This is a genomic window from Mucilaginibacter flavus (assembly GCF_030409315.1).
Taxonomy (GTDB): Bacteria; Bacteroidota; Bacteroidia; order Sphingobacteriales; family Sphingobacteriaceae; genus Mucilaginibacter; species Mucilaginibacter flavus.
Map to the genome: position 1 here is coordinate 1 of NZ_JAUFPS010000028.1, position 461,373 is coordinate 461,373.

Sequence of the window (461,373 nt, forward strand, 5' to 3'; positions counted from 1 at the left end):
GCATTTGCTGCAACTCAAAAGTCAGCTAACCCAGTGGTCAATTTGGCCCGGAACAGGGTGGTCAACATCTCCATAATATACACTGAATTTTCAAACATTGCATACCAAAGAATTTTTAATGAAAAAGTGCTTGCCTTTTTAGATACGAAGGATTTTAAATCGAAACTTGCCGAATATATAGATAAATATAACGAACTAATAGACACATCTACTTACTTTAAAAAAGGAATTTTTAATCATAATAATGCATCGACAATTGCAAAAAATTTGAAAGACAATGGTTTTTTTAAAGCTAACCATTCCGTTTCCCTTAATAGCGTTGGTAATAATACCGTTATTACCACCGAAGCCGAATTAGAAAATGTAATTCAGCACGAAAAGGAAAGTATATTAAATGACCCAGGATTAGTTAAAGCGTTCGAAGATATTGACAAAAAAATCACAAGTAATCAAGACTTAAGGGAGTTCCGCGATTTTATCGAAGGCAATCAAGTAATACTTCCTGAATTAGCAAATCTAAATGCACTCAAGCAAAAACTATGGATCTCGTACTTGAAGTTAAATGTAGAAATTTACAAATCCTTAGCAGCTGAATACGAGCAGGGATCAAAGGAAATTGAATCTATCGTTGAACAAGCAAAACAGGAAGCAACCCAATGGCGCACAGTAATTGAAGAGTTCAATAGGAGATTTTTTGTACCATTCAAATTATCTATAGATAATCAAGAGGATGTAATTCTTAAAAGTGATGGCCCTAACATAAAATTTGTATTTGAAGATTTTGGAGAAACAGCATCCGTTGAAGAAGACGAATTATTTAAAGTCTTAAGTGGTGGAGAACTTAGAGCCTTATATATATTAAACATCATATTTGAGGTTGAAGCAAGAAAGCAAGCGAATATTGAAACACTTTTTGTCGTTGATGATATAGCCGATTCCTTTGACTATAAAAATAAATATGCCATCATTGAATACTTGAAGGACATTTCTAATGAATCTGGGATTTTCAAGCAAATCATATTAACTCATAATTTTGACTTCTATAGAACAGTCAGTGCGCGATTAGATATGAGTCGCGATCATAAATTAAGTACGGTAAAGACCTCGACTGGAATTGAATTAAAAACAGAGAAGTATCAAAATAATCCGTTCACCTTTTGGAAGAATGAGTTTCATAAACAGACTCAAAAGCCAATGTTAATTGCAGCTATACCATTTGTTCGCAGCATAGCAGAGTTTTCCGGGGATGATGCTAACTTCTTAAAATTAACTTCTTTGCTGCACATTAAAGAGGATACCAGTTCAATTACGATTAAGGATTTAGAGACTGTCTATAAAGCAGTTTTGAAAGACAAAGCTAATTTGGTATTAACCGATCCTCAAACCCTTGTCCTCGACCTAATTTATTCAACTGCTCAGACAATTTTAGGTCAAGCTGCACAAGATATTGATCTTGAAAACAAAATCGTTCTTGCAATCGCTATCCGGTTAAAAGCAGAAGAATATATGATTAGAGAGATAAATGATGATGCTTTTTGGAAAGGAATTGCAAAAAATCAAACTTTTGCATTATTTGAAAAATTTGTTCAATTATTTCCAAATCGAAATGAGGAAATAAGATTGTTGAAGCAAGTCAATCTAATGACACCTGAAAATATTCATATTAATTCTTTCATGTATGAACCGATTTTAGATATGTCTAACGAACATCTGAAACAACTATATACCTCAATTAGTCAATTATGATTTAAGACAACTTTTATATAGGATTAGGTTTGAGCAAGCCATGTTTTCGCCATGCGAAAACTGTGCTTGTCGGGACACCCGAACCCGAAAAACACTTCACTTTGTTCAGCATTTTTTAAATAGTACCGATAGATTTTTGGGGGCTTAACGCCATGTTGCGGAAAAGGGCGGCTTATAATGTGTGTCAAAAACATCATAAAGCCGCCCCAATTTATCCGCGCTCTGAAGTGTGGTAAGCCACTATAATTTCGACATTTCACAGTTAAGCGAATTTACGGGCGGTATTACCATATCACTTTTAGATACTAGAGTAAACCGCCCGTTAGCAATCCGCAGGCGTGCAAACCTTCCGTTATTTTCTTTTTGTCAGGTTACGAAACAAGGTGGCTTTGCTTGTGCTTGATATTTCAAAACAACAGGCAAGCCAACCATATTTCCGCTTGGGCGTAGTAGGCCACCATAGTTTAAAACAAATATTCATACGCTTATGGATTTACGAGCGGTATTATCAAACCAGGTTTTATAGTTTAATAAACCGCCCGTTATATTCCACAGGGGTGCGAATTCTCAGGAGCAATTTATTGGCGGCCCAGGGGCGGTAACAACATAATACTACTACCTTTAATGTGTCTATCCGCCTTCCAATTGCCGCTAAGGGTGTTGCAAAACCCATTACCTCTTTTTAACTTCCCTGTTATATATAAGCCATGCCGCTGAATATAATTTCAGCATTTTCTTATTTACTTTTCTGATCTCCCTGCAATCAAGTTCTTCATCCCCGCCCTTTACACATAGTGCTGCGTACAGCCACTCTTCTAAATAGTCCCGGTATTGTTGTAAGCCCATTTTCCTGAATAAGCATTTTACTGCTTTATAAGGGTTACGCAATTCTTTTTGTTTAAGGTTCTTTGGGTACCAGTCTAGTTTTTCCTTTTCACGTTCTATCTCCAGATCGCTTACTACTGTTTTGTTGATTGTCGAATTAGCGTAGCTGTAATACAATAAGGAAATCGCTTCCAGAAGCCTGATGTTTAGCTTATAAATGAATAATAACGTCCCCGGTCCGTGATTTTTATCACAAAAGATCTTATCATGGGTCACATAATAACGCCACTTTTTAAGCTTTTTTTTGTGACCGGTCACCCAGTCAATTGCAAAAAATTCAGTAACCACAATTAGCGGATTCATCATCTCTTTATGATAAAGGCTTTTAGGGTAATTCTCCCAAGGTGTATATTCAGGTGTGTACATACAATTATTCTTGTTGTCAATCCGCTAACTGTTATACAAACTAACAGGTTAAAATTGCCGTACCGAACCACAACCGTTTGTATTTTACAATAAAGCGGTTGTTTTGTACATTTACGTTTTAGAATACATTTGACTTATGGCAGAACCTACATTACATATCGGAAGAAAAATCGGGCGTATTCGTGAACTACGTGGTATCAAGCAAGAAGCCTTAGCGGCAGAATTAGGTATAAGTCAACAAGCTGTTTCTAAGATTGAACAAAGCGAGGATATTGAGGATTCGTCTTTAATTAAAATAGCAGAAGCACTTGGTGTTACCACCGATGCGATAAAAAATTTTACGGAGGATGCCGTATTCAATTACTTTAATAATTTCCATGACAACAGTACTGGAGATTTCCGTCACCACTGCACATTCAATCCTATAGATAAAATTGTAGAACTATACAATGAGAAAGTGGAGTTACTGGAACGTTTATTAGCTAGCGAAAAAGAAAAAAACGACTTATTGAAAGGTAAGTAATTTTATAGAGGGCAAGGCGGACAATCAGGATCAGCAGCCTTACCCATTGTGTTTTTGTTTTTTAATAATTCGTGTAGCCGCTGCTCTACTTTATCTACTGACATTTCCACGGGCAGTCCCAGGTCTTTATCTTCCAATGACCTGTACCAGGCCTGCAATTCCTGTAATTCAGCCTCTGTAAGCAAATTCATTCGCCACTTCTGTGCCAGGCTTAAAATGTGGGTTTTATAATCTTCGTTGATCATTGCGGTAGATTAGTCTGTTGTAAATATAACTATCTTCCCGAACGCCTGCTCTTCCTGCGATACATCGCATCATCTTCATCATGGCTTATCTGGATATTAACACCATCAAAGCTGCCACCGCTATGATCAATGGAACGAGAATCAAATAGAACAGCATTCTGATCTGCTTCCAGTGGTCTTTCTCTACCTGGCTGATCTTCTGATCCAGTTTGATCAGCAGGTGTTTGTTCGCTTCCGAAAGATTCAGTGTCGTTTGAACTGCATGTATAAAGGTCAATACCTCTGTCTCCGTTGTTTCCCGCTGTTGTGTGTTCCCCGTAGACTCGTCTTGTCTTGCTGTTTGTTTCGCTAATTGCTTTGCTGTCTCTAGTTTGTTCATAATTGATCTTTTTTATTATTTCTGCCCATTTAAAACTGTTGCCGAGTGCCTGCCCTTTTATTTTAAAGCCTTTATGGAAATAGGTGATACCGGTGATCCGGCCTGTCGATGCCTGGTTGAAAAGAAGATTGATCCCTGCCTGTTCTGCTTTTTGGATAAATGCTGACAGGGTTAGCCCCCGTTGGTTCAGGATCTTCTTCATGATCTCCTGCATAACCATCTTTTGTGATGGCTTGCCCGTTCGTATCACCATCTCTATTTCGTCTTTCTTAGCCGCTCTTTGTGGTGTTCTGTGGCTTGATTCGACTGCGGTGAGATTAAATTGCTTTTCGATGTCCCGTAATATGCTTTCACTTCTCTTATAATTGTTACTGTCTGATACGACCTGTCCATCAAATGTTATCCGGTTAACCAGTAAATGAATATGCGGATGATCGGCATCGTGATGCCTGAATATGAAATACTGGTTATTGCCAAAACCGTTTGCTTCTAAATAGCGATGTGCAATATCTAATATTGGTTCGTTGGATAAATTATCTTCTTTAGAGAAATTTAGGCTGGTATGGTAGACATAGCGGTTGAGGTTTGGCCGCTGCTCGCGTACTAATGCGATCTCCTGCTTGATACGGTCCTTATCCAGGCTGCTAAAATTCGTATCCAGTAATTCGGCTCTTTGCTTAGGATCGGGGTGGTACATTTTCTTCAGGTTATAGTTTAAAGCGCCCATAAAGCTTTTACCAATTTTCTGACTGGCTATCATCGAGTAAAAGTTTAATGATGGATTCCTGCTGCCGTTGCAGCACTGCGATCAAACTCAATATTCTGGTAGGCATGATATTGGCGTTTGCTTTTCTTGCCAGTTGGTTCAGGTTAACACCGATCTTTTTAAGTTCATAATAAGTGCTACTGTCAATCTTTGGCATTTTTGGTTCGGGGAATTTGCCCTTGAAGAACCGTTCCCGCATCAGTGATCCGGGCGCTTTTCCGCATAGCCTTGCTAACTCTTCCAGCTTTCTTAATTCAGCGGGTGTCAGCCGAACGGTAAAGTTGATCGAGCGCCGGTTGTCTTCGGAAAGTTTCGGCCTGGCCATAGGTACTGATAAGTTAATGCTAACACATCAGTACCGCCGTCACAAAATTAGCACCGCCTTTAAACGGTCAAGGATATATAAACAGCGCAATTTGATCTGTTATTTATAGGTGCGCTGTCCTTGACCGTTCAAAGGCTTACTGCTACCAGCTGTTTAAGCGGTACAATGGGTTGGTCTGTACTGAAAAATTGAGTGGATTGAATTTGGGTTATGGACATGGCTTAGTGATTGCCTTTCGTTTTCTCTTTTGCCTGTTCGAAGATCTTCATGATATCATCGTATCTGTAATAGATGATACCGCCTACTCTTGTAAATGGCAGGGTGCCATTTACTCTCAGGTTTTGCAAAGTTCCCGGCGAAATCTTCAGGAGGTTCTTTACCTGGTAACTCTTCAATAACTTTCTTGGTTCTTCGCCAGTTCCATTCGTTTTCCTGATCTCGCTGATCAGCCTTTCTTCTAATTCGATCAGATCTTGTTTGGTTACGATCTCTATTCCTGCCATGATTAATAAATTTTGCTTGAATACATTTTTGTTTAATTCGTTATGGCAGCAAAAGAACTTATTTGAACAAGGTGAAAACAGTGAAAGGGAGTGAAAGAAATCTTTCACTCCCTTTTGGTTTTTGGAATAAGTATCAGCTTATCAATCTTTCTAAGGTGCCAAATTGGCTCCTTAGATAAACCCAACAATATGGTGGCTTAAGATGCCACGGTGGGAATACCACTCAATTTTTGACGCAGTGCTTTCATATCCATGCTTACCTTTTGTTCTCTGACCCGTGCATAAATTTGAGTTGTTGTAATTTTAGTGTGGCCGAGCATTTTGCTTACTGATTCGATTGGAACGCCGTTACCTAATGTGATTGTAGTGGCAAAAGTGTGTCTGGCCATGTGAGTAGTCAGGTTTTTGGATATGCCGCACAGATCAGCTATTTCTTTTAAGTAGGCATTCATTTTCTGATTGCTTTTCATAGGTAATATCCTGCCAGTGTAAATGCAATCTTCATGAGTTTTGTATCTGTTTATGATTTCAATTGCCTGGGGGAGCAATGGCACGTTGGCAACAATTTCAGTTTTGGTCCGGCTCGTTTTAACCCACATCTCATTGTCTTTACCTACAGCTATATTAGCCATAGATAATTTGCAAGCATCGACAAAAGCGTAGCCAGTATAGCAGCTAAAAAGAAAACAGTCCCTTACTTCTTCAAGACGTTTAACTGCAAAAACTTTTTCAGTAAGTCGCTTAACTTCTTCTTCTGTCAGTTCTTCACGGACAACTTTGCGCGTGGTGCATTTAAAGGCAGCAAAAGGATTATAGCTAATCCAGTGATTATTGACAGATATGCTAATTATCCTTTTCAGCCTTTTTATGTAAGACATCGCGGTGTTATGGTCTATTCCTGCTTCTATCTTTAAGTATTTTTCGAATCCCGTAATAAAGCTATATTCAAGCGTGTCAAGGTACATATCTGTTTTATTGTGCTTGTGGCTAATAAATTCTGCAACCTTGCTTCTTATCGTCTTGTATTTAGTCAGCGTGGCCCTTACGTAGTCTTTTCCTATCAAGCTTTCTATATCATGATTGTGTTCGTCGAATACTTGAAGGAGTGCTCGCCGTTCGTCGGGTACGCCAGTAAACTTATTTTTAATTTCTTCCGCGGATATAAAGTCGCTGTTCTTTTGTAGCTCACTGTATATTTTAAATATTTCCTCCGATACCTGGTGAATGTGATTGTTGATAGTGCGGACTTCATTCCCGCTCCCTTTCATAAAGCCCGTCTTAGCATCCCACTTTTGTGGATTTACTTTCTTTTTAAGCGAGATCTCCGCTCTTTTTCCCATTACTGTAACTCTTGCGTACAAGGGAATTTGCCCATTAACATCTGATTTTGCTTTGTTTGCCCAGATCAGGATTGAAAAGCTGTTAGAATTCTTCATAAATAACCATTTTTTGGATAAAAGATTTAATAAATTTTGAACTGTTTTGATGCTGTTTTGCATCGATTTAATTCATTCAAAATCAATTAGTTAAATCTATATTCGGTTACCTAATTTAGGTGGTTCAAATAGGTAACCGAATAGGTAACCGAGTGAACCATAAATCTTGACCTGAAACGTGCGGATTTGACATAAAAAAACCGCTTAAATCAATGATTTAAGCGGTTTAAGAGGGTTTTGATACCCTTTTAGCGGAATGGACGGGACTCGAACCCGCGACCCCATGCGTGACAGGCATGTATTCTAACCAGCTGAACTACCACTCCGTTTGGGTGTGCAAATATACGCAGCATTCTGTATTACACAAATGTTTTTTGAAAAAAAATGAGTTTTGTGATGCTTGTTAGCAAAATCGGTATGAGTTGTGATGCCTGTTCAAGGATATAACTTACTCTGTATCAAAATAAAATGACTCCTGTTTTATGAGGAGCCATGGCTTAATTTTTTTTTAATATTTTTTTATTTCACCTCGAAACTGAAATATTGGCTTGCTGAATCGCCGTTATCTGCTATTCCTTGTATGGAGCCTACGTATTTTCCCTTTTGATCGGAGGTGTAAAACGACACTACGCTCTTACCAGCAGGGTTGGTATTTACATCCGGCGACCAAAACAGCAGGTTCCTGAAATCGGGCACGCGGCTTTTCTCAACTTTTTCGGTGTCGTAAATGGGCGAATAAAATACTCGTTTCAGCTGTAGGCCTTCGTAATCTAATACGACCGAATGCGGGTCCATTTCAACACCGCCAAGATCGCCTTTGTAGGTTGTGAAGCTAAATACGCCTTCATTTACCGTTGGTCCGTAAAAATAGCGGTATGGCACTACTTCCAGTTTTCGCACCTTTAATGGATCTATGGCCATTACTTTATCGATATTAAATACGGGTACGTCATCTAACAGCACAATTGGGTCGCCATCTAAAAAGCCTTTTTCATTGAGTACCTTGATATGAAATCGGCCCTTTGAACGCACAATATTGTCCTGGCTTACATATTCACGTAATACTTCTTCCATGGTGGTAAAACGGGTATAATTATCTAACAGGTAGGTTTTAAAAGGTACCCCATAAAAGCCGGTGCTATCCACTCCCGGGTCATAAAACCTTTTTATTTTGGTGCCTGCGTACACGTTTTGCACCTGCATGGCCAGGCTGTGTTCTTCCAATGCTTTTTGAACACTGTTTGATAAGCTAAATTTAAGACCGGCATCAGCAGCATATTGCTCAGAGAATGGGCTTAAAACATCTATACGGTAAATAGAGTCTTTTTCTGTGTTAGTTTGGGCTACTACCTCGCCGGGCCCAAACAGTTGCTTGGTATTAAATATCATGTGGCCGGCCGAGTCGCTTTTTGAGGCGTATAGCTGTACCCTTTTTCCCGGTACGCTTAAATAGGCTATAACATCTTTTGCAGGCTTGCCGGTGAGGGTGTTTGTGATTTTGGCATTGATAAGATGGTCTGTAAATTCGGGCAGGTAATTGAACCGGGCGGGCGCATTGCTTAATATATTATCCCATTGAAACTTGCGCCAGCCCTGCGAAAGCATCAGGTTATCCACAGCCTGGTCGGCCTCGGCATTGGTGTTTTTGAAATAATAACCGGCCGATTCAATATTACCCCTCAGATCTGACCGCAACCATAGATAACTGAAAATGTCGTCACTATCCATATGCTGCAATGAGTCTACCCGGTAAACCGCTACAGACATGTTGGCGGGCAGGGCTGCACCCGTAGCATCTTTGGTGTTTAAATTAACGCTAACCTTTTTGCGGATGCCGTATTGAGGCTGATCGGCCGAGGCGTCGATCTGTAACAGCTGTTTAGGGCGTTTAAAATAAAGTCTTTCGCAAACGGGCTGCCTCAAGCTATTAAAAATAGTTATGTGCGATACGCCATCGCCCAGTTTATTTTTATCAATGTTAAAAACAGCCGTGCCCGCGCTAAGAGAACCGCTTTGGGCAACTTTTACCATTTGCCTGGTATGGGCAAAAAGGAATACCTCGCCATTGTTTGAATAGCTTACCGTTACCTGTAGGTTTTGGCCGTTATCCTTTACCTGCATAGCGTAGCCGTCGCTACTAACAGTTGGTAGTTCCTTAACAATTGGTGCGCCGGTGCCTGTTTTAATAATAGCTTTATAAGTGTTATTGGCAGCGGGCGTAAACACAAAACTTCCTATACCAAATTTTAAAGGCTCAAAACGGGCTACGGTATCGTTATGCTGATTGATAACCGCGCCACGGAACGCAGATAGCCCTTCGCCATTTGAAGCAGTAACTTTAAATGCCACTTTACTGCTTACACCCGTCACCAAATTGCCTCCTTCGGGAAAAAAACTGGCGTCATAAGCCGGCGCTCGCTCTTTTGCTGTCACCTCGGGCGACTTCAGCGGGTTTACTATGGTGATGTTTTTGTTAAAATAATAATCGGGGCCAAAGTTTTTCATCCAATTGGTGTAGGCCCTGAATTGGTAGCTGCCATTGCTGGTTGATACCGGAATGTATAATGATCCGCTGCCTGTGCCATCTGTCATGGCTATTTTGGCCTGCAATAGCGCGTTGTGGGCATTGTCTAACACGTCGACATAAACTACCTTGCTCAAATTAAAAAGCCGGTGAAAGCTCGCGTCAACGGCATATATCTTAAACCAGATAATTTCGCCGGGAAGGTATGTGCTTTTGTCTGTATGTACAAAAACTTTTTCCCGCACGGTTTGCTGCTGATACTGGTTAAAGCTTTTTTTAACCTGTTCAATAGCCTGAGCCTGGCAAACAGTTTGCCCAAACAAAATAGCCAACGCTGATAAAGCGAGTGTTTTAACGGGGCCTATATTTTTTTTCATAACCAAACCTGGTTTGTTTTATCTTCTTTTTATGATTACTGCCTACTGCTCTCTCAAATATTATGGAACCCAATAGGATGGTTGTTGCACTTTGCCTCTTATGGTACAGTCTGTACATTCCCTGCCCGAATAAGTGTATCCGATAACAATATATCCTCCTTGTGTTATCGATTCAACCGGCACCCCTCCTCCGTCAAGAATATACGCTTCTACTTCGTTGCGCATAGTTTTAGGATTAAAATACAAGGCCGAATCCAGCGAACATGAATATGGCGACGTTTGAAACCAGGTTTGCGGTAACTGACTGTTATTTATAAAAATTCGTTTCTGCTGTATATTTGTTGCGCTTACATAGCCAATTACAGGTTCGGCAGGGTTGGTAATACAATGTACGTTACCATTGAGCTGCGAGGGTTGCGCGTCAAAAATACTGCCCAGTTGCTCTGTATTTTTTTGAATGTTTTGCCAAAACTCATACTCGTCTTTACTTATGGCATATTGTCTTATCAGGATGGAATAACGTAGCTCCAGTTTTTCTGAGGAGGATGGAATGGTGTTAATTAACGATTGAGAAATAACATCCTGAGACAGTTTGGCCGATGACGCTATCAATACATTACTTGACGTATCGCTTGCAAAGCAATAATAAGTCATCTGGTCATTTGTGCGTAAGCGGATATTTTTGGCATCGTCTACTAAATAGTCCGACTGATAATTGGCATGAAAACGCCAGGTTTCGTCAAAATCCCATCGATAGTAGCGGGTATTGTTTGTGGGGTCGTGTGTATCAACACTAATCTCAAGTTTGTCACCATTGGGTTTAAAATTGATTTTATCAATTGGGGGATTGTTTTTTACAGCCACATAATCAGAAGCGTACTCTTTGCCATCAACAACAATATGTAACCTGTATTTTTTAGTTTGATCAAGATTGAGCGCACTTCCCGAATCATATTTATTGGAAGTATAATTGTAAGTTAGTGCAAAGGCGGCACCGCCCTGCTCTTCAACGCTAACAGTAGCTCCCAAAAGGGGCTGTACCTTGGTATCTGTAGCTATTTTTACTGTTTTACTAAGTCTGATGTTGGTTATATCTCCACTATTTATAGTGCCTTCAACAACAAGATAGCTGTTATCTGTGCTTACAATAGTTGGGTTATAGGGTTTTCTGCAAGCAGTAACCATAATTCCGCTTGCCAGTAAGCCCAATAATATATATTTAATTGCTCTCATGTTTATCATTTCCAAAAAGATGGTTTTTTATTACTGCCTCGCACGGTACAATCAACGCAATAGGGGGTTGACCCGGTATGCCCCACAATTACTTTATGTCCTGCTATTTCACTTATAATGCTCTCAACCGGGATAAGTATATTATGTGGGCCTGGCTTATTGTAGTTATAATAAAAATCTTCATCATTATCGCCATTAAGCGGGTTTACCAGGTAATGAAACTTGGCGCTTATTAGTAAACAGCCCTGGTAAGTGTCCCCCTCTCCCGAATTTGGCAGGAAAAAAAATGGCACGAATATGCGCTGGCTGGTTATTGTGCAAACGCTTAAATATCCAATAACCGGTTCGGCAGGGTTACTTATACAATGTATGTTTGTAGGTAACTGCGACGGCTGCGCATCAAATACACTACCCAATTTCTCGGTGTTTTTTTGCAGGTTTTCCCAAAACTGGTAAGCCTCTTTGGTAAGCGCATACTGCTTAACCAGGATACTATATTCTTCGCTGATTTTTTCTGAAGATGGAGGAACAACAGTAAGTGGTAATTGAGAAATTACATCCTGGCTCAACTTTTCTGACGAGCCTATAATCACATGGTTTGAATAGGTTGACCGCCAACAATGGTTAATATCGTCGGTATTGATGTTACGGGGTAAAACGGTATCGCCGTTTGATTTCCATCGCGAATCAAATGGGGTGCGGTACTGGTAAGTTTCTATATAGTCCCATTTATAATAAATGCTTTTTCCGGTAGCATCGTGTGTGTTCACATTTACCCGCAGGCCAGCGTCATAAGTGTGGCTCAATACATAGGTAACACTATCAATGGGGGGAGTTATTTTTGATTCGGTAAAATCAGATAGATATTCGCTTGAGCCGCTTTTTATCCTGAGACGATATTTTTTACCCGCGTTGAGTTTCAGCGATGGGTTGATATAATTCCCCGGTACTGTAGGGCTCTCAGTTAACTGTGGGAAAGTGCTGCCATCTTCGCCTTCAAGGGTTACAATAGCACCGGTTTCGGGCTTTAGTTTAGTGGTGTCGTTTAGCTTAACTGTTCTGCTTAGTTTAAGAATCGTGCTATCGCCGCCGGCGTTAATAACCCCTTCAACCACCAGGTAGCTGCCGGCAAATGCTATTGCAGGCGGCGTATAGGCCTTTCTGCATGCGGCAAATGCCAAAAGCGACAAACAGATAGTATAGGTGGTTCTTTTGTTCATGGTATTAAAACCTGATGTTGTAATTGATGAACGGAATTGGTTTGGCAAATATGGATAGCTTATAACCATTAATTATTCCACCCTGCTCGGTAAAGTAGGTTGAATAGGCATTTTGCCTGCCGGTTAAGTTATAAACGCCTATAGTGAACGAGTTATGTGTTTTTTGATGCACTTTATGGTTGCCCTCAATATTCATCGAAAAATCCGACCGGAAATAATCTGGTATGCGGTATTGATTCCTGTCTGAATAGTAAACCCTTTCCGAGCCGCCGTACTCATATTTGGCTACCGGTAGGGTAATTGGCCTGCCGGTGCTATAAGTAACATTTAACGATACGCTAAACCGGTGCGAAAACCTGTAATTACCAATAAAATTAAAATCATGCGGCTTATCAAAATTGGCCGGGTAATATTGGCCGCCGTTAATCAGTTCGCCCTCGTTGGGATTGGTTTGTCTTAAAAAGGTGCGCGAGTAAGTATAGCTTATCCAGCCGTTAGCCTTACCGGTTGTTTTTTTAAGTAAAAACTCAATGCCGTATGCTTTACCCTCGGTACCTAATACATCATTTTCAATATGGTGATTGAGCACCAGGTTAGCACCGCTCCTGTAATCAAGGTAATCCCTTAAACGTTTGTAATAAACTTCTACCGAGGTTTCGATGGTGTTTGATTTTAGGTTATGGTATAAGCCAAGTGATACCTGATCGCCATATTGAGGCTTAATATTAGGATCGCTTAGCTGCCATACATCGGTAGGGGCAATGGCCGTAGTGTTTGATAACAGGTGAATGTATTGCCTTAATGTATTGTATCCACCCTTTAATGAAGTATTTTCATCTAACTGATACCTACCCGATAACCTGATTTCGGGTCCTGAATAGGTTTTGATAAACTTGCCGCTTGAATAGTTTGTACTATCCACAAGGTTCGAGCTTGTTTTAGGCAGATTTGGGGCATAGTTATAAACCAATTGCGGCCCTAAGTAGTTGTAAATGGAATACCGTACTCCGGCGCTTAACGAAAAAACATCGCTAAAATCATACTTATCGCCCAGATATAGGGCGCTTTCCAGGGCCTGCTGTGTTGGGATCACATCCGGCGCTACCAATGATTGCGGATTGTTTGGCTGGTAATTGCCAGGGTGCAGTTTGTAAAATATCGAGCTTAAACCAAACGTGACAGTACTTTTACGATTTTGGTAGTAAGTAAAATCGGCCTTGAAATTGGTTTGGTTGATATCAAAATTAAGCTTGTAGGCATTTATAGGGTTTTCATAACTGGCAATTTCATACTGGTACCTGTCAATACCGCCACCAATTACACTAAACAACTTATCATTAAAATTATGTTTCCATTTAATGTTGGCGTTTTTGTTGCTGTAGCTGTAAGCCGTATCGCTGTTTAATTTAAACTTATCTTTGCTGATGTAGGTTGTGATATAGATGTTATTCTTTTCGTCTATCTGGTGGCTTATATCGAGGTTAAAATCGTAAAAAGATGCCTGGCTGTGTTTGTAGGCCTCGGGCAATAATTTTAATAGCCAATCAGAATATGTGGCACGCCCCCCAAATGAAAACGAGGTTTTGTTTTTAATGATTGGGCCTTCCACATTAAGCCGGCTGGTAATTAAACCGATACCCGCCGAGCCGGTGAAGATCTTTTTGTTACCCTCGCGATTGGTTACATCTAATACAGATGACAACCGGCCTCCAAATTTTTCGGGGATGCTGCTTTTATAAAGCTCAATATCCTTTACAATATCGGGGTTAAAGGCCGAGAAAAAGCCAAAGAAGTGCGAAGGGTTGTAAATGGTAGCATCATTCATTAAAATAAGGTTCTGATCGGCCGAGCCGCCCCGTACGTTAAAGCCGGTTGTGGCTTCACCTACCGATTGTACACCAGGCAGCGTTAAAACCACACGCAATACATCGGCTTCGCCAAATACGGTTGGCACTTGTTTAATACTTTTGATATCCAGCCGGTTTACTCCTAATTGCACATTGCGTACGTTGGCCACCTTTTCGGCCGAAATTTTTACTTCTTTTAAGCTGGTAACCTGCTCCTTCATTTCAATGATAAGCTTACCGTCGCCGTATAAAACAATTTGCCTGCGGGTATCACGCATGCCTATGCCCCTGATGCTTAAAATTTGCCGGCCCTTGGGCAGTGTAATGGTAAAATAACCAAACTGATCTGATGCAACGCCGCTTTTTGTATTGGTTACATAAATACTGGCACCCAATATAGCCTCGCCCGATTTACCATCGCGGATATAGCCCGATAACGTAGCGTTGCCCGCTCCTATGGTATTTGTTTTGGTACCTATTTCGTAAAGCTTGTTTTCGGTAGTGGCCTCTGGTATAATTTTATCTTTTGCATCGGTAAAGTCGGCTACGGCGGTAACAGTGTTTTTCTGATTATCGGCTCCAGGCTTGTTACCAAAGAAACCCGCGGCAAGCGCGGGCTGGATTTCGCGCCCCTTTGAAAGGAATACTTGCCCATCTGCGGTAATAGCATAATGAAACGCGGTGTTTTTAAACGCAAGATCGAGTATTGTTGTTACCGGCTTGTTTTCGGCCTGTACTGTAATTTTTAAACTATCAAGCTGGCTTGGCTCGTAGTAAAAATGGTAGCCGGTTTTTGCCTCAATATCGGTTACAAACTGCTCAATGGTAACCTGTTGAAAGTTTACGCTTATTGAACGTGCAGGTGCTTGCTGGGCATTACCTATCTTTAGCAGTATCAAAAAGCAAAAACTTAAAAAGTAAAATTTTTTCATCAGCATATTTTATTTTACACTACGCTATACACATTTTTTAGGGAGGGGGCGGTAAACGGCAAACAAACCTTGTCTGCTTTTAAATTTCAATTATTTTGAAAGCAGGTCATATTGCGCCGCCATCATATACATCGCCCTTTCGGGCGCGTCTTTAAACCTTATTTTATTTGTTTTAAGGTATTGCTGCAATTCCTTTTTCTTATCCTTTAAGGCATCCAAAAAAGCCCCCTGGCTGCCGGTGCTGTAATAATTGTTCCCCTTTTTTAGGTAGTAGTGTTTTTTTGCCTCCGTAAAAAAAGTTTCGATGCTGTTTAGGGTTTGGGTTGTTTGAATGCTTTTTGACCATTTTACTAAAACCTGGAGTTTGCCGCTGTAAATTTCTTCGTAGAAACCGGCGTCTATATCGGTGGCCTTATTGGTGGAGTCGGCAGCTACATAAATAAAGTGATGATTAAGCAAATCAAAGCTTTCTGCTCTTGGGCTTACAAGGCTGTATTTAGAAAATCCGTTATAGAGCAAAACCACCACAAGGTCTTTATTCAGATCATACATCATGGGGACGTTGCTAAAAAACTCGCCATCGTAATTAACAGTTCCCGGTTTAAAGGCGTTTACGTCTAAAAAGAAGGCGTTGCTTTTTATTAATGGATCATAAAACTCATACTCCGGACCGTTATACAAACGAGACATTTGCCCAATGGCGTTGTAATATTGGCCAACAACGTGCCCAACGGCATTTTTTTGTATAGTGCTATCGTCCGCAACTGTTTGACATAATGCCCGACCAGTTAAACATGAAAAGACGATAAAAAAGCACAGGAGTGGTTTACTTATCATTTAGGTTTTATAAAGAGGGAATGTACATCACTTTAAACTAATAATCAAACACTTTGCTTTAAAATGTAAGCTTATAGGGTTTATGTAGTGATTATGTTACAACTGTTTTTTAAACAATAATAACATTACGTAGGTATGGAACTGTTTGTAACAGCGCAGGTTAAATAATAAGGAAATAGCAGTACCTCTTGCCGTAGCTTCGGAAATGGCGTTTGAAATAAGATACACTGCGATGTTGGTAGTTGCTGCGGGCAATGTCATTAACTTAAAGGACCCCGTAAAATGCTCCATCGGAGTAAAAGCTTAACACATGAAAGGTGTTTTTTTTGTGCCGTAGGTACGCTGCAGAGGGGCCCGTACCTACGGCACGGAGCGTCGCTTTTGTTTTTTCTACAAAGCTTTACCCCCTACGGGGGACGTAGTCCCCAAACTTAATGACACTACTTTACGTGGCATTTGCGCGCGGAACTTATTACAAATACGACGGCCCTGCGTCGCGAAAAACTGAATGGGGAATTATTAAGGAAACAAAAAAGGGCCGATCTGCTAACGACCGGCCCTTTGTATTTTATAGCTAAGTTGTTTATGACAACTTACGTTTAACTTCTACGTTTTCGTAGGCTTCAACAATATCGCCTACTTCAATGTTGTTAAAGTTTTGGATGTTTAAACCGCACTCGTAACCGGTTAATACTTCTTTCACATCATCTTTAAAACGTTTCAGTGAAGCAAGTTCGCCGGTGTAAATTACCACACCATCGCGTACTATGCGGATTTTGCTGTTACGGTTAATTTTACCATCTAACACCATACAGCCTGCAATGGTACCAACCTTGCTGATTTTAAAGGTTTCGCGGATTTCAACGTTTGCAACAATCTTCTCTTCAAAAGTTGGCGCAAGCATGCCTTCCATCGCTGCCTTAATTTCATTGATGGCATCGTAAATGATAGAGTATAACCTGATATCAATTTGCTCTGCCTCGGCCAGTTTACGGGCACCTCCTGACGGACGAACCTGGAAGCCGATGATGATTGCATCTGATGCAGAAGCCAACAATACGTCCGACTCGGAGATTTGACCTACCGCTTTAGATATAATGTTAACCTGTATCTGCTCGGTAGATAGTTTCAGTAACGAATCTGATAACGCTTCGATTGATCCATCCACGTCGCCCTTAACAATAATGTTAAGTTCCTTGAAGTTACCAACAGCCAAACGACGGCCAATTTCATCAAGTGTAATGTGTTTTTGTGTACGTAAACCTTGCTCGCGTTGTAATTGTAAACGTTTGTTGGCAATTTCACGTGCTTCTGGTTCGCTTTCAAGCGCGTTGAACTTATCACCTGCCGTAGGTGCCCCCTGCATACCTAACACCTGTACTGGTGTTGATGGTCCTGCCGATTCAACCCTTTGGCCACGCTCATTGGTTAACGCTTTTACACGCCCGCTGTAGCAACCTGCCAAAATAGGATCACCCACTTTTAAACGGCCGGCCTGTACCAATATGGTGGTAACAATACCGCGGCCTTTATCTAAAGCAGCCTCAATAACTGTACCTACGGCACGTTTGTTAGGGTTGGCTTTAAGTTCTAACAGTTCGGCTTCAAGCAATACTTTCTCTAATAAAAGCTCAATGTTTAAGCCTGTTTTAGCAGAGATTTCTTGTGTTTGGTATTTACCACCCCACTCTTCAACCAAAATATTCATGGCCGATAGTTGCTCACGCACTTTATCCGCGTTAGCACCTGGCCTGTCAATTTTATTGAAAGCGAAGATGATTGGCGCACCTGCAGCCTGCGCGTGGTTTATAGCCTCGCGGGTTTGTGGCATCACGCTATCATCAGCGGCAATTACTATAATAACAATATCTGTTACCTGCGCCCCCCTGGCACGCATAGCGGTAAACGCTTCGTGACCCGGTGTATCCAGGAATGTGATTTTTCCTTTATTGCCTGGCAGGGTTACCTCATAGGCACCAATGTGCTGGGTAATACCACCTGCTTCACCACCTATTACGTTGGTTTTGCGGATGAAATCCAGTAATGATGTTTTACCATGATCTACGTGACCCATAATGGTTACAATAGGTGCACGTGGTATTAAATCTGCCGGATCATCGGGTTGGTCAAGGTTGGCTTCTTCGTCCTGTGGTTTCACAAACTCAACCTGGTAGCCAAACTCGTCGGCCACAATGGTTAATGTTTCCGCGTCAAGTCTTTGGTTAATGGACACGAACATACCTAAGCTCATACAGGTAGATATAATCTGGGTTACAGATACATCCATCATGCTTGCCAGTTCGTTCGCGGTCACAAACTCGGTTACCTTCAGTACTTTCGACTGCAGTTCCTGCTCCATTGCCAATTCTTCGGCGGTAGCGGCAACATCATCACGTTTTTGACGACGGAATTTAGCCCGTTGTGCAAATTTACCTGATTTACCCGCGCCGCTTAAGCGTGCAAGCGTTGCTTTGATCTGGTCCTGGATATCTTTTTCTGATGGTTCTTCCTTAGGGCCGTTATTTTGAGGTACGTTGTTACGGTTACCTCTAAAATCCGGACGGTTACCACCACCACCGCCTTGTGCCGGACCGCCATTACCTGGCGCGCCGTTACCGCGGTTCCTGAAATCGGGACGGTTAGGGTTGATGGTACCACCACCAGATGGTGTATGAGGCGGGTGATTGCCGCCGCCACCTTGCTGGTTATGCGGATGGTTACCGCCACCTTGCTGCGGATTGCCCTGGTTATCTTTACGCTTACGTTTGCGCTTGTTATCGGCGCTGTTGGTATTTGATGAAGACGCGATAGGGTTCCGTTTTGGCGGATTTACCGGTAACTGTATTTTACCAATAATATTAGGGCCGGTAAGGCGCTCTGCCTTGGCCCGTATTACTTCGTCGTCATTTTCTGCCGCGGGTGCTGCTGCCTCAACTACAGGCGTTGGTGCTGCCACAACCGGAGCCTGTACAACAGGAGGTTTTGGTGCTTCAACCTCAGGCGCTTTTGGAGCCTCGGTTGCAACAGGAGCTTTTGGCGCTTCAACTACCTCTGGTGCTTTTGGCGCTTCTGTTACCACCGGCGCTTTTGGCGCTTCGGCAACTACAACCGGCTCTGGTTTTGGCTCAGGAGCTGCAACAGGTTCCGGTTTTTTAACTTCCTCTGCTTTAGGCTCAACAGGTTCCGGTTTTTCGGCAACTGGCTGAGGTTTTGCATTAAGGTTGTTAAGGTCAATTTTGCCAATTACTTTAACACCTGGCAACGCATCACTGCGTTCTTCGGTTTTAACGGGAGCCGCTGGCTCAACCGCTTTCGGCTTCTCTGCCTGCGGCGCAGTATATTGACCGGCATTTTTGATCAGAATCTCCTCGTTTTCGAAATCTCTTGAACGACGGTTCTCCACCGGTTTTTCAGGAATTGGCGCAGTTTCTTCCTTCCTTATCTTTCCGATACTGATCTGCTTGGCTTCCTCTTTAATACTTTTGTCGAAAGCAAATTCCTTCAACAATGCATTGTACATGTCGCCATCCAGCTTGGCCATCGGTTGCTTATCAACCTTATAGCCTTTTGTAGCCAAAAAATCGACAATGGTACCCATACCAATGTTGAGTTCTTTTACTGCCTTAATTAATTTTATTGATTTGTCTTCTGACATTTATTATGTTTTCTCTGCTAATTATCGCAAAAATACGATTTTAATTTTGGTTATTATGCTTATTCAAACTCAGCATTCAATATTGATAGCACTTCTTTTATTGTTTCTTCTTCTAAATCGGTCCGTTTTACCAATTCGCCCACTGTTAAAGCCAATACCGATTTAGCTGTATCTAAACCAATACGTTTAAATTCGTCAATAATCCAGCTATCAATTTCATCTGTAAATTCTTCAATATCCACATCCTCATCGTGCTCATCTGCTTCGCGGTAAACATCAATTTCATAGCCGGTTAATTTACCTGCCAGTTTAATATTGTGTCCGCCACGGCCAATCGCCAATGAAACCTGGTCGGGTTTTAAGTACACAGCGGCTGTTTTTTTCTCATCGTCTAATTTAATAGAAGTGATTTTAGCCGGTGATAACGCGCGTTGGATGTATAACTGAAGATTGTTGGTAAAGTTAATTACGTCGATATTTTCATTTTTCAATTCGCGAACGATACCGTGGATACGTGAACCTTTCATACCTACGCAGGCACCAACCGGGTCAATACGGTCGTCATATGATTCAACGGCAACTTTAGCCCTTTCACCTGGTTCACGTACAATTTTCTTGATGGTGATTAAACCGTCAAAAATTTCCGGTACTTCTAATTCAAACAAGCGTTGTAAAAACTCAGGAGCAGTACGTGAAATAATAATTTTAGGGTTGCTGTTCAGCATATCTACTTTATGTACAACCGCTTTTACGCTATCGCCTTTTTTAAAGTAGTCGGCCGGAATTTGCTCTGTTTTTGGTAATAAAAGCTCATTGCCTTCATCATCCAATACCAAAGTTTCTTTTTTCCAAACCTGGTAAACCTCGCCGGTAACAATTTCGCCAACGCGGTCTTTATATTTTTTGAAGATCTCGTCTTTCTCCAGTTCCAGAATTTTTGAAACCAGAGTTTGACGTGCTGCTAATATAGCACGACGGCCAAAGCTCTCTAACGTGATCTGCTCAATTTGCTCATCACCTACTTCCAGGTCGGCATCAAATAATTTTGCCTCTGCAAGTTCAACTTCCAGGTCATCATCTTCACTAAAACCATCTTCCATAACCTTACGGGTGCGCCAAATTTCTAAGTCACCATTATCGGTGTTTACAATTACGTCGCAATTCTCATCTGTACCGTATTTTTTCCTGATCATGCTTCTGAAAACGTCTTCCAGTACGCTCATCATGGTTGGGCGGTCAATGTTCTTGAAATCTTTAAATTCCTGAAAAGAATCAATTAAATTAATATTGCTCATTTCCTTACTTGAATGATATTAAAACTTTTGTTTCTGTTATTTTATCTAACGGGATAACGCTCTCAACAGTTTCGGCCTTTTTCCCTTTTTCTTTTACTTTTTCTTCTATTACAATGGCATCTTCGGTAAGTGAGGCTAAAACGCCTTCTCTTTTTGTACCGTCGGCCATTTTGATTCCTAACGTACGCCCTACGTTTTTAGCGTATTGCCTTGGGGAAGATAGTGGGTAATCAATCCCCGGCGATGATACTTCCAGGTTGTACGCCGTTTCAATTACGTTTTCTTCTTCTAAATGGAAGCCTACATGCCTGCTTACCGCCACACAATCATCAATCCCTACGCCTTGATCACCATCTAATAAAACGATAAGCTTTCCGTTTGAGTGCATTTTAACATTCACTAAAAACAAATTAGGCTTATCGGCTATCTTCTCTTCTACCAGTTCTGTTACCCGTTTTTCAATGTTCATTACCCGCCTGTTTTGGATTGATAATTTTTAATTGATAAAATAAAAGAGGGGGCCATTAGCCCCCTCTCCTTCTTAATTAGTGCAAATATAATAAATATTATTAAAAATTCAAGTACCCGCGACAGTTTATTGCTTAAAAATCAAATCGGTATAGGGCAAACTACCCAATTTATGATGCCCGAGTATATAATCAGACGCCTGGGAATTGGTGCCATACTTATAATAACGTACAAAATAGGTTTGCTGCGCAGTAAATGGTGTATCGGGAGTAAATACAACTATGCTATCCTTCAATATATACTTGCCGGATTGTACCGGCTGGTAGTTTTTAAGATCGGTATCGGCAGGCATTTTATATACCGGCACCAGGCTTTGCCAATTGCCGCCTGATGAATCGCGATTAATATCCTGCACAATGGCATTATCAAGACCGGAAATATTAATAGAGTGCTTATCGGCACTAAGATTAATTTTGACAATTGGCATACTTTTTTTATTGGCGTTGCAGCCAAAACAGAACACTACAATAAACAGAATTAATTTATTCATGGCAAAAGCTTAAGGCCAATTTGGCTATAAGTAAAATTAAGCAGAAATTGGTTGAATAGATTTACAAATTTGAAAACTCAAACCTATACCATATTACTTGCCCTGTTTTTATCGGTTAACAACATCATTGCTGCAACCCCTCATATTGACATTACCCGTACCCGGCAAAAAGCGAAACAGGCACAAATGTTTTGTAGGCAAAAAGGCTATAATACCCGGTATTGCATCCTGATTGATATGAGCCTGCCATCGGGTGTTAAGCGTTTTGTGGTTTGGGATTTTATTAAAAAAGATACACTGGTTTGCGGGTTGGTAAGTCATGGATGCGGGCGTAACCCATGGAGCGGTGTATGGTCAAAAGATAAGCCTTCATTTAGTAACCTGGATAATAGCCATTGCACGGCATTAGGAAAATACCAGGTAGATGGCAGGGCTTATAGTGCCTGGGGTATTCAGGTAAAATATTACCTCACCGGGTTGGAAAGTACCAATAATAATGCCCTTGCGCGGCAAATTGTTTTTCATTCCTGGGAGCAGGTAGCCGAAAAGGAAATCTATCCAAACGGCACACCGGAAGGCTGGGGATGCCCGGCCATATCAAATAACACGATGAAAATTGCCGACGCCCTCATCCGTAAGCAGAAAAAGCACTTGTTATTGTGGATTTATAATTGAGGTATTGATCTCAAGACTTTTGCGGGCCATAAGGAATGTTTACTACACGCAATGCATGTTCGCGGTATGGGATCGGGGCTTTTTCATCCTTCCCTCTTTTAATATTGATGGAATATCCTCTCAAATTATTGGCATATATACATTTTGGTATTTGCTATTTTCGCTACTATCCTTGTTTCTAACTTTCAGAAAGCGTATAATTCATTAGGCTTTAAATAACATCTGCTTATTTTTGAATTGGGTAACTTCAAAACCAACCACTAAACCATGAATGAGACTATAACTGTTGACGAAGCATTGAAAAGAGGGCAACGTATGGTTAATTATCCTGTGATTGCAATACAAGTAATTGGGTATGGATCTGCATATTGCTTAACAAAATTCCCCGCCATTCCTCAGTGGCTAATTCTGATTCTTTTCTTGTTCGTATTTATAGGTGCCTGGCTTTATTGGAGTTTTAAAATCACTACCTGGAGATTATGGGCGTTTGAACATGTTGATAATGTTTATGAATTGAAATTAAGAGCAATACAGGGAAAGCTAATTTGGCCCGATGGAAGCTTTTTTGAGAAAACAGAAATAAGATTTGCCGCCGACAAAAAAAAATGGGCTCAAATTCAAGAACGCTTTGATGATATTGAAGATGATGAATCTGAAAATATCTCTTAATACTCCAACCACTTCCAAAACCGCACAGAAACCATATCGCCCTCTTTATAGGTATCCGGTTCGCCGTTTGATACGCGGAGGGTTACATCATCTTTTTCCAAAATCAGGTCTTCGTAAAAGCCGCGGAAAAGGATTTGTTTTATCGTCCAGCTTTTAGTTGATGAAATTAGCTTGATCCGCACCCAGTCGGGATAGATTACTATGTTATCTTTGGCTGTTTCAATGCCGCAAACCTGCGCGTCTGCAGCGGTAAGCACATTACAGTTACTTAATAGTTGGGCAGTGTATAAATGCTGAGGATGCTGATAAAGTGCTTTAGGGTGTCCGTTTTCTACAACTTCGCCATGTTTAATTACCACCAGTTCATCTGCCATCGAAAGCACTTCGGCAGGGTCATGCGATACCATGATCACTGTGATGCCCGTTTCTTTTACTATCTGCCTGATGTCCTGCTGTAAACCTTCTCTGAAAGAAGTATCAACCTGGTTAAACGGCTCATCTAACAACAATACCTGCGGATGGGTAATAATGGCCCTTGCTATGGCAACCCGCTGCTTTTCGCCGCCACTTAAATCGGCCACACGCTTATCGGCCATGTGGATCATGTTAAGCTGGGTAAGCACCTGCTCGGTTTTTTCCTTCTTTGCTTTTAGATCGGTGGCTGGTAGCATGGCTGCTACATTATCCCAAACTTTAGCAAACAAGTTAAGATCATCGGTATGCTGGGTTACCATTTTCATAGCATCGTGCCCGGGAATCAGTTTTTCTTCGGGGCCCCAGATGCGTATGCCTTTAAACTGTACTTCACCTTCATCTGGCGTGAGTAATCCGTAAAGCAGGCGGAGCAAAGTACTTTTGCCGCTGCCGCTTTCACCAATAATGGCTGTAATTTTGCCCGGCTCAATACTAAGCGTGGTGGTTTTAACACCGGCCATCTGTTTACCAGGATATATTTTACTTACCGCTATTGCCTGTAAAAAAGGAGTATTTGACATTGTGGGCAAAGATAGTAAGATTGGTTGATTAGGAGAATGGTTGATTAAGTTGGAATAAGTTGATTTAGGTTGTATTCAACCATTTCAAACTTATTCCAACTTAATCAACTTAGAACCCTAACGTCAATCCGAAGCTAAAGTTCTTCAATCCTTGCTGATCGGGGCTGTTTTCAAACATATCGTTAAAGTAGTATTTGGCATAGATGCCCATGATGCCGTAACCCATGCGGATAAACACGCCTTTGCGTAGTTTGGCGAAGTGGTAGTCATCATCAAACTTCTGCTTGCCGTGTTCTTCGCTTATTTGTTTTACACGGCCGTTAAGCAATATGCCAAACTCCGGACCAGCCACCAGGCGAAAGTAGTTACCACGGCTATCTTCATGGCTCCTGTAATAAAACGCCAGCGGGATACGCAGATAGCTTGATGAAAAGCGGTTTTTGCTGTAGTGAATACTATCCTGGGTGTAGGTTAACACTGGCGTGTTCCGTTGTATGGTGATATCCTGGCGCAGGCGAATATTTGTCCAGTCGAAACCACCGGCAACATAAATTTTGAAGGCACTGTTAAAGCGGTATCCAAATTGTACCACATCAAAGCCAAAGTTTGCTGTTTTTGCCTGGCGATAGCTCAGGAACTGGTTTTTTGGCGACAGGGTGAAGCTACCATGATCAAGCAAGGTCGCGAAACCCAGATCAATCCTCGAAAAAGTAACACCGAATGAAAAGCCCGGCGCTTTGGAATGGGTGATAGTTGTTGTAGTATCATAAGTAGATACATATGGAGCATCGTTGCCAAGGCCAAATTTTATTTTTACTCCTTTTTTGGTAACAGCGGTATCTGTGGTTGTCTTAGTGGAGTCGGTGGTTTGGGCAAAGCCGTAGCTTGCCGCAATGCACAGCATCGCTGTGAAAATTAAGCGTTTCATATAACTATTGGTATAATTCTGTTCTATATTATTTTTCTTTCTTTATTTTAACAATGCCCAGGTTTACACCAGTAATGGTGGCATCGTCTTCATCGGTGTTGCTAAATTCAATGATCTTGTCTTTACGTTTATCAACAGCGGCAATTACCACATTGAACACATCGCCCAGGCTGCGTATTTTATGCTTCTTTACAGGTGTTACTGCTTTTATTGCAGCTGTTTGTTCTGGCAGTACCGTTGGTTTTATACTTGCAAAAACGGGCTTTTGATCAATAACCGGTTTAGCTATTATTTTAGTAGCCGTATCAGGCACAACCGGTTTTGCCATATCTTCATTCACATTAGCAGAAGCTAAAACGGGCTGCTCGTTTTGCTTTAAAGCTGCACTGTTGTTATTCTGAACACTTTGTACGGGCTCGTGTGCTTTATGAATCCTTGTAGTTGCTAAAACGTTAACCTGTGCTGTAACTACCGCCGGCGTGTTTTTGTTTGGCTGAGCAATTACCGGCGTAGCCAGGATAGGGTTCACAATAGGGTTTGCCTTAATGGGCACAACCGATTTAGCTACGCTATTATCTTTATGTTTAATTACAACGGCTTCCTTCGGCATAAACAAAAGCCCGGCAGTTACTACCAACACGGCAGCCGCTGCAACGCTTAGGTATGGCAACCATACCCTTTTGCGTTTGCGGGCATCTAAGGTTTCGGTGATGCCGTTCCAAACTCCTGCAGATGGCTCTATTTCGTAGTCATCCAATGCCGACTGAAATAGCTTGTCCAGGTCCTTATCCTGCATATCCATAACTTTTGCCCTCCATTTTAGCAATTTGTTCTTTTAATATTGTTCTTGCTCTTGATAGCTGCGATTTTGATGCTCCCTCGCTTATGCCCATTATTTCGGCAATTTCCTTGTGCGCGTATCCTTCTAAAGCGTATAAGTTAAACACCATACGGTACCCTGGCGATAGTTGTTGAATAAGCCCCATCAAAACCTTGGCATCCATATTGGCGGCTGCTATTGGATTTACAGATGGCTCGGCACCGGCTTCGTCCATATCAACAACCTGCATCATTTTATGATGTTTGCGGTAATACTCAATTGAACTATGCACCATAATGCGGCGCACCCAGCCTTCAAATGAGCCATCGCCCCGGTAGTCGGCAATTTTACTGAATAACTTGATGAACCCATTTTGCAACATGTCTTCGGCCTCCATCCTATCGGTAGCGTAGCGCATGCACACCCCCAGCATTTTGCCGGCAAGTTGTTTGTATAGCAACTCTTGTGCCTTGCGTTCGCCCTCCCTGCAGCGATCAACCAGTTGTTCAAGTGTATATTTAGGTTCCAAAAACATCATTTATAAGCAAGATGGCAAATGATTGCTAATGGTTGCATGCGATGTGAAATAATTATTAAAGTAAGGAAATATAGCAGCAAAGTAGCTATTTGCTATCAAGTTTGAAATATTGTATTTTTGATTGGGATCAAAAGCTGAACAAATATGGAATTAGTTCTTAAATCAAACAATGAGCAAAGCATCGCTAAGATCATAGCGTTAGCTAAAAAGCTTGATGTTATTGTTGAGCAAAAAAATGCAGATCCGGATATCGCTACTAAGCAAACCCTTAAGGAACGCATTTTAAACTTCAAAGCGGGGGGGGCTGCTTCATTTGGAGATGCCTCATCCTGGCAAAAAGAGCAGCGCGAGGACCGTGATCTTCCAACGGTTTAATAATGGCATTTTTGATTGATAGTAATATCATTATTTACTCTTATTCAAATGAGTATCAATATCTGCGGGATATAATTACTGATGAATTATCTAATATCTCTGAAATTTCGAGAGTGGAGGTTTTAGGATACTATGCTTTAAAGGCAGATGAGCGAAAATACTTTAATGATATTTTCAATTTCGTGCCTGTTATACTTCCTTCCCAGGAAATCTTCAATAAGGCGGTAGAAGTTAGGGCTTCATATAATTTAAAGCTTGGGGATAGTATTATTGCGGCAACCGCGTTAACCCGCGATCTTATTTTATATACAAGGAACGTAAGCGATTTTAATAAAATTGCCGGGCTAAAAATGGTCAATCCTATAAAGTAAGCTATCTTTATTTACAATGAAGAAATTAACATCCGCAATAACACTCCTGTTGTTTTGCCTGCGTGCTTTTGCACAAATTACAACTACCGAAAGTTATACGCTGCTTAAACCCGACCGTGTTTTTGATGGCGAACAAATGCACGCCGGTTGGTGGGTATTGGTTAAGGGTAACCGCATAGAAGCCGCGGGTGAGCCTTCATCTATAAAACCACTTGATAATGTAAAAGAGATCAACCTTGCAGGCAATACATTAATGCCGGGACTGATAGAAGGCCACTCGCACCTGTTTTTACACCCTTACAACGAAACTACGTGGAACGATCAGGTGCAAACCGAAAGCAGGGCCGAACGCACTGCCCGGGCCGTTAACCATGCCCGCGAAACGCTTATGGCTGGTTTTACTACCGTGCGCGATTTGGGTACCGAGGGAGCGGCTTACGATGATGTTGGTTTGAAACAAGCCATCAACAAAGGCGTAATTCCCGGCCCAAGAATGCTGGTGGCAACACGGGCCATTGTGGCAACCGGCAGTTATGGCCCTAAAAGCAACGTGGCCGAAGCCGACATTATTAAAGGTGGCGAAGAGGCCGATGGCATAGATGGCATTACCAAGGCTGTACGCTCGCAAATTGGGCATGGTGCCGACGTAGTGAAAATATATGTGGATTATCGCTGGGGGGTAAATGACACCCCGGAACCCACTTTTACCGAGGATGAATTGAAAACAGCGGTACTGGTAGCCAAAAGCAGCGGCCGCACGGTGGCTGTACATTCATCTACCACTGAAGGAATGCGCCGGGCAATTGCAGCGGGTGTTACTACTATTGAGCATGGCGATGGTGGCACGCCAGAATTATTTAAGCTGATGAAAGAAAAAGGCATAGCCCTTTGCCCTACCATTAACGCCACCGAATCGATAGCAGGCTATAAAGGCTGGAAAAAAGGCATCGACCCGGAGCCTGCCGGAGTTAAGCAAAAGCACTACATTTTTACCGAAGCTATTAAAGCCGGTGTAACCATTTGCATGGGCGGCGATGTTGGTGTATTTGCCCATGGCGATAACGCCCGGGAAATGATCCTGATGGCCGAATACGGCATGAAGCCGATAGATGTACTTCGTTCCGCTACATCTGTAAACGCGGCCGTGTTTGGATTAAAGACCCTTGGAAATATCAAACCAGGTTATCTTGCAGATTTGGTTGCCGTAACAGGTAACCCTGTGAATGATATAACAGCTTTGAAAAAAGTGCAACTGGTAATAAAAGACGGTGTGGTTGTAAGGCAATAAACTGCAATTTTATTACTTATCTAAAATTCTGCATTAAAAAACATTAACCATTGTTTTATTATTTTATTTACAACTATAAAATTATCAATAATACGCAACTAAATCCGCAATAGCCCGTACAACTATAAGTAACCTGCAATTATGAGATATGGAGCACTCCGCATTGTTATTTTATATGTAATTGTAAGCCTGCTTTGGATAACCTTTAGCGACCGCCTGCTTTATTATTTCGATAGTTATTTTAGCCACCAGCAAGTGCTGCTCATCAGCTCATGTAAGGGGTACTTATTTGTACTTGTAACCGGCATATTTTTATATTATTTCATCAAATCTGACGACCGCCTGCTAAAAAATAGCGAATTACAGTATCGCAATATGTACGAGTCGAACCCCAATCCGATGTGGATTTATGATGCGGAAACTTTAAAAATTGCATCTGTAAATGATGCTGCCATAGCCTCATACGGGTTTAGCAAAGATGAATTTTTGTCGAAAACTATTTTAGATATCCGGCCCGCCGAAGACGCGCAAAAGGTTATCGCATCGTCAAAACATCTTTCAAATGATTTAAACCGCAGCGGTGCCTGGCGCCATTTAAAAAAAGATGGTACACTTATTTATGTGATTATAACATCGCACAAAATCATCTTTAACAACCAGCCTCATGTACTCATCATGGCCCGGGATATGACCGACCAGGTATTGTTTGAGAAAAAACTGGAACAGGTGAACCTTGATCTTGAAAAAGAACGCGGTAAGTTAAAAGAGACGCAATTAATTTCAAAAATTGGAGGCTGGGAGTTTTTGCCGGCTGTCAATAAGCTAACCTGGTCTGAAGAGGTTTATCGGATTACGGGAATAGCCCCGGATGATTCGCGCCCTGCCTTTGATATTTACCTGGAGCACATTTACCCGCAAGACAGAGAACGAATGATTAAGGGGTTGCATGAATTGGTAACCACCGGCAAACAGCTCGACGTTACGCATCGTATTATAGGTATAGACGGTGACACCCGCTACATCAGGCAATTGGCCAGGATAGATAAACATTCTACAAGCGAGGTTACTGTTATAGGGTCTATGCAGGATATAACCGAACTTAAAATGATGGAGGCTGAACGAAACAAATATCAGTTTAGCCTTGAAAGTACGCTTAATAATATAAGCGATGCCTTTTTCTCGTTAGATAACGAAATGAACATTACCAGCTTTAACCCTTTATTTGAACAAATCTCGGGTTGGCAAGGCCGTCAAATTACCGGGAAAAGCATCTTTGATCTTTTCCCTATTCAACAAAATGCCTTATACCCTTTTTACCAAAAGGCCCTACGCGAGCGTATTATTGTTAAAGCCGAAGAGTACTCGCCTATATTAAAAAAATGGATTAGATTGGCTGCCTACCCCACCGATGATGGCGTGGCTGTTTATTTTGCTGACATCAGCGAAAGTAAGGCTAAAGACATTCAGCTGAAAGAAGCTGTTGAGCGATATGAACTGGTTGCCCGGGCTACCAAGGATGTTATTTATGATTGGGATATGGTAAATGACCATATTATTTATAACACCAGCATTAGTCAGCTAATTGATGTACAACGGGTAGGGCATACATTACAATGGTGGCGTTCGCTTATCCACCCCGATGATGTGGCAGAAGTAGTTGCCAGCCAGCAAAAAATACGCAGCGAGGGTAAAACCAACTGGGAATGTGAATACCGGGTAAACACCGGCAATGGCGAATACAAGTATGTTGTTGACCAGGGCTATTTTGTATTTGATGCGCAAAAGCAACCTGTAAGGTTGATAGGCGCTATAAAAGATATTGACGATCTCAAACGCAGCAATCAGGAAAACAAGCGCCTGGCTGATATTATTACCCGTGTGAATAATATGATTGTTGTTACTGATGCTAATAACCAGGTGCGATGGGTAAACCGGGCATTTACCGATTTAACCGGCTATACGCCAGATGAGGTATCCCGTAAATTGCCTGCTGAGTTTTTATGCGGCACAGATGATGGCGGCCGGCAAATTAATGATATGATAAGCAGGCAAGGCCAACGTGAAGCGTTTGCTACCGATTTGGTGATTTGCACCAAACAAAAAGTAAAAGTTTACATTAGCGCCGAGCTAACTCCGGCTTACGACGAACAAAATCAATATATTGGATATGTGGCTGTTTATCAAAACATTACATCGCGCCGCGAAAAGGAGGAAGAAATAAAACGCCAAAATGAGTTTTTACGCGAAGTAGCGTGGCTAAGCTCGCACGAAATTAGGCGACCGGTGGCTACTATGCTGGGCCTCATGAATTTGTTAGATTTAGCTCAAACTGAAGAAGAACGTCAGGAGATTTTTCCAAAACTAAGCGAAAGTGTAAACCAAATGGACGATATTGTACACCTTATACACAAAAAAATTGATAACGCAGTAATGTTGTAAGATTTGGTAGTAAAAGGAGTTGGCAGCCAGATTATTTCCATAGCCCATAATTGCCAGCCAGCATTGTATCGCTGTGCCACAATGTGACAAAAAAAGATCAGAAGATGCGCGCCATAATAAAAAATCCCCTCTGTTTGTTAACAAAAAAGAGGGGATTATAGTATCGATGTTTTTTTTAACATCTTGTAATTTTATATCGGGCTTAGCCGTTTATCCAGCTGAATTTATACTCCAGCATTGGGTTTTTCATACGGTCGGCAACGCGTAGCAGGCGGGTTGGTAAGTTCATGATGTAATCACGGGCTTTTTCGCCGGTTTCGTTTAAATCAGTAACGCTTTCAATGTGCCAGTCTTCAATCAGTTCTTTCAGGATATCTACATAGTCAATAGCCGTGTAGATGCCTAAACGCTGGGCGGCATCGGTAAAGTGGCCAAAGGTTTGGCCTATTTTTAAACCTACTTCGCGCAGAAAGTGGGCCGGCATTACAATTTTTTTGCGCATCATATCCTCAAAGGCTATCATGGCCTCATTCGGGTCAACTTCAAATATCTTTTCAATGAAATATTTGTACGCTTTGGCGTGACGGGCTTCGTCGCCGGCAATTACGCCGCACATTTTTGATAACAGGGTATCGCCGTCTTTTTTAGCCTGCGATGCCACACGCCTGTGCGATACATTGGTTGCTAATTCCTGGAAAGATGTGTAGATAAAGTTGCGATACGGATCGGTACCGGTACCAATATCAAAGCCATCGGCAATCAGGTACTGGGTAGATACCTCCATCATGCGCATATTAACACGACCGGATAGGTAAAGGTATTTGTTTAGCAAATCGCCGTGGCGGTTTTCTTCGGCGGTCCAGTGGCGGGTCCATTTCATCCAGCCACCATCTTCGTTTTTGCTTACACCATCAACCATGGTTAACCATGATTCATAGGTAGGCAACGCTTCTTCGGTAATGGTATCGCCAATTAGTACGGCAATCAGGTCATAGCTTAAACCTCCGGCACTTTCCTGCAGTTCTTTAATCTCCTGGAAAAAAGAATCTCTTGACGAATCGGGCAAAAAGTCTGATGGTTGCCAAATGCTGTCAACCGGCTTCAAAAAATCATACATCTTTTCGAGCATGAATTTTTCAATGTGCCCCATTACTTCTCGTCGTTTTTCTACAAAAAATTCCATATAACCGTATTATTGAGCAAAGGTAACATTTAAAGCACAATAAAGTTACATCATTTTATGGGATTATAACCTATTGCGTCTTGCATACACGTTGGTAAATTAAGTATAGAAGGAGGGCCCGCGAATATGGAGAACGAACTGTTGTAATCCCACATCATTCCAGGAATGTTTAATCGCTTTAACGCCGCCCTCACCGCTTTGATATACCGGCAGCGGCTATCCAAATCGGCGTACTTATTGTACACCCCATACTCGCCGCAAATAATGGGAACCGCGTATTTATTGCCCCAGTTTTTAACTATCTGCAATTTATCGTTCACAGAGCGTTCATTGCCATCTTTTGGGTATAAATTATAGTGCGATTCGCCCGGTGTTCCCTTTGCATTGGGATTGAGGGCTGGAAAATTTTCCGCACTATAAGGAAATGTTACCCCGGTTGTTGCAACCTGGTTGCCAATCCAGGCCGCTCCCTGGTGCGTAAAAAAGAAAGGTTCATAAAAGTGAAAGGTATAAATGATGTTTTCATCTGCAAGCCTTACAAAGCGGCTTAGTTCATAAATGCTGTTATAGTTTGATGCGCCTATAATATAGGTGCGGGTTTTATCAACTTTACGTAAGGCTGTTACTATGTTGTAAGCGGCATCTTTCCACACATCGGGGTTCATGTGGGGAGGCTCGTTGTATAACTCAAATAACAGATCGTCGGCGCTAACACTGGCGTATCTTTTTGTTATGTTAAGCCATATATTGATAATTTTAGCTGTTTGGGCGGTATAATTAGTATCATTTAAATTACCATTGTGTAAATCCAAAACTAATTTAAATCCGTATTTACGGCTTTGCTTAACCACTTTATCAATGTAGATGAATAATTGCGCCGTTGGTATTTGCCCGTTTTCAAAATACGCGAAGGCTATTGGCAGCCTGAGACTTTTATATCCCAGCTTTTTTAGCAGCTTAAAATCGGCGTCTTTTATAGCGCCCTGGCCAAGCGGTGCCTTGTTCCACGTTTGCTCAAGCCATGAAAAACTAACCCCGTTATCCAAACTTTTTGCGCGTTTAAACGCTAATACACGTGGCTGGGCTTGTTTTGGACTGCTTTTTGCAACAGGGAAATTTATTGTTAAGAATAATAATGTTAACAAAAAGTTTAAAAGCTGCGTAAAACGGATAGTTTTGCTTTTTGCAGCACAGCTAATAACCTTGATAATTAACACAGGCCTTAATTTTAATTTATAATTCTAAGATAACGAATAATGTTTGTTCAAATTACCAAAGAAGAATTAATAAAAGAGACCTCAAAAAAAGCGTGGTTCCAGACTAATAATATTGTTTTTACCATTGTTTTCCTGTACCCTCTTTTTGCTATTGTTGATTACATCTATGCACAAGACATCTGGATTCAGCTCATCATTGTACGTATCATCACCTGCTTAATTATTTATGGGTTACACAGTTTTATTCAATACAAAAAATATGACTACCGAATATTGCTGCATGTAGCCATGCTGTTGTTATCCGTTACATCGGCTTTACTTTGTAATATTGTAAACGTACAAAGCCTAAATGTTTACTATTCCATTTTCGCCACCATTATTTTATTTTTTAACCTGCTGGTATTTTGGGAACCTATTAACTCCATTATACAGTTTTTATTAGCCATTTTGCTGCTTGCTATATTTTTTAACGCGCAGCATGAGTACAACCTGGATATTGTGATTAACAATGGCGGTCAGCTGTTTTTTATCATAGCTGCCATATCATGTCTTATACCTAACACACGCTATAAGGTAATGCAGCGCGATGTACGCTCGCAAATCCTCATCGAAAAATCAAACGATCAGCTAAAGCAACAGAATACCGCTATCAACGAGAAGAATAACCTTATTGATATGCAATATGAGCAATTGCGAAAGCTTGATGGGCAAAAGAATAGCTTTATTAACATTGCCGGGCACGATTTGAAGAACCTGATAGGTTCTGTTGTGATGAGCAACAACATGATCAAGGAGGAAGAGTATCGCTTAAGTAATGATCAGAAGGAGTTTGTGGGCTACATTGCCGAATCGGCCGAAAAAATGCAGTACATGCTTAATAAGCTGATGGATGTTAAAGAGATCGAATCGCCGGAAATGAAATTCAACATCGAAATTTTTGATGTAAACATTGAGGTGATGCATGTGTTTAAAGGCTTGTATGAAACAGCGCTGATGAAAAACATTCACCTTGTTGATAACGTTTTAAAACTACCGCTTAACGTAAGGCTCGATAAGGTGTTTACCGGTCAGGTATTTCAAAATCTTTTATCAAACGCTATAAAATTTTCCCAAACCAATAATACATTAAAAGTGGTAACCAGCCTTCAGCGCCAGCACTTTGTTTTTGAAATTATTGACGAGGGTATTGCTATAGGGCAAAGCGAGTTAGATATGATGTTTAACAAGCTTAAAACCTTAAACGATACATCGGGCGTTGGCGAAAGCAGGTTAGGCCTTGGCTTATCCATAGCCAAATTAATGACCCAGGAAATGGGCGGCGAGCTAACCTATCGCAGCGATGAAAACGGTAATTATTTCAGAGTAGAATTTTACGTTATAAATTAATTATTTACAACCAGATGAATAAATTTCTTTCCTTATTAGCTTTTGTATTTCTACTGAGTACAGCATCTAAAGCACAAAACATTGTAACCTTTAAAGCGCTGGGACATGATGATGATATGATATATGGAATGAGCGGTGCTAATTCATTTTATTTTAAAATCACTCCGCTTACCGAAATGAATGGCAGCAAGGTGGTTTTATACTTTGAGCCATCGCAGGCTTTATTGAAAGAGCGCTCTTATATCAATGTGGTTATAAATAATAAACCTGCTTACAGCGGCAGGATGACTAAGGATTCTATACAGCGTATAGCGCTTAATTTAACCAGGGCCGATCTTTCAAACGATAAATTCCTGAAAATACAGATCAAAACCCTGCTTACTATTACCGATGATGTGTGCCGCGATCTGGATAACCCGGCAATGTGGCTGAAGGTTAAAAATTATTCATACCTGTCGCTCATTCGTAGTAATAAAAACTTTTTTGATAACGTAAATATCAGCAACTGCTTTGATTCAAAAAAAGCGATAGTTTATCCGTCAAATCCAACGTTAAAAGATCTTAAGGCGGTAGCCTGGGCTTATTCGCGCCTTAAAAAAACCCAAACGCGCGATATCATGGTTTATGACGAAGCTCATTTACCAGATAGCATACGCAACTACATTAAAGTTGGTACCATAAATGAATTACCTGCCGCCAGCCGCGACCTGGTAAAAATTACTCCGCAAGCAGGTCAGGGTTTATTTTATCTAAACAAATCAATCGTTACCGTAGTTGATACCAATACGCGTATGGTAGAAACCAACGGTGTATTAAGCGCGGTAAAAACAGCTACGCAGGAAACCATTCCGCAAGAGATTTTATTTATAACCGGTGGCGATGATGCCGGTTATGAAAAAGCCATTACCGCTTTAGGTAACATGAACATACTTAACTCAAGCTATGGCGATTACCTGCTGATTGAAAAAGCACAAAATACTTTTTCAAAAACCATTGATGAAAACCGCTCAAAATTATCACTGAAACAAATAGGTGGTGTAAGCGACTTCTTATCGGGCATTGGCTCATTGAAAAGCTCCTATAGTTTCAAAAACAGCGATTTTAGTTTTACCCCAAAAGAAGTTGAAATTCGTTTTGTGGCTAACTACAGCGCTTTAAACCCAGGGGACCGTGGTTTCTTTAACATTTACCTGAATGGCTTGTTGATCAGCAGCGAAAAGCTGGATGGGACCGGTAAATTAAATACAGCCATCACCATTAACCGTTACCAGCACCATAAATACAATACCCTGGAGGCCGAATTTAGGTTTTACCCAACCAGTGGTCACTGTAAAGACAGCTTTACCAACTTTTTTGCCGAAGTTGATGTAGATAAATCATACCTGGAATCAAAAAACCCTTTTGTGACCAGCGATCTGAGCTTTTACCAATACCCTGAAGCATTTAACACCGGTACTACCCGCATAGTGGTAACCAAAGATTACGCTAAATATGCAGCCGGTGCTATGGGCGAGATTATTTATGAGTTAAACAACAACATCAACGCCAACAACTTCCCCGAGTTTGTTTACTCTGACGCTATCCCAACTACCGATCTTAAAAAATTCAATATCATTGCCCTGTTATCAAAAGATGATCAGTTGCTTAAACAGTTCCAGGATGCGCCTATCAACTTTGAAAGAGATTTCAGGCTGTACAGAACGGATAACAACACGCCGGTATACTCATTGTCAGATACGGTGTCGGCCGGCCTGGCGCAAATTTTTTATGGCCGCAGCAATAATGCCACACTGGTAATTACCGCGACCGGTAAACATGTGGGTGAAGCGTTTTTAGCCGCGTCGAAATCAATTACCGAACAGCTTTCCACCCTATCAAGCAACGTTTGTATCTCTGATGTTAACTCAAACAAATACCTGTTTAACATCAATAAATCGAGCGAAAACCTGGAGTACATTGATACCAAAAGTGGTTTAACCCGTTTTTGGGATAGCTACAATCTTTACATACTGTTAGGTATATTGATATTGATACTGTTATCATTCCTGTACGTTCGTTCAAGGGTTCAAAAATCACAGGATCTGTTTAACGATTAAAATTTAGTAGTAAGTATCAAGTAGTAAGATTTTTAAAATCAGGCTACCTGTTTGATACTTACTACCTACTACTTGATACTTACTACCAATAAAGTAACTTACATTATATATAATGAGTATTTCAATTCCTGAACTTTTGGTTAATGACGGATTTATCACACCAGGCGATCAGGTAAAGATTAAAAGTTTTTCAGAAAAATCGGGAATGGCGTATGTTAAGATCGCGCTTAACTTTGGCTATATCTCCCGTAAAAATTATGAACGCTCATTAAGCAACGCAGGTTACCATTTTGCACAAATAAGGGCAGAGGAATTTGACCCCGAGATTTTAAAGCAGGTTGAACTTAAGTTTGCCAACGATCACCTGGCTCTGCCCCTCAGGGTAGAGAACAACAGGGTGGTAACCTTAATGGCCGACCCTACCGACCAGCTTTTTATAGACTTTATCAGGTTTACCTATGATATGGAACCGGATATCATCATTGCTTATGATTTAGATATCACCTGGCTAAGTCACAAGTTGCTTGGTGAAAAGTATGTTAAAGCATCGGTTTATGAGCTTTTACGCCGCGATCCCAAGAGTTCGGCGTCAATAACTTTTACCCCTCCGCAGCTTATCGTTATTTTTAGTTTGCTGGCTATTATAGCTATCGGGATGGTATTAAGCTTTAAAAATACATCCATTATCCTTAACGTAATCATCAGTTTATTTTTCCTGGTGGCTATTATATTTAAACTGTTTTTGGCACTGGTGGGTTCTCGGTTTGAGCTGCACCAGGCGGTAAGTAAGGAGGAAGTACGCGCCGTTGTTAACGACGAATTGCCGCCGTACACCATCCTTTTACCTGTATACAAAGAAGATAAGCTTATTAAAAAACTTATCTGGAACTTGCAGAGTTTAGATTATCCGCGCGAATTGCTGGATATTAAACTACTCATTGAGGAAGATGATGACAAAACGTTACAAGCGGTACAAAACCTTGACTTCCCCGCTGTTTTTGAGGTAATTGTGGTGCCGTTCCATATGCCTAAAACCAAACCGAAGGCTTGTAACTATGGTTTACACTTTTCAAGAGGAACATTTTTAACCATTTACGATGCCGAGGATATTCCGGATACAGATCAGCTTAAAAAAGTAGTAACGCTGTTTAGCAAACTGCCAGAGCACTACATTTGTATTCAAAGTGCGTTAAATTACTTTAACCGTAATGAAAACTTTTTAACACGTATGTTTACCCTGGAGTATTCATACTGGTTTGATTATATGCTGCCGGGGCTGGATACCCTGGATATCCCTATCCCCCTGGGTGGTACCAGTAACCACTTTAAAATGGATGCCCTGGTTGAACTTGGTGCCTGGGACCCGTTTAACGTAACCGAAGATGCCGATCTTGGCGTACGCGCCTATGCCAAGGGGTATAAAGTGGCCATTGTAAATTCAACCACCTATGAAGAGGCCAACAATGAACCTTTTAACTGGATACGGCAACGTTCAAGATGGATTAAAGGATATATGCAAACCTGGCTGGTACATATGCGCAATCCCGTAACCTTGTGGCGTAAAGTAGGCTGGAAAGGCTTTTTAGGCTTTAACTTTTTTATCGGTGCCACATCAGCAACATTTTTGGTGTACCCTTTACTGCTCACCATATTTATTTGTTACGTTGTATTTGATTTTTCAACTATCCGGTCGTTATTTCCGGATTGGGTTTTATTTATGGCGATATTTAACCTTATGGTGGGTAACATCCTGATGATTTACGTAAACATGATGGCTGTGTTTAAACGTCGCTATTTTGAGCTGATATTGTTTGCCATTGCCAACCCGGTTTATTGGTTAATGCACTCGGCGGCCGCTTATATGGGATTGTATCAGCTTATTACCAATCCGTTTTACTGGGAGAAAACCAATCATGGTTTAAGTAAAGTTAATAACCCTACAAACGTTGTTAAATAAAAATGAGGATTTCAAAAAGTCAATACCTGTTTATAATAACCGCGATGCTTGCCGTTTACTATATTGTAATGGGCGTGTATTTAAACCATTTGGGGTATTATAACAGGGAATCTATCTTTTACATTGAAAAAACCAAGATCATTTTTGAAGGTGTTGGTAACCGCATTAAGGTAATGGGCCTTACAGCGCCCCTTTTGCCTTTTTACTGCTCCATTATTTTTAGCTCTATCAGTACCTACCTGGCGCCTGTAATTGCATCTGCCCTGGGTACGGCCGCCTTGTTTTATATCATAGCTACGGCCATGAGCAGCCGTATTAAAAACGACGATTTTTACCTGCACCTGGTTATCCTGATGTTCTTTTTTCACCCGGGCATTGTTTATACAGCAACATCGGGTAAGGCCATTTACCTGGTACTTATATTTTTCTTCCTGTTCTTTTTTAACCTGCTTAAGTTTTACCGCTCCAATACAACGTTTCACGTTTCGCTGGCCAGTATGTCGTTGGTTACGCTTATTTTTTGCGATTATAAATTCATCTGGCTTACCCTGTTCTTTGTACCCCTGGTACTGGCAATTACGCTACAAAGCTTAAACCTGGGCGAAAAGGAATCTATTTTCAGGTTATTTTTAAGTTTTAACAGCCCTTCATTGCGGCGTAAACTAATCAGTAAAACGTTTGCCATTTATGTTATCCTGTTTATATTGCCTATAGCCTCTATCGTTTGCTATAAGTTGCTCAACCTAACCCACGCCAATGATCTTAACTATTTCATAGAAAGCCCGTATGCCACCTGGACAGTGTTGGTTGATAAGCTCAATTACGATATGACCACCGCGGCTACCAATTATCAATTGCCCGAGCTTTCGGTACTGATATCGGCAAGAGTAGTTTATTTTTGTCCGCTTATTTTGGTAGCCATATACCTGTTTCGCGAAAGTACCTACCAGGCTTTAACCATTTTAACACCATTTGCTTTTATTGAGTTTTTGCACATTGAGTATGATAAGCTTTATCTTACTTATGAGTATTACCTGGCGTTCCTCGTCCTGGCATTGCTGTGTTTAATATTTAAAGCGCAAACCGTTAAAAACCAACGGGTGTTTAAAGTTATAGTAACGCTTGTGGTGCTGGCGCAGTTTTATACCGGGTTTGATTTTTTGCGCAATTCGCTTATTCCGGAAGAAAGGAGTTATATGACTACCCTGCTTAACCGGACCCCCAATACAGATCAGCATGAAAGTATGGAAATGGCCGATTATATCAACAGCCTGCCTAAAAACTCCCATGTGCTGATGGATGATGCTGTAGCTTACCCCATTGCTGCTTTTACCAATGATATTAAGGAGTTAACCCTGCCATACCAGGAACTGTTTTTGAGCGGGATAGAAACGCCCTATAAATATGACGACTATGTACTGATCGCCACAGCCAAGAATCCTTTTACAGGGTATACACAGCTTAATAACCGGTATATTCCACTCATCCGTGTGGTAAACAGCGGTGTAAACTACAAACGTGTTTACGAAACAGATAACTGGGTGCTATATAAAATCATCAGCATACAGTAACACCAAATTTGAACTTTAACTATTAACTGTTCTATAACTAAATGTAACCTGCCCCTGTGGCAGGTTTTTTCATTTTAGAGAGGAAGGCTGCTATGGCGAAGATTCATTGGCCAATTTTGGGAGGCTATGCCTTAAGAGGTTTTGTTCCTTTACACATTGTTGCTAAATTTAGCCTTACAATAAATTATACCATGCCCAATCAGCAAGAGCAACCCACATCTACTAATGAAATAAAAGAATCTGCCGGCCCTAATACAGCCATGGAAGCCTTGCTGAGGGCAACTGCCGCCAATGATCACCGGTTAAGTGATATGGCCGATAATAAGGCGCAGATATTGATCACTGTAAATTCCATCATCATTTCGGCCATTATCAGTTTGGTCTTAAGGAATTTAAAGGAAGATCCCTTTTTGGTGCTGCCGTCGTACATCCTGCTTTCTGTAAGCCTGCTTACCATGATCCTGGCCATATTGGCTACCCGCCCCAGTATTCCCAAGGGGCGTTTTACGCCGCAGGATATACAGCGAAAGAGTGTAAACCTGCTCTTTTTTGGTAATTTTTACAGCATGAAACTGGAAGAATACGCTGCCGGCATGAAAGCTATTCTTACAGACGATGAGTTTTTATATGATAGCCTGATTAAGGATGTGTACTCACAGGGGGTAGTACTTGGCCGCAAGTACCGCCTTTTAAGGGCCGCCTACAATATTTTTATGGTTGGACTTATAGTTGCCATCATTACGTTCATCGGCTCGTCTATGCGGCACAATAACTCGCCGTTGATTAGCTACAGATTTTGAGGGAGATTGCGGTTTGCAAAAGCGAAGCTATCCTGAACTCGTTTCAGGAATCCATCGCATTCGCCTGCAAATCCAGACTTGCGAGGTTTTAAAACTTACCAAGGCTTTCACCGCTTAGTTATTTCTCGTGTTTAAACCCCAAATCCCCCTCAACCTTAAACCCAGGCTTGCTATACCCCTCTGGCACATAGCCATCTGGAATTTGAATGTGGTTACCATCGCGCAGTGAAGTGTAGTGCGGCGACATGATCTCCACCCCGGCCTCGTTGAATTTATCCTGTATGTTTTGATGCAACCGCGAATATACCACGGCCATTTGGTTGGATAACGCGGTATAAGCATTTAACTGGTAGCTCACGTTAAAATCATTAAGGGCAGTTTGCAGCACAAAGGGTTGCTTATCGGCCATAACGCCTTCTGTTGCCAGGGCAGCACTGGTGAGCAGGTTATGCACGGTTTGCCAGGGCACATCATAACCAATGGTTACGGTGGTATTTAATATGAGGCCCATGGTTTTGGCAACGGTGGTATAATTAACGGTATGCCCGCTTAGTATGGTGGCATTGGGAATGGTAATATCTTCATTTTTAATGGTGCGCAGGCGGGTAACCAGCAGGTTTTTTTCTACCACATCGCCGCTTACTTCGCCAACCTTTATACGGTCGCCAATTTTATAGGGGCGCATATAGGTAAGTACAATACCCGATACCATGTTGGATATGGCCGACGATGATCCTAAAGAAAACAGCACACCCAAAAACACCGTTACACCCTGGAAAACTTTAGAATCGGACCCTGGCAAGTAAGGGAAAATTACCACAAACATAAACGCGAAAAGCAGCACCCTGATAATGTTATAAGTGGGCATTGCCCACTCGGCATAAAATCCGTTGATGGTAATAGCACCCTGCGCAATTTCATTAGCAATAAACTTTACCAGTTTTACAATATAACGGGTAACCACATAAATAACCGCTATGGTAAGCAGGTTGGGTATGTAATTCACTATAGCAAGCAAAATGCTCTTAAACGGCGTTACAATATATCCCAACAGTAAATTAGCTATGGGTTGCGATGATGGAAAAATAAAGAACAGCACCGGTAGTGCCAGGTATACAAGTAGTATGATGAGCACAAACCGTCCTATACGCAATAGCCCGGTAATTAAAGGCAGCAAACGGTGAGCGTACGCAACGGGCGCCCCTTTGGCTGCCAGTTTATCCACGCGAATTTCCCAGGCTTTAAGTAACCTTAATTTCGCCCACCGGGCCATTTTGTTAAGCGCCCATATTAAAATAATGAGCAGGATAACCACAGCAGCAGCCTCCAATATATTGATGGTTACCTGCTGCGTACTGTTGTTGGCAAAGTAATTACCCAGCTTGGTTTTAAGGATATTTAAATAGCTGGCTGCAAGCTGCTGGCGATTAACTTCAGAGAATTTGGCATCCTGGTTATTAACCGCCATAATAACCTGCGATTTATAGGTGATAACCGATAGGTTGCTATCATTACTAAGCTTCAACGAATCCTTATTGAAATCTATATGATTTATAAGCCCCTCGATGCGTTGGGTTACCACCGCGGCCCGTTCTTTGGCTTCAAAAAGACCCTGGCCGGCGTAAAATTTAAAAAGCGTATCGCTGTTAATAATTACCGGCTGGGGCTGCAAGCTAACCGGGTTTTGCGCGTAGGTGGTAAATGATAAAATTAAAAGCAGGATTAGCAGGTAATAATTTTTACGCATAACAGGTATATTTCTGTTAAAGCTAAAAATTATATTAACCAATACCTAACCCTCCTGCACGAGGTCGGTACCAAAACGGCCGGCAACATCGGCAAACAAATCGTTAAGGATAGATTCGATGGTGAGCGAGTTTACATCATCAACATAGTGCTCATTGCGGGTTATCTTTAGCTTGTGCCCATCAACCTCCAGGTTAAACAACGGACCATCGTACAAATCCGGCTGACTAATTTCTAACACATCATCCTTACCGCTAATGATGAAATTAATATGGCTTTGCCTGCGTTCATGAAAAAGCTCGTTAAGCTTATGCTGCAAAATGTTAAACAATTCGTGAATATGAATGGGCTTATGCAGTGTTATAATTTTCATGGTAATACATTTGTATTGTTTAATATTACAAAGCAATTTTGTTATTGTTTGCCCCACCCAAACCCTCCCCAAAGGAGAGGGCTTTAAGAAGCAGGGGGAAATAAAGCGTTTTTTAATAGAAGTAATACTACATTAAAATTAAAAGTCTCCCCTATCGGGGGAGATTTAGAGGGGGCTATATGAATTACAAATTACTTGGCCGGTCGGGCCTTAAAGTTTCTGAACTGTGCCTGGGCACAATGGGTTTTGGTACCGAAGCAGGCTGGGGTGCCGATAAGCAAACCAGTTTTGATATTATGGATGCCTACGCCAATGCCGGTGGCAATTTTTTAGATACTGCCAACATGTACAAACTTGGCACCAGCGAGCGGATTATCGGCGATTACCTATCGCATCATGACAGGGATTATTTTGTGCTGGCTACCAAATACACATTAAAGGACAATGTAACCAACCCCAACGCATCGGGTAATAACCGCAAAAACATGATGCGCAGTGTGGAGGAAAGTTTAAAGCGCCTCAAAACAGATTTTATTGATGTGCTTTACCTGCACATTTGGGATAATATTACTCCTATTGATGAAGTGCTGCGCGCGATGGACGACCTGATTAAACAAGGTAAAATAACCTACGCTGCCATAAGTGATACGCCGGCCTGGGTGGTAGCCAAAGGAAACACGTTAGCCGAACTGATGGGCTGGAGCCAATTTATTGCGCTACAGGTAGAATACAGCCTGCTTGCCCGTACTGCCGAACGTGAACTGATCCCGATGGCCAAACATTTTGGCATGACAGTTACGCCCTGGGCACCCCTTGCAGGCGGCGCGCTCACGGGCAAATATTTAAAAGGCGATAAGGGCCGCATAAAGCCCGAAAGCAACAGGCTTAATGCCCGTGCCGAAGGCATCACCAAAGTAGTAATGGACATAGCTGCCGAACTGGGTGTAAGCGAAAGCCACGTGGCCCTTAACTGGACCCGCCAACAACATTTTTCCTGTATCCCCATTGTGGGAGCTACCAAAGTTGACCAGTTGATGGATAACCTGAAAACCGTTGACAGCGTTTTAACTGCCGACCACATGAAACGCTTAAGCGATGCCAGCGCTATTGAACTTGGTTTTCCCGGCGACTTTTTTAACGAAGAGGCGGTAAAAAATAACAGCTTTGGTGGTTTTTATGATCGGGTGGAGAAAAGATAAACCGGCTTACCGCACATCGCCATCATTAATACTATGTGTAACGTGATTGGCATGATGCGCATGCCGGGTATCATCATGATGATGATGCTCAAGTATTTTTTCCCGTTTTTGTTTGCGCTGAAAAAAGCGCCTTACGCGACTAAAGATCTGTTGAGCTTTGCGAATTAAGCGCGAATCCCAATGGTCAAACCTGCCACTTAAAGCAAGTACACCAAAAATCACAAATGCCGTTATAGCAACTAATACAAATATGTGTAGTCCGTTATTGAAGAAATCGCTCATTATTGACAATCAATTAATTACTAACCTGTAAAGGCAATAGCTGTGCCTTTTTCAGATTTGTATTTTTAACTAATTGACAATCTGGCATTTGGCTTTTCTTTGGCGATTTAATAAATGGTTCAAATGTGTATCCGTATCTATACAAAAAATAGAAAGCTGGCTAATGGCGCTTTATTCAAACCGTTTCAGGTAAGTAGGGCTAACCAAAGCGCCATACAAAATGTAGGCAGGCTCATTCAGGCTAAACCAGGGAACTTCCTGGTATTGTAATAGCTGTATGCTTTGAGCAGGCATATAGCTCTGGGCTATCAGGAATTTCTTTTGATGTTGGGCGTTCTCCACCACGTTCATCACTATAAAACAATGCCCCGGTGAGCCGCCTTTAATAAACACATCGCCGGTTTTTAAAGTAGCGGGATTTTGAACAGGCTTCAGTTCTTTTTCTAACGATAGCGTACCGGCATAGCTGAATACCAGCATCATGTATCGCATAAAATTAGGGTAACTGTAGTCCTTTTTAGCTTTCAAAACCCAATGCTCGCTACTGTAGCGATATCCATTGGCATAATGAACAAAATCGCACTTAAAACCGCTGGTGAAGTTGAAGGAGATATCCTGGTATTTCTTTTGGGAATACAGGTATTCACCCCGCAGGCGCATTACGGCATCGGCACATTGCTGTAAATCGTAATTGCCTACGCTTACATCTAAAATACCCGCTGTATACCCTTCCGTGCGGGCCACCTTACCCTGGTAAGTTAAACACTGCGAACCATAAGGCTTTAAGGGTACCGCCTGCAGCCAGGCAGCAAAACTGCCTGGAGTTACCGTGCATTGCTTATAGCCCGCGGGTGCTTTAAACCGGCTTACCACATTATCCGTTTTAACCGGACCGGTCAATAACAGCGACGCCAACAGCAGTAAAATTCCTTTCATAACGTTTTTGCTTTTTTTAATTGCAGGTAAGGATTAAACGGCACCGGCAAATCATCTACCAGTTTAAACGCCGAAAAATGCAAATGCGTAGGCGAGCGTTTTTTGTAAGCATTGTAGCCGGTACGGCCAACTTCAGCGATTTTTTGCCCCTGTCGTACATCGTCGCCCGGTTTTACAAAAATGGCCTGGTTGTGGGCGTAGTAAGTAAAATAGTTTTTTGTAGGGTGATAAACCCATATAAATTTGCCTCCCCTAAGGTTGCTTGTTGGCTCCCATTCATCGGTGCAGGCAATTACAAAACCATCATCTACAACCAGCACGTCAACAGGCTTATGCGTATGGTCGTCTATACAATCCTGGTTTTTATCATTTATAAAAATATCATGAGCCGGGTGGGCACCATGTTTATTGCCATCAAGGTAACGATAGCCTTTATCAGAATAGCCATCTCCATTGCCACCAATAGCATGGTAATTATAACCGCGCAACGGAAATATCCATGAGGTTTTGGCTTCTACAAGCTCATTCCTAACAGTAACCCAAAGGTCAATTTGCTTTATAAAATCGCGAAACTGTTTTTGAGCCTCAGCATTTTTTATCCCACCGTTCAAAACCGCGCTGTTAAAAGTGTTGAACTTTTTACAGGCCTCAACCCTATCAATAGTTTGAGCATGGCTTTGGGTGTGTATAAATAAAATTAAGGCAAACAGTACAATTTTTCGCATAAGGTTTATTCTGATCCGGGATTACTATAACTAAATAAGCATCAAAATATTATGCTTCAATTTTAATATCGTATTTAGCCAGTAGGCCGGGTAAACCATGCAGGCTGAACATGGCTTTTTTTATCATGTTATCATCCGGATCGATAGTAAAATTGTAGCTGCTGCGCAGGTCGGCACCTTTTAATATGGTACGACTGAAGAATGCCCGGTTAAGATTACAGTTGATGAATTTGGCCTCGGTTAAATCGGCCTCGGTAAGGTCGGTTTCGGTCATAGAGCAATCATTGAACCGGGCCTTTTTGTTTTTCTTTTTATAGAAGATAGCGTTATCCAGTATGCAATGCTCAAAATGAACTTCAAATAAAAAATCGCGGGCCTTGCTAAAGTTTAGTCCACTTAGTTTGCAGTGTTTAAATACGATGTTTTGAAAACCCGCGTCGCTGGCGTCGGCAAGAGCCAGGTTGCAGCCATCAAAAACGCAATCGGTAAATACCACGCCATTTAGGTTTGCCCTGCTTAAATCGCAGGATACAAATTTGCAGTTTTCATAAGCATGGTTGCGGCCGGTTATTTGCAGAGCAGGAGTTTTGGTAAAAGTTTCGTCTTCGAAAAGCATTTTTTAGTATCAAGTAGTTAGTATCAAGTATCAAGATTTTTTGGTGGGGGAGCAAAATGAGTTATGCCCCATTAATAGCTTTTTTATGCAGAGAGGCATACATCTCTGCATAAAAAGGGACATTCAAAAATCTGTAATTTGAGTCGAAAATTACCACTTCAGCCCCATGTTCCAAAACATAAAAGCCCATTTATCAACCTGCCCGCTAATTACCTGGGCTGTTGATTGACCTGCGCCATGGCCCGCGTTGGTTTCTATACGAATAAGTACCGGAGCAGTACCTTTTTGATACTCCTGCAGGCGAGCGCCAAATTTAAATGAGTGGGCGGGCACCACACGGTCGTCATGATCGGCAGTGGTAACCATGGTTGCCGGGTAAGCCTGCGGCTTTAAAGCGTGGTATGGCGAATATTTATACAGGTATTCAAACATGGCTTTTGAATCTTCGGCTGTGCCATAATCATAACTCCAGCCAGCGCCGGCTGTAAATTTGTTGTAGCGCAGCATATCCATAACGCCAACAGCCGGGAAAGCAACTTTAAACAAATCGGGGCGCTGGGTAAGCATAGCGCCAATGAGCAATCCGCCGTTTGAGCCGCCGGATACCGCCAGTTTTTCTTTTGAGGTGTATTTATTTTTAATGAGATATTCGGCAGCGGCAATAAAATCGTCAAACACGTTTTGCTTTTTTAGCTTGATGCCCTTTTTATGCCAGGTTTCGCCGTATTCGCCGCCACCGCGTAGGTTGGGTACCGCGTAAATGCCGCCATGCTCTAACAGGATAATGTTTGATGTGCTAAAAGCCGGGGTTAAGCTTACCCCAAAGCCGCCGTAGGCGTAAAGCATCAGTGGGTTTTCGCCATTAAGCACCGTCCCCTTTTTGTAGGTGATGATCATTGGGATGCGGGTTTTATCTTTTGAATTATAAAACACCTGTTTTGATTCATAAAGTTCGGGATCAAACTTAACCCCCGATTTTTTATATAGGGTTGATTGCCCGGTGGCTATATTCAGTTTAAAAATAGTTGCGGGGTATACATAGCTGGTAAAAGTGTAATAAGTTTCCTTTTCCTCCTTTTTGGCACCGAAACCTGATGCTGTACCTACCGATGGCAGGTTAATGGTACGCTCCAATTTGCCATCCATATCGTATTGTTGTACAAACGAGGTGGCATCTTTAAGGTATTCGGCAAAAATTTTACCACCACCTGTGCTGGCGGTCAATACGTTTTTGGTTTCGTGAATCAGGTCTTTCCAGTGCGTAATGGTTGGGTTCGCCGCATCAACTGTAACAATTTTAAAATTGGGCGAATAAATATTGGTAATGATGTACAACTTGTTGCCCACATTATCCAATACCGAATGCTGATTATCAAAATTATTAACCACATTGATAATCTGGCTGCCGGGTTTACTCAAATCCTGTATATACAATTCGTTACCGGTGGTTGACGTTGCGGCCGATATTACCAGGAAGCGCTCATCTTCGGTAAGGTATGCGCCAATATAACGACGTGGGGTTTTATCGCCCCCAAAAATCAATTGATCTGTACTTTGGGGTGTGCCCAGTTTGTGATAGTACAACTTATGGTATTGCGTTAACCCGGATAGCTGGCTACCTGCTTTGGGCTTATCATAGCTGCTGTAATAAAAACCATCAGTACCTTTCCAGGCCAGGCCGCTAAATTTTACATCTATCAGGGTATCGCCCACAACACTTTTATCGTCGGTTTTTATGACGATGACCTTCCGCCAGTCTGATCCGCCTTCCGAGATCTGGTAGGCGGCCAGTTCGCCATTTTTGGTAAAATCAATGCCCTGCAAAGAAGTTGTACCATCGGCAGAGAATTTATTGGGGTCTAAAAATATTTCGGGCGTACCGTTGTCGCCAACTTGCCGATACAAAACCGATTGGCTTTGCAGGCCGTCGTTTTTATAAAAATAAGTGTATCTGCCTTCTTTAAATGGAGCGCTGTATTTTTCATAGTTCCACAATACTTCAAGGCGTTTACGCATGTCTTCGCGAAAGGGAATTTGTTTTAAATAATCCTGAGTAACCTTATTTTCTTCCTTTACCCAGGCTTTGGTGTCGGGCGCCTGGTCGTTTTCGAGCCAGCGGTAAGGATCGGGCACCGAGGTGCCAAAATAAGTATCAACGGTATCAACTTTTTTAGTTTGCGGGTATGGCAGTGTTTTAATAGTCATTTGTTGCGCGTAGGTGTAGCTGCAAAATAAAACAGCTAATGCAAATAAACACGGTGTTTTTTTCATCTCACTTTAAATTACAGGAAACTAAAGATATGGATTTGAGCCGGATGCCTGCAAGCTATTTAAGGCAATAAAGGTTAAAAGTTGTTAATATTTGCCGTTTGCTGCCATATAATTGAGCGGGGCAAGCTATATTAGCGCCCTGTAAGTAAAACCGGCAAAACCGGTGCCTGGTCAGTTGTGCTGTTGGGTATGCATATATTATATATTAAACGGCCTATTTCGCAATATCGGGCCGGTCAATGATAATAATGCTTTTTTTTACACGTTTGCTAAACCAAATAAACAAGGTAGCGGGCAAACCTTATTTTATTTAACAGGACTATTACAACATGAAACAAATTTTTACACTATTGGCTTCAGCTTTTTTTATGCTGATTGTTTTTAACGCCAGGGCGCAGGATGTACAGGATGAGGATATTGCTGCAGAAAAATCCAAAAGCTATATAAGTTTAGGTGCAGGCCAGTCAAGGCCGTTTGGTGCTTTTAAAGTAACAGATTATGCTAATCCAAAATCTGGCTTTGCCAAAAAAGGATTGGTTTACTCTATTGATGGAGCGCACTACTTTTTTAAACGTGCTGCCTTAGGTTATACCGTTACTTACCAGGACCAGGGTAACCTTACTTATGATGATGATGTTAAAATATCACAAGGCTACACAGATTCTTATAAAGCAGATGGATCGACAGTTACGGCCAACAAACGCTACCGCAGCCTTAACATTTTATTAGGCCCACAATATTCTGTAGTATGGCACGCGTTTACGTTCGATTTCAGGGCATCGGCAGGTGCTATCAAAAGCTTCGCGACACCTCAAATAGCCGTTTTAATTTCGGGTGTTGATGCGCAAACTGCCGAGTTTATTCAACAAAGCTCAAATAAGTTTGCTTTTGCATACGGTGGCAGTGTGGGCATTCGCCTAAATACAGGCGCGGGCTGGGGCTTGTTCCTGAAAGGCAATTACGTAAACTCTGCCGGACCAAAAATTACTTACACCGATCGTACCCTGGTATTAGGCCGTACGGTAACCAACCAGGCTATTACAGAAGGCCAGGCCATATTTGGCTTATATAAAGAGTTTTAGTATTTGAAATGGCTGTAAAACAGCCCTCTTAATAAAAGTGAATGGGCTATAATGTAATCATTATAGCCCATTCGCTTTTATTGTTACCTTATCTTTTACGATTGATCCAAAAGCAATTGTCAAGCCTGGTAAAACCCACTTTGGGATAATAATCCATAGCAGTTGGTACCGATAATAAAATGAGGGTACACTCGTCGCCAATTAATTCCCGGGTAATATCGATTAGCTTTTTGCCAATACCCGATTTTTTAATTTCCGGGCTTACGGCCAAATCGGCCAGGTAGCAGCACCAGGCTTTATCCGTTATGGAACGGGCCACGCCAACAAGCGTTTCGCCTTGCCAGGCAGTTACCACAATATTTGAGTGTTCATACATAGCCTTAATGCGCACGGCATCATTTGTTGGGCGAGGCAAACCCGCGGTATCATATAATGCTATTATTTGTTCGGGTTGTGGTGTTACGTCGGTTTTATAAATTATGCCTGTCATTATTTAGTAAGATGCTTAACATTGTTATAAAGATACAATAGTCATTGTTGTTTGCAGTTTGGTGCAGGTTCCTTTATCACCCATATTTTCTTAAATTTGTGTAGAAATACATGGACGAAAACCGGTTAAATATTTTAAATCAATCCAACAGAATGCTCAGTAAGCTGCAACTGCTTTCTGTATTTTTTGGCGATGAAATTATTTACAAAATTTACCTGCGCAGCCAGGTGATCCATAAATTGTTTGAAACCAATCCAGAACTGGATATCAACAAGCTCGATCTGTTTCACCTGCAATTTACCCAAAGCCTTATCGACCTGCTTCGTAAAATCAAAAAGAACAACGAAACCAATGTGAGTTTGCTGTTTGATGAAATCCAGATCAATAAGGAAATGATGGAAAGGCTGAACGATCCAACGTATACCGTAGCCAACTTCAATATCGAAAAACAACGGCAGGCGCTCAAAGTGAATCTTTCTTTACGGAAGCTTTTCCAGGTATTGTCGGATGAATCGACAGAAAACCCCTTATCTAAAAATATCAACGCCTTTAGTTCCCGTTTCGCTGCCGACTTTTTTTATACCATCAGTACCGATTTGATGGAAGAGCTTACCGCCTACGGCTTGACAGATATTTATAAAAACAATTATGCAAAAATTCAGCGCAAGCTGATGGGCGTACTGTGCAAGTACGATTTTAAGACCGAGTTTTATTGCGGATTAAAATCGGGCACGCAGGTAATAGAAGTATATAAGTTTTTAGATGATGACCGCCATTTTATTTATGCGCCATCTGATAGTCTTTTTGTGTTTTTGGATGTTGCGAAAATTGCCGGTATAGATATGAGCACCAACCTATCTAAAAAAGAAAAACTGGTTTACGAACTGAAGGATAAAAACGACCGGATGGAAGGTAACGCCGCGGCTATGAAAGCCAATATGCCCGCCGAAATTACCAGCCTGTTGGCCGATAATTACAAAAAGATATCTGACATTAGCTTTCTCGATAACATCACCAATATTGATGTACAGGCTAATATTTTAAAAAGCATGCTCAATACCGATTTAATTTAGTTTATTTAACCCCAATAAAAATACATTACCTGCCAACCTATGGATTTTTTACACACAATTTTAGGCGCCGATATTAAAGCCGGATTACTGATCATTTTAAACCTGATAGTTATAGAGAGTTTACTCTCGGTTGATAACGCGGCTGTATTGGCCACCATGGTGCTCGATTTGCCAAAAGATCAGCGTAAAAAAGCTTTGCGCTACGGTATTATCGGCGCGTATGTATTGCGCGGTATTTGTTTGTTCCTGGCCTCGTGGCTGGTTAAAATATGGTGGTTAAAACCTATCGGCGGTTTATACCTGCTTTACCTTTGCTTTGACTATTTTAAAGGTAAAATACAAGCCGCAAATGCCGAAGGTGGCGAAGAAGAGGTTGATAAAAGCAAAAACTGGTTATATAAATCAACCGTTGGCGTATTCGGCGTATTTTGGGCTACTGTGGCCCTGGTAGAACTGATGGACCTTGCCTTTTCAATAGATAACGTATTTGCCGCTGTGGCCTTTACAGATCACGTGGTGCTAATTTACATAGGTGTATTTATTGGCATCCTGGCCATGCGTTTTGTAGCGCAGGCCTTTGTTAAGCTGATGGAAAAATTCACCTTCCTTGAAACTGTAGCCTTTATTGTTATTGGTGTGCTTGGTGTTAAGCTATCACTATCCTTATACGTACACTTTTACCCTGAGGCATCGCTATCAAAAGCCCTAACAGGCGAAAGCGCTGATATAGCAACGTCGGTATTTACAGTAGCAATTTTCATTATCCCGGTATTAACATCGCTGTTATTCAACTTCCCTAAACGCCACACCATTGAACCCGAAGTTGCCGAAGCTGCAGAGGATGTGCTGGACAAGCAATAGGTTTGGAGGTGAAAGATGGAAGGTCTGTATTATTCATTTTGATGTAACCATATTGGTAACATTCGTTATCTTTGTATTAATGAGAGTTATTGCGGTAAAAACCCTAAAGGAATATATCGTTGAGTTTTACCAGGCTGAACAAGCATTATTAAGTTGGCACGAGGAAGCCTTATTGGCCAATTGGAGTAACCCTAACGAGTTAAAGGCCCAATACAGAAATGCTTCAGTGTTAAATGAAAAAAGGGTTGTATTTAATATTCATGGTAACAGCTATCGGCTTATTGTGGATATTGAATATCGATTGAAAATAATCTTTGTTGTTTGGTTTGGAACACATAATCAATACGACAAAATAGATGCTAAAACTATGAGTTATGTTAAAACCAATTAAAACAGAAAAGGAATACACAGATGCGCTTGGACGTGTGTACGACCTTATGCAAGGCAATATAACAGAAGCATCACCAGAGTCAGATGAGCTCGAAATTCTTAGTATCCTAATAAAAGAATATGAATTGGTCCATTATCCGGTTGGGCATCCCAATCCTCTGGAAGCTATAAAGTTTAGAATGGAACAAATGAATTTGTCGGAAACCGAGTTGAGCAACATTTTAGGGAATCGTTCCCGCAAATCTGAAATACTATCGGGAAAAAGAAAGCTAAGCCTATCTATGATTCGGAAGTTAACCGAAATATTGAAAATACCGGCTGAGGTTTTGATCCAGGCATATTAATCAAACCAATGAACTTCAACAAAATAATAGCTTCCATTTTTGGTATAGGCTTTTTAAAGGGTGGTGGTACTTATGCCGCTATAGTTACCTGCGGCGGCATATGGGCCTTGTGGAAATATACCTCATTACAAAATCCATGGTATTTGTTTGCCATTACCGTTGTTATAACCCTATGGGGAGTTTATGTAAGTAATAAGGTTGAACCAGATTGGGGCGAAGACAGTTCGCGCGTGGTAATTGATGAGGTAGCGGGTATGCTCATCGCGGTTCTTTTCCTGCCGCAAAACCTGTATTTTTTAATAGGCGGCCTGGTGCTGTTCCGTTTTTTTGATATTGTAAAACCATTGGGCATCCGCAAAATGGAAGCCTTGCCTGGCGGTACCGGTGTAATGATGGATGATGTACTGGCGGGTGTGTACTCCAATGTAGTGCTTTGGGTGGGGTATTTGGTTTGGATAAAATTTGGACAATAGAAGCCTGATTGTATTAAACTAAAAAACCGCCCTTTTAACGGTCGGCTTTTGTTTTTATGATAAGTGTTTGTGTAGGGTCTTGTTTATTCGTAACGCAGGGCCTCAACCGGATCGAGTTTGGCAGCCTTTTTTGCCGGGTAGTATCCAGAGATCAGACCGATAAAGGTACACAGTACCACCGCGAAGATGAGCCATCCCCATGGTACCGCGAATGTGCCGCTTATTTGCACCGCTATAACGTTGCCAGCCGCCATGCCTAATACAATACCTGCCGCGCCACCCATGAGGCAAATTACAATAGCTTCAATTAAAAACTGTTTACGAATCACCGCCGGGGTAGCACCAATAGCCTTACGCACTCCAATTTCGCGCGTACGTTCGGTTACCGATACCAGCATAATGTTCATAAGTCCTATTGCCGCGCCAATGAGCGTTATTATGCTGATTGCAAAACCACCCGCGGTGATACCGGCCAATTGCCCGCCCAATTCCTTTTGAATTGAATCGCTTCGCGACATTTCAAAGTTATCCTCATTAGCGATGTTTAATCCGCGTACATTTCTGAACAGCGAAGTAGCTTCACCAAGAGTGGCATCCAGGGCCCCCGGGCCTTTTACCTTTACAGTAATGGTATAGGATATATTTTTGTTGGTATCAATCTGTTTCGCTTTCAGGATCGGGATAATACAAAACTTATCGCCCCCAAATGAGCTTGAACCTTTAGAGGCTATCACCCCAACAATTTTATATTTATTACCACCAATAAAAACGTTTTGATTTACGGGATCGGAATTTTTAAATAGCTTTTGTTTGATCTCATCTCCTATTAGCACCACGTTTGATCCGTGCTCCAGTTCTGACGTTGAAAAGTTACGACCGAACGAAAGCTTTTTGCCGCTTGTAAGCAGGTAGTTTTCATTTGAGCCAGAGATAGAAATGTTCTGATTAGTTTTTTCGCTACCAAATTTGGCTACCGCGGTACCGGTAACATCTAAATTAATGGCGATAATTACGGGCAGCTTAAAAGTTTTTTTAAACCTGTCCGCCTGGTCATAAGTAATAGACGGATATACTTTACGGTGGCCGCCATTACCAAAATTTAATCCCTCGCCCCGGTTTTGGATAGTAAAGGAGTTGGCTCCCAAATCGGCAAAGGCATCGTTGGTAAACTGCCTTATGCCTTCAATAGCTGTTAAAATACTTACCAAAGCCATAATACCTATAGCGATGATTAGCGCAGTTAAAAATGTACGCAACCTGTTACCGGCTATGGACTGCAGCGCTATAGAAATATTTTCTCTGTACGAGGTTTTTACAGGCATGGGCGTAATTGTATGATAAAAGCACGTGTTTGACTAATAGGGCTATAGGTTTGTTACAGCTTGGATAAAAAATAGAGTCAAGAATCAAGAGTCAAGAACCAAGACTGAATTATATCGTCCGGAAACCCCACCTTTTATCCTTTGTTCAATAGTCTTTTTTCTGACAGTCCCTAAATCTCATAGTCCAAAAATCTCTTAAATAAACTATATTTATTGCATCTACTATTATAATACTATGAGGAATATTTATGCGCTTTTATTGCTGCTGGCTATCGCTTTAAGCGCGAAAGCCCAGGATACTACTAAAAGAGTGATGCGGCGAAGCTACACTATTGATGAAACTTCGATGGTAAAAGACTCGACCGGGAAGGTTTTGAGCTTTGCAGAATGGACTGCCTTAACCCGAACCCGTGAATACCTGGTGGTACCAGAAGATTTTGGCCAGCTTAATAATAAGTACGTTTTGTTAAAAAAAGGTGGCGATGCCATAAACCACCGCCTTCACCGCCCCGCGGGTAACATACCGGCCAACAAACCTGTCAATAACGATCCCGGTTCAGCTATTCCTCCCCAGCCGCCAGCTGGCGATCCGTATGATAAGATGAAGAATTGGCCAAAGCCAATTGAGTCTGAGTATTTTAAAACCGGCCAGCAAATAAGATCGTTTTCCACTCATGATATTAACGGTAATAAGCTTTCATTGAAAGAGTTGCGTGGTAAAATTGTTGTGCTTAACTTTTGGTTTATTGGCTGCCCGGCCTGTATGGATGAAATTCCCGCACTTAATGAAGTATCCGCCAAATATAAAAACAATCCCAATGTAGTGTTCATCGCCGTAGCGCTTGACACTAAAAGCTATATCAAAAAGTTTTTAGCCGAAACGCCATTTAACTACCAAATAATTGATGACGGGGGCTTTTATGCTAAAACTTACGGTATTGGATTATATCCAACCAATTTAATATTAGATAAAGAAGGCAAAGTTGCAATGCATTGGGTAGGCGATGCCCCAAGCGCGCCTTACTGGATGACAAAAACAATAGATGAAAATTTGAAATAAAAAGATCCACCTTTTTTATGGGGCGGATCTTTTATTTCCATCAGGTGGCTATTATTTACAAGCTACCCATAAAGGAAATCGATTTAAAAGAAAAGGCCGATATAAATATCAGCCTTTTTATGAAGAAGAACCAAGAATTAAGAGTCAAGAAGAAGCTTCAATTTACATTAACCTTTTCGTCTTGATTCCTGGCTCTTAATTCTTGACTCTATTTATACAGAGAACGAAGTTCCGCAGCCGCAGGTACTGGCAGCGTTGGGGTTATTAAATGTAAATCCGCGGGCGTTGAGGCCATCCTGGAAATCTATTTGCATGCCCATGAGGTACATGCCGTGTGCTTTATGCATAAAAACTTTAATGCCATCGATGATAAACTCCTGGTCGCCATCTTTTTTCTGATCGAAACCTAAAACATAGTTCATGCCCGAACAGCCACCACCTTCAACACCCACACGCAAGCCAAACTCTTCGCCTATTTCTTGCTGATCTTTTAATTTAAAAAGTTCCTTTACAGCTCCCGGAGTAAATGATACCGGTAAAATTTCAACAGCAGTACTCATCTTATTTTTTATTTATCTACACAAATATAAGGTAAAATGTGGATTTTTACATCCACAGGCGTTTTATGACCTGCGTTTAACATTTTCATGACCATGTTTCAACTGCCATTTTTGTTTGATATTTTAAAGTACACGGTGTCGGGTGTTGGCGTAGTGTATGTCGCTTTTTACCTGTTTAAGCCCTACCTGGATAAATCAGAAAGCATCCAGATCCTGGAACTTAAGCGCACCATCAGCAATCAAACCCTTCCTTTACGCTTGCAAGCGTATGAGCGCGTTGTGTTATTCATTGAACGCATCAACCCATCAAGCATGCTGGTTCGCCTAAACGGATCGGCCAATTCCGCTGCCGAACTGCAAGCCATTATCATGGACGAAGTGCGCAGCGAGTTTCAGCACAACATTACCCAGCAAATTTATTTAAGCGCTAAAGTATGGGCTGTAACCAAAAGGGTAAAGGAAGATACCCTGAACGTTATTAATAACGCCGTTAAGGCCCTGCCGGCAGATACCAGCGCACTGGAACTGAGCAAAACCATCCTGGTGCATCTGAGCAAATTAGACGATGATCCTTATGAAATGGCGTTAAGCCTGATCAGACAGGATATGGAAGAGCTATTTTAACCGCCATGGCCAAAAAGCGCAGCACCACATCGGGTATCGAAATAAAGGAGGTTTATACCGGTCCATCGCATATGGATGAGTTGCCGGGTGAGTTTCCTTTTACCCGCGGTATTCAAAAGGATATGTACCGCGGCAAACCCTGGACCATGCGCCAATACGCCGGCTTCTCAACAGCCGAAGAATCAAACAAGCGGTACCACTATTTATTAAGCCAGGGTACAACCGGCCTATCGGTAGCGTTCGACCTGCCCACCCAGATAGGTTACGATAGTGACCATGAACTATCAGAAGGTGAAGTAGGCAAAGTAGGTGTAGCCATTGATTCGTTGCAGGATATGGAAATTCTGTTTGCTGGCATCCAGCTAAAGGATATCACTACCAGCATGACCATTAACGCCACCGCGGCAACCCTGCTGGCCATGTATATCGCGTTAGCAAAAAAACAAGGGGCCGATTTAACACAAATTTCCGGCACCATCCAAAACGATATATTAAAGGAGTACGCCGCCCGGGGTACTTATATATACCCGCCCACGCCATCCATGCGGCTAATCACCGATGTGTTTGAGTACTGTAGCAAGGAAGTCCCTAAATGGAATACCATATCCATATCGGGCTACCACATCCGCGAGGCGGGATCAACGGCCGTACAGGAATTGGCGTTTACCCTGGCCAATGGCAAAGCCTATTTAAAGGCCGCCCTTGAAAAGGGTTTGGATATTAATGTATTTGCCAAACGCCTTTCTTTCTTTTTTAACTGCCACAATAATTTTTTTGAAGAGATAGCCAAGTTTAGGGCCGCCAGGCGCATGTGGGCACATATCACCAAAGAATTAGGCGCTACAGACGAAGGTGCGCAAAAGCTAAGATTCCATACCCAAACCGGGGGATCGACATTAACGGCGCAACAGCCGTTTAATAATATCATCAGGGTGAGCAATCAGGCATTGGCAGCGGTATTGGGCGGTACGCAGTCATTACATACCAATGGTTACGACGAAGCCCTGTCCTTACCAACCGAAGCTGCCGCTAAAATAGCTCTGCGTACCCAGCAAATCATCGCTTTTGAAAGCGGGGTTACCGATACGGTCGATCCGCTGGCCGGCTCCTACTTTGTGGAAGCCCTAACCAACGATATTGAAGCCGCCGCGCAGCTATATATAGATAAGATAGATGCCCTGGGCGGCGCGGTGAAAGCCATTGAGCAGGATTACATTCAGCAGGAGATAGCAGCATCGGCTTATCAGTACCAAAACGACATTGAATGTGGAGAAAAAGTATTGGTAGGTGTTAATAAGTTTACCCAGCCCGAGGAGGCTCCCTCAAACGTTTTCAGGGTTGATGATGCTATCCGCCAGATGCAGGTAGAAAAAATAAAAAATCTCAAAAACAAAAGGGATAATGAGGCTGTTAAAGAAAACTTACAACTATTAAGAATAGCAGCTTTGGGCACAGAAAACTTAATGCCTTTAATAGTATCTTCGGTTGAAAGTTATGCTACCCTGGGGGAAATCGCTGATACACTGCGCGATGTTTTTGGGGAGTATTAGTATCGCAGATATGGCATTTGAAGCAGTGCGGACACCGTGCCATAATTAACAAAGACCAGCTTTTATTTTTATTAGGCACACCACCAGTGCTTTAGTTTTTTAGTGCAACATAAATGGTTAAAATGGCTCAACAATTGACCTCATTTTACCGTATAATTAGCATTAAAAAAACGCACTATTTCCATGATTTTGAGCAATTTAATTCATGGAAAAAATTTTAATTTTTAAATAATACAATTGCGTTTTTTATTGTCAAAAATTGCATTACATACAAAATTTATACTTAAAAACAACTTTTGTTAACAACTTGTGAAATGTTAAAAAAGTTGAAATTTAATTTTTTTATAAGCTTTTTTTGGCAATATTCGATGTTCCGTAGCAGGCTCATCTGGGTGGTAGCTGAGGGGTTGGAAATCAAATAATTACTTATATCTAATATGGAAAAAACTTGTACTAACGTTTGGAATAGCTGCCTTCAGATCATAAAGGACAACATACCGGCCCAGAGTTTTAAAACCTGGTTTGAGCCGATAAAAGCTTTAAGGATGGAAGGAAGCGTATTAACCATACAAGTGCCAAGTTTATTCTTTTACGAGTGGCTTGAAGAGCACTATGTAGGCTTGTTGCGCAAAACAATTAAAAAACAATTGGGCGACGAAGGGCGTTTGGAATACAATATTGTTGTTGAGCAATCATCATCAAGCAAACCATACACTACTAATATGCCATCGAACGGAAACGGAGCCGAGTCGAAAAACCAGTCTATGCCGATCCCGATCTCTATTAATAAGGATATCAAAAATCCGTTTGTGATCCCCGGCCTTAAAAAACTGAATGTAGACCCGCAATTAAACAGGAACTACACCTTCGAAAACTTTGTTGAGGGTGATTGTAACCGCCTGGCCCGCTCTGCAGGTTATGCCGTGGCTGCAAAACCCGGAGGCACCTCTTTTAACCCCTTAATGATATACGGCGGCGTTGGGTTAGGTAAAACTCACCTGGCGCAGGCTATAGGTAACGAAATTAAACGCTCGTTACCAGATAAGCTGGTACTATATGTATCGTGCGAGAAGTTTACCCAACAATTTGTTGACGCGTTAAAACACAATAACATTAACGATTTTGTGAACTTTTACCAGGCCATTGATGTACTGATCATGGATGATGTACACAACTTTGCCGGCAAAGAAAAAACACAGGATTTCTTCTTCCATATATTTAACCACCTGCATCAAAGCGGCAGGCAATTGATCATCACATCAGATAAAGCCCCTAAGGATCTGGCCGGTTTAGAAGAACGTTTGTTATCGAGGTTTAAATGGGGCCTATCGGCAGATTTGACCGTGCCCGATCTGGAAACCCGTATGGCTATCCTTAAAAATAAAATTTACCAGGATGGTATCGAGTTATCAAATGATGTGGTTGAATACGTAGCCCACAATATTGATAACAACGTACGTGAACTGGAAGGTGCCATGGTGTCCCTGTTAGCTCAATCAACCCTTAACCGTAAGGAGATTGATTTGAACCTTGCTAAACAAATGTTGAAAAACTTTGTGAAGAACTCTTCTAAAGAAATTTCGATGGAGTACATTCAAAGCCTGGTTTGCGAGTATTTTGAGGTACCTATTGAGATGGTGAAATCACAAACCCGCAAACGCGAAATAGTGCAGGCCCGTCAAATATCCATGTACCTGGCCAAGGCGCATACCAAAAGCTCATTAAAATCAATTGGTCATTTCTTTGGCGGTCGTGACCATTCTACCGTGATTTACGCCTGCCAAACCGTTGAGGATTTAATTGATACCGATAAGAAATTTAAAGGCTACGTTGCCGACATTCAGAAGAAACTGAAAATGTCATAACTGACCAGATAATCATATTACTAAAGCCCTGTATGTTTAACATGCAGGGCTTTTTTGTGAGTTGTTAGAAGTTGTAAAAATATATACCTACCCATGACGTTTTGTAAAAAAAGTTTGTCATTTTGAGGAACGAAGGATCTTCTTCGCCGTGCTAATTGCAGACTTTTATAGCGAAGAAGATTCTTCGTGCCTCATCAATGACAGGGTGGATAAGGTTGTTCTTACGTCATCCCCACCTTCAAAGTCCGCCGGATTTTACAACTCGCAATGACGGTTTTTTGTGCATAATGTTTTTATGAAATCGCTTTAAGCAGCTCCTTAGTTCGCCAGGTATATTTTTCCCTCCTTCATGATAAAGCTTACGTTTTTCATGGTTTTTATATCAGCCAGCGGGTCGCCGTCAACCGCTATGATATCGGCAAACTTCCCTTTGTTGATGCTGCCAATTTTTGAGCTAAGGCCCAATAATTCGGCGGCGCTGCTGGTTGCCGCTTTAATGGCTTCCATGGGCGGCATGCCGGCCTCAACCATATACTGAAACTCAATATAATTTTTGCCGTGCGCGTAAACGCCGGCATCGGTACCAAAAGCTATTTTAACACCTGCTTTATAAGCTTTGGTAAACGTTTGTTGTATCTGCGGACCAATCTCCAACGCCTTACGGGCAATTACTGGAGGAAAGAAGCCCGGAATGCGGGCCGAGTCGGCTACTGATTTACCGGCGATGATGGTTGGCACATACCAGGTGCCGTACTGCTTGGCCAGTTTCATGTCTTCGTCGTCCATAAAAGTGCCGTGTTCTATAGAGGTTACACCGCCTAATATCGCTCTGCGTATACCTTCGGCACCATGGGCGTGGCAGGCCACTTTAAGGCCGTAATCTTTGGCAGTTTCTACAACGGCCTTTATTTCATCAATGCTGAATTGCGCGCCAGATCCATCCTCGCTTAAATCCAATACCCCGCCGGTTGATGCTATTTTGATTACGTCCGATCCGCGTTTAAACTGGAGCCGCACCGCTTTTATCAGCTCGTCGCGACCATCGGCTACACCATCATCCGGACCCATGCGGTGGTTAAAGGCGTCGTCCCTGAACCCGTCAGATGGGTCCATATGCCCGCCGCTGGCCGATATTGCCCTGCCGGCGGTTATCACCCTTGGCCCATCAACCAAACCACGCCTTATAGCTTTGCGCAGGCTGATGTTTACACCGCTGCCACCCAAATCACGGACGGTGGTAAAGCCCGCCATTAACGTGCGTTTGGCAAATACCGACGCCTGGTAGGCAATATCGGCATCTGTTAAGGTAAATATCTCCGCGGTAGACTCTTTGCTGAATTGCAATTCAAGGTGTACATGGCAATCAATAAGGCCCGGCATTACCGTTTTGTTTTGCATGTTGATAAGCTTATCCGCACCGGTACCGGAGGTATAACCCTTTTGTATATCAATAATATTTTTGTCTTCAATAACAATAGTCATTTGGGTTTGGGCTGTGGCAGATGTGCCATCGATGAGTTTGCCGCATTGGATATAAGTTTTTTGGGCGAAGGCTGCTTGCGTGAAAAGCAGTGAAATGATGAGTAGTTTTTTATGCATAAGGATATTGGGTTGATATACAAGCTAATATAAGGTTTTTATTGAAGATATAGGTATGGCGGATTGGTAACAAAAAGCTTTTGTATGAATTAATTCTGTCCTTATTTAACCGTTAGTGGCACAGTTACTTAGTTGTCGAAATAAAAAAGCGTAGGGCGTGTGCGATTCCCTCCCTGGGGAAGGAGGGAGGTAGGGGTTTAATTAGCTATTCCTTACCATGGCGATGAATCGCTTGTAGAAACCCCTCCCTGCCTTTGCGCTCATTGCCAGCCTCACCCATCCCGTTGGGAGGGAACTGAAAGACTCAGGAAATCAACAACCATAACGTTGATACAAAAGCGTGCATCACCTGTACGTAATCGAACACCTGAATTAATTATTTTAATATAATTAATTGATTGTCTGTGTTTTAAATAAATGGCACATGTTTTATTCTATAAGGTTAGTAGTATATACGTTTTTACATCAAAACCAACCTATTGAACAACTTATGAACGTAGAGGATCACGTTTGGGAACTGGCAACAAAAAAACTGGCGGGAGAAGCTTCGGAAGAGGAACTGCACGAGCTGGATTTTTTATTGATAGAAAATCCCGAACTTAAAACCTCGCTAATGCTTATTTTTAACTGGTGGCAGGAAGAGCAACCCAACGCCGATGCAAACAGCTATTTGCTTTTTGACCGGATACTAAAAAACATAAAACCGGAAGTTGAGGCCGTGGCGCAAAATATACCTAAACTACAGCCTCCCGCCCCCGGGTATATAAACATAAAGAAACCCGTAATTAAAAAATCTGCTTTAATTAACATCGGTATGATTAAAAATTATTTAAAAGTTGCCATAAGGCAGCTACGCAAACAAAAAATGTACACTGCTATTAAAATTGGTGGCTTTGCTTTTAGTATCGCGGCCTGTTTGTTAATAGCGTTATACATTCGTGATGAGCTTAGTTTTGATAAAAACTACCCCGATGCCGACCGCATTTATCGCATTGCAGGGGCCTATAACCTGGACGGGATACATGACAAAGGGGTAGACTGGCCCGCTGTAATGGCCAAAACCGTTAAAAACAATTATCCCGAAGTAGAAAAGGCTGGTCGCCTGATGCCCAACTCGCTGTTTTGGGGTGCCGGTAGTAATGAGCTGAAAAGGGCCGATGGCGTGGAGAATACCCATGAGGATGGTTTTGCTTATGCCGATCAATCCTTATTAGAGATATTGAAAGTGCCGATAGTTTATGGCGACCTGGCGCACGCGCTCAGCGAGCCGCAAAGCATGGTGATTTCTAAAAGTAAGGCCGATAAATATTTCCCGGGGCAAAACCCGGTGGGTAAGGTAATGTACCTTAATAACAACAAAAGCAGGCCATACAAAATTGGCGCGGTAATGCAGGATTTTCCGGCTACTACGCATTTGCATTACAACTTTTTGCTTACCCTAACCGGTGTTCAGTTTTGGAATGGCGAGCAGGAAACCTGGGGAGCCAGTAATTACAGCGTATACCTGTTGCTTAAACCAGGTGCAGATGTTAAAAGCCTTGATAAAAAGATCACCGATGGTATCATCAAGGGCTATTACATCCCCGATATGAAAAAAGGCGGCGATAAAAACGCCGACCGGATAGCTGGTGCTTTAACCATGTTTTTGCAAAACATTAAAGATATTAACCTGCACTCCTATGATATTCATGATGGCATGTCGCACGGGGATATTAGGTTTGTTTGGTTGTTTGGCGCTGTGGCTGGTTTTATATTGCTGATAGCCTGTATCAATTTTATTAATTTATCTACCGCAAAATCGGCCAACAGGGCTAAGGAAGTTGGCTTGCGTAAGGTTGTGGGGTCGCAACGCAGGGGGCTTATTCAACAGTTTTTAACCGAGTCGTTATTATACAGCGTTTGTTCGTTTGTGTTGGGTTTGCTGCTGGCTGCGTTATTACTTCCGTACTTTAACCAATTGGCATCAAAATCATTGACAATGCCCTGGACGCAATGGTGGTTATTGCCAATCATACTGGCTTCGGCTGGGATTATTGGATTTGTAGCAGGTATCTACCCGGCATTTTATCTATCCAGCTTTAAACCTATCGAAGTATTAAAAGGCAAACTGGCTACCGGGAGTAAAAGTTCTTTTCTCCGCAATGGGCTGGTGGTTTTCCAATTTACCACATCAATTATATTGATCATTAGCACCGTGGTTATTTATAACCAGATGCATTATATCCTCAACAAAAAGGTAGGGTTTGAAAAAGACCAGGTACTGATGATCCAGGGAACAAACACCCTGGAAAACGAAGTGCTAAACTTTAAAAACGAACTATTGAAGCTATCTGCAGTAAAAAGCGCTACTGTAAGCGATTTCCTGCCGGTATCGGGCACCAAGCGTAATGGCAACGAATTTCATAACGAGGGCAGGCAAAAATTAGAAGCAGGTACCGGCGGTCAGTTTTGGGATGTGGATGCCGATTATATAAAAACCCTGGGCATGACCATAGTTGCCGGCCGTGACTTTAACCCTAAGCTTAAAACCGACTCGCAGGCGGTGATCATTAACCAAACCATGGCCGATAAATTGGGCCTTAAAGACCCTGTAGGTAAACGCATCAGCAATTATGGCGCTCCTGTACCTATTATTGGCGTAGTAAAGGATTTTAATTTTGAAAGCTTAAAAGGTACACTTGGTCCCCTGGTAATGCACCTGGGCAATAGTCCCTCTATCGTATCGGTGAAAATAAAAACCGGCGATTTAAAGGGCACACTTGCTCAAATTAACGCGGTATGGAAAAACTTTTCGCCAAACCAGCCCATCCGCTACACTTTTATGGATGAGCAATTTGCCAACATGTATGCCGATGTGCAGCGCATGGGTAGCATCTTTACCACCTTCGCGGTGTTGGCCATTATTATAGCCTGCCTTGGCCTGTTCGCCCTGGCCGCCTTTATGGCCGAGCAGCGCAGCAAAGAAATAGGCATCCGTAAGGTGCTGGGCGCAACCGTAAGCAATATTACTACCCTGCTTTCATTTGATTTTATCAAGCTGGTATTTATTGCCATCGTAGTGGCCTCGCCAATAGCCTGGTGGGCTATGAATAAGTGGCTGGAAGATTTTAACCCTACCAACCGCATCACCATCAGCTGGTGGATGTTTGCCCTGGCAGGTATAATGTCAATTGTGATAGCCATACTAACCGTAAGCTACCAAAGCATCAAAGCCGCGTTAATGAACCCGGTGAAGAGCTTGAAAGCTGAATAAGGAAGAGAGTCAAGAATTAAGAGTCAAGAATCAAGATATGAGAAAGTCATTCGGTCATTTGCTTTGCGTCATTAAGTCATTTTAAACTATTCAATGACTCAATGACCAAATGACTCAATGATTAGAGTGGTGAACCAATGAACTAATGAATCAGTGAACAATGTTAAAGAGTTATTTAAAAACCGCGTGGAGGTTTTTGTTAAAAAACAAAACCTTTAGTTTCATCAACATTATTGGCCTGGCTACGGGTACTTTGTGTTGTTTGTATATTTTGTTGTATGTGCAGGATCAGTACAATTATGATAAGCAGCACAAGGATGCCGCCAGTATTTACAGGCTTACTACCGATTTGGAACTTACCGGCGATAAGCACCATAGTGGGGCAAGCTCGCCGCCGATAACACCGGCTATTAAAAATGAGTTTGCCGAAGTGCAGCAATTTACCCGCGTGGTAACTACCGAAAAATTTGGTGCCAAGCAACATCTGCTGCGCTACAAGGAAAAATCGTTTTACGAGAAGGATGCTTTGTTTGTGGATTCTACTTTTTTCGATGTATTCACCTATCACTTTGTAAGTGGTAATGCCACCAAAGCATTAACAGAACCTTATTCAATAGTTTTATTTAAACCCGTTGCCGATAAACTTTTTGGCAGCGAGGATGCCGTTGGCAAAATGATATCTATCGAAAACGGTTTTGGCAAACACGATTATAAGGTGAGCGGTGTGGTTGATGAAAGTCTGGGTAAATCGCACATTCATGGTAATCTGTATGTATCCATGAATAGCGGCGGCTTTGGCGAGTCGGTGCGTAAAAACGATGCCTGGGCAGGTAATAACTTCTTATATGCCTATTTAAAATTAAGACCGGATGCAAGCGCTACTGCCCTTGAAAAAAAACTTCCCGATTTTTTGAATAAACATGCTGCCGACCAATTAAAAGCCATTGGCATGAAAAAGGTGTTGCATTTGCAACCTGTGTCGCAAATTCATACCACGCCGGGTTTTGAAAATGAATTAAGCAAAACCCTCGATCCTAAATTTTTATTCCTGCTGATATTAATAGCCGTGATGATCCAGGTGATTGCCTGTATCAATTTCATGAACCTATCAACAGCCCGTGCTTCAAAACGCGCCAAAGAAGTAGGTGTGCGTAAAGTGATAGGTGCTGGCAAAGGTGATTTGATCAAACAATTTTTAGGCGAATCGTTCCTGTTAGCTTTTATTGGCGTGGCTGTTGCTTTGCCATTGTTGATAGTGTTATTGCCTTACCTTAACCAAGTTACCAAAGCCGATATTCAGCTGGCGTTTTTTAGTAATTATAAAATATGGATAATGCTGCTAAGCTTAATTACGGTTACCGGTTTGGTTGCCGGTAGTTACCCGGCATTTTACCTATCGGCGTTTGAAGCTATAAAGGTTATCAAAGGTAATTTTACCAGTCAGGTATCGGCAACGGGCATCCGCAAATCATTGGTGGTTTTTCAATTTGTTTTATCTATAGTTTTAGTTTCTGGTATCATTATTATCTATAGTCAGCTAAACTACATCAAAAATAAGGACCTCGGTTTCGATAAAAACCAAAAACTGATCTTCAATTTTTACACCGAAGCCTCGCAGAAAAAGATGCCTGCGTTTACCAATGATCTCAAAGAATTATCGGAAGTAAAAGCGGTAAACAACGCCGATAACTATTTAGGGCAGTTTGTACCGCATGATCATGGCGTGTTCCTGGCGGGCGGTAACATGGCTGAGGCTGTTGACGCCCAAAACATCAATACCGATGAGCATTTTGTAAAAGCCAATGGTGTAAGCCTGATAGCTGGTCGCGATTTTAGGCTGAATGATACCAACCGCGTGTTGATTAATGAAACCCTGGCCAAACGCCTTGGATTGGATGTGCAAAAAGCACCCGGAACCAGGCTGTACAGCCAGTTCGATGGCAAACCCGCCACCTTTGTTGAAGTAGCCGGTGTAATGAAAAACTTTAATTACAATTCGTTGCACAGCGAGGTGCGTCCGTTTATGATGGTGTACCAGAATGATCCTAATTATTTCAATAGCATGGTAGTTTCTGTTGGCAGCAGCAACTATAAAGCATTGCTTGATAAAATGTCGGCGGTTTGGCATAAGGATTTCCCCGAAGTACCTTTTGAATACACTTTCCTGGATACCGAAGTACAAAAGCAATATGAAACCGAGATAACACTATCGCAGATCATCAATTCGTTTACGGCGGTTGCCATTGTAATTTCATGCCTTGGCTTGTTTGGCCTCGCCGCGTTTAGTGCCGAACAACGCAGCAAGGAAATAGGCATCCGCAAAGTATTAGGTGCAAGCGTAACCGGCATAGTACAATTGCTGTCTACAGATTTTTTAAAGCTGGTGATCATCGCTTTTGCAATAGCAACACCTTTAGCCTGGTGGGGAATGAGCAAGTGGCTACAGGATTTTGAATACCGCGTAACCATAAGCTGGTGGATGTTTGCCCTGGCAGGTATATTAGCGGGAGCAGTGGCCCTGTTCACCGTAAGTTTCCAAGCCATAAAAGCAGCCCTGATGAACCCGGTGAAAAGTTTAAAAGCAGAGTAGGAGAGAATCAAGAATTAAGAATCAAGAATCAAGACTTTTTTAATTAAGTCATTGGTCATTAATAAAAATGATGAGATACTTAGTATTTGAGTTTTGTTTTTTAGGACTTAGAAATTAGGATTTGAAATTTTATTTTTTAGGATTTAGAAATTAGGGTTTAGTGTTTAAATACAATGATTAAGAATTATTTAAAAATAGCCTGGCGAAACCTTATCCGTAATAAGGCGCATACGTTTATAAATATAGCGGGACTGTCTGTAGGGCTGGCTTGCAGTTTGCTCATTTTGCTTTGGGTGCAAAACGAAGTGGAGATAGACGCTTATCATGCAAACGGAAACCGTTTGTATTCGGTTTATGAGCGACAGTATTATGATAATAAAATTGTTGGTCAGTATAACACCCCCGGCCTATTGCCCGATGAAATAAAAAAGCAGGTTCCCGAAGTTGAGGCTGCTACGGGTATCTCTTACGGCGGCAATAATACCTTCCAGGTAGGGGATAAAATTTTAAAAATGGCAGGTGTTGGCGGAGGTGCCGATGTGTTTAAAATGTTTACCATTCCTTTGCTTGAAGGCAACGTGCAAACGGCTTTAAATACACCGGTAAGTATGGCCATATCCAACAAAATGGCTAAAGCTTTTTTTGGCAGCGCGCATGCGGCTATTGGCAAAACCATACGGTACGAAAACCGTAAGGATTTTAAAGTTACCGGCGTTTACCAGGATTTGCCCCAAATATCATCGCAACAATATGATTACATCATGAACTGGGATGCCTTTTTGGCCGATAACGACTGGGCAAAAAGCTGGGGCAATAATGGCCCATCAACAGTGATCATGTTACGTGCAGATGCCAACCCGGCCCTCGTGCAAAAAAAGCTTACCCATTTTTTAGATAACCTGAATAAATACCAGCGCAAAGGCGTTTTTACCGAAGAGCTGGGCATGCAGTTGTTTAAAGACGGCTACCTGCACAACAACTTTGAAAACGGCGAGTTTAAAGGCGGGCGTATTGAATACGTGCACCTGTTTACCATAGTGGCTGTTTTTATATTGCTGATAGCCTGTATCAACTTTATGAACCTAACCACAGCGCGGTCTGTTAAACGTGCTCGCGAGATTGGGGTGCGCAAAGTAGTAGGGGCCGTGCGGTCGGTACTCATTAAACAATTCATCGGCGAATCGATGCTGATCACACTGTTGGCGGTGGCGGTTTCTTTACTGCTATTGGTGCTTATACTGCCGGTGTTTAATCACATCACCCAAAAAGAAATAGAGCTGCCTTTTAACCAGGTTGGCTTTTGGTTAAAGTTAACAGGTATCACTTTGGCTACCGGCTTTATATCGGGCAGTTACCCTGCATTATTTTTATCATCGTTTAACCCCGTTACGGTTTTAAAAGGAACGCTTAAATTAAACACAGGTACTACCATGTTCCGCAAGGGTTTGGTGGTGTTCCAGTTTTTCCTTTCGGTGGTGATGATTACGGCTACCATCGTTATATCCAAACAAATGGATTATGTGCAATCAAAAAACCTGGGTTTTGATCGCGAAAATCTGATTTATATTCCCATGGGGGGCGACCTGATCAAAAAGTACGAAACCTTTAAAACCGAGGCCTTGCAAATGCCGGGTGTACAATCGGTAAGTCGCATTACCAATACTCCAACCGGGCTGGATAACGGTACCAGCGATGTGGACTGGGTGGGGAAAGACCATAGTGTTCAAATTCAATTCACCCAGGTATCGGTAGGCTACGATTTTGTAAAAACGATGAAGCTTAAGCTGGCCCAGGGACGCGATTTTTCAAGTGCCTACGGTACCGATTCGGTTGGATACCTGGTGAATGAAGCCGCTGCCAAAAGATTAAAATATACCAACCCAATAGGCAAGCCCTTAACCTTTTGGGGTAAAAAAGGGGAGATCATCGGCGTGTTAAAAGATTTTCATTTTGCATCCATGCATGAGCAAATCAAGCCGCTTATCATCAGGTATGGCGAGCAGGAAGGTTACGGTAATATCCTGGTGAAAACGCAGCCCGGCAAAACCCGCGAGGCGTTGGCCAGTATGGAGAAGCTTGCCAAGCAAATTAATCCGGCATTTCCGTTTACTTACACTTTTTCTGACGATGAGTACCAAAAGCTTTATCAAAACGAGCAGATAGTAAACAAGCTATCAAACGCCTTTGCTTTCCTGGCCATATTTATATCGTGCCTTGGTTTGTTGGGTCTGGCCATGTTTACTGCCGAACAGCGTGTTAAAGAGATTGGCATCCGCAAGGTATTAGGGGCAAGCGTTACTTCGCTTTTCGCCCTGTTGTCGTCAGAGTTTCTCGTGCTGGTGGTTATCTCGTTGTTTATAGCCTTACCGGTATCCTGGTACGCCATGACCGCCTGGCTGCGTGATTTTGCTTACCAAACGCCCATGCAATGGTGGGTATTCGCCCTGGCCGGCGCAATCATCATTGTAATAGCGATGATAACAGTAAGCTTCCAGGCCATCAAAGCGGTGCTGATAAACCCAATAAAAAGTTTGAGATCTGAATAAAAATAGAATCAAGAGTTAAGAGTCAAGATAGGAAATTAGTCATTAGGTCATTTGCTTTGCGTCATTAAGTCATTATTGAATTTTCAATGACTAGCTGATAAGACCAATGAACTAATGAACAAGTGAACCAATGAACCAACACTATGATAAGAAATTATTTAAAAATTGCCTGGCGTAACATTGTTAAAAGCAAAGGGCACACATTTATAAATGTGGCGGGGTTATCAATAGGTATGGCCGTGGCTATGTTGATAGGTTTGTGGATATGGGACGAATTATCGTTCAATAAGTATCATCAAAATTATGATCGCGTGGGCGAACTTATGACCACGCAAACGTCCAATGGGGAAGTGGTAACATTCCCTACAACGGTTGTACCTTTAAGCGAAGAGCTGCGCAGTAAGTATGGCAATGATTTTAAACTGACGGCCTTAACCTGGGCGGGCACACATATTATGGCCGTTGGCGATAAAAAGATCTCGCAAAACGGCACCTGGGCCGAGGCAGGTTTGCCGCAAATTTTATCGTTAAAAATGATAAAAGGTAATTATGCCGGTTTTAATGATCCTTCAAACTTCCTACTCTCACAATCGGTAGCTACGGCTTTATTTGGCGATGCCGACCCTATAAACAAGGTAGTGTGCATTGATAATAAAACAGATATGAAAGTGGCGGGTGTTTACGAGGATCTGCCTAAAAACACGTCGTTTTACAACACACAATTTATGTTGCCCTGGGCCAATAAAGCCAACTGGTGGAATATCCAAACCACCGCCTGGGGTAATCACGGCTGTAACCTGTATGTGCTGATGAATGAGCATGCCAATTTTGATAAGGTATCGGCCAAAATAAGAAACATCACCAAGCCTCATTTTAAAATGAACGATGAGGTAATGGCTGTACATCCCATGAGCAAATGGCACTTGTACAGCGAGTTTGTAAACGGCAAATCTGTTGGTGGTGCTATAAAATTTGTTTGGCTTTTTGGCCTGATAGGCATGTTTGTTTTATTACTGGCCTGTATTAATTTCATGAACTTGAGCACCGCCAAAAGCGAAAAACGGGCCAAAGAAGTAGGCATCCGTAAAGCAATCGGTTCGGTACGCGGGCAACTCATTAAGCAGTTTTTAAGCGAATCGTTATTGGTGGTTTTTTTAGCCCTGGGTTTAACTTTTATACTGGTGATATTGGCTTTACCCTACTTTAACCAAATTGCAGATAAGGATGTGCACATACCTTACACCAACGCCTTCTTTTGGGTAGGAACTTTAAGCTTTTCCATTTTTACAGGTTTATTATCAGGCAGTTACCCGGCGTTTTATTTATCGGCCTTTAACCCGGTAAAAGTGCTTAAGGGAACTTTTAAAGTGGGCAAGCTGGCATCGTTGCCACGTAAAATATTGGTGGTGGTGCAGTTTACCGTATCCATTGTTTTAATAATAGGTACCATCATTGTTTTAAGGCAAATCAATTACGCAAAAAACCGGCCTGTAGGTTACTCACGTGCGGGCTTAATCACCATTGAGATGAATACGCCGGATATTTACGGGCATTATGAAACCCTGCGTAACGATCTGCTCCAAACCGGCGCGGTAAGTGATATGGCCGAGGCAAATAGCCCAACTACGCAGATATGGTCAAACAATGGCGGCTTTGATTGGGAAGGCAAAACGCCGGGCCCCGACCCTACTTTTGGCACCATAGGCGTAACCTATGATTTTGGTAACACCGTAGGCTGGAAGGTTGTGGAAGGTCGCGACTTTTCAAGAAAATATGCCACAGATACCAGCGCCATCATCCTTAATCAATCGGCAGTAAAACTAAGCGGAATTAAAAATCCGGTAGGTAAACTGATGCGTTGGGGAGGTAAAAGTTATGTTATAGCCGGCGTGGTGAAAGATATGATCATGGAATCGCCATATAATAAAACCGTGGCTACCATATTTTTGATGAACCCTTATTGGGTAAATAACATCACCATCCGCATTAAGCCCAATATGCCCGTGCACGATGCGTTGGCTAAAATTGAAGGCGTGTTTAAAAGGTATAATCCCGGCAGTCCGTTTGATTTTAAGTTTAATGATGATGAATACGCCCGCAAGTTTGCTACCGAAGAACGGGTTGGTAACCTTGCCTCGGTATTTGCCGGTTTGGCCATCTTTATATCGTGCCTGGGCCTGTTTGGTTTAGCATCATTTGTAGCCGAGCAGCGTGTAAAAGAAATAGGGGTACGCAAAGTGCTTGGGGCATCGATAGTAAACCTGTGGCGCCTGTTATCGGCCGAATTTGTACTGTTGGTCACCATCAGCCTGTTAATAGCGGTGCCTGTGGCCTATTACTTTATGAATGGCTGGCTGCAACAGTATCAATATAAAGAAGGTATTACCTGGTGGATATTTGCCTTTGCCGGTATTGGCGCTATAGCCATTACCCTGGCAACAGTAAGTTTCCAGGCCATCAAAGCGGCCCTGGCCAACCCGGTGAAAAGCTTAAGGAGTGAATAAGAATAGAGTCAAGAATTAAGAGTCAAGAATCAAGATAGGGAATAGTCATTAGGTCATTTGCTTTGCGTCATTAGGTCATTATTGAATTTTCATTGACCATCTGACAAGACCAATGAACTAATGAACAAGTGAACCAATGAACTACTATGTTTAAGAATTATTTAAAAATCGCATGGCGTAACCTTGTTAAAAATAAGGCGCATACGTTTATTAATGTAACGGGGCTTTCGGTTGGTATGGCGGTGGCTGTGCTTATCGGGCTTTGGATCTGGAACGAGTTATCGTATGATAAATATCACCAGAGTTATGATCGCATTGTGAGGGTGATGCAGCATCAAACCTTTAATGGCGAGGTGGGTTCGCAAAACTCCATTCCGCTTCCGCTGGGCTACCAGTTAAGGGACGAGTACAAAGGCGATTTTAAATATGTGGTACTATCTACCTGGAACTTTAACCATATCCTGGCCTTTGGCGATAAAAAGCTATCCTATGCCGGCTCATATATGCAAGCCGAAGCTCCGGATTTGCTTACGTTAAAGATGCTGAAGGGCACGCGGTCGGCCTTGAAAGATCAGTCGTCTATTATGCTTTCGGCATCTCTTGCAAAGGCACTTTTCGGCAATGCCGATCCTATGTTTAAGCCTATAAAAATAGACAATCAATGGAACGTAAAAGTTACCGGCGTGTATGAAGATCTGCCGCATAACACCAGTTTTAAAGAACTGGGCTTTATTGCCCCCTGGGATTTGTTTATGACCACGCAGCCTTACCTTAAACAGGCCCGCACTACCTGGGGTAATAACTCCTGGCAGCTGTTTGCCCAGTTGCAGCCCAATGCCGATATCAATAAAGTAGAGGCCAAAATAAAAAACCTGAAAATGGTGGGCCTGGCGCTTAATAAAGATAAAATAGGCCTAACTTTTAAAGCCGCTATTTTTTTACATCCTATGGAAAAATGGCATTTGTACTCCGAATTTAAAAACGGCATCAACACTGGCGGCGATATTAAATTTGTATGGATGTTTGGTCTCATCGGTGTTTTTGTATTACTGTTGGCCTGTATCAATTTTATGAATTTAAGCACCGCCCGCAGTGAAAAACGGGCTAAGGAAGTAGGTATCCGTAAAACGGTAGGTTCTTTAAGAAGCCAATTGATTGGTCAGTTTTTTATGGAATCGATGATAGTTACGGTATTTGCCTTCCTGTTATCGTTGGTACTGGTACAGCTGATATTGCCCTGGTTTAACCAGGTGGCCGATAAAACAATTTCGGTACTGTGGTTTAACCCCTGGTTTTGGATTATTGGGATTGGCTTCAGCATATTTACCGGCATTATTGCCGGTAGTTATCCGGCCTTTTACCTGTCGTCGTTTCAGCCGGTAAAAGTGTTAAAGGGAACTTTTAAAGCAGGCAAGCTGGCGGCCCTGCCCCGCAAAATATTAGTGGTGCTGCAATTTACGGTTTCGGTTACGTTGATTATTGGTACCATCATCGTTTTTCGTCAGGTTCAATTTACCAAAAACCGACCGGTTGGCTATGAGCGTACAGGGCTGATCCAAATTGATATGCGTACCGATGAAATTCACAAACATTTTGAAGCAGTGCGGAACGACCTTCAACAATCTGGCGCTATTGTGGATATGGCCGAATCGGACAGTCCGCTTACCGACGTTTATTCTGATAACAGTGGTTTTAAATGGCGCGATAAAGACCCCGCTTTGCAGGATGATTTTGGCACCATAGGCGTAAGCCCCGAGTTTGGTAAAACCGCGCAATGGAAGGTGGTGGATGGCCGCGATTTTTCAAAAGATAACATGGCCGATTCATCGGGTATGATTTTGAACGAGGCCGCGGTTAAATTTATGCGCCTGAAACACCCGGTGGGCGAAATGGTAGAATGGTATAAAAAATTCCAGGTTATTGGCGTGGTAAAAGATATGGTAATGTCATCGCCGTATGAACCTATACAGCCGAGCGTGTTTTACCTAAATAAAGGCACGGGTGGCATGGTTGACATTCGCATTAACCCTAAAATGAGCGCGCACGAAACGTTAGCCAAAATTGAAGCTGCCTGGAAGCAGTATGCCCCTGGCAGCCCCTTTGAATACAAATTTACCGACGATCAATATGCTCAAAAATTTGCCAACGAAGAACGCATAGGCAAGCTTGCCGGTTTCTTTACCCTGTTGGCCATCTTCATTAGCTGTATGGGCTTATTTGGCATGGCCTCCTTTATGGCCGAACAACGCACCAAAGAGATTGGCGTACGCAAAGTATTGGGGGCATCGGTATTTGGTTTGTGGCGATTAATGTCGGTTGATTTTGTGGTGCTGGTTTCCATAGCATTGCTCATCGCTATCCCAACCGCATACTACTTTATGCACGGCTGGCTGCAGGATTACAAGTACCGCGCCGAACTTTCCTGGTGGATATTTGGAGCAACCGCGGTGGGGGCTATCAGTATTACCCTGCTTACCGTAAGCTACCAAAGCATTAAAGCCGCGCTCATGAACCCGGTGAAAAGCCTGAGATCGGAATAAGAGGTTAAAGGCGAAAGGATAAAGGCAAAAGGTTTTTGCATATTGGTAATGGTTATATGAAACAAAAAAGGCTGAAAGAATTTATCACTCTTTCAGCCTTTGCTTTTAGCTCAACTTTGTTCTTTTTGATTTTATAATTATCTTTATAAAATGACTACGATAACATTACACGTTCCGGATGCGCTTGAAGAAGCGCATGATGAAACAGTGCGTTTAATTGCAGCAAAGCTTTATGAAGCCGGGAAATTGTCGTTAGGGCAGGCTGCCGAAATGTGTGACATCGATAAAGCAGATTTCCCCGCTGTGCTCAATAGTTTCGGTGTAAATTACATTCAGTATACCTATGAAGATGTGATGGCCGATGTAGCCCGGATCAATGGCTGAATACATAGTTATCACGGATACCAGCTGTCTAATCCTGCTCGATAATATTGGAGCATTTGATATACTTCATAACGTTTATGAGCATATCATAACCACTCCAGAAATTGCAGCTGAGTTTAAGAAGATATTGCCCGATTGGATACAGGTTATACCTGTAAAGGATATAGCTTTGGTAGCGGCTTACAATAAACAGGTAGATTTAGGAGAGGCAAGTGCAATTGCGTTGGCTCAGGAAATTCCTGATGTTTTGCTCATTGTAGATGATTTTAAAGGACGTCGGCTTGCAGGTCAGCTCAATATCCGGTTTACAGGAACTATTGGTGTTTTAATTACTTGTCGCCAACAACATAAAATCAGTTCTTTGAGGCCATATTTTGAATTGATCAAATTGACAGATTTTAGGATTGACCCCGCAATGTTAGATAGGATTCTTGATGATTTTAAAGATTAGAAACCGGTAGAGAAATATACCCCAACAAAAAAAGCTGAAAGGATTCACCATCCTTTCAGCTTTTTGCTTTTAGCCTTCGGCTTTCAGCTCAATTAGCAGTATTGCTCAAAAGCGCCAATCAGGTTATCGGCAATCATTTGCGCGGGGCGGCCTTCAATTTGGTGACGCTCGATGATGTGTACCAGTTTGCCATCTTTAAACAAAGCCATTGATGGTGATGACGGAGGGTAAGGCAGCATGTAGTTACGTGCAACATCAACCGCGTCTTTTTCCATACCTGCAAAAACGGTAACTAATCTGTCAGGGTGTTTTTCGTTAGCGGCAGCAATCCTGGCAGCAGGGCGCGCGTTGGCAGCAGCGCAGCCGCATACAGAATTTACCATAACAAATACAGTTCCTTCGCTTTCAATGGCGTTTTTTACAGCATCAGCATCTTTCAATTCTGTAAAGCCCACTCTTGTTAAATCTTCCCGCATTGGGGCAACCAAATATTCTGGATACATAGTATATTTTCTTTAATTAGATTTTTATCAACTAACAAAAATAACAAATGATATGCAAATCCCGTTTAAAAAACTCAATAATAACATTTTGCTGACGATGCGGCTTGTAGATATAATTGCCACATAATAAGCTTATTGTTCATGTTAGCTATTGATATATTCGATGTTATCGTTATATTGCACGCCCCTAATTAATAAGTTGAATGAAAAAAAAGACATCTGATATCAGTACGGTTGTTATCATTAATAAGAACCAATTGCCTACAAAGTCTTTACAAATAAAAACCAAACATCTTAACAGGCTTAAACATTACGCCGCCGGCATTGCAGCCGTAGTGGTGGTTTTGGTTGGATGTATTTTTTATTTAAGATCACAAAACACCACCCAGGAAATTGAAAAACAAAAGCTGCTGGTTCAAATTGCCAAACTAAAAGGCGCCGCGCCGGTAACGGCCACCACCCCGCAGGTACAAGGTAAAGAAGGCAGCGCGCAATCATACATACAAGCCATTGAAGGCAAGCTAAAAACCATTAATGATTACCTGCGCCGCCGCGGCTTAAAAGGCTTTAGCACCAAAGGTTTGGGTGGCGATAGCAATGCCGAAGGCAAAAAGCTAAGCGATAAAGAAGTATACTCCCTGTATAACGATTACCTTAACCACCTGATGGGTACCATAGCGTTTACACCTATGGGTTACCCGCGCATCAGCTCATTTACCTCCTTTTTTGGTTACCGCAGCGACCCATTTGATAGCAGCAGTGCCGAGTTTCATCCCGGTATTGATTTTAAAGGCAAAAAAGGCGACGAGGTAAAATGTACCGCCAGTGGTAAAGTAGTATTTGCCGGCTGGACAAACGGCTATGGCAATTGCATCCGCATACAGCACATCAACGATATTCAAACCGTGTACGGGCACCTTTCAAAAATCAAAGTAAAGGTAGGGCAACAGGTAAACCTTGGCGATGAGATAGGCTTGGTAGGCTCAACCGGTCACTCAACCGGCGCGCACCTGCACTACGAAGTACGTCGCAACGGCAAACCTGTAAACCCGGTTAATTTTTTAACACTAAATAAATAGGAGTATCAAGTAGTAAGTATCAAGTAGCAAGACCCATTTTAGGTGCTACAATATACTTATCACTTAATACAAATAAATCAAGTATCAAGCAGTAAGTAAATACTTACTACTTGATACTAACTACTTACTACTAAAAAAACCTATGGCTATTTTCGGTAAAAAGGATAAAGTGGCGCTTGACCTTCAGGCTATATCAACCCTGATAAGTGAAGGCAGTGTTTTAGATGGCAGCCTTACGGCCCCGGCAGTTGCCCGCATTGACGGATTGGTTAATGGCGATGTAACCGTAACAGAAGGGCTTATCCTTGGCGAAAAAGGGGAGGTAAAAGGCAATATTATCACCAAAGAGATTGTTGTTTATGGTACTGTTCATGGCGATATCCAAACGGAATCAATTGAAATACGGGCCACCGGCAAAATTACCGGCCAAATAAAAACCCAAACCCTACTGGTTGAAACAGGTGGCGTATACAACGGCCAGCTTACCATGGGTGTTGTAAAGGTGTAGAGGACGTTTTGCTCGACCTTACATATCCTTCCACTTGCCGCGAAACTGCTACCTCTTTGTAAACAAACAAGTAAGAGATTCACACCCTCACACATTTTACGCTATATTCCTTATCTCCTGGGGCGCTTTTAAAAGCACTACTCCCTTCTGTATTATATTATTAATTAACCATTGATACCCAGAGTATAAAATATTATTTTTGAGATATAAGGGAGCGTTGGTTTATTTTACATGTATCAGAGGCGTATTTTTTCATATAGCTATCTCCGATGCTGTGCGTTTTTAGCGTGCCTGGTATTATTATGCATGGTTAATCCTGCATACGCTCAGCGGGTAAACACATTACGCCAGGCCGATTTTGGCAAAAACAACCAGCTTTTTCTTGACGACTCGGTTTGGTATTTTCACCCCGGCGAATTGCCGGGCGGCCGGGCAGCTGTAACCACTACAGCCAGGTGGGATACTTTGCGGCATACCATTTTTGGCCAACTAAATGCCCCGCGTAAATGGAGCGGCATGGGTTGGTTTGGTTTATGGATAAAGGCGGATACAGGGTTATTGAACAGGAAGCTTTTTATCGCTATTAATCATGACGGGGCTTCTGAATTATTTTTAGATGGCAAACCCATTGGTGGCTACGGTAAAGTGGGCCACTCGGCACAACAAATGCGGGCTATCCGCGCCCCACGCGATATGATACCCTTGTGGCTTGAAGATACCCGGCCTCACCTGCTCACCATCCGTTACTCAAATTTTTTTGGTGTTTACCAGGATTTTTGGGGCTTTCAACTCTGGATAGGAGATTATGACACGCGTGCCGAAAAAGTTAGCGCCGGTAAAAAACTGCTTGACTATTTGCCCATGTTTGCCGCCGCGCAACTCATTTTAGGCCTTTTGCACTTTTTGTTCTTTTTGTTTTATCCCCGCCAAAAGCTCAACGCGTATTACGCCTTACTGGTATTGCTTATAGGGATTAACGGTATAGCAGTTTACCAGTTTTATTTTACCCCTTACCCTGCGGTACAGTACTTTGCCGATTTTACCACGTTTGCCTGTAAAGTGCTTATCATGTGGGCCGCCGTACTACTATTGTACGTGTTTAATTACCGCCGCATACCCCGCTGGCGTATAGTTACCTTAAGCGTAATCACGTTGTTTTACCTTACAGAGTATGTATTAAAGTTTTGGTTTTTTAAAACCACTAAGTGGGATGACTATTTTTCGATAGCCTATTTTATTTGTATGATGGATGGGCTGTGGTCGGCAGTGCAGGTTATTAAGCGGGGGCAAAAAGACGCGTGGCTTATTGGCACCGGCGTAACCATGATTATACTGGTGTATTATTTTGCCTGGGACGATGCCTTTGGTATTTGGCCTTACGGCCTTAACTCCATGCGTCTGTTTGTGATGGGGGCCGGCTCATTGGTACTGCCGCTTTGCCTTTCGCTTTACCTGGCGCTTGATTTTGCGCGCACCAATCAAAAACTTACCGCAAAACTAAGGGAAATAGAAAACCTATCGGCCCGCGCCCTTGCCCAGGAAACCGAGAAAACCGAATTGATAGCCGGCGAGGCCCGCCGGTTGGAGCAAATTGTACAGCTGCGCACCGCCGAACTGAAAGAGCAGGCCGATAAGCTGCTGGAATTAGATGCCGTAAAATCGCGCTTTTTTACCAACATCACCCACGAGTTTAAAACGCCGCTTACACTAATTATGAACCCGGCTAAGGAGTTGTTATATACCCCTAACGGCAACACAACAAAAAACCTGAAGCTTATCATTACCAATGCCGACAGGTTGTTGCAACTAATTAACCAGCTATTGGATTTAAGTAAGGTAGAAAGCGGCCTGATGGACGTAAACCTTACCCCGGTTGATCTGGTAGCGCTTGTGAGGCTACACACGTTATCCTGCGAATCGTTGGCTTTACAAAAGGGTGTCTTTTTGCACTTTTATGCCAACAGAAACGTGCTTTGGGTATTGGCAGACCGTGATAAAATGGATAAGGTGGTTCTCAACATCCTTTCAAACGCCATAAAATTTACCGATGGAGGAAAGGTAGTGATTGGGTTGAACGAAAATGGCGGCGAACTTGCCAACTCTTTTACGCTGAGGGTACGGGATAACGGCAGAGGAATCGCTGCCGCCAAGCTGCCCTATATTTTTACCCGTTTTTACCAGGTCGATCCATCAGATACGCGGTCGGTCGGTGGTACCGGTATCGGGCTGGCGCTTACCAAAGAGCTGGTTGAACTGATGGGCGGGCAAATTATGGCTGAAAGCATGGAAGGGCTGTTTACAGAAATACGCGTTGATATGCCATACACCGCCACAACGCCGGTTACAACGGATTTATTGGAAACAGCAGATACCGGCATTTTTACAGCGATGGTGAATCCCGAAGAGGTGTTGGTAGCCGACGAAAACAGTCCGCTTATTTTGCTGATTGAAGACCACCAGGAGCTGCGCGAGTTTATCAGGCAATCATTGGCGGGCCGGTACAGGCTCATTACAGCGGCCGACGGCGAAGAAGGCATCAGCCTGGGTTTGCAGCACATCCCCAACCTGGTTATTACCGATTTGATGATGCCCAGGGTAAGCGGTTATGAGGTAAGCGAAACGCTTAAAAAGGACCAGCGGACCAGCCATATCCCCGTTATAATACTTACCGCGAAGGCCGGGCTTGAAAACCGGATACAGGGAATTGAAACAGGGGCCGACGCTTACCTGGCCAAGCCCTTTGATCAGCGGGAGCTGCTTGCCATTATTGAAAACCTCATTAGCGTGCGCGAGCAGCTGCGGCAGCATTACAGCAGTCGCGATTTGTGGCTTAACGATACCATTACCCTCCCTTCTATTGAGCAGGACTTTATAGCCAGGGTACGCCAGGCGGTTGAAGGCCACCTGAACGAGGAAGGCTACAGTGCAGATCAGCTTGCTATTGATATGGGGCTTAGCCGTACCCAACTGCACCGCAAGCTTAAAGGCCTCATTGGTCAGGCCCCCGGCGAACTCATTCGCATTGTGCGCCTCCAATACGCATATGGTTTGCTGCAGCGCCGGGTGGCAACCGTATCTGAGGTAGCCTATATGGTTGGCTTTGGCAGCCCCGCCAGCTTTTCGGCCAGTTTCTCTCGTCATTTTGGCTTTGCCCCAAGCAAGGTGGTGGAAGTCTGATTTTTAACTCCCAATTATTTTTTTAGATTAAGATTATTGCTTGCGGATAAAAAATGCAACAAAATCGAAAGTATTTGCAACGTGCGCGAAAGTAATTTTCTGGCTGGCTATGTTTATTTGTGAACGATTTGAAACGCGTTGCACCCTGTTTAATATGGGTTGAACCGTGTTACAAATAAACACATCTAACTTATCTGCTTATGAAAATTTTTAAGTCCGCTTTGGTGGCAATTTTTGCCGCGGTAGCCATTACAGGCTGTAGCAAAAGTGGCGATAGTGTTGATAAACCCGTATCCACACCGCTAATTAAAGCCCTTGCCACAACTACCCGCAACTTCAGGGAAATTTTTAATTATGGTTATGACGATCAAAAAAGGCTGATCAGCACAAGCTACAATAACGCAAGTAGCAACATCGCTTTTAGTAATCCCATTACCTATAACCTGGGCGGTTTTCAAATTATAAACACATCCGAGGCCAATAAAAGGAAGGTGATGGATTTTAACCTGGAGGATGGACACATCAAAACGGCTAACTATAATGTGTTCTTTAAAGATGTAAACCAAAATTTACCGGTTAGTGCTGCATTTAGCTATGACAGCAAGGGGCGTTTAATAAAAATATTGCAAACTATTGCTCTTAACGCTTCCCCGCCCTATCCAACGCGCATATTGGTTTACACCTTTACCTGGGACGATAATGATAATCTTACAGGATCAAATGTTTATGATCAGAATACTACTCCGGATAAGGGATACAAAATAGTGTATTCGGGCTTTAGTACCGAAAATGTAAATACGCTGTCGGCCAAAAATTTCGGTTTCGATTATTTCGGTACATCAAGTTACACAGGGCAGTTTTATCCCAGCGGCGATGGATCAAGCGGAGCTATATTACCGTTATGCTACCCCGGCAAAACTTTACCATCCAGGTTTACAATTTATGGCACCGTAAACTATAACGTAGTGTACCACAAAAATGCCCAGGGATACATTGACAGGATAGAGCAAACCAACGTGGGAGACGCTAACGACTACTATTATTTAGATGTAGCCTATCAATAACAAAGCGTTTGTTTTATCCCGCTTTATTAACTCTTAATTCGGTAATTTTTCAATGAAAAACATAAAAACAACTTTAACCATACTGCTTGTTGCAATCACCGTGATATCCTGTTCAAAAACAGGTAACACCCCAAACCAGCAAACAACAGCCACTCCATTGGTAACTCAAATGGTGGTAACCTATTCTAATCTGAGGGTGGTTTTTAATAACACCTATGATGATAAAAAGAGACTTGCCACGGTAGGCACAACCGATGGGGTGATCACGTACAACGCGGGCGGATTTGAAATAGTACGCCCCGATGGCCCCAAGGATAATTTGATTACCGATGTGAATTTAACAGACGGACACGCTATCACCGTTTTGAGTTATTACAGTGCCGAACGATACAATTCAACATTTAATTATGATAGCAAAGGGCGGTTAGCAAAGATTGTGCAAAGCCGCACCGTTAGCGGCCAGCTTATCAATACTTACACCTACGCTTATACCTGGGATGATAATGATAACCTTTTATCGGGTACAATAACAGACAATAAAGGCGCTGTAACTACAGCTACCTATTCGGGTTTTTTGGCCGAAAATGTAAATACACTCAGAGGGAAAAACTTTGGTTTCGATTACTTCGGCACCGCCGATTTCCCGAGTGATTATGTGCCAAACAACAATGGCGGCAGCGGATATATTTTCCCTTCAATATACGCAGGCAAGCTTCTGCCATCGGTAATAAAAACGTTTGGCCGTACCTATAATGTAACCTATCACAAAAACGCGCAGGGTAATATTGATAAGATACAGCAGCTTGATTCTGTTGATCCTTACTATAACATCATCATCGATATCGCTTATCAATAAACAGGCACTATATACAACGTATAAATAACAAAAAATGAAAAAACAATACATCATTACGCTTATACTAACCTGCATTTTATTTGCGGGTTGCAATTTTAGCTCGGGTTTTAAAACAGATTTTGCTACCGGTTTATCATACAAATACAAAGGCTTTAACCTGCAAAACGTTTTGCTGATTGACGCTGCCAACAATCGTATGAGCAGCAATAAGGTACCGCTTAATACAAAAATGGCCATAGTGGCGCTGGGCATATCAAATTATGGCCAAAAGGATGGCAAGGTTTACCCGGGGATGATGCTGGTGGTAACCGATAAAACGGGAAAGGCGGTACTTAACGCTCCCGATTTATTTGAAGGCGCACCAGGCTATCCCCCTGCAAATGCCAGCGAACTACGCGGCGATATCACTGTTGCAAACCCGATAATATCCGGCCAAACCTATCACCTTAAAGTACACATATGGGATAAGGTAACAGCCGGCAATGAGATAAATGCCGAAGCAGACCTGGTTGTACAATAAGCATAAATCGATAACCTTTTAATTATTTATCATGGCCATTTTATTGCCGAGAAAACCGACCCTTATTTGCCTGTCAGTGCTGGGCCCCATTTGTGTGGTGGATGGCATTGTTAAAAAAGATACCAAAGAAATCCTGTTAATGCTGGCTGTATTTATATATGCTGTAGTAACCTTGTTTAACGACAGGAGGAAAAAACTGGCCTATAAAAAGGCCCGGGAACAAAGCAATTCAATAACCTCAACCGGTAACCCTTAATAACTACTACCATGCCCGATGAAAAAAGCTTTTGGACAACCGTGCCCGGAATTATAACCGGCATTGCAGGTATAGTAACCGCAGTTACCGGTTTAATTGTAGCATTAAACGGGGCCGGTTTTTTTAGCAAAACCGCTGCGGCAGGCAAACCCGCTACAGAAATAAAATCCGCTACGGAAGTAAAGCCCGACGGTAAAAAGAATATTGATACGTCAACGATAAAAAATACTGAGCAGGCTAAGCCGGCCCAACAGTTAAAGGCCGAGTTTTCAATGACGAAGGTGAAAATTGAAGATCATGAATACACCATTGTCAGTTCAACGCTTGAGGCCACAACGCCCGAAACAAACTCGCTGGCTATAAAAATTAAATACAAAAACAACAGCAATTACTCGCCGGCTACCTTTTGGAACGAGGGTTTCAGGCTTGCTGTCGATGGATCACTTACGGCACCGTCCGGCGATTTGAGCCAGCTGGTTGAACGCCATGCCGAGCAGGTTGGCACCGTAACTTTTGATGTGCCCAATAATGCAAAGAGCCTTGCTTTACACATCCTTGATGTGGGAAAGGACATTGCTATCCCCATAAAACTGACAGCTGATTAATCACCAGCCTTACCTTAACATTTTACCAAACACAATAATAAAATCTACCAATAATGAAAACAAACCAACAACGCTTTGCATATATCAAGGCGCGGCGCGGCAGTAATGAGCGCGCTAAAACCAGCGCCAGGGTCCCGTTTGGCTACCTGTTTGTATTTAGCTTATTAATCACCCTGTATAGTTGCGGCAAGCCCACTAATAACCCGCCGCCGGTTGTAGTAAACCCCACTGGTTGCGCTATAGCAACCGATATAGACCAGGCCCTGGGAACCCGCCAGTTTACTTATGATGATAAAGGTTTACTCATAAAAATGACGGCCCCCAATTTTTATTACGGGGTGTTTACAGAAACCATTAGCCAAACCCAGTCGGTTGATTCTTACCCTTCAGCATCGGTTACCGGTAATGGCACCCACCTTTACGGTATCATAAACCTTACCAATGTTTACAGCGGCGGCAGTGGAAATATTTATGATGGCAATCCTCAGTTTATGACCCAAAAGTTTGTTGCTACAAATCCGGCAAGTAGCTTGCTAAAAGATTCACTGTTTCAATATGTGTACGATGATGCAAAAAAACACCTCACTACTATTTTAGTTAAGGGTAATGGCGATCCGGATGCAGAGGGCTTTGCAAATTTCAGGGACGAGCTCAATTTTACTTATGATGGTAATGACAACGTAACGCAGGTAAAAATCATACATGATTTTTCAAAAAAGACCATCAATTATCCAACTGGGGATACCCGTATAGATTATAAACAAATCTCTGACGATTTGTTGACCATCTCTTATGACGATAAACTATCGCCCTACACGACCATTTCCAGATACTGGAAATTTATTGGCCAGGATTTTAGCGGTTACTCGGCCTACAACCTGGATAAGTTGAAGTATTGGGCAGGCCGCTGTGCCATACTCAGCAAAAATAACCCGGTTAAAATTACCGGTAAGCTGATACTTGTTAGAGGCCAGCCACCTCCCAATATTGATGCTACCCTTACTTATCAATACAACGATAAAAATTTGCCGATTAGCATGTCCATTAATAGTTCGGCGGTAAATACGTTCACTTACAATTGTAAGTAGGTTTCAGTTATCGGTTAATACACACCAAAGTGCAAGCTTTAGTTAATCATGCAACAAAATCGAAAGTATTTGCAACATGCGCGAAAGAATTTTTGCGCCTGTTTATGTCTCTTTGAGTCCCTGTTACATTTTCCTATAGTTATCGTGTTCAATTAATAATTACAACACCACCTACTCACTTATGAAAAAAATCTATAAATCAGGGATTTACTGCCATGCAGTGAAAACATTAAAATTCATCCAATTAATAGCTGTTGCCGGCTTGTTGCTTTTTGCGGGTTGCAGTAAAAGCTCGCCCCCGCCTGTTAAAACAGACACCGGGACCGGCACTGGAACGGGTACTGGCACCGGAACAGGTACGGGGACTGGAACTGGTACAGGGACTGGAACAGGCACCGGAACTGTCATTGTTGCTGATACGCTTGTAGCCAGTAAAGTAGCTGTTGCCGCTTTAGATGATGAGGTGAACTCTTTTATGGCTGCTTATAACGTACCGGCAGTATCAGTAGCCATTACCAAAGGCGAAAAGTTAGTTTACCTGAAAGCTTATGGTATAACTGATAAATCAAAAAATACCAAGGCCGTTATCAGCGATCGTTACCGATTGGCCAGTCTTTCAAAGCAATTTACATCCGTTGCTATTATGCGCTTGCTTGATCAGGGTAAAATAAAACTGGATGACAAGGTATTTGGCGATGGCGCTTTATTGGGTAAAACCTATGGCACTAAAACTTACGGTCCGTATATTACCGATATTACTATTGATGAATTGCTGCACCATACGTCTGGCGGTTGGGGTAATTCGGTAAACGACCCTATGTTTAGCAACCCGACACTGACAGCGGCGCAGCTTATTACCTGGACATTGGATAACCGCCCGCTTGATCATGTACCCGGTACCAACTACGATTATTCTAACTTTGGTTACTGCATATTAGGACGTGTGATTGAAAAAATCACCGGCCAAACCTATGAAGAAGCCGTAAAAACACTGGTATTAACGCCTATTGGCATTACAGATATGACCATTGGTGGCAATACGCTTGCTCAAAAACAATCAAAAGAGGTTACTTACTACGGTCAAAGCGGCGAAGACCCTTACGCCTACCAAATCACCCGGATGGACTCGCATGGCGGCTGGGTTGCCACCGCTGCAGATTTGGCCCGGTTCCTGGTTTACATCGATAAATTTTCGGTACGTACGGATATCCTTACATCGGCAACATTAAATACCATGTACACCGGTTCAACAGCCAACGCCGCTTATGGTTGCGGCTGGGCAATAGCAGGTAAAAACTATTTTCACCAGGGAAGTTTGCCCGGCACCGCTACAGAACAGGCACGCCTTGATAATGGCTTTAACTTTGTGATCTTAACCAATACCCGCAGTTTTTCGGCCAATTTTGATAATGATTTAGACCAGATCTTCTGGAAGGCATACGCCAAAAACCCAACCTGGGCTACAGATGATTTGTTCCTAAAATAGGCACATAAAAAGACGCGTATAAAAGTTTTTAACCTAAACCTTATCACTATTAAATAACAACAATGATTTAATGCTTGCTTTTACCGTAATCAAGTAAAAGAACAGCCTGCTATATAATAAGACCATTAACCTTATACTGCAAACTTTTACTAAAACCTGCCATGAAACGTAATACCTTCCTCCGCATTTTATCTGTAACGGGTGCTGTTTTAGCAAGCCCCGTTAGCAGTATTGCAAAAAGCTATACAATGCTTAGAGAAAAGGCCGGCTATAAAACAGATGCCGGTGCCGACCGCTTTCAAAAGCCCATTAACCTTTTCGATGGCGATACTTTTTATACCAAGGTATCTACCAAAGATACCGATGGCGATTTATATGTATACGAATCTTCGCGCGTAAAAAAGGGTGGGCCAAACCTTCATTTGCATTATGAGCAAGACGAATGGTGGTACATATTGGAAGGCGAGTTTGTAATTAAAGTGGGCGATACGATGCACCGCGTTAAACCGGGCGACAGCGTGTTTGGTCCGCGTGGGGTGCCACATGCGTTTTCAAAAGTGGGAGAGGGTGTCGGCCGCATGCTCACAACCTTTCAGCCGGCCGGTAAAATGGAAGAATGTTTTATAGCCATAAGCGAAGGCCAAATGAAAGGTAAATCGGAAGCCGAGCAGGACGAGTTTAGAAAACAACACGGCTTTGAACGCGTTGGACCACCAATTGATATTTTAAAAGCTTTTTAAGTTCAAAATACTCCCCCTATTAATCAACAGTTATGAAAGTTAGTAGTTTCAAGTTCATAGTAGTTTGTCTGTGCTGGTTGTGTGGTTTTAAAGCCTACAGCCAGCAAATAGACACCGTAAAAGAAAACACCGCCATACGGCAGCTCATTAAAAATTATGAAGATGCCTGGAACCGTCACGATCCTAAAGGCCTGGCCGATAATTACACCGTTGATGCCACCTGGGTAAATTGGTTTGGGGCTTACTATAAAGGGCGGGACGATATTCAGTTTCACTATAAACAGGTACATGATACTTATTTTAAGGCAACTCATTATTACACCCGTGCCGTTGAAGATATCACCTACACAAAGCCCGATGTGGCTATTTCACATGTGCGTACGGGGTTAGATAATGACGAACGTTTCCCCGGGCAAACGTTTGAGTTCAGGCGGATGATTATACTGGTAAAACGCGATGGTGTTTGGAAAATACTGGCGGGGCAAAATGCCAAACTGGAAAAAGGAATAAAGTAAAATGGATAAGAAACCAGATCAATTTAAACAGAAACTAAGCCTGTTTTACCTATGGCTTGTTCCATTAGCAACCTTTGCTATTGGTTTTGGGATAGGGCAGGTGAGTAGTAGTGTATTTGTACCTGCCTGGGTACTAAATGCCTGTTTAATGCTAACCGCCGCGTATAACCTGGGCGTACGCCGGCTTTGGAGCAACGGCGAACGGGGTAAGCAACAGGCTATTACCGCTTTGTTGCTGTTTACACCATGGTTAATGTTTTCCATGTTCGCGGGCATGGGGCGGCCGCCTTTAACGTTACAGGGCTGGGTTGATACAGCTGCCGAACAACAAACACGCTTCAGCATACTCATAGCAGGCGGCATTTTATTACTGTTAGGTGCCGCGCTCTTAAAAACACGATTGCAGGCCAAAGGCGAGAACCTATATTCGGTGCTGGCATTTACGGCCGTTAGTATAGCAATCCCGCTGTTTATCATCAATATGGCATTCTGGGGCTTTTACCTTACGGACGCGTTCCGGGCGTTTGTAACCAATCCGGGCGCAAAGCGTCCCGATTTGTATGTGCCTGAAAAAAGTTTATTTTATGTGATCAGCGTGGCCGAGGTCGCGTTAATTTACCTGGGGACTATGCTTTTCGCGGCTTCACTCAAGGTAATGGGTTTGTTTAGTGTGTCCGCTTTTCGTTGGTATACAGGCTGTGGTTTGATGGGTATTTTACTGGTACTCATACCGCCCACCTGGCCTGAGCCTTTCGGTACATTAGGTTACCTGGTTGCTATACCTGCTATTTCTTTTATAATGCCTTATTTAATAGGGATACATTTGTTAAGACCAGCAAAAAATTAATTGTTTAATAAATAGTAAGGATTAAAACCTTTGCAAGACTATTGACCTGTATAACAGGTAGCCGCTACGCGGCAAAAAACTCGGGAATATTGGAGAGCTACAAATAGGTAGCCGCTATGCGGCAGATTTGCGTGTAGGAATAGACAAGTGAACAAGTTTTGCCGGCTTAAATAAGCTCTTTAATTGCCGTATCCCAATATCTGTTTTTAGAAAGATACCTGTTCAAATTATATGCCGCATAGCGGCTACCTGTTTGTAGTGAGGTGCCCCACGCAAGTTATGCCGCATAGCGGCTACCTATAGAAAAGCGCGGCTACCGAAGAGCTCCAGCCTTGTGACCCGCATGCAAGGTAGGCTTCTAACAAAGTTACCCGCGCTCAAATACCCCGCAACTCTTTTGTGAAACGAATCATCGCAATAGGGATAGAAACGGATACCGGCCTGTGGCTAATGCCTTGCGCAGTATGAGTGCATAGCCCGGACCGCAGGTATTGCCATTTTAAATTCAAAATTCAAAAGTTAAAATTCAAAAAATGCTTTCGTCGGGGATGTTGTTTTGGAGTATATCAATTTGTCCAATATTCCATAATCTCCGAGGGTACATTCTATATCTTAATTTTTAAACTCCATAAACAAAGGAACAAAGCGACTGGCAGTGGGTTAAACTAAAGCACCATAACACATCCCCGCATTCGCGCGCTTTCCCCGCCGCACTCCTTCTCAAGAAGGGAGCTGGTGCGCGCCGATGCTTCAACAATAAAAAATCTCTCTTCTACACGTCCAATCCGCTGCTAAATACGTATTTCGTTTTGACAAACTTATAAGTTAAATTTGCACAAAAAATAAAAGAAAAATGTCATCAGTAGAGACGGTATATACCAAATACAAGGTAAAAGACTTTTCATTAGCCGAATGGGGTCGTAAAGAGATTGAATTGGCCGAAGCAGAAATGCCGGGCCTTATGGCATTGCGTGCCGAGTTTGGTGCAAGCAAGCCTTTAGCAGGCGCGCGTATTGCAGGTTGCTTACACATGACCATCCAAACCGCGGTATTAATTGAAACATTGATTGAACTGGGTGCCGAAGTTACCTGGTCGTCATGTAACATATTTTCAACCCAGGATCATGCCGCTGCCGCTATTGCTGCTGCCGGTACTTCTGTTTACGCCTGGAAAGGTATGAACGCCGAAGAATTTGACTGGTGTATTGAACAAACTTTATTCTTTGGCGAAGATCGCAAGCCATTGAACATGATCCTTGACGATGGTGGCGATTTAACCAATATGGTATTGGATAAATACCCTGAGCTGATTGCCGGTATTAAAGGTTTATCAGAAGAAACTACTACCGGTGTGCACCGTTTATATGAGCGTATGAAAGCAGGTACATTACCAATGCCGGCTATTAACGTTAATGACTCGGTTACCAAATCAAAATTTGATAACAAATATGGTTGCCGCGAATCGTTGGTTGACGCTATCCGTCGTGCAACTGACGTAATGATGGCCGGTAAAGTAGCTGTTGTTTGTGGCTATGGCGACGTAGGTAAAGGTTCTGCCGATTCGTTACGCAACTCTGGCGTACGTGTTATTGTTACCGAAATTGACCCTATCTGCGCTTTACAGGCAGCTATGGAAGGCTTTGAGGTTAAAAAATTAGGTACTGCTATTAAAGAAGCTGATATTGTGGTTACCGCTACAGGTAACAAAAACATTGTGCGCGAAGAGCATTTCCGTGCTTTGAAAGATAAAGCTATTGTTTGTAACATTGGTCACTTTGATAACGAGATTGACATGGCCTGGTTAAACGGCGCTTATGGCAATACCAAAATTGAAATTAAACCACAGGTTGATAAATATACTATCGATGGCAGCGACGTTATCGTTTTAGCTGAAGGTCGTTTGGTAAACTTAGGCTGTGCTACAGGGCACCCAAGCTTTGTAATGAGTAACTCATTCACCAATCAAACTTTGGCCCAGTTAGAGCTTTGGACAAACGGTTCGGCTTACAAAAACGAAGTTTACACCCTGCCAAAACACCTTGATGAAAAAGTTGCCCGCTTACATCTTGCCAAAATTGGCGTTGAACTGGAAGTTTTAGATCAGGATCAGGCCGATTATATCGGTGTAGCTGTTGCAGGTCCGTTTAAACCGGAGTACTACAGGTACTAAGTCAAAATTCAAAAGTAAAAATTCAAAAAGGCATGGTTTTACGACCGTGCCTTTTTTGTTGGAAATACTTTGTTAAAAAGTTAGTCATGCCGGATTTATTTTAACACCCACCCACTTTAGCTATTATAGCAGATTTAAAAGCATATTGCTAACTTTCCGGCCGATATTCTAAACACTTATGAAAGTTAATCCTAATGCCATAGCGCTGCTAAATGATTTTATACAACAAGATAAGTTTGTGGGCGATCCCGATGGCCTGTTTAATGGCTTGGCCGATCCTGAGTTAAAGCCGCAGTTTAACGCCTTAATAAACCAGGTAGCAGCCGATTTTTTAGACACTGTTAATAATGGACCAACCGAAGCTAAATTTTGCAGCGATATAGCCGCCGGTACCGCCCGGTTTGATGCCGAAATTGGCTATATGGACACTGAAGATCAGGAAATGGTATGCAATTACATTGAATCGATAATGGATTGTGTAAATCTTGAAAGCTCCAATGGTATATTAAATAATTGGGTTTACGGTGTTGATTTTGAGTAACAGCTATGCTGTTTTCTTGTACACACAACGTTACCGTTCCATAGCGATCACTTTTAGAAGACAACATTGAAATTTGGGGCTAAAGTCACCTCTCCTAATGTTCCCGCAAACCGTTGGCTAAAGCCAAAACGGCATTGAATTTTCAAAAATCAGACTTGAAAGCTATTTGGAAATTCATTGCCGTCCCATTTATGGGGCGGAAAAAGGAATAAGCAAGATGGCTTGAGCCTAAGCGAGTTATGAAATTCTAAAAGCGACCCCTGGCTACAGCTCCAGCCTTGTGGCCCTTATGCAAAGCGGGCGTCATGCTTTAAGATGGCTTTCATTTTATTGTGAACTAAAATTGGCCCCCCCCTCATCAAAAAAGTTTTTTTAAACACTATTGTTGTATTAGTTAATAAGTGTTTATATTTATACCAACCTAAATCAAATATCTGTGGGTATGATAAATGCAGCGCCCTGGCTGTTATTGTCTACTATGATTAGGTGCCTAATTAGCAAATAAACCTAATAATATCAAACCATCATGAGTATTGCATCATTACGTATTAACAAACAAAAAATGGGCGTGGCCGGTAGCACCGAAGAGTCGCCTTATTACGAACGACTGGTTAAATTAATACCGGGCGAAATCATTAGTATTTATGTTACGGGGCAGGGCGTTATCCCCAAAAACAACAACACGGCATTATGGGCATGGTCTGCAGCCTGCCTGGTTATGCTGGTAGTTTTGCGTGCCTATGGTACCCGCGGTGATACCGGCGGCGCAAGTAGTACGCCGCCGCAATGGTCAGCTGTATTCATCTCGGCCGTTTCCTTCATTATCTGGCTGTATACCTTGGGTGGCGTATTTGCTTCCTTGGCATTTTACCAGGCCTGGGTTGGCTCTTTGCTGGTAATCACCTGGACCTTCATTATCCCCTTTGTTTATAAAGGCGATTAAAATTCTGTTTTTAACAAATACCTTAAATCAATTGATATGAAAACAACAAAACCTAAGTTGCCGGTCAGCATTTCTGCCTGGCAGCAAGATCCTGGTTCGGGAGCGCAGCCCGATGGCGGCCCAATGATCCAGATTAATGAGCCAAAACTAAGCGCGGGTACTTTGCCCACTAAAATATCAAATCCTTCAAAGGCACCTGCCGCAAAGGTTTACTCGCCGGGTACGGCCGAATTTCGTTACTGGGCTGCCGCGGCTGCGCTTGAACGCGCCTCTACTTATTGGGGAGCCTTGTTGCCGGGCGTTCAATGGCAGGTAGGGAAGGTACTGCCGGTAGATCTTTACCACGGCGAAGACTTTAACGCTTATTATGATCGTGTAGGCCTGCGCTTTTTTCAGGGGCAGGTAGGTTCGCGTACGGTTTACTCTGGCGAAAGCCCCGATATTGTTTGTCACGAACAGGGGCACGCCACTTTGGATGCCATTAAACCACAGCTTTGGGATGCCGCCAGTATTGAAATAGGCGCCTTTCATGAGTCGTTTGGCGATATGAGCGCTATTTTGTGCGCCTTGCAGGTGCCCAGCTTGCGTCATGATGTACTGGCCGAAACCAGTTATTCGCTATACGCTAATTCGAGCCTGTCTCGCCTGGCCGAGCAATTGGGATGGGCCATAAGGCAGGGGCACCCTACCCTGGTTGAACCGGATTGCTTGCGCAATGCCGTAAACGCGTTTTTTTACCGCGACCCTAACACGTTGCCTTCAAACGCCCCCGCAACCAGTTTATCATCAGAGCCGCACTCATTTTCACGCGTGTTCACCTCTGCTTTTTTTGAAGGCCTTGCCCGTATGTTCCACACACTACCCGCACAGGATGAACCTAATTTATTGCAGGTAAGTATTGATATGGGTAAAATACTGATTGCCGGCATCCGCGCGGCATCGGTAGTATCTACCTTTTATAGCCAGGTTGCGGTTAAAATGATTGCCGCTGCAAGCTCACTTTTTCCAGGTCCATATTCAGATGCGCTCAAGGGTTCATTTGTTAAACACGGTATCATTTCGGCAGCAAGCAGTCAAAGCATTACCCAGCAAGTTACCACAAGTATTGCAGCCATGGTTGAACCTATGACTGAAAGCCACGATTTGCCTAAGATGGCGATATCCGTATCGGAATATGGTTTGGGCAGCGAGTCGATCATGGTACACTCGGCAGTGGAGCCTAAGCGGTTTAATATTACAGGTGCCGCCCTTGATGTTGGTCCGTTGCAACCTGTTTCTGAAGAGTTACAGGCAAAGGCGTTTTTGGAAGACCTGATACGGCGAGGCAAACTTAAAAACCCTAAGCAGCCCGACCCTGTTTACACGGTAAAAAGTATAACCGGCAGCGCCCCCCCGGTACACTATCACCACACACATGAATTGGTGGCCGAAGGCGATGTAATGGTACTAAAAAGGATGCGTATTGATTGTGGCTTAAAGCATATGTAAAGGTATGTTTAAAAACAAAAATATCATGGCTTGAACCCGGCGCAGACAACTCACCCCGACGAGGCTACGCCCGTCTTCCCCTCTCTCCGGCTTCGCCGCATAGAGGGGCGGGAAGATTTGGTCTTATTTTTTCTTCCACCCTCTTTGCGGCTTTAGCCGGAGAGAGGGTGGTCCAGCGAAGCGTAGACCGGGTGAGTCATAGCCAGCGTTTAAGCGAGCGCCTGTCTAAAACCAATGGGTTATTGCTGCGTTGCTCTTTATAGAGGTGCGAGCTTTGCTTTTTTACAACTTTTAAGGTTTCATCCAATTTATATATCTTTACTATACCATGAGGGCAGCCGGTAATCCGGCTGCCTTTTTAAAAGCAGCCGCCATGCAAAACGACATTAAAGAGCAGCTCAAGCAAAAAGGCTATGAAATGCTGAATTATACCCAGGAAGCAGACGGCAGCTTAGCCGTAAACGCTAATAAGCTGCACCCGGTGACCCTTGCCGATGATAAGCAGTATTATATTCCTATCCCGCTTAGTTTACAGGTACACGTTGATGCCCACGACAAAATTACCGCGCTAAATAGTCAGGAGGACGAAAAATCCCTTGAAAGCGATGCCGATCATTTTGTACGTAACCTGGCCGATAATCAGGAAATAGGCGGCGACGGACTTTCATCCGTACCGAACGCCACCCATCATGTGGATATCAATGAGGATGGTTTACCCGTTATCAGAAAAAAAAGAAGCAGGATGTTTTAATTTATGGAGTAAGGATGTAAGGACAAAGGAGCAAGGATTTTGAACCTGGTATTCTATTAGCTTCTTAAGTCTTTCCCTTTTTCCTCGGCCTTCGGTCCTTATTCTTTCGTCCTTCCATCCTTACTCCAAGCGCAGCTGTCTTAATTCTTGACTCTTATCTCTTGATTCTCCTCCCCAAAGTTTGTTTTTTTAATTTATTATTCTACATTTGTAGAGTAAATTCTAAATTCATAGAGCAATATGAAACTAACCAAGACCGAAGAACAATTAATGGAACTTATTTGGGCCAAAAAAGAAATTTTCATGAAGGATATTATCGACGATTATCCCGAACCCAAGCCGGCCACCACCACCATTGCCACCTTACTTAAGCGGATGCAAAACAAGGGCTTTGTAGCGTATAACCTCATGGGCAATTCAAGACAATATTACGCGCTGGTAAAAAAGGAAGATTATTTTTCAAAGCATGTAAAATCATTGATCAATGATTTCTTTGGCAGTTCGGCCTTGCAGTTCGCTTCTTTTTTTACCAAAGAAACCAACCTCACCACCACCGAACTGGAAAGCCTTAAAAAAATTATTGACGACCAGATAGAAAGGAGCAAAAAATGATCTCTTACCTTTTAAAATTTGTAGCCTGCTCGGGATTGCTGCTGTTTATATATCATTTGCTGTTAAAAAATAAGGCCATGTACCACTTTAACAGGGGCTATTTGCTGGCGGCTGTAATGTTTGCCTTAGCGGTGCCTTTTATTACTATTGAGCAGCGCCCTTCGTTATTTATGCCGGCCGCTGTAACCATGCAGCAACAGGTTATGGTAATACAGGATGTTGTTATGCCAAAGACCGATATGCGCCCGGATATACCCATAACTAACGCACCAACCATTAATTGGGGTTTTATATTATTTATAACTTATACCCTTATTACAGGATTATTACTGGTTAGGTTTCTTAAAAACCTGTACAATATTTGGCAGGCCATAGTCAAAAATATTAATGTGAATTATGGCAGGCAAAGCCTGGTGCTGGTACCTGACAAAGTAATGCCCCATACTTTTTTTAACTATATTTTTTTGAATGATGCCGATTACCGCGGCGGAGAAATTGCTGTAATTATATTGAAACATGAACTGGCTCATGCGCGGCAATCTCATTCGGCCGATGTTCTTTTCATGGAGCTGATACAGGTATTTTGCTGGTTTAATCCTTTTATAATATTCTACCGCAGGGCCATTCAACTTAATCACGAATTTTTGGCCGACGAAGCGGTACTTAACAATAACGCAGATATCAGGGCTTACCAATATTTACTCCTCAACAGCCTGGGCGATAACGCGGGCCTGGGCATAACCAGTCAGTTTAACTATTCACTAACCAAAAAACGTTTAATCATGATGACTAAAAAAACATCGGCCTTAACTGCTGTATTAAGCAGCCTGGCAATTTTTACTATGATGGGTGCGGCCTTTGTGCTGTTTTGCAACATGGTAAGCAGCGATAAGCAGCCTAAACCCAGAGTTGGTAAACTTAGTAACATAGTTATTTACAAAGGTGGCGACACTTTACAACCTGTAAAATGGCCTCAGCTGATAGTACCCGATTATCCTAAATATCCGCACAGCAAAGAAGGAGTTGCGCAAACAGCTGTTGATGAGTACACGGCCCTGGTAAACAAATACCTTAAGGATTTAAATGCGCATAAACCCAGCCAGATCAAGGTTACACCAACAGATAGAGCCCGGATGATAGATATTTTTAAACATATGAGCATCGCACAGCAACAACAACAGCGTATTGGTTTTATGCTGCCATCACCGCCGCTGCCGATGTCTAAAGTGACGCAAGCGGAATTGAACGCTTTTAAGGACCCTAAAAAATTCGGTGTATGGCTTAACGATAAGCATATCAACAACGCCGACCTGGCAAATTATAAACCTGCCGATTTTATGCAATTGTTTGTAAGCAGGTTAACGCCCCACGCTATCAATTACAAATATTACCATTACCAGGTTGACCTTATGACAACAGATCATTATGCAACCTACCTTAAACAAACTCTCGCCGAACGTAACGAAAGCAGGATGTTTACCAGGAGCGTACCGGCGGTATTTTAGGTTAAAGGCGAAAGCTGAAAAGTTCTGCTTCATATTAATCAAAAGGGCATGGTTTTAAACCGTGCCTTTTTGTTAAACGATATATGGGTAAACGCACAAGCATATTATGCCTATATATCTGTCACAAATCAGTTACAATCCCACCCTCTCTCCCTCGCTTTCCTTAAAAATCCATAATATTAGGTTCGTAATTAATATTATAATATTAAACTTTTAAGTAATACCGACTGACCATGATTAAACCTTTAAAAAGCGCGTTAATGCTGCCCGCGGTGGCGTTGATATCGCTTTCGGCAATGGCCCAAACTACCGGCGGGCAGCCCAAACTTGTTGAAAAAGTAACCCGCAAGGGCACCGAGCTGGTGATTCCCTTTGAAAAATATGTATTGCCAAACGGCTTAACCGTGATACTGGCCGAAGATCATTCGGACCCGCTGGTGCATGTGGATATTACCTACCACGTAGGTTCGGCAAGGGAAGAGATTGGCAAATCGGGCTTCGCGCACTTTTTTGAGCACATGATGTTCCAGGGTAGCGATCACGTGGCCAATGGCGATCACTTTAAAATTATTACCGAAGCCGGTGGTACCCTTAACGGATCAACCAACCGGGATCGTACCAATTACTTTGAAACGGTACCCGCCAACCAACTGGAAAAAATGCTTTGGCTGGAAAGCGACCGCATGGGCTTTTTGCTTGATGCCGTTACGCAGCAAAAATTTGAAGTACAACGCGCTACCGTAAAAAACGAACGCGGTCAAAACTATGATAACCGTCCTTATGGTCTGTCGAGCGAATACACTTCTAAAACTTTGTACCCTTACGGGCACCCATACTCGTGGTTAACCATCGGCTATATTGAGGAGTTGAACAAGGTTGGCGTTAATGATTTAAAGAACTTCTTTTTGCGCTGGTATGGGCCTAACAATGCTACCATCACTATTGGCGGCGATTTAGATCCTAAACAAACACTGGCCTGGGTAACCAAATATTTTGGTGGTATTCCGCGTGGCCCGGTGGTTAAAAACATGAGTTTGCCCGCGCCGGTATTAACTGCCGATAGGTATGTATCGTACACGGATAACTACGCTAAATTGCCTTTGCTGGCTATTACTTATCCTGGCGTAAAGGTTTATGATAAAGATATGTCGGCATTGGATGCCCTGTCAGAAATTATCGGGCAGGGGCGTAATTCCATCCTGTATAAAAACCTGGTGAAAACCCGCAAGGCGGCACAAGCTTCCATGAGTTCGTCAAATACCGAACTGGCCGGCGAAATTGGCATCCGTGTATTGCCTTTCCCGGGCCTTACGCTGGCGGATGCTAAAAAAACAGTGGATGAAGCTTTTGCCGAATTTGAAAAAACCGGCGTAAGCGATGAGGCCCTTACCCGCTTTAAGGCAAGCTCCGAAGCTAACTATATCAACAGCCTATCCAGCGTGAGCGGCAAGGCATCTGAACTGGCCCAGGCCCAATACTTAACCGGCGAACCAAACCAGATTGGCCGCGAGCTGGCCGATATCCGCGCGGTAACCAAAGAGGATGTAATACGCGTGTATAACAAATACATTAAAGGCAAACCTGCCGTAATATTAAGTGTATTGCCCAAAGGTGGCACTATACAACCTGTAGCACCAGATAATTATACCATTAATACCACTGGGTACAAAGCACCCGATTATGGTTACAACGGCTTAACCTATCACAAAGCGACAGATAACTTTGATCGTTCGGTTAAACCTGGTGTAGGTGCAAACCCGGCTATTAAAGTGCCGGCCATATGGAATGCCACTACGCCAAATGGCATCAAAATCATCGGTACGCAAAATAACGAGATCCCATCGGTATCCATGTCAATTACCATTAAAGGTGGCGGCTTATACGCGGTTAATAACCCGGCAAAAGCAGGCCTGGCCGGTATGGTAGCCCGTATGATGAACGAGGAAACCAAAAACTACACTGCCGAGCAGTTCTCGTCAGAACTGGATAAGCTGGGCAGCGATATCAGCGTGTACGCCGGCAATGAAGATATTACGGTAAACGTATCGTCGCTAACCAAAAATCTGCCGAAAACCATGCAGTTGTTGCAGGAAAAACTGCTGAGCCCTAAGTTTACCCAGGATGCTTTAGACAGGCTTAAAAAACAAACCATTGAGGGTTTAAAACAAGCCAAAACACAACCGGCAGGGGTAGCTTCATCGGTATACAATAAAATTCTTTACGGTACCGATAATGTACGCACCTACGCCACCGGCGGTAATGAAGAAACCGTTGCAGCCATTACCCTGCAGGACGTGCAGGACTATTACGATAACTACTTTACCCCAACAGAAACCCGCATTGTTGTTGTTGGCGATGTTAACGAAGGTACAGCACGCGGTCAGTTAGCGTTTTTAAACTCATGGGCTGCCAAAAAAGTAACTATCCCTACCCCGGCAGGTGGCAAAAGCTTTGATAAAACCACGCTTTACCTGGTTGATATCCCCGGCGCTGCACAATCCGAAATAAGGATTGGTTACCTGGATGGCCTTAACTATGATGCCACCGGTGAGTATTACAAATTGGGCATAGCCAACTACATTTTAGGTGGTGCTTTTAACAGCCACATTAACCTTAACCTGCGCGAAAAACGCGGGTGGACCTACGGTGCCCGCTCGGGCTTTTCATCGGGCAAATTTGGTGGTGATTTCACCGCGTCGGCAGGTGTGCTGGCTACCGCTACAGACAGCTCGGTAGTTGAGTTTATGAAAGAGATCCGCAACTATCGCCAAAACGGTATTACGCCCGAGGAGTTGAAATTTACCCAAACCTCGATAGGCCAAAGCGATGCCCGCCGTTATGAAACCAACGCCCAAAAAGCGGCCTTTCTATCGCGCATCCTCGATTACGATTTGAAGCCAACCTATGTTGACGAGCAAAACAAAATCCTATCAACCATTACCCCGGCAGAAATTAACGCGCTGGCCACCAAATACCTCGATACCGATAAAATGGTGATCCTGGTAGTGGGAGATAAAGTCCGCATACTGCCCGGTCTGCAAAAATTAGGCTATCCCATTGTGGAGCTTGATGCAGACGGAAAGCCGAAGCAATAAGCAAGGGTTACAATTACTGCAAAAGCCTCTCTGAACTTTTTCGGGGAGGCTTTTTTGTGGGGATGGGTTGCCAGGGTCAAGGTTCGGGGGTGCGAGGTTAGGGAAGAAACCGGAAAAACAAAAGTCATGCTGAATAATGAGATTCGCGAATTCTGAAAGAGCGAATCACATTGCCAAAAACGGGTCATGCTGAGCCTGTCGAAGCACGCGGGCAAAGGCCTCTACGCGCGACCCTTCGACAGGCTCAGGGTGACAGTCCCCCTTTTTTAACAGAAGTCATGCTGATTTATTTCAGCACCCCGCAGGGCAGATAAACATCATGTGTTTTAAAAAGCTCCCTTCTTGAGAAGGGGTGCGGCAGGGACGTGCGGGAATGCGGGGATGTGTTTACGGCAGTAAGGCAACCCCGATTGATTAACCCTTATCTCTTCTTAACATTAATACCAGCAAAATCCTCCGCCTTGGTAAAATACTCCAACCCCAAAATCAACAAGGTCGAGGTAACAAAATTTACCTTTTGAATAATAGGCAACAAGTCCCAATTACTGGTGCCCCACAGGTAAACCCCATAGTAAAAAAGCAATACACAAATAACGCACAGCAATTTAAACAGCTGAAGCTTTGTTTTGAAAATAATAACCGTAATGCAGATGATACAAGTCCAAAACAGTGACGACGAAATAATCAGCATTAAATCGTGCAGGTGGGTTACCGTTAAAAAAGTAAAAGGAACATTGGCCAAACCGCCATACTTTATAATGAAGGCCGCGTTTTTATCGGGTATTTTGTTGGCCATGTTTACAAAAAACATAGCATAACTAACCGGGAACAAAATCATGCCGAGGTAAGCCCAAACCGTAGCCGGGTTTTCGGCACCACTTAAAGCCCTTTCGGCAAACAGGTTACTGATAAAGTTTTTGCCCCAGCTAAAACCAACGGTAGTTTCATCAAACCTTGTACCGCCGGGATAAAGCCAGATAGCTATCGCCATAAAAACACAGGAAACTATTATCCCTATTAAAACTGCATATTTTTTAAGCATTAGGTTCGGCGCGATGATTTATAATTGGGAATAAGATGCAATAGGAGGGGTTATGTTACAGGGGTGGGATGAAACTTTAATGGGTAGCCATATTGCCCAGCATTTTGACTTTTGAATTTTAGCTTTTGAATTTGAAAATGGCAATACCTGCGGTCCGGGCTATGCGCTCATACGCCCGCAAGGCCTTAGGCTATTGGCCGGTATCCGCTACTATCCCTATTGCGAAACCCCGTTAAACAAAAACACCCTGATGTGGTTAAACATCCGGGTGGGTTAGCGTATACTTAGCATGTTGGGCACGCGCGGCACGCGTGCGCCTGCTGAGGCAGACATATGCAGAACTTGATCAATCCATCTTGGACAAAGTCGTTTCTATCCAAAAACTCCCTGATGGGGATAAAAGTCACATCATGTATTCTATTGACGGCCTTATCCAGCATGCCAAAACAAAATTGGCTTATAAATAACAAGGCCCGGCATCACGGCCAGGCTCTGTTTATTTTACAACATTACTTTTATCTAATTCAACTGTAGTTACAAACTACAAGCATAGCCGTTCGAAGTCGGAGACATTCGAACAGCGGAAGACTACAAACAACTGGAATGCGCGAGGCACCTTTCCGTTTCAGAGGACGCGGCAATGCGCTGGGAGCGGGGCAAGCCCGTTGCCTATCCAGATACAAAAAACTCATCGAAGATGTGTGGCTACAGTTGCCAAACCGTCAACCCCAACACCCTGTATAGGGTGTTTTTTATTAGCCGTTCGTTCAGTGACATTCAAACAACGGGACGCTACGAACGACAGCGAAGGTATTCCCGCCGGGTTGTCGCTATCACAATTGCGCTCGCTCGGCTTACTGCTTTGCACCCTATTTTCATATCGCTGCACATCCCCTTCAGTTCGCTTATTTATAAAGAAAATTCCTTAAAAAGAGAACCCCCCCACCTAACGAAAATAGCGGGACAAGCAAGAATATACAGAATAATACACAAATTTTAAAGTTGCTGTATATATACTTTCTCTCCATTTCAAGTATCACTGAGCTATATTTTTCGTGACGATATCTTCTGCTTAAGAAGACATTAACCGATATAAAAGAAAGCGAAATGGCTAAAAAAACTACAAACTTGCTGTGGTTAACAAGTTGCTTACTTATCATAAGCATATAAAATGAAAAAAACAATGCCAAAAATATATTACAAATCATCCATGAAACTGTATTGATACTCCTTCTCGTAAAATTTTTTGAATCTAGATTTTTGGTTATAACCAAAAATTTGTGCGTAATAAACAACATAAAATCCACTAACATAATTTAATTTTTATCAAAAATATTCTGTTCAATTGATTTCCCGTTGTAGGCCCACGAACCGAGCTCTACTGCTCCATATACTAGAGCACCTCCAAGAACGATAGGATTAGCAGAAAATATTAATGACGCACCCCATACAGCCGTTCCTGTCCAAAATCCCACATGGTCGCCTGTTGTCAGCTTGGCCTTAGAATCGGTTAATTTACTGAAATAAATATATGTATTTAACGCCTGCCCGGCATACCCAGTATACTTACCGATAGTATTAATGTATCCCACCGTTTCTCTCAATGCATCGGCAGTACGCTGAGTTCCAAATCCGAGCACTCTAGCCAATAGTTTCGGCCCCTGACCATTTTCAAATTGCCTAATTGCTTGAATTCCAATTCCGCTGCTACCAAAAAGGACGGTACCCATATTTGATATCTGGCTTAAACCGTCAAGCGGGTTAAAACTGGGTGGCGACGAATTCTGATTGGCGTAAGAATTGCCCCCAAGGCCTGGATACATGTCTCCTCTTTGATGAGCATCGATTGTGACGGTATGGCTCGACGTCCTATATCCGATGCCATTCGATGCATCAGGATCGCCAATCAGGACGGTAGTTTGATAACTAACACTGTACAATCCGCTATAGGCTTTGGAGTTTTGGCCGGAGCCTCCAAAAAAACCATGAGCTGATGCAATTTGGTTGTATATGTCAGTATACAGCGTCGGGCCTCCCGCACCCTGTTGCTGAAGCTGAGCAGCCACCGACATGGCTTCGCTTGTCACCTGCATCCACTCATTAAAATCGTCAACAGGGTTTGACGAGTGCTGCCTTGGTATTGCGTAATCGCTTGCTCCTCCGCCGGTGAGGTCCCCCATCGGGTCATTAAACACAACGGGATTGTTGTTACTGTATTGGTAAGGTGTTAACTCACCGGTAGCCTCCGCCATCGGGTCTGCACCAACCCACCTGGCAATCGCCGGGTCATAGTTCCTGTAGAAGGTTTGGTAGTAATCCGGCAGGGTGGCATAGTCCCTCTGCCACTCACTACCTCCATTGTAAAGCTGTTTGTTGTCCATAGTGGGCATAGCTACCGGGCTGCCCGGCATGATCAGCCCGCTGGCGTAGTAGCTGTTCTCCTGCCGCACAACCGCCACCCCGCTGCCGTTGTCCTCGAAGCTGACGCGGGCGTTGCCCTGCTGGTCGCTGATGACGTATTCGGGTTTCAAAGAACTGCCGATGTTGCGCACCCTGCCCTCCGGCATGGGCAGGTAGCTGATGGTGCCGTTCAAATATACGAAACCATCTATGTAATCGGTAGTGGTTGTAAGCGCGCTGTTGTCGTACTGTCGCTTGCGGATCAGCTGCCCGGCTCCGTCGTACGTATAGTCGATATACCTGCCCGTGGCTGCCCAGGTGAACGTGATTTTATCAATCCGGTTGAGAACATTGTAAGGTCCGAAAGTAAGTCCTTTATAGGGGTCGCCTGTCAGGTTGCCATTGCCGTCATAGGTATAGCTTAAGGTCGATCCCGTATAGTTACGAAACCCTGCCGTATAATTTGCCCCCGTGCCGTCGGTTACCGTTTTCAGCTGGTTGGCATTGCTGGGGTCATAAGTGAAAACGAGGTTGTCCACCTGCGTGTAGGTTCCCGAACCCTGCGTGGTGGCGTTACGCTGCAGGAGGCTGATATTGCCGTTCTCGTCATACCCATTGACAGCTTCGTCCCAGCCATGCGTCGCGGTGAAGGCAGAGGTGGCTCCGGCAGCCCTTTCCTTGTAAGCGGCCGAAACGTAGCGGCCGGCCTGGTCGTAGGCATACACATAGCCCCTCTCGCTGCTGCTGTTGCCCCCCGCATCCTTGCTCATCCATTTCACCGAGTTGGGCCGCCCGTTGTAATAGCCCGTGCTGCTGAGGTTGCCGTCATTGCCGTCATAATACAGCTGCATGCCAAAAAGATCGTTGCCGTCGTCATTCAGCACGCCGTCATTGCTCAGCTTGCTGTTATTGATACTGGTGAGCTGCCCCCGTATGTTGAAGCGGTAGTCAACCGACTGCAGCCAGCTGGTCAGAGCGGCGTTGCCCCCGAGCTTCTTGTCGACCACCTGCCCAAGCTCGTTGTAGCTGTAGCTTGCTATATGCTGTACGGCCCCGCCGTTGTAAACCTGGTCTACGGTGTTCACGCGGTTCCGGTGGTCGTACGTCAGGCTGGTGAGCACGGTTTGCGTATTGGCTGCGCCCGCGCCGGTAACCTTGGCTACACTGGTTTTGTTAATCACGCCCGTAAAGGGGTCAAGGATGACGGTCTGGTTGTCGGTAAGTACATCCTGGCTGTAGTTCAGCTGGTTATTGCTGCGTGTCTGGATCAGGTGGCCCTTATCGTCATAAAACATCACCCTTAGCAGCCATACGCTTAGGCCGGAGCCAACAGAGGCGGTACGCGTCATGGTAGGCACGCCTTTCATGGGCAGGGCGGTTTGCGCGCTTTCGCCGGTAATACTTTGGGTAGCGTAGGCAAACGGCGCGCTGCCGTCCCGTTTCAGGTCGTAGTCCTCGAAATAGCTGAAGGCCAGCGGGACGTTGGCGGAAGTGCCGCTAACCGGGAAGGAGTTGTTGGTATAATAACCGGTTGCTGGGGCATTGGCCCGGCTCTCGTACCAATAGGTACTGTAGAGGGCCAGTCCAGACACATAGGCCTGAATGGTCGTGTTGTCATACCCGGTATTGGTGTAAATCCCCTGGCTTATTGCCCTTCCCTTTGCATCGTACTTGATGTAGTTCCACTGGTGGTTGGCGGCCATGTTGTTGTCCTGCGTCAGGACGGGACGGTTGAGCGGGTCGTAGACAATAGTAAGCGTACCCCGCGATGGAATTACTTTTTTAACCACCCGGCCCAGGTTATCGTAAAAATACTGGTGCAGCAGGCTGGCCACCGCCGGGGTGCTTAAGGTATAGCTGCTGTTGGGAATAAGTAGCGCCGTGGCTTTGGGAGGCACCACGTAACTAACCATCCCGGCGTTGTTGTAAATATAGTAGGTATCGTAGTTAACCGAACTGCTGAATACCTGCCGTTTCAATACGGTGCGCCCCGCGTTGTCGGTATAAGTCAGGTTTGTCAGGCCGTCCTCGTCAACGCCGCTAACTACCGATAGCAGATTTGCGCCGTAGTTGCCCTGGTTGCTGCCATCGGGCCCCCACATGATAATGTTGCCATCGGCCGTGGAGCTGTTACTGCGGTAGCTGAGCGTTTTGTAATGGCTGCCGCCAACGCCGGGCTGAAAGCCGCTGCCAACCAAACCCGAATTCAATAAACGTTGAAGCGGGCTGTTTTCAAATACCTGCTGGCTGAAGGGCGAGGTGTCGTCGGCAACCTTGTCGCCGGTGCCGTTGTTGTAATAGGCAGCCTGGTCGTTAACCGCGTTGACCCGGTAGCTGCCAATGGCGTCGCCGCTCCCGCCGGCATATGGCAGGTAGTTTTTGGTTGCGCGGCCCAGGTTGTCATATGCCGCCGGCTGGATGATATCCACCTGGGAATGGCTTGCCTGGACATCTACCGTCTGGATAGGGCGCCCTAACTGGTCAAGATAGACCCGTTTGGTCTCCTTTTGGGTTAAAGGCAGCGCGCCGATCTGCTCATCGGTAGTTACGTTGGACTTTTTGATCACGTCCTGCTGCACAAAACCGCTGATTTGGGCATAGGCCCCGTAGTTGACAGCCCCTGCTAATGACATAAACAGCGCTATGATAGGTTTTTTAAGGTTTTTCATCGTCTTGCTGTTTTATTGGGTGGCCTGGGCGCAGTTTACCTGATTAATATCTACTTCAAGCACTGTACTTGTATTTAAATTGACGTTTAGGCACTTAGCCGTGCCGTTGCCATCTGTGTTGCTGCATTGAAAAATGCCGGTATTGTTTGTTAACAACATGCTGCTCCAGCCAACCCCGGTGCTGGGGTTATAAATTTGCCAGAGCGGGCCTATGCTTGCCGAAATCACGTACACTCCCTGCGTAATGGTATAGTTGTTGTTCGCGAGGCCGCTACCAGCTACATTAAACACCTCGCCCGTGGTGGTATTCGAAAACGTTAAACTTACCATGGTGCTATTGTAGGTGGTGTAATTGACAAAGCTAAGGGTGACCAGCGGCACGCCGACAGTAACGGACACCGGGGCCAAAACCTTTGTTCCGTAAATGGGCGACGTTATGGTCGCGTTCACCGTCTTGGTTCCGGTAGTGGTATAGGTGTGCGCGGGCGGGCTTGAAAGCGCCGTGGTAACGGGACTGGTGCCATCCCCGAAATCCCAGGTGATTAGCATGCCCGTAGAGGTGCAGTAATCGTACCCGCTGATAGCGAAGGTTGACGCGGTGTTAGCGTGTATGTTGCCGGGTGCCGAGATAACCGGGTTAAAGTTTTGCGCCTGCGACTGCATCACGTAGGTTTGCTTGCTTACGATGCTGTGGTTCTCATCCAGGGTGAACGTCGGGCGGCGAAGCGCGTCGTACATAAAATAGGCGGATATGCCGTTGGTATTGGTAGCCGATGTTTTAAGGTGGGTAACCGGGTCGTACCCGGCCGTAGTCACCTCGGCATTTTCGGGGTAAAAAATAACGTCATCGATGCCCGCGTTTACGCTTGCGGAGATGCTGACAGTGAAAGTACCGGTTATGGTGCCAAGGGCTACCTTCCATTCCTGGTACTTCCAGGTGCCCGCGGTGTTCGGAATAACCTGGGGGCTGACGGTACTGCTGCCGGACGCTGCCGAAAAGCTAAACGCGATGCTCCCTTGGGCAGTGGTATTGATCCAGGCCGATAGGATATAATTGGACGAAACCGCGTTTTTCTTAAGCGTAAGGTTAAATGCCTGCCCCGTGCCCAGGGCGGTAGCCAGGCCGCTGTGGCTTCCTGCAGGTACAGTAAATGATGAAGTGCCCGTTTTTGCAAACGTCCACTGGGTCTGCATGTCGCTATCAAAATCATTAAACGCAATCTCAGACGCGGCGGCATTGGAAACGCTGATTGCCGGTGCTGAGTTGTAGTTATCAAAAGCGGTTGCGCTAACGTGATGTCGCCCGTCATCAGTTGTTTGCAGGGTGCCGTAATAGTCATATTCCGTGAAATTCACGGCGGGCAATGCCGGGTAACTGGCATCTTTGGTAAATGTAGTACCACCTGCGCTTGAGGGCGTGAAGGAAGCAGCCCCGTCGGCATTTACAAAGCCGTATTGGGCCGATGGGCGATACTTGTAATTACCGGCCGAACCTGCCGGAAAATCGGTGTACAATACCAGGCTTGCGCCGGTGGTTTTTGTGGTGGTGCCGCGCGTTACCTGCTGGTAGGTTTCGACGGGCAGGTTTTCGTTCAGGAGCTGAAGGTTGTACAGCGCATTGACGTTTCTGTTGGCGCTTGACGCCAGGCCTGTATAATCCTTCACGTACTTGATATTGGTGGTCAGGCTGCTGTTGTCGCTGTTGGTCACCTGCTTTTGGGTCAGCAGCTTGTGGTTGGGACTGTTGAAGGCGTAATTAACAGTCGTGGTCTTGGACTGTGTGCCTGGCAGGTCAAATACCTGGGTGGTCTCCTGCACCAGCAGCTCGTCGGTCTTGTAGTTCAGGGAATACTTGGACAGCGATTTGAGGCCGGCCGCGCCATTAGGGAAGGGCAGGTCGTCTATCCTGGCGCCGCTGATCGTGGACGGCGAGTAGGAGCGGTTGTAGGTATAGCTGGTTACGCTTGCCTGCGTGTTTCCCTCATTGTACCGGATTACCTGCTGGACAAGCCCTCGCTCAAAATCGTAATTGGGGTTCGGCGCAAACGGGTACCCCCAGGTATTGGCGGCGGCCGGGCCGGTGGCGGTAGTGCAGGTCGTACGCTGTACATTGTTAATCGTTGGAAACCAATCGGCCGTGCAGCCCGCGCAGGCCGGCGTTCCCGAGGTATTCCAGTAGGTAGCCGGCACGTAGTACTGGTAAAGCGTATTGCCTGCTCCCGTGCGGCCTTCCCTTACAAAACTGTACATGATGGTATGATCTTCGTCAGAAAGGTCGTTATCAGACACAACGGTAGTTAGATTATAAAGCGTGTTGCCGGTTGCGCTGCCTGTATAGGGCACACTGAACGCGTAGGCGGGCAGGGACAAGGGCTTGCCGCTGCTCAGCGTCGATACCGGAATCTGGTAGCTGTAATTGGTTACCATCGGGTTGACGGCTCCTGCGCTGTCGATGATCTGCTTGACCCGGATGCCGTTGCCGAGCAGCACCGCTCCCGAGGCGCCGTCGACATAGTCGTTTGATTCGTACGTCATCGTGGTGCTGCCGCCCTCCGGGTAAATAACCTTGGTAAGGCTGCCCGACATCACGTTGGCCGCATCGGCCGACCGGATGTTGCCGTTGGTTGAATAGTAGGAATAGTTGCCGCCCGTACCGCTGCTTTGGTAAATGGCATACTGCGGCTGCGTCGTGGTAGGCGTGGTGATCCACACCTTGGGCATAATGGAAGTGGTGCTGGTATTGGCGGTCGAATAATACCCCCAGTAGTCAACCTTGGTTGTCGACGAGTCGGGCAGGGTGGTGGTGTACACGGTGCTGCCCGAGGTATGCTGCTCTCCCGCGTACTGGAAGCCATAGCTGATCGGCGCACAGCCACGGTTGTCGGCCAGGCTCCGCAAGAAACGCCGCTTGTACCCGGTGCCGTAGACGGGGTCTCCGGGGAAATCATAGTTGAAGGTATAGTTCATGCCCGCACCGGTAATGCCGGTCAGCAGGGTTTGCCCCGAACCATAAGTGACCAGCTTGTTGGTGCCGGGGTCAAGGTAGGTTTCCGAGTCTGTCCAGAACCAGGAAAACGTAAGCACGTCGGCCGAGTTATCCGAACTGTAGTTTGCCTGCACCGTATTCAGTATCTGCGGTGTGAACCTTTGCTGGACCTTGTACTGGACGGTGGGCGTGGTGGCGCCCGGCATATACAATGATACCGGGTCGGTACTGTCCCGCTCGTGGGCGGTGGAATAACTGAACGTGACGCCTGAGCCCCCGTCGTCAAGGACGCTGGTCAGGTGCCAGTTGTTATAGTAGGTCACCCCGTTTTGGTATTGGTTGTATCTGTTCTTGTAATATACCGGCGTGCCACCGGTGGTCGTCTGAATCACTGTTTCCGGCGCGCCGAAAGTGTACTTGATCCCCTTGTCGTTTGTGATCATAAAGTAGCTGATTCCGCCGGGAACGGTTAGGGAAGTGGGGATGTTTGTCACGTAGGTGATTTTCAGGTCCTGCCTACCCAGAACCTGGAACCTGGCGTTGACCTGGTCGTAAACCAGCTGGCAGGACAATCCCGGCGCGTTCACGTAAAAAATGTCCGGTTCGGTGTCGGACAGGTCTGCCAAATTGCTGTTGATGTAGCTAACCTGGCTGTCTCCGTCCGTACAGGTTGCCGGGTTGTTATCGTTTGCCGTGGCGAAAAGGGCGTTGATCTTCGCCGCATTGGCGTTGTTCATCCATCCCTTTCGGTCGAGGCTGCTGTTGTCCTTTAGGCAGTCATCCGGGAGCCCCCGAACCTGCCTGGATATTTCGCCGCCCACGTTCAAGTGCCAGCCCATGCCCGCACTGTTCTCCACGTCCTTGGTTTTGACGCCCGTTGCGCTGTAGCTGATACTGATGGGAATATCAACCTGGCCACGCTTGTACTCATATAGCGGTATGACCACGTTGGCCGTGCCGGTTAGCGGGTTAACGCTGACGTTGTTTTTCTGGGCATAGGCGGTGCCCAGAAACAAGGATGCGGTCGAGAAGATTGATAGGGCTAGTCTTTTGTTCATATGGCGCGTTAAGCATTTGTTACCGGTTGCTGATTGGCAACCCGCATCGTTGGATTTAATTAATAAGATCAGAAAGTAGGCAAAGCCTTAATCGTGAGAGGCTAACGCCTTTAGATGAATACCTTGAGGGGATGTTATTTCCATTGCATGTGATTGTTTAAGTACCGCTAAAATAATATCCTCAAAGCGCATCGCCTAATAAATCGTAAAAAATATCTAAGGTTTAGGGCAAGGACCTATTTACAGGATAAAAAGGCGCTAAAGAACCGTCTGAAAATTGGTTCGGCTGGTGCCGCTCAGCCCATCGACATGGTCTGTACAGGGTGGGTTGCCCATGCCGATGGGGGTACGGTGCGGGGCTGTGATACGCACCCAAGAGCGTTCATGGTCTATCCTGATGCTCCTGCCGGAACGCAAGGCACATCAATGCCCGTACGTCGCTCGCTCCTCGTCATAACAGACGTACGCCGGGCCGCTCCCGCCGCTGCTGACCTTGTACGTGTCGGTCAGGGGCGTGGTCAGCTGGAGCGTGGAGGCCGTGAGTATAAACTGGTAAGTTAAGGGGAAAGCGGTGCTGTCGGCTTTTTTAAGCGAGCCGGTCCACTTGCCGGAAAGATCCTGGTTGGTAAAAAAACAAAATAGTGCGCAGCATGCACCTGAAAAAGCAAAAAGGAGGGTTCTTTTCATCGGGGTGATAAGCGTTTGGGTTTAATTGTGTAACAAAAATAATATTATAATATACAGTTGCAACTTTTTGATAATAAATATCTTGCCGCCTGACTAAACAAAGTTACCACACAAAAAAATAAGAAGCGGTGACACAACTTTGTCAGTAAGGAGGGAGAGGGGGGTGGGATTTTTGGGACTGGCAGACTTTGGGACTTTTGGACAAAAGGAGCATGGACAAAGGACAAAGCAAGGGCTATAACCAGGATAAGCGTTAGTGATTGGCGCGGATACCGGCCTGTGGCTAATGCCCTGTGCGCGTATGAGCAAAAAGCACGGCCGCAGGCAACGCCCATGTTGGACTTTTTGGACTGGCGGACTATGGGATTTTTTGGATGATGGAGCAGGGATTTTTTTTTAAATGTTTTGTTTTTAAAATAAAATATGTATTTATGTATGTACAATTAAATATGCTGATTGTAAAACAATGGAAATACTTAAATTATATTGCCGGTTACCGATACCAATATCGCATAATGAAGAAATTTTTTAAAATGATTTTTGCCGGCTGTTTGCTGGTGGGTGCCGATTGCCTGGCTTACGGGCAGCAAAAGCAGCCGGTTGATTATGTTGATCCCTTTATTGGTACTTCCAACTCGCGGTGGATGCTGTTCCCGGGGGCTACACGACCCAACGGGATGGTGAAGCTTAGTCCGGATAACCAGCGGAGTGTTTGGCAGGGCGGGTACGAATACAGCACAGGCAGCATTCACGGTTTTAGCTTTTTACACGGGTGGACGATGGCCGGCCTGCTCATGATGCCCGCCAACGGCGACCTTACCCTGGCACCCGGCGCGCCCGACGAGCCTTTTAAAGGGGCAGGAGCAGGATTCCATTCCAGGTTTGATCACCGCGAGGAGCATGCTTCGCCGGGGTATTATTCGGTTTATTTGTTAGACCCACGGGTTAAGGTGGAGCTTACGGCTACCGAGCGTACGGGCGTGCAACGCTACAGTTTCCCGGCCGATAGCAGTAACCGTATTATGATACAGCTTAACCTGCCATCGGAGTACGGGGTGGATTTGAAAGACGCCCAAATTACCAAAGTAAGCGATACCGAAATTGAGGGCTATGCCAAATCAACTTCGGCCAATTTTAATGATTACTGCATGTATTTTGTGATGCAGTTTAACAAGCCTTTTCATGATTTTAACGGCTACCTTAACCAGTCCGAAACGCATAGCCATACCGAGGTAAAAGGCGCGCATGAAATTGGCGCGTATGTAACTTATCCTACCAATAAGCCCCAGCAGGTGCTTATCCGTACGGGTATCTCCTTTGTGAGCATTGCCCAGGCCCGGCTTAACCTGCAAACCGAACTGAAGCCCTACGGCTGGAACTTTGATGCCCTGGTAGCCGCCAACCGCAAATTGTGGAACAATACTTTAAAAACTATTACCGTTGATGGTGGCAGCGAAACCGATAAGAAGAAGTTTTACACCAACTTTTACCGCTGCTTTACCGCCAAAATGATCATGAGCGATGCCAATGGCAAATACACCGATGCCTGCGAGCAGGTACAACAATTGCCTGCCGATAGAAAAGTGATGATTGGCGGCGATGCCTACTGGAACAGCTTCTGGAACCTCAACCTGTTGTGGACCCTCACCGCGCCCGATGTGGTGCAGCAACTGGTGGATACCCAGCTGGAGATGTACGAGAAAACCGGCTGGCTATCTAAGGGTCCGGCGGGGATTGAGTACTCGGGCATTATGGAAGGTTCGCATGAAATGGCGCTAATGACCAGCGCTTATTTAAAAGGCATTGTTACCAAAGATACCGATATTGCCTACGCCGCCATGAAAAAGAATGTAGAGGTTGAGCCCGGCACAGCCTGCGGCGGTTACCCCGGTAACCCGCAGATTAGCGAGTACGCCCGCCTGGGCTACGTACCCGTTGAAAAAGGTGCCACCTCCAAAACCCTGGACTATGCTTATGACGACTGGTGTGTAGCCCAGATGGCCCGCCTGCTGCACCAGGATAATGACTATGATTTTTTTGTAAAACGATCATCCAACTGGAAAAACGTTTTCGACCCAATAAGCCGCTACGTGGTGCCGAAAAAGGAGAATGGCGATCTGATTAGTGACTTCGACCTGTTTTCGGTAAGTCATTTTGTTGAGGGAAATTCCTGGCAGTATTCGTTTTACGTTCCGCACGATATTCCCGGCCTGGTAAACTTTGTAAACCGCGAAACGTTTTTGAAACGCCTAACCACCGGCTTCCAAAAATCCGAAACCCAAAAGTTTGCCGCCCACGCGCTGGATAGAACGATGGGACAATCGGCAGAGTACTACATTAACCAGGGCAATGAGGTAAACATGCAGGCCGCCTACCTGTTTAACTATGCCGGCAAACCATCGCTTACCCAATACTACACCCGCCGCATCCTGGATGTGTTTTATGATGCCTCGCCCTACGTAGGCTGGAACGGCGACGAAGACGAGGGGCAGATGGGGGCCTGGTTTGTGATGAGTTCGCTTGGCTTGTTTGAAATGAATGGCGGCACCTCGCCAGATTTAAGGGTTGATTTAACCAGTCCGCTTTTCCGGTCGGCCCGCATCAACCTTAACCCCGGATATTTTAAGGGCAGGCAGTTTTTGATCGAGGCGCACAACAACTCGGCAAAAAATATCTACATCCGGTGGGCCAAATTGAATGGCCGGATTTTGAATGACCGGTTCATCAGTTTTAAGGATATTTTAAAAGGCGGCAAACTGGAGTTATGGATGTCGGCCAAACCAAATTGATGACAAAAACCGGTTGATTTTTTCGCTGTAAAAATGAAAGGATGCCCAAAGATAGCTAAACGGACACTCAAAGGGTGCCCGGGAAGGTGTTAACGTGGGTTAACAGGTACGTTAAAGGTGCACCACAGGAGATGCTCAAAAACTAATCTGCACCCCATCATCAACCGGGTGGCCGGTGCAGGTTAGCACCCAGCCTTCGGCGATATCGGCCTCCGTGAGTACATCGTTTTTTACCATCTCCACTTTTCCGCCGGTACATTTAGCCACGCAGGTTGAGCATACCCCATTGCGGCAGCTATAGGGCAGGGGGATATTGTTTTGTAGCGCTGCTTGCAGTATGCTTTGGTTTTCGCCCACGGTAACATCATGCACCTCGCCGGCGTGGAGTATCCTGATATTGCGGGGCGCAAAGTTAGTGGTGCTGTTGATTGCCGCAACTGTCTCTAATACAAAGTTTTCCCTGCGAATCTGTCCTGGTTCAATCCCCATATACACCAGCGCGAAACGGATCATGCGCATGTATGGGAATGGTCCGCAGAGATAAAATTCGGCTGTGTTTAAGTTGTTGCTGGCTGTCTGCCTCGTAATGGCCTCTACGCGGTCGGGGTTAAGGCGGTTGGCCTCGCTGCTAAGCAGGTAGTGAATGGTAAATCTATCGGGATGCAAAACTGCAAGCTGGTTAAGCTCAGCTTTGAACAGTATAGATGCCGCGTCCTGGTTGCTGTAAATTAGTGTTAGCCTGCTACCGCTTGGTCGGTTCAGGATATACTTGATCTGCGAAAATATGGGAGTGATGCCGCTACCGCCGGCAAAAAGCAATATGTTCTTGTTATGCTGATAGTTAGCTATGGTAAAGCGACCCGTGGGTGCCAGGGCGGTAATTACATCCCCGGGCTGCATTTTGGTAAGCATAAAGCGGGAAATTTCGCCATTGCTGATGCGCTTGATGGTGATGCCCAACAAAGGTTCATCCGGTGATGAACTTAACGAATATGACCTGCGGATCTCCTCGTTCCGGTGGTTAAATATCAGCGTGATAAACTGCCCGGCTTTATAGGTAATCCGTTCGTCTATCGCGGTGTTACTCAGGTAAAAGGTAGCCGTATCCGGCGTTTCCCATTTAATGTTTTCCAGCTTTAGTTTGAGTATCCCGGCGGTCATATGCATTAAAAAAAGCGGCAGAATGTATTGCATCCTGCCGCTTCAAATTTATAAGCTTAATGGAATTAAGCGATAGCTTTTGTATAAAGTTCGGCTACGTGTGCCCAGTTAATCACGCTCCAGATACCGGCAAGGTAATCAGGACGACGGTTTTGATATTTTAAGTAGTAAGCGTGCTCCCAAACATCGATACCTAAAATTGGGGTGCCTTTTACTTCGGCAATGTCCATCAATGGGTTATCCTGGTTAGGAGTTGATGATACCACTAATTTTTTATCAGCAGTAACAACTAACCAAGCCCAGCCAGAGCCAAAGCGGGTTGCACCAGCTTCGTTGATTTTGGTTTTTAAATCGGCAACAGAACCAAAAGTGCTGGTAATAGCTGCTGCTAAAGCGCCGGTAGGCTCGCCACCACCGTTTGGTGATAATAAAGTCCAAAACAAAGAGTGGTTGTAGTGACCACCGCCGTTGTTGCGAACAGCAGGCGCGAATTTTGAAATATTTTTGATGATATCCTCAATGCTGCTATCAGCTTCTGGTTTACCTTCAAGGGCTTTATTTAAATTAGTAACATAAGCCTGGTGATGTTTGCCATGGTGAATTTCCATGGTTAATTTATCAATGTGCGGTTCCAATGCATCGGTAGCGTAGGATAACGCCGGTAGTGTAAATGCCATAATTACAATTTTAAAGTTTAATGATTGTGATGAACAAATATAAGAGTAGAATTTGCTTTTTGTTCTAATTTAATGTCAAGTTTGTGTATAAGTTGATTAGGGAGTTCATAGTTGATGGTTCACAGATCATAGCCGGATGTACTATGTCATTAATCCTTCGCAGTTGCCATGAACCATGATCTATCAACCATGAACCAAAAATCTACTTTCGTTTGCTCCTGAAAAAATTCTTCACCAGTTCCGAGCATTCGTTTTCTTTAATGCCGCCGGTTATAACGGTTTTGGGATGAGTTATTTTTTGGTTGAGCCTGCCAAAGCCCAGTTTGGTATCATAAGCACCAAAAACTATCCTGCTTACCTGGAACCAGTAGGACGCGCCAGCGCACATTACGCAGGGTTCCATGGTTACGTACAACGTGCAGCCTTGCAGGTATTTTCCTCCCATAGAGTTTGCCGCGGCGGTAAGGGCCTGCATTTCGGCATGGGCCGATACATCGTTCAACCGCTCGGTTAAATTATGACCCCTGCCAATAATTTTACCACCATGGGTTACAATGGCCCCTATGGGGATCTCGTCTTCTTCCAGGGCGTAGCGGGCCTCTTTAAGGGCCTCATTCATAAAGAAATCATCGGGCGATATCTCCGGCTCGCTCTCAAAGTTTATATACCTCATTTATATCAGTTTACTGCCGTTTGGCATGGGTTTATCAACAGCTGCTAAAACTATATCGCCATTTTCATCGGCAAAGCCGGTCACTAAAAATTCCGACATGAATTTGCCTATCTGCTTTTTAGGAAAGTTGATCACACCAACAATCTGCCTGCCCGTTAATTGTTCTTTTGTATAATGCCTGGTGATTTGCGCACTCGACCATTTAATACCGAACTCCCCAAAATCAACCCTAACCTTAAAAGCGGGTTTACGGGCCTCTGGAAAGTCTACAGCTTCCAAAATAGTGCCTACCCGTAGTTCTACTTTTTCAAAATCGTGCCAGGTGATGGTTTCCATAGTGGCAAAGGTAAAATAGAATCAAGAGACAAGAATCAAGAATCAAGATTTTTTGTTGCGTTGCGCAACAAGTGAAATAGTAAAAAAGTATATTGTGTTAGTAGTCAAATGATTGCGAATTGCCATAATTTGCAAAACGCAACAAAAGCGCAACACTTTAGCTGTTCAGCTGGCTTATTGCCCTTGAAATTCTTCATCTACACTTTCGCGCAGGTCATATAGCAACCATTGTTTTTTGGCAATGGATTGAGTTTTGGATTGCAGCAGTTTAATAAAATCATTTACGCCGGTAGGTTCATTGCCATTGCCATGGATGAGTACAATGCTGCCTGCTTGTGGCTGTTGTCCCTTAGCCAGCCAGGCATCTGTACCAACGGGGATCAGCCCAAAGTCGGTGATCCTGTAAACCAATTGCTGATCTGATACCAGCCCCGGGAACCTGAAAAATACCGAGGGCAGCAAGCCGTTTTTGAGCATCGCCTTTTCGGTTTCTAACACTTCGTAGCTGATATCGGTGCCTGGTTCCAGTAAAAAGTTCTCTTTCAATGGCGCTTTTGAGCTTACGCGATGGTTAAAGGAGTGGTTTATCCAGGTGATGTAGATCTCGTGTTTGGCCTGCATCTGTTTAAGCCATTCCAAATCCTGTGGGTGCTGCCGCATCCATATGCCGGTTACAGATAGGGCTACAGGCACAGGCTGTTCTACTTTTTTAAACTCGTTAAAAATATCGGTAAAGATACGTTTATCAAGCGGCCGGTGCGATGGACAAAGATCCGCTGTTAAACTGATGCCGGTTTCCTTGGGTACGCCGCTTTCTATCCCGGCATCCTGTATGGCTACCGATTGCTTTTCGGCTTTGGTGAGCGCTTTTTGATAAGGCGTATTTCTGAAATAACTGCGCGCCTCGGTCATGCTCATCGGCTTTACTTCGTAAAAGCTTTGCTCATCAATTTTGGTTACCAGTGTTTGCGGGTTTACCAACATCAAATATGTTTTGCCCTCGTTTTCAAACTGGCGCAGCACCATCCAATCCTGCGGAAAATGGTGGGCCCAGCCGTAAAATATTTTATAGTTCTCCATTTTACGATAGTTGGCCTGGGCAAATATCGGCAGCGATAATATCGATAAGAGGGAACTGATTAATAAAACCCGGTAGCTTTTTTTCATAATTAATAGCAAATATCTTAATCCATAAATTGTTTTTAATGTTAGCTAAGTAAATAATGATATTTGCCAAAGTAAAATAATCATCAGCCATGACCCGTTTATCTGTCAACATCAATAAAATAGCTACCCTGCGTAACTCGCGCGGGGGCGATAACCCAAACCTGGTACAGGTTGCTAAGGATTGCGAACGCTTTGGCGCGCAGGGAATAACTGTGCACCCTCGCCCGGATGAGCGCCATATTCGTTACCAGGATGTTTTTGATCTGAAGCAAATTGTTACTACCGAGTTTAATATTGAAGGTAATTGCCAGGAGCAAAAATTTATTGACCTGGTGCTGGCTAACAAACCAGAGCAGGTTACCCTGGTACCCGATGTTTTGGGGCAGATCACATCAAATCATGGCTGGGATACCATTACCAATTATCATTATTTAAAAGATATGATAGCGGTTTTTAAAGAGGCAGGTATCCGCGTTTCCATCTTTGTTGATCCGGTTGCTGCCATGGTTGAAGGCGCCGCCAAAACAGGTACCGATAGAATTGAGCTTTATACCGAAGGTTATGCTACCCACTATCATCAAGATAAAGAGCTGGCGGTAGCTCCTTATATCGAGGCAGCTTTAGCTGCCCAAAGTTTAGGCCTTGGTATTAACGCCGGGCACGATTTGGATTTACACAACCTGAAATACTTTGCGCAAAATGTTCCAGGAGTAGATGAAGTAAGCATAGGGCACGCTTTAATAAGCGATGCCTTGTACTATGGCCTGGAAAATACCATTCAAATGTATTTAAAGCAGCTTACCTAATCAGGGTTAAACTGCCCGATAGCATATTGCAGCCGGTAGTTAAGCTAATGATATAATAATAAGTGCCCGAGGGAAGTTTTTGTTTATTTAAAGTACCATCAAACGGACGAGCATAACCCCTGGAATCAAATACATTTTGGCCATTGCGGTTAAATATTTTTACCGTGGCCGATGGGTAATTTTCGATGCCTTTAATTTGCCAGTAATCATTTTGGCCATCACCGTTTGGCGTTATGGCATTGGCTATGCTTACCGCTGATAAGCCTACCGTAATGTTAACCTTTGTTCGTTCGCTTTCGCAACCATCGTTATAAGCGCTTACATAATAGCTGGTATTATTGCTTATGGTAACATGAAAAACCCCACTTGTTTGCTCATCTAAAGGAGTGACACCGCTTTCTGTTTCAAATAAACGATAGGTGGTACCTGCCACAGGATTAGCAACCGGGATTACAGCTGCCCCTGGCGTACAAAGTTCAAAACTATTTACTGTAGGCGGGGCTATTATTCTGGCCTCATCAACAATTGTTATTGGTCCGTAAGGTATAACACATTGATTTACGCCCAATGCCAAAGTGTAAGTACCCGGACCGATATCTTTAAGATCTATATTATTTCCCACCACGGTGCCGTCAGCATTTTTCCATACGGGTGTAAATGCGGCGTTGGTTACCGCAGGCAGTTTAATACCCGTGATACTGCCGTTATTAACATGGCAATGCGCGTTTGTTTTGGTTAGCCCCGAAGCATCAATTGATGGCGTGTAATTGGTAAGGGTAAAGTTTATAGATTTGGCGTTGCAGGAACCGCTGTAGCATTTGGCGTAGTAAATACCCGGCCCAACATTATCAAGTTTTACGCCACTCCCCACTGGTTGATCATCGCTGGTAAACCAGTTTACGGTAATCACATTTTTTAGGTTTTTGAGGGTGATTGATCCGTTGTTTTTATCGCAGGAAGGTTGGATAATATCATGGTCGGCATCGTCGGCCGATACCTGGGGTTGGGTATATTCTGATGTGTTGTTGTTGAAAATGGCGTTGGCTACTAATTTTTTGGTATTAAAGTCGCCGGTTATTTTCCATTTGCCGCTGGCATCTGCCGTTGTAGCAGCATAATATTGTACCGGGTTACAAACGGAGCAATCGGTGTTATCATTATAAATATAAATGTCGGCCCCCGGCGTACCTGTACCAGAAAATTCTGTTTTGGAGTTTACCAACACATTAATATCTGGTACTGCTGTTCCCGCCGATATAAGGTAAGGTTTTTGATTGCAGGAAATGCTGTTTTTTTTGATGACGATGTTTGATGATTCAACCGCGTACATGGCACCACCGTCATTATTGAAAAAGTTCATATCCCTTTCGTCGTCATCGCCTATAAAACCAAAATTGCATTTAAAAAAATATAACAGGGAATTGCCCGGAAGATCGCTTTGTTTGTTACGCGAGAAAGTGAGGTTGCTCACCGATATAAACTGAAACTGGGTGGCGCAAAAATCATTATCGGTAACCTGAACCCCCGAACCCTCAAACTTTATTAATACAGATGCCCCGGCTTCCCTGATATCCTGCCGGTGAATATCAAGCGATAGGGAGTTGTTTACAAAGCTATTGCCCTGGCCGTTTATGGTTACGTTTTTAGCAAAGTAGTTTCTATCGAGCGAGGCTGGTCCCCCTATAAACGAGTCGTCGGCAGTAAGATCAATGGCGTAACCCAATTCAACCACATTGGTGCCCGATTCATCGTACCCGATAAAGTTAGATTCGATGATAAAATTGGTGTTGTTTTTCGAATCGGTTAACGATGCTGTACCGCCGTAAATGCCATAAATATTATCGGCAAAAACGTTGCCTTTGCCCGGTGCACCAATGGTAACGTTAACACAATCATAGGCAGATATTGCCGTAAAAAGCAGGTTGCCATTAAAGTTGGTGAGCTTACTATCATACCCTTTAATGCAAAGCCCGTAAATATCAACGTTTGATGTTTCGGTCATGAGCAGCGCGGCCGCTTTTGTACCCGGGAAGGTATAGCTTACATCGGGGATAATGTAAACTTTAGCATCGCTGTTGCCCAGTTTTGGTCCGGGTTGGCTGCTGCCGTCAATAACAAGGTTTGAGGTAACCTCGGGCAATTGGGTAAACAGCTTTATAGTTAAAGCCTGCGCGCCCGAACCAGGGAGATTAAAATTGATAATATCCTGTGTGGCACTCCCATTGGCTGCTGCCTGGGCTAAGGCATCGCGCAAGGTACCCGGGCCGCTATCGGCATTGCTGCTCACCACAAATACAGTTGCCGAGGCTTGTAAACAAGACAACGCAACAAACAACATCAGCATAAATTGCCTGCACCACATGGCTCATCAATTGCTTTGAAGAATAGTAAACTGAATATTTGGCGCAGCTAATTGGTATTACCTGATGATGGTTAAACTGCCCGACAGCAAGTTACAATTTTTGTTAAGATTAATGATATAAAAATATGTGCCTACTGGTAAGGTTTTACCATTATAAGTGCCGTTGAAAGGCGTGCCGTAACCTTTTGATTCAAATAGTTTTTGCCCATTGCGATTAAATACCTGCACCACGGCCTGCGGATAGCTTTCTATCCCGTTAATTTTCCAGTAATCGTTATGCCCATCGCCATTGGGGCTAAAGGTGTTGGCTATGTTTATTGAGCTGATTCCTACTTTAATTTTTATTTCAACCCGGGCGCTTTCGCAATTGCCTTTGAATTGGCTTATATAATAGCTTCTATCGGTCGGTACGTTCACCGCGAACCTGCCGTTTTGCTGCTCACTTAAAGGAGCTGGGCTGTTGGCATCATCGTATAGCCGGTAGCTGTAGTTGCTATTTGCGTTATTTACCACCAGTAGCGCGTTACCAGCTGTGCACAGGTCGAGATTTGTAACCGAGGGCGGATTTACCGCTTCAGTTTTATCATTAACACTATACACCAAACCCTGGGTACATCCGGAGCCATCTGTTATTTTAATATGGTAAGTGCCGGCTATTACATTTTCAAGATTGGGAGCGTTACCTACAATATTGTCATGATCGTCTGTCCATACAAAAGAGAGCGGGGTAGCCCCGGCGGCGTAAATGCCTTTAATGCTCCCGGTGCTGGTTTCACAATGATCGTCATTAACCTGCACGTTATCTGCCGTTACGGTTAAACCCACGTCTCTGTTAACCGTGTAGCTGGCCAACAAGTATTCGCATCCGCTTTGCTCGGTAACGTAAATGTCATAAGAGGCTGCATCAAGGCCTTTTAATTCAGGATCTGTAGTGGTTACACTTGCACCCGTGGTATGATTAACCCATCGGAATGACTTTGCAACCGGTGCAGGCTGTTGTTGAAATATAATGGTAATGCTGCCGTTGTTTTCATCGCAGGTAGCATTTTTTATTACTTTGGTGTTGCCAATAATGCTTCGTGGAGTACGTTCAATAGTGAATGTTGTTGATTTGGCGCTACAGCCGTTGGCGTTACTGGCCACAAGGTAATAGGAGCCAGGGGCAACGCCATCCAGATCGAGATTATCTGATACCGGTTGATTATTAACATTGTACCATTTGTAAATAGTTGCGCCTGGCGCGGTTATCCCTTTTATGCCGCCATTATCATACTGGCAGGTAGCGGGCTGTATAGTTTTGGCGCTCTCGTCTAATACAATTGCGCCTTCGGTTTTAATTTCAAATGTTGATGAAATTACCTCTCCGCATTGTGTATCATCGGTTACATGCAGGGTGTATTTACCACCTGCTTTGCCGGTAAGATCTTTTGTTTGGGCAACTTCCTGGTTTTGGTCGTCGCGCCAGCTGTAATGGAGTACTCCGCTACCGGTTACTGTTAGATTAGTTATGGAGCCTATTGATTGACCGCAATTAGTATTGATGATTTTGGATTTTGAATCATCGATATTGATGCCATCCGTGTTTTTTAGGAGATAGGGACCTGAAGTTTGCTTACAGGAACCATCAGCATTTTCTACTGTGAAGGTATAAGTGCCTGCCGAGACATCATACAAATCAACGCAATTGCATAATATTACACCATTTTTATCAGTCCATTTGTAATGAGCATCGTAAGGAGCAACAGTTATTCCTGTTATTGAACCTTTGGTGCCACATGATGGCCTTGTAATTTGAAGATTATCAGCGTTAATTTTAACAGATTTATCTTCTATAGTAAATGTTTTTGTTTGTTCACAAGCTGTTCCGAATGCAATTTTTAGGGTATAGGTGCCTGCGTCCACATCTTTAAGGTCGAGGTTTGTGCTTATTAATTTATTATTGTTATCGTACCAACGAAAGCCTGTTGAATAAGGCGTTACAATACCCGTTATTGAACCCTTGTTGTTACACGTGGCGCTTGTAATGGTCGCTTTTGAATCATCAATATTTAAACCAGTAAAATATCCTGTCAAATTGTTAAATGTGGCAGAGGCCATAACATAGCTATCTACAACGCCATTATATGACCATTTTCCATTTGCGTCGGCATTGATTGTTGCAAAATAGGTTTTAGGATTGGGTGGCGTAGCACACGCGCAATCAGCTTTAAAAAGTTCTATAACTGCATTTGGAGTGGCCGTTCCGCTAACCAAAGTGGGCGATACACTGGTTATTTTTACTTGGGGCAGTAAGTCGCCATCTATATATCCCACGAAACTATTTTCGCCTACGCAAAATATGCTGTTTCTTGTAATCTTATATTTACCGTGCGGATCATAACCTATGCCATCTTCTACATAGGCTATCAAATTCTTTTGTGAGGGATCATCGCCGCCAATAATTACTTCGGCATCTACACCCAAACCAATAGCATACTCCGCAATACTCTGACTAAATTCATTGAAGTTTAATTTGCCATCATAATCTGTATTAAAAGCGTTACCCTGAATGATGATTTTGCCACCCAACGCACCAATTTCTAATAAATCATAACCATATACGTCGGCAATAATGTTGTCTTTTATAACTGCATTTAACGGAACATTTAGAGGCATCCCATTAGTGCCGTAGGGACCGGTGATAGATACTCTGGTTTGATCTATCAAGTTGAAGCCATATGGCGCTTTTGTACCTGTGTAATTTGTGCCCATTATATTGTAGCTCAGGTCGAGACTGTTGCCATTAGGATTAGAAAAAAACAACTGAGTTATACCTGCTATAACATTTTTGGCGTTTGCGCTTCCACCAATTACAACGTTATCACAATCAAAAATACTCATAGCGCCGCTTCGTGCTATTTCGCCTGTAATATCTGTCCAGCAAATATTGCTTTGAAAACTACATTTCTTACCGATGTTAATATTGATGTTACCGCGTTCAAAAAAATTGCCCTTTCCCGGCATTCCAATAACAAGGGTGTTGAAGTTTTTTATGTCAATAGCCGGGCCTCCCCAAGCAGATATATCACAATCAAACCAGATGCCATATATTTCAATGAAATCGGCCCCTTGGCAGTGAAAAGAGGTTAAATTATCTGGATATTTAAAAGCAGTACTTATTTTAATTTTAGAATCGGTAACGCCAAACTTACTGCCCGGTTGAGTAGACGCATCTATTACTAAATTAGATGTAAGGTCTGGCAATTGCAGAATCACTCTTATCGTCCTCCCCGCCTCACTCAAATCCGGCAAATTAAAATTGATATAATCCTTTTCGGCACTCCCATTAGCCGCAGCCAAAGTCAACGCCTCCCGTAAAGTACCCGGCCCGCTATCGGCATTACTGGTTACTACAAACACAGCTGCCTTAGTGGAAGTTATGATAAATAATATGGATAAGGCAAGCAGTAGTGAACGGTACATAATAAGTTAGCATCTAAAATACATTTTTTTCCTGTAAACGCTTTGTCAATATGGTATTACGCAATTGTTACTCAATTTGTAAAAGTGTACCTTTGCGCTAAATTTAAGGGGACGACTACTTCATGAAGCTTAACGCAGATTACCAGGAACAATTCCAATCGAGGCATATTGCTCCAAATGAGGCCGATACGGCAAAAATGTTAAAAACCATCGGTGTTAATTCACTTGATGAACTGATAGCGCAAACTGTACCAGACAGGATCAGGCTAAAAAATCCACTCAATTTACCGCCCGCTAAAAGCGAATTTGATTACCTCACTACTTTAAAGCAAACATCTTTAAAAAACAAGGTTTTTAAATCGTTCATTGGCAAGGGTTATTATGATGTGATTGTGCCGGGCGTTATTCAGCGTAACATTCTCGAAAATCCGGGATGGTATACCCAGTACACGCCTTACCAGGCAGAAATTGCCCAGGGACGTTTACAGGCCTTATTAAACTTCCAAACCATGGTAATTGACCTTACCGGTATGGAAATTGCCAACGCATCGTTATTAGATGAGGGCACTGCCGCTGCCGAAGCTATGTTTATGCAGTACAGCCTGCGCAAAAACAATGCTGCCAATGTGTTCTTTGTATCTGAAGAACTTTTCCCGCAAACTATTGATATTTTAAAAACCCGTTCTGAGCCTTACGGCATCGAACTGCAAATAGGCGATCACCGCACTGTTGAGCTAACCGAAAATATGTTTGGTGCTATAGTTCAATACCCTGCAGGTAATGGCGCTGTTTATAACTACACAGATTTTGCCGCTAAAGGCCACGAAAAAGGTATTAAACTAACCGTTGTTGCCGATATCATGAGCCTGGTGCTGTTAACGCCTCCGGGTGAGTGGGGTGCCGATATTGTTGTTGGTTCAACCCAGCGCTTTGGTGTACCAATGGGCTTTGGCGGTCCGCATGCCGCGTTTTTTGCCACTAAGGAAGAGTACAAACGCTCTATCCCTGGTCGTATCATTGGTGTAACTATTGATAGCGCCGGCAACTATGCTTTGCGTATGGCTTTGCAAACCCGCGAGCAGCACATCCGCAGGGATAAAGCAACTTCAAATATTTGTACCGCGCAGGCATTGTTAGCTATTATGGCCGGTATGTATGCCGTGTATCATGGTCCGCAGGGAGTTAAACTGATTGCCGAAAGGATTCACGGTTTAGCTATCCTTTTAGACAAAGCCCTTGGCGAATTAGGCTACAAACAACTGAACGAAAGCTACTTTGATACGCTGAAGTTTGATGTTGCCCATTTAGCCGGCCCAATCCATTCTGAGGCCCTGAACAACGAAATGAACTTTAGCTACAATGGCTCGGTTGTAACCATTTCTGTTGATGAAACTACCTCGGCCGAGGATATCAAAACCATTGTAAGGTTTTTTGCCAAAGTATTGGGTAAAAGCCTGACCGATGTTGATTTCGACGGATTGAAAAACGGTTTGGAAACTGTTATTCCTGCTGAATTACAACGTACTTCTGCCTACTTAACGCACGCGTTATTCAACTCGCACCATTCAGAACATGAAATGCTGCGTTATATTAAATCATTAGAGGCAAAAGATCTTTCGCTATGCCACTCTATGATCGCTTTAGGTTCATGTACCATGAAACTGAACGCTACTACCGAAATGATCCCGGTTACCTGGAATCATTTCAGCAAAATTCACCCTTTTGCACCAACCGACCAGGTAGGCGGCTACATGCAATTGTTTGATGAAATCAACAACTGGTTAAGCGAAATTACCGGTTTTGCAGCCATGAGCTTACAGCCAAACGCGGGCGCGCAAGGCGAGTACGCCGGCTTAATGGTTATCCGCGCTTATCACCACGATAGGGGCGATACCCATCGTAACATTGCCTTAATTCCATCGTCAGCACACGGTACAAACCCTGCATCTGCAGCCATGGCCGGTATGAAAATAGTGGTTGTTAAATGCGATGATAACGGTAACATCGACGTTGCCGATATGAAAGCCAAGGCAGAGCAATATAAAAATGAGCTTTCGTGCCTGATGGTTACCTATCCATCTACCCACGGTGTGTTCGAAGAATCGATCATCGAAATTTGCGAAATCATTCATGAAAACGGTGGCCAGGTTTATATGGATGGTGCCAACATGAACGCGCAGGTAGGTTTAACAAGTCCGGCCAATATTGGTGCCGATGTTTGTCACCTTAACCTGCACAAAACCTTCTGTATCCCTCACGGTGGTGGTGGTCCGGGTATGGGTCCTATCGGTGTGGCTAAACACCTGGTGCCTTATTTGCCGGGTCATGCTGTGGTTGATATTGACAGGGGCAAATCTATCCACGCGGTATCGGCAGCTCCATGGGGGTCAGCATCTATATTAATCATTTCACATGCTTACATAGCCATGATGGGCGGCGAAGGTTTAACCAACGCGACCCGTTACGCCATCCTGAATGCCAACTATATTAAAACCCGCTTGCAGGATCACTTCCCGGTATTATACACCGGTGCCAACGGCCGTTGCGCGCATGAGATGATTTTGGATTGTCGCTCGTTTAAAGCTTTCGGCATCGAGGTTACTGATATTGCTAAACGTTTAATGGACTATGGTTTCCACGCGCCAACAGTATCTTTCCCGGTTGCGGGCACGGTAATGGTTGAGCCAACAGAATCTGAGCCTAAGCACGAGCTCGACCGTTTCTGCGACGCGATGATCGCCATTCGTAATGAAATTGCCGATGTGGCAAGCGGTGTATTAGATAAAACCGACAATCCGTTGAAAAACGCGCCGCACACGGTAGCCGTAATTACCGGCAACGAGTGGGAGCACCCGTATACACGCCAAAAAGCGGCCTTCCCGCTTCCATACGTAGCAGCATTCAAATTCTGGCCATCAGTAGGCCGGGTTAATGATACCTATGGCGATAGAACGCTAATATGTTCATGCCCGCCATTAACAGATTACGAGTTTGAAGAAAGCGAAGTAACCACCCCGGAATACGGAACATGATAAAACGTAAAAGGCCTCAGTGATGAGGCCTTTTACGTTTTAAGGATATTTTTTTTCATGTAGAGACGCAATATTTTGCGTCTCCCCCGTGCAAATCACCCCGTGCAAATCACCCCGTGCAAATTTCGCCGTCAAATTTAAATCGTCTCTGTAAAATCGCTCTGTATAGCGGGAGACGCAAAATTTTGCGTCTCTACGTTGGGGGAACTAATTACATTGGAAAATAATTGTCTTCGTTATCGCCGTTAGCCAACCAATTTTCTGGGTTTTTAAAGATATATTCCTTTACATTTTGATATTCTTTTTCATTGCGGATCACCCGATCAAAATATCGAGGCTGCCATGAAAACTCTATTTCATTAGTTGTTGCATAAGTTTTTACTGATGCTTTGTAACCACGCATGGCCGAAGCTAAATTCTTGCTTTGCGCACCAAATTTATTGGGCTGCCAATCAATCTTATCGGACCTGTTGATGAAAATAATTCCGTGTAGGTGATTGGGCATTAATACAAACTCGTCTAAGTCTATGAATGGGTGATGGTTGGGGATTTCAATCCAGTTATTATAAGCTATTTCACCAATAGTGGTTTTATTTAATGAAACTTGATTTTCGTCGATTGATGCAACGATATCGCCAAAATAATGGAGTCTTTGTTTTGTGCAGATGGTAATATAATATAAACCGTTAGAACCATAATCCCAGTTTGATAAGCGGGTTGCCGGTATCCGGAATTTATTATTGAATTTCTCCTCCATGAAAAATAAGGTTTGGTTCTTTGTAGAGACGCAATATTTTGCGTCTCCCGCATGCAAATCACTTTTGCAAATCGCTGTTGCAAATTCGCTCGTCTGGTGGGAGACGCAAAATATTGCGTCTCTACGTTAGGAGTTACGCCGTAAAATTATATATAAACACAATCTCACCTGTAAACGCCGGTTTCTTTTGATCTTTTATTTCAAGGGTGGTTGCCATGGTGGCTTTGATGTTGCCACGTAGATTTACCAGTCCGGCTAATTTTACCTTAAGGCGCACTTCGCTATCAACCAATACCGCCTGGCCAAAACGCAGGTTTTCGATGCCGTAATTGATCTCCATTTTCAGGTTTTCAACCTTTACAATTTCTTTCCATAGATAGGGTACCAACGATAGGGTAAGATAGCCGTGGGCGATGGTAGCACCAAACTGGCTTTCGGTTTTAGCTCTTTCCGGGTCGGTATGAATCCATTGGTAATCTAAGGTTGCATCGGCAAATTTATTGATCTGCTCCTGGGTTATTTTGTACCATGACGAAGCGCCAAGATCGTTACCTACCTGTGCTTCAAATTCCGCGAAGTTATTAATGGTTAACATTTGATGGTCAGTTTATTGTTAAAGATGGCGAAGTTACAATTTTTTAGGTTTGCAGCATTACTGCACTCATTCTCTTGATCAATGCAAACGCGTATAAATAACATCAAACGGAATTTTGCCATGGTTAAAAATCAATTCTCTCCTGAACTTATTTAGCCAACAATAGGCATAAATATTAGATGCATTTAAATTACTAAAACAATCAGTCCAATGTTAATCACGCGAAAATTTAAAATATTGATTTTCAAATATTTACATGTTATTTTGTTTGAAATGTGTTAAGTTATGTTAACCCAATTTAGATGTTTTACCCTTATTCGCCCAACAAAGCCTTCAAACTTTCCAGTGTATCGGCTTCCTCTTTGGGTTTATCCTGCCGCCACCGTAGGATACGGGGGAAGCGCAACGCTATGCCCGATTTATGGCGGGTAGATTTATTGATCCCTTCAAACCCTATTTCAAAAACCAGTTCGGGCTTTACGGTGCGTACCGGGCCAAATTTTTCGATGGTATTGCGTTTAATAAAATAGTCTACCTTGTTGATCTCGGCATCGGTTAAACCCGAGTAAGCTTTGGCAAAGGGTACCAGTTTATCACCATCCCAAACGGCAAAAGTGTAATCGGTATACAAATCGGCACGGCGACCGTGGCCTTTTTGGGCGTAGATCATTACCGCGTCTACCGAAAGCGGATCAATTTTCCATTTCCACCAATCGCCCCGCTTCCGGCCAACCTGGTAAGCGGCGCTTTTGCGTTTAAGCATAATCCCTTCGGCTATCATATCACGCGATTGCTCCCTGATTTGCCCTAACTCGTCCCAGGTATCAAATTTAATCAATGCCGAAATCCGGAACACTTCGGGATAAGCAGTAGCGGCCTGTAGCTCTTCTAATATCAGCCGCCTTTCGCTTTGTGTTTTGGCGCGAATGTCCTGGCCTTTGTATTCCAGGCAGTCATAAGCGATAACTGCGACCGGACTCTCCTCCAATATCTTTTTACTCAGGTTTTTTCTGCCGATGCGGGTTTGCAATACATTAAAAGGCATGGGCAATCCATTTTGAAAACTCAGAATTTCGCCATCTATCACGGTACCATCCGGCAGGGCATTTAAAAACGGATGCAATTCCGGAAATTTTTCGGTAGCCAGGTCTTCGCCACGGCTCCAGATAAAAATCTCGCCGTCGCGTTTGATCATTTGAGCGCGGATACCATCCCATTTCCACTCGGCCTGCCAGTCGGCCGGATTGCCGAGTGTGGCGCCTACTTCATCGGGTGTTTTTTGTTTCTCGGATGTTTCCTGGATGGGGTAAGCCAGGAAAAAGGGATATGGTCTTGAAATATTTTCGGCAGCGTCCTGTTCCTCCATCAGTTGTGTAAACTGGAAGGTTTCGGGCAGCCAGCTGCCCATAATGCGGTGGGTAAGTACTGCAGCCTCCAAACCCGAAATATCGGCCAAAGCCTTAATCACCAAATTTTGCGATACCCCAACTCGGAAACTGCCGGTGAGCAGTTTGTTAAACACAAAACGTTCCTGGTTATCCAGCATCGCCCATGAGGCTAATAGCCATTCCTTTTTCTGCTCTTCGGTTTTATCGTTCAGGTTGTTGATCTCGGCTATCCATTCAGTCAAAGTTTTACTGCTGCTCACATCGCTTTGCGGCATGAGCAGCGCCATAGTTTCGGCCAAATCGCCAACCACATGATAGCTTTCTTCAAACAGCCATGCGGGGATATTAGATGCTTCAATGGCCCAGGTACGCACCAAGGTGGAGTTGATTTGCCGCTTAGGTTTGCGCCCGGTAAACAGGGCCAGCATGTGCATTTTATCGGTATCGGGTACGGCGTTAAAATACTCTTTTAAAACCTTAACCTTCTCGTTGGTTTTGTTGGTTTCATCTAAAGAAAGGAAAAGTTGGGCGAAGGCTTTCATGAAATGGTCCCTCCAGCCTCACCTAAATCCTCTCCAAAGGAGAGGATTTTATGAGCATGTTCGTTAATGTCTTCGCCTTGATTTTCAGGCTCCCTCTCCTCTGGAGAGGGCTGGGGTGAGGCTTCTTCTTCCTCGCTTCCATACAAAGTATGTACCTCATGCGCGTCAAAGCCAATCTCATTTAAATATCTTGTAAAGGTGGCCGTGTACCCATGGGTAAGGTAAACGCTTTCGCATCGGGTGGCGTCAATGGCGCTGATTAGGCCGTCCCAATCGGCATGGTCCGAGAGGATAAAACCCCTGTCGGCAGCGCGGCGGCGTTTGGCTCCGCGGATAGCCATCCAGCCCGAGCAATAGCCAAAGCTATACGGCCCGAATTTGCGCATCCATGGTGTACCTACAGATGATGGCGGCGCTATGATAATCCCTTTCCGCACCTCTTCTTTTACTGAATCCTGGGTGATCCTTTCCGTTGGATTTAGCACCACCCCGTTACGGCGCAGGGCTTCGTTGGTATTTTCAATTACGCCATGGGTATACACCTTTCCGTTTGATAGATCGAGGTTTTGTAGGATGCGCTGGGCTTTGCCTAAGGAATATCCAACCAAAACCGTAGCCAGGCCATTGTGCAGGTTGGTTCGCCACCATTTGTTGATATCATCAAAAATTTGCGCCTGCGGTTTCCAGGTATAAACAGGCATGCCAAAGGTACATTCTGATATAAAGTGATGGCATTGCACTGGTTCAAAAGGCGTGGAAATGCCATCATCCTCCACCTTATAATCGCCGGATACTACCCAAACCTCACCTTTATACTCTACCCTGATTTGCGCCGAGCCGATTACGTGTCCGGCCGGGTACAAGGATATGGCAACACCATTTTTCATGATGGTTTCGCCATATTCCACCGTTTGCAGTTGAATTTCGCCAAGGCGGTAAAGCAATACTTCTTTAGATAGATAATGCGCCAGGTAATGCTTATGCCCCACATAAGCATGGTCGGCATGGGCATGGGTAATCACGGCATCATCCACAGGTTTCCAGGGATCAATATAAAATTTGCCCTGCGCGCAGTAAATGCCTTTGTCTGTAAATTCAAGTAATGGTTTTTTGGCCATGGTATAACATAAACCTTTTGAAACAGAATAAGTTTGAGGGGTAGGATGGAGAGAAGCTGAAAACTATTTCCCATCGCCCAAAAGCCTAAAAAATACGGTTACGCAAATTACATCCCTCAACACCTTAATGGCATTGTGCAGGGTATTGTAAACGGTGCGTTCGCTCAGGCCGGTTTGGTCGGCAATATCTTTGAAAGCTACGGTATCAAAATAGCGCAGGCGGATAATTTCTTTTTGGCGGGGCGATAGTTGATTAAGCGCCTTTTGCAGCCGCTTTTTCATATGCTCGTCATGCTGACTGGCAATTAATATCGACTCATATGATGGCTCGATAGGCGTATCGCCGGCACTGATATCATCAATTAAGCCGCCGGTTTGGGTAGCCTCAGATAGTTGCAGGTAAGTTTTATAAAGTATGCGCTTGTAAATGGTAAGGGTGTACTGCTGCACGTTTTGCACATCGGCCAGTTTGTGCTTTATTTTCCAAAGTTCCAGGAATAAATTGTTGATGCCTTCTTTAACCAGCTCGGGGTTTTTATATAGCGACAGGCCGAAGCGGTACAGGTCGTCATAAAAAAGATTAAAGCATTCATAAAGTCCCTGCTTGTCGCCTTCCGCAAGCAATTGCCAGTTTTTATTGATGTCCTTGTTTTTAGGACCCATGAATACTGTCTTTGAAACTTCCATTTAAAGGTTGGCAATTAATAGTGCATTTGCAAATGCTGTTACTTTTTGAATTATTTTAAAAACCCAATGTAACTTATTGAATAATACAATAATACAGTTAAAAATTAAAAAGTGAAATTTATTTGGAAAAACATTGGTAAAAAAGAATAATCTATTGCACTTGTGTGTAAAAGTTTCAATATATACTTAACATGGACTATTCTTCATACCAAATAGAAGATTTTTTAACCGACGATAGCTTTATTGCTTACTGTTATAATGATGATAATGCCGCCGTTGCAAAATGGGAAAATATCCTTGCCGAAAACCCGGCTTTGGCTCCTAAAATGAGTGAAGCCCGCGAGCTTTGCCTGCTGCTGGCTATTAAAGTTAGTCCGGCCGAAAAGGCCATAGCCCTGGAGCGCCTTAAACATATGATTGCCACCGCCGGCGAATTTGAACCAGAGCGTAAGATTAACAGTATCCGTAATTATTTCACCAAATGGGTAGCTATCGCGGCTTCGCTGCTGATTATGGCGGGAGCTTTCGCAGTTTACAAAATAAGCAATACCAACCCAAGCGGGGCCGCCTTGTACAGCGCCGCCACCGATGCCAATTATACGCTGGTAGGTAAAACAGATTTTGGCCGTCGTAAGCTAATCAAATTACCGGATGGTAGTTTGGCTTTGCTGAACGGCTCAAGCACCCTGAAAATAGCAAACGACTATAATACCCATAATCGCCACCTGTTGTTAAGCGGGGAAGCTTTTTTTTCGGTTACTAAAGACAAGCATAAACCATTTGTGGTAATCACCGGCAAAACCGCCACCACGGCATTGGGTACCTCATTTAAGGTAGAAAGCTATACCAACGCGCAAGTAGCCAGTGTAATGTTATCAACCGGCAAGGTTAAAGTGGAATGCACTCAGCCCGATTTGAAGGTTGAAGATGTAACGCTTATCCCAGGCCAAAAAGCGGCTTTATATAATGGCGATAAGGCCTTTACCCAAACTACCTTTTATGCCAAAGACCTGCAAAACTGGATAGACCGCAAGCTGATTTTCAAAAGCGCCGACCTGAAAGAAATAGCCGCCAAACTAAAAACAGTTTACGGCGTGGTGATTATCCCGCAGGATAAAACCGGCGACGCGGTATCATTTACCGGCGAGTTTATTGGAAAAGACCTTACCGAGGTGCTGGATGCCATTGGCTTTACCAATCATTTCACTTATAAACAAAGCGGCAACAAAGTGCAATTACAATTTTAAACTATTAAAGAACCCCAATTTTAAACTATTCTAAATCAAAACTATATGCAAAAACCATTACTCAATTCACGATTACGATCATGGATGCTGCTGCGGGTGATCCCGGTGGTGTTACTGATCATGTCGTTATCCGGGTACGCGCAATCATCAACCCCAAACGCGTATTCATTTAGCTGGAAAAATACCCCGCTTCCGGCAGTTTTTACACAGATTGAAAAAGCAGCCAATGTGCATTTTTCATACAACCCAAAGGATCTTGACCTTCAAAAAAAGATCAACCTAACTGTTAGCAAACAAAGCCTGCAACAGGTAATTGACCTTGTTACCAAAGAACTACACGCCCAGTACAAAATTGTTGGCGAAACAGTGATGATCCAATCGCAAAAGCCGGCGGTAAAAGTAACATCGGCCGTAGTTGATGATTTTAACCTTACCGGTAAGGTTACCGATGACCAAAATCTGCCATTGCCGGGCGTTACTATTGTTAACACCACCAAAAACCGTAGTGCCGCGACTACCGAAACCGGCAGCTTTTTAATATTAGCCAACAACGGCGATGTAATTACCTTTAGCATGATAGGTTATGAAACTACCTCCATTATTGCTACTGATAAAGCCAAAACAGTAAAAATTACCCTTAAAACCAAAGCAACCGAACTAAACACGGTAGTGGTGACAGCCTTAGGTATTAAAAGAGAAGAGCGCTCATTAGGTTATGCCACTGCCGAGGTTGATGGCAACGACCTTAAAAAGGCCCGCGAAACCAACGTGATTAACTCATTGGCCGGTAAAGTACCGGGATTGATTATCAACAGTACCGCTGGCGGTCCGGCCGGTTCATCAAGGGTAATCATTAGGGGTAATACCAGCATTACCGGCAATAACCAGCCGCTGTATGTGGTTGATGGTGTGCCTATTGATAACTCCAATTACGGCCAGGTTGGCGGTGGTAAATACTCTGGCGGTTTTGATTTTGGTGACGCGATATCGGCCATTAATCCTGATGACATCGATAAGATCTCGGTTTTAAAAGGCCCCTCAGCATCGGCGCTTTATGGCAGCCGTGCAGGTAATGGTGTTATATTAATTACCACCAAAAAAGGCAATGCTAAAAAAGAGTTGGGTATTGAGGTTAACAGCACTACTTCCATAGAAAATCAACTTACCCATTATAATGATTACCAGTACATTTACGGGCAGGGTACTGCCGAGCAATTGGTGGTTGATCCATCGCAGGCAAAAAATACATTGTTCAACAACTTTGGCCCCCGGCTCGATCCTAATTTGCAGGTAATTGGCTTTGATGGCAAATACCGCCCATACGCGCTGGCAAAAAACAACATCGATAACTTTTTCCGCACCGGCGCAACTACCACTAATAACGTGGCATTTGCAAGTTCAAATGATATCTCATCGTTCCGTTTATCGGTAGGCGATTTGCGCAGCCGCGATATTGTACCGGGCAGCAACCTGCGCCGCAGCACGTTTAACTTTACGGGTGCGTCAAAATTTGGCAGTAAGGTAACCATATCGGCTAAGGTGATGTACCTTAACGAGGATGTGATAAACCGCCCCGCGCTGGCCGATGATCCGGGTAATATTGGTAACGCCTTTGTCGGCCTGGCCAATAACGTTGATCAGTCTTACTTTAAAAACGGCTACAAAGATTCTGAAGGTAATTATGTTGATTGGGGCGGCGGCCAATACCGTTTAGATCCTTATTGGGTAATTAACGAAATGAAAAACGAAACCCGTAAAAATAGGTTTATCGGTAACTTACAGGGCAACTATGTAATTACCAGCTGGCTTAACTTACAGGGCCGTATCTCCACCGATTTTACTTACTTAAACTATAGCAAATTCAGTCCGCGTACTACGCCGGGCGCTTTGGCCGGCGAGCTTGATCAGTTTGATCAAAAATTAGGTACTACCGAGGGTGACGCTTTGTTAACTGCTCAAAAACAGGTAACGCCTTCATTAAACTTAGCTTTAAGAGTTGGTGCCAGTTTTTCAAGGATTGATAACCCGGGTACTACATCTACCTTCATTAATTTGAATGTGCCGGATGTAATTAGTCCTAATAGTTTTTCTGATAAAGCGGTAGTTGAAAACCATTACCGCAAACGCAATAACGGCGCGTACGCTTTGCTAAGCATCGGCTACAAATCATACCTGTACCTGGATGCGAGTGTACGTAAGGATGCTTCATCAACATTGCCTGCAAGTAATAACAGCTATGTTTATCCGTCGTTAGCGGCCAGCTTTATCTTCAGCGATTTTTTTAAGATCGATCCATCGGTATTATCGTTTGGTAAACTGAGGCTATCAGCCGCCGAAGTTGGTAACGATACAGACCCTTACCTGTTAAACTTAAACTACAACCTGTACCCGCAAACTTTTAACGGTACATCGGTAGGCGGCATAGCCAGCACTATTTTGCCCAATAAAAACTTAAAGCCAACCCGTACCAAATCATATGAGATTGGTACACAATTGAAATTCTTTGGCGAAAGATTAGGTGTTGATGTATCTTACTACACTTCCAAATCGCGCGATCAGATTAACCTGGTGCCCGCGCCGCTTTCATCGGGCTTTGCACAACAGCTGGTTAACGCCGGTGTAATTGGCAACAAAGGTGTGGAGATAGGCTTGAACGGATCGCCGGTACAAACCAAAAGTTTTGGCTGGGATGTTAACGTAAACTTCGCCAAAAATACCAATACCGTAATTTCACTGGCAGATGGTATCCCGTACCTGTCATTATCAGATGCACGCTGGTTAGGTGTATCTGTAGTGGCTAAACCAGGCGCGCCATACGGGGCTATTTTAGGCTTCGATTACCTGCGCGATCCGCAGGGCAACATCGTGCTTGATCCGCAAACACTGGCCCCAAAACAGGCGCCCGAGCGCAGCGTACTGGGCAAAGGTACCTGGAGCTGGACCGGTGGTTTAACCAACAACTTCCACTACAAAAACTGGGGCTTAAGCGCGGTAATTGATATTAAACACGGTGCCGATCTGTTTTCGATGACCAACATGTTTGCCATTATTCGTGGCAGCCATGTATCAACCTTACCTGGCCGGGCCGAGTGGATAAAATCTGAAGAGCAACGCCAAAGCGCAGGTGCTACCATTGAGGCCTGGCGTGCCGCCGGTAAAGTGCAGGGTTATACACCGCAAGGCGTGGTACAAACTGGTACTGATGCCAGCGGAAACCCAATCTACACAAAAAATACTACGGCGGTTGATCCATCGAACTACTGGTCGCAGTTTTATAGCGATGGTAATGGTGTAGCTACGCCGTTTATTTATGATGCCAGCTATATTAAAATGCGCGAGATCACTTTAAGCTACCGTTTCCCGGCAGGCTCAACCTCAAAACTGGGCATTAAAGATTTAACCATTGCTGTGGTAAGCCGTAACCCTTTTATTATTCACAAAAACGTTCCGAATGTTGACCCCGACTCCAACTATAACAATGGTAATGGACAGGGACTGGAGTACGGCTCATTGCCATCAAGAAAAAGCTGGGGCTTTAACTTAAACTTCAGATTTTAATAGGATGTATAATTTTAGAACGAACAAGATGAAAAGAACTTTTAATAAATATAAGTTGGTTACACTCCTGATGCCGTTACTACTGTTTTCGTGCAAAAAGTTTGGAGATGTAAACACCGATCCAACCAAATCGGCTAACCTTGATCCCATTAATCAACTTAACCTGGTAGAGCTGCGTTTTGGTGGCGATGTAACCATTAACGAGCGTACCAGCATTATCCTCACCATGCCTATGGCACAGCAAATAGGCGGCGCGTATTATAACCGTTATGGCAGCGCCTATATTGAAGACAGGCAATACATGAGCGAGCTTTGGGAGCTTGGCTATCCCAATGATGTTTTAAATATTGTTGATGCTGTTGCCCGTACCAGCGCCAAGCCCAACCTGAATGCCATTTGCCGCATTATGAAGGTTTATGTATTTGCCCGCCTTACCGATATGTATGGCGATATCCCTTACACAGAGGCCGGCAAAGCATACATTGCCGGTACCGTACGCCCTAAGTTTGATACCCAAAAGGACATTTATGCCGATTTTTTTAAGGAACTAAAGGCGGCTGTTGCCCAGCTTGATGCCTCGAAAGATGCCGTAAGCACAGAACTTTTTTATCATGGCGATTTAACCAAATGGAAAAAGTTTGCCAACTCCCTACGCTTGCGCCTGGCTATGCGTTTAATTAAAATTGACGAAGCCACAGCCAAGGCCGAAGCTACAGACGCTTTCAACGCCGGTTTAATTGCCAGCAATGATGACATCTGCAAGCTGGATTATATGAACATCACCAATGGTTATGCAGAAATTAGGGGCAACGGTGTATCGGTAGGGATTAATCAATACCAGGATGACGGTCGCCCGCGTATTTGTACCACGTTGATTAACCAGATGAAAGGCACTAATGATCCGCGTTTAAACTACATCGCACGTGATTATTGGGTTAATCCTGATAAATTGACCGATAGGCTTGATGTTACCGCGCAGGTAAAAGCACAGGTTGGAATAATAGGGGTTGGTCCGGGTAAATACAATTACGACGACTTTTTAGGTGCCATCAATATTGATTATCCAGGTCGTGGTACCCTATCTGTACCCAACGGTGGGCAAAAAGTGCAGCTGGCCGATTTTATGGTGCGCAGCGACGCCCCGTACTTCCACATGACTTATGCCGAGGTAGAGTTTTTATTGGCCGAAGCCAATACCCGATGGGGTTTAGCCCTGGGTGGTACTGCCAAACAGCATTATGAAAATGGTTTGGAGGCGGCCTGCCAGCAACTGGCACTGTACCCAACCGGGCCTACTTTATCGGCAACAGAAATACAAAACTTTAAACAGGATAACCTGCTTGCGCCGGGTAAGGAGTTACAGCAAATTGATACCCAGATATGGATTGCCCAACTGATGAACGGCCCCGAGGCTTATTCAACCTGGCGCCGCAGCGGCTTCCCGGTATTGGTACCGGGTGTAACTGCAGAATCGGACGTGACTACCATACCACGCAGATTTGAATACCCTTTAACTGAACGCGAACAAAACGCCACCAACATAGCGGCTGCCATTACTGCTCTTGGCGGTAAAGATACCTGGACAGCACACGTGTGGTGGGATAAACAATAATAAGCCATAAGATAACAAATGGAGATTTTTAAAAATAAGGCACTGCTAACTATTACCATTTTTATACTGGTAACTATTATTGGCTGCAAAAAAAGTACGGTAAAGGCCGAAGGGATTGATAGCACGCAAACTGCTGCAACTGCCAAATTCAGGGTGGTAGGTTATTTACGTTATGAAGATAACCTGCTTGATGAGGCCAACGCCATTGATATGAGTAAAATAACTCACCTCAACGTGGCTTTTATCAATCCCGATGCCGACGGCAATTTTGCCGCGGATGCCAATCTGCAAAAAGTAGCCCAATTAGCACATAGCCATAAAGTGCAGATCCTGGCGGCTATTGCAGGTGGTTTACCTCCGGCATATTTCAGCAAGTTGATGGAACCGGGTATGCAGGCAAAATTTATTGCCAGCCTGGTAAAGTTTACGCAGGATAATTACCTGGATGGCATTGACGTGGATATTGAGCAAAGCCTTATCAACAGCAATTATGAATCATTTGTTACCGGTTTAGCTGCCGCGTTAAAAGCTAAAGGTAAACTTACCACGGCTGCTATTGCCACGGTTTATGCTACCAGTTACACGGATAAAGCTTTAGCCAGTCTTGATTTTATCAACGTAATGTCGTACGATAAAACGGGGCCATGGAAGCCCGAGAATCCCGGTCAGCATTCGCCTTATAGTATGGCGGTTGAGGATTTGGCTTACTGGAGTGGTACCCGTGGTATTGCCAAAGAAAAGCTAAGCCTTGGTGTACCTTTTTATGGCTACGGCTTTGGTACCAACGCGCCTGCCGATCTTACCTTCTCGGCCATAGTAGCGGCCTATCCAGGTGCCGAAAACCAGGACCAGGTAACCGTGCCCGGCGGCGGTATAGTTTATTATAACGGCATCCCCACTATAAAAAGTAAAACCCAGCTGGCACTTGAAAAAGCCGGCGGCATTATGATATGGCAATTACGCCAGGATGCCAAAGGGCCAAACTCATTATTGGGGACTATCAATACGGTGATACAATCACATACCAATTGATCAATTGAAACACATTAAAATATTTAAACAATGAAAAAGATTAAATACACATCACTACCGGCGCTGGTGCTGGTTATGCTTATGGTATTTGCGGGCTGTAAAAAGGATGAGGTGAAAACCCAGGAGGACGCCAACCCTTATTTCCCACGGATATTTGATAACCTGCGTAAGCTATCGGCACCGCAAATTATCAATGAGGGAGCTACTGCTACCTTCAATGGTTTGCAGTTTTCGCCGGCCAGCAAGGTAAAAATCAGTTGGAAAGTGAACGGCAAAGAAATGTCGACAGATACGGCTTTCGCTTTTAAACCAACCGCCGGTGGCGAATACACCATTAAAGTGGATGTTACCTACAACGGCGACTCTACCTCAAGACAAACCAAGGTATTGGTTAATCCGTCAACTTACACCTTTAAACCCTATACCCGTGTTGTATTAGCTAATCTTACCGAAGATGGCACCGCCGCCAATGTGGTTTGGAGCAATATCACGCACCTGGAATACCAGGTAGGTAAAGTATCTGCCGATGGAAGCCTTGATGTTTCAAAAGGCACTGTTGCCCAACATGCCGATGAAATTGTTGCCCGTGCGCACATTGCCGGAGTGCCGGTTATTATGGGACTTACCGGCCACCTATCGGGCATTGATGGCTGGGCGCTTTATGGCAGCGATGATTTTGGTACGGCTATCCGTACGCCGGCTGCAATGGCATCGTTAATAGCAAGCGTAAAGGCCTATGTAGCCGCCAAAAAAATGGACGGTGTAGATATTTATATGGAGGATATCAATTCAGATAACGCGCCTTTAAATATCCATGCTATCGGTCCGTTTTTGACTGCGTTAAAAGCCGCCTTGCCGGCTACTGCTTTGGTTACGGTTACCGCTACGGTAAACTATCAGCATTGGGAATACCCCGATCTTTCGGCGGCATCATGGGTAAATATCCATGCTTTTGAGGATAATATTCATATTGGCCCCGATGCACCTGTTGGGCAGTCATCAAGCTATGATTTTATGGTATCGGGCACGCAAATATGGACAAACTTTCATCTGCCAGCCAGTAAATTAGTAGTAGGTATGCCAGCTTTCGGTTTACGTTACAACGCGTTAAACGCTGCCGGCAACAACGCAAGCTGGGGATCATATGATTACATGACCTACAAGGATATCATAGCCGCCGACCCGGCCAACGCCACCAAAGAGAAAGCGGCTATTGCCCAGGGCGTGTATTTTAACGGTGTACCGCTGGTAACCCAAAAAGCGGCCTATTTAAAAGCTAACGGCTTTAAGGGCGCTTACCTTTGGGCTGCTGATTATGATGCTACGGGATCGGCTTCTTTAGGTGCTGCCATTTATAATACCCTTAAATAACCAAATCCAATTTTCTAAATCCGATTCTTTGTCCCGGTGTGTTAACTGTTTAAACGGTTAATACATCGGGGTATGGGATTGTATTGTTTGAACTTTATAAAATGATAACGATGAAAAAAATCTGTTGCCTGTTAACCTTTGCGCTAATTGCTGTCGGTTATGGCCATAATTGTTTAGCTGCTGCCCGTATTGATTCTGGATTGATTGCTTCAAAAAAGCTGCCGGCTGCTACCATTTCCTTTAGCGGCTACACCTGGAATGTGAAAGCACCCGCCGAGCCGCAAGGCCCCGGGCCTAATGTATGGAGCGCTGCTAATGTTTATGTAGATAACGAAGGTTCGCTGCACCTTAAACTGGCAAAAAACGCCACCACAGGTAAATGGGAGTGCGCCGAGGTTTCGACCAGTGAAAAGTTTGGCGAAGGTACTTATCAATGGCAGGTAGAAGGGCCGCTGGCCACGCTGGATAAAAACATAGTGCTGGGCTTGTTCAACTACTCGGGGAGGGATGGCTCTGATGAAATGGATATGGAATTTGCCCAATGGGGCGATAGCAATAACCCGCATTTAAATTACACCATATGGCCGGTCGACAAAGGCACAAACAAAGCGTATTACACCGCCAATTTCACCATGCCCGGCGGTACGTATACCACCCAACGCTTTATCCGCAAAGCAAAAAGTGTAACCTTTAAAAGTTTGTATGGCTTTGTTGATAATGATAATAATGTGTTCGATTCCAAAACCTTTAAAAGCCCGGCATCATCCATCAGTACCGAGCCAATGCCGGTTTACATCAATCTTTGGCTGTACAATGGTCAGGCGCCAACAGATGGCAAGGGCATGGAGATAGTGATCCACAGCTTTAAGTTTATACCCCTTTAAATATTGTTTTTAGTTAATCATAGTTGCGTCGATGCGTACCAGGGTGAGAACTGGTGCGCATTTTTTATGCTTGAATTGAGGTTAATTGAGCTCATGCGCTCGCTGGTTTTTAATTAATATTTAATAGATGCGCGTTTCCGGCAAATTAAGGGTATCTTTAAGAAATTCCATCCCGAAACAATACCGCATACCTTAGGCGTTGCCATTTTCTTACACGGTGATAGTTAAGCTTTAACATAATACCAGCCTGTTTGCAGGCTGTAATAACCGTAAAAAACAATCAAAATGATAGCTTCAAAAGACGCCATTGAAACCGAAACCCGTATGTATATGTACGATTTGCTGAATACCGCCAAAGAGTTTGGCTTTAAGGCCGAAGATAGCTGGGAACTAAGCATGGTAACCAATACCGACAGGATTAAACTTCAGCGTGATTACTTCCCAACCATTGCCAGTAAAATTGGTCCGGAGATTTTATTGCAGGTATTTCATACCATTAAAACAAGGCTTAACCAATCGTTTCAGAAAGAAGCTGTAAGAGTTGACGAACGAAACCCGCCAGCCGAGGATTTGAATTACCTGGTTGCTTTTAACCCTAAAAGACCAAGGATGTAGTTGGGTTTTATTTTCGCGATTTTAAAATACGTAGATCAATAGCTCTGTAAATTATGGAGGTATTGGTCTTTTTTTGTTTTTAGCTTTAATGATACAGGTTTTGGTCTGTTAACCTGTTAAACCGGTAGGGTTAGACTTTTGTTAGTAATATATTTGTGCATCAATAGCTATTATTAAAACAATGGACAAAACGCTAACCCTAAACGGAAGGATCTGGTTTGAAACTGCAGACGGTAAGTTATTGGGCCACGGCCGGGTAGAACTATTGGAGCGGATAAGAGATTCGGGCTCTTTAAGACAGGCGGCTATGCAAATGAAAATGTCATACCGGCAGGCCTGGGATATGGTAGGCTACATGAACCAGCATTTTAGCGCGCCTGTAGTAATATCGCACCGTGGTGGTAAAGGAGGGGGAAGCGCGGAACTCACCGAAAAAGGAATACAGGCTATTGAACAATTTAAGTTGTTTCAAGAAAAGTTTAATAGCTTTTTGGAGGCGAATAGTGGATTGATTAAGATTTGACGTGTAGTGGGTTTTGCAAAACGGAGCCTTGCGATATTATTGCACAAAAAAATCGCTTATAGAAGCTAATGCCGGATATCGCATCCTTACAGATCAACCCGCTTGAGCCTTTAGATCCGTAGCGCAACATCGTCATAAAACAAAAACGCCCCTTGATTCAAAAAACAGGGGCGTTTTGCATAAAATGGTTTAACTATATTTTGATACCAAAGCCCACATTAAATGTTCGGCCGTCGGCGGGTAATATGCCGGGGCCAGGCAAAATGGTGATGCGCCTGGTAAAATATTTGGCGTTAAGAACATTGTTAATGCTCCCAAAAATATGGTACTGTTTCAAAAAGCTGTAATTAAACGACCAATCGAACACGTGATAAGCCGGTACAATACCGCTTAAACCGGTTGGGTTAAAAACGGTATTGTTGGCGTCGGTAAAGTTTTTGCCAACATAGCTGTATTGTAGGGTGGTGATTACGTGGCTGTTTAAATAGCTTAAGCCGGTGCGGTTAATCCACTCTGGAGTGCCTTCAAGCCAGTTGCCTTTTAAGCTGATATTGGATGCGCCCGCACTTAATGAACCGCTGGTATAACGGGCATGGTCATAGCTGAAAGAGTTAAACAAACGGATATCGCTTACCGATGTTTTATCAAACGACCGCAACAACGAAACCTCGGTATAGAGCTCAATCCCTTTTGCCGACGCGTTACCGATGTTGGTGGTATAAATATAGGTTTGATTAGTCGAGTTAAGCTCTGTTAAATTGCCTATCCTATCGTCATAATACACATAGTAAAAATCAAGATCGTAATTAAAAATAGTACCAATATTACCACGGTAACCCAGATCTGTACTGTAACCACGACTATCTTTTAAATTGGGGTTAACCACTGCCAAATCATTGCCCGGGATAATATTGGCGTAGGAGAATGGCCTGTATGCCTGTGAAATATTGCCGTAAAACTGGCTGCTATTGGTAAGCTGGTATTGAATGCCTGTTCCAAAAAGGGGGAAATGGCGCTTGTTGCCATACGATACATGATCTTTAGCATTATCAATAACCCCATCAAGGTTGGTGTTGATGATCTCATACCTGGCCCCTGGTGTAATGGATAATTTGGGTGTTATTTGAAACGAGTTTTCGGCAAAAGCGGCGTAATTATGGGTACGTAATTTAAGGGCGATGCCATAAGGAACGGTAAGGCGCAAATCATAATCGGACCCTGTTGAGCCGGTACCTTTCTGGTCGCGGGTAGTAGTTTCGGTAAAATACCTTAAGCCGGAAGTGAAGGTGCTGGTTAAATCGCCCAGTTTATAGCGGGTAAGCAGGCGAGCTTCGGTAGTAAAGCCAAGGTAAAAATCACGATCGACCTGGCGTGGGTTAAAAGTGTTCAGCTTTTTATTCACAGTATCGGCCACGCCGGGGTTAGCCAGGAACTGTACGCTGTTGCGCTGACCGGATATTACGTGTGAGGTAACTTCCAGCTTAGTGCGGTTGCTTAGGTTGTAGTTAAATAAAAGAGCAGGAATGTTGATCTCGGGATCAAAATAGTTACGGGTGCGGGTAGCCTGCCTGCTATCGGCATTGAACTGGGCATCGTTTAGGCCACCGGCATCTTTCTCTTTGAAATTCACCCTCGAAAATTGCAAAGCCAGGCTCCCTTTGGCGTTAAACTGGTATTTAACATCGGCATAAAACCATTGACCGGTAAATGCCGAATTGCTACGGTAGCCATCACCGGTACGATTGGCAAAGTAAGCATAGTAAGTCCATTTGCCGCTTTTGCCCCCTACAGCGTTGAACGAATTGAAATAGTTGTTTGACCCTGCCGATTGCTCGCTTTGAATGCTGAATACTTTGCTGGTATCGCCTTCTTTAACCTTATAATTTACCATGCCGCCATATTGGCTGCCAAATTGCAAAGCCGCCGATCCGCGTACAATCTGGATCTGTTCTACGGCGGCAAACTGCGGTACATAATGAGCCTCTGGGTAGCCAAACAGATCGGAGTTGGTATTGTAACCATTCTGACGCACGTTGGTTTCATTGGAGCGGTGTGTATCGGTTCCCCTGGTACCAATATTTACCTGGAAACCATTGCCGCTCAGTTCCCAAACGTTAACGCCTGGGATAGTACCAAATATAGTACGGATATTACTGTTTGATAAATTGGCCTTGCCTGCATCTGGGGATATGACAAAGGTTTTTTTGCCCGCGAAAATGTAGGTGCCGGTAACATCTGGTAAATGTTTTGAACGGCTATCGCGTACCACCACACTATCTAAACTAAGGGTGGTGTCTTTAATGGTTCGTTTTGTTTGCGCCTGGGCGGTAATACCCGAAATGAAAAATGGTGCCGAAGCGGCTGTAATAAAGAGTAATTTTTTTAACATGTATTTTCGTTATGTTTTTTAAAATATATCGCTAAGCAAAAAAAAGTAATGCCTATGTTTTGTTCCTTAGTAGCAAAAGCGACAATTACCTTACAAAAAATCTGAAATTTATATTGCTGATTCAGTGTGTGCGAAAATAGCGCTTTTTGTTAACAACAAAAACGGCGACCTCCATATGGAAACCGCCGCTTTTATTACTATGAAATGAGATGCTTTAACTCTTATTATTTGCTCAGCACCGTACTGTACAAAACCGTGCCATCCAGGTTAATGGCTTTAACAGCCAGCTTATCGGGATTTACCGAAAAATACATGAAGCCATGTTCCGATGCTTCAAATTTGCTATAGGCTATACCTTTGGTTATCCCTGTTAGTTCAGATCCTGCACCCGAGATAAACTGGTGCGTGAAACCTTCGGGTTTAAGGTGCTGCAGGGAGTGGCCATGGCCCGATAGATAAATATCAACCTTGTGTTCCTCAAAAGTTTTGCTGAACGCGGAACGCATGGTTAGGGTATCAACATTGGCCACACGCGGCCCAACCGTATAGTATGGGTGATGGCCAACCACTATTTTCCACTTTACATCTGCTGATGCATTTTTCAAAGTGCTGTTAAGCCATTCCATTTGTTTGGCGCAATAATCTTTATGGCTTTCAAAAAGGAAAGGGTCGGTATCTATCATTACAAATAACACCTTGTCTTTAGTGGTTTTGCTTAATGCTACTTCTTTGGTATAGTATCGGGCGGGCATATTCCAGCGGCGGCTTACTTTGCTGTAACGAACCTGAGCGTCAGGGTCGGAACCGTAATCATGATTGCCTAAAACCGGGTACCAATCGCATTGCAGCGAGTGGGCGGTGTAAACATTTTCAAAAGAGTAATGCCAAAGCGGGTCCATTTCGCTTACCACACCACGCGGGTAAAAATTATCACCTACGGAGATTACAAAGTTGTTGGGATTATTAGCGGCCCATAGCCCCATTTGTTTGCCTACCTCGTTCTGTTCGTATTCGCCGTTGCGGCCCCAATCGCCTATAGCTAAAAAATTAAGCGCATAGTCATTTGCCAGCGAAGCACTTGGCGATAGGTCATCGCTTTCAAAATTAGTTACCTTATCGGCAGCCAAAGCTTCTAACGGACTAATTAATGATGCGCCTAAAGCGGTAAGGGTAGCGTTTTTAACAAAGTCTCTGCGTTTCATATGGCGGTGTAATTTAAAGTCACCAAGATATTGAATAACAGGTTATCCTATGTTAATTTAAGGTTAAGTTATGGGGGATTAAGTGAGGCTATCCTTGTATTTTTTGGGTTTAATTTGAAAGTGTTTTTCAAACAAACGCCCAAAGTGACTCAGGTTGGTAAAACCCAATTGGTAGCCTGTTTCTGAAACGGATTGAATGGCCAATAGTCGCGCCGCTTCGTTCATCCTTGCAGATTGGTAATAGTTGTAGATGCTATCCCCAAAAATCTGCCTGAAAAGCTGCTTCATTTTGGTAAGACTAATGCCTATCCTGCCCGATAATTCTGATAGCTCCGGCGCGAGGCTCAAATCGGCTAACATGGCGGCCCTTAGCTTGTAAATTTTTTCGGCATCGGCCTGATCAACCGTAATGGACGCCGTTTCGGCCCGTTGCATGAGTTTGGAGAACAGCAGGTAAATTAGTTCTTCGGTTTTATTTTTATAAAACAAGGTGGCTAATGTGGCCGTTTGGTCAATCGCGCTCAGTTGCTTTAACACCCGTTCCATTTCCTGCGTCATCACCTCGTGCAACACAAATGATGGACTTTCTTTTAATAACGATTCAATAGAGCAGCCTTCTTCCTGCAAATCCAAAATGCCAAGAATAGTTTGCCTTGAAGCCCCCACCACCAGGAAATTAATATGCTGTTTGGCGGGGATCACCAATTCGGTAAAAAAGTTGCCCGTGCCCAGTTCAACTTCGCAACCATTACTGCCGGTAAACAAAGGTTGATGTGGTAGCGCGGCCTGCTCAACCGGCATGCGCCTGCAATCAAACTTTAAGGTAAGCATATTTGGGGATGACGTGGGTGCCCGGCGCAAAACAAGCTCCTCGTTAAGCCAGTAATGATGAACACACAGGAAAAGGCCGTTGCTCAAAAAAATCTCCTGTATAAAACCTTCGCCAAGCGTTTGGGGTAATATAGCCCGGTTGTGGGCTACCTCGCCGCCAAAACGAGTGGCAAAGGCTTCGGCAAAATGAAATCCTTTATCTAATGCAAACTCAAATTCTATTGGCATATGGTGGTTAATGTTAATGTTGGAAACGGTGGTTGGGTTGGCTACTTTTCAAATCCCCTCTTGAGAGGGGGCGGGTCGGCATTAAGCGATGGCAGGGGGGTGTTTGCCAGCGTTCATATCGCTTTTATAACACACCCCTCCGCCCCTCTCAAGAGGGGATTCGCACACGCCCTCGCTTTTCAGTTTCGTATCTATGCGACCGACCGCTAATTAAAAAAACTCCCAATGATATGGGTTTTATTTGATAACAAACTCTATCCCAGATAATTAGGCGGATAAATAGTTTGCCGGTATTTTTCCGAAAGCGCGGCCATTTTTTGCTTCAACTCATCAGTCATTGCAGGCGGCGGTAAAAAAGTACCAAAAGGCGCTGCCTGACCCGCCTCGGTAAAAAAATCTTCCATGCCGGCAGGCGTCACGGTGCAAAGCAAGCGGGCCATTTTATCGGTTTTGTTTTTAAAACAATGTATAAGCCCACCATAGGGGATATTTACAAATGAGCCTTTACCGGCGGTATAATTGCCTGCTTCTGATTTTACTTCAACTTCGCCGTCAACCACGTAAAAACTTTCCTGCACATCGGGGTGGGCATGGGGGACTGGTCCGCCGCCCGGCGGTACCAGCATATCTATCAGGGCGTATTTGCCATCTGTTTGTTTGCCCGATATCACCACCCGGTACGAGTTACCTGCCATGGCAATACCCTGCCCATCCTCCGGACTAACAAATGTTGCTGCTTTATGCGAATTTTCCATCGTGTTTTAAATAGATAATTGAAAGATAATGTTTTGCCGAAATTAAACCGCTAATGTTAATGCAGGATAATCGGTATAGCCATGTGCATCGGGTGTGTATAAAGTGGTAAAATCGACATCGTTCAATGGCGCGTTTTGGCTGATGCGGATATCAAAATCGGGGTTGGCCAAAAACGGGCGACCAAATGCCAGCACATCTGCAAAGCCTTTAGCAAGGGTATCTGCCGCGTTATCGGGTGTATTGCCATTACACAAAATAATCGTTTCGGTAAATGCTTCGCGTATGGCATCAAATGTTTGTTGCTGAATTTTAGGCGATAAGCCGATGTGGATATAGGTGATGCCTATTTTGTTTAACTCCTGTGCAAGGTAAACATAGGTGTTGTGCACTTCGTTGGTATCGTACTCTGGCAAATCGCCCAGGGTTGAGAATGGCGAAAACCGGATGGCTACTTTTTCTTTACCAATAGCATCGGCAATTTGCTGTGCCACCTGCAGCGCGAATGATGCACGGGCCTTATAGTCGCCACCGTATTGATCGGTACGGTTATTTACGTTGGGGTTTAAAAATTGCTCAACCAGGTAACCGTTAGCCCCATGAATTTCAACGCCGTCAAAACCTGCCGCAACGGCGTTTTGGGCGGCTTGTACGTATTCGGCAATGGTTGCTTTAACGCCATCGGTAGTGAGGACTACAGGGGTAGGATAGTCCTGCATACCCATGCTATCGGTATGCATTTGGCCGGCGGCTTTTATGGTTGATACGCCTACTACCTGGGCGCTCTGGGGTAGGTTTGCCTGGTGGGCAATGCGACCGGTATGCATCAGTTGTACAAATATTTTGCTGTTGCCGGCGTGTACCGCGCCGGTTACTTTTTTCCAGCCTTCTACCTGTGCTGCACTAAAAATACCGGGGATGCGGGCATAGCCCAAACCATTTGGCGATGGCGATGTACCTTCGGTAACTATTAAACCGGCACCGGTACGCTGGCCGTAATATTGGGCCATTAAATTGTTAGGGATATTGCCAATGGCGCGACTGCGTGTCATTGGGGCCATTACTAAGTGATTTTTTAATTTAAGGCCCTTTTGTTGGTAAGGTGCTAATATGCTATTGTTCATGATATACTGTTTTAATTGCTTTTGTGCAACAAATGTCGGTACGGGAACAAACTTAAAATAGCTTAAAAAGGCATAAAAATAGTCGTATCGGTCGGGGTTTATCGCTTAAAATACCTACCTTTTAAAATCTTGTCCATCACTTCGTCATAAAAACTTGTACCCATGGTAATTTTCGCGCTGCCCAGGTTAAGCATGTTGCCTTCAATAGAATTAATCATTTTGGTATTAACAATATAGCTTTTATGTACCTGTAAAAAATTATCGGCAGGGAGTTTTTCCTGTATGCCTTTAATGGTGAGGTAAACTACCAGCTTTTTGGGGATGGTGTAAAGCACCACGTAATTGGCCATGGCTTCCACGTAAATTAAGTCCTCGTACAATACACGCTCAATTTTACCATCGCACTTTACGTAAAAATATTCGGGCGATGTTTCTGCCGGTGCAGTAACCGGTTTCGATCTTAATAATTTCAGCTCCAACGCTTTTTGTGCTGCCTTTAAAAAACGATCAAGTGAGAATGGTTTTACCAGGTAATCAACCACGGCCATTTCAAAACCATCAAGCGCGTATTGGCCGTATGCCGTTGTCATGATTACCATGGGCAGGTTGTTTACCGATCTTAAAAACTGCAGGCCATTCATCTTGGGCATGTTGATATCCAAAAAAATAAGATCGACGTTAAGTTCGTTGAGCAGGGTGGTTGCTTTTAGCGGATTTTCGGCCGTGCCGGCGAGTGTCAGGAAATCAATTTCGTCAATATACTCCTGCAACAGCTTGCGCGCTATAGGTTCATCGTCTATAATAAGGCAGTTTAGTATCATACGTTGAACAGGGTTAAGGTTACCTGGTAATTATCATCGTTATTGATAATATGAAGCAAGTGTTTGCCTGGATACAAAATTTCTAACCGGCGTTTGGTATTGGCAATGCCCAGGCCCGATGATTTTTCGGTTTGATTTATAAAGGCGTCTTTAGTATTCACCACATAAAAAACCAGGTTGACGTTATCATATTTAAGGTTGATGCTTACGTAGTTTTGTTTACAGTCGTTAATGCCCACAAACTTAAAGGCGTTTTCAACAAAGGTGATGAACAGCAGCGGGGCAACATTTATTTGCCCGCTTACATTGTCGGCACAAAAGGAAACTGCTATGCGCTCATCAATGCGGCCTTTTTGTATGGCTATATAATTACGAATGTAATTGATTTCGCTATCCAGGCTAATCTGCTCCACATTACATTCGTACAACTGGTAACGCAGCATTTCCGAAAATACCAGCAGCATTTCGCGGGCATCTCTATTTGATTTATCAATATGCCCGTAAATGGAATTGATGGAGTTGAACAGGAAGTGCGGGTTAAACTGTGCCCGTAAAAAGTTCAGCTCATTGGTGGCCTTTTCTTTTTCTATCTGCTCAATATAAACCTGCGACCGTATTTTTTCGATCACCATATGCGCGGCTACGATGCAAACCACCCAAAACAGGATATTGACGAAGGAATTGAAAAAGATATCGAGGTAGTTAAACTGCGGATTGGCTATCTTAAAAATATAAGTGATTACCAATACAGAAACCGGGACCCTCAATATTGCTGTTACGATAACGCCGCTTAATGCAAGCAAACCAAACTTTACGTATTGCTTTTTATTGAGCAACTGTGGAATAGTATACAAGGCATTGAAATAATAATTTGCCGAAATAAATACCAGATAACAAAACTGTATGGTGATGGCATGGGATAAACCAACGTACCATTCCTGAAAACATAGATCCAGAAAAGGTAGGCCAGCGCCCAAAATAAAATATGATATATGAATTTATTGGTTTTCAACTAACTATGTGGGTGTTTGGGTAATTACACATAAAGGTATGATAAAGTATTTTCTGTTGCAGCTATTTCGGCTCTGCACCATCCGGGAATGCCTGCCCTTTGTGGCAGGTTGTGCAGGATACTACCAATGCGGCATCACCAATTTTAGGATGCTTTAGCTTCAGGTATTTTTTGTTGATGCCCAGGGTCATGCGCATCATGGCGCGCGAAATTTCTTTTTCGGGTTTGGCATCACTTGCAAAATCAAGTCCGTGGCCGTCTTTATTAGGTGCGTGGCAAAAGCCGCAGCTTACACCCAGGCCATCCTCAAAATCATCGGCCATAATTCCCTGCAACTCTTTTGATGTGATGTTTTTTGGCAGCACTTTTAAATTGGTGTAAAGCCGCGGCTCCGGCTTGTTAATGGTGGCTCGCGCCGTAATGCAAACTATAGCAGTAAGTGCCATAATCACCATAAGTTTTTGATTAATCTTCATGGCCTATGCTTTTTTGACAATTACGCTAAGGTTTACTTGCAGCTCGTCGGCTATGGTACTGATACCGCCTACGCCAAAATCTTTGCGATTTATTTTAAATGATCCTTTAAAAATAAACCCATCCGTTGTGGCCGCGGTGGTAAATGGAAACGTTATGCTTTTGGTTTTTCCTTTGATAGTTAAATTGCCGGTAAAGGAATAGGTACCGGTTTTTGAGGCCAATGTAACCCTGGTTGAATGTAAACGGATGAGCGGATTATTTTTTACATCAAAATAGTTTTCGCCCCGTAAATGCTCATCGCGTAAACTATTATCGGTATTTACTGTGGATGCATTGATGGTAACATCAAAATTGCTTTTATCAACATTTTGAGGATCGAAATTGATGGTCCCTTCAAATCCGCTAAAAGTACCATCAACCCCAAAGCCAAGGTTTTTAATGGTGAATTTAAGTGCGGAACCTTCGTCAACCGGTTTGTATTGCGCGTGACTGTATTTTATGGCACAGATCATCAGCGCCATAAATAATATGATCTTTTTCATTATTGCTGGCCGGTTGTTTTATCAGCTTCCATTAATGGCGTATCCGTAATAGCCAGCGTATGGTTATGTTCCATATAATTTACACTGGTGAGGCCTAATAGTCCGCGTAGTTTTTCGGCAGGTACTTTCATCGGTCCTGGCGATGGGGCAGCACCCGGTGCCGGTTGCGGAAACGCGGTTGAGTTGGCGGTATGAAAAGTAATATTGCCTTCCACTTTTTGAATGGTTTGATGAATATGCCCGTTTAAAACTGATACCGAACCAAAGCGCTTTAGCAAAGCCAAAGCCTGGGCGCTATCATCGGTTCCCCAGCCCCATTGCGGATAAATAGCCCAAAGTGGTATGTGCGCAAAAACTACTATCGGCGTACTGTTGCTTAACGGTTTCAAATCATTTTCCAGCCATTTCAATTGCGCCGCGCCAATGTAACCCAAGCCGCCATCAACATGGTTGGTTACATTTACCAGGCCGATAAAATGTGTGCCGTGTGAGTCAAAACTGTACCAGCCATCGCCCAATGTGCCTTTGCCATAGCGTTCAAGGTATAGTTTGCCGTTATCGGTAACGTCATGCTCGCCGGGTACATAAAATATTTTCTCGGTTTTTACACTTTTTAGGGCTTGTTCCAGGATGTCAAATTCATCGGCCTGTGCCAGGTGGGTTAAGTCGCCGGTGTGCAGTACAAATGATGGCGCGGTGGGCATGTTATTGATTTTGGCAATAGCGGCGTTTAATGTTCCCAGCACATCGGGGTTGGCCGCTTTGTTGAACCCGATATGGCTATCGCTGATCTGCACAAAGCTAAAATCAGACTTTGGTATCAATAGCCCTTTTTTGATGCCGCCGGTAGTTTTATCAATCATTTGGCTCATGCCGTATGATTTTAAAACACCGCCAGTCATCATCCAAAGTACGCCGGTGCCGGCCCAGGCCATACATTCTAAAAAGCCGCGACGGTCAATGCCATCGGCACTGGTTTCATGGGTTGAATGATCGTCATGATGATGGTGAAAAGGATTTTTCATGCTGTTATCTTTTTGAGTGATTAAAATAAATTACAGCACTAAAAAAGATAAAGAAGGCCTGATGTTATAGTATTTTACATGAAGTGAGGGATTTACTTGATGAAGGCGAGGTTTTTAGGAAAAGTGGGTAACGTATGGTCGCTAATTTAAAGTCCCCTCTTGAGAGGGGGCGCGTCAGGAAAAGTGATGGCAGGGGTGTGTTTTCCAGCGTTCAACCTGCGAAGAGAACACACCCCTCCGCCCCTCTCAAGAGGGGATTCGCGCATACCCCCGCTTTTTACCTGCCCAGTTTTATTTATGGATACTTAAACCCCGGGAAAACAACATGAAAAATACTCCACCAGTCCTGCTCAAGCGAGAGGTAAATTTTAAACGGCCCTTCAAAATGAATCACTTCATTATTCTCTAAAACGGCATCGTATTTAACCATACCCTCCGCGTGGCCTAAACCGCCGCCTTCCTGTAATTCAAAACCAATATCGTGAATGGTGTATTCCTCGTTTTTAAATGCAGGGAACGCGCTGAAAATGTTTTTAAGCTGGGCTACAATTTCGTCTTTAGTATAAGTTTTTCTATCGGGCGATACAAAACTGCGGCCCAGTTCCCAACTCAGTTCGCTAAAACTTTGCTTAAACCATTCAGATAAAAACTCCTGCGCTCTATCTTCAATATCAATTTTATGATTGGGGTGAAACTCCTCGTAATGAAAGTGCATCATCATGCCCGGAATAGCAAAGTCGTTAGCTTCCTGCTCAAACAGTTCTTCGGTAATAAAAAGGTATTTAACGCGGTTGCTGTATTCGCCACTGTAATCAATTACAATGCTTTTGCTTTGCATCAGGCTGTTGAGTTCCTCCAAAGCAATATCCAAAAGATCGTCGCTTAATTCGGCCGCGGGTATAAAATCGGGCTCGCCAAGTAATTCAAACAGTTTAACTCTTTTTGAGGAGGCATAATTATGCTCAAAATCAAAAATGTTTTTCAGAAACTCGTTTTCTACCTGTGGATCAACGGGGTTAATAATTTGCGGATCAACACCCAGTTCGGCCTGTAATTTCAGGTGCAACAGCTCGTTTTCCATCCTCAGGTTTTCTTGCGGATCATCGCTTAGCGGCTTATCAAACAGGTCGTCGGTGTTTTCGTTTTCCATGGCAGGTATTTTACGGTTACGGATAGCAGATGTATGGTGATACAATAAAGGCTACAAAAATTAAGCCCCATTCAAAAAGAAGGGGGCTTATATAATATGAAGGTATTGATTTTTATAATAAAAATAAAATGCGGTTATTTTTTGTGAGCGGCCTGGTAAACAATTTTACCGCCTACAATCGTTGTATTTATTTTAATGTTCATGATATCATCGGGGTTAATAGTCGTAGGGTCGGCATCAAGCACCACCATATCTGCAAACTGTCCCGGCAGTAATGATCCTTTCTTCTTTTCCTCAAAAGTAGTGTAAGCACCACCATAGGTATAGGCTTTAATGGCATCTTCGACATCAATACATTGGTTGGCTCCTATAACAACGCCTTCTTTTGTTTTACGGGTAACCGCGCTCCCCAGCCTGATCATGGCCGGGTACGGCGAAATTGGGGCATCGGAATGTAAAGCATAAACAATACCCATTTGCTGGGCCGTTTGGGTGGGATGCAGCATTTTTAAACGTTCGGGACCATAAACTGCCATTTTTTCGCCAAGCTCATACATGTAACAATGAAATACCGGCACTATATTATCCTTTTTAATACGATCAAGAATACTTTGATTGGTTATGCTGCAATGTTCAATACGATGGCGGGCATCAGGTCGCGGTGCCACTTTTTGAGCGTTTTCTATGGCGTTAATAACCATGTCTATCTCGCGGTCGCCGTTGGAGTGGCAGGCAATTTGCCAGCCAGCGCTATGGATTTTTAAAAATAAGCTATCTAACCCGGCCTGGCTTCGGGCCGGCGGGATACCATAGTAATCTTTTTTGCCGGTAAGCGGATTGATCATGTCATAAGGCTCATACAACCAGCATGTTTTACCGCTTAATGAATTTCCCTGGATTACTTTGATAGTCGAGATCCGCAAAAAATCGTTGTTTATCCGGGGGATTTTGCCGCTTAAAACCTGGTCAAGGTAATCAACCCCGATAATGAGGTTAAGCCTTGTCGGGAATTTTTGGGCAGTAAGTTTTTGGTAGATATTTACTTTCTGCGGTGTGGTCCATGCATCGCCAATGCTGGTTACGCCGCTTGCAAGCACCTGGTTAAAATATAAACGATAGCCATCCATTTCCTGGGCAGGTGTTGGCTGTGGTGGGTACACAATATTTTTAGCCTTGTGCAGGTAGCTCGCAGCAGTCTCTTTGCAAATGCCATTGGGCTTATTGCTATTTTTGTAACGTTCAAAAAGGCCTCCGGCAGGGTCTTTAGTGGTTTCGTTAATGCCGCAATGGGTTATAAGGTATGAATTGGCCGCCGATAAATGCCCGCTTACATGCGATATCAGGATAGGATGATCTGTAGATGCTTTATCTAAGCTATCTCTTATTGGCTGGCCACCTAACTTAGTTTCATTATAACCCACACCACGAATCAGCATGCCTTTTGGGGTAATGGCTGCCTTTCGTTTAAGCAGGGCTACCAGGTTTTTCATGGATGTCACCGTATCCAGTTTAAGTACGGCATATGGCTTGTTGAAAGGATAAACTGGGGCGGGATGCTGGTGTACGTCATTAAAGCCGGGTATTACCGTTTTGCCTTTCAGATCTATTTTGCGGGTAGTTTTGCCGGTGTATTTTAAGATTGCGGTATTGCTGCCAACCGCCAGGATATTGCCGTTTTTAATGGCGATAGCCTGGGCCCGATCCCCTTTCTGTTTAAGAGTGATGATGTTGCCGTTGATTAAAATCAAATCGGCCTGCTGGGCCTGTATGATGCCGGCACTTAAAAAGAACAAGGATAAGAGGATCAACTTTTTCATATTCCCCCGAAATATCCCCAATTAATATTAGCTAAACCTTTACAAATTATTATGTTATTGAAGGTTGACGTTTAGATTTTTTACACCATTTAAGGCAATTAGCTGTGGCTGTTAAAAAATTGTTGGTAGTGCATCATCAACTGATCAAAACAGATGTTAAGCCAGGCCGAATAATTATCGGGGCTGGCTTTCAATTCATCGGCCAATTCAGTCATGCCGATGTATTTAAAATCCATCACCTCTTCGGTATTAAGCTTTGGTTCTGTATCGCTGATGCCGAAGAATACATGGTCAATTTCATGCTCGGTTAAACCGGGTACAATATCTGAGCGGTAAATAAAATTAAATGCAGGGGTTAACTGGCAGGCCAGTCCCATTTCTTCCATCAGGCGGCGGTTGGCGGCGTCAATATTGGTTTCATTGAGGCGGGGGTGGCTGCAGCAGGTATTGGTCCACTTACCGCCCGAGTGATATTTTTCCATAGCGCGTTGCTGTAATAGCAGGCGGCCCTGGGTATCAAAAATAAATACCGAGAATGCCCGGTGCAGCCTGCCTAATTGATGCGCCTCCAGCTTATCCATCGTTCCTATCACATTATCGTCGGCATCCACCAATATTACCTGCTCTTCCATGGGGTGCAAAATTACGGTTCTTAATTTATAATGCAATTATCCGCTCACGGTCGCAATTATCCATGCTTATATACCGTGAGTCCATGTTTCAGGATGCCATACATCCGCACCTTTGTATTGTCAATCACGACGAATTAATTTAAAGAAAAACATGGAACAGAAAAAATTGATACCGCCATTTAGCGCGGAGTCGGCAGCCGAAAAACTGCAGCTTAATCAAAATGTATGGAATACCCGCGATGCGGAACAAATTAGCCAGCTATACACCGAAGATATTGAATGGCTTGATAGAACTACATTTTTAAACGGCCGGGCAGCGGTGAAAGCTTATCTAAGCCGCAAGTTTGAAACCCAACTGCATTTTAAAACCCAAAAAGAAGTTTGGGGAGCCAAAGAAAACCGCAACGCCATCCGCTTTGAAGATGAATGGCAGGATAGTAACGGGCAGTGGTTTCATAGCTATGGTAATGAACAACTGGAGTTTGATGAGCAAGGCCTCATCCGCAAAAGATTTGGCTGCATAAGCGATAAAGCTATTAGCGCGGATGAGCGTACGCTGGTTTAAAAGCGAATAGCATCATTAGCCCGAGGAGGGAAATAGAAAACGATTCAAAATAACACACACCACAACGAACAAATGCCCCTTGTAACTGGTTTAAAAGCAGTTCACTACCTTTAGCTGCTTTTACCAGGTACAATTGTCATGATCGCTCAAAATCCTTTAGCATTGATTAATCCGCAAAACAAGGAACTGGCGTTCAGGATTTATCCTTTTGAGGATGACAGCCATTTTAACAAGCTTAACAATTGCAATTATTTTGTGATGGTGCTGGTAGCCGAAGGTACAGGCACGCTGATGGCCGATGTAGCCGAGTACGCCTTTGGCCCAAACAGCCTGATGTGTTTTTCATTGTATCAGCCTTTTAAGATCAGGGCCGATGGCGTTTTTAAAGGAGTGATGATTAACTTCCATCCCGATTTTTTTTGTCTCCATAAACATCGCGACGATGTATCTTGTAATGGCGTGCTGTTTAATAACAACTATGAGTCGCCGGTTATAGCGTTGGATGAGGCTGAAATGCAGGCTTTATTAACGATTGCCCACGAACTGAAAATCGAACTGCAATTAGCCGAACTGGCTCAGTTTGAATTGCTGATATCCTACCTTAAAATTTTCCTGATCAATGCTTCGCGCATCAAGCTTAAGCACCAGCAGGGAGATGGCGAAATTGTGGGTAAAGACCCCATGATCAGGAACGTGCTAAAAAACGCTATTGAAGAAAATTTTAAAACCCTGCACAGCCCTGCAGGCTATGCCGAATTGCTGCATACATCGGCCAAAGTGCTAAACCGGGTTAGCAAAACGTATTTTAATAAAACGCTGTCCAACCTGATTGCCGACCGTATTATCATTGAAGCCCGGCGTGAATTATACCTTACCTCAAAGGCGGTTAAGCTGATAGCTTATGAACTGGGCTTTAATGATGAGTTTTATTTTAGTCGTTTTTTTAAAAGTAACGTGGCGGTATCGCCTCAAACTTTTAGAGATACGGTAGGTTTTGATAAAGCTAACGCGTGAGGTTCATTTGTCCGCCTACTGTTAACCTTTTATTTATTTTAGGATAAGTAATAAGCTTGCTGTAAATTTAGGTTTTTGCCATACCAGGCAATAATCAAGCAAACACAGGCTTTATGGATTTTACAGCGTATGAGCAGGCATTTCAGGATATTTTAAATGACCCGGAGCCCAAGGGTTTTTACAGTAATCCCGATTATTTGAATTATACAAAACTCAACTGGTCGCGCCAGCAACGCTGGTTTAAAACAGGGATATTGAACAGCGCTTTGGCTAAAGTTATGGCTGATATTGCAGAGCCGCAACAGTGGACCATCATTACCGAACCCTGGTGTGGTGATGCCGCGCATACCCTGCCTTTTATGCACATGCTATCGCAGCTTAATCCGCTCATAACGGTTGACTATCAGCTGCGCGATTCGCCACCGTTTTTAATTGAACAATATTTGACCAATGGAGTAAGCCGATCTATCCCGAAATTGATTATTGCTGATAAAAACCAAACTGACCTTGTGGTTTGGGGCCCACGACCAGTAGCTTGCCAGTTGCTTTACAATCAATTCCTGCAAGATCATGTTGAAATGGAGCAAAAGAAAATAGCCTTGCAAAAATGGTATAACGAGGATAAGGGCGAAAGCTTTCAGTTAGAGTTGCTGGGTTTACTAAGGAAGACTTACGAAGTTTAAAAAACTTCGTAAGTCTTTCATCGCGCAGAGCCTAAAAGTTAGGATCAAAATTAAAGAAGATAGGATTAGAAAGTCCTACCATATTGCCACTCAATTTTTCAGACAATGGCACCTGCGGGTATGGCGTAGACGGGCCTTCAACCGTTACCCGGTAATACGTACGGCCAATTAAAGCCGGGGTATCGGTAAATTCAACTACCGGTTGTTTGCCTTTGGCCTGGTAAGTACCGAAAGGATCGCCATTTTTTACAATGTTAATGGTATAGGTAGAATCTGAAACCGTTTTACCACTAAGCTGTACCATGAATTTAACAGGCTTGCCGGTTGCCTTTACGTTATCGCCCATCATCATATCCATTTTACCATCCTCGTTAATATCGGCATAAAACTCCACGCGTGGCGCATATGGGTTTGAGCTGATGGATACCCTGCCGTTGGTAAGCGCGTCAACAACCGCCTGCGATGTTTTGGCTGTGGCAAATACCCAGGTAGTTGGCGTGCCTACATAATTGGCTTTGGCCTGGTAGGTGTTTTTACCTGGCTGCTCGCTGCCTTCTGGTGTACCGTGATGCGCGTCGCTGCCTCCACGACCGGTTAATTTACGACCCGACGATAGCATATCGTCCCAAATCATGATCGCGTTGGCATTTTTTGACCATATGGCCGAGTTCCAAACCTCAATAGAATTCACTATATCATAAGAGTATCCAAAATGATCCTTACCGCTGGGATGGTTGGCCGATAAATGGATGTTTAATTGCTTCTTCACAGCTCCTATTACTACGTCGCGTTGATCGCGCACGTCATATAAACGTTGGTGATCATACGGACGGGCCGAGAATACGTTGCCATGTCCGCGGGTGGTTGTCCATTCGCCACCGTATAGCAGCAGTACATCGTTTGATTTAAATTCAGGGTCGGCCCAGGTGTTGTGCGCAACATCGCCGTTTACGTGGTTATCATGGTCGGTAATACATACGTAATCTATTCCAACGGCTTTGGAGAAAGCAATGATTTTGGCAATGGAGTTGTTTGATGATTCCTTACTGTGGCGCGAGTGAACGTGAAGCTCGCCCTTTAGCCATACGCCATCGGTCATGTTGGCAACGGTCGGCAGTACGCCTAATTCGGTAGTTTCCCAGGGATTGGTATGGGCAGTTTGCGCCGAGGCATTGAGGCTAAATAAGGCGAGCATAGTTAGTCCGCTTATAGCGCTTTTTAAAACTGTTTTTAAAGGTTGAGATATAGTCATTTGTGCAAAGTGATTGTATGCAGCCAAACTACCCAGCCCGTATTAGCTAATTGTTAAAGCATGGAAATGATATAAAAATGTGACATGGAATCCAATGGCGATTTAGTTGCCGTAACGTGGAGCAAAACAGGTATCAAGGCGGCAACCCTCTTTTTTTTAGAATGATTTGCCGCCTTGATTTATAGCAGTCAGGCATAGCTCCATACGACTTGCTTTTTACTTTCCGCCAAACAAATCAACCAGTTTTTTCTCAATCAGCCCGTCAGGTGTAAAACCTATTTCTTTCATCACAATTTTTCCGTCGGGGTCTATCAGGAAAGTAGTGGGTACGGCTGTTACGCCAAAGTATTTATGGGCGATATCTTTATCGTCAATGGCTTGCAACCAGGGTAATTGCTGGGTTTTAAGCTCGCGCAGCCATTCGGCCTTTTTCTTATCTATAGAAATGCTGTAGATCTCAAATTTATCGCTTTTAAACTTTTGGTAAATATCCTTCATATGCGGGAACGATTGTTTGCAGGGGCCGCACCAGCTTGCCCAAAAATCTATCAGTACATATTTGCCCCTAAACTGCTTAAAATCGCGGGTAGTGTTTTTATCAGTAGGTAAGGTAAAATTGTTCACCACATTACCCTCTTTTGAATTTTTTAAACCCAGCAGGTAATTGGGGATGCTCATACCTTCTTCAGAATCCTGCAGGTTTTTAGATAGCATGTGGTATAGCCTTTCAAGGTCGGCAGGTTGCAGGACGTTGATGCCGCTGCCCGATAGTACAAATACCGAGGCGTAAGAATCGGGGTGGCTTTTAATAAAAGCTTCAATAATGCTGCCTGATTTTTTGCTGGTGAGCTCCTGTTGCTCTTTTGCAAATGCTGCAAATTCCGGCGTTACCTTGCCATCTGCCGGAAATGCGGGTATGCTCCCGTGTTTCTTAAACAGTTCGGCACTTACTTCCTCAGATAATTTCATCTCCTGGTTGCTGTACTCCTGGAAGTCTTCGGCCGATTTAATACCTGTTATGGTACCGCTTATCATATCTTTAGTAATATCGATGTTTTTAATTTCGATGGTGCCGGGCCTATCCACCAGTATCGGGAAAACCCTAAAGCCACCGTATTTTTTAAAGCAATATTCATCACAAAGCATAGGGATAAATCCCTTTACGTAGGGAATGATAAATTGAAAACGGCCGTTTACTATTTCGGTGGTGTCCATATTATGCCCTTTGCCATAAAGGTACACGTGGGTAAGTCCTTTAAGGTCGCCGGTAACTTCTCCTTTTATGGTGAGGGTTTCCTGCGCTGTAGCCAGGGTGGTGCAGGTGATTAATAAACTGAGGAGTGATAAGATCTTCTTTTTCATATGTTTGTACATTTATATAAATATACTATAGCGTATGTTTAAACATCTGTTAAAAAATGTTAATATTGATAACCAGTTGATTATGCCTGGTTTTACCTTGCATGCAACGTTTAAAGCTGCGCCGGCATGTGTAGTCCGTTTATCTACAACGATGAAGTAACTTTAATTGGGCATATCCTTTTTTTGTAGTGCTGTAGTAAGTAATCTTGCGTTAACAGGCTTATTAAACCTTTCCTGTTAACCAATTAAGCAAACCGGCTATGAAAAAAATATTCCTTCAGCTATTATTACTGGTTATCAGTATTCATGCATTTGCGCAGGAAACTATGATAAAATACCTGTCCGGAACGGATAAGGACCATGCCGTACAATGGGATTTTTACTGCACCGGTGGCAGAAAAAGCGGGGTGTGGACAAAAATAGCCGTGCCATCAAACTGGGAATTGCAGGGCTTTGGCGTTTATAATTATGGCCACGATAAAGTTAAAGGCAACGAGCAAGGCTTATACAAGCACCAGTTTTTTGCTGATGCCTGGCCGGGTAAAAGGGTATACATAGTTTTTGAAGGTTCCATGACCGATACCAAAGTGCTCATTAACGGCAAACCGGCCGGGCCGGTGCACCAGGGCAGTTTTTACAGGTTTAAGTACGATATTACAGATTTGATAAAGCCCAACGCGCAAAACCTGCTGGAGGTTACCGTTGATAAAACATCTGGAAACTCATCTGTAAATGATGCTGAGCGACGCAATAGCGATTTTTGGGTTTTCGGCGGTATTTATAGGCCGGTATATCTCGAAATTGTTCCGGAAACAGCTATAGATAGATTAGCCATTAATGCCAAAGCCGATGGCTCATTTGCTGCCGATATTTATACCCGTAATTTAAAAGGCGATGAAACTATTGAAGCCCAGGTACAAAAACTAAACGGCGAAAACGTGGGCAAGCCTGTTGCTATTAAAGTTGATAACAGCCGCGAGCACCAGCAAATAAAAGCCGATTTTAAAAAGCCTTTGTTATGGAGCGCCGAGTTTCCAAACCTGTACCAGGTGCTGATCAGTATAAAAAACAAGCAGGGTATAGCGCATCTGGTTAAGCAAAAATTTGGCTTCCGTACGGTGGAACTGCGTACCAACGATGGCCTTTATGTAAACGGCGCTAAAATTATAATGAAGGGCTGTAACCGTCATAGCTTTTGGCCCGAAACCGGGCGCACGCTTAGCCACGCCATTCATTTAATGGATGTAAAGCTGATGAAGGACATGAATATGAATGCCGTGCGCATGTCACATTACCCACCCGATGCCGATTTTTTGGATGTTTGCGATTCATTGGGCGTATATGTATTGGATGAGCTAACCGGATGGCAGGCTAAATACGATACCGTGGTAGGGCGTAAGCTGGTGAAAGAGCTGGTGGTACGTGATGTAAACCATCCGTCTATCCTGTTTTGGGATAATGGCAACGAGGGCGGTTTTAACCGTGGACTGGATAACGACTACGCTCTGTATGATCCTCAAAAACGCGCGGTATTGCATCCCTGGGAAAAGTTTAACGGCACGGACACCAAACACTATCCCGATTATAATTACATGGTAAAAGCCGCCGCAACCGGGCAGGAGGTATTTTTCCCGACCGAGTTTATGCACGGGCTTTATGATGGAGGTGCAGGTGCTGCGCTCGATGATTTTTGGGCGCAGATGATGAAACACCCGCATGGCGGCGGCGGCTTTATATGGGCACTGTTGGATGAGGCTGTGATTCGCACAGATAAAAATGGCGCCTATGATTCTGACGGTAACCACGCGCCGGACGGCATTGTTGGTCCGCACCGCGAAAAGGAGGGCAGTTTTTATGCGATAAAGGAAATCTGGTCGCCGGTTTATATTGATCCGCAGCCTTTAAAGAATGATTTTAATGGTGAGATCCCGGTAGAGAACAGATATAGTTTTACCAACTTTAGCCAGTGCGCCTTTAAATGGAAACTGGTCGATTTTCCATCGGCACAAAATAAAAACACAGCTTCCGTAGTAAAGGCAATCGGTATACCGCAAGTGTCCAACCTTAAACCCGGCGAAAAAGGGATATTAAAATTAAACCTGCCCGCGTCATGGCGTAAAAACGGAGCTTTATACCTTACAGCATATGGCCCCGATAAAAAGGAGATATTTACCTGGAGCTGGGCCATAAAAGCGCCATCTGCGCCGGTTTACACGGTAGCTCCTAAAGCTATAAAAACAAATGAAGAGGGCAATTCGCTTACTGTAGCCTGCGATGGCATTGGCTACTACTTTGACAAAGCTACCGGCTACATTCAAAAGGTGGTTAAGCCTACGGGCACCGTGTCGCTATCTGGTGGCCCTGTTTTGGCAGGCGTTACCACAACGCTTCACAAGTTTACTTATGCAACCATTAATAAAGAATTTGTGGTGGCAGCCGATTACCAGGGAGCTGGGTCATTACATGTAAAATGGACTTTTAACCCGGGGCATCCGGTTAAATTAGACTATCAATATACCCAGCAAGGCGATGTTGATTTTACCGGCATCAATTTCAATTACCCCGAAGAGAAAATTACCGGTATGAAATGGCTTGGTCGTGGCCCGTACAGGGTTTGGAAAAACAGGCTTAAAGGCCAGCAATTTGGCGTTTGGCATAAGGCTTACAATAACTCCATCACCGGCGAAACCTGGGGGTATCCCGAATTTAAAGGCTACCATGCCGAAGTTAACTGGGTAACTATTGAAAATAAGGAAGCACCATTTACGGTTTATACTACCGATAAAAACACCTACTTGCAAATGCTGCGCCCGGCCCGTGAAAAAGATGCGCTGTCGAATAACAATGTCGAACCCGCATTTCCGGAAGGTAGCATCGGGTTTTTAAATGCGATAAGTCCTATTGGTACCAAATTTCAATCGGCAGATGTGATGGGGCCGCAAAGTCAAAAAAATCACTTAACAGGCGAGCCGGTAAAAGGTACGCTTTGGTTTGATTTTGCTCATTAATTAAGGAAGACTGTTGTTGTTCAACGGTTGAAATTTTAGTGATTTAAGGGTTAGAAAAAAATAAAGTCCCCTAAGCGCTCGCCGCCGGGGACTTAAACCTAAACCTTATCACAATTGGTAAGAAGAGATCTTACCGATGTTATTGCAATAATAGTATTTTAATTGGGTTTTTGAAAGGGGAAATCAATTTTTTATGGGTTGTTTAGCTATAAAATTATGATTTCTGCAACATTAGACGGTTGACCTCACAACTAACGGGTGTAGCAGGCTTAAAACCTAAAAAAATAAGCGCATATTTATCATTCTCGATTGCTTGTTTCAGGCCGGTTAAACCGCCGAAAATATGAGTTCATCAAAATTTTCCTTTGCAGCGCCGCAGGTGGGGCATTCATAAACGGCCAAATTACTGAACGATATTCCGGGCGCTATTTCGTTGAATTCATCACCATAAAGCTCATCGTAAATGGTGAAGCAGCTTTTGCATTGGTGCACGGTTTTTTGAACAGACGCGTTGGTTTCTTCTTTGCTTTTAGCTGTATTTAAAGGGAGCTGATTATTGCTTTGCTGCTCATAAAACATATCGCAAAGGGTTATCAGGTGTCGGCTTAAATCGGCCTTGGCAACGCCTTGTTTATAAACAACAAATTCGCGGGTATTATGGTTAAAATCGCGGGTATGGATAATTTCAAATTCATCGGGGCTACGCTCGCGAATCATAACAGAGCCGTAAATGCCCGATTTTGGCGACCGCTTGATGGCGAAGCTTAAACGATAGGTGCGTAAATCGGCCTCCTCAAACTCGCGCACCAATTGCTGCTTAAGTTCAAGACATTGGCTGCAGAGGTCTTCAATTTGCCAGTTAAGCTCATTGGCGGCATGCCTTATGTTTACACGGTACTTATTAAGCAGCACAGCCCAAAGCGGGCGGTGTTTGGCCTCAATATTTTTGATAAGCAATGATTTCCATGGGCTGATATACAATTGCCCCACCCTGGTTTGCATACACAGGTTACAGATATCCTTTAAAAATTCAATATCAAAAAGCTCGTTGCGGCGGTAAATACCCAGCCAGTATTTATTGCCTTGTTTGTTAAAGCCCTCGTAATAAGGTAGCTGAAAATCGGGTATCGCCAGGGGCTGATCTATTTCCTGTATCACAAATTGATTGCCGGCGGTAACCAGTTGGTAAAGCAAATCGGCATTAACTTCGGGTTGGTCATAAAACAGGGGTTTATTGGCCAATATTACCTGTTGTATGGTTTTGCTCATGGCCGGGATATCGTCCGAGTAAACCAAAACCGGCCAGCAATACAGGATATTGGTTTTAGGGAAACGGATATACTGGTACCAGTAATTACTTACCGGCGAAGAGATATAGTTAAGGTTGCCCGTAAAAAACGGGGCAAAAGTTTGGTTGCTATCAACCAGGTTTATTTTAAGTTCGGGCTGATAGGCAAAAAGATCGAAGATATCTTTATAAACACCTTCCTTAAGCCAGCCTTCCTGGTTAAAAATACCATCGGCAATGTATGAGCTGGTAATGTTGGGGTAAACATCCTGGTTTATCTCATGATCAATACCTGCGCCCAGCATGTCAAATTCCAGATCTTCCAGTTGGGTTACATCAATTTCAAAATATAGCTGCTGCCTGTTACCAAAACGAATTTGCGTAGCACCCGCGTTTTGCGCAATGATGAGCATTTCATAAAAATCGCCTGCTGATGATACACCCCCCGGAAGATTTATTTTAACTACCTGCTTCTTTTTCATTGGCTATGCTTTTATTAATTGTTGTTGCAATACTTCTTCTAACAACCGCTTTACTTCGGGCCTGCATGATCCGCAGCCTGTGCCGGCACCGGTTTGGCTGCAAACATCGGCCAGTTGGGTACAGCCACTTGCTACTTTATTGCGGATATTATCGGCACCTACGTTATTGCAGCTGCATACCAGTTTACCTAAAACGGGTTCGGCGGTTTTGCCGCTGCGGAGTAGTTTAAGGCGCTTATCGCTCAATTCAGTTTTGTTGGCAATCAGTTCTCTAAATTCCTGGAACTCGCCTTTATCGCCAATTAAAATGGTGCCTACCAGCTTATCCTGGTGTATAATGCATTTTTTATAATAGCGTTTGGCTTTATCTATAAATACAATTTCTTCATAGTCCTTATCATTCGGGCAATCGGATAAACCGATGCTGCACAAATCAAAACCATGAATTTTAATGATGTTCATGAACAGGCTGCCCTTGTAATAGCTGGCAATATCTCCGTTCATATAACCGGCAACTACGGCGGCCTGTTGCTCGGCGGCAGCAGTTATGCCATATAGCGTGCCGTTAAATTCGGCAATTTCGCCAATAGCGTATATGTTAGGGTCGCTGGTGAGCAGGCGTTCGTTTACTATTACGCCGCGTTTAATATCCAGGCCGCAATCTTTGGCAATCTCCAGGTTGGGGGTGGTGCCAATAGCCAGGATCATGGCGTCGCAGTTAATTTTGCGTCCGCTTTTAAGGCCAATGCCGGTAAGTTTACTGCGCCCGTAAAACAGCTGCACTTCATCATCATAAAAAATATCACAGCCCTGGTCAACCATTTCTTCATGTAGTAACCTGCTGCCCAATTCATCCAACTGCCGGTTTAAAAACCTCGATGTACGCTGAATAATGGTGATGGTAATCCCAATTTCCCGCAGGGAAGCAGCCATCTCTAAACCTAACAAGCCGCCGCCCACAATAACTACATGGCCGTTTTTGGGGACGTGCTTTTTAAAGTTATCGGCATCGTTGCGGCTGCGCATACTAAAAATGCCGGGTAAGGTTGGTACGTTTTTAGGGATAGCCGCCCTGCTGCCGGTTGCCAGCAACAATACATCATAGTAGGTTTTTACCCCCCGGCTATCCAAAACGTATTTGTTGGCACGGTCTATTTTTTCGATGCTTACACCGCGTAGCAGTCTTATTTTAAATTCGGGCTCTTCTTCGTCGGTCATTTTTACCAGTTGCTCCCACCGCTGCTCGCCGCTAATGTAATCGGGCAGCATTACGCGGTTGTAAAAAGGATGGTCTTCCTTACTGAAAATGGTGATCTCATCGTCTTTATTCAGCTCCCGGTACGAGCGTACAAAGCCGTGCGCGCCGGCCCCGGCACCAACAACTACAATGCGTTGAAAAGGCTTTTTATATTTTTGAACGCTTACCGCGCAATACTTAAAATCGGGTTCTTTTGAAATCGGGTCAACCGCATCATTGGTAACATTATTAATGCGGTGCATATCATTATTGAGAATTTTGCCCCAATGCATCGGTACAAAAACAACACCCTGCTTAATTTGCTCGGTAATTTTTGCTTTAACATGTACCTCGCCCCTGCGAGAGGTAATGATGGTAACATCGCCTTCCTTAATTTGCAGGTTTTCGGCATCAATAGGATTGATCTCCATAAACGACTGCTTAATGTGCTGGTTAAGCTTATTTACCTTACCGGTTTTGCTCATGGTATGCCATTGATCGCGGATGCGGCCAGTGGTGAGGATAAAGGGGTAATCATTATCCGTTGTTTCGCTGGTATGCGCATCAGGTACGGCGCTTATTTTGGCGTTACCGGTTTGGGTATAAAATTGTTTATCTGTAAACAAGCGCGGCGTGCCTATGGTTGCATTACGCTTTTTATAGGGCCATTGTACTGAGCCTTGCTGCTTGATAATGTCATAGCTTAAGCCGCTAATGTCGATATTGGTTTTGGCGGTAAGCTTAGCGTGTTCGGTATAAATTTCGGCAGGGTTTTTAAAGTCGAACCCTTTATAACCCATTTTTTGTGCAAAGCGACAAATGATCTCGCTATCTGGGATGGCTTCGCCCGGTGCATCTAATATTTTGGCCAGGTAACTGATGCGCCTTTCAGAATTGGTCATGGTACCTTCCTTTTCGGCCCAGGCGGCAGCAGGCAAAATTACATCGGCGTAGGCTAAGGTTTCGGGCTTGTTGCTTATTTCCTGTACTACCACAAACTTTGCTTTTTTCAAAGCTTCTTCGGCCAGGCGCACATTGGGCAGGCTGATTAGCGGGTTGGTACACATAATCCAGATGGCTTTAAGCCGGCCATCATTTAAGGCCTCAAACATTTCTGTAGCGGTAAGACCCGGTTTGGCGGCTATTTCTGTTCCGCCCCAAAACTTTTGTACCTCGGCCCGGTGATCGGGATTGCCCAGGTTGCGATGCGCGGGTAACAGGTTAGCCAGGCCACCTACTTCGCGCCCGCCCATGGCATTGGGCTGCCCGGTTAATGACAGCGGACCAGCACCTGGTTTGCCAATATTGCCGGTTATTAAATTGAGATTTATCAGGCTCAGGTTTTTGTTTACCCCAACAGAACTCTGGTTAAGCCCCATCGTCCACATGGAAATAAAGCCTTTAGCCTCGCCAATGTATTTGGCGGCAAGGCGGATGTTGATTTCACTTACGCCACAAATGGCCGATGCCTGCGCCAGCGTACGCTCAAATACCAGTTTGCTGTACTGCTCAAACCCATCGGCATGGTTGGTTACAAAATCAATATCTATATCGCCGTTCTCTATCAATACCCTGCCTATTGCATGGTTTAGCGTAATGTCGGTACCAGGGTTTAATTGCAGGTGCAAATCGGCATTGCTGCAGGTATCGGTAACCCTTGGGTCAACCACAATAATTTTCGTATCGGGGTTGGCGGCTTTGTGGGCTTCCACCCGTCGCCATAAAATGGGGTGACACCAGGCGGGATTGGCCCCGGTAACATAAAAACAATCAGCCAGTTCAATATCATCGTAGCAAAGGGGTACAGTATCTTCGCCTAAAGCGATTTTATAGGCGGCAACCGCGCTGCTCATGCACAGGCGCGAATTGGTGTCAATATTATTGCTGCCGATAAAGCCCTTCATCAGCTTATTTACCACATAATATTCTTCGGTAAGGCACTGGCCCGATGCGTAAAACGCCACCGAATCTGGTCCGTATTTTTTGATAAAAGTTTTAAAAACGGCCGCTGTGCGCTCCAACGCGTTGTCCCAGCTTACCCTTTGCAGGGGCATGCTTTTGTTGTAGCGCATTTGGGGGTACAGCAGCCTGTCTGTTTTGTCATTAGCGGTGTAGTGCAGGTTAAGCCCTTTACTGCACAGCATTCCTTTATTTACGGGATAGTCTTTATTACCCTCAAGCGTAATACTGCCGTTCTTTTCTTTATTAAGTACCACGCCGCAACCCACCCCGCAATAGCAGCAGGTACTTTTTAATGTATTTTGAGAACGTTTGTTAGCCATTGTTAAGAGCCTCACCTAAATCCTCTCCAAAGGAGAGGACTTTGAATTGCTTGTTTGATTTGTACATTTGAATAACCACCATGCTAATCAGAACCCTCTCCTTTGGAGAGGGCAGGGTGAGGCTCTTATGCCAACACCAAGTCTTCTGCCTCTTTAGCTTCTGCCTGTTTTTGAAAACGGGTTATCAGTACAATCATAGAAACCACCATTACGGTTATACCTATATAGGTAAATGCCTGTACATAAGTAATACTGCTTGATTTAAACAGGAAGCCAAACAGCATGCCGCCAAGGTTACCACCGGCACCTACAATACCGCTTACCATGCCCACATTTTTACTGTTGATGAATGGTACAATGCCATAAGTTGCGCCATTTGACATTTTTAAGAACAGCGCGAATGATAACATAGAGATAATGGCCGCTGTTAAGTTGCCCGATTGCGCGAACAGGATAAGTCCTGCACCCTCTAACAGCAGTACGCCGGCGAGTAACAAGCCTTTACCACGCATACCAAATTTTGCACCAACTTTATCAGATACAATGCCGCCCAACGCCCGGGCAAAAAGGTTCATGAAACCAAATATGCCTGCCCAAAAACCGGCAGAACTTTGGGATAGGTGAAACGTATCAACAAAGTGTAACGAGGCCACGTTATCAAAGGTAATTTCCATGCCAAAACACATGGCATAGGCCATGGTTAGGGCCCAAACGCGCCAGTCGGCCAATATGGTCCAATCGGTTTTGGATGGGTTGGTTTTGGCGTAACCTACTTCGTCGTAGTTGCCATTGGGCGTGTCTTTAGTAAATTTCCAGTACACCAAAGCAATTATCAGCATCAATGTTCCCGGTACAATCATGGCGTAGCGCCAGGCTTCGGCTTTGGTAAAACCGGCGCCTACTATGGCAGCAAATATTAAGGGCATCACCATATTGGTTACACCGCCGCCCAGGTTACCCCAGCCGCCGGTTACCGCGTTTGCAGTACCCTTTATATTAGGCGCAAACATCATAGAGGTATGGAACTGGGTAATTACAAACGATGAACCAATCACGCCAATAGCCAGGCGAAAAAGTAAAAACGAAGTGTAATCATGGGCCAGCCCAACTAAAAACACGGGCAATGAACCTACCAGCAGTAACCTAACCGCCGTTTTGCGCGGCCCCCAGGTATCGCAAAGTTTACCTATAATAAGGCGGGCAATAATGGTTGCCGCTACCGATGCGATAATGGTATTCCCTACCTGTGCTTTGGTTAAATGCAGTTCGGCGCGAATGGTTGGCATCAATGGCGCCAGGCCAAACCAGCCAAAAAAGCACACAAAAAACATAAGCCAGGTAATGTGGAACGTACGCATCTGCACGCCCTTTATTGAAAATATGTTGAGTTTAGTAAGTTGTTTTTCCATCTTTTTAGCATAATACTAAAAGCTCAAAGCCTAAGGCCGAAAGCTTAAAGCTTTTTGTTTCTACATTGATTTATTTAGCGTTTTTAGCTTTGGGCCTTAAGCCTTCTGCTTTAAGCTCCCGTATTATTTATTCAAAAACTCGGGTTTGATGTTAAGTTGCAGGTATGCCCACACCGGGTGAAGCTTATTGGCTCCCGGGGTTAAACCTTTGGCATATTCCATACTGTGGGTTGCCGCCATGTATGATAAACCCAGCTCAACCATAGTAAATTTGTTTAGCTTATAGTTGTTGGTTAAATCAAACTCTGTACCCAGGTATTTGTCAATAGCTTGCCCGTCGGTCCCCTTTTGATCTTTGGCCAGCAGAAAATAGTGATTGCTTAGCTCGGTGCTAAACCGTTTATTATCTGATTGGTATTTGATTTTGAGGTATGGGTTGCTCAGTCCGCCGGTTGGCGATCCGCTGGCGGCATAAAAATAATCCATCAGCCCCCAAAATTTGTGCGGTGTGCCATACAGGGGATCAAACCTGTGGTTGGTTTTTGAGGTTGATAACGCGTCATTGCCTGAAAGGTAGTCCCAGCCAGCTGTATAGCCCCAGTTTTTACCTTTATATAATAAGGCCGCGGTATAGGTGTAGGCGCTCAGATCGAGCCCGTCCCTGTCGTGGCCGCCCTGGTAGTAAAAACCACCATTAATGCCCCATTGGTCTTTATCGCCAAAGGTGGGATTTACCAATAAGCCGGTGGTATACCTGGTGTTTACGCCGGGCTGGTTAAAATGCCTGCCATAAATGTAGCCTTCATCGGTGCCCGATACATTTTTTACCGAATCGAGTTTGTATTTGCCAAATTGATCCGTTAGGAACAGGCCGGTAATCTTTGTTTTGTCGATCTTTTTAGCAAAGTATAAATACTGCAGCGATTTATAGTTTTGAGTTAAGCCGTTGGTGCTTGGCGGGTTTAAAAATGCCGGGCTGCCTGTTTTTGAACTGATGCCGGCCGCGTTAATAAGCGGAATAAAGCCTGCTGGAGTATTGGCAAGGTTGCCTTTACTATCTTTAACGGTAGCAGGCACGTTTGCGGGTGTATAATAAGTGCCATTATAATTAATGGCGTCTGAACTTTGGTTAAACGCGAAACCAAGATCAACCTGCCAGCCAGATTGAATTAGTTTAAGTACGATAGCGTCATGACGGCGACCTTGCTGAATCCAGTCGGTTGCGCCAAGCAGGCGTTCGTCGTCGTAGCTTATTTCCTGCCTGCCTGCTTTGATAGCAAAATAATCTACCGGGGATGATTTGAAAGAAGTATCTTTTTTGTTTGATAAGATGAGTTCGGCCCAGGCTTCGTGCACGCCCAAACGGTTGCCATCGTTAACGGTGATGGTTGATGCATCCTGGCCCCAAAGCCTTACATCCTGTACTGCGGCCTGAAAAATAAGCCTGCTGCTTTTGTAATTAAAGGTAAGCCTCGTTCGTTGCGATACAAAGGCGGCATTTTTGTTACCTATTGGTTCTAAAGTTCCATAACCATCACGTAGTTCGCCCCTGGTTTTCAGCTGACCTGTTACAGATAGCTGTGCCGAGGCGCTGTAAGAAACAAAACATGATATAATTAATAGAATTTTGCCAATAGTGTATTGATTACATACATTTTTGTACATTTGAGTTGGTTTTTTATTTGTTAAAGCGATTAAAAACTGTTTAACCCTGTCTGGGAATGCGACCTCCCGGCAGGGCTTTTTTTATATATTCTTGATTCTCACCATAGGCGGTTTCTTTTTTAAGTTATCCAAGTGTTTAATTACCATAAATATAGTTTATTTAATGGTAATTTTTAAATAATTGAATTTTAAAGTTTATTTTTATGATTAAAATCATAAAAATGTTTGATTTTTAACAAAAATTTAAATTTATACCTCTTGAAAATTGCCAAAATGTATTTTTGATAATTTTTGATGTGATAAAAAATGAATATTTTGCAATAAAATCTGTTTTGTATTGAAGTAAATTGAAAAATAAGATCGAAAAATCAATTTATTACGTATAAAATGTAATTGTTAGCGGATTTTTTAAGTTAAATGACAAAACTGACCTCGTAAAAAATGAAAAAAAATACCCAGTGTGATAATAACACTTGTTTTTTGTGTAAAAGTTGTATTAAGGAGTGGCTGCCAGCCGTTGTAGCCAACAAAAAAAACTATAATGTTAAAAAAGGACAGGTTATTTTTAGTGAAGGCGACCCTGTTACCGGAATTTACTTTGTTTACGAAGGCAATGTTAAGGTTCATAAAAAATGGGGGCCCGATAAAGAGCTGATTATTCGTTTTGCCAATAAAGGGGCCATTTTTGGACACAGGGTTTTAGGTAAACACGCTACGCATTATCCAATTTCGGCAACAGCGCTTGAAGCCGGCACTATTTGCTATATAGATATGGAGTTTTTTGAAGCTACCATGAAAGTAAATCCCCAGTTTACCTATGAATTGATGCTGTTTTTTGCAGATGAACTACAGGAGGCCGAAAAGAAAATGCGTAACCTGGCGCACATGCCGGTTAAGGGTAGGGTAGCCTATGCGCTTTTAACTTTAAAAGATCAGTTTGGCATCAACCCCGAAGGGCATATTGATATTGAGCTTACCCGGCAGGACCTGGCTTCATTTGCCGGCGCAACCTACGAAACCGTTTTTAGGGTAGTTAACGAACTGATACAGGAAACCACCATCACTACCAACGGCAAAAAGATTTGCATTGTTGATAACAGCAAGCTGTTGGCTTTAACAGAGGATACCGCTGCCTAACAGCCAATCTTATTTAGCAAAAACTATTTTCAGCGTGGTTACCTGTTTAATGCATCGGGCCGGTCTTTTTTCGTCCTGTACAATAACTCTGAAGGGGCCATCTGCGGGGGCAAGGGGTTTGCCGTCTATGGTGTCGGCCAGTATAATGGCTCTGTCGGTATAGGCTTTATCTAACTCGGGTAAAGCAAAAACAACCTGGTAACCGTCGCTTGCTTCAACTAACAGGTATTTGGTTAGGTTTTCGCCTTTAAGGTCGTTACCCATGGTGGCACCTGCCTTTGTCAAAATGTCTGATAAAATAACGCCGCTGTAGGTATGGTCTTTGCCGTCGCGGTCTTTCCTGATTACGATGGTTTGTTTGTACTGCTGTAAATCGGCCTCTGTAATACTTAGCGGATTGGCAACCTCGCCGGTTACTTTTACTACGGCTGTTTTATCAGTGGTTTGCGCGTTTGCCGATGGGCTGATCATGAAGCATGATAAACTTAAGGCCAGGATAAAATATAATTTTTTCATTGGGTAGGTGTTTTGTTTTGATGTAACGATGATACCAATTTTGGATCAGAAAACCGGGGATTATTTATAAATGCAGAATCGGTAAGCATGTTTAAAAATGCCAGCAATTGTTTTTTCTCTTTAGGTAGCAGTTTTAAAGAGGTGCCGCCCGGTTCATTTGATTCATGCTGTAAAAAAGAACTTAGCGAAGCCGATTGTTTAATATGCTCGCTATAATGATCTATCACTTCATCTAAAGTTTTAAAACGACCATCGTGCATATACGGCGCGGTCAAGGCGATGTTGCGTAGCGTAGGTACTTTAAAGCGGCCTTTATCGCCGGCCAGCCCAGTTATGGCAGCTATTCCCTGATCGGCGGGCAGGCTATCAAGTCCGTTATTGTGAAAAAGCTCCATGTAGGTTTTTGGGCCGCCGTGGCAATGCGCGCAATTTGCTCCGCGGATGTTCTTTTCCGGATCTGGCCCGCGGTTAAAAAGCTCCATGCCTTTGAGTTCGTCGGGTGTGGGCGTATAGCTATTTTTTAAGTATTGGTCATACCGCGAATTGGCAGAAATCAGCGTACGTTCAAACTGGGCTATCGCTTTTACAATGCGCAGGCCGGTAATACTGCTATCGCCATAAACTACTTTAAATAAGCCCGGGTACATATTGCTTTGGCTTAACTTATTTACCGATGCCTGGATGGTTTGCCCCATTTCGTGCGGGTTGGTAAGCGGAAAGGTGGCCTGGTTTTCAAGACTGGTGGCCCGGCCATCCCAAAAAAACTTACGCGCCCAAAGCAGGTTAGCCAACGACATAGAGTTGCGGGTAGATAAAGAATCATCTACACCTTTGCTCAGGGCCAAACCATCTGTAAAAGCTTTTGCCTGCTGATGGCAGCTGCCGCAGGAGAGTTTGTTATTGGCCGATAGCCTGGTTTCGTAAAATAATAACCTGCCTAAATATACACCCTGCTGCGTAGTGGGATTATCTGCCGGGATATTGATGCGGTTGCCAAAGTTGGCGGGGTAGGTAAATTGATAGTCGCCGGTTGGGATGCTGTCTTTATGATTTGTAAAGGCCAGCGCTACAATGGCAAAAAGCAAAGCAAATATCCCTGAAATCACACGAAGAGATCGTTTAGAATAGTTGCTTTGCTTTTTGTGGGGATATTTCATTTTACACCTGTGGTATAAAATTAATAGTTATAAACGAGGTTGGCAAAGTAATTACGGCCTTCTTCGGGATAACCCTCAACAAAGGTGTAATTCCTGTCGAACAGGTTGTTTACGCCGCCTTCAATAGCAAAGCCTTTAAGTAAGGTAAGGTGTACTTTTACATTGGTAAGGTAAAACGAACCGGATGGTGTGCCGTAGCTTGTGCTGTATCTTTTAGAATCGTATTCTTCCGAAGCCAACAGGTATAATTTTGCTATGGGAGCGTATTGTACCGATGCAAATACTTTATCTTTAGGTACATCGGTAAAATATATCTGCGGCGATGACAGGTTGTTGCGCACAATGCGGGCGTAGTTTGCATCTAACCGTACCTGGGTGCTAATAGGGTAACCCAAAGCAAACTCGGCACCATAATACTCGGCCCGGCCAACATTTTGCACCTGCGATTGGCTTACTTTAGTCACCGGATCAACGCTTACGTTGTTTACAACCTGTATGCTGTTATTTATTTTGCTGTAAAAGCCTGATGCGGTTAACGATAATTTGCCGGCAATAAGCGAATGATAGCTCAAATCATAATTCATGGCATCCTCGGCCTTCAAGTTAGGGTTAGGGATTGCAGTGCCAAATTTGTACGAGTAGCGATCTTTAATGGTAGCAAACCGGGTTTTGCGCGCTGCCGAAAAGCTAAGCGTGTTGGCGTTATCAATATCATATTGAATTAATCCCTGTAAATTCCACGCGCCGTTGCTGTTGGCCGGTAGGTTTGATATAGTGCTGTTGGTGTATTGTTGCGCCTCGGTGCTGCGCCTGTCATTGTAACTTACGCCACCATTTACCTTTAAGGCCGATGTAAGGTGGTAGGTATCTTCGGCACCTATGTAAAAGTTGTTGTCGGCATCGCGGCGGGTAGGTTCGCCCACGTTATGCTCGCGGTGTACATCTTGTTTAAAATGGGCGGCAACGCTAAAACTGTTGTTTTTAATATCGGTATTTTCAAACGCAACGGTGCTTCCCAGCGTGTAATCGTCATAAATGCTTTTGAAAGCATAGGGTTTGGTTATGGTGGTGTAGCTTGCGTTATCGTAGCTGTCAATCTCATTTTTAAATGCGCTGTAGTACCAGCGGGTTTTGATAACATTGGTTGCGTTAAGCTTGTTGTTGCTTAAAAAATACAGCCCCTGGGTATTCCACTCGGGCCATTTCCAATAGCGCGCGCTTTTGAAAAGCGAGTTTTGGGTGTCGTCGCCGGCATAAACAGGAGTGCCTTTGGTGCCATGGTGATAGCTGTAGCCTACGGCATACTCTTGTGATATGGTTGGGGTGAAGCCAATTTTGCCGCTCAGGTCAACGTCGTTACTATAGGAGTTATCCCTGTGCCCGCCACCTTCGTTTTTAACCGGTTCAAACTTTTTGGATAAAGGATAAAAATCCCTTTTTAATTGCGATGCAGAAACCTGGTAGTACCATTTGCCAATGCTTGAACCAATGTTGGTGTTAAGCCTGTAACCGCCACTTAAATATCCGGCAACGGCATTCAATTCGAATGGGTTAACAGGTTTGCGGCTCACTAAGTTTATCGCGCCACCTTCGGCATTAGGGCCAAATAATACCGACGAGTAGCCCTTTGATACGCTTATTTCTGACAGGTTGAATGTATTGTAACGGGCTAAGTCTACATAACCGTCATAAGGCACATAAAGTGGAACGCCATCAAGATAAACCGGTACCTGCCGGATATCGAAACCGCGCACATTGATGGCCGATTCATTGCGTGGCCCTACCGCGGTAAGGGTTACGCCTGGCAGCAGGCTCAAAGCGTGCGAGACATCGTTACGATTGTAAAGGTTTAAAGTTTTGCTGCTTAGCTTGCTGGAGCGTAAACTATCCTTTACGCCTAAAATATTTACCTGGCCCAGTTTAAATACGCGTTTGCCGGTATCAATGGTTTGTGCTGTTGTTGCGGTGTTAAGGGCGGTTGTAAAAGTTAATGATAGAAAAAGTGCTTTGTAAAATTTGTTCATAGGTTGTGATAAAGGTTCAAAGTTAAGCAATGCCGATAAAAACTTTACCGTCGGTTATTTTTACCGGGTAGGTTTTAATACTCAGGTCTTCATCGCCAATACATTCGCCGCTAAGCAAGGAGAAGGTTTTTTTGTGAAACGGGCAGGCTACTTTCGGCTCGCAATTTTCGCCGGTGCTGCCAATCATTCCGCGCGAAATAGCCATTTGCTGTTTATGCGGACAAAGATTTTGAGTAGCATACCACTCGTTGCGGCGGGTAAAATTAAATATGGCTATTTGTTCATCACCATGTTTAATGCATGAGCCACCATTCTCGGGCACGTCATCAACATAACAAGCCATTATCCATCGTGTTGCTATAACTGTTTCCATGTTGTAATTGGTTTGAGTATGCGCCTTCCCTGCAGCAGGGTTCCGCATTAATTTTTGAATTTTGATTTTTGACTTTTGAATTAAAAAAAACTACCACTCTTTGGCTCTTACCTGCTCGCGCATGGGTTCAAATTGAGCATGTGGGTCTTTTTCTTCGGGGGCGTTTATGAAGTGGGCAAAGCGTTTGCGCATGGCCGGATTATTTACGGCTTCTTTCCATTCGCAGTGATATGTATTTACCAGTGTTTGCATTTCCTCTTCCAACTGCTCGCCCAGGCCCAGGCTGTCATTTACTATTACGTTTTTGAGGTAGCTCATGCCGCCATCCAGTTTGTTGAGCCAGGTTGCGGTACGGGTAAGCTGATCGGCTGTTTTAATGTAAAACATCAGGAATCTATCGAGATATTTTACCAGTGTTTCTTTATCAATATCTGTAGCCAGTAGCTGGGCATGTTGTGGTTTGGAGCCGCCGTTGCCGCATACATATAAATTCCAGCCCTTTTCTGTGGCTATGATGCCAAAGTCTTTTGATTGTGCTTCGGCGCATTCGCGTACGCAACCGCTTACGCCGCCTTTTATTTTATGTGGCGCGCGGATGCCTTTGTATCTGTCTTCAATCTCGATGGCGAATGTTACGCTATCGTGCAAGCCAAACCTGCACCAGGTGCTGCCCACGCAGCTTTTTACCGTACGCAGCGCTTTGCCGTAAGCGTGGCCGCTTTCAAACCCGGCATCAATAAGCTCTTCCCAAATTAATGGCAGGTCGCTCAAGTGCGCGCCGAACATATCAATGCGCTGGCCGCCGGTTATTTTGGTATATAAACCGTAGCGTTTGGCTACCTGGCCAATTACAATTAATTTATCGGGGGTAATTTCGCCGCCGGGAATTCGGGGTACTACAGAGTAAGTGCCGCCTTTTTGAATATTGGCCAAAAAGCGGTCGTTGCTGTCTTGTATAACTTCCTGTTTTACAATAACATCGTTCCACAGGCTTGATAGTATGCTGGCTACAACCGGCTTGCAAACTTCGCAGCCATCGCCTTTGCCATAGTGGTCAAGCACAAGATCGTAGTTTTTTAGCCCGCCTATTTTTACCAGGTCAAAAAGTTCCTGGCGTGAATAGTCAAAATGTTCGCAAATAACGTTTTTAACATATTGGCCGTTGGCTTTCATGGTGCCGGCTACCAAATCTTTTACTAACGGCACGCATCCACCGCAGCCGGTGCCCGCTTTGGTGCATTTTTTAATGCCATCAATATTGGTTACGCCGCCGGTATTTACGGCGTCGCAAATGGCACCTTTGGTAACGGCTTCACACGAGCAAATCAAGGCGTCATCGGGCAAGCTCATTACGCCAGCGCCGGCGTTTGTTTCGCCGCCGCGCGAGCCTAAAATCAAATCCTCCGGATCGGGAGGCAATACAATTTTATTATTAACAGTTTGCAGCAGCATGTTGTAGGCTTCCGCATCGCCAATTAAAATACCGCCTAAGAGGTTTTTACCGTCGTTGGTAATGTTAATGCGTTTGTAAATGCCTTTGTGGGTATCTTCAAATAAAATGGTGCGGCAATCTGGTTCGGTAATAAAGGCATCGCCAAAGCTGGCAACATCAACCCCAATGAGTTTTAATTTGGTACTCATATCGTATCCGTAAAAACCTTTGTCGGCCGCGGTTAAATGAGCGGCCGCTACATCGGCCATCTCATAACCGGGCGCAATCAAACCATATATCATTCCCTCGTACAGGGCACATTCGCCAATGGCGTAAATGTACTCATCGCTGGTTTGCATTTTCTCGTTCACTATAATGCCGCCGCGGGTGCCTACGTGCAGGCCGGCCAGCCTGGCCAGCTCATCGCGCGGGCGAATACCAGCCGATATAACCAGCATATCAACCGGCAGCTGGCTATCGTCATTAAACTTTAGTGAACTGATCTTTTTATCGCCAACAATGGCCGCGGTGCTTTTATTTAAGTGGATATGTAAACCAAGCTGACTGAGTTTCATTTGCAGCATACTGCTCCCGGCCGAATCTATTTGCCGCGGCATAAGGCGTGGTGCAAACTCAATTACGTGGGTTTCGGTAATGCCCAGGTCAATTAAGGCTTTGGCAGCTTCAAGGCCAAGCAAGCCGCCGCCCATTACCGCTCCGCTTTTTGCATTGGCGGCGCAGGCTTTTATCAGCTCCAGATCTTCAATGGTGCGGTACACAAATACGCCTTCTTTTTCAATTCCCGGAATATCGGGCACAAAGGCCGATGAACCGGTAGCTAAAACAAGGTAATCATATTTAAGGGTTACGCCTTTTAAGGAGTGGATGGTTTTTTCGGCGCGGTTTATTTCCTGGATAGGGTCGTCCAGGTGAAGCGTGATGCCGTTATCGGTATACCACGATAGGGTGGAGAGCGATAAATCATCGGCTGTTTTGCCGTTAAAATATTCGCTAAGATGTACCCTGTCATAAGCGTGGCGGGGCTCTTCGCCAAAAACAATTATTTGGAACTGTGCTGATCTGGCTAAAAGTTTTTCGCAAAACTTGTAACCCACCATACCGTTGCCAACTACAATGATGGTTGGTTTTGACATGTCGGAATTTTTTAAATGTTAAAGCAATTTTCAAACTAAAATGAATCAAATGCGACCCTGATTTCATTTATATTACAATTATAACTCAAAAAAGCATCAAATAAAAATTAATTTCAATTTTTTATTAATTAAATCATGTTTATTGGTGTTTTATTTCATAAATTAGTGCTATTAATATAATTTATATCATTATTTTAATGATTAAATGTTTGTGATTTTGTAATTTTTATAAAATCACCAAAATAAAAAGGCTTATAACTTGATTTTTTGACGTTAATTTTAAAAATATGCAAAAAAATATACAAAATCCTGAACTTTTTGTGCTTGGTGCCGGTCCCGGCGACCCGGAACTGTTAACAATGAAGGGATATAAGGTATTACAGCAGGCAAATGTTATATTATATGATAACCTGGCCAACAAGGAGTTGTTGGCCATAAGCCGCGAGGATTGCGAAAAAGTTTATGTTGGCAAGCAACCTTACGGTGATTATACCCCGCAGGAAACTATTCACGAACTGATAAAGCACTACGCCTTTACTAAAGGTAACGTGGTAAGGCTAAAGGGCGGCGATCCGTTTATATTCGGTCGTGGCTTTGAAGAAATTCTTTACGCGCGCCAGCATGGTATTACCACACATTATATACCGGGCGTAACCAGTATGCAGGCATCAGGGTTGGAAGATATTCCTTTAACGCACAGGTTGGTGAGTGAAAGTGTTTGGATGGTTACCGGTACCAAAAAAGACGGCAGTCTATCGGCCGATTTAACCTGCGCCATGCACAGCAACGCCACCGTTGTTATATATATGGGGATGAAAAAACTGGCCGAGATCGCGCTGGCCTATGTAAAAGCGGGTAAAGGTGATATTCCGGCTGCTATTATACAACACGCGTCGTTACCAAATCAAAAATCGGCTAAGGGAAAGGTGAAAGACCTGGTTGCCATTGCTGCCGACCATCAGCTTACCTATCCCGCCATTATTATTATAGGCGATGTGGTGAACGTTAAAAATTAAAAGAAAAGCTATGAAAATCAGGATAAAAGGAAATTCGCTGCGTTATCGCCTAACAAAAACCGATGTGGAAACTTTTGACAGGGAAGGCTACCTGGAAGAAACCAGTCATTTTGGCGCGCAGGTATTTAAATACGCGCTGCAGCGTTCAAAAACCAGCGTTTTAACCGCAGAATTTAACAATAATACCATAACCATGTACATGCCCGCGGCTATGGCTATTGAATGGACAAATACAGAGCGGGTTGGCTTTGAAAACAACAACAGCCAAATGTACCTGCTTATTGAAAAAGACTTTAAATGCCTTGATAATGTGGCCGAAGACCAAAGCGATAATTACCCCAATCCTTTGAGTTTAAAAATGTAGGGGGATGTATAGACGCAATATTTTGCGTCTCCCGCTATACAGGGTGGCTTGCTAACGCGATTTACATAATCTCAGACTTGCAAATTCGATTTGCATGCGGGAGACGCAAAATATTGCGTCTCTACCTGAAAATTCAAAAAATCTCCTCTGAATAATATATACATTAGCATAAGTTACCCAGCTTTGCCAGCAATTGTTAAACACAATACTTATGGAACATAACGCTAAATCAATACGGCCATTTATTGGCGCTAAAAACTTTGAAACCTCCCGCAGCTTTTACCGCGACCTGGGTTTTAATGAATCTGTTTTAACGCATAATATGTCGGTTTTTAAAACAGGGGCAATGGCGTTTTATTTACAGGATGCCTACGTGAAAGATTGGATAGATAACACCATGATTTTTTTAGAGGTAGATGATGTTGACCGGTATTGGCAGGAGCTTGGGGCTTTAAACCTTACAACTCGATATGAAAATGTAAAACTAAGTCCAATAAGGGTAGAGCAATGGGGCAAAGAGTGCTTTTTGCATGATCCATCGGGCATTTTGTGGCACTTTGGCCAGTTTTTTTCATAGGGTGACGTAATCCCTTGTCTTTTAGGATACTATTTCCGGTAGCTTAGAAAAAGCTACATTTCTTCTTCAGGCGCAAATTTTCATAATTACTTGCAAAAGCTATTAAATAACTGTTATTTTAACAATAATTATAAATTGTTTCGGAGTTTTTTACTGTTCAATTTTGTTGGTTGATTAATAGCAAACCTTAAAAAGGTAATGCCCTTACTTGCTTAGTAACTAATTTGTACTCTTATTGGTTATTGATGTAATATGTGGCTGATTTAGATGTGATGAAGAGATTTTACTTGCTGTTATTATTGCTATTGGCCGTTTCTTTTTGTTATGGCCAGGCTCCCGTTAAAAACAAGGTGCTGAAGTATGCGCTAAAGGATGGGTTGTCATTTGGCATTGTGAATAGCATAACCCAGGATGAAAATGGTTTAATGTGGTTTGCAACCAGCGATGGTTTAAACCGTTTTGATGGATCGACCTTTAAAGTGTTTAAAACCATGCCCGGCGACTCAACGGGCCTATCCGGCAATTTTGTTCAAAAAATATTGGGCGATCATTCTGGTAACATCTGGGTGTCATCCCGAAATGGGCTGAGCAAATTAGATACTCGCACCGAAAAATTCTCACACTACCGGCTTGGCAATAATAATGCTGTTAAAAACGATGTAGATAACATCATCCAAAGTAAAAACGGTAACCTTTGGGTGGCATCATATGGTTTGGGTTTTTCTTATTTTAAAACTAAAAACTCCGGGTTTATCAATTACAACCGCAAAAACCTGCCCCAATTATCAAGCGATAGGATTGTTTCCCTTTTTGAAGATTCAAAGGGACTATTGTGGATTGGTACCCTTGATGCCGGTATCAATGTTTTCCACCAAAACAACGGGCAGATAACCGGTAAGGCAAACATTTTATCAAAAATTGATGATGTAACCGTAGGAAGGGTTAACGAAATTTTTGAAGATCATTTTCATAACATCTGGATAGCTACCGGCAACGGCTTGCTTTATTACGACCGGTTGCTTGATAAATTCTCCCGGTTTCAAACACAGCAAGCGCAAATTAAAAGCAATAACTATCTTTCGCTAAACGAGGATAGGCAAAATAACCTGCTTATCGGGCTACAGGATGGCGGTTTATATAAGCTTAACCTCAAGTATTTTACGCCCGGTCCCAGGGATTTTAACCTGATCCCCGTGATGGGCGATGATGGTTATAACATTACCCAACGATCTGTACAAACCATTTACCTGGATAACCACCAGAATATATGGGTAGGTACCTACGGTGAAGGGGTGTACATGATTAGCAGTATCAGCGAAAAATTTACCATTATTCAAAAGATGCATGAAGATGCATCGGGCAAAAGCCTCATGAGGTTTTACGGTATGTGCCAGGATAAAACCGGCGCGTTGTGGTTTGGCACCGACGGCGACGGCCTTTTTAAAACTGCGCCCGACGGCACCATCCTTAAACATTACTACGCCGATGGTCGTCCCGGCAGTTTAACCAATAACGCTATACTATCTGCCTGGTGCGATAGCGACAATAATCTTTGGTTTGGCACCTATGCCAAAGGATTGTTCAGGTACGATAGCCATTCAGATTCGTTTATAAATTACAGCCATAAACCCGGCGATAGTAAAAGCCTTGGGGGGAATGATGTAAGAGTAATTTACCAGGATAAGCGCAAAAACCTGTGGATAGGCACAAATGGCGGTGGAATAAGTCTTTTTGATCCGGTTAGTAAAACCTTCACCAATTATAACCCGGCAAACAGCGCTATAAACTCTGATGATGTAAGGGCTATAACAGAAGATACAAATGGTAATCTTTTTATAGGAACCTACGGCGGCGGATTGAATTATTTTAACGTAGAACACAAACAGTTTACACGTTTTTTTGACGCTGCCCAACAAAAACGGTTTATGCCCGGGCAGGTAGTTTTTGCTGTTTATTTAGATGCCGTTAACAAGCTTTGGATAGGCACCGAAGGCGATGGCCTCATTATTTATAATCGTGATAAGCAAACCTACCAGCATTTTAACGAAAAAAATAAGCTGGCAAATAATACCATTTACGCGCTTCAAAGTGCCGATAATCAATCGGTTTGGATGAGTACCAATAAGGGGCTGTCAAACATCGATCTGGATAAAAACATCGTATCTAATTTCGATCAGTCTGATGGTTTGCAGGCCGGGCAGTTTAACGTGGGCTCGGTTATTTACGATAAGCAAAATCACGCCATGTATTTTGGCGGCACCGAGGGACTCAATGTTTTTAATCCTGATAGGGTGAATAAAAGCTACTTTGAACCCAAGGTTATTATAACCGGTTTACAGATTTTTGGCAACCAGGTTGAAACGGGCGATCATGGTCACAATGTTCCCGTACTATCGCAGGCTTTAAACGAAGCTAAACAATTGGTTTTACAGCCAGATCAGGCTGTGTTTTCTATCCAGTACACCTCTTTAAACTATGCCTACCCCCAAAAAGGCGAGTTTGCCTACCAACTGGAAGGCCTGGATAAAACCTGGAACTATGTAGGTAACCAACGGTCGGCCACGTACAGGTATCTTGCCCCCGGCGATTATACGTTTAGGGTTAAATGCTCAAACCAGGATGGCATTTGGTTTAATGATTACGCCACTTTACAAATTAAAATACTGCCGCCCTGGTACAAAACCTGGTGGGCTTACTTTTGCTACATTGCCGCCGGTGGCCTGCTCATTTACTATTATTTGCAATACCGGGCAAACCAGGCGCGGTTGAAATACGAAATACAATTAACCCAGTTATCTGCTGAAAAAGATAAAGAACTTAACGAACGTAAATTGTCGTTCTTTACCAATGTTTCGCATGAGTTTCGTACGCCTTTAACCTTAATCATCAACCCAATTAAAGAATTGCTGTATCATGAGCATGAAGTTGATACCAGTAGCCTGCACATTGTTTACCGCAATGCCAAACGCCTGTTAAGCCTGGTCGACCAGTTGTTGTTATTCCGCAAAGCCGATTCGGATGCGGGCACCCTAACTATTTTTAGGCTTAACCTGGTGGAGTTGTGTAAAGAGGTTTTCCTGTGTTTTACTTACCAGGCCAAAGCCAAGGGACTTCATTTTGAATTTATTTGCGCCGACCAGGATATTGAAGTATTTGTGGATAGGGAAAAGATAGAGATTGTACTTTTCAACCTGCTATCCAACGCGATTAAATTTACGCCAATGGGGGGCAGTGTAACGGTGGTGATCGGTCAGCAGGATAAGTTGGTAAACCTGGAGGTACTTGATACGGGCCCTGGTATTAAGGCCGAAACAGAAGATAAGCTATACTCGCAGTTTTATCAGCAGGAAAACAGCAAAGGCCCGTCAACAGGGGGTTTTGGTATTGGTTTGTTCCTGGTTAAAAAGTTTATTGAAAGCCATTCGGGCACTATTCGTTATGAGGCTAACCCCGTTGGCGGTACCCGGTTTATTGTTACCTTGTTGAAGGGAACAGGGCATTTACAGAAAAACGTAATCTATGAGGATGACGCAACCAGCTCGGTAATATTGAAAGAACTGATTGAAACCGAGATTCCGGTAGCTGCTGAGGAAGAACAGGATAACTTACTTTTAGAAGATTTCGAAACGACGGCCGACTTAAAGTCCATCCTCATTATTGATGATAACAAAGACCTGCGCGAGTACCTGAAACTTCTTTTTAAACCCGATTATAAGGTTTACTCGGCCGATAACGGTAGGGAAGGCCTATCTATCATTAAAGATGTACTGCCGGATATTGTGATTAGCGACGTAATGATGGACGAGATGACCGGTATTGAGCTTTGCGCCGCTATCCGGGATGATATCAGCATTAGCCATGTGCCCATTATTTTACTTACCTCCAGCGCCTCGCCCGAGGTTAAGCTGAAAGGCATTGAGGGCGGCGCCGATGATTACATCAGCAAACCATTTGACAAAGAAATTTTGAAAGCCCGGGTTGCCGGCATTTTGCGTAATAAAAACAACCTGCAAAAGTATTTTTATAACGAGATCACCTTAAACGCCACCAATCAAAAAATACCTGCCGAGTATAAAACGTTCCTGGATAATTGTATCAAAATTGTGGAGAAGCACCTGATGGACCCCGATTTTACCATCCAGACCCTCGCAGGCGAATTAGGTATTTCGCATTCATCGTTGTATAAAAAAATCAAGTTTATTTCGGGGCAGTCGGCCAGTGGTTTTATTCGGTTTATCAGGCTGCGTAAAGCCGCCGAAATACTGATCAATACCAGGCACAATATTTTTGAAACCTCGGGCCTGGTAGGTATTAATGATATCAAATATTTCAGAGAGCAGTTTAAAAAAGTATTCGGCATTAACCCATCGCAATACATGAAAAAATACCGCAAAAACCTGGCAGAAGATATGGTAACCAATGAGTTTACGGGGAAAACAAGGGTATAGGCGTGGTGCTACTTTTCAAATCCCCTCTTGAGAGCTAATGTGTCGATATCTTTTTTATAAAGAAAATGTCATTTCGAACGAGCAAGCGAGGGGAAGAAGCGGGGTGCGAGGAGAAATCCTATACGATTTGCAAGATCGAATTTTCGCTTTTATAAGATTTCTCCTCACCTCCTGTGCGCAATCCTACTCCGGTTCGTTCGAAATGACAACGGGTTTTTATTTAGTTCCCATGTCCACGTTTTTGCGAGTTATTAATTTTTTTAAACTACATGGATTTTACAAACCCCAATCCCTTTTTTTCTCTCCCAAAACTTATTTACCCCCTAAAATTGATGGATTACTACCGCATTGAAATTCATTGCCAGCAATACTTTTGTATCAAGGATTAATTTTTATTTGGTCCAAACTTCGCATTTGATTTAAAATTGGTAAAAATGGCTGTTCGGGCGCCCGCCTGTCAGCCATTTGCTTTTTTAACCAATAGTAGGGTAATGCCCTAAAGTAGTTTAATAATGTAGAGGCGTATATTGGTGTCTTCCGCCAGCAAACCTGATACCTATCAAAATTTAAACGCCCGCTCATGAATTTTACCAATCCGTCCCTTATTTTTTAATGATTTGGCCCTCTATGCTATAAATTAGTAGTACTACCTTGCCTTACCAATTTTAGCTCAAAAAAACCAATCAGGCCATAGGTGTAATAACCAACCGGCAAATCAAATTATGAAACCGCAGTTTACGGAAGGTGCCCGCTTACCCATATTGTTAAGCAATGTTGTTGCTCTGTTTTGTTTGTTGTGCCTGGCATCGTGTCAAAATAATACTGCCGGTAAACAGACGGGAGAGCCCTTGTTTAAAAAATTAGATAGCACCCAAACCCACATAGGCTTTGTTAACCAGCTCGACGAAGGGCTGAACACCAACGTACTGGTATACGAGTATTTTTACAACGGCGGCGGCGTAGCCATTGGCGATTTTAATAACGATGGTTTGCAGGATGTTTATTTTACCGGTAACATGATAGCTAATAAAATGTACCTCAATAAAGGCAAAATGCAATTTGAGGATATTACCGATAAGGCAGGTGTGGCGGGCCGACCAGGGCCATGGAAAACCAGCGCTACCGTAGCCGATGTAAACGGTGATGGCTTACCCGATCTCTATTTATGCTACTCCGGCAAATTAAGACCTGAGAAACGGGTAAACCAGTTACTCATTAACCAGGGTAATGACGCGCAGGGTATCCCGCAGTTTAAAGATATGACGGAGGCTTATGGCCTTAACTTTTCATCATACACCACACAGGGTTACTTTTTTGATTACGACCAAGATGGCGATTTGGATTTGCTGCTGGTAAATCATAGTCCCGAAAGGTTGAACAATGTTGATGTTAACGCCTTGAAAGATTTGGTGAAAACAAAAGACCCTGAGCGGGGATCGAGATTATTGCGTAACGATAATGGTCGTTTTACTGACGTTACCCAACAGGCTGGGATAGAAAATGGAACCGTATCATACGGACTTGCCGCAGGCATTGCCGATGTAAATAACGACGGCTGGCCTGATATTTACCTGGATAACGATTACAGTATCCCCGATAAACTGTACATCAACAACAAAAACGGCACTTTTACCGATGAGCTAAAACAGATGGTTGGCCACACTTCCTTTTACTCCATGGGGAACGAGATAAGCGATATCAACAACGATGGCAAGCCAGATATTTTTACGTTAGATATGCTGCCCGAAGATAATCACCGTCAAAAGCTGCTGATGGGTACCGATAACTACGAGTTTTTTAACATGAATGTTAAAGCCGGCTTTTACTACCAGTACATGCGCAATATGCTGCACCTTAATAATGGCAACGGTACGTTTAGCGAAGTTGGGCAGCTTGCCGGTATCTCTAATACCGATTGGAGCTGGGCGCCACTCTTTGCCGATTATGATAACGATGGCTGGAAAGATCTTTTTGTATCTAACGGCTTTTTACGTGATTATACCAATATGGACTTTTTAAAGTACATGGGCGATAATCTGCAAAACCGCGCCGTGGTACGTGAAGATTTGCTGAACCTGGTTAAACAGATGCCTGCATCTAAAGTAAAAAACTACCTGTTTAAAAATAAAGGAGGCTTTACTTTCCAGGATGTATCGGCCCAATGGGGTATTGATGAGCCATCAAACAGCAACGGCAGCGCCTATGCCGATCTGGACAACGATGGCGACCTTGATCTGATTGTAAATAACGTAAATGAACCCGCATCGATATTTGAAAACAAAACCAGCGGAAACCATTACCTCGATGTTAAACTAAAAGGAGCCGGTAAAAATACCGATGGCATTGGTGCTACGGTGACGCTATATGCAGGTGATAAACAGCAAACCATTCAGCAAATGCCTGCGCGCGGTTATCAATCATGCGTTACAACGGTGGTGCATTTTGGCTTGGGGAAAAATAAATTGGTTGATTCTGTAAAAGTGCAATGGGCATTGGGAAAAACGCAAGTGATTAAAAAGCCGGCTACGGATCATGTGCTAACGGTAACAGAGGCAAGGGCTATTGAAAATACCAAACCACAGGCGTTACAGAAAACTATTTATAGTAAAGTGGCCAGTCCGCTTAATTATAGCCAGCCTGTTACCAACGTGAACGATTTTAAACGCCAGCCGCTGTTGGTTAACCCGATATCGTTTTCGGGGCCGCATGTGGTGAAGGCCGATGTAAATAAAGATGGCCTTGAGGATGTTTTTGTTGGTGGTGGCAGCGGGCAGACCTCAGCTCTTTTTTTACAGCAAGCTAACGGGAGTTTTGTAAAGAAAAATCAACCCGCGTTTCAAAAAAGTAGTACGAAGGCTGAGGTCATCCCTTTGTTTTTTGATGCCAACAATGATGGTTACCCCGATTTGTTTTGCGCATCTGGTGGCTACCATAATTTACAACCCGGCGATGTTTCCCTTGCCGATGAGTTATATTTAAATGATAAGCATGGCAATTTTACTAAAGCAGATAATGCGGTGCCTGCTTTGTACACCAGTAAAAGCTGTGTAAAAGCAGCCGATATTAATGGCGATGGCTTTCCCGATCTGTTCATCGGCGGCAGGGTGGTGCCGGGGCGATATCCCGAAACGCCGCAAAGCTATTTATTGGTAAACGACGGAAAAGGACATTTTAAAGATGCAACACAACAATATCTGCCCCAGTTAAAAAACCTGGGCATGGTTACCGATGTGGCATGGATAGATATGAATGGCGATAGCCGCCCCGACTTGATTGTGGTTGGCGAATGGATGCCCGTAACTATCTTTATTAATAATAACGGGCATTTTGAAAACCAAACGGCAAAATACCTATCTAAACAATACAGCGGTTGGTGGAACTGTATTACTGTGGGCGATTTTAATCATGACGGACACCCCGATTTTATTTTAGGCAACCAGGGCACCAACACGCAATGTAAGATGAGCGATAAAGAACCTGCCGAAATGTACTTTAAAGATTTTGATAACAACGGTGCCGTTGATCCTATCCTGTGCTTTTACATTCAGCATAAAAGCTACCCCTATGTTACGCGCGATGAGTTACTGGAACAGATCAGTATGATGCGCCCCCGCTTTACCGATTATAAATCATATGCCGACGCCACTATTAACGAAGTTTTTACCCCCGCCGAGATGCAGGGAGCAGGCCATTTAACAGCCAACACTTTAGCTACAACTTATTTCTTAAGCGATAAATCGGGCAAACTGCATGAAGCGCAATTGCCGCTTGAAGCCCAGTTTTCGCCTGTATTCACCATAACATCTTTAGATTATGACCATGATGGCATTACCGATCTGTTACTATGTGGTAACATTAGCCAGGCCAGGCTGCGCTTTGGTAAATCCGACGCGAATTATGGCTTGTTGCTAAGGGGAGCAAAGAACGGGAGCTTTACGGCGGTTAGTCAGCAGGTATCCGGCTTTAAACTTACCGGCGATGTACGGAGCGTTACGCCGGTAGGTAGCAAACTGCTCATCGGCATTAATCAACAACCCATACAGGCCTATCAATTGATCAGCAGGTAAAAATTACCAATGAGGACAATCAAGTCTTAGCCTATCGAAGAATCGTGCGCGTAAGGTCTTTGCCCGAGTGCTTCGACGGGATATCTGTGACAAGTTATAAAGCGGAAGTCATGTTGAACCTGTTTCAGCACCCCACAGGACAGGTAACACACATGAAGTCTACTTAGCATATGGGGTGCCGAAACAAGTTCGGCATGACGGAAAGGTTGAAAGCGATTGCTGTTCCCTATTTTACCACTATCCTATTTTATAACTCCACACCCCACTTCTTCATTATTGCTATCTCTAAAATCAAAAAAGGTCGTTTTTGCCTCCTTTTAGCTATAAAAATACCTTTTTACCCCTTTTTTTATGAGGATTAACCACCCTTCGGATGCTAAGTTTTCTTCGACATTAGCCTTCATAAACCAAATATCTGCACGCCAATTATTGTTTACTGTAACCAATCTACGGATTATTTCTGTGGCAATGGCGGCGCGCCGGTACGACCAATTTATTAACCGAAAATTTCAAAAACATGAGAAAAAATTTACTGAAAGAATTTTCACCACATGGCAGCGCCAAAATGGCGCTTGGTATGTTGCTTGTTGCCACCATCCCGCTTTCATCCCCCGCGATGGCCAAAACAATGCGCAACGGCATCATTGTAAAAAGCGCCAATAGCGCCGATATTACTGTAACAGGTACAGTAACCGACGAAAAGGGCGAACCTTTACCGGGGGTATCAATCTCTATAAAAGGCACTACCCAGGGCACCATATCTGATGTTAAAGGTAAATACTCCATTACCGTAAAAGATCAAAACGCGTACCTGGTATATACCTTTATTGGCTACACAACACAGGAAGTTGCCGTAAACGGAAAGTCAACCATCAACATACAATTAGGCGGTGATTCTAAATCGCTTAACGAGGTTGTGGTTGTAGGTTACGGTACGCAAAAGAAAGCTACTTTAACAGGCTCTATATCGCAGGTTAAAGGATCTGAGCTGGTAAAAAGCCCGGCACCAAACGTATCAAACGCGTTGGCTGGCCGTATCCCGGGTGTTATTGTTAACAACCGTAGCGGCGAACCTGGTTACGACGGTTCAAACATTACTGTACGTGGTTTGGCTACCACAGGCAGTAACAACGTGCTGATTGTTGTTGATGGTGTACCCGGGCAGATTGGTGGTTTAGAAAGGCTCGATCCGAATGATATCGAAAGCATGTCGGTATTAAAAGACGCGTCTGCAGCTATTTATGGTAACAGGGCGGCAAACGGTGTTATCTTAATTACCACCAAACGCGGTAAAACAGGTAAGCCAACCATCAATTACAGCTTTAACCAGGGCTTTAGCTCGCCAACCCGTTTGCCTAAAATGGCCGACGCAGCAACCTACGCCCAGATCATGAACGAGATCAGTCTTGATTCAAACCCTACCGGTGGCTCAAATCAGTCATACTCGGCAGATCAGATCCAGAAATTCAAGGATGGGTCTGATCCCCTAAACTACCCTAATACCAATTGGGAAAAACAAGCTTTAAAAGGCACCGCATTACAAAACCAGCACAGCTTATCAGTTGCCGGTGGTAGTGATGATGTAAAATACTTTGTATCGTTGGGTACTGTTTACCAGGATGGTTTGTACAAAAACGGTGTTACCAAATATCACCAGTACAATTTCCGCTCAAACATTGATGCGAATGTTACCAAACGTTTAAAAGTAGGATTGTCATTGTCTGGCCGTGAAGAAGACAGGCAGTTTCCTCAAATTGGCGCAGGCGATGTGTTCCGTTCTGTTTACCGCGCAAAACCTATTGTTGGTGCCTACTATCCTAACGGATTACCAACAACAGGTATCGAAAATACAAATCCTGCTGTAGCGGTAACCGATATTGGTGGTGTTAACAACAACCCTACCCAGGTTTTTAATGGTATATTAAAAGGCAGCTATGCTTTGCCGGGTATTGAAGGCTTATCATTGGATGGTTTCTTCTCTATTGATAAATCGTATAATTTTGATAAAAACTTCAGCAAGCCATACATCCTGTATAGCTATGATCCTTCGGCCCAAACTTATAACAAGGTTGTAGTTGGTGGTAATAACAATGCCGCCACCTTGTTTGAGTCGCAAACCAACCAGGCATTAATCACCTCAAACATCAAATTAAACTACGCCCGTAAATTTGGCGCGCATGATATTAACGCGTTTGTAGGTTATGAGCAAAGCAAAAACCACCTGGAGTATTTTGATGCTACCCGTTACAATTACCTGTCATCGCAGTTGCCAGAGTTATCACAAGGCGGCAGCGCTGCTACTGACTATCTGAACTCGGGTTACAGCTCAAACTACAACCGTCGTAGCGTTATCAGCCGTTTAGCTTACGCTTATGATGAAAAATATTTATTTGAAGGCCAATTACGTGCAGATGCCAGCTCTATATTTCCATCTGGCAAACAATGGGGTTATTTCCCGTCTGCATCAGTAGGATGGAGGATTTCAAAAGAAGACTGGTTTAAAAGCAGCGTTAGCTTTGTTGACGATTTGAAGCTGCGTGCATCATACGGTTCATTAGGTAACGATAATGTAAACGGTTTCCAGTATTTTGATAACTACGTTTTGGTAAACAATGGCTTTGTAGCCAGCGTGCCGGGTAGTGGTTCAAATACTATTCAGCCAAACGTTAACCTGGTAAAGTTAGCTAACCCGAATATTACCTGGGAAACAGCCCGGAAACTGGATGTCGGTTTTAACGCTACCTTCCTGCACGATTTTAGTGTTGAGGCTATTTACTTCCAGCAAAAAAGGTCAAGCATCCTTGCTACACGTAACGCGTCACTTCCTGGTTCATCAGGTATCGTAAACCCTTACGGTTCAGACCCGCTTGTACCATCAGAAAACATTGGTAAAGTTAACAGCGCCGGTTTTGAGGGTACTTTAGCCTACAACCATTCATCAGCTGGCTTTAGCTGGGGAGTAAGCGGTAACTTCACTTACGCGAAAAGCAAAATCGTATTTATTGACGAGGCCGTGGGCACTTTAGCTTATCAGCGCCAAACCGGAAGACCATTAGGTACTTCACTATTGTACAATGCCATAGGCATTTTCCGCACCCAGGCCGATCTTGACGCTTACCCACACGTACCGGGCGCTAAAGTTGGCGATTTAAAATACCTTGATTACAACGGCGATGGTAAAATTACTGCCGACGACCAAACCCGTACCAAATACGGCAACATTCCGCAAATTACTTACGGTGTGGGATTAAACGCCGGTTATAAAGGTTTTGATCTTTCGGTATTATTTGCCGGTCAGGCCGAAGTTAGCCAGTACGTATTGCCAGAATCGGGCAGCATCGGTAACTTTTACAGCAGCTGGGCCGATAACCGTTTTAGCGCTACCAATACCAGCGGCACGTATCCACGTGTAACCGACCGTGCATCAAACGCCATTAGCGGTGGCCAGTATAACAATACCTTCTGGTTAAATGATGCCTCTTTCATCAGGTTAAAAAATGTACAGTTAGGCTATAATTTCAATACAGCTTTCCTTTCAAAACTTAAACTTGGCGGCTTAAGGGTTTATGCAAGCGCTTTCAACTTGTTCACCATTACCAAGGTTAAGGATTATGATCCGGAAGGTACCAGCGGCAGCGGTCAGTTTTATCCGCAGCAACGCATTATCAACTTAGGTGTTAACGTGAAATTTTAATTAAGAACAGATCATGAAATTACAATATAAAACCCCGCTATACATTATTTTGGGCGGCATGCTGTTCACCACGGCATGTAAAAAAGACCTTTTAAACGTACAGCCGACAGATAGGATTGCTACATCGGCCATTGAATCAGATACGGCTGTTTACGAGGCATATGTTACTAACCGCTACATTGGCGCAAAATTACAGGATAAAGAAGGTGATGGATCAAACCCGGGCTTCGGTCGTGGTTTTGAATACAGCATGTGGAGCTCACTTACAGATGAGTCTATTTATAACAATGATGATGCTACCTGGCTGATACAACGCGGGCAGCTTGCCCCCGAAAACCTTGGCGGTGCCGGCGTATTATGGGCCCGCAGCTACCGCAGCATCAGGGAGTGTAATTACGCCTTGAGTTTGCTGCCTAAACTGCCTTTTAGCGCGGGCCATAAAACCCATTTAGAGGGCGAGCTTAAATTTATACGCGCCTTCCGTTACCAGGATTTGATCCGTAACTACGGTGGTGTAGTATTAATGGGCGATAGGGTTGTTAACCTTACCGATAACTTACAGGACCCAACATTGTTTAAAAGGGCAACTATTAAAGAAAGTATTGATTACGCTACTGCCCAGCTTGATGACGCGGCTTCAAAACTGCCTTTAAATAACGATGGCACCTGGCTGTTAGGCCGTGCTACCAAAGGGGCTGCTTTGGCGCTTAAATCAAGGCTTAAACTTTACGCGGCAAGCCCATTATACAGTGCTGGTACCTGGGCCGATGCGGTTACCGCGGCACAAGCGGTTATCAGCCTTAATAAATATGGTATTTACACCGGTGGTTACGACAATATGTTTTTAACCAACGAAACCAACGAGGTTATTTTTGAGCGTTTGTACACCAAAAACGCCAACCATACCCACATGGAAATTGCCAACGGACCAAACGGTTACGGCGGCTGGGCCGGTAATACGCCATTACAAAACTTAGTTGATGATTATGAGATGGACAATGGTAAAGCCATTACCGATCCAACATCGGGATACGATCCAACACACCCATATGATCACCGCGACCCAAGGTTTGATGCTACCGTGTTACACAACGGATCGGCCTACAGGGAGCGTAATGTAGAAACCTTTATACCGGGTGGTAAGGATAGTAAAGATGGCGATAGCAACTGGAATACTACCAAAACCGGTTACTACCTGCGTAAATATATGGACGATGCTTATCCGCTGCAAAACCCATGGGGTAACGCGGGCTTCCACCCATGGATCTATTTCCGTTATGCCGAAATCCTGTTAAATTTTGCCGAGGCTGCTAATGAAGCTTATGGAGCCGATGTTGTGCCTGCCGGTTCAACCATGTCTGCAAGGCAGGCTATCAATATGATCAGGGCAAGGCCGGGTGTTAATATGCCTGCTTTAGCCGGTGGCTTATCGCAATCACAAATGCGCGATGCCGTGAGATATGAGCGCCGTGTTGAGCTTGCATTTGAGGAGCACCGCTTTTATGACGTGCGCAGGTGGAAAATTGCCGATGTTACCGAAAACAAACCGGCGGCAGGTGTAATCATCACCAAAAATGCCGACGGTACCTTTAGCTATACGCCAAAAGTAGCTTTAGATGGCCGCGCGTTTGCTACCAAACACTATTGGTTACCAATACCGAGAACGGAAATACAAGCATCTGGTGGGCAGTTGCAACAAAATGCCGGGTATTAATCAATAAATTTATCTGCGGGAGAAGAAGCCATTCTTCTCCCTTTTTTTCTAAACCAATTATCAACCAATAAATTATGAAGAAGAAGCATGTTTTATTATTAGCGGTGTGTTGCTTTGCAGCAGGGTGTAAGAAAGATATGATAGCAACCAAACAAACCGCCACAACCCCAACCGAAACGTCATCGGGAAGTAGCAATGTTAAACTGGATTCGACGCCGGCAAGCGCGCTGAAAGGCGTGAACTGGGCTTGCGACGGGGACAACTTTAGCGATGGTATTTTAGTATTAAGTGGCTTAACCTCGTCAGATAGTTATGCCACCGTATCGGCCAAGGCCGATGCTGTTTTGAGCGGCATTCAAACCAATACGGGGGCAAACACGGTGAGGATACCGGTAAATTATGCAACCGTATCACAAACCTGGTGGAACTCCTATACCGGCGTTATTGATAAAGCGGTGAGCAAAGGGATGAACGTTATTTTGGGCTGTTGGGAAGGCAGTTCATCTGAGGATGGTAAAATTGATAATACCACCCAGTTTTGGTCAATGTGGCAAACTATTGTAACCAAGTATGGCAGCAATACGCATGTGTACTTTGAAATATTTAACGAGCCGCATGGCTATTCATTAACCGATTGGACAACCATTTGTGCCCAATGGCTCAGCAATTATCCGTCGGTGCCTCAGGGGAGAATTTTAATCAGCGGTACCTCGTATTCGCAGGATATTACGGGAGTTGGTGCAGATAGCCGTTTTTCGGGCTGTTTGTTATCTATTCATGATTATACATTTTTTAGCAATGGTACCAATACCACGGCCGCGCAATGGGAAAGCAGGCTAAGGGGCAATATAGGCAGCTACAGCAGTCGTGCTGTATTAACTGAATTTGGCGTACCTATGAACGGCGGTAAAAACTACACCGGTGCCATAGGCGGCGATCAGGAAATTGCTTACCTGCAAGGTTTAACCAACCAGGTTAGGGCATTTGGCATGGGCGCGGTATACTGGCCCGGCATCCGCACCGGCGATAGCTATGCTATGGAAACTTTAGGTGGCAGTGGCACAAGCCTTACCGTGTCAAATACCAATGCCAGCGGTTTAAGCAGGCTTAAATATGGCTGGGGTGTAGGTACAGGCGGTACAGATGTGTTTTATACCGGCGCTTACTACCGTTTGCTAAACCAAAACAGCGGCCAGGCGCTTGATGTTAACGCGGCTTCAACCGCAAACGGCGCAAATATTATACAATGGCCGCAAAACGGAGGCAACAACCAGCAATGGGTAATTACCGATAATGGCGGTGGCTATTACAAAATAACCAACCGTAACAGCGGGCAGGCGCTTGATGTTAATGGGGCATCTACCACAAACGGTGCCGGCATTATTCAATGGCCATGGAATGGCGGTAACAACCAGCAATGGGCGCTTACTTCAACCAGCACAGGCGTTTACAAAGCCATCAACCGCAATAGCGGGCTTGCACTTGATGTTAATGGAGCCTCAACAGCTAATGGCGCGGGCATTATCCAGTGGCCATATAGTGGTGCCAATAACCAGCAATGGCAAATAGTACAACAATAAAATAAACTATTGTAAAGGAGCAGCGCTGTAAAGCGCTGTTCTTTTGCTAATTATACATGATGATAAAACGATATACCATAAAAAGGAATGTAGTGGTGGCTATGGCTGCTTTGGCGTTTAATAGCGTGGCTGTGGCGCAAACAAAGCAGGTTACTATTGATATTAACCTTTCTAAAACTTATCAAACCATCAGCAATTTTGCTGCTTCGGATGCATGGTCGTGCCAGTTTGTGGGTAATTGGCCAGATGCCAAACGCCAGCAAATTGCCGATTGGCTTTTTAGTACCGATAACAATGCCGATGGATCGCCTAAAGGGATCGGGCTTTCCATGTGGCGCTTTAATTTGGGTGCGGGCAGTACCCAACAGGGCGATGCAAGTGGTATCAAAGACGAATGGCGCAGGGCCGAATCATTTACCAACAGCGATGGCACCTATAACTGGCAAAACCAGGCCGCGCAGGTTTGGTTTTTAGAGGCTGCCAAACAGCGTGGGGTGAAACAGTTTTTAGGTTTTTTTAATAGCCCGCCGGTGCAGTTTACAACCAATGGTAAGGCTTTTGCCAATGAGGGTAAGGTTAACATCGCTCCCGATAGGTATGACGCTTTTGCAAAGTACATTTATGATGTTGTAAAGGGTGTTCAAAAAGTAAGTGGTGTAAAGTTTGATTATATAAGCCCCATCAATGAACCGCAATGGGATTGGAGTGATGGCGGCCAGGAAGGTAACCCTTATACCAATACCCAGATAGCGGGTATAGTACGGGCAATAAACAAAGAGTTTGTAAGTAATAAGCTGGATTCAAAGATATTGGTAGGCGAGGCCGGAAGCATCAATTACTTGTTTACAGCCGGCGATAAGCCGGGCAAGGGCAACCAGGTAAGTGATTTTTTCAAAGCCGGATCGACCAATTATCTTGGCGATTTGCCTGCGGTAAGTAAAACTATAGCCGCGCATAGCTATTTCACTACCTCGCCAATGGCATCGGCGGTTAAAGCGCGTAAGGCTTTGGCAGATAGCGTTGCCGGGGTTAAAGGACTAAATTTCTGGCAATCTGAATATTGTATTTTGGGCGACAATGCCGGGGAAATAGATGGCAACCATCGCGACCTGGGGATTAACGCGGCATTGTATTTAGCTAAGGTGATCCACACCGATCTAACCGTTGCCAACGCCTCTGCATGGCAATGGTGGACGGCGATCTCGGCCTATGATTATAAAGACGGTTTAATCTACATCGACAGAAATAAAACCGATGGTAATTTTTACTCCAGTAAAATGCTTTGGACAATGGGTAATTACAGCCGCTTCATCAGGCCGGGCGCGGTAAGGGTTGATGCTGTTGCCTCATCGGCGCAAAATCAATCGTTGTTGGTTTCTGCCTATCAAAACGGGAAAAACATCACGGTAGTTATTATCAACCCCGGTACCGATGATATAACCACCTCATTCAATACCCGTAAATCAAAAGTACAGTTTACATCATCGTACCTCACCTCACAGGATGCCGAATTGAAGGCTGGTAAAATAACAGCCAACACCAACGTTGTTCCGGCACGTTCGGTTGTTACGCTTACCGGTATTATCAAATAACCTTGCACATCTATCTACTATGAAAAATAAAATTTACCTGTTTCTTTTCGCCCTGATCCCCGCTTTTGCGCCATGCGTATCAAAAGCGCAAACTGCCGGCGAACCATCCGTATTTAATTCGGACTGGAGTTTTCACAAAGGCGATATCGCCAACGGCATCACCGGTGTAAAAGCTGAAACCCAATGGAAAACCATCGATTTACCACATGACTGGAGCATTGAAGGTCCGTTTAGCGATGAATGGGCAAGCGCCACGGGTTATCTGCCCGGCGGTATTGGCTGGTACACCAAAAGTTTTGCGGGCAACAGCAGCTGGCTGGGCAAACAGGTATATGTTTATTTTGATGGGGTATACAAAAACAGCGAAGTATGGCTCAATGGCCATTTGTTAGGCAAACGTCCCAATGGCTTTATTTCTTTTCAGTACGAGTTAAGTCCTTACCTGAATTTAAAGGGCAAAAATACCATTGCGGTTAAAGTTGATCACAGTGAATTTGCCGATTCGCGCTGGTATACCGGCTCGGGCATCTATCGTAATGTTTACCTCATTGTGAAAGGTCCCGTGCATATAGGCCCATGGGATGTAGCATTTTCTACGCCCGAAACATCGGCACAAAAGGCGCTTGTAAAAGTTAAGGTAACAGTAACCAACAGTACTAAAACTGTAGCCAATGTTACCGCGAAGGTTAACCTGTTTGACGCCGATGCTAAAGTAGCTTTATCACTCCAAAAACAAATCCGTGTAAAGCCGGGCAAGCAGGATGTTGAATTTGAGCAGGATTTAAAATCACCTAAATTATGGGATACCGAAAATGCCAACCTGTATAAATTACAGGTGTCTATTAATCGTAATGGCAAACTGACCGACCAGGTTACGCAGACTGTGGGTATCCGTAGTATTCGTTTTGACAAGGATAAAGGCTTCTTTTTAAACGATAAAAGCACCAAGCTAAAAGGTGTATGTATCCATGACGATGCAGGTGCTTTGGGGGTTGCAGTGCCGGAAGAAGTTTGGGTTAGACGATTAAATATACTGAAAGAGGCGGGCGTAAATTCATTGCGATTAAGCCATAACCCGCATGCCGATTATTTATACAACCTGTGCGATAAGATGGGTTTTTTGGTAATGGACGAAGCTTTTGACGAATGGGAAATTGGCAAAAATAAATGGGTAGCCGGCTGGAATGTAGGCACGCCATCAAAAAACGGTTACCACGAGTATTTTAAAGAATGGGCCGATAGCGATGTGAAGGATATGGTACTCAGGGCTCGTAATCATCCATCTATCATTATGTGGAGCATTGGTAACGAAATTGATTACCCTAATGACCCGTATACCAACGAAGTGTTAAATACAGGGCGTAATCCACAGATTTATGGTAAAGGATTTTTGCCCGATCATCCACCGGCCAGCGGACTTACGCCGATAGCACGTCAATTGGTAAAAGCTGTAAAGGCTATTGATACCACCCGTCCGGTAACGGCGGCCTTAGCAGGTGTGGTCATGTCCAACGAAGTAGGTTATCCCGAAGAATTGGACGTTGTAGGCTATAATTACCAGGAGTATCGCTACCCCGATGATCATAAAAAGTACCCTAACCGTATTATTTACGGCAGCGAAAACGGCATGGCACAGCAGGCCTGGACTGCGGTTGATAGCAACGAATACATCTCTGCCCAATACCTGTGGACAGGCATCGATTACCTGGGCGAGGCTGGCAAATGGCCGCAGCGCAGTAATGGTGCCGGCTTAATTGACCTGGCCGGGTTTAAAAAGCCCGAATATTTTTACAGGCAAAGCCTTTGGGCTTCAAAACCGATGATATACATAGGTGCCCGTGAAATTACCAAAGCCGAAGATAAAGGCATCTGGAGCCACCGTACTGCCGAACCGGTTTGGAACTGGCAGGCAGGTAGCAAGGTAAAGGTTGATTGCTTTACCAACTGCCAGGAAACAGAACTGTTCCTGAATGGAAAGTCATTAGGAAGGCAATCTCGTGCCGATGCAAAAAACCATGTCCCTACATGGGAAGTTGATTATCAGCCCGGCGAATTGGTAGCCAAAGGATATAACGATGGCAACGAAGTATGCGCCTACCCCATCAAAACAACCGGCGACGCTTACCAGGTGAGCACCATTGTAGATAATGATGTTTTTGACAGCAAAGCAAAGGGGGTAAGCCAGGTTGAGGTGTACATCACCGATAAAGATGGCAACTGGGTGTTTAATGCTGCCGATGAAGTTTCGGTAGCCATTACCGGCCCGGCCAAATTGTTGGGGTTGGAAAGCGGTAGCAACAATAGTCACGAAAGTTACCAGGCTAATCAGCGTAAGGCTTTGCACGGCCGTTTAATAGCCTATATACAAACCATCGGTAAGCCCGGCACGGTACAGGTGCAGTTTAGCGCCGGTACGCTTAAGTCATCAACCCTAACCTTAACTGTAAAATAATAAAATCCCTTAATCCTGTAAACTATATACCCAGCACTTTTTTTTAATTTATGAAGCGTATAAAATTATTGTTTCTGTTTGTAATCCTGTTTTCTTCGGCGGGTTTGCAGGCTCAAAATGCTAAACACACTTTTACCCTTGGCGATAGCACCTTTTTACTTGACGGCAAGCCTTTACAAATTATTTCGGGCGAGATGCATTACGCCCGCGTACCCCGTGAAGCCTGGCGGCAGCGCATGCGCATGGCCAAAGCCATGGGCCTTAACACCATTGGTACCTACGTTTTTTGGAACGTGCACGAACCGCAAAAAGGGCATTATGATTTTACCGGCAACAATGATATTGCTGCGTTTGTAAAAACCGCCCAGGAAGAAGGTCTTTGGGTAATACTGCGCCCAAGCCCATACGTTTGCGCCGAATGGGAATTTGGTGGCTACCCATACTGGCTGGAAAAAGAAAAAGGCCTGGTAGTGCGCAGCAAGGAACCTCAATACCTGGAAGCCTATAAAAAATACCTTACCCAGGTGGGGAAACAGTTATCGCCCATGCTGGTAAACCACGGCGGTAATATTTTAATGGTACAGATAGAAAACGAATACGGATCATACGGCAGCGATAAGGATTACCTGGCGCTTAATCAAAAAATGTTTATTGATGCCGGCTTTGACGGGCAACTGTACACCTGCGATCCTGAACCTGCCATAAAAGACGGTCATCTGCCGGGCCTGCTGCCGGCCATTAATGGTGTAGATAATGTAGCCAAAGTAAAAAAACTGATTGGCGAAAACCACAATGGTAAAGGCCCCTACTTTATTGCCGAATGGTACCCGGCCTGGTTTGATTGGTGGGGAACCAAACACCACACCGTACCTGCCGAAAAATACCTGGCCCCGTTGGATTCTGTTTTGAGCGCCGGGTTATCTATCAACATGTATATGTTTCATGGCGGTACCACCCGTGGTTTTATGAATGGCGCCAATTATAATGATACCAACCCGTACGAACCGCAGATTAGCAGCTATGATTACGACGCTCCGCTGGATGAAGCCGGTAACGCCACGGATAAGTACATGAAATTTAGGGCGGTGATTGCCAAACACCTGCCCGCCGGGCAAACCCTGCCCGCGGTGCCGCAGGCTAAGCCATCAATGAGTATTGAGTCTGTTAAGCTTACGCAATCAACAAGTTTGTTTGATATGTTGCCTGCTGCCAAATTAAACGAAACCCCGCTAACGTTCGAAGATCTTAACCAGGCCTATGGTTTTGTGTTATACCGTACAACGCTTAATGGCAATGCATCTGGCATGCTAAAAATTAATGGCCTGCGCGATTATGGCCTTGTTTATGTAAACGGCAAACGCGTTGCGATATTAGACAGGCGCAACAAACTGGATAGCGCGGCGATAACCCTGCCAAAAGGCAAAGTGGTATTGGATATATTGGTTGAAAACCTTGGCCGTATCAATTTTGGGCCATACCTGCTTAAAAATACCAAGGGCATTACCGAAAGTGTGGTATTTGCAGGTAAGGAACTTAAAAACTGGAAAATGTACGGGATGCCTTTTGATGATATCGCTAAAGTTGTTTCAAAAGCAGGTTCAAATAGCGCCGGTCAACCTGCGCTTAAAAAGGGAAGTTTTAACCTTGCCAAAGTTGCCGATACCTATCTGGATATGAGTAAATGGGGTAAAGGTACCGTTTGGGTAAACGGTCATAACCTGGGCAGGTATTGGTATGTTGGTCCGCAGCAAACGCTGTATGTGCCGGCCGAGTGGTTGAAAAAAGGTAACAATGAGATTGCGGTATTGGAACTTATTAAGCCAGAGGTAAATGAGGTAACAGCAATTGATCATGCCATTTTGGATTCGATAAAATAAGGTAAAAAGCTTCTTTGCTATTGATGACAAGTTGCAGATTCCCAGACTTGCGAAGTTTTTAAAACTTCGCAAGTCTTTCGTCGCTTCGTTGTTTTTATCTTTTATAATCCTAATAGCCTAATACGTCAGCGTTAGTCCTCCTCCCAAGCCCATATCACTATCATAATGTGTTGATAATGAAAAGTACTTGGTCATAATATACCTGAAACCAACCGCGTATTCTTTATCCGTGTTTCCCATTACCGTAAAACGTAGTCTGCTGGTGAGCGGGATATCGTCACGGCCTAACTGAAACCTTAGCTTTCCGTTGCCATCTATACGGGCATCGGCCACAAATAGCATTGGTAGGGTATAAGCCACACCAGCTACTACCGTATGTCGGTTGTTTTTATTACTAACCTGGCCAAAAAGGTTTTTCTCGCCAATGGGTTCTCTTTTATAATGGTAATCAAAACCGCCGTAGGCATATAGCCATTGCATTTGCCCAAAGTAACGGCCAACCATGGTTTCGCTTTCGTAACCTTTGGTATCATTTAAACCAAGGTGCCATAAGGTTGATATTTTCCAGCGGGTATTGGCGATGGAGGCCGTGGCGTCGCTGCCATTGCTTTCCAACCCTAATTTGGCTGTGGCATAAAAATGCTGATCATCCGCGTAAATCTTTTTAATAGCCTGTGCCGGATCTGCTATCTCGGGATTTGGCGGTGAATTTTCATAACTAAAAATGCGACCCATCCCGCTCATCATGTGGTAAAGGATGTGGCAATGAAAAAACCAATCGCCGCTTTCGGTAGCCCTAAACTCTATGGTGTCCCTTTCCATGGGCATAATATCCAGCGTATTCTTAAGCGGGGCATATTCGCCCTGCCCGTTCAATACCCTAAAATAATGCCCGTGTAAGTGCATTGGATGGCGCATCATGGTATTATTATACAGGATGATCCTTACGTTTTCGCCCTGTTTAATCAATATTTTGTCAGCCTCAGATACCGTTTTATTGTTGATGGTCCATACATAGCGGTTCATATTGCCGGTTAAATCGAACCGGAGCAGCTTAGTAGGGCCGTTGGGTAGGGTGGTTGGTTTTGTGGCCTTCAGCATCCCATAATTAAGGGTTACAATATCTGTAGATGAATTACTCCCCATATCCATGCTGGCCATACCTTTGTCTTTAGATGAACCTCCACCCATATCCATGCCCGGCATGTTTTTCATCGTAGCGGTTGACGAGTTGGGTTTAGCATCGCCGGTAATTTCGGGATACATCACGGTGTTCATATCCATTACCTGGTTGTTCATTACCATTCCATCCATTTCCTTCATATCGCCATTCATGGCCATCATGCCGTTCATCATTTTCATACCCTCAAAGTATTTGAGTTTGGGCAAACGGGCGGCGGCATGTTTCTCGCCCGAACCAAGCCATAAAGAGGTGTATTTGGTACGGTCTTCCGGTGTAGCTAAAAACTCGTAGCTTCCATTTTTGGGGATGGTGACCACTACATCATAGGTCTCGGCTACCGCTATGATCAAACGATCAACCTCCACGGGTTGTACGTCCTCGCCATCGTTGGCGACTACGGTAATTTTCCCACCGGCGTATTTTAGCCAGAAATAAGTTGACGAACCGCCATTAACAATGTGCAGCCGCACTTTATCGCCAGCTTTAAATTGCGAGGCCTGGTTTTCAACCTTTCCGTTGCTAAAGAAACGATCATAAGCTACATCGCTTACATCCATGGCCATCATCCTTTTCCACTCGTTGGTTACTTTGGTTTTAAAATGCCCTTCCTTTACAGCTTCCAGGTAATTTTGTGTGCTGCCTTTGCGGATGCCATACCAATCGGTTGCGTTATGAAGCGAACGCTGTACCTGTTCGGGATTTTCATCTATCCAATCGCTCAGTAGCAGCGTGTAGTTGGGCTTAGCGACTTCCTCTTTTTTATGGATGATGAACGCGCCGTACATGCCGCTTTGTTGCTGGGTCATGGTGTGCGAATGGTACCAGTAGGTGCCATTTTGTACCAGCGGAAATTTATACAAATGAGTTTCACCGGCTTTAACCGGCGAAGTGGTTAAATACGAAACCCCGTCATACCGGTTGGGCAATATCAGCCCATGCCAGTGAATGGAGGTTTCCATCATCATTTGGTTATGCACGTAAATTTCGGCGGTGTCGCCTTCGGTAAAAGTAAGCGTTGGCGCGGGGATACTGCCGTTTATAGCCATGGCAGGCCTTTGCTTGCCGGTATAATTCACGGTAGTATCGGCAATGTACAGGTGATAAATATCCCGCTTGCCAATTTTGGTAAAAAAGGGCAGCCTTTTTTGGGAGGAAGCATCGCCCATTTTCATGGCCATGCCGCCGTGCTGCGCAAATGCCACAGCCGACCAAAGCACGTTGATGATAATTAAAAAACGGATTTTCATGATTAAATAAAGCCGGCGTTGCAGCCGGCTTGTACGTTTTATTTTGCGGCAGGAGCCAATGTTTCTGTAACCTTACCACAGGTAAGCATTTGTTTGCCGTAAAACGGATTTTTAACCGTGGCCGATTCACTTAACCAGCTTGCTTTTTTCATGGGGCAATATTGCTGATAAACGGTTGCCGTGTTCAGTTTTAAACCTTTAACTACTTCAAGCATGTTTTTTGATAAACTGGTAAAATGCTCACGCTGATGATCGATGCCGGGTGCTTCGCTCATGTGCCTGCTGTCAAACTGTAGCTTTTCGCTGTAGGCGGTCCATAGTTTTTTCTGGTCGGTGGTTAGCTTGTCGGCAGGTACGGCATTAATAGCCGCCAACAAATCTTTCGACTCGCTTTTGGTGGCCGCATAATTATCGGCTGTAAGCGCGTTTTTAACGCCGAAGTAAGCGGTAATCACATTGTTTACCGCACTGCTCGCGGTAGCATCCTGTGCTTTTGTTTGTGTAAATATTACAACGAAGGTGAGTGCTAATAAAGCCGTTTTGATGATTTTCATGATGATATAAATTAATGGTTGTTTTAAATTTTATCTAAAGGTTTGCGCCCGGTGTTGTTAGTGGTTTTGTATTGGCTGGGCGTAATACCGGTTATGCTTTTAAACTGGCTTGATAAATGGGCGCTGCTGCTATAGCCCATTTGGTAGGCTATTTGGTTAAGGTTTGATTGTCCGTACTCCAGCAGTTCTTTTACCTTCTCTACCTTTTGCTGAATGATGAATTTTTCAATGGTGATATCCTCGTATTCAGAAAACAGCCGACTTAAGTAAGCATAGTCTTTAAAAAGCTGGTCGGCAATCAGGTCAGAAAAATTGGTGTTGTTTTTTGACAGATCGTTATAGTGAACCTGTTGTATCACTATGTTTTTGATACGTTCAATAAGTTGCTGCTTATCGTTGTCAATCAGCTCAAAGCCCATCAGCTTTAATGACGAGGAGAGGGCAAGTAACTGGCTCTCATCGGGCTCGGGGCTTACGATAGCCGTTCCAAGCGCAATTTCGTCTACGTTTAAATGCAGGTGTTGTAACTGCTGGCGTACCACCATAATGCAACGGTCGCAAACCATATTTTTGATATGTAACTTCATGTTTTTTTTGATTCAAGCGAAAAAAATAAGGCAATAAATGCCCGGGCCAAAAAATGTGGCTTGCTTAAATCAAATTTGGAGGGAGTGGTTTTGAATGGATATGAGTTTGCCTGTTTTCCAGGGCGGGGCTTTGCCCTCTATCCAGGAAGTATTGCTGATAGCGGACAGGTTAGAATGACTGTAAATGGGAACTGATTGCTCAACACGAATACCTGCCTGTGCAAACTGCAATTCAAAGCTGGGTTTAATATTCTCTTTAACAACATAATTGCCGTGCTTTTTGCAGCAGCCGCAATCTTCATTACCGTTGCAATGCTTTTTAGCCCCGTGTATGCCCATACCCGCGTGTGCCATGGCCATAGGCTTTGAAATAATACTTTGAGCGCCGCAATGAACAATACAAACAAACATCCCTGTTGTGAGTAACAGGTAAAATGCTGCCATACTTATAATTGCTGCTCTTTTCATTACTACACAAATATACTACATTATATAAACTGCCCTTTTACACAATTCTGTAATTTTCTTACATAATTTAAACAGCGTTTTTGAAAGTCGGCGGCTTGTCGTTGCCATGCTGTCAAAAAAAGGTCCGGAATTTCATCAACATAAATGGTTGATAACGGTTTTCCGCCTTAAGTTAAAACAGTGTTGTTAAAGCTTAACGGCGGTGTAACCTTTGTCTTTTAATGCTGTTATAATATCGGCTTCGCCGAGGCTGCTTTCGGCATCTATCGTGAGGATCTTATCGGGATTGTTGGTATCTACTTCCCAGTGTTTTACATTTTTTAACGCGTTTAATGAAGGGGTAACCGCGGCTATGCAGCCGCCGCATTTAATATTGGTTTTGAACTTTAAAGTTTTCATAATTGAAAATGATGAATAAATTATTAATTGAGTTTTGCCAGTTTTAGTCTTAGACTATTACTTACTACCGATACCGAGCTTAGCGCCATAGCAGCTCCTGCAATCATGGGGTTTAGTAGGAAACCGTTTATGGGGTATAATATTCCGGCGGCAAGCGGTATACCAATAAGGTTGTAAATAAATGCCCAAAACAGGTTTTGACGAATGGTTTGTACAGTTAGTTTAGAAAGCCTCAACGCTTTGGGCACCTGTAACAAATCAGATGATACAATGGTCATTTTGGCCACATCCATCGCTATGTCCGATCCTTTACCCATGGCTATAGAAACATCGGCCTGGGCCAATGCCTGGCTGTCATTGATGCCATCGCCAATCATAGCTACTACTTTGCCTTGCTGTTGCAACTGTTTAACAAAATCGGCCTTGGCTGCTGGCAGCACATCTGCCTGGTAATGTTCAACCCCGGCTTGTTTGGCTATTGTGGCTGCCGTTACGCTGTTATCACCAGTAAGCATGTAAACTTCAATGCCGTTATCTTTTAATGCCGTTACCGCTTTGGCAGAGTTTACTTTGATCTGGTCTGTAATACCTGCTACAGCCAATACTTCTTTTTCATTAGCAAAATAGATCACCGTTTTGGCCTGGTTCAGCAGTATTTCAACTCGGCTTTTTAATGCAGCAGGTATAGCAAGTTGATTTTGATACACCAATTTGTGGCTGCCAATGTGGTAGTTATTTGTTGCAAACCGGGCTTTAACGCCCATACTTGTTATACTTTCAAAATCTGAAATTTGAGCGGATTTACCATGGTCCTTTTGCAGATAACCTACTATAGCTGTCGCCAACGGATGCTCCGATTGCTTTTCCATCGCCAGGAATACCGCCTGTGACTCCGGTTGGTTGGTTACAGCTGGCGACCAATAAAAATCGGTTACCTCGGGTTTTCCCTCGGTAATAGTGCCCGTTTTATCTAATATAATGGCGTTTACCTTATGTCCAAGTTCAAGGGCTTCGGCGTCTTTAATGAGTATGCCGTTTTCGGCACCTTTGCCCATACCAACCATAATGGCGGTAGGTGTGGCCAGGCCCAAAGCACAGGGGCAGGCAATAACTAATACGGTTACCATGGCTAATAATCCTTGCGTAAACGCGTATTGACCGCCAAAAACCAGCCATATGCCCAACGTTAACAAGGCTATGCCCATAACTACGGGCACAAAGATGCCCGCTATTTTATCAACCAGTTTTTGAACCGGCGCTTTAGAACCTTGCGCGTCCTGTACCTGCTTTATGATTTGGGCCAGTAAGGTGTCGCCGCCTACTTTTTCGGCTTTAAATTTTAAACTCCCTTTTTGATTGATGGTGCCGGCAAATACCGAACTGCCTTCTTTTTTTTCTACAGGCACGGGTTCGCCCGAGATCATGCTTTCATCAACGTATGATGAGCCATCGTACACAACACCATCAACTGGAATCTTTTCGCCGGAGCGCACCAGGATATGGTCGCCAACCTCAACGTTGGCAATAGCCGTCTCTTTTTCGCCATCGGCGGTGATGAGTAGCACGGTGTTGGGTTGCAGGCCCATTAGCTTTTTAACGGCCGATGATGTGTTTGATTTGGCCCGTTCCTCCAGTAATTTGCCCAGCATAATAAACACGATGACTACCGCTGCCGCTTCAAAATATACATGCGGATGCAAACCGGGGCGATGCCAGAAATCCGGATTTAACGTATTGAATACGCTGAATATAAAAGCGATGCCGGTAGAAAGTGCTACCAGCGTATCCATATTGGCTTTGCCATGGGCAGCCTGTTTCCAGGCGTTAATGAAAAAGCTACGGCCGAATATAAATAATACAGGGGCGGTTAATGCCAGCATGATGTAATTGGCATAGGGGAGTGCCATCCAAAGCATCGCTATAAAAACAACCGGGATGGTTAATGTTGCGGCCCAAATGATATTTGTTTTTAACCGCTGGTAGTTACCGCGTTGGGCTTCTTCCTGTAAGGTTTTGCCATTTTCGGTATCCAATATCAGGCCATAACCTATTGCTTGCACCGCTTTCTGAAAATCGGCGGGCTGAATAATATCGGGCTGAAAAGCTATTTTAACGGTTTGACTCGCGTAGTTTACGGCTGCCTTATCTACGCCATCTTGCGCGGCAATTATAGATTCTACGCTAATGGCGCAAGCCGCGCAGCTCATGCCGGTAACCGGGAATGTAAGTGTTTGTATGTTGGATTGCATGGCGATCTGTTTAATAACACAAATTTACCCACACCCGTTGCCACCCCTGTTACAGTATTCCGTTTAAAATTTACAAGATTTGAAGCATCCCGCCTGGGCCTTTGTTTAAATACTTATTACTAATTTGCGGCGTTCATAAGCCACCAATAACTCCTGATAATTCATGAAAAGATTAATCTGCTGCCTTTTTTTGATAGCTGCCTGTATTTGTGCAAAAGCTAAAGACCCAACTATTCTGGCTAAAGGACAGCAACCCCAGGTAAGTGTTGACGAGAAGGGTGTAATAAGGGTTGTTTTCGGCAGGAGCGACAGTGTTTTTTGCGCCACCTCAACCAATGGTGGCGAAACCTTTAGCCGCACGGATTTGGTGGGGATTGTGCCACAAATGCACCTGGGCATGGCCCGGGGGCCGCAATTAGCAAGCTCGACTAATTACAGCATGATTACCGCTATGGATAAAAACGGGGATATTCATTGTTTTACGCTACAACATTCCAAAGGCCAGGTTTGGAAAAAGCAGGGCCTTGTAAATGACTTGCGCGCATCTGCCCCCGAGGGGTTGATGAACATTGCTGCAGATGAGGCCGACGATTTTTACGCTGTTTGGTTGGATACCCGTATTGGAAAAACAAACAATGTATGCTTTTCATCTTTGAGTATTAAAAACGGTCGATGGCTCAAAAATAAAATGGTATATCAATCACCGGATGGCCATGTTTGTGAATGCTGCCGCCCAAGTATTGCCGTGCAGGGAAATAATGTGGCTATTATGTACAGAAACTGGCTCATGGGGGCGCGGGATATGTACTTGATTAGCTCGGCGGATAAAGGTAAAACATTTGGCACGGGGCAAAAATTAGGGAAAGGTACCTGGAAATTAAACGCCTGTCCCATGGATGGCGGCGGTTTGGTTTTTAATGCCGATCATTCCATAACAACCACCTGGAAAAGACAGGCTACCGTATACACCGCAAAGCCCGGATACGCCGAAGAAATACTGGCCGATGGGCGGGACTGTAGCCTGAACCTTATCGATAATGGCCTGGTGGTTTCGCTATCAGCAAATGGTACAGTAAAGTTTAAAAATCTTAACAATCACCAGGAAGTAACCGTTGGTAATGGCAGCTACCTGAAAACCATTGGCCTTGCTAATCATCAGGTATTTTGCGTTTGGGAACAGGATGGTATGATCAAAACAAAAAAGGTTTGATTGGTAAAACGCGCCTAAAAACCCGGTATAGATGAATGATGTGTGAATTTTTTGATTAAAAGGCAAAGCTATTAGCATATTGATACTGCGTACTGCTTCATTTACATTTGTTAAGTGATGGGGGATATTGTAGGCATGGTTGTTATGGCACTATAGTGTTTGTGTGTGGTTTACGGTGTAACTGTACAAGTTAATATTTTGTTCATTGAATAATGAAGCGGCATACCTGTACCCTTAAAATAGAATAGTTAAAAGAGTTTAACCTTTGCACACCACCGATAGTTGCTGCTATATATGTGCAGTTCTGTATCTGCAACACGGCAGTATAAACTCTGTAGCAGCCTGAACCAGAGAGTGTTTGGCTTTTCGAGAGCGCGTAAAACGTAGTTTTTTGAATTTTATTGTTTTATAATGTACTATTTACATTAATTAAAACTACATTTGAATTAAGCGCTTCTCCTATAAAGCTCTTTACCAATATTTAAACCTGTTATAAACACTTAATGAGAAGATTACTATTCACCCTACCGGTAGTATTTGCCTTTTCCGCATGTTTTTCTCAAAGTTTATTTACCAAAAAAGTAATGAAATACTCCTCAAAGGATGGTCTTTCATTTGGTATAATTAACGGAATTACGCAGGATAGTAAAGGTTTTATATGGTTTGCAACGGGAGATGGCTTAAACCGCTTTGATGGTACAACTTTTAAAGTATTTAAATTTGATCCCAATAACCCTTACAGCCTGCCAAGCAATTATGTTCAAAACGTACATGTAGATAAAGAGGGTGCTATCTGGATATCATCAAGAAGAGGGATTTATAAATTTGATACCAACAAAGAACGGTTCATTAAATTTAGCCCTCCCGGGTTTCCATCAACGTATTTAAATAATGTAAATACCATTTTTGAAAATAACAAAAACCAGTTGTGGTTTTCCTGCGGCCCATCGGGGTTTGCATCTTATAACATAAAAACCCACCAGTTTAAAAATTACACAAAAAAAGAACAACCCGGTTTATTAGGCAATTTATCGGTTATTAATGTTATTGAAGATAGTTACGGGCTATTGTGGGTAGGAACCAGGGACGGCGGAGTTAACGTTTTTAGCACCCAAAACGGCGTGGTTTCAAAAAACCTCAACAGCCGGTTTCCGCTTAAACTTATTCCGCAAGGCCTTATCACCTCTATTTATGAAGATCATAATCATAACGTATGGATAGCCACCAGTAAGGGCCTGGCACTTTATAACAGAAAAGAAAATAACATCCGCGTTTTTTTAGGTTCAACTTATAACCTGCGAAGCAACTATTTCTTCTCGCTTTTGGAGGATGATCACAAAAATCTGCTTGTCGGCCTTTTAGATGGAGGGGTATACTCGATAAATCTCGACAAAGCCGAAAAATCATCCTACAAAGATATCACTATCGATCCGGTGCAGTCGGAAGATAATTATAGCATCACCGCGCGTACTATCGAAACGTTATTCCAGGATAAAGATAAAAACATCTGGGTGGGTACTTATGGTGATGGAATTTACCTGTTAAGTAGTGTTCCCGAAAAATTTCAAAAATTCCAGAGCGCGTTAAAAGACACTTACGGCAGTAGCTTTTTAAGGTATTACGGCATGTGTATGGATGATGAAGGATACCTGTGGATGGGTACCGATGGCGATGGGATACATAAAAGAACACTTAGTGGCGAGGTGGTAAAATATTACCGTGCCGACGGTAAAAAAGGTTCTATAACATGCAATAACATACTTTGCGCCTATAAGGATAATTCCAACACCTTGTGGTTTGGTTCTTACTCGCATGGGTTATTCAGGTATAACAGAAAAACCGATTCATTTACAAATTACACGCACCAGGCAAATGATCCTGCCAGCCTGGGTTTAAACGATGTAAGGTGTATTTTGCAGGATTCGCAAAATAATTTATGGGTTGGTACAAATGGTGGTGGCTTGAGTTTAATGCAGGCCGGCAGCGATAAATTTGTTAACTACAACCCGCAAAACAGCGGCATCAGTTCAGATTATATACGGGCACTTGCCGAAGATGCTTATGGCAATCTTTTTATAGGTACGGCGGCATCGGGCCTTAAGTATTACATCAGGAGCCAAAATAAATTTGTTAACTATTTCAGCAACGAGGAAGCCGAAAAATTTTTGCCAAGCCATTTTATATATTCGATGTATTTAGATAATAAGGAAACGCTTTATATAGGTACTGAGGGAGATGGGCTTGTTTCCTATGACATAGGGAACAAAAAATTTAAAAGGTATACCGAAAAAGATGGATTAGCTGATAATACGGTAAATTCCATACAAAAGGATGAAACCGGCAGCATTTGGATAAGCACCAACAGGGGGTTATCGCGAATTGACCGGCAAACAGACCGCATTATCAATTATGATAGTTCTGACGGCCTGCAGGCAGGGCAGTTCAATACAGGTTCATCCATGTACTCCTACGATAAAAAGTTTATGGTGTTTGGCGGCACCGAGGGCTACAATGTGTTTTACCCGGCCAGGGTTAAGCAAAATTTATTTAAACCTAAAGTTTTAATTACCGGGCTACAGTTATTTGGCAAAGAGGTTGAAGTTGGTCAAAAGGATAGCATATTAAGCGCTGGCATTAACGAATCTACCCAAATTACCCTAACCCCCAATCAACAGGTTTTCTCCATACAATATGTGGCATTAAACTATGCTTATGCCGAAAAGAATGAGTTTGCTTACAGGCTGGCCGGGTTAGAAAAAAACTGGAATTATGTAAAAAACCAACGATCTGTTACATACAGATACCTGCCAGCCGGCGATTATGTTTTCCAGGTAAAAGCTACAAACCAGGATGGGATATGGTTTGATAATTATGCCACAATTAAAATAAGAATCCAGGGGCCGTGGTATCAAAGATGGTGGGCATATCTAATCTATTCCCTGGTAATAGGCGCGCTTATTTATTTTTACATAAGCTACAGAACCAGTCAGTCGCGTTTAAAATACGAAGTAAAAATAGCTCAGATCTCGGCCGAAAAGGAAAAGGAACTCAACGAGCGGAAACTATCTTTTTTTACCAATATCTCACACGAATTCAGAACGCCGCTTACCCTGATTATTAACCCTGTTAAAGAGTTGTTATTTAATCCCGGGGCCAGAGAAAACGAAACCGGTAACTTAAGTATCGTTTTCCGTAACGCCCGCAGACTTTTGAGTTTGGTTGACCAGTTATTGTTGTTCAGAAAAGCCGAGAGTGAAACCGATAGCCTTAAAATTGTACGGCTAAATATTGTAAGCTTATGTAAAGAGGTTTTTTTATGTTTTAGCCACCAGGCCAAAAGCAAAAACATCCTTTTCGATTTTGTTTCCGAAGCCGATGCGATAGAAGTGTTTGCCGATAGGGAAAAGATGGAGATTGTGTTATTTAATTTAATATCAAATGCCTTGAAATTTACACCCGAAGGAGGGATGGTCAATTGCCTTATTTATCAATGGGACAATTCTGTGAATATAGAGGTTAAAGATACCGGCTGCGGAATAACCGGTAATGTTGGTGAGCAATTATTTGATAAATTTTACCAGGTTCAAAATGAGTTGCCATCTAACGGCGGCTTTGGTATTGGCTTATACCTGGTAAAAAAATTCGTTGAAAGCCACAAAGGAAAGGTTAGCTATACCAGTTTAAACGGCGCCGGCAGCATATTTAAAGTTTGCTTACAAAAAGGGAAAGAGCATTTGACCCCTAACCTTATTTTTGAGGATGTTATAGAAACATCCATATTTTTAGAAGAACTTGTTGAAAGTTATGAGGAGGTACCCGGATTACCGCCAGAAATAAGTACTATAAAAAGCAAAAAAAACGATCCTCTTGATTTTGAATCAAAATCAATGCTCATTGTAGATGATAACGCACAGATGAGGCAATATTTGAAGCAGATATTTTCGCCAAAGTTCGAAATTTTTGAAGCTACCGACGGTGCAGAAGGTTTAGAAAAGGTGCAGCAGCTTTTACCCGATATTATTATTAGCGACGTAATGATGCAAGGTTTAAGCGGTATAGAATTATGTAGCAAAGTTAAAGAAGACCCCGCGCTTGCCCACATCCCTGTTTTACTGTTAACGGCAAGCTCATCGCCCGAGATAAAACTTAAAGGAATAGAAGGCGGGGCCGACGATTACATCAGTAAACCTTTTGAACGCGAATTGCTTTTAGCACGCGTTAATGGCATTTTGAAGAGTAAGAATAATCTTCAAAAGTATTTTTATAATGAAATTACGTTAACATCAAATGATCTTAAAGTTCCGCCCGATTATAAGGAGTTTTTAGCCACCTGCATAAGGGTTGTAGAAGATAATTTAAGCGATAACGACTTTTCAATTAAAACACTGGCTACCGAAGTTGGCATGAGCCACTCCAACCTGTATAAAAGAATCAGGGCTATTTCGGGGCAATCTGCCAACGGCTTTATACGGTTTATACGCCTCAGAAAGGCTGCCGAAATGTTTTTGAAAACAGATTGTACCGTTTCTGAAGCCGCTTACAAGGTTGGCATTAACGATCCTAAATATTTCAGGGAACAATTCAGCAAGCTATTTGGCCTTAACCCATCTGAATACATAAAAAAATTCCGTGTCCCTTTTCACGCCAATATTACCCGTAACGTTGTGAAGTCAAAAAATAACAAAAGCTAATTCCTTAAAAATACCCGTGAAAATCGTTTTGTAATAGCAGGCAATACGCTGTGTCAAAAAAAATGGACAATTTTAGGCTTCAGGCACGAAAATATGTGCCGATATTTTAAGCCAAATTAACACAGATGCCCGCAAAATGGCGTTTTTACAACCCGATTTAGTTCTTAAAACGCGACTCGGCGGGTACTTCCTTTTTTTATTTGAAATTTAAAATCGGCTCCCGTGCAAAAAGCGCCGAAAACTTGATTATCCCCTTCTGTTTTACCAATTACCCCCTTTAGTTGTACGAATTTACCTCTCGCAGGCACTTCGTATTATAACCATCTTAGGGCTGCCAATTATAAATGTAACAACCACATTTAATTTTATTGAAATAGCAATCTGCGGTAATATCAATTGATAAACGTGGGTTTAGTGCCAATTATTTTTAGAAATAAAAAATACAAAAGGTGTATCCCATTAGCATAGTCTGCTAAAAGGACCTCCTTTATGGTAGTATTATTTATTGCTATAACGCGAATGATATGCGGTTTCATTTGTAAACCGTTGCCAAACAGAGCCAGTTTTTAACTTAATATATAAACCTTAAATGAGCAATATGGAAGAAAAGTAAGCACCCAACACCCCGGGGAAGTTATGGAATTAATTTACCCCTTCTGTTATCCCGCTTTTATAGCGTGCATTAAATGTTAATTAACTTAAATAAGCGAATATGGAATACAATTTACATAAGACAGTAAACTTGTTAAGGGTCTTTAAAATTGCGCTGAGTCAACTATTAATGGCTTTAATATTTGTTGGTGTATCATACGCCGGCGCAGCAAAAATCGAAACAACAAAATTTACAAAAACAAATGGCGCAAAAATCAATGAAAACGCCCCGATAAAAATTTCGGGTAAAGTAATTGATCAGGCCACCGGTGAAACTCTGGTTGGCGTATCGGTACTGGTTAAAGGTTCAAACGTTGGAACCGTAACCGATATCAACGGAAAGTTTACCATCACCGCTGCCGAGAACGCCGTATTGGTAATATCATACATAGGCTATAATACCGCCGAAGTACCTGTAGGTGGCAAAAGCATTCTTAGTATTAAATTACAACCGTCATCCAAAGGTTTGAATGAGGTTATCGTAGTAGGTTACGGTGTACAAAAGAAAGTAACCGTTACGGGTGCTGTAACATCAGTTAAAGGAGATGAACTGGTAAAATCACCAGCAACTAACCTTTCTAACTCAATTGCCGGCCGTATGCCGGGTGTAATTGCCACTAACAGTAGCGGCGAGCCTGGTTACGATGGCTCAACTATCCGTATCCGTGGTACCAATACCCTGGGTAATAACGACGCGTTAATTGTAATCGACGGGGTGCCGGCGCCTGCAGGCCAATCAAATATTGATAGGTTAAACCCTGCGGATATTGAAAGTATATCTGTGTTAAAAGACGCGTCGGCGGCCATCTATGGTGCCAGGGCGGCTAACGGTGTTATTTTGGTTACCACCAAGCGTGGTAAACTGGGCAAACCCGAACTTTCTTATACTTACAATAAAGGATGGGCCCAGCCTACTCTTTTGCCTAAAATGGCTAATTCAACCGAGTATGCCACCATGGTAGATGAGATAGACCTTTATGGTTTACCTTCGCAATATTGGACAGCCGCTTCGGCCGCGTTTAAAACCACAGGCAGCTTTACCCGTCCGGATAACGGTGCCACTACAACGGCTACTTTTCAACCATCTGATTTTAAAAAATTTGCCGATGGTTCTGATCCATGGGGGCACCCAAATACAGATTGGTTTAAAGCCACATTGAAAGACTGGTCGCCACAGTCGCGCCAAAATATTCAATTATCAGGAGGGTCCGAAAATGTGAAATACCTAACCTCTATTGGCTACCAAAACCAGGATGGTTATTATAAAAATTCGGCTACAGGCTACAAGCAATATGATTTTAGGATAAACCTGGATGCCAAGGTTAACAAATACATCAATACATCTATTGGCGTATCAGGCAGGCAGGAAAATCGTTTCTTTCCAAATGGCGGTGGCGCAAGTGATATATTCAGGATGTTAATGCGCGGTTACCCAAATAGGCCGGCTTACTGGCCTAATGGTTTACCTGGCCCCGATATTGAAAACGGTCAGCAACCGGTATTGATCACTACCAACCAAACCGGTTACAATAAAGACACCCGGTACTACGTGCAAACCAACGGCAAATTAGAGATATCAGTTCCGGGAGTAGATGGATTAAAAATTATCGGAAACGTTGCGTTAGATAAATACATGCAGCAAACTAAAGCATGGCAAACACCCTGGTATGTATATAGCTGGGATAACGTTACAAGAGATGCCAGCGGCACCCCGGTACTTACCAAAGTTGCCCGCGGTCCGGCCCAGGCTACACTGGCCCAGGGATCTGATGATCAGCTAAGCAGTTTATTGGAAGGTATTGTAAGCTATAACCACAACTTTGGCAGCCATAACATTGTGTTGCTTGCAGGTGTAACTAAAGAAAAATCAAACGATAGCCAATTTGGCGCTTCGCGTAAGTACTTCAATTCGGTAGCTATCGACCAGTTAAACTGGGGTGGCAACTCCGAGATAGGTAACTACGGTACCGCCTGGCAAAAGGCCCGTTTAAATTATTTTGGCAGGGTTGGCTATAACTATAAAGAAAAATACCTGGCAGAGTTTTTATGGCGTGTTGATGGTTCATACATGTTCCCTCAATCACATCGTTTCGGCTTCTTTCCTGGTATATCAGCCGGTTGGAGAATCTCTGAAGAAGATTTCTTTAAAAACAACATAAAATTCCTTCAAAATTTAAAACTACGTGGATCTTGGGGGCAAATGGGTAACGATAATGTTGTTAAGCCGGGCACCAATACACTGGCCGAATACTCTTACCTGCCATTGTATAACGTAGGTTCATACATTATTAACGGCGCACCAGCTCAAACATTGGCCGAAAACGTGGCTCCAAACCCCAACTTTACCTGGGAAAAAGCCAATAACAGCGATGTTGCGTTAGAGGGTACCACGTTAAACGGTAAATTGGATTTCACCCTGGAAGCGTTTTTAAACAAACGTACCCAAATATTATGGGCTCCTACTGCATCAGTTCCTGCAACCGCTATACCGGGTGCTTTGCTGCCGCCTGTGAACTACGGAAAAGTAACCAACAAAGGCTGGGAGTTTCAATTTAGCTACCATGACAAAATTGGCGAAGTACGATACAATGTAGGTGTAAACGGTGGCTATGCCAAAAACAGAATTGATAAATGGGATGAAGTTCCTGGAGCGCCAGCCTGGCAAAAATCAACCGGGCATCCTATCGGTTCACAGCTTTATTACATATATACCGGTATATTTTCTACCCAGGCTCAGGTTGATGCCAACAAGGTTGATTATAGTGGCGTAGGCGCAAGCACCCTTCGCCCCGGCGATATGATGTATAAAGATGTAAACGGCGATGGTAAAATTAATGGTGATGACCAGGTAAGGAATGATAAAACCAGCCAGCCAACTTTCCAGGGTGGTTTAAATTTTGGAGTACAGTATAAAAGTTTCGACCTGAGTGTTTTATTGCAAGGTGCAACAGGTGGTCAGCTTTTTCTGCAAACAGAATCTGGTACTATCGGTAACTTCCTGCAATATAGCTACGATCACCGTTGGACGGTTGATAACCCAAGCACAAAAGACCCACGTACAGTTGATAGAAATAACCAGTATTTTTCTGGAGGTAATACTTATTGGCTGCTTAATACAAATTATATCAGGGTTAAAAACGTTGAGCTTGGTTACACCCTTCCGGTAGCGCTAACGTCAAAAATTGGTATAAGCAATTTACGCGTGTATGTTAATGGCCTTAACCTGCTTACCTATTCAAAAGAGAAAATTTATGATCCGGAATCAACCAGTTCATCCGGTCAGTATTATCCTCAGGCAAGAGTCATGAATATGGGCGTAAGTGTAAAATTTTAATTTGAACGATATGAAAACATTTATAAGAAATATTTCAACAGTCGCGATGTTATCTGGAGTGCTGCTTACTTCATGTAAGAAGGATTTTTTGAATACGACGCCATTGAATCAGGCATCGGCAGCGGTTACCTGGGCCGATCCAAACCTTTCTGAGGCCTTTGTAACGGAGTTGTACAACGGCTTGCACGATGCCGAGCTTAACCAGGAAAGTATGGATTGTATTACTGATAACGCGCTCTATAATTTTGGTAAACAGGATATCATGGAGGCCAATATCAGCCCATCGCATTTAGGATGGGTGAATAATACCTATGAGTGGAATGAGATGTATGCCCGTATACGTTCGGCCAACTTAGCCTTAGAGCAGCTTGGAAAATCAACCCTCGATAAAACATTGGTTGACAGGCTTTCGGGCGAAGCGCATTTTATGCGTGCATACTTTTACAATCAAATGGTGCGCTATTACGGTGGCGTGCCCATTATAAAATCTACTTACACACTTAACTCAACAGATTTTACCGCCCCAAGGAATAGTTATTCTGATTGCGTTGACTTTATAGTGAGCGATTTGGATGCCGCCAACACCTTATTAACAGGTAAGGATATGGCAAAAGGACGCGCAACCAGCGATGCGGCGCTGGCCTTGAAGGCAAGGGTGTTATTATATGCAGCCAGCGATTTACATGATCCGGCTAAAATAAAAACGCTAAGTACGCTAAGTGGTTATGCTCATCCCGAATTATTGGCTTATACAACCAGCGATCATGATGGTCGTTGGAAAAAAGCGCAGGATGCGGCAAAAGTTATATTGGCTAAATCTGGTACCTACGGTTTCGCGCTTGATCTATCGGCGCCTGCCAATGCAACGGATGCGTTTAATAATTACCAAAACTCCTACCTGTCAAGAAACGGTGGGGAAAAAGAAATTCTTTTTGCCCGCTACTACAGCAATAGTAAAGATGAGTGGGGCGCCTGGTATGGCCGTAACAACTGTACCAACGGCTACCACGGCTGGACATCGAGCGAGCCTACTCAAAACATGGTAGACGACTATGAAATGATGGATGGTACGGCGTTTGATTGGAGCAAACCTGCAGAAGCCGCCGCTCCTTACGTAAACAGGGACCCTCGTTTCTATGCATCTATATTATATGATGGTGCCCCATGGAAACCACGTACACCAGATGGTGCAGGTATAGATCCGTATAACGAAATACAAATGGGTACCTACCAAACCGGCAGTGCTTCCAGCCCTGTAACCTATTTTGGTTTAGATACCAGGAATGGCCCTATTGAAAACTGGAACGGTACCCGCACCGGTTACGCGATAAGGAAGTTTATGGACCCTAACCCGGCTATTGTTGATCAAAACACCCGGTCGGAAGTGCCATCACCGTTAATAAGGTACACCGAAATTGTGTTTAATTACGTTGAAACCTGTTTGGAACTTGGGCAGGAGGCCGAAGCCAAACTATGGCTCAATAAAATCAGGTTCCGGTCGGGCATGCCTGCCATTACAGACGCGGGTGCTGCACTGGTACAACGGTACAGAAATGAGCGCAATGTGGAGTTGATGTTTGAAGAGCAGCGTTTTTATGATGCGCGCCGTTGGTTAATTGCGCCAACAACGCTGGGTAATAAAGCCAAAATCATTAAAATTACGGGTACTTTAAAGCCAGGTAAAAGCGTAAGTGTTTACAGGCATAGTACCGATAATTTTAATTACACCTATACAGTGCAGGAGCTTGATCCCGGGGTTGAAAACCGTACCTGGAAGGATATTCTTTATTTCCCGCCTATTAGCCGCGATGAGATGAATAAAAACAATAAATTAATTCAAAATCCAGGTTATTAAACTATTATAAGGCCTATAAAATCTTATATATTAGTGTAAGGAATGCCGGCATTTAAATGCCGGCATTCTTTTAAATTTTACTCCATTAATTTAAGCGGCACCTGGTGAACACAAACATTAAATTATTCCCCTACCTACTTTTTCTTGTAGTTATCGCCTTAACTGGTTGTAGTAATCCAACTGAAAATAACCAACCGGGTGTAAATAATGGGAATCCATTATTTACCTCGCTATCAAAAGACCAAACCCATATAGACTTTAGCAATACTTTAACCGAGGGTTTAAATACCAACGTGTTGATGTATGAATATTTTTATAATGGCGGAGGAGTAGCCACCGGCGATTTAAATGGTGACGGCCTGCCCGATATTTATTTTACAGGTAACATGATTGATAATAAACTGTACCTCAATAAAGGGCACATGCAGTTTACTGATATCACCGCCATTGCCGATGTAGCCGGCCGGCCTGGCCCCTGGAAAACAGGTGTAACCATGTCCGATGTTAATGGGGATGGCAAGCTGGATATTTATGTTTGTTATTCTGGTAACGTAAGACCCGAAAAGCGCGAAAATCAACTGTTCATAAACCAGGGGAACGACAAAGACGGCAATCCGCATTTTATAGATCAGGCCCAGCAATATGGCCTTGCAGATGCAGGGTACAGTACACAAGCTGTATTTTTTGACTATGACCGGGATGGCGATCTGGATATGTTTTTATTGAACCATAGTCCGATACAGTTGCCGGTTTTAGATGAGGTAAACACGGTAGCCGCGTTGAAAAAAACAAATTCGCCAAACGGGGTTAAGTTATACCGAAACGATAATAATGTATTTAAAAATGTAACAGAGCAGGCCGGTATCAGCAGTTCTGATCTTACTTACGGCCTTGGTGCGGGAGTGGCCGATATTAATGGTGACGGATGGCCGGATATTTATATATCCAACGACTATACCATACCCGATTTTCTGTACATCAACAACGGCAATGGCACTTTCACCAATAAGCTGCAATCATCTGTAGGGCATACTTCGCAGTTTTCAATGGGCAACAACGTTTCAGATATCAACAACGATGCCTTGCCCGATATTTTTACACTTGATATGCTGCCCGAAGATAATCACAGGCAAAAACTATTGTTCGCGCCGGATAATTATGAAAAGTTTGGCTTAACGCTTCGTACGGGTTTTTACTATCAATATATGCGCAATATGTTGCAGGTAAATAATGGCAACGGCACTTTTAGCGAAATTGGGCAATTATCTGGCATCTCCAATACCGATTGGAGCTGGGCACCCTTATTTGCCGATTATGATAACGATGGCTGGAAAGATCTGTTTGTAACCAATGGCTATACCCGCGATTTTACCAATATGGATTTTGTAAAATACATGGGCGATTTTTTGAAGGATAAAAGATTGATGCGCAAAGATATTTTCAGCCTGGTGCAGCAAATGCCATCGTCGGAGGTAAAAAGTTACTTTTTTAAAAATAACGGCAATTTAACTTTTACCAATACCAGCGCGCCATGGGGTATTACCCAATCATCAAACAGTAATGGCGCGGCTTATGTTGATCTGGATAATGACGGCGATTTGGATTTGGTGGTTAATAACATCAACCAGCCGGCCTTCATCTACCAAAACGAATCTGATAAAAAAGCAGATAACCATTATTTGCAGATAAAGCTTAATGGCGCGGCAAAAAATACGCAGGGTGTAGGTGCAAAAGTTACCATCTACATAAAAAACAAAAAGCAATACCTTGAACAAATGCCCAGCCGGGGCTTTCAATCAAGCGTATCACCAATTTTGCATTTCGGCTTGGGTGCCGATAGCATGATTGACTCGTTACGCATTGTTTGGCAACTGGGAAAAGAACAGCTTGTAAAAAATATTAAAGCCAACCAGCTTTTAACTTTAAATGAAAGGGACGCCGCGGGCAGCCATCAAATACCTAAAGCCATTAAACCTTTTTTTACAGAAGTTAGTTCGCCTGTAATTAATACACAGGAAAAAAGCAGCATTAACGATTTTAAACGCCAGCCGTTGATGATAAACCCGTTATCGTTTACAACCCCTTGTATGATCAAAGGCGATGTAAATGCCGATGGCTTAGAAGATGTTTATGTAGGTGGCAGCAACGGGAAACCGGGCACCTTATATCTTCAACAAGCCAATGGTAAATTTGTCGTAAAAGCACAGCCCGCGTTTGAAGCCGATAAAAAAAGCAACGATGCCGACGCGGTTTTCTTTGATGCCAATGGCGACGGCAAACCGGATTTGTATGTATCGTCTGGCGGGTATGATAACTATGTACCTAACGATCCTTTATTGCAGGACAGGCTGTATCTTAATGACGGAAAAGGCAATTTTACCAAAGCAAAAAATGCTTTACCCGTCATGCTCTGCAGCAAAAGCTGCGTAAAGGTAGCCGATATTAATGGCGACGGGCATCCGGATTTATTTGTAGGTGGCAGGGTAATACCAGGCAGGTACCCCGAAACCCCGCAAAGCTACTTGTTACTCAACGATGGTAAAGGGCATTTTAGCGATGAAACGCAAAAATACAATGCCAACCTGCCCCACATAGGGATGGTAACCGATGCTGCCTGGGTAGATATGAATGGCGACAAAAAGCCCGATTTAGTTTTAGCAGGAGAGTGGATGCCGGTAACCGTATTGATTAATGAAAACGGAAAACTTGTAGATAACACCAAAGCTTATTTTGATAAACCTAACAGCGGCTGGTGGAATAAAATCCTGGTTGATGATTTTAACCACGATGGTCACCCCGATTTGTTGGTAGGTAACCAGGGCTTAAACACCCAATGCAAAGCGAGTGATAAAGAACCTGCAGAAATGTATTACAAGGATTTTGACGATAACGGGGCGGTTGATCCTATCTTTTGTTTTTACATTCAGCATCAAAGTTACCCCTATGTTTCAAGGGATGAGCTTTTAGAGCAGATCAGCATGATGCGCCCGCGCTTCCCCGACTATAAGAGCTATGCTGACGCTTCACTTACAGACATATTTACCGGCTTGGAATTAAAAGGAGCTAATCATTTACAGGCCACTAACCTGGCTACCACCTGTTTTTTAAGCGATGGTAAAGGTAAACTACATGCTTCGCCGCTGCCATTGGCTGTTCAGTATTCGCCGGTGTATACCATCACCACGTTAGATTATAACCATGATGGTAACAAGGATTTGCTGTTGTGCGGCAATATCAATAAGGCAAGGTTACGTTTGGGTAAATCTGATGCAAACTATGGCATATTGCTAAAAGGCGATGGCAAGGGGCACTTTGAGTATGTTCCTCAGCTTCAATCGGGCTTTAAATTATGGGGCGACGTAAGAAGCGTTATCGAAATTAACAACACTTTACTGTTTGGCATTAACCAACAGGAAGTGAAAGCTTATAAAGAATTTTAATTATGATGAAAAGGAAGGCCTTTTTAACAATTGTACTGCTTATAACCGCTGTTTTTTTTAACAGTTGCAGCAACAAAAAACAAGCGCAACCAGTATTAACCAGTGCCGATATTACCAAAGTGATTGATCATATGACGGTTATTATGATCCACGATGTGACCAATCCGCCTTTAGCCGCCCGCTTTTTTTCATACACATGCCTTGCCGGTTACGAGGTTGTTGCCGAAAATAATAAAAGTGTTAAAAGCATGCATGGCATTTTAAATGAATACCCGGTTATTAAAAAGCCGGTTTATGCTAAAGGGTACGCGTACCAGCTAAGCGCTTTAATTGCCATGATGGAAACCGCGGGGAAGCTGCAGCCATCGGGCAGTTTACTGGTTAAATACGAGCAAACCTTTTTGGATTCCTGCAGAAAAGTAGGTTTCCCGGATGAAGTTATCGATAGTTCCAAACATTACGCCCAGGCTATCAGTAAGCAGATACTGGCTTATGTTAAAAAAGATAAATACAACCGCATAAGCAATTATACCAGGTATACACCGCTTGGAAAAGAAGGTACCTGGGACCCAACGCCGCCGGCTTATATGGCCCCGGTTGAGCCTTACTTCAATACCATCCGTCCGCTTACGCTTGATTCCGCTTCGCAGTTTGTGCCAGATGCTCCTATTCCTTTTTCAACAGATAAAAACAGCGCCTTTTATAAGTATATGATGATGAACTATAAGGCAAGCGGCGCAGGACTAACAACCGAGCAGCGCACTATAGCGGGCTTTTGGGATTGTAATCCATTTGCCGTTCAGGATAACGGGCACATGTTGATAGGCTTAAAAAAAATATCGCCGGGAGCGCATTGGATGGGAATTACCGGTATAGCCTGCCGGAAGGCAAAAGTGGATTTTTCAAAAGCAATGGAAATTCATACCATGGTATCAGTTGCCTTGTTAGATGGTTTTATATGCTGCTGGGATGATAAATACCGCACAAACAGGGTGCGCCCCGAAACCGCCATCCGCAAATATGTTGATGTGAACTGGAAACCGCTGTTGCAAACCCCGCCATTTCCCGAGTATATCAGCGGGCATTCGGTGATATCATCGGCATCGGCAGTGATACTTACCCATTATTTTGGCAATAATTTCCATTATACAGATAATGTGGAAGAAAAATATGGCCTTATCCCCCGCAGCTTTGATTCATTTACACAGGCTGCTACAGAAGCCGGCATGTCGCGGTTTTGGGGAGGCATTCACTTTAAAGATGCTATTGACAATGGCATAATACAAGGTAATAAAGTTGGTCAGTGGGTATTAAACAAATACAACGGCAAGCCTGCACAGCAATAAATAATATATCCTTTTTGAGCTATCTGAATCAATTATAACTAAAACTGCACCGTTATAAACTATAAACAGCCTTAATAATACTGGTATGAAATTTAAACACCTTATCCTATCTGCAACACTTATTTTAAATGTCATTAATACAATTGCTCAAACCCATACCTTTACCTTGGGCGATGAATCATTTCTGTTAGATGGCAAACCTTTCCAGATGATCTCGGGCGAGATGCATTACCCCCGTGTGCCGCGCCAGGCCTGGCGCGCCCGCATGAAATTGGCCAAAGCTATGGGGCTTAACACCATTGGCACCTACGTGTTTTGGAACCTGCACGAACCACAAAAAGGTAAATTTGATTTTACCGGGAACAACGATGTGGCAGAGTTTGTAAAAATAGCCCGCGAAGAAGGCTTATGGGTAATACTACGCCCAAGCCCATACGTATGCGCCGAATGGGAATTTGGTGGCTACCCGTACTGGCTGCAAAACGAAACAGGCTTAGAGGTGCGCAGCAAAGAACCCCGTTATCTTAAAGAATATGAAAGCTACATTAAAGAAATAGGCAAGCAATTGGCCCCGCTGCAAATAAACCATGGAGGCAATATATTAATGGTGCAGATTGAGAACGAATATGGCTCGTACGGCAGCGATAAAGAATACCTGGCTATCAACCAAAAATTCTTTAAAGAGGCCGGTTTCGATGGTTTGCTGTACACCTGCGATCCTGCTCCCGATTTGGTAAAAGGCCACCTGCCGGGCTTGCTTCCGGCTGTTAATGGGCTGGATAATCCCACTAAGGTTAAAAAGATTATTAACGACAATCACGACGGTAAAGGGCCGTACTACATAGCAGAATGGTATCCGGCCTGGTTTGATTGGTGGGGAACCAAACACCATACCGTACCGGCACAACAGTACGCTAGTCATCTTGATTCTGTTTTGGCAGCGGGTATATCTATCAACATGTACATGTTTCATGGCGGTACCACCCGCGGCTTCATGAACGGCGCCAATTATAATGATCAAAACCCCTACGAGCCGCAAATAAGCAGTTATGATTACGATGCGCCACTGGATGAAGCAGGTAACGCCACTCCCAAGTTTATGAAATTCAGGGAGGTGATTCAGAAATACCTGCCTGTTGGCGTAAAGCTGCCTGCTGTGCCTGCGGCTAAACCTACTATTAGCATCCCAGCTATCAGGCTTACGCAATCACTAAGCGTGCTTAATATTTTGCCGACTGCCAAAACAAACCCCACGCCGCTTACTTTTGAAGATTTGCACCAGGATTATGGCTTTGTATTGTACCAAAGCGTAATTGAGGGGGGCAAAACAGGTGTGCTTAAACTTCAGCAATTAAGAGATTACGCGGTAGTAATGGTTAACGGGAAAACCGTTGGCACGCTTGATCGCCGTTTAAACCAGGATAGTTTAGCCCTTACACTCCCCGCCGGCAAAATAACGCTGGATATATTGGTAGAAAATTTAGGTCGTATAAACTTTGGAAAATACCTGCTGCAAAATAAAAAGGGTATTACTCAAAAAGTACTTTTTGCCGGCGAGGAAGTGCGGCAATGGAAAATGTACTCGCTACCCTTTGCTAATTTAAACGGACTAAAGTTTGGCGCTGTTAAACATGATTCCGGCTCGCCGGTAATAAAAAAGGGCGGCTTTAATCTTAACAAGGTTGGAGATACCTATCTTAATTTGAGCCATTGGGGTAAAGGCGTGGTTTGGGTAAACGGGCATAACCTGGGGCGATATTGGAATGTCGGTCCGCAGCAAACGCTATATCTGCCATTGGAGTGGCTTAAAAAAGGGCACAACGACATTGTTATGCTGGAGCTGTTGAAACCAAACCAAAATAAAATAGACGGGTTAAATAAGCCTGTATTAGATCAGTTGCAGCCTTAAAATTAAAAGCGGATTATCACTAACAGGAAGCAAACCGAAGGAGGTTGTGCCTATCGAAAACTGAAAAAGGAGCCGCTCAATTTAAAGCACTCCTTTTCAGTTTAAATGGTTTTAATGCTGCACTTCGTGGCAGAGGCAAACTACGCCCGAAGTAAAAACATGTGTTTTTTGTAGCTTTAACTGCAGCTTTTGTTTAATATCTTTAAACACCGGAATCCCTTCGCCCAGCAGTACCGGGTTTACAAAAAGCCAGCATTCATCAATTAAATTTTCGGCCAGGAGGGAATGCGCGGCGGTAGGACTTCCAAATAACAATATTTCGCCACTTGTTTCCTGCTTTAGTTTTTGAATGGCGGCAACATAATCCTTGCCAATAACGGTGGTATTGGTAAATGCCGATTCATCGAGGGTTGTTGATAGTACCACTTTGCGCGCTACCTTGTACCAGGCTGAATGCTCCTTATCATGTTTGCTTGCGTTGGGTTTATCCGCGGCGGTAGGCCAATAACCTTCCATCATTTGAAAAGTTACCCGGCCATATAAGGCGGTGTTGGTTTGGGTTATCCTTTCGGCCCCGAAATCAAAAATTTCGTCGTCTACATGAATCCAGTTCATTTCGCCTTTGGTGCCGGCGGCAAAGCCGTCCAGTGATACATGCATAAATAATACTATGTTTCCCATATTGGTTGTTTTGAATTTGTTATCCTGTTTTATAATGGTTGTTTTGAAGGTAACACAAATCTCTGAGAAATATTGATAATAAAATTGGGCAAAACCGACAAATAACAGGGCGATTTACGACAAATGTTGATTTGTTATTCTGTAAAATGCGACTTCGCTTTAAGACTACTAACAAGTGGGTTTTAGGCCTAACATCGCTGTAAGCCCATTCATTAAAGGTTTGACTGAAAACAAAAAGGCCGTATCTTATATTGATGATACGGCCTGGTGTTAAATCATAGCACGGTAAGCGGCATCATTTAAGAAGCCGCTTTTTGTTTGGCTAAAGTTATCCTTTATAATTGGTGTCAAATTCAATAATCCATTCGATGCCATATTTGTCTCTGAACATACCGGCGTAGGTACCCCAGGGACTGTCGGCAATAGGGCCTTCCACTTCGCCACCTGCCGATAGCCCGTTAAAAAGTTTGTCGGCCTCTTCACGGCTTTCGGCATCGACGTATATTTTCGACCGGTTTTCATTTTCGCTTACACGGCCCAAAAAACCGGGAACATCGTTTGCTATCAGCACATTGTTTTTACCAAGTGGCAAGCCAATGTACATTACTTTATTTGCCTCATCTTCGGGTACATGAAAATTGGGGCCTGCCAGATCTTTGAAACGGATGATTTTTGTAAACTCGCCGCCAAAAACCGATTTGTAAAAAGTGAATGCTTCTTCTGCATTTCCGTTAAAGTTGATCCATGGGTTAATTGCTCTCATGATTTTTATTTTTTAGTTTTTAATTTTTGTTTTAGTATTTTTTATGATAATGTGGCCAACAGTTCTTCCAGGTTTTTTAAAGTCATGGTGAAACCGATTTTGAAGCCTTCCAATAATTTCTCTAATCGCTCAAACGATTCGTTATAAATGGTAATGTCTACTTTTGTTTTGCCATTTTGTTCGCTAAAATTATAATCCCATTCAGAGCCTGGCAGTTCGCGGTTTTCGTCTTTATCGGCAAAGGCGTTGTACATTTTAAAATTGGTTTTCGGAGTAATGGAAGTAAATTCCTGTACAGACCACCGCTCCTGTCCCTCCGGAGTTATCATTGCGTAAAAGCGCCTGCCGCCTACCTCAAAATTCATGTACTTGGTTTTGGCACGCATAGGTGCGGGCGCACCCCACTGGTCAAGTAATTCGGCTTTGGTAAAGGCATCCCATACTAAAGATTGGCCGGCGTTAAATTCCCTGGTGATATAAACCATTTTGGCTGTTTTGTCAACATTAAAATCAAATAGCAAATCGTTGTTCATCATTTTTGTTCTTTAATTGTTGTTAATAATTGGTCGAGTTGGTTAAATTGAGTTTCCCAGTTTTGTCTGAATTGGGATAACCAGTGGTCAAACTCCTGCATTTTTTTGGCGTTAAAGTGATAATAAATTTCCCGGCCGCTTTGCTCGGGCTTAATTAATTCGCATTCATACAATACTTTAATATGCTTAGACACCGCTTGCCGGGTCATGTCAAATTTTTCGGCCATTGCATTTGGCGTCAGCGCCTGTATGGCAAGCAGCGTTAAAATCGCCCTGCGTGTAGGGTCGGCTATGGCTTGAAATATATCTTGTTTCATCATTGACTATTAATTAAGCAACTCTGTGGTTGCAAATATATATGCAACTTTTGAGTTGCGCAAATTTATTCGCAAATTTTTTTTTGAATATGAAAAATATGCTATCCGGACGTTAAATTGTGTTTAACTACCTTGTAATTAGGTAATTAAAATGAGATTTTATATAGAGTATTTACTGGTAGCAGATAATTAAAAAAGGAATAGCCTGCTAAAATCAATGCTTTAGCAGGCTATTGTATAACAGGGCGGAGAAGGAGAGATTCGAACTCTCGATACCCTTTTGAAGTATACACACTTTCCAGGCGTGCTCTTTCGACCACTCAGACACTTCTCCGTGTATTTGTTAAGCGGAGGGCAAAGATAAAATAATAATGGCTTTGCGGGTAATAAAAAAAGCGGGACCTTCTCACAGGGGCCCGCTCTCACAAAAACTTTAACTCAACTTATAAATATGGCATCTGTTTATATTGACCATGTATGTGGCTGATGGTTTAATTTAAGTAAAAAATAATCGGCAACAATGCAGATAAATAATTTTAGCTTATGTTTGCCTCATATTGCCACATGGCAATTTTACACCCATAAAAGCTTGTTTAGTTTTAAATGCTGAGCATCAACGACATTAAGAAACCTATCGCTGCCGATATTGATGCGTTTGAAGAGAAGTTTAAATCTTCTATGCAAAGCTCTGTGCCACTGCTTGATAGAATTACCCATTACATTGTTAAGCGTAAAGGCAAGCAAATACGGCCCATGTTTGTGTTTTTTGCCGCTAAAATTTGTGGTGGCATCAATGAGTCAACCCATCGCGGGGCGGCTTTGGTAGAGCTTTTGCATACCGCCTCTTTGGTGCATGACGATGTGGTTGATAACTCCTACCAGCGTCGCGGTTTTTTTTCTATCAATGCTTTATGGAAAAATAAGATAGCCGTTTTAGTGGGCGATTACCTGCTATCAAAAGGCCTGCTGCTTTCTATCGATAATAATGATTTTCAATTGCTGCGTATTGTATCAGACGCTGTAAAGCAAATGAGCGAGGGCGAATTGATGCAGATTGAAAAGGTGCGCAAAATGGATATTGGCGAACCTGTTTATTACGAGGTAATTCGCCAGAAAACAGCATCGTTAATTGCTTCCTGCTGCGCCTGTGGCGCATCGTCTGCCGGGGCCAGTGACGAGGTTGTTGAAAAAATGCGCCTGTTTGGCGAGAAGATAGGCATCGCTTTCCAGATCAAGGATGATATGTTTGATTTTGGTACCGATGACGTTGGCAAACCTTTAGGCATCGATATTAAAGAAAAGAAAGTGACCCTGCCGCTTATCTATTCTTTAGCCAATACCACCCCATCTGAAAAGAAACGCATCATTAACCTGGTGAAAAACCATAACGATGATCCTGCCAAAATAGCACAGATCATTAGATTTGTGAACGAAACCGGCGGTTTGCAATATGCGGAAACGCAAATGAAAAAATACCAGGACGAGGCTTTTGCTATTTTAGATACCTTTCCTGACAGCGAATCGCATAAAGCGCTGGAGCAATTGGTACGCTTTACTACCGAGCGTAATAAATAGTCTGACAGGATTAATCAATTTTATTTATTGGGCATATTGTTTGATAGGGCTTACCGTGTCATAATCAAATATTTACTTGTATGTCCAACATCAGCAAACCTCAAATTCCTTCATTGTTCGAATGGGCGGGCGGCATGCCAGCCTTTGTCACGCTGTTTGATAAGTTTTATGATAAGGTTTTAGCGGATGATTTGCTACAGCCGGTATTCAAACACATGTCGGCCCAGCACAGGTTACACGTGGCTCATTTTGTGGCCGAAGTTTTAGGCGGACCGAAAGTATACAGCGAGGAGGAGGGAAGTCATTTTATCATGATTAGCAAACACCTGCAAAAATACCTTACCGAAGCGCACCGCAAACGCTGGATGGAATTATTGCTGCAAACGGCCGATGAATTATCACTGCCGGATGATCCCGAATTTAGATCGGCATTTTTGGCTTACCTGGAATGGGGTACTCGGATAGCGGTTATCAATTCAAAAATGGATGAAGCCAATGAGGCTGTTAACGCTCCTATGCCGCAATGGGGTTGGGGAGTGCCGGGCGGCCCTTATATTGCTGATCAATAACGTCCTTTAAATGTCAATGTAATCATTCGCGCTTTTTAACTTGCTTAAACTTGTTAACTTCGTAAATGCATTCCTTTTTCCTCAATTTTCCCAAAATCACCGTGTTTGATATTCTGGATGTGGTGCTGGTGGCCTTTATTATTTACCAGTTATATAACCTTATCAGGGGTACCATTGCAGCTAATATTTTCATCGGGTTCGCGGTAATATTTGCCATGAATTTTATTGTGAACCAGCTGCACATGAAATTGCTTACCGCTATACTGGGTAAGTTTGTTGATGTAGGGATCATCGCGGTAATTGTGGTTTTTCAGCAAGAGGTGAGGCGATTTTTATTGCTGGTTGGTAAAAACGCTTCGTTACAGCGTAATAAGGCCTGGTGGCAGTATTTCTTCGGTAAAAAAGAGGTGGAGAAAAATAACTTTGCGCGCATTAAACCCATTATTGATGCCTGCAAAAGCCTTAAACAAACCAAAACCGGCGCGCTTATTGTATTTGCCAAATATTACGACGAGCAGTTTTACCAGAACAGCTGCGAGGTGGTAGAGGCTAAAATAAGCAAGCGTTTGCTGGAAAGTATCTTTCAAAAAACAAGTCCGCTGCATGATGGCGCTGTTGTAATAGCCGAAAACAAAATTAAATCGGCAAGCTGTATTTTACCATTGACCGAAAAATCAGATTTGCCTGCCCAGTTTGGCTTACGCCACCGCGCGGGTATTGGTGTAACCGAGGCCAACGAAGCCACTGCCATTATCATATCCGAAGAAACCGGCGAACTATCTTATGCCAAACAAGGCAGGGTGAAAATGAATATCAGCTTTGCTGAACTGGAAAAGTTATTGAATAAAGATTTTTAGGATAAGATCATCTCAGCAATAAGTGTTTAACAAAATCATGTTTAAAGATTTTCACATAGATCAGCTGCTTACCATATCAAATGTGCTGCTTCGGTTAGCACTAAGGTACCTGCTGTTTGCAGGTTCATTTTACCTTGTGTTTTATGTGTGGAAAAACAAAGCCATCTGGCGTGCTAAAATTCAGCAGCGTTATCCAGAAAATAAACATGTGATCCGCGAGATTGTGACCTCGTTCTTTACCATCATCATCTTCGGCCTGGTGATTATGGCGGTTATCATGGCAAGCAAGGCCGGGCTTACCCGAATTTACCCCGGCATCAGCGATCATGGTTATGGTTATTTCGTGCTGAGCATCGTGTTAATGATTTTGATGCACGATACCTATTTTTATTGGACGCATCGTGCCATGCATTGGAAACCTTTATTTAAACTGGTGCATAAAACCCACCACCTGTCAACCAATCCAACACCATTTGCCGCTTATGCTTTTCATCCGCTTGAGGCTATTGTTGAAATTGGGATAGTACCCTTAATCGCCTTTACCATTCCTTACCACGGCTTAGCCTTAACCATCTTTTCGCTTTATTCGTTGTTGCTAAATGTAACAGGGCATTTGGGTTTTGAGCTTTTTCCAAAAGGGTTTACCATCCACAAAATATTTAAATGGCATAATACATCAACACATCATAACATGCACCACCGCCTGGTGAAGTGCAATTATGGCTTGTATTTTAATATATGGGACAGGTTGATGGGTACCAATCACCCGGATTATGAAAAGAGTTTTGAGGCGGTGGTTGAAAAACGGAAAGGAGCGCTGGAAAATTTAACGCAGCCTGAAATGGCAGAGATTATTAAGGGATAACTTTAACTACGCTATCCTGCCTCACCGTTCCTAATCTTTTTATCAGCATATCATAATGCATGCCGGGTTCATCGGTTTTTACAATGGGCATACGATCCGTGCTGCTTACCTTAGCAATAGGCATTTTATAATCAATTGGCGAAGCTATGGCCAACTCTGTAATAGTTTTAATATTGCTGTTAAGCAATGGTTGATTCAAGATAGGTTTTAAAGAATCAAGCTTCAATAAAGTGGCACTCGCTTTTGGCTTGGCATACGGACTCCAATAACTTTTATTACCCCAAACCGATTGTTGTATGGTTTGGGCTTTTAACTGGCTTGAGCAAGCTGCCAATAAGGCAAAAAGTATTGTTTTTTTCATAGTTGTAATAGGTTTATACTAAGATAAATACAAACCCGCAATAAAAATGTTAAAAAGAGTTATTTAACATTTATTACAAAAAACATAGCCCGCTTTTTTACGTTAATTGTCAAACCTTTGGCTGGCTAAGCGATTAACAACATCCGCCTGCGGTAAAATGACAGATTTTATTATTTTTGTGAAAAATTTAAACCGATGAGCGAACTCATTAAAAAACAAGTGACTGATGCTAAAGCATCCATGGATAGGGCCATTGAGCATGCCGATAACGAATTAAATAAAATACGTGCCGGTAAAGCAAGCCCAGCTATGTTGGATGATGTTAAGGTTGATTACTACGGTACACCAACGGCTTTAAGCCAGGTAGGTAGCGTAAATACACCCGATGCACGTACAATTGTGATACAGCCATGGGAAAAATCATTGCTTACTGCAATTGAAAAAGCCATTAAAGAAGCAAACCTGGGTGTTAACCCGCAGAATGATGGTATCATCATTCGTATAAACGTACCGCCATTAACAGAAGAGCGTCGTCGCGATTTGGTTAAAAAAGCTAAAGGCGAAGCCGAAAACGGTAAAGTTGCCATCCGCAATATCCGTAAAGATGCCAACGAAAAGATCAAAAAATTAAAATCGGAAGGTGTTTCTGAAGATGAGATTAAAACAGGCGAGGCTGAGGTTCAAAAACTTACCGATGGCTACATTGTTAAAATCGATCAGCTTTCTGAAGCGAAAGAAAAAGATATCATGACGGTTTAATATTAACCTTATGTCAAATTAAAAGGGAATGAGCTACTTAGCCATTCCCTTTTTTTATTTTTACCGGCGAAACATGAATATACTATTTTCTTACTTGCAAAAACACCGCTGGATAGTGGTTATGGCCCTTTTTTTAGCGGCCATGAATATAGGCTTCTCCTTGCTTGATCCCTGGATAACCGGGCATATTGTAGATCAGGTGATAGAAAAGCGGAATAGTTTAGATTATCACCATTACTTAAACCAGGTATTAACCCTGGTTGGCGCGGCAATTGGTGTAGCTATGGTATCGCGGATAGCCAAAAACTTCCAGGATTATTTTACCAATATCATTACCCAAAAAGTTGGTGCCGAAATGTATGCCGACGGTTTGAAACATTCATTGGAATTACCTTACCAGGTTTTTGAAGATCAGCGCAGTGGTGAAACTTTAGGCATTTTACAAAAGGTACGCCTCGATTGCGAAAAATTTATCACCTCTTTCATCAGCATCTTATTTGTATCCCTCATCGGGATGGTGTTTGTGATAGTATATTCGGTAAGCGTTAATTACCAGGTAACGTTGGTTTATTTTGCAGCTATCCCTATTATCACTTTTGTGAGTATGGCCATGAGCCGTCGCATTAAAACTATACAAAAACGCATTGTTTCTGAAACTACCGCGCTTGCCGGCTCAACCACCGAATCATTGCGGAACATTGAACTGGTAAAAAGTTTAGGCCTGGCCAAGCAGGAAATAGAGCGCCTAAATAATACCACCTACAAAATTCTCGATCTGGAGCTTAAAAAAGTAAAATACGTACGCAGTATGAGCTTTGTACAAGGTACCACGGTAAACTTTGTGCGTAGTGTTATGGTGGTAGTATTGTTGATGCTGATTTTTAAAGGAACTTTAACCCCTGGGCAGTATTTTAGCTTTTTGTTTTACTCATTCTTCCTGTTCAATCCTTTACAGGAGTTAGGTAACGTGATCCTTTCATGGCGGGAGGCCGAGGTTTCTTTAGGTAATTTTAAAGGGATATTAAGTACACCTATCGATAAAAAGCCTGAGAAACCGGTAATGGTAGAAAAGGTGAATACTTTAACCTTTAGCGATGTTACTTTTAAACATCTAACGGCCAATCGTAACGCGCTTAACCATATTAATTTTGAAACTAATAGCGGCGAAACCATCGCGTTTGTTGGTCCGTCGGGTTCCGGTAAAACTACATTGGTAAAATTGCTGGTTGGCTTGTATCAGCCTTTGGAGGGTGATGTTTTGTATAACGGCATTTTAAGCAAGGAGATTGACCTTGATCAGCTGCGTGAAAAAATTGGTTTTGTAACGCAGGATACACAGCTATTCTCGGGTACTATCCGCGAAAACCTGCTGTTTGTACGTCCGGATGCTACCGATGAGGAATGTATGGATGTGTTGCAGCGTGCTGCTTGTCAAACCTTGTTGGCAAGGGCAGATAAAGGCCTCAGTACAGTTATTGGTGAAGGTGGTGTAAAAGTATCCGGCGGCGAAAAACAACGTCTCAGCATAGCCCGCGCGCTGTTACGTAAGCCCGATATATTGGTATTTGATGAAGCTACTTCATCTTTGGATTCCATCACCGAGGAGGAAATCACCGAAACCATCCGCAACGTATCTGAGTTTGAAAATCATATCACCATATTGATAGCTCACCGCCTGTCAACCATTATGCATGCCGATTGTATTTACGTGCTTGAAAAAGGCCGCATCATAGAGTCGGGCAAGCATCTTGATCTGATAGCTCAAAAAGGACTTTACTACGCCATGTGGAGGCAGCAGATAGGCGAGAAGCTTACTGTTGACGCGGAATAAACTTAAATGATCTTTTTTAATGGTATGGCGTAAAGCCCAGACTTACGAAGTCTTAAAAATTTCGTAAGTCTTTCACGGCGTTGTGACCAAAAATGCAAATGGGGTTATGCTGAGTTATAAAATCCGGGGCCTGTGAAAGTGAAAATGACAGCATCACGAAAAAATGGGGTCATGCTGAGCCTGTCGAAGCACGCGGGCGAAGGCCTCTGCGCGCGAGTCTTCGACAGGCTCAGACTGACAGCCCTTTTGTTTTTTACAACTTGTCATGGGTAGCCTGTCGAAGCACGCGGGCAAAGGCCTCTGCGCACGAGTCTTCGACAGGCTCAGACTGACACAGCTCTGTTCGTCAAGCCTATCTCATTAAGCCGGCCAGGCCTGTAACGATGCAATATGCTCAAACATGGCATTGGCGCTGTCAACAGCTGCATCATATTCACTCTCAGCGGCGGTATTCAACACCGCTACAAACTGTTTCCAGTTGTCTATCAATTTATCGCCGTAAACCTGGTAATAATAAAAATTGAGGTTGTAAGGAGCTAAATGCAGGTTTGTTTTTAGTCGCTTTACTATCACATTACCACCTAAAGTTGCTCCTTCCATTACATACAAGCTTCCCAAAATAGCGGCATCGCTGTCTAAATCCAAAAAATCCGTTTCAGGTTCGATAGGGGGGACGGTGATTTTGGCTTCTTCCAAGTCTTTTTTCAGCGCTTCAAGCTTAGCCCGGTTTTTTATGTCGAGTTTTTCCTGTAATTCGGTGCTTAAGCTGTTATGCAAAAGTTCTTCGGTGCGGGCGTGGGTGAGGTAGTTGGTGGTCAGTATCTTTTTGTATTCATCGATGGTTAAAGATCCATCTATAATCTGGCCTACAAACATCAGTTGTTCCAGCTGGTCGTGTTGGTGTTTGGTAGCTTGCTTTAGGGTTTCGTGCAGCATAAAAGGAAAACGATTTAGCATTATCAGGCGGCAAAAATACCATCTATACAGTCATAAAGTTCATCAAGGGCAAAAGGCTTTGGCAAATAAGCTGTTGCGTTAAGGTCTTTTGCTATCTGGCGGATATCGTCATGTCCGGAAAACAATACAAATGGTATACTTCTGTGAGCAATTTCCTGTTTTATCTCGTTAATGATTTCAGTAGCCTGCCGCTGACCTATGTAGTTATCCAGCATAATCAAATCGGGGGAAAAATCTCTGATGTTACGGGTTACATGGTAGCCATCAGTTTTTATCTCCACCTCATATTTGTCAGATAGGGCAATATCCATGATATCCGCTATGTCCGGATCATCTTCTATAACCAATATTTTTTTGAGCGTATTAATTGATACTTAAGTTTTGAGTGAACCAAAAATTGTAAAGTGATTGTACACACGATACAAGGTTTAAATAGCCCGAAGGCTTGGTTAAATAGGCATTGGCGCCAAATTCAAGCGAGGCTTTAGCGTCTTTGGGATTATCTGATGTAGAGAAAAATACAACAGGTACGTACTTTAAAAACGCTATCTCGCGGATGCGTTTAACCAGGTCGAGGCCGGAAAGGCCGGGTAAGTTTAAATCTAACAGGATCAGCTTCGGTTTAACTTTCGCTTCGGTAAGCAGGCGCAGTAACTCCAATGCATCCTTCCCGTTGTCGATGATCTTAACAGACAGATCGTCCTTTACCTCCTTTACAGCATGTTCCATAATGAAGGCAAAGTCCTCATCATCCTCTACATAAAAAATGTCTGGTGAGCTCAATTTATTTTAATTTTTAAAAGATACATAAAATATTGTGCCAACTCCTAATTTGCTTTCAAACCAAATGCGCCCTTTGTGTCGTTCAACAATGCGTTTTACTATGGCCAGGCCTACTCCGGTACCTTCATAATCCATGGCATTATCCATACGTTTAAATAATTCAAACACACGGTTATAGTAATTTACATCAATACCAACCCCATTATCTGATACGGAATATACCACTTCGCCGTTGCTTATTTTACCCTCAATCTTCACTCTTGCAGGTTGTGATTTTGATGAGTATTTAACAGCGTTGTTAAGCAGGTTGGTAAACACCTGTGTAATCATTACCGCATCACCGTTTATAACCGGGGTATCGCCAATGGTAAATTCAAGGTTGGGTACGTTTAACGCCGCTGTTACTTCCCGTTTAATTTCGGTTACGAGGGCCGTCATATTAATAGGCACCAGCTCAATATCGGTACGGCCAACTCTTGAATAATGTAAAATCTCCTTAATAAGCATACTCATTTTATCAGTACCCTTAATAATTCGTTCTATCATTTTTTTCGCGCTATCATCCAGGCTTTTGTTGGTTGATAGCAGCAGTTCTGAATAATTTTTGATAGATGACAGCGGAGTACGCAAATCATGCGATATGGTATAGCTAAACGTATCCAGCTCTTCATAGGCCACCTGCAACCGTTCGTTAAGCAGGCGTATTTCGTTGGCTTTACGGTTAATGGCGTAAATGATATCTTCCCTTATTTTTACTACAGCGGCAAGCTCATCGTTTTTCCATTTTTCGGATGTGTTTTTAACAATCTGGTTCCAGCTGTCAAATGATTTGCGGGGCGATAGCTGCATTAAGCCATTGGCATCTTCCTCCACAGGTTTTTCGGGGTTGCCGGCCCAGGTGATAGATTTAATTTGCTCTGGCTTAAACCAAATTACCATTTCGCCCAGTTCTTTTGATAGCATGCAGGCCATAATGCCGCTGGCTACATCGGTGTATTCTTTAGCCGCCGGAAAAATTTCCGGAAAACGATAGGTGTAATAAATTCCATCAATCATATTCACCTTCAGCCATTCCACAATATGCTTGATTTGATCAATATCCGGCGTATTGCCCAATGTGTTAATCTCGTCATCAAAAATGAGCGCTACACCATCGGCTGTGGTAACATCCTGTATGGTAACTTTATTTTTAATGAGGGCAAAGGCAATATCGGTGTCCTTTTTTATATAATCGGCTATGGTGTTAACGGCTTCGTTAAGGGCGGTGGTTTTTTCGCTGTCCTCTTCATCCTGCCGGTATTCCAAGGCCGATGACAGGATCTGGCCGATCAATTTCGACGCATCGCGGGCCTTGTAATCAATAAACCGGGGCGAGTAGTTATGACAGGCAACCAGCCCCCAAAGCTCGCCATGGGCAATTAATGAAATACTGAAGCTGGAGCCAACCCCCATATTTTTTAAATACTGGATGTGGATTGGCGATACGGCCCGCAGGGCCGAGTGTGTTAAATCCAAAGGAGTGCCTTCCTGGTAAGTTATAATAGGCGAACTTTCTGAATCTACATCGGCAATAATGCGGGTAAGATTAATCTTGTATAATTCGCGCGCCTGTTTGGGAATATCCGATGCCGGATAATGCAGACCAAAAAATGGCTCCAGATCATCATTTTTAACCTCAGCAACTACCTCGCCGTGCCCATCTTCATTAAACTTATAAATCATCACCCTATCGTAGTTGATGATCTTTTTAACCTCTGCGGCCGCGTTTTGCAGCAGGATGCCAAGCGTTTTTCCGCTCAGAATTTCAGCTACTGAGCGGCCTATGCTTTTTTGAACGTCCAGATCAAGGTCAGAGTCGGTAGTTTCAAACTCCATAATCAGCTCATCGTTTGATTTGCTGAGGATAAGATTGTAGCCTGCCCCTTTAACATTAATGGCTAAAGGATTGATAACATCATCTGTTTTAGATGCTTTAGCCAGGTTCAGCAGCTGGGTAAGGTGGGTGCTATCGTCGGCTAATTCCAGGTAGCGCTCCAACTCGGTAATAGGTTTGCCCAACATATCCTGCGCTATCACATCAACATATTGCTCAATATTTTTGCTGATGTAGCTGATAACGTAGGTCTTACTGTTAACAGCCACTAAAAAACCATGCGACTGAATTTTTCCGGGAATGTGTATCGGTTCCCTGTCGCAATTGGTCAAATCAACCTTAAAGTCCATAGTTTGTTTATCTGGAGTAGAGTCTAAAATAATTCTTTGTAAAATACTGAAAAATAAATCTCAGGGAAATATTTTAACCAAATAAGTAAAAAATGGTTTTGGAGAAAATGCAGGGGGAGATGCCAGGCGTTTTTAATGGCCGTTTAAAATGATCCAGGAGGTGGAAATATCGACCGACAATAATCAGCCGTCATTGCGAGGTACGAAGCAATCTCCAAACTATACAGAGCAAACAACATAGGGCTGATCTGCTAACGTAGAGATTGCTTCGTACCTCGCAATGACGGAATCTTTAAATTGAAGTTCTGTATTGGATATTAACCCGATATCATTTTTATTTCAGACGTTTTTATCCTCAATAATCTTAAAAAACTCATCACGGTAAGTATCGCCCACGGGAATAATTTTATCACCTATTTGAATGCGGCTGCGTTCAATGCTGTCAATTTTATTGAGGGCTACAATGTATGATTTATGTACGCGTACAAAGTGCTTTTCGGGCAGGGCATCTTCCATTTTTTTCATGCCTTGCAGGGTAATGATACGCTCGGCGGGGGTAAATATGGATATATAGTCCTTTAAGCCTTCAATAAACAAAATATCGTGCAGGTAAACCTTTTGAATTTTGTGTTCGGTTTTTACAAAGATAAAATCTGTTGAGAAATCATCCTGTGGGGCGGGCTCGGCTTGCACTATGGTTTTGGCAACCGGCTGAATGATGCCCTGCGCTTTTTGCACCGATTTAAAGAAACGATCAAAAGCGATGGGTTTAAGCAGGTAATCAACTACATCAAGTTCGTAGCCTTCTAAGGCATATTGTGGGTAAGCCGTGGTTAATATTACCTTGGCTTTACCACCGGCTATCTTTAAAAACTGGATGCCGGTAAGTTCGGGCATTTGCACGTCTAAAAACACCAGGTCTACATTGCCGGCCTGTACCAGGGTAAGGGCCTCAATAGGGTTTGTTGTGGCTTTCACCAATTGCAGAAAAGGCATTTTGGAAATATAATCTTCCAGTATGTGCAGCGCTAAGGGCTCGTCGTCAACAACCAGGCATTTGATCATGTTGTAAAAATAAACACTAATTGTACTAATTTTTTCTAATTACACGAATTTAAAACTGCTCCGCTCAATAATTGCGTTATCCCGGTTCGTGAAATTCGCTCCAATTTGTGGCAATTAGTGTGTGTTATAATGTAATGGATAATTCGCAGGTATAAGTATCGTCTTCATCCCTAATGTGCAGGGTATATTTATCGGGATAAAGCAGGTTAAGCCGGCGTTGTACGTTGGTTAGGCCTATGCCACCAACAGCGTCGCGGTTGTGGGTATGTTTTTTATTTTGGATGTAAAAGTGCAGCTTACACTCATCCACATTTATAAGCAATTTAATGGGCGTCATTACGTCATTAGCTACGCCGTGTTTAAATGCGTTTTCAATAAAGGCGATAAGCAACAGCGGTACAATTTGCTGGTTGGTAACCTCACCCATTACTTTAAAATCAATAAAGGCCTTGTTACCAAAACGGATTTTTTGCAGGTCGATATAGTTTTGCAGGTATTGTAGCTCTTTGCTTAAGTCAACCCTGTTATCGTTACACTCGTACAGCATGTAGCGCATAATTTCTGAAAGCTTAAGGATAGCCTCGGGGGTGGTTTCTGAGCGTTGATAGGCCAGCGAATAAATGCTGTTTAAGGAGTTGAACAAAAAATGCGGATTGATCTGCGATTTCAAAAAGGCCAGTTCGGCGCTCAGGCGTTGGTTTTCCAGGTCGCGCTGTATACGTTCGTTCAGGAACCAGTCGGTTGTAAATTTGAGTACCGTACTCAAAAAAACAAAAATAAGACTGGTAAAAATGGTACTGAAAAAGTACGACGTAAAGCTGATCTGCTTGTTTTTGGAGTGGATAAGCACCACATCTTTAAATTGTAAGCCTACCCCGTATTTGCCTATGCCATAAACAATGATGGTTAACAATATTACGCAGGCGTAAGCCCAATAGCGTTTCTTATCTAAAAACCGGGGAATGTAGAAAAGGAAATTAAGGTAAAACAGCGTGATGTTGATGGCCGGGTATAATAAAAATATCACCAGCAATTGCCGCATATTAAGCTCATCATTGGTGCGGGCCAGGAAGATGAAAAAAGAGATCATCCCCAGCCAAAAAAGCATATGCCAGAAAACATGCCAGGCTTTTTTAATTATCCGCGATTGTTTCCCTGTCGAAATAGTATCCTGCATCGTAATAAAATACCCCTTTTATAAAAGGTTTAATGGGATGTAATTTAGTGTTTTGATTATAAAACGGGCTTATATTTATATATAGCGGCTCATTTTTTCGATGAACTGGCATTTATTATCGATGAACGGGTTAAACGGCGTAAAAAGGCGTTCATCTATAAACTCGGTGTGTTGGTCTAATACTTTTTAAGGGGCAAAAAAATAAGTATTCCTTTGTTCTATCAAAACACTCACAATGAAAACGCTAATCAAAAACTCAAATCCTTTTATCATGTTGTTGATACCTGTAATGTTTGCCCTTGTTTTAGGAGTAAGCTACCAGTTTGAACAAAAAAAGGAATCAGGGATATTAAATGGTGCTTCTACAGTACATGCAACATCTTTGTTTTATAAAGGTTACACCCTTGTTAAAACTGTTTGCTCAGTAGCAAAAAGCAACAATGTATGGTAATCCGTACCGAAGGATTATCGTTTACCTTTGGCAAACAGCAGGTTGTAAAAAAACTGTCGCTTAATGTTCCCGAAGGCAGCATATATGGTTTTCTTGGCCCAAACGGTGCCGGGAAAACCACTACTATCAAACTCCTGTTAAACCTGCTGAAAATTCAACACGGCAGCATCCACATTTTTGAACAGGATATTCAAACCAACCGCATCAGTATATTATCGCAAATAGGGTCGCTTATTGAGCAGCCCGCCATATACCATCACCTTACCGGTAAAGAAAACTTAATAAACAGGGCGCTTTTATTGCAGGTGCCCATGAACAGGGTTGACGAAATGCTGGCCCTGGTACAACTCACCAACGCCGCCGGCAAAAAAGCAGGCCAATATTCCCTGGGCATGAAACAGCGCCTGGGCATAGCATTAGCCTTACTGGCCGATCCTAAACTGTTGATCCTGGATGAGCCCACCAACGGCCTTGATCCTAACGGCATCATTGAAATACGCGAGTTACTTATTAAACTGGTAAAAGAACATAACAAAACCGTATTTATATCAAGCCATTTGCTGGCCGAGGTGGAGCGTATGGCTACCCACGTTGGTATCATTAATTATGGCGAGCTGCTTTTTCAGGGCAGCATAGCCGAATTACAGGCGCTTAGCCAGCCGATGATTTGCATTGAGACTGATAACACCGTCGACGCCGCGAACCTCTTAAAACGTAATAGTTTTATCATTATTGATGTTACCGACAGTTACGTTTACCTGCCCTATACCAGCAAACAACAAACTGCCGATGTTAACGCTTTACTGCATAACAGCGGGCATGCCATCTTCAGCATTGGCAAGCAACAAAAGGACCTGGAACGTTTATTTCTAGATATCACCCAAAAAGCCTGAACTATATGAAAGGATTTATTTTATCGTTCCGGTCGGAGTTTTATAAAAGCCGCAAAACCTTAGGTTTTTGGGCTTCCATTATATTGCCGTTATTTATATGCACCCTCATTTTCATAGGCTTTTATGTTAAGGCCGAAAAGCTGGCCGGAATGCCGCCAATGATGTTATGGTTGCAATTTGCAGGCGCTACATTAGGCATCATGGGCTCTTTATTATTGCCTATGTATACTATTTTTATAGCATACTCTGTAAACAGTATTGAGCATAAGGCCGATACCTGGAAAAGCATTTTCGGACTTCCTATAGCACGCTGGTCGGTTTATGGGGCTAAATATTTATATGCCGCGTTCCTGATATTTTTATGCCTGGCTTTGTTTGTACTATTTACTATAGGATTTGGTAACCTGTTAAGCGTGGTAAAGCCGAGCTTAAGGTTTGATAACTACCATATGGAAAAAGAACTGGCACAGGTATACTTCAAACTGTTTTTATCATCAATAGGTATCCTTTCTATTCAGTTTATACTCAGTTTAATATGGGCTGATTTTTTGAAACCCATGGGTATAGGTTTTATATGTACCATAACCGGTGTTATACTGGCTTCAAAAAACTGGGAGTATTGCTACCTGTTCCCATACTCGCACCCGATGGAGGCTATAACCACCATGATGCATCGTGGCGAAGCCGCGGCCAATGGCATTCAGATTGATGTTTTTACCAAGGATGTGTGGGTAAGTCTTATAATAGGGGCGGTTATTTTTATAGCAGGGTATTTTATCGTGTTGAAAAAAAGCGTTAAATAAAACACGATTTAGGGATTTTGCAGGATTAACGGGGTTTTTTGCTTATCGCAGTTATAATGGAAGAGGTTGCCTTTGGGGGGACCTCTTTTTGTTATCAGCCTTTTTTTTCGTTCAATATCGTCATTCCCACTTTCAGCGTACCCGGATTTTAGACTACTCGTGAGGCTATGGATATTTAAATGAACTGGCTTTGACAGCCGCCGAATGCTCGACAGGGGTGGGGAGAGCCGGTCCTTAGTTAATTTACCTCATATACGTCTTTCAAATAACCCGAAGTTTTAGATGTCTCCCCCTTTGTATCTTGAATTTTACAATCTGTACTAAAAACAAGCCAATGCTTCCTGTTCAGGCTAAAAAGGCAGTACGCCACATCGTCCAGCTTTCGTAATTGTTAAAAAAATAAAGCATTAGTAGCTATTTACACCCATCGTTTTGCAACATAGTGTTTGGCATTAGCTTTGTAAACGGTAGTATATATACACGTATACTATTATGAAATCGTTAAAAATCAAGATCGCTACATTCAGTTTAGCCCTGGCAACCATTGGCATTTTAGGTGCCGGCTGTAATTCACTTACGAAAACACAAAAGGGTGCCGCTATTGGCGCAGGGGCTGGCGGTACAGTAGGCGCTTTTATTGGTAAAGCTGCGGGTAACACTGCCTTAGGTGCCATTATTGGTGGCGCGGTTGGTGGCACTGCCGGTGCTTTTATTGGCCGTAATATGGATAGGCAAGCTGCCGAAATTAAACAAACTGTTCCCGGCGCTACTGTAACCCGTGAAGGCGAGGGTATCCTGGTAAAATTCGACTCTGGTATTTTATTTGATACCGACAAATCTGCCCTGAAACCAGAGGCACAGGCTAACCTGCAAAAATTGGCTGCATCGCTTCAAAACAATCCCGAAACAAACATTACTATCATTGGCCATACCGATAATACAGGATCAAACGCGCACAATATGGATCTATCTGTACAACGTGCCGAATCTGTAAAATCATACATCGTAAGCTATAATGTAGCTGCTTCGCGCCTGCAAACCATTGGTAAAGGCGAAACCGAGCCAATTGCAGATAATACTACTGCTGCCGGCCGGGCTCAAAACCGAAGGGTTGAGATCACTATTGTGGCAAACTCAAACATGAAAAACCAGGCTAAACAAGCCGGTCAATAATATAAGTTAATATTTTAAGATCAAGTTAATCAGAAAACCTGCCCGCGAGGGGCGGGTTTTTTTGATTTATAATAATGTTATTTCTGGTGTATACAAAGTTGCACATATACAATTCTGTATATGTGCAAGCTAACCGCCAACTACTCCAGATGCTTATTGATACTTTTACTACAAAAAACTATTTGTAATCAATAAGTTAATCGCCTATTTTTGTTTTATGCTAAAAAGATCTGGAGCGATATTGTTGACTATGCTGTACGTGGTTACGGTGATGGGCTTTGCGCTTAATCTGCATTATTGCGGTAACCAGGTTGCATCGGTAAAAATCAACGCGCCGGCCATCAATTGCGGCATGGATAAAGCTGCGGGCAAAATGAAGTGCTGCAGGGATAGCCAGCTACAGGTTAAGGTTAAGGACGTTCATGAAGGGCAGGCTGCTTCGGTTTTGGCCAAGCTGTTTGGTTTTGAAATGCCCAACCTGTCTTTTGGTGCTTATTTCTTCTCATCGCAGGAGTCGGTATTTGAACATTTCTTTAACAAAGCGCCACCCGATCGGCCCACGCAAAGTATTGCCACCTTTATCAAAAACTGCATTTTCAGGATCTGATCAATTAATTGAATACTTAACACCCGGTAATTTTACCACCAGTTTATTTTGTACAATTAATTTAAAAAGAACACATGAAAACGCTTAAAATATTCATCCTTATATTATTACTCTCTGCTACCGTAGCTAAAGCCCAATTTACCAAAGCCGAATTACAGGTTAGCGGCCTTACCTGCGCCCTTTGCGCAAAATCGACAGAGAAAGCTTTGCGCACACTTCCTTTTGTTGGCGATATTAAAACCGATTTGATCCGCAATACATACCTCATTACTTTTAAAAATGATGTACCTGTAAACTTTGAGCAAATCAGCAAAAAAGTACAGGGGTCTGGTTTTTCTGTAAACAGTCTTAAAGCCACCTATAATTTTGATAATACCAAAGTTGCTAATAACCTTTTTAGCTATGGCGGTGATACTTATAAATTGCTGGGCACAGCCGATAAAACTACAGGCAATGTAGAGTTCATTGTTGTCGACCAGGGTTTTGCCCCGAAATCGGTATCCAAAAAATACCTTGGCCAGGTTGCCGACACCGCGCCGGCGTCGGGTCGTATTTATCATTTGGCTATATAGATCAATCGTAACCTCCTTTTTTATGAAGATCTTATTTTTGGCTATCTGCCTAACGGCTATGGCGTGCCCTGCTTTTTCGCAAGAGTTATATGTAAACACAGAACCTGCCAGTAATATGGCCACCGGCTCATTAGGGATACGTGTTGAAAACCAGGGATTCTTTAGTCCAACATATAAAAACCGCAGTACCATTGAAGCCATGTATGGTGTAAGCCGACACCTGATGGTACATGGCTCGGTTTATGCGTCTGATTATTACAGCAACAGTCAGCATTTTGAGGGCGGTAGCGTGTATGCCAAGTATCGCTTTTTATCTATTGATACCGTTCAGAAACATTTCAGGGGCGCGGTGTTTGCCAAGCTGGCCAGCATCAATAATCCGGTGCCTAACCAGGAAATCACTTTAGAAGGCGATAACAGCGGCCTGCAAAGCGGCGTAATATTTACCCAGCTTTTGCATAAACTGGCCCTATCCGGCTCGGCAAGTTACCTGCGGGCATTTGATAACCGGGGAGGCTATAATTTGCCCGGCGGGCAGACCAGGAACGCGGCGGCTTATACCCTATCTGCCGGCTACCTGGTACTGCCAAAAAACTACCGCGATTACAAACAGGTAAATATGAACCTCTATGTTGAGCTATTGGGCAAAACCAATCCCGGCCATGCGCAAAGCTACCTGGATGTTGCGCCAGCGGTACAATTCATTTTTAACAGCGTTTGCCGGTTAGATTTTTCGTACAGAACACCGCTGTATAACGATATGGAACGCAATTCCAAAAACATGTATTTGGTTAGGTTGGAGTACAATTTTTTTAATTTGTAAGAAGGCTTTGGGAAATAATTTAAAAAAACTCAAAGCATAACGGAACCGTCATTATGAGGTACGAAGCAATGCCTAACTGTGCAGATTCATTTTGTAAGTAGGGAGGGATTGATTCGTACCTCGTTATAATGACGTTTTTTGAAAATATCGGATTTTTCCAAAACAAAAAAGCCAGACTTTTCAGTCCGGCTCAAATATGTTTGTCAAAAGCTACGCTTATTAAGGACGTGTGCTGGTGTATTTTGAACCTAAGCTGATATAATCAGTAAGGATCTGTCCTGCTTCGCGTTTTACAAAATCCAGGTCTTCGTCTTTAGCTTTTTTATCGCCTTTTTTAAGCGCAGGCAAACCTAAGGCTACACGGCGTAAGTTGTTGCGCTCAAAGGCTTTTTGCTCATCTGTATCACGTTGTTTTTTCAACTCGCTTTCGTTTAGGGTTACGCTGGTTTCGGTATCGTGTTTTTTGTAATCGGCAATGTCTTCCAGCATGTATTTGTAGCTGTCGCTGGTAGCCATACGCTGATCATGCATTTTTTTCAAAGTTGGCAGTACCGATGTAAAGTCGCCAGCCTTGGTAAAGTCGCTTTTTTCAATAACATCAAATGGCATAGCCGATGGCTCTGTGTCTTCGCCATATTTATCCATCGGGATAACCGATGGGAACTGAATATCCGGCGTTACACCTTTATGCTGGGTTGAATTACCACTTACACGGTAAAACTTAGCTATAGTTAAGTTAAGCTGACCATAGGTGCTTTGGCTGCCCGTTGATACCGGCATTGCTTTGCCATTTGGCGATACCCTGTTTGCCAACTGGCTGATTTTATCTTTTAGCGGCGTGCCCAAAATTCTATCAAGGTCGATAGCGTTTTGAACCGAACCTTTACCATAAGTTTGAGTACCTAAAATCAACCCACGGCCATAATCCTGTATCGCGCCAGAGAAGATCTCGGATGCCGAAGCGCTGAAACGATCGACCAAAATACCCAGCGGACCAGAATAAGTAATTGAAGGATCTTCGTCTTTTTCCACATCAACCTGATCTTTGGTATCACGTACCTGCACAACCGGGCCCTGTTTAATAAATAAGCCGGTTAATTCGATGGCTTCCATTAATGAACCTCCACCATTTTCACGAAGGTCAATTACCACCCCATCAACATTTTGCTGTTTAAGGCTATCTAATAAAAGCTTAACATCGTGTGTGGTACTTTTGTAGTTAGGGTTACCCGCTTTATAATCGTTATAGTCTATATAGAAGGCTGGTATCGAGATCACGCCGATTTTCACCGATTTACCGTTATTATCATAGGTGCGGATTTCTTTTTTAGCTGATTGGTCTTTCAGGATGATTTTTTCACGCACCATTTCAACTACTTTAGGCTTGGCACTCGCGTTGGCGCCGGCCGGCAATAATTCCAACCTTACCGTGGTACCTTTTGTACCCCTGATGATGGCGATAGCGTTTTCAACTCTCCAGCCAACCACGTTTTGAAACTCTCCGGTTTTGCCTTGTGCTACACCAACAATACGGTCATCAACACTAATTTGCTTGCTTTTATCTGCAGGACCGCCCGGCACAACCGATTTAATGGTCACATATTCGTTTTCAACCAAGAGCGATGCGCCAATACCTTCTAACTGGCGAGACATTTCTATGTTAAAATTAGCCGCGTTTGCAGGGTTGAAGTAGTTGGTGTGTGGGTCGATAGCCTCGGTAAAGGCATCCATAAAATATTGAAACACATCCTGGTTTGAAAGCTTGTTAGCCTGGGTAATCAGGTTTTCGTAACGTTTTTTAAGTGTTTCTTTATTTTTGACCATATCTGGTTTAGCCAGTTTCAGGTTAAGCAGATCGTATTTTACGCGCTGACCCCACATTTGGTCCATTTCGGCTTGTGATGCAGGCCAGGGCAGTTTATCGCGGTCGTAAACAAATGATTCTTTTTTATCGAAATCAAAATTGTCATTTAAATGGGCAAGCGAATAATTTACATGCTCCAGGTACCTTTTCTGAAAAACATTAAATATGTAAAAGGCATCGTTTAGGTTGCCATCTTTAATATCATCATCCAAAACAGTTTTATATTTCTGAAAATCCTTGATATCTGATGCTAAAAAATAGCTATGGTTTTCATCAAGCGATTTAATGTAACGATCAAAAATCACTGCAGAAATGGAATCATTCAGTTCAACCTTTTTATAGTTGTAGTTGGTGATCAGTTCGGCAATTTTTTTGCAAACTATAACCTGTTGCTCATCCGGTGTAAGATCGGCTTTGCTTACTTTAACAGGTTTCGCGGGCGATGCTTTACATGCAAGTGCAGCGGCCAGTAATACTAATAAATATACTTTCTTAAACATATCTTTTACTGTAGTTAAATCGGGAGTGTTGTAAAACATCAATATTGGTGCCTAAATAATAATTGCTAATGTAAAAAAAAGAGACAGGCAAATTGCTGTCTCCTAATAACAATAACAATTATACGATAATGTTTTACTTGTAGTATACAAGCAAACGCATTTTACGCTATTGTTACACAAAAAAATTATTTTATCACCTTTTTAGGCTCCAAACTATCGGTTTCCGCATAACGGATTTCGGCCCTGGGGTTTGATTTATTGTCTTGCAAATAGCGCGCTTGTTTGTTAACGGTTGCAACATCGGCTGTAAGGCCATGGCTGGCGGCCATATTTCGGGCTTCGTCAAGATCCTGCATGGCCTGGGTATAATCGCCGTAACCTGCCTTTACCGTTGCAAGACCTATTAAATTGCTAATGGTGTGCCTATCGTCGTTTTGCTGGCGCGATATCTGCAAACTTTGTAACAGATACCATTTAGCTTCTGATAAACGGTTTTGTTTCAGGTACATCTGTGCCAGATCGCTAAAATTATAGCTTGCGGCGTTGTAAACCCTGAAGCGCATATTGTGCTGCGCTGTTTTCATTACTGCCATTTCTTGCAGATAAAGCGAATACGAAGCCAACTGAAGATTGATGTTGCTTATTTTATGCTTGCCAAGCTGGGCCACCGGCAGTCCCTTAATGGAATGATCCTTTGGCTCATCAATTTGCGGAAAGCGCTCGTGCTTTTTAAATACGCTGCTTATGGTATTTACAGGCTTTTGCCACCACTGCGCTGATGCCGAAATGCTTGCGGAACATAAGATAACAAGTAAAAAATACTTCATTTAATCTTTTATGTCTGAGTTTAATAAATTAATCAGTAAACAAATATACTTATTAAAGCGTGTTAAACAATACCGCTAACCCGGTAAATATCAACCACTTTAAAAGACAATCGAATTTAACGGAATGTAATCATCAAATGTTATATTCAGTTTATTCAGAAAGGCATAAAGTGCTGGTTATAAGGCAGAATGAATTTTTCTTTTGAGTAAAAAAGTTTAATTGAAATGTTCTTTATTCCCGATTGACCGTATGAGTTTAGTCAAAAACTTCCGTTTCGCCATCGCACAAAGCCCAAACCATGTAGGGGTGTGTATCGGCATGGTAAAAGTTACCATCGGCAGATATACCTATGATACCCGCAAAACCGTCAAATGGTTTTAATTCATCTAAAGTTTTATCGCTCGCTGCAGATAATGGCATACCATCGGTAACACGGGTTACGATTTTTGTGGCTACAGAGCCGCTCACAATATCCTCGCCAACGCCTGTACAGGAGATACCGGCAAAACCATTGGCGTAGTTACCGGCCGTAGTAGCAGAATCACTTACCCGGCCCGGAATTTCAAAACCTTTGCCACCGGTAGAGGTTGCCGCGGCGATATTGCCGTATAAGTCAAGTGCCACACACCCAACGGTGCCCAGGCGAATAGAGTCGCTTAGTTTTTGCTCGTACTCGCGGCGGCGTTGTGGCGTTTCGGGGTTGTAATAACCGATGCCGTTGTTGGTAGCGAAATCTTTTGCGCCTTGTCCGCTTAAAACACGGTCGTCATAAGCCATCAGCTTTTCGGCAATGCAAATGGGGTTTTTTACGTCCTCAATATTAATTACGCCCGAAAATTTTTGTGTTTTACCATCCATCAGCGAAGCGCTTAAACGGATTTTGCCATCGCTCTGAATTTGTGAACCCGTACCGGCGTTAAACAAATCGCAATCTTCTAACAAGCGAACGGTATACACTACGGTTTCTAAAGCGGTATGGCTCAACAGGTATTTATGACCTGCCTGCACAATATCTTTTAAAGCCTGTTGTTTGGCGTGCTTTACTTCCTGGTTGGTTTGCGATTCGCTGAAAAAACCGCCGTGTATGATGATCTTCATAAGATAGCCCCCCGAAGCCTCCTCTAAATCTCTCCCTAAAGGGTGAGACTTTAAAAAGCCTCTTTTTGATCTGTAAGATTACAGATGTTCTTTTAAAAATATTTCGCCCTGTTATTCTAAAGTCCTCCCCTTCACGAGGATTTAGGAGGGGCTTATTGCAGGTCGCTATCAGGCGCGCTTATAAAAACGCCTTCTTCAACCTTAACTGTCTTTTTTATCAGTAAACGATGGTGTGATAGATCGTATTTATCATAAATAGACATTACATGCACCTTCAAATTATCAATAGAAACCGGCGAGCCAATTTCTACATCGTATATATTGGTAGCTACAATATTCCTGCCATCAACCAAAATAATTAAGCCCGAACCTATGGCTTCCATGCAATTACCCTCGGTAATCAGCAGGCCTGCATCTTCGCCAAGGCCAATGCCTAAAATACCGGGATTGGTTGCAACAGCGTACATTAACCTGCCTATACGGCCACGTTGTACAAAATGGGTATCAACAATTACGGAGTCAACAAAACCAAGTCCGGCAGTAATCTGCACCTCGCCTTTAATGAGCGCCTCGTTACTCTGTCCGCGATAGATCATATGGGTTGAGGCCGCCGCTGCCCCTGCCGATGTACCCGCTATCACAAAGTTTTCGTGCTGGTAGCGTTTTTTCAGGATCTGCAAAAACTCGGTGCCCCCAAAAATTGCCGTAAGCCTTAACTGGTCGCCACCGCTAAACATCACTACATCTGCCTTACGGATACGTTCCAGGTATTCTTTTTTGGCAGCATCCTCGCGGGTTTTAATGTGCAATACATTAACATGTGGTACATTTAACTGCCCAAATGCTTTGATATACTCATCGCCCACCAACTCTGGTATTTGCGATGCCGTGGTAATAACTTCAACTACTGAACCTTCGTGCCTGGCAGATTCTGTGATGATCCGCTTTAAAATGCCCTGTTCAAAAAATTTAATATAATCCGGCTGCAAAATATGTTCCTGTATGGTAACATTACTGCCCATATCAACAGCGCCGCCAATAATTATCAGTTTTCCTTTCGGGACAATCATGTTTTTTTAGTTTTTAGTTGATTGGATTGGATTAGGTTGATTGAGTTAGATTAAGTTGAATAGGTAAATATTTTGGCTTTCGGGTTCAAATTATCAACCCTATTAAATCAAAAAACTTATTCAATCTGCGCTAACCAATCAACTCAATCAACCTAATCCAACTCAATCAACTCATCCATAAATACAAATTACGATAAAATGCTCCAAAAACACAGGCTGTTGTAAACAAATAATGCCTTTTAGCCTTTAAAAGTTTTAAATAGCCTTTTAAGTTTCATAGTTTTAAGCAAAAAAAGCTGCTTAAAAAATTTGTAACATAGTATGAACATCGAGAATATACAAGTATTGCGTGGACCGAACATTTGGAGTATCCGGCGCAAAAAATTAATACAAATGCGGCTTGACCTGCAGGAGATGGAGCTTAAGCCCACCAACGAAATTGAGGGCTTTTATGAACGGCTTGAAAAGCTTTTGCCATCCCTGTACTCGCACCGTTGTTCGCCAGGTGTACCGGGTGGTTTTTTTCAGCGTGTTGTTGCGGGTACCTGGATGGGGCATGTTATTGAACACATCGCGCTTGAAATTCAAACGCTGGCTGGTATGAATACCGGCTTTGGCCGCACCCGTGAAACCAAAACCAAAGGTGTTTATAATGTGGTATTTGCTTATATAGAAGAAAAGGTAGGCGTTTTCGCGGCCGGATCGGCTGTACGGATTGCCGAAGCCCTGATAGCGGGCGAGGATTATAACCTGGATGCCGATATCCAGGAAATGCGCGAGATTCGTGAAAATACCCGCCTGGGGCCAAGCACGGGATCAATAGTGGAAGAGGCTATTGCCAGGGATATCCCATGGATCAGGCTTAACAACCAATCTTTAGTGCAATTGGGCTACGGTAAAAACCAGGTTCGCTTTCGTGCTACCATGACCGAAAAAACCAGCTGCATTGCCGTTGATATTGCCAGCAACAAAGAGGAAACCAAACGCATGCTGGAAGAGCAGGCAATCCCCGTTGCCAAGGGTATAACCATATCATCGGTTGCCGGTGTGGCTGAGGCCATTCGTAAGGTGGGCTTCCCGTTGGTATTTAAGCCTTTGGATGGTAACCACGGCCGTGGTATTTCTATCAATATTAAAACCGAAGAGGAGGCTATTGCCGCCTTTGAGCATGCCGCTAAAATATCGCGCCGCGTAATTGTGGAACGCTTTGTTACCGGGTACGATTTTAGGGTACTGGTAATTGATAATAAAATGGTAGCCGCCGCCCTGCGCGATCCCGCGCATGTAAAAGGCGACGGCATATCAACCATACAACAACTGATTGATAAAGAAAACCTTGATCCACGCCGTGGCTACGGGCACGAAAATGTATTAACCCTTATCTCCGTTGACCGTGATACGCTTGATCTGTTAGAGAAAAAAGGTTATACTTTAGATACCGTACCGGCTAAAGATGAAAAAGTATTTGTAAAATCGACCGCCAACTTAAGCACCGGCGGTACCTCTGTTGATGTTACCGATCATGTACACCCGCAAAACATTTTTATTTGCGAACGGATCTCCAAAATCATAGGTCTGGATATTTGCGGTATAGATATTATGGCGCAAAACCTGCATGAACCCCTTACCGAAAACGGCGGCGTGATACTGGAAGTTAACGCCGCGCCCGGTTTCAGAATGCATATAGCGCCGAGCGAGGGTTTGCCACGTAACGTTGCCGGTCATGTGCTGGATATGCTTTATCCTACAGGCAAATCATCGCGCATACCCATTATTGCTGTTACCGGTACCAATGGTAAAACAACTACCACCCGTTTAATAGCGCACATTGTAAAAAACAACGGGCACCGGGTGGGCTTTACCACATCTGATGGTATTTACGTGCAAAACACCATGATGCTAAAGGGCGATACTACAGGCCCGGTAAGCTCGGAGTTTATATTGAAAGACCCTACAGTTGATTTTGCCGTTTTGGAAACTGCCCGTGGTGGTATCCTGAGGTCGGGTTTAGGCTTTGGCTTTTGCGATATCGGCGTAGTAACCAACATTCAGGAAGATCACCTTGGCCTGGCCGATATTCATTCGCTTGATGATTTGGCACGTGTAAAAAGCGTGGTGCTTAACTCGGTTAAAAAAGATGGCTGGGGTGTTTTAAACGCCGATAATGAACATTGCGTGCGTATTGGCAACAAAGCCGATTGCAACATCGCTTACTTTAGTCGTAACGAAAATAACCCCATCATTAAATCGCATTGCCGTAAAGGCGGCATAGCAGCCATTTGCGAAAACGGCTTTATCACGATTCAAAAAGGCGATTGGAAAATACGTGTACAACGTACCATATTAATCCCATTAACTTTTGGCGGTACCGTTCCGTTCATGATTGAGAATGTGCTTGCGGCAACGCTGGCTACCTTCCTGTGGGGCTTTAAGACCGAGGATATCAAAACATCGTTAGAAACCTTTATCCCATCGGCTGCGCAAACGCCGGGCAGGATGAACATCTTTGAGTTTAAAGATTTCCGTTTCATGATTGATTTTGCCCACAACCCCGATGGTTATAATGGCATCAAGGAGTTTTTAAGGCATATCGATTCGCCGTTTAAAATTGGCATTATAGCCGGTACCGGCGATAGGCGCGATGATGACATCCGCGAGCTTGGTAAAATAGCCGCCGAAATGTTTGATTACATTATCCTTAGGCAGGAAAAACACCTGCGCGGCCGTACTGCCGATAATATCTTAACCTTGCTAAAAGAAGGTATCCACTCGGTTAACCCCGATAAACCATTGGAAGTGGTACCAAAAGAGGTAGATGCCATTAAACATGCCATGAGCCTGGCCAAACCGGGTACATTTATTACCGCGCTTAGCGACGTGGTGGACAACGCTATAGAAACTGTGCAAAACTACCAGGAACAGGAGCGAAACGGCTTATTTAACGTTTAGCAACTTACCACAAAAAAAGCCGGCCTGCATGCTATAGTTATGCAGGCCGGTCTTTTTTTATTGATCTTGTACAAGGGAGTGCCAATCTGTAAGCGGCCCCAGATAATGTGTTTCAAGGTGGGTTGAAAAGCCCGGCAAAGCCACGATTAAAACTCGTTTTTTTACCACAAAGTAGTTTCTTAGTACACGCCAAAGCACTTTACGAAGCCGTTTGGTTTTAATAAACGGTAAATGAACATGTTTTGTTAAAGCCAAAAACATTTCAAAATCATCGGGGATCTTGGTTTGCGTAAATTTCCAGATCAATTTCCTATCGGCCTTTAACACCGATATATGGGTGGCAAAGGTCATGGTTGTAGAGTTGGTTGTTTTCCAATGGCAGGTTTTAGATAAGTAGATTCTGCCTTTTTCGCTATTATTGGTAATGATGGGATTTAGACCACCATCGTTATAACTTATATATTTATCTGGGTTATTATAAAGCGTAACGTAATCTGCAATAGGCAAACCTTCCAATAAAGCTTGCTTAGCCAGTGGCAGATGCCAGTAATCATCCTCTACCAAATAAACCTGGTCGCTATCTGTAAAGTGAGTTATGGCAAAATCAACAATATAATTAAATGAACCCGAATTACCCAGGCTGGTTAACACAGGGTCAATACCTAATTTTTTTATCCCGGTTATGGTTTCCGGGCTGCAGTTATCGGCAAAAACAGTTAAACCTTCTGCTCCAAATACACTGATAAAATTTTTGAGGCAGTTTATTTTGGTGGCGCCCTCTATTTTATCCTTTACCCGGCCCGCGTCAGAAATTCTGTATAAATTGTAGAGCATTTGTTTTTATATATGATAAGAAGTAGATAAGACAAAAGTACGTGTTTTAGGCAAAAATATTGCGCGGCAGCCTGGTTTTAAAGGTCCGTTTAAAAATGATAAAAAGAGGGTGGTTGCCAGGGGGGATGGTGAAGCAGTGATGTGCTTTAAAATATTGTCAATGCGGAATGCCGTAAAGCATCTTTTTTGTTAAAAGAATGGGCAACCTGTAGTGCGAAGAAGGCTCTCCGTTTTTACCCCTCACGTATTCGGTTCAGACGATTGCGAAGAATTTGAAAGTTGGGCACAATCCACCCCGGCGAGGCTGCGCCTGCCGCCCCTCCGGCTAAAGCCGATTAGAAGGGAAGAGGAGCGCGGCTTCGTAGGGGTGAGTCGCTTCTTGGTTATTTTACACCAGGTACTATCCGCTTGCTTTTAATACAATGGCAGGGTGAATAAGATGATTTAATGTCATTTCCACTTTCACGGTCTGAAGATTTTATCACTTGCAAAAACGCTTTATTCTCTTTTTAAATGTGCGCTAAACACTTTATGCATCATATAAACTTACGGCTTTTTATTACCTGTGTTATATTTAGCTGTACGCGCATCATTAATAATACCTTTCCAGTTTAAGCCATAGCCAAAATCGTAAACGTGGCCCTGATCGTCGGTATAGCACTTCATATCATGGGGTACGTCTTCAAACTGCGCTTCTACCGTTAACATATCTGCAGGCATCTGCAAAGGCAGTAATGCCGATGGCTCATTTTTACCGGTCAGGATATCCAATGTAGCCTGGCCTTGTACGCCAAAATCAACCACAATAGCATCTGCATCTTTTTCAAACTCCGAGAGCACCATTGGGTTTGACATATTTACCGATACAATTACCGGCTTACCTTTCATCGCCTTATAGGTTTCGGTAACCATAGCCCAATCGGTAATGTTGATAGCCGTTGATGATTTGTCTTTATAGCTGCGATTGGTAAATTTCTCTAAAGGGTCGCCGCCTGCTATGCTTACCGCGCGGGCTGTTGTTGCTTTATATTCGCCATATTGCAGGTTAACCGGCACATAACCATTGCCGCCGTTTTTGGCATCTTTGCTATCGTATCCGCCGCCACTGTTTGGGCTGGCGATAAATACCAGGGCATAGTCGGCTTCATCAGGGTTTTCGGTTACTTTAAAGTATTTTTTTACCGTTTCCATATTAACCGGGTATTCCAGTTTTTCGGGAGTTTCCATACCCAAAAAGTTTCTGCCTGCCGGGGTAAATTTTTTAGGCACATAAACAGTTTTGCCGATTTGCAAGGGTAAAACGTTAGCCTTGTTTTTGAGCATCACGATTGATTTAAGCTGAGCCTCATAACCAGCGGTCATAAACTCCGGGTTACCAACAACACTTTTTGAAGCTTCGGGATCTAAATAAGGGTTTTCAAATAAGCCGGTCCTGAAAATATTACGCAACAACCTTACGGCCGACTGCTCAAACCGGGCACGCATAAAAGCTTCGCCATGTTCTTTAACCCCCATTTGGTAGGCTGCAATTACGGGCGCTACTTCGTTGTTGCCCCCAAACTGATCAACACCTGCCATCAATATCTTGTAATGACGCTGAGCCACGCTAAGGCCCTCTACACCCCATGATTTGCCAGACAGGAACACATCCACAGCGGTTTCATCGCCGGTTACCAGCCAATCGGTACAAACAACGCCATCAAAATGATATTTTTTGCGCAACAGGTCATTGATGATGTAGGAGTTGTAGTTGTTAGCAACGTTCTCGTGATTTTTGGTATCCTGTTTATAAGAAATGGTGTAATAAGGCATTACCGATGCGGCCATCCCTGTTTTACCATTTAGTTTGAAAGCGCCTTCGGTAAAAGGGATCAGGTGTTGGTTAAAGTTATTGCCCGGATATACCGCGTATTTACCATAACCGTAGTGCGCATCCCGGCCCCCTTCGCCGGCACCACCACCCGGCCAATGTTTTACCATGGCATTTACGCTACCAAAGCCCCAGCCGCCGTTAATTTCTTTATCGCCCAATGAAGTTTGAAAACCATCAATATACCCGCGGGCCATATCGGCAGCAAGCTGCGGATCTTCGCCAAAAGTGCCGCTTACCCGCCACCAGCGTGGATCTGTAGCAATATCAACCTGTGGCGATAAAGCGGTAGCGATACCCAGGGCCCTGTATTCCAGGGCAGCGATATGGCCAAAGCTTTCTACTATTTTAGGATCAAACGTAGCCGCAAAACCCAATGAGCCGGGCCACATAGAAATGGCACCACCCGCGCCGGCATTAAATTCGGCAGTTGCTAAGGTGCCATGTCTTGGATCGGAACTGTTGTTATTCGGGATGCCCAAACCTAAACCTTCTACAAAAGCCTGGGCGTTGTTGTTCCATTGCGCGGCAATCTCGGGGCTTTGCACCGATGTGATCAGCACGTGCCTTACATTATCTTTTGCTAAAAACTCTTTTTGCTGATCAGAAAGATCATAAGGTTTGGCACCGCTTTCGGCAAAGGCTTTGCCACCATATGTGCCTTTGAACGGACCAGCCGGCGCAGCCGGGATAGGCTGATGTTTGCTGTACAGCATTAAACCGGCTATTTGCTCCACGCTCATTTTTGCTGCCAGGTCTTTTGCCCGCACATCAACCGGTAAACGCCAGTCTTCATATTTATCAAGCTTGCCGTTTTTGTTCAGGTCCTTAAAGGCCAGCCCGTCAACGGTCAATATTTTTACGCCCGATGTGGTGGCATAGCCCAATTGCTGACCGCCTGTATTGGTCACAAAAACAATATCACCGGTCTTTTTTTCGGTCCACTTAGTTTGGGCCATAGCCACGGTAGCCGGCAACAACGATAGCAGCGCGATAAATTTGAGTTGATTAGCCATGAAGATTTATATTGGTTGGTTTGTATTTGTAAATTAAGCAAATAACAGGTATTTATTTCAGCTGTCTTAATTCTAACATCTTGACTCTTGCTCCTGTACCTGTAAAAGCCTTTGCAACCAGAGTTACAAAGGCTTGATAGTTTAGTTAATATATGTTTGTGTGTTCTTTAGTCTTGATTCCTGACTCTAATCTCTTGACTCTATTCTACTTCTTCATTTCATTAATAGCCACCTGCGGAGTAAGTACTTTATTTACTTTCTCTACAGTGATATCTTTAGCCAGCTTGAATGAAGCTTTTTCTTCAATTTGCCTTGATGATGAGCCTACTCTTACTTCGTACTTACCGGCATCAGCTATCCAGGCCTGGTGGCTGGTGTAAAAAGAAGCCAGATCGGCCGCTTTAATGGTAAAGCTGATTGTTTGCGATTCGCCGGCTGCCAGCAGGCGGGTTTTGGCGAAAGCTTTTAGTTCCTGCTGTGGTTTATCCAGGTCCTTTTTAGGCGCGCTTAAGTATAACTGTACCACCTCTTTACCTGCAACATCGCCGGTGTTTTTTACAGTTACAGTAGCGGTAATAGTATGCGTAAAGTTAGCCGAGCTTAGTTTAAGATCGCTGAATTTAAATTTGGTGTATGATAAACCGTAACCAAACTCATAAGCCGGTTTAACATCGGCAATATCATAATAGCGATAGCCAACATAAATGCCTTCTTCATAGGTTACCTCGGCAGGTTTTTCTGCAGGTGTACCCGGGAAGTTATTGGCCGATGGCACGTCTTTATAATCCATAGGAAAAGTGGTTGCCAGTTTACCAGAAGGGTTAACCGCGCCGCTTAACACATCGGCAATGGCGTTACCCGCCTCAAGACCTGGTTGCCATGCTAATAAAACGCCATCAACTTCATCGCGCCAGCTGGCTACTTCAATTACACCGCCAATGTTAAGCACCACTATTACTTTTTTGCCTTTGGCATGAAAAGCCGCGGCAACACCACGAATCAAACCTTTCTCGGCATCGTTAAGATAATAATCACCTTCTAATTTCCTATCGGCACCCTCACCTGCATTGCGACCAATGGTGATCAACGCTTCATCGGCCCCGTTTGCTTCATCGATAACTATGTTGGCCACATCCATTTCGGGAATTGGAGCCGGATGATCAAAAAAGTTTTTAGGTTTTGGCTGCTTGGCTTTCATATCTGCCAGGTAAGCGGCATAATTTTTTGAAAGTGTTTCCTGTACTTTGAAACCCGCGTTGCTTAAGCCCTGCATTAATGAAATGGTATAAGCCTTGTTTACATCACCACTGCCTGTACCGCCGGCGATGATATCATACGAGGTATTGCCAAATACGGCTATGCGCTTTGCTGGTGCAAAAGGCAAGGCATGGTCATCATTTTTAAGTAAGATCATGCCCTGAGCGGCGGCTTCACGCGATACCTTGGCATGGGCCACCAAATCGGGCTTATCAGAGTATTTGTATTTGGTGAACGATGGCGATTTAACAATTACATTTAAAATGCGCTCTACGTTTTCATTCAATTGTTTGATGCTTAATGAGCCATCCTTAACGGCGGCTACAATAGCTTCAGATTTATCGGGACTGCCCGGCATAATCAAATCATTACCGGCTTTCATTTGCGCTACCGCGTCTTTGCCGCCAAACCAATCAGTCATTACAAAACCTTTCAGTTTCCATTCGTCTTTTAAAACGGTAGTCAGCAGGTCGCGGCGCTCAGATGTAAAAGTGCCGTTGATTTTATTGTAAGATGACATCACTGTCCACGGTTGCGATTTTTTTACGGCCAGTTCAAAGCCTCTTAAATACAACTCGCGCATGGCTCTTTCGCTTACAATGGTATTGATAGAGTTACGGCTCGTTTCCTGGTTGTTTGCCGCGTAGTGTTTAATAGAGGTACCTACACCGTTTGATTGAATACCATTAACAATAGCGGCAGTCATGCTGCCGGCTACCAAGGGATCTTCTGAATAATACTCAAAGTTACGGCCACCCAACGGGTTACGGTGAATATTCATCCCTGGCGCTAATAAAATATCTACACCATACTCGCGCACCTCGTTACCAAAGGCCACGCCTACTTTGTTTACCAGTTGCGTATCCCAGCTTGATGCCAATAAAGTAGCAACCGGGAACGCGGTAGCATAGTAACTTACAGATTTATCGCCATTGCGGAATGGTTCGATACGCAATCCAGCCGGCCCGTCAGATACGGTCATTGAAGGAATACCCAAGCGGGCAATACCATGCGTACGACCCGCAGCGCCAGGTACTTTTTCGGGAATGTTATAAGCATCAGGATCAGACGGAGGCAATTTAAACCCACCAATATCAACAGACTCTGGCTTTTTACCTTTGGCTGGTGGCGGCACGCCGGGCATTTTAAAACCCATACCCACTACTAATTTTGATTTTTCTTCCAATGTCATGGCAGCTACTATCTGCTTAACATTGTTTGCTCGCAATTGCAGCGGCTGTTTTTTTGTTTGGGCTTGTGCCGATGAGCCGAAACTGCCGGCAGTGCACATAAATGCAATAGCAACACTAAGTCTGTAGCTTATTTTCATGATTAACGGTTAAAGAAATGGTGCCTAATAATTGGTTATAACTGGTTTATCGACAGTAAATAGTAACATTGTGTCAATATTACACAATAGTATATATTAACTTTTGTAATTGCAAGTTTTATAGATAAAGAGATAATATAAATTGATGGAGGGTTATTTTAGGCGGATGGAGGGGGAAATACAGAAAATAGCCGAAGTTTTTTCGGAACTCTATTTTATTTCCTCACAACCTGCGGAGGGAATGCGTGTAAAGGCACTAAGGGACAATCTACAAGCGATAAAACCAATGGATGCTGAACGGCAGCTGATTTAGCCCCTAACTCCCCTTCCCCGAGGAAGGAATCGCACAATCCGCTCTTTTTAAAAGTTGAGGAGTAAACTATTGCGGCCATATAAATCGCACAATAAAGCGGGTAATTTTATCCTACCTCTTCTTTTTAAACCAGGGCACAAACACACTGGTGCTGGCCTGGTACGCTTTAAATGCCGCGCCTTTTGAGCGTAGGGATTGTTCTTCGGTGGCGGGGATGCCGGTAACTTTTAATAACAGGTATAGAATAATTGCCGGACTGATTATCGCCAGATAACCATACGGCGAACCTAACGCGAAAATGAAATAAGAAAGCCACATGAGCCATTCAAAAAAGTAATTAGGATGGCGCGAGTAATACCACAATCCTGTTTGGCATATTTTACCCTTATTGGCAGCATCTTTTTTAAAGAAGGCCAGTTGCCTGTCGGCGATGGCTTCGCCGGTTACGCTGATGAACCATAGTATAAATCCGGCATATTCAAATGGCGATAATACTTCTTTTGTATTTAGGCAAACAATGAAAAACGGAATAGCCAATAATACATTGGATATAGCCTGGAACTGGAAGAAGAAAAAGAATTTCTTTTCGGCAATGGGTGCCCATTCCTTGCGCAGTTGCTGGTAACGGCCTTCCTCTTCATCCAGATGCCTGATGATGCGGGTAGCCAGGTGCGTTCCCAAACGTACGCCAGCTATAACTACCATAGCGCAAATGAGCATCTTTCTATCGTGATAGCCTGGAGCTAATAAAAACAGGATGATGGCGATAACCGGGAAATTGTAACTCCAAAAGATATCAACCACCCCGGCGTTTTTTATCTTATACGCCCAAAGCCATACCAGCACCATAATAATGCAGCAAGCCAGCAGGCTATAAATAACCAAACATAAAAGCGAACTATTCCCCATGTTTTTTACCAAATAATTCTTTTAAACCTTCGCCCGGTTTAAGCCGGAATAATTGAATGAGTACAAAAGCGCAACTGGCAATACTACCCAGGGCAAACAATAATATCAGCCATAAAATCTTAATGAAGATACTTTTTTCTTTGTAGCAAACCCAAACAAATATTACGAGTACATTGGCATAAAAATCCCAAAGGGTAGCCCGCATCCAGGGGATGCCACCCAGGTAGTCCCAGTTGGTAAACAAGTTGCTGTTTAAGCTGGTCGTTATCACAACGTAACACATCCATACAAAAACAATGCTGAAAAGAACTTTTAAAAAGTTGATCATTGCCGACGACTGTTTATTTGGATTTGGCCGCGGTGATGAATTTCAGGGCATCGTCGGCATGTTCTTTACCCTGCATCATGGCTTCGTGGGTGTAAACTATTTTGCCTTTCAGGTCAACCACAAAAGTTTCGCGACCTGTCATGAAAAACTTCTTATGGATGCCAAACATATTGTAAACCTTGTTGTCTGGGTCGCTCAGTAGCGTAAATGGAAGTTTATAATGATCGGCAAAGCCTTTGTGGCTGGCAACCGTGCCGCCGTTTATACCAATAACCATAGCGCCCGCTTTGGTAAACTGATCGAAACTATCTCTAAAGGCGCAGGCCTCTTTGGTGCAAACCATGCTTTCATCTTTGGGATAAAAATAGATTACCAATACTTTTTTGCCCACATAGTCGGCAGTTTTAAATTCCTTGCCGTTTTGATCAAGCAGGGAGAACGATGGCGCGTTATCGCCGGTTAATAGTTCTTTGCCGGTTTGTGCCTGTGCCGCGCACGAAAACAGGAACGATGCGCCCAGCAGTATGATGAGGTATTTAAGCATAGTGGTGTTCATTTCCATAACGTACGAGATTTGTGGCAGCCAGCGATTTAATTGCTGATAAAATAAAAAAGCCACCACTTTGTTTTAAAGTGATGGCTGTATATTAAGCATGTAACAAAGTTTTTATACCAGGTTCTTTTTGATATAAGTAATGCTTTTGGTGATGCTGTCAAAAGGATCGCCGGGGCAAATATCCTGCTCAACAAAAAAGTATTTCATACCTGCTTTTTTCGATTCGGCAAGGATCTTTTTAAAGTCGATAACGCCATTGCCTACTTCGGTAAATTTCTTTTCGGGTGTTTTATCCATATCCTTCATGTGGAATAATGGGAAACGGCCCGGGTATTTGTTAAAAAATGCGATAGGGTCTTGTCCTGCTTTGTTCATCCAATAAAGATCCATTTCCATTTTCACCAGGTCGGCATCGGTATCGTTCAATAATATTTCGTACGGGTACTGGCCGTTATCCTGTATAAATTCAAAATCGTGGTTGTGGTAACAAAGCTGAATACCCGCCTGTTTACAGGTTTGGCCAGCTACAGTTAACATATCGGCTACTTTTTTGTAATGGTCAAGGTCGCCACGTTCTGCCTGCGACAGGTAAGCGCAAACCATGTATTTTAAACCTACGGAGGCGGCATCGTCAACGGCTTTTTTCCAGTCGTTAAGAATGGTCCCCATTTGTGATGCTCCGTTAACCTGCTCCTGGCCTAAGCGGTAGTGGGCACTTGGCATCATTAAGCCGGCTTGTTTAAGCGCGCTGGCAAAGCCCTTGGCATTCATGCCGTAAAATAATTCGCTGCCGGTGTAGGTAGCGCCCTCTACTGAGTTATAACCTATTTTGGCCACTTTTTCTAAAGCTGCTACAGGATCTTTAGCCATAGCATCACGTACGGTGTATAATTGCAGGCCTATTAACTTTTTGTCGTATGCAAACAAATTAGGTGCAGCCAAAAGTCCGGCAGATAAAACCGCCGAAGTTTTTATAAATGAACGTCTGGTAATCATAGCTCTGAGTTTAATAATTGATTATGATTGGTGTTTTATGATTGGTTAATGTAAATATAGTGTATTAGCTACACCAAAACCAAAGACTAATATTAAATACAATGGTTTAATTAAACCCCATAGGTGAAATACAGTCATATTGTTACGAACCGCTATCAACCTAAATTGATTTACCATCTTTTTCACCTTACACAATTACTCATGAAACGCCCTGCAAGTTTAGTTTTCATTATTTTACTGTGCTGTTCAATACGCGGCTATGCGCAATCAAATAATTTGGTGATCAGGCTGCGAAGTATGCAGGCTACAGCCAACCTGGCCGATGACGATCCTAACAAAGATTCCTTTGGTTTAAATATAGGCTATGGCAAATGATCCCCGGCAATCATTTTGGATACGACGTTACCGCATTTGCCGACTTTATGAACTACAATTATTATTTTGACAGCAATAAGCGCTTTGAAGGAACAACCCTGTACACCGGCCTTGCTGTAGGCCCTCATTATACTTTTAATCCGCAAAGCGATGTGCAGTTTTCTGTCGGGTTTTCGCTAAAGATGGGTTATAACTGGGGCTATGGTATTGTAAAAGAATATAGTACCCAACATGATGATTACCGTTTTCGATTAGAGCGGAATGTTGTAAACGGCGGCTATTCTGTAGCTTTTGCTCCTATGGTAAGCCTCAGTACACCTTTTGACATTGGCACCCTTGGGCTCGAATTAGGTTACGATAGCTCAAACTTTGGCCAGGGCATCAATAAGCTGCGTTCAAGCTATTATTCGCCTTTAAAATACAATTCTGGTTACTTGTTTTTGGGTGTGTTTATCAGGCTGCATCACTAATAGCTGGATTATCAATGTATCCCTTAATTAGCATATCTATCAATTAAGTAGTTGTTTTTACATGCTAACAACATTCTTTTGTATAAACTTGCATTATATACAGTTGTTTATCCTAAACAACCCTTATAAAACATGAGTCAAGATTTTTACGAGAATATATTTGCCAAACAGCAAAATTTGGAATATGTGCCCTCAAACAAGGAGATCACCAGGTGGGCGCTGCGGGTTATTCATTTATTATATCCCGAACAAACAGCTAAAATGTTTGCCACCGTTGAGGAGTTAAAAGCTGAGTTTGTTTTGCTGGAGGCCGAACTTCATAGCATTATGGAGGCCACCAAAGCCTGCAGCGATTGTGATAATAAGAAACGGGCTGCCGGTTTTTTTGAGAATTTGCCAAAGCTTTACCAGGTACTTAATACCGATATCCAGGCTATTTTTAATGGCGACCCGGCCGCGCGCAGCGAGTTTGAGGTCATTCGTACCTATCCTGGTTTTTTTGCGATATCGCTTTACCGGCTTGCCCATCATTTGTACATAAGCGATGTCCCACTCATCCCTCGTATCCTTACGGAGTTCGCGCATTCTAAAACAGGTATCGACATTCACCCGGCGGCTGTTATAGGCGAATATTTTTATATCGACCATGGTACGGGCATTGTAATTGGCGAAAGCTGCCATATCGGAGCGCATGTTAAATTGTACCAGGGCGTAACCTTAGGTGCCTTAAGTGTAGATAAAAGCATGGCCTTTACCAAACGCCACCCTACAGTAGAAGATAATGTAGTGATTTACTCCGGAGCCACCATTCTTGGTGGCGAAACCGTTATTGGCCATAACAGCGTAATTGGCGGCAACGTTTGGCTCACCAAAAGCCTGCCGCCTAACTCAAGGGTTTACCATACACCCAGTATCCGCATCCTTAAAAAATTATCAAGAAGAATTTTTGGCGAGAAAAAGTAGATAGGGAGTTTGCTTATCGGGCTAAAAATTGATCGGACGTTATTCTGTTATGCTTACCCAAAAAACTGTTTAAAACTTATCCCACAAAGTTTGGCTAAAGCCATCTTGTTGGGTGCTGTTCTTCCGTTCCATAAATGGGACGACAATGAATTTTGAATCGTTTGGTTTTGTTTTTCATTCATTGCCGTTGGGCTTCAGCCAACGGTTCATGTGAATAGGTGATTAAAGGGCTTTAGCCAAAGCTTTGCCAATCAGTGTTTATAAGAGCGGCTATTCTACCAAGCTCACCAGCACACAGCTATGCTGCCCCATTTTGTGGGTATTATAAATGAGGATATTCTTCACCCCATTAAAATCGCCTTGCTTTTTAAGCATATGCTGCGGAACGTTTAACCCATTACCTAAAAAATTACTGGCCAGCCAAAGCGCGAACGATGATGCTGTCGGATACTCGCCGCACATGTGTTTAAACCGGGCAACCGGTACCTGGTTATCCAGTAAGGTTTCACATGCCAGGTAAAAGGGCAATGTACGCGCATCTCCATTTTCGCCGCTGAGCAGCAGGTCTATCTTTTCGCCATTAGGCAGGTTTTGGGATATAAAGCTTTTAATCCGCTCCCGTACAATCACGGTGTCTGTGCTATGTATGGTGGTTATAGCGGTAAGTTTAGCAAGTGCTCCTGTTTTGCTGCCGCTAACGGTAAACATGGTAGCGCCCTCGCCCGATAAACTCCCATTGGTGGTTGAATTGTAAAGCTCATCATTTTGGCAGGCTTCTTTTTTGAACCAGCCGCCCAGCGTATCAAGCGTATAATTATTTGCCGATATTTCATCAACGCCGCCCAAAAGATAGGTATGGCCGGGGTTTTCGTTAATCAGCATGGCTGCATCTATAACCGCATTTTCAAAGGCCAGGCCCCGGTGTACGTGGGTTAGGTTATAGTTTTTATTATTGTTGATGAGCGCTATTTGGGATGATATGGTATTGGGCGTTCCCTGTACAAAGCTGCCGGGCGTAAGCATATCTTCATTATATTCGATAATCTGGTTCAGAAATTTGCCATTCTCTTCCATGCCGCTTACCTGGGTGCCAATGATAATGCCATCGGGTTTAGCCTCATCGGCTAATAACGGTAATGCAGCACCCGAACCCATGCGGGTACTTTTGCTCATGCGCCGTAATGCGTTGCCGTTAAAGTGCGGGTATTTTGGTTCAATGGCATAAAGCTTATTATCCACAGAAAGATGAAGCTGCTCAATATCAATATCGCCAAAGGTTTGCTGGGGCGATATACAGGCGGCTTTATGGATATAGAACATCATGGCTTCGAAAATACTAAGGATGTGCAGTTACCTCCAAAACCAAATGAATTTGACATTACGTGGGTAATAGCTGCCGGCCGATGGTCCAATACGGGCTGCAGCCCGATATCCGCGATTGGTTGGCTAAAATTAAGGTTGGGGTATAATTCCTGCCTATCAATATTTAACACACTGTATACCGCCTCAATTGCGCTGGCCGCCCCGAGGGTATGCCCGGTGAAGCCTTTGGTTGATGCAAAATTTGGCAGCGTGCCAAACAGGTTTAACATGGCCCGGCTTTCTACCTCATCGTTATTTTCGGTACCGGTACCATGAGCGTTTATAAAATCTATATCCGCCGGTTTTAATCCCGCACTATCCAACGCGCTTTTCATGGCCAGGTATGGGCCATCGCCTTCTGGTGATAAGGATGACGGATGGTAAGCGTCATTGGCATTGCCATAGCCGCTTACCTGCGCGTAAATCTTTTTGCCCGCAGCATCGCTTTCCTTTTCCAATACCAGGAATGCCGCGCCTTCGCCTAAATTTAAACCTTTGCGGTTTTGATCAAAAGGTGTACAAGCCTCATCCGAAAGGATGCGCAGGGCATTAAAGCCATTAACGGTGAATTTGGCCAGGCTATCGGCACCGCCAACAATTACCCGGCTGGCAAGCCCAGTCTTAATGAGCCTGCAACCGTACATAATGGCGTTGGCCGATGAGGAGCAAGCCGTGTTCATGGTATTAACTACGCCGGTTATGTTATACCTGTTTTGAATAAACAGGTTTACCGATGCGTAATCAAATGATTTTACGTATTCAATATTTTCGGTATCGCCGTGGGTGTTGGCATACAGTTCGTCGGTAAGGCACATGCCGCCAACGGTTGTGGCCCCAACAAGGGCGGTATCATGTGCTGATAATTCATCAACGGTAAGGCCGGCATCGGCAATGGCTTCATTAAACGCGTGTAACGCAAGCAGCGTGGTACGGGTTACGCCGGGTTGTGTAACGTTAAGTTTGATTTTAAGTTCATCGGTGTTAATCAACACTTCGCCAAAAGGCAGCAAACCGGCATAGCGCGATGGGAAATTGCCCCCGCCTTTAATGATCCCGGTTTTACCACTTACCAACGCGGCATGGTTTTCTTGTACCGAGTGCCCAATAGCACTGATCACCCCCATCCCGGTTACAACAATCCTGTTCAATTTTGCAGCTTTTTATTTTTGCCCGTTTGCTTTTATGTATTCGGCCATGGTGTTTACATCAACCAACACTTTACGGCCTTCTTTAGGGTCTTGTATGTTGATGCCGTATTCGCGTTTCAGCAAAACAATAAGTTCCAGTGAATCGATGGAATCAAGGCCCAGACCGTCGCCAAACAATGGCTCATCGTCTTTAATATCTGCCGGGGTAAGATCAGTTAAGTTTAGAAATTGAATGATCTGAACTTTTAACTTCTCTTTTAATTCTGCTGTTTCCATCTTTATCTATATTAAATTTTTTCTTTTTAAACCTACGTAGGTAAGTGCCTGGAAAACCAGCGTAATACCAATTAACGGGACGATGCTGATCACCACGTCTTTTAACCCCGCACCCTCCAAAAACAAACCGTAATATGCCTCAATGCACCAGTGCAACGGTGATAAGGCGCTTATTGTTTTTAAAGCCCCCGGCATGGCAAATGATGGTACCATTAAACCACCAATGGCCGATAATATCACAATGGATACCGCCCCAAAACCGTTGGCCTGCTCCTGCGTATGTGCAAATACGCCCACGCATATGGCATAACTTACCGCGCAATAGCCAACCGCTATGGTTACTACTACCAGCCCCAAAATATCGGCAGGTAAATTAAGCGCTGGCAAATTAATATACGGAAAAAACCATAACCCCAAAGAAAATATCACCAATGCCTGGAACAATGTAACACATAAATAGGTGATTTGCTTTGATAGCAGGCCTACCGCAAAATTGGTGGGCAATGTTTTTAGCCTGATAAAACTACCGCTTACTTTTTCGCGCACCACGCTACCACTTAATGACATGATGATGAAAAACATGGCGAAGATTGTCCATGCCGGCACATTATGTTGAGTGGCGTTCGGCGCTTTGTTACTACCGTTTTTTGAGACGGGTACCTGGTTAATAGCTGCTTTGCCGTTCAGCATTTCGTTTTCTAACGCTGCAGGCATTTCCTTTTCATTGATGGCAAAGTACAGGGTACGCAGAGTTTCCCGGCTCTCAACAATTTGCAAGGCACTGCCCAAAGCCCCGTTTACCGAAAAGCGGATAGACTCGGGGATTGACGGGTTATAATACAACGTAAGCGGCGTAGCTGCCGAAAGTTTAACCTCTTTAGCCGAATCGGCCTGCAAACCAAAACTTTTCAGGGCTTTGTTTGATGAGCCTTTGGCCTTGGCTTCAATCTTCTGCGTAAAATCTGCCGGGATGGTGATGGCCAGCATGGCATCATTGGTGTGCATCCCATCGGCAATTTGCTGCGGGTTTTGATTGCCGGGTACCTGCGCTACCTTAAACATTCCAATTTTATTGATGGTGGCTATCAGTTGTGTGCTCAGTTTTCCGGCATCTTTATTACAAACTACTACGGTAAGCTTGTTTTTATTCATGAGCTGAAAAGTGCTGTTCTGGATGCTGGTTACCACAATAACCAATATCACCGGCATAATAAACATGAGCGAAATGCCCACCTTATCGCGCAGCAAAATTCTTACATCTTTAATGATAGAGGCCCGGAGCTTAAACATCAGTTGCGGTACTCCTTCCCGGTTAAGTTTAAAAACAGCTCCTCCAAATCCTGGTGACCGTACTCTTCCAACAGGTTATCCAATTTACCTTCCCGTACAATTTCACCTTTATCAACCAGGGCAATCTGCTCGCATAAACCCTCGGCTTCGCTTAGCTGATGCGATGTATAAATAAGTGTTGTGCCGTTATTATTGAGTTGTTTTAAGTAGTCGATAATGGCATGGCGGGTTTGTACATCTACCCCAACTGTAGGTTCATCTAAAAATAGTATCTTGGGGTTGTGGATAACGCCGATAGCCAGGTTAACCCGGCGTTTCATTCCGCCCGAAAAATTTTCGACCGCTTTATGACTTACTTCAGTCAGGCCTAAAATCTCCAATAACTCTTCAGAGCGTTGGGCTATTTGTTTACGGTTTAACCCGTACCAGGCTCCAAAAAATTGTAAATTTTCAATTGGGCTTAGTTCCTGATAAAAGGAAAAATCCTGTGGTACAAAGCCAAACAGTTTATTTACCGTTTTGCTTTTTGTGCCGATTTTATGGCCCAATAGCTCAATACTGCCGGTATCTGCAATCAACAGCCCCGTCATAAGGTTCATGAGGGTGGTTTTACCTGCACCGTTTGGTCCGAATAATCCAAAACGCTCGCCCTCAGCAATCTTTAAATTAAGATCATGATAAGTAACCCCCGAATTACCGGGATAATGAAAACCAAGGTTTTCGATATTTACCGCGAGGGACGTGTTGGTTACCATTTAATATTTTTGAGGATGGTAAATGCTTTCTTTTCAATTTCGGCAATTTGTAACAGGTAATCGCCCATTACATTAAAATCTTCCTGGCTGCCAATGCGGCCTTTGTATATGCCTGCGGCCTGCACGGCTGCTGTACGCCATAAGTCGCCACTTTGGGTAAACATTTCGGATGCTTTTAACAAATCGGCATTAGGTAGGTAATCATTAGCCTGCTGCAAAAAGGCAGCGTAGATATACCTGAAACCACCACCGCCGGTGCCAATTTCTTCCTGCATGCGAACCAGTTGGGCAAGGTACAAGCCAGCGGTTTTTAGTCCGAGTTTATCGCGCCAGGCTTTGATTTTTCGGCCGGTGTATCTTATCCCGCTTACACCCGCGAAAGGGCCGGGGATAGAGATCATATTAAAAGCATTCTTTTTGATGCCGCTTTTAATAGCCTGCCTTATCTGATAGTCGGTGATTTGCTTTTGATTGCCAGGATAATACAATTGCCCTTTTGGTGCCAAGGCACCTTTAGCAAAGCGGACGCGCTCCAGCTCATAGCTTGTTAAAGTAGTAGCGTGTTCCATAATAGGATCGCTAATGAGGTAATTATCGTCTTCTTTGCCAAAAACAATCAAATTGTGGGCATTGAAGTGAAACCTGTACTCTTTAGGGAAATATGATAAATAATACACTCCTACCTGCGCGCCAACAGGTTGCCCGGCTTCCAGGCTCTCCATTAAAGCCGCTTCAGCTTTTTCTTTTGAGCTGAATTTTTTTTGAACCACTGGTATGCCCAGCGATTTGCAGGTACGGTTAAATATAAAACCCGGCATCGAGCGAAATGCTATGGCCGGTCCGTTGTTTATTTTTATCAGCGGTACGTATACAAAAAACAGTCCGGCACCAATACCAAAAGCCAGTGGCTCGGTAATTTTTCCGTTCGATATCTTTTTTAATAAATTACTGGTAACGCCCGATTCGCAATGTGCAGCTTGTCCGTGTTCAAAATCAATCTTCATGCACATCCATACTTTTTAGCTCGGCAACCTTTACATTAAAGGCTTCGGCATATTTTTTTAAATCTTTTTCTGATAATTTATTAAATACATCGGGTTTCAGGTGGCGCTTAATCTGCCATTTCCAAAAACCCGTATAATCTGCAACAATACTTGTATCCATTAACCGCAATTCCATAAAAAACAGCAACGGACTGGCCTCGCCGTTCAAAACCTTTTGTTTTGCCTGCGCAATGCGGCCCTGTATTTCTTCCCAGGCCACATCAAGCGCCGTGATTTTTACATCCCAGCCATCGCTTAAAGTAGTTACGTATTTACCCGTGCTATCGGTTGCGTAGCAAACTTCTTTTGTGATTTTACCAAGCGAACTTAAATCCTGGGGTACGTTTTCCTGTTTCATGGTTTATAAGCCTTAAACAACCGTAAGCATGGCATACATGTAAGAGAATCTGGAGCTTTCGGGCACCAACAACAAAATCTTTTCGCCAACTTTTAGTTTGCCGCTATGGAATAATTCGTTGATCATTAAATAAACCGAAGCCGCGCCAACGTTACCCACGGTATATAGGTTCATAAACCATTTTTCGTAAGGGATACCGCCACCATAGATCTCAATCATTTCATAGATCTTCGGGCGGAAAAAGTCGCTGCTGATGTGGGGTAAAAAATGATCGATATCATTAACGCCCAAACCGCGTCGTTCAAAAATCTCTTTTATCTTTTGTCCACCCAGCGGTACAATATTATCGCTTAGCAAGCTGATATCCTGTTTTACGCTGAAGATAGATTTATTCATCACCTCCTCTGGCGTAAAATCCATAAAGCCTTTCAGGCTACCATCCGGCTGCTTTTCGGCGCCCATATACATACAGGCATCCATTTCATTGGCGTAGGATACACCTTCAATCCAATCTAACCGTAAGCTGATGCCGGTTTCGTTAGGTTTATCGGTCATTAAAAATGCCGATGCACCGTCGGACAGCATCCACCTTAAAAAATCCTTATGAAATGCGATGTACGGGTTCTCGGTAAGTTCCTTGAGTTTTTGCGCTTCTTCTTCAAACACATCAGATACCAACAGGCCCGAAAACCTTTCAGACCCGGTAGCAACCGCTTGTTTGGCTTCGCCCGATTTGATGGCCATGTACGCATATTTTAAAGCATGCATACCCGCGCAGCAAACACCGGCCGGCGATACTACTTCAATAGCGCCGGTTTCTGGCAGCCAGCCATGCGCCATTACCCCGTGGCTTGGCATCATCTGATCTGGTGATGAAGTACCGCATGATAGCAAATCTGTATCCTCAATTTTTGCCGAAGTGTTTTTAAACAATTCTTTAACAGCCAAGGCAGTCATTTGCGCGTTGGTGTGGGTAGCTTTATGGTTTTTATCTAACGCGTAGTACCTGGTTTTGATCCCATTATTCCTCAAAACAATCTTTTTTGATTTGGAGGGTTTGTTGTCGATATAACCCAGGTACAGCTCCATGTCATCACTTGCAACAGGCTCGTTAGGCAAAAAAGCAGATGTGGTGTTTATATAAACCTCGTTAAAAGACATGCAGATGTTAATTTAGTTGTAAATAATAATTCTTTTTAGCCTCAATCCGTTGGCCAAAAAATGGTTTTATAAAAATCATATCCAGTATAAGCAGGATAGGCGCTCCCACAAACAGGGCAACAAAAAGATAATATTTAAATGCCGCTATCCATGGTGCCTTATTTTTGCGTTTGGCAATAATTTTGGCCCATACCGCGAAAATGATTTTAGCTTTTCCTTCTATAAACATCAGGGGGTAGTTAATGTTTACGGCATTTTGGTTCATAAATGCATCCTGCAGGCTATCCCAGTAATTCAGCTCCATGTGGCCGGTTATAGTGCGGCCAAATTTAGCAACGTCAATAATTTCCTGCTCATCAATACCCGGCTTAGGGAATATATTCAAATAACGCTCTTTTTTACCCGTTAGCATCCAGTAAAAAATGGTGATAAAACTTATGGGATTCAAATGCCTGTCGACCAACGCAATATTACCAACTAATTTTGCGCTGGTATTTTGTATCGATTTACGGAAACGCTCAAAAGCATTGAGCCACATGTTGCGTGCCGCGCTAATGGTTACCACGGGTGTACCCGCCAATACTTTAACCAGGTCGGGATGATTGATAAGGGAGTTTGAAGGGATACTTGGCGATAAAAACCAGGGTTGATAGCCAATGATAATCAAATCGTATTTAGATTCTTTGAGCGTAAAAGGTTGGATCTCGGCAGGCACGCTGAGTACACAATCTGGCATCACACTAAAAAAGGTTGAACCTTTCCATGGGAAGTTATAGCTGTTCACCATTTTAATGGCCACCTTCTCTACCAAATAACCGGCATCAATTATGGGCTGCGTAAGCGAATCAATGATTTCGCCCATCTGGCCCGATTGGGTGTAGTAAATGGCTAAAACTTTTTTGCTCATTGCGGTTTAGTTTAGGTCTTCGGCCTTCAAAACTTTTGATGTTTTGCTATAATCAACAATAGCCCGCTGCACAACCGGCGATAGGGTTTTAAAGTTTTTTACTACCAGCTCTTTATCTTTTTCAATATCAGCCTTGTAATGCACAATTTTAGGCGCTTTTTCCTGTATCACCAAACGTAAAAAATGCAGATCGGTGTTTTCGGGTTCGGCAAGCAGGGCGGTTTCCAATTTAATTCTGCCGGCTTTAAAGAAGGCTAACTTATCTTTGGGTTTACCGGCCAGGCTTGCCTTTTTCATCAACAAAGCACCCTCATAACCATTATTGCCGGCATCGGCCAAAACAGTAAGTTCCTGGTTTATTTCGTCGATATTATCAGAAGCCATGGCCTTGTAAAAAGGAGCCTTCTCTAACTTTTGCGCGCGAACGGTAGTGCAATTCAGTATAAAAACAAACAAAAAGGCGCAGGCAACAGCCAAACGTATTTTCAAATAATTTCTCATAAACCTTACCAAATGTAATAAATAAAACAAGCTGTACAAACCAATTGAGGCATTGGTATTATAGCCATATGCCCAACCCATTTAAGCTCATTTAGTTTTTTATTTTTTTTACCAATGGCTATCAATGTATTAGTAACAGAGGTATAAATTGATAAAAGGTTTAATTTGCGGGTTATGCAAAGGCCCCCGGGCATTGCCTCCTGACTTTCCTTTTATATATTTGAAGGTAAATGCAAGTCCTCTCCATTGGCAGTCACATCATCCGGGAAATTAAGCAAACCAGTTACCTGGAATGGCTTGGCGCTGTAACTGGTATTGGTTGCGTGTACCTGGCCGCCAGGCAAAATATCTGGAACTGGTTAATTGGTATTATCAGTGTACTGGCTTACCTCATTGTTTTTTTTGAAAACGGGTTGTTTGGCGATGCCGGGTTGCAAATCTACTTCCTGGGCACGGGGATTTATGGCTGGTACTTTTGGCTCCGTAAAAAAGAGCGGCAGGAAAAGCCGGTTATTAGCCTGAATTTTAAAGAGTATAGCCTAATAATATTGGCTACGTTGGTCCTGGCGGCATTGCTTGGTTTGTTCCTTCAAAAACTCACACCAAGTAAGGTGCCTTACATCGATGGTTTTTGCACCTCGGTAAGTTTTATGGCGCAACTGCTCATGACCCGTAAAATTCTTCAAAACTGGGCGCTTTGGGTATTTGTTGATATTTGCTACATACCGCTGTACATTTACAAAGGCCTGTACGTTACCGCAATTTTATACATCATCCTGTTGGTACTGGCCAGCACAGGCTATCGCGACTGGTACCGGGAGTACAAAGCTTTAAAACCGGTGCAATAATTATTCAAATACCAATTCATCGGCAGCCCAGCCATCCAGCTCTTGTGGATTATGGCTTACTATAATGGTGGTGGTGCCTAACTGTTTCAAAACTATTTTCAGTCCGGCTATCAATTCGGTTTTCATTTTTGGGTCGAGGGCCGAGAAAGGTTCATCCATCAACAGCAATTTGGGTTTGGTGGCCAGCGCTCTTAATATGGCTAAACGCTGTTGCTGCCCGCCAGATAGGTATTCTGGTTTGTGGGTTTCCAGTGTATCCAATTTGCCCAATACCAATAAGCGTTTTACCCAAAGTTCATCAGTGGTAGCGTATTCCAGGTGTTGCCTCACGGTCATGTTAGGGAACAGCGCGTATTGCTGAAACACAAAACCGATATTCCTTTGCTGCGTTGGGATGTTGATTTTAGTTCCCGCATCAAACCAGGTAGTCCCGGCAGCAACTATTCTTCCCTTTTCGGGGATTGTTAAGCCCGCTATCACTTTCAAAAAAGTAGTTTTCCCCGAGCCGGATGGCCCGTATATTTTGGTTACGCTACCTGCGGCAAACTGATGATTAACCTTCAGCACCTGTTGGCCTTGATAGGCTTTAAGCTTTTTTTCAATGTTTATGCTGATCATCCTAAGGGGCTTTTGGCTTGATATTTATTAAATACAAAAACCGATATCACCAGTACAAACGTAATGGAAAACAAAATAAGCGAATAATTATTGGCCGAAGCATAATCCATTTTTTCTACCGAATCATAAACCGCTATAGAGGCAACCCTGGTTACGCCCGGGATATTGCCGCCTATCATCAGCACCACACCAAACTCGCCTAAGGTATGTGCAAAAGTAAGCACAATGGCCGTTAATAAAGATGGTTTAATATTGGGCAGCAGCACGCTTTTAAACGTTTGCCATGGGCTTTTACCTAATGTATACGATGCTTCGGCTAATGAAGCAGGCAATTGTTGCAATGCCGATTTTACCGGCCCAACCATAAAAGGCATGCTGTAAATTACCGATGCCAAAACCAACCCCTGGAACGAAAATACAAACTGCACATCGAAACTATCATGCAGCCATTTACCAATGCCGTGCTGCGGACTAAATGCCAGCAATAAATAAAAACCCAACACCGATGGTGGCAGCACCAATGGCATGGTAATAATAGCCTCAATAATGATTTTAAAAAATGTTTTACCCCGCGAAAGCCACCAGGCAAACGGAACGCCAATAACAATTAGCATAGCCGTAGTGATGCCTGCTAATTTTAAGGTGAGCCAAATGGGCGATAGGTCCATTAACAAAAATAACGCTTATTGTACACGGTAGCCATAGCTTTCAAAAATACTTTTTGCAGCGGGGCTTAAAATGTACCGGTAAAACTTTTCAGCAACGGGATTGCCGGCGCTGTGTTTTAATATCACCATGCCTTGTAAAATAGGGGAGTAATCTTTTGGATCAATAATTTTGTAAAACAACTGCGTTTTGCCCGCGGCCTCTTTGATAAACGCCTGGGTGGTAAAGCCAACATCGGCCACACCGGTGCTTATGTAAGTGTTAACCTGCGATATGCTTTCGCCATATACTATTTTTGATTTTACATCATCCAAAATACCCTTACGCTGCAAAACCTCTTCGGCTGCTTTACCATAAGGGGCGATGGAGGGGTTGGCTATAGCTATCTTTTTAACCCTTGCCGTTAACAAAAGCCGCTCCCAGTTATTAAAGCCGATATCTTGCGAGCTGCAGATAATTAAACTGCCTTTGGCATACACCACCGGCTTTTGCAGGGCGAAGCCATTTTTAAATAAAGCATCAGGGAAACTCATATCTGCCGAAAGGAACACATCAAAGGGCGCGCCGTTGCTGATCTGTGCTACCAGCTTGCCCGATGAACCAACAACAGGATCGATAGTAATGCCCGTTTTTTGTTTAAAATCTTTTTGCAAAACCTCAATTACCGTTTGCAGGTTGGCAGCCGCGGCAACCCTCACATTTTGAGCCAAAGCCGGTAAATGTGCCAAAGCGCAAAAGGCAAATAAAAAAAATATGTTTTTTATTGCCTTGTTATTGTATTGCTGATGTTTCATCGCTTTTTGTTTTTTCTGTTAAGCCTGCAAAGGTTTACTTGGTATTAAAGCGTATCAATAACGCCAAAACAAAGCCTTTGATACGATAACACCACAAATATATACTTGTTAAGCGGTTAATTGATTTATATATTAGTGATGCTTAATCACCAATTTAACCCAAATTTAATATCAATTGAAAACAATTTAACCTGTTTTTATAAACCCGTTATGAAAATAAATTTAACCAGAACTGTTATTACCTCCATTGTTACCCTTTGCGTTTTTAGCGCGGCATCGTGTGGTAAAAAATCGTCTGCAGGCACTGTTACCCCTACTAATCCAACTACCCCAACTACGCCAACCACACCGCTTAGTAGCGATGTGGCCATGTGGCTTACCACTGCCGATCAAACCAACGTGTTTAGCAAGCAAAACGTGTCAATTAACTTTGGTACCAGCGCTGCTTCGGGTCCGCTCATCAATATCGATGCGGCAACTACTTACCAAACTATTGACGGTTTTGGTTATTGCCTTACCGGCGGCAGCGCCCAGGTAATTAACCTGATGAGCGATGCGCAAAAGAACGATTTGCTTACCGATTTATTTGCTACCGATGGCACGCACATTGGTGTAAGTTATTTAAGAATAACCATCGGCGCATCAGACTTAAGCGCTTTTGATTATACTTACGATGAGGTAACTCCCGGCCAAACCGATGTCGACCTCAAAAGCTTCTCTATCGACCAGGAAAAAACTGACCTGATCCCTATCCTGAAAAAGATCATCGCCATAAATCCCGCTATTAAAATATTAGCTACGCCCTGGACGGCCCCTACCTGGATGAAAACCGCGCCGCTTGGCGAAAACGGCTTTAAAGGTGGCAGCTTAAACACGGCCTATTATGATACTTACGCCAAATATTTTGTAAAATACATACAGGCCATGAAAGCCCAGGGCATAACCATTGATGCCGTTACGCCGCAAAATGAGCCGCTAAATGCCTATAACAACCCGGCCATGACGATGCAATCAAACGAGGAGGCCGATTTTGTAAAAAACAATCTTGGTCCGCAGTTTAAGGCAGCAGGCATAACAGCCAAAATTATTGTTTACGATCATAATGCCGACCATACCGAGTACCCTACCGATATTTATAAAGACGCGGTAGCTAACCCTTACATTGATGGTTCGGCATTTCATTTATATGCGGGCAGCATTAATTCTGTTTCGGCCGTGCACGATGCTTATCCAGCTAAAAACCTTTATTTTACAGAGCAGTATACCCCGGCAACGGGTGGTTTTGGTGGCGATTTATCGTGGCATGTAACCAACCTTATTGTGGGGGCTACCCGCAACTGGTGCCGCAATGTGCTGGAGTGGAACCTGGCTACCGATCCATCGTTCGGGCCGCATACAAACGGGGGCTGCGATGGTTGCAAGGGGGCCTTAACCATCAATTCGGCAACATCGGTTACGCGCAACGTATCGTACTATATTATTGCCCATGCATCTAAATTTGTGAGGCCCGGCGCTGTGAGGATAGCGTCTGATTATCTATCAGCCTTACCCAACGTAGCTTTCAGAAACACAGATGGTTCAACGGTGTTGATCGTATTAAATTCGGGTACCAGCCAACAAAGTTTTAGTTTTAAAATTGGCGGCAAAACAGCCACTTCAACTTTGGATGCGGGCGCGGTTGCTACATATGTATGGTAAGTTTTTGAACTTTATAAAAGATATTAAAAAGTAATAGGAAACATAGCCGCAATTTGATAAAAAAGTGTTTTAAATAACTGTATTATATACCTTTAATAGGAATATAAAAATAAAAATATTATCATTGTACCCGGCCTGACGCTAACCAACTAACCAGCTTTCGTGCCTGCAAAACCAAGTTGCAGGTACGAAAGATACTTACCCTGTTTACCTGTGTATGTACAAACTTTTAACAAGAGTATTTACAACTTTTTTCCTGTTATTTTTTTGCAACACAATACGCACATCGGCTCAAACTGTTGTACAGCTTAATGATAGCGTAAAGCAACATATATTTGAGTACAAGCAGGTTTACTACTTTGAAGATACTACCGGCAGAGTGCCTTTTAACCAGGTAAATATCTCCGCTTTTGACGCCCGTTTTAAAGTAAACCCCGAGCCAACCCCGGTAACACGCAACATCAATTCTGCTTATTGGTACCGCATCAAAATAGGCGGTAACCTTAACACCAAAAACAACTGGCTGCTGGAGTTTTTTGATCAAACTATTGATAGTATTACCGTTTATTCGCCCAACGCGCAACATCAATATACAGCCACGCTTTTAGGCAGCAACCGCCCGTTTGAAGCCCGTTTTTATCACCACAAAAACTTTAGTCTTAATTTGGTTAACCCCAAAACCGGCGATGCGGTTTATTATATCCGTATCCGGTCGCACCATTCGGTAAACGTAATTATGGTGTTGCGTACCGTAAGCTGGTTTATAAGTTACGCCCTGGATGAGTATTTCTTTTTCGGCGTTTTTTACGGGATGATATTGGTTTTTGGGCTATATAACCTCATGATGTTTGTGGCCATGCGCAAGGTGCAATACCTGTACTACATCGCCTATAATATCAGCATCGGCCTTTATGAAATGTGTGCCGATGGTATTGCCTACCAGTACATTTGGCCCAACAACCCGGTTTGGAACCACTATGCCTATGGCATAGCCCTTTTTGCTGCCAGTATTTTCGCGGTGTTATTTACGCAAAGCCTGCTCAATTTAAAAATCAACGCGCCACGTTTATATAAAGCTACCAGTTGGATTATTGCCTTAAGAAGCTTGTTTTTTCTGGCCTGCCTTACCATCAATAACAGCTGGTTTAATTACAAGATTATTGAGTTTATACCGCTGTTACTGGCCTTTTACAGCGGGTGCTACACTTGGGTTAAAGGCTATAAGCCGGCAAGGTTTTTTGTGATAGGCTATTCGTTTTTATTAACCGGCTTTATCATAAAAAGCTGTATTGCGCTAAACTGGTGGATATTGCCGGTTACCGAGTTTGCCTACTACAGCCTGAGCGTTTGTTTTATTACCGAAATGCTGTTTATTTCTTTTGCCATAGGCGATAGGGTGCGGATACTGAAAAAGCAAAAAGATGACGCCCAGCTGGCTATTATTGCCCAGATGAAACAAAACGAGGAGTTGAAAGACAACCTCAACAAACGCCTGGAAGAGCAGGTGCAGGAACGTACTAAAGAGCTCGTTGAAAAATCATCAATGATTGCCGACCAGAACGAAGAGTTACGTTCTGTTAATGAACTTTTACAGCAACAGGCCGAAGAAATTTCGAGAATGAATGTGTTATTGGAGAAGGATAATATCATTCTGCACAACGACATTGAGAAAGTAACGCATGACCGTGTAATGTCGGCCGAGGTTGACTTTGAAGAGTTTAGCAAAATTTACCCCGATAGGGAAACCTGCTTTAAATTTCTGAGCGATTTGAAATGGGAAAACGGTTATGCCTGCCGCAAATGCAGCGGAACCCATTACGGCGGCGGTCATTTACCTTACAGCAGGCGCTGCTCCAAATGTGGTTATGAAGAATCGGTAATAGCCTACACCATTTTACAAAACACCCGCATCCCCACCAATAAAGCCTTTTACATGATCTTTTTGATGTACTCCACCAAAGGAAAGATCTCCTCACATAAATTATCAGAAATCCTGTCTATCCGCCAAAGCACCTGCTGGGCTTACAGCACCCGCATTAAAAAAGCCATGGAAGCCCGTAAAAAAGAGATCAAAAACGCCGGGGCCAAGGGTTGGAGCAAGCTGGTAATTGATAATAGCGCGGATTGAAACCTTTATTTCTTCAATAGAAATCTGCTGATTTTACAACGCCCGATGTTAATTCTTTTCTTCCTTTTTTTAGAAGCTGTTTAAAAACGGATACGAAAAGAAATTATAGCCCAAAATCGCCATTGCTTCGTTATTCCTTCTACCTATGGCTTATCGTTTAAACGCTGATTACGACTCACCCGGTCTACGCTTCGCTGGACCACCCTCTCTCCGGCAAGCCGCAAAGAGGGTTAAAGAAACAAAAATCTTCTTGCCCCTCTATGCGACGCAGTCGGAGAGAGGGGCAGACGGGCGTAGCCTCGTCGGGGTGAGTCGTCTGCGCCTTGTTCACATCATGCTGTCCTCCAGATATCGGGAATCTTACCAGAGGCAATAACAATCTGTTTTCTTATTTTTAAACCCCTCTCTTAGTGTTGCCTAAACACTATAGCTCTATTTAAATCCAACATCCTTGTTTTTTCTTTAAAATTAATTGCGAAGTAAGCGTATCGCAAAAAAAAAGCTATTTCCTAAAATATCGTTTTAAAGCGTTTTAGTATTGGTTTTTAATATTTATGCTCCTGTTGTCTAAGCGTATCGAAACATTCATAATGTACTATATATCAGTTATTTATAAATATTTTACTTGCTTATTACGTTTAAAATAGCATAAATTTGTTTTACAGTTATAAACCATATATACACCTGCCTTCCAGAAAAATAGTTTTAAGCACAGCCTTTTCGCTGTAGCTTAAGTATTGATGTTTTAAGCATTGGTTAAGCATTTTTGTGGACTTAGCCTTTGCGTAGCCGGTGTTTTGTGGTGGATTTTACCGTGCAAATCAATTAAACCAAATAGTAATTTTATGAACATCAACTACAATTTAAAGCGATTGGCAGTCCTCACCCTGCTACCCGCAACATTGCTGTTTTCCTGTAAAAAAGATGCCAATACAGGGGCGGCCAAAACACAGGAAACAAGCAGTGGTACCGTTAGCCGCGCCGCTAATGAGGGGGTAAACGCCTGGGTAACCACATCCGATCAATCCAAACTATTACAGGCCCAAACCAGCTTCAATTTTGCTGCCGATGCCGGCACTAATGCTACTACAGTAACCGTGGATGAAAACACAACTTACCAGGGCATAGATGGTTTTGGCTTTACCTTAACCGGCGGTAGCGCCAGTTTATTGAACGGACTTGGCGGTAACCAGGCCGCGGTTTTAAGCGAACTTTTTGGAACCGCCAACGGGCAAATCGGTATCAGCTATCTGCGTATCAGCATCGGCGCGTCTGATTTAAGTTCAAGCGATTTTACTTACGACCAGGTTTCCGGCGACGTAAACATGAACAGTTTCAGCATCAGCCAGGAAAACACCGATCTGCTGCCTATTCTTAAAAAAATCATCGCCATAAATCCATCTATCAAAATTATAGCCACCCCATGGACGGCCCCAACCTGGATGAAGGTTAACACCACAGGAAATAACGGCTATACCGGTGGCAGCTTAAACACCGCGTACTACGATGCCTACGCCCGGTACTTTGTAAAATATTTACAAGCCATGCAGGCACAAGGCATCACTATTGATGCTATTACGCCTCAGAACGAACCGCTTAATCCATATAATAATCCAAGTATGGTGATGCAGGCCAGCGAGGAAGCTAACTTCATTAAAAATAATCTTGGTCCGCAAATAAGGGCGGCTGGTTTCGCCACCAAAATCATCGCCTATGATCATAATACGGATAGGATTGATTATCCAGAGGCTGTTTTAGCAGATGCCGGTGCAAACCCTTATGTTGATGGTTCGGCATTTCACTTGTATGCGGGTGCCATTGCTTCATTAAGCGATGTGCATAACGCGTATCCCGCTAAAAACGTGTACTTCACCGAGCAATGGGTAGGCGCGCCAAGCAATTTTGGCGGCGACCTTTCATGGCATGTAAACAACCTGGTAATTGGCGCTACGCGTAACTGGAGCCGCAACGTTTTGGAATGGAACTTAGCGGCAGATGTTAACTACAATCCGCATACCGCCGGTGGTTGCAGCACCTGCGTAGGTGCTATAACCGTAAGCGGCACATCCATTACCCGCAATGTGGGTTATTACATTATTGGTCACGCGGCACGTTTCGTTCGCCCGGGAGCTGTAAGGATCTCCTCAAATCTATCCGGCGATATCCAGAACGTGGCTTTCAAAAATTCTGATGGCAGCAAGGTACTTGTCGCGTTAAACAGTGGGTCGGCCAGTGTTACCTTCAAAGTGAAATGGGGTGCCGAATCTTTCACTTACACCCTGGCAGCAGGCGCGGTAGCTACTTTTAAATGGAGCGGCACGCAATCAAGCGGTTCATCATCCGGCGCGCCTATCGGTTCGATAATTACCCTCAAAGGCATCAACAATCAATATGTAAGCAGCGAGAACGGCACTACAGCCATGAACTGTAACCGCCCAACCGCATCGGCATGGGAGCAGTTTACCGTGGTTGATGCCGGTGCGGGCAAAATAGCGCTGCAGGGGATGGGCAAATACGTATCGAGCGAAAACGGTACCCAGGCCATCACCTGTAACCGTGCCACTTACGGCGACTGGGAAAAGTTTGACTGGGTAGTAAACGCCGATGGTACAATTTCCTTGCGCGGCAACAACGGCAAATACGTAAGCAGCGAAAACGGTACCCAGGCCATGACCTGTAACCGGGCAAGCATATCTGGCTGGGAAGCGTTTGGCGTAAATAAATAAAAAATGTAGAGACGCAATATTTTGCGTCTCCTGCTTGCAAATCAGACTTGCAAATTTGCTTGCCTGGTGGGAGACGCAAAATATTGCGTCTCTACATTAAAACATAAATCCCTGCAATCCACCAATTATTTACCAAATACAAACATTATGAAAACAATCTTAAACTTAAAAAAGGGTGCCTACGCGCTGCTGGCCATAGCAGCTATGGCCACATCCTGCAAAAAAGACCTCAACCATGCATCATCACCGGCCAATGTAGCTGCGGCTCAGTCCAATCAAACTACTACACCAAGAGCGGCCACGCTTGTCTGGAGTGATGAATTTAACGGTACCAGCGTAAACACCGCCAACTGGAACATCGACAATGGCAACCCCGGTGTAAACAACGAGAAAGAGTATTACCAGGCCGCGAATGCAACGGTATCGGGCGGTTATTTAACCATTACAGCGCGTAAGGAAACCGTGGGCGGTCAGCCGTATACTTCGGCCAAATTAACCACAGCAGGCAAATTTCAGCCCACTTACGGGCGTATTGAAGCCAGCATTAAACTGCCTGCCGTACAAGGCACCTGGCCTGCGTTTTGGATGTTGGGCGCTAATATTGGCACCGTAGGCTGGCCACAATGCGGCGAAATTGACATTATGGAGCAGGTAAATACCTCTAACACTATATTGGGTACCATGCACTGGTATGTTAACGGGCACTCGCAATATGGTGGCAGCACCACCACATCGCCAACGGGATTTCATACTTACGCGGTGGAGTGGGATACCAACTCTATCCGCTGGTATGTTGATAATACCTTGTATGTAACCGGCAATATCGCTGGCAACATTAACAACACCGGCGCTTTCCATAATCCGTTCTTTATTATTCTTAACCTGGCTATCGGCGGCGATTTGCCGGGCAATACCATTAATGATGGTGCCCTGCCCTGCAACATGGTGGTTGATTATGTGCGTGTTTACAACCTATCGGGCAGTAGTACTTCGCCGCCAATAGGCTCAAACATCACCCTTAAAGGTTTTAACAATCAATATGTAAGCGGCGAAAACGGTACACAGGCCATGAATTGTAACCGTGCTACCGCTTCGGCATGGGAAACTTTTACCGTGGTTGATGCCGGCGGTGGTAAAGTTGCCCTGCAAAGTATGGGCAAATATGTGAGCAGCGAAAACGGTACGCAGGCTATTACCTGTAACCGCACCGCGATTGGCGATTGGGAAAAATTTGATTGGATTACCACCTCTGATGGTAAGGTAACCCTTCGGGGCAATAATGGCGATTTCATATCGAGCGAAAACGGCACGCAACCCATGACCTGTACCCGTACAACAGCATCGGGCTGGGAAGCTTTTGGAATAAATCAATAGTTATCATTTATATTGGCCTGCCTTTTATAAACCAAAGGCAGGCTATTTTTTACCTGATGAAGAAATTTACCTGTTTTTTAATGGTGATGCTGTGCGGTACCAGGGTGTTGCATGCGCAGTCGGTTGATCAAAAATTGCAGGTGGCCGTATCAAGTGGGTATCAGCAGGAAAACTTCCGCTGGTCAATCTCGGGTAGCATCAACGGGCAAAATCCTAATGTGCTATCGGAGTTAAAGTGGATGAAGGTTGGCGGTCAAAACGCTACAGCCGCAATCAGCTGGAATTTTTACAGGCGTTTTGCTGTTTATGCCGATTACTCCCGCCAATTTATATCAACAGGAACAGTAAATGATTCGGATTACGGCAGCGATAACCGAACCAATCGTACCTATAATGAAACTTTCAGTGCCAACAAAGGCAATACCCAGCTATGGCATTTGGGCGCCGGTTACGTTATTTTTAATAATGACAGGTTTAGCCTTACCCCATATATCGGCTACGCGCAAAGCAAAGAAAACCTGCGCCTGTTAGGTAGCCCCAACAGCAATCCCGGTTTAAACAGTTCATACGCGCCATACTGGAAAGGCGGTTTCCTCAAATTAAATTCCACCGTTAAACTAATCAACAAATTAGCTTTTAAGGCCGATGTTACCTATCACCAGTTAAGCTATACCAGTAATGGCGACTGGAACCTAATTACCAGTTTTAAGCACCCCGTAAGTTATCACCATAATGCCAACGGCTATGGCATCAACGCCGGCGGCAGGCTTAATTACCGTATTATCTCATATCTCGCCGTATATGTTGGCGGTACTTATTTTAACTGGCAAACCGGCAATGGTACAGATCAGCTTTACCTTAACAGCGGCGAAGTTGATAAAACCCAGCTAAATGAAGTTAAGCGCAATGGCTTTGAGGTTTATGGCGGCTTGAGTATCAGTTATTAATGCCGATGTGTTTTGCATTTTCATGCACAAGCAAACATTCCTTTTATTATTTTAGGGCACAAATCTATACCGATGGAAGTGCACCACCATACACATACCGACAGATCAAAACTTAAACATTACCTTTTTGAATTTTTTATGCTTTTCCTGGCCGTCTTTGCGGGCTCGGTTGCCGAGTACCAGCTGGAGCATATTAACGAGCACAGCCACGAAAAAGAGTACATGGAAAGTATGGTAAAAGATCTGAAATCGGATGCATCCGATATGCGGCAGACCCTTGCTTTTGATGCGCGGAAACTTAAGGGGTTGGATAGCATGATTAATATTCTTTCTACGCCAACCATATCGGTTACAGAAATTACCCACATGCATAAATTGGGGTGGGCTATATTGGTTAATTACCCTGTATCGTTTTCAACCGGTACGCTTACACAGCTTAAATACTCTGGATCATTAAGATTGGTAAGAAACCAGGCCGTTGTGGATAGCATCATGAGTTATGACTCAAACATTACCCAGATTGATGGCCAAAGGAAAGGTTATTCTGAATATACCAAAGAAGGCATCGATAAAATGAGCGAGATGATGGACCTCCGTTATATCGTTGCCGATGGCAAAATACCTGGACCCAAAATAAGTGCCTCGTTTGCGGCAAACACCTTTTCACTGGCCAATAAAGCGGCATTGATAAAAGGCGTAGTATCATCCTATGATAATATGCTGAAACAGCAATTGCAACATGCCGATTTGTTGATTAAGCTGATTGATAAGGAATATGGACGGGAATGATAACTACGCTATAAAGTTTCAATGCAAATAATCCATTAGCGAGATTGGAATGTTTAAAATTTAATTTTTGGGTATTGGTACCTTAGATATGACATACGCGGATTTATTAAATGACGAAAACTGGAAATTAAAAAGAAAGGAAATCATACAGAGGGATGGATCAAAATGTCAATGTTGTCAAAACTTAAATCTATTAGTAGATACTAATATTGGTATCCTTAATTACAGTAGGAAAAATGATAATGGAGTTTTTTTTGAATTTTATGCAAGTGATAAACTAAAAGGGATTATCCATCAAACTATATTTTTGAAAAAAGGATCTTATTTATTTCCGTTCAAAATACCAAATCAATATATTGGTTATGTTGATACCAATTCCATAGATAAAAACTGGGGAAAAGTTATTGCAATACGCAATAGAACTGAATTAAAAGAGGAATTGCCTTTTACAATATTTGAATCTGGGTTTATCGAAAAAGCTTTGACTCTAAATAAAAAAAAATCAAATGATTACGAATGGAGGCATGTACCAGCTTTACATGTTCACCATACTTATTACCAAGTTGACTTAACACCTTGGCAGTATCCGAATCATTCGTTAATGACTCTTTGCTGGGTATGCCATGAACGTCTTCATAAAAATGCTCTTATTCCATTTCGAGATAAAAATGGTGAAGAAATAGCGAAGTTAACCCCGTGCTTAAAATGCCACGGCGCCGGATATTTTCCTCAATGGAGACACATTGAACAGGGAATTTGTTTCCAGTGTGGTGGAGCGAAATATCAAGAGTTAATTTAGTATAAACGTACCCTGTTTTTTTCTCATTACAAAATGTAAGGATTGCATTATTACGCGCCGGCGTTAATGATTATTTTAGGGCATTATAAACCATTGTATTCCCTGTGCCATGAAGATCAAACTATTACTTTCACTTTGCCTGTGCATGCCCCTAACTGTCGCGTTTGCCCAATCAACAAAAAGCTACCATGTAAAATCGCCGGATGGCAAAATTGACTTGAGCATAGCCGCCGGAACTACCATCAGATGGGCTGCCAAATACCAGGAAACCGAGGTGATCATGCCGTCATCCATATCCATGACGCTGGCGGGTGGTGAGGTATTAGGTAAAAACGCGGCGGTAAAGAGCAGCAAAACCTCATCAGCCGACGAGTATTTTAACACGCCCCTCTACAAAAAGGATAAAGTACGTAATCAATATAACCAAATAGCCATCAACTTTAAAGGCGACTACAGCCTGGTGTTCCGGGCTTATAACGATGGAGTAGCCTACCGTTTCATCACCCAAAAGAAGGGAGATATCACTATTGAAAATGAAGAGGCTAATTTTAATTTTAAGAATGATGACAAAGCCTTTTTACCCTTTGTAAACGATTTCAGGAACAAGGATAAATGGACAACATCTTTTGAAGCCTTGTATGATAACATCAATATATCGGCAATAAAAAAAGATACGCTGGCCTTTTTGCCCGTTTTAGTTGATGTTGCAAATCCTATCAAAGCCGCCATTTTGGAGGCCGACCTGGAAAACTATCCCGGGATGTATTTAACCAACGATGGTCAAAATTCCAAAAACCTGAAAGGAGCTTTTGCGCAATACCCAACTGTTGAACATACGGGTGGCTACGCCAACATGAACTATGTGGTTAATGGCAGGGCTAATTATATTGCTAAAACCGCAGGTAGCCGCAGCTTCCCGTGGCGGGTGGTGATTATCAGCACCGAGGATAAGCAATTAGCCAATAGCGATATGGTTCAGAAATTATCGTCGCCATCGCGTGTGGCCGATATCAGCTGGATAAAACCCGGCAAGGTAGCCTGGGATTGGTGGAACGATTGGAATATCAGCCATGTTGATTTCAAAGCAGGCATCAACAACCCCACCTATAAATACTACATCGATTTTGCATCGGCCAATAAAATTGAATATGTGGTATTGGACGAGGGATGGTCGAGCAATGTGGATCTGAACCAGATCTCGCCCGAAATCAACCTGTCCGAACTACTGGATTACGCCAGACAAAAAAATGTAGGCCTCATTTTGTGGACCAGCTGGTATGCCCTCACCCGTCAAACGGATGCCGCTTTAGCAAAATTTTCGGCAATGGGTGTAAAAGGTTTCAAAATCGATTTTATTGACCGCGACGACCAGAAAATGGTATCCTCTCTTTATGATATCGCCCAAAAAGCCGCCGACCATCATTTAATAGTTGATTACCATGGCATGTACAAACCAAGCGGCATCCAGCGTACTTACCCTAATATTCTGAATTTTGAAGGTGTAAAAGGTTTGGAAAACTTGAAATGGGGTGTGGTTAATCATCCGGGGTATGATGTAAGCATCCCGTTTATCCGTATGCTCTCCGGCCCAATGGATTATACACCCGGCGCTATGCGCAATGCCAGCAAAACCAATTATCGCCCGGTTAATGGTAACCCCATGAGCCAGGGTACCCGCAGCCACCAATTGGCCATGTACACCATATTTGAAGCCCCACTCCAAATGATGGCCGATAACCCTACCATTTACACCAAAGAGCAGGAAAGTACCGATTTTATTGCCGCCGTACCCACCACCTTTAACGAAACCGTAGCCCTTGACGGCAAAGTGGGCGAATATGTAGCCATTGCCCGCCGCAAAGGCACAACCTGGTTTGCCGGCGCTATGACCAACTGGGATGCCCGCGATTTAACCATTGATCTTTCCTTTTTAGGCGAGGGAAGTTACAAAGCGATCATTTTTGAAGATGGGGTAAATGCCGATAAGGATGCCACCGACTATAAACGGACTGTAAGCGCAGTAACATCAAAAGATAAGCTAACGATAAAACTGGCATCGGGAGGTGGTTGGGCTGCGCGGTTTGAGAAGGTGAATTAAGGTCTTGTTACAAGCCCATAATAAGATGTAGATCCCAGACTTACGAAGTTTTAAAAACTTCGTAAGTCTTTCGTCGCTTTGCTAATCTCGTGCTGTCGAATTTACAAGTGGCAGTTGCAAATCGTTACCGCTTCCTCACCAACGGTACCTGTAAATTAGTTGGCCTGTTCTCCGGCTTGTCAAAAGCACGTCCATCTACATTTTTGCTGCCGTTAAAAAACAGGTCGTTATAAATATAGATGAGGTCATAATCAACATAAATTTGTCCTTCGGTAAGACCAAACGCAGGGAAAGCTTTGTCTTTTACATCCTGCATTACATTTAGTTCCCATTTGTTAAAAACGGCGGAGGGAATTTTGTTGACGGCATCGGCAAAGCCCTGGTGCAGGGGCGTAACTTCGTAAGCTTCATCGGCAACATAATCAACCTGGTAAGCGCCCTGGGTAATAGGGTGCTCATCCCGGAAAATGATGTGACCCTTAATTTCAATTTTCACCAGCGGCACTTTACCGTTCGGATCGGCATAGTTGATAACTATGCATTCAAATTTATCGCCGGTTTTATATTTAAAAACACGGGTAAGGTAAAACGGCTGGATGACACCTGTTGCCGATGGACTGATACTCGGCCTTACCTCTGGCGTAATGCTTACCCACTCGCCGCCTATAATGTATTGTTTAATTTGTTCTGCCGTCATTGTGCGTTTGTTTTTAGTTATAGTAAAGTTGGTATCTTTGTCTATATCAAACAAGTAGTCTGTATAAGGCATCATAGTACATTTTTTTAGACCAATGGCCAGCATCCGTAAAAACAAAGATTTTAACCCCAATAATTGCCCGGTAACGCATTGCCTCAATCTTATTGGCGGCAAATGGAAAATCTTGCTTATTTACGCCATCAGTAAAAACTGTAACCGCTTTAGCAAGCTACAGCGGGCTATCCCACTTATCAGCAAGCAAATGCTGGTAAACCAACTACGTGAACTGGAAGAAGACCAGATCATTGAACGCATTATTTATGCCGAAATCCCTCCGCGGGTGGAGTATAAGGTTACAGACTATGGCATGTCTTTAATGCCGGTTATTGGTGTTTTGCAGCAATGGGGTTTGCAGGATCTGGAGCGGTTATCGGCTTAGGTTTTTTTAATTATATCAGAAAGGGAACCGTTGTTGCGTTATAAAATTCGTAGACGATGAGGAGGAAAATGGCTATAACCTTTAACCCGTCGTAATGACGAAACAAGTTCCGGGATGGCTTCCGTTCTTATCAGTTGTCAAGGTTAGGTATGAAGCAATAACCGCATCTTAACTTGTTTTTTCTCCCGCCTTGTCCTATTTTTTTTACCCCGGTCGTCATATCTGTAAAATCAAAAAAAATGGAACAACGATTGAATTTTTATCAAAAAGGGCATAACGCCCTGGGGGGTATGTATGCCTTAAGCCAATACCTGTCAAAATCGCCGGTTGAAAGATCGCTCCTGGAGCTTATTCATTTCAGGGTATCGCAAATAAACGGCTGTGCTTATTGCCTGGATATGCACTCCAAAGATCTGCGCGCCGCGGGCGAAACCGAACAGCGGCTTTATGTTTTAGATGCTTGGCGCGAAGCCCCATTTTACAGCGATCGGGAACGCGCGGCCCTGGCCTATGCAGAAGCCATTACTAAACTTACGGGCGCAAACGTACCTGATGATGTTTATGAGGAGGCGTGCCGGCAATTTACCGACACCGAACTGATAGACCTCACCCTATCTATTGTACAGATCAATAGTTTCAACAGGCTCAACATCACATTTCGTATTAAAGCGGGCGGCTACAAAGTTGGCGAACACGCGGCTTTAACTACCTGATCTCAATCGCCTATTAATTAACAATTTGATAAGCTTTTAATAACACAGGGGCTTTTTTGCAGCAAGTATCTTTGTTTTTTTACGTTAAGATGCTTTTGCTCCATAAATCCCCCTGTGTTTATTTTAATTACCATTGCGGATCATTTGATGCAAAAGTGTTTCAAATAATGGTTCATGCAGCAAACTGAATCGCCGGTACGGTTAAAGCGGATTTTTGCCAATCCCGGCTGGGCTTTGGTGGCCGCCTTTGGTACTTATTTTTGCATGTATGGTTTCCGCAAACCTTATACTGCTGCTACTTATGCCGATGCTTCCTTTTTAGGATTTAACTATAAAATTCTGCTCATCATCGCTCAAACCATAGGCTATGTGATAGCCAAATGGGTAGGCATCAAAATAGTATCCGAAATTAAGCACAATCAACGGATCAAAGCCATTTTAGGCCTCATTCTTTTTGCCGAGCTAATGCTGCTTCTCTTCGGCATAGTGCCACGCCCTTTTAATATTGTTTGTTTATTGCTGAACGGTTTCCCGCTTGGCGTCATCTTTGGCCTGGTGCTGGGCTTTTTGGAAGGGCGCAAAAACACCGAGTTTTTGATTGCCGGTCTTTGTGCCAGCTTTATAGTATCAGATGGGGTATCCAAATCTGTAGGCGCCTTGCTGTTGAGTTACAATGTATCAGAAAACTGGATGCCCTTTTTTGCCGGACTGGTATTTTTAGTCCCCACGCTTATTTTTATTGCTATGCTGGCCTGCGTGCCGCTGCCATCGGCTGCAGATATAGCCACCCGGTCTGCCCGCGAACCGATGAAGGCTGCCGATAGGTGGTGCTTTTTCTGGAAATATGCCCCGGGTTTAATCGGCATCATAGCGGTTTACCTGTTTGTTACGTTATTGAGAAGCGTTCGGGCCGATTTCGCGGTTGAACTTTGGGCAGGTTTAGGCTTTCATCAAACCCCGGCATTGTTCACCCAGTCGGAGTTATTGGTTTCCTTTGGCGTTATCATTGTTAATGGCACGGCGGTTTTAATACTAAACCATTACAAGGCATTCCGTTTTTCGCTGTTCATCTGTATGGCTGGTTTTGTCATTTTACTCGCTTCTGTTTTCGGCCTCAGTCACGGGCTTAATACATTTTTATTTATGGTGATGCTGGGCCTGGGCGTTTACCTGCCCTACGTAGCTATCCACACCATTGTATTTGAACGACTGATAGCCATCACCCGCGAAAAAGCCAACGTTGGCTTCCTGATGTATATTGTTGATTCGGTTGGGTATACCGGTTACATCGGTTTAATGTTTTTGAGATATGCCGCGCCGGCGGGCTACTCTATCCTCAACATCTATCTCAAAATTTGTATTGTGCTGGGCGTGGTGTCCGGCCTGATCGTACTGTTTTGCTTCTGGTATTTTAAAATAAAACTTAAGGGAATGACTAATAAACAAACCAACTTTCCGCAGGGTAAGGCTGCTGTATTTAACGGCGCTGGCCTGCCTTTTGAATTTATTGACAGGCAGGTGCCTTTTATAAAACCCGGCGAAATACTGGTTAAAAACCTGTATACCACACTTTGCGGCAGCGATATCCACACCTATTGTGGCAGGCGTATTGAGCCCGCGCAAGTGGTTTTAGGCCATGAGATTGTTGGCGAGATTTTATGGATAGATCCTGCCCATAACGGTAAAGATTTTAACGGCAATACCGTTAAGGTTGGCGACAGGATCACCTGGTCTATATTTTCGGTACCGGCAGATGTAACTGCTCCGCGTGTGGATATGCCTCAAAAAAGCGATCAGCTGTTTAAATACGGCCACGCTCTTGCCATTGGCGATGATGTGTTTAACGGCGGCCTGGCAGATTATTGCGTATTACATGCCAATACCGCGTTATTAAAAATATCTACAGAGATTGCTATACCCGTTGCCGCCACCATCAGCTGCGCGCATGCCACGGTAACCGGTGCATTAAGAATAGCCGGCGATTTAAAAGATAAAAAAGTACTGATTTTTGGCGCTGGCTTGTTGGGACTGTCATGCGTTGCCATGTGTAAGGAAGCCGGTGCCGGTTGGATAGGTTTAATTGATAACGATGAAACCCGCTTACACTGGGGCGAGAAATTTGCCGCCGATGATACGTACACTTTCCCATCGGCAGATAACCTGGATACCCTGCCATGGCCCGAAGTTGATTTTGTGTTTGACATGACCGGTGTGCCACAGGCCATGAAAACCGGGTTAGATTCATTGGCACTTGGTGGTATTGCTATTTGGATAGGCGCTGTGTTCCCCGAGAAGCCGGTACCTGTTGACGCGCAAAAAGTGGTGCGTAAACTATTACAGATTCGCGGATTGCATAATTACAATTACCAGGATTTTGTGAACGCTACGGCTTTCATCGAAAAAAATCATCTTAAATATCCTTTTGAAGCTTTAATTGAAAAAGAATATTCGTTGGATGAGGTTGCCGAAGCCTTTACATTTGCAAGGGCCAGTAAGCCGGTAAGGGTAGGTGTTAGAATAAGCGATCCGGCTTAAAACAATTGATTGAGTTTAAAAAAGTATTAACAAACAAAAAATAAGAGTATTATGATAAAAATGGTTGTGTTTGATATGGCCGGAACTACCATAGATGAAAACAATGTAGTTTATAAAACGCTTCAAAAAGCGATCAATGAAGCCGGTTTTAACTTTACCCTTGATGAAGTATTGGCACAAGGTGCCGGGAAAGAAAAATTCCAGGCTATTAAAAGCATATTGGCCACTTATGCCGATAATACCGACGAGCAGTTAGCCAGCGATATATATAGCAAATTTGTAGTGTACCTGAGAGACGCTTATGCCAGCATCGAGGTTTTTCCGCAAAATAACGCGGTTACCTTATTTGACGCGCTAAGTGAAAAAGGTATTTTAACCGTACTGAACACCGGTTACAACAAAGAAACCGCCGAATCGCTGATTGATAAACTGGGTTGGGAAAAAGGCCACACGTTCGACGGCTTGGTTACCGCTACCGATGTAGACAAAAACCGCCCAAACCCCGATATGATTTGGCTGGCCATGGAGCAATTTGGCATTACCGACGCAAGTGAAGTAGTAAAAGTTGGCGATTCGATCATCGACATTGAAGAAGGCCAAAACGCGGGCTGCGGCATAAGCGTTGGCATTACTACCGGTGCCCACACCAGGGCGCAATTAGAATCGGCCAATCCGGAAGCGATTATCGACGATTTGTTAGAGTTATTGCCTTTGCTGGATAAGTAAGTTTATACCTCAGCGCAGGGTTTTAAACGTTGAGTTTTCGAGAGTTTTTTTGATCCCTCCCAACGGGCTACTGTGTGTACACATCTTTTTTAATAAAGAAAAATGTCATTTCGAACGAGCAAGGGTAGGGAACAGTGGGGGGCGAGGAGAAACTATCTCTTGAGCGCCGCGAAAAATCTTATACGATTTGCATGGCCGAATGTCCACTTTTAGAAGATTTCTCCTCACCTCCGGCGCGCAATCCCACCCTTGCTCGTTCGAAATGACAACGTTTTTTATTTATGTGTTAAAAAGTAAAAGATATGTACACACAGTAGCCTAACGGGAGGGGTGCGGTTGAAAAGGAGCGCAAATGCAGGGAGGGGTTTCTAAAAGCGGCCGGAAATGCGGCCATGGATAGTTGATCAAACCCCTTCCTCTACCTTCCCCAAGGAAGGAATCGCACATTCCCCTGCTCTTTTAAAGCGTTTCGAATAGTAGCAGTCAAAGTCATTAAGTTAAGAGCTTGATAGGTTGCTCCATCGGAGCAAAAGCTTTGTAGCATATCAAAATTAAGGTTTTTTGCGTGCCGTAGGTACGCCACACAGGTTCGGTATCTATAGCACGGGGCGTATCCCCTACAAAGTTTCACACACCCTACGGAGGAAATCCTTTAACTTAATGACATTACCTCCTTTAGCTTTGCCCACCTGCTAATCCCCATCGTCTTTACCAATCCTCCGCAATTATTGCTTTATTTGCGTTGATGAGTGATCTTAAAAAAGAATTGTACAATTTATGTGTTGCTTACGTGCGCCGTAGCATGGATGCTGCAGAACTGGCTATACAGGAGGCCCAGCAATCATCAAATGATGATACCAAAAGCAGCGCCGGCGATAAGTACGAAACCGGGCGCGAAATGGCACAACAGGAAACCAACCGCAACCTGGCGCAATTGAACGAAGCCAACAAACTCATGGTGGCCTTAAATCGCATTGGCGTTAGCGGCACAGCCACAATTGCCGAACCTGGCAGCGTAATCATTACCAATAACGGAAACTTTTACCTGGCTATTAGTGCGGGCAGCTTACAGGTGGGTGGTAAAACCTATTTCGCGGTGTCGCCCGCGTCGCCGGTTGGTCTTAAGTTTAGTGGTAAATCTGCCGGCGATACTTTTTCGCTCAACGGTAAAACCTATATTATTGAGGCAGTAAGCTGATGATAAAAATGACGATAATAAACCAGGCAAAAACAACCGGTATTATTATCGTGAAACCCCAAAAAACTATTTGTTTGAATAATAAACCTGCTTGTTTTTATATTTTTTTGAATTAAATAACACGGCAAATAATATCAGTAATTGCCAAACTGCTGTTTTACAACTTAAAAGGGATGGTTTTTAACCCAAAAACAATAAAATTTAACTTTTTTTAAAAATAAAAGCAGGTATTCATAAAATGATGCAGTAATCATCAAATATCTATTACTATATTTGATGTTAACAAAACTGGGCAATTAAACAACCTTGCCTTTATAAATTAAAGATTGATGAACATATTTGTAGGAAGCCTTCCTTTTCAATTAGAGGAAGCCGATTTAAAAGAGCTTTTTGAAGCGTACGGTGAAGTTAGCACTGTAAAGATTATTATTGACAGGGAATCTGGCAGAAGCAAAGGTTTCGGATTTGTTGAAATGCCCGATGACGAGGCTGCACAAACAGCTATCACAGGCTTAAACGGTTCTGATGTTAGAGGCAGGTCAATCGCGGTTAGCCAGGCAGAAGACAAAAAACCAAGAGATAACAGAGGTGGCGGTGGTTATGGTGGCAACCGTGGCGGCGGTGGCGGCTATGGCGGCGGCAACCGTGGCGGTGGCGGCGGTGGCTACTCAAAAGATAGCAGAGGCGGCGGCGGTGGTGGCCGTTGGTAAATTATAAATAAAGTAAATGGCCGGATAGCTATATCCGGCCATTTACTTTGTATGATACATCTACTACTACTTATCTATTCTCTTTCCGGGTATTTGCTTTAGCAGGTTTTAAACCTGAATGCTATTTTTTTACCCAAATTTTTCCTGGTTTTATCATTTGCGCGTAGGTGCCTGTGGCAACTTTACTTCAAAAGTTGCACCATCGCTGGGTGTGGAGGTGATATTAAATGAGCCTTTAAGGCTTTCTATAAGGTGCTTTACAAGCGCAAGGCCAAACCCGTACCCATTTTCGCCTACGGTGCCATTGGTTGATGTTGCACTGCCTTGTAAAATGCTGGCTATTCCCGCGGCATCTAAGCCAACGCCAGAGTCTTTAACCTTTATTTGTAGGGTATTTTGCTCATCGTTTTCAACCAGGTCAAGGCTCACCGTTACGGTACCGTTAACGGGTGTAAACTTAATGGCGTTTGAAATAAGGTTGCCGGTAATCTGCAATAGCTTGTTTTTTGAAAAAGGAATAGTTTCTGATGCTGAAGAAGTATTTACCGTAAACTTAATTTGCTTGTTCATAGCCTGGGGCACATATAATTTTTCAAGCTTATCTTTAAAAACTACCTGGTTAAACTCATTTCCTTTTAGTTCAATTTCCTTTTTCTCTTTTTTATCGGCACTCAAAATCTCGTCGGCAAGTTCCAGTATGGATCGCCCGCTTTTATGAATCAGGTTCATAAACTCCAAAATCTCGTCCATCTGGTTTTCATCACCCTGCTCCTTAATAAGCTGGGCCAGACCAATAATACCACTCAGCGGACCGCGGATATCATGCGCAACCTTTTTTTGAGTTTGCACAGCTTCTGATAGGTTGTTTTTTAACCCATCAATCACTTTCATGTATTTTAGCCGGTTAATAATTTCGCCTGCAATAATTCTCAGCAGCTCTACCTTCTCGGGATTAAGATCTTTTGACGAGTGTTTATCAACAACGCAAAGCGCGCCAATGTTATGGTTATCAATATTTAGGGGGATGCCGTAATAATAGCGCATTTCGGGGCCGCCGGTTACATAAGGGCGATCTTTAAAGCGTTCGTCAGTGCTCAGGTCGGGCACTTCCATATCTTCGTTGCCCATCAGCACATACTGGCAAACAGATTCTTCGCGGGGCATCTGTTCAAGCTCAAGGTTGTGGGTTGATATGGTCCATTGCGTGTAGGAGTCAATCAGGTTAACCAACGACATTTCTGTACCGGCAACCCTGGCCGCCAGTTTGGTTAAATCCTTAAAGCTATCTGCATGAGCAGCATAATCAATATCCAGATCAGACAATGCCATGAGCCTGTCCATCTCATTTTCAGGAATGGGTGGAGTAATCATATAATCAATTGGTTAAACAATAATACGATAAAAGGCCCCTCTTTGTTATATCATATCCGTGTTTGTTTTATTCGCCTGAAGAAACGCTCTTCCTGCAAAAAAGATTTTCATTTCAGGTATATTATTAAAATGTTTAACTTAACATGATAAAGCCGGTTATAAATGAAAAGTGATAAACCCACTCCCGAAACCACGGATGTAAAGGATAGTTCGCGTAGAGATTTTCTTAAACAATCAACCTTACTTACTGCAGTAGCTGTAACGCCGGTGGTGGCCATCAAAGCTGCCAACGATCATATGGACGAACATCTTGCCGCTGTTTTTGAAAAAATGCCGCTAAAGATGGAGGTAAACGGCAAAACGGTAAACCTATCTGTTGAGCCACGGTCAACCCTGTTAGATATTTTGAGGGAGCAGCTCGATTTAACCGGCACCAAGAAAGGCTGCGATCATGGCCAATGCGGCGCATGTACGGTACATGTTGACGGACATCGCATTAACTCCTGCCTTACCTTGGGTATAATGATGAGCGGTAAAAAGATCACCACCATTGAGGGCCTGGCCAAGGGCGATCAGCTGCACCCCATGCAGGAAGCTTTTATTAAGCACGATGGTTTTCAATGCGGCTATTGTACACCGGGGCAAATCATGTCGGCGGTATCCTGTATTCGCGAGGGCCATGCCGGTTCGGAGCATGAAATACGTGAGTACATGAGCGGTAATGTTTGCCGTTGCGGGGCTTACCCCAATATTGTAAATGCCATTTTGGAAGTGAAAGATGGAGGGTTTGCAGTATGAAGCAGTTTCAATACGTTCGCCCGGCTACTATACAGGCAGCCCTCGATGTAATAAGCAAGCCCGGCTCAAAGATTATTGCCGGCGGCACCAACCTTGTTGACCTGATGAAGCGGGGCGTAACCGCGCCGGATAAAATAGTGGATATAAACCACTTGCCGTTAAAAGGAATCAGCGAGCCCATAGGGAATGTCATGACGGTATCAATAGGTGCTTTGGCGCTAAATAGTGAAGTTGCCGAAAATAGCCGGATAAAAGAGTTATTCCCCTTACTATCCATGGCGCTTAATGCAGGCGCTTCTCCGCAATTGCGTAATATGGCAACCGTTGGTGGCAATATGATGCAGCGTACACGATGCGGCTATTTTTATGATACTACCATGCCCTGCAATAAACGGCAGCCCGGCACTGGCTGCGGTGCTATGGAGGGTGTTAACCGCATGCACGCCATTTTTGGCGCAAGTGATCAGTGCATTGCGGTGCACCCAAGTGATATGTGCGTGGCGCTTGCCGCGTTGGATGCTACAGTTGAAGTTGCAGGTAAAAAGGGAAAACGCTACATCCACTTTGCCGATTTTCATCGCCTGCCTGGCGAAAAACCGCAAATAGATAACAATCTTGCTCCTGATGAATTAATTGTACGGGTAATTATTCCCACTAATAATTTTTCAAGAAACAGCTACTATCTAAAAATTCGCGACAGGCAATCTTATGCCTTCGCGCTGGTATCTGTAGCTGCGGCTTTGGAGATAGATAACGGAATAATAAAAAATGCCCGGCTGGCCATGGGCGGCGTTGCCCATAAACCCTGGCGACTATTTGAAGCCGAGCAATTCCTTGTCGGCAAAACAGCATCCGAAGAAAATTTTGCCAAAGCTGCCGGGCTTGCCATGAAGGGGGCTGTTGGTCACGGCGGTAATTCATTTAAATTAAAACTGGCTCCGGCTACTATCACCGAGGCTTTAAAACACGCGGCAGGCTTAGTTTAACATCCTATGAAAAAAGCGATCAATGTAACTATGCCCTCTTCAGCAGAAGGCATGAGTCGGGTAGACGGCCGGTTAAAAGTAACCGGTGCCGCTAAATACTCGGCAGAATATACAATGCCAGGCCTCACCTACGGGGTTTTGGTAGGGAGTACCATTACCAAAGGACATATTTTAACCATAGATACCAAAGCTGCCGGGCGCGCACCGGGAGTACTGGCGGTAGTTACCCATTTAAATAGCCCCAAAGTACCCGGCGATCAGCCAGAAAAAGGAAAACCGGTGCCGGATAAAGGCGCGTTAAAAGTGTTTTACGACAATAAGATCTACTACAACGGTCAGCCCATCGCTGTGGTAGTTGCCGATACTTTTGAGCGGGCCTTGTATGCCGCATCATTGGTAAAAGCTCAATACAAAGCAGAAAAGCATATCACCAACCTGCCCGATAACCGCGATAAAGGTTTTGCACCACGTGGCGAAGGCGTTTACAAGCGGGGAGCGGCAGATGCCTGGCAATCGGCACCATTTAAGGTAGAGCAGGAATATATTGTACCCACAGTAACCCATAACCCCATGGAGCTGCATGCCATTATAGCCCGTTGGGATGCTGATGATAAACTAACCGTGTGGGATAAAACCCAGGGCGTTAACGATACCCGTGATGATTTGGCCCGGCTGTTTAAAATCCCGGCGGCAAATGTATTGGTACATTCGCAATTTGTGGGCGGTGCATTTGGAAGCGCCCTGCGTACCTGGCCGCATGAGGTTGCGGCTGTTTTAGCAGCCAAAGTTGTTAGCAAGCCTGTGAAGGTAGTTTTAAGCAGGGCAGATATGTTTACCTCGGTAGGTTACCGCCCTTTTACCTGGCAAAAAATTGGCATAGGTGCTACTGCTGATGGCAAACTCACCGGCATTACCCATGAGGCGGCCGGGCAAACATCATCTTACGAAAACTTTACGGAAGGCCCCGTTGGTGTTAGTCAAAACATGTACGCCTGCCCCAATGTTAACACCAAATATAACCTGGTATCGCTGGATATTGCCACGCCCACCTGGATGCGCGGGCCTGGTGAAGCTACCGGGGCGTTTGCTTTAGAATCGGCGTTAGATGAGCTGTCATACGCTGTAAATATCGATCCGCTTGAGCTGCGGATTAAAAACTATGCAGAGGTTGAACCCAGCAGTGGCAAGCCTTTCTCAACTAAATTTTTGAAAGAGGCTTACCAATTAGGTGCAGATCATATTGGTTGGGGCGACCGGAAACAGGTACCACGATCTGTTAAACAGGATGGTTGGTACGTAGGCTATGGCATGGGCAGCGGTATGTTCGGTGCTTACCGCTCCGGCGCAACGGTACGGGCTAAAATGATGGCCGATGGTACGCTGATCCTGCAAACAGCCGTAAGTGATATCGGCCCCGGAACCGGCACAGCTATGACCATTATTGCTGCCGAACAAATGAATATCCCTGCAGATAAGATCCGCTTTGAACTTGGCGATTCATCCTTACCGCCCGCGCCTACACAAGGCGGTTCGGCAACGGTAGCCAGTGTTGGGCCGGCAGTGGTAAAAGCCTGTACCGATTTGAAGGAAAAATTCCAAAAACTGATTGGTAACGGCGGTGAAGATCATCCGGATTATGCCAAAGTTTTAAAAGAGCATAACCTGCCCTCGCTGGAAGTTACCAGCTCATCAGATGGCGGTAACGGGATGGAAAAATATGCCATGAACTCCTGGTCGGTGCATTTTGTAAAGGTTTTGGTAAACGCGGCCACCGGCGTTGTTAAGATAGATAAGGTAGCCTGCGTATCAGATTGCGGTAAGGTTATCAGTCCTAAAACAGCACGCAGCCAGGTAATTGGCGGCGCTATAGGCGGTATCGGTATGGCTTTGATGGAGGAATCAATTATTGACCATCGCTACGGCCGCTACATCAACAATAATTTTGCCGATTACCACGTACCGGTTAACGCCGACATCCCACAAATAGATGCCCTGTTTATCAACAAACCTGATCCTATTATCAACGTAATGGGTGCGAAAGGTATGGCCGAGATAGCGCTCATTGGCATGGCCGCCGCAGTTGCCAACGCGGTTTATAATGCCTGTGGAAAACGAGTTAGGGATTTGCCAATCACGCCGGATAAGGTGATGGGGTAGGTCGAGCGGGGGACAAAGGCGAGAAATTTACGAGGAGAAAAAAACGCAGCCTTTGCAAGCGGGCGTAACAAAGCGAAAAAAACTTACGAAGTTTTTAAAACTTCGTAAGTTTGGGATAACCATGGCGTTAGTTTACTATTTCAATTTAGCCAAAGCCTCTTTTACTCTTGGCACCAGTTGCTGAATATCTTCCAAAGTGCTTGCACCTACCGAAGCCCTAAACCAGTTTACATCCTCATCGGTACCAAAGGCCGAGAATGGCACCAACGCAACTTTGGCTTCTTTAATCAGGTAAAAATTGATATCGGCAGAATTGTTTAACACCTTGCCATCCGGCGTAGTTTTGCCGGCGTAATCAATTTTAAGGGTTAGGTAGATGGCCCCCATTGGCTGGATAGAATCTACACTAAAACCTTCGGCTTTCATGGCCTGGAAACCTTCATGTAAGGTGCTCAGGCTGGCCTGAATTTTTCCTTTCAGGTCGTTTAAATAAGTATCAACAGCCGGGGTATCTGTAATGAAATGAGCCATGGCAACCTGCTCGGCTTTAGGTGCCCAGGCACCCATGTGGCCAACAATGGCTTTCATGTTATCAATAATATTTGCCGGGCCAAATCCCCAACCTACGCGTACGCCTGTGGCTGCGAAGCATTTTGATGAGCCATCAACAAATACAGTGTATGGTTTAAGCTCGGGGCGCAAAGTAACGGGATCATAGTGTTTAAAATCGCCAAAGGTTAATTGCGAGTAAATTTGATCGTACAATAAGTACAACGGTTTTTCGCCAGCCGCGCGATTTTTGTTTTCGGCAATAACCAGGTCGCAAATTTCTTCCAGGTCCTTTTTGTTGAACATGGTACCCGTAGGGTTCAACGGCGAGCAAAGTGCTAATAAAGTAGCGCCTTTAAGGTGAGGTGCAATTTCATCGGCCGTCGGCATAAAGTTGTTTTCGGGCTTGGTTTCAACAATGATGGCGTTAGCGCCGGTAAGGTCGCTGTAATGATTATTGTTCCATGATGGTGCCGGGAAAACTACTTTATCGCCCGGATCAACCAACGCCAAAAACGTTGAATAAATTAAGGGACGTGAGCCGCCCGAGATCAGGATCTCATTGGCTTTATAGTTTAAACCCATCCTGCTGCTTAAAAATGCCGAAACACTTTCGCGAAGGTTAAGCATGCCATCGGCAGGCGGATAGTTGGTTTGGTTTTGGTTATATGCCGTAACTATGCCTGCTTTCAGGTCGTTTGGAATAGGGTAAATATTGGAGTCAAAATCGCCAATGGTAAGGTTGGCAATGTTCTGGCCTTGTCTTTTTAATTCGTTTATCTCGCCCGCGATCTTGATGATCTCAGATCCGCGTAAATTTTGAGCTAATACAGAAACACTCATGGTATGGATTTTATGAGCGGCAAAGATAGTTTTTTTGGAGCAAGGATTTTTGGAGTAAGGAGCAAAGATTGTTGGAGTAAAGATTTTGGATCAAGAATAAAGATGAAGAAAGAATAATTGGCTATAAATACAAAAGCAATCCAAACGGGTTGCTTTTGTATATGTCTGTATCTATAAAAGAGTCAAAAAGTCCTTATTCTTTGCTCCGAAAATCCTTACTCCCTATAAATACGCTTTCCTCAACCTAATGATATGCATCCAGTGCATTACTTTCATTACGGGGTAAACCGGGTCGATCTCGAACCATTTGGCACCAAAGTTGGCACGGTTGGGGCGTTTGTGATGATTGTTTTGGAACAACTCTCCTAACATCAGGAAATCAAACGGGGTTGTATTTTTTGATTTGTCGCCGTTATCAAAGTTGGCGTAACCGTATTTGTGACCGCACCAGTTAACAATAGCGCCATGGATAGGGCCCATCAAAAAGTGAATAGGGATTAACAGGTAAACCCATGGGTTGGTTGCAAACGCAACGTAAAAAGCTACATATAAAACACCGAAGGCTACGCGCGATATCATTGATGAACCAATGAAATCAACAGTTTTCCATTCGGGGATATTTCCTTTAAAGCGCTCTTCAGGATCTTTCAAGCGGCGCTCGTGCATACGATAGCTTTTTGCCGTGTAAACCATCATCTGGAAAACATCTTTGAAAAAGTGAGGAGAGTGTGGGTCCTTTTCAGTATCACTGTAAGCATGGTGCTCGCGGTGCATAATGGCGTAGGCCCTTGGGTTTAAAAACGACGATCCCTGGCAAATGAATGTTAGCAGGTAAAATGTTCCTTCAAAAAACTTGTTGGTAGTGAACATTTTGTGTGACGCGTACCTGTGTAAAAAGAACGTTTGAAAAAATAGCGACAGAAACCAGTGCGCTATGAAGAATACTATTATTATCACTGAATTATAATTAGAATAATGAACTGTTATTTATAATCTTTCCAAAGATACGATTAAAACCGACAAAAAGTTTTGATGGCACCCAATTGATACGAATTAGTTGGTAAACAGCTTCAAAATAAAACGCCGGATTGTGCCGGGATATTGTTTACTGTTTGGCAAAAGCCAACCCATCAATTGTTACCGTGCTTACTTTGCCCAATTCATCAATATTAAAAGTAGCGGTTACTTTACCGTATTCTTTACGGGCATATGGGCCTCTAAAGGTATCGTAGTTCCAACAGGTAGCTTCGGCAGTGATAAACTGGTTGATGTTGAGGGATAATTTATCGCCGTTGGCAGTTATAATTACCGAGCCATAAAGCGGATCGGTATAAGTGCCTGCGTATTCTTTAACATCTAAAGTTGGGTGCGTACCCATCACTCGTTTTGCCTCATATTCTTTATCTGCTTTTTCGCCCTTTGCATGGATGCCGTTGTACAGCGTCAAGAAATCTTTGCTCCAATCGGTAGTGCCGCCCAGGGAGAAATAGTCAAAAGCTTTAAACATCAGCGCGTGCCGTACCTCGGCGTGGTCGAGATTGGCCAGTACGTAAACCCCAATCTTTTTATCGGTGATCATCCCGTTAATGGCAATAAGGCCACCCAGGCTGCCGGTATGGAAATCTACCTTTTGCCCTTTATAATCCTGCTGAAACCACCCCAGCCCGTAGGTGATCCAATGCGGTTTGGTAATGCGGGCAGTTGGATAAAATTCCTCTTCGGATACAAATGTTTGGGGTTTAAGCAGCATTTTCCAGCTTTCGGGTTTAAGTAAGCGCTGGGTGCCGTACTTGCTGCTGTCCAGCATGCAGTTTACCCATTTGGCCATATCATCCACGCATGACCATACACCGCCAGCCGGAGAAATAGCATCCGTCATATCTTTTTCAATCACCACAATATTGCTGTCAATTTTAACATGTGCCTCGGTTTGGTTGGGCATGTTTTTGGCTTGCGAGAAGGTAGGCACTGTACGGGGCATTTTTAGCGGAGCGAAAATCCTTTTCTGAATAAAAGTTTCCCAGGGCATGCCGCTTGCTTTTTCAATTACCTTACCCGCGGCCATGTAAAATATATTCTGGTATACAAAGCCGGCCCTGAAACCGTACTGAGGTTTAACGAGACGCATTCGATGCAGAATTTCGGTAGATGGAATATTCATCATCCCCCACAAAAAATCGGTATTGCCGATGCCGCTGTCATGCAAAAATAAATCGCGCACGGTAAGCTCACGGGTTACGTAGGGGTCATATAATTGAAAGTCGGGCAGGTAATCGGTTACCTTATCGTCCCAGTGCAGTTTACCCTCGTCGACAAGCATGGCGGCGCAGGCGGCTGTCATTGCTTTGGTAGTTGATGCTATGCCAAAGACGGTTTGCGAGTTTACCTTGCCCGGTTTACCCAATTCCCGTACGCCGTAACCTTTGGAAAATATGACCTGATTATCTTTAACCACGGCAATGGCCAGGCCGGGTACATGCCAGTCGGTAACGGCTTGCTGCACGTACTTATCAAATTCTTTAATATCAGGGGTACTGGTTTGCGCCTGGGTTAAAACGGGAATCAAACAGGCAATAAGCAGGCCTCTTAAAAACTTCATGGTGTTAGTGGTAAGGGTTTTATGCGATGAATATAGCGATAAAATAACAATACCATTGTAGGGCAGCCGCAAATAAAAAGGCAAAAAAAATACCCCTTTGGCTTGCGGGGCATAATGTTGCGGCACTAAGTAAGGGATTGATCAATAGGCAGGTGGTAAGGTATCGCCATCAACAAAATTAACGGCTTCATCTTTGCTTCCTTTGCTGTTATCGGCATCAAAATCACTTTTGCGGCCCAGCATGGTAAAGTTTTCGGCAACTACTTCGGTAGTGTATTTTTTAACACCATCGCGGTCTTCAAATGAGCGGGTGCGCAGCTTACCTTCTATGTAAACCAACTTTCCTTTTTGTAAAAATTTGGCGGCCATATCTGCAAGGCCCCTCCACATCACAATGTTATGCCATTCGGTTTGCTCAACCTTGCGGCCATCCTTATTATAGGTTTCTGAAGTAGCTAAAGGGAAACTTGTTACAGATATACCACCATCTAACGTACGCAACTCGGGGTCCTTGCCTAAATGACCAACAAGGATAACTTTATTAATTCCAGACATGCCATAAAATAACGAAAAATTAATTTACAAATTAAAAATATTTTTTATTAATATAAAAATGATCTTAGGAAGCGCCAGATCGGGCAGGTTTTCCAGTGGAATGTAAAGCCAGTTTTCGTGTAATTTAATAGGCAAGGTGTCGGTTTTTATCATTCTTACAAATAAACGCTGATGGGTAAGGATGTGTTTTTGTACGGGGGTGTCCTCGGTAATGTTCGGTATCTGCCCAAACACCGCCATTACGGCAGGCTGGGCCATCAATTCATGAGCGGGTAATAATGCCGGGGTTTCTACCATGGGCAGATCATACATATTGGCCCATATGTCTTTATCGCCCCGCTTATTCATTAATATGGTGTTGCCATCTGTAATTAAAAAGTAATTAAAGAAGCGTTCTTTCACTTTTACTGTTTTCAGTTTTACAGGTAAAGCAGAGGTAGCGCCAGCTTTAAAGGCCACGCAATCGATCTGTACCGGACAGATATTACAGGCCGGGTTTTTAGGTTTGCAAAGCATCGCCCCAAACTCCATCATGGCCTGGTTATGCAAGCCTGGCGTTTTCTTATTAATTAAATCATCGGCAATTTGCTGGAACAGTTTTTTACCGGTGGTAGAATTGATAGGCTCATAGATGCCATAATAACGGGCCAGCACCCGGTATACATTACCATCTACCACGGCCTTAGCCTCGTTTGCCGAAAACGACGCGATGGCCGCAGCGGTGTATTCGCCAATGCCTTTTAATTTAATAAGCGCCTCATAACTTTGCGGAAACACACCATCATACTGCTGTTGTACCAGCTGCGCGGTTTTAAGCATGTTGCGCCCGCGCGAGTAATAGCCAAGTCCCTGCCATAATTTAAGCACCTCATCTTCTTGCGCGGCGGCAAAATCGGTTACGGTAGGGTACCTTTCCAAAAACCGGTAAAAGTAGGGCATGCCCTGCTCCACCCGGGTTTGCTGTAAAATAATTTCAGACAGCCATATAGTATAAGCATCGGTAGTATTACGCCAGGGCAAATCGCGTTTATTGGCAAGGTACCATTGTACCAGTTGGTCGGTAAAGTTCATTGAATGTAAAAGTAGGGAAGAAGATGGACTTTTGGACGATAGGATTTTGGGACGATAGGACTCTTGGTGTTTGGAATTTTATGGCTACTAATAAAGAAACGATACTGGACGGATTTTGATTGGTAGTTCGATGGCCATTTTTACATTCGTTGATAGTTCCTGTATCTTCTCGCTTTTCATCCTTTAGCCCAATCGCCTAAAGTCCCTTGATCCAATAGTTCCAAAAGTCCCAAAGTTAAAGAGTTATATCATACAAATATGCCACACTCCAAGAGTCCTATCGTCCCAAAATCCTATCGTCCAAAAGTCCCATAGTCCGTCACTCCCTAAAGGAGTGAAAGCCAACTATTGTCTATACTTTGTAACGAAAATGAGCGTTAGATGTACTAAACAAAAAAAATCTGTTAAATATTTCGCTCTTAAAATATAAAGCGATACTTTTGCAACCCCAAAACAGTTAAGTATTTATAAAATAAAATAAAGTAAATCAGATATGACTAAGGCAGAAATTATAACTGAAATCTCATCTAAGACAGGTATAGAGAAAGTAGACGTGCAGGAAACTGTTGAGGCGTTTTTTAAAGTTGTTAAAAGCTCAATGGTTGGCGGCGAAAATGTTTACGTTAGAGGATTCGGTAGTTTTGTAGTAAAGAAAAGAGCGAAAAAGACAGCACGTAACATTTCAAAAAATACTGCCATCATCATTCCAGAGCATTTTGTGCCAAGCTTTAAACCAGCAAAAACATTTGTTGAGAAAGTTAAAACCGGTAACAAAGCCAGCAAATAATTATAAGTATGTATAAGAAACAAATAGCCGTAGGTGTAGCAGTACTTGTTATGATGGGCTATTTGTATCATTTACCTGTTAAGGGATTAATAAAACCTAAAGACACTAAAAGCGATAAAACAACTGTACTTACCAATAAAAAGAATACCACGGTAACGGTTGATATGGTTTCTGAGCCGGCTAAAGCTGCAATTGGGGCAGGTTTGGCAGCGAAGATCAACGATCTTGAAGGACAATTAAAAACAGCCACAGGGAGCGATGCCGAAAAACTGCAACAGGAATTGGCAAAGCAGTGGGACGATGATAACCAGCCGGCACCGGCAGCATTTTACTACCAGGATTTGGCCCGCAAAGGCAACAAAGCCCAGGATTGGTTAAATGCGGGTAATCGGTTCAACGATGCATACAAACTTACCCAGGATACTTTATTGCAGCCCGCTTTTGTAAGCAACGCGGCAGAGGCTTTTACAAACGCCTTAAAGTTACAACCTGAAAGCCTTGAAGGTAAAACAGGATTAGGCATAGCGTACGTAAATGGCGCGGCCGGCCCCATGCAAGGTATAGCCTTACTGCTTGACGTAGTTAAAAAGGACCCTAAAAACTGGAAAGCAAACCTTAATTTAGGAATGTTTGCCATGAAATCGGGCCAGTACGAAAAAGCGGTAGGCCGATTTAAAACATTACTTGCCCAGCGCACAGAACTTGAGCCAACTTTTTATCTGGCAGAAAGCTACAAGCAATTGGGCATGAAAAAAGAAGCAATTGACGCGTACCAGAAATGTAAAGAAATGATGCCCGATCCGGTATTTGCTCAGCGCATTGATGGTTACATCAACGAATTAAAGAATTAACTCACATTTAAAATTATTATTATTATGCCCAGCGGTAAAAAACGTAAAAGACACAAAATGGCTACCCACAAACGTAAAAAACGTTTGAGAAAAAACAGACATAAAAAGAAATAAGCTGCCTTAACAAAAGCAGATATTACCCACCTTTAACTAAGGTGGGTACTTTTTATTATGAGTGTTTTTTTCCCACTTAATTACATGCGGTTTTAACCGTTTAAGAAATGGAGTAGCAGTTGATAAAAGAATTAATTATCGATTCATCCCCTAATGGGGCTACTATTGCATTATTACAGGACAAACAACTTGTAGAACTTCATAAAGAGCAAACCAGCAACAATTATACTGTTGGTGATATTTACCTTGGGCGCATTAAAAAAATAATGCCCAGTTTAAATGCTGCCTTTGTGGATGTAGGCTACGAGAAGGATGCCTTTTTGCATTATCTTGACCTTGGTCCGCAGGTGCAAAGCCTGTTAAAATTAACCAAGCAAGTACGTAGCGGGGGATATCAGTCAAAGCTGTTGGACGGCTTTAAGCTGGAAGCCGATATCAATAAAGGAGGCAAAATATCCGATTTATTGACCAAAGGCCAGCTTATACCGGTACAAATAGCCAAAGAACCTATATCAACCAAAGGCCCGCGCTTAAGCTCCGATCTTTCTATTGCAGGGCGATATGTAGTACTGGTTCCGTTTTCGGAAGCCATCTCTATCTCCAAAAAAATAAAAAGCAATACAGAGCGTAACCGCCTGCGTAAGGTTGTTGAAAGTATTAAGCCAAAGCATTTTGGCGTAATTATCCGTACGGTATCTGAAGGTAAAGGCGTTGAGGAATTACAAAAAGATCTGCTTGATCTGATATCAAAATGGGAATCATTTATTACAAGGCTGCCATCAACAGAACCATCTAAAAAGGTTTTGGGCGAAATTGGGCGTACATCAACTATCCTAAGGGATATCCTGAACCCCGATTTTCAGCACATCTACGTAAATGATAACGGTATGTTCGAAGAAATTCGGTCATACATCCATGAAATATCGCCCGATATGGAAAGTATAGTTCGTATGCACAAGCATAAGGAGCCTATATTTGAACATTTTGGTGTTGATAAACAGATTAAGGGAGCTTTTGGTAAAACCGTAAACCTTGCCGGTGGCGCTTACCTGGTAATTGAACATACCGAAGCATTACACGTTATTGACGTGAATAGCGGTAACCGTACAGCCAGTAAGGAAAACCAGGAAGAGAACGCTTACCAGGTAAACAAAGAAGCGGCTAAAGAAATTGCCCGTCAGCTACGCCTGCGCGATATGGGCGGTATTGTGGTTATCGATTTTATTGATATGCACAAACCGCAAAACCGCAAGGAACTGTTTGACTTTTTGCGTACCGAAATGCTTTTAGACAGGGCGAAGCACACCATTTTACCACCAAGTAAATTTGGTTTAGTGCAAATTACGCGTCAGCGTGTAAGGCCCGAAATGAATATTGTAACCAGCGAAGTGTGCCCTACATGTAATGGTACAGGTACCATTAGGCCAACCATTTTGCTGATGGACGACATTGAAAATAACTTCAATTATATATTGGATGAGCAAAACGAAAAAGGCATTACCTTATGCGTGCACCCTTATATTGAAGCTTATATTAAACAGGGTATTTATACCCGCCAAATGAAATGGTTTTTAAAGTACGGCCAGTGGATTAAAGTTAAAAGCAACGCGGCCTACCAGATCACCGAATTCCACTTCTTCTCCAGTAAAGACGAAGAGATCAAACTATAAATGTGCTTTTTGCCTTAGATGTGCAAATATGCAGATTACAGATGTGCAGATGTTTTAAAAAGCATCTGCACTTTTTGTTTAGCATTGTTTAGCAAATTTGCTAAATCAATTTATCAGATGCGCAGATGTTAGCCCTTTGGTGGCGTTGCGGCCAACAAGCCAAAGATTATTGAAACGGCGATGGTATTGAGGGCCCACTACAATCTTTTTCATATAGATTTTTTGTTTTTGTAGAGACGCAATATTTTGCGTCTCCCGTTGTACAGAGCGAATTTTTGAGATTTAAATCCCGCGGTTTGATTTACGTCTTCCGCGTACACATCAACGATGTCATAACCGCTTTTCAGTATTTCCCTAAAAGATATTCCATTGCTGCATATACCCCCCCCCAGATGGAAGTATTAAATTTTGAAATAAATTTTAGCCGTTCTTAAACGAAAAACAAAAAACATTCCCGTATCTTACGCCGTATAGAAATGTCGCAATAGTTAAAAACAACCTGATACCAATACAACCAAACCTATCTATGAAAACACACCTGTCATCCAAGGCATCGCCTTAATAAATTGTCATTTATTTATTGTTTTTGAGCTTACAAAGCTTGAAATACTATCGTTTGTCCTTTTTAAAAAACAGGTAAAAACACCTGCTTTTTAAACCGGGGCTTTTACCTCTTTATGCATGTTGCACTATTCAATAGTTTTGAACTAACAGTTAATAACATAGTGGCGTAAACCGAAAAGCCCAAACAGAGTAGGTACCTAAAACAATTTATCAAAAAATGGGACAGTTCGCTTCTCTCACCAATTTAACCATGCCCGAGGTTGTTTCCCTTTTTGTACAATCAGTACAAGATAGCGCGATAGCACTTTCAGATCTTAATGTTATTATACAGGGCCTTACCCCGCCATCTTCGGGTACGCCGCCGCCGGTTTATACCGATTTATCGCAGGCGGCAACAGCAGCTATTTTAGCTGCCAACAGCGATTCGGCAGTTCTTTTTCCGGCAATATTCCCAGCTATTTTACTACCTCCATCATCACAGGATGCAGGGGTTGTATTAAATTACCAGCCTGCCGGCGATACCAACCTGCTTACAACCCAAATAATGGACGACTTTTTAAACTGGGGAATTCAACAACCTAAAAGCGAAGTCGCGGTAATGGCTGCCAGCCTGCAAAGCCAGGTTGATAGCAGCGATTTTACACCTTCAACTACTTATGGGCAGTTAGATATTAATAATGCCAATCCGCTTGAACAGGTTTTAGGTTGGGTTGCCGCGTTTGGTGTTTGCCGCACGAGTTATAATCCCGATGGTGGTTTTACACAGGCTGTTATTTACAGTTTTCGCGCCGCGGTCGGCGTATCTGAATTAGTAACTCTTTAACAAACAAACGTAGCTTTTTTGAGCGCTATATTAAAAATACTAACTCCCTATTATTATGAATAACTTTGAACATGCCATTAGCCCCAACTCTGCAAGCCAGGAGTTAACGCTATCAAACAAACCCCGCATCCCGCTTAGCGAGGCCATGACCAGGGCCGAAAACTGGCGCAGCATGGTTGTGCAATTGCCGGGAGGCAATGCCGCTGCCGATTTTAATACCTGTGTTGGTCTTGATGTGCCTGCCCAACGCATTTTCAGGGCTATTAACATCAATATAGCCGATGTAAAGGCTTTGCTGTCCGATCAGCCTAAAGCTAAATCTATACGGCTTTATTTGAGCTTAACAGACCCCGAATTTCCTTACCAGATTACCGGCATGCTGGTACCTGTGGATGCCAATAACCGGGATATGCTGACAAAGAAAGTTAGTGTAGATGATGGAGATATATTGAGTAGTGCTACAGCATCAACTATTTATGATTTTACACATCCATGCCCGTCAATTTGTGATACATCAAGTCCACTGTTTAATAGCAGTAACAGCGTAGAAAATTACATATAACTACCCAATATGCAGTCTGCCAGTTTAATATTCATGGGCTTGATTGTTCCTGTATCAGTTTTAATTCCTATCAGCGTGGCTGTAATAAGATATAGACAAGTTGATAGGATGCTTTTGCTTATTTTTTATTATCTGTTGTTGGATGGCCTTGTTGGCTTGCTTGCTACCATAATTGCTTATTGCAGAATTAATAACATGCCAATGCTGCATGTTTTCACCATTTTGGAGTTTTTGTTGCTGTCATTTTTTTATATTAAAATATTAAAAGACCGGATAGCGCGTAACATTATCAGGGTTTTGATGGTGATTTTCCCTTTGCTGTGTATCATTAATTTTATATTTTTTCAAAGCATCTTCCGTTTTAATACCTACACCCGACCATTAGAGGTTTTAATCGTTATGGCATATAGTCTTGCGTATTTTGCACAGACAAACGAAGCAATCGACGTAAAAGTATGGAGTAACAACTCTTTAATATGGGTTAATATCGGCATCTTACTCTACTTTTCGGGTGCTTTGTTCGTTTATTCTTTTTCAAATTTCACAACAGCCTATACCAGTCCCAAATACAAATTAATTAACCTGTTTATCTGGGATATACACGCGGCGTTGCTGCTATGTATGTACCTTTTATTTTCCTGGGGATTTTATATATGCAGAAAGAGGTAGACGATAATATTTATATACTGGTTATTATGTGTACCGGTGGCATAGCGCTGCTGGTAATTTCGTTTGTGATACTTTTTATACGCAACCAGGGTAAATTGCTGCAGCAAAAGGAAAGCCTGCATCAGTCGGCAATGGAACATCAAAAAAAGCTGTTGCACGCGGTGATTTATTCGCAGGAGGAGGAACGGAAAAGAATTGGACAAAATTTACATGATGAGGTTGGCGGTTCGCTGTCAAACCTGCGCATCCTCATCAATCGTTTTCATGATGGCACAGGTACCACCAACGAGGGCCTGCCTACCGATCTTTATAAGCAATTGATAGATAGGATTATTGAAAACGTGCGCGATATATCGCATAATCTTTCGCCCCCGGGCCTGGAGTTGTTTGGTTTTTCTGAAGCGTTAGAAGAAATAAAAGATATTGTTGGTAAAGGCGATGAATCTTTTATTTCCATTACCAATCATGCCGTTAAAGCAACCGACTCGCTGCCCAAACCGGTGGCGTTAGCGCTAATCAGGGTGTTGCAGGAGCTGGTTACCAATACCCTGAAACATTCAAAGGCAACCTGTATAGGTATTTCGCTGTTTATTAAAAACAACCTGCTCTCTATCCATTATACAGACGATGGTGTTGGTTGTGACATGGACGATAAAAAATTTAAAAAGGGCATGGGCATGCAAAATATTGAAAGCCGGCTTACCATGATTGATGCCCGCTATACCATCAAAACATCGGTAGGCAGGGGCTTTGCCTTGTTTATTTACCTTGAACCTGATAAAGAATATCCCGAGTTAACCTGATATATGACAAAGATAAGAATAGCCGTTGCCGATGATCAAACCCTGTTTTTAGAAGGGCTGGTAAACCTGCTGAGCACCAATCCCGAATTTGAACTGGTTGCCCAGGCGCAGAATGGGCGTATTATGCTTGAGCAGATTAAGGCGATGCAAACCCCGCCCGATATCGCGCTTATTGATATGAACATGCCCGAGATGAACGGAGTTGAACTGAATGCCATTTTGCACCGCGAGTATCCCGCTGTTAAGGTAATTGTATTATCGGTGCATGGCGAGGAACGGTATATGAGTAAAATGATTGAGGCCGGGGCCTGCGGCTATCTCAAAAAAAACTGCGAAACATCGGAGCTTTTTCAAACTATTACCAGCACCTATGAGCTTGGCTTTTATTTTAATAAAGATGCGGTAAGCGCCATGCGCAACGCGGTACACCATCGTAAAACAGGCATCCATAATATGAACAATATCCCTATATCCCTAACCGAACGGGAGCTGGTGATATTAAGAATGATTTGCAACGAACTTACCAACGCCGAAATAGGCGAAAAGCTTTTTATAAGCAACCGTACCGTTGACGGCCACCGTACCAACCTGTTGGGTAAAATTGGCTGCAAAAACACCGCGGGCCTGGTTATATTCGCCATTAAACACGGCATTTTTGAGCTGCAGTTTTAGCGGGCTGCATTACTGTTTATCTCCTTTTGTCCGCACCTCCCCGGTGTTAACCGCAATTGCTTAATCATAGCAATTTTTACCTATTTATTGTTTTTTTGGCCACGCCAAGACAATCGCTTTTAAAGATTTACGGATGAAAAGGTAACTCCTATGGAGCAAAAAGCATAAAATATTGGTTCTACAAACCGGTAGCCGCGATGCGGTAATTTTCGCTTTATTGGATATTCGATGCCGCATCGCGGCTACCGGTTTGTAGAAAACGACCCGAACCGGACGAGATGCCGCATAGCGGCTACCTACTAAATAGTTGACAGTGAGCTATTAATGTGTTCAATTGATTTGCTTTCTATAAAGGACTAACTATCTCATTATCAAAATCAATACGTTCCAAAGCGTTCGATGTGGTCCACCCGTTCCGGTGGAACACTATTGCGGATTTTTTGCAATAAATCCGCCAAAAGCCTCTTTTCAATTTACTGTTTTCCTGAGCACCCGGTTTGTCTAACGACATGAGGTTCTCCGGGTATAAATACCTGTTTTTATGGTAAAAATACCCGGTTTTAATGTTGGGGTTTATTACGCTGAAATTGCCCCTTAAAGCGCCGTTACTTTGAAATGTCAAAACCAAACGAGATGCGCATCTGACCCCCGGTTTGACAAACGGCCCATACCGAAAAGCCATAACAGAGTAGGTAAAAAAGCAATTAAAAAATCTATACCAATGTCAACAGTATTAACAGAAGTTAAAGATGGCCAGGTTTATACCGGTTTCGATACTTCAACAGCAGCACAGTATTGTACGCCAAGTTATTTAGGCTGTAGCGCCTGTTTAGGTGCCAGCGTTATTGATGGCTATGTAGCCTTAACCATATCGGTAAACACCCCTTTTGGCGGCGTAACCAAAACATTTAAAATTACCCAGGGCGGCACATTTACCTGGCAGCCCTACAGCAAATTTAAAGTGGTTGTATCTATAAACAACTTTAGCGAGCAGGGTGGCACTTTCAGTTTTGATGCCGGAATACAGGTTTGTATTGATGTGCCTTTCTTAGGCTGGAAATGTGTGGGCTATAGCCATCATTTCAGCATCCCAACCTTACATGCTTTAGCCGCTACTAATGAGCTAAGTGATGTTGATTTTAGCGGTCAGCTTGCTTTATTGCTATTGCTTGAGCAAAACAATAAATGTAATTGCCACTAATTACCCCTTGCGCCGACTGCATTATGCAAATAACCGGTGCTGCAAAAAATAACGGCCGATACCGAAAAGCCATAAAAGAGTAGGTAAAAATCAAGAAAAAAATTATATCATGAAAAATTCAGAATTAAGCGCCTCAAAAATCCCGGTTAATTCATGCCAGGTATTCATCATCGCTTTTGTTGATTCAAGCTCCATTCAAACCGGCACCGGTCAGGGCGTGTATTTTGTAGATAACAGAAGCTCGGCTGGCAGCAGCAATGAGGGTTCAGCATCGCTGCAAACCGTTTGCGCGAAAATGTCAAACGTAGCCTGGAGTGTTATTCCGTTAAACCCCAACGACGGATTTTTATACTCTATACAAAGCATTGGTAGCTCAAACTCATGGGGACCGGGCGGTCAGCCATTGGCCGCAACAGGAGGTTATTATACCGGCCAGGTACAAAATGCAGGTCAGGCTGGTTACCAGATTACGCTAAACGCCATAGGCGGTGGCAACGTATTTCAACCAAGCACCACTCTTGGCATGAACGGCAATTAATTTATCAACCTATTTTTTTGAGATTAAAAAAACTACACAAAATGGCACATTCAGCAAAAGTACAGCTAAAAACCGCTGCACAAACCCCGCAAACTACCATAGGCATAGCGTTAGATACCGCGTATTTAACCAGCCAGCCCGGCAGCATAAGCACAGGCATTTATATGATTGATAACCGCCTTAATATTGGCAGTTACAATGAAGGCCAAATGGAATTATTTACCTATTGCTACCCAGGCGATAACATTTCATTTTATGTAACCCCTATTGATACTCAACGCGGCGACACGGTAAGCATCATTGGCATCAACGTTTCAAACGGCAATGTGTTTGGCGGCAGCCTTGGCGCTCCGCAGCCTACGGATAATGCGGCTTACTGGATTGGCAGGGCAATTAACGCCGGCCAGCAAACTTACCAAATCCAGGTTTTAATTACCGATGAAAACCACAACATCTACGTAATTAACTGGGACCCTTTTATCAAAACTGTAGGTTCCTGATCAATTTTTTACCTAAGTATATGCTGCCGGTTTTTTAGCCGGCAGCTTTTTTGTATCATCTAAATAAGGCGTTGATATTATGACTGGCAAACCACATTTTAATCTTTTATATGCTGTCCAAACGCCGCAAACCACCATTAATATAGCATTGGATACGGCATACTTAGAGGGGTTGCAAACAGGTAAACCTGCCACTACAGGTATTTACCTTTTAGATAATCGCATTGGCCTTGGCAGCAGCCCGGAAGGCACCCAAAGCCTGCATACCGTTTGCTATACCGGCGATCATATTTCCTGGCAGGTATTACCCATTGATCCGGAAAGAGGAGATACGGTTGCCATTACGGGCTTCACAATATTGGCCGGCAACGTTTTTGGCGGTAGTATTGGCGTACCACAGCCAACAGGTAATCCCGCCTGTTGGGTTGGCAGGGCCGTTAATGGGGCAAGTACCGCTGTTTACCAGATTTATTTTTTAATTGCCGATGAAGCTAAAAACTATTTTACTACCTATTGTGAGGTGAGCATATCTACCATTTAAGCCGGTTTACCTGATACCGTAAAAGATCCTGATACCCTGGATGTATTTTTTATCGCCCGCGTAGGATACACCATAATCAACCCTGAAAATTAAGCGCTGCACGCCCACATAAAACTCGCTGTAATTGCGGTTGTTTTTTGTGGTGAGGTAATTGCCCCCTATCACCTCCTCTAACTTAAAGTTACGGATGATGGGAATTTTGTTGAGGATTGATCCCGCAAAGTTATGCTGATAATGCGCCTCCAGGAAAGCGCCATCGGTACTATACTGGTAAAACGGTAAAAAGTGAAAGCTGCCGATGTAAGTGGGATCAAACGTGGTACCCTGGTTACCCAAAAAGTGATTATAATCCATATAATACACCGTTTTATTATTGAAGAACCCACCTGCGGTAAGCTTGAATGACGAAAAGCCCGTTAAGCCCACCCTGATATTGTACTGCGAAATATCAACCGAAGAAAAATCATAGTCAACATCAGACCCAAAAGCACCCTTGATGCCCTTGCGGTAGTTTACCGTAACTGTGGGATATTTTGAAGGCAGATTCACTTTACCCGTTGGCCGGGTAATGTATTGCTGATCGAACGTGAACGTGGCCGATGTGGCAAATGTTAAAGCCTGGTTATCCGGAAATAAAAACGAATGATCGTCGGCTGGTGTTCCCGGTGGTGCTAAGGGATTGTTGGAAGTGTACTCCCTGTTTTTATTATCAAAAATATGTCCGTACGATGTATTATATAACTGCGAGCGACTGGCATAAGATAAACTGCCCGATAGTAAAACACCATTGGCTACCTCACGCTGATACCCAAACAACCCATAGTGCGAACGATAATATTTAACATAGTTATTTTCGCTAAGCAAGGTACTTAATGTGTTAAAATACAATGAGCGCGTGCCTACGTTATTAAGGTCAAGCACATCGCTGCCAAAGCCGGTGAAAAACTTAGCGTTATGGAATGGATCGTTTTTATATTCTGAATAGATGTTGGCACTGAATAGTTTATTCCCAAATCCGTAGCGCACATCGGGTGTGATGCTAAAGTTATGAAAATCATCTATCTGGCGTGTTAGTTTAATTTTGGCGTTTATACCAAAGCCTTCTACTGTGTTATAATAAAACGTTTGTATAAAGGGGAAAATGTATAAAGAATCTTTTGCGCTGCGGGTACTTGCATAATATCCAAATATTAGGTAGCCCGGATAGTTGATGTGATTTTTGCTATGCTGCAGCGTATCTAAATAAGCATCGGTTTTTTTATAGGCGGCAATGCTATCTTTCTTTTGGTAGTCTCTTGCTTCCATCTTTGTTAACGGGACAGGTCGTACCGATGCCCAGTAATCCTCCTTTTTGGTATTGGCTGCTGTGTCAATTTTTAAAACCTCGCCGGTAAAAAAATGCTCTGGAAAGGTTGGATTGATTTTGTAATTGTTAAAAATAGCCTCGTAATATCCGCCAAACTTAAAGCCCAATACCGCGCCTTTAAAATTATATTGCACAGCTGCCGGCATCCAAACGCTATCCGTAATGGCTACATATTGCTGGGTTATTTTTAGGGTGTCGATAAGGTTAAGGCTATTCATGCCGTTTTCAAGGTACAGGTCGGCACTGTATAAGCGCCAATCGCCATCCACAATATAAATATCGCCCTGAAAGTACTGGCCGTGGGCGCGTTTGGGAATCACCTGTATTTTGTCAATCACCCTACCGTTTTCGTTTGATACACCCAGCAGCTTATAATTATAAAACAGGTGCGCGTTTGAGGCCAGGGGCGATACATAGCCGCGGGTACTTAGACCGTTTATTGTAAATACATTGTTGTAAAAATTAACCTGTAAATCAGAAGCTTTATTATAGCTAAACGCGGTATTGATACCCGCCATGCGGTTGGCAATAGTGATCTCCTTGATCTTATCAGGGCGTTGAAAGTTATACTCCGATAATGATTCCTGCTGATAAAGTATGCCCCGTCCGTTCGAATCAAGATCCAATGTACGTACAACCTCTTTTGATAATAACGATTTTGGCGCGCTCAATAATTTCTGCACCGCCTTAACATAAACCGCCGATGAATACGATGCCGCCTCTTCGATATAGTATTTGCGTTTTTTGATCACCTGTTTCATAATGGTATCGGCTGCATCATGGTTTTTACGATACATGGCGGCGACACGTTCGGTGCCGAAAACCTCATCGTCCATTTGCACATTCAGGGTTTCGTCATGATCGGTAATGGTTACCTTAATTACCTTTTCGTTATAACCAACAAAACGATAGGTAAGGTTATAGGTGCCGGGGGCAAGTTTAAACTGGTACACGCCATTTTCATTGGCAGTGGTGCCGTAAGTAGAGTTACGGATATATACCGATGTAAAGGGTATAGGGTTGTTTTTGCTGCCGGTAATTTTGCCCGACAGCTTATATTGTTGTGCCGATGCCGTTAACGAGCATAAAGCGGTAAAAATCAGGAGTAAGTGTTTTTTCATATGGTTATTCAATCAAATATCGCCAAGCCTCAAAATGTTTTATTTAGCGATGAATAATTAATTTAAAGGCTAATAAAATCGGCTCAAATGGCTGTTATTGCTTAATTTTGCTGCCTTTAAACATCAAACACCATGTACAATACACTACAGCCGGTTTTACAGCAGGAATTGGAAGCCATTGAAAATGCGGGATTATACAAAAAAGAACGTATCATAACATCAGCACAAGGCGCGGATATTACCGTGCAGGGTGGCCAGGAGGTAATAAATTTTTGCGCCAATAATTACCTTGGCTTATCGGGCAATGCCCAGGTGATCAAGGCAGCCCAGGCTGCTATGGAAACACATGGTTACGGTTTATCTTCGGTACGTTTTATTTGTGGTACCCAGGATATTCATAAAGAGCTTGAAAAAAAGATCTCTGAATTTTTAGGCACCGAAGATGCCATTTTGTACGCTGCCGCATTTGACGCCAACGGTGGTGTGTTTGAACCTTTGTTTAATGACCAGGATGCCATTATATCTGATGAGTTGAACCACGCTTCAATCATTGATGGTGTGCGCCTGTGCAAAGCCCAGCGTCAGCGCTACAAACACGATGACATGGCCGATTTAGAAGAGAAACTGCAAGCTACTGCAAGCTGCCGTCATCGTATCATTGTTACCGATGGCGCGTTCAGCATGGATGGCACCATTGCCCAATTAGATAAAATTTGCGCCCTGGCCGAGCAATATAACGCCTTGGTGATGATAGATGAAAGCCATTGCAGCGGTTTTATGGGGAAAACCGGCAGGGGTACCCATGAGCATCATAATGTAATGGGTAAAATAGATATTATTACCGGTACATTGGGTAAAGCTTTAGGTGGTGCATCGGGCGGTTTTACATCTGGCCGTAAAGAAATTATTGATATGCTGCGCCAACGTTCAAGGCCATATTTGTTTTCAAATACGCTTGCGCCTGCCATCACCGGTGCTTCAATAGCTGTATTGGATATGCTGAGCGAAACTACCCAGCTGCGCGATAAATTAGAAACCAATACCCAATACTTCCGCCAAAAAATGACAGAAGCTGGTTTTGATATTAAACCGGGCGTACACCCTATCGTTCCTGTTATGCTTTATGAAGCCAAACTGGCCCAGGAGTTTGCCGCCAAAATGCTGGAAGAAGGTATTTACGTAATTGGGTTTTACTACCCGGTAGTACCACAAGGCAAAGCCCGCATCAGGGTACAAATTTCTGCAGCGCATGATATGCATCACTTAGATAAAGCTATTGCGGCCTTTACCAAAGTAGGTAAGGAATTGGGCGTGATTAAATAATACGTACAGATTCTTTATATTTGTACGTATAAACAGGTTTGTTATGGAAAGTACAAAGCTAACTTTGAGCGTTAAATCAGATTCTGTACCTCGTATAAAAGAATATGCGAAGCGTCAACATACAAGTGTTTCTAAATTAGTGCAGGAGTATTTTGATAAAATAGAGGAACAAGAAAAAAAAGAAGATCCTTTATTAGAGAAATATAAAAATATCGAGATTCCTGAATGGATTCAAAGTTTAACAGGTATTTTGAAGGGGAAATATCCGGACGATATGAATTACGACGACATGAAGTACGAATATTTCAAAGAAAAATATGACTTATAAACGCCTATTCTTAGATAGTGATGTTTTATTGGATATGTTTTTAAAAAGAGAGCCGTTTTTCTTTTATACTCAAATACTATTAGTTGAGGGCGAAAAAAGAAAGCTCGAGATCAATACATCGTCGTTAGTGATAGCGAATATAAATTATGTGCTAAGGAAGCAGGTGGGACAGATAACAGCGAGGGAGAATATAAAGGCTTTAGTTAAATCAATCAATATCTTACCGTTTAAAAGCGATATAATTGATTTGGCATTAGTGAGTAATATTGCCGACTTTGAAGATGCAATTCAGTACTTCATTGCCCAAAAGCACAATTGTGATTTAATCATAACCCGTAATATAAAAGATTATAAAGAGTCAACCATACCGGTTTTAACAGCCGAACAATTTTTAAGAATATTATAATGCAAAATAAAATAGACCAATACGCTGCCGAGATTAAGGCTTTCGCTTCCGCAAAGGCCGATGAGCTGGAAGCTTTCCGGATAAAATTTTTAGGAACCAAGGGGATAATTAAAGACCTTTTTGAAGAGTTTAAAACCGTTAGTTCTGAAGAAAAGCGCACGTTTGGTAAAGTACTCAATGAGTTTAAACAATTGGCCGAAGCTAAATATGCGGAGTTAAAGGAGAGCATTGACGCTGGCCCGGCTGCTAAAGACCTCGACCTGGATTTAACCCTGCCTGGTGATGGTTTTGCTGTTGGCTCGCGCCACCCGTTATCATTGGTGCGTAACGAGATTATTGATATTTTTAAACGCCTGGGCTTTGTTGTGGCCGAAGGACCGGAGATTGAGGACGACTGGCATAATTTCTCGGCCTTAAACTTCCCTGAGGAACACCCGGCCCGTGATATGCAGGACACCTTCTTTATCAAAAAGAATCATGGTAAGGATGATATCGCTTTGCGTACCCACACCTCATCGGTACAGGTAAGAATGATGGAGCATGGCAAACCGCCGTTCCGCGCTATTATGCCGGGCCGGGTTTATCGTAATGAGGCTATATCTGCCCGCGCGCATTGCTTTTTTCACCAGGTTGAAGGTTTATATGTTGATGAGAACGTTTCATTTGCCGATTTAAAGCAAACCCTTTACCATTTTGTACAGGAGCTTTATGGCGAAGGTACTAAAGTGCGTTTCCGCCCGTCATACTTCCCATTCACCGAGCCATCTGCCGAAATGGACGTATCATGTACCATTTGCAAAGGATCGGGCTGTAATATGTGTAAATACAGCGGCTGGGTTGAAATTTTGGGTTGCGGTATGGTTGATCCTAACGTGTTGGAAAACTGCGGTATTGATAGTAACAAATTTACCGGCTTTGCGTTTGGTATGGGTATGGAGCGTATTGCCAATTTAAAATACGTTATCCGCGATCTGCGCCTGTTCTCGGAAAATGACAGTCGCTTTTTAAAGCAATTTACTACCGAAATGCTATGAGGAAACTGCTGGCCATTGTATTGATAAGCCTGTGTTACATCTCTTGCGGAAAAGCTACCGACTATGTACCAAGCATACCGGTAAACTTTTCGGCGGCTATCAATGATCCGCGCCTGGCCGGGCTTAACAGCGCCGGTGGAGTTGCGCTTATTAATGGTTATGGGGTAGCAGGCCTTATTATTTACCGTACCCCAACAGGTGGTTATGCAGCGTACGATCGCTGCAGCAGCTATCAGCCCGAAAAAAAATGCGCCGTAACGCTGGATGCGTCAGGCTTTACGGTTACTGATCCTTGCAGCGGATCAAAATTTTCACTGGCCGACGGAACGCCTGTAAAGGCGCCTGCAACCAAGGCCTTAAGAAGCTATATTGTAAGTTCGTATAATTATACGATCACTGTATCCAACTAATGTAAATGGAAGCCGATAAAATTAAAGATAGTATTAAGCGGGCAGCACAGGAATTATTCCGCAAATTCGGTTACCATAAAACCAGCGTTAACGAAATAGCCAAAAAGGCAAAAATTGCCAAAGCTACCATCTATAAATATTTTGACAGCAAAGAAGCCGTGTTGCACATTTTGCTGATGGATTATATTAAACTGAGTGTTGACGACCTGGTGCAAAGCAATACGCCGGACATGGACGAAGAGGCGTATTTGAATAACCTCATCATGAAAACCTGCCGGTTATCATACACGGTTTGTAACGAGTTTATCGGCTGGGATTTTATCCGCGAATCTACCAACTCCCAGGATTTTTTGAAGAACTTATCTAACGAGCTGGAAGAAATGCTGATGGCCTCATTTATCCAGTTACCTGGCATTCGCAAGCATGAAACTTACCACCAGCGCCTGCGCTTTTTAATTAAATGCAGTAAAAGTATCGTATTTAGCTTCGCGTTTACCTCGGTAAGTGATTCAGACGTGCGTAAAAACTTCGTTTCTTTTCAAAAAGAGATCCTTCCTTATTTGGTAAAGGCGGCTGTTACAGTTTAAATTTTGTTTATTTTAAACACTATTGGCTCCGGATCTTCAACTATCCAAATGGTAGCCTCATCTATACTAATCGCATTCAAATTCAAGAAAGAATCAGCCCGCTGTAAATAATTTTCTTCTATATCTCCAAGGCGGGGCAGGGCTACTATATCGTTATCGATATTGATCCGCCTAACCCTGTCCAATAGTAGTTTCAAAGTATCTGCCGTATATACCGATTTTGCTTCTTCGGCTAAATCGCCCTTTTCATCAAATAAAAAGTAGTCGGTCATCAATATGGAGAAGAATTGTTTGTCGCGCCTATCGTAATAAAATACTTCAGAAAACTTTACCGGTGATTGGCGAAGGCCTTCTATCAACCAGTTATAAATCTGTTCTTGCATCGTCATGGATAAAGATATGGAAGTTGTCGGTTTATTTTGCGAGAGGAAAATATTTAGATGCGGTTTTTAAAAGATTATAAAAGAATCGGCTGTGAGCTATCATTTTAATTACTAACATGTTGTTGATATTATTATACCATATACCATTTTAGTATACGGTATAATTTATTATGTTTGCATAGTAAATTAAAAAAATCATGAGCAGCGAACTAACAGATTTTTCAAACCAGATAGATGCACAGGTTGAATTTGAAGAGGTTGAGATTGATACGCAGGATATTTTAAGCTATATAATCAGCTTATTTGCTTAGCGTTTTCAGCCATTTGTTAATTGCCCGGGTTAAGTAAACTACTACCCGTGTGGCGCGTTATGTGTTTAAAATCCTGTCTGCCCATTCTCATATCTTGCTCAATTTGCATAGTATATTAAAAAAGTCGTCATTTTTTGAGCAAAAACAGGTAAGTTCGCAACCGCTATTATTTTTTTACCAATAGGTTCAAAATGACTACTAAAAGAGGTTTTACTACCACCCTATTACATGCCGACCGCCTTGGCAAACCCGAGCACGGTTCTTTACACAAACCCATTCATACTTCGGTTACTTACGGGCACGAGGATGTGCAGGACCTAGTAGATATTTTTCAAAATAAAAAGAAAGGTTACGCTTACTCGCGCCAGGGTAATCCAACGGTTACCGCGTTGGAGCAAAAGGTAACTCAAATGGAAAAGGGCTTTTCGTCTATCGCTTTTTCTACCGGTATGGCGGCTATTTCGGCTACCATTATGGCCTTAATAAAACATACAGATCATATTGTGGCCAGCTCGTTTCTGTTTGGTAACAGCCGCAGTATTTTCCAAACCTATATTGATATGGGTTTAGATATCACTTTTGTTGATGCTACCGATGTAGCCAACGTAAGTGCGCAAATTAAAGAAAATACCAAACTGGTATTTGTTGAAACCATAGCGAACCCGGCCACCCAAATTGCCGATTTGGAAGGTATTGGTGAGTTATGCAGCCAAAAAGGAATTTTATACGTGGTTGATAACACCATGACATCGCCATACCTGTTTAACCCAATTGATGTTAAAGCAAGCTTGGTAATTAACTCCTTAACCAAATACATCGGCGGCCATGGTGATGCCTTGGGTGGCAGCGTTACCGATACCGGTTTATTTGACTGGAGCATTTATCCAAATATTTTCCCAAGCTTCAAGGATCAGGTTAAACCCGAGGCTTTGGGCATGACCCAGGTGCGCAAAAAAGGTTTACGTGACGCCGGTGGCACTTTAGCACCCGAAGCAGCCCACACCATATCTGTAGGTGCCGAAACTTTAGCCCTTCGTTTGGAGCGTGCATGTAACAACGCTTTCGCGTTGGCTACCTATTTTGAAAGTCACCCTAAAATTAAGAAGGTATTTTACCCGGGCGTTGCAAGTCACCCGCAGCACGACCGTGCAGCCAAACTATTTAAAAAATTTGGCGGCTTAATGAGCATTGAACTGGATGAAAGTATTGATTGCCTTGCATTTTTAAATAAACTACAGCTGGTTGTAAAATCAAGCAACCTGGGCGATACTCGTACGCTTGCCATTCCGGTAGCGCAAACCATCTTTTTTGAATTGGGTGCCGAGCGCCGTGCCGAAATGGGCATCCCCGAAAGCATGATCCGCCTATCGGTAGGTATCGAAGATCTGGATGATTTGGTAGAAGATTTTACGAACGCCTTGGGATAGAATCAAGAGATTAGAGTCAAAAATTAAGACAATATTTTTAAAGGACAAAGGGTGAAAACGTGTAATAAAAATTCATTCTTTGTCCTTTTTATGTTTGCGCTTTGGGCCACATCGTGTAAACATGATCGCACTGTAAACACCTCCTTTTATTATTGGAAAACGGTTTATAAAACCAACCCCACCGAGCAGGCTTATCTGCAACATTTTCACAGCAGCAAACTGTATGTGCGAATAATGGATGTAGATATGGATGAAAACGGCACATCGCCTGTTCCGATATCTCCGGTTACTTTCAATGCTAAGCTACCCGATACGGTTGCTATTGTACCGGTGGTGTTTATTGTTAATAACATCCTCAAAAATATCTCCCATCCGCAGTTGGATGACCTGGCCGGCAAGATCAGCAATTTTGTTGATGGCAAAATACACCAGGCCGGTAAGTACACTTTCAACGAGATACAAATTGACTGTGATTGGACCGCATCTACCCGCCAAAACTACTTTTACCTGCTCAAAAAACTGCAACAGGTACCTTATTTAAAAAGCAAACGCTTTTCTGTTACCTTACGACTGCATCAAATAAAAAATCAAAAAAGCAGCGGCATCCCACCGGTTAACCGGGTTATGCTTATGTGTTACAATATGGGCAACCTGCGCAAATACGGGCAGCAAAATTCCATCCTTGAAATTACCGAGCTAAAGAAATACCTGGGCGATAACATCAGCAATTACCCATTGCCCATTGATGTTGGCTTACCGCTTTTTAGCTGGGCGGTAGCCTTTCGTGATCATGAATATATCGGCATCGCAAAAAGAATTTCAATTGCCCAACTACAGCAAAAAAATCAGTTTATATTTATAGGGAATAATATCTATCGTGCTAAAACAGACTTGCCCGATGATGGTTTAAAAGCCAATGATGAAGTGCGTTGGGAAGCGGTTTCGGCAAATGACCTGCAATTAACGGCTGGCTATTTATCGCCGCTGATAAAAGCCGATAATACGCTTAATGTTATTTATTTTCACCTTGATGAGCCTGTAATAAAAGCCTATACCTATGCCGACCTTGAAAAAACTAATCATATTTTCCGTTAGCCTTATCGCCTGCTTTTTTATTGGTATTGCTATTGATCTGGCTTGCGGTCCGGAGGCTGATCCTTATGATTATTACGTATCCTTTTTCCATAATGACATTCAGCGTACGCAGGAATATAAATCATTCTATTTTACCGGCTATAAATTTCTTTATGACGATGATGAACAGGTAAGCGAAGCCGCTATTAATTCGCGCGAGTGGGCTGCATACCTGGGGCATGATGTTAAACCTGTCGATGTTGAAAAGGTCATGTACAAGTTAGGCGGTAAAACAGATTCTGTTTTGTATGAGGGCTATTTAAACGGAAAAGGCAAATTACCCGATAGCTTAAGTAATAATACCTTTTTAAAAACGCTGCCCGCCAATAAAAGTGCTCTTGGTTATTATCGGTTTGCCAAAAGTGTCGAACCCATTGCCAATATCACTTCGTATGATTATTGGAATCCGCAGCCAAGGGATACCACGTCATTAATGCAAGCCGGTAACGAGGCACTCCAAACCGCCCTAATTCAAAAAGACAGTTTCATTAAGCTACGATATTTATACCAGGCCCAGCGCCTATTACATTACGCCGGCAACGCTAAAGCCGCGATAGATGTTTACGATAAATACCTTGACGCTTATAAAGGCGAAAGCCATATAAAAGGCTGGGCTTTGGCGCTAAAGGCTGGTGAAGAACGCAGACTTAAGGATACTACAAAAGCCGCATGGTTATTTGCTAAAGTTTTTGCTGGTTATCCGGAAAGAAGGGTACAAGCTTATCGCAACTATAATTTGATGAGCGTTACCCAGGCCGATGTTTTGGAACTTGCTGCAAATAATAACGAAAAGGCGGCAATAACCGCGATTACGGCATTCAATAAGCCGGGGTATGATATAAACGGCTTAACGGATCTTTATCAGTTTGCGCCATCATCTGATATGATTGGCGTATTGCTGATCAGAGAGATCAATAAACTGGAGGAACAACACCTAAGCGGTACGGGCATTAATAGTTATTCATCCCCCGGCATGAAGGCGCAGCAGGTAGCGGCAAAAAAGGCAGCAGATACTCATATGGCCGCGCTTAATCTATTTTGTAATAAAGTATGGGCTGATAAAAAATATGCCGAATATCCATTGGCGCGACTGGCGCAGGCCTACATGGCCTGGATGCAAAAGGATGTTGTAAATGGCAATAAATACATTGCCGACCTTAACAACGAAAAGCTAAGTATCAAACTGAACGACCAGAAACAGATCATCGCCCTGTTACTTAAAGCTCAGGGAGCCTTGCAGCTTAATAGTGTTAATGAAGATGGATTATTGGCGTCTTTAAAATGGCTTAATGAAAAGGTTTCCCGGGAAACTGCCGGTACAGAGGCAGAAATATCATCATGGAACTATTACGGTCAGCATCCCTTTGCACAAACTGCCCGTAACTTTTACCAGCAGGTTTTAGCGCCAATATATTTAAAACAAAAGGATACCAGTAAAGCGGCCCTGGCAATGATGATGGCCGACGCGTACGATCCCAAAAATCCGCAGGTAGGCGAAGAAACCCGGATGTTTTTTCAGCAACTGCGATCATCACCATTGATTAAAATAGCGGCCTGGCAAAAATCGCCACCAAATACAGCCTATCTTAAATTTTTAACCCAGAAGTTGGGCGTTCTTAAAAACGATTTCGTTTATGAACTATTGGGTACCGCCTACCTACGCGAACATAAATATAATGAAGCTTTTAGCGCCTTGAACCAAGTGAGCGATAAAACACTAAATAAGTTTCCTTCAAATTACTACGATGATACCGATGTAAGCGCAGATCCATTTTTGAGCCGCCTGGCAGATTACCCTAAGGTAATGCACGAAAAAAACGCAAAGGGGTATAACAAAAGGCAATTTGCCCAGGCGATGGCCGGCTTTCAAAAGCTTATGAAGTCCGACCCGAAAAACGCCGCTACCTATTATTTTACCTACGCCACGGCTTTGTATAATACATCTACCTATGGCAACGCCTGGTATCTTATCAGTTATGATTGGTCGTCTACAGATTATGGGCGCGAATCGCAAAACTATTACGATGCCGATTACATAAAATGTACCAATGCCGAAAAAGTCTTTCTGCAGGCCAAGCAGCTAAGTGCTAATGCCGATTTTAAGGCCAAATGTACCTTTATGGCCGCAAAATGCCGGCAGAAACAAATAAGGCTGCCATCGTACAGTTATCTCATCGGTAATGATTATACTAAAATGGATGCCGCCGAAAAACAGTACGCCATAGGAGTGCGAAACAATTTTTACTTTACCGATTTGCAGAAAAACTACAGCCAGACTCCGTTTTACAAAACAGCCGTAAATGAGTGCAGTTACTTCAGAGATTTTATAGCCGCGGGTAAAAAGAAATAAAGGCTTTAAGAATCAGGTTGAATGCCGCCGTCTTAATTCTTGCTTCTAGCCTCTTGCCTCTAAAATTAAGCTCTTGTATCGTTCCCGTTATAAATGCTCAAATAGCTTTCATAGCGGGATAGCTCGATGTCTCCTTCCTCCAAAGCTTCTAACACGGCGCAGCCAGGTTCATTAATATGGCGGCAATTGTTAAAGCGGCATTGGTTTAGGCGGGAGCGCATTTCGGGGAAAAAGTGGCTTAGTTCTTGCTTTTCTATGTCGATAACACCTAATTCGCGAATGCCGGGGGTATCAATGATAAAGCCGCCTTGGGGTAGTTCAAACATTTCGGCAAAGGTGGTGGTGTGCATGCCTTTGTCGCTCCATTCAGATACCATGTGGGTACGCAGATCGAGGCTTGGTAACAGGGCATTGATCAGGCTTGATTTGCCAACGCCGGAATGGCCTGAGAACAGGGTTATTTTATATTTAATCAGCTCCTGTACGGTAGCGATGTTGGTACCCTCCAATGCCGATACTTCAAAACAGGGGTAGCCTATTTTTTCGTAAATGGCTTTCAGGTCGGCCAATATCTCCAGGCCTTCATCACTAAAAAGATCAACTTTGTTAAAAATTAACCTTGCCGGAATATCATAAGCTTCGGCAGTAACCAAAAAGCGATCAATGAATCCTAATGATGTACGGGGCGAGGCCAGGGTAACCACCAGCAGGGCTTGGTCCAGATTGGCGGCAATGATCTGGGCTTGCTTGCTCAGGTTTATCGCCTTGCGAATGATATAGTTTTTACGCTGATGCAGGTTGGTAATTACGCCGTTTTCCTGGTCGGGCTCCATTTCAAAGTCAACCACATCGCCAACGGCCAGGGGGTTGGTGGTGGTAATGCCTTTAATCCTAAACTTTCCTTTTATCCGGCAATCAATCCTTTGGCCATCGGGTGTTTGCACCTGGTACCAGCTTCCGGTCGATTTTATAAGTAATCCCTGCATATCTATTCAACTCCAAAAGTAACAAATACTATGCATACCATTGTTAAACGGATGGAAATCGGCTTTTAAGTGGTGTTTTTTATAGTAGTGGATTAAAAACCCCTAAATGTCTGTGCTATTTTTATTGCCTCGCCCGGGGTAGCTGTATTAGGGAGCCTTCGCCCCTAATACAACAAATGATCGTACGGATATCGCTCCGTATGTATCGCTTTTACTTCCTCATACAGCATCGCCCTAAACTCGTCAACATTTTCTTTTTTAGTTGCCGATATAAATATCGCCGGGCTGTTATTCTTAGCCATCCAGCTATGTTTAAAATCATCCAGCGTCAGCGGCTCGGCCTGTTGCTCTATCTGGTGATCTTCGGGCTTAAAGGCATCTATTTTATTAAATACCGTTATCATCCGTTTATCAATGGCGCCAATATCTTTCAGGGTTTCGTTAACGGTACGAATCTGGTCTTCAAAGTTAGGGTGCGATATATCAACCACATGGATCAATATATCGGCCTCGCGTACTTCATCCAGGGTAGATTTAAAACACTCCACCAACTGGTGAGGTAGCTTGCGGATAAATCCAACCGTATCTGATAATAAGAAGGGCACGTTTTCAATCACTACCTTCCGCACCGTGGTATCCAACGTGGCAAACAGCTTATTTTCTGCAAACACTTCCGATTTGGAAATCATGTTCATGATGGTTGATTTACCTACGTTGGTATAACCAACTAAAGCCGTACGAACCATTTGATGGCGATTTTTGCGCTGGGTTTCGTTTTGCTTATCAATTTGTTTAAGCCTGTCTTTCAACAACGATATTTTATTCAGGATCAAGCGCCTGTCGGTCTCAATTTGTGATTCACCGGGACCGCGCATACCAATACCACCTTTTTGACGCTCAAGGTGGGTCCATAAACGGGTAAGGCGTGGTAATAAATATTGCAATTGCGCCAGTTCAACCTGGGTTTTGGCCTGGGCGGTTTGCGCCCGGTTGGCAAAAATATCAAGGATCAGGTTATTCCTGTCCAGTATTTTCACCTTTAGTTCGTTCTCAATATTGCGCAGCTGCGATGGCGATAGCTCGTCATCAAAAACCACCATGTCAATTTCTTCTTCAACAACAAACGCGCGGATATCTTCCAACCGGCCCGATCCTACAAACGTAGCCCTATCCGGTCGCTGTAGTTTTTGGGTAAACCATTTAACGGTTTCCCCTCCTGCAGTAGCCACCAAAAATTCAAGTTCCTCTAAATACTCTTTCTCCTGTTCGTCAGTCACGTGAGGTGTCATCACGCCAACCAAAACAGCCTTTTCCTGCTTCACAGCAGTATCATAAAATTTTTGCTTCATTAACTATGGTCTATCAAATCAGTTGCCAGTTTACTAATATATACACAAACGGGTATAAATGCTTTCAAAATAGTATACTTAAATAAATGGCTGCACATCTGCAAAATTATAAAATCAAATAGATAAAGTGGTTAATAATAAGGCGCGTAAAAAATGTTTACTTATTTGTTATATTGTGCCACCGCATATCCTTGTTGCACTTTGTTATGAACAAACTCCTTATCCTGCTATTGCCCGCTGTTTTTGCCCTCAATGCCCAGGCGCAAACCGATCCTGTTTATATGCCTTTTGGCAAAATAAACAACTCCGATCTGGAAATGACCAAATGTGACTTTGAGCCAGATGCCAATGCCGAAGTGCTTTTTAATAAGGGCGATGTTTATTACGATGCTGCTTTTAACATAGAGGGCGAATACCACAAACGAATAAAGATATTTAATGATAAGGGCAAGGATGAAGCCAACATCCGGATTGAATTTTATGGAGGTAATAAGCTGGAGCATGTTACTGATGTACAGGCCGAAACCATTAATTTGGTTAATGGTAAACCCGAAATTACTAAAGTAGACAAAAAGCTTATTTATACACAAGCCATTGATAAGGTACGCAGCGCCATCGTTTTTTCGATGCCCAATATTAAACCAGGCTCGGTTATAGAGTATAAATACAAATTTATAAGTCAATCCTTCAGCAATTTCCCATCCTGGGATTTTCAGGAAAGAATACCTACACGGTATAGCGAATTGGATACGTCTATTCCGGATATATTATATTTCAGAGAAACCCGGCGCGCCTGGCAGCCCTATTTTAAAATAGAACGCCACAGCGATGCCCGAAGCATTGGTAGCGGTACCGACGTAGTAATGTATAACGTAGAACGGGAAAACAGGGTGTTGATAAACGTACCATCCCTAAATGACGAGCCCTACATGCGCTCATATGCCGATAACTTACTCACCCTTCATTTTAACCTTACTTCAGTAAAATCCACCTATGGTGTTTTTAAATCCTACTCAGATAGCTGGGCCAAAGTAGGTGGAATTATAGCTGATGACGAAGATTTTGGCGGTCAGCTTAAACGTAAACTCAACGGAGAGGACGTCATTATTGCTAAAGCAAAGGCTCTTAAAACCGATAATGAAAAAATTGCTTACGTTTTTAATACCGTAAGAGACGTAATGAAGTGGGATAGTGTTGACCGCTGGTATACCACCGATGGCACATACCGCGCCTGGGAAAAGAAAACAGGAAATTCGGCCGAGGTTAATATCATTTTATATCACCTGCTTAAACAATCGGGGGTAAAAGCTTATCCTATGATTGTAAGCACCCGTGATCATGGGAAGGTGGCACATTATAATACCTCGCTATCGCAGTTTAACAGGGCTGTAGTTTACGTGCCTGTTGATACTACTAAAGAATATATACTGGACGCAACCGGTAAGTATAATTTGTATAACGAAACCCCGGACGTATTACTCAATTCCGAAGGTCTTTATATTGATAAGGCCACTGACCAGTTTGATATGGTTTATATTAAAAGGCAAAAACCGGTGCGACAGGTGGTTATGATAGCTGCTGATATATTGCCCGAAAGTAAAATAACCGGAACAGCCAACATTGTAAGCTACGGCTATAACAAGATAAACAACACCCGTCGTTACAAAACAGATGGCGAAAAGAAATATATAGATTTTATAAGGAATAATGATAATAACCTTAAAATATCATCCCTAAAAATGAACAATATGGAGGTTGATACCCTCCCTTTAACACAGGATCTGACTTTTAACCTGGAGCTTAACGGATCAGACGGCAATTACATATACTTTAATCCAAATTTATTCAGTGCCATGCGCATAAATCCGTTTTTAAGCGAAACACGATCCACCGATATTGACTTTGGGTACTTGAATAAGTATGAGTTAGTTGGCCGTTACAAGTTACCAGCGGGTTACAAAATAGATATTTTACCCAAAAGTGGCATCATGATCATGGAAGACAAAACCATCAGCTTTAAAAGAATGATAGCCGAAGATGAAGGATATGTACAGGTAAGATATGTTATTGAGTACAAAACAATCCACTACAACAGAGAAAGCTATAACGAATTAAGGCAGTTTTACAAGCAAATGCATGAAATGCTTAACGAACAAATTGTGTTAAAAAAGGGATAGCTCCCACGCCCCAAAAAACGCTAATACAATCAAAGCCAAAAAAAGTTTTATTTATTATGAATGTATCTTCCATTTATTATATTCGTCGTGATTAAACCTTATTGACATGAACAAGCTTTTTGCCCTGCTTTGCCTGGGCACCTTAACCATCACTGCAAACGCTCAAACCGCTGCCCCTGTACCAACCGCGCAATCATTCGGAAAAGTTGATAAAGCCGACCTGGAAATGACCAAGTGCGATTTTGAACCCGATGCCAATGCCGAAATCCTTTTTGATAAAGGAGATACCTATTTTGATACCCAATACAACATCAATACCGACAGGCATAAACGAATCAAGATATTTAATGATAACGGAAAAGAGGAAGCCAACATTCGCATTGAATATTACAGCTATAACCGGGCAGAATATATTACCGGTTTGCAGGCCGAAACTATCAACCTAACAAACGGTGTTATTGAGCCTATCAAAGTTGATAAAAAGCAAATTTTTACCGAGGCTGTTGATAAATACCACTCGGCTTTGGTATTCTCGTTCCCCAATGTAAAACCAGGTAGCATCATTGAATATAAATACCGCCTTACAAGTGTTTCTATAGATGCTTTTCCCGATTGGTATTTTCAAAATGATTTGCCAACCCGTTACAGCGAACTGAATACCAATACACCAGAGTTTTTGACTTATAAACGGTTAACCAATTTGCATTCGCCATACGTGGTTGATAAAACAAGTTCATCAAATACACGTACCGAGGCTATGGCTAACATCCCATCATTAAAAGATGAGCCATTTATGGATGCCCGTAACGATAATTCTGAACGGATACTTTTTCAATTATTGAGCATCCGCATACCGGGCTATTATTATCCAAACTTTCAGGATTCATGGGAAAAAGTTGGTCAAAACAGGATCAATAATGAGGATTTTGGTGGTCAGTTAAATAGGAAACTTACCGGCGAAGAGGTAATTATTGCCAAAGCCAAAGCGCTTAAAACTGACGATGAAAAAATAGCATACATTTTTAACGAGGTTAAAAACACCATGAAATGGAATGATGTGTACGATATAAACTCTACCGATGGCACCCCAAAAGCCTGGGAAAAAAAGGTTGGCAACTCGGCCGAGGTAAACATCATCCTTTATCACCTGTTAAAAAAATCGGGATTAAATGTTCATCCAATGATGGTAAGCACCCGTAAAAACGGGCGTATTAATCCAGGCTACCCAAGCTATTACCAGTTTAACAGCGCTGTGGCTTACATACCGGTTGATAGTGCCAAATATTATGTGCTTGATGCAACCAGTAAATACAATTTGTATAACCAAATCCCGGTTAACTTTTTAAATTCATTTGGCTTATCGCTCGATGGCGAAAATAAGGCTTACGATTTGCAGTTTTTACAACAGCCAGACCCTGTTCGTCAGATTGTGTTGATAAACGCCGAAATTAAGCCTGATGGTAAAATGGCTGGCACTGCAGATATCAGCAGTTTTAGCTACAACAAAATGAATTATACCAAAAAGTATAAAACAGACGGCGAAAAAAAATTTAACGACTACATCCGCGAGGACAACAACAACCTCAAAATATCATCGCTTGCGTTTGAAAACATGGATGTTGATACGTTACCACTAAGGCAAAAGATCAATTTTAACCTCGACCTTACCGGCGGCGATGAAAACTATATCTATTTTAATTCAAACATTTTTACCGGGCTTAAAACTAACCCGTTTTTAGCCGAGAACCGTTTTACCGATATTGATTTTGGTTACCGCGACAACTACGCTATCACCGGTATTTTTAAAATACCAGCCGGTTATAAGGTAGATGTTTTGCCTAAAAGCCTGAGTATGGCTATCCCCGACGGAACGGTAGTTTGCAAACGCCTGGTGGCCGAGCAGGACGGCTCCATTATGGTGCGCTTCAACATCGACCATAAGAAGTCGATGTATTTTAAAGAAAACTACCCCGAGTTTCGTGAGTTTTGTAAAAAAATGTATGACATGCTTAACGAGCAGATAGTACTTAAAAAAGGTTAATAACACAATGTTTACTAAATATTACACCAGGCTGCTGCTTACCACAGCGGCCTTATGTGCGCTATACAGCAAAGGTTATAGCCAGGATAAAAATATCTCCAAAGATTTGTACATCGCCGCAACCATCCCCGATTCTTTAAAGGAGGATGCAAACTCGGTTGTGCGGTACAGCATGGAAGAGGATAATTTTACAGGGCCAGGAAGGGCCGACGAACATTTCCATTCCATCATTACTGTTTTAAACGAAAAGGGTAACGACGAGGCCGAAAAGGTTTTGCATTACAATAAAAAATACGTTTCGGTAGGTTCATTTGAAATGAGGATTTACAGTGCCGATGGTACCCTTATCAAAAAGTACCATAAAAGCGATATGTATGACCGATTGGCGGTTGATAACGAAACCATCGTAACCGACGATAGGTTATTGGCTATAAGCCACACAATTGCAAGCTACCCCACAACAATCGAATATATTTATGACTACGATATGAGAAGCCTGCTTGATTTAGGATCATGGGGTTATCAGGATTATGAACAGTCCGTTCAAAATGCCTATTATCATATCTCTATTGCCAGCGATGCCGGCTTTAGATACATGAACAGGAACACTAAAATAAAGCCACAAAAAAGCACGGCCCAGGGGCGCGATAACTACTCATGGCAGGTTAACAATTTAAAGGCGTACAAGCACGAAGAGGGATCAAAAGGGTGGCGCGTATTACCCCACATTTATTTTGCGGCCGGCAATTTTGAGTTTTATGGCGTTCCCGGCGATTTAAGTACCTGGCAAAACTATGGTAAATGGCAGCAAAAACTCAATGCGGATGTATGTACCCTTAGCCCCGAACGAACTGAGGAGATAAAGAAAATGACGGCTGATTTAAAAACGGACAAAGAAAAGGTGAAGTTTTTATATGAGTACATGCAGAAAAGTGTACGCTACGTAAGTATACAATTGGGGATTGGCGGTTGGAAACCTTTCCCGGCAACATTTGTGGATCAAAAAAAATATGGTGATTGCAAAGCTTTATCCAACTACATGTCGGCTTTGCTTAAAGCTGTAAATATACCATCGTGTTATGCAATAATTAACGCAGGCTCAAATATGCAGCCTGCCGATCCTTCATTTCCGAATGATCCCTTTAATCACATTATATTATGCGTGCCGCTTAAAAGCGATACTACCTGGCTGGAGTGTACAAGTGCCACCCAACAGTTTGGGAAACTGGGCTCATTTACCGAAAACAGGTACGCGCTATTGGTTACCGATGATGGCGGCAAATTGGTTAAAACTCCTGCCAGCAAAGATGTTGACAACCAATTTAACAGCGAAGTACATGTAACACTTGATGCCGATGGTGGCGCAAAAGCCCAGGTTAAAATTTTGAGCACCGGCGATTACAGGGACGATTACCTGGGGTTGATGTATTTAAAAACAGATGAGCAAAAATCAAATGTGATAACCATGCTCCATATGAAACAACCATCTGTTTTTACCTTCAAACCATCAACCGATAAGGACGGGGTAAAAGAAGTTGATATCGATTTAGAATATGATAAGTTTTGCGATATCGCATCGGGCGACAAGCAGTTTTATAAACCCAGGGTGTTTGATTTGTGGCAAGCCACTTTACCGGTAGAAGAAAAAAGGAAAAGCGATTATTACTTTGAAGTGCCGATGTTAAAATCGTGCATTACCACTATTGACTTGCCCGCTGGTTTTGAGGTTGAAACTTTGCCGGCCGGCCAAAGCCTTAAGTTTAGTTACGGCACCTATGAGGTAAAATACACTTACGATGCTGCTAAAAACCAGGTAGTAAATACAACCAAATTTAACTTAACCAACCAGGTGATCCCGGCAGCGAAATACACCGAAATGCAGGTATATTTTGATGCCATTGCCAAAGCGCAAAATAAAAAACTGGTGATACGCCGCAAAGCGTAAATTTGCGCCTGATGATTTTCAGGCTTGATGAACGTTTAATATTCCCAGAGCCCGATTTGGCAGAGCCAGACGGGCTTTTGGCTGTAGGCGGCGATCTGTCAACCCAGCGCCTGGTTCTGGCCTATCAGCATGGCATCTTCCCCTGGTATAGTGATGATAGTCCAATCCTTTGGTACTCGCCTCATGAGCGCTTTGTGTTGTATCCGCAGGAATTAAAAATCTCTAAATCCATGAGGCAGGTAATGCGGTCGGGCAAGTTCAAAATTACCTCAAACACCTGTTTTGCCGATGTGATTAAAGCTTGTTCAACCGCCCCGCGTGAAGGGCAGGATGGCACCTGGATCACCGACGATATGCTGCAGGCTTACATCGCCCTGAATGCCGAACACTATGCCCATTCTGTGGAGGTTTGGCTTGATGACCAACTTGTGGGCGGCTTGTACGGCATATGGGTTGGTGATGTTTTTTGTGGCGAAAGCATGTTTAGCAGGGTGAGCAATGCCTCAAAAATGGCGCTTATTTATTTGTGCCAGAGTGGTAAGTTTGATTTGATAGACTGCCAGGTACATACAGATCACCTGGAATCGATGGGGGCCAGGATGATAAGCCGGGAGCAATATATAACCGTTTTACACAATAGTTTACTTTGATTGCCTACCTTTGGCAAGTATGCAGCAAGCTAACACTAAGGAGCGGATTATTTTGGGAATTGACCCCGGTACAGCAGTTATGGGATATGGCCTGGTTAAAGAAACCGGACCAAAAATTGAACTCATTGCCCTTGGCGTTGTGAAAATGGAAAAGCTGGACGACCATATGCTTAAACTACAGCGCATATTTGAAAAAACCGTAGCCCTTATTGATAATTACCATCCCGATTGCCTGGCTATTGAGGCTCCCTTTTACGGCAAAAACATACAGGTGATGCTTAAACTGGGCAGAGCGCAGGGGGTAGCCATGGCAGCCGCCCTATCGCGCAATGTAGAGATCACCGAATACGCGCCCCGTAAAATAAAACAAGCCATCACAGGCAACGGAAATGCCACCAAAGAGCAGGTTGCCGCCATGCTGCAAACCCTGCTAAAGTTTACCGAAACCCCCGACTTTTTGGATGCGACGGATGGCCTGGCCGTAGCCGTTTGTCATTCATTTCAAAGGATCAGCACCGGCGCAAAAACCGGTGGTAGCAAAAAATCATATTCCGGCTGGGATACTTTTGTAAAGGATAACGCGAAGAGGGTGGTGTAAGCACCCCCATTACCCTTTAATTCAGTCAACCGTTTTTAAATTACTTTTTCAGCGTTTGTTCAAACAGTTTGTAAATGCGTTTATACTCATCCGTCCAGCTGCTGGCTTGTTCAAAGGCATGGTCTTCTACCGGGAATGATGCCAGTTCCCAATTCTCTTTATGCAGTTCAATCAACTTCTGACTTAAGCGAACAATATCCTGGTAGTTTACATTCTGATCTATCATGCCATGCAGCATCAATAAATTACCTTTTAAGCCATTGGCAAAATAAATGGGCGAGCTTTGGCGGTAAGCGATCTCATCTGTAAAAGGTTCATTCAGGATATTGGCGGTGTACTCATGGTTATAATGCGCCCAATCGGTAACAGAACGGATAGCACCGCCCGCCGCGAAAACATCGGGCTCTGTAAACATGCCCATCAGTGTGATAAAACCACCGTATGATCCGCCGTACAGGCCAACATGTTTGGGGTTAACGCCATACTTTTCAACAAGGTATTTTACGCCGTCGGCCTGATCGGTAAGGTCTTTACCACCCATGTGGCGGTAAATGCCGGTGCGCCAATCGCGCCCGTAGCCGGCGCTGGCGGTATAGTCAATATCTAAAACAGTATACCCGTTATCGGCCAGCATGTTGTTAAACATAAACTCGCGGAAATAATAGCTCCATGAGTAGGTAACCTCTTGTAAATAGCCTGCACCATGCACAAATATCACCGCGGGTTTTGCCGCATCGGCTTTTTTAGGTTGATAAATGCGGGCGTACACATCACTGCCATAACGGTTTTTAAAGGTAATGATCTCTGGCGCGCGCCATGGATATGAATTATATTCGGCCGATACGGAGTTGGTTATCTGCAATGCTTTTGCCCCTTGTTTGTTAGCTTGAACATACAGATCCCAGGGTTTATTAGAATAGGAGTAACGGATAGCCAGCCATTTTTCATCGGGCGATAGGGTTACTTCGTTGCCACCCTTTAAACTGGTTATTTTAACCGGCGAGCCACCGGTTACGGGCATGCTGTAAAAATCGGTTAGGCCCGGGTGGTCAATATTTGCCGTAAAGTAAAACGTCTTTTTATCGTTGGATAGTTGCAGGGTTTGCACCTCCCATTTGCCGCTCGTGAGCTGTTTTTTTGCGCCGCTGGTTACATCAACCAAATAAATATGCGAGTAACCGCTGGCTTCGCTCTGGTAATAAAAGTGGATGTCATCAACATAGCCAACGTTGCCTGCTGCACCGTTTTCGATACCGGGGCCGCCAATCCAGGCCTCATCACGTTGTCTGTCTAACAAGGCAAGCCGGCCGGTTGTGGCATCAAGGCGCATAATCCAGCGGTCTTTATTATCCTGCGCCGAAACTACTACAACGGCGAAAGCACTGTTGTCGCTCCAAAACGGCCCCTCAACGGTTACCTGCCTATCGGCGTTTTGCTTTTTTAGTTCGGCCAGTTCATTTGGGTAGTCCTTTACGTAGTCGGGCAAATCTTTAATGCCAGGAATCTCTTTAGTGTTAATCTTATAAACGGTATCGCGCTGCCTGTCGAAAATATAAGTCTCTGAGGTAGATGATGGACGACCAACTTTTGAGCGGTTGGGAATATCCTCTGTAAAGCCCGATGCCGTTACATAATTTGGAACAATGGCCTCCTTAACATCAGCGGCAGGTTTAGTGAGCCGGTAAGTAATAAAGCGTTCATCCGGACTTATTTTAACCCGCCCTACCCTTTTATCGCCAAAGGGTAACTCTTTTAATTGTTTTGGTGCAAGCAAGGCTTCCTGAACAGAATCCTGTTTGGCGTCTTTTGCCTCAACTTTAATAATATCAAAAAGCTCGGCCTGTTGTTTTTTTAACCATTTTTCCTCCTCGTTGCTTTCATCTTTTGCTTTTTTGTTTTTTGCCGCTTTTACAAAGTTGGTTAACTGCTCCAGGCCGCTGCCATTAAGTTTTAAAGCGAAAAGATTATTGGCTTGTGAGAAAACAATACGCGTTTCATCGCCGTTAAAAACAGGGGAGCTTTCGCGTTGTTCGGTATGGGTTAGTTGTGTGGTTTTATTTGTTTTAAGATCTTCGAGGTACAGGTCGCCATTTTTTTCAAACACTTTTTGAGTATGTTTTTTATTCCAGCTGCCATTACCGGTTAAATTACGCTGATCTTCTACGCTTACTTTTTCGGGTTTGCTGCTGCCGGGTGTAATAGCAAATAATGCATCGGGACCAGTTTTATCATTATTCCATTTAAAAAGGGCTTTTTTACTATCGTCGCTCCAACGAATTTCTGAGGGTGATGTGCCTATCCATTTAGGATCGCGCATGATCTTTTCAATGGTGAGGGTATCTAACTTTTGGGCATTGGCATTGGCCGCGCCAGCTATGAGAAGCAGCGTAAATAATTTTTTCATCGATCAGTCGTTAAGCGGCGTAGCGATTACGCCAACGCAATTTAGCAGTTTCTATCAGGATTGTTAATTTTAAACATTTTATTGTTACAAAATGGAAATTACCGCACCTGGATTCATATTAAGAGAACTGCGTTTAGAGGACGCCGCCGCTTTGCAAAAACAGGCGGATAACCCACGCATTGCCTGCTTTTTGTTTGATCGTTTCCCATCGCCGTATACCTTAACCGATGCTATTGATTTTATTAGGTTAAGAATGGCCGATGAAATACAAACCAAATTTGCCATAGTTATTAACGATGAACTCGCCGGCGTTATCGGTATAGATTTTCGGGAGGATATTTACCGTAAAGCGCCCTTAATTGGCTACTGGCTTGGTGAACAATACTGGGGTGAAGGTATCATGACAAAGGCGGTAAAACTGGTAGTTGATTATGCTTTTACCAATCTTGATATTGAACGCTTGCAGGCAGGTATATTGGGCAATAATCCGGCATCGATGCGGGTACTTGAAAAAGCAGGCTTCAAAAAAGAGGGGATTTTGAGAAACGGAATTGTTAAGAAGAGCGTCATTTTAGATGAACATGTATACGGGATAACAAAAAGCGATTGGGCAGGTTAATGCTTAATCTGCCCAATCGTTATGGCTACAACTCCTTCCGCATTACGTAGTCATTCATCCAATATGGGCCAATTGCAATATCTTCTTCATAAGCCACTGCGAAGCCCATTTTTTCATAAAAACTTTTGGCTTTGTTGTATCGGTTTACGTTAAGCTCAAGCACTTGTTTGCCGGCATCTTTGGTTTTTTGAGCAACCTCGTTAATGAGTATTTTGCCGTAGCCTTTGCCTTGTGTTTTGGGCAGGCAGTAAAGCTTGTGCAATTTAAAAATATCTGCGTTTTCTCCCCGGGGCGAATAAGCGGCGAAGGCAACCGGCTCTCCTTCTTCTTCCAGCAATAAATAGGTTTGCTGGTTTTCAGTAACCTGTTTGCCAATCTTATCTGCCGAGTAAATTTCATTCAGCATAAATTCAATTTGCTCGCGCTCTAAAATTGGGGAGTAGGCTACCCACCAGGTGGTATCGGCTATACTTAAAATGGCGTCAACGTCGTTTACCGTTGCTGTTCTTATCGTGTACATTTTCTGTTATTTAGGTTGATGACTGTTAGGCTTTCTCTTCCCAGATCATGCTAAGGTGTAAAATAGTCTCTACAGCTTTTTGCATATCCTGTACAGATACCCATTCTTGTTTGCTGTGAAAAGCATGCTCTCCCGCAAAAATATTGGGACAAGGCAGGCCCATAAATGATAATCGCGATCCATCGGTACCGCCCCTTATGCTGCAAAGTTTGGCTTTAAGCCCGGTGCGGTTAATGGCTTCCATGGCGTTGGCAACAATTTCGGGATGTTGTTCCAATACGTTTTTCATGTTGCGGTATTGTTCGCTGATGGCCAAAGTATAGGTAGAGTTTGGGTAGCGTTTTAAAACCTCATCTGCTGTTTTGCGGATCACATCGGCATGGGCTTTTAATTTGGCCTCGTCAAAATCGCGAATGATAAAATCTATCCCCGCGGTTTCTACATGGCCTTCTATGGCAACCGGATGTATAAAACCTTCCATTTCTTCGGTATGCTCCGGCGACAGTTCGTCGGGCAGCGCAGCCACAATTTCGCCGGCTATTTTAATAGCGCTTTCCATTTTACCCTTGGCAAAGCCGGGGTGCGAGCTTACACCGTTTATGGTAAGCCGGGCGCCATCGGCACTAAAGGTTTCATTTTCCATATTGCCCGCGCTTTCACCATCCATAGTGTAGCCGGCATAGGCGCCTAATTTAGCAATATCAACATGGTCAACCCCGTGACCAACTTCCTCGTCGGGTGTAAATAATATGCGGATATCGCCATGTTTAATTTCAGGGTGATTCATCAGCTGATAGCAGGCATCCATAATTTCGGCAACACCGGCCTTGTTATCGGCACCTAACAAGGTAAGGCCGCTGGCTGTAATTACATCATGACCTATCTGGTTTTTGAGGTCATCATGTTCAGCTAATTTAATTACCTGGGTGGCATCATCAGGCAATACCAAATCTTGTCCCTGGTAATTTTTATGCACAATTGGAGTAACCCCGGCCCCGCTGCAATCGGGCGCGGTATCCACATGCGAACAGAAACAGATAACCGGCACCTGTTTTGTACTGTTGGATGGGATGGTGGCGTACACATAACCATATTCATCCATGTGCGCGTCGGTAACGCCAATGGTTAATAATTCCTGAACCAATAAGCGGCTTAAGTTTTTTTGCTTTTCGGTAGATGGAAATGAAACCGAAGCAGGGTCGGATTGCGTATCAATGGTAACGTATCGTAAAAAGCGATCTGTAACCGTAAAATTTAGCGGCGAATTAAAACTCATAAGCTATATTAGTGAAATTTTTGTGACTGCTTATAACCGGCGGGTCATCATTGTAAATATTGATTAAATTTTAACATTGAAAAAATATATTCTTTTTTTTGTTTTGGCTTTTGCAGTGTTTACCGTGAAAGCTCAAAGTGGATTTAATTACTATGAATTTGGTGTTGGCGCGGGCGCAAGCTACGGCAAGGCTGAGGCTGATTTGAAAAAACAGGATTATCATCCAGCTTTTAATTTAAACTTTGTTTATAACTACAGCCCATATTTACCTATCACTGCCGAATTACAAAAAGGAACATTTTCTGGCGGCGGCCCAACCAGGGCCGAGGATCTGTCTGGCAGGTATTTTACCAACTCCTATGTTTCATTTAACCTCCATGCCGATTTGCAAGCCGGTGAAATTATGGACTATGCGGATAGCTGGTTTTTAGATAGGATCAAAAATTTTTACCTGGGTACGGGTATTGGTTTTATTTATAATAATATGACCCGTATTCAACGCTTTAACCAATTTCCTGAGAATGACGTTGTTGGTTCACCAGAAGGATTTAGAGGGGCCGACAAGGGGTTTAACCTGATCTTGCCGTTAAGATTTGGTTATGAATTTAAAATATTTGACGATTATGATCAGCCCCGTTACGGCATCGATATAGGGATACAGCATTATTATGACATAGGTGAAGGCATTGATGGCTACAATGACCCATCAAGTAAGTATAAAAACAACGCGCTTGATCAGTATACTTTTATAACTATTGGGTTTAAGTACAATTTTGGTAACACCACATCATATAACAAACTTATCCGCAAGTTTCAGTTTTGAACATAGAGGAATTACGTGATTATTGCCTGCAAAAGCCCGGCGTTACCGAAGGATTTCCCTTTGGAGAAGAAACGCTTGTGTTTAAAATAGCCGAAAAGATTTTCCTGCTCATTGGCTTAACCGATGCCAATCGCTTTAATGTTAAATGCGACCCAGAACTGGCCATTGAACTCCGCGAACGCCACAGCGAGGTGATTCCTGGTTATCACATGAATAAAAAAATGTGGAATACCGTTTACATGGATGGCGCTTTGACCAACAAAGAACTGCGCGATATGATAGATCACTCGTATGAGCAGGTAGTAAAAAGCCTGCCGAAAAAGACACAGGCAGAAATAGCGGCCCTGCAATAGCATCAGCTATCAAATTGTGACAGTAAAATTTTATCCCCGGCGCTTTATTATAGGCGCTTGCGTATATCTTTGAAGCATGAGATCATTTTTATCCATCCTTTTAGCCTGCTGCGTGCTATCGGCCAAGGCCCAGCTTACCCCTTTTGAACTTAGTAAAGATAAAAACTACACAGCTACCTATAATGAGGTAATAACTTACTATCAAAAACTGAACAAGCTGTACCCGCAGCAAATGAAAATGATTAACTACGGCACTACTGATGTAGGCAAGCCGTTAACGCTGATTGTTTTATCAAAGGACAAAGTTTTTGATCCCTCGCTCATTAAAAAGTTAGACAAACGTGTATTGCTGATTAACAACGGCATTCACCCAGGAGAACCCGAAGGCATTGATGCCAGCATGATGCTGGTGCGCGATTTGTTAAAGAAAAACGCCTTGCCCAAAGATGTGGTACTTTGTTTTATTGCCCTGTACAATATAGATGGTAACCTTAACCGCGGCCAAAGCCGCGTAAGCCAAAACGGACCTGTAGCCTACGGTTTCCGTGGTAACTACCGCAATCTTGACCTTAACCGCGATTTTATTAAAGCGGATAGCCGCAACGCGCTGGCATTTACCAAGATATTAACTACCTGGAAACCCGAAGTTTTTTTGGATAATCATACCAGCGACGGTGCCGATTACCAATATGTAATGACGCTGATTGAAACCCAAAAAGACAAACAAAACCCTGTCCTGGCCGATTATACCAGCAAAACGCTCACCCCGTACCTGTATAGCCACATGAAAAAAAGCGGCTATGAGATGATCCCTTACGGTGCCGGCGAGGAAGGGCTGCCCGATTCTGGCATTGTAAGCTTTTTAGAAACCCCACGTTTTGCAACTGGTTTTACCGCCCAGCATAACATCATCAGTTATATTACCGAAACCCATATGCTGAAATCATTTGATAAGCGGGTATACGCCACTTATGATTTTATGCAGCACCTTATTGATATTAACCAACGCGATGCCAAACTGATAGGCGAATTAAAGAAAAAGGCAGATGCCGAAGTAGCACAGCAAAAAACCTTCGCCCTTAAATGGGAGGTTGATATGCAAAAGGTAGATACCATCACCTTTAAAGGCTACGAAGCCGCTTATAAAACCAGCGAGGTGAGCGGATTGAAGCGCTTGTATTATGACAGGGATAAGCCCTACACCAAAGTCATTAAGTTTTACAACACCTATAAGCCCACCGCTTTTGCCGATAAACCCATTGCTTACGTAATACCACAAGCCTGGGGCAAGGTTATTGATCTGTTTAAATTAAACGGCGTAAAAATGCAGCAACTGGCGCATGATACTACCCTTAACCTGCAAATGTATTACTTTGGTGATATTAAAACGCCAACACGCCCTTTTGAGGGGCATTACCTGCACAGCAACGTACAGTTAAACCCTGTTGATATGCCAGTGAAATTTTATGCCGGCGATTACGTTGTATACACCAACCAGGCCATTAACCGTTACATCGTTGAAACTCTGGAACCACAGGGGGTAGATTCCTTTTTTGCCTGGAACTTTTTCGATTCAATGTTGGGCGAAAAGGAATATTTTTCAAATTATGTATATGAAGATATAGCGGCAGCCATGTTAAAGAAAGACCCTGCACTTAAACAGAAATTAGAGGATGCCAAAGCGAAAGACCCAGCCTTGGCCAAAAGTGCCGATGCGCAGCTGTTTTTTGTGTACCGCAATTCTGCTAACTTCGAAAAAACTTTTATGCGCTACCCGGTAGGGCGGTTACTAACCAATACCAAACTCGATTTGAAATAAATGGAACAACTGATGCAGGCCCCTGTGGCCGCTGTAATATTCGCGATTACTATCATTACCTCTTTAATAACGTTCTCCAACCAAAACCTGTACGGCAAGCTGATGCTGCACCCGTATAATGTTTCGAGGGGGCGCTATGTTTATACTGTTATTACAAGCGGCTTTATCCATAAAGATTTGATGCACTTGTTTTTTAACATGATGTCGTACTATTTTTTTGCCTTTCAGCTGGAGCCGGTTTTGGGCCATTGGCAGTTTGGGGTGTTATATATGCTAAGCCTTATTTTGAGCGATATGCCATCGGTTTTAAAGCACAAGGAAAATTATAGCTATTACAGCCTTGGCGCGTCTGGCGCGGTGAGCGCGGTTGTTTTTAGCGCGATATTGTATAATCCATTGGGTGGTATGATGATTATGCCTATCCCGGTATCAATCCCTGCGGTAATTTTTGGCGTTTTATATCTTATTTATTGCAGCTATGCAACCAAATATTCACGCGACAACATTAATCACGATGCCCACTTTTACGGCGCGCTTAGCGGGCTAATGATCACCATTTTGTTTCATCCGGGGATATTACCCTACTTTTTTCAACAGATTAGCGAGAAAGTTCAATCGTTGATGCATTAACAAAACCGCCATCGGCATCAAATAAAAAGCTCATAGGCTGTTCGGGGTTCTTGATGATCTCGAACAGCAAGTAGCCCCAGTTTTTCCAGAAGTTTTCCAATACCTGGCCGTAAACTTTGTTCATCCAATCGTCAAACAGCGGCTTGCTGCTGGTACCTCTTAGCGGCGCAGCCTCAATATAAATGGTATCTCCCACCGGCATTATATCATACTCTGGCAGGCGGTTAAATAAATAAGCCGAGTAAAAGAACCTGGCGTTAACTTCCTCAAACTGGATAGGGTGTAGTGTCTGTCCGGCTATTTTATCCAATACTTCTTTATGATAGCGGCCATTAGCACCGTTATCCTGCAGGCAAATAATTAAACCAAAGTCTTTTATCCGCAGGCTAAATGTCAGTGTATTGATCTCATCGCGATAGCCAAAAATATCTTCAGAATTATCAACCTTAAATAACATCAAACTAAATGGCTTAAAACCATCCAACTGAATGGGGAGGTTAAGGCATTGCAGCATTACGTGCAGGTTGCTAAACTTGTGTATAAGGGATTCTGATATATTAAACTCCTCGCCCTGGGCATGCTGTTGCCTTATGCCGGCCTGTATCTCGTTAAAAACAATACCGTACAACATTTTGCCCGCCCATTGAAAAAGTTTTACTTCGTCAAGTGTCTTCACTGCTTCGTACCCGCTATCAAAAGCGGCGGCTATCTCGGCTTCTAAAGGCTCCAGGTATTGCTCATTGATGGTGGCCGAACAAGGTAATTTCAAATCCTTGTAGGTTGCCATGCTTTCGTCAAGCAGTTTAAAGGGCTTATCTTCCAGGCCATAACGACTCATTAACCATTGCGGAAAAACTTGTATGCGCTCTTCGGGCGAGCTAAGCGTCTCCCCGGTTAGGAAACATTTGCTGTTACTGAAATTAAAACTTTGGAACGGTGAATAAATTTGTGCCGGCATGGCGGCAAAGATAAGCAGGTTTTTCGTTCTAAAATTTTAGCTTTGGTTTTTAACATGGAACTGACATATCAACCCTTTGAACTTCAATTAAAGCACGCTTTTACCATAGCCAAATTTTCGCGTACAACTACACCGGTTATGCTGGTGCAGATACAACACAAAGGTTACACCGGCTATGGCGAAGCCTCCATGGTGCCCTACATGGGCGAAAGCCACCAAAGTGCCACCGATTTTTTAAGTAAGGTAGATATTGGGCGATTCAGCTATCCATTTGATTTTGGCGCTGTAATTAGCTACATGGATAGCATAGCACCGGGAAATCCCGCTGTAAAAGCGGCTATTGACATTGCCCTGCATGATTTGGATGGCAAGATCAGGAACCAACCCAGCTGGCAATTATTGGGCAGCAATCCCGCGTTGATGCCGGTTACCAGTTTTACCATCGGGATTGATACACCCGAAATGATCATCAAAAAAGTTAAGGAAGCCGAAGGTTTTAAGGTGATTAAAGTAAAACTTGGCCGGGATACCGATAAAGAATTGATCAGTACTATCCGCTCGGTTACCGATGTACCGCTGTATGTGGATGCCAACCAGGGCTGGACAGATTTGCAGCAAAGCCTGGATATGACCTACTGGCTACAGGAACAAGGCGTGCAACTGATAGAGCAACCCATGCTGAAAACCGATCCTGATAGTAATGCCTGGCTCACCGAGCGCAGCCCCATCCCCATTATAGGCGACGAGGCTGTACAACGGTTTGAAGATGTAGAGAAGGCCAAAGGGGTATACACCGGCATCAACATCAAACTCATGAAATCGGCAGGGATGTATGAAGCCAAACGGATGATAGATAAGGCACGCGAACTTAACCTGCAAATAATGATAGGCTGTATGACCGAAACCAGTTGCGCCGCCTTAGCCGGTCTGGCCCTCGCTCCACAATGCGATTGGGTTGATCTGGACGGCCCTTTCCTGGTGAGCAACAACCCTTACCGGATGCCTGATTTTGCAGCGGGTAAATACATATTGAATGATGACCCAGGTTTAGGACTCCGCCATGCCTAAGGCTGTTATTATCGGTGCAGGCATTGCAGGTATCGCTACGGCGATAAGGCTTGCGGTGCACGGGTATCAGGTAGAAGTTTTTGAGGCCAACAGCTACCCGGGTGGCAAACTGACTGAGATTGAACAGGATGGCTTTCGCTTTGATGCCGGGCCAAGTTTGTTTACCATGCCGAAGTATGTAGACGAGCTTTTTGAACTGGCCGGCAAGAACCCCAAAGACTTTTTCACTTACCAAAAGCTCAACAAAGTTTGCCAATATTTTTATGAAGACGGCACCCGGCTAACCGCCTACGCCGACCATGAAAAGTTTGCCGCAGAAGTACAAAACACCACTGGCGAACCCGCCGGAGTTGTTTATAAATACCTGGATAACAGCGCTGCTATTTACAATATAACCAATCACGTTTTCCTGGAGCGCTCATTACATCAGCTTAAAAACTACCTTAAATGGGATACCCTCAAGTCGGTTTTTAGGTTTGGGAAGATAGATGCTTTCCGTACCATGCACCAGGCCAATGAAAGCTTTTTTAAGGATGATAGGTTGGTGCAGTTTTATGACCGCTATGCCACCTATAACGGATCGAATCCATACCAGGCCCCGGCAACCTTAAATGTGATCCCCCACCTGGAGCAGCATTTTGGAGCCTACTTTCCGCAAGGGGGCATGCATAGTATCACTACAGCGCTGGTGCAACTGGCAGCATCTTTGGGTGTAAAATTTTATTATAATTCCCCTGTTAGCCAGGTGCTTGTTAATGGGGGTAAACTTATGGGAGTTACTGTAAACGGCGGTATTGTTTATGCCGATATTGTGGTATCAAACATGGATGTATGGTTCACCTATCACCAATTACTTCAGGGCCATGAACACCTGTTTCCTAAAAAGATCCTGGCGCAGGAGCGCAGCAGTTCGGCATTGATATTTTATTGGGGGATTAGCCAGGAGTTTAAGGAACTCGACCTCCACAACATCTTTTTCAGCACCGATTACAAGGCCGAGTTTGATCATATTTGGAAGGATAAAAACATCAGCACAGACCCCACCATCTACCTCAATATCAGCTCAAAATACAAAACTGATGATGCCCCGGCGGGTTGCGAAAACTGGTTTACCATGATCAACGTCCCCGCCAATACCGGGCAGGATTGGGATAGCCTGATCACCGATGCCCGTGAGCACATCATCCGCAAGCTTACCCGCATCCTGGGGCATGATATAGGCAGCTTGATTGTCTCCGAATCCATTCTTGATCCACGAAGCATCGAGGCCAAAACTTCCTCGTACCAGGGCTCGCTTTACGGCACCAGCAGCAACAGCCAGTTCGCGGCATTTTTGAGGCATGCCAACCGGAGCGCCTCGGTAGATGGACTGTATTTTTGCGGCGGCAGCGTGCACCCTGGCGGCGGGATTCCGCTCTGTTTGCTTTCTGCCAAAATTGTAGCCGGTTGGATAGCTAAAAAATCACCTAAAACTTCTTAAACAGCCTTTTTTAGCTCAAAAACGCACTTTTAGTGTACTTATAAGCACCTTTTCAGTATCCTTTCAATATCCGTTCTCATCCTTTTATACACCTTTCTCATCCTTTCGCGATCCTTTAAGAAGTTGACGGGGAAAATATCGAACATCGAATATCGAACGCCGAATGTTGAAGTAAAACTTCGATGTTCGGCATTCAAAATTCATTATTCGACATTACCCCTCCAACATGCTATTCAAAAAACTCCCCCTTCAGGGGGCCCGGGGGGCCTCTTTCTGTTTATATTTGCGGCATGAGTTTACAACTTTTTGAAAAGCAGGTATACGCCGCCAGGCGCGATGTGTTGAAACAAAACTTTGGGCACAATGGGCTGATAGTTTTGCTGGGGAACGACGAGAGCAGCATGAGCTACAAGGATAACCATTACCCCTTCAGGCAGGATAGCAGTTTCCTGTATTATTTTGGCCTGGATGTGGCCGGCATTGCCGCCATTATTGACACCGATACCGGCGAAGAAGTAATTTTTGGCAACGAGCTGAGCATGGATGACATCATCTGGACCGGCATTCTGCCTACCGTAAGCGAAATGGCGGCCCTTGTTGGTGTTACCCAAACCCGCCCTTATAACGATATTACGCACTACATACATAAGGCGCAAACTGCCAATCGTACCGTTCATGTGCTGCCACCTTATCGCCCGGAAAATAAAATAAAGCTGGCCGCGTGGCTCAATATAAGCTTGCAGGATGTGGCCGATCATGTATCAGTAAAACTCATTAAAGCCGTAATTGCCCAGCGCGTTATTAAAACCCCGCTGGAAGTTGCCGAGCTTGAAAAAGTGGTATCAACCAGTGTGGATATGCAGGTAGCGGTTATCAAAAATACCCGCCCCGGCATTAAAGGGTATGAACTGGTGGCCAAAGCCCATGAGGTAGCCATGGCTGCCGACTCGCGCCTGGGTTACCCTGCTATTATTACCCCGCATGGCCAAACCCTGCACACGCACGATTACAGCCACACTCTGCAAGACGGCCAGATGTTGCTTTGCGACATCGGCGCCGAAAACGCCATGCACTACGGCGGCGACCTTACCCGCACCGCCCCCGTTGGCAAAACATTTACCACCAAACAGGCCGAGCTATACCAGGTAGTGCTTGATTCTATGGATCACGCCATCAGCATGCTCAAACCCGGTGTACGTTATAAAGATATTCACCTGGCTGCCTGTGAAAAATTAGTTGAAGGCTTAAGCCAGGCAGGTATTATGAAGGGCGACCCTGCCGAGGCTGTTGCCGCCGGCGCGCATACCATGTTTTTTCAATGCGGACTGGGCCACATGCTGGGCATGGATACCCATGATATGGAAGACCTTGGCGAACCATACGTTGGCTACACCGATACCCTCAAAAAAGAAACCAGCGTTTTCGGGCTAAAATCGTTAAGGTTAGGTCGCGAGTTAGAAGCCGGCTATGTGCTCACCATCGAGCCGGGCATCTACATCATCCCCGAACTGATAGACCGCTGGCAAGCCGAAAACAAGTACGCCGATTTCATCAACTACAGCGTATTAAACACCTACCGCGATTTCGGCGGTATCCGTATTGAGGATAACTTTTTAATTACCGATACCGGCAGCCAGCTGTTGGGTAAGTATTTGCCGAAAAGTTTGAAGGAGATTGAGGGATTGAAGGGGTAGATGTGCAGGTGTGCAGATTTCAGATGTGCAGATGATTTTTCGATGAAGCGTTGCAGGAGTGCAAATTAACTCCGTTGAGGGCTGCGCAGTTTCAGATGCGAGGATGTTTTTTTGATATAGGCGCTTAAAAAGCGGGGGGCTTAGCGCGATTCCCCTCTTGAGAGGGGCGGAGGGGTGTGTTTACCAATATGCCCCTTCGCCCGATATTAAAAATTGCCAATCCTTAAGTCTTTAATTAGCTTTGGATGATACGGGGTTTAGCTTGCCGGTACAAAAATGAATACAGAACTAAAAATTATCCCGACCGATTTACTTGCCGAATATCAACGGCAGGTATCCCCCGGTTTGCAGCCTGCGTTTGAGGCTTTAAGAGATGCTGAAATTTCGACGGATACTTTTAGTTTTTATACGTCGGTGTCGGCCATCACATCGTCGCGGATTGAGGGCGAACAGATGGAGGTTGATAGCTACATTAAACATAAAATGCTTCACGTGGAGTATCAGCCCAACCTGGTGCAAAAGCCCGATGATCTTTACCAGGCCTACATTTTCGCCCAGCAAAACCAACTAACCGTTTCTCATTTTTTAGCCGCCCATAAACTTATTACCACGCATTTGTTACCGGCTAATAAGCGCGGCGTTTTCCGTAGCGGCAATATGGTAGTTATGGAGCATGCAACCGGTCGCATCCAGTTTGAAGCAGCGCCGGGCGGTGAGGTTAGCCCGCTTTTTGAGCAGCTTTGGCACGATATTGAGCAGCTGAAAAATCAGCAGTTAAGCCATGTCGAAGTATTTTATTTCGCGGCATTTATTCACCTGGCATTTGTAAATATTCACCCTTTTGATGATGGCAACGGCCGTGCCGCCCGGTTGCTTGAAAAATGGTTCATAGCCCAAAAGCTTGGCGTACAAGCCTGGTACCTGCAAAGCGAATTAAACTATTACACCCACGTAAATCAGTATTATAAAAACCTTAACAGCTTAGGCGTTTTTTACGAGCACTTGGATTATCAAAAAGCGCTGCCGTTTTTATTGATGTTACCGCAGGCTTTGGTTGTATAAATTAAAAGGACAATTGTTGGTGCACGCCTGTCGCGTGTTCTTTTACATCAATTAGGTATTTGATCGTAGCTTGGTGTACACTTATCAGTGGGACACACGCGACACGCGTGCGCTAGCGGTGGGGTTGTTTAGTTCTACTTATTGGTTACTTTAATTTGATACTTTCTGCCGCTTAAAGAGATTCGGTAATTATCCGAATCCTCTCCCCAATACTTACCGCTGGTAAATACACAATTTGATAACCTAACTTGAGATAATATGAACGGATGTGTTCGTAAAGAAAAAGTTGATCCGTTGGGTTTTCTCTTCTTATTCCATCTTTTTCAAAAGGAAGCGGTTCGCACACAAAAACTTTGTTGTATCGATACATTTCCGCAGCAATTTCAAACTCTTTTGAAACTTCAATTGATAGTAATTTCAAGAAGGGAATGTTATCGGGGAACGAATAATCGTGAAAAATCCGATCGGCTAGCGGCAACTTTTTTGCGTTAAGAATCATTTCAAAAAGTATTTTCCGTTGTAGATGCTTGCCGTCTTGATATATTTGATCTAATGTTAATCCTGTTTTCAGGAGTTTTTCAATAACATATCTACTTATATCCAGATTGGTTTTGTATCCTAAGGCCGCTAACGTTCTTATTAAAGTCGTCTTTCCTGAACTTGGTGCACCAGTAATCACGAGCCAATTAGTAGGTATGTGACGTGGTGTATTATCAAATAGAAAATCTAAACTTACTGGGTAATCCATATCAGTCCCCCTTCTGAAATTCAAGTATAAATGAATATTTATCCCCCTCTTTTTTTTCGATATTAAAGACATTTTTTAAATGCAATGCCTCTTTTAAGACTTGAGCTATGATACTTAAGGGATCAATGATCCTTGGTGCCAATGTAACACTTTCTGATTGTAGCTGAAAGTCATAAAATGGTCTTTTTTGAGTGTACGTTGGATCGATGTCCGCTATAATAAAAACACCTTCTTTGGATAACAAACCACAGAGTTGTGCGAAATCAGGGTCATTAGGCAAAGAGGTCAATACACATGACAATAGTATTACGTCGTATTGATGTTCACAAACCTCCGCGGGGAGTTCGAAAATAGAATTATTAAATAATTTATATTTTATTTGAGACGAGTTTGTATTAAGTCGGAAGTTCTTAAGCATTCCAGATGAGGGTTCGACACAGTGCCACTCAATGTTTTTTTCGTTAAAAAAATGGAAGGCAACCAGCCGACCTGTCCCCCCTCCGATATCTAAGATTTTAATGCCTTCGTCTTTCTGTGCCTTATTGCTAATTAATTCTATGATTTTTTTATGTGTTTCGAAGATCTGATTTGTATTGCGCTCATCATATTTATCAGAGATTATATTGTAAAACTCTACTGCGTTTTCTGCTGTAAATAAATTTTGGGGGTCTGCTGACACAGCAGCAACTCTCGCCACTGTTTTATCGTTAATTAAAATTGGTTCGAAGATATTCATGAAATCCAGTAGTAGTGATAATTGCCATATCTCAGAATTATATTCGATCTCTTTTAGCTTTTCCTGAATAAATTGTTCGCATTTTTCAATCCTAATTCTATCAATTAAAACATTAATTTTAAAATCGACATGATTAGTAAGATTAATAAAATCAATCAAGTCATTCTTCCCTTTTTCTGGAGTTTTTCCAACACGATTTATAAATGAGATTAGCTTTGTAAAGGCTAAAATTTCCATTGCGGGTACCCGAATGTTAATGTATTCTTCCTTTTTGTAGACAAATGCTTTTGAATTTGGGGCTAAACTCCCCCAGTCTATAGCCATATACGGCTCCCTTTCCCATATCTTAGGCCCAAGAAAAACAATTTTGTCAGTATTTACTCTATGGGTTATTTCATAAGACGGACGATACTCGTCATCGTCTATAACATTTATATTATAATTTTTTGAAGGATATAGCTTTTCAATTAATTTTTTAATTGTTTGATGTTCACAAATTAAATCTATATCCTTTGAGTTTCTTCCCGAAACATATTGTTGTATAGCCAAACCGCCAATTAATATATGTGGCTTCTCTAATACTTCGTTAATTCGTTTTAATTCTTCTTTGGCAGTACTTAAATGTATTTCCTGTTTCATTGTTAATAAGGCTTATTAGTTATATTCAAATGTATACTTTTAATAATATAATAGTTCCCCCCATTAGCGCAAGTGTTGTGCGGCTGCACGCGAGGGGATCACTTGTGACTTTTGTAAACCAATCACATCGTATGCACAGGTCAGCTACCGTTCCCGTCAACACACAAAACCTGCGCTAAACGGGGGCAGGTGTTATCACCTTTTTTTGTCAATAGCATTACGCATTTCTTCTATTTCTTTTTCGGTATAGCCGAGGAGCGCTACACACGTGCTTCCGTTTGTAATGGGGGTTTTATTTTCAACAACATATAACAATCTGTTTGCAACAACTGCCGCTATTTTAGGATGCAGCGGGTTTCCGGTACCATTTGCAAGGGCTTCTGTTCCGGCGTTGTCGAAAGTCATACATAGGTTTGTGTATTCTACCTTCTTGTATTGAGCTTTCTCAAAACGTACCCTCATTACATTTTTTACAGAAGCGAATGGCAATGGAGCAAGGGTATAAATTGTATCTGATTGCTCTACGCGCATTTTTATTCCTTTGCCTTTTTCTGCAACAAAATAAAAGCCGGTTGGCATGTAGGCGGTGTCTACTTCTTTTTTACGTGTGGCGTTAATTAATCCAAGCAAACTAGGCTGAGGCCCTGTTGTTGTATCTGCCTGTTTGCCGGCGGTTTCGGTCTGGCTTGTTGTGCTTGATCTTATAGCCGCGTAATTTGCATGATTATAATCGCCGATAACGAACAACATCACGATGAACAGCACCATTGCCGAAAGAGCTATGCGCCTTGTTTTGTTATCTACCTTAAAAATACTGCTAACGTCCTGCCTCCAAAGGAAAATAAGGATGGGAATATCTAAGAAAATGGTTAACAAAGAATAGGTTAACAGGCCAGCCCCATGTTCTACCGGCCAATATTCGTTAAAATAGAACACCAGCGAAGCCGCCATGGTGATTAGTTTTACTCCCAGTAATGTTATCCATCCCCAGCGCATACGCTTATAAAACATAAAATACACAAAAGGCAGAAAAAACAGATCCAAATACGACAGTACACCTACTTGTCTATAAGCATAGTCCTGACCACCAAACACAACAGTAATAAATTTAAAGTCGATATAGAACAGATGTATATACTCCAATATAACTATAGCAAGTATCACGTTCAACCATGTATCATGGGTGTAGCTATTAACGTTAAAGATATTTGCTAATGGTTTTTTCTTTGGAGCTGTAGGCGTATTTTCCCTTAAATTGTCTTCTGCCTCTTTTATATCTGCCTGCGTTACCACGCGGGTTTTTAATATTTCTGTGGCTGCAATAAGGGCGTCTTCCTCATAGGCTTCGGGGCGCATCGTTATTTTCAGCAGGTCGGCAGTAGCGTACTCTTGGTATTGGTTAAGGTTATTATTCACATTCCTAAGATACTATTCGTTGAAATTATATCACCGATGGGATTGAAATAAATATTTAAGGCCGGCGTGCACATGTGCTCTTCTTGGCGCAAGTATTGTGTGTGTGTGTGTGTGTGTGTGTGTGTGTTGGGAGTTGGTTTGGCAAACTTTTGACTTTATTACCAATCTTTTAATCAAAAAAATCCCGGTTACAAGCGCGTTAGATTGACGTGGGTACCGTCCGTTGGCTAACGGAGTAAGCCCTGCAGGTGTATGAGCATAAAGCCCGGCCGCAGGCAACGCCCATAATGGGAACAAGGATTTTGGGACAGTACCTCTGTTCACCCTCCTTGTGCTTACAACAGCAACAAAGGGCAGTGATTGAAGTTTGTGTTAACCCACATAGCTTAATACATAAACATATGCTGAACTATTTATGTAATTTGCTCTAAAATACTTTTACCCATAGCTAATTGAACAGCGTGAAAAAAACAGTGACCTTATTTGTGTGCTTTTTAAGTTTTGTGACCAACTCTTTTGCGCAAAGCCCCGATTCTTTAAAACGTGTCTATGTTGTTTTGGATAAGACAGAACAATACATTAAACACCTCAAAAACATTACATATAAAGCTTCATATAAGTCGATAAACTCCGGACAGGAAGATAGCATTTTTACGGCAAGCGGCCAGGTGTGGATGCAGCAATTGTTATCCGATAGTATATTCGGATCAACATTGCACATTAAGGGCGAAACAAAAGGCGGGGTTTCGCCCTTGTTGGTGTTCCCTGCCCGCCCTTGTTGGAGTTGTCTCCAACAAACTCGTTACCTGTTACAATGACGCAAAATGCTAAGGCCGTCCGCCTGCGGTTTGGCCCTTGTTGGTGTTCTCCCGCCCGTTGTTGGAGTTGTCTCCAACAAACTCGTTACCCGTTACAATGTCGCAAAAGCCAAGTCCGTCTGCCCACGATTGTTATTGTTAACAATAGGCCAGTCGTTGTTGAAAATAGATTTATAAGGCTCAGGCTTCAACGAGTAGCCCGCCGGAACCGAAGTTGTTGGAGACAACTCCAACAACGGCTGTCGGGAATGTGATCTTATGATGACCGTGGTTGATTGGGAGGTTTTGTACATGCGGGATAAATTTTAAATTAGCATTAAAATTAAAACGATGTCTAAACCTTTTCTTTATTTACTAACCATGTCAGTTTTACTTGTCGGTTGTAAAAAGTCAGAACAAACAACGCCCCAACAAATAAAGGGCACAGTAACAGTTGATGGGGTTAGTTATGGTACTGTAGTAATTGGCGCTCAAACCTGGACCTCTGAAAACTATTACGGGGCGGGTGGGGTAACCAGCCCAACAAGCACAACCGGGACCGGAAAATTTTATACCCTGGCAGAAATCCAGGCGATTACATTGCCTGTCGGTTGGCGTATACCAACCCAGGACGATTATGTTGCCCTGCTAAAATCCCAAGGTACTGTAACCGTAACCTTCGACGGTCATGCCATATTAGATACCATTGGCGCCCGGCATTTAAGGGCATTGATAAACTGGGGTATTCCCGGCGATAATAAATCGGGTTTTGGCGCGCTGCCTGTAGGCGACTATAATGCTTATATGAATACTTTTGGCGACTTAAATGCCTATACAACCTTTTGGACATCCACCCCTGGAACTAATACTGTTGATAAGCCCAGCCAGTGCATCGTAGTTTTGAGTGGGTATCGCACGTCATATGGTACACGGCGCATGCCAATAGAAGGGGCCTATGTAGATCCTACTGCCGGCGTGCTTAACCGGGGCTATAGCTTGCGCTTTGTGAAGGATAATTAATTACCCCTCTTAGCGCAAGTGTTGTGCGATTGAATACGGGAGGATCAATGTGACTTTTGTAAACTAATCATATCGTTAACACAGGTCAGCCACCGCTCCAGTCACCACACAAGACCTGCGCTAAAATGCGAAAACGTGGTGCGGGAGGATTGTGACTTGCTACCCCCTTCCTCGCAATAGGGATAGAAGTGGGTACCGGCCGTCGCGCGTAATGCCTGCAGGCGTATGAACGTATAGCCCGGACCGCAGGTATTGCTGTGAAAAGAATCAAGAGATTAGAGTCAAGAGTTAAGACAGATAGGGGATGGACCTTCGGACAAAGGACTTTCAGATAAAAAAAAATCTGACCACCCCACATTCCAAATCTACGCTGTGTCATTTTTCAAACTGCCTGCTTAGCCCGCGCGCTTATTTTTGCTATCTTCGGTAGCATATGTTTATCGACTTTGAAAAGTATATTAAAACGCAGGCGGACTTAACAGACCAAGACATAAAGCTGTTTAGGGATACCGCTATGGAGAAAACCCTGCGCCGTAAGGATTTCCTTTTGCAAGCCGGCGATGTATGCCGCTATAAAACCTTTGTTTGCAAGGGCTTTTTACGCAGTTACCGTACTACTGATAACGGCAATGAACATGTAATGCAGTTTTCGCCGGAGAACAGCTGGACCACCGACCCCGAGAGTTATGAAAACCACACCCCATCGAGCTATAACATTGATGCGCTTGAATACACCGAGGTTATAATGTGGACCAAAAAGGATTTCGACTACTTATTTGAGCAGCTCCCTTCGCTCAAAGTATATTCAGACAGGTTGATTGCCGGTAACCTTGCCCGCACGCGCCAACGTGTTTTTAGCGCCATCAGCGCCACTGCCGAAGAAAGGTATGACGAGTTTATGAAAATGTACCCCGGTATTTTAACCCGTGTGCCGTTGCACATGGTGGCCTCTTTTTTGGGCGTATCGCGCGAAACCCTTAGCCGCATCAGGCATACGCAGGTTAAACCATAAAAAGGGGGAATATCGAACACCGAATGTCCAATATCGAATATAGAAGAAAGCCTTCGGTGTTGGATATTCGATATCGTTTCTACTGCTATCTTTCCCTGATTTAACAGATTACCGCCGTTTACCATCCTTGTAAAAACGGTGACAAATGTCCTCGTTTAGGGGTTAAGCGTTTATCAACTTTGTATTGTTAAAAAGATCAGGAGTTGATCTGTTATCGTTTACCAAAAAAATTAAAACATGCGTGTATTTGTTACCGGCGCTACGGGCTTTATAGGCTCGGCCATTGTTAAAGAATTAATTGGGGCAGGCCACCAGGTGCTTGGTCTTACCCGCTCAGATGCCGGCGCGGAAGCGCTTGTTGCCGCGGGTGCCGATGTGCACCGTGGTACGTTGGAAGATTTAGAGAGCCTGCGTACCGGCGCTGCCCAATGCGATGGTGTTATCCACACCGCTTTTATTCATGATTTTTCAAAATTTCAGGAAAGCTGCGATACCGATAGGTTGGTTATTGATGCCATCGGGTCGGTATTGGCGGGTTCCAACCGTCCGCTAATTGTTACATCGGGTACCGGCATGGGTGCTGCTGCACCTGGCCAACTGGCGGTAGAAAGCCATGCGGCTACCTCCAAAACTAATCATCATCCACGGGTAGCATCAGAAGAAGCCGCCGCCGCTGTGGCTGCGCAGGGCGTAAATGTATCCATCATGCGCCTGCCCCCATCGGTACATGACCAGGGCGACCATGGCTTTGTGCCCCGCCTTATTGGCATTGCCCGCGAAAAAGGCGTTTCGGCCTATGTAGGAGATGGCGCCAACCGCTGGCCGGCCGTACACCGCCTGGATGCTGCCAAACTGTACCGTTTAGTGATAGAAAAAGGCGAATCCGCAACCTACCACGCCGTAGGTGATGGAGGCATCCCCACCCGTCAGATAGCCGAAGTAATTGGCAAACATTTGAATTTACCGGTAGCAAGCTTATCAGCGCAGGAGGCAGCTGTCCATTTTGGCTGGTTAGCAGGTTTCTTCGGCTCAGACGTTCCGGCCTCGGCACAACTAACGCAGGAGCGCACCGGCTGGCAAGCCACACATCCCGGCCTGATTGAAGACCTGGAGGAAGGGGATTACTTTGGGGAGTAAAAAGAGATAGCAGTGTAAGCGAGGCGGGGACGTAAACACATATAACTGATACCCCCTGTCTCGCTTGTTCCGGCGTATGCAGTCCCCAACGTCATTGCTTCGTACCTCGCGATGATGGCTTTTCTATATTTTAAAACAGATTCTTAGGGGCAAAATACCTTCTGAAACAATAATAGAGGGATCAATGACTAAGAATAAGCGCTATATAAACAAGTCCTTATTCCTTTGTCTTTTCGTCCTTTGTCCCCCAAAAAAAGTCCTTACTCCTTTGTCTTTTTATCCTTGATCCCAAAAAGAGTCCTTATTCCTTTGTCTTTTTATCCTTAGTCCCAAAAAGAGTCCTTACTCCTTTATCTTTTCATCCTTTGTCTCTTTTGCCAAATTTCCTGCTAATTGCGGGTTTTGTGGCGGGAGTTTTTTTACGTCGCGTTCTACTTCGGTTTGTTGCACGTGTACGGCATAGTCGGCAGGTTCAATATGGCTGCCGGATGCTTCGGCATATACCTGGGTAAATTCGGCACCGATGTACAGGATGGCCGATGTGTAGTAAATCCAAACTAAAATAACAATGATTGATCCGGCAGCGCCGTAGGCCGAACCCTGGGCCGTTTTGGTAATGTACAGACTGATGATATACTGTCCTAACATGAACAGTATCGCGGTAAAAAACGCGCCCGAGCGTACATCTTTCCACTTGATTTTAACATCGGGCAAAAACTTAAATATAATGCCAAATAAAACCGTTATTACAATAACTGTAATTCCGAGGTTTATTCCCTTTAACAACAGACCGGTAACAGCAGGCAGGAAATTTGCAAGCCTGGTGCTTAGCGCATCCATAATAAAATTAACGAGCAAGGATGCCATCAGCAAAAAGCCTAAACTGATAATTAAAGAGAAGGATACAAAACGATTTTTTAACAATTGAACCCAGCCTCGTTTAGGTTTGGCCTTTACCCGCCAAATGATGTTTAATGAATCCTGAATTTCGATAAAAATACTGCTGGCTCCCAATAGCAATGTAATTACACCAATAACCACCGCTATGCCCGATTTCCCCGAAAGCGCCAGGTGATTCAACGCATCCTGAATTTGCTTGGCAGCAGCCACCCCTACAAATTTGGCTATTTGAGGGTACAGTGTGTTGGTTGCCGCATCGTGTTTAAAAAAGATATCGGCCAGCGAAATAATCAGTATTAATAAAGGAGCAATGGAAAAAACGGTGTAGTAAGCCAGGGAAGCACTTAGTTTCAGGCCATTATCGCTGCCGAAACCACTAAAAGTAGCCATTAATACCTTCCAAAGTTGTTTTAAATATTCTTTACTGAAAAACCTCATCTGTTGTTTATTGATTTCCATTGCTAAGCATTTAGCAATTTTGATGCCTTTATAGCTTTAAGTTGTAAAATTACCTTTATAAGGCGGTAATGGGAATATCCAATAATTGATAATCGCGCCAGCCGTCAAAGTCGTAATGCCACCACTCGGTAGGCAATACGGTAAAGCCATGGGCATGCATAATTGTTTTGAGCATTTCGCGGTTAGCAGCTTGCAGCGGACTCGCGCCCGAATAATTTGCCGATGCCTTACGACTAAAACTATCGAAGCCCGTAGGCATCGCTAACTCCTTGCCCGTTTTCAGGTCTATGAGGGTTAAATCAATAGCGCAGCCACGGTTATGTTTGGAACCAAACCTGGGACTGGCCACAAAACTGGTATCGGGCGAACTTTCATAAAATTTTACGGTGATGGCATACGGGCGATAGGCATCAAAAATTTTTAAACCCAGGCCGCGTGTTTTCAAATCGGCCTCTACCTGCTTTAAAGCCATTGCAACCGGCAAACGCGCGTAAGCTTTGGCCTGCGGGTACATACGCCTGTGCATAAAATTATTAGTTGTAGCGTAGCGGATATCTAATACTACAGTTGGAATATATTTTACAATTTCGACCAGTTGTTTGTCGGGATCGGCCTTAACCTGTTTTTTATAGTTGTCGATGCCGCAAATGCGGGAACTATCTATGTATTTGTAATGCTGGGCCTGGGCAGTAACACTTATCAAAACAAATAGCAATGCCACTGTAATTCGGCGCATGGTTATTTATCGGTTAGATACAATCAGCAGGTCGAGGTCTTTACAAGGAATAGAAAAGCGCTCGCCAATGTGTTTATTGGTGAGTTGCCCCTGGTAAATATATACGGCCGAACGCACGCCCGATTTTTGCCAGATCACGTTTTTAATACCGCCCTGTTCGCCAATGTCGAGCAAAATGGGAGCAAAAATATTAGTGAGCGCATAGGTGGCTGTGCGGGCAACCCTTGAAGCGATGTTAGGCACGCAGTAATGGATCACATCGTATTTACGAAACACCGGGTGGGTATGGTTGGTAACCTCGGATGTTTCAAAACAGCCACCCTGGTCGATACTTACATCAATCACCACCGAATCGCGTTTCATGCGGCTTACCGTGGCTTCTGAAATAAGCATTGGGCTGCGACCATCCTCTGCACGGATAGCTCCGATAGCTACATCGCAGGTAGTAATCGCTTTTTCTAACACAATAGGTTGCACAACAGATGTAAAAACGCGTGCCCCTATATTATTCTGCAAACGGCGAAGCTTGTATATGGATGGATCGAAAACTTTTACTTCGGCACCTAAGGAAATAGCTGTACGGGCGGCATATTCGCCAACGGTACCGGCACCTAATATTACAATTTCTGTTGGTGGCACACCGGTGATGCCGCCCAGCATCAGTCCTTTACCTTCAAAAACATTGCTCAAATATTCGGCGGCTATGAGTATAGAGGTGGCACCCACAATTTCGCTCATGGCACGCACTACGGTTAATGAGCCGCCCTCGTCAAGCAGGTGTTCAAAGCAAAGCGCGGTAACATTTTTTTTCATGAGGGCATGCAGGCAATCGGCCTTCAGGGTAGCCAGCTGCAACGCCGAGATCAGGATTTGCCCGTGTTTCATCATTTCAATTTCCTGCGTGGTTGGCGGGGCAATTTTAATGATGATATCGGCTTCGTAAACGGTTTTGGTATCGTAAACAATAAGGGCACCCTGTTCGCTGTAATCTTTATCGCTAAAGTTGGCGGCCTGCCCGGCGTTGCTCTCCAGCATTACCCTATGACCGTTGTTTACCAACAGGGCTACAGAAAGCGGCGTGAGCGGGATTCGGTTTTCCTGGAACGAAACCTCCTTGGGAATGCCAATAAACAGTTGATTTTTTTTGCTTTTTACCTCCAGCATCGACTCCTGGGGTTGCATCAATGCCTGTTTGGCTATATCTGAAAACCCGCTGATTATCCCTGAACTCATGTATGTGTTTTTTTCTGGCTGATGAAGATAAGAAAAAAGGAACTATCCTGAAACTAAATATTTTCGACCGTTATCTGCCTTGCGCCATCGTCTAAAACCTTAATGCTAACGTTGCTGTAATGCATGGGCAGCAGGTCCGGAATTTTCTCGGGCCATTCAATAAAGCACCAGGCACCGGCATAAAAATACTCTTCATAACCCATATCCAGGGCTTCTGTTTGATCTTTAAGCCGATAAAAATCAAAATGGAAAATTTTATTGGCAGCGATGTGATATTCATTCACTATCGAAAACGTAGGGCTGCTGATGTTATCAGTGGTGCCCAAAGCTTTGCATAGCTCTTTAATGAGTGTGGTTTTCCCCGCGCCCATATCGCCATAAAATAAAAAGATTTTATTGGTACCGGCGTGCTCAATAATGGTCCGCGCGGCATCGGGCAGGTTGGTTATGGATGGTATGGTTAGTTGCATAAGCCCCCTCTAAATCTCTCCCTGTAGGGGAGACTTTTCATTAATGTTTTTTAAAGCCCTTTTTTTCGGGGCGGATTCGGTGGGCCTAATTTAATCAAATATTTTCAACCAACACCTTTGGGGAAGTTGGCGCATTAACTACTTACGCCATAGCACACTATTTATTATTGTAAAGCGGCTATTTAACAATATTTAGCACTCTTTAACATAAAATAACTATTGAATATTTAAAACAGCAATACTATTGCAATAGTAAATCATAATAATAACCCATAGCTAAAAAAACCAATATTGCCGATGATGAAAAGTTAAAACATAATACACAATCACAACACCTTTCCAAGCAAAATTTAATCCTGCACGGTGCTTTTGCGCCAATAACAAAAAAATATGAATGCTATTTATGGAACATTTAATATTGAAATGCTGCCTGCCAATACTATTAATGTTACAGATAAAATAAAATCTTATATTAAGGGGAATATACTTGAAATTCCGAAGCAAACAAATTGGGGCCAGCTGTTGGGGAGTGGCGATCAAAAACAAAGAAGCTATTTGCAGATAACCGCAAATGGCCGTGTCTACAGCATCCTTGATGATGATTATACAGAAAATATAAAAATTGACTTTTCGGCAAAAGTCAATACTGTAAAAATAGTATACTATATATACATCAGCCCAAATTCTAACTGGCGGGCAATTATTTCGGGCCAGTTATTTCAACTAAAAAGCATAGGTATTTTAGCTGAAGCAGATCTTTATGTTCATGTTACCGATAGCTACAATTACACTAAAGAAGTAAATACACTCATAAAAAGCATTGTTCCTGATGCTATTATTACCACATCGGTTAAAAACCAGTATGAATACCCGGGCATAAAGCTGCTGCATGACCTGGCGACACAACACCCCGACAACAAATTCCTGTATTTTCATAGTAAGGGGATGACACATAATATCCATTCAAGGTCACTTGAAGAAATTATGCTGTTCACAAAAACATTTGAAAACTGGCGCAGGAATTTGCAATTTTTAAATAAACCAGGAATTGAAAAAGTAGGCTTATTTCCATCGGCAGAAGGGTGGATCTGGTACAACTTCTGGTATGCCAACGGTAAATATCTTTCAGACTTACCTGTACCCGAGATATCCGATTTCAGATATTATTATGAGTCGTGGCTTGCAGGTGCAGATGAGAACCACGCAGAACCGGCTACCGATTGCCATAATCTCTTCGAAATAAAAAATGTTACTCAAAACTATTTTACGCCTGTGGAGGCCGACGTTTACAAGCAAAACGTTATGGAAAAGCTTTTCTCCCATGCCGAGGCTAAAGAAATACGCCTGGTGCGGAGCGCCTTTATGATTTATGCGCAATTAAAGATCGATTCGTTTTTTAAACTTTTCAGGAAAAGAAACTTCCTGGGTTTAGTAAAAAGCTACTAACAGGGCCACAAGTATCGCATTCAATTATAAAACAGAAAACCCCGCCAAAAGCGGGGTTTTCTGTTTTATTGCATTAACAGGCTATGATTTCTTCCCGGTATTAAAACCAAAAGGGACCACCACTTTAAAGCTGATGTTGCGGCCCATATTAAAAATGCCGCGCTGCACGCCTGGCGCGGTTACCGCGTTATCAAAATATTTTAACCGACTCATGTTTGATTGATAGTTAACATTGGCCAGGTTGGTACCTTCCACAAAAATCTTTAACACAGGCTCGCCCGCTTTGTTCACGATGTTGCCACCAAAGCCAGCGCTTAACAGGTTATAACCAGCAGTGTAGGTTTCGGTGCCATAAGCTGCAAAGAAACGATCCTGGGCGCTGTAGTGGTCAAAACCAACAAAGGCGTACAGACTTTTAAAGCTGCCAAAACCACCATTGAAGGTTCCGCGTAACTCAGAGTGGGTATGCAAAGGTGGGATGAACGGCAGGTGTTTCAAACTATCGGCTACCGGGCCGCCATTGCCTTTGTTTACGCCATAAGTTAAGCTCATGGCATTTTCAAAATGCAGCCATGGTATTGGGTGTAAATCAACATTCACCTCGCCACCATAAATCTGGGCTTTGCTTTGTACATAGGTAAAGGTGTTGTAACCCTGGGTAATTACCGGGCTGCCATCGGGGTTTAATTCCTGCTGCTGGTAAATATAGTTTGATAGGTTATTGTTAAAAGCCTCCACACTTGCCGATATATTGGGCAGGGTTAAAAACGCGCCTAAATCTTCCTGTAAGCTAAATTCCGGTTTGAAATTCTTGTCGCCCACATGATAGATCTGCGAACCCGGGTCCGGGCCATTGGCCGAAATCTCGGCAATACTTGGCGCGCGGAAACCGCGTGCTATGTTTCCCTTGATGAGGAACGCGTCTGAAATATTGTAGGTTGCCCCAAAACTGCCCGAGAAACCGCTGAACCTTTTGCTGAAAGCATCAAATTGCGTTGTTACGTTTGGCGCGGTGGCAGGACTGGCACCGGTATACAATTGCGGAAACCCATGCGCACCACCAACGGTATCAACATAAGCCGCGCTGTTATTAAATGAGCGGGTATCATAACGGGCTCCTAACGACAGATCTAACTTACCATAGCTCTTTTTAACTACAAAAAACGGACCGACATCAAACTGGTGGTAAGCAGGGATAGGGAAGTCGGTAGCATCGCCAATGGTGTTGTTCTGATACTGCCCATTAATACCAAAAGTAGTTTCATACTCGTTACCGATGTTAAAGTTGTATTTAACATCATAAGTATAAGTGGTTAAGTGCAGGTTTAAGCCGGCAATATCACCATATTCGGGGTGGGTGTATTCACGTCTGTGGCTGTATTGGTAACCCAGGTTAACAATCAGGTTACCATCGCCCAGCCTAAAGTTACTATTATTGTAAATGCGGTAGAGCTGTACATGCTGGTGCAAAGTTGGGATGGCATAAGAGTTTAATACCGAGTTTGGCACAATTGGCCTATAGGCATCATCCTCGGTAATTTGCTGGGTAAACTTGCGGGTAACAGAATCGCGGCTACCATCGGGGATAGATTGCTCATCATCAAACACCGAAGCATGAAGATAAGATGTACCCCATGATTTATTTAAGCCTACCATTACACGGGCATCTTTTTCTTTATAGTTGGTACCGTATACCCGGCCGTCGTGCTCATTTTTATAGTCTTTGCCTTCTTTGGCAGATAGTACAGTTCCCCAGATGAGGCCGTTTTGATTGCCCTGTAACCTGAAAGATCCATTCAACAAATCCTGGTTGGTACCATAAATGCCTTGCACTGATCCTAATATTTTACCTTCGGGAACCGGTGCCGGCGATATTAAGTTAACCACACCGCCGATAGCATCTGAACCATAAGTTAAACTTGCCGGGCCTTTAATTACTTCCACACGATCAACCGAGTTTTGGTCAACCTCTATGCCGTGCTCATCGCCCCATTGCTGGCCTTCCTGGCGAATACCATCCATCAGCGTAATTACCCGGTTATAACCCAGGCCATGAATAAACGGTTTAGATACATTTGGCCCGGTGGTAACCGCGCTAACACCTGGCAAGGTAGCTATCTGGTCAATAACGTTACCCGATGCGGCGCGTTGCTCTAAATAAGCTTTGCCTACAGCCAGCATAGGTACCGGGCTGCGTTTTATTTCGGTTGCTTTACTTACACCGGTAATAATAACCTCGCCGGCCTCAACAGATGATGTTTGTAAAACTACATTATATACGTTGGTCTTTGTAAAATCAACCCTTTGATTTATAGTAGAGTAGCCCAGGTAACTTACCTGCACCAGGTAAATACCTTTAGGGATATTGTTAAAAGTGTATTTACCATTGGCATCGGTAACCGCACCTTTACGTAAATCGGGGATGGTGATGGTGGCACCTATAATGGGTTTGCCATCGGCCTTATCGGTAACAGTACCGGTTAGGGTGCCTATCGCCTCGGCGGCATCGGTATTAATAATGGGAGTAGTGGCGGCATTTGCCAGTGTAGAAAGACCTATAAACGATAATATTAAGAAGCTAATCAGCTTTAATTTCATAACGAATAAATTGAAAATCAATAAACACCGTTTTTAAAACGGCTTTGTTTGTAAAAAATGATAACAGGATAAAATTTGTTATGAAATTACAGGAGGTGCGCGGCCGGCGGCCAACACAAGAGACATGCTTACAAAATCGTAATCACAAGCTTTAAAAACATGTGTTACGGCCAGTTGTGGAGTAGCATATAAAGGGGTATCAATTACCGCGAAGGTATGGTGCATAACATCGCACATATCGCATTTTTCCTTTAGAATTTGCTGCGGATGATTGTTGTTGGTTAACGATGCCGTTTTTGATATGCCTTTTGCAACATGGTGCTGATGTGAATAAACCATATACTGCCCCGCCACAAAGCAGAACAATAACAGCCACGAATAAATAATATTTCGTTTGTTTTTTTTCACGTCAGCAACCTTTTTTACAGGATTTTACAAAAGTAGTTAATAAAATGGTGATTTTAATGCAACATTGTAACAATTGTGTTCATTTGTTCACTGGTTCATTAGTTTATTGGTACTTAATGCGGAAAGGCTGAATAGATATTATGCTGCCAGGTATGCCAAATAAAATTAACCCGGCAACAAGCCTAATGAACCAGTGAACAAATGAACCAATGAACCAGCCATAAAAGACCAATGAACCATTGAACTAATGAACTAATGAACCTTATCTTTGCCCACATATGAAACCGGCAGAAATTAATTTAAAGTGGAGTGCGTTACAAAACCGCATTGCCGAGGATTTTGACAACGAGAAGCCCGATTTGAAGGTGATGCTGTTTTTAATTGGCGTACAGGAACTGGGACAGGGGCCACGCAAATTCAGCAAGCGCCAAAAGGAGGAGCTAATGCACATAGCTAATTGCAAACTGTTAAGCATGATGGGCTTTTACGAATTAGAAGGCCTTGACCAGGACGGCTGGCCGCATTGGAAACGTATCAAAGTTATCCCCAACTATACCCTCCTTGAACAGGAAATGCTCATGAAATCATTGATCATAGCGTATTTTGAGGAACTGGACGCAGGTGTAGCGGATTGAAGATTTTGAGGACGAATTGATTTGAAATGGGAAGCACATCCTCTTCACCGTCATTGCGAGGAACGAAGCAATCTCCAAACTATACAGAGCGAATGATCAGAGTTTCACAATTAAACTTTCTATTTCAGTACAATGGTAATGCAAAGAGGCGGCTGTGTATACATTATGGCAAATACCTATAACAATGTATTATACACTGGTGTCACATCTGATATAATCGGGCGAATTTGGGAGCACAAAAACAATGTTTATCCGGGCAGTTTTACTTCCAGGTATAAATGTTATAAATTAGTTTACTACCTGTATTATCCACATATTGAAGAAGCTATAGCTGCCGAGAAACTGATTAAAGGCGGAAATAAAAGAAATAAGCACCAGCTGATCTTCTCATTAAATCCCGAGTGGAGGGATTTATATGAAGACTTAATAAAAGAATGATTTAAGCTTCCGGATGCTTTGCTCTTTGTGGCAATAACACGTTATGTAAAAATCGAAACAATCTCCACGTATGCAGAAAGAACCGTTCATAGTCGATCTGTATACGTGGAGATTGCTTCGTTCCTCGCAATGACGCGGGGAGGGCATTGATACTAACTACTTGCTACTAAATCTAACTCACTGTTATCTCGCCTCTTAAATCCTGCTCCATGTATTGCTTTACCAGGGCGGGGTCATCAAACTCGCCAAGGAGGTACATCATTTTGGTTACTGCCGATTCAAAGGTCATGTCGTATCCGCTGGCTATGCCCATATCTTTTAACTGTTTGCTGGTTTCATAGCGACCAAGCTCAACAGTACCAACTTTACATTGCGAAATATCAACAATTACCTTACCGTCTTTAATTGCTTTTTCAAGCAGCACCAAAAACCAGTCGTCGGTAGTGGTATTGCCGGCACCAAATGTTTCCATTACTACGCCACGCACATCGGAGTTTAAAATAGCTTCAACCACTTTTTGGCCTATGCCTGGGTACAATTTCAATACCGCCACATCGCTGATGAGGTTGTTGTGGATAATCAATTCGGCACCATCCTGTGGCTGCCTGATGTCGTTCGCGCTAAAGCGGAGGTGAACGCCAGATTCGGCCAGGATAGGATAGTTTGGTGAGCGGAAAGCCTCAAACTTAGATGAGTTATATTTAAAGGCGCGGTTACCACGAAAAAGTTTATAATCAAAATAGATACAAACTTCGGGTACGCGGGCACGGTCGTTCTTTTTAGCTTTGGCAATTTCAATTGCCGTCATCAGGTTTTCCTTGGCATCCGTACGGATAGCGCTGATAGGCAGTTGCGAGCCGGTAAATATGATGGGTTTGCCCAGGTTTTCGAGCATAAAACTCAATGCCGACGCGGTATAGGCCATGGTATCTGACCCGTGAAGGATCACAAAGCCATCGTTATCATGATAATTAGCTTCAATTAATCCCGCCAGCTGGCTCCAGATAACCGGATTCATGTTTGATGAATCGATGATCTCTTCAAAAGAGTGCACCTTAATTTTACAGTTAAGCTTTTCCAGCTCGGGAACGTTGTCCATTATCTGCTCAAAGTTGATTGGTTTGAGCACCTTGGTTACAGGATCGCTCATCATACCTATTGTCCCACCGGTATAGATGATCAGTATCTGACTCATGAATTAGGGTTTATGAGGTGTAAATTCATTAAATTTTTTATATACCAAATACCAGCTTTGAGTTCTGGGTAGTTATACGCGCTACCTCTTCTACACTGGTTTGGTGCAGGTCCGCCACTTTTTGAGCAATGTAAATCAAGTACGAGCTTTCATTAGGTTTACCCCGGAACGGAACGGGCGTAAGGTACGGAGAATCTGTTTCTAAAACGATATGTTTAAGGTCAATTTCGGCCACAACTTTGTCAAGTCCTGAGTTTTTGTAGGTAACTACCCCGCCTATACCCAGGTAAAAACCAAGATCTACCACTTGTTGCGCCTGCTGTACCGTGCCGCCAAAGCAATGAAAAATGCCATGCAGGTCATCATCGTTTTCCGCCTTCAATACACTATACACTTCATCGTAAGCGTCACGGCAGTGAATCACAATAGGCAATTTTAAACTTTTTGCCCAGTTGATTTGGGCGCGAAAAGCCTCAATTTGCCCGTCGAGATAGGTTTTATCCCAGTACAGGTCTATCCCAATCTCGCCGATGGCATAAATCTTATTTTGCTGATGAGCCTCTTTAATAGCGGCCAGTTCTTCCTCCCAGCCAGGTTTTACCGAGCAGGGGTGCAAGCCCAGCATCGGGTAGCACATATCGGGATATGCTTTTACCAGGTCATAAATAAGCGGCACCGAAGCGGCATCAACCGAAGGTAAAAACAAGCGACTGATATCATTATCTACGCAGCGTTGTACAAGAGCGGCGCGCTTTTGCGGATTGGTTTCGTAATAGAGGTGGGTATGCGTGTCTGTTAATACCATAGTGCAAAAATAAAAAAGCCTTCTGTTTTTGGCAGAAGGCTTTTGGTGTTAATTTGTCTTTTTACTTACACCTGTTTTTTTAGCGGTGCCTTTTTTTACCGGGTGCTTAACACCAGGCTTTGCAGCCACAGGGACATGTTTAGTTGGTTTTATCTTTACAATTTCCAGGTCGAAAATTAAGGTAGCATAAGGAGGAATTACCTGGCCACCACCTTTTTCGCCGTAACCAAGGTTTGATGGAATAATGAATTTAGCAGCCGAACCTTCGTGCAGCAAAGCTAAACCTTCTTCCCAGCCCGGTATTACCTGGCCCTGGCCCAAAACTACGCTGATAGGCTCATAAGGCCTGCCCGGCTGATCGAGGCCAGCCGCTTTAGCAACTTTTTCAATGCTTGAGTCAAATATTTTTCCATTGGTTAAGCTGCCCGCATAATTTACCAGTACGGTATCGCCCGGTAATGGTTTGCGTAAAGCCGATGGTTTGGTAACAATATACTTTAAGCCAGATGCCGTGGTAATTGGCGTTAATTTATTAGCGGCTATATAGTTAGCGGCGTCAATGCCTTCCTGTTGTTTTTGTTTGGCAATGGCTGCATTCCTTTCGTCCATAGCTTGCTGCAGGCTTTGTACCTTGGTTATTTTGATAATAAAGATAAGGTTGCTGCCTTTAGCAAAAAATGGCGGGCGCGCCTCTTCATGTCCTTTAAAAATAGAATCGGTAGGTACTTTTACTTTCACACTATCATTAAGGGTAAGCAGCGGGAATATATCCATCAAATCGGCCACGCTTTGTGATGGGTGTATTTGCGCCTGTACGGTATGCCCGGCAGTGTATGAGCTAAATAATACCGAATCCTTATCCGTCATCTGGATATAGTGAAAAGTAATAACATCATTCTGTTTTATCTTTTCGCCGGTATTAGGTGTAAAAATCTGGTATTGGGCTCCGTTTGGCCTGGCTTGCATACCAACTTGTGCCTTGGCGCTTAAAGTAAGCATGCCCAGTATTGGAGCCAGGAAATAAAATATTTTCTTCATAGTAGTAATAAAAAAGCCTCCCCAACTGGTGTTGGGAAGGCTATAAACGCTGTTTTAATTATTTTGTTGTTGGTGCCGTTGGCGGTGCCGTTTGTGGCATAACCGGTTTAGGCGCGTTTGGATTTGGTTTAACAATATCAATCAGTTCCATTTCGAAAATAATTGGCGTATATGGGCCAATTACGTTACCTGCACCCTGGTCTTTATAAGCGATGTTTGAAGGGATAACCAATGTGATTTTTGAACCTTTGTTCATCAACTGCAAACCTTCGTCCCAACCTGGTATTACTTTAGCTTCGCCAACAGGGATACGGATAGGTGCAAACTGACGACCTGGCTCAATAGGTTGTTTTTCTTTAATAGCAACCTCTTTAACGCTGGTTTCAAATATTTTACCGCTTGGAAGCCTGCCAGTGTAATTTACAACAGCGGTATCATGCGGTGCAAGTACCGGACCTGTACCTGGCTGCGTAATTACGTAGTTTAAGCCAGATGCTGTAGTGGTAACTTTAAGGTTATGATCTGCAATGTATTTTTTGATTTTGGCCGGTTCTGCAGCTTTCATGCCATCGGTTAAGGTTTTGATATAATCCTGAACCCTGCCACGGAAAACCTGCTCGGTAAGTGAGCCTTTAGCAATTACTTTAGAAACCGCTACCTGGAATATTAAATATTTACCTTTCAAATTTGGTGGACGTTGCACACCGCCTTTAAATATCGAATCTGTAGAGATTTTGAAAGTAGCGCTATCGCCTTCGCCCAACATCTCGATACCAGCCATAATATCACCTTTTGACTGTAATTTTTGCATCGGGATCAAAATTGGATGCCCGGCATCATAACTGTTTGATAAAACCGAATCACCATCGGTTTTAATCACCATATTAAGGCTTACATAATCGCCTTCTTTAATGTGAGGGGCGCCTTTTGATGTGTGGATGTTGTAAAGCAAACCTGCGTCGCCTTTTTTAAAGCCGCCGTTGCAACTTGCAAACGCCGTTGCAGCAATGGCCAAGAACATTAATTTTCTTTTCATTTTATTGTTTTAATAGTTTTTTATATTCGGGTAATATGGATTTAAATTTCTCTACTACTTGTTCAAGCGTACCTTCGGAGTGACCGCCGGCCGCGTTGCGGTGACCACCGCCATCAAAGTATTTTTTGCAAATTTCATTCGCCGGGAACTCTCCTTTTGATCGTAACGAAAGTTTTACCCTATCGCTGCGCTCAACTATAAATGCCGCCAGCTTAATGCTGCTCATTGATAGGGCGTAGTTCACCACGCCTTCGGTATCGCCGGTATTAACATCAAAATTTTTAAGGTCGGTATTATTAACGGCAATAATGGCGGTATTGTATTCGGGCAACACTTCCAGGCAATTAGCCAGGCAATGGCCTAAAAACCTTAAACGGTTTTCTGACGCGCTGTTGTAAACCAGTTCATGAATGCGATAATTTACAGCGCCGGCATCAATCAAATCGGCCACTATGCGGTGTACGGTTGACGATGTATTGGGTAAACGGAACGACGCAGAATCGGTCATGATGCCTGTGTAAAGGCAGGTTGCCACATCTTTATTAATCAAATCCGGGCGATGTAGCTGGTTTACAATAAAATCATACACCAGCTGCGCGGCTGCACAGGCGTTAATATCCCAGTGCCTGTAATCGTCAAAATCGGCAGGCTCCAGGTGGTGGTCAATCATAATCTTATAAGCGCTGCTATCGCCTACAAGCACGCCCATTTCATTAATGCGGCTTAAGGCATTAAAATCAAGGCAAAATATAATATCAGCAGCAGCAATAAGTTCAGCCGATTTTTCAAGCTGTTCGGCATAAATTATAACTTCTTCATTACCAGGCAGCCAGGCTAAAAAATCGGGGTAATCTGTAGGGGTGATAACCGTTGTATGATGGCCCAGCTGTATCAAATAATTATATAAACCTAAAGACGAGCCCATAGCATCACCATCAGGTTTATGATGGGTAGTGATCACTATCTTTTTAGGGCTTGCTAAAAGTTCTTTAAGCTGGACTAAATCTAACATCAATTTCAAAAAAGAGTTGCAAAGCTAAATAAATAAATTAAATACAAACCATCTAATTTGATACAAAAAGCTTTATCTTACAGATGAAAAACGCTACTTTTGCGGCAATTTTAAATCAATCAATAAAACAGCATAAGCGCTCCCCCAAACTAACCCGTGCTTGTGTATTTTCATTACCATTAAGAAACAATTAAAATAATGACGACCAACAGAACTTTTACCATGATTAAGCCCGACGCGGTTGCAAACGGCCATATTGGTGCTATTGTAGATAAAATAACTAAAAGCGGTTTCAAAATCATCGCTCTTAAATACACTTCTTTATCGGCAGAAAAAGCTGGCCAGTTTTACGAGGTTCACAAAGAGCGTCCTTTTTATGGCGCGCTTGTTGAATTTATGTCATCAGGCCCAATTGTAGCTGCCATCTTAGAAAAAGATAACGCTATTGAAGATTTTCGCAAACTAATTGGCGCAACAGATCCGGCTAAAGCCGAAGAAGGTACTATACGTAACCTTTTTGCAAAATCAATTGACGCGAACGCCGTTCACGGTTCGGACTCTGACGAGAACGCGCAGATTGAAGGCAACTTCTTCTTCTCGGCATTCGAAAAATTCTAAAAACCAACTTATTATAGGCGCGGTATTTTATGCCGCGCCTTTTTTGGCGCATTTTTTTTAATTGGCAATTAAGTTTTGTACATTTACAAAACGCAGGTAAAATTTAATTTACTGCTAACCTCTATCTTATAAATTAAAGTGTGTCTTTATAGCAATAAATTATGAAACTGTTTTTGAAAACCATTATATACGCACTCATCATTGTATGTTTGTTTACAGCTTCTTTATTGCTTTATAAAGCCCATCCCGAAGTTCAGCTTGCTTTTATTATACCAGGCATTTTCATTTTGGCCTACTCTATCATAAGCGATGACCTTGGCATAAGGCAACATATACGCTCGCGCCAGCTTAAAATGTTTAGGGATAAAGAATAAGGCGGCGATAAGCAATTGTTTAAAAACAGTGCCGAAAAGATATAATAGTCAAAAAATCGTAATTGCTTCGTTGTTTCTTCTCTATCTATGACGTATTCGTTTTAAGTGAATGCGATGGGCTTGAATGCTGGTGACGACTCACCCCGGCAACGCTTCGCTGGCCGACCCTCTCTCCGGCTAAAGCCGCATAGAGGGTGAACCCCATTTTTATTTTCTTGCCCTTCTATGCGACGCAGTCGGAGAGAGGGGAGACGGGCGCAGCCTCGTCGGGGTGGGTCGTCTGCGCCTTGTCCACTTAAGGCAATCAACCTGTTTTTCTTATCTTTAAATAGCCTCTGAACTCGTATATCCCTTTACAGAAATATAACTTCTTCTACTAAATTGCTTTTGGCCTCGTCATTAATTTTTTGAATGATCTGGCTCCTGATCATCATCAACTCGTTTTTTATTACCGACGATTCTATCCTTAAAAACAATTTTTTATCGCGTATAAACAACTCTTTGGTGCGGTTGGCTACAGATTTGCCCACCAGATCTGGCCAGGCAGCCACTACAGCTGTTTCATCAAACCGGCGTTTAATTTTATATACATTAAGCATTTGCTCAATGGCTTCCTTTAATGATTTGTCGTTAGTCTTGCGCATCTATAGCCCCCTTGGTTACATTAAATATTTTAACACCTACGTTTATCTTATCAAAGATATTAGCAACGCGGCTTACACTGGTATCAGTTATAAAAACCTGTCCAAAATCATTGTTTGATACCATTTTCATGAGCTTGGTTACCCGTTCGTCATCAAGCTTATCAAAAATATCATCAAGCAACAACAGCGGTTTAAAGCCTTTTTGCTGATAAAGAAAGGTGTACTGGGCCAATTTAAGGGCAATTAAAAATGATTTTTGCTGCCCCTGCGATCCAAACTTTTTCATAGGCATACCATGAATGCCAAATTGCAAATCGTCCTTATGGATACCTGCCGTGGTGCGCTCCAGTACCTTATCCCGTTCAACCGTTTTTTTAAGCAACGCTTCAAAATCGCCCTGCAATAACTGCGACTCATAGGTGAGTTCAACCAGTTCGGCATCATCACTTAAAAAGCTGTAATGTTTATTAAATATGTGGGTAAAACCTTCCATAAAAGCTTTACGCCGTTCAAATATTTTGCTGCCCGATGATACCAGTTGTTCATCAAGCACCTCAAGCAGGCTGGGATCGTAACGGCCGGTATCGGCTATTAATTTCAGCAGCGCGTTACGGTTAGCCAATACTTTATTATAGCTGATAAGCTCATCAAGGTAGTGGTTATCTGTTTGCGATATTACGTTATCAATAAACTTACGGCGCTCTTCGCTGCCCTCGGTAATAATGCTGGTATCATAGGGCGATATCATTACCAGGGGCAATAAACCAATATGATCTGCCAGGCGCTGATAGTCTTTTTTGTTGCGTTTAAACTGCTTTTTCTGGTTTTTTTTTACCGAGCAGGCCACCGCTTCGGGCTGGTTATTTTTATTAAAAACGCCTGTAACAATAAAAAATTCGGTACCCTGTTTTATCTGCTGGCTATCAATAGGATTAAAGTAGCTTTTGCATAAACCCAGGTAATGAATGGCATCTAATAAGTTAGTTTTACCCGCGCCATTATTACCAGTAAAAGCATTAACACCCTCGCTAAAAACCAGTTCGGCCTCCTCGTAGTTTTTGAAATTAATGACTGATAATTGCTGCAGATACATGGGAAGGCAAAGTTAAGTTTTTAGTTGGTTAGTTTGCCGCATCATTTCTTATTGTACGTTAAGGAAAACTAAAAGACAAAAAAAAGCGAAGCTTTAAAAGCTCCGCTACCAGGTTTTAATCTCAAAATCCCATAGTCCCCAAAGTCCTATGGTCCAAAAATTACTTTTTCTTATCAACACCAATAGGTTTCACAACATTGGCTTTGCCCGATTGGTAGTCAGACGGTGCTTTTTTTGTACCTACGGCGGCAGGTTTCTTTTTTTCTTTTACGGCTTGTCTGTCCTTACTCATGGTAGTTATAGTTTTAGATGTTAATTGATGGGGCTGGCCAGTAAGGCAACCCTCGTTTTTTAATAATGTTGGGAGGATACCAGGCTCTGTTTGTTGTTGCCCGGTGTTTAGGAATAAATGAATTGCAATAATTTTTAAAACGCCTATATTTGACGTGTGAATGCTGCAATTAATTAAAGGTACTTTCTTTTAATTAATAATAGGCACACAAGGTAATTTTTAATGTCAAAAGCCTTAACTTTGAACGAAATTTTGACACACAGATATTAATAAAGGTATAATACAACAATAGCTACAAAATGAAAAGCTTTATTCCAACCTCAGTTTATGCAGTTTTAAACTATGCAATCGCTCTTTTGCTGATTTCAACCTTATGGACATTTGATACTCTTCATATTGGTGGCGCGGCTTTATTTTTACCTTTGCTGATAGGATGGCTGCAATTGATTATGGCTATTTTCGCTAAAAACGAATTGGGCTTTTTAAAAGTGTTCCCAATGGTTATGCACAATTTTAATGACGTAATTATGGGTTCATTCCTGATGTGTTCACCATGGGTTTATGACTTCCATTCAAAAATCTGGATTCCACAGGTTTTATTTGGTGGCGCGTTATTCCTGATGGGCATCTTTACTGTAGATTCTCCATTCCTTAAAAAAGATTTCGAATTACAACAAGGTGGTATCACTCCAGATCAGTTGGTATAACTACTAAAAACATATTTAAACAAGAAAAGCGGCGCTAATGTGCCGCTTTTCTTGTTTAAGGTACGCCAGGTGCCGTTTACCACAATTTATACTTTATTTAAGTTAAGGCCCTGTTTAAATTTATTTCAAATTTTATACACCCCATTGAGAACCGACACGACCGTCATTCAATGGGAAAGTCGGCGACTTATAGGGCGAAGAAGATTCATCGTTTCTACCCATAACGTATTTGTTTTAGCCTAATCCGGTGGATTTGAACACAGGCGACGACTCACCCCGGCTACGCTTCGCTGGCCGACCCTCTCTCCGGCTAAAGCCGCAAAGAGGGTAAAAACATTCCTTTTTATTTCCTCGCCCCTCTATGCGACGCAGTCGGAGAGAGGGGCAGAACAAGCGTAGCGATGTTCGGGGTGAGTCGTCTGCGCCATGCGATATACGTCATTTTCACTTTCACAGGCTCCGGATTTTATAACTCACAATGATGATCTTTTTATTATTTAAAAAACAGACGCTTAATGTTGCTTGCTCCCCCACCGGCAATCGTCAAATAAAAAAGCCCTGCCAGGATATTACTCCGGCGGGGCGTTCTGCTTTTATACCAGGCACTAAAACCTATTTCTTTTCGGGCATCAGGATTAACTTGATAAAGTTTTTACCGCTCAGGTATTTATTGGCGGCATCTTTGGTGCTCTGAACAGTTACCTGCTCCAGGTTACCAACGTGCTGCAAAATCTGATCGGGGTTTTCGCCATTTTGTGAGCTTGATCCAAGGTAGCCTGCCCAAAAAATATTTTCCTTCATTTGCTCGCGGGTGGTGCGGGCCTCTTCGGCAACAAATTTTTGAATATCGGTAGGCTGAGCCCCGTTTTGTTTGATTTTGCCAATCTCTTCCAATGTAGCGGCAATCAGCTTATCAACATTCTCTGGCGCGCATCCAAAATAAACGGTGATGGAATACCTACCTCCTGGAACTTTATGATAGCTGGCCCTTACACCCGGGGCGTATACGCCACTTTCCTGCTCGCGTAAGCGTTCAATCAGTTTAATGTTCAATACCTCTTCCAGCGCATCCATTTGGATGTTGTTGGCGTCGTTATACTCATAATCGCCGCTAAATACCAGCTGAACGCTGCTTTTCTCGGCAACACCCTTATTTACAATTTTGGTGATCTCGCCCGGAGGGGGTTGTATTTTAAGGTTTTTGTAAGTCTCTTTACTATTGGTTGATGGTAAACCACCCAAGTAATGTTCAAGGTATGGTTTAATAGTTTCTATATCAAAATTACCAACCACCGTAAATGTAAAGTTACTGGCGTCGGCAAAACGGGCCTTGTAAAACTCAAAAGCTTTATCAAGTGTGGCTTTACTCAATCTTTCGGGCGTAGTAACCATATCCCTGAAGTTGTGATTGCTTAAAGTGGCCGATACCGTATCCTGGAATACACTTGGCGGATCAAGACTCCTGTTGGCCAAAACCGATTTTGTTTGGGTAATGGTTGATGCCCAGATATCGTTATCCTTACGCGGCTGTGTAAAGTACAGGTAGATCAGTTGCAAAGCAGTTTCAAAGTCGGCAGGAGCGGTATTGCCGCTAATCCCCTGCGCGGTTTCGCTGATGTATGGTGTGATGCTGAGGTTTTTACCGGCTAACTTTTTATCAAGCATCCCCTGGTTAAACTGGGCTACACCGCTGCTGGCAATGATGGACGACGCCAGGTTGGCCGATGTAAAATCATCATCACTTGCTAACGACGAACCGCCAAAAGCGTAACCATTAATCAAAATTTGATTGTTGCGGAAATCTGTTGGTTTCAATATAACTTTAAGTCCGTTACCAAGAGTTAAAGTAGTTGTGCCTATAAGTGAATCTGCAACCTGGCTAACGGTTTTGGTTCCTTCGGGCAGCTTGGCTAATAATGGGTCGGATGAAACATTATCAACATAAGCCGATATGCCCTGGCCCCCGCTGCCTATCCATTGTAATAAAGTGGCTTCTGTTGGCAATGCCGCTTTATCTTTTTCGGGCCCTTCAAGAATAACAACCCTGTTTTGATCACTAATGAATTTACCCGCTAAGGCATTCATCTGATCCACAGTGATCTTGCTGATGTTGTTTACATAAAAGTTGTACTCATAATCGATACCAGGAATAGCTTCTCCCTGTAAAAAGTGCTGCTGATACTCTTGTACAAAATTTACAGAGCGGGTTTTATCTTTTTCTTTATAGGCATTACCCATTTGTACCAAAGCATCCTGCTTGGCGCGTTCCAGCTCGGTAAGGGTGAAACCAAATTTGCGTGCTCTTTCGGTTTCGGCAACAACGGCTTTAACAGCAGTTTGCAGATCGGCAGGTGTTTTGGCTACCACAATAGTAGTAAATGCATCCTGCTCGCCCAGGAAACCACCATAGCTTGCGCGGCCAAATAAAAACGGCGGATTAGGCTTTTGCAACAATTCGCCTAAGCGGGAATTGAGCATCTGGTTAAACAGCTGTACGCGTACGCTCTGCATATAATCAACGGTGTTTTTTACGGTTGTACCTGGGTGTTTAACAACAATTTCGGCCAGGGTGTAAGGGAACTCCGCATCGGTTGCAATTTTAACAACAGTGCCGGGGGTAGGCGGCACTGTGTATCTGGTACGCGGTTTTTCGGCTGCCGGGTTGGTAAGACCAGAAAAGTTTTGTTTGATAAGTTCTTCAACTTGTTTTGGATCAAAATCACCAACGGCAATTACCGCCTGCAAATCTGGGCGGTACCAGTCATGATAAAAACTTTTAATGGTTTCGGGCTTAAAGTTTTTAAGGATATCCTCTTTACCTATAGGCAAACGCAACGCGTAACGCGAGTTGTTAAGCAACACAGGCAATATCTGGTGTTGTAAACGCTCTTGCGCGTTTTTGCCGCGCAGGCGCTCTTCTTCTAAAACAACGCCACGTTCTTTATCAATTTCGGTAGGATCAAAGCTTACATAGCCTGCCCAGTTAGCCAATATTTTAAAGCCATTGTTAAAAATAGCGGCAGTATCGGTAGGGATAGGTAACTGATAAACGGTTTCGTTAAATGAGGTATAGGCATTTAAATCGGCCCCAAATTTAACACCCGACTTTTGCAGGTAATCAACCATTTGGTTTTTAGGGAAATCGCGGGTGCCGTTAAAGGCCATGTGCTCGGTAAAGTGAGCAAGACCCTGCTGATCATCTGTTTCTAAAACAGAACCTGCTTTGTTTACGAGGTAAAGTTCGGCCTTGTTTTTAGGCTCCACATTTTGCCTGATGTAATAAGTTAGCCCATTAGGTAATTTACCAATGATCACTTGCTTATCGATAGGCAATATATCGGCCTTTGCCAATAACTGCCCTGCAACCGGTTTGCCTTTTGGCGATACGGCCGGTTTCTTTTTTACTTGCGCAACGGCACTTCCCGAAGCTATTAGCAAAGCCAAAGCCGATACGGAAAGCTGTTTGTTTAAATTCATATGTTAATTAGAGGCTATTTTTTACTAAGATGCTAAACGAAACTATTAGTTACAAATTACAGGGAGAGGCGGTTTTTATTTTTTTGCCATTTCATCCTTCATCATCTGCTCAAGCTCGGCCTGATGATCTGTAAACACCTTTTGCCCCCATGCACCACCTTTTTGGAATAGTTCGGTTTGTCTTGATGTCATTTTAATGCCAGCGGGCGACGAAAGGAAGTCGGCTATCTGGTTCAGTTCTTGTTCTGAATAGGTTTCGGCATAAATAGGAATAAATGCCTTCTTCACATCTTCAAAAGTCACATATTTGGCTATAAATTTATTCATTGCCGATTTAAATGGGGCTCTTTTATCAATAGGTAATTGCTGTGATTGGGTTTCTATTAAAGCCGTAAACATTTTTTGAAGGTTGCTTTCAATTTGCGAAGCAACAATCATACGCTCGGCAGCCTTTAAATGCGAAGGGGTAAAGGTGGTGGTTTGGGCATTTACTTTGGCAGCGCTAAAAAGTAAAACGCCAACTAAGGCGATAAGGATAGTTTTAAATTTCATTATATTATATCTTGATAAATATTTTCCTAAGATACAATATCCACATAACCAGCCATAAAATAATAACCGTAAATATGGCGCTGGCCAGCGAGGCATTTACAGGCGAAAAATGCGGTGCGAAAAAGGTTTGATAAATTGACGCGCCGCCTATTTTAATCATCCCCATATAATGCGGAATGAAGCCCGACAGTACATAGGCTGTGATGGCATTTGCACCAAATACTACAAAGGGATAGGTAAACTTTTTATATCCCTGTACATCAATAAGCCAGTAGCTAAGTGACAATGCTATGGTAGCTAATCCGCCAGTGTAAAGTACAAATGAGCTTGTCCATAAAGCTTTATTGATAGGGAAAAACAGGTCCCAAAGCAAACCCGCGACAACAGCCAACACCCCATAGGTAAACATCCAGCTTACTTTAGCGTTATCATCGCGGTCTTTACGTTTTAGCCAGGTGCCAACCCTTATGCCAAACAAACCGGTTGCTACAGCGGGCAAAGTGCCTAATAATCCCTCAGGGTCCCAGGTATGCGATTCGCTCCAGAGGTGATTGGTAGTAAACACCAGGCGGTCTATCCATGCTCCCATATTTGTTTCGGGTTCTAAATTGGCGTAACCAACGCCCGGCACCGGGATAAAAGTCATGATAATAAAATACCCGATAAGAGCCCCGGCAAACACCCAATCACGTTTTTTTTGCGATGTTTTAAGATACAATATGGTACATATAAAATAAACCAAGGCGATGCGTGGCAGCACGCCCGGAAACCTCAAATGAGTAAATCCACGGTCTGGATGAAATATCAGTTGCGTTATCCAGGGGATAGCGATCAGTATAGCCGTGCGCTGCAAAGCCTTCAACAAAAGTTTTGTGTGTGATACAGTAGCCTTTTTGCTTTCCATAGCATAGGTAACAGAAACACCTACCATAAAAAGAAAAAACGGAAACACCAGATCCGTAGGTGTACAACCATTCCATTTGGAATGCTCCAAAGGGGCATAGATGTGTCCCCAATCGCCGGGATCGTTAACTAATATCATCGCTGCGATGGTAGCGCCTCTAAAAACATCGAGAGAAAGAAGTCTTGTAGGTTTTTGAGTAGTGGTTTCGTTCATATTTAAATGCGGGTGTTATTTTATAACTATAGCGATGGCTTTAAAACCCATCGCTATGCGGAAATAATTATTCGCTTGGTTGATAAATTGATATTTCAATATCAATTCCCAATTCGCTACTTAATTTCACCAACTCTTTTGGGAAATATTTAGATTGGACGAACTTATCAGGATCATATCTGACACCAAAATCTAAAGTGGCATAGTCAATTCCTTGAGTAATATTTATATGATGTAATTCTTCCCAGTGTTCTTGCAAATATTTAATCGCATCTGCAACCTGTTTGTTAAATTCAGTAAACTCGGCATCGCTAACTTTTATATGACAGCCGGAGTTTTTATTTTTTTTACCATCCGGCTTAGTTTTAAATTTCGGCGAGCCCTTGTGATAAATAGTAAATGGTGATACTTTACTCTGAAAAATAAAATCATCTACATCAAAATCTTCCCCCGATATTCTAAGTATACACGACATCATTTACTTTTTAAAAGATATATCGCTTAAACGCTTCCATAGCCTCGTATTCAGCGAGTCCCAGGCGGTCATACCTTTGTGCTGTATCACGAGTTCTGTCTTCAGCCCTCACCCAAAACTCGCGTGCATCATCCCCCGGGAAAACCGGACGATCTTTTTGCGACTGGTGTTTGAAGATGGCGTTACGCTTGCGGATCACCTCTTGAGGAGATAGCGGCACCGCCATTTCAATCTCGTGGGTAGGGAACTCGTGCCATGCGCCACGGTACATCCACAACCAGCAATCCTCAACCCATTCTTCGGTTTCTTTTAAACGTGCAAGGGCAGCCAGGATAATATTGAAACAAACCAGGTGCGTTCCGTTAGGGTCGGCAAAATCGCCGGCAGCGAAGATCTGCTGCGGTTTTATTTTTTGAAGCAGGTCGATAGTCAGCTGGATATCTTCCTCGCCAACGGTGTTCTTTTTGGTTTTGCCTGTTTCGTAAAAAGGCAATGCCATAAAGTGGATGTTGCTATCCGGCAGACCGGCGTAACGCGCTCCCGAGATGGCCTCTGTTTTACGGATAAAACCTTTCACATTGCGGATCTCGCGGGTATCAATCTGGTTAGGCTGTTTCTGCGGGAAAAACGCGCGCATTTCTTCGTATAGTTTACTCAGGTGGCCGCTGTCTTCACCAATGCTGTTGGTAAAATCAATAGCAAACTCCATGTAACGTAATACATCATCATCCCACACCGCGGTATTGCCCGATGTTTGGTAAGCTACGTGTACATCATGCCCCTGGTCAACCAAACGGATAAACGTACCACCCATTGAGATCACATCATCATCCGGGTGCGGAGAGAAAATGATCGAGCGTTTTTTGGCAGGTAAAGCGCGTTCCGGGCGTTGAGAATCGTCCGCGTCGGGCTTGCCACCCGGCCAGCCGGTAATGGTATGCTGTATCTGGTTAAAAATATCAATGTTGATGTTATATACCGGGCCTTGCTCTACCGCGAGCTGGGCCATACCATGGTTGTTATAATCTTCTTCGGTTAATTTCAATACCGGTTTACCAATGGTATCGGCTAACCAGATCACCGCTTTCTTTTTCAGGATATTATCATCCCATGAGCAATCTTTTACTAACCAAGGGGTATCAAAACGGGTAAGTTCAGATGCGGCGTCTTCGTCTAACACAAATTCTACATTATCTGATAACTGCAGGTAAGTAGCAGGTACTTCGCCTGATATTTCACCTTCCACCGCTTTTTTAACGATAGGCGCTTTCTTGGCGCTCCAGGCCATCAGGATAATTTCACGTGCTTTAAAAATGGTACCGATACCCATAGTGATGGCTTTGGTAGGTACATTGGCCTTCCCACCAAAATCACGGGCGGCATCACTGCGGGTAAGGTCATCCAAAGTAACCAGTCGGGTGCCCGAGTTGGGTGCTGATCCTGGTTCGTTAAAACCGATGTGACCAGTACGGCCGATACCTAACAGCTGAAAATCCAAACCGCCTAATTCTTCAATCTGTTTTTCATAATCCAGGCAGAAGGCTACTACAGCGTCTTTATCTAAAGTACCATCGGGGATGTGTACATTGGCTTTATCAATATCAATATGGCTGAACAGGTTCTCATACATGAAGGTAACGTAGCTTTGGGCAGCATCGGGCTTCATGGGAAAATATTCGTCGAGGTTAAAGGTGGTAACGTTTTTAAAAGATAGCCCTTCTTCTTTGTGCAGCCTAACCAGTTCGGCATAAACCTTAATTGGCGTTACGCCTGTTGCAAGGCCAAGCACGGCTTGTTCGCCTTTGCTTTGCTTATCACGTATCAGTGCAGCTATCCTTCCAGCTACTGCCAGTGATGCTTCCTGCTGGTTGCCATAAACGCTCACCGGCAGCTTCTCGTACCGGGTCTCTTCCAATAAATTTAATCGGGCCATGGGATGGGATGAATTTGGTTGAAAACAAATATATCAGATATTTACTTAGCACTCCCATTATTTTAACTTTTGTAAACGGGCCGCAAATAAGTAATTTAACCCCATGTTAGCTTTAAACCAAAATCTGCAAAAGCTTGTTGATATCGCCCAAAAAACAACGCGATTGGGTATCGGCCTTATGTCGGGTACTTCCTTAGATGGGTTGGACATTGCTTTGTGCAGGTTTACCGGTAATGGCCTAAGTACGCAATTTGAACTCATACAATTTATCACCATACCCTACCCGCATAGTTTCAAAAGCGAAGTACAGCAGGTGTTTGCAAAAAAAACAGTCGACCTGGAGAAGTTAACTCTTCTCAATGCATTCATAGGTAACTATCACGGCGAACTGGTATTGCAGGCGCTATCAAAATGGAATATCGCGCCAGCCTCGGTTGATTTTATCGCCAGTCACGGGCAAACCATTTATCATGCGCCTAAGCGATTGCACAAGCAACCGGGCTATCCCAATGCCACGTTGCAAATAGGTGATGGCGACCATTTGGCTGTAAAAACAGGGATAATAACCATCAGCGATTTCAGGCAAAAGCACATAGCCGCCGGAGGTGAGGGAGCGCCCTTGGCTTTGTACGGCGATGTACTATTAGGCAGCAAGCCCGGCGAAAACAGGATACTGCTCAATATAGGCGGCATTGCTAATCTTACTTATTTGCCCGGGGATGTTGATACAGACAACGTAATATGCACAGACATCGGCCCGGGCAATACTTTAATTGACGCGGCATGCAGGCAATACTTTGGTAAAGATTACGATGAAGACTCCAAAATAGCCAAAAGCGGCCACGTGAATGATGAGTTATTATCTGCCTTGTTAAGCCATTCATTTTTTAACGAACAAGCGCCAAAAACCACCGGGCCAGAGCTGTTTAATTTAAGCTATGTTGCACAAGCCCAAAAGGCATCGGGCACAGAAGATATTTCGGATACAGACCTCGTCTGTACACTGAGCGCTTTTACAGCTGCATCGATCATCAATTTTATCAATAGCAGTATCACAGCCTCCAATCTTAAAGTATATGTAAGCGGCGGCGGCGCAAGAAATCCTTTTGTAATAGCCGGATTGGAAAAGGCTTTTGAACACGTTAAGGACACAAGTATACTGGGCATCGACCCTGATGCTAAAGAAGCTATTTTGTTCGCGCTGTTGGGGAACGAAGCCCTCTGTGGCGAACCCATCGCCATTGGTAATAACCCTAAAGTTTTGATGGGGAAGTTTAGTTTCGCGATTTAGTATTAGCCCCCTCGCCTAACACAGTTACTCCTCCAACACCGGCGCATCCGCAATTTTTTCCAAAACCGATGTCGGCAAGTAAGGTCTGCCGCCTGTTGCGGGTACGCAAGTGCCGGTAAAAGTGGCCTTGGTCATTACCTTGTTGTTAAGCATTATCGCTTGCTTAAAATGCAGCTTGGGCAAACCAGCTTTATCCTTATACAGGGTACAGGTAACGGTAAACTCGTCGCCCTTTTTTAACGAGCGTAAAAAGCTGATGTTGTAGCTTGACAGCACCATATAAACACCGTTTTTGGCCTCGGTTTCAAAATCAAAACCAAGCACCTCCCTGATATAATCATGACGGCAATATTCCATATAAAACGGATAGTACAAGCCATCCATAATTTCCTGCACATCTATATGCTCGGCTTTGGCAACGTAAGTTTTTGAGTATTCCATGCTGGTTAATTTTTAATAGGTAGCCGGCAAATATAGTGGAATATGAGGTATAATTTTGCCTGAGCCGAGATTGTTGAGGTTAAAGAATTATCAGGTTTTTTATGTTTTAAGCGGAGAATAAAGCTAATTAAACTGGGTTTCCATTACTCCATGATTTCCCCGCTCCCCAATTAAAAGCCTTTCGTCCTTTGTCCAAAAATCTTTTATCCCAAAATCTTTTGTCCTTTGTCCAAAAAGTCCTTGCTCCTTTGTCCAAAAATCTTTTATCCCAAAAAACAGCAGGCTACTTTTGTTCCAGGCCAATTACGGGTTTAGTTAGCCGTTTTACTTCTGCCACTTCGGCGGCGGCGTATAAATTTGCCCAGTCTTCAAGGGCGGCCAGCGCGGGGCCAAGCGCTTTGCCACGGTCAGATAGTTTATAATAAACCTCGGGAGGGAAAGTGTGCTTTTCTTCGCGGATTACCAGTTGATTTAGCTCCATGTCTTTAAGCTGATCCAGCAATACTTTTTTGGCCACTTTGGGTATTACCCGCCAAAGTTCTGTAAAGCGCATCTTTTCGTTATGAAAAAGATAAAACAAAATTACAGGCTTCCATTTGCCCGCCAGCATGTTTAATGTTACGTTGAGGCCGCAATGCCTAAACTGGTTTAAAGCCATGGTTACTAAAAGGTGAACAGGATACTAAAAGGTGAATTTCTTGGCGATTGCTGCCCGGCCAGCCATCTTTGCACCATCAAAATTAATATTTAAATATGAAAGTTCAGCTATTACGCAATGCCACGCTGGTGTTGGATATCAACGGAAAAAAATTATTGGTTGATCCGATGCTGGCTCCTAAAGGTAGTTTCCCGGCAATTGTTAATACGGCAAACACGCTCAAAAATCCACTGGTTGATTTACCATTAAGTGATGATGAACTTAAAGTGCTTATTGCCGAAACTGATGCCGTATTACTCACACACCTGCATCGCGATCATTGGGACGAAACCGCGCAACAGATGCTGCCTAAACATATAGCCATTTTATGCCAGCCAGAAAATGTGGAGGTAATAAAACAGGCCGGCTTTGTAAATTTAAGTTCCATTTTTGATGAGCTAACCTGGAATGGCATCAGTATTAACCGTACCGGTGGCCGGCATGGTACCGGCGAGATAGGTAAGCTTATGGGAACAGTATCGGGCTATGTGATTGCTTTTGGCCGTAACAAGCTATACATTGCCGGGGATACCATATGGTGTGAAGAAGTTGAAACGGCAATTAGCAAATACAAGCCTACCCATATTATTGTAAATGGGGGTGCAGCCCGCTTTTTAACCGGCGACGCAATTGTGATGAACATACAAGATATCATTAGGGTTGCCCACAGCGCCCCGGATGCAAAAATTTATGTGGTACATTTGGAGGCGGTAAACCATTCATCAGAGTCGCGCGCTGATATAAGGGAAGCGATGCAGGCGAATAATCTTGCTGAAAGGGTTATCGTGCCAAATGATGGCGATAGGCTATCATTGCTATAACAAGCTTTTTTGCCTGCCTGCTGGCGCACGTGCATAGTGGTACCTTACCGTTAGGTAAACATAAACATGTTGTTGATAATTGACCTTGTACAAATAGCACTTTAGCACCTATCTTCGATAAAGCAAATAGCCCAATGAAAACTTTAGCCGATTTTAAAGCATCATTAAATTCAAACCAGCCCGATAGCTCGCTATCTGTGCAACTAAAAAGCCTTTGGTACGATGGTAAAGGCGATTGGCAAAAGGCGCATGCGCAGGTTGATCACCTGTCTGATCGGTCATCGGCCTGGGTACACGCTTATTTGCACCGTAAGGAAGGTGATGTTTGGAATGCTGACTACTGGTATCGTCAGGCGCGGCAAACCCGGCCTGATATTTCGCTCGACGAAGAATGGGAACAATTGGTTGTAGAATTTCTTTAATTAATTGTGCAAAACCGCTATATAGGCAAAAGGCAACCATACGATTTGTGTGGTTGCCTTTTGGTTTTAGGTTGAAGTTATTCGCTCCTTAAACTTTTTACGGGGTTGGCCAGTGCGGCTCTTACCGCCTTGTAACCTACACTTATCCAGGCGATGACCACCGATGCTAATATGGCCAGGATAAATATATCGGGGCCGATGCTGATCCTGTAGGTGTAATCCTGTAACCACTTATGCATAAAATAGTAGCCAACAGGGGCCGATATGGCAAACGCGATAACGATGAGTACCGTAAACTCTTTAGAAAACAAATAAACAATATGCCCCACCGAAGCGCCTAAGGTTTTGCGGATGCCTACTTCTTTGGTGCGTTGTAAGGCCATGAATGATACCAGGCCATACAAACCGAGGCAGGAAATGAAAATGGCTATCCCAGCAAATATTTTGTAGAGTGTTGATAGTTCATCTTCGTTTTTATAAAAGTCGGCAATTGTTTTATCGAGGAATTGATATTCATACACACCTTCTGGGTAGGTTTTATTCCATAAGCTTTCAACGCCGGCGAGGGTGTTCTTCACATTCCGGGTTTCTATTTTAACGTTTAGCTTTGAATATTGCGACAGCCACGGGGCTATCAATACGGGCGGTATAGCACGGCGTAAGGAGCCTATATTAAAATCTTTAACTACACCGGTAATCTGTGCTTTCAGTTTCTTATCGTTCCATAGCATAACGTATTTGCCTACCGCTTGCTTTGCATCGGTGATGCCCAGTTTATGCATCAGGGTTTCATTAACCACGTAGCCCGATACGGTATCCGATTTGTTATAAGGCCCACCTGCTATAAACTGAATATCATACAATTTGAAATAGTTGGCATCAGCCCATTTAAGGCATGCGCCAAAGTCGACCTGCTTTGGCGAGTTATTGAATTTAAAATCGCTAAACCAGCCGCCGTTATCAGATGGCCCGGCAAAACTCACACTGATATCTTTTACGCCCGGTTGCTGTAAAAGCTGATCTTTAAAGGCATTAACCCTTGTTCTGCTGATGCTATCGCCGGGAAAAGGAACCGTGATCACTGCATCGTTATTAAAACCAAGTGATTTGTTTCTGAAATAATCCATCTGGTAAATGAGCACCAGGGTGCCAATCACCAATATTTGCGCTATGCAAAACTGCGCTACCACCAATACCCTGCGTAATGAAATTCCGCTTGAGCGGCCAGCATTAACTTTGTTTCTTAATGCCACTATCGGGTTAAAGCCGGATAATACAAGTGCCGGATAAAAGCCGGCAAGGAAAGTGACACCGATAATCACCGCTACTAAAAATAAAACCACTGTTGGATTTAACAGGAAATCGGCACTCAATTGTACTTCAAGCAGCTTATTCAACATAGGCAATGCTATAAGCGCTATGACAGACGCCAGCATCACAGCAAATAAAGTGATGATCAACGTTTCGCTTATAAATTGCATAATTAGCTGGTACCGGTTGCTGCCTAAAACTTTACGCACGCCAACCTCTTTTGAGCGGTTTACCGCCTGGGCGGTAGCCAGGTTAATAAAGTTAACACAGGCTATAACAAGCAGGAATAAACCAATCAAACTAATTACGTTGATCAATTGCCTGCTGAATGGATGGTTGCTGTATACGCCCGCATCGGTATCGTAGTGCATATCTTTCAATGCCTGTAGTTGAAATACCTGGTTTTTATTGTAAGGGGCGGGGATACGTTTTTTGGCCAATGCGGCAAGCTCGGTATTAAGCTGCTTTTCGCTTGCACCGGGAGGTAAAATAATATAGCAGTTTTTATCGCCAAAGGTGCTTACCCAATCCCCGTTATTGCCGTTAAGGTCGCCGGTTTTGTTAACAAGGGTAATCCAGGAGACGGCAAGCTTCATCGGTAAATCTGTATTGGCCGGCAGATCGTCAAAAATGCCGGTCACTTTAAGATCTCGCTTGTTTTCGTACCTGATTGTTTTTCCCATGGCGGTATGCCAGTCGCCGAAAAATTTGTCGGCTTCCTCACGGGACAGTACAATGGCGTTTGGATCGGCCAAAGCAGTATTTTTATCTCCGGCCAGCCACTTAAAATCAAAAATTCTGAAAAACTCGGGATCGGCGTAATAGGCAAGGTCTTCTTTAAATTTCTTTACCGTACCGCCATTAGCTCCGTTCCCCACAGCATAATGCGAGCCATCGTTTTTCATGATGTTTGATGCTTGCTTTATTTGCGGAAAATCGAGCCGCAAACCTTCCGTTAACGGGATTGGCGTTCCCGCGCCGATATGTGTGCCATCGGGGCCACTGCTCACCATTACAATGCGGTAAATGCGGTCTTTATTAGTATGAAAGGTATCAAAGCTGGTTTCAAACTGAACAATAAGAAATATCAGCAGGCAGGCCGCTATACCTATAGCTAGGCCGGTTACATTAATGGTGGCATAGCTTTTATTGCGCATAAGATTGCGCCAGGCAATTTTGAGGTAGTTTTTAAACATAAGTTCGCGGTTTAATTTCGTGTTGCCCCATACAGGGAGCTTTTCCTGGTACGAAATTACCGGCGCGAAACTTGGTGGGCGCTCCACATTATAATATGGTCGCTCTTTTTTCTGTTCAATTTTATATTCTGCCGGATTCTTACCGGTTAATTGTTTAAAAGTACGGTTAAAGGTGGTTTTGGAATTAAAGCCCGATTCAAACGCGATGCCCAACAAGGTCAAATGCTCAAAAGCAGGATCATGAATTTTACGGGCTACATCTGCCACCCTAAATTCATTAATAAAATCACTAAAGTTTTTTTTGAGGGCGGTGTTAATGATCCGTGATAGTTCATTGGGATGCATATCCAGCTTTTCGGCTAATGAACGTAAGTTAAGTTCGGGATCAAGGTAATATTGATTGGCTTTTAATTCTTTCTTCAGCCAAATTCCCTTCTGCCTTACATCTGCCGGGAGTGCCGGTTTTAAAGGTGAAAAAGATGCTTGCGAGGGGGCCGCTGCTTCAGGTCTCAGATAAACAATAACCGCCGCCTGGATAACGATGATAGCCAACACAAGGTAGAAAGGATAATAGGCCTGTGTTCCTAATTGGTTATGATAATAAACATAATCGAGGCCTCTAAATAACGCCCCGCATAACCATAACACAGCAAACCCACCCAACAAGCGGTGAAGCCATTTCATTTGGTCCCGGTAGCGGTCGCCATTATTAAACTTTACGCGCTTGTAAAAGTTTTTTATCAGGCTGTGGGAGGCGTACAGGTATGTAATAACTGAAATAAACGCGAGTGTTTGAATGGCGGGATTTAATTGATGAAAGATTGGTGTATCATAAGTGGCTTTGCCGGTACGGACGCTTTCTTTAACCGCTAATACCTGGGCGCTTAATTCAATCAATAAGGGAACAAAATGCAGTAAATCCTTAGGCCGGAATTTATAAATGGGGCGGGCTAATTGACGTACGTAAAAGAAAATCAGCGGCCCAAACGCCAGCGAAAACTGTAAGGGTAATCGACTCCAATTAGGGATATAGGCTGTAAGCCCGATATCAATGCCTAATAGCCAGGTTATATACAAAACTATCGTAACCAATGCCAAGGCAAAGAACCGGTTTGCAACTCCGGCAGCTTTTTTAGTGAACCACAAAAGCGAAGCCAGGCCGGCCCCAAGGAAAATAGCCCCGAGGAAAGCGAGGTCGTAAGCGTTGATATGGAGTGTGTAGGTTTTCAATCTGGATGGACTGCGCAATCCTTGAGCCAAATTTATAACGTATTGATAGATATTGTGTTATGGCTATTTCGTGAGCGCATAGTGTAATGTAAGCGGACGGGTGGTTGTGCGGTTTTGGATGTTTGATCGTTTTAAAACCTGAGCGGCTTACCCCGCCTTCAACCCAAAGAAAAACGTAGTCCCCATGCCCAGGTCCGATTCCACCCAGATCCTTCCGTTATGGCGTTCTAAAATCCGTTTTACAATGGTGAGGCCCATGCCAACGCCTTCGTATTCGCTGGCGCTGTTATGCAGGCGACTAAATATCTCGAAGATCTTTTTGTGGTTTTCTTTGGCTATGCCAATGCCGTTATCGCTGATGGCAAATACCTGTTCGTCGCCTTGTTTAAAACTACGCACGGTAAGCTCGGGTGTTTTGTTGCCCCGGTATTTGATGCCATTGCCCATCAGGTTTTGGAAAAGCTGCACCATTTGTACATAATTGGCTTCCATTTGCGGCATGGTTTCAATTTTAACTATCGCCCCACATTCGTTCACCTTGTTTTGCAGGTTTTGTAAAGCTTCTTCGGCCGCCTTTGTCATATCCACCTTTACAAAAGCATCAGCCTGCGAATCCATTACCGTATATTGGTATATCCCCTCAATGGTGTTGGTCATGTTATGCGATACCTCGGTAAGCATATTCATGGTTTCCTGTAAATCGGGTGATAAGTCTTCACCAAGTATTTGCAGGGTGTCAATCAACAGCACGGCTGATGCGATGGGTGAGCGCAGGTCATGGGCAATGATGTGGGCAAAACGTTCCAGGTCCTGGTTTTTAAGGCGCAGCATCTCTAACAGGTCGCTGTTATAAGTTTCCTGTTTTTTAAAGTTGAGCACCGATTTTACTATGCTGGGCAATATCAGCATGTGCTCGCCCATGTTTTTATCTTTGATCAGGTAATCGGCAGCACCGGCTTTCATCAGTTCTACCGCTGTTTTTTCTGATCCCTGGGCGGTAACAATTACAATGGGGATATCGGCCGCGGTGGCTATGGCAATGGAGTCAAAGGCGGTTCCGTCGGGCAAATTAAAGTCAGAAACAATAAGGTCGTAATCTTTTAGCCCAACTTGTTCCCTTAGTTCGGCAATACTGGTGGTAACATCGCATTCGTATTGAGGGTTTAACTTAATAAATTTTCGCTTGATGAATGTAATATCTATCTCTTCGTCTTCGAGGAACAAGATCTTACTTTGCCCGCTTATGGCTATCTGGTCATCAATTAATTGCGAAATAAGTAGGGCCAGCTGTTGTAAATAATAGTTATCGGGGTCTGTAACCAACTCATTAACCACATGGTTTTTGAACGATTGCGACCCGGCATCCCTGAGTATCAACAGCGGAATTTTTGTCAATTCCAGGAAAGGGGTCAACTGTGTATAAAAAGCCCGGTTCACCAGGTTGTCGCGCGCAATTAAAAAATCATTATTGTAAAGCTTTACAGATTTTTCAAAATCCTGCTGACTTTCATAACAGGTTATCTGAAGTTGTGAAAACGCGGCGTTAAGCGCGTTGCTTATCAATAGCTGTTCCTGTGTATTGGCAATAATTGTTGTTCTCAGATTATTCATCATGAGTTAATTGGGGGATTATACATTGTATTTTATGCTGAGTGCTATTGCGTTGGCTTAGGTGGCTGATTAAGCATAAGCCAGTACATGCCCAGTTGTTTAACGGCATCGGCAAAATTCATAAAATCAATAGGCTTAACAATATAGCTGTTAACACCAAGCTCGTAGGCTTTTTTTATATCCACATCCTCTTTTGAAGAAGTCATCATAATAACCGGTGTAGATTTTAACCCCTCTGAAGCTTTGATCTGCTCTAACACTTCCAGGCCATTAACGCGCGGCAGCTTCAAATCAAGCAAAATCAGTTTTGGGATGGCTTGTAATACCTTCTCCGGACCAGTGCCAAAGAGATAGTCAAGCGCGTGTTGCCCGTCCTCAAGCCATTTAATATCATTGATGAGGTTATATTTTTTTAGGGCGCGTATGGTAAGTACGGCATCTTCTTCCCTGTCTTCTACCAGTAGTACTTCCGGATATTCTTTAATATTCATAACGGAAAAATTTATAATTATATCATATTGAACAATACGGAGCGCTTATACAATGGGCAGGCTGAAACTAAAGGTAGCGCCCTGGCCCAAAGCCCCTTCGGCACTTACTACGCCGCCATGGCGTTCAATCACTTTTTTTACTATACTGAGGCCAATGCCTGTACCTTCAAAATCCCGGTCGTTGTGCAGGCGTGAAAATATTTTGAACAATTTATTTTTATATTTTTCATCAAAGCCCGCGCCGTTGTCTTTTACCGCATAAATAACACTGCCATGCGCTATTTTTGAGCTTACGATGATCTTCGTTTCGGGGGTATTGCGGGAATATTTTAAGGCGTTTGAAATAAAATTGGTTACAACCTGGGTAATCATAGCCTGATCGCCTATGGAGGGTGCAAGTTCGCCCAATTCAAAAACTACCTTGTGGCCTGCCGGTTCCTGTCTTAACAATTCATCAAACACATTTTTGAAGATGGCTTTCATATCCAGCGTTGAATTTACTTTTTCGGCGCGGCTCAATTTAGAAAATGAAAGGATATCATCTATCAGCATGCCCATGCGTAGGGCGTTATTCACTATGGTGTTTAATGTTTTCTGGCCATCCTCATCTAATTTATCGGCATAATCCTCCAGCATAATATTGCTGAAACCGGCAATAGCGCGCAAAGGTGCCCTCAAATCATGGCTCACCGAATAGGAGAACGCTTCCAGTTCTTCATTGGCATGGCTAAGGGCTTCTGTCCGCTCGGCAACCAATTGTTCCAGGTGATTTTTATGTTCCAGTATTTCGGCCCTGATGCGCCTGTTTTCAATAGCCAGGTTAGCAAAACGGGCGGCGTAGGCTATCCTTTCCAAATCTACGTCCTTAGGTGTACGGGGTTCGCGGTGGTAAATAGCAAATGTACCCACCATATCGCCGGTGCTGGATAGGATAGGTTGCGACCAGCACGATTGCACGCCAGCCCTAAAAGCAAGCTCCTTAAATGCTGCCCAATACGGGTGTGTGCCAATGTTATCAACGCATACCAGTTTTTTAGAGAAGGCCGCGCTACCGCAGGAGCCAATGCCATCGCCCACAGATATGCCATCTATGGCATCGTTGTAAAAATCGGGCATATTGGGTGCCGCTCCTGTGCCCAAGGTATTGGTCACTTTATCGTACAGTAAAATAGTACAAATGGAGGCGGCATCTTCCTCTTCAATTGATCTTACAATCGACCGCATGATGGTAAAAATATCAACATCGCGCGCAAGCTCTTCCAAAATAAGGGCCCTGTTACGCTCCCTTATGCGCAGCAAATCGCGTTCGATAATATCTATTGAGTTTGATTCAGCCGGGTGTGAGGGATCGCTGTCGGAGGAATATATAACGCCCCGTTTGTGGCTCTGCTGTAATTTTTCGTTAGCAGAGAGGGTAGAGTAACTCTCGCTTGTATTCATAGGGTAATGTTGTAAACACGAAAATAAAGTATTCGTGTTTTTATTACAATACACAACTTACCACTTACGGGAATATAGAGCGCAAGGCGGAAATAAACGGTATCTGTTGGCCAGGCTAAAAGTTACCCTGCGAGTTATTTATTATGTTTTCTTTTTATTTACCGTATAAGAAATCATTTTGGTGATCAGCCCATTGGCAAGTTCATAAACATCGCAATAGTACATATCGTATACCTGGCCCGATTTATCGGTGCATTGTACTTCGCCCGCGACCGAGGCTTTATCGCCATCAACAATAATGTAATCTTTACTTACGGTAATTATTTTCATATCGGGATGTTCGGCGAAAAATTTCAGCACGTTCGCTTTGCCTTTAATGATACTATCGCCCAGCAAGTGCCATTCAAAGTCATCAGATATAAACCTGGCTATACCTTCGCTATTGCCTTTATCAAAAGCGGTATTGAAATCGATAATTACGTTTCTGTTGTTGTTCATAAGCTGTTATATCTGGTTGCATCAAAGATACCGGCTTCCTCAACAATAATTTGTACAGCGTTGCGACAAATGAAAGGGGCAAATGCGACATGACGCGATACACCTGCTTTTTAACCTGCAAACCATAAACGTTGTTTTTCGTTTTCACGTAATGAAAAGTGGTTGTTTGAGGATTTGGCTTACTGCACTGTTGCTAACAATAATTGCCGGCTGTGGCCTGGTAAGGTCAATGGGCAAAAATCCGGCGGGCGAAGAACTCGCGCGACTGGACACCTTGCCCAATTACAAAAATGGCAGTTTTGAAAACCTGGCCGAACGTGCCGATACCACAACAAAACGTAAATGGCTTTTTTTACACAGCCGCCCCAAAACTATCCGGCCTTCTCATGAGCTGCCCTGGGTTAAAACCGATTTAAATACACTGGCAGCCTCTGCGCCAACTATTGTTTGGTTTGGGCATTCTTCCCTGCTCATCAAAACCGGGCAGGGTAACATCCTTATCGATCCCGTTTTTAGTAATCATGCGGGGCCAGTGCCGGGGGTAGTTAAGGCGTTTGCAGGCACCACGCATTACCACGCCGAGGATATGCCGCCAATAGATGTGCTCATTATTTCTCATGATCATTATGATCATTTGGATTATCGCACCCTCAAAAAATTGAGAAGCCGAATAAAAATGGCGGTTGTACCCCTGGGCGTAGGCTCAGACCTGGTGTATTGGGGCTTCGACCGCAAAAAGATCATCGAACTGAATTGGAACCAATCGGTTATCCTACCCGATAGCCTCCGGATTACCGCCACGCCCGCGCAACACCGCAGCAACCGCTCCTATAGTCGTGAAAATAAAACTCTTTGGGCATCATACGTAATACAGTCCGGCCGGTACCGGTTGTTTTACAGCGGCGATAGCGGCTACGGACCGCATTTTAAACAAATAGGCCAGCAGTATGGCCCGTTTGACCTGGCACTGCTGGAGTGTGGGCAGTACAGCCCCAATTGGCCATGGACGCACCTATGGTTGGGGCAAGCCGCCCAGGCTGCCGTTGATCTGCATGCCAGTTTGCTGCAACCAGTTCATTGGGCCAAGTTTGTAGAAGCCAACCATCCCTGGAACGAGCCTATAAAAAAGCTGCTGCCCGCCGCCCAAAGGTTAGGCATCCCACTAAACGTTCCGCGTATTGGGGAGCCTTATACTTTGGGTGATGCGCCAAAGAATGCTGTATGGTGGGATTTTGAATAAATGATTGGGGTTTAAAACGTGAAATGAACAATAAAAATATTGTCCAGGCAATCCAAGCGCTCATTCAAAACGTATAACTCTCAAAACAGCTAAACAATAAACGCGGATTAAGCCCCCTGCGCAAAACCTGAAATATGTGGTACGATAAACTCATTGAACAAGATAAAGTACCTGATCTGGTACTAAGGCAAGGTATCCGTAAACTATTAAAACAACGCCTGGAAGACGAAAACAAAGGCAATGTTGAAGCGCAGCAGGCGCATTTAATGTCGCTGATAGCACAGTTGAAGGCTTCGCCTATAGCGGTTAATACTGTCGATGCCAATGAGCAGCATTACGAGGTGCCAACACAGTTTTACCAGTACTGCCTGGGTAAAAATCTTAAATACTCCAGCGGTTATTGGAAACATGGGGTAACTGATATTGATACCTCCGAAGATGATATGCTCGAACTTACCTGCCAGCGGGCCGAATTGGATAATGGCATGAATGTTTTGGAACTGGGCTGCGGCTGGGGATCTTTATCATTATACATGGCTGCCAAATTCCCCAAAAGCAATTTTACGGTAGTATCAAACTCGCGCACGCAGAAAATGCATATTGACGAGCAGGCCGACAAACGTGGCATCGCTAACCTTACTGTGCTTACTGCCGATATGAATACCTTTACCATTGCCGATACTTTTGACAGGGTGGTATCTGTAGAGATGTTTGAGCACATGCGCAATTACCAGTTACTGATGGCCAAAGTAGCATCGTTTTTAAAGCCCGATGGTAAACTGTTCATCCATATATTTACCCATAAAGAATATGCCTATCTGTTTGAAGTAATTGACGAAACCGACTGGATGAGCAAATACTTTTTTACCGGCGGCATTATGCCCAGCGACGACCTCATGTTTTATTTTAACGATGACCTGCTGGTTGAAAAACACTGGCATGTAAGCGGGGCGCACTACGGCAAAACATCTGAAGCATGGTTAAGCAATATGGATAAACACAAAGCCGAAATTATGCCGCTTTTTGAAGCAACCTATGGTAAGGATCAGGCTGTTAAATGGTGGGTATACTGGCGTTTGTTTTACATGGCCTGTGCCGAGTTATGGAACTACAACAATGGTAACGAATGGATTGTAAGTCATTATTTATTTCATAAAAAAGCTGCATGACCCGCTTAGTTATCTGTATTTTATTACTGCTTATTTCGTTGCTTACTGTTTTTAAAGCTTTTGAATATTATATGTGGATGCTGGCTATTGTAGCATCTGAATTTTGTTGGGTATTCATCATCTTTTGCGCTATAGCGTTGTCGTCGGGCTTTTTTACATCAAAATATCAGCTGGCGGGTACTATAGTGGGGCTTGTTGCGCTGGCATTATTTATAACGCCTATTGTACGTGCCTACGCGGTTGCAAGTACTTTAAAGCAAAATTTCACTACAGTATTTGGCCAGGGCAGTACCATTATTAAGGGCGAAAACACCCAGCCTCCCTTTAGCATTAGTAATATGTTTAAGGCGAATAAAGAGGTAAAAGCCAAACAGCTCACTTACAAAACCTACCCGGGGCTTGCTCTTACTATGGATTACTTTCCTACCCAGGTAGTTGGTCGCAGGCCATGCGTGGTAGTTGTACATGGTGGCTCGTGGAACAAAGGCGATAATACCCAGCTGCCCGAGTTGAACAGCTACCTGGCAACATCGGGTTACAATGTGGCTGCCATTAACTATCGCCTTGCGCCAAAATATCAAACCCCGGCACCGGTTGAAGATATTCATGATGCCATGGCCTATCTGCGTAAACACGCCGACGAGCTTCATATAGATACCAATAATTTTGTGCTGCTGGGCCGGTCGGCAGGTGGGCAAATCGCTATGCTGGCTGCCTATAGTTTGCACGAACCCGGTTTAAAAGGATTGATAGATTATTATGGCGTGGCCGATATGGTTTGGGGGTACTCAATCCCTTCGAGCCCGCTGATTATGGATTCGCGCAAGGTTTTGGTTGATTATGTTGGCGGCACTTATGACCAGGTGCCCGATAAATTCGCGGCCTGTTCGCCCATTGAATATGTGAACGCGCAATCGGTACCTACGCTTATTATTCATGGAGGTAACGATGTACTGGTATCGCCAATACATAGCGGTAAACTTGATGCCAAGCTCACTAAATTCGGCATCAAACATTTTTACCTGAAACTGCCCTGGGCTACCCACGGCTTCGATTTTAATATAAACGGACCGGGCGGCCAGTTGGCTACCTATACTGTTGAACGCTTTTTAAATACCGTTACCAAATAATATGCTAAAAACTGCCATCATTGGTACCGGTATTGCCGGTATGGGCTGCGGTCATTTTTTGAACGCCAGTCATGATCTTACCTTTTACGAACAGAACGATTACATTGGCGGCCACACCAACACGGTAACGGTTGATGAAGGTGGTAAGCCCGTTTATGTTGATACCGGTTTTATGGTGTTTAACTACCATACCTACCCCAACCTTTGCCGCTTATTTGCCGAGATTGGCGCGCCGGTGAAGAAAACGGATATGTCGTTCAGTGTGCAGCATGTGCCTACGGGGTTGGAGTACTCAGGCTCAAGTGTTAATCACCTATTCGCGCAGCGCAAAAACATCTTCAATATTAAATACCTTAAAATGCTGATGCAGATAGGGCGTTTTAATAAGGAAAGTGTGAAAATTGTTGACGACCCTAAATATGCCAATTACTCCATTGGTCAGTACGTAAAAGAATTTGGTTTTGGCGAGGAGATGTTGTGGAAATATTTGGTACCCATGAGCTCGGCCGTATGGTCGACCCCGATGGAGGAGATGCTGGATTTTCCCGCGGTAACACTTATCCGCTTTTTTCAGAATCATGGCTTTTTGGGATTAGATACCCAGCACCAATGGTATACATTGGAGAAGGGGAGCCAATCGTACCGCGAAATTTTGATCAAACCGTTTAAGGATCGAATTAAGGTGAATCGCAAGGCGCTCAAGGTAACCCGGCTTGCAGATGGCAAGGTATCGGTAAGCGCGTCAGATGGATCGGAAGAGGTATTTGACAGAGTGATCATCGCCACCCATGGCGATCAAGCTTTGAACCTCTTAAAGGAGCCAACAAACGACGAGCAAAAACTGCTTTCATGTTTCAAATACCAATACAACAAAGCCACCTTGCATACCGATGAAAGTATTATGCCCAAAACCAAACTGGCCTGGGCCAGCTGGAATTACCGCATACAGCAAGAAAACGGCAAGCTAAACCCAAGCACTATTTACTGGATGAACCGGTTACAGGGCGTATCTGATAAAAAGAACTACTTTGTATCCATCAACCCGCACAATAATATCGACCCTAAAAAGATCATCAGGGAACTTGATTATGAACACCCGCTGTTTGATGTGCCGGCGATAAATGCGCAGGAACAACTGTACAAGTTAAACCTGGATGGCCCGGTATACTTTTGCGGCAGCTATTTTAAATATGGTTTTCATGAAGATGCTTTTGCCAGCGCGGTTAAGCTTTGTTCGCAATTGCTGGGCAGGCCGGTGTATGATGAAAGTGTGGTGATTCAGCCGCCGGTATAGGATATACAATTTAATGCGCCAAATTGCGGTATTAAAGTTAGCTTTGATAAGCTAATCCTTATCCAAGTTTATGAAGGCTTTTAATATCGCAACTATTGTAATCTTATTTCTGACACTATCTACTTGCAAAAATCCGGCATCAAAACCCGTTGCGGAAAAACCAAAAACAACCGATATCACAGCTACAAGAAAGGCTGACATCGATACAACCAGTACATTTGCCATAGCCGGATTTAGGGCAGCCTTAAAAAAATCATTTGACTTTAATACGCTTAACAAGGCTGGCCAAGACACCCTTGATATTGTGATTTGTGGAGAATATGCTTATTCTCCGTTTGGAATTATAAAGGATAAGTCGGCTTTTAGTTCAAGCTTATTAAAAAACTTTACAGTTACAAACCGAACAGACAGCATGGATGTCGGACCATTTGAGTTCCAGATACTGAAATATGGCTCAAGTAAGTTGATCTTCTTTTTTGATAAAGACCCTGAAGCCTCAAAACACTCTGATATTTTTAAAGGTGAAATTTATGATGCAGATGTTTCTTTTTTAAACGGCGTTAAAATAGGGATGTCGCTCGGTGATTTTTATGCCGTTTTTTTTGATCAGTTCCCAACAGCGTTGAAGGACAAATATCATGTAATCCTCATTACATCATGCGTTGATGATATCATTCAAACTTACACCTTTAGAAGAGACAAACTAAACTCTGTTATATTCAAAAATGACAGCTATTGGAAAGTAGATTACTGATTAACTAAACTACCCTTGGGTTAATTCCGTATATTCAACAATGTCAAATGCGGCAATTAATTCCTGCTTATACAAAGCCAAAGTAATGCATCACCGGCTTGCACCTAAAGTGCACCGCTTTCACTACGAGGTATTTATGTTTTACCTCGATCTGGATGAGATAGACAGCCTGGGCAAGCGCATGAAGTGGATGAGCCGTAACAGGTTTAACCTGTTCAACTTTAGGGATAAAGACCATTTACAATTGCCCCGCGAAAATCCGGACACTTCCAAAAACATCCGTCAGCATATTATCCAATATTTAAACAATAATGGTGTTGATATTGGTAATGGCCGTATTATGGTGCTTACCAACCTGTGTACCTTAGGTTACCAGTTTAACCCGGTATCATTTTATTTTTGTTATGACGAGGCCAACAAACCGGTATGCTCGGTTGTTGAAGTTTGCAATACCTTCCTTGAAATGAAACCTTATTTTTTAGGAGCCGATACCAAACAAGGTGATGGCTTTAAGCTGAATACCGAAAAGTACTTTTACGTATCGCCTTTCATTGATATGGATACCAATTTTGATTTCGACCTTAATATACCGAGTGAGAAATTGCAGGTTAAAATTGATGATTATGATAAGGATGGGAAGCGCTTTTTTATTAGTACCTTAAGCGGTGTACGCAAACCTTTAACCGATGCCAATTTATTATTATACTTTTTTAGCTTTCCGTTAATCACCATAAAAGTAATTACGCTTATACACTGGCAGGCTTTTAAATTATGGCTCAAAAAAATACCGTTTCATAAAAAAGACGATCAAAAAGAACTTCAAAAAGAAGTATTCAGGCCTTATTGACAAATATTAACGCAGTAATAAAAACTTAAGACCAATTAAATTACGTAACTATTACAAATAACACTATACGCAGTATTTTTAAATATCATGGCTAATACCCTCACACTCGTCAAAAAAAACAGCTTCTACCAGGATGTGGTTTTGAAAACCTTATCACGGATGGATAAAGGCACCCTTTATCTTACCCTGCCCGATGGGGAGCAATTGGTGATGGGTACCGGCGAGGGCAATATCAGCGCGCATATCTCTATCCACAGCGAAGAGTTTTACAAACGTATTATCCTTTACGGCGATATTGGTTTTGGTGAAGCTTATGTAGATGGTTTGTGGGATACCGAAAATATAACCAACGTAATACGGTGGGCGCTGTTAAATATCGAAAACGCGCCGGGCGTATCGGGCAGTAAGGTGCAAACGCTTTCATTAAACCTCATGAAATGGTTTAATAAGCTGTATCACTTTAAAAGAGCCAACACGGTCGAAGGTTCGCGCAAAAACATTTCAGAGCACTACGATTTGAACAATGATTTTTTTGCCAGTTTCCTTGATCCAACCATGACTTACTCGGCCGCTTATTTTTATAAAGATGGCCTATCATTACAGGAAGCGCAGATTGCCAAGTATGACCGTCTTTGCAGGCAGTTGTGCTTAAAACCTACCGATCATGTATTGGAAATTGGCAGCGGATGGGGCGGTAATGCCATTTATATGGCCCAGCAATACGGCTGCAAGGTAACATCGCTAACCATATCAGAAGAGCAGCATAAAATGGCTGTAGAGCGTGTAGAAGCCGCTGGATTAAGCGATAGGGTAAGCATCCTGATTAAAGATTACCGCCAGATGAGTGGCACCTTTGATAAAATTGTATCTGTAGAAATGCTGGAAGCTGTGGGCTTTAACTACATGGATGTATACTTTAAAAAATGCCATGACCTGTTAAAGAAAAACGGCATTCTGGCCATACAGGTAATAACTTCGCCCGATTCAAGATACAAAGCCCTGCGCAAAGGGGTAGATTGGATTCAGAAACATATTTTCCCGGGCTCATTGCTCCCATCGGTAGGTGCCATCAACGAATCTATCAATCGCACCGGCGATATGACTATGGTTGATTTAAAAGATATCGGCCTTGATTACGCTACCACCCTAAAACTATGGCACGAGGCTTTTAACGCCAACCTAACAAAAGTAAAATCATTGGGTTTCGACGATAAATTTATCCGCAAGTGGAACTACTATCTATGCTATTGTGAAGCCGCCTTTGAAATGCGCAACATCAACGTAATGCATTTGGTTTACACAAGGCCTAATAATATTGGTAGGTAGTTGATTGGGTGAGTGGTTGATTAAGTTGGATTTGGTTGAATAATCCAACTCAATCAACCCAATTTAACTTAATCAACCACTCTCCTCTCCTTAAACCTGCTGAAAAATACGATTGCCAGCAAGCACAATACGCATCCGCAGATGCCGTTAAGGCGCAGGCCATAATCGTGTCCGGGATCTTTACCGTATACGGTTAAAAACGCGAAGAGGGCGATGCCCAGCGTTTGACCTAATTTTACAAACAGATACTTTACTGCAAAAAACATCCCTTCGCGGTTTTCACCAGTCCGTTTGGCTTCGCTTTGGGCTATTTCGGCAAGGATGGCATTGGGCAATATACCCAATGAGGCCAGGGGGAAGGATGCGCTTAAAACCAATATGTAGATTTGCGCCGTTGGCGATAAGGGAAATTTGCCCAGAAAAAATATCGCCACAAAAATGAGGCTCAATAGGCCAAAGGAAAAAAGCACAATAGCCTTCTTACCTATCTTTTTAGAAAGATAATTTACTCCCGGATAAAACACCAGTGAAAATAACACCATAGCCCCCATCAAAGCACCACCCATTGATTCGGGCAGGTGAAGCAGTACGGTAAGGAAAAACAACAGGCCGCTTGATATGATGCTCAACGACATATAGTAAGCAAAATCTGATATGAGGTAATACTTGAAATTGCTGTTTTCAAATGTTTTTCTGATGGCCGGTAACAGGGGTAAGTGCGTTGGCTTACTACTCGAATATTTTCTTTCGTCAATAGCCAACACCGGTACCAGCATAATGAGGCCGGCAAAGGCACACAGGCCCCAGATGGTATATTGCACTGCCGAATCACGGTCGATAACATGAAAAATATGTTGCACCAGGTCGGCAAAGTTATTTACCATGGCCGATATGATGATGCCTATTACAAAACCCACCTGCTGCAGGGACGATAGCTTTACCTTTTCGGCTGCAGTATCGGTCATTTCGGGCAAAAGGGCATTATAGGGGATAATATAGCTTGTAGCGGCCATAAAGAAGCACACCAGGGTAAAGGTGATCCATGCGGCATTTTTCATGCTTTCGGCTCGTACTACCGGAAAAAAAGTGAGACTGCAAAACACGATGGATGGCAGTATGGTCCACTTCATAAATGGGATGCGTCTACCCTTGGGATTTTTACTTTTATCGCTTAATGATGCTATGAAAGGATCAAAAACAGCATCAACAAATCTGCCCGAAGCCGCGATGATCGACATGATGTTTAACACCCCAAAAACCAACAACTGCGGCACCAGCGGAATTAAGCCGGAGCTTGATGGCGGCAGATAAAAGTAGGGGAGCATTACAATGATAATATTGGTCATCACGCTCCAGCCTATCATACCGCAGGCATAGGCAAGTTGTTTGAATATTGGTAGTTTGGCTGCCGGCATTACATGCAATATGCAAATATTAACTCAATAGCGGCAATAAACTTATGTACACCTCAGCATTTATTCACATTGGCAGGGCAATTGGTATAAGCGGCAAATTTTACAATCCCGAGTAATAATCATAACCTTGCTCGGCCCAGTAATCGGGCGGGCGTTTGTTGCTAAAGGTCATGGTACCTATTCTTTTGAGGTTTTTAATACCGTATTTAACCGGGATAATGAGTCTTAACGGCGCGCCGTGTTTAGGTGGCAGCGGCTTTTCATTTACCTCGTAAGCCAGCAATGTTTGCGGGTGCATGGCGCTGGGCATATCTATGCCTACGTAGTATTGTTTATCCGGTGTTTCTAAGCCAACATATTGAAGCGCGGTTTCAGCATCTAACTTAAAATGACTTATAAAATCGCTAAATTTTACGCCTCCCCAGTGCGATATCTGGTCCCAGCCCTCAACGCATTTAAAATCATAAACAATATCTGTTTTAGGCAGGGCCTTGATATCATCGATGCTGATGTTTAATACTTCGCCTGATTGTTTTTTCACTTTGAGCGCCCAGGCCGTTACATCTATCTTACCCTCGTTCCCGATATCTTCATTATGACGCACATTTTTTGCCGCCATTTCCTTAGGGTACGTTTTTACCAGGTTATTATTGCTAAACACCCGGCGAAAGGCAAGCTCTGTTTGATTCAAGGCTCGTCTTAAAGGCTTACGCGCGCCCGCGGTAATAGTCGCGGTTTCTTCGGGCGAATTATACAGCCATTTCCAGCCGCCATATGCAACTCCCGATGCTACAAAGAAAGTACCGAACGAGATAAAATTGCGCCGGGTGATCTTTTGCTCAACCGTCAGCGGCTTTTTGGGGCCTTTATTTTTTTTACTGAATAGGTTTCTCATCTGCTGGGGTTGGGGTTTCAACAATAGGTTTAGGATCGGGTTTACTGATCACTTCAAAGCCGGATATTACCGACCGGAAGTTGTTCCAACCAGCCAATATCACCTGTATAATATGGATCAAAAAGAAAAACACATAGCCAATGGTCAATGCGAAATGCAGGATACGGGCAAAATGATAACCACCACAAAGCCAGGCCAAATAATAAAACTGTACGGGTTTATAAATAGCCAGCCCTGTTATCAGCGAACCAAAACCCATCACTATAATTGCGGTATAAGCAATACGTTGTGCAGCGTTATATTTTTTTTGCGGCGGTGCCATTTTGCGGATGTGTAAATCATGCAATAACACCAGCCAGGCTTCTTTAAATGATTTTTTTTGAGGTACCAGTTCACGCCACTCGCCGGAAATGATGGTGTATAACACGTATACAAGGCCATTGATCGCAAAAGCCCACATAAATAAAAAATGAAAAGCCATACCCTCGGCCAGTCGTTTTTGGATATGAAAAGTATTATAAAATCCCTCGGGAAAAAAGCCGAAGAATTTATGCCCGAAGATGGTTATGGTGTACACATCATTGGCCCAGTAAATCAACATCCCGCTCCAGATCATGATACTCAGGATAGGGAAGTTTATCCAATGCGTCCAGCGCATGGCTAAAGGGTGCTTTTCTTTTATTTGTTTCATTTGATTAGAGGTTTGCAGCTATGATAAATTGGCTGCCTGAGATTGGCTTTCAAAAATAATCAGTCCTTCCCTATAGCGATGGGTTTTAAACCCATCGCTATTTTCCAAAATTTAGCTACCTGTCCCAAAACCCGCTTTCGCGGCGGCCAAAATTGAACCATTGCCTGTATTTTGTACAAAACCTATCACTTCATATCCCTGCGGATTAAAACCGTCGGGCAGCGTTAAAGTAGCGGTACCTTTGCCGTTTGCTGTTATAGCCTGTGTTTGTACTTTACGTACAATTTGCACATGGGCCAAAGTACGACCGCCGTTTTCACCACGTTGTACCTTGGTTATACCATTTTTCTGCACAAGGGCTAATAATAAGGTGCTGTTTTTATCGGCACCTTCGGTATTATATTGTACAGTAACGTGACCCTGGTTGTTTTGTGCATTAATGGTTAGTTTACCACCGGCAGGAGTACGCAACCCGGCTGTTATAGCGTTACGCAACGTACCTTCTTCCGATCCTACGAATTCCTTTTTGCCGTTCACCACTATCTGTGGGGTGTAAACCGATTGCAGGTTTAACCAGCTGGCGTACTCGTTTTGTCGTTTGGAATAATCGGCACTGCTAAAAACATCTTTCCAGCCAAGGCGATTCCAGTAGTCGACATGGAAAGCCAAAATGTAAACGGGCTTGTCGCTGTCTTCTTTTTGAATACGGGCCACCAAGTCATCGGCCGATGGGCAGCTTGAGCAGCCCTCTGATGTAAACAATTCAATCACCGCGAAGCCATTGCCTGCCGGTTTATCCGTATTTTTAACTGTTCGGGTATGTTTCGTAAATGCAGCTGCCGCCAATACCAAACCAACAAGGCAGGCGGTAAGGGATAATATTTTTATAGCTTTCATAATCTGTTAAGTTTAACTAACGTTTTCTGGCTTAGTCGGGGTTTTTGGAATAACCTTACAAAAAATATTTTTTTATGCGATGTGACGGCGGAGCAAATCAGTAGGCGTATAAATAAATTATAATCAACAGGATAAACGTAAATTTAAGCAATAATCCGGTCGGTTTTATGTAACATAAGAAATCGATATTTTCCTTGTAAGGATTTTAAGTTATAAACGACTAAGCGCATAAAGTTTCATGAACATATCTGTTAAATGGCTACCGAAAATCAATATTTAAATCCGCGGCAATGGGTTGAGGCCCATGCCGATTACTTATATGGCTATACCCTTTCGCGTTTAAACGACGAAGAGCAGGCTAAAGACCTGGTACAGGAAACATTTTTAGCAGCGCTGGAAAAGGTTGATAAGTTTGAAGGCAAAAGTTCCGAACGTACCTGGTTGACCGCTATACTAAAAAACAAAATTATCGACGTTTACCGCAAAAGATCATCTGGCTTGCGAAAGGTAGAAACACTGGCAGCCGAAGAAGAGCAGCGCGATTTTTTTGAGGACGATAACGGCCATTGGACAAAAACACACGCCCCACAGCCTTTTGGCATTGAAGATCATGATCCTTTAGTGGGTAAAGAATTTAACGGCATCCTTCAAAAATGTATGCAAAAACTGCCTGCTTTATGGATGGCTATTTTTACCATGAAACATATGGACGATGCTACTACAGATGTTATTTGCAGCGAGTTAAATGTTACCCAAGCTAACTTTTGGGTTATAATTCACCGGGCCAAGCTTAACCTGAGGGCCTGCCTGCAAAAAAACTGGATTTAAAATTTAACAATATGAGCCCACTTAAACACATCATATATAACTGCAAGCAAGCCACGCTGCTGATCGAGAAACGGCAGTTTAAAAAGCTAAGCTTCCGCGAGTTTGTGGAGTTGCGCATCCATTTGGCCGGGTGCTCTGTTTGTACTTTATATAACAAGCAAAGCCAGGTGATACACCAAATGATGCTACAGCTTTTTCATGATTCTATGCAAACAACCGGCGTACATTTAGATACCGGCTATAAACAGGACCTGCAAATACGCATTGAGAAAGAATTAAATAAATAATTAAAATATTTTGTAAGGTTTGCCAAAACCGCCCGACTAATGCTGAAATGTTCATATAAAACAAAAACTAAAAACAATTATGAAAAAAATCATTTCAGGCGCATTGGCAGCTACAGTAGTGGCAGCGTGTTTAACCATCAATGTACAAGCTAAAACTTTAGCACCATTTGCTGCAAAAGCATCAATTACAGCGGTAAGTGATACCGGCAAAATGGCTAAAGACAAAATGAAGATGGACAAGATGAAGAAAAAGAAAATGGACAAAATGGGTAACGACAAAATGGGCAAGGATAAGATGGGGAAAGACAAGATGAAGAAAGATACTGGCAGTAAAATGTAAGTTGTTTTTGTTTTTTGATCGTGAAGAGGGAGGTGATGCTCCCTCTTTTTTTATAATACAGATAGCGTTCCACCGGAGCGGGTGAAACACAGGTATGGCTTTGGAACGGATTGTTGTTATCTGTCAATTAGTTATATATTTTTTTAGAATTAACCTTATGGAATACTGGAGCCTTACACGGCGGCTGGACCTGTAAACACATGACAGGATTATCTAAAAAACTGTAAATCTTTTTCAGGACGATACGCTACCCTGGTTTTGTACTTGCGGCAAGAAGCATGATTTCTTGTTTTTCTACAAAGCTTACTTCCTATGGGAGAGGAAAAATTTTTAACTTAATGACAATGAACTTACGCCACAAAAATTCCATTCCCCTTCAGGCCTCTATCAGTGGCATTAAGCTGCAAGTTGAAAGATCCGGTAATGTATGGTTGTTTCATTTTTTCTTAAATAATCTTACGCCTATCAATATCGTCCAAATGGGCAGCATCAACACACCCATAAATGAGCCAATATAAAGAATTTGATGTATCAGGATGTTTGCAGGTGTTTCGGCCGGGATTTTTGCCATTACTTCATCAGATGGCGCGGGTATGTGAAGAATTACGCTATCAACAAAAATTGCGTACCCAACAGGAAACAGGCCTACAAGTGCCAGTCCGAAACCAACCACTATTCCAAACCATCTGAGCCATTGCGGAATTATTGCTTTCAGGCGCCAACATGCCATAACAAGCCATACACCCAAAATGCCTTGCGGGAACATATATAAAGTATCAGCAAGTATTTTTGGGAAGATGAGCAGCAGAAAAAGCACCGTAAAACAAAGTGCAGTAATAGGAATATGAAGCATCAGTGCCGATATGCCCGACAGACGCTCCTGGATAAGCCTAAAAAGCGCGACTACAACCGGAATTAAAAAAACAAATTGAAGAATAACAAAGGTATCATGAACCCTGATGGGCATAGTCCCGTTTTGGGCATCTTCACTACGAACGATAAGAAATCCAATTAAAAAAACATAGGCTACAATGCCAGCCACGCCGCTTGCAATTGCCGCACGTGCCGCGGTACGATAAGATAAATTCATATGATTTGGCAAAGTATCAAATAACATTGCAAAAATAAGAGGGATTGTTGCAAGGCGCTTCCGCGGATGTAGCAAATGTTTACGAATTTGTTGCATTAGAATATTGTATTTTTATGCGTTAGCCTTATTAAACCATTGTGTTTAAAGTTAGTCAGATCACCAAATCACAACATTATGAAAAACCTTTCCTTAAGCCTGCTATTCATTGCTTTATCTTTCACCGCGTTTGCGCAAAGTAACTTATTTAATCAAAATGACCTGGCGGTTTTTAACGCGATAAAATCAAGTAAGGATAGCAGCTATTTTTTTACTTTTAATTATCCCGATGGTGTACCGTTAACCATTGTAAAAAACGGAAACATAGCAAACTTCATTAACCGAGATGGTGCAAGCACATCGATATCAAAAACAGGCCAAACTTACTCCGTAATGAACAGCAATGGAACATCTTTATGGATAGATAACGGAAATACTGCGGTTATCGTAAACCCAAACGGCTCTCATACTACCGTTATAAAAAACGGGCAAGTATCCACTATAGTTAATCCGGATGGGACGCATTCTACACTTATTGACAATGGCGCTACCTCTACAATTGTTAATCCTAATGGAACGCATTCCGTGGCGATTAAAACATCGACCACAACCACCATTATTGTAAATCCCGACGGATCGCACACGGTTATTACTACGCCGTAGATTGTGAAAGGCTTTTTTTACAAAAAATAGCTTCTGCACGCGGGGGAATTAATGAGTAATGAGAAGAGTCAAGAGCCAAGAATCAAGAGTTAAGGCTTTTAGGATTTACTCTTTAAGCCCGGTTTGCGTAACTGGATTGCCAATGAGTTACGCCTTGAATTGCGTGAGGGCAATAAACAAGCTTAATACTCTGCCCGTGTAAATTCTTCGGTTTTGAATTTTACCTCAATTACAACACCATTGTCCTGGGTAATTTGGAAGGTGCCGCCAAGTTGTTTACTTAGTCCGCGCATTAAGTTGATTCCCATGGATTGAATGGCTGTAAAGTCGAAATCTTTATCAAAGCCGTTGCCGTTGTCCTTAACAATTAATTGATTGTAGTGGTCTGGTGTTTGCCTGAACCAGATATGGATTTTCGCGGCACTGTTGGCAGGACAGGCATGCTTGATGGCGTTGGTGGTGGCCTCGTTCAGTATCAGCCCAAGGGGTACGGCTTGTGAAACATTTAAATATATGCGGTCGAGGTTTTTGTCGAAAATCACCTGTCCGCCTGTATCAGTACAGTCTTTAACGTGTGTAATCAAGTCGTCTATATACTCCTGCATGTTAATACGATCAAACGACTCGGAGAGATAAAGTTTTTGATGAATAAGCGCGATAGCATACATGCGGTTTTCGCTATTCTGAATGGCATTTAAAGCTACTTCATTATCAATATAGGATGACTGTCTTTGTAAAAGACCAATAACTATCTGAAGGTTATTTTTAACCCGATGATGAATTTCTTTTAACAGCCATTCCTTTTCGTCTATAAAACCATCTTTTTCGGCAATAAGGCGATTCAATGATGCATTTTTCTGATCAATTTCGTCGGCTTTCTGTTTATTGTCTACCAGGAGTTTGTAAAGAAAAACAAGCACCAGCGATAGCAACCCAATACAGGCGAAGGTGATGTTGCGGATATGATTGGCCTGGGTAGCCCTATCGCGTTGTAGCTGACTGTCTTTTTTTAAAAGGCTAATATCTTTTTCTTTCTGCACGGTTTCGTATTTGAGTTGCAGTTCTGAAATTTCGTGGATTTTTGATTGGTTCAATAGCGAATCTTTAGCCTGCTGCGATTTGCCATAGTGATAAAGCGCAGATTTGTAGTTGCCCAGTGCCGAGTCGATTTTATAACACAGGTTTTCGTAGTTTCTTATGTTATCTAAAGAGGTATTTCGGCTACCTACTTTTAAAGCGTAATACTGTGCAAGTTTGTGCCTGTTTTGCAATAAATAAAAGTTGATAACATCATAGTAGGCCAGCGTGCCTATTTCATCGCTTACCTTGGCAACGGGGCTTTTGAGTAAATTGAGATAATAGCTTTCTGCCCTCGTGTAATCTTTTAAAGCCTCATAACAGTACGCTAAATTTTGATAGCAAAAGGCTTCGCCCGAGGCACTCTGTGGAGGATGTGCTTTTTGAAATTCCTGCACCTCTTTCAAAGCCTCTTTCGCCCGACCTAACTTAATCAGATCTTTAGCGATAAAGCCCAGCGTTCTGTATATAAACTCTTCTTTTCTGGGCTTTTTTAGCCTGGCAGCTAAGGTTTTTCTATAAAAAAACACACTCTTTTCGGTTTCTCCCAATACATCATAAATTAAGGCGAGTTCGGCATAAGCACCGTTCTCTACCAGGCTATCATGGTGTAATTCTACATCGTGCACGCTTGCAAGCCCGTAATTTAAAGCGGTTTTTAAATCGCCCCTGTACCTGTAAGTTGTAGCTATCAAGCAATACACCATGCCTAAACTTCGCCCGCTTTTTTTGTATTGATTTACTATTTTAAAGGCATCCGTCATGGCTGCTTCCATTTGCCCCATTGCTCCTTTTTCAAAAACCAGGAAAGATTTGATCTGTATTTCGTTGTCCCCTAAATGATGAGTGGTGGCAATTGAAAGGGCGCGTTCATAAAACTGAATACTTAAATTGTGGAAGGAGGCCCGGTTGCCGGCTCTTGCGTATTTAATGCAAGCGTTTACCATTTGCGGATATTGCTGCCGGCTTTTAAAGTAATTTAATACTTGCTCAATACATTTATGACTGGCAACAGAATCGCCGGCTACCAGGTAAACGCTCCCCATAAGCCTGGTGCTTTCATTTTTTCGGTTGCCATCGCCTATTTGCATACTCAGCGTTAAAGCTTTTTGCGCTACTGTTAAAGCGCTATCTAAGTTTTTTTTATTATCGGTTACAATATTCCTATCCAGGTAGTAATTAACAAGTGTAAAAAGTAAATCTATCCGCGCGGTATCGTTGCCCTCTGTTTTAACTGATTCTTTAATGTGATTCCCGTAACCTACATCCCAGTGCTGAGTTTGAGCATGAAGCAACATTACTGGCAACAGGAAAGTAAATAGTATAATATATTTTTTAACCATAAACAGTTGAGGTCAACACATCATTATTTTTTGAGCAAAGGCTTTACAGGGCAATTCAATTTTTCAAAATGCCAAATATTCAATACGCCAAGCTGCACCTTGCTATCTAATAAAACCAATGCCAAATTATTAACAATATGATTATTAGTGTTTTGTATTTATTTATGCGTATTAAATGGCGATATATAGTAAAAACACCAACGATATACCATTTTGATAAGCGGTATAAATAAAGTTTGATCATACGAATCCAATTTCTGCTTATAATTGTAAGTCTCAATCTGTTAAAACCTATCCGCTTAAACAATGAAGTATTTCAGAACCCCGCATGGCTTTGCCCTCGCCGCATGAAACCGGTAAACTAAAAATTAAACAGTTAAAACGGTTTTGGCAAGCAACGTTGCTTAGTCGTGACAGTGGCATAGATGCTGAATTACAAAAAGAGTGGCAGTTGAATAAAATGTTGCTATCGGCACTGAATTTAGGGCTGGAACAACTGATGATCTACCTGTATCAAACAGCTCCCTCCTTTGACGCTTTTGAAGATTGGATAATTGAAACCGCGGGGATACCCAACAGCGACGCCTTACAGCGTTTTAACCAGATTTTTGCCAATGAGAACGCTGAAACGAAACCTATAGACGCCGTTCTATCTGCCGAAGATTCGCTTTTTTTTGAAAGAAATGGTTATGTGGTGATCAAAAATGCGGTTGCAGAGGAGGATTGCCAGGAGGCCATTAACGTTATTTGCGATTTTTTGGAGATTGATATTAATCAACCGGATTCCTGGTACCAGCCACATGCCGGGCGGCAGGGTATTATGGTGCAATTGTTTCAGCACCCGGTATTGACTAAAAACCGTTCCTCAGAAAAAATTCGCCGGGCCTTTGAACAATTATGGCAACAGAAAAATCTTTGGGTAAATACCGACCGGGTTGGTTTTAATCCGCCTGAAACTGAAAGCTGGAAATTTCCTGGTCCGGATTTGCATTGGGATTGCAGCCTGGAGCTTCCCATTCCCTTTGGTCTGCAGGGAATACTATATCTTGCAGATACCGCAGCCAACCAGGGTGCTTTTACTTTGGTACCCGGCTTTCAGCACCAGGTATCAAGCTGGCTTAACGCTTTGCCGCCCGATGCCAACCCCAGGCAACAGGATCTGCACGCCCTCGGAAGCACGCCCATCACCGGCGAGGCCGGTGATTTTATTATATGGCAGCAGGCACTCCCGCACGGAAGCTGCCGCAATACTGCCAGCTTACCGCGCTTTGTGCAATACATTTGCTATGAACCTGTAAACTACATGGACCATACTAATTGGCGATAACCGATTAAACTATTATATTTTTGCCAAACTACAAAAGCCTCAAATCTTTCAGACCTGAGGCTTTTCTACTTGTTGTCAATCAGTACTAATTGATCATTCGGCATTATAGGCCAGTTGCAGGGCTGCAACATCTACTTTCTTCATGGTCATGAAAGTTTGCGTAACCCGGGCAATTTGTTCGGGGCTACCGTTTTTAAGGGCGTCAAACATAACTGTAGAGGCCACCTGCCATGATACGCCGTATTTATCCTTTAACCAACCACATTGACCGGCTTCGCCACCGGCAGTAAGCGCGGCCCAGTAGTAATCAATTTCCTCCTGCGTTTCACAGGGGACTAATAACGATACGGCATCGTTAAAGTTAAACCCATGCGGATGAGCGCTATCCATAGCGGCCAACCAGGTTTGATCCAGGTAATAGTCGGCATATAGGAGTGTGCCCGCTTTATCGGGCCCCATATTTTCTGGGCGAGGTGAGGTATTGCCGCGTTTACCATCTTTAAACACGCCGCAGTAAAAGTCTATCGCTTCATTGGCTTTGCCTGCCACGGGTGGCGTAAACAGCAGCGAAGGCATTATCACAGGCCTTTCCTCGCCTGCGGGCCTGATAAACATCAACTGCCAGGATACGCCATATTTATCTGCTACCCACCCATAGCGTTCACTAAAAGGGTATTTATCCAGCGGCATCATAACTTTGCCGCCTTCAATAAGTTTATTCCAGATTTGGTCAATCTGCTGGGCGGCATCCGCATTACGCGAGGGAGCAAAATGAACCATAAAAGAAATAGACGGATTGATGCCCAGTTTATGCCCTGCGCTGATACCAAAAAAAGATTGGCCGGCAATAGTAAATTCTACCACCTCGCACTCGCCGCCGGGCATAGGGAAATGATTGGCATAATTAATAACTGAATCGGGCATAAATGAAGCATAAAATTCAGCAGCTTGTTTTGCGTCCTGGTCAAACCAGAGATGCGGTTTAATAGGTAACATAGGCAAATAATTTGGTGTTGATATAAAGTTAAGAATCTTGGTGGCTAATTGTTTTAACAGTATATGATTTAGCTACCTCAAAAGTAGTTGTTTTTGATGTTGGCGCAGGGGGGATTCGGGACATTTTGCGGGGCGAATTGCGACAGATAGGTAAAACAAAAAGCCTCACATTTCTGTGAGGCTTTTTAAAGTGTGGGAGTTACTGGGTTCGAACCAGTGACCCTCTGCTTGTAAGGCAGATGCTCTGAACCAGCTGAGCTAAACTCCCTTTTGTTTTTGTTACTTTCTTTCGTCTGTAACTCCTTGCGTTTGGGACTGCAAATATAGAAGCTAAAAACAATTATTCAAAAAATATTTTCAAATTTATTTTAAGGTGCTATTTGTGAGGATTTTAATTTTTTTGGAGGCTTTTTTAAGCGGATAATAAAGCATTACATAGCTATGTTTTCACCGGGGCGTGGGTCTTCGGGTAATATTTCCATGTCGGGCTCTTCCATATAATCGGCATACCATTGAATGGCACTAACTACATCAAGCGCGTCGTCTGCGGCAATATTGATGGTTTCAAAGGCGTATAGCTTACTGTTTACATAGCCATAAAGCTGAATTTCATTGTCATCCGGACTAAATGTTTCTTCTGTTAGACAAAAAACCCTCACCTTGAGGCGGGTATCCCTTGAGTGAATAATATCTCTGCATGGGTTTTTAGGGTCTGTTGCCAGTAAGTAAACATTATGGTCCATATAAGCATTAACAACATTGGCGGGGGATGGTTTCTATTAATATTTATTTATTCTGATAAATTTTACGGCCTCATTCTTTCGGCATTTAATTGGGGAAATATTGTTTAAGACCAATGCATTGTGTAAAATAAACCCACGTTATTGTAGAAGTATTTCTACAATAACGCCTTGCCCCCAAGTAGAAAAGGCTTTTATTGTGTTATTGGCACACATTGAGTATTTGGCATAGCGATTGACTATAAGTTAATATCCCTTCTCAAAGGGTTGTTTTTCATAGGTAGATGTAGGGCCGTAAAACTGCGAGAGTTTTCCGGCCTTTTTTTGTTAAAAAAACTCTCTATCGTCAAAAATCAGGGATTATTTACCACTATTATTTGCTAAAACAATTGCCTTTAAAGAAAAGTGTTTTTTTGTTTTTTCGATTAATCAATATTCAAAATATAAAATATATTGAGCCTGCCTGTATTGGCTTTTGTTTTAAGGCACCCATTGGGAAAGTGTACCATTACTATTTTATGGCAGTTTTTCAACGTTAATCGCCTGTTTGACGCAGTTTCTCGCCTCATCAACTTTCTTAGATTGTTTCGCCTGATTTCTATTTTATCGAAAGCAATTTAACCTATCTGACAATTACTCTAATTCAGAGTATATTAATTGTCAACCTTTTACAATCCGATGAGTTTCTATGAGCGTATGTCCATTTACAAACAGAACGAAACTAATTAGAATCATTAAAAAATTTTACTTTATGAAAACAGAATCACAAGAAAGCATAGCAGGAGCAAATATGGCCCGGAGGTCATTCCTGCGTTATGCAGGGGTGGGGGTTGCTTCGGTAGGAATTTTAGCTGCCGCTTCCTGCACCAAAGATCACCCAATTGTTGTTAGCCCAACAAAAGGTATTGACATTGGCGCAACCGGCGACCTTGCTATCCTTAACTACGCATACGCGTTAGAGCAACTGGAAGCTGCTTTTTATACCCAGGTGGTGTTAACACCTTATTCAGGGATTCCGGATAACGAAAAAACATTGCTTACCGCCATTCGCGATCATGAGATTCTGCACCGCGAGTTTTTTAAAGCCGCTTTAGGTACCAACGCTATCCCGGCTTTGACTGTTGATTTCAGTACAATTGACTTCACTAACCGGGCATCTGTATTAGGCGCTGCAAAAGCATTCGAAGATACAGGTGTTAAAGCTTATGATGGCGCAGGCTACTTAATTGGTGGTGGTGCTTATCTTACCCTTGCGGGTAAAATTGTTTCTGTTGAAGCAAGGCATGCCGCGCTGATTAGTAATTTAATTACGCCAGGCTCTTTTGCCGCCAGCGACCAGGTTGACACTAACGGGCTTAATGCTTCAGCATCTATTGCAGATGTATTGAAGATTGCCAATACTTACCTGAAAACCAAAGTGAGTGCATCAAATTACAGTTACGTAGCAGCTTAAATCAACAACGTCATGAATTTATTTAATATCATAGAAGAAATAGAAAAAATTGATCCGGATTTTTCCGATAAGGTAAACCCTCGTCGTGCCGCGATCAAAAATATTACCAGCTTTGGTTCAAAAGTAGCTATGGCTGCTGTGCCATTCGCTTTTGGTACAATGATTAAAAGAGCAGTTGCTCAAACCTCAACTCCATCGGTTGTCGCTATTTTAAATTACGCGCTTACTTTAGAGTTTTTAGAAGCTAAGTTTTACGCAAACGCGGTTGATAAGGTTGGATTTATCCCTGCCAACATTCATCCCTATTATCAAACTATTGCTGATGACGAAAGTAAACACGTTGAGTTTTTAATAAACGTTATTAAAAGCGTAGGTGGCACACCGGTAACCAGTCCGTCTTTTGATTTTTCGGCCGGCGGTGGTACCGGTACAGGTCCGTTAGGTAATTCTGTTTATACAGATTTAGCTACCTTCCAAAAGGTTGCTGTTGCGTTTGAAGATACAGGCGTACGTGCTTATAAAGGCCAGGCCGAAAATATATTGGCTAACAAAACCGCTGCCGGTGCCGATTTGTATAAAACGGTATTAACTGCCGCGTTATCTATTCACGCCGTTGAAGCCCGTCATGCTTCGGCAACCCGTCAGCTTATTGGTGCAACCCCATGGATTGTGAGTACTACTGCCAAAGGAAATGATACCGGAGTTACATTGGTAGATGGTAATTACGATGGAGAGCAAAATGTTATCCAGGGAGGTGTGGATGTAACTACGCTTAAAAATTCGGCAGGTGCCAGTACTTCTGTTTCAGTTGCTACCGCCGCATTTGATGAGCCATTAAGTATGGATGCTGTACTAAAATTACTGGTAGGTACCTTTATTGTGAAATAATAAGTAGCCTATCTTATATAAAAAAGCCGGGTAGTGTTCGTCGCCCGGCTTTTTTGTGCTTTTATTTATTGAGGCCTTTTACACCAAACCTGATCAGGTCATCGGCTTTAATATAACCCACCGTTCCATAAACGGGCTTGCCTTTCGGATCAAAAATAATCATAGTAGGATAAGCCTGTAATCCCCATTGGGCGGCCAGTTGCGGACCGTCGCCTTTTTCCATATCCATCGCCACGTTAATAAAATTACTGTTATAAAACTGGGCCACTTTGCTGTTTTTAAAGGTAGTGGCTTTAAGTAATTTGCACGGGCCACACCAGGTAGCATAGGCATCAACAAAAATATATTTGTTTTTGGCCGCAGCCTGTTTCAGGGCCTCGCCCCATGCGTTTTCAATAAAATTGATTTGGGATGATGTTTTTGCCTCCTGGGCGCTCCCTTTTATTGGAAAACAGGCAATTAAAATTACAAAAGCGATAAATGTTGAAAGCCGAGGTAAGTATCTCATCCTGATTTAAAATAGTAGTTAAACAAAAATAGCACATATAAACCGATTAATTACGGCCTTATATGTGCTATTGATTTTATTAAAAACACGCTTTAATTAAGGGCGATGTTCCTGTTGTTTTTGCTGCTCCTGCTGTTGGCGTTGCTGTTGTTGCTGTCTTTGGGCCTGCTGTTGCTGCTGCCTTTGCGCCTGCTGAGCTTGTTGTTGCTGCTGCCTTTGTGCCTGCTGTTGCTGTTGGGCTTGCTGCTGTTGCTGCTGCCTTTGCGCCTGCTGAGCCTGTTGCTGCTGTTGCCTTTGGGCTTCCTGCTGTTGCTGGCGTTGCTGCTGAGCTTGTTGCTGTTGCTGCTGACGTTGCGCCTGCTGAGCCTGTTGCTGCTGTTGCCTTTGCGCCTCCTGCTGTTGCTGGCGTTGCTGCTGGGCTTGTTGCTGTTGCTGCTGACGTTGCGCCTGCTGAGCCTGTTGCTGCTGTTGCCTTTGAGCCTCCTGCTGTTGTTGGCGTTGCTGCTGAGCTTGTTGCTGTTGCTGCTGACGTTGCGCCTGCTGAGCCTGTTGTTGCTGTTGCCTTTGTGCCTCCTGCTGTTGTTGACGTTGCTGCTGAACTTGTTGCTGTTGCTGCTGACGTTGCACCTGCTGGGCTTGTTGTTGCTGTTGCCTTTGCGCCTCCTGCTGTTGTTGACGTTGCTGCTGAGCTTGTTGCTGTTGCTGCTGACGTTGCACCTGCTGAGACTGCTGTTGTTTTTGGGCCTCCTGCTGTTGCTGACGTTGCTGAACAGCCTGATTTTGCTGTTGTTGACGTTGCGCCTGCTGAGGCTGTTGCTGCTGCTGACGTTGTTGAACAGTCTGGTTTTGCTGTTGCTGAGGCTGCACCTGTTGAGACTGCTGCTGGCCTGGTTGCCCATTCGGTCTTACATTCGGTTGTCCCGGCCTGTTAGGCTGTTGTTGTGCAGGGTTTGTGGCAGGTGCGTTATTATTAACCCTTACAAATTTGGTATCGTTGCTTTTAGCTATTTGTGCTAACCTTGCCGCGTTGTTACGGTTTACTGTAGCCTGGCCACCTGCACGATTGGCTATCCCCTGGTTAGGGTTGGCATTGCGGTATTCGGCCGCGTTAACAACTCTTGCCGGCCTTGCGTCTGGTGCTTTTTGAATTTGGGGACGATAAATATTTACCGTATTGTTTACAACCCTGCCGCCACCATTAGGCCTGCTGGAGTTGTTTACCCTGTAAACCTGTATATTATTATTGCGGGTAACATTCCTTATCTCGGTTATTCTCGGGCCTGCTACATATGTACGATTGTTGTACACGTAGGTGTTGTTTATAACTGTGGTTTGATGAATGATGTTTACCACCCTGGTGTGCGGCACATAGTAGTTATAAATATTGGGGCTTGCTATATAGGCTTGCGGCGCGCAGGTCCAGTAAGAATCTGGTACGCGATAGCCGCTACCTAAAGATATGCTGAAGCTGATGCCTGGCATTAAAGGTGCCCAGCCGTAATAGCCGCCACCATGACGCCAGTTAACCCAAGCCGGTGCCCATTCATGGCCTGGTACCCATTCCCATCCGTAATAATCATCATAACGCCACCTGCCGTAATGGAAAGGAGCCCAGCCCCAATCGTAATCAGATACCCAGGTATTGCCATAATCTGTAACTACCCAGTGACCGCGTGTGGCATATGGCCTAAAACCATCCTCAACATCGGGCACCCAAACGTTGCCATATTGGTCGTCACTTACCCAGGTACCATAAGGCGAAAGCTGATCGTAAAACTCCTGGTCGGATACGTAGCCCCCTTCCTGGGCCTTACTTATATTTGGCGCGGCAAGCATTATCAAAAATGCTATGAAGCTTATACCGCAAATTCTATTTATATATTTCATTTTCATGAGGTTTTAAATGGTTGCTTAATACAACTATGACCAAGCAAAGTATAAATCGTTTAAATCAAAAATTGTTTTATTGGGTTGATAATGTTTTAGTGCGGTTTTGCAGCGGCAATAATACCATTTATTACAGGCAACCGCTTTCAACATCTTCATACAAAGAAAGATTTTCAATGAGCACACAACAGGTAGCCGCCATGCGGCATCTCGTCTGCTCTATTTATTTCTACAAACCGGTAGCCGCCATGCGGCATCGAATATTTGATAAAACAAAATTGCCGCATGGCGGCTATCTATTTGTAGAACAAATATTTTCTTTTTTTTTGCTCCGTAGGAGCTACCTTTTACCACGCAAATCTTTAAAAGCGATTTATCTGCCATTTATTAACACTTTATAACGCTCTGTTATTTTTTTAATAATTTTACTTTTTGTAAAGCATTTATAGCTATGAGCACAGTAAATATCCCCAGACTTGATCTGAATGATTATATCAATGGCAGCGCTGCCGATAGGAAACAATTTTCTGATAAAATTGGCGAGGCCTTTAACCAAACAGGTTTTGTAACCATCACCAACCATGGCTTAAGCAAGCAATTGATTGATGATTTATACAACCAGGTTAAAACCCTGTTTGCCCTGCCCGATGATGTAAAGCAAAAATATGAGATCCCCGGCCTGGCCGGCCAGCGTGGGTACACCGGTAAAGGAAAAGAAACAGCCAAGGGTTTCAAAACCCCCGATTTGAAAGAGTTTTGGCAAATTGGCCAAACCGTAACAGACGGCGCGGTTATTAAAGATCAATACCCGGATAATGTAGTGGTTGATGAACTTCCTGCCTTTAACACTACCACCCTTGAAGTTTATAAAAAGTTAGAGGATGCCGGCAAACACCTGTTGCAGGCGATCTCGATATATTTAAACCTGCCCGAAAATTATTTTGACGATAAGGTACATAACGGTAACTCTATCTTGCGTACACTGCACTATTTCCCGATAACAGACCCCGATTCTGTACCGGATGATGCCGTACGTGCCGGCGCTCATGAGGATATTAACCTGATCACCCTACTTATTGGTGCAAGTGCCGATGGTCTTGAACTGCTAACCCGCGAAGGTACCTGGTTCCCGGTAAAAGCCCATGGCGAAGATCTGGTAGTAAACGTTGGCGATATGCTGCAACGCTTAACCAACAACAAACTAAAATCAACCACCCACCGCGTAGTTAACCCACCGCGTGAGCTGATGAAATATTCCCGTTTTTCGGTACCGTTTTTCCTGCACCCAAAATCGGGTATGGATTTAACAAGCCTGCCATCATGCATTGATGCCGAGCACCCAAAATTGTATACAGATATTACGGCAGGGGAGTATCTTGACGAGCGTTTGAGAGAAATTGGATTAAAGATGTAAATCTGCTATCTACTTTGTATGGCAAGTTGTAAATTCCAGACTTACGAAGTTTTAAAAACTTCGTAAGTCTTTCGGCGATATACCTTGACGAACAGGTGGAAAATTGGCTTGAAGAAATACAACAAATCCCTTTATATTTTTTTATAAAGGGATTTTTTATTACTGATAATTTAGCGGCTCGTAAACGATGTTTTTCGCATCATCAAGGTTTCACTCGCCTGCCTTTTTTTATACAAAATAAATACTTCGGTGGCTACCAGGCCTATCGCGCCTTCAATGCCAACAGCCATTCTTGGCCCCAGTTCATTAGCCAGCCAGCCTACCATTAAGCTACCAACCGGAATCATTCCCTGGTAAGCCATTACGTAGTAGCTGATTGCCCTTGCGCGCATTGCCGGGATAGCGTGGGTTTGAATATAGGTGTTAATGGCGGATGTTTGCGCCATCATGCCCAAACCGGTAAAACTCATAAACACCAAAGCGAACGGCAATCTACCTGCATAAGCTACCATCAATACACTCGCCCCAAAAACCAATCCGGCAGTTATAATAATCTTCACCAGGTTTTTGCTGGTTTTTAAATTGGCCAGATAAATGGCGCTTACTACCGAGCCAATGCCCGCCGCGCTTTCAAACCAGCTGAATGTTTTAGCATCGCCATTAAAAATATCTTTGGCAAAAATGGGCATCAGGGTATTAAAGGGGATAACAAATAAACTGCTGATGGTAAGCATCAGGATCAGGCTGCTCAGGTCGCGGTCGCCAGATACATATTTAAAGCCGTCTTGTAGTTCGGTCCAGATGCCTTTTTGTGGTTTGCCTACTACGGTTGTATTCAGCTTCATCATAAACAAACAGGCCAGTACCGGCACGTAGCTTAAAAAATTCCCGAAGAAACAAAAATCTTCGCCAAAGGTGCTCAGAATGATACCCGCAACTGCCGGACCGGCTATGCGTGCAAAGTTGGTCATGGTAGAGTTTAAGGCGATGGCGTTAGGCAAATCGACCTTGTCATCAATCATTTCAACCATGATAGATTGACGGCAGGTAACGTCAAAAGCATTGATAATGCCCTGCACCAGGCTTAAGCCAATAATGGCCGGGATGTTATAAAACTTAAACAATATTAAAAAAGCCAGCGCGCCGGCCTGCAGCATAGATACTACTTGTGTAATAACCAGTATACGGTAACGGTTATGCCTGTCAACAATACTACCGGCGTATGGTGCCAGTATCAGTGAGGGGATTAAGCTAACAAAACTAACTATCCCTAATAAAACGGCCGAACCGGTAAGCCTGTAAACCAGCCAGCTTACTGCTGTTTTTTGCATCCAGGTGCCAATGAGGGAGATGGACTGACCGTAAAAAAACAGCTTGAAATTACGGTATTTTAAAGAGCGGAAAATGTTCATTTATGCATTCATATACAAAGCAGTTTCAGGGGAGATCTTAATGTAAGACTATTGAAATTGTTTCTGATGCAAATATCGGCCACAATGATATATTTGTAAAATAGATTGTTTTAATAGGGTTAATAGATAAAACCGATTGATTTATGGAACTAAGGCAATTGCAGTACTTTGTTAAGGCGGCCGAAACGATGAACTTCACCGAGGCCGCCGCCGCGGTGTTTATTACCCAAAGCACACTATCGCAACAAATTAAACAGCTGGAAGAGGAACTGGGCATGTTATTGTTTGACAGGATTGGCAAACATGTGCGCATTACCGAGGCCGGGCATATATTTTTAGTACATGCCCGCAAAATTTTGGCGGCTGTGCAAAAGGGCAAGCAAGCCATCACCGAACTCAATAACGCGGCCACAGGCGAGCTAAACATCGGTGTTTCTTACGCCTTTACCTCACTGCTGTTGCCGGCTCTTGTGCCATTCTCGACCAAGTACCCGGGCATCAAAATTTTTATCACCTACGGTAATCCCGAGGACCTGGAGAAAAAACTGCGCCTGTCTGAACTGGATATGATGCTGGCCTTTCACAATGAATCTGACGATGAGGATCTGGAGATGCAGGGCCTTTTCAGCTCAAGTATTGTAATGGTGGTTGATAAAAACAATCCCCTGGCAAAGCTCGATAAAATAAGCCTGAAAGATTTAGCCGCGCAGGACCTGGTATTACCCGGTAAAGGTTTCAGCTCGCGCGAGTTTATCAATGAGCTGTTTTACAAAAACAAAATTGTACCCAATATTAAAATCGAGCTGAATGATGTGCACTCCCTGCTTTCGCTGGTGCAAAGCGGCCACTGGGCAACCATCCTTAACGAAAAAGCACTCATAGGCTGGAGCAATGTGGTAGCGGTGCCCATTATTGCCAAAGGCATCAAAAGGCAATCATACATCCTGTGGCAAAAAGGAGTTTATCGCAAAAAAGCCGCTATTTTATTTATTGATGAATTAATGGCCGTTATGGGGCATTAAAAACTTAAATTGCTAAAGTAAAATCTGCCGAACCGATGATCACTATTTTAAAAGAAAAGGAGCACGATACTGTATTAAAAGGACTCATCCTTACCGTTATCATGATGATGGGTTTCACTGCCATTTCAAAGGTTTTCTCTATATATACTGCCTCACTTTTGTCAATAGATACCCGTTTTTTTGTTTCGCGGATGTTTTTCTGGGCCTATTTTGCAGCTATTTATTTGTATGTGGTGATCAGGGAAAAACAATCCTTGCTATTATGGCCGGAAAACAAATACGGTACCGGCTTTTATATCCTGTCGGTTATATTAATATTATTAGTGGTTATCATAGGTGCCGCTGTAGCTGCAGTTGTTTTAAAATCGATGGGGCTGCTTAAACAAAGCAGGGCTTTGCCGTTAATGCTTCATATGAATACGCCGGTAAAGTTATTAGGCATAATAACGGCCGGCTTTTTAGAGGAATTTATTTTTAGGGGATACATGATGCCGCGGCTGCAGCTGTTTTTTAAAAGCCATCATTTACCTATAATTATCTCATCCATTGTATTTGGTTTATTGCATGTAGGATATGGCACTGTTGTTAACGTGGTTGTACCTGTTATTATTGGGCTGGTGTTTGGCTATCATTACCAGCAATACCGCAATATTAAAATATTGATCATTTGCCATTTGCTGATAGATTTGAACGCGTTGTTTACGCCGTTGCTTGTAAAGCATTAAAATGTCGAAAATATACTTTACATCCTTCGTATCAACCCGTAGCAAGTTGTAAAATGGAAGTTAATCCGAAATAAGCTCGGAATGACACCGGGCTTTAAAGCGATTGTCAGTTCAATTTTCACGGCCTGCGGATGTATTACGGTAATAGCTGTTCAATAAATCAAATCATCCCATTTTACAGGCAGGGTTAACCTAATTTCGCAATGACGCTCCTGTTTGTTATTAACGGTTTCTTAGCTTTTTTAAATACAAGCTTTTACTTACAATATTTAGCAAGGTTATCTGGCGCCAGTTTATTACCCAGTTCGGCAGCCTTTTTAAAATCGGCGCAGGCCCCCGCGTCGTCATTTAATAAATGTTTGGCATAGCCGCGGTTGTTGTAAGCATCATCATATTTAGAGTCAAGGGCAATGGCTTTGGTATAATCTTCAACGGCTCCTTTGTAATCTTCCAGTTTTCTTTTGGCTAAAGCGCGGTTATAATAGGCATCGGTATATTTGGCCTCGATAGTAAGGGCCTGGGTATAATCTGCAATGGCGCTTTTGTAATCGTCCAAATCCAGCTTGCTGTTGCCGCGTTTAAAGTAGCCGTCGGCATCTTTAGGGTTCAGTTTGATGTATGACGTGTAATCGTCAACGGCTTCGCTGTAATCGTTTATTTTATCATTAACCAGCCCGCGGTTATAATACGCCGCCGAGTATTTAGGATCAAGTGCTAATGCCTTGTTGTTATCTTCCTTGGCACCCATCAAATCGTCCATATCCAGCTTGGCCAGCCCGCGGCCGTTATAACCGTCGGGGTCTTTGGGCGATAGTTTGATGTAGTGTGTATAATCGTCAATGGCTCCGCGGTAATCTTCTAATTTTCTTTTTAGCGCGGCACGGCTGTACCAGCCATCGGCGTAGGTGGGTTTAAGGATAATACTTTGATCAAAATCGGCCATGGCGCCTTTACTATCTTTCAAAATATTTTTAGCCAGCGCCCTGTTATAATAAGGGTCGGCGTCCTTAGGATCAATGGCTATGGCCTGGGTATAATCATCAATGGCACCCTGGTAATCTTCCAGGTGTTTTTTACAAATGCCCCGTTCATTGAAAGTATCCGCATCTTTAGGATCAAGAATGGCGGCCTGGTTATAATCAAGCAGGGCCGCTTTATAATCTTCAAGATGGCGTTTAGCCAGTCCGCGGTCATAATAGGCAATCGCGCTTTTGGGGTTCAGGGCAATGGCGCTTGTATAGTCGGCAACGGCGCTTTTATAATTTTCCATGTTATCATAAATACGCCCACGGTCAATAAAGGAATCTTCTTTTTTGGAGTCGATGGTTATACTTTGGTTCAAATCGGCTAACGCGGCTTTATAATTTTGCAAATCATATTGGGCCATGCCCCTTTTATAGTAATAGCTGGCATCTTTGGGATTTTGCGCTATAGCTTTGTTGTAGTATTTAATGGTGCTTACACTTTTAACGCTGTCGGCGTTAATTTGGGCATGCGCCAGTACCGGGAAAAGCAGGGTGATAAGGGTTAGTTTTTTCATTAATTAAACGTGGTAATATTTTAACTAATGTAAAAAATATTATGCTGAAATGTGAACCGGTTGTAACAGGTATTGTAAAAACAAAAATGATTGTGGCGGGATATGCGTATATTTATTGAGCCAAATAAACTTATGAAGAAAATAGCCCTGGTTATCATCAGCATATTAGCCTTATCGTGTTCAAAAAAGAATGATGTGCAGCCTCAGCCTCATACCATAAAAATAACCGCAAGTGGTACTGATGCCTTTTCGGCGGTGCTGAGCACCTTAAAAACAACAGACACCAACCCGGTTACTGCCGATTCAAAAACAGTAGCAAAGGGATCGGCCTACGCCTATACGGGAATGTTTAACGAAGGCGATCAATTATCGCTCGATCTGGAATCTGACGTTACCAACAGTATTACGTACGCCATTTACGATAACGACACCATAGTTGCCCAGGCAAGTGGAAAGGAGTTAACAACTCATACTATGGTTACTGTGGGATATGATATTCCGTAAAATAGGATCATTGTAATTCTGAAAGGTGCAAATAATATCGAATAATGAACGTAGAAAGCCCAACACCGAATTCCTTTTCCCTTCATTATTTGACATTGGATATTCGGTGTTCGATATTAAATTTTAGCTTTAAAAAGCTTCTATCAATTAGCCTTCTCCACCCTCAACCCCACGTCACTCACCTCGTGTAGCGGATTATCTCTCATATTCTGCTCTATCTCAAAGTGGTAGTTGCCTGCGGCCGGAAATTTAACAGCTGTTTTAAAAGGCACCTGGTAGCTATATAAATTACCAGATCCTTTACCCAGCCATTCGCCGTCTTTACTGGCCATCTTTAACTCGTAACGGGTTACTTTTTTTTGCCCGCCCGGTGGAGTTTCGTAAATAAGTACAAACAGGTTGGAGTACTTGTATTTATCTGTAACCCTTAGGTTAAAGTAAAGGTTATAGGCTGCTTTATCGTCGTCAATTTTACAATCAAACTTTACCCGGTTAATATAGGCCCAGTTATGATCTGCAATTTGAGTATTGGCATCTATAACCGCTTTATGATCGGTACAACTACCCAACAGCATGCCTATCATTAAGCATGCCGCGGGATAAAGGATTTTGATAAACCGTTTCATTTTACTGTGCTGGTGGGGTATCCTTTGGTGGATTATTGTTATTACGGTTTTGATTATTAGGACGGTTTGGCCTGTTGCGCCTGTGGTTATTACCACCGCCACCACCTTCCTGCTGGGGCTTGGCACCGTCCTGCGGCGGGCGGTTTGCCTGCTGCGGTTTTTGGCCTTGTTGCTGCGGTTTTGGCCCTTGCTGTTGTGCCGGTCTTGGTCCCTGCTGTTGTGGTGGGCGGTTGCCTCCGTTTTGCGGTTTTTGACCTTGTTGCTGCGGTGTACGATTACCTTGCTGCTGCGGGCGATTGCCTTGCGCAGGTCGGTTACCACCCTCTGCACCACCTGCCGGTTTATCTGCTACCGGAGCGTCGCCCTGGCGTGGCTGGCTGGCCTGCTTTGCTTCGGGGTTACCACCTTTGCTACGGTTTTTATTATTGTTATTTTTCTTTTGATTTCGGTTGCGGCTACGATCGTCCAGACGGGTAAGGCTATCCTGGCCCACCACGTTTTCGTAATCAAGCGCTTTTACAACTTCTTTTTCCTCAATCTCCATCTCGCCCAAATCGGCAGGGATAACGCCTTCGCGGTTAAGCTGTTGTATTTCCTTTACTTTGGCAATTGGCATAGGCACCCATGCTTCTTCGCGCGGATAGCTAAACCACATGATCCTTTTAAAGATATCGGTTTTTTGCAGGCGGGCATCGCCTTTTTCTGTTTTAAGATAGTTTACATTATCAGGTATGTGCTTAAGCGCATCCATGTAAGTATCCAGCTCATAATTTAAACAGCATTTAAGCTTGCCGCATTGGCCGGCCAGTTTCAAAGTGTTTAACGAAAGGTTTTGGTACCGTGCGGCCGAGGTAGATACCGTTTTAAAATCGGTAAGCCAGGTAGAGCAGCAAAGCTCCCGGCCGCATGAGCCAATACCGCCTAAACGGCTTGCTTCCTGCCGCATACCTATCTGGCGCATCTCAATACGGATGCGGAAGGTTTCAGCCATTTTTTTAATCAGCTCCCTAAAATCAACCCTGCCTTCGGCGGTATAATAAAAGGTAGCTTTGGTTTTATCGCCCTGGTAATCCACGTCGCTCAACTTCATATTGAGGTTAAGCTCCAAAGCCAGCTTGCGCGATTTGTGCATAGTTTCCCATTCCAGATCTTTAGCCAGCTTCCACTTATCCACATCGGCTACGGTAGCACGACGATAGATCTTTTTCACTACATCGGCTTCTTTAACATGGCGCTTGGTCATTTGCATGCGCACCAGTTCGCCGGTGATAGATACGTGACCAATATCGTAACCACCTGTAGCAGCCTCAACGGCTACCAGATCGCCTGCTTCCAGGTAAATATTATCAATGTTGTTATAAAACTCCTTACGCGAACCTTTAAACTTTACTTCGATAATAGAAAAAGGCTTATAATTTGTTGGCATATCCATGTGGGATAGCCAATCGTAAACATCTAATTTGCTGCAACCGTTGGTAAGGCATGAGCCATTACTTTTGCAGCCCGCAGGTGAACATCCGCCCCCTGTTGAGCAACTTCCACATCCCATAATTAACTTGGTATATATTGACTCCCCGCAGGGATGGTTTTTAAATTTAGTATTTTTATAATCTGTAAAGATACATCTAAAAATAAAATTTTAGGGTTTGCATTTCTCTCTACATGATAATGCGCTTTTTCAAGCTCGGTAGTTATATGTTGAGCCTTGGATAAATCCAAAACGTTAGTCATCTTTTGAGCGGTTTCCAGCTCTTTTGCCGGCAGGTGCACCAGATTGCCGGCCCCGGCCATCAGCAAACAGCACTCACGTATAAAGCTGATGCCGTAACGTAAAAAGTTTTTTTGGTTTTCGCGGCCCATCTTGGCAAAGCTATCTACAAATGATAAAACCTCCAGCCCTTTATTGCTGAAACACAGGCGCAGCCATTGCACAAACAGTTCATGATAGCTTTTGGTATCCTGCTGCAGCATGGTTAAGGCTTCGGTTAAGTTGCCGTTGGTAAGGTAGGCTATTTCAGATGCGGCATCTTCCGTTTGGTTGTGCTCGGCAATCAGATATTGCTTCACTTCTTCCGAATGCAGACAAGGCACTTTGATGAGTTGCGTACGCGATAGTATGGTGTTCAGGATCTGGTCCTGGTTTTGGGCTACCAAGATAAACAGCGTATTGGGCTGCGGCTCTTCAATAATTTTTAAAAGCGCGTTGCCTTCTTTATCTAAATATTCGGGCAACCAAAGGATCAGTATTTTGTATGCCGATTCAAAAGGCTTAAAACTGAGTTTTTTGATAATCTGGTGGCATTCGGCAATATTGATGTTGGCCTGTTTGTTTTCGGCATCAAGATATCCGCGCCAGGTATCCAGGTTCATGTAGGGGTTGCCGGTAAAGGCCTCGCGCCATTGTTCAATAAAAGTGAGCGCGGTATCATCCTTATGTTTGGCAAAAAACGGGTATGAAAAATGCAGATCGGGGTGCATCAGTTTGTTGTACTTGCGGCAAGATGCGCATACACCGCAGGAGTCGTCCGGCTGTTTATCTTCACACGATAGGTATTGAGCGTAAGCCACAGCCAATGCCAGGCTGCCCGAACCTTCGGGGCCTAAAAATAACTGTGCGTGACTAACCCTGTTCTCTGTCACCGAGTTAAGCAACCTTTGCTTTATATCCGCTTGTCCAACTATTTCCTTAAACTGCATTTGGTGCAAAATAGTAAGAAGATATGAGATTTGAGATATGAGATTTGAGACAGGTTGTGTTTTTAAGCAGAATCAAGAGATAAGAGTCAAAAATCAAGAAGGGAAAAATTTATCATAATATCCCATATCTTTGCCGATATATGAAATCTCATATCTCACATCTCATATCTCATATTTAATGAGAGTAATGGCTTTCGATTACGGCACCAAGCGCATTGGCATCGCGGTTACCGATCCTTTGCAGATCATCGCTACCGGACTGGATACCATACATCCCATGCACATTGTCGACTTTTTAAAAAACTATTTTAAAACTGAGCAGGTGGAGCGCTTTATTGTAGGCGAGCCCAAGCAAATGGATAATACGCCATCGCAATCGGCCATACATGTAAAAGGCTTTGTGGGCTTACTCAAAAAAACTTTTCCAGATGTGCCCATCGAAATGCTTGATGAGCGCTTTACCTCTAAAATGGCATCGGCAACTATAGCCCAAAGCGGCATGAATAAAAAAGGCAGGCAGAATAAGGAACTGGTAGATACTATATCGGCCGTGATATTGCTTCAAAGCTGGATGGATCGCAAAATGTTTTGATTGCGCTGTTGTTAAAGCCGGGAATCAGAATCCTGTAAATTCTGCCCAATCCTTTAAATCTTGTTATTTTATTGCTCAAGCGCCTTTTTGTAGGCTACGTCATTGGCGTTCATTACCTCATAGTAGGCGTTATCGCCCCATTTAAAGCGGGCCGCGTTGGCTTTGAGTATAGTTTTGATATACTCTTTTGAGCGTAACAACTCGCGCGAGTCCATTTCCTTTATAGTTTGGGAGGCATAAAGAATAAAGTTGCGAAAATCATCCTCCGTCACTGCGTAGTGTTTTATAAAATCGTTATTGCCGGTATACTTGTTAATGAGCGGCTGCATTTTGTCAATTACGTAGGCGGTAAACAATTGTTGTTCGCTTAAGCTCTGCAAAACCTGGGTATTTTGGGTGGTATCGGCAGGCACAAAAACATCGGGCATAATGCCGCCGCCGCTGTAAACCTTACGACCACTGCTGGTATGGTATGATGATCCTTTAAAAATGGTATCGTTGCGGTTACTTTGCTCAGAAAAAAGTTCGCCTTTTTGCATGCGTTGGGCCAGCTCATTGTGATAACTATCCAATCCGCCTTTGTATGATTTTTGGATTGAGCGGCCGGATGGCGTGTAATACCGGGCAACCGTTAAGTTCACAGCCGAGCCATCGCCAAAAGGAAATTGCTGCTGTACCAGGCCCTTGCCAAATGAGCGCCTGCCAACTATGGTAGCCCTATCCAGATCCTGCAAGGCACCCGATAAAATTTCACTTGCCGATGCCGAATATTCATCTATTAAAACAGTTACTTTTCCCTGTTGAAAAGCGCCCGAGTCTGTAGCAAAATAATCGGTGCGTGGCTCATGAATACCTTTGGTGTATACTATCAGCTTGCCTTTGCTCAAAAACTCATCGGCCATGGAGGTAGCCGCGCTCAGGTAACCACCACCATTGCCCCGCAGGTCAAGCACCAGTTTACTCATGCCATCGGCTTTCAGCTTTTTTAACGCGCTGCGAAAATCAACATCGGTTGTGGCGGCAAATTTGTTTATTTTGATATAACCTGTACCGGCGTTAGCCATGTAGGCGGCGTTTACACTGCTTAGGTCAACCCGGCCACGTTTCATGGTAAGCGGCGCGATAAGTTTGGTATTGGGTTCAATAACATCCATAGCTATGACTGCATCTTTTTCGCCCCTGAAAACATTGTTAACCCTTTCGGCCGTAAGTTTAGTACCCGAAAACGGTTTATGATCAATCTTAATTACTTTGGCGCCTGCCAGTAAGCCGGCTTTGGCGGCGGGGCCACCGGCGTATACCTGGGTAATAACCATGGTATCCCGCAGTAATTGGTATTCTATGCCGATGCCATTAAAGCCACCTTCCAAACGTTCATTAATATTCTGGGCCTGTTGAGGCGGCAGGTAAAGTGAGTGCGGATCAAGATTTTGGAGGAGTTGATTGATAGACGCGCCTTCAATACTATCTACATTTACGCTATCTACATAACTATGATCAACCAGGTTTAACACCTGCGAGATTTTATCATTGCCGGAAAATGAAAAGCCAAGATTTCTATTGGCGTTACTTCTACTGATATACAATCCAATAGTAACACCAACCAATAACAATATCAGGGTCCTGAAAATTACACCCGCAGTCTTTTTCATATTCAGCAAACAAAGTTAATGAATGCTTAACCAATAATTTTTATCGGCAGCCTTGCATTTGATGTTTTTTACCGAATTTTGTTATAAATTATTTAATAATTAATGGAAACCACCACCGAAAGGGAATCGAACTATAAAAACCTGGAACTGCAATCGGTAAAAGAAATCCTGGAAAATATAAACCGGGAAGATCAGTCGGTTGCAGTTTCGGTAGCTAAAGCTTTACCACAAATTGAAGCACTGGCAACCATCACTGCCGAGCGAATGCGCAATGGTGGTCGCTTATTTTACATAGGTGCCGGTACCAGCGGTCGCTTAGGCGTGGTTGATGCATCGGAATGCCCGCCAACATTTGGTGTGCCGTTTGATATGGTGGTTGGTATTATTGCCGGTGGCGATGGCGCCATACGCAAGGCAGTTGAATTTGCCGAGGATAACACCACCCAGGCCTGGGCAGATTTGCAGGAGTTTAATATCACCGCAAAAGATGTGGTTGTAGGCATTGCCGCATCGGGCACCACGCCCTACGTTATAGGTGGATTGAAAACTGCCAACGCGAATGATATTGTTACCGGCTGTATAGTTTGCAATAGTGGCAGCCCGGTTGCCGCCGTTTCCCAATACCCGGTTGAAGTAGTAACCGGCCCCGAGTTTTTAACCGGTTCCACCCGGATGAAGGCGGGCACCGCCCAAAAAATGGTTTTAAATATGCTGAGCACCAGCGTAATGATCCAACTGGGTAGGGTAAAGGGGAATAAAATGGTTGATATGCAGTTAAGTAATGATAAGCTAATCATTCGTGGTACCCGCATGGTAATGCAGGAAACCGGGCTGAGCGAGGCCGATGCAGCCGCTTTATTAAAGCAATATGGCAGCGTACGCAGCGCTGTTGATAATTATAAAAAATGATGTACAAATGTGCAGATTTCAGATGTGCAAATAAATGATTTGCCCTTTTCTTAATCTGCACATCTGCATATCTGTAATTTGCACATTTGAATATGCACGAGATAGAACCATTTTACCGCTGGAGAGACGACTACATTGCCGCCGAGGATGAGTTTTCGCCTTTTTACGCAACCGAATACAGTGAATTTGAGTTTGATAAACAGGTATACAATTACCTGCTGCATCCGCAATGGGATTCATTTGGCTCAAACACCCTGTACATGAAAGTGCTTTTTGCCGATTATGAAAAGGGCTATACCATTATAGAGTTTATTGGCGAATGGAATGACGCCATCAATAACGATATTATGATGCTGAAGCGCGAGATATTGGAGCTGATGATTGATAACGGCATCAGCTATTTTATTCTCATTGGCGAAAATATTTTAAACTACCACTCCTCTGATGACTGCTACTATGAAGAGTGGTTTCAGGATATTGAAGATGGCTGGATAGCAGGCATCAATTTCCGCGAGCACGTGATTGACGAATTTAAACGCAACAACATCGATTACTACATCAACTTTGGCGGCCAGCTGGATGACCTCGCCTGGCGTAGTCTCAAACCTATCCAGGTGTTTAAAAAAGTTGAGGAACAAATGGTGAAGAGATTGAATTAGGGCGTTGGGACTGGCGGACTGTTGGACTATGAGACTTTTGGACTAAAGAACAAATAGTTTAAAAAGCTTTTGCTTCAACAGAGCTACATTCCCGGTTTTAAATTTTTATAAGCGATTGCTTCCCCGTCTATCTTTCAAATCTTCTCAAAACAAAACAGATATTTCTCTACTTTAGAAGTATATGTTATCTCTACTCGTTTCCGAACAAATACGCCAGGCCGATGCTTTTACCATAGCCAATGAGCCAGTTTCATCCGTTGATTTGATGGAGCGGGCATCTAAAGCTTTTGTGGGCTGGTTTATAAACCATTTTCCGGATAAGCAAACGGCGATATCTTTTTACTGTGGAACCGGCAATAATGGCGGCGATGGTTTAGCCATAGCGCGCCTGCTAAAAGAACATCATTACAAAAATATCAACATTAAAATTGCCCGCTTTAGCGATAAAGCATCCGCAGATTTTAATATCAACCTTTCCCGGCTAAAGCAAACAGAGATCGCCTTAAGCGAAATACAAAAAAACGATGAGCTGCCGGAGGAAAACGCGACAATTATTATCGATGCATTATTGGGTAGCGGCTTAAACAAACCCCTAACAGGCGATTATGAACGGCTGGTAAATCACATCAATTCGCTTAATAAAACCATTGTAGCGGTGGATGTGCCTACAGGTTTTTTTTCTGAGGGTGAAGTGCAGGCCGATGCTGTGGCTATTAAAGCAGATTTGGTAATTACCTTTCAACAACCCAAAATCAATTTTTTACTGCCCGAATCAGGCCCCTATATCCGTTGCTGGGAGGCTGTTAATATCGGGATCAATGAACAATTTATACAATCCTTAAACTCGCCATACCAGTTTATAGGAGAAAAAGATATTCGCGGAATATTAAAGCCCAGGCACCACTTTAGCAATAAAGGAACCTACGGGCATGCGTTGATCATAGCAGGCCAGGCCCAAACAATGGGGGCGGCGTTATTGAGTGCCGCGGCCGCGGCACATGCCGGCGCGGGTTTAACAACTGCATGCGTACCCGAAAGCGGCTTAACAGCCCTTAATAGTTACCTGCCCGAAATTATGGCCATAGTAAGAAGCGAAAACAAAATTCCGGATATTGAATGGGATAAATTTAGCGCGATAGCCGTTGGCCCTGGCCTTGGCAAAAGTAAAGATGCCGCTATCCTTTTGTTAACCCTGGTCAAAAGACATAAAAACCCTTTGGTAATTGATGCCGACGCGCTTAATTTACTGGCGGCCGATAAAATATTATTGCAAAAGCTACCTGCCGGCAGTATTTTAACGCCCCACATGAAAGAGTTTGATCGCCTGTTTGGTGCACATAAAAACTGGTGGACACGGCTGCAAACCGGCATGCAAAGGGCAAGGGAATATAATATTTACATCGTTTTAAAAAACGATTACACTATTACCATATCTCCCGAAGGTAAATGTTATTTTAACTCCACCAGCAACCCTGCAATGGCATCTGGCGGGATGGGCGATGTACTTACCGGTGTTATTGCCGCCTTGCTTGCGCAAAAATATTCGCCTTTAGATGCCTGCCTGGCGGGCGTTTATATCCATGGTAAAGCAGGTGATGAATTGGCCTTACCCAATAGACTTAATGTGGTGTTACCCGGTAAACTGACCTCTCAGCTGCCTGTTACTATGGCGAAATTAATGGCATAAAAAAAGGGATGCAAGTATCATACATCCCTTTTTGATTAACTATTAACTGATCTTATAAAGAACTAAATACTCATATTAATGAGTTAGATCTATCACTTACATTTTCAATTTTCACAGGTTCTGTTTAATCTAACTGGTTATAAGACGCCCCGGGCATCCTAATAGTTACAAAAAAACGAATAAATGGTTTGGGTTATTGTTAAAAAGCTGTTAAATAATTACAAAAGGGTACGTTTTTTTAACAAAAGCGCCCAAACATGCTCTTTTTTAATCAAAAAGGACGTTCCACATAGTGAAACGTCCTCTATTTAAAATGCGAATTTATTTTTTTAGTACTTGCCTAAAACCACCATTTGATCAAGTGTTGGGTTAACACTACCGCCCCTTGGCTCTAAAGTTACCGCGAAAGCGTCTGCCGAGGCAATTGATTTCATCTCCTTGATGCTGACTGTGCTATCGCTCACCGAATCAAATACACCCAGGTCAACCGGCTTGCCACCTACAAGGGCCCAAAGCTGGTATTGATGTGCCTTATCGTTTTCGGCCATTTTCATGTTGGCAATATCCAAAACAACTTTTTTCTTGCCCGGGCTAAATGCTAATGTAAGGGCCGATGTTTCATTTTTTGGTGTACCCTTTAAGCGAATAAGCTTATAGGAGGTATCCCTAAAAACGGTCAGCTCCTTATCCATCAGGTTTACCTGGTTGGCAAATTGCTGTTTACTTTGCTGTAAGGATAGCAGTTGGGTATTTGAATCCTGTAACTTGTTATTTAGATTAAAGATTGCTACCGCGCTTGCTATCAATAAAGCAAGACTGGCTGCAAAGGCATATTTATAAAAGTTACCTTCTTTGCGTGCAGGCATCGCTACAATTTTATTGTCCTGCTGTTCTTCGTCTTCGTAAGTATCCGCCTCGGTATGCAATGGGGCTGCAGTAAAATTACTATCATCACCAAAATTGGTAAGTAAGCTACCCAATATTCTGCCTCTTAAGTTTTCTGATGGTTCAACCGCGTTTTCTTTTGCATACCGCTCCATTGATAGCTCTATTTCATCCAGTTCGGCTTTTACCTCCGGATGTTTCAAAGCCATCGCCTCAACCTGGTGCTTCTCGTCGGGGGTAATATCCCCCAGAACGTAAAGCTCCAGAATGCCTGTTTCGATATATGCTTTTAAATCTTCCACTTTCAATTAAAATGTTTTCTGAGTTCCTGTATGCCCATTCTTAACCTGGTTTTAATGGTACCCAACGGAATGCCCAGCTCTTCGGCCGCCTCCACGTGTGTGTACCCTTTAAAATAAACCAGGTCAATGATCGATTTCTGGTCTGACTTTAAAGTCTGTACCAAATCTTTAACACCCATCAACTCAGGCTTGTAAACTGTATTCCTTTGTTCGTCTATGGAAGTTACGTTATTTTCAATCTCCTGGTTTTTGTTTTGGTTCTTAAAATCTTTTGATCTGATTTTGTCAATTGCCAGGTTGCGGGCAATATTAACCATCCAGGTAAATAAACGACCTTTATCGGTACTGTAGCTTGAAAAGGAATGCCAGATTTTTACGAAAGTTTCTTGTAAAATATCTTCTGCTATAGCGGTATCTATAACAATACGGGATATAACACCAAATAAAGATGACGAATACATGTCATAAAGCGCTTCAACAGCAACCTTTTCATGGTTCCTTAGTGCAAGCACTAATTCGTCTTCAGAAAGTGATATTTTGCGTTTTTTGCTCAATTTGGTTTATTACTCGTTGCGGTGAAGATATAAAGGATATATTACATTTCAAACAAATGTTTTTCGGCATGATAAGATGAACGCACCAGTGGTCCGCTTTCTACATACCTGAAACCTTTATCGAGGCCAATTTGTTTTAATTTGGCAAACTGATCTGGATGAATCCAGTCAATAACCGGGTGGTGGTTACGTGTTGGCTGTAAATACTGGCCAAGCGTCAGTATATGCACACCGGCGGCAAGCAAATCGTCCATAGCTTCTAAAAGATCCTCTTCGGTTTCGCCCAAACCAAGCATAATGCCCGATTTTGTACGCAAGCCAGCTTCAGATACATGTTTTAAAGCCTCTAAGCTACGATCATACTTAGCCTGGATGCGTACCTCTTTAGTTAAGCGGCGCACAGTTTCAAGGTTGTGGGATACTACTTCGGGGCGGGTTTCCAGCACGCGGGCCAGGTTATCCCAGTTGCCCCTAAAATCGGGCAGCAGGGTTTCTAAAGTAGTTTCGGGACTTTCACGGCGAATGGCGTTGATGGTTTCGGCCCAGATAATGGAACCTCCATCTTTTAAATCATCACGATCAACAGACGTGATTACGCAGTGCTTCACCTGCATCAGTTTTACGGATGTGGCTACACGGTTTGGCTCATCAACATCAACAGCCAAAGGCCTGCCGGTTGCAACGGCGCAAAACGAGCAGGAGCGGGTACAAATGTTACCCAATATCATAAAAGTAGCTGTGCCGGCACCCCAGCACTCGCCCATATTAGGGCAATTACCACTTTCGCAAATAGTATGCAGTTTGTGTTCATCAACCAAACCGCGTACATGAGCATATTCTTTTCCTATGGGAAGCTTTACCCTAAGCCAATCGGGCTTACGTTGTACCTGGCTCACCGCGGGAACTACCGGCAATTCAATCATGTTGCAAATGTAGTTAAAAAGCAAGTAACCAATTACAGCCTTATCCTTTGGTTGTAATAATTATTACAGAAGAGTGATGCGCGTGAAAAATCCAGCTATGATAAAAAGTGCTTATATTAGTATTTAAAGGGTCCGCACATGCCTACTCATATTAAATCTAACCAACATTTAAGCGTATAGGCCTACTCACCATGGAAATCAATTTTAACATTTTCATACAAGGAGAGATCTTTCAATGAGCACACAACAGGTAGCCGCGATGCGGCATCGAATATTTAATAAAACGAAAAATTGCCGCATCGCGGCTACCTATTTGTAGAACAGATATTTTGTTTTTTTTGCTCCGTAGGAGCTACCTTTTACAACGCAAATCTTTAAAAGCGATTTCCCTGGCTACTCATTTGTCATCAACCGGCTCTCATTTTTATTTGATATTATTGTATGTTGATTTTACCTCAAAACTTTCATCATGAAACTATTTAACAAAGCTTTTTTAGCTGCCTCGGTCATGTGCCTTAGCTCGGCCATTGCCTCTGCGCAGGTGGCCTCTTATCCCGATAACTTACCCAAGGATTATTTAACCAAGGAATTTCATGCCGGCAGGCGACAGGCGCTGCGCGATTTGATGCCCGCCAATTCTGTAGCGGTGGTGTTTTCTTACCCCGAGCGCGTTTTCTCTAAAGATGTAAATTACGTTTATCACCAAAATCCCGATATGTACTATTTTTCGGGTTATAAAGAGGCCGATGCCATGTTGTTGATATTTAAAGAAATGCAGGGTAGTGGCGATAGTACTTATAATGAGATCCTGTTTGTACGTAAACGTAACGCCGCCCAGGAACAATGGACCGGCAGGCGACTTGGGGTAGAAGGTGCCAAAACACGCCTTGGTTTTAAAAGGGTTTACAACGGCGAGGATTTTGCAAAACTCCCGCTTGATTTTAAAAAATTCAGCACAGTAATTTATGACGAAATGCCCGATGCCATTGATGGCGATGAAGGCCTGGCCGATTTGGTTAAAACCTTCAAAACCAAAGTTAATGTACCCGATATTGATAAAGCTTTAATGGCCGATCTTTCGCTCATAGGGCAGCGCGGTACCCCAAGTAATATAGCACGCATATTGGCTTATATTAAACCACGTTTAGATGGCGAGGCTTATAAAAACAGTGCTCTTATACAAGAGTTAGTTGCCAAGCCCGATTCGGCCACGTTGATGGATGTTAAGGCTAAAATTAAAGTGGCTTATGGTGCAACCGGCGCTTTTGCCGCTTACACCACCGCTTTAAGAGGTATTAAAACACCGGAAGAATTAGCGCTGATTGGTAAAGCGGTTCAAATTTCGTCGTTAGCCCACGCCGAGGTGATGCGCGCCATTAAGCCAACCAGCGGCGAGCAGGAACTGGAGGGCATATTTATGTACATGCATAAAAAATATGGTGCCGAAGATGAGGGCTACCCACCAATTGTTGGCGCAGGCGCAAACGGCTGTATTTTACATTACGAAGAAAACAATGTACCCAAAGTTGATAACCAATTGGTTTTAATGGATGTTGGTACCGAATATCATGGCTATTCGGCCGATGTTACTCGCACGGTACCAGCCAGCGGCAAATTCACCGAAGATCAGAAAGCCATTTACCAGTTGGTTTATGATGCCCAGGAAGAAGTATTTAAACTTTGCAAGCAAGGGGTTAAATACGCGTCGCTGGAGCAAAAAACCGGGGAGGTATTAGCAGCCGGACTTATTAAATTAGGCATTATAAAAGATGCCAAAGAATTGCGCACTTACTACCCGCACGGCGTATCGCACCACATGGGCTTAGATGTGCATGATAAAGGCGAATATGCAGGCAACCTGGAAGAAGGTATGGTAATAACCGTTGAGCCGGGTATTTATATTCCTGCCGGCAGCCCTTGCGATAAAAAATGGTGGAACATTGGCGTGCGTATAGAAGATGACGTAGTGATAGGTAAAGATAAATGCACCATTTTATCGGCAGATGCACCACGCAAATGGCAGGATGTTGAAAAAACCGCCGCAGAGAAAAGCATCTTTAAGAAATAAGTTAAAATTCAAAAATAAAAATTCAAAAGGCACGGTGCATATTGTGCCTTTTGAGTTTTGATGGCGGCTGTTTTATTAAAGCTTTGTTTATGTATGTTTGACGATGGCACACTTTAGATTAGGCGTTTTGTGAGCCATCTTGCTACTTGATACTAACTACTTGATACTATAAGTGATACTTAAAAACACCACCGATAATTAAAATAAATAAGCTATTGCCAGAAATGTTGAAAACTGTAACTTTGCAAACTTAATTTTGTTATAACAATGTCAAAAACCCAGGCGAATACCAAAGTTGCTACGCCAGAAACTAATTTCGGAAACAGCGGCAGCTTCGTGCGCGAGAATCAAAAAAGCTTAATTTTTATAGGCGGAGCTGTAGTTGCCCTTATCGTAATTTATTTATTATACCTTAAAGTATACTTAGGTCCGCTTGAAACAAAAGCAGCCAACCAAATGTACAGGGCACAGGATTTTTGGGCGCAAAAAGATTGGGATAAAGCCATTAAAGGCGACGCCAGCTACCCGGGTTTTGAAAAAATCATTGCAGACTATGGCAATACCAAAGCTGCAAACCTTGCTTACTTCTATTTAGGTACCGCTTACCTAAACAAAGGCGAATACCGCAAAGCCATTGATGACCTTACCAGCTACCGCGGTGATGACATCATGATTGCTGCAGAGGCGCTTGGTGGTATTGGCGATGCTTATGTTGAATTGAAAGATTACAGCAATGCAACAACTTACTTCAACAAAGCTGTTGATAAATCTAAAAACAAATTCCTTTCGCCGCTTTACCTTAAAAAATTAGGTTTGGTTTACGAAGAAACTAAAGACAATAAATCTGCCAGCGAGGCATACAAAAGAATAAAAACCGAATACCCTGAAAGCGCGGAAGCACAAAACATCGATGAATACATCGCCCGTGCCGAAGCGAAATTATAATTCTTGATTTCGGATATTTTGATTTCGGATTTCGAATGTTCGATTTCGGATTTATTTGAGGAGCGATAAGCCAACTCAATTGATCTGGAATCGAACATTTTACTTTATATCCAAACTACAAATCGTAATATCGCATATTCTAAAATTAAAAATCCGAAATCGAACATCCCAAATCCGAAATACAAACATGGCCTCACAACTTAAAAACCTTTCAGATTTTTCGCATACCACCATACCTTCTGCCGCGCCTTACCGTTTTGGGATAGTTGTTGCAGAGTGGAATGCCGAAATTACCAATGCCCTTTACCAGGGAGCTTATAACAGCCTTATTGTTAATGGCGCGTTGGCCGGCAATATTGTTAGCTATACTGTACCGGGCAGTTTTGAACTAACATCTGGTGCCGATTTACTTTTAAAAACAGGCAAGCTTGATGCTGTGATTTGCCTGGGTTGCGTAATACAGGGCGAAACCCGCCATTTTGATTTTATTTGTAACGCTGTAGCAAACGGAGTAAGCAATGTTGCTATAAAATATGCTAAACCTGTTATATTTGGTGTATTAACAACTGATAACCAGCAGCAGGCTATTGACCGTGCAGGTGGCAAACATGGTAACAAAGGCGACGAAGCCGCGATAACCGCCATAAAAATGGCCGCGCTTGCCGAAACTTTAAACAACTAATTTGCGTTAAAACAGCATAGCATTAAAAAAATGAAAAAATTAATTTACATAGCTATTATAGCTTTAGCGGTTGGCAGCATATCATCATGCTCAAACAAATTATGCCCGGCTTACGGTTCCTATCCTAAGAGTGGTCGCTAACAGGCAATTGTCATTTTTATTGTCGGTTAAACACTTTAAACAGTTTTTGTGTTATAATTGCTGAAGAGTCAAGATACAAGAATCAAGATTCAAGATAAAATTTAACACACTAACGAAGAGATTAAGAACGGGTACAGTCAGAAACTTGAAGAGTATTTTTATTCTTCTCTTGATTCTTGACTCTATTTTTAAGATATAATTGTTATGAACTGGATAGCGCTGGAGTCGGCAGATCAATTAAACGAAATCAAAAATAACGAGGGCTATAGCCTCATTTTTAAACATAGCACACGCTGTTCTATCAGCATGATGGCCAAAAGGCGTTTTGAGTTGGATTGGGAAGACCTGCCAGAAGATATGCCCCTTTACTTTTTAGATCTTATCAAATACCGGGATTTATCAGGTATGGTAGCGCAGCTTTTTGATGTTCATCATGAGTCACCGCAGTTATTGCTCATCAAAGATGGCGAATGTGTATTAGATCAATCGCATGGTGCTATTTCTGTTGAAGAAGCACTGAGCGTATTAAGCTAAGGTTTTAAGACATTGAATACTGGAAAAGGCGCCCCATGGTGCCTTTTTTTGTTTGTTAGCTGTTGGCTATTGCTCAGAAAATTGTTTTGCTGAATTTTGCAGCTATCTATGGCATATTTTAAACTCTGTCATCCTGAAACGCAGTGAAGGATCTATTCTACGCCGTTCCTATTCGCTCTGAAAGTTCGCGAAAAGATGCTTCGTGCCTACCCATGACAAGTTGTAAAAATGGAAGTCATCCTGAACTTGTTTCAGGACCCCACAGGACAAGCGACGGCATAAGGTATACTTAGCAAGTGGGGTGCCGAAACAAGTTCGGCATGACGTTAGGATTAAAAGTGATTGTCATATCCACTTTCAGAGTCCACGGATTTTACAACTCAGCATGACAAGGTGAAAAGGGGAGTAATGCAGCCTCATTCATACCTTCAAAGTTCGCCGGATTTTAAAACTCAGCGTGCCCCCTTCTTTCAAATACCGGCACTTCCCTCTCCTCCTATATCGCCGTCACCTTCAAAACCACGCTTGTTCTGCGCGCGTCTGCCTGTGGGTTAAAGCCTATTTTCATTAAAAAATCACCGGAGTAGGTTTTGTTTTTATCTATATAGGATCTGCTGTTTGGATATTGGTTTATCTCTTCTATCCTGTATTTTTTTGTCGGATCAAGACCTTTTAATTTAATGGGAATGGTGATAGCCGCGCTAAGCAGGGTAGATACATAGTAGTTAAAAACAATAGCCGTGGTTTGCTGCTCGTTTACGTAAGCCACTGATGCCACACTGTTTTCATAGGGATCTTGCAGGCGATATTGCTGGCCGTGCCAAATGATATCTTTAATACTGTTGTATATGGCAACCGCATTTTGGCTAAAGGCAAGGTCTTTGGGCGATAGTTCATTTACCCTTACATCATAACCCAGTTTGCCCATCATGGCCACGTCTGTTTTAAATTTAATAGGCTGCCTGCCCATTGCGGTAACATGGTTATCCATGGCTATGGATGGGAAATAGTACGAATACTCCCACTGAATAAAAATCCTATCCAAAGGGTTGGTATTATCACTTGGCCAAAATTCTGTAAAATATTGCAGCGCCGCGTAATCAACCCGCGAACCGCCGCCCGCGCAAAGCATCATAGGAGTTTTAGGATATTTTTTACGAATGCGCTCCAAAACTTTGTTAAGCCCGCGTACATAATCTACATAAAAACTACCCTGGTTTTTTAGCGTTGGCGAGTTGGCGTTATAAATAAGTGAGTTGCAATCCCATTTAATAAAACCTAATTCTGGTACTTCCTTAAAAATATTATCTACGGTTTCATATACAAAATCCTGCACTTTGGGGTTGGTTAAATCCAACACCAACTGATCGCGCATGTAATATTCCTTGCGCTCGGGCTGCCTGATGATCCAGTCGGGATGGTTTTCATATAGCTCGCTTTTGGGGTTCACCATTTCGGGTTCCAGCCAGATGCCAAATTTTACACCCGCCGCGGTAGCTTCCTTACCCAGTGCGCTGATTCCGTTTTTTAATTTCTGCCGGTTATATTGCCAATCGCCCAGGCCACTGGTGGCGTTATTACGCGGGTATTTGTTACCAAACCAACCGTCATCTAACAAAAAAACATCAACCCCTAACTTTTTGGTATCCTGTATAAGGCTGCTCAGCTTTTCGTCATTAAAATCAAAATAGGTAGTTTCCCAGTTATTTAAAATGCTGAGCCGTTCACCCTGGCCTTCCCTCAACTGGTAATTCCGGGCCCAGTTTTGCAGGCTTCGGCTGGCCTGCCCCCTGCCGTTTGATGAATAGGTGTACACCAAACGCGGCGTTACAAAGTTTTCGCCGGGTTTTAAAGTATAGTCGGACGAGAAGTTGTTAATACCCGCCGTAATGCGCAGGTAATATTCATCAAACGTTTCAAAATCGAGTTTAAAATTACCGGTCCACTCCAATGATCCGGCAATCACATCGCCCTCATCTTCGGTGGCTGGCTTATCAACAGAAACCATGAACGATGATGAGTTTAACAGGTTTTCGCGGGTGCCCAGTTTGGAGTCGATGGTTTTAATGCCATGCAAAAGCTGCTGCTCTTCAGATCGCATTTCTCGGCCCCAACCGCTGTAATGATTTTTAAGGAAAAACTTTTTGCCGCTTAAGGTAAGATTGGCCGACGCGTACTTATTGAGCACGATAGTTCCTTTTTCCCGGTGCTTGATCTCGGCCCATTGCTCAATCACATCCTCGTTAAAATAGGCCAGGTAGTTAAGCGATACTTCAAAATTGTATTTGGGGTCTTTAAGGTGCAGCACCGTAAGCTTGCGGTTTGGGTCGATCTGTTTTTCGTCGATAGATGAAAATACCAATACGGTAGATTTATTGCCATCTGCATGGGTTACAGATAGCGCCGGTTCTAACAGGTTTAATGATCCCGAGGCGATATAGGCCTCACGCTTATTAAAAAGGTCATCAGAACCTGGTACATATTTATCTAACTGCTGTACCTCTTTGTACTCGTCGGCATTATCAAGTTTGCGGCCAATGTACGTGCTGATCACCGAATTATCTTTATCGGTTTCCAAAATCAATACATTGTTTTTTGTGGCGATGGAGATGTTTTTTTGCGCCATGCCGGTTAATCCCATTAACATAAGCAACGCAAAGAGTGGTAAAAATTTCCTGATCATTTTTGATAATATCAATTACAATAATACAGAAACGGGCCCGACATATATTAGCATCCTTTCACCGGTTATTAGCCAAAAATGAGGCGCTTAACCGTCGGCTCTGTAGGTTGACGAAGACTCGGCAGGTTACTTAAACTCCCGCGAGCTTATAGCTCGTGGGTGCCATGGTTGCAGCTTTCAGCTGCCCCGCCGTTCATCTGTAACAACACCGGAAGCCAAAGGCTTCAACCAGCTTTACCCACGAGTTACGCTACGCTAACCTCGCGGGAGATAGTACCTAAGTCTCGGCTCTGTAAATGGGCGAAAACTCACCCGGCTGCGCTTCGCCAACCACGCTCTTTTTAAGCCCTGTTACCGCATAAACCGCAACAACCGGGTATGTTTACTCAAAATTCCGTGTTAGCTTTGCCTAATGATCACCAGCATCAACATTTCGCAAAAGCAATATTTTAACTGGCAAGAGTGCCTGTGGTATTTAGACAGGGGATTTGATGACTGTGTTTACCAGGTGCGACCCGGATGCGTGAGGCGGGCATTTGAGTTTGAGGGTGAAGCGGTGCTGGTTGATATTTCATATGCCAATGGCGCCCTCACGCTGCAATGGCTTATCGGCACAAAATCTACAGCGACAATTAACCACGTACATCAGTTTGTTGCCGATTGGTTTGACCTGGAAACTGATCTTACACCGTTTTATAAGCTGCTATTGGCAAATCAGCCATTGGCTTACATGGCCCAAAGCTTCAAAGGCTTGCGGTTTGTTGGCATGCCCGATATTTTTGAGTCGCTGGCCTGGGGTATTATAGGGCAGCAAATTAATTTGAGTTTTGCTTATAAACTTAAACGCCGGCTTGTAGAAACGTATGGTACAAGCTTGCTTTATGGCGATGGGAAATACTGGATATTTCCTACTCCAGCCAAACTATCCGGTCTTCAACCCGATGACCTCCGGCAACTACAGTTTTCGCAAAAAAAGGCCGAATACCTAATTACCGTTGCTAAACAATTTGCAGATAACGCTTTGAGCAAAAATATCGTTTTAGCGTTGCCGGATTTTCTCTCGCGCCAAAAAATACTCACCAGCATAAGAGGTATTGGCGTGTGGACAGCCAATTATGTGCTCATGAAAAGTTTAAAGGAAAGATCAAGCATTCCTTATGGCGACGCGGGCATATTAAAAGCGTTGATTTTACATGGCTTCATGAAGGATAAAACAGATTTGCAGGGGATGGATAGCTTTTATAAAACCTTTGCCGGCTGGGAATCATACCTCAGCTTTTATTTATGGCGAAGCCTGGCTAATAAGCCCGAAGAACAAGAGACCTCTGTTATGCCGCCTTCTTTGTAACAATTTTATCAGCAAAACCAGGAAACTACAGGAAAACTTTTTCTCCTGGGGGCGTTTTTTATCCGTGTAAAACTTTAGGCTCTAAACCTTTAAAAACCAAATTATAATAGCAAGGTTACTTAGCTAAATGCTGTTAGCAGCGTCAAAACGGCATTTAGTTAACTTTTACTGCTTATGATTAAAGGTGTTAGTAAAATTCCTGTTAAACGATACGGCTTAATTGTGGCACTGCTGCTCCTGTTATTTTGCGGCGTATTTTACCTGTATTTACACTTTCATAAAGCACAGAATTTAAAAGGCAATATCAGCAGACTGATATCGGCCCGCGAAAACTCGGCCTTGATTGATAGCTGCCTGTTGGATTTGTATAACGCTGATAATAACATTCACCTGTATGCAATTACGGGCGATAAAACCTATAAGAAAAAATATCTGGCCCAGATAGGGGCAGTAGCCTCCAACATGCAAAAGGTGAAGCTTGATAACAAGCAGTTGCAAAACCTTAGCCCCGAAAAACTGAACGCGTTACTGGTTCAAAAAAATGATAAAACCAATAACTATCTTAAATTACGATCACTTACCGATAGCCTGATATCGTCAACCATGAAAGTTAAAAAAATTCAGGCCTATAAAAAAGAGATAGTAGCTGTACCCGTAGTGAAAACCACCAACACAGTGGTGCATGTGGATACCATTAAAATGCCGGCAGCAAGCCCGAAACGGAAAAAGTTTTTCGGGCGCATTGTTGACGCCTTCGCCGGAAAGGATAATGCAGACAAAGCGGCTTCCGCGCAAAAAATGGTGGTAAAGCGAGATACCCAGGTTAAAACTGTTGAGCAGATAAAAACAGTTTATACACCGGTTGAACCAAAATCGACTGGTTATTATAGCAAACTCAATTCGGCCAATATCAATTTAAAAACCAGCGAACGCGAAATTCTTAAAATTAATAACAACCTTATTGATGCTATTATAAGGGAATTGCAGCAGTATAAAATTGCCGAACAGGATTACGCCAAAGCCAGTAAAACCGAACTTGCCGGCCAGGTTACTGATGTTTTTAAAGAGTATAGCTACCTATCGAAACTTACTGTGGGTGCTTTATTGCTTTGCATGGTAGTATTGCTGTACAACATATGGAAAATTTTCAGAAACGGAGAGGAGCTGCTGTCACAAACGGACAAGGCCCAGCAGTATGCTATTAACAAAAGCCGCTTTTTGGCCAGTATGAGCCATGAAATTCGTACACCGCTAAACTCGGTACTTGGCTTTGCCGAGCAGATGAGCATGGGCCGGTTGGATGATGAGCAAACAGAACAGATCAACGCCATCAGGAGCTCATCGCAAATGCTGTTGGAAGTGGTGAACGAGGTTTTGGATTTTTCAAAATATGAAACAGGGAGAATCGCTTTCGAAAATCAGCCATTCATGGTTTATCAGGCATTGGAATCGGTATATAACGCGGTTAGCATCCAGGCTGCCCGCAAGGGTATTGATTTGCAAATGCACCTGCAATTTAACGAGGATACCTGTTTTGCCGGCGATGTATTGCGCCTGAAGCAGCTGGTGATGAATTTGCTGGTTAACGCCATGAAATTTACTACCAATGGCGAAGTTATCTTACACGCCAGCAGCACGCCGCCTGTTAACGGTAAAACTACCTTGCTGGTAAAAGTAAAAGATACCGGCATCGGCATAAAAAAACAAAATATACCCACCTTATTTGATGAATTTGTGCAGGTTGATGAGGCCCAAAGGGTAACCCACCATAAAGGCACCGGGCTTGGTTTGGCTATTTGTAAAAAGATTGTTGAATTGCAGGGCGGTAAAATCAAGGTAGTTAGTGAGCTGGGTAAAGGATCGGTGTTTAGTTTTGAACTGCCCTTTACTTTGGCCGATAAAGCAGACTGTGCCGTTGAAAAACCTATTGATATAGCGGAGTTAGCCAATGAGGTAAAGGGCAAACACGTTTTATTGGTTGATGATAATCACCTGAATATTTTGCTGGCCAAAACCATACTCAAAAAATGGAATATAAGCTGTGATGCTGCTTACAATGGCGAGATGGGTTATAAATTATTTGAGGCCAATAACTATGACCTGGTACTTACAGATATTCAAATGCCGGTAATGGGAGGCCTGCAACTTACGGGCCTTATTCGCAAAAATAAGAATATGCTTAAGGCCGAAACCCCCATTATTGCCCTTACCGCCAACGTTATGAAAGAGGACAGGGATGTGTATTTACGCAGCGGAATAAACGATTTAGTGCTAAAACCCTTTGTAGAGCTTAGCCTGATAGGTAAGATTGCCACCCAAATAGGGTTAAAAGAGGTACCATTTGTGAATTTTTCGGTCGAAAAAATCGAAAACTGATGCATTTTTGGCAAAAAAGACCCTGTTTTAATGAAAAACTGGTGTTTTTTAACCAAAACCGCACTTTTTTTGCCGAAAAATTAGTCTACTAAATCTATAGTGCTTATCTTTGGTCAATTGTTATTATCGATCTAACCAATTAGTTCTTTATGGTAAATAATGAGGTCAGTCAACTTAAAAAAAAAGAGGTAGCCGTAGGCTCTCTCTTTTTTTGTTTTAGGGAGATTTTATTGAGCGGCCTGATATCAGGATAATACCTCTTCCAACACATCGCCAGAGCGGATATTGCCAAAGCCTTCAATATGCATGGCATAATACTCCATCAGTTTTTGGATAAGGTACCGGCGCTCGTCGTTACTGAATTTTAATGATTGGATATCCTCAAAACTACATTGCAGCAGGGTACTAAAGTTTTGCGTATGTGGGGGCGATAAGTACAGTGCGCTATCGGGTTTGTATTTACTGAAGGTACCGTTTTTAAGGTCGAAGTAATCGGCATGGCCAATTAAAAACCTATCGGGATAAAAGCCCAGGTAGCGGGTAAGCCGGGTTAAAAATAGCAGGTGAAAGTTAGCCACATTGCCATCCTGGTGATCAAGCCATTCTATGGCGCTAAACACAAAATCAAAAATATTTTCTTCGGCAGTTTGTTGTTTAATGGCTTTGTAAAGCACCTCGTTCAAAAAAATAGCGATACAGCTTTTTATTACATCATAGGGGATGGTTTGCAATAATGGCGAGTTCTTTAACTCGGCAATGCGTTGTACGCTGCCCGTATTTTTATGGTAAACTACCAAATCGAGCAGGTGCAGGGGCTGCAACATGTTACGGCCAATTTTGGCTTTCGGTTTTTTTGCCCCGTTGATGATGTATGATTGCAGGCCAAATTTTTCGGTAAAAATTTGCACAATCACGCTGCTTTCGCCGTAGTCGGTCGCTTTAAAAACAATTCCGCGGGTTTTATGCAGCATGGTGTATCAACACAATAAGTTTGGGTAAAAATATGACGACACCGGTTATCAACGCAAACAAGGCGGCAACTACCACAGCGCCAGCGCTCACATCCTTAACCCGGCCGGCTTTTTCATTATAACCGGGCGATACCAGATCGGTAAGGGTTTCAATACCTGTGTTTAGTAGCTCAACAACCAACACAAAAGCTATGGAGAGCGCTATCCACTCCCATTCGTTGAAAGATATATCAAGAAAAAAACCTAAGCCAATAGCAATTGCCGTAAGCACCAGGTGTATCCTGAAATTGGGCTGCGTGGCCGTAGCGTGGCGCAAACCCTTAAAAGCAAAGCCAAAACTGCGAATCAGTCTTTTCATTGGGTAAAAATACGGGTTATTGGCGTTATTGAAGTTTTTGGATTGAAGTGGATTTTAAAAATATAAAATTAAGTCATGCCGATTTATTTCGGCACCCCACAGGACAGGTATACAACATGCGCGATGTAAACTTAGCATATGGGGTCCTGAAACAAGTTCAGGATGACTTTGGGCGATACTTTACAGAAACTTAATTGATTTATGCTTTTCCGGTCTTAATTCTTGATTCTCAACTCTTGACTCTTTTTCCCCGGGTTAAAATCTAAATTCGTAGTTTAGCGGCGGTCATTAAATCAAATACATGTTCTGGAAAAATACGGCATCATTCATACTTAAAAACAGACTTTTTGTGTTGATAGGCGTTATAGCGCTTAGTGTTTTTATGGGGTATGAGGCATCAAAAGTAAAGATCACTTTTAATGGCGGCAAGGTACTCCCCGTTACCGATTCGGCCTATATCCGTTACAATCAATTCAAAAAAACATTTGGGCAGGATGCCGCTACCATGGTTATCGGCATAAAATCAGATAGCCTGTTTAACAAAGATGTTTTTAATGATTGGTATACTATTGGCAATAGTATGCGCCAGGTTAAAGGCGTTAAGGCCGTACTATCAATGGCTAATGTGTATAACCTGCAAAAAGATACCGCTAAACACCGGTTTGTACTTAAACCATTGGTTGCTCATGTATTGCCAACCACGCAGGCTGTTGATAGCGTGAAGCAGCAGCTGGCCAATCTGCCTTTTTATAAAGGACTGGTGTTGAGCAACGATGGTAAATCAACCCTCATGGCTATCACTTTTGATGATAA

The 461,373-nt window shown here is 43.3% G+C and carries 379 protein-coding genes and 3 tRNA genes (1 of these 382 only partly in view); 198 read left to right on the plus strand and 184 right to left on the minus strand.

What is annotated here, in order from left to right:
* Positions 1-1,746: hypothetical protein (locus tag QWZ17_RS11405; protein WP_290305336.1), on the plus strand; the 1,746-nt coding region annotated here is incomplete at its 5' end.
* A gap of 672 nt (positions 1,747-2,418) precedes the next feature.
* Here QWZ17_RS11405 and QWZ17_RS11410 read toward each other — a convergent pair.
* Complete coding sequence (locus tag QWZ17_RS11410) at positions 2,419-2,997, minus strand: hypothetical protein (RefSeq protein WP_290305337.1); 579 nt, start codon at positions 2,995-2,997, stop codon at positions 2,419-2,421.
* Between the two features lie 136 nt (positions 2,998-3,133).
* Between QWZ17_RS11410 and QWZ17_RS11415 the strand changes: the two genes are divergently transcribed.
* The gene (locus tag QWZ17_RS11415) at positions 3,134-3,520 is read left to right on the plus strand and encodes a helix-turn-helix domain-containing protein (protein ID WP_290305338.1); all 387 of its coding nucleotides are present in this window, start codon (positions 3,134-3,136) and stop codon (positions 3,518-3,520) included.
* A 2-nt stretch (positions 3,521-3,522) separates the two neighbouring features.
* Here the strand turns inward: QWZ17_RS11415 and QWZ17_RS11420 are convergent, their stop codons facing one another.
* The 16 genes from QWZ17_RS11420 to QWZ17_RS11495 all read right to left on the minus strand — a co-directional run bounded on the left by QWZ17_RS11420 (position 3,523) and on the right by QWZ17_RS11495 (position 22,112).
* A complete protein-coding gene (locus QWZ17_RS11420; RefSeq protein ID WP_290305339.1) occupies positions 3,523-3,765 on the minus strand; it encodes a hypothetical protein in 243 nt (80 codons plus the stop codon).
* A 29-nt stretch (positions 3,766-3,794) separates the two neighbouring features.
* The gene (locus tag QWZ17_RS11425; RefSeq protein ID WP_290305340.1) at positions 3,795-4,904 is read right to left on the minus strand and encodes a relaxase/mobilization nuclease domain-containing protein; all 1,110 of its coding nucleotides are present in this window, start codon (positions 4,902-4,904) and stop codon (positions 3,795-3,797) included.
* Positions 4,879-5,235, minus strand: coding sequence for a plasmid mobilization protein (locus QWZ17_RS11430; RefSeq protein WP_290305341.1), 357 nt, complete (start codon positions 5,233-5,235; stop codon positions 4,879-4,881). The genes QWZ17_RS11425 and QWZ17_RS11430 overlap by 26 nt, the downstream gene beginning before the upstream one ends.
* A 221-nt stretch (positions 5,236-5,456) precedes the next feature.
* Complete coding sequence (locus QWZ17_RS11435; RefSeq protein ID WP_290305342.1) at positions 5,457-5,738, minus strand: helix-turn-helix domain-containing protein; 282 nt, start codon at positions 5,736-5,738, stop codon at positions 5,457-5,459.
* 197 nt (positions 5,739-5,935) lie between these two features.
* Positions 5,936-7,237 (minus strand): site-specific integrase, encoded by a 1,302-nt coding sequence (locus QWZ17_RS11440; RefSeq protein WP_290305343.1) that lies wholly within the window; start codon positions 7,235-7,237, stop codon positions 5,936-5,938.
* 189 nt (positions 7,238-7,426) lie between these two features.
* Positions 7,427-7,500 (minus strand) — tRNA-Asp (locus QWZ17_RS11445).
* 193 nt (positions 7,501-7,693) lie between these two features.
* Positions 7,694-10,075 (minus strand): hypothetical protein, encoded by a 2,382-nt coding sequence (locus QWZ17_RS11450; RefSeq protein WP_290305344.1) that lies wholly within the window; start codon positions 10,073-10,075, stop codon positions 7,694-7,696.
* Positions 10,076-10,135: 60 nt separating this feature from the next.
* A complete protein-coding gene (locus tag QWZ17_RS11455) occupies positions 10,136-11,308 on the minus strand; it encodes a DUF4249 domain-containing protein (RefSeq protein WP_290305345.1) in 1,173 nt (390 codons plus the stop codon).
* Between the two features lie 5 nt (positions 11,309-11,313).
* Positions 11,314-12,528, minus strand: coding sequence for a DUF4249 domain-containing protein (locus QWZ17_RS11460; protein ID WP_290305346.1), 1,215 nt, complete (start codon positions 12,526-12,528; stop codon positions 11,314-11,316).
* Positions 12,529-12,532: 4 nt separating this feature from the next.
* Positions 12,533-15,307 (minus strand): TonB-dependent receptor, encoded by a 2,775-nt coding sequence (locus tag QWZ17_RS11465; protein WP_290305347.1) that lies wholly within the window; start codon positions 15,305-15,307, stop codon positions 12,533-12,535.
* Positions 15,308-15,397: 90 nt separating this feature from the next.
* Positions 15,398-16,144, minus strand: coding sequence for a hypothetical protein (locus QWZ17_RS11470; protein ID WP_290305348.1), 747 nt, complete (start codon positions 16,142-16,144; stop codon positions 15,398-15,400).
* A 96-nt stretch (positions 16,145-16,240) separates the two neighbouring features.
* Positions 16,241-16,405, minus strand: coding sequence for a hypothetical protein (locus tag QWZ17_RS11475; protein ID WP_290305349.1), 165 nt, complete (start codon positions 16,403-16,405; stop codon positions 16,241-16,243).
* 322 nt (positions 16,406-16,727) lie between these two features.
* Positions 16,728-19,799 carry a translation initiation factor IF-2 gene (gene infB / locus QWZ17_RS11480; RefSeq protein ID WP_290305350.1) on the minus strand — a complete coding sequence of 1,024 codons (3,072 nt, stop codon included), beginning with the start codon at positions 19,797-19,799 and terminating at the stop codon, positions 16,728-16,730.
* Positions 19,800-19,858: 59 nt separating this feature from the next.
* Complete coding sequence (gene nusA, locus QWZ17_RS11485) at positions 19,859-21,094, minus strand: transcription termination factor NusA (RefSeq protein ID WP_290305351.1); 1,236 nt, start codon at positions 21,092-21,094, stop codon at positions 19,859-19,861.
* 4 nt (positions 21,095-21,098) lie between these two features.
* Positions 21,099-21,563 carry a ribosome assembly cofactor RimP gene (gene rimP, locus QWZ17_RS11490; RefSeq protein ID WP_290305352.1) on the minus strand — a complete coding sequence of 155 codons (465 nt, stop codon included), beginning with the start codon at positions 21,561-21,563 and terminating at the stop codon, positions 21,099-21,101.
* Positions 21,564-21,689: 126 nt separating this feature from the next.
* Complete coding sequence (locus tag QWZ17_RS11495; protein WP_290305353.1) at positions 21,690-22,112, minus strand: hypothetical protein; 423 nt, start codon at positions 22,110-22,112, stop codon at positions 21,690-21,692.
* A gap of 69 nt (positions 22,113-22,181) precedes the next feature.
* Between QWZ17_RS11495 and QWZ17_RS11500 the strand changes: the two genes are divergently transcribed.
* Both QWZ17_RS11500 and QWZ17_RS11505 read left to right on the plus strand, forming a co-directional pair.
* Complete coding sequence (locus QWZ17_RS11500) at positions 22,182-22,787, plus strand: murein L,D-transpeptidase catalytic domain-containing protein (protein ID WP_290305354.1); 606 nt, start codon at positions 22,182-22,184, stop codon at positions 22,785-22,787.
* A gap of 267 nt (positions 22,788-23,054) precedes the next feature.
* Positions 23,055-23,456: a hypothetical protein gene (locus QWZ17_RS11505; protein ID WP_290305355.1), complete on the plus strand. Its 402-nt coding sequence runs from the start codon at positions 23,055-23,057 to the stop codon at positions 23,454-23,456.
* Here QWZ17_RS11505 and QWZ17_RS11510 read toward each other — a convergent pair.
* The 4 genes from QWZ17_RS11510 to QWZ17_RS11525 all read right to left on the minus strand — a co-directional run bounded on the left by QWZ17_RS11510 (position 23,453) and on the right by QWZ17_RS11525 (position 26,734).
* The gene (locus QWZ17_RS11510; RefSeq protein WP_290305356.1) at positions 23,453-24,451 is read right to left on the minus strand and encodes an ABC transporter ATP-binding protein; all 999 of its coding nucleotides are present in this window, start codon (positions 24,449-24,451) and stop codon (positions 23,453-23,455) included. The genes QWZ17_RS11505 and QWZ17_RS11510 overlap by 4 nt on opposite strands.
* A gap of 109 nt (positions 24,452-24,560) precedes the next feature.
* Complete coding sequence (locus QWZ17_RS11515; RefSeq protein ID WP_290305357.1) at positions 24,561-25,379, minus strand: outer membrane beta-barrel protein; 819 nt, start codon at positions 25,377-25,379, stop codon at positions 24,561-24,563.
* 28 nt (positions 25,380-25,407) lie between these two features.
* Positions 25,408-26,181 carry a hypothetical protein gene (locus tag QWZ17_RS11520; RefSeq protein WP_290305358.1) on the minus strand — a complete coding sequence of 258 codons (774 nt, stop codon included), beginning with the start codon at positions 26,179-26,181 and terminating at the stop codon, positions 25,408-25,410.
* On the minus strand, positions 26,165-26,734 hold the full coding sequence (locus QWZ17_RS11525; RefSeq protein WP_290305779.1) for an RNA polymerase sigma factor: 570 nt from the start codon (positions 26,732-26,734) through the stop codon (positions 26,165-26,167). The genes QWZ17_RS11520 and QWZ17_RS11525 overlap by 17 nt, the downstream gene beginning before the upstream one ends.
* Before the next feature lie 147 nt (positions 26,735-26,881).
* On the opposite strand from QWZ17_RS11525, the gene QWZ17_RS11530 reads away from it, so the two are divergent.
* From QWZ17_RS11530 to QWZ17_RS11545, 4 genes are all read left to right on the plus strand, one after another.
* Positions 26,882-27,112, plus strand: coding sequence for a hypothetical protein (locus tag QWZ17_RS11530; protein ID WP_290305359.1), 231 nt, complete (start codon positions 26,882-26,884; stop codon positions 27,110-27,112).
* 2 nt (positions 27,113-27,114) lie between these two features.
* The gene (locus tag QWZ17_RS11535; protein WP_290305360.1) at positions 27,115-27,483 is read left to right on the plus strand and encodes a type II toxin-antitoxin system VapC family toxin; all 369 of its coding nucleotides are present in this window, start codon (positions 27,115-27,117) and stop codon (positions 27,481-27,483) included.
* Between the two features lie 16 nt (positions 27,484-27,499).
* Entirely contained in the window at positions 27,500-28,771 is a 1,272-nt protein-coding gene (locus tag QWZ17_RS11540) for a metal-dependent hydrolase family protein (RefSeq protein ID WP_290305361.1), read from the plus strand.
* Positions 28,772-28,912: 141 nt separating this feature from the next.
* Positions 28,913-31,210, plus strand: a complete 2,298-nt coding sequence (locus QWZ17_RS11545; RefSeq protein WP_290305362.1) for a PAS domain S-box protein — start codon at positions 28,913-28,915, stop codon at positions 31,208-31,210.
* A gap of 202 nt (positions 31,211-31,412) precedes the next feature.
* Here the strand turns inward: QWZ17_RS11545 and QWZ17_RS11550 are convergent, their stop codons facing one another.
* Together QWZ17_RS11550 and QWZ17_RS11555 are read right to left on the minus strand one after the other, a co-directional pair.
* On the minus strand, positions 31,413-32,393 hold the full coding sequence (locus QWZ17_RS11550; protein WP_290305363.1) for an acyl-ACP desaturase: 981 nt from the start codon (positions 32,391-32,393) through the stop codon (positions 31,413-31,415).
* A 50-nt stretch (positions 32,394-32,443) separates the two neighbouring features.
* Positions 32,444-33,538, minus strand: a complete 1,095-nt coding sequence (locus tag QWZ17_RS11555; protein ID WP_290305364.1) for a glycoside hydrolase family 5 protein — start codon at positions 33,536-33,538, stop codon at positions 32,444-32,446.
* Between the two features lie 111 nt (positions 33,539-33,649).
* On the opposite strand from QWZ17_RS11555, the gene QWZ17_RS11560 reads away from it, so the two are divergent.
* The 5 genes from QWZ17_RS11560 (at position 33,650) to QWZ17_RS11580 (ending at position 41,420) form a co-directional block, all read left to right on the plus strand.
* Positions 33,650-34,996, plus strand: coding sequence for a sensor histidine kinase (locus QWZ17_RS11560; protein ID WP_290305365.1), 1,347 nt, complete (start codon positions 33,650-33,652; stop codon positions 34,994-34,996).
* Positions 34,997-35,010: 14 nt separating this feature from the next.
* Positions 35,011-37,092, plus strand: coding sequence for a cellulose biosynthesis cyclic di-GMP-binding regulatory protein BcsB (locus QWZ17_RS11565; RefSeq protein WP_290305366.1), 2,082 nt, complete (start codon positions 35,011-35,013; stop codon positions 37,090-37,092).
* A gap of 112 nt (positions 37,093-37,204) precedes the next feature.
* Positions 37,205-39,049: a glycosyltransferase gene (locus tag QWZ17_RS11570; protein WP_290305367.1), complete on the plus strand. Its 1,845-nt coding sequence runs from the start codon at positions 37,205-37,207 to the stop codon at positions 39,047-39,049.
* Between the two features lie 2 nt (positions 39,050-39,051).
* A complete protein-coding gene (locus QWZ17_RS11575) occupies positions 39,052-40,620 on the plus strand; it encodes a hypothetical protein (RefSeq protein WP_290305368.1) in 1,569 nt (522 codons plus the stop codon).
* A gap of 191 nt (positions 40,621-40,811) precedes the next feature.
* Positions 40,812-41,420 (plus strand): Pycsar system effector family protein, encoded by a 609-nt coding sequence (locus QWZ17_RS11580; RefSeq protein ID WP_290305369.1) that lies wholly within the window; start codon positions 40,812-40,814, stop codon positions 41,418-41,420.
* A 118-nt stretch (positions 41,421-41,538) separates the two neighbouring features.
* Here QWZ17_RS11580 and QWZ17_RS11585 read toward each other — a convergent pair whose 3' ends face one another.
* Both QWZ17_RS11585 and QWZ17_RS11590 read right to left on the minus strand, forming a co-directional pair.
* Positions 41,539-43,167 carry a mechanosensitive ion channel family protein gene (locus QWZ17_RS11585; RefSeq protein WP_290305370.1) on the minus strand — a complete coding sequence of 543 codons (1,629 nt, stop codon included), beginning with the start codon at positions 43,165-43,167 and terminating at the stop codon, positions 41,539-41,541.
* Between the two features lie 45 nt (positions 43,168-43,212).
* Positions 43,213-43,539: a hypothetical protein gene (locus tag QWZ17_RS11590; protein WP_290305371.1), complete on the minus strand. Its 327-nt coding sequence runs from the start codon at positions 43,537-43,539 to the stop codon at positions 43,213-43,215.
* Positions 43,540-43,718: 179 nt separating this feature from the next.
* Between QWZ17_RS11590 and QWZ17_RS11595 the strand changes: the two genes are divergently transcribed.
* Positions 43,719-44,738 carry an aldo/keto reductase gene (locus QWZ17_RS11595; RefSeq protein WP_290305372.1) on the plus strand — a complete coding sequence of 340 codons (1,020 nt, stop codon included), beginning with the start codon at positions 43,719-43,721 and terminating at the stop codon, positions 44,736-44,738.
* A 6-nt stretch (positions 44,739-44,744) separates the two neighbouring features.
* On the opposite strand, the gene QWZ17_RS11600 is transcribed toward QWZ17_RS11595, so the two are convergent.
* From QWZ17_RS11600 to QWZ17_RS11620, 5 genes are all read right to left on the minus strand, one after another.
* Positions 44,745-45,020 carry a hypothetical protein gene (locus QWZ17_RS11600; protein WP_290305373.1) on the minus strand — a complete coding sequence of 92 codons (276 nt, stop codon included), beginning with the start codon at positions 45,018-45,020 and terminating at the stop codon, positions 44,745-44,747.
* Positions 45,021-45,191: 171 nt separating this feature from the next.
* A complete protein-coding gene (locus tag QWZ17_RS11605; protein ID WP_290305374.1) occupies positions 45,192-45,956 on the minus strand; it encodes a DUF4846 domain-containing protein in 765 nt (254 codons plus the stop codon).
* Positions 45,953-46,681 (minus strand): M23 family metallopeptidase, encoded by a 729-nt coding sequence (locus QWZ17_RS11610; protein WP_290305376.1) that lies wholly within the window; start codon positions 46,679-46,681, stop codon positions 45,953-45,955. The genes QWZ17_RS11605 and QWZ17_RS11610 overlap by 4 nt, the downstream gene beginning before the upstream one ends.
* A gap of 49 nt (positions 46,682-46,730) precedes the next feature.
* Entirely contained in the window at positions 46,731-47,297 is a 567-nt protein-coding gene (locus tag QWZ17_RS11615; protein WP_290305377.1) for a pentapeptide repeat-containing protein, read from the minus strand.
* Positions 47,298-47,447: 150 nt separating this feature from the next.
* On the minus strand, positions 47,448-49,568 hold the full coding sequence (locus tag QWZ17_RS11620) for a prolyl oligopeptidase family serine peptidase (protein WP_290305378.1): 2,121 nt from the start codon (positions 49,566-49,568) through the stop codon (positions 47,448-47,450).
* A gap of 329 nt (positions 49,569-49,897) precedes the next feature.
* On the opposite strand from QWZ17_RS11620, the gene QWZ17_RS11625 reads away from it, so the two are divergent.
* A complete protein-coding gene (locus tag QWZ17_RS11625; RefSeq protein WP_290305379.1) occupies positions 49,898-50,650 on the plus strand; it encodes a hypothetical protein in 753 nt (250 codons plus the stop codon).
* A gap of 88 nt (positions 50,651-50,738) precedes the next feature.
* On the opposite strand, the gene QWZ17_RS11630 is transcribed toward QWZ17_RS11625, so the two are convergent.
* Positions 50,739-51,140: a GNAT family N-acetyltransferase gene (locus tag QWZ17_RS11630; RefSeq protein WP_290305380.1), complete on the minus strand. Its 402-nt coding sequence runs from the start codon at positions 51,138-51,140 to the stop codon at positions 50,739-50,741.
* A 152-nt stretch (positions 51,141-51,292) separates the two neighbouring features.
* Between QWZ17_RS11630 and QWZ17_RS11635 the strand changes: the two genes are divergently transcribed.
* From QWZ17_RS11635 to QWZ17_RS11655, 5 genes are all read left to right on the plus strand, one after another.
* Positions 51,293-52,213 carry a hypothetical protein gene (locus tag QWZ17_RS11635; RefSeq protein ID WP_290305381.1) on the plus strand — a complete coding sequence of 307 codons (921 nt, stop codon included), beginning with the start codon at positions 51,293-51,295 and terminating at the stop codon, positions 52,211-52,213.
* A gap of 39 nt (positions 52,214-52,252) precedes the next feature.
* Entirely contained in the window at positions 52,253-53,074 is an 822-nt protein-coding gene (locus tag QWZ17_RS11640; protein ID WP_290305382.1) for a TerC family protein, read from the plus strand.
* A 79-nt stretch (positions 53,075-53,153) separates the two neighbouring features.
* Positions 53,154-53,465: a type II toxin-antitoxin system HigB family toxin gene (locus QWZ17_RS11645; RefSeq protein WP_290305383.1), complete on the plus strand. Its 312-nt coding sequence runs from the start codon at positions 53,154-53,156 to the stop codon at positions 53,463-53,465.
* Entirely contained in the window at positions 53,449-53,808 is a 360-nt protein-coding gene (locus QWZ17_RS11650) for a helix-turn-helix domain-containing protein (RefSeq protein WP_290305384.1), read from the plus strand. The genes QWZ17_RS11645 and QWZ17_RS11650 overlap by 17 nt, the downstream gene beginning before the upstream one ends.
* An 8-nt stretch (positions 53,809-53,816) precedes the next feature.
* Positions 53,817-54,281 (plus strand): phosphatidylglycerophosphatase A family protein, encoded by a 465-nt coding sequence (locus QWZ17_RS11655; RefSeq protein WP_290305385.1) that lies wholly within the window; start codon positions 53,817-53,819, stop codon positions 54,279-54,281.
* Between the two features lie 83 nt (positions 54,282-54,364).
* Here QWZ17_RS11655 and QWZ17_RS11660 read toward each other — a convergent pair whose 3' ends face one another.
* Positions 54,365-55,603: an ABC transporter permease gene (locus QWZ17_RS11660; RefSeq protein ID WP_290305386.1), complete on the minus strand. Its 1,239-nt coding sequence runs from the start codon at positions 55,601-55,603 to the stop codon at positions 54,365-54,367.
* Between the two features lie 235 nt (positions 55,604-55,838).
* Here QWZ17_RS11660 and QWZ17_RS11665 point away from each other — a divergent pair, with 235 nt between their 5' ends.
* Entirely contained in the window at positions 55,839-56,663 is an 825-nt protein-coding gene (locus QWZ17_RS11665; RefSeq protein WP_290305387.1) for a peroxiredoxin family protein, read from the plus strand.
* Positions 56,664-56,875: 212 nt separating this feature from the next.
* On the opposite strand, the gene QWZ17_RS11670 is transcribed toward QWZ17_RS11665, so the two are convergent.
* A complete protein-coding gene (locus tag QWZ17_RS11670; RefSeq protein ID WP_290305389.1) occupies positions 56,876-57,223 on the minus strand; it encodes a HesB/IscA family protein in 348 nt (115 codons plus the stop codon).
* A gap of 87 nt (positions 57,224-57,310) precedes the next feature.
* Here QWZ17_RS11670 and QWZ17_RS11675 point away from each other — a divergent pair, with 87 nt between their 5' ends.
* The 3 genes from QWZ17_RS11675 (at position 57,311) to dnaA (ending at position 61,262) form a co-directional block, all read left to right on the plus strand.
* Positions 57,311-57,847 carry a DUF7935 family protein gene (locus QWZ17_RS11675; RefSeq protein ID WP_290305390.1) on the plus strand — a complete coding sequence of 179 codons (537 nt, stop codon included), beginning with the start codon at positions 57,311-57,313 and terminating at the stop codon, positions 57,845-57,847.
* Between the two features lie 5 nt (positions 57,848-57,852).
* A complete protein-coding gene (locus tag QWZ17_RS11680) occupies positions 57,853-59,397 on the plus strand; it encodes an acyl-CoA mutase large subunit family protein (RefSeq protein ID WP_290305391.1) in 1,545 nt (514 codons plus the stop codon).
* A gap of 437 nt (positions 59,398-59,834) precedes the next feature.
* Positions 59,835-61,262, plus strand: coding sequence for a chromosomal replication initiator protein DnaA (gene dnaA, locus QWZ17_RS11685; RefSeq protein ID WP_259093919.1), 1,428 nt, complete (start codon positions 59,835-59,837; stop codon positions 61,260-61,262).
* Positions 61,263-61,580: 318 nt separating this feature from the next.
* Here the strand turns inward: dnaA and QWZ17_RS11690 are convergent, their stop codons facing one another.
* Positions 61,581-62,861 carry a metal-dependent hydrolase family protein gene (locus tag QWZ17_RS11690; RefSeq protein WP_290305392.1) on the minus strand — a complete coding sequence of 427 codons (1,281 nt, stop codon included), beginning with the start codon at positions 62,859-62,861 and terminating at the stop codon, positions 61,581-61,583.
* 490 nt (positions 62,862-63,351) lie between these two features.
* On the opposite strand from QWZ17_RS11690, the gene QWZ17_RS11695 reads away from it, so the two are divergent.
* The 7 genes from QWZ17_RS11695 (at position 63,352) to QWZ17_RS11725 (ending at position 77,129) form a co-directional block, all read left to right on the plus strand.
* Positions 63,352-66,114: an ABC transporter permease gene (locus QWZ17_RS11695; RefSeq protein WP_290305393.1), complete on the plus strand. Its 2,763-nt coding sequence runs from the start codon at positions 63,352-63,354 to the stop codon at positions 66,112-66,114.
* A gap of 160 nt (positions 66,115-66,274) precedes the next feature.
* On the plus strand, positions 66,275-68,704 hold the full coding sequence (locus QWZ17_RS11700) for an ABC transporter permease (protein ID WP_290305394.1): 2,430 nt from the start codon (positions 66,275-66,277) through the stop codon (positions 68,702-68,704).
* Positions 68,705-68,877: 173 nt separating this feature from the next.
* Complete coding sequence (locus QWZ17_RS11705) at positions 68,878-71,250, plus strand: ABC transporter permease (RefSeq protein WP_290305395.1); 2,373 nt, start codon at positions 68,878-68,880, stop codon at positions 71,248-71,250.
* A gap of 143 nt (positions 71,251-71,393) precedes the next feature.
* Complete coding sequence (locus QWZ17_RS11710) at positions 71,394-73,754, plus strand: ABC transporter permease (RefSeq protein WP_290305396.1); 2,361 nt, start codon at positions 71,394-71,396, stop codon at positions 73,752-73,754.
* Between the two features lie 146 nt (positions 73,755-73,900).
* Complete coding sequence (locus QWZ17_RS11715) at positions 73,901-76,294, plus strand: ABC transporter permease (RefSeq protein WP_290305397.1); 2,394 nt, start codon at positions 73,901-73,903, stop codon at positions 76,292-76,294.
* Positions 76,295-76,444: 150 nt separating this feature from the next.
* Positions 76,445-76,678 carry a UPF0175 family protein gene (locus QWZ17_RS11720; RefSeq protein WP_290305398.1) on the plus strand — a complete coding sequence of 78 codons (234 nt, stop codon included), beginning with the start codon at positions 76,445-76,447 and terminating at the stop codon, positions 76,676-76,678.
* On the plus strand, positions 76,671-77,129 hold the full coding sequence (locus tag QWZ17_RS11725; protein ID WP_290305399.1) for a PIN domain-containing protein: 459 nt from the start codon (positions 76,671-76,673) through the stop codon (positions 77,127-77,129). The genes QWZ17_RS11720 and QWZ17_RS11725 overlap by 8 nt, the downstream gene beginning before the upstream one ends.
* 92 nt (positions 77,130-77,221) lie before the next feature.
* On the opposite strand, the gene QWZ17_RS11730 is transcribed toward QWZ17_RS11725, so the two are convergent.
* On the minus strand, positions 77,222-77,632 hold the full coding sequence (locus tag QWZ17_RS11730) for a BrxA/BrxB family bacilliredoxin (RefSeq protein WP_290305400.1): 411 nt from the start codon (positions 77,630-77,632) through the stop codon (positions 77,222-77,224).
* 203 nt (positions 77,633-77,835) lie between these two features.
* On the opposite strand from QWZ17_RS11730, the gene QWZ17_RS11735 reads away from it, so the two are divergent.
* From QWZ17_RS11735 to QWZ17_RS11835, 21 genes are all read left to right on the plus strand, one after another.
* Positions 77,836-78,711: a M23 family metallopeptidase gene (locus QWZ17_RS11735; protein ID WP_290305401.1), complete on the plus strand. Its 876-nt coding sequence runs from the start codon at positions 77,836-77,838 to the stop codon at positions 78,709-78,711.
* Between the two features lie 142 nt (positions 78,712-78,853).
* Positions 78,854-79,219 carry a bactofilin family protein gene (locus QWZ17_RS11740; RefSeq protein ID WP_290305402.1) on the plus strand — a complete coding sequence of 122 codons (366 nt, stop codon included), beginning with the start codon at positions 78,854-78,856 and terminating at the stop codon, positions 79,217-79,219.
* 306 nt (positions 79,220-79,525) lie between these two features.
* Positions 79,526-82,396 carry an ATP-binding protein gene (locus QWZ17_RS11745; protein WP_290305403.1) on the plus strand — a complete coding sequence of 957 codons (2,871 nt, stop codon included), beginning with the start codon at positions 79,526-79,528 and terminating at the stop codon, positions 82,394-82,396.
* A 200-nt stretch (positions 82,397-82,596) separates the two neighbouring features.
* Positions 82,597-83,460, plus strand: coding sequence for a hypothetical protein (locus QWZ17_RS11750; RefSeq protein ID WP_290305404.1), 864 nt, complete (start codon positions 82,597-82,599; stop codon positions 83,458-83,460).
* Between the two features lie 52 nt (positions 83,461-83,512).
* Entirely contained in the window at positions 83,513-84,316 is an 804-nt protein-coding gene (locus QWZ17_RS11755) for a hypothetical protein (protein WP_290305406.1), read from the plus strand.
* Positions 84,317-84,350: 34 nt separating this feature from the next.
* Positions 84,351-84,836 carry a hypothetical protein gene (locus QWZ17_RS11760; protein ID WP_290305407.1) on the plus strand — a complete coding sequence of 162 codons (486 nt, stop codon included), beginning with the start codon at positions 84,351-84,353 and terminating at the stop codon, positions 84,834-84,836.
* Positions 84,837-84,867: 31 nt separating this feature from the next.
* Complete coding sequence (locus tag QWZ17_RS11765) at positions 84,868-85,092, plus strand: hypothetical protein (protein ID WP_290305409.1); 225 nt, start codon at positions 84,868-84,870, stop codon at positions 85,090-85,092.
* A gap of 11 nt (positions 85,093-85,103) precedes the next feature.
* Complete coding sequence (locus QWZ17_RS11770) at positions 85,104-85,697, plus strand: hypothetical protein (protein ID WP_290305410.1); 594 nt, start codon at positions 85,104-85,106, stop codon at positions 85,695-85,697.
* A 53-nt stretch (positions 85,698-85,750) separates the two neighbouring features.
* Positions 85,751-86,785, plus strand: coding sequence for a hypothetical protein (locus QWZ17_RS11775; protein ID WP_290305411.1), 1,035 nt, complete (start codon positions 85,751-85,753; stop codon positions 86,783-86,785).
* Between the two features lie 181 nt (positions 86,786-86,966).
* Positions 86,967-88,271 carry a serine hydrolase domain-containing protein gene (locus QWZ17_RS11780; protein ID WP_290305412.1) on the plus strand — a complete coding sequence of 435 codons (1,305 nt, stop codon included), beginning with the start codon at positions 86,967-86,969 and terminating at the stop codon, positions 88,269-88,271.
* A gap of 161 nt (positions 88,272-88,432) precedes the next feature.
* Entirely contained in the window at positions 88,433-89,011 is a 579-nt protein-coding gene (locus QWZ17_RS11785; RefSeq protein WP_290305413.1) for a cupin domain-containing protein, read from the plus strand.
* Positions 89,012-89,043: 32 nt separating this feature from the next.
* Positions 89,044-89,526 carry an SgcJ/EcaC family oxidoreductase gene (locus QWZ17_RS11790; RefSeq protein WP_290305414.1) on the plus strand — a complete coding sequence of 161 codons (483 nt, stop codon included), beginning with the start codon at positions 89,044-89,046 and terminating at the stop codon, positions 89,524-89,526.
* A gap of 1 nt (position 89,527) precedes the next feature.
* Complete coding sequence (locus tag QWZ17_RS11795; protein WP_290305415.1) at positions 89,528-90,373, plus strand: hypothetical protein; 846 nt, start codon at positions 89,528-89,530, stop codon at positions 90,371-90,373.
* Positions 90,374-91,226: 853 nt separating this feature from the next.
* Complete coding sequence (gene ahcY / locus QWZ17_RS11800; protein WP_290305416.1) at positions 91,227-92,543, plus strand: adenosylhomocysteinase; 1,317 nt, start codon at positions 91,227-91,229, stop codon at positions 92,541-92,543.
* 178 nt (positions 92,544-92,721) lie between these two features.
* Complete coding sequence (locus tag QWZ17_RS11805) at positions 92,722-93,084, plus strand: DUF4844 domain-containing protein (RefSeq protein ID WP_290305417.1); 363 nt, start codon at positions 92,722-92,724, stop codon at positions 93,082-93,084.
* Between the two features lie 526 nt (positions 93,085-93,610).
* The gene (locus QWZ17_RS11810) at positions 93,611-94,027 is read left to right on the plus strand and encodes a hypothetical protein (RefSeq protein WP_290305418.1); all 417 of its coding nucleotides are present in this window, start codon (positions 93,611-93,613) and stop codon (positions 94,025-94,027) included.
* A gap of 36 nt (positions 94,028-94,063) precedes the next feature.
* Entirely contained in the window at positions 94,064-95,515 is a 1,452-nt protein-coding gene (locus tag QWZ17_RS11815; RefSeq protein WP_290305419.1) for a gluzincin family metallopeptidase, read from the plus strand.
* Between the two features lie 328 nt (positions 95,516-95,843).
* Positions 95,844-96,266, plus strand: a complete 423-nt coding sequence (locus QWZ17_RS11820) for a hypothetical protein (protein WP_290305420.1) — start codon at positions 95,844-95,846, stop codon at positions 96,264-96,266.
* A 240-nt stretch (positions 96,267-96,506) separates the two neighbouring features.
* Positions 96,507-96,878: a BlaI/MecI/CopY family transcriptional regulator gene (locus QWZ17_RS11825; protein WP_290305421.1), complete on the plus strand. Its 372-nt coding sequence runs from the start codon at positions 96,507-96,509 to the stop codon at positions 96,876-96,878.
* Entirely contained in the window at positions 96,875-98,383 is a 1,509-nt protein-coding gene (locus QWZ17_RS11830; RefSeq protein ID WP_290305422.1) for a M56 family metallopeptidase, read from the plus strand. Before QWZ17_RS11825 ends, QWZ17_RS11830 begins: the two co-directional genes overlap by 4 nt.
* Positions 98,384-98,616: 233 nt before the next feature.
* Positions 98,617-101,478, plus strand: coding sequence for a M16 family metallopeptidase (locus QWZ17_RS11835; protein ID WP_290305423.1), 2,862 nt, complete (start codon positions 98,617-98,619; stop codon positions 101,476-101,478).
* Positions 101,479-101,899: 421 nt separating this feature from the next.
* On the opposite strand, the gene QWZ17_RS11840 is transcribed toward QWZ17_RS11835, so the two are convergent.
* The 3 genes from QWZ17_RS11840 to QWZ17_RS11850 all read right to left on the minus strand — a co-directional run bounded on the left by QWZ17_RS11840 (position 101,900) and on the right by QWZ17_RS11850 (position 110,709).
* Entirely contained in the window at positions 101,900-102,469 is a 570-nt protein-coding gene (locus QWZ17_RS11840; RefSeq protein WP_290305424.1) for a hypothetical protein, read from the minus strand.
* Positions 102,470-103,836: 1,367 nt separating this feature from the next.
* Positions 103,837-107,589: a DUF6443 domain-containing protein gene (locus QWZ17_RS11845; RefSeq protein ID WP_290305425.1), complete on the minus strand. Its 3,753-nt coding sequence runs from the start codon at positions 107,587-107,589 to the stop codon at positions 103,837-103,839.
* Positions 107,590-107,601: 12 nt separating this feature from the next.
* Entirely contained in the window at positions 107,602-110,709 is a 3,108-nt protein-coding gene (locus QWZ17_RS11850; protein ID WP_290305426.1) for a PKD domain-containing protein, read from the minus strand.
* Positions 110,710-111,942: 1,233 nt separating this feature from the next.
* Here QWZ17_RS11850 and QWZ17_RS11855 point away from each other — a divergent pair.
* On the plus strand, positions 111,943-112,194 hold the full coding sequence (locus tag QWZ17_RS11855) for a hypothetical protein (protein ID WP_290305427.1): 252 nt from the start codon (positions 111,943-111,945) through the stop codon (positions 112,192-112,194).
* Positions 112,195-112,835: 641 nt separating this feature from the next.
* Positions 112,836-115,109, plus strand: a complete 2,274-nt coding sequence (locus QWZ17_RS11860) for a GH92 family glycosyl hydrolase (protein ID WP_290305428.1) — start codon at positions 112,836-112,838, stop codon at positions 115,107-115,109.
* Positions 115,110-115,244: 135 nt separating this feature from the next.
* Here the strand turns inward: QWZ17_RS11860 and QWZ17_RS11865 are convergent, their stop codons facing one another.
* From QWZ17_RS11865 to QWZ17_RS11885, 5 genes are all read right to left on the minus strand, one after another.
* A complete protein-coding gene (locus QWZ17_RS11865) occupies positions 115,245-116,270 on the minus strand; it encodes a ferredoxin--NADP reductase (protein WP_290305429.1) in 1,026 nt (341 codons plus the stop codon).
* A gap of 65 nt (positions 116,271-116,335) precedes the next feature.
* On the minus strand, positions 116,336-116,947 hold the full coding sequence (locus tag QWZ17_RS11870; protein ID WP_290305430.1) for a superoxide dismutase: 612 nt from the start codon (positions 116,945-116,947) through the stop codon (positions 116,336-116,338).
* A gap of 202 nt (positions 116,948-117,149) precedes the next feature.
* Positions 117,150-117,620, minus strand: a complete 471-nt coding sequence (locus QWZ17_RS11875) for a nucleoside deaminase (RefSeq protein ID WP_290305431.1) — start codon at positions 117,618-117,620, stop codon at positions 117,150-117,152.
* On the minus strand, positions 117,621-117,956 hold the full coding sequence (locus QWZ17_RS11880) for a tRNA-binding protein (protein WP_290305432.1): 336 nt from the start codon (positions 117,954-117,956) through the stop codon (positions 117,621-117,623).
* A gap of 174 nt (positions 117,957-118,130) precedes the next feature.
* Positions 118,131-119,123: a polysaccharide deacetylase family protein gene (locus tag QWZ17_RS11885; RefSeq protein ID WP_290305433.1), complete on the minus strand. Its 993-nt coding sequence runs from the start codon at positions 119,121-119,123 to the stop codon at positions 118,131-118,133.
* A gap of 89 nt (positions 119,124-119,212) precedes the next feature.
* Here QWZ17_RS11885 and QWZ17_RS11890 point away from each other — a divergent pair, with 89 nt between their 5' ends.
* Positions 119,213-119,929 (plus strand): pyridoxine 5'-phosphate synthase, encoded by a 717-nt coding sequence (locus QWZ17_RS11890; RefSeq protein ID WP_290305434.1) that lies wholly within the window; start codon positions 119,213-119,215, stop codon positions 119,927-119,929.
* Here QWZ17_RS11890 and QWZ17_RS11895 read toward each other — a convergent pair.
* Positions 119,922-122,291 (minus strand): T9SS type B sorting domain-containing protein, encoded by a 2,370-nt coding sequence (locus tag QWZ17_RS11895; protein WP_290305435.1) that lies wholly within the window; start codon positions 122,289-122,291, stop codon positions 119,922-119,924. The genes QWZ17_RS11890 and QWZ17_RS11895 overlap by 8 nt on opposite strands.
* A gap of 57 nt (positions 122,292-122,348) precedes the next feature.
* The gene (locus QWZ17_RS11900; protein WP_290305436.1) at positions 122,349-125,753 is read right to left on the minus strand and encodes a T9SS type B sorting domain-containing protein; all 3,405 of its coding nucleotides are present in this window, start codon (positions 125,751-125,753) and stop codon (positions 122,349-122,351) included.
* Positions 125,754-125,875: 122 nt separating this feature from the next.
* Here QWZ17_RS11900 and gcvP point away from each other — a divergent pair, with 122 nt between their 5' ends.
* Positions 125,876-128,785, plus strand: a complete 2,910-nt coding sequence (gcvP, locus tag QWZ17_RS11905) for an aminomethyl-transferring glycine dehydrogenase (RefSeq protein WP_290305437.1) — start codon at positions 125,876-125,878, stop codon at positions 128,783-128,785.
* Between the two features lie 211 nt (positions 128,786-128,996).
* On the opposite strand, the gene QWZ17_RS11910 is transcribed toward gcvP, so the two are convergent.
* The 5 genes from QWZ17_RS11910 to QWZ17_RS11930 form a co-directional block, all read right to left on the minus strand.
* Complete coding sequence (locus QWZ17_RS11910; RefSeq protein WP_290305438.1) at positions 128,997-129,542, minus strand: transposase; 546 nt, start codon at positions 129,540-129,542, stop codon at positions 128,997-128,999.
* Positions 129,543-129,675: 133 nt separating this feature from the next.
* Positions 129,676-130,137, minus strand: coding sequence for a MaoC family dehydratase (locus QWZ17_RS11915; protein WP_259094292.1), 462 nt, complete (start codon positions 130,135-130,137; stop codon positions 129,676-129,678).
* Between the two features lie 313 nt (positions 130,138-130,450).
* Positions 130,451-132,067 (minus strand): ATP-dependent DNA ligase, encoded by a 1,617-nt coding sequence (locus QWZ17_RS11920; protein WP_290305439.1) that lies wholly within the window; start codon positions 132,065-132,067, stop codon positions 130,451-130,453.
* Complete coding sequence (locus tag QWZ17_RS11925) at positions 132,064-133,185, minus strand: ligase-associated DNA damage response exonuclease (protein ID WP_290305440.1); 1,122 nt, start codon at positions 133,183-133,185, stop codon at positions 132,064-132,066. The genes QWZ17_RS11920 and QWZ17_RS11925 overlap by 4 nt, the downstream gene beginning before the upstream one ends.
* A gap of 63 nt (positions 133,186-133,248) precedes the next feature.
* Positions 133,249-133,848, minus strand: a complete 600-nt coding sequence (locus QWZ17_RS11930) for an RNA polymerase sigma factor (RefSeq protein WP_290305441.1) — start codon at positions 133,846-133,848, stop codon at positions 133,249-133,251.
* 215 nt (positions 133,849-134,063) lie between these two features.
* On the opposite strand from QWZ17_RS11930, the gene QWZ17_RS11935 reads away from it, so the two are divergent.
* The 8 genes from QWZ17_RS11935 to QWZ17_RS11970 all read left to right on the plus strand — a co-directional run bounded on the left by QWZ17_RS11935 (position 134,064) and on the right by QWZ17_RS11970 (position 144,714).
* Positions 134,064-135,119 (plus strand): FecR family protein, encoded by a 1,056-nt coding sequence (locus QWZ17_RS11935; RefSeq protein ID WP_290305442.1) that lies wholly within the window; start codon positions 134,064-134,066, stop codon positions 135,117-135,119.
* Between the two features lie 45 nt (positions 135,120-135,164).
* Positions 135,165-138,677, plus strand: coding sequence for a SusC/RagA family TonB-linked outer membrane protein (locus QWZ17_RS11940; protein ID WP_290305443.1), 3,513 nt, complete (start codon positions 135,165-135,167; stop codon positions 138,675-138,677).
* A gap of 28 nt (positions 138,678-138,705) precedes the next feature.
* Complete coding sequence (locus QWZ17_RS11945) at positions 138,706-140,289, plus strand: SusD/RagB family nutrient-binding outer membrane lipoprotein (RefSeq protein WP_290305444.1); 1,584 nt, start codon at positions 138,706-138,708, stop codon at positions 140,287-140,289.
* Positions 140,290-140,307: 18 nt separating this feature from the next.
* The gene (locus QWZ17_RS11950; protein ID WP_290305445.1) at positions 140,308-141,321 is read left to right on the plus strand and encodes a glycosyl hydrolase family 18 protein; all 1,014 of its coding nucleotides are present in this window, start codon (positions 140,308-140,310) and stop codon (positions 141,319-141,321) included.
* 30 nt (positions 141,322-141,351) lie between these two features.
* Positions 141,352-142,692 (plus strand): glycosyl hydrolase family 18 protein, encoded by a 1,341-nt coding sequence (locus tag QWZ17_RS11955; protein WP_290305446.1) that lies wholly within the window; start codon positions 141,352-141,354, stop codon positions 142,690-142,692.
* Between the two features lie 110 nt (positions 142,693-142,802).
* On the plus strand, positions 142,803-143,576 hold the full coding sequence (locus tag QWZ17_RS11960; protein ID WP_290305447.1) for a glycoside hydrolase family 16 protein: 774 nt from the start codon (positions 142,803-142,805) through the stop codon (positions 143,574-143,576).
* Positions 143,577-143,861: 285 nt separating this feature from the next.
* Positions 143,862-144,191 (plus strand): hypothetical protein, encoded by a 330-nt coding sequence (locus QWZ17_RS11965; RefSeq protein WP_290305448.1) that lies wholly within the window; start codon positions 143,862-143,864, stop codon positions 144,189-144,191.
* A 181-nt stretch (positions 144,192-144,372) separates the two neighbouring features.
* A complete protein-coding gene (locus QWZ17_RS11970) occupies positions 144,373-144,714 on the plus strand; it encodes a winged helix-turn-helix domain-containing protein (RefSeq protein WP_290305449.1) in 342 nt (113 codons plus the stop codon).
* Between the two features lie 193 nt (positions 144,715-144,907).
* On the opposite strand, the gene QWZ17_RS11975 is transcribed toward QWZ17_RS11970, so the two are convergent.
* The 13 genes from QWZ17_RS11975 to idi all read right to left on the minus strand — a co-directional run bounded on the left by QWZ17_RS11975 (position 144,908) and on the right by idi (position 158,717).
* The gene (locus QWZ17_RS11975; protein ID WP_290305450.1) at positions 144,908-147,103 is read right to left on the minus strand and encodes a TonB-dependent receptor family protein; all 2,196 of its coding nucleotides are present in this window, start codon (positions 147,101-147,103) and stop codon (positions 144,908-144,910) included.
* Positions 147,104-147,327: 224 nt separating this feature from the next.
* On the minus strand, positions 147,328-148,305 hold the full coding sequence (locus QWZ17_RS11980) for a metallophosphoesterase (protein WP_290305451.1): 978 nt from the start codon (positions 148,303-148,305) through the stop codon (positions 147,328-147,330).
* Between the two features lie 78 nt (positions 148,306-148,383).
* The gene (locus QWZ17_RS11985) at positions 148,384-149,364 is read right to left on the minus strand and encodes a helix-turn-helix transcriptional regulator (protein WP_290305452.1); all 981 of its coding nucleotides are present in this window, start codon (positions 149,362-149,364) and stop codon (positions 148,384-148,386) included.
* Positions 149,365-149,618: 254 nt separating this feature from the next.
* The gene (locus QWZ17_RS11990; protein WP_290305453.1) at positions 149,619-150,119 is read right to left on the minus strand and encodes a cupin domain-containing protein; all 501 of its coding nucleotides are present in this window, start codon (positions 150,117-150,119) and stop codon (positions 149,619-149,621) included.
* 42 nt (positions 150,120-150,161) lie between these two features.
* Positions 150,162-151,241 carry an alkene reductase gene (locus QWZ17_RS11995; protein WP_290305454.1) on the minus strand — a complete coding sequence of 360 codons (1,080 nt, stop codon included), beginning with the start codon at positions 151,239-151,241 and terminating at the stop codon, positions 150,162-150,164.
* Positions 151,242-151,339: 98 nt separating this feature from the next.
* Entirely contained in the window at positions 151,340-152,062 is a 723-nt protein-coding gene (locus QWZ17_RS12000) for a LytR/AlgR family response regulator transcription factor (RefSeq protein ID WP_290305455.1), read from the minus strand.
* Positions 152,059-153,039 carry a sensor histidine kinase gene (locus QWZ17_RS12005; protein WP_290305456.1) on the minus strand — a complete coding sequence of 327 codons (981 nt, stop codon included), beginning with the start codon at positions 153,037-153,039 and terminating at the stop codon, positions 152,059-152,061. The genes QWZ17_RS12000 and QWZ17_RS12005 overlap by 4 nt, the downstream gene beginning before the upstream one ends.
* A 97-nt stretch (positions 153,040-153,136) precedes the next feature.
* Entirely contained in the window at positions 153,137-153,550 is a 414-nt protein-coding gene (locus tag QWZ17_RS12010; RefSeq protein WP_290305457.1) for a c-type cytochrome, read from the minus strand.
* Positions 153,551-153,553: 3 nt separating this feature from the next.
* Positions 153,554-154,093: a YceI family protein gene (locus tag QWZ17_RS12015; RefSeq protein ID WP_290305458.1), complete on the minus strand. Its 540-nt coding sequence runs from the start codon at positions 154,091-154,093 to the stop codon at positions 153,554-153,556.
* Positions 154,093-155,118, minus strand: a complete 1,026-nt coding sequence (locus QWZ17_RS12020; RefSeq protein WP_290305459.1) for a metallophosphoesterase family protein — start codon at positions 155,116-155,118, stop codon at positions 154,093-154,095. The genes QWZ17_RS12015 and QWZ17_RS12020 overlap by 1 nt, the downstream gene beginning before the upstream one ends.
* A 295-nt stretch (positions 155,119-155,413) precedes the next feature.
* The gene (locus QWZ17_RS12025; RefSeq protein ID WP_290305460.1) at positions 155,414-156,268 is read right to left on the minus strand and encodes a hypothetical protein; all 855 of its coding nucleotides are present in this window, start codon (positions 156,266-156,268) and stop codon (positions 155,414-155,416) included.
* Positions 156,269-156,402: 134 nt separating this feature from the next.
* A complete protein-coding gene (locus QWZ17_RS12030; protein ID WP_290305461.1) occupies positions 156,403-158,085 on the minus strand; it encodes an amidohydrolase in 1,683 nt (560 codons plus the stop codon).
* 98 nt (positions 158,086-158,183) lie between these two features.
* Positions 158,184-158,717 carry an isopentenyl-diphosphate Delta-isomerase gene (idi, locus tag QWZ17_RS12035; RefSeq protein WP_290305462.1) on the minus strand — a complete coding sequence of 178 codons (534 nt, stop codon included), beginning with the start codon at positions 158,715-158,717 and terminating at the stop codon, positions 158,184-158,186.
* Positions 158,718-158,868: 151 nt separating this feature from the next.
* Between idi and QWZ17_RS12040 the strand changes: the two genes are divergently transcribed.
* From QWZ17_RS12040 to QWZ17_RS12050, 3 genes are all read left to right on the plus strand, one after another.
* Positions 158,869-159,282 (plus strand): DUF1348 family protein, encoded by a 414-nt coding sequence (locus QWZ17_RS12040; protein ID WP_290305463.1) that lies wholly within the window; start codon positions 158,869-158,871, stop codon positions 159,280-159,282.
* Between the two features lie 138 nt (positions 159,283-159,420).
* Complete coding sequence (locus QWZ17_RS12045; protein WP_290305464.1) at positions 159,421-160,296, plus strand: helix-turn-helix domain-containing protein; 876 nt, start codon at positions 159,421-159,423, stop codon at positions 160,294-160,296.
* 113 nt (positions 160,297-160,409) lie between these two features.
* A complete protein-coding gene (locus QWZ17_RS12050; RefSeq protein WP_290305465.1) occupies positions 160,410-160,979 on the plus strand; it encodes a thioredoxin family protein in 570 nt (189 codons plus the stop codon).
* A 31-nt stretch (positions 160,980-161,010) separates the two neighbouring features.
* On the opposite strand, the gene QWZ17_RS12055 is transcribed toward QWZ17_RS12050, so the two are convergent.
* Positions 161,011-162,231 (minus strand): CehA/McbA family metallohydrolase, encoded by a 1,221-nt coding sequence (locus tag QWZ17_RS12055; RefSeq protein WP_290305466.1) that lies wholly within the window; start codon positions 162,229-162,231, stop codon positions 161,011-161,013.
* A gap of 216 nt (positions 162,232-162,447) precedes the next feature.
* Positions 162,448-163,593 carry a TlpA disulfide reductase family protein gene (locus QWZ17_RS12060; RefSeq protein ID WP_290305467.1) on the minus strand — a complete coding sequence of 382 codons (1,146 nt, stop codon included), beginning with the start codon at positions 163,591-163,593 and terminating at the stop codon, positions 162,448-162,450.
* Between the two features lie 260 nt (positions 163,594-163,853).
* On the opposite strand from QWZ17_RS12060, the gene QWZ17_RS12065 reads away from it, so the two are divergent.
* On the plus strand, positions 163,854-166,601 hold the full coding sequence (locus QWZ17_RS12065) for a glycoside hydrolase family 2 protein (RefSeq protein ID WP_290305468.1): 2,748 nt from the start codon (positions 163,854-163,856) through the stop codon (positions 166,599-166,601).
* 327 nt (positions 166,602-166,928) lie between these two features.
* Here the strand turns inward: QWZ17_RS12065 and QWZ17_RS12070 are convergent, their stop codons facing one another.
* The 4 genes from QWZ17_RS12070 to QWZ17_RS12085 all read right to left on the minus strand — a co-directional run bounded on the left by QWZ17_RS12070 (position 166,929) and on the right by QWZ17_RS12085 (position 174,964).
* A complete protein-coding gene (locus tag QWZ17_RS12070; RefSeq protein WP_290305469.1) occupies positions 166,929-168,371 on the minus strand; it encodes a rubredoxin in 1,443 nt (480 codons plus the stop codon).
* A 3-nt stretch (positions 168,372-168,374) separates the two neighbouring features.
* Positions 168,375-171,890, minus strand: a complete 3,516-nt coding sequence (locus QWZ17_RS12075) for a nitrate reductase (protein WP_290305470.1) — start codon at positions 171,888-171,890, stop codon at positions 168,375-168,377.
* Between the two features lie 125 nt (positions 171,891-172,015).
* Complete coding sequence (locus QWZ17_RS12080; RefSeq protein ID WP_290305471.1) at positions 172,016-173,299, minus strand: MFS transporter; 1,284 nt, start codon at positions 173,297-173,299, stop codon at positions 172,016-172,018.
* 123 nt (positions 173,300-173,422) lie between these two features.
* The gene (locus tag QWZ17_RS12085) at positions 173,423-174,964 is read right to left on the minus strand and encodes an alginate export family protein (RefSeq protein ID WP_290305472.1); all 1,542 of its coding nucleotides are present in this window, start codon (positions 174,962-174,964) and stop codon (positions 173,423-173,425) included.
* Positions 174,965-175,405: 441 nt separating this feature from the next.
* Between QWZ17_RS12085 and QWZ17_RS12090 the strand changes: the two genes are divergently transcribed.
* Positions 175,406-176,101, plus strand: a complete 696-nt coding sequence (locus tag QWZ17_RS12090; protein WP_290305473.1) for a Crp/Fnr family transcriptional regulator — start codon at positions 175,406-175,408, stop codon at positions 176,099-176,101.
* Between the two features lie 9 nt (positions 176,102-176,110).
* Here QWZ17_RS12090 and QWZ17_RS12095 read toward each other — a convergent pair whose 3' ends face one another.
* The 5 genes from QWZ17_RS12095 to nirB form a co-directional block, all read right to left on the minus strand.
* The gene (locus QWZ17_RS12095; protein WP_290305474.1) at positions 176,111-176,617 is read right to left on the minus strand and encodes a molybdopterin-dependent oxidoreductase; all 507 of its coding nucleotides are present in this window, start codon (positions 176,615-176,617) and stop codon (positions 176,111-176,113) included.
* Entirely contained in the window at positions 176,614-177,774 is a 1,161-nt protein-coding gene (locus tag QWZ17_RS12100) for a cytochrome-c peroxidase (protein ID WP_290305475.1), read from the minus strand. Before QWZ17_RS12100 ends, QWZ17_RS12095 begins: the two co-directional genes overlap by 4 nt.
* 20 nt (positions 177,775-177,794) lie before the next feature.
* Positions 177,795-179,798, minus strand: a complete 2,004-nt coding sequence (locus QWZ17_RS12105; protein ID WP_290305476.1) for a TonB-dependent receptor plug domain-containing protein — start codon at positions 179,796-179,798, stop codon at positions 177,795-177,797.
* Between the two features lie 22 nt (positions 179,799-179,820).
* Positions 179,821-180,171: a nitrite reductase small subunit NirD gene (nirD, locus tag QWZ17_RS12110; protein WP_290305477.1), complete on the minus strand. Its 351-nt coding sequence runs from the start codon at positions 180,169-180,171 to the stop codon at positions 179,821-179,823.
* A 90-nt stretch (positions 180,172-180,261) separates the two neighbouring features.
* Complete coding sequence (gene nirB / locus QWZ17_RS12115; RefSeq protein ID WP_290305478.1) at positions 180,262-182,757, minus strand: nitrite reductase large subunit NirB; 2,496 nt, start codon at positions 182,755-182,757, stop codon at positions 180,262-180,264.
* 287 nt (positions 182,758-183,044) lie between these two features.
* On the opposite strand from nirB, the gene cobA reads away from it, so the two are divergent.
* The 11 genes from cobA (at position 183,045) to QWZ17_RS12170 (ending at position 206,138) form a co-directional block, all read left to right on the plus strand.
* Entirely contained in the window at positions 183,045-183,773 is a 729-nt protein-coding gene (gene cobA / locus QWZ17_RS12120; RefSeq protein WP_290305479.1) for a uroporphyrinogen-III C-methyltransferase, read from the plus strand.
* A 10-nt stretch (positions 183,774-183,783) separates the two neighbouring features.
* Positions 183,784-184,137 carry a DUF7009 family protein gene (locus QWZ17_RS12125; protein WP_290305480.1) on the plus strand — a complete coding sequence of 118 codons (354 nt, stop codon included), beginning with the start codon at positions 183,784-183,786 and terminating at the stop codon, positions 184,135-184,137.
* A gap of 211 nt (positions 184,138-184,348) precedes the next feature.
* Complete coding sequence (locus QWZ17_RS12130) at positions 184,349-184,714, plus strand: VOC family protein (RefSeq protein ID WP_290305481.1); 366 nt, start codon at positions 184,349-184,351, stop codon at positions 184,712-184,714.
* Between the two features lie 272 nt (positions 184,715-184,986).
* Positions 184,987-189,162: a two-component regulator propeller domain-containing protein gene (locus tag QWZ17_RS12135; protein WP_290305482.1), complete on the plus strand. Its 4,176-nt coding sequence runs from the start codon at positions 184,987-184,989 to the stop codon at positions 189,160-189,162.
* 722 nt (positions 189,163-189,884) lie between these two features.
* Positions 189,885-193,229: a VCBS repeat-containing protein gene (locus QWZ17_RS12140; protein ID WP_290305483.1), complete on the plus strand. Its 3,345-nt coding sequence runs from the start codon at positions 189,885-189,887 to the stop codon at positions 193,227-193,229.
* Positions 193,230-193,746: 517 nt separating this feature from the next.
* On the plus strand, positions 193,747-196,923 hold the full coding sequence (locus QWZ17_RS12145; RefSeq protein WP_290305484.1) for a SusC/RagA family TonB-linked outer membrane protein: 3,177 nt from the start codon (positions 193,747-193,749) through the stop codon (positions 196,921-196,923).
* A 13-nt stretch (positions 196,924-196,936) separates the two neighbouring features.
* The gene (locus tag QWZ17_RS12150) at positions 196,937-198,637 is read left to right on the plus strand and encodes a RagB/SusD family nutrient uptake outer membrane protein (RefSeq protein ID WP_290305485.1); all 1,701 of its coding nucleotides are present in this window, start codon (positions 196,937-196,939) and stop codon (positions 198,635-198,637) included.
* Positions 198,638-198,711: 74 nt separating this feature from the next.
* Entirely contained in the window at positions 198,712-200,217 is a 1,506-nt protein-coding gene (locus tag QWZ17_RS12155; RefSeq protein WP_290305486.1) for an RICIN domain-containing protein, read from the plus strand.
* A 56-nt stretch (positions 200,218-200,273) separates the two neighbouring features.
* Entirely contained in the window at positions 200,274-201,809 is a 1,536-nt protein-coding gene (locus tag QWZ17_RS12160) for a glycoside hydrolase (protein WP_290305487.1), read from the plus strand.
* Positions 201,810-201,828: 19 nt separating this feature from the next.
* On the plus strand, positions 201,829-204,261 hold the full coding sequence (locus QWZ17_RS12165) for a glycoside hydrolase family 2 TIM barrel-domain containing protein (protein ID WP_290305488.1): 2,433 nt from the start codon (positions 201,829-201,831) through the stop codon (positions 204,259-204,261).
* A gap of 50 nt (positions 204,262-204,311) precedes the next feature.
* Positions 204,312-206,138, plus strand: coding sequence for a glycoside hydrolase family 35 protein (locus tag QWZ17_RS12170; RefSeq protein ID WP_290305489.1), 1,827 nt, complete (start codon positions 204,312-204,314; stop codon positions 206,136-206,138).
* A 117-nt stretch (positions 206,139-206,255) separates the two neighbouring features.
* On the opposite strand, the gene QWZ17_RS12175 is transcribed toward QWZ17_RS12170, so the two are convergent.
* From QWZ17_RS12175 to QWZ17_RS12200, 6 genes are all read right to left on the minus strand, one after another.
* Entirely contained in the window at positions 206,256-208,568 is a 2,313-nt protein-coding gene (locus QWZ17_RS12175; RefSeq protein ID WP_290305490.1) for a multicopper oxidase domain-containing protein, read from the minus strand.
* A 38-nt stretch (positions 208,569-208,606) separates the two neighbouring features.
* On the minus strand, positions 208,607-209,122 hold the full coding sequence (locus tag QWZ17_RS12180) for a DUF3347 domain-containing protein (RefSeq protein WP_290305491.1): 516 nt from the start codon (positions 209,120-209,122) through the stop codon (positions 208,607-208,609).
* Positions 209,123-209,145: 23 nt separating this feature from the next.
* A complete protein-coding gene (locus QWZ17_RS12185) occupies positions 209,146-209,709 on the minus strand; it encodes a helix-turn-helix domain-containing protein (RefSeq protein ID WP_290305492.1) in 564 nt (187 codons plus the stop codon).
* Between the two features lie 69 nt (positions 209,710-209,778).
* Positions 209,779-210,177, minus strand: coding sequence for an HYC_CC_PP family protein (locus tag QWZ17_RS12190; protein ID WP_290305493.1), 399 nt, complete (start codon positions 210,175-210,177; stop codon positions 209,779-209,781).
* 186 nt (positions 210,178-210,363) lie between these two features.
* On the minus strand, positions 210,364-210,576 hold the full coding sequence (locus QWZ17_RS12195) for a heavy-metal-associated domain-containing protein (RefSeq protein WP_290305494.1): 213 nt from the start codon (positions 210,574-210,576) through the stop codon (positions 210,364-210,366).
* Between the two features lie 23 nt (positions 210,577-210,599).
* Entirely contained in the window at positions 210,600-212,825 is a 2,226-nt protein-coding gene (locus QWZ17_RS12200) for a heavy metal translocating P-type ATPase (protein ID WP_290305495.1), read from the minus strand.
* 163 nt (positions 212,826-212,988) lie between these two features.
* Here QWZ17_RS12200 and QWZ17_RS12205 point away from each other — a divergent pair, with 163 nt between their 5' ends.
* From QWZ17_RS12205 to QWZ17_RS12235, 7 genes are all read left to right on the plus strand, one after another.
* On the plus strand, positions 212,989-214,035 hold the full coding sequence (locus tag QWZ17_RS12205) for a hypothetical protein (RefSeq protein WP_290305496.1): 1,047 nt from the start codon (positions 212,989-212,991) through the stop codon (positions 214,033-214,035).
* 584 nt (positions 214,036-214,619) lie between these two features.
* Complete coding sequence (locus tag QWZ17_RS12210; RefSeq protein WP_290305497.1) at positions 214,620-218,726, plus strand: hybrid sensor histidine kinase/response regulator transcription factor; 4,107 nt, start codon at positions 214,620-214,622, stop codon at positions 218,724-218,726.
* Between the two features lie 781 nt (positions 218,727-219,507).
* Positions 219,508-222,711 carry a SusC/RagA family TonB-linked outer membrane protein gene (locus QWZ17_RS12215; RefSeq protein ID WP_290305498.1) on the plus strand — a complete coding sequence of 1,068 codons (3,204 nt, stop codon included), beginning with the start codon at positions 219,508-219,510 and terminating at the stop codon, positions 222,709-222,711.
* Positions 222,712-222,721: 10 nt separating this feature from the next.
* The gene (locus tag QWZ17_RS12220; RefSeq protein ID WP_290305499.1) at positions 222,722-224,566 is read left to right on the plus strand and encodes a RagB/SusD family nutrient uptake outer membrane protein; all 1,845 of its coding nucleotides are present in this window, start codon (positions 222,722-222,724) and stop codon (positions 224,564-224,566) included.
* 104 nt (positions 224,567-224,670) lie between these two features.
* Positions 224,671-228,006, plus strand: a complete 3,336-nt coding sequence (locus tag QWZ17_RS12225; protein ID WP_290305500.1) for a VCBS repeat-containing protein — start codon at positions 224,671-224,673, stop codon at positions 228,004-228,006.
* 2 nt (positions 228,007-228,008) lie between these two features.
* Complete coding sequence (locus tag QWZ17_RS12230) at positions 228,009-229,352, plus strand: vanadium-dependent haloperoxidase (RefSeq protein WP_290305501.1); 1,344 nt, start codon at positions 228,009-228,011, stop codon at positions 229,350-229,352.
* A gap of 85 nt (positions 229,353-229,437) precedes the next feature.
* Entirely contained in the window at positions 229,438-231,261 is a 1,824-nt protein-coding gene (locus QWZ17_RS12235) for a glycoside hydrolase family 35 protein (RefSeq protein ID WP_290305502.1), read from the plus strand.
* A 111-nt stretch (positions 231,262-231,372) separates the two neighbouring features.
* On the opposite strand, the gene QWZ17_RS12240 is transcribed toward QWZ17_RS12235, so the two are convergent.
* From QWZ17_RS12240 to QWZ17_RS12260, 5 genes are all read right to left on the minus strand, one after another.
* Positions 231,373-231,942: a dihydrofolate reductase family protein gene (locus QWZ17_RS12240; protein WP_290305503.1), complete on the minus strand. Its 570-nt coding sequence runs from the start codon at positions 231,940-231,942 to the stop codon at positions 231,373-231,375.
* A 328-nt stretch (positions 231,943-232,270) separates the two neighbouring features.
* Positions 232,271-232,705: a VOC family protein gene (locus QWZ17_RS12245; protein ID WP_290305504.1), complete on the minus strand. Its 435-nt coding sequence runs from the start codon at positions 232,703-232,705 to the stop codon at positions 232,271-232,273.
* A gap of 41 nt (positions 232,706-232,746) precedes the next feature.
* On the minus strand, positions 232,747-233,241 hold the full coding sequence (locus tag QWZ17_RS12250) for an SRPBCC family protein (protein ID WP_290305505.1): 495 nt from the start codon (positions 233,239-233,241) through the stop codon (positions 232,747-232,749).
* Complete coding sequence (locus QWZ17_RS12255) at positions 233,238-233,558, minus strand: ArsR/SmtB family transcription factor (RefSeq protein ID WP_435404580.1); 321 nt, start codon at positions 233,556-233,558, stop codon at positions 233,238-233,240. Before QWZ17_RS12255 ends, QWZ17_RS12250 begins: the two co-directional genes overlap by 4 nt.
* Before the next feature lie 243 nt (positions 233,559-233,801).
* Positions 233,802-233,889 (minus strand) — tRNA-Ser (locus tag QWZ17_RS12260).
* 269 nt (positions 233,890-234,158) lie between these two features.
* On the opposite strand from QWZ17_RS12260, the gene QWZ17_RS12265 reads away from it, so the two are divergent.
* The 4 genes from QWZ17_RS12265 (at position 234,159) to QWZ17_RS12280 (ending at position 237,421) form a co-directional block, all read left to right on the plus strand.
* A complete protein-coding gene (locus QWZ17_RS12265; RefSeq protein ID WP_290305506.1) occupies positions 234,159-235,130 on the plus strand; it encodes a polyprenyl synthetase family protein in 972 nt (323 codons plus the stop codon).
* 80 nt (positions 235,131-235,210) lie between these two features.
* Positions 235,211-235,699 (plus strand): group II truncated hemoglobin, encoded by a 489-nt coding sequence (locus QWZ17_RS12270; protein WP_290305507.1) that lies wholly within the window; start codon positions 235,211-235,213, stop codon positions 235,697-235,699.
* A gap of 65 nt (positions 235,700-235,764) precedes the next feature.
* Entirely contained in the window at positions 235,765-236,556 is a 792-nt protein-coding gene (cdaA, locus tag QWZ17_RS12275) for a diadenylate cyclase CdaA (protein WP_290305508.1), read from the plus strand.
* Positions 236,557-236,593: 37 nt separating this feature from the next.
* Positions 236,594-237,421 carry a sterol desaturase family protein gene (locus QWZ17_RS12280; RefSeq protein WP_290305509.1) on the plus strand — a complete coding sequence of 276 codons (828 nt, stop codon included), beginning with the start codon at positions 236,594-236,596 and terminating at the stop codon, positions 237,419-237,421.
* Here the strand turns inward: QWZ17_RS12280 and QWZ17_RS12285 are convergent.
* Positions 237,411-237,782: a hypothetical protein gene (locus tag QWZ17_RS12285; protein ID WP_290305510.1), complete on the minus strand. Its 372-nt coding sequence runs from the start codon at positions 237,780-237,782 to the stop codon at positions 237,411-237,413. The two genes, QWZ17_RS12280 and QWZ17_RS12285, sit on opposite strands and share 11 nt — an antisense overlap.
* A 195-nt stretch (positions 237,783-237,977) precedes the next feature.
* Between QWZ17_RS12285 and frr the strand changes: the two genes are divergently transcribed.
* Positions 237,978-238,541 (plus strand): ribosome recycling factor, encoded by a 564-nt coding sequence (frr, locus tag QWZ17_RS12290; RefSeq protein WP_290305511.1) that lies wholly within the window; start codon positions 237,978-237,980, stop codon positions 238,539-238,541.
* Between the two features lie 73 nt (positions 238,542-238,614).
* The gene (locus tag QWZ17_RS12295) at positions 238,615-240,372 is read left to right on the plus strand and encodes an ABC transporter ATP-binding protein (protein ID WP_290305512.1); all 1,758 of its coding nucleotides are present in this window, start codon (positions 238,615-238,617) and stop codon (positions 240,370-240,372) included.
* Between the two features lie 360 nt (positions 240,373-240,732).
* Here the strand turns inward: QWZ17_RS12295 and QWZ17_RS12300 are convergent, their stop codons facing one another.
* The 6 genes from QWZ17_RS12300 to QWZ17_RS12325 all read right to left on the minus strand — a co-directional run bounded on the left by QWZ17_RS12300 (position 240,733) and on the right by QWZ17_RS12325 (position 246,577).
* The gene (locus QWZ17_RS12300; protein WP_290305513.1) at positions 240,733-241,329 is read right to left on the minus strand and encodes a biliverdin-producing heme oxygenase; all 597 of its coding nucleotides are present in this window, start codon (positions 241,327-241,329) and stop codon (positions 240,733-240,735) included.
* A 2-nt stretch (positions 241,330-241,331) separates the two neighbouring features.
* On the minus strand, positions 241,332-241,676 hold the full coding sequence (locus QWZ17_RS12305; RefSeq protein WP_290305514.1) for a response regulator: 345 nt from the start codon (positions 241,674-241,676) through the stop codon (positions 241,332-241,334).
* A 16-nt stretch (positions 241,677-241,692) separates the two neighbouring features.
* Positions 241,693-242,112, minus strand: a complete 420-nt coding sequence (locus QWZ17_RS12310; protein ID WP_290305515.1) for a response regulator — start codon at positions 242,110-242,112, stop codon at positions 241,693-241,695.
* A 6-nt stretch (positions 242,113-242,118) separates the two neighbouring features.
* Complete coding sequence (locus tag QWZ17_RS12315; RefSeq protein WP_290305516.1) at positions 242,119-244,335, minus strand: ATP-binding protein; 2,217 nt, start codon at positions 244,333-244,335, stop codon at positions 242,119-242,121.
* A 339-nt stretch (positions 244,336-244,674) separates the two neighbouring features.
* Entirely contained in the window at positions 244,675-245,400 is a 726-nt protein-coding gene (locus QWZ17_RS12320) for a LytR/AlgR family response regulator transcription factor (RefSeq protein WP_290305517.1), read from the minus strand.
* Between the two features lie 124 nt (positions 245,401-245,524).
* Entirely contained in the window at positions 245,525-246,577 is a 1,053-nt protein-coding gene (locus QWZ17_RS12325; protein WP_290305518.1) for a sensor histidine kinase, read from the minus strand.
* A 235-nt stretch (positions 246,578-246,812) separates the two neighbouring features.
* Here QWZ17_RS12325 and QWZ17_RS12330 point away from each other — a divergent pair, with 235 nt between their 5' ends.
* From QWZ17_RS12330 to QWZ17_RS12360, 7 genes are all read left to right on the plus strand, one after another.
* Complete coding sequence (locus QWZ17_RS12330; RefSeq protein WP_290305519.1) at positions 246,813-247,028, plus strand: hypothetical protein; 216 nt, start codon at positions 246,813-246,815, stop codon at positions 247,026-247,028.
* Entirely contained in the window at positions 247,022-247,921 is a 900-nt protein-coding gene (locus tag QWZ17_RS12335; protein ID WP_290305520.1) for an ABC transporter ATP-binding protein, read from the plus strand. The genes QWZ17_RS12330 and QWZ17_RS12335 overlap by 7 nt, the downstream gene beginning before the upstream one ends.
* A gap of 5 nt (positions 247,922-247,926) precedes the next feature.
* Complete coding sequence (locus tag QWZ17_RS12340) at positions 247,927-248,724, plus strand: ABC transporter permease (RefSeq protein ID WP_290305521.1); 798 nt, start codon at positions 247,927-247,929, stop codon at positions 248,722-248,724.
* 492 nt (positions 248,725-249,216) lie between these two features.
* The gene (locus QWZ17_RS12345) at positions 249,217-249,897 is read left to right on the plus strand and encodes a YiaD family glycine zipper/OmpA-like lipoprotein (RefSeq protein WP_290305522.1); all 681 of its coding nucleotides are present in this window, start codon (positions 249,217-249,219) and stop codon (positions 249,895-249,897) included.
* Positions 249,898-250,114: 217 nt separating this feature from the next.
* On the plus strand, positions 250,115-250,504 hold the full coding sequence (locus QWZ17_RS12350; protein ID WP_290305523.1) for an HYC_CC_PP family protein: 390 nt from the start codon (positions 250,115-250,117) through the stop codon (positions 250,502-250,504).
* Between the two features lie 74 nt (positions 250,505-250,578).
* Positions 250,579-251,076: a heavy-metal-associated domain-containing protein gene (locus tag QWZ17_RS12355; protein ID WP_290305524.1), complete on the plus strand. Its 498-nt coding sequence runs from the start codon at positions 250,579-250,581 to the stop codon at positions 251,074-251,076.
* A gap of 22 nt (positions 251,077-251,098) precedes the next feature.
* Positions 251,099-251,899, plus strand: coding sequence for a hypothetical protein (locus tag QWZ17_RS12360; RefSeq protein WP_290305525.1), 801 nt, complete (start codon positions 251,099-251,101; stop codon positions 251,897-251,899).
* Positions 251,900-252,118: 219 nt separating this feature from the next.
* Here the strand turns inward: QWZ17_RS12360 and QWZ17_RS12365 are convergent, their stop codons facing one another.
* The 4 genes from QWZ17_RS12365 to QWZ17_RS12380 form a co-directional block, all read right to left on the minus strand.
* Complete coding sequence (locus QWZ17_RS12365) at positions 252,119-254,263, minus strand: carboxy terminal-processing peptidase (protein ID WP_290305526.1); 2,145 nt, start codon at positions 254,261-254,263, stop codon at positions 252,119-252,121.
* A 185-nt stretch (positions 254,264-254,448) separates the two neighbouring features.
* Positions 254,449-255,090 carry a tetratricopeptide repeat protein gene (locus QWZ17_RS12370; RefSeq protein ID WP_290305527.1) on the minus strand — a complete coding sequence of 214 codons (642 nt, stop codon included), beginning with the start codon at positions 255,088-255,090 and terminating at the stop codon, positions 254,449-254,451.
* Positions 255,091-255,346: 256 nt separating this feature from the next.
* Positions 255,347-256,189, minus strand: a complete 843-nt coding sequence (locus tag QWZ17_RS12375) for an isoaspartyl peptidase/L-asparaginase (RefSeq protein ID WP_290305528.1) — start codon at positions 256,187-256,189, stop codon at positions 255,347-255,349.
* Positions 256,190-256,341: 152 nt separating this feature from the next.
* The gene (locus QWZ17_RS12380) at positions 256,342-257,259 is read right to left on the minus strand and encodes a cyanophycinase (protein ID WP_290305529.1); all 918 of its coding nucleotides are present in this window, start codon (positions 257,257-257,259) and stop codon (positions 256,342-256,344) included.
* 321 nt (positions 257,260-257,580) lie between these two features.
* On the opposite strand from QWZ17_RS12380, the gene cphA reads away from it, so the two are divergent.
* Complete coding sequence (gene cphA, locus QWZ17_RS12385) at positions 257,581-260,208, plus strand: cyanophycin synthetase (protein WP_290305530.1); 2,628 nt, start codon at positions 257,581-257,583, stop codon at positions 260,206-260,208.
* 57 nt (positions 260,209-260,265) lie between these two features.
* Here the strand turns inward: cphA and QWZ17_RS12390 are convergent, their stop codons facing one another.
* The 7 genes from QWZ17_RS12390 to QWZ17_RS12420 form a co-directional block, all read right to left on the minus strand.
* Entirely contained in the window at positions 260,266-261,042 is a 777-nt protein-coding gene (locus QWZ17_RS12390) for a hypothetical protein (RefSeq protein WP_290305531.1), read from the minus strand.
* A 546-nt stretch (positions 261,043-261,588) separates the two neighbouring features.
* Positions 261,589-263,928: a glycoside hydrolase family 3 protein gene (locus QWZ17_RS12395; protein ID WP_290305532.1), complete on the minus strand. Its 2,340-nt coding sequence runs from the start codon at positions 263,926-263,928 to the stop codon at positions 261,589-261,591.
* A 205-nt stretch (positions 263,929-264,133) separates the two neighbouring features.
* Positions 264,134-266,515, minus strand: a complete 2,382-nt coding sequence (locus QWZ17_RS12400) for a beta-glucosidase (RefSeq protein ID WP_290305533.1) — start codon at positions 266,513-266,515, stop codon at positions 264,134-264,136.
* A 424-nt stretch (positions 266,516-266,939) separates the two neighbouring features.
* The gene (locus QWZ17_RS12405; RefSeq protein WP_290305534.1) at positions 266,940-267,737 is read right to left on the minus strand and encodes a DUF1295 domain-containing protein; all 798 of its coding nucleotides are present in this window, start codon (positions 267,735-267,737) and stop codon (positions 266,940-266,942) included.
* The gene (locus QWZ17_RS12410; protein WP_290305535.1) at positions 267,727-268,065 is read right to left on the minus strand and encodes a DUF1475 family protein; all 339 of its coding nucleotides are present in this window, start codon (positions 268,063-268,065) and stop codon (positions 267,727-267,729) included. Before QWZ17_RS12410 ends, QWZ17_RS12405 begins: the two co-directional genes overlap by 11 nt.
* Before the next feature lie 13 nt (positions 268,066-268,078).
* A complete protein-coding gene (locus QWZ17_RS12415; protein ID WP_290305536.1) occupies positions 268,079-268,684 on the minus strand; it encodes a peroxiredoxin in 606 nt (201 codons plus the stop codon).
* Between the two features lie 48 nt (positions 268,685-268,732).
* Positions 268,733-269,617, minus strand: coding sequence for a TIM barrel protein (locus QWZ17_RS12420; protein WP_290305537.1), 885 nt, complete (start codon positions 269,615-269,617; stop codon positions 268,733-268,735).
* A gap of 201 nt (positions 269,618-269,818) precedes the next feature.
* Between QWZ17_RS12420 and QWZ17_RS12425 the strand changes: the two genes are divergently transcribed.
* From QWZ17_RS12425 to epsC, 3 genes are all read left to right on the plus strand, one after another.
* A complete protein-coding gene (locus QWZ17_RS12425; RefSeq protein WP_290305538.1) occupies positions 269,819-269,992 on the plus strand; it encodes a hypothetical protein in 174 nt (57 codons plus the stop codon).
* Positions 269,989-270,462 carry a hypothetical protein gene (locus tag QWZ17_RS12430; RefSeq protein ID WP_290305539.1) on the plus strand — a complete coding sequence of 158 codons (474 nt, stop codon included), beginning with the start codon at positions 269,989-269,991 and terminating at the stop codon, positions 270,460-270,462. The genes QWZ17_RS12425 and QWZ17_RS12430 overlap by 4 nt, the downstream gene beginning before the upstream one ends.
* Before the next feature lie 132 nt (positions 270,463-270,594).
* Positions 270,595-271,425: a serine O-acetyltransferase EpsC gene (gene epsC / locus QWZ17_RS12435; RefSeq protein ID WP_290305540.1), complete on the plus strand. Its 831-nt coding sequence runs from the start codon at positions 270,595-270,597 to the stop codon at positions 271,423-271,425.
* Positions 271,426-271,695: 270 nt separating this feature from the next.
* On the opposite strand, the gene QWZ17_RS12440 is transcribed toward epsC, so the two are convergent.
* From QWZ17_RS12440 to QWZ17_RS12485, 10 genes are read right to left on the minus strand one after another with little or no spacing between them, the layout of a single operon-like run.
* Positions 271,696-272,748: a beta-ketoacyl-[acyl-carrier-protein] synthase family protein gene (locus QWZ17_RS12440; RefSeq protein WP_290305541.1), complete on the minus strand. Its 1,053-nt coding sequence runs from the start codon at positions 272,746-272,748 to the stop codon at positions 271,696-271,698.
* On the minus strand, positions 272,745-273,935 hold the full coding sequence (locus QWZ17_RS12445) for a beta-ketoacyl-[acyl-carrier-protein] synthase family protein (protein ID WP_290305542.1): 1,191 nt from the start codon (positions 273,933-273,935) through the stop codon (positions 272,745-272,747). The genes QWZ17_RS12440 and QWZ17_RS12445 overlap by 4 nt, the downstream gene beginning before the upstream one ends.
* Before the next feature lie 12 nt (positions 273,936-273,947).
* Positions 273,948-274,211: a phosphopantetheine-binding protein gene (locus tag QWZ17_RS12450; RefSeq protein ID WP_290305543.1), complete on the minus strand. Its 264-nt coding sequence runs from the start codon at positions 274,209-274,211 to the stop codon at positions 273,948-273,950.
* Positions 274,212-274,217: 6 nt separating this feature from the next.
* Positions 274,218-275,501 carry an ABC transporter permease gene (locus QWZ17_RS12455; RefSeq protein WP_290305544.1) on the minus strand — a complete coding sequence of 428 codons (1,284 nt, stop codon included), beginning with the start codon at positions 275,499-275,501 and terminating at the stop codon, positions 274,218-274,220.
* The gene (locus QWZ17_RS12460; protein WP_290305545.1) at positions 275,501-276,256 is read right to left on the minus strand and encodes an ABC transporter ATP-binding protein; all 756 of its coding nucleotides are present in this window, start codon (positions 276,254-276,256) and stop codon (positions 275,501-275,503) included. The genes QWZ17_RS12455 and QWZ17_RS12460 overlap by 1 nt, the downstream gene beginning before the upstream one ends.
* Positions 276,250-277,260, minus strand: coding sequence for a BtrH-related acyltransferase DarH (darH, locus tag QWZ17_RS12465; protein WP_290305546.1), 1,011 nt, complete (start codon positions 277,258-277,260; stop codon positions 276,250-276,252). Before darH ends, QWZ17_RS12460 begins: the two co-directional genes overlap by 7 nt.
* On the minus strand, positions 277,250-277,657 hold the full coding sequence (gene DarG / locus QWZ17_RS12470; protein ID WP_290305547.1) for a flexirubin biosynthesis protein DarG: 408 nt from the start codon (positions 277,655-277,657) through the stop codon (positions 277,250-277,252). The genes darH and DarG overlap by 11 nt, the downstream gene beginning before the upstream one ends.
* 12 nt (positions 277,658-277,669) lie before the next feature.
* Positions 277,670-278,818, minus strand: coding sequence for a dialkylresorcinol biosynthesis protein DarB (gene darB, locus QWZ17_RS12475; protein WP_290305548.1), 1,149 nt, complete (start codon positions 278,816-278,818; stop codon positions 277,670-277,672).
* Between the two features lie 7 nt (positions 278,819-278,825).
* Positions 278,826-279,725, minus strand: a complete 900-nt coding sequence (locus tag QWZ17_RS12480) for a hypothetical protein (RefSeq protein WP_290305549.1) — start codon at positions 279,723-279,725, stop codon at positions 278,826-278,828.
* 6 nt (positions 279,726-279,731) lie between these two features.
* Positions 279,732-280,226 (minus strand): hypothetical protein, encoded by a 495-nt coding sequence (locus tag QWZ17_RS12485; protein WP_290305550.1) that lies wholly within the window; start codon positions 280,224-280,226, stop codon positions 279,732-279,734.
* A gap of 230 nt (positions 280,227-280,456) precedes the next feature.
* Between QWZ17_RS12485 and pnuC the strand changes: the two genes are divergently transcribed.
* The gene (pnuC, locus tag QWZ17_RS12490) at positions 280,457-281,074 is read left to right on the plus strand and encodes a nicotinamide riboside transporter PnuC (RefSeq protein WP_290305551.1); all 618 of its coding nucleotides are present in this window, start codon (positions 280,457-280,459) and stop codon (positions 281,072-281,074) included.
* Here pnuC and QWZ17_RS12495 read toward each other — a convergent pair whose 3' ends face one another.
* Genes QWZ17_RS12495 through modA form a run of 3 tightly spaced genes read right to left on the minus strand, consistent with a single transcriptional unit; the run spans position 281,075 to position 283,152 of the window.
* The gene (locus QWZ17_RS12495) at positions 281,075-281,692 is read right to left on the minus strand and encodes an ATP-binding cassette domain-containing protein (protein ID WP_290305552.1); all 618 of its coding nucleotides are present in this window, start codon (positions 281,690-281,692) and stop codon (positions 281,075-281,077) included.
* On the minus strand, positions 281,689-282,360 hold the full coding sequence (gene modB, locus QWZ17_RS12500) for a molybdate ABC transporter permease subunit (RefSeq protein ID WP_290305553.1): 672 nt from the start codon (positions 282,358-282,360) through the stop codon (positions 281,689-281,691). Before modB ends, QWZ17_RS12495 begins: the two co-directional genes overlap by 4 nt.
* Positions 282,361-282,375: 15 nt before the next feature.
* Positions 282,376-283,152, minus strand: a complete 777-nt coding sequence (modA, locus tag QWZ17_RS12505; protein WP_290305554.1) for a molybdate ABC transporter substrate-binding protein — start codon at positions 283,150-283,152, stop codon at positions 282,376-282,378.
* Positions 283,153-283,362: 210 nt separating this feature from the next.
* Here modA and QWZ17_RS12510 point away from each other — a divergent pair, with 210 nt between their 5' ends.
* The 8 genes from QWZ17_RS12510 to QWZ17_RS12545 all read left to right on the plus strand — a co-directional run bounded on the left by QWZ17_RS12510 (position 283,363) and on the right by QWZ17_RS12545 (position 295,711).
* Positions 283,363-284,850 carry a glycoside hydrolase family 30 protein gene (locus tag QWZ17_RS12510; protein WP_290305555.1) on the plus strand — a complete coding sequence of 496 codons (1,488 nt, stop codon included), beginning with the start codon at positions 283,363-283,365 and terminating at the stop codon, positions 284,848-284,850.
* 217 nt (positions 284,851-285,067) lie between these two features.
* The gene (locus QWZ17_RS12515; protein ID WP_290305556.1) at positions 285,068-286,978 is read left to right on the plus strand and encodes a 7TM diverse intracellular signaling domain-containing protein; all 1,911 of its coding nucleotides are present in this window, start codon (positions 285,068-285,070) and stop codon (positions 286,976-286,978) included.
* Between the two features lie 845 nt (positions 286,979-287,823).
* On the plus strand, positions 287,824-289,704 hold the full coding sequence (locus QWZ17_RS12520) for a glycoside hydrolase family 30 beta sandwich domain-containing protein (RefSeq protein WP_290305557.1): 1,881 nt from the start codon (positions 287,824-287,826) through the stop codon (positions 289,702-289,704).
* A 147-nt stretch (positions 289,705-289,851) separates the two neighbouring features.
* On the plus strand, positions 289,852-291,078 hold the full coding sequence (locus tag QWZ17_RS12525) for a family 16 glycosylhydrolase (protein ID WP_290305558.1): 1,227 nt from the start codon (positions 289,852-289,854) through the stop codon (positions 291,076-291,078).
* A gap of 56 nt (positions 291,079-291,134) precedes the next feature.
* Positions 291,135-292,025, plus strand: coding sequence for a hypothetical protein (locus QWZ17_RS12530; protein WP_290305559.1), 891 nt, complete (start codon positions 291,135-291,137; stop codon positions 292,023-292,025).
* 72 nt (positions 292,026-292,097) lie between these two features.
* Positions 292,098-292,814, plus strand: coding sequence for a hypothetical protein (locus tag QWZ17_RS12535; protein ID WP_290305560.1), 717 nt, complete (start codon positions 292,098-292,100; stop codon positions 292,812-292,814).
* Positions 292,815-292,881: 67 nt separating this feature from the next.
* Positions 292,882-293,613, plus strand: a complete 732-nt coding sequence (locus QWZ17_RS12540; protein WP_290305561.1) for a hypothetical protein — start codon at positions 292,882-292,884, stop codon at positions 293,611-293,613.
* 109 nt (positions 293,614-293,722) lie between these two features.
* Positions 293,723-295,711: a retaining alpha-galactosidase gene (locus QWZ17_RS12545; RefSeq protein ID WP_290305562.1), complete on the plus strand. Its 1,989-nt coding sequence runs from the start codon at positions 293,723-293,725 to the stop codon at positions 295,709-295,711.
* A 124-nt stretch (positions 295,712-295,835) separates the two neighbouring features.
* Here QWZ17_RS12545 and QWZ17_RS12550 read toward each other — a convergent pair whose 3' ends face one another.
* Positions 295,836-296,408 (minus strand): hypothetical protein, encoded by a 573-nt coding sequence (locus QWZ17_RS12550; RefSeq protein ID WP_353959487.1) that lies wholly within the window; start codon positions 296,406-296,408, stop codon positions 295,836-295,838.
* 94 nt (positions 296,409-296,502) lie between these two features.
* Between QWZ17_RS12550 and QWZ17_RS12555 the strand changes: the two genes are divergently transcribed.
* From QWZ17_RS12555 to rbp, 6 genes are all read left to right on the plus strand, one after another.
* Positions 296,503-296,847 carry a winged helix-turn-helix transcriptional regulator gene (locus QWZ17_RS12555; protein ID WP_290305563.1) on the plus strand — a complete coding sequence of 115 codons (345 nt, stop codon included), beginning with the start codon at positions 296,503-296,505 and terminating at the stop codon, positions 296,845-296,847.
* A gap of 239 nt (positions 296,848-297,086) precedes the next feature.
* Positions 297,087-297,560, plus strand: coding sequence for a carboxymuconolactone decarboxylase family protein (locus tag QWZ17_RS12560; RefSeq protein ID WP_290305564.1), 474 nt, complete (start codon positions 297,087-297,089; stop codon positions 297,558-297,560).
* Between the two features lie 174 nt (positions 297,561-297,734).
* Complete coding sequence (locus QWZ17_RS12565; protein WP_290305565.1) at positions 297,735-300,095, plus strand: DUF5690 family protein; 2,361 nt, start codon at positions 297,735-297,737, stop codon at positions 300,093-300,095.
* A gap of 51 nt (positions 300,096-300,146) precedes the next feature.
* Positions 300,147-300,821, plus strand: a complete 675-nt coding sequence (locus QWZ17_RS12570; protein ID WP_290305566.1) for a phosphonatase-like hydrolase — start codon at positions 300,147-300,149, stop codon at positions 300,819-300,821.
* A 745-nt stretch (positions 300,822-301,566) separates the two neighbouring features.
* Positions 301,567-302,019, plus strand: a complete 453-nt coding sequence (locus QWZ17_RS12575) for a 3-oxoacyl-ACP synthase (protein ID WP_290305567.1) — start codon at positions 301,567-301,569, stop codon at positions 302,017-302,019.
* Positions 302,020-302,348: 329 nt separating this feature from the next.
* A complete protein-coding gene (gene rbp, locus QWZ17_RS12580) occupies positions 302,349-302,729 on the plus strand; it encodes an RNA-binding regulator (RefSeq protein WP_290305568.1) in 381 nt (126 codons plus the stop codon).
* A gap of 153 nt (positions 302,730-302,882) precedes the next feature.
* Here rbp and QWZ17_RS12585 read toward each other — a convergent pair whose 3' ends face one another.
* A complete protein-coding gene (locus tag QWZ17_RS12585; protein ID WP_290305569.1) occupies positions 302,883-304,100 on the minus strand; it encodes a GAF domain-containing sensor histidine kinase in 1,218 nt (405 codons plus the stop codon).
* Positions 304,101-304,262: 162 nt separating this feature from the next.
* Between QWZ17_RS12585 and QWZ17_RS12590 the strand changes: the two genes are divergently transcribed.
* From QWZ17_RS12590 to QWZ17_RS12600, 3 genes are read left to right on the plus strand one after another with little or no spacing between them, the layout of a single operon-like run.
* Positions 304,263-304,898, plus strand: coding sequence for a (2Fe-2S)-binding protein (locus tag QWZ17_RS12590; protein WP_290305570.1), 636 nt, complete (start codon positions 304,263-304,265; stop codon positions 304,896-304,898).
* Positions 304,895-305,884: an FAD binding domain-containing protein gene (locus QWZ17_RS12595; protein WP_290305571.1), complete on the plus strand. Its 990-nt coding sequence runs from the start codon at positions 304,895-304,897 to the stop codon at positions 305,882-305,884. The genes QWZ17_RS12590 and QWZ17_RS12595 overlap by 4 nt, the downstream gene beginning before the upstream one ends.
* Before the next feature lie 6 nt (positions 305,885-305,890).
* Positions 305,891-308,041, plus strand: a complete 2,151-nt coding sequence (locus tag QWZ17_RS12600) for a xanthine dehydrogenase family protein molybdopterin-binding subunit (protein ID WP_290305572.1) — start codon at positions 305,891-305,893, stop codon at positions 308,039-308,041.
* Positions 308,042-308,176: 135 nt separating this feature from the next.
* On the opposite strand, the gene QWZ17_RS12605 is transcribed toward QWZ17_RS12600, so the two are convergent.
* The 5 genes from QWZ17_RS12605 to mutY form a co-directional block, all read right to left on the minus strand.
* Positions 308,177-309,433, minus strand: a complete 1,257-nt coding sequence (locus QWZ17_RS12605; protein WP_290305573.1) for a pyridoxal phosphate-dependent aminotransferase — start codon at positions 309,431-309,433, stop codon at positions 308,177-308,179.
* 222 nt (positions 309,434-309,655) lie between these two features.
* Positions 309,656-310,390 (minus strand): acyl-CoA desaturase, encoded by a 735-nt coding sequence (locus QWZ17_RS12610; protein ID WP_290305574.1) that lies wholly within the window; start codon positions 310,388-310,390, stop codon positions 309,656-309,658.
* 148 nt (positions 310,391-310,538) lie between these two features.
* A complete protein-coding gene (locus QWZ17_RS12615) occupies positions 310,539-312,032 on the minus strand; it encodes a serine hydrolase (RefSeq protein ID WP_290305575.1) in 1,494 nt (497 codons plus the stop codon).
* Positions 312,033-312,173: 141 nt separating this feature from the next.
* Entirely contained in the window at positions 312,174-312,587 is a 414-nt protein-coding gene (locus QWZ17_RS12620; RefSeq protein ID WP_290305576.1) for a single-stranded DNA-binding protein, read from the minus strand.
* 24 nt (positions 312,588-312,611) lie between these two features.
* Entirely contained in the window at positions 312,612-313,658 is a 1,047-nt protein-coding gene (gene mutY, locus QWZ17_RS12625; protein WP_290305577.1) for an A/G-specific adenine glycosylase, read from the minus strand.
* A 493-nt stretch (positions 313,659-314,151) separates the two neighbouring features.
* On the opposite strand from mutY, the gene QWZ17_RS12630 reads away from it, so the two are divergent.
* The 11 genes from QWZ17_RS12630 to makC all read left to right on the plus strand — a co-directional run bounded on the left by QWZ17_RS12630 (position 314,152) and on the right by makC (position 323,953).
* Complete coding sequence (locus QWZ17_RS12630) at positions 314,152-314,445, plus strand: HU family DNA-binding protein (RefSeq protein WP_290305578.1); 294 nt, start codon at positions 314,152-314,154, stop codon at positions 314,443-314,445.
* 8 nt (positions 314,446-314,453) lie between these two features.
* The gene (locus QWZ17_RS12635; RefSeq protein ID WP_290305580.1) at positions 314,454-315,296 is read left to right on the plus strand and encodes a tetratricopeptide repeat protein; all 843 of its coding nucleotides are present in this window, start codon (positions 314,454-314,456) and stop codon (positions 315,294-315,296) included.
* Positions 315,297-315,529: 233 nt separating this feature from the next.
* Positions 315,530-317,080: an Rne/Rng family ribonuclease gene (locus QWZ17_RS12640; protein WP_290305582.1), complete on the plus strand. Its 1,551-nt coding sequence runs from the start codon at positions 315,530-315,532 to the stop codon at positions 317,078-317,080.
* Between the two features lie 781 nt (positions 317,081-317,861).
* On the plus strand, positions 317,862-318,467 hold the full coding sequence (locus QWZ17_RS12645) for a hypothetical protein (RefSeq protein WP_290305584.1): 606 nt from the start codon (positions 317,862-317,864) through the stop codon (positions 318,465-318,467).
* 55 nt (positions 318,468-318,522) lie between these two features.
* The gene (locus QWZ17_RS12650; protein WP_290305585.1) at positions 318,523-319,029 is read left to right on the plus strand and encodes a hypothetical protein; all 507 of its coding nucleotides are present in this window, start codon (positions 318,523-318,525) and stop codon (positions 319,027-319,029) included.
* 653 nt (positions 319,030-319,682) lie between these two features.
* Positions 319,683-320,501 (plus strand): sensor histidine kinase, encoded by an 819-nt coding sequence (locus QWZ17_RS12655; RefSeq protein ID WP_290305587.1) that lies wholly within the window; start codon positions 319,683-319,685, stop codon positions 320,499-320,501.
* Positions 320,502-320,504: 3 nt separating this feature from the next.
* Entirely contained in the window at positions 320,505-321,173 is a 669-nt protein-coding gene (locus QWZ17_RS12660; protein WP_290305589.1) for a response regulator, read from the plus strand.
* 721 nt (positions 321,174-321,894) lie between these two features.
* On the plus strand, positions 321,895-322,374 hold the full coding sequence (locus QWZ17_RS12665; RefSeq protein WP_290305591.1) for a hypothetical protein: 480 nt from the start codon (positions 321,895-321,897) through the stop codon (positions 322,372-322,374).
* Between the two features lie 109 nt (positions 322,375-322,483).
* On the plus strand, positions 322,484-322,912 hold the full coding sequence (locus QWZ17_RS12670; protein ID WP_290305593.1) for a DUF8788 domain-containing protein: 429 nt from the start codon (positions 322,484-322,486) through the stop codon (positions 322,910-322,912).
* Between the two features lie 41 nt (positions 322,913-322,953).
* Positions 322,954-323,412: a DUF8788 domain-containing protein gene (locus tag QWZ17_RS12675; RefSeq protein ID WP_290305594.1), complete on the plus strand. Its 459-nt coding sequence runs from the start codon at positions 322,954-322,956 to the stop codon at positions 323,410-323,412.
* Between the two features lie 79 nt (positions 323,413-323,491).
* A complete protein-coding gene (makC, locus tag QWZ17_RS12680; protein ID WP_290305596.1) occupies positions 323,492-323,953 on the plus strand; it encodes an alpha-pore-forming tripartite toxin MakABE regulator in 462 nt (153 codons plus the stop codon).
* A 6-nt stretch (positions 323,954-323,959) separates the two neighbouring features.
* On the opposite strand, the gene QWZ17_RS12685 is transcribed toward makC, so the two are convergent.
* Positions 323,960-326,440 carry a DUF5686 family protein gene (locus QWZ17_RS12685; protein ID WP_290305597.1) on the minus strand — a complete coding sequence of 827 codons (2,481 nt, stop codon included), beginning with the start codon at positions 326,438-326,440 and terminating at the stop codon, positions 323,960-323,962.
* A 132-nt stretch (positions 326,441-326,572) separates the two neighbouring features.
* On the opposite strand from QWZ17_RS12685, the gene kbl reads away from it, so the two are divergent.
* From kbl to QWZ17_RS12715, 6 genes are read left to right on the plus strand one after another with little or no spacing between them, the layout of a single operon-like run.
* On the plus strand, positions 326,573-327,763 hold the full coding sequence (kbl, locus tag QWZ17_RS12690; protein ID WP_290305598.1) for a glycine C-acetyltransferase: 1,191 nt from the start codon (positions 326,573-326,575) through the stop codon (positions 327,761-327,763).
* A gap of 43 nt (positions 327,764-327,806) precedes the next feature.
* Positions 327,807-328,091, plus strand: a complete 285-nt coding sequence (locus QWZ17_RS12695; protein ID WP_290305599.1) for a DUF6364 family protein — start codon at positions 327,807-327,809, stop codon at positions 328,089-328,091.
* Entirely contained in the window at positions 328,081-328,497 is a 417-nt protein-coding gene (locus QWZ17_RS12700) for a type II toxin-antitoxin system VapC family toxin (RefSeq protein ID WP_290305600.1), read from the plus strand. The genes QWZ17_RS12695 and QWZ17_RS12700 overlap by 11 nt, the downstream gene beginning before the upstream one ends.
* Positions 328,497-329,531 carry a phenylalanine--tRNA ligase subunit alpha gene (gene pheS / locus QWZ17_RS12705; protein WP_290305601.1) on the plus strand — a complete coding sequence of 345 codons (1,035 nt, stop codon included), beginning with the start codon at positions 328,497-328,499 and terminating at the stop codon, positions 329,529-329,531. Before QWZ17_RS12700 ends, pheS begins: the two co-directional genes overlap by 1 nt.
* Complete coding sequence (locus tag QWZ17_RS12710; protein WP_290305602.1) at positions 329,528-329,941, plus strand: Rieske (2Fe-2S) protein; 414 nt, start codon at positions 329,528-329,530, stop codon at positions 329,939-329,941. The genes pheS and QWZ17_RS12710 overlap by 4 nt, the downstream gene beginning before the upstream one ends.
* Positions 329,942-329,946: 5 nt before the next feature.
* Positions 329,947-330,528: a TetR/AcrR family transcriptional regulator gene (locus tag QWZ17_RS12715; RefSeq protein WP_290305603.1), complete on the plus strand. Its 582-nt coding sequence runs from the start codon at positions 329,947-329,949 to the stop codon at positions 330,526-330,528.
* On the opposite strand, the gene QWZ17_RS12720 is transcribed toward QWZ17_RS12715, so the two are convergent.
* Complete coding sequence (locus QWZ17_RS12720) at positions 330,525-330,917, minus strand: hypothetical protein (RefSeq protein ID WP_290305604.1); 393 nt, start codon at positions 330,915-330,917, stop codon at positions 330,525-330,527. The genes QWZ17_RS12715 and QWZ17_RS12720 overlap by 4 nt on opposite strands.
* 496 nt (positions 330,918-331,413) lie before the next feature.
* Between QWZ17_RS12720 and QWZ17_RS12725 the strand changes: the two genes are divergently transcribed.
* The 3 genes from QWZ17_RS12725 to QWZ17_RS12735 all read left to right on the plus strand — a co-directional run bounded on the left by QWZ17_RS12725 (position 331,414) and on the right by QWZ17_RS12735 (position 336,133).
* Entirely contained in the window at positions 331,414-332,649 is a 1,236-nt protein-coding gene (locus QWZ17_RS12725) for a cystathionine gamma-synthase family protein (protein ID WP_290305605.1), read from the plus strand.
* A gap of 90 nt (positions 332,650-332,739) precedes the next feature.
* Complete coding sequence (locus tag QWZ17_RS12730; RefSeq protein ID WP_290305606.1) at positions 332,740-333,744, plus strand: hypothetical protein; 1,005 nt, start codon at positions 332,740-332,742, stop codon at positions 333,742-333,744.
* Positions 333,707-336,133, plus strand: coding sequence for a hypothetical protein (locus QWZ17_RS12735; RefSeq protein WP_290305607.1), 2,427 nt, complete (start codon positions 333,707-333,709; stop codon positions 336,131-336,133). Before QWZ17_RS12730 ends, QWZ17_RS12735 begins: the two co-directional genes overlap by 38 nt.
* A 65-nt stretch (positions 336,134-336,198) precedes the next feature.
* Here the strand turns inward: QWZ17_RS12735 and rsgA are convergent, their stop codons facing one another.
* Together rsgA and hflX are read right to left on the minus strand one after the other, a co-directional pair.
* Complete coding sequence (gene rsgA, locus QWZ17_RS12740) at positions 336,199-337,119, minus strand: ribosome small subunit-dependent GTPase A (RefSeq protein WP_290305608.1); 921 nt, start codon at positions 337,117-337,119, stop codon at positions 336,199-336,201.
* A 164-nt stretch (positions 337,120-337,283) separates the two neighbouring features.
* On the minus strand, positions 337,284-338,468 hold the full coding sequence (hflX, locus tag QWZ17_RS12745) for a GTPase HflX (RefSeq protein ID WP_290305609.1): 1,185 nt from the start codon (positions 338,466-338,468) through the stop codon (positions 337,284-337,286).
* A 206-nt stretch (positions 338,469-338,674) separates the two neighbouring features.
* Here hflX and QWZ17_RS12750 point away from each other — a divergent pair, with 206 nt between their 5' ends.
* The 5 genes from QWZ17_RS12750 (at position 338,675) to ruvC (ending at position 345,879) form a co-directional block, all read left to right on the plus strand.
* Positions 338,675-340,645, plus strand: a complete 1,971-nt coding sequence (locus tag QWZ17_RS12750) for a DUF3858 domain-containing protein (protein ID WP_290305610.1) — start codon at positions 338,675-338,677, stop codon at positions 340,643-340,645.
* Between the two features lie 106 nt (positions 340,646-340,751).
* Positions 340,752-342,686, plus strand: a complete 1,935-nt coding sequence (locus QWZ17_RS12755) for a DUF3857 domain-containing protein (RefSeq protein ID WP_290305611.1) — start codon at positions 340,752-340,754, stop codon at positions 342,684-342,686.
* A gap of 7 nt (positions 342,687-342,693) precedes the next feature.
* The gene (locus QWZ17_RS12760) at positions 342,694-344,631 is read left to right on the plus strand and encodes a DUF3857 domain-containing protein (RefSeq protein ID WP_290305612.1); all 1,938 of its coding nucleotides are present in this window, start codon (positions 342,694-342,696) and stop codon (positions 344,629-344,631) included.
* 11 nt (positions 344,632-344,642) lie between these two features.
* Positions 344,643-345,281 carry a leucyl/phenylalanyl-tRNA--protein transferase gene (gene aat / locus QWZ17_RS12765; RefSeq protein WP_290305613.1) on the plus strand — a complete coding sequence of 213 codons (639 nt, stop codon included), beginning with the start codon at positions 344,643-344,645 and terminating at the stop codon, positions 345,279-345,281.
* A gap of 19 nt (positions 345,282-345,300) precedes the next feature.
* The gene (gene ruvC / locus QWZ17_RS12770) at positions 345,301-345,879 is read left to right on the plus strand and encodes a crossover junction endodeoxyribonuclease RuvC (protein WP_290305614.1); all 579 of its coding nucleotides are present in this window, start codon (positions 345,301-345,303) and stop codon (positions 345,877-345,879) included.
* 40 nt (positions 345,880-345,919) lie between these two features.
* Here the strand turns inward: ruvC and QWZ17_RS12775 are convergent, their stop codons facing one another.
* Positions 345,920-348,283, minus strand: coding sequence for a S9 family peptidase (locus QWZ17_RS12775; RefSeq protein ID WP_290305615.1), 2,364 nt, complete (start codon positions 348,281-348,283; stop codon positions 345,920-345,922).
* A gap of 91 nt (positions 348,284-348,374) precedes the next feature.
* Here QWZ17_RS12775 and QWZ17_RS12780 point away from each other — a divergent pair, with 91 nt between their 5' ends.
* Positions 348,375-348,902, plus strand: a complete 528-nt coding sequence (locus QWZ17_RS12780; protein WP_290305616.1) for a GNAT family N-acetyltransferase — start codon at positions 348,375-348,377, stop codon at positions 348,900-348,902.
* 25 nt (positions 348,903-348,927) lie between these two features.
* Here QWZ17_RS12780 and QWZ17_RS12785 read toward each other — a convergent pair whose 3' ends face one another.
* Together QWZ17_RS12785 and pepT are read right to left on the minus strand one after the other, a co-directional pair.
* Positions 348,928-349,422 (minus strand): GNAT family N-acetyltransferase, encoded by a 495-nt coding sequence (locus tag QWZ17_RS12785; protein WP_290305617.1) that lies wholly within the window; start codon positions 349,420-349,422, stop codon positions 348,928-348,930.
* Positions 349,423-349,447: 25 nt separating this feature from the next.
* Positions 349,448-350,698, minus strand: coding sequence for a peptidase T (gene pepT, locus QWZ17_RS12790; RefSeq protein WP_290305618.1), 1,251 nt, complete (start codon positions 350,696-350,698; stop codon positions 349,448-349,450).
* A 76-nt stretch (positions 350,699-350,774) separates the two neighbouring features.
* Between pepT and QWZ17_RS12795 the strand changes: the two genes are divergently transcribed.
* The 4 genes from QWZ17_RS12795 (at position 350,775) to QWZ17_RS12810 (ending at position 354,323) form a co-directional block, all read left to right on the plus strand.
* The gene (locus tag QWZ17_RS12795) at positions 350,775-351,521 is read left to right on the plus strand and encodes a hypothetical protein (protein WP_290305619.1); all 747 of its coding nucleotides are present in this window, start codon (positions 350,775-350,777) and stop codon (positions 351,519-351,521) included.
* Positions 351,518-351,874, plus strand: a complete 357-nt coding sequence (locus QWZ17_RS12800; RefSeq protein WP_290305620.1) for an MmcQ/YjbR family DNA-binding protein — start codon at positions 351,518-351,520, stop codon at positions 351,872-351,874. The genes QWZ17_RS12795 and QWZ17_RS12800 overlap by 4 nt, the downstream gene beginning before the upstream one ends.
* A gap of 76 nt (positions 351,875-351,950) precedes the next feature.
* Positions 351,951-353,693 (plus strand): M14 family zinc carboxypeptidase, encoded by a 1,743-nt coding sequence (locus tag QWZ17_RS12805; RefSeq protein ID WP_290305621.1) that lies wholly within the window; start codon positions 351,951-351,953, stop codon positions 353,691-353,693.
* Positions 353,694-354,323 carry a rhomboid family intramembrane serine protease gene (locus QWZ17_RS12810; protein ID WP_290305622.1) on the plus strand — a complete coding sequence of 210 codons (630 nt, stop codon included), beginning with the start codon at positions 353,694-353,696 and terminating at the stop codon, positions 354,321-354,323. It begins immediately after the preceding gene.
* Here QWZ17_RS12810 and QWZ17_RS12815 read toward each other — a convergent pair.
* On the minus strand, positions 354,292-355,281 hold the full coding sequence (locus tag QWZ17_RS12815) for a hypothetical protein (RefSeq protein WP_290305623.1): 990 nt from the start codon (positions 355,279-355,281) through the stop codon (positions 354,292-354,294). The two genes, QWZ17_RS12810 and QWZ17_RS12815, sit on opposite strands and share 32 nt — an antisense overlap.
* A 54-nt stretch (positions 355,282-355,335) precedes the next feature.
* Here QWZ17_RS12815 and QWZ17_RS12820 point away from each other — a divergent pair, with 54 nt between their 5' ends.
* From QWZ17_RS12820 to QWZ17_RS12835, 4 genes are all read left to right on the plus strand, one after another.
* Positions 355,336-356,349, plus strand: a complete 1,014-nt coding sequence (locus tag QWZ17_RS12820) for a dipeptide epimerase (protein WP_290305624.1) — start codon at positions 355,336-355,338, stop codon at positions 356,347-356,349.
* Positions 356,342-357,829 carry a 1-hydroxycarotenoid 3,4-desaturase CrtD gene (gene crtD / locus QWZ17_RS12825; protein ID WP_290305625.1) on the plus strand — a complete coding sequence of 496 codons (1,488 nt, stop codon included), beginning with the start codon at positions 356,342-356,344 and terminating at the stop codon, positions 357,827-357,829. The genes QWZ17_RS12820 and crtD overlap by 8 nt, the downstream gene beginning before the upstream one ends.
* A 290-nt stretch (positions 357,830-358,119) precedes the next feature.
* Positions 358,120-359,523, plus strand: coding sequence for an aminopeptidase P family protein (locus QWZ17_RS12830; RefSeq protein WP_290305626.1), 1,404 nt, complete (start codon positions 358,120-358,122; stop codon positions 359,521-359,523).
* Between the two features lie 276 nt (positions 359,524-359,799).
* Complete coding sequence (locus QWZ17_RS12835; protein WP_290305627.1) at positions 359,800-360,585, plus strand: Fic family protein; 786 nt, start codon at positions 359,800-359,802, stop codon at positions 360,583-360,585.
* A gap of 172 nt (positions 360,586-360,757) precedes the next feature.
* Here the strand turns inward: QWZ17_RS12835 and QWZ17_RS12840 are convergent, their stop codons facing one another.
* The 3 genes from QWZ17_RS12840 to QWZ17_RS12850 all read right to left on the minus strand — a co-directional run bounded on the left by QWZ17_RS12840 (position 360,758) and on the right by QWZ17_RS12850 (position 364,124).
* Positions 360,758-361,333, minus strand: coding sequence for an AAA family ATPase (locus QWZ17_RS12840; protein WP_290305628.1), 576 nt, complete (start codon positions 361,331-361,333; stop codon positions 360,758-360,760).
* A gap of 1 nt (position 361,334) precedes the next feature.
* Positions 361,335-362,708 (minus strand): class I SAM-dependent methyltransferase, encoded by a 1,374-nt coding sequence (locus QWZ17_RS12845; protein ID WP_290305629.1) that lies wholly within the window; start codon positions 362,706-362,708, stop codon positions 361,335-361,337.
* Positions 362,709-362,903: 195 nt separating this feature from the next.
* The gene (locus QWZ17_RS12850; RefSeq protein ID WP_290305630.1) at positions 362,904-364,124 is read right to left on the minus strand and encodes a hypothetical protein; all 1,221 of its coding nucleotides are present in this window, start codon (positions 364,122-364,124) and stop codon (positions 362,904-362,906) included.
* A 461-nt stretch (positions 364,125-364,585) separates the two neighbouring features.
* Here QWZ17_RS12850 and QWZ17_RS12855 point away from each other — a divergent pair, with 461 nt between their 5' ends.
* From QWZ17_RS12855 to QWZ17_RS12870, 4 genes are all read left to right on the plus strand, one after another.
* A complete protein-coding gene (locus QWZ17_RS12855; protein WP_290305631.1) occupies positions 364,586-364,942 on the plus strand; it encodes a hypothetical protein in 357 nt (118 codons plus the stop codon).
* Positions 364,943-365,302: 360 nt separating this feature from the next.
* Positions 365,303-365,941, plus strand: coding sequence for an FISUMP domain-containing protein (locus tag QWZ17_RS12860; protein WP_290305632.1), 639 nt, complete (start codon positions 365,303-365,305; stop codon positions 365,939-365,941).
* 514 nt (positions 365,942-366,455) lie between these two features.
* Positions 366,456-366,953 (plus strand): Crp/Fnr family transcriptional regulator, encoded by a 498-nt coding sequence (locus QWZ17_RS12865; RefSeq protein ID WP_290305633.1) that lies wholly within the window; start codon positions 366,456-366,458, stop codon positions 366,951-366,953.
* Positions 366,954-367,190: 237 nt separating this feature from the next.
* Positions 367,191-368,090 (plus strand): SDR family oxidoreductase, encoded by a 900-nt coding sequence (locus QWZ17_RS12870; RefSeq protein ID WP_290305634.1) that lies wholly within the window; start codon positions 367,191-367,193, stop codon positions 368,088-368,090.
* Positions 368,091-368,432: 342 nt separating this feature from the next.
* Here QWZ17_RS12870 and QWZ17_RS12875 read toward each other — a convergent pair whose 3' ends face one another.
* Genes QWZ17_RS12875 through tsaE form a run of 4 tightly spaced genes read right to left on the minus strand, consistent with a single transcriptional unit; the run spans position 368,433 to position 371,888 of the window.
* Entirely contained in the window at positions 368,433-369,449 is a 1,017-nt protein-coding gene (locus QWZ17_RS12875) for a YihY/virulence factor BrkB family protein (RefSeq protein WP_290305635.1), read from the minus strand.
* Between the two features lie 55 nt (positions 369,450-369,504).
* On the minus strand, positions 369,505-370,185 hold the full coding sequence (locus tag QWZ17_RS12880) for a M15 family metallopeptidase (RefSeq protein WP_290305636.1): 681 nt from the start codon (positions 370,183-370,185) through the stop codon (positions 369,505-369,507).
* Positions 370,186-370,191: 6 nt separating this feature from the next.
* The gene (locus QWZ17_RS12885) at positions 370,192-371,418 is read right to left on the minus strand and encodes an alanine dehydrogenase (RefSeq protein WP_290305637.1); all 1,227 of its coding nucleotides are present in this window, start codon (positions 371,416-371,418) and stop codon (positions 370,192-370,194) included.
* A 53-nt stretch (positions 371,419-371,471) separates the two neighbouring features.
* Positions 371,472-371,888 (minus strand): tRNA (adenosine(37)-N6)-threonylcarbamoyltransferase complex ATPase subunit type 1 TsaE, encoded by a 417-nt coding sequence (tsaE, locus tag QWZ17_RS12890; RefSeq protein ID WP_290305638.1) that lies wholly within the window; start codon positions 371,886-371,888, stop codon positions 371,472-371,474.
* Positions 371,889-372,278: 390 nt separating this feature from the next.
* Here tsaE and QWZ17_RS12895 point away from each other — a divergent pair, with 390 nt between their 5' ends.
* A complete protein-coding gene (locus QWZ17_RS12895; RefSeq protein ID WP_290305639.1) occupies positions 372,279-373,334 on the plus strand; it encodes a hypothetical protein in 1,056 nt (351 codons plus the stop codon).
* 81 nt (positions 373,335-373,415) lie between these two features.
* Here the strand turns inward: QWZ17_RS12895 and QWZ17_RS12900 are convergent, their stop codons facing one another.
* Complete coding sequence (locus QWZ17_RS12900) at positions 373,416-375,932, minus strand: TonB-dependent receptor (RefSeq protein ID WP_290305640.1); 2,517 nt, start codon at positions 375,930-375,932, stop codon at positions 373,416-373,418.
* Between the two features lie 78 nt (positions 375,933-376,010).
* Complete coding sequence (locus QWZ17_RS12905; protein WP_290305641.1) at positions 376,011-376,340, minus strand: hypothetical protein; 330 nt, start codon at positions 376,338-376,340, stop codon at positions 376,011-376,013.
* Between the two features lie 278 nt (positions 376,341-376,618).
* Here QWZ17_RS12905 and QWZ17_RS12910 point away from each other — a divergent pair, with 278 nt between their 5' ends.
* On the plus strand, positions 376,619-376,975 hold the full coding sequence (locus QWZ17_RS12910; RefSeq protein ID WP_290305642.1) for a hypothetical protein: 357 nt from the start codon (positions 376,619-376,621) through the stop codon (positions 376,973-376,975).
* A 132-nt stretch (positions 376,976-377,107) separates the two neighbouring features.
* The gene (locus QWZ17_RS12915; RefSeq protein WP_290305644.1) at positions 377,108-377,413 is read left to right on the plus strand and encodes a GIY-YIG nuclease family protein; all 306 of its coding nucleotides are present in this window, start codon (positions 377,108-377,110) and stop codon (positions 377,411-377,413) included.
* 172 nt (positions 377,414-377,585) lie between these two features.
* Here the strand turns inward: QWZ17_RS12915 and QWZ17_RS12920 are convergent, their stop codons facing one another.
* Genes QWZ17_RS12920 through QWZ17_RS12940 form a run of 5 tightly spaced genes read right to left on the minus strand, consistent with a single transcriptional unit; the run spans position 377,586 to position 382,499 of the window.
* Entirely contained in the window at positions 377,586-378,608 is a 1,023-nt protein-coding gene (locus tag QWZ17_RS12920) for an asparaginase (RefSeq protein WP_290305645.1), read from the minus strand.
* 37 nt (positions 378,609-378,645) lie between these two features.
* Positions 378,646-379,413: a TatD family hydrolase gene (locus QWZ17_RS12925; protein ID WP_290305646.1), complete on the minus strand. Its 768-nt coding sequence runs from the start codon at positions 379,411-379,413 to the stop codon at positions 378,646-378,648.
* Between the two features lie 48 nt (positions 379,414-379,461).
* Entirely contained in the window at positions 379,462-380,451 is a 990-nt protein-coding gene (locus QWZ17_RS12930; RefSeq protein ID WP_290305647.1) for an FKBP-type peptidyl-prolyl cis-trans isomerase, read from the minus strand.
* Positions 380,452-380,509: 58 nt separating this feature from the next.
* Positions 380,510-381,487 carry an FKBP-type peptidyl-prolyl cis-trans isomerase gene (locus tag QWZ17_RS12935; protein ID WP_290305649.1) on the minus strand — a complete coding sequence of 326 codons (978 nt, stop codon included), beginning with the start codon at positions 381,485-381,487 and terminating at the stop codon, positions 380,510-380,512.
* A 1-nt stretch (position 381,488) separates the two neighbouring features.
* On the minus strand, positions 381,489-382,499 hold the full coding sequence (locus QWZ17_RS12940) for a DHH family phosphoesterase (RefSeq protein ID WP_290305650.1): 1,011 nt from the start codon (positions 382,497-382,499) through the stop codon (positions 381,489-381,491).
* 198 nt (positions 382,500-382,697) lie between these two features.
* On the opposite strand from QWZ17_RS12940, the gene QWZ17_RS12945 reads away from it, so the two are divergent.
* Both QWZ17_RS12945 and QWZ17_RS12950 read left to right on the plus strand, forming a co-directional pair.
* Positions 382,698-383,117, plus strand: coding sequence for a nucleoside-diphosphate kinase (locus tag QWZ17_RS12945; protein WP_290305651.1), 420 nt, complete (start codon positions 382,698-382,700; stop codon positions 383,115-383,117).
* A 161-nt stretch (positions 383,118-383,278) separates the two neighbouring features.
* Positions 383,279-383,491, plus strand: coding sequence for a hypothetical protein (locus QWZ17_RS12950; protein ID WP_290305652.1), 213 nt, complete (start codon positions 383,279-383,281; stop codon positions 383,489-383,491).
* A gap of 353 nt (positions 383,492-383,844) precedes the next feature.
* On the opposite strand, the gene QWZ17_RS12955 is transcribed toward QWZ17_RS12950, so the two are convergent.
* From QWZ17_RS12955 to QWZ17_RS12965, 3 genes are all read right to left on the minus strand, one after another.
* On the minus strand, positions 383,845-384,135 hold the full coding sequence (locus QWZ17_RS12955) for a DciA family protein (protein WP_290305653.1): 291 nt from the start codon (positions 384,133-384,135) through the stop codon (positions 383,845-383,847).
* Positions 384,122-385,228 carry a DNA replication/repair protein RecF gene (gene recF, locus QWZ17_RS12960; RefSeq protein WP_290305654.1) on the minus strand — a complete coding sequence of 369 codons (1,107 nt, stop codon included), beginning with the start codon at positions 385,226-385,228 and terminating at the stop codon, positions 384,122-384,124. The genes QWZ17_RS12955 and recF overlap by 14 nt, the downstream gene beginning before the upstream one ends.
* A 160-nt stretch (positions 385,229-385,388) precedes the next feature.
* A complete protein-coding gene (locus QWZ17_RS12965) occupies positions 385,389-385,520 on the minus strand; it encodes a hypothetical protein (RefSeq protein WP_290305655.1) in 132 nt (43 codons plus the stop codon).
* A 299-nt stretch (positions 385,521-385,819) separates the two neighbouring features.
* Here QWZ17_RS12965 and QWZ17_RS12970 point away from each other — a divergent pair, with 299 nt between their 5' ends.
* Positions 385,820-386,227, plus strand: a complete 408-nt coding sequence (locus tag QWZ17_RS12970) for an SPW repeat domain-containing protein (RefSeq protein WP_290305656.1) — start codon at positions 385,820-385,822, stop codon at positions 386,225-386,227.
* 612 nt (positions 386,228-386,839) lie between these two features.
* Here QWZ17_RS12970 and QWZ17_RS12975 read toward each other — a convergent pair.
* The 5 genes from QWZ17_RS12975 to nagB all read right to left on the minus strand — a co-directional run bounded on the left by QWZ17_RS12975 (position 386,840) and on the right by nagB (position 393,781).
* A complete protein-coding gene (locus QWZ17_RS12975; RefSeq protein WP_290305657.1) occupies positions 386,840-389,704 on the minus strand; it encodes a M16 family metallopeptidase in 2,865 nt (954 codons plus the stop codon).
* Positions 389,705-389,779: 75 nt separating this feature from the next.
* The gene (locus QWZ17_RS12980) at positions 389,780-390,256 is read right to left on the minus strand and encodes a DUF2059 domain-containing protein (RefSeq protein WP_290305658.1); all 477 of its coding nucleotides are present in this window, start codon (positions 390,254-390,256) and stop codon (positions 389,780-389,782) included.
* Between the two features lie 4 nt (positions 390,257-390,260).
* On the minus strand, positions 390,261-391,373 hold the full coding sequence (locus QWZ17_RS12985; RefSeq protein ID WP_290305659.1) for an acyltransferase family protein: 1,113 nt from the start codon (positions 391,371-391,373) through the stop codon (positions 390,261-390,263).
* Between the two features lie 67 nt (positions 391,374-391,440).
* Complete coding sequence (locus QWZ17_RS12990) at positions 391,441-391,851, minus strand: DUF4279 domain-containing protein (RefSeq protein WP_290305660.1); 411 nt, start codon at positions 391,849-391,851, stop codon at positions 391,441-391,443.
* 7 nt (positions 391,852-391,858) lie between these two features.
* Positions 391,859-393,781, minus strand: coding sequence for a glucosamine-6-phosphate deaminase (nagB, locus tag QWZ17_RS12995; RefSeq protein ID WP_290305661.1), 1,923 nt, complete (start codon positions 393,779-393,781; stop codon positions 391,859-391,861).
* A gap of 103 nt (positions 393,782-393,884) precedes the next feature.
* Between nagB and QWZ17_RS13000 the strand changes: the two genes are divergently transcribed.
* Positions 393,885-395,072, plus strand: coding sequence for an anhydro-N-acetylmuramic acid kinase (locus QWZ17_RS13000; RefSeq protein WP_290305662.1), 1,188 nt, complete (start codon positions 393,885-393,887; stop codon positions 395,070-395,072).
* A gap of 24 nt (positions 395,073-395,096) precedes the next feature.
* Here the strand turns inward: QWZ17_RS13000 and QWZ17_RS13005 are convergent, their stop codons facing one another.
* On the minus strand, positions 395,097-395,513 hold the full coding sequence (locus QWZ17_RS13005) for an acyl-CoA thioesterase (protein ID WP_290305664.1): 417 nt from the start codon (positions 395,511-395,513) through the stop codon (positions 395,097-395,099).
* A 283-nt stretch (positions 395,514-395,796) separates the two neighbouring features.
* Positions 395,797-396,171 carry a winged helix-turn-helix transcriptional regulator gene (locus tag QWZ17_RS13010; RefSeq protein WP_290305665.1) on the minus strand — a complete coding sequence of 125 codons (375 nt, stop codon included), beginning with the start codon at positions 396,169-396,171 and terminating at the stop codon, positions 395,797-395,799.
* Positions 396,172-396,266: 95 nt separating this feature from the next.
* Here QWZ17_RS13010 and QWZ17_RS13015 point away from each other — a divergent pair, with 95 nt between their 5' ends.
* Together QWZ17_RS13015 and QWZ17_RS13020 are read left to right on the plus strand one after the other, a co-directional pair.
* Positions 396,267-397,031, plus strand: a complete 765-nt coding sequence (locus QWZ17_RS13015) for an MBL fold metallo-hydrolase (RefSeq protein WP_290305666.1) — start codon at positions 396,267-396,269, stop codon at positions 397,029-397,031.
* Positions 397,032-397,165: 134 nt separating this feature from the next.
* The gene (locus tag QWZ17_RS13020) at positions 397,166-397,453 is read left to right on the plus strand and encodes a hypothetical protein (RefSeq protein ID WP_290305667.1); all 288 of its coding nucleotides are present in this window, start codon (positions 397,166-397,168) and stop codon (positions 397,451-397,453) included.
* 77 nt (positions 397,454-397,530) lie between these two features.
* Here the strand turns inward: QWZ17_RS13020 and QWZ17_RS13025 are convergent, their stop codons facing one another.
* The 5 genes from QWZ17_RS13025 to QWZ17_RS13045 form a co-directional block, all read right to left on the minus strand.
* Complete coding sequence (locus QWZ17_RS13025) at positions 397,531-401,190, minus strand: ABC transporter permease (protein WP_290305668.1); 3,660 nt, start codon at positions 401,188-401,190, stop codon at positions 397,531-397,533.
* A gap of 147 nt (positions 401,191-401,337) precedes the next feature.
* Positions 401,338-402,804 (minus strand): sensor histidine kinase, encoded by a 1,467-nt coding sequence (locus QWZ17_RS13030; protein ID WP_290305669.1) that lies wholly within the window; start codon positions 402,802-402,804, stop codon positions 401,338-401,340.
* A gap of 41 nt (positions 402,805-402,845) precedes the next feature.
* Positions 402,846-403,292 (minus strand): response regulator, encoded by a 447-nt coding sequence (locus QWZ17_RS13035; RefSeq protein ID WP_290305670.1) that lies wholly within the window; start codon positions 403,290-403,292, stop codon positions 402,846-402,848.
* Between the two features lie 45 nt (positions 403,293-403,337).
* Positions 403,338-404,732 carry a sensor histidine kinase gene (locus QWZ17_RS13040; protein WP_290305671.1) on the minus strand — a complete coding sequence of 465 codons (1,395 nt, stop codon included), beginning with the start codon at positions 404,730-404,732 and terminating at the stop codon, positions 403,338-403,340.
* 141 nt (positions 404,733-404,873) lie between these two features.
* Positions 404,874-405,230 carry a nuclear transport factor 2 family protein gene (locus QWZ17_RS13045; RefSeq protein ID WP_290305672.1) on the minus strand — a complete coding sequence of 119 codons (357 nt, stop codon included), beginning with the start codon at positions 405,228-405,230 and terminating at the stop codon, positions 404,874-404,876.
* An 82-nt stretch (positions 405,231-405,312) separates the two neighbouring features.
* Between QWZ17_RS13045 and QWZ17_RS13050 the strand changes: the two genes are divergently transcribed.
* From QWZ17_RS13050 to QWZ17_RS13080, 7 genes are all read left to right on the plus strand, one after another.
* A complete protein-coding gene (locus tag QWZ17_RS13050) occupies positions 405,313-406,470 on the plus strand; it encodes an MBL fold metallo-hydrolase (protein WP_290305673.1) in 1,158 nt (385 codons plus the stop codon).
* Positions 406,471-406,604: 134 nt separating this feature from the next.
* The gene (locus QWZ17_RS13055; RefSeq protein ID WP_290305674.1) at positions 406,605-407,639 is read left to right on the plus strand and encodes an SAM-dependent methyltransferase; all 1,035 of its coding nucleotides are present in this window, start codon (positions 406,605-406,607) and stop codon (positions 407,637-407,639) included.
* Positions 407,636-408,769 (plus strand): alpha/beta hydrolase, encoded by a 1,134-nt coding sequence (locus tag QWZ17_RS13060; protein WP_290305675.1) that lies wholly within the window; start codon positions 407,636-407,638, stop codon positions 408,767-408,769. Before QWZ17_RS13055 ends, QWZ17_RS13060 begins: the two co-directional genes overlap by 4 nt.
* 1 nt (position 408,770) lies before the next feature.
* Positions 408,771-410,063 (plus strand): NAD(P)/FAD-dependent oxidoreductase, encoded by a 1,293-nt coding sequence (locus QWZ17_RS13065; protein ID WP_290305676.1) that lies wholly within the window; start codon positions 408,771-408,773, stop codon positions 410,061-410,063.
* Positions 410,064-410,133: 70 nt separating this feature from the next.
* Entirely contained in the window at positions 410,134-410,817 is a 684-nt protein-coding gene (locus QWZ17_RS13070) for a hypothetical protein (protein ID WP_290305677.1), read from the plus strand.
* A gap of 40 nt (positions 410,818-410,857) precedes the next feature.
* Positions 410,858-411,664 carry a DUF1365 domain-containing protein gene (locus tag QWZ17_RS13075; protein WP_290305678.1) on the plus strand — a complete coding sequence of 269 codons (807 nt, stop codon included), beginning with the start codon at positions 410,858-410,860 and terminating at the stop codon, positions 411,662-411,664.
* Positions 411,665-411,751: 87 nt separating this feature from the next.
* Positions 411,752-412,990, plus strand: a complete 1,239-nt coding sequence (locus QWZ17_RS13080; protein ID WP_290305679.1) for an SAM-dependent methyltransferase — start codon at positions 411,752-411,754, stop codon at positions 412,988-412,990.
* Positions 412,991-413,058: 68 nt separating this feature from the next.
* On the opposite strand, the gene QWZ17_RS13085 is transcribed toward QWZ17_RS13080, so the two are convergent.
* The 4 genes from QWZ17_RS13085 to QWZ17_RS13100 all read right to left on the minus strand — a co-directional run bounded on the left by QWZ17_RS13085 (position 413,059) and on the right by QWZ17_RS13100 (position 416,888).
* Positions 413,059-414,405 carry an MFS transporter gene (locus QWZ17_RS13085; protein WP_290305680.1) on the minus strand — a complete coding sequence of 449 codons (1,347 nt, stop codon included), beginning with the start codon at positions 414,403-414,405 and terminating at the stop codon, positions 413,059-413,061.
* A gap of 100 nt (positions 414,406-414,505) precedes the next feature.
* Positions 414,506-415,300: a molybdopterin-dependent oxidoreductase gene (locus tag QWZ17_RS13090; RefSeq protein ID WP_290305681.1), complete on the minus strand. Its 795-nt coding sequence runs from the start codon at positions 415,298-415,300 to the stop codon at positions 414,506-414,508.
* Positions 415,281-415,991 (minus strand): cytochrome b/b6 domain-containing protein, encoded by a 711-nt coding sequence (locus QWZ17_RS13095; RefSeq protein WP_290305682.1) that lies wholly within the window; start codon positions 415,989-415,991, stop codon positions 415,281-415,283. The genes QWZ17_RS13090 and QWZ17_RS13095 overlap by 20 nt, the downstream gene beginning before the upstream one ends.
* A gap of 111 nt (positions 415,992-416,102) precedes the next feature.
* Complete coding sequence (locus tag QWZ17_RS13100) at positions 416,103-416,888, minus strand: DUF1223 domain-containing protein (RefSeq protein ID WP_290305683.1); 786 nt, start codon at positions 416,886-416,888, stop codon at positions 416,103-416,105.
* A 255-nt stretch (positions 416,889-417,143) separates the two neighbouring features.
* On the opposite strand from QWZ17_RS13100, the gene QWZ17_RS13105 reads away from it, so the two are divergent.
* The 3 genes from QWZ17_RS13105 to QWZ17_RS13115 all read left to right on the plus strand — a co-directional run bounded on the left by QWZ17_RS13105 (position 417,144) and on the right by QWZ17_RS13115 (position 418,343).
* A complete protein-coding gene (locus QWZ17_RS13105; RefSeq protein WP_290305684.1) occupies positions 417,144-417,716 on the plus strand; it encodes a sigma-70 family RNA polymerase sigma factor in 573 nt (190 codons plus the stop codon).
* A gap of 11 nt (positions 417,717-417,727) precedes the next feature.
* On the plus strand, positions 417,728-418,003 hold the full coding sequence (locus QWZ17_RS13110) for a hypothetical protein (protein WP_290305685.1): 276 nt from the start codon (positions 417,728-417,730) through the stop codon (positions 418,001-418,003).
* A 79-nt stretch (positions 418,004-418,082) separates the two neighbouring features.
* Positions 418,083-418,343 carry a lipoprotein gene (locus tag QWZ17_RS13115; protein WP_290305686.1) on the plus strand — a complete coding sequence of 87 codons (261 nt, stop codon included), beginning with the start codon at positions 418,083-418,085 and terminating at the stop codon, positions 418,341-418,343.
* 436 nt (positions 418,344-418,779) lie between these two features.
* Here the strand turns inward: QWZ17_RS13115 and QWZ17_RS13120 are convergent, their stop codons facing one another.
* Positions 418,780-419,529 (minus strand): hypothetical protein, encoded by a 750-nt coding sequence (locus tag QWZ17_RS13120; protein WP_290305687.1) that lies wholly within the window; start codon positions 419,527-419,529, stop codon positions 418,780-418,782.
* Between the two features lie 78 nt (positions 419,530-419,607).
* On the opposite strand from QWZ17_RS13120, the gene QWZ17_RS13125 reads away from it, so the two are divergent.
* On the plus strand, positions 419,608-420,132 hold the full coding sequence (locus QWZ17_RS13125; RefSeq protein WP_290305688.1) for a hypothetical protein: 525 nt from the start codon (positions 419,608-419,610) through the stop codon (positions 420,130-420,132).
* A 182-nt stretch (positions 420,133-420,314) separates the two neighbouring features.
* Here the strand turns inward: QWZ17_RS13125 and QWZ17_RS13130 are convergent, their stop codons facing one another.
* Positions 420,315-422,552 (minus strand): tetratricopeptide repeat-containing sensor histidine kinase, encoded by a 2,238-nt coding sequence (locus QWZ17_RS13130; protein ID WP_290305689.1) that lies wholly within the window; start codon positions 422,550-422,552, stop codon positions 420,315-420,317.
* Between the two features lie 328 nt (positions 422,553-422,880).
* Here QWZ17_RS13130 and QWZ17_RS13135 point away from each other — a divergent pair, with 328 nt between their 5' ends.
* Positions 422,881-423,879, plus strand: a complete 999-nt coding sequence (locus QWZ17_RS13135) for a phytanoyl-CoA dioxygenase family protein (protein ID WP_290305691.1) — start codon at positions 422,881-422,883, stop codon at positions 423,877-423,879.
* A 93-nt stretch (positions 423,880-423,972) separates the two neighbouring features.
* Here QWZ17_RS13135 and QWZ17_RS13140 read toward each other — a convergent pair whose 3' ends face one another.
* From QWZ17_RS13140 to QWZ17_RS13150, 3 genes are all read right to left on the minus strand, one after another.
* The gene (locus QWZ17_RS13140) at positions 423,973-424,875 is read right to left on the minus strand and encodes a VOC family protein (RefSeq protein ID WP_290305692.1); all 903 of its coding nucleotides are present in this window, start codon (positions 424,873-424,875) and stop codon (positions 423,973-423,975) included.
* Between the two features lie 193 nt (positions 424,876-425,068).
* A tRNA-Val gene (locus QWZ17_RS13145) sits at positions 425,069-425,143 on the minus strand.
* Between the two features lie 163 nt (positions 425,144-425,306).
* On the minus strand, positions 425,307-425,618 hold the full coding sequence (locus QWZ17_RS13150; RefSeq protein WP_290305693.1) for a hypothetical protein: 312 nt from the start codon (positions 425,616-425,618) through the stop codon (positions 425,307-425,309).
* Between the two features lie 748 nt (positions 425,619-426,366).
* On the opposite strand from QWZ17_RS13150, the gene QWZ17_RS13155 reads away from it, so the two are divergent.
* Together QWZ17_RS13155 and QWZ17_RS13160 are read left to right on the plus strand one after the other, a co-directional pair.
* Complete coding sequence (locus QWZ17_RS13155) at positions 426,367-427,068, plus strand: ferritin-like domain-containing protein (protein ID WP_290305694.1); 702 nt, start codon at positions 426,367-426,369, stop codon at positions 427,066-427,068.
* A 12-nt stretch (positions 427,069-427,080) separates the two neighbouring features.
* Positions 427,081-427,956: a ferritin-like domain-containing protein gene (locus QWZ17_RS13160; protein ID WP_290305696.1), complete on the plus strand. Its 876-nt coding sequence runs from the start codon at positions 427,081-427,083 to the stop codon at positions 427,954-427,956.
* 61 nt (positions 427,957-428,017) lie between these two features.
* On the opposite strand, the gene QWZ17_RS13165 is transcribed toward QWZ17_RS13160, so the two are convergent.
* The 3 genes from QWZ17_RS13165 to QWZ17_RS13175 form a co-directional block, all read right to left on the minus strand.
* A complete protein-coding gene (locus tag QWZ17_RS13165; protein ID WP_290305697.1) occupies positions 428,018-428,464 on the minus strand; it encodes a thioredoxin family protein in 447 nt (148 codons plus the stop codon).
* A gap of 96 nt (positions 428,465-428,560) precedes the next feature.
* Positions 428,561-430,351 (minus strand): DUF6600 domain-containing protein, encoded by a 1,791-nt coding sequence (locus QWZ17_RS13170; protein ID WP_290305699.1) that lies wholly within the window; start codon positions 430,349-430,351, stop codon positions 428,561-428,563.
* Between the two features lie 219 nt (positions 430,352-430,570).
* Positions 430,571-430,735 carry a hypothetical protein gene (locus QWZ17_RS13175; protein ID WP_290305700.1) on the minus strand — a complete coding sequence of 55 codons (165 nt, stop codon included), beginning with the start codon at positions 430,733-430,735 and terminating at the stop codon, positions 430,571-430,573.
* Positions 430,736-430,802: 67 nt separating this feature from the next.
* Here QWZ17_RS13175 and QWZ17_RS13180 point away from each other — a divergent pair, with 67 nt between their 5' ends.
* Positions 430,803-431,765, plus strand: a complete 963-nt coding sequence (locus QWZ17_RS13180; protein ID WP_290305701.1) for an isopenicillin N synthase family dioxygenase — start codon at positions 430,803-430,805, stop codon at positions 431,763-431,765.
* Positions 431,766-431,935: 170 nt separating this feature from the next.
* Here the strand turns inward: QWZ17_RS13180 and QWZ17_RS13185 are convergent, their stop codons facing one another.
* A complete protein-coding gene (locus QWZ17_RS13185) occupies positions 431,936-433,177 on the minus strand; it encodes an MFS transporter (protein WP_290305702.1) in 1,242 nt (413 codons plus the stop codon).
* A gap of 143 nt (positions 433,178-433,320) precedes the next feature.
* Between QWZ17_RS13185 and QWZ17_RS13190 the strand changes: the two genes are divergently transcribed.
* Both QWZ17_RS13190 and QWZ17_RS13195 read left to right on the plus strand, forming a co-directional pair.
* Positions 433,321-434,199 (plus strand): LysR substrate-binding domain-containing protein, encoded by an 879-nt coding sequence (locus tag QWZ17_RS13190; protein WP_290305703.1) that lies wholly within the window; start codon positions 433,321-433,323, stop codon positions 434,197-434,199.
* 35 nt (positions 434,200-434,234) lie between these two features.
* The gene (locus tag QWZ17_RS13195) at positions 434,235-434,924 is read left to right on the plus strand and encodes a CPBP family intramembrane glutamic endopeptidase (protein WP_290305704.1); all 690 of its coding nucleotides are present in this window, start codon (positions 434,235-434,237) and stop codon (positions 434,922-434,924) included.
* Positions 434,925-435,180: 256 nt separating this feature from the next.
* On the opposite strand, the gene QWZ17_RS13200 is transcribed toward QWZ17_RS13195, so the two are convergent.
* Positions 435,181-436,464 (minus strand): tetratricopeptide repeat protein, encoded by a 1,284-nt coding sequence (locus tag QWZ17_RS13200; RefSeq protein ID WP_290305705.1) that lies wholly within the window; start codon positions 436,462-436,464, stop codon positions 435,181-435,183.
* Between the two features lie 132 nt (positions 436,465-436,596).
* On the opposite strand from QWZ17_RS13200, the gene QWZ17_RS13205 reads away from it, so the two are divergent.
* A complete protein-coding gene (locus QWZ17_RS13205; RefSeq protein WP_290305706.1) occupies positions 436,597-436,968 on the plus strand; it encodes a hypothetical protein in 372 nt (123 codons plus the stop codon).
* 143 nt (positions 436,969-437,111) lie between these two features.
* Here QWZ17_RS13205 and QWZ17_RS13210 read toward each other — a convergent pair whose 3' ends face one another.
* Genes QWZ17_RS13210 through QWZ17_RS13220 form a run of 3 tightly spaced genes read right to left on the minus strand, consistent with a single transcriptional unit; the run spans position 437,112 to position 440,291 of the window.
* Positions 437,112-437,594: a gliding motility lipoprotein GldH gene (locus tag QWZ17_RS13210; protein ID WP_290305707.1), complete on the minus strand. Its 483-nt coding sequence runs from the start codon at positions 437,592-437,594 to the stop codon at positions 437,112-437,114.
* A 1-nt stretch (position 437,595) separates the two neighbouring features.
* Entirely contained in the window at positions 437,596-439,143 is a 1,548-nt protein-coding gene (gene ricT, locus QWZ17_RS13215) for a regulatory iron-sulfur-containing complex subunit RicT (protein ID WP_290305708.1), read from the minus strand.
* Positions 439,144-439,145: 2 nt separating this feature from the next.
* Positions 439,146-440,291 carry a DNA polymerase III subunit gene (locus QWZ17_RS13220; RefSeq protein WP_290305709.1) on the minus strand — a complete coding sequence of 382 codons (1,146 nt, stop codon included), beginning with the start codon at positions 440,289-440,291 and terminating at the stop codon, positions 439,146-439,148.
* Between the two features lie 178 nt (positions 440,292-440,469).
* Between QWZ17_RS13220 and ruvX the strand changes: the two genes are divergently transcribed.
* Positions 440,470-440,883, plus strand: coding sequence for a Holliday junction resolvase RuvX (gene ruvX / locus QWZ17_RS13225; protein ID WP_290305710.1), 414 nt, complete (start codon positions 440,470-440,472; stop codon positions 440,881-440,883).
* 68 nt (positions 440,884-440,951) lie between these two features.
* On the opposite strand, the gene QWZ17_RS13230 is transcribed toward ruvX, so the two are convergent.
* Complete coding sequence (locus QWZ17_RS13230) at positions 440,952-442,535, minus strand: S41 family peptidase (protein WP_290305711.1); 1,584 nt, start codon at positions 442,533-442,535, stop codon at positions 440,952-440,954.
* A gap of 102 nt (positions 442,536-442,637) precedes the next feature.
* Here QWZ17_RS13230 and murQ point away from each other — a divergent pair, with 102 nt between their 5' ends.
* The 3 genes from murQ to QWZ17_RS13245 all read left to right on the plus strand — a co-directional run bounded on the left by murQ (position 442,638) and on the right by QWZ17_RS13245 (position 445,790).
* Positions 442,638-443,444: an N-acetylmuramic acid 6-phosphate etherase gene (gene murQ / locus QWZ17_RS13235; RefSeq protein WP_290305712.1), complete on the plus strand. Its 807-nt coding sequence runs from the start codon at positions 442,638-442,640 to the stop codon at positions 443,442-443,444.
* Positions 443,445-443,536: 92 nt separating this feature from the next.
* The gene (locus QWZ17_RS13240; protein WP_290305713.1) at positions 443,537-444,103 is read left to right on the plus strand and encodes a hypothetical protein; all 567 of its coding nucleotides are present in this window, start codon (positions 443,537-443,539) and stop codon (positions 444,101-444,103) included.
* Between the two features lie 181 nt (positions 444,104-444,284).
* Positions 444,285-445,790, plus strand: coding sequence for an NAD(P)H-hydrate dehydratase (locus QWZ17_RS13245; protein WP_290305714.1), 1,506 nt, complete (start codon positions 444,285-444,287; stop codon positions 445,788-445,790).
* A 329-nt stretch (positions 445,791-446,119) separates the two neighbouring features.
* Here QWZ17_RS13245 and QWZ17_RS13250 read toward each other — a convergent pair whose 3' ends face one another.
* From QWZ17_RS13250 to lipA, 3 genes are read right to left on the minus strand one after another with little or no spacing between them, the layout of a single operon-like run.
* Positions 446,120-446,977 carry an anti-sigma factor gene (locus QWZ17_RS13250; RefSeq protein WP_290305715.1) on the minus strand — a complete coding sequence of 286 codons (858 nt, stop codon included), beginning with the start codon at positions 446,975-446,977 and terminating at the stop codon, positions 446,120-446,122.
* Positions 446,978-446,979: 2 nt separating this feature from the next.
* Positions 446,980-447,531: an RNA polymerase sigma factor gene (locus tag QWZ17_RS13255; RefSeq protein WP_290305716.1), complete on the minus strand. Its 552-nt coding sequence runs from the start codon at positions 447,529-447,531 to the stop codon at positions 446,980-446,982.
* A 41-nt stretch (positions 447,532-447,572) separates the two neighbouring features.
* On the minus strand, positions 447,573-448,454 hold the full coding sequence (gene lipA / locus QWZ17_RS13260) for a lipoyl synthase (RefSeq protein ID WP_290305717.1): 882 nt from the start codon (positions 448,452-448,454) through the stop codon (positions 447,573-447,575).
* A 469-nt stretch (positions 448,455-448,923) separates the two neighbouring features.
* Here lipA and QWZ17_RS13265 point away from each other — a divergent pair, with 469 nt between their 5' ends.
* The 4 genes from QWZ17_RS13265 (at position 448,924) to ytxJ (ending at position 452,824) form a co-directional block, all read left to right on the plus strand.
* Complete coding sequence (locus QWZ17_RS13265; RefSeq protein ID WP_290305718.1) at positions 448,924-450,522, plus strand: aminopeptidase P family protein; 1,599 nt, start codon at positions 448,924-448,926, stop codon at positions 450,520-450,522.
* 267 nt (positions 450,523-450,789) lie between these two features.
* A complete protein-coding gene (locus QWZ17_RS13270; protein ID WP_290305719.1) occupies positions 450,790-451,467 on the plus strand; it encodes a tetratricopeptide repeat protein in 678 nt (225 codons plus the stop codon).
* A gap of 187 nt (positions 451,468-451,654) precedes the next feature.
* The gene (ribH, locus tag QWZ17_RS13275) at positions 451,655-452,149 is read left to right on the plus strand and encodes a 6,7-dimethyl-8-ribityllumazine synthase (RefSeq protein WP_290305720.1); all 495 of its coding nucleotides are present in this window, start codon (positions 451,655-451,657) and stop codon (positions 452,147-452,149) included.
* 345 nt (positions 452,150-452,494) lie between these two features.
* Positions 452,495-452,824, plus strand: coding sequence for a bacillithiol system redox-active protein YtxJ (gene ytxJ, locus QWZ17_RS13280; RefSeq protein WP_290305721.1), 330 nt, complete (start codon positions 452,495-452,497; stop codon positions 452,822-452,824).
* 496 nt (positions 452,825-453,320) lie between these two features.
* Here ytxJ and QWZ17_RS13285 read toward each other — a convergent pair whose 3' ends face one another.
* Positions 453,321-455,507 carry an alpha-galactosidase gene (locus QWZ17_RS13285; RefSeq protein ID WP_290305722.1) on the minus strand — a complete coding sequence of 729 codons (2,187 nt, stop codon included), beginning with the start codon at positions 455,505-455,507 and terminating at the stop codon, positions 453,321-453,323.
* A gap of 412 nt (positions 455,508-455,919) precedes the next feature.
* On the opposite strand from QWZ17_RS13285, the gene QWZ17_RS13290 reads away from it, so the two are divergent.
* Both QWZ17_RS13290 and QWZ17_RS13295 read left to right on the plus strand, forming a co-directional pair.
* Positions 455,920-456,855 (plus strand): DNA-3-methyladenine glycosylase family protein, encoded by a 936-nt coding sequence (locus tag QWZ17_RS13290; RefSeq protein WP_290305723.1) that lies wholly within the window; start codon positions 455,920-455,922, stop codon positions 456,853-456,855.
* Between the two features lie 174 nt (positions 456,856-457,029).
* The gene (locus tag QWZ17_RS13295) at positions 457,030-459,231 is read left to right on the plus strand and encodes an ATP-binding protein (protein ID WP_290305724.1); all 2,202 of its coding nucleotides are present in this window, start codon (positions 457,030-457,032) and stop codon (positions 459,229-459,231) included.
* A gap of 245 nt (positions 459,232-459,476) precedes the next feature.
* On the opposite strand, the gene recO is transcribed toward QWZ17_RS13295, so the two are convergent.
* Positions 459,477-460,202 carry a DNA repair protein RecO gene (recO, locus tag QWZ17_RS13300; RefSeq protein WP_290305725.1) on the minus strand — a complete coding sequence of 242 codons (726 nt, stop codon included), beginning with the start codon at positions 460,200-460,202 and terminating at the stop codon, positions 459,477-459,479.
* Positions 460,192-460,560, minus strand: a complete 369-nt coding sequence (locus tag QWZ17_RS13305) for a diacylglycerol kinase (RefSeq protein ID WP_290305726.1) — start codon at positions 460,558-460,560, stop codon at positions 460,192-460,194. The genes recO and QWZ17_RS13305 overlap by 11 nt, the downstream gene beginning before the upstream one ends.
* 301 nt (positions 460,561-460,861) lie before the next feature.
* On the opposite strand from QWZ17_RS13305, the gene QWZ17_RS13310 reads away from it, so the two are divergent.
* Positions 460,862-461,373, plus strand: partial view of an efflux RND transporter permease subunit gene (locus QWZ17_RS13310; RefSeq protein WP_290305727.1) — the beginning only. It continues 1,825 nt past the right edge of the window; only the first 512 of its 2,337 coding nucleotides appear in the window; it begins with the start codon at positions 460,862-460,864; the stop codon falls past the right edge of the window.

Coding starts and splice junctions, on each gene's coding strand:
- QWZ17_RS11410 (WP_290305337.1), bottom strand. CDS start 2,997: ATGTACACACCTGAATATACACCTTGGGAGAATTACCCTAAAAGCCTT.
- QWZ17_RS11415 (WP_290305338.1), top strand. CDS start 3,134: ATGGCAGAACCTACATTACATATCGGAAGAAAAATCGGGCGTATTCGT.
- QWZ17_RS11420 (WP_290305339.1), bottom strand. CDS start 3,765: ATGATCAACGAAGATTATAAAACCCACATTTTAAGCCTGGCACAGAAG.
- QWZ17_RS11425 (WP_290305340.1), bottom strand. CDS start 4,904: ATGATAGCCAGTCAGAAAATTGGTAAAAGCTTTATGGGCGCTTTAAAC.
- QWZ17_RS11430 (WP_290305341.1), bottom strand. CDS start 5,235: ATGGCCAGGCCGAAACTTTCCGAAGACAACCGGCGCTCGATCAACTTT.
- QWZ17_RS11435 (WP_290305342.1), bottom strand. CDS start 5,738: ATGGCAGGAATAGAGATCGTAACCAAACAAGATCTGATCGAATTAGAA.
- QWZ17_RS11440 (WP_290305343.1), bottom strand. CDS start 7,237: ATGCAAAACAGCATCAAAACAGTTCAAAATTTATTAAATCTTTTATCC.
- QWZ17_RS11450 (WP_290305344.1), bottom strand. CDS start 10,075: ATGAAAAAAAATATAGGCCCCGTTAAAACACTCGCTTTATCAGCGTTG.
- QWZ17_RS11455 (WP_290305345.1), bottom strand. CDS start 11,308: ATGAGAGCAATTAAATATATATTATTGGGCTTACTGGCAAGCGGAATT.
- QWZ17_RS11460 (WP_290305346.1), bottom strand. CDS start 12,528: ATGAACAAAAGAACCACCTATACTATCTGTTTGTCGCTTTTGGCATTT.
- QWZ17_RS11465 (WP_290305347.1), bottom strand. CDS start 15,307: ATGAAAAAATTTTACTTTTTAAGTTTTTGCTTTTTGATACTGCTAAAG.
- QWZ17_RS11470 (WP_290305348.1), bottom strand. CDS start 16,144: ATGATAAGTAAACCACTCCTGTGCTTTTTTATCGTCTTTTCATGTTTA.
- QWZ17_RS11475 (WP_290305349.1), bottom strand. CDS start 16,405: ATGACATTGCCCGCAGCAACTACCAACATCGCAGTGTATCTTATTTCA.
- infB (WP_290305350.1), bottom strand. CDS start 19,799: ATGTCAGAAGACAAATCAATAAAATTAATTAAGGCAGTAAAAGAACTC.
- nusA (WP_290305351.1), bottom strand. CDS start 21,094: ATGAGCAATATTAATTTAATTGATTCTTTTCAGGAATTTAAAGATTTC.
- rimP (WP_290305352.1), bottom strand. CDS start 21,563: ATGAACATTGAAAAACGGGTAACAGAACTGGTAGAAGAGAAGATAGCC.
- QWZ17_RS11495 (WP_290305353.1), bottom strand. CDS start 22,112: ATGAATAAATTAATTCTGTTTATTGTAGTGTTCTGTTTTGGCTGCAAC.
- QWZ17_RS11505 (WP_290305355.1), top strand. CDS start 23,055: ATGAATGAGACTATAACTGTTGACGAAGCATTGAAAAGAGGGCAACGT.
- QWZ17_RS11510 (WP_290305356.1), bottom strand. CDS start 24,451: ATGTCAAATACTCCTTTTTTACAGGCAATAGCGGTAAGTAAAATATAT.
- QWZ17_RS11515 (WP_290305357.1), bottom strand. CDS start 25,379: ATGAAACGCTTAATTTTCACAGCGATGCTGTGCATTGCGGCAAGCTAC.
- QWZ17_RS11520 (WP_290305358.1), bottom strand. CDS start 26,181: ATGGATATGCAGGATAAGGACCTGGACAAGCTATTTCAGTCGGCATTG.
- QWZ17_RS11525 (WP_290305779.1), bottom strand. CDS start 26,734: ATGTTTTTGGAACCTAAATATACACTTGAACAACTGGTTGATCGCTGC.
- QWZ17_RS11530 (WP_290305359.1), top strand. CDS start 26,882: ATGGAATTAGTTCTTAAATCAAACAATGAGCAAAGCATCGCTAAGATC.
- QWZ17_RS11535 (WP_290305360.1), top strand. CDS start 27,115: ATGGCATTTTTGATTGATAGTAATATCATTATTTACTCTTATTCAAAT.
- QWZ17_RS11540 (WP_290305361.1), top strand. CDS start 27,500: ATGAAGAAATTAACATCCGCAATAACACTCCTGTTGTTTTGCCTGCGT.
- QWZ17_RS11545 (WP_290305362.1), top strand. CDS start 28,913: ATGAGATATGGAGCACTCCGCATTGTTATTTTATATGTAATTGTAAGC.
- QWZ17_RS11550 (WP_290305363.1), bottom strand. CDS start 32,393: ATGGAATTTTTTGTAGAAAAACGACGAGAAGTAATGGGGCACATTGAA.
- QWZ17_RS11560 (WP_290305365.1), top strand. CDS start 33,650: ATGTTTGTTCAAATTACCAAAGAAGAATTAATAAAAGAGACCTCAAAA.
- QWZ17_RS11565 (WP_290305366.1), top strand. CDS start 35,011: ATGAATAAATTTCTTTCCTTATTAGCTTTTGTATTTCTACTGAGTACA.
- QWZ17_RS11570 (WP_290305367.1), top strand. CDS start 37,205: ATGAGTATTTCAATTCCTGAACTTTTGGTTAATGACGGATTTATCACA.
- QWZ17_RS11575 (WP_290305368.1), top strand. CDS start 39,052: ATGAGGATTTCAAAAAGTCAATACCTGTTTATAATAACCGCGATGCTT.
- QWZ17_RS11580 (WP_290305369.1), top strand. CDS start 40,812: ATGCCCAATCAGCAAGAGCAACCCACATCTACTAATGAAATAAAAGAA.
- QWZ17_RS11585 (WP_290305370.1), bottom strand. CDS start 43,167: ATGCGTAAAAATTATTACCTGCTAATCCTGCTTTTAATTTTATCATTT.
- QWZ17_RS11590 (WP_290305371.1), bottom strand. CDS start 43,539: ATGAAAATTATAACACTGCATAAGCCCATTCATATTCACGAATTGTTT.
- QWZ17_RS11595 (WP_290305372.1), top strand. CDS start 43,719: ATGAATTACAAATTACTTGGCCGGTCGGGCCTTAAAGTTTCTGAACTG.
- QWZ17_RS11600 (WP_290305373.1), bottom strand. CDS start 45,020: ATGAGCGATTTCTTCAATAACGGACTACACATATTTGTATTAGTTGCT.
- QWZ17_RS11605 (WP_290305374.1), bottom strand. CDS start 45,956: ATGAAAGGAATTTTACTGCTGTTGGCGTCGCTGTTATTGACCGGTCCG.
- QWZ17_RS11610 (WP_290305376.1), bottom strand. CDS start 46,681: ATGCGAAAAATTGTACTGTTTGCCTTAATTTTATTTATACACACCCAA.
- QWZ17_RS11615 (WP_290305377.1), bottom strand. CDS start 47,297: ATGCTTTTCGAAGACGAAACTTTTACCAAAACTCCTGCTCTGCAAATA.
- QWZ17_RS11620 (WP_290305378.1), bottom strand. CDS start 49,568: ATGAAAAAAACACCGTGTTTATTTGCATTAGCTGTTTTATTTTGCAGC.
- QWZ17_RS11625 (WP_290305379.1), top strand. CDS start 49,898: ATGAAACAAATTTTTACACTATTGGCTTCAGCTTTTTTTATGCTGATT.
- QWZ17_RS11630 (WP_290305380.1), bottom strand. CDS start 51,140: ATGACAGGCATAATTTATAAAACCGACGTAACACCACAACCCGAACAA.
- QWZ17_RS11635 (WP_290305381.1), top strand. CDS start 51,293: ATGCTCAGTAAGCTGCAACTGCTTTCTGTATTTTTTGGCGATGAAATT.
- QWZ17_RS11640 (WP_290305382.1), top strand. CDS start 52,253: ATGGATTTTTTACACACAATTTTAGGCGCCGATATTAAAGCCGGATTA.
- QWZ17_RS11645 (WP_290305383.1), top strand. CDS start 53,154: ATGAGAGTTATTGCGGTAAAAACCCTAAAGGAATATATCGTTGAGTTT.
- QWZ17_RS11650 (WP_290305384.1), top strand. CDS start 53,449: ATGTTAAAACCAATTAAAACAGAAAAGGAATACACAGATGCGCTTGGA.
- QWZ17_RS11655 (WP_290305385.1), top strand. CDS start 53,817: ATGAACTTCAACAAAATAATAGCTTCCATTTTTGGTATAGGCTTTTTA.
- QWZ17_RS11660 (WP_290305386.1), bottom strand. CDS start 55,603: ATGCCTGTAAAAACCTCGTACAGAGAAAATATTTCTATAGCGCTGCAG.
- QWZ17_RS11665 (WP_290305387.1), top strand. CDS start 55,839: ATGAGGAATATTTATGCGCTTTTATTGCTGCTGGCTATCGCTTTAAGC.
- QWZ17_RS11670 (WP_290305389.1), bottom strand. CDS start 57,223: ATGAGTACTGCTGTTGAAATTTTACCGGTATCATTTACTCCGGGAGCT.
- QWZ17_RS11675 (WP_290305390.1), top strand. CDS start 57,311: ATGACCATGTTTCAACTGCCATTTTTGTTTGATATTTTAAAGTACACG.
- QWZ17_RS11680 (WP_290305391.1), top strand. CDS start 57,853: ATGGCCAAAAAGCGCAGCACCACATCGGGTATCGAAATAAAGGAGGTT.
- dnaA (WP_259093919.1), top strand. CDS start 59,835: ATGGAAAAAACTTGTACTAACGTTTGGAATAGCTGCCTTCAGATCATA.
- QWZ17_RS11690 (WP_290305392.1), bottom strand. CDS start 62,861: ATGCATAAAAAACTACTCATCATTTCACTGCTTTTCACGCAAGCAGCC.
- QWZ17_RS11695 (WP_290305393.1), top strand. CDS start 63,352: ATGAACGTAGAGGATCACGTTTGGGAACTGGCAACAAAAAAACTGGCG.
- QWZ17_RS11700 (WP_290305394.1), top strand. CDS start 66,275: ATGTTAAAGAGTTATTTAAAAACCGCGTGGAGGTTTTTGTTAAAAAAC.
- QWZ17_RS11705 (WP_290305395.1), top strand. CDS start 68,878: ATGATTAAGAATTATTTAAAAATAGCCTGGCGAAACCTTATCCGTAAT.
- QWZ17_RS11710 (WP_290305396.1), top strand. CDS start 71,394: ATGATAAGAAATTATTTAAAAATTGCCTGGCGTAACATTGTTAAAAGC.
- QWZ17_RS11715 (WP_290305397.1), top strand. CDS start 73,901: ATGTTTAAGAATTATTTAAAAATCGCATGGCGTAACCTTGTTAAAAAT.
- QWZ17_RS11720 (WP_290305398.1), top strand. CDS start 76,445: ATGACTACGATAACATTACACGTTCCGGATGCGCTTGAAGAAGCGCAT.
- QWZ17_RS11725 (WP_290305399.1), top strand. CDS start 76,671: ATGGCTGAATACATAGTTATCACGGATACCAGCTGTCTAATCCTGCTC.
- QWZ17_RS11730 (WP_290305400.1), bottom strand. CDS start 77,632: ATGTATCCAGAATATTTGGTTGCCCCAATGCGGGAAGATTTAACAAGA.
- QWZ17_RS11735 (WP_290305401.1), top strand. CDS start 77,836: ATGAAAAAAAAGACATCTGATATCAGTACGGTTGTTATCATTAATAAG.
- QWZ17_RS11740 (WP_290305402.1), top strand. CDS start 78,854: ATGGCTATTTTCGGTAAAAAGGATAAAGTGGCGCTTGACCTTCAGGCT.
- QWZ17_RS11745 (WP_290305403.1), top strand. CDS start 79,526: ATGGTTAATCCTGCATACGCTCAGCGGGTAAACACATTACGCCAGGCC.
- QWZ17_RS11750 (WP_290305404.1), top strand. CDS start 82,597: ATGAAAATTTTTAAGTCCGCTTTGGTGGCAATTTTTGCCGCGGTAGCC.
- QWZ17_RS11755 (WP_290305406.1), top strand. CDS start 83,513: ATGAAAAACATAAAAACAACTTTAACCATACTGCTTGTTGCAATCACC.
- QWZ17_RS11760 (WP_290305407.1), top strand. CDS start 84,351: ATGAAAAAACAATACATCATTACGCTTATACTAACCTGCATTTTATTT.
- QWZ17_RS11765 (WP_290305409.1), top strand. CDS start 84,868: ATGGCCATTTTATTGCCGAGAAAACCGACCCTTATTTGCCTGTCAGTG.
- QWZ17_RS11770 (WP_290305410.1), top strand. CDS start 85,104: ATGCCCGATGAAAAAAGCTTTTGGACAACCGTGCCCGGAATTATAACC.
- QWZ17_RS11775 (WP_290305411.1), top strand. CDS start 85,751: ATGAAAACAAACCAACAACGCTTTGCATATATCAAGGCGCGGCGCGGC.
- QWZ17_RS11780 (WP_290305412.1), top strand. CDS start 86,967: ATGAAAAAAATCTATAAATCAGGGATTTACTGCCATGCAGTGAAAACA.
- QWZ17_RS11785 (WP_290305413.1), top strand. CDS start 88,433: ATGAAACGTAATACCTTCCTCCGCATTTTATCTGTAACGGGTGCTGTT.
- QWZ17_RS11790 (WP_290305414.1), top strand. CDS start 89,044: ATGAAAGTTAGTAGTTTCAAGTTCATAGTAGTTTGTCTGTGCTGGTTG.
- QWZ17_RS11795 (WP_290305415.1), top strand. CDS start 89,528: ATGGATAAGAAACCAGATCAATTTAAACAGAAACTAAGCCTGTTTTAC.
- ahcY (WP_290305416.1), top strand. CDS start 91,227: ATGTCATCAGTAGAGACGGTATATACCAAATACAAGGTAAAAGACTTT.
- QWZ17_RS11805 (WP_290305417.1), top strand. CDS start 92,722: ATGAAAGTTAATCCTAATGCCATAGCGCTGCTAAATGATTTTATACAA.
- QWZ17_RS11810 (WP_290305418.1), top strand. CDS start 93,611: ATGAGTATTGCATCATTACGTATTAACAAACAAAAAATGGGCGTGGCC.
- QWZ17_RS11815 (WP_290305419.1), top strand. CDS start 94,064: ATGAAAACAACAAAACCTAAGTTGCCGGTCAGCATTTCTGCCTGGCAG.
- QWZ17_RS11820 (WP_290305420.1), top strand. CDS start 95,844: ATGAGGGCAGCCGGTAATCCGGCTGCCTTTTTAAAAGCAGCCGCCATG.
- QWZ17_RS11825 (WP_290305421.1), top strand. CDS start 96,507: ATGAAACTAACCAAGACCGAAGAACAATTAATGGAACTTATTTGGGCC.
- QWZ17_RS11830 (WP_290305422.1), top strand. CDS start 96,875: ATGATCTCTTACCTTTTAAAATTTGTAGCCTGCTCGGGATTGCTGCTG.
- QWZ17_RS11835 (WP_290305423.1), top strand. CDS start 98,617: ATGATTAAACCTTTAAAAAGCGCGTTAATGCTGCCCGCGGTGGCGTTG.
- QWZ17_RS11840 (WP_290305424.1), bottom strand. CDS start 102,469: ATGGCGATAGCTATCTGGCTTTATCCCGGCGGTACAAGGTTTGATGAA.
- QWZ17_RS11845 (WP_290305425.1), bottom strand. CDS start 107,589: ATGAAAAACCTTAAAAAACCTATCATAGCGCTGTTTATGTCATTAGCA.
- QWZ17_RS11855 (WP_290305427.1), top strand. CDS start 111,943: ATGGTCTGTACAGGGTGGGTTGCCCATGCCGATGGGGGTACGGTGCGG.
- QWZ17_RS11860 (WP_290305428.1), top strand. CDS start 112,836: ATGAAGAAATTTTTTAAAATGATTTTTGCCGGCTGTTTGCTGGTGGGT.
- QWZ17_RS11865 (WP_290305429.1), bottom strand. CDS start 116,270: ATGACCGCCGGGATACTCAAACTAAAGCTGGAAAACATTAAATGGGAA.
- QWZ17_RS11870 (WP_290305430.1), bottom strand. CDS start 116,947: ATGGCATTTACACTACCGGCGTTATCCTACGCTACCGATGCATTGGAA.
- QWZ17_RS11875 (WP_290305431.1), bottom strand. CDS start 117,620: ATGAGGTATATAAACTTTGAGAGCGAGCCGGAGATATCGCCCGATGAT.
- QWZ17_RS11880 (WP_290305432.1), bottom strand. CDS start 117,956: ATGGAAACCATCACCTGGCACGATTTTGAAAAAGTAGAACTACGGGTA.
- QWZ17_RS11885 (WP_290305433.1), bottom strand. CDS start 119,123: ATGAAAAAAAGCTACCGGGTTTTATTAATCAGTTCCCTCTTATCGATA.
- QWZ17_RS11890 (WP_290305434.1), top strand. CDS start 119,213: ATGACCCGTTTATCTGTCAACATCAATAAAATAGCTACCCTGCGTAAC.
- QWZ17_RS11895 (WP_290305435.1), bottom strand. CDS start 122,291: ATGTGGTGCAGGCAATTTATGCTGATGTTGTTTGTTGCGTTGTCTTGT.
- QWZ17_RS11900 (WP_290305436.1), bottom strand. CDS start 125,753: ATGTACCGTTCACTACTGCTTGCCTTATCCATATTATTTATCATAACT.
- gcvP (WP_290305437.1), top strand. CDS start 125,876: ATGAAGCTTAACGCAGATTACCAGGAACAATTCCAATCGAGGCATATT.
- QWZ17_RS11910 (WP_290305438.1), bottom strand. CDS start 129,542: ATGGAGGAGAAATTCAATAATAAATTCCGGATACCGGCAACCCGCTTA.
- QWZ17_RS11915 (WP_259094292.1), bottom strand. CDS start 130,137: ATGTTAACCATTAATAACTTCGCGGAATTTGAAGCACAGGTAGGTAAC.
- QWZ17_RS11920 (WP_290305439.1), bottom strand. CDS start 132,067: ATGAAAGCCTTCGCCCAACTTTTCCTTTCTTTAGATGAAACCAACAAA.
- QWZ17_RS11925 (WP_290305440.1), bottom strand. CDS start 133,185: ATGGCCAAAAAACCATTACTTGAATTTACAGACAAAGGCATTTACTGC.
- QWZ17_RS11930 (WP_290305441.1), bottom strand. CDS start 133,848: ATGGGTCCTAAAAACAAGGACATCAATAAAAACTGGCAATTGCTTGCG.
- QWZ17_RS11935 (WP_290305442.1), top strand. CDS start 134,064: ATGGACTATTCTTCATACCAAATAGAAGATTTTTTAACCGACGATAGC.
- QWZ17_RS11940 (WP_290305443.1), top strand. CDS start 135,165: ATGCAAAAACCATTACTCAATTCACGATTACGATCATGGATGCTGCTG.
- QWZ17_RS11945 (WP_290305444.1), top strand. CDS start 138,706: ATGAAAAGAACTTTTAATAAATATAAGTTGGTTACACTCCTGATGCCG.
- QWZ17_RS11950 (WP_290305445.1), top strand. CDS start 140,308: ATGGAGATTTTTAAAAATAAGGCACTGCTAACTATTACCATTTTTATA.
- QWZ17_RS11955 (WP_290305446.1), top strand. CDS start 141,352: ATGAAAAAGATTAAATACACATCACTACCGGCGCTGGTGCTGGTTATG.
- QWZ17_RS11960 (WP_290305447.1), top strand. CDS start 142,803: ATGAAAAAAATCTGTTGCCTGTTAACCTTTGCGCTAATTGCTGTCGGT.
- QWZ17_RS11965 (WP_290305448.1), top strand. CDS start 143,862: ATGATAGCTTCAAAAGACGCCATTGAAACCGAAACCCGTATGTATATG.
- QWZ17_RS11970 (WP_290305449.1), top strand. CDS start 144,373: ATGGACAAAACGCTAACCCTAAACGGAAGGATCTGGTTTGAAACTGCA.
- QWZ17_RS11975 (WP_290305450.1), bottom strand. CDS start 147,103: ATGTTAAAAAAATTACTCTTTATTACAGCCGCTTCGGCACCATTTTTC.
- QWZ17_RS11980 (WP_290305451.1), bottom strand. CDS start 148,305: ATGAAACGCAGAGACTTTGTTAAAAACGCTACCCTTACCGCTTTAGGC.
- QWZ17_RS11985 (WP_290305452.1), bottom strand. CDS start 149,364: ATGCCAATAGAATTTGAGTTTGCATTAGATAAAGGATTTCATTTTGCC.
- QWZ17_RS11990 (WP_290305453.1), bottom strand. CDS start 150,119: ATGGAAAATTCGCATAAAGCAGCAACATTTGTTAGTCCGGAGGATGGG.
- QWZ17_RS11995 (WP_290305454.1), bottom strand. CDS start 151,241: ATGAACAATAGCATATTAGCACCTTACCAACAAAAGGGCCTTAAATTA.
- QWZ17_RS12000 (WP_290305455.1), bottom strand. CDS start 152,062: ATGATACTAAACTGCCTTATTATAGACGATGAACCTATAGCGCGCAAG.
- QWZ17_RS12010 (WP_290305457.1), bottom strand. CDS start 153,550: ATGAAGATTAATCAAAAACTTATGGTGATTATGGCACTTACTGCTATA.
- QWZ17_RS12015 (WP_290305458.1), bottom strand. CDS start 154,093: ATGAAAAAGATCATATTATTTATGGCGCTGATGATCTGTGCCATAAAA.
- QWZ17_RS12020 (WP_290305459.1), bottom strand. CDS start 155,118: ATGAAAAATCCTTTTCACCATCATCATGACGATCATTCAACCCATGAA.
- QWZ17_RS12025 (WP_290305460.1), bottom strand. CDS start 156,268: ATGGAAAACGAAAACACCGACGACCTGTTTGATAAGCCGCTAAGCGAT.
- QWZ17_RS12030 (WP_290305461.1), bottom strand. CDS start 158,085: ATGAAAAAGTTGATCCTCTTATCCTTGTTCTTTTTAAGTGCCGGCATC.
- idi (WP_290305462.1), bottom strand. CDS start 158,717: ATGGAAGAGCAGGTAATATTGGTGGATGCCGACGATAATGTGATAGGA.
- QWZ17_RS12040 (WP_290305463.1), top strand. CDS start 158,869: ATGGAACAGAAAAAATTGATACCGCCATTTAGCGCGGAGTCGGCAGCC.
- QWZ17_RS12045 (WP_290305464.1), top strand. CDS start 159,421: ATGATCGCTCAAAATCCTTTAGCATTGATTAATCCGCAAAACAAGGAA.
- QWZ17_RS12050 (WP_290305465.1), top strand. CDS start 160,410: ATGGATTTTACAGCGTATGAGCAGGCATTTCAGGATATTTTAAATGAC.
- QWZ17_RS12055 (WP_290305466.1), bottom strand. CDS start 162,231: ATGACTATATCTCAACCTTTAAAAACAGTTTTAAAAAGCGCTATAAGC.
- QWZ17_RS12060 (WP_290305467.1), bottom strand. CDS start 163,593: ATGAAAAAGAAGATCTTATCACTCCTCAGTTTATTAATCACCTGCACC.
- QWZ17_RS12065 (WP_290305468.1), top strand. CDS start 163,854: ATGAAAAAAATATTCCTTCAGCTATTATTACTGGTTATCAGTATTCAT.
- QWZ17_RS12070 (WP_290305469.1), bottom strand. CDS start 168,371: ATGAAAAAGAAGCAGGTAGTTAAAATAAATCTTCCGGGGGGTGTATCA.
- QWZ17_RS12075 (WP_290305470.1), bottom strand. CDS start 171,890: ATGGCTAACAAACGTTCTCAAAATACATTAAAAAGTACCTGCTGCTAT.
- QWZ17_RS12080 (WP_290305471.1), bottom strand. CDS start 173,299: ATGGAAAAACAACTTACTAAACTCAACATATTTTCAATAAAGGGCGTG.
- QWZ17_RS12085 (WP_290305472.1), bottom strand. CDS start 174,964: ATGTACAAAAATGTATGTAATCAATACACTATTGGCAAAATTCTATTA.
- QWZ17_RS12090 (WP_290305473.1), top strand. CDS start 175,406: ATGAAAAAAAATACCCAGTGTGATAATAACACTTGTTTTTTGTGTAAA.
- QWZ17_RS12095 (WP_290305474.1), bottom strand. CDS start 176,617: ATGAAAAAATTATATTTTATCCTGGCCTTAAGTTTATCATGCTTCATG.
- QWZ17_RS12100 (WP_290305475.1), bottom strand. CDS start 177,774: ATGAAATATCCCCACAAAAAGCAAAGCAACTATTCTAAACGATCTCTT.
- QWZ17_RS12105 (WP_290305476.1), bottom strand. CDS start 179,798: ATGAACAAATTTTACAAAGCACTTTTTCTATCATTAACTTTTACAACC.
- nirD (WP_290305477.1), bottom strand. CDS start 180,171: ATGGAAACAGTTATAGCAACACGATGGATAATGGCTTGTTATGTTGAT.
- nirB (WP_290305478.1), bottom strand. CDS start 182,757: ATGTCAAAACCAACCATCATTGTAGTTGGCAACGGTATGGTGGGTTAC.
- cobA (WP_290305479.1), top strand. CDS start 183,045: ATGCAAAAAAATATACAAAATCCTGAACTTTTTGTGCTTGGTGCCGGT.
- QWZ17_RS12125 (WP_290305480.1), top strand. CDS start 183,784: ATGAAAATCAGGATAAAAGGAAATTCGCTGCGTTATCGCCTAACAAAA.
- QWZ17_RS12130 (WP_290305481.1), top strand. CDS start 184,349: ATGGAACATAACGCTAAATCAATACGGCCATTTATTGGCGCTAAAAAC.
- QWZ17_RS12135 (WP_290305482.1), top strand. CDS start 184,987: ATGAAGAGATTTTACTTGCTGTTATTATTGCTATTGGCCGTTTCTTTT.
- QWZ17_RS12140 (WP_290305483.1), top strand. CDS start 189,885: ATGAAACCGCAGTTTACGGAAGGTGCCCGCTTACCCATATTGTTAAGC.
- QWZ17_RS12145 (WP_290305484.1), top strand. CDS start 193,747: ATGAGAAAAAATTTACTGAAAGAATTTTCACCACATGGCAGCGCCAAA.
- QWZ17_RS12150 (WP_290305485.1), top strand. CDS start 196,937: ATGAAATTACAATATAAAACCCCGCTATACATTATTTTGGGCGGCATG.
- QWZ17_RS12155 (WP_290305486.1), top strand. CDS start 198,712: ATGAAGAAGAAGCATGTTTTATTATTAGCGGTGTGTTGCTTTGCAGCA.
- QWZ17_RS12160 (WP_290305487.1), top strand. CDS start 200,274: ATGATGATAAAACGATATACCATAAAAAGGAATGTAGTGGTGGCTATG.
- QWZ17_RS12165 (WP_290305488.1), top strand. CDS start 201,829: ATGAAAAATAAAATTTACCTGTTTCTTTTCGCCCTGATCCCCGCTTTT.
- QWZ17_RS12170 (WP_290305489.1), top strand. CDS start 204,312: ATGAAGCGTATAAAATTATTGTTTCTGTTTGTAATCCTGTTTTCTTCG.
- QWZ17_RS12175 (WP_290305490.1), bottom strand. CDS start 208,568: ATGAAAATCCGTTTTTTAATTATCATCAACGTGCTTTGGTCGGCTGTG.
- QWZ17_RS12180 (WP_290305491.1), bottom strand. CDS start 209,122: ATGAAAATCATCAAAACGGCTTTATTAGCACTCACCTTCGTTGTAATA.
- QWZ17_RS12185 (WP_290305492.1), bottom strand. CDS start 209,709: ATGAAGTTACATATCAAAAATATGGTTTGCGACCGTTGCATTATGGTG.
- QWZ17_RS12190 (WP_290305493.1), bottom strand. CDS start 210,177: ATGAAAAGAGCAGCAATTATAAGTATGGCAGCATTTTACCTGTTACTC.
- QWZ17_RS12195 (WP_290305494.1), bottom strand. CDS start 210,576: ATGAAAACTTTAAAGTTCAAAACCAATATTAAATGCGGCGGCTGCATA.
- QWZ17_RS12200 (WP_290305495.1), bottom strand. CDS start 212,825: ATGCAATCCAACATACAAACACTTACATTCCCGGTTACCGGCATGAGC.
- QWZ17_RS12205 (WP_290305496.1), top strand. CDS start 212,989: ATGAAAAGATTAATCTGCTGCCTTTTTTTGATAGCTGCCTGTATTTGT.
- QWZ17_RS12210 (WP_290305497.1), top strand. CDS start 214,620: ATGAAATACTCCTCAAAGGATGGTCTTTCATTTGGTATAATTAACGGA.
- QWZ17_RS12215 (WP_290305498.1), top strand. CDS start 219,508: ATGGCTTTAATATTTGTTGGTGTATCATACGCCGGCGCAGCAAAAATC.
- QWZ17_RS12220 (WP_290305499.1), top strand. CDS start 222,722: ATGAAAACATTTATAAGAAATATTTCAACAGTCGCGATGTTATCTGGA.
- QWZ17_RS12230 (WP_290305501.1), top strand. CDS start 228,009: ATGATGAAAAGGAAGGCCTTTTTAACAATTGTACTGCTTATAACCGCT.
- QWZ17_RS12235 (WP_290305502.1), top strand. CDS start 229,438: ATGAAATTTAAACACCTTATCCTATCTGCAACACTTATTTTAAATGTC.
- QWZ17_RS12240 (WP_290305503.1), bottom strand. CDS start 231,942: ATGGGAAACATAGTATTATTTATGCATGTATCACTGGACGGCTTTGCC.
- QWZ17_RS12245 (WP_290305504.1), bottom strand. CDS start 232,705: ATGAGAGCAATTAACCCATGGATCAACTTTAACGGAAATGCAGAAGAA.
- QWZ17_RS12250 (WP_290305505.1), bottom strand. CDS start 233,241: ATGATGAACAACGATTTGCTATTTGATTTTAATGTTGACAAAACAGCC.
- QWZ17_RS12255 (WP_435404580.1), bottom strand. CDS start 233,558: ATGATGAAACAAGATATATTTCAAGCCATAGCCGACCCTACACGCAGG.
- QWZ17_RS12265 (WP_290305506.1), top strand. CDS start 234,159: ATGCTGAGCATCAACGACATTAAGAAACCTATCGCTGCCGATATTGAT.
- QWZ17_RS12270 (WP_290305507.1), top strand. CDS start 235,211: ATGTCCAACATCAGCAAACCTCAAATTCCTTCATTGTTCGAATGGGCG.
- cdaA (WP_290305508.1), top strand. CDS start 235,765: ATGCATTCCTTTTTCCTCAATTTTCCCAAAATCACCGTGTTTGATATT.
- QWZ17_RS12280 (WP_290305509.1), top strand. CDS start 236,594: ATGTTTAAAGATTTTCACATAGATCAGCTGCTTACCATATCAAATGTG.
- QWZ17_RS12285 (WP_290305510.1), bottom strand. CDS start 237,782: ATGAAAAAAACAATACTTTTTGCCTTATTGGCAGCTTGCTCAAGCCAG.
- frr (WP_290305511.1), top strand. CDS start 237,978: ATGAGCGAACTCATTAAAAAACAAGTGACTGATGCTAAAGCATCCATG.
- QWZ17_RS12295 (WP_290305512.1), top strand. CDS start 238,615: ATGAATATACTATTTTCTTACTTGCAAAAACACCGCTGGATAGTGGTT.
- QWZ17_RS12300 (WP_290305513.1), bottom strand. CDS start 241,329: ATGCTAAATCGTTTTCCTTTTATGCTGCACGAAACCCTAAAGCAAGCT.
- QWZ17_RS12315 (WP_290305516.1), bottom strand. CDS start 244,335: ATGGACTTTAAGGTTGATTTGACCAATTGCGACAGGGAACCGATACAC.
- QWZ17_RS12320 (WP_290305517.1), bottom strand. CDS start 245,400: ATGATCAAATGCCTGGTTGTTGACGACGAGCCCTTAGCGCTGCACATA.
- QWZ17_RS12325 (WP_290305518.1), bottom strand. CDS start 246,577: ATGCAGGATACTATTTCGACAGGGAAACAATCGCGGATAATTAAAAAA.
- QWZ17_RS12330 (WP_290305519.1), top strand. CDS start 246,813: ATGAAAACGCTAATCAAAAACTCAAATCCTTTTATCATGTTGTTGATA.
- QWZ17_RS12335 (WP_290305520.1), top strand. CDS start 247,022: ATGGTAATCCGTACCGAAGGATTATCGTTTACCTTTGGCAAACAGCAG.
- QWZ17_RS12340 (WP_290305521.1), top strand. CDS start 247,927: ATGAAAGGATTTATTTTATCGTTCCGGTCGGAGTTTTATAAAAGCCGC.
- QWZ17_RS12345 (WP_290305522.1), top strand. CDS start 249,217: ATGAAATCGTTAAAAATCAAGATCGCTACATTCAGTTTAGCCCTGGCA.
- QWZ17_RS12350 (WP_290305523.1), top strand. CDS start 250,115: ATGCTAAAAAGATCTGGAGCGATATTGTTGACTATGCTGTACGTGGTT.
- QWZ17_RS12355 (WP_290305524.1), top strand. CDS start 250,579: ATGAAAACGCTTAAAATATTCATCCTTATATTATTACTCTCTGCTACC.
- QWZ17_RS12360 (WP_290305525.1), top strand. CDS start 251,099: ATGAAGATCTTATTTTTGGCTATCTGCCTAACGGCTATGGCGTGCCCT.
- QWZ17_RS12365 (WP_290305526.1), bottom strand. CDS start 254,263: ATGTTTAAGAAAGTATATTTATTAGTATTACTGGCCGCTGCACTTGCA.
- QWZ17_RS12370 (WP_290305527.1), bottom strand. CDS start 255,090: ATGAAGTATTTTTTACTTGTTATCTTATGTTCCGCAAGCATTTCGGCA.
- QWZ17_RS12375 (WP_290305528.1), bottom strand. CDS start 256,189: ATGAAGATCATCATACACGGCGGTTTTTTCAGCGAATCGCAAACCAAC.
- QWZ17_RS12380 (WP_290305529.1), bottom strand. CDS start 257,259: ATGATTGTCCCGAAAGGAAAACTGATAATTATTGGCGGCGCTGTTGAT.
- cphA (WP_290305530.1), top strand. CDS start 257,581: ATGAACATCGAGAATATACAAGTATTGCGTGGACCGAACATTTGGAGT.
- QWZ17_RS12390 (WP_290305531.1), bottom strand. CDS start 261,042: ATGCTCTACAATTTATACAGAATTTCTGACGCGGGCCGGGTAAAGGAT.
- QWZ17_RS12395 (WP_290305532.1), bottom strand. CDS start 263,928: ATGGCTAATCAACTCAAATTTATCGCGCTGCTATCGTTGTTGCCGGCT.
- QWZ17_RS12400 (WP_290305533.1), bottom strand. CDS start 266,515: ATGAAAATAAGCTACAGACTTAGTGTTGCTATTGCATTTATGTGCACT.
- QWZ17_RS12405 (WP_290305534.1), bottom strand. CDS start 267,737: ATGGGGAATAGTTCGCTTTTATGTTTGGTTATTTATAGCCTGCTGGCT.
- QWZ17_RS12410 (WP_290305535.1), bottom strand. CDS start 268,065: ATGATCAACTTTTTAAAAGTTCTTTTCAGCATTGTTTTTGTATGGATG.
- QWZ17_RS12420 (WP_290305537.1), bottom strand. CDS start 269,617: ATGATTACCAGACGTTCATTTATAAAAACTTCGGCGGTTTTATCTGCC.
- QWZ17_RS12425 (WP_290305538.1), top strand. CDS start 269,819: ATGAAACGCCCTGCAAGTTTAGTTTTCATTATTTTACTGTGCTGTTCA.
- QWZ17_RS12430 (WP_290305539.1), top strand. CDS start 269,989: ATGATCCCCGGCAATCATTTTGGATACGACGTTACCGCATTTGCCGAC.
- epsC (WP_290305540.1), top strand. CDS start 270,595: ATGAGTCAAGATTTTTACGAGAATATATTTGCCAAACAGCAAAATTTG.
- QWZ17_RS12440 (WP_290305541.1), bottom strand. CDS start 272,748: ATGATGTTCTATATCCATAAAGCCGCCTGTATATCGCCCCAGCAAACC.
- QWZ17_RS12450 (WP_290305543.1), bottom strand. CDS start 274,211: ATGGAAACAGCAGAATTAAAAGAGAAGTTAAAAGTTCAGATCATTCAA.
- QWZ17_RS12455 (WP_290305544.1), bottom strand. CDS start 275,501: ATGTTTAAGCTCCGGGCCTCTATCATTAAAGATGTAAGAATTTTGCTG.
- QWZ17_RS12460 (WP_290305545.1), bottom strand. CDS start 276,256: ATGGTAACCAACACGTCCCTCGCGGTAAATATCGAAAACCTTGGTTTT.
- darH (WP_290305546.1), bottom strand. CDS start 277,260: ATGAAGATTGATTTTGAACACGGACAAGCTGCACATTGCGAATCGGGC.
- DarG (WP_290305547.1), bottom strand. CDS start 277,657: ATGAAACAGGAAAACGTACCCCAGGATTTAAGTTCGCTTGGTAAAATC.
- darB (WP_290305548.1), bottom strand. CDS start 278,818: ATGTCTTTTAACGAGGTTTATATAAACACCACATCTGCTTTTTTGCCT.
- QWZ17_RS12480 (WP_290305549.1), bottom strand. CDS start 279,725: ATGAGCAAAAAAGTTTTAGCCATTTACTACACCCAATCGGGCCAGATG.
- QWZ17_RS12485 (WP_290305550.1), bottom strand. CDS start 280,226: ATGAGAAATTATTTGAAAATACGTTTGGCTGTTGCCTGCGCCTTTTTG.
- pnuC (WP_290305551.1), top strand. CDS start 280,457: ATGCAAGTCCTCTCCATTGGCAGTCACATCATCCGGGAAATTAAGCAA.
- QWZ17_RS12495 (WP_290305552.1), bottom strand. CDS start 281,692: ATGATCAGCATAAACATTGAAAAAAAGCTTAAAGCCTATCAAGGCCAA.
- modB (WP_290305553.1), bottom strand. CDS start 282,360: ATGGACCTATCGCCCATTTGGCTCACCTTAAAATTAGCAGGCATCACT.
- modA (WP_290305554.1), bottom strand. CDS start 283,152: ATGAAACATCAGCAATACAATAACAAGGCAATAAAAAACATATTTTTT.
- QWZ17_RS12510 (WP_290305555.1), top strand. CDS start 283,363: ATGAAAATAAATTTAACCAGAACTGTTATTACCTCCATTGTTACCCTT.
- QWZ17_RS12515 (WP_290305556.1), top strand. CDS start 285,068: ATGTACAAACTTTTAACAAGAGTATTTACAACTTTTTTCCTGTTATTT.
- QWZ17_RS12520 (WP_290305557.1), top strand. CDS start 287,824: ATGAACATCAACTACAATTTAAAGCGATTGGCAGTCCTCACCCTGCTA.
- QWZ17_RS12525 (WP_290305558.1), top strand. CDS start 289,852: ATGAAAACAATCTTAAACTTAAAAAAGGGTGCCTACGCGCTGCTGGCC.
- QWZ17_RS12530 (WP_290305559.1), top strand. CDS start 291,135: ATGAAGAAATTTACCTGTTTTTTAATGGTGATGCTGTGCGGTACCAGG.
- QWZ17_RS12535 (WP_290305560.1), top strand. CDS start 292,098: ATGGAAGTGCACCACCATACACATACCGACAGATCAAAACTTAAACAT.
- QWZ17_RS12545 (WP_290305562.1), top strand. CDS start 293,723: ATGAAGATCAAACTATTACTTTCACTTTGCCTGTGCATGCCCCTAACT.
- QWZ17_RS12550 (WP_353959487.1), bottom strand. CDS start 296,408: ATGACGGCAGAACAAATTAAACAATACATTATAGGCGGCGAGTGGGTA.
- QWZ17_RS12555 (WP_290305563.1), top strand. CDS start 296,503: ATGGCCAGCATCCGTAAAAACAAAGATTTTAACCCCAATAATTGCCCG.
- QWZ17_RS12560 (WP_290305564.1), top strand. CDS start 297,087: ATGGAACAACGATTGAATTTTTATCAAAAAGGGCATAACGCCCTGGGG.
- QWZ17_RS12565 (WP_290305565.1), top strand. CDS start 297,735: ATGCAGCAAACTGAATCGCCGGTACGGTTAAAGCGGATTTTTGCCAAT.
- QWZ17_RS12570 (WP_290305566.1), top strand. CDS start 300,147: ATGATAAAAATGGTTGTGTTTGATATGGCCGGAACTACCATAGATGAA.
- QWZ17_RS12575 (WP_290305567.1), top strand. CDS start 301,567: ATGAGTGATCTTAAAAAAGAATTGTACAATTTATGTGTTGCTTACGTG.
- rbp (WP_290305568.1), top strand. CDS start 302,349: ATGAACATATTTGTAGGAAGCCTTCCTTTTCAATTAGAGGAAGCCGAT.
- QWZ17_RS12585 (WP_290305569.1), bottom strand. CDS start 304,100: ATGATTACTCCACCCATTCCTGAAAATGAGATGGACAGGCTCATGGCA.
- QWZ17_RS12590 (WP_290305570.1), top strand. CDS start 304,263: ATGAAAAGTGATAAACCCACTCCCGAAACCACGGATGTAAAGGATAGT.
- QWZ17_RS12595 (WP_290305571.1), top strand. CDS start 304,895: ATGAAGCAGTTTCAATACGTTCGCCCGGCTACTATACAGGCAGCCCTC.
- QWZ17_RS12600 (WP_290305572.1), top strand. CDS start 305,891: ATGAAAAAAGCGATCAATGTAACTATGCCCTCTTCAGCAGAAGGCATG.
- QWZ17_RS12605 (WP_290305573.1), bottom strand. CDS start 309,433: ATGAGTGTTTCTGTATTAGCTCAAAATTTACGCGGATCTGAGATCATC.
- QWZ17_RS12615 (WP_290305575.1), bottom strand. CDS start 312,032: ATGAAGTTTTTAAGAGGCCTGCTTATTGCCTGTTTGATTCCCGTTTTA.
- QWZ17_RS12620 (WP_290305576.1), bottom strand. CDS start 312,587: ATGTCTGGAATTAATAAAGTTATCCTTGTTGGTCATTTAGGCAAGGAC.
- mutY (WP_290305577.1), bottom strand. CDS start 313,658: ATGAACTTTACCGACCAACTGGTACAATGGTACCTTGCCAATAAACGC.
- QWZ17_RS12630 (WP_290305578.1), top strand. CDS start 314,152: ATGACTAAGGCAGAAATTATAACTGAAATCTCATCTAAGACAGGTATA.
- QWZ17_RS12635 (WP_290305580.1), top strand. CDS start 314,454: ATGTATAAGAAACAAATAGCCGTAGGTGTAGCAGTACTTGTTATGATG.
- QWZ17_RS12645 (WP_290305584.1), top strand. CDS start 317,862: ATGGGACAGTTCGCTTCTCTCACCAATTTAACCATGCCCGAGGTTGTT.
- QWZ17_RS12650 (WP_290305585.1), top strand. CDS start 318,523: ATGAATAACTTTGAACATGCCATTAGCCCCAACTCTGCAAGCCAGGAG.
- QWZ17_RS12655 (WP_290305587.1), top strand. CDS start 319,683: ATGCAGAAAGAGGTAGACGATAATATTTATATACTGGTTATTATGTGT.
- QWZ17_RS12660 (WP_290305589.1), top strand. CDS start 320,505: ATGACAAAGATAAGAATAGCCGTTGCCGATGATCAAACCCTGTTTTTA.
- QWZ17_RS12665 (WP_290305591.1), top strand. CDS start 321,895: ATGTCAACAGTATTAACAGAAGTTAAAGATGGCCAGGTTTATACCGGT.
- QWZ17_RS12670 (WP_290305593.1), top strand. CDS start 322,484: ATGAAAAATTCAGAATTAAGCGCCTCAAAAATCCCGGTTAATTCATGC.
- QWZ17_RS12675 (WP_290305594.1), top strand. CDS start 322,954: ATGGCACATTCAGCAAAAGTACAGCTAAAAACCGCTGCACAAACCCCG.
- makC (WP_290305596.1), top strand. CDS start 323,492: ATGACTGGCAAACCACATTTTAATCTTTTATATGCTGTCCAAACGCCG.
- QWZ17_RS12685 (WP_290305597.1), bottom strand. CDS start 326,440: ATGAAAAAACACTTACTCCTGATTTTTACCGCTTTATGCTCGTTAACG.
- kbl (WP_290305598.1), top strand. CDS start 326,573: ATGTACAATACACTACAGCCGGTTTTACAGCAGGAATTGGAAGCCATT.
- QWZ17_RS12695 (WP_290305599.1), top strand. CDS start 327,807: ATGGAAAGTACAAAGCTAACTTTGAGCGTTAAATCAGATTCTGTACCT.
- QWZ17_RS12700 (WP_290305600.1), top strand. CDS start 328,081: ATGACTTATAAACGCCTATTCTTAGATAGTGATGTTTTATTGGATATG.
- pheS (WP_290305601.1), top strand. CDS start 328,497: ATGCAAAATAAAATAGACCAATACGCTGCCGAGATTAAGGCTTTCGCT.
- QWZ17_RS12710 (WP_290305602.1), top strand. CDS start 329,528: ATGAGGAAACTGCTGGCCATTGTATTGATAAGCCTGTGTTACATCTCT.
- QWZ17_RS12715 (WP_290305603.1), top strand. CDS start 329,947: ATGGAAGCCGATAAAATTAAAGATAGTATTAAGCGGGCAGCACAGGAA.
- QWZ17_RS12720 (WP_290305604.1), bottom strand. CDS start 330,917: ATGACGATGCAAGAACAGATTTATAACTGGTTGATAGAAGGCCTTCGC.
- QWZ17_RS12725 (WP_290305605.1), top strand. CDS start 331,414: ATGACTACTAAAAGAGGTTTTACTACCACCCTATTACATGCCGACCGC.
- QWZ17_RS12730 (WP_290305606.1), top strand. CDS start 332,740: ATGTTTGCGCTTTGGGCCACATCGTGTAAACATGATCGCACTGTAAAC.
- QWZ17_RS12735 (WP_290305607.1), top strand. CDS start 333,707: ATGCCGACCTTGAAAAAACTAATCATATTTTCCGTTAGCCTTATCGCC.
- rsgA (WP_290305608.1), bottom strand. CDS start 337,119: ATGCAGGGATTACTTATAAAATCGACCGGAAGCTGGTACCAGGTGCAA.
- hflX (WP_290305609.1), bottom strand. CDS start 338,468: ATGAAGCAAAAATTTTATGATACTGCTGTGAAGCAGGAAAAGGCTGTT.
- QWZ17_RS12750 (WP_290305610.1), top strand. CDS start 338,675: ATGAACAAACTCCTTATCCTGCTATTGCCCGCTGTTTTTGCCCTCAAT.
- QWZ17_RS12755 (WP_290305611.1), top strand. CDS start 340,752: ATGAACAAGCTTTTTGCCCTGCTTTGCCTGGGCACCTTAACCATCACT.
- QWZ17_RS12760 (WP_290305612.1), top strand. CDS start 342,694: ATGTTTACTAAATATTACACCAGGCTGCTGCTTACCACAGCGGCCTTA.
- aat (WP_290305613.1), top strand. CDS start 344,643: ATGATTTTCAGGCTTGATGAACGTTTAATATTCCCAGAGCCCGATTTG.
- ruvC (WP_290305614.1), top strand. CDS start 345,301: ATGCAGCAAGCTAACACTAAGGAGCGGATTATTTTGGGAATTGACCCC.
- QWZ17_RS12775 (WP_290305615.1), bottom strand. CDS start 348,283: ATGAAAAAATTATTTACGCTGCTTCTCATAGCTGGCGCGGCCAATGCC.
- QWZ17_RS12780 (WP_290305616.1), top strand. CDS start 348,375: ATGGAAATTACCGCACCTGGATTCATATTAAGAGAACTGCGTTTAGAG.
- QWZ17_RS12785 (WP_290305617.1), bottom strand. CDS start 349,422: ATGTACACGATAAGAACAGCAACGGTAAACGACGTTGACGCCATTTTA.
- pepT (WP_290305618.1), bottom strand. CDS start 350,698: ATGAGTTTTAATTCGCCGCTAAATTTTACGGTTACAGATCGCTTTTTA.
- QWZ17_RS12805 (WP_290305621.1), top strand. CDS start 351,951: ATGAGATCATTTTTATCCATCCTTTTAGCCTGCTGCGTGCTATCGGCC.
- QWZ17_RS12810 (WP_290305622.1), top strand. CDS start 353,694: ATGGAACAACTGATGCAGGCCCCTGTGGCCGCTGTAATATTCGCGATT.
- QWZ17_RS12815 (WP_290305623.1), bottom strand. CDS start 355,281: ATGCCGGCACAAATTTATTCACCGTTCCAAAGTTTTAATTTCAGTAAC.
- QWZ17_RS12820 (WP_290305624.1), top strand. CDS start 355,336: ATGGAACTGACATATCAACCCTTTGAACTTCAATTAAAGCACGCTTTT.
- crtD (WP_290305625.1), top strand. CDS start 356,342: ATGCCTAAGGCTGTTATTATCGGTGCAGGCATTGCAGGTATCGCTACG.
- QWZ17_RS12830 (WP_290305626.1), top strand. CDS start 358,120: ATGAGTTTACAACTTTTTGAAAAGCAGGTATACGCCGCCAGGCGCGAT.
- QWZ17_RS12835 (WP_290305627.1), top strand. CDS start 359,800: ATGAATACAGAACTAAAAATTATCCCGACCGATTTACTTGCCGAATAT.
- QWZ17_RS12840 (WP_290305628.1), bottom strand. CDS start 361,333: ATGGATTACCCAGTAAGTTTAGATTTTCTATTTGATAATACACCACGT.
- QWZ17_RS12845 (WP_290305629.1), bottom strand. CDS start 362,708: ATGAAACAGGAAATACATTTAAGTACTGCCAAAGAAGAATTAAAACGA.
- QWZ17_RS12860 (WP_290305632.1), top strand. CDS start 365,303: ATGTCAGTTTTACTTGTCGGTTGTAAAAAGTCAGAACAAACAACGCCC.
- QWZ17_RS12865 (WP_290305633.1), top strand. CDS start 366,456: ATGGAGAAAACCCTGCGCCGTAAGGATTTCCTTTTGCAAGCCGGCGAT.
- QWZ17_RS12870 (WP_290305634.1), top strand. CDS start 367,191: ATGCGTGTATTTGTTACCGGCGCTACGGGCTTTATAGGCTCGGCCATT.
- QWZ17_RS12875 (WP_290305635.1), bottom strand. CDS start 369,449: ATGGAAATCAATAAACAACAGATGAGGTTTTTCAGTAAAGAATATTTA.
- QWZ17_RS12880 (WP_290305636.1), bottom strand. CDS start 370,185: ATGCGCCGAATTACAGTGGCATTGCTATTTGTTTTGATAAGTGTTACT.
- QWZ17_RS12885 (WP_290305637.1), bottom strand. CDS start 371,418: ATGAGTTCAGGGATAATCAGCGGGTTTTCAGATATAGCCAAACAGGCA.
- tsaE (WP_290305638.1), bottom strand. CDS start 371,888: ATGCAACTAACCATACCATCCATAACCAACCTGCCCGATGCCGCGCGG.
- QWZ17_RS12895 (WP_290305639.1), top strand. CDS start 372,279: ATGAATGCTATTTATGGAACATTTAATATTGAAATGCTGCCTGCCAAT.
- QWZ17_RS12900 (WP_290305640.1), bottom strand. CDS start 375,932: ATGAAATTAAAGCTGATTAGCTTCTTAATATTATCGTTTATAGGTCTT.
- QWZ17_RS12910 (WP_290305642.1), top strand. CDS start 376,619: ATGAAACCGGCAGAAATTAATTTAAAGTGGAGTGCGTTACAAAACCGC.
- QWZ17_RS12915 (WP_290305644.1), top strand. CDS start 377,108: ATGGTAATGCAAAGAGGCGGCTGTGTATACATTATGGCAAATACCTAT.
- QWZ17_RS12920 (WP_290305645.1), bottom strand. CDS start 378,608: ATGAGTCAGATACTGATCATCTATACCGGTGGGACAATAGGTATGATG.
- QWZ17_RS12925 (WP_290305646.1), bottom strand. CDS start 379,413: ATGGTATTAACAGACACGCATACCCACCTCTATTACGAAACCAATCCG.
- QWZ17_RS12930 (WP_290305647.1), bottom strand. CDS start 380,451: ATGAAGAAAATATTTTATTTCCTGGCTCCAATACTGGGCATGCTTACT.
- QWZ17_RS12935 (WP_290305649.1), bottom strand. CDS start 381,487: ATGAAAAGAAAATTAATGTTCTTGGCCATTGCTGCAACGGCGTTTGCA.
- QWZ17_RS12940 (WP_290305650.1), bottom strand. CDS start 382,499: ATGTTAGATTTAGTCCAGCTTAAAGAACTTTTAGCAAGCCCTAAAAAG.
- QWZ17_RS12945 (WP_290305651.1), top strand. CDS start 382,698: ATGACGACCAACAGAACTTTTACCATGATTAAGCCCGACGCGGTTGCA.
- QWZ17_RS12950 (WP_290305652.1), top strand. CDS start 383,279: ATGAAACTGTTTTTGAAAACCATTATATACGCACTCATCATTGTATGT.
- QWZ17_RS12955 (WP_290305653.1), bottom strand. CDS start 384,135: ATGCGCAAGACTAACGACAAATCATTAAAGGAAGCCATTGAGCAAATG.
- recF (WP_290305654.1), bottom strand. CDS start 385,228: ATGTATCTGCAGCAATTATCAGTCATTAATTTCAAAAACTACGAGGAG.
- QWZ17_RS12965 (WP_290305655.1), bottom strand. CDS start 385,520: ATGAGTAAGGACAGACAAGCCGTAAAAGAAAAAAAGAAACCTGCCGCC.
- QWZ17_RS12970 (WP_290305656.1), top strand. CDS start 385,820: ATGAAAAGCTTTATTCCAACCTCAGTTTATGCAGTTTTAAACTATGCA.
- QWZ17_RS12975 (WP_290305657.1), bottom strand. CDS start 389,704: ATGAATTTAAACAAACAGCTTTCCGTATCGGCTTTGGCTTTGCTAATA.
- QWZ17_RS12980 (WP_290305658.1), bottom strand. CDS start 390,256: ATGAAATTTAAAACTATCCTTATCGCCTTAGTTGGCGTTTTACTTTTT.
- QWZ17_RS12985 (WP_290305659.1), bottom strand. CDS start 391,373: ATGAACGAAACCACTACTCAAAAACCTACAAGACTTCTTTCTCTCGAT.
- QWZ17_RS12990 (WP_290305660.1), bottom strand. CDS start 391,851: ATGATGTCGTGTATACTTAGAATATCGGGGGAAGATTTTGATGTAGAT.
- nagB (WP_290305661.1), bottom strand. CDS start 393,781: ATGGCCCGATTAAATTTATTGGAAGAGACCCGGTACGAGAAGCTGCCG.
- QWZ17_RS13000 (WP_290305662.1), top strand. CDS start 393,885: ATGTTAGCTTTAAACCAAAATCTGCAAAAGCTTGTTGATATCGCCCAA.
- QWZ17_RS13005 (WP_290305664.1), bottom strand. CDS start 395,513: ATGGAATACTCAAAAACTTACGTTGCCAAAGCCGAGCATATAGATGTG.
- QWZ17_RS13010 (WP_290305665.1), bottom strand. CDS start 396,171: ATGGCTTTAAACCAGTTTAGGCATTGCGGCCTCAACGTAACATTAAAC.
- QWZ17_RS13015 (WP_290305666.1), top strand. CDS start 396,267: ATGAAAGTTCAGCTATTACGCAATGCCACGCTGGTGTTGGATATCAAC.
- QWZ17_RS13020 (WP_290305667.1), top strand. CDS start 397,166: ATGAAAACTTTAGCCGATTTTAAAGCATCATTAAATTCAAACCAGCCC.
- QWZ17_RS13030 (WP_290305669.1), bottom strand. CDS start 402,804: ATGATGAATAATCTGAGAACAACAATTATTGCCAATACACAGGAACAG.
- QWZ17_RS13035 (WP_290305670.1), bottom strand. CDS start 403,292: ATGAATATTAAAGAATATCCGGAAGTACTACTGGTAGAAGACAGGGAA.
- QWZ17_RS13040 (WP_290305671.1), bottom strand. CDS start 404,732: ATGAATACAAGCGAGAGTTACTCTACCCTCTCTGCTAACGAAAAATTA.
- QWZ17_RS13045 (WP_290305672.1), bottom strand. CDS start 405,230: ATGAACAACAACAGAAACGTAATTATCGATTTCAATACCGCTTTTGAT.
- QWZ17_RS13050 (WP_290305673.1), top strand. CDS start 405,313: ATGCGACATGACGCGATACACCTGCTTTTTAACCTGCAAACCATAAAC.
- QWZ17_RS13055 (WP_290305674.1), top strand. CDS start 406,605: ATGTGGTACGATAAACTCATTGAACAAGATAAAGTACCTGATCTGGTA.
- QWZ17_RS13060 (WP_290305675.1), top strand. CDS start 407,636: ATGACCCGCTTAGTTATCTGTATTTTATTACTGCTTATTTCGTTGCTT.
- QWZ17_RS13065 (WP_290305676.1), top strand. CDS start 408,771: ATGCTAAAAACTGCCATCATTGGTACCGGTATTGCCGGTATGGGCTGC.
- QWZ17_RS13070 (WP_290305677.1), top strand. CDS start 410,134: ATGAAGGCTTTTAATATCGCAACTATTGTAATCTTATTTCTGACACTA.
- QWZ17_RS13075 (WP_290305678.1), top strand. CDS start 410,858: ATGTCAAATGCGGCAATTAATTCCTGCTTATACAAAGCCAAAGTAATG.
- QWZ17_RS13080 (WP_290305679.1), top strand. CDS start 411,752: ATGGCTAATACCCTCACACTCGTCAAAAAAAACAGCTTCTACCAGGAT.
- QWZ17_RS13085 (WP_290305680.1), bottom strand. CDS start 414,405: ATGCCGGCAGCCAAACTACCAATATTCAAACAACTTGCCTATGCCTGC.
- QWZ17_RS13090 (WP_290305681.1), bottom strand. CDS start 415,300: ATGAGAAACCTATTCAGTAAAAAAAATAAAGGCCCCAAAAAGCCGCTG.
- QWZ17_RS13095 (WP_290305682.1), bottom strand. CDS start 415,991: ATGAAACAAATAAAAGAAAAGCACCCTTTAGCCATGCGCTGGACGCAT.
- QWZ17_RS13100 (WP_290305683.1), bottom strand. CDS start 416,888: ATGAAAGCTATAAAAATATTATCCCTTACCGCCTGCCTTGTTGGTTTG.
- QWZ17_RS13105 (WP_290305684.1), top strand. CDS start 417,144: ATGGCTACCGAAAATCAATATTTAAATCCGCGGCAATGGGTTGAGGCC.
- QWZ17_RS13110 (WP_290305685.1), top strand. CDS start 417,728: ATGAGCCCACTTAAACACATCATATATAACTGCAAGCAAGCCACGCTG.
- QWZ17_RS13115 (WP_290305686.1), top strand. CDS start 418,083: ATGAAAAAAATCATTTCAGGCGCATTGGCAGCTACAGTAGTGGCAGCG.
- QWZ17_RS13120 (WP_290305687.1), bottom strand. CDS start 419,529: ATGCAACAAATTCGTAAACATTTGCTACATCCGCGGAAGCGCCTTGCA.
- QWZ17_RS13125 (WP_290305688.1), top strand. CDS start 419,608: ATGAAAAACCTTTCCTTAAGCCTGCTATTCATTGCTTTATCTTTCACC.
- QWZ17_RS13130 (WP_290305689.1), bottom strand. CDS start 422,552: ATGGTTAAAAAATATATTATACTATTTACTTTCCTGTTGCCAGTAATG.
- QWZ17_RS13135 (WP_290305691.1), top strand. CDS start 422,881: ATGGCTTTGCCCTCGCCGCATGAAACCGGTAAACTAAAAATTAAACAG.
- QWZ17_RS13140 (WP_290305692.1), bottom strand. CDS start 424,875: ATGTTACCTATTAAACCGCATCTCTGGTTTGACCAGGACGCAAAACAA.
- QWZ17_RS13150 (WP_290305693.1), bottom strand. CDS start 425,618: ATGGACCATAATGTTTACTTACTGGCAACAGACCCTAAAAACCCATGC.
- QWZ17_RS13155 (WP_290305694.1), top strand. CDS start 426,367: ATGAAAACAGAATCACAAGAAAGCATAGCAGGAGCAAATATGGCCCGG.
- QWZ17_RS13160 (WP_290305696.1), top strand. CDS start 427,081: ATGAATTTATTTAATATCATAGAAGAAATAGAAAAAATTGATCCGGAT.
- QWZ17_RS13165 (WP_290305697.1), bottom strand. CDS start 428,464: ATGAGATACTTACCTCGGCTTTCAACATTTATCGCTTTTGTAATTTTA.
- QWZ17_RS13170 (WP_290305699.1), bottom strand. CDS start 430,351: ATGAAATATATAAATAGAATTTGCGGTATAAGCTTCATAGCATTTTTG.
- QWZ17_RS13175 (WP_290305700.1), bottom strand. CDS start 430,735: ATGGCAGATAAATCGCTTTTAAAGATTTGCGTGGTAAAAGGTAGCTCC.
- QWZ17_RS13180 (WP_290305701.1), top strand. CDS start 430,803: ATGAGCACAGTAAATATCCCCAGACTTGATCTGAATGATTATATCAAT.
- QWZ17_RS13185 (WP_290305702.1), bottom strand. CDS start 433,177: ATGAACATTTTCCGCTCTTTAAAATACCGTAATTTCAAGCTGTTTTTT.
- QWZ17_RS13190 (WP_290305703.1), top strand. CDS start 433,321: ATGGAACTAAGGCAATTGCAGTACTTTGTTAAGGCGGCCGAAACGATG.
- QWZ17_RS13195 (WP_290305704.1), top strand. CDS start 434,235: ATGATCACTATTTTAAAAGAAAAGGAGCACGATACTGTATTAAAAGGA.
- QWZ17_RS13200 (WP_290305705.1), bottom strand. CDS start 436,464: ATGAAAAAACTAACCCTTATCACCCTGCTTTTCCCGGTACTGGCGCAT.
- QWZ17_RS13205 (WP_290305706.1), top strand. CDS start 436,597: ATGAAGAAAATAGCCCTGGTTATCATCAGCATATTAGCCTTATCGTGT.
- QWZ17_RS13210 (WP_290305707.1), bottom strand. CDS start 437,594: ATGAAACGGTTTATCAAAATCCTTTATCCCGCGGCATGCTTAATGATA.
- ricT (WP_290305708.1), bottom strand. CDS start 439,143: ATGGGATGTGGAAGTTGCTCAACAGGGGGCGGATGTTCACCTGCGGGC.
- QWZ17_RS13220 (WP_290305709.1), bottom strand. CDS start 440,291: ATGCAGTTTAAGGAAATAGTTGGACAAGCGGATATAAAGCAAAGGTTG.
- ruvX (WP_290305710.1), top strand. CDS start 440,470: ATGAGAGTAATGGCTTTCGATTACGGCACCAAGCGCATTGGCATCGCG.
- QWZ17_RS13230 (WP_290305711.1), bottom strand. CDS start 442,535: ATGAAAAAGACTGCGGGTGTAATTTTCAGGACCCTGATATTGTTATTG.
- murQ (WP_290305712.1), top strand. CDS start 442,638: ATGGAAACCACCACCGAAAGGGAATCGAACTATAAAAACCTGGAACTG.
- QWZ17_RS13240 (WP_290305713.1), top strand. CDS start 443,537: ATGCACGAGATAGAACCATTTTACCGCTGGAGAGACGACTACATTGCC.
- QWZ17_RS13245 (WP_290305714.1), top strand. CDS start 444,285: ATGTTATCTCTACTCGTTTCCGAACAAATACGCCAGGCCGATGCTTTT.
- lipA (WP_290305717.1), bottom strand. CDS start 448,454: ATGATTGAATTGCCGGTAGTTCCCGCGGTGAGCCAGGTACAACGTAAG.
- QWZ17_RS13265 (WP_290305718.1), top strand. CDS start 448,924: ATGAAACTATTTAACAAAGCTTTTTTAGCTGCCTCGGTCATGTGCCTT.
- QWZ17_RS13270 (WP_290305719.1), top strand. CDS start 450,790: ATGTCAAAAACCCAGGCGAATACCAAAGTTGCTACGCCAGAAACTAAT.
- ribH (WP_290305720.1), top strand. CDS start 451,655: ATGGCCTCACAACTTAAAAACCTTTCAGATTTTTCGCATACCACCATA.
- ytxJ (WP_290305721.1), top strand. CDS start 452,495: ATGAACTGGATAGCGCTGGAGTCGGCAGATCAATTAAACGAAATCAAA.
- QWZ17_RS13285 (WP_290305722.1), bottom strand. CDS start 455,507: ATGATCAGGAAATTTTTACCACTCTTTGCGTTGCTTATGTTAATGGGA.
- QWZ17_RS13290 (WP_290305723.1), top strand. CDS start 455,920: ATGATCACCAGCATCAACATTTCGCAAAAGCAATATTTTAACTGGCAA.
- QWZ17_RS13295 (WP_290305724.1), top strand. CDS start 457,030: ATGATTAAAGGTGTTAGTAAAATTCCTGTTAAACGATACGGCTTAATT.
- recO (WP_290305725.1), bottom strand. CDS start 460,202: ATGCTGCATAAAACCCGCGGAATTGTTTTTAAAGCGACCGACTACGGC.
- QWZ17_RS13305 (WP_290305726.1), bottom strand. CDS start 460,560: ATGAAAAGACTGATTCGCAGTTTTGGCTTTGCTTTTAAGGGTTTGCGC.